Source organism: Burkholderia sp. AU16482 (assembly GCF_002223285.1).
GTDB lineage: Bacteria > Pseudomonadota > Gammaproteobacteria > Burkholderiales > Burkholderiaceae > Burkholderia > Burkholderia semiarida.
In genome coordinates this window covers 1,148,437-1,605,790 of sequence record NZ_NKEY01000006.1, presented here as the reverse complement: position 1 = coordinate 1,605,790, position 457,354 = coordinate 1,148,437, and the positions used below count along the sequence as shown (strand labels likewise).

Genomic DNA, 457,354 nt, shown 5'->3' with positions numbered 1-457,354 from the left:
GCGTTCGCGCTGTGGAACCGCGCGTCGCGGGTGCTGACGCTCGCGCGCGACCGGATCGGCGAAAAGCCGCTCTACTACGGGCGGATCGGCGACGCGCTCGTGTTCGCGTCCGAGCTGAAGGCGCTGCGCGGCTATCCGGGCTTCGACGGCGCGATCGATCGCGACGCGCTGTGCCTGTACCTGCGCCAGTCGAGCGTGCCCGCGCCTTACACGATCTATCGCGGCATCCGCAAGCTGCCGCCCGGCACGTACGTCCAGTTCGAACATGCGCGCGACACGCCGCGCCTGCGCACCTACTGGGCGCTCGAACAGGCGATCGAGGCGGGCCGCGCGCAGCCGTTCGAGGGCAGCGCCGACGAAGCCGTCGACCAGCTCGACACGGTCCTGCGCCAGGCCGTCGCGCGGCAGATGGAAGCCGACGTGCCGCTCGGCGCGTTCCTGTCGGGCGGCATCGATTCGTCGACGATCGTCGCGTTGATGCAGGCGCAATCGGCGACGCCGGTCGACACGTTTACGATCGGCTTTCACGAGGCCGGCTACGACGAGGCCGGTTACGCGAAGGCGGTCGCGCGCCATCTCGGCACGCGCCATACCGAGCTTTACGTGACCGCCGACCATGCGCTCGGCGTCGTGCCGAAGCTGCCGTCGATCTACGACGAGCCGTTCTCCGACGCGTCGCAGATCCCGACCTTTCTCGTCTCCGAACTGACGCGCCGGCACGTGAAGGTGAGCCTGTCCGGCGACGGCGGCGACGAATTGTTCGGCGGCTACACGCGCTATTTCCTGACGCCGCGCCTGTGGCGCAAGCTGCATCGCGTGCCGGCCGCCGTGCGCGCGCGGATCGCCGCCGCGCTGCACGCGTTGCGGCCCGATCACGCGGACCAGCTCGCGGCCGTCGCGCAGGGCGCGTGGGGCGGCGTGGAGGCGCGCGAATCGTCGTCGCGCATCGGCGATCGGCTGCACAAGCTCGGCCATGTGATGACGGCCGAGAGCCGCATCGGGCTGTACCGGCTGCTGATGTCGTCGGTGCATCATCCGGAGCGCATCGCGCTGTCGGGGCAGGAGCCGCCGACGCCGCTCGACACGGTGTCCGCGTGGCCCGCGCACCTGAGCTTCGCCGAGCAGGCGATGGCGATCGACACGCTCACGTACCTGCCGACCGACATCCTCGCGAAGGTCGATCGCGCGGCGATGGCCGTGAGCCTCGAGACGCGCATGCCGTTCCTCGATCATCACGTCGTCGAATTCGCGTGGCGCGTGCCGGCGTCGGTGCGCTTGCCCGAAGGGCAGTCGAAGGCGCTGCTGCGCCGGCTGCTCGACCGCTACGTGCCGGCCGCGCTGATCGACCGGCCGAAGCAGGGCTTCTGCGCGCCGGTCGACCACTGGCTGCGCGGCGCGCTGTGCGACTGGGCCGACGCGCTGCTGCGGCCGTCGCGCTTGCGCGAGGAAGGCTTCTTCGATGCGGCGGCGGTCGAGCGGCTGTGGCGCCAGCACCAGACGGGCCGGATGAACTGGCAGCATCAGTTGTGGACGGTGCTGATGTTCCAGGCGTGGCTGGAACATCAGCGGGCGGCGTGATGTCGCGTGATGCGGGGTGCCGCGCGCGACCGGCGCGCGCGACGCCACGTGCCGATATCAGCCCACGATCAGCGGCGTGCCGACCGCCAGGCGGTTCGGATCGCCTGACACCGACGGATTGAGCTGCAGGATCTCGTTGAGCGCGAGCCTGTCCTGCTCGCCGCGCGTCATCGCCTGCTGATCGGCGCGCGACACGTGCGCGGCGTCGAGCAGCGACTGGCGATGCCGGTCGGCGACGACCCACAGCGAATCGCCGGCGACGACGATGTAGGGCTGCGGCGACCCGGATGGCTGCGCGGTCGACGGCGTGGCGCCGGCCGACGGCGAAGCCGGCGCGGCAGGCGGCGTACCGGGCGATGCGCTCGCCGAAGCGCTTGGCGGAGCGCTCGCCGAAGGACTGGCCGAAGCGCTCGGCGACGCGCTCGCCGACGCACCGGGCGCGAGATTCGATTGCGACGAATTCGACTGATTCGACTGATTCGACGAACCGGACCCCGAGCCGAAGAACGTCGTCCACAGCCCTTCGATCAGCTTGTACGCGAACGCGCCGACCGGAATCAGGACGACGGCCGTCGGGATCTTGTTGATCAGCGGCGTCGCGTTCGGGAAATGCGTGTTCAGACGCCCGCCGAGCAGCAGCGCGGTGGACACGCCGGTCGCGATCGCGAGGTCGTAATGGCCGCCGCTCCACTGCACGCCGGTGCCGAGGCCGCCGTACGCGACGGCCATGAAGTCGCTCGCCGAATCGGTGAAGCGCACGATGCGGCTGCGCTTGTCGGCATTCACGCGGTGCGCGCCGATCGTATAGACGAGGCCCGCATACGTGGCGCCGAACGCGCCGCTCGCGATGGCGGCCGACCCGTAGGCGAGATCGAACGCCCCGTGCGCGTGCACGACGCCGCTGATGCCGACCGCGAGCGTCGCGGTCGACGTGATCGCGGCGCCCGCGCGGCCCGCGATCCCGAACAGGTGACGCGGGTTGCCGGTATGGAGCTGCTGCAGCGACGTGCCGCCGACGGTGCCCTGCATCTGCGCGAGCACGTCCGCGGCGAGCGCCTTGATGTGGGTGGTCGCGTCGTCGAAGCTCATCAGCCCGACGCGGTTCAGTTCGACATACTGCGCGGCCAGCGTCCGCGCTTCGTTCGAGATCTGTTCGAGCTGGGCGCGCCGGTTCTGGCCGTAATCGTGCGCGCCCGAGCGCAACTGCCGCGACAGCGTCACTTCGAGCCGCGTGAGCACCGCCTGCGCGGCCTTCGGATCGCCGGCCTGCAGGCTGCGCACCGCACCCTGGTGCATGACCTGGAACACGCGGCCCAGACGCGAGCCCAGCAGGAACGACGACGTCGCGCTGCCCAGCATGTCCTGCCGCAGCACGTGCGTCGCGCCGAGCGTATCGGCGATCACGAGCGCGCCCGCGCCGGTGACGAGCGAGCTGAAGCCGATCGACTTCCACAGCTCCGCCTTGCGGAACGACGGCCGATGCACGCGCAGCGCGTTGATCTGCGCGAGCGCCTGCAGTTCCTCGATCATCTTGGCCTGTTTCGGGTTCGCCGCGATCTGCCGGCCGACGCTGATCGGCTTCGACGGATCGTTCTTCAGCGCTTCGCGCTCGACCACCGATTGCCAGTACGCGCGACTGTCGGGCAGCGGCCCCGCGGGATCGGCGGTCGACACCACGGTGCCGCGCGCCGGCGCGCGGCTGCCGGTTTCCGCGAGCCAGCGTTCGCCGAAGCGGCGCGCGAGCTTTTCGGTGCGCGTGGCGGGCGGATGATCGGCCGACGCCCACTGCGTCATCGCATGCTCGATGGTCGCCTTGCGCGCCTGGTTGACGAGCGCGGTCGTGTTGCGTTCGTACAGTTCGCCGCGCAGCGTCGCGAGCGCGTCGTCGGACAGGCCTTTCGACTTGCCGATGCGCGCGATTTCCGCGAACAGCACCTGCTGCTGGTTCGCGAACGTCTCGGGGCTCACGGGATCGAATACGCGCGTGAGCGCATCGGCGCCGTGCAGCCGCGCGAACTTGCCGTGACGGTCGGTCTGGTAATAGTCGACGATCCGTTCCGCCAGCGCCCGCGTCAGGTCCTGGTTCGCGATGAAGTCGGCGCCGTGCGTGCCATACGACAGCCCCACGTGCAGCCAGTCGATCGCCTTGCGGTCGAGCAGCGCATCGAGCAGCTCGACGTGGCCAGCGCCCGGCACCGGTTCGAGCACGGCGTCCCACCCGTGAAAGCTCAGCATCACGTTCGGCGCGGGCTCGCCGGCGTGATCGTGCGACCACGTCTCGAACGACGTCATGAGCCGCGTGTATTCGGCGTAGCTGTCGTTGGTGCCGGCGATCGTGCGGCGGTCGTCCGCGGAGACGAGCGGGCGGCCCGACGCCGCTTCGAGGCGAAGCTGGAAGCCATGGCGCGACGCCGCGGTGAGCCATTTGTGCAGATGCGCGATGTCGTCGAGCTCGAGCGTGCGCGTGGTGCCGTCCGGCGCCTCGCGCGTGATCGTCGCGTCGGCCTCGTTGTAGCGCGCGCCGATCGGAGAGCCGAACTGGCGGGCGCGCCGGATGAACGCCGGATCGTGCTTGCCGCCGCGCGCGGCCGCGAGCGTGTGCGGATCGACCGGAATCGACACCACCGGCATCGCGCCGCCGTATTGCTCGACGTAGCGCACCGCGAGCGCGGGGTCGTCGCGCAGGTTGAACGCGCGCGCCATCGGCGCGACGCGGTCCTGGATCTCGGCCGGCGCGCGCACGAACGCCTGGATCGCGCGCTTGTCGATCATGCGTGCCGCGCTGTGGCGCGTGGCGTACGCCTGCATCCACTTCACGAACCGGTTGTGATCGCCGCCGGGATCGGCCACCGGCCCGCGCGACGGCATGCTCGACACCTCGCGCGCGAGACCGATGGGGATGCCGAGCGCTTTCAGCATCGGTGCGTCGGCCAGGATCGTCTGCGGTTCGTCGGTCAGCGCGAGACCGCCGGCATCGGGCTGGTGCCTGCGCGCGGCGAGCGCCTTCACGCGGTCGACTGTCGGGAACCAGTCGGCCACCTTCGCGGCGCCGTAGCGCATCACCCATTCCGCGACCGTGCTCGAACCGAGGCTCGGCTGGTAGGGCCGCAGCGTCAGCGGCTTGGCCGCCGGCGTTTTCGGCGGCTTGGGCGCGGCCGGCGTGTTCGACGCGTTCGACGCATTCGCGGCGCGGCGGTTGCGCCGGCGGCCCTTGCCGCGCAGCGCATTGCGCACCCGGCTGGCGGGGCCGGTGGGGCCCGTCGCGCCGCCCGCCGGCTGCGCGGCCTGCCGCGCGGCTTGCTGGGCGGCGGCGAGGTCGGCCTGCGCGGCTTTCACGCGATCGATCTGGCCGGCGATCTGCGTGCGGATCCAGCGCGTCGCGAGGTCGAACTTCTGCGGCAGCGCATCGAAATACGACTTCTCGTCGAGCAACTGCGTGAGCCGTTGCGCGAGCGCGGCTTTCTGCGTGGCGGTCGCGCGCGGGTCGAACGCATCGGGCGCGAGCGTCGACAGCAGGAAGTGCTGGTTCGCGCCGAACGGGCCGCGCCCGAGCGGCATCTCGTCGAGCGGGCGGCCCGCGTCCGGCCGGTCGCGCAATTGCTCGGCGTCGTCGTACCAGCGCGCGTTGCCGTCGTGGATCGCGATGATGCCGCGGCGCGTGTGCAGCGATTCGGCGACCGGATGATCGGTCTCGTACACGTACACGTAGTGATCGCCGCGAAGAGCCTTCAGCTCCAGCGCGCGCATCAGGTGCAGCGTGTTCGCGCCGCTGAAGTCGATCGCGAGCTGCTCGCTGTCCGGTACGAGCTTCGGCGGCAGGAACGGACTGTCGGCGCCCTCGATTTCCGCGATCTTGCGGCGCACGCCGGGATCGGCTTTCGCGAGGCCGCGCTGCACGCGCGTGCCGAGTTTCTGCATCGGCGGCTTCTCGTCGCCGAGCGCCTTGCGCAGCTCCGCCGGCGCGAAGCCGCCGTAGCGCTCGACCGTGTCGTGCGCGACGTCCGTCACGACGAATCGCACGCCGCGCCGGCCGCCGGACAGGTTGCGCGCGCGCCGGCGGAACGCGGCGCCGAGATCGCGCGGCGCGATCGTCGCGTCGCCGAGCGAGGTCGATTCGTGATAGGTCCAGTCGTGCGCGGCGTTGCGCGTCGCGTAGCCGAGCACCGTGCCGGTTTCCTTGTCGATCGCGTAAAGCGTCGCGCCGTCGCCGGCCGCTTTCGCTGCCTGTTTCGGCCGGCGAAAGCGCGGCGCGTCGGCGAGCGACTTCAGCGTCGTGACGACGTTCGCGCCGGGCGTCGCGCCTGCCTGTTCGGCTTCCCACGCGCGCCCGTCGCTGCGCGCGGTGATCCGCGCGGCGCCGCCGTACTCGCGCAGTTCCGCGAGCGACACGGGCGACACGTAGAAATCGACGTCCGCGCGTTCCGCTTGGCCGTTGTCCTTCAGCGCGCGATAGACCGCGTCGCGGATCGGTACGGCCGGATCGGCGGACGCCTTGTCGACGAACGTACCGTTCTCGTCGGTGCGCATGCTCGCGACGAACTTCGGCTGCGCGTGGCGCGCGTCGATGGAGGCCTCCGGCCGCGGTTCGTGCTCCGCGATCAGCACGTGCGCATTCGTGCCGAACGCATCCTTCATCTGCTGGAGCGACGCGAGTTGCGAACCGTCGATGCGGATCAGGTCGCGCTTGCCGTGCGACGCGAGGTGATCGAGCGCATGCTGGCGGCTTGCGGCGTCCGCCGTCGCCGCGGGCACGGGCGCGTTCGACACCGGCTGCGGCGCGGGCGCGGGCATCTCGCGCGGCATGCCGAGCGCCTGCATCGCGTCGGCCTGGCTCGCGTAGTACGCGCGATAGGTCGCGTGGCCCGGCACGGACGGCGCGGCGTCGCCGAATGCGGCCGCGAGCCGGCGCAGCCCGGCCTCGTCGCCGGGCAGCACGTGGTCGGCTTCGCGTGCGATCGCGTCGGGCAGGCGGGCGTCCCGCGCGATGTCGATGCCGCCGTCGTCGAGGATTTCGCGGCGCACCGCGAACGCGTTCGCCTGCGCGCGCGCCTCGGCCATCAGCGCGCTGTCGGTCAGCGCCTCCGGCGACGAGCGGTCGAGCGCGAGGCGGCGCGTGATCGTCTCGACCGCGTGCTGCGCTTCGTGCGCGAGCGTGTAGACGAGCGTGCCGCTGCCGTGGAACTGCCCGTCGAGCACAATCCGCTGCTTCGCGGTATCGATCCGGCTGCCGCGCCCGGGCCGGCCCACCACGATTTTCCAGCCGGCCTCGCCGGCCAGCGCGACCTGCTGGCGCAACAGGCTCGAGCGGTCGATCAGCGCATGGGCGGCCTTGGGCAGCGGCGCGCCGCCGAAGCGCATGCGCACGCGCGTGATGACGGACGGCTTCTGCACGAACGCGTCGGGCGGCAGGTGTTCGGTGATGCCGGGATGCGCGAGCTCGATCGCACCGCGCGCGATGCCGTCCTCGAGCGTCGCGCGCAGCGCGCCGATCTCGCGGACGATGCCTTCGACGTTCAGCTTCGGCGCATCGGTCATGACCGTCGACGGATCGCTCAGGTAGAAGTTGCCGTGCGCGTCGAACACGCCTTCGAAGTCGTAGTACAGGCGGTGCCGCGCGGTGACGTCGCGCGCGCGCTCGAGCTGCGCGAAGGCGTCGCGGGTGACGCGCGCCGGCAGCACGCCGGCCATCACGTCGTGGCTGCTCAGCGACGCGAACGGCGCGTACATCACGGCCACGCGATCGAATGCCGAGAACGGGCCGCCGACCGTGAGCGTGCGCAGCCCGTGCGCGCGCAGCGCCGCGAGACCTTCCTGTTCGAGGCGGATCGATTCGATGTGGTCGAGAATCGCGCGATTGTCCGTGCCCTCGTAGAGGCCGATCGCATTGCGGCGACCCAGTTCGAACACGGTCTTCTCGATGCCGGCGCCGGTCGCCGCGCCGGTGAAGCGCTCGACCGGCACGCGCGCGGCCGGATCGCCGCTCACGTGGACGCCGTTGCCGTCAACGTCGAGCGCGCCCAGCTCCGGGCGCTGGTGCGGCGCCGGATCGTAGCGCAGCCACGCGTTCGTGTGGCCGAGCCGCGCCTCGGCGCCGAACCCGACCGCGATCGTCGGCGGTGCGTAGACGGGGCGCTGCCAGACGTTCGCGAGCCATGCGGCGGCGTCGCGGCCGTTGCGGGCCGACAGAATCACCGACGAGCCGGGCAGGCCGAGCACCGAGCGGTGCGCGAGCGTGACCTCGACCGGCGTGTAGGGCCGGCCGTCCGGATCGACGAGGCGGCCTTGCGCATCGGTGACGCCATGCACGATCACGATGCGGCCGTCGCGGTCGTACGACAGCGGGCCCGAGCGGTCGAGCGTCAGCGCGTCGACGCCGGCGACCGGCTTGCCGTCGAACGGCGATGCCTTCACCGGACGTGCGCGCGACCATGCCGTTTCTTCGGCGAGCGTCGCGGCCGTGTCGCGCGGCGCCGGCATCGTGACGCCGGTGCGCCGCGCGGCCTGCGCATGGCGCCGATACAGCTCGCCGTAGGTCACGCCGCCGTCGAGCGACGTCGGGCTGTGCTCGAACGCGTCGGCGAGGCGCGCGAGCGACGCGGCGTCGCCGGCCCGCGCGCGGCCGTATTCGTTGGCGATCGCCTCGGGCAGGGCGACGTGGCGGCCGATGTCGACGCCGAGGTTCGCGCGGATCTCGTCGCGCACCGCGAATGCATTGACCTGCGCGCGCGCCTCGGCGAGCAGCGCGCTGCGCACGTAGCGCTGCGTCGAGCCGTAGTCGAGCCCAAGCGTGCCGGTCGCGGCCTCGAGCGCATGGCGGGCTTCGTGCGCGAGCACGTAGACCATCGATCCGGCCGACTGCAGGCCGCCGTCGATCGTGACGCGCCGCCGCCGCGTGTCGATCTTGCTGCCGCCGCCGGGCTTGCCGCGCACGACCTTCCAGCCTGCGTCGGCGCCGAGCCGAAGCTGCTGCGACAGCAGGCTCGACGCGTCGATCAGCCGGTACGCTTCCTTCGGCAGCGGCGCGCCGCCGAAGCGCATCCGCACGCGCGTGATGACCGACGGCTTCTGCACGAACGCATCGGGCGGCGGCGTTTCCGCCAGCCGCGGATGCGCGAGTTCGATGTTGCCGCGCTCGAGGCCTTGCGTCAGCGCGCGCTCGATCACCGCGAGCCGCTCCAGCGCGGCGAAGTGCTCGCTCGCGCCCATGCCGATCGCACCGGGGTCGCTCAGCAGGAAATCGCCGCCGCGCGTGAAGAGGCCTTGCAGGTCGAAGCCGATGCCCGTGCGTTCGACGACGTCGCGAATCCGCTGGATGTGCTCCAGCGCCGCGCGCGACACCACGCGCGGCAGCGCGCCCGTCTCGAAGCCGAAGCTGTGGAACACGCCGAGCGGCCGGTACAGCACGGCGACGCGGTTCAGCGCGGAGAACGGCCCATCCATCGTCACGGTCTTCAGGCCGTACGAGGCGAGATCGTCGAGTGCGATGCTCTCGTCGATCGCCGCCTCGATCTGACGCGCTTCCGACGTATGCGGGCCGGTGTCGTACACCGCGAGCGCGGCATCGTGGCCGAGCGCGAACACGGTTTTCTCGGCGCCGGCGCCGAGCAGTTCGCCGACGTGACGCTCGACGTCGATCCGCGCGGCCGGATTGCCTTCGACGTGCACGCCTTCGGCATCGGCCGCGAGCGGCCCGAGATCGTGCGGCGCCGCGGGTGCCGGGTCGTAGCGGCGAAACACGCCGGTGTCGAGCAGCGCCGCGCGTTCGCCGACCGCGTGCGGGGGCGGCGCATATACCGGCCGCTGCCACAGATTCGCGAGCCCGGCGGCCGCTGCATCGCCACCGTGCTTCGCGGACAGCACGATCGAATAGCCGTCCTTGACCAGGAACGACGGCGCCTGGTCGAGCGCGTATTCATGCACGCCTGCCGGCCGGCCGCCCGAGAGCAGCGTGCCGTCCGCCAGCGTATCGGCGTGCAGCATCAGCACGCCCTGGTCCTGCAGCATCGTGAAGTGGCGGCTGCGCGCCGCCTGCAGGTCGGCCACCGCCGGCACGGGCCCGTCGCCGAACGGCGACGCATATTCGGCATGAGCGCGGCTCCATGCCACGCGTTCGTCGAAGCCGCGCACGCCGTGCGGCGCGCCGCCGGTCTCGTGCGTCTGCGGCGCGGGCATCCGGCGCGGGATGCCGCCGCGGCGCTTCTGGCGTGACCAGACGTCGTCGTAGAAGTCGCGGTAGGTCTCGCCGTCGCGGCCCGACACGGGCGCATCGGCGAATGCGTCGACGAGGCGTCCGACCGTGCCCGCATAGTCGTGCGACGGCGCGCGCCACGCGGCGCCTTCGCGCTCGATCGCATCCGGCAGGCGCACGTGCGCGGCAATGTCGCCGCCGCCCGCGAGCTCGATTTCGTAGCGTGCCTCGAACGCGTTGATCTGCGCACGCGCCTCGGCTTCGAGCGCCTTGCGCGTGAAGCGGCTGCGGTTGCCGTAGTCGAGGTTCAGCACGCCGGCCATCGCCTCGACCGCATGGCGCGCCTCGTGCGCGAGCGTGTACGTGATGCTGCCCGGATGCTGGAGCGCGCCGTCGATCGTCACGCGGCGTTTGCGCGGGTCGATGCGGCTGCCGCCGCCGCGCTTGCCGAGCGTCACGCGCCAGCCGGCGTCCTGCAGCATCCGCAGTTGCGTGGCGAGCGTGCCCGACTGCATCGCGAGCGCCTGCGCGGCTTCGGGCAGCGCCGCGCCGCCGAAGCGCATCTGCATCCGCGTGACCCAGCCCGGCTTCGATGCGCCGTGGTCGGGCGGGGCCGTCTCGGTCGTTTCGGGGTGCGCGGCGGCGAGGCCGACGTCGTCGTTCGCCGCGGTGCGACGTTCGCCGCCCGCCGGCGCGCGGGCGGCCTGGCCGTGCGCGTCGTCGAGCGCGCGTGCGCCGCGGTCGGCCGCGGCCGTGTCGCGTTGCGCCATTCGCTCGGGCGCGCCGGCGCGTTCCGGCTGGACGAGCACGAGCACGCGGTTCGGCGCGCTGAACACGCCGTCGAGCGCATGGACCGGCTCGGGCGGCGCGGCCGTCCGCGGCATCGCCGGTTCGTTCGGGCCGCGCTTGCCGGCCAGCACGATCACCGTGTCGTCGGCGGCCGCGCGGGGCGACGTGGGCGGCGCTTCGTCGGGCGCGATGCCGTCCGGCAGGGCGGCTTCAGGGGCCGCGGCCGTCTCCGGCGCGGGATCGAAGCGCAGCACGCGCGCGTCCGCGCGCAGTTGGCCGTCCGCACCGAATGCGTCGGGCGCGGCCGCATAGACGGGCTTCTGCCAGCGGTTCGCGAGCTCGGGTGCGAGCGCCGCGTCGTGTTCGCCGGCGACGACGATCACCGGTTCCTCGAGATCCTGCGGGCGCGGCGACGATGGCCGCGCCCCGGGCGCGTCGGGTGTCGCGCCGCTGCGCACCACGTAGACCGTGCGATCGCCCAGCTCCATCGGCTCGGCGCGCGGCCCGCGCGGTACGGCGATGCCGGCCGGATCGGACGTCGCCGCGCGCGTGACGGGCGCGTCCTCCGTCAGATCGACGACCTTCGCGTTGACGCGCGGCGGCGCGCCGTCCGGCTTCGCGCGCGTGCCCGGGCCGGCCGGCTCGTCGGCCGCGACCGGCCGCCAGCGCATCGATTGCGTATCGGCGCTGCGCCGGTTGGCGCTCGCGGTCGTGCTGCGTTCGGCATCGGTCTGGTCGCGCTGCTGCTGCACGCGGGCGCGTTCCTCGCTGGTGCGTCGCGTGCTGCGCGCATCGGCGGACACGCTCGCGGCTTCGCCTTCGGCCGCCGTCTGCGCGAGGCGGCGCGGCGCCTGCGCGCCGGCGGCCGTCTGCCGGTAGGCGTCGCTCGCCTGGTCGAGCACGTGTTGCAGCACGTCGAGCGGCGTCTTCGCGACGATCTTCGGCGTCACGCTCATCTCGCCGTCGGGGCCGAACGACATGCGCTCGCCGGTGCCCGTCACGTCGTCGACGCGCGTGCCGTTGGTCCATGCCTTCGGCGACACCGATACCACGGACAGCGTGCCGTCTTCGCCGAGCACCACCGATTTGCCCGGCGGCAGGCGCTTCGCGGATGCGCGGTCGAGCACGCGAATCGGCGTGTTGTCGTAGGTGAGCACCTTGTCGCCCACGCGCAGCGTGCCGTCCGGCGACACCTTGACGGCTTCGCCGTCGAGCGTCACGCGCGTGCGGCCGGCCGCGAGCGACGACGCGTCGCCGCTGTCGAGTATCCGGCCGATCATCTGGCTGTCGACGGCGACGGTCTTGCCGTCGGCCCCGCGAATCGGCACCGGCCGGCCGGTGCGCGTGCGCACCGACGTCACCGCGCGTTCCTTGAGGCCGCCGGCCGCCATCAGCGCGACGTTGGTGATCCCGGACTTGAGCTGCTCGCCGGCCGCCTTCTTGTCACCCGTGACGAAATAGTCGTAGCCGGCTTCGCCGAACGCCTCGAGCGCACCGCCCACGCCCGTCACGACCGCGGTGGTCCGCGCGCCGGTGGCGAGCACCGACGCGACCTTCGGCGTGCGCGTGAGCGTCGTGACCGCGCGCGTGAACAGCTTGCTGCCGGCGAGCTTCGCGGCGCCCGCCGCGCCCATCGGCACGAGATTGATGAAGTCGGCCCGCGCGCCCGGGTCGGTAAACGGATTGAGGCTGCGCCCGTGGTCGGCGCGGTTGGCCAGATCGAGGCCGGCGCTCGTCATCGTCGCGCCGATCGCCGTGTACATCATCCCCGCGCCGAGGATGTTCAGCGGCACGCCGACGATCGCGCCGATGCCGGTGCCGTCGAGCAGCGTGCCGAGGCCTTCGAGCGCCATCCCGCCGACCATCATGCCGATGTTCAGGCCGGTGCTGGTCAGTGTGTTCAGAAAACTGTCGAAGCCGCTTTCGTGATGCGCGGCCTTCGACACGAGCTGCAGCGTGCCGTCCGCGTTGTGGCCGGTCGCGATGTCGACCGTGCCGTCCGTCGACAGCTCGTTGTTGTCGATGTAGTCGTTGATGTCGTCGTAGTTGCTCGCCGTCTCGTCGACGTACTGCGTGCCGTCCTTGCCGCTGACCTTGAACAGCGCGCTGGTGGTCATGCCGGCCTCCTTGGCGGCGTAGACCATCGGCAACACGCTGACCTGCGTCGTCGCGCCGCCGCCGATCTCCAGCAGCTTGTCGCGCACGCTGTTGATCGTCTTGAGCTTTTCCTTGTCGGTGTAGCGCGCGACGTCGTCCTTCGTCGGCGATACGGGGTCCGAACCGTCGCCCGACGCCGCATCGTTCCGGACGTCCGGCTGCATGCCGAGCGCGACGCCGATCAGGTTGCGCTGTTCGTTGTCGGTCAGCTTGCCGAACGCGATCGTGCCGCCGTTGTTGGTGCTCGCGCTGGCTGCGTCGAGCAGCGAGTTCGACAACTCGCCGCGATGCGCTTCGTAGAAATCGTGCAGCGCCTTCTTGTAGTCGTTCTCGGCGTCCGAGCCGGGCGCCGCGTAGCGCAGCCGTTCGTCGAGGCCGGCGTCGAACCGGTCCATCAGCACCTGCTGATGCGACGTCTCGCTCAGCAGCTGCAGGCGCTGCACCGCGTTGTCGGCCTGCGTGACGGCCGCCTTCGCCTTGTCGAGCTGGTCCTGATACAGGTTCGGGCGCGGCGCCGACGGCGCCGGGATCATGTCGTCGCCCGCGACGGCGCGAAAACGCATGGGCGGCGGATTCGCGGCGGCCCAGTCGTCGTACTGCTTCTGTACCGACTCGAGCGTGCTCTTCGCCTGCGTCTGCTTGATGCGCGCCTGCGACAGCGCGAGCTGGGTCGCGCGCTCGTTGACCGAATCCGACATCCGGCTGTCGGCCGCGCGGATCGCGCCCGCGACGGTCTGCATGCGCTTCACGTCGAGCATCGTCGGGCCCGCCTGCACGGCGGACGGGCCAGACGATTGCGGCAGCAGGAACGGGCGGTCGAGCAGCGGCGACGCGGGCAGCGACGACGCGCCGTTGGCCCCGGGCAATGTCGGCGAGGCCAGCGGCGATGCGCTCGGCAGCGTCGGCGTGCCGGTGGGGGCGGCCGACGCGGCCGTCGACAACGACGACGCGGGCAGGCCCGGCAGGCCGTTCGCGGTCGACAGCGACGGCGTCAGCAGCGGCGACTGGAGCGCGGGTTTCGTGAATATCGATGGCGGGTTGACCTTCGCCTTGATCTGCGAGGCCTGATCGTCGTACTGCTGCGCGAGCGTCGCGCCGTACGCGACGACGAAGCCGTCGTGCGCGATGCTCGCCTGCTGCTTCGCCTGATCGAGCTTCGCATACGCATCGCCGAGGTCCAGATCGACCTGCGGATCCTTGATCATCGCGTGCGGATTGTCCTTGTGCCACGCGTTGGATGCGTCCAGCTTCTTCGTATAGTCGGCCTGCAGCGTGTCGACCTGCCGTTGCGCGGACAGCATCTGCAGATAGCCGCCGCTCGTGTTCGCGGCCGTCTGCGCGCGGGCGAGCGCGGTCTTCGCGTTCGACACCTCGTTCGGGACGATCACCGTCGGCCCTTCCTTGCCGCTGGCCGAATCGTAGCGCTGCTGCGCGTTCGTGAGCGCCAGGCTGTCGTTGGCCGCGCCGTACGCGGCGTTCGCGTAGTTCGCATCCTTCGCGGCGGCCGTGACGGCCTGCTGTGCGGCATCCTGCGAAGCGGGGGCGTCGGGCATCGTGACCCGCAACTCCAGCGGCTGCAGCGCGTCGTTCAGCCGCCCGACGCCCGCATCGAGCGCGGCCTTGTAGTCCGGATCGGCGAGGTACGACTGGAACTGCGTATAGGCGAGGTTGGAATTCGCGACGTCCGCGAAGTATTTCGACGCGCCCACGGCCGCCTTCGCGCTCGCGGTCTGCCAATCGTCGTAGAGCCGGATCTGCAGCGGATTCTTGCAGTCGCCCGGCTGCGGCACCCAATTCGGATCGTTCGCATGGTCGGGGAAGGCGGCCAGCAGCGTCTTGAACTGCTGGTCGGCCGCGTGCTGCGCGTCGCCCGGGTCCGTCACCTTGCCGGAATCGTCGATCTTCATTCCGGCCGGCATGTCGGCGTTCGCCTGTTCGCCGTACAGGATCATGTAGCCGGCGTCGGTCGTCACGTTCAGCTCGCGCTGCGCGGTGTCGGCCGCGGTGCGCGCCTTCGCGTAGTCGGCCTGCGCGGTCTTGCGGTCGTCGGCCGTCGACTCGGGATCGCGGTTGACCAGATGCAGCACGTTCTGCGCGCCCTGTAGCGTCTGCGACGCGTTGTCGTACTTCGTCTGCGCGTCCTGGATCGCTTTCTGCACCGCGCGCGTCTTGTCGTTCTCGACGGTGATGTCGGGCGGCGGCGCCGTATATTGCGCGGCCATGTTCTGGATCAGCGACGTCGCGGACTGGATCTCGGCGTTGGTCGGCTTCGACGGATCGGTGGCCAGCGACGCGGTGACGGGAATCGGCGGGGTGGCGCTCGGATTCGCGGGCCCGGCGGCCGGATCGTCCTTCTTCGGCGGCGGAGGCGGCGGGGGCGGCGGCGCCACGACCGGATTCAGCGTTTCCGACAGGAAGCGCTGCCAGTTCACACCCAGTCCCAATCCGTCGATCAACAGCATGCTCGTCTCCGTTGAGCCGCGCGACGCGCGGCACGCGCGGCGCCCTGCACGCCGCGACGTGATCGTTCGAGTGTACGGACGCACCCGGCAGCGGGAACACCGCAGTTTCGTAGCGGCGGGAAGCGGCCGGCGCCTGCGCGCCGCGCGGGCTACGAGGTGGACTACGAGGCGGACTACGAGGCAGGCCCGGCGTGCGGCCGCCATGCCGCGCGCCGTCGTTCGGACCCCTGAAAGCGGCGCGGGTGCGAGCGCACGGAGCCGCGCGCGATCAAGCGATCACGGGTCGAGACACTGCACGCACAGCCGCTTCGCCTGGCTCGCCGGCAAGCCGCGGCACATCATCACGACCGGGCGCGCATGGCACGACGGCGCATCGGCGGACGCGGCCGGCAACGGCAGCCTGCGCGCGCGTTCGGGCGGCGTGGTCGCGGCCGCGTCCATGCGCCACTGTCGCGCCGGCGGCGGCACGTCGCGCACGACCGGGATCGGTTCGACGCCGCCTTCGTGCGCGTTGCGCTGCGCGCTCGCGACGACGCGGCTCACGTAGCCGCTCGAGAAACCGGTCGTGAAGTTGCCGCTGTAGTAGCACGACAGCGCCGCGCGCAATGCGGCCTGGGCCGGGCGGCCGGTATTCGACGAGCGGGCGAAGCATTCGGTCAGGATCGCGCCGCCGGCCCGCAGGTTGCGGCACGGCTCGAACATCGTCGTTTCATCGAGCCCGTATTTCGCGAAATTGCGCTCGTTCACCTGCGCGAGCCCGACGCTGTAGCTGAAGCCGCGCGACGCGAGTTCACGCGCGGTCGCGCGCGCCTCGTCGAGCGACGCCGGCTGGCGCGCCAGGTGGCCGCCCACCACGCCGATCGCATACGGATTGAAGCCCGACTCGGTGCGCACCAGCGCGGCGAGCGTATCGGGGTCGACGTTCGGCGCACACGCGCGCGCCAGTTGCGCGAAGCCTGCGGCGCTGCCGGCCGCATGCGCGACGCCGTGCTGCCCGCACGCGAGCGCGATCAACGCGCAAACGCATGCGGCGGCGGTTCGCAGGGCGCGTGCGCGCATCATCCGGCTCCGGCGACCCGATACGACAGCACGAGCCCGTGCACGAGCAGCGACCAGCCGTCGAGCGCGACGAACAAGAGCAGCTTGAACGGCACAGAGATCGTCGTCGGCGAGATCATCTGCATCCCGAGCGCGAGCAGGATGTTCGCGACCAGCAGGTCGACGACGATGAACACGATATAGATCACGAAGCCGATCTGGAACGCCTTCGTCAGCTCGGCGAGCGTGAAGCTCGGCACCAGCACGAGCAGGTCGTCGTCCTTGATCCCGTCCGCGCGGTGCTTCGGCCATACCGAGGTGGCCGTGCGCACGAAGAATTCGCGGTCGCGCTGCCGTGTATGCGACACGAGGAAATCCTTGATCGGCGGCAGCGCGGCATCGGCGAGCGCGCCGATGTCCGAGGTCGACAACTGTCCCGACGCATCGAAGTGGCGCGCCTGCAGCGCGTCGCGGATCGACATGCCGACGGGCGCCATGATGAATAGCGACAGGATCAGCGCGATGCCGTTCAGCACGAGGTTCGGCGGCACCTGCTGGATGCCGAGCGCGGAGCGCAGCAGGCCGAGCACGACCACCAGCTTCGTGTAGCTCGTCACCATCAGCGCCGCGAACGGCGCGATGCCGAGCGCGGCGATCACCGCGATCAGCGCGACCGGATTCGGCAGGTTGCCCATCGTTCAGCGCTCGCGCGGCGCGGGCTGCGTCAGCGTGACCACGCGCACGCCGAGCTTCTGGCCGACCGCGATCAGATGGCCGGTGCCGATCAGCATCCCGTTCGCGACGAGATGGATCACGCTCTGGTTGATGCCTTGCTGCAGCTCGATCACGGCGCCCGGCTGCAGCGCGCTCAGCTCGCCGAGCGGCATCGACGTGGGCGGCAGCTCGAAGCGCAGGTCGACCGCGAGGCCGTCGAGCGAGCGCGGCGCGTCGGCGGACGGCGCGTCGTGCGTCGTCGGCGGCGCGGAGTCGGTGCGGGTCGGTTCCAAAGGCATCTCCCTGATTCGTTCGACGGTCAGCCGGTTGCCCGACGGCCGTCCGGTGATTTCCCACGCCGGCGCGGCCGGCAGCCGCGCGACGCACAGCAGGTTCTGCTCGTGCGCCTGCCAGCGTTCGATCGCGATGATGTCGCCGCCGACGACGTCGGCCAGCTCGGCCGTCGTCAGCTCGGTGCGGCCGATCTCGAACACGAGCGGCACGGGCAGGTTCGCGTAGGCCGCGCTTGCCGACGTGCGCGCGGCGGGCGCGGCCGCGAAGAACACGGCCAGCGCATCCGGCGCATCGAACAGCAGCGCGCCGTGGCAGCGCCACGCGGCGTCGGCGCGCCGCAGCTCGAAGCGCAGCGCGGCCGGCGACGCGTGCCAGGCCGGTGCGCCGTCGGGCGGCGGCAGCAGTTCCACGCGCTGCCGCGTCGCCGCCTGCAATACGGCCGTGAGCGGCGCGGCGAGGTCGGCGAGCAGCGCCGCGCGGATCACGGCCGGTACGGCCGGGTCGGCCGCCTCGCCGAGCCATTCGGTTTCCGCGACCGGGTCGATCCACAGCGTGCCGGCGGCCGGGCCGACGACGAAGCGGTACGCGTGCGCGTCGGCGGCCGGCTCGGCGTCGACGCGCCAGCGCACCTCGTATGCGTGCTCGCCGAGCGTGACCGGAACGGCGCCGGTCGCGCAGTACGCGTGCGACAGCCCGCGCGCGGCGGCGGCGGACAGGCGCGGCAGGTAGGGCGACGCGTCGAGCGCGCCCGCGGCCGGCGCGGCGGCCGCGGGCAGTTCGGAGGCGGCGGGCATGGCCCGGTTCGCGGCGTCGCCGGCGTCGGCATTCGTCAGGAACAGCGCAGGCACGGCGGGATCGGGGCGGATTCGGCGTTGGTTCGACGGGTTGTTCTGGGGCCGGCGGCGCCGAGGGGCGCGCGGCTGCTGCGTCGATTGTAGGGACGGCGATGGCCGCGTGCCGTGCCGGAATCCGTAGTCGCGTCCATCGCGCGGAGACGGCGGGAGCGGGACGCTACGAAGCGTGACGAAGTGCGGCGGAGGGCGGTGAAGGGGCGACGCGACGGCCGGCGATCAAAGGCAACCGCCGCCCGGAGGCGGCGGTCGGGGCGCGACTGGCTGGTGGGCCGGGCGGGGTGCAGGCCGCGGCCGGCTGGCAAGCCGCGAGGTAATGTGAATCCGCGCAGCGCGGTGAGGGAAGCGTTGCCGGCGTGCCGCGAACGCGCGGCGCGCGGGCGAAGCGTTACGCGTAGTCGGCGGCCATCGCGGGTTGCGGCGCCGCGCGTACGATCGGCGCCGCGTCGTGGCGCTCGACGTGCGTCATCGCCGCACCGAACAGCACGAGGCGATAACCGACCGCGTAGATCGGGATGATCCGCAGATTCTTGTCGTGTTCGAGCTGCAGCTTCGAACGGATTCGCGAGATATGCGTGTCGAGCGTGCGCGACGACACGCCGAGCTCGCGGCCCCACACGGCTTCCTGGATTGCCTGCCGCGGCACGATCTTGTTCATGTTGTCGAGCAGGAATTCGACGACGTCGAATTCGCGCGGCGTCACGTCGACGATCTTGTTGTCGATTTCGATCGTGCGGCGGACGAAGTTGATTTTTATGTTGTCGATGTACAGGTATTTGCAATCCATGGTGGCCCTCGCATGTCCGTAAAGGAGTGTTTGCGGGTCCTGTGCTGCAACTTCCGGGCCAGGAGCGGGATCGTCACGTGGTGGCGGCCGCGCGGAGCGGCGCAGAGGGGGCCGGCAGCCTTGAATTCAAAAGAATTTTTAACGGGAAGCGTCGGGCAGGCGGTGAAAGGGCCGGATCGACGGTGAAGGATTGTTACGTAGCATCGGCGCGCCGACGTTACGGGCGTTACGTCTGACGTAACGTGGGAGAGGGGATGGTTTACGGGGGCGGGCTGGATGATGGTTCAGCCAGATAACGAACCCTACATCGAACTCTACCGGGTTTGCCTTATTTTGTTTTTAAATCAATGGGTTGTATGAACTTCCCGCCGACATCGAACCCTGCATCGACAGCGGCGCCGGCCACGGGGCATGCCCCGCCCGCGGCCGGCGCGCTATCGCATCGGGATCAAGCCTTCGCGCCATCCGCCGAATCGAACGGCAGCACGTAATGCCGCTTGCCTGTCGCCGCGAAGATCGCGTTCGCGACGGCCGGCCCGACCGGCGCGACGCCCGGCTCGCCGACCCCGGTGGGCGCCTCGGCCGACGGCACGATATGCACCTCGACCTTCGGCATCTCGGCCATCCGCAGCACGTGGTAGCCGTCGAAGTTGCGCTGCTCGACCTGGCCGTCCTTCAGCGTGATCGCGCTGTGCATCGCCGCGCCGAGTCCGAACCCGATGCCGCCCTCCATCTGCGCGGCGACGATGTCGGGATTGATCGCGATTCCGCAGTCGACCGCGCACACCACGCGCTCGACCTTCACCTTGCCGTCCGCGTCGACCGACACCTCGGCCACCTGCGCGACATAGCTCTTGAACGCCTCGGCCACCGCGATCCCGCGCCCGCGCCCCTTCGGCAGCGGCTTGGCCGGATCCCAGCCGGCCTTCTGCGCGGCCAGCTCCAGCACCGCGCGCATGCGCGGCTCCTTCGCGAGCAGGTCGCGGCGGAACGCGTACGGGTCCTTGCCGGCCGCGTGCGCGGCTTCGTCGATGAACGCCTCGACCGCGTAGGCCGTGTGCGAGCTGCCGACCACGCGCCACCACAGCACGGGCACGCCCGTCTTCGCGGTGGTGAGTTCGACCGACACGTTCGGCACCGCGTACGGCAGGTTCGCCGCGCCCTCTACCGACGTCGCATCGATCCCGTTCTTGACCATGAACGCCTCGAACGGCGTGCCGGCGAGGATCGACTGGCCGACGATCCGGTGACGCCAGCCCACCAGCCGGCCGTCCGCGGTCAGGCCCGCGTCGAGCTTGTGGAAGTACATCGGCCGGTAGAAGCCGCCCTGGATGTCGTCCTCGCGCGTCCATTGCAGCTTGACGGGCTTGCCGTCCGCGCCGAGCGCCTTCGCGATCGACACGGCCTCGACCACGTAATCCGACCACGCGTTCGCGCGCCGGCCGAAGCTGCCGCCCGCATACAGCGTGTGGATCTTCACCTGCTCGGGCTTCAGTCCGGCGACCTTGGCTGCGTTGCCCTGGTCGACCGTCTGGAACTGGTCGCCGGCCCAGATCTCGCAACTGTTCGCCGTCAGCTTGACGACCGCATCGAGCGGCTCCATCGGCGCGTGCGCGAGATACGGGAATTCGTACGTCGCGCTGATCTTGCGCGCCGCGCCGGCGATCGCCGCATCGGCATCGCCGTCCTTGCGCGCGGACGCGCCCGGCTTCTCCGCGAGTTGCCGGTATTCGCGCATGATCTCGTCCGAGCCGCGCTTTTCCGCTTTCGTTTCGTCCCATTCGATCTTCAGCGCGTCGCGGCCCTGTTTCGCGGCCCAGAAGCCCGTCGCGACGACCGCGACGCCGCCCGGCACCTGCACGACCGAGACGACGCCCGGCACGGCCTTCGCGGCTGTCGCGTCGAACGATTTCACCGTCGCGCCGAAGCGCGGCGGCCGCTGCAGCAGCGCGACGCGCATGCCGGGGAATGTCGTGTCGAGCGTGAATTGCGCGGTGCCGTTCGATTTGGCCGACCCGTCGACGCGCGGAATGCGATGGCCGATCAGCTTGAAATCGGCCGGCTGCTTCAGCGTGACCTTGTCCGGCACGGGCAGCTTCGACGCATCGGCGACGAGCGCGCCGTACGTGGCCGTCTTGCCGCTCTTCGCGTGTGTGACGACGCCGTTGGCGGTGGTCAGCTCGCCGGCCGGCACCTTCCAGCGGGCCGCCGCGGCCGACACGAGCATCGCGCGTGCCTTGCCGCCCGCTTCGCGCAGTTGCTGCCACGAGTTCGCCATGGCCGAGCTGCCGCCCGTACCCTGCATCGTGCCGAACGCGAGGTTCGCATAGCGCTTCGCATCGGCCGGCGCGCTTTCGACGCGCACGCTCGACCAGTCGGCGTCGAGCTCCTCGGCGACGATCGTCGCGATGCCTGTATACGCGCCCTGGCCCATTTCGACGTGCTTCGCGATGACCGTGACGGCGCCGTCGGGCGTGATGCGCAGGAACGCATTCGGCGCGAATTCGCCGGCGGGGGCGGTGGCGGCGAGCGCGCGGCGGCCGAGGCCGGCCCAGTCGAAGCCGATCGTCAGGCTGACGGCGGCGGTTGCCCCCGCGGCTTTCAGGAACGTGCGGCGCGACGGGCGCACCGAACCGGTATTGTCGAGTTCGATCGTCATGGTCAGGCTCCCAGCGTCGCGGCCGCGTCGTGGATCGCGGCCCGGATGCGGGCGTAGGTGGCACAGCGGCAGAGGTTGCCGTTCATCGCGGCGTCGATGTCCGCGTCGGTCGGCTTCGGGTTCTGTTCGAGCAAGGCGGTGGCCGACATGATCTGGCCGGACTGGCAATAGCCGCACTGCGGCACCTGGAGCTTGACCCACGCGGCCTGCACGGCCTGCGCGGGCTTGCTTTGCAGGCCTTCGATCGTCGTGACGTGCTTGCCCGCGATGCCGGCGAGCGGCAGCACGCACGAGCGGACGGCCTGGCCTTCGAGATGCACCGTGCATGCGCCGCACTGCGCCATGCCGCAGCCGAATTTCGTGCCGGTCAGTCCCGCGTGTTCGCGAATCGCCCAGAGGACGGGCATCGACGGATCGGCGTCGAGCGTGACGTTCTTGCCGTTCAGGACAAACGAGGTAGGCATTTTTATGTCTCCATGGGGAAAACCCGCCTTACGGGCAGGTTAGCCGGGAGTGTGCGCGAGCAGCCGCTTTTTGCGTCTACCCAATCCTGCAAATTTATTGAACAATCCTGCAAATCCCCGCCACGCCGCGAGCCGTTTCGCTATGCTCGCGCGACACGGGAAATCATTCGAGGATGCGTCATGGACATGACCGATATCGTCGCGTCGCGCGAATCCGGGCGGCGCGAACTGGCGTCGCTGATCGGCCGCTTCGCGCCGGCCGACGGCTCGCATTCGACGGCCGTACCGGGCCTGATGCTGCATCGGCACACGCGGCCGGTCGACCTCGGCTGCGGCGTGTCGCGCGCCGCGCTGGTAATCGCCGCGCAGGGCGCGAAGCGCGTGATCGTGGCCGGCCAGGCATACGAATACGACACCCAGAATTGCCTGATTACGTCGATCGACTTGCCGATCCTGTCGCGCGTGACGCGTGCAACGCCGGAGGCGCCGTACCTGTGCCTGTCGCTGACGCTCGATCCGCAGCGCATCGTCGAGCTCGCGGCCGAGATGCGGCTGCCCGAGCCCGAAGCCGGCCCGGAAGGCGAGGGAATCGCGCTCGCCGAGCTGACGCCGCCGCTGCTCGATGCGGCGTTGAGACTGCTGCGGCTGCTCGATACGCCGGCCGACATCGCGGTCGTCGCGCCGCTGATCGAGAAGGAAGTGCTGTACCGGCTGATGACGAGCGGGCAGGGCACGCGGCTGCGGCACATGGCGATCGCCGGCAGCCAGACGCACCGGATCGCGCGTGCGATCGAATGGATCCGCGATCACTTCGCGGAGCCGATGCGCGTCGAGTCGCTCGCGCAGGCGGTCAACATGAGCGTGTCGTCGCTGCACCATCATTTCAAGCACGTGACGACGCTGAGCCCGCTGCAGTACCAGAAGCAGCTGCGGCTGCACGAGGCGCGGCGGCTGCTGCTGCGGCAGGGCGGCGACGTCGGGTCGGTGGCGGCCGTCGTCGGCTACGAAAGCGCGTCGCAGTTCAGCCGCGAATATAGCCGGCTGTTCGGCGCGCCGCCGATGCGCGACGTCGTGCATCTGCGGAAGAAGGAGCTGCTCGGCTGACGGGCGGCCGGCCCGTTGCCGCTTGTCGATTCGCGACGACTGCCGCCTGGCGGAATGCCGGCGCGGCGCTCCGGTTTCACTGACAACCCCGTCGATGCCTGAACGACGCGAGCATCGATCGGTGGTGATCTTCATCGCCTTTTCACCGACACGCCGATTGGCGTGCGGCCGCTGCCGCGCATTGACCGTTCGGTATGTACGTTCGTGTTTCGCGCGTGCATGGTGGGGCAGTGACGCGTCCGTGTCGGTCGCAGGATCGATGCGGTCCGATACGAACGACGAGGTGCGCGATAAACCAGGCTGTCGCGAGATTGGCGACCTGAGCGCCGTTTTGAATCGGCACGTTTCAGTGATGAGAATCAGGCGGATGGTGGGTCGAGTATGTCGCTTCAATGAATGACTCGTCGGTGCGCTATGGATGAAAGGCGAATCGAATGGAAATGAAAAAATGATGCGCCCGTTTTTGCCAGGATCGCATGTTTTTCCTTTTAAATTTTTACGGCCGCAACGCGCCGGACGGCAGCATTCTCGCTGCATGATCATGTGGCTATTCTCACGGATGAATCAAATCCGTTTCCCAATTCAGAGTGAATCGGCGTTCCGGCCGTATCGGCGGCCATTCGGCGTCGGGCATCGAGCGACTGGATCCGCGTTGTCCTGCGTCATGGAAGGTTTGCCGGCATGCTGCAACACGCGGTTTGCCGGCGCAAGCGCGTGAACCAGCGGCCCTGTCGCGAAACGCTTCTCAACTATGAAACAACCGTTCGCAGGGGTGTCCGGCGTGCCTTGTCGCGCCGAATTCGTCCGTCAAATCAGCGCATTGCGTCGCATTGTTAGAGGATCACTGCCGCGAACGTCCCGTTATCGCGATACATTCGTGAAACAAAAAATGCCATTCCCGGCGAAATGATCAGGCCTGGCGGCTGTTTTCGGCGCGCAATGCTCGGTGGAATATCGCATGGCATGCGGTTTGCGACACAGGACGCACCGGCGAGCGGTCGACACGATGCAACAACGATGTGGGGGCGGCCAGTTCGTCATAAGCCAGTCGGGGAAGCGGCGATGAACACTATAAGCAGTGGCTTGATCCGCGCGTTTCTTGCGCACCATAGGGGTAGTCCGATTGATCGGGGTAGCGCTTGCGACGCAGTGCCAGCGTCGCCGGTCGCGCCTTGCCGATTTCGCGCCCTCCGCGCGCGCCGCGTGCTGGAGCGGTTGCCGTTGCGCGCCGCAACCCGGCGACAGCGATGCTCGACTTCATCGAGCGTTCCCGGATGGGCCACGCTGTTCATGCCGGACAGCGCGCCGATTCCACTTCAACCGTGCAGAGCCGTTTCGATCGCGCCGGGCCAGTGCCGGCGCCGGCCGGACTAGATCGAACGCGCGTCGGCCGGATTATCCGGAAGGCCTTTCTCCGTCAGCTCAGGGAGCAGACATGTCGTCTGGCTGCAATGCATGCCCGTTATCGCCCGGCTAAAGGGCATATGCGGAACGCGTGCCGCATTTTGCAGTATTAAATACATTCGCGAATTTTCAATTCGGAAAGCGGGTGCCTGGTTTGCGCGTCGCTTTTGGATGGGGTATTGAAAATCGCGAGCCGGAAGGATGTGCGCGTCGTTCCGGTTGATGTAATCATGGGTGTTTCAAGAGCGTATCAATGCTCATAAAAATAATAGAAAACACCTACGCATAAATTTTGGAAAAATTGAAAACATAAAACTAGACTTCGGCTGGCTAAAAATAAATTAGAAGGTTTGCAATTCGATAATTATTTCCCGATTTGATAGCAATCCTTATTTTTTGAGGATTGCTCGAGGCAGGAGGATCGATGGCGTGCGATCTTCCATGCTCATTCTCTCCACGCCGTTATGGAGTCGACCATGAAGAAGCTTCTGATTGCAGCAGCAGTTCTGGTGGTTTCGGGTGCAGCGTTTGCTGGCAGCGGCACGGTGTCGAGCACCACTTCGACGAGCGGTGGCCAGACGATGGCAGGGGTCACCGGGTTCGGCCACTTCACCGCGACCGATTCCGGCTCCGCACTCGGTGCAGCCGGTGCAACGGCGGGCTACGGCGGCAGCGGCTCGATCTCGTACACGAACCACACGCAAACGTCGACGGTCGGCGGCTTCGGCTTCGGCGGCGCACAAGCAGGCGGCAGCAGCGGCGCGAACGCGGGCTCGACCGGCTGGACGTATCACCACTAAGCCGCGACGCGTAGCGTTCGTCATTGGCTGGCGGTGCGGAGGCCGGGCCTTGCCGCGTGCGGGCAGGCTCGGCTCCGCCACCGTCGAACTTCCTCACGGCAAGGGATTGCTATGAAAGCCAAAGTCATTTTAGCGACCGCGCTCACCGTCATTTCGTCCGCTGCATTGGCGGCCGGATCGTCCACGACCAACCAGACGCAATCCGTTGCGGCGGGTGTTTCCGGTTCGGTGCTGGTCGGCTCCGGCAGCTATACCAGCAATTCGACTTCGACGGCCGGCGCGAATGCAGGCAGTACCGTGACGCCCGCTGGCTCCGCCGGCACGGCGTCCGCGTATCACAACTCGACTTCGACGGCCAGCGGTTGGGGCACGAACGGGGGCGCGTTCGCGGCAGGCGGCGGTATCGGTGCCGCAGGCTCGTTCGCCGGAAACGGCAGCACGAACGAGAACGCGAATGCGCTTTCGGGAGGGGTGACCGCCACGATCGTACTCGGCGCGAACCGCTACACGGCCACGGGCGCGAACGACCACGGCATGGCCAACGCCGGCGCCGCGGGTTGGACGGGCATGGGCGGGTCGGGCGCAATCGCGGGCTCGAATCACACCAACGCGTCGACCGCGTGGAGTACCGGTCCGGCCGGTTCGCCGTCCGCATCGGGCGGAAGCCAGGCCGACTCGAGCGCGACCGGGAGCAGTCATTAGTCAGGTGTGGGGGCCAGTTTCCCAGCGACGCTGGTCTCTTTTCCACCGTGTTGTCACGTAAGGAGTTGGCATGAAGCAGAACCTGATTGCCGCCGCGCTGATGCTCGCGTCGCTGACGGCGTATGGCGCCGACCGTGCCGCCGATGGCGGGCAATCGACTATGCAGACGTCAAACAACCGTGACCAGACAACCAAACCGTCAGAACAACAAACGCTTTCGTCGGGCAGCGCGATCGGCGGACCTGACACCCGGCAATGGCAGGGCATGTCGGCCGGCTCGTGGTCCCAGCTGGGCAGCGGCTGGAAGCAGTTCGGGGAAGCAGGGAAATCTGAAGTCATTCAGGGGAATTAGTACGGTTGCCTGGGTCGGAGGTCCAACCTCGTCCGGAGAGTGAAATGAACAGCAACAGGATCAAGGTGGCATGCGCGGCGATGTTCGCGATGACCACGATCGGCGCCCAGGCGCAAACCGCCGATTCGACGTCGAGCGCGCAGTCGACGACGTCGTCGACCGCGATCAGCCAGGGCGGTGGTTCGAGCATGAACACGAACACCACGAGTTCGCGCGGCGGCAATGCCACGAGCAGCAGCGGGGTACGCGGCAGCGGCAATTCGAGCGTGAACGTGAACGTGACGATGCCGTCCACTACGGCCGGCGGCAACGTGGCGCCGCAGAGCACGAACGCACTCGCGACCGGCGCGCCGGGCTCCAGCCCGTACAACACGCAGGCGACGGAAAACGTCAATTACTCGGGTACGCAGACGATCAAGACGAACCCGTCGATCCAGGCGCCCGGCCTCACGACCACGCTGTCCGATACCTGCATGGGCTCGGTGAGCGTCGGCGTGTCGTTCCCGGGGTTCGGCGCGACGGGCGGCACGACGCTGGTCGACCAGGCCTGCGTGCGGCGTCTCGATGCGCGCGAATTCCGTGCGATGGGGTTGACCGACGTGGCGCTCGCGCTGCTGTGCCAGAGCGACGCGAACCGGCGCGCGGTGGAGGCGACCGGGCACCTGTGTCCGGGCACGACCGCGCCGCTCGCGCGTTCGAACGTGGCGCCCAGCGTCGAAGCGACCGTCGCGGACGACATCAAGTATCGCGATCCGATCGTGCGCGACCGGATGGGCCTGCCGCCGCTCGGCTCGGCCTCGCCGGCGCCCGCGGCGACGCGCCCGATCGAGACGGCGTCGATGCGCGCCGCGCCTGTTTCGGTGCCGGTTCCTGTCCCGACGATGGCGCCCGTCGCCGCCGCGCCTGCCGTCGCGACGCCGGCCGTTACCACAGCCGCTCCGGTCGTTGCAGCGCCGGCCGTTGCCGCGGCAGTCCCCTCGGCCGCGGCACCCGTGGCGACAGCCGCGCCTGCGGCCGTCGCCGCGCCCGCTGCGTCGGTCGTACCGGCCGCCGCAATGGCCGCCGTGCCGGCTGCAGCGGTCATTGCCGCTCCGGTCGCGGCCGACAAGGCCACGCCAGCGCCGGCCGCACCGGTTGCCGATACGAAGGCGCCGGAACCCGCGCAGCCGGTCGCCGACAAAGCCTCCGAACCCGCGCCGGCGGTTGCCGACAAGACGCCCGGGCCTGCTCCGGCCGTCGCCGACACGGCTCCCGAGCCAGCACAGCCCGTCGCCGACAAAGTACCGGAGCCGATGCCGGCCGCGACCGACACGGCGCGGGCTGCGGGCGAGATGGTGGCCGAACCGATGCCGGCGGCTGCCGTCGTCGCGGCGCCGGCAGCCGATGCGAAGGCTGTCGATGTGAAGGCTGTCGAACCGGCGCCGCAGGCATCGGCCGAATCGCCTGCCCCGGAGGCCGCGCCGCCGGCCGTCGCCGCGGCACCGGCCGACGTGCCGGCCCCCGTCGCGAAAGTGCCGGACGCGGTCGAACCCGCAGTAGCCGCCGCCGCGCCGCCCGCCGCCGCATCGGCGTTGACCGATCCGGCGCAAGCGTTGTCGCCGGCCACGGTCGACCAGCAGGCCGCACCCGCTGCGCCGGTCGCGCCGGCGCCGACCGTCGTCTCGACGAGTACCTCGTCGTAAGCATGCGGACCGGTTTGCCGTGCGACCGGCGCGCCGGCCGCACGGCAGGCGTTCGGCCCGATGCCCGATGGTCGTTTCCTGTTTGACGGGTGTTGTTCCGATCCCCGAGGTCAACACCTCTTTTTGCGTGACGAGGATGCAAGGAGGCCTCAATCATGAGGATCTTTTTGGTCGCTTTGCTGCTGACCAGCGTGCAAGCCGCTGCGCAGTCGGTTTTCCAGAATCCCGCGGTCTTCGTCATTCTGAGCGAGCAGACGCTTGCGAACGCCGCGAGCGTGCAGCAGGCGCTGTCGACCCTCGGCCGTCCCGACAATGCGGCATGCGCACCGATGATGATGATCGGCGATCCGCAGATGATCTACATGATGCCGGAAGCGGGCCACGCGCCATCGTGGCAATCGCCGGTGTACGGCCGAGGCGCGCCGTTCGACGCACAGAGCGGGCCGAGGCCGACCGGCAAGACGGTCGGCGCGATGCAGCACGCCGAGGACATGCGGACGCAACCGTGGAGCGACGGCAGCGCGCTCACGCAGAGGATCGCGGGCGAGCCGGCCGTCACGGCGGCGGACCGGGTGAACGCATGGCGGCACACCGGGCTCGACCGGATCGAGACGGCCCGCGCGTCGGACGTGACGGTAAACGGCAAGACCTACCGCGCCTATCGCGACGATCTCAACGGATCGGCGAAGCCCGTCGTCGAGCCGCAGGTCTACACGCAGCGCGTCGTGTTCTGCCGATGACACGGCATCGATTCGAGGACGGAGCGGCGCCGCGCCGCAGGGCCGCAGGCCCCGCCGGCGCGATCGGGCAACGGCCGCTCCGATACCCACCCTTATGCGGCGAGGCGATCGTGAACCATTGTTGTCAACCGAGCATGTCAGGCCCGCGAGAGGTCGAACGGCAGATGAGCGCGCTGCCGTTCATCGCGGTCCGGCACGACCCCGTCGCGCCGTCGCGCCCGCTCGTTTACCTGTCGCAGCGACACGATGCCGCGCTCGTCGATATGCTCGCGTCGCGCGGCTGGGACGTGCGGCGCGCCAAAACCGTGGCCGATGCGCTGAATCTCGTCAGGGCGAACCGTCCGCATGCGGGCATCGTCGATTTCGACAGTTTCGCGTCGCCGGACGTCGCGTCGTTCGAGGCGCTGCTGCGCGACCCGCGTGTCGGCTGGCTCGCGTTCGCCGGCGGCGAGCGGTTGCGCAACCTCGCGATCGCGCGCCTGATCCGCCGCTGCTGCTTCGACTACGTGCGCAACCCGGCGGCGTACACGACGATCGGCTATCTCGTCGGCCATGCATACGGGATGCTGAAGCTCGCGGACGGCGACCCGGCCGCGGAGGCGCCGCCGCCCGGCGGCGAGATGATCGGCGCGTGCGGCGCGATGCGCCGGCTGTTCGCGACGATCCGCAAGGTCGCGAACACCGACGCGACCGTGTTCATCGCCGGCGAATCCGGCACCGGCAAGGAGCTGACGGCCGCGGCGATCCACCGGCAGTCGTCGCGCGCCGACGCACCGTTCGTCGCCGTGAACTGCGCGGCCATCCCGACGTCGCTGCTGCAGGCCGAACTGTTCGGGCACGAGCGCGGCGCGTTCACGGGCGCGCACCAGCGCAAGATCGGCCGCATCGAGGCCGCGCACGGCGGCACGCTGTTTCTCGACGAAATCGGTGACATGCCGTTCGAGAGCCAGGCGAGCCTGCTGCGGTTCCTGCAGGAAGGGAAGATCGAGCGGCTCGGCGGGCATGCGTCGATTCCGGTCGACGTGCGGATCGTGTCGGCGACCCACGTCGATCTCGAAGCCGCGATGCGGGCCGGGCGGTTCCGCGCCGACCTGTACTACCGCCTGTGCGTGCTGCGGATCGACGAGCCGCCGCTACGCATGCGCGGCCGCGACATCATGCTGCTGGCCGACGACGTGCTGCGGCGCTATCGCGGCGACGGCTCGTACCGGATTCGCGGCTTCACGCCGTGCGCGATCGAAGCGATCCACAACTATCCGTGGCCCGGCAACGTCCGCGAACTGATCAACCGGATCCGCTTCGCGGTCGTGATGACGAACGGCCCGCTGATCTCCGCCGCCGATCTCGAACTGCACGCGTACACGTCGCTGCGCCCGCCGACGCTCGCGCAGGCGCGCCGGCAGGCCGAGCGGCACGCGATCGAGGAAACGCTGCTGCGTCACCGCCAGCAGCATGCGAACGCCGCGTCGGAGCTGGGGATCTCGCGGGCGACGCTGTACCGTCTGATGACCGCGCACGGGCTGCATGGCTGACGCGCCGCGGCGGCGCCGCTCAAGACCGCGCGGCGGCAGCCGTTAAAACAGGAAACGGCCCGGCCGGAACGCGCATCGATGGGCGCGCAACCGGCACGCGGCGCATCACGCTTATCCGAGGTCATCGTGGCAGAGTGCAGTCAGTGCGGCAGGACGTTCCTGGTCGGCGGGCAGTCGGTCGACGGCCGCCGCTATTGCGGCCCGGCATGCGCGCAGGCGCATCCCGTCGTCGTCGAGGCCGAACGGGTGCCCGATGCGAAGGTTCGGCAGTATGTGGACGACTGGCGCTACGGGCCATGCCCGATCTGCCTGCGCGAAGGGCAGCCGGTCGATATTCACGCGTCGCATCGCGTCGTGTCGCTCGTGTTCGTGACGCGCTGGGCGACGCGGCGCCACGTGTGCTGCCGCCGCTGCGGCCGCAGGAAGCAGGCGCTCGCGCTACTCGCGTCGGCCGCGCTCGGCTGGTGGGGGCTGCCGTGGGGCATCGTGCTGACGCCGATCCAGCTCGCACGCAACGTGCTCGGCCTGGCCGCGCGCGACCCGGAGGCCGCGACGCCGCAATTCGAGGAACTCGTGCGGCGCAAGCTGGCCGCCCGCCGGCTCGCGCGCGCGCAGCGGGGCGCCGGCGCCTGACCGCGCGTTTCGGCGCGCCGTGCGCGCTCAGGCCGGCCGGTCGAAACCCGATGCGACCCAGCGTTCGGCGCTGGCCTTGTTGAGCTTGAACCCGGCCGACACCTTCGCTTCGGCCAGCAGTTCGCCATACGGATCGCATGCCTTGAGCTGCGCATACGGTTCGAACTCGTCCGGCACGATGTCGAGCGTCACCGACACATCCTGCCCGGCTTCGTCCTGCACCGTCACTTCCTTGTGCAGCATCGCGCGCCGCTGCTGTTCGTGGCGCATCAGCACTTCGGTCGCGGTCTTCACGAGCGTGCGGAACGCGTTCGCGTCCATCGGTTTCGGGTTCTTCTTGTCGCGGCCCATGGTCCACGGCCCGACGAGCGCGGGCTCGGACTCGCCGTCCTTGACCATTTCGACGGCCCAGCCGTCGTCGTCTTCGTTCTTGATGATGCGGGCCGTCCAGCCGTTGTCGCGCCAGAGGCCGTCTTCGTGGATGGAGGTGTCGTCGGATTGCAGGTCGGAATCGGTCATGAGGAAAGCGGGCAGTACGGGCAAGCCGGCGAAGGCGCGGGCGCGCGCGGCCGGTGAGGGCGCGTCGCTCGCCGCCGGCGGGCCGGGGTGGCATGCAAACGCGCAATTTTACCCGCTGGCCGGCCGCGCGGTGCGTGCGGCCGGCCATCCGGCCGATGCCGCGGCGGCCCATCTGCCGGTCGTCGCGCGTCGAACGCCGCAAATATCAAACCTGTATTACGTTTTCGGCGGCCAATTCGTACGCCGTCCGATATCGCGCCCGGGCGGACATTCATAGAATCGGCATTCGGGCTAAAAATAGCCTGAACGTCATTTCAACGCCCAACCGGTCGCGTGCGCTTCGCGTGGCGGGGCCGGTGAACCACCAGGAACTGCGCATGAGGAAATTCAACGTTCGCATCGTCGTCGCATACGACTGGCCGCTGACGCTGGCCGGTATCGAGCAGATCGCAGACAGCAGCTGCGCGATCGAGCTTGTCGCGGTCTACCGGAGCGCGGCCGAACTGGTCGCGTCGCTCGGCGGCGTCGATTGCGACATCGTGCTGGTCGACTATGCGATTCGCGGCGACGAGCAGATGGACGGCCTCGCGCTGTTCGACTGGCTGCGCCGCACGCGGCCGAACGTCGGCATCGTCGCGCTGGTCGCGAACGAGAACCCGCTGATCTTCCGGTCGATCCTCGCGAACGGCGGCGTGAGCATCGTCAGCAAGCTCGACGAGGTCGGCCACATCGTCACGGCGATCCATTCGAGCTACAGCGGCGGCGCCTACCTGTCGCCGTCCGTGCGGCGCGCGGTCGATGCGCTCGGCACGCGCGGCGACGCGCCCGTGAAGCTGTCGGCGCGCGAGATCGAGGTGATTCGCCTGTATCTGGCGGGCGTACCGATCAAGACGATCGCGCAGCGCCTGAGCAAGGGCAAGCAGACGGTCAGCGCGCAGAAGATCAGCGCGATGAAGAAGCTCGGCGCGAACAACGACGTCGAGCTGATCCAGCGGGCGGCGGGGCTGGGGCTCGGCAGCGCCGAGGCCGCGCGGCGGGCGGGCAGCGCGGTGTGAGTGCGGGGCAGGGCGCCGTCAGGCCGGCAACGCGAACCGCGTCACTGCGTCGCGCAGCGCCTCGGCCTGATCGCGCAGCGAATGCGCGGCCGCCGCGGCCTGCTCGACGAGCGCCGCGTTCTGCTGCGTGACCTGATCCATCTCGCCCACCGCGCGGTTGACCTGCTCGATCCCGGCGCTCTGCTCGCGCGATGCGTGGCTGATTTCGTCGAGGATCTCGTTCACGCGCCGCACCGATTGCACGATCTCAGCCATCGTCTCGCCCGCGTGCGTGACGAGCGTCGCGCCGTGCTGCACCGTCTCGTTCGACGACACGATCAGCGACTTGATTTCCTTGGCCGCCGTCGCCGAGCGTTGCGCAAGCGAGCGCACTTCGGCCGCGACCACCGCGAAGCCGCGGCCCTGTTCGCCCGCCCGCGCCGCTTCGACGGCCGCGTTCAGCGCGAGGATGTTCGTCTGGAACGCGATCCCGTCGATCACGCCGATGATGTCGCCGATCTTGTGCGAACGGTCGGTGATCTCGTTCATCGTGCGCACGACGTCGTCGACCACCGCGCTGCCGCGCGTCGCGACCTGCGCGGCCTGGCCGGCAAGCGACGCGGCCTGCGCGGCGCTGTCCGCGTTCTGCTTCACGTTCGCGGTCATCTGGTCCATGCTCGACGCGGTCTGCACGAGCGCGGCCGCCTGTTCCTCGGTGCGCTGCGACAGGTCCGTGTTGCCGGAGGCGATCTCGCTCGCGCCGACGTTGATGTTCTCGGTGCCGGTGCGGACGCGCGACACCATGTCGATCAGCCCGCCCTGCATCGTGTGCAGCGCATGCAGCAGGCTGCCGCGATCGTCCTGCTTCACGGCCACGCGCGCGGTCAGGTCGCCCTGCGCGATGCGTTGCGCGGCGTCGAGCGCCACTTCGAGCTCGCCGCCGAGGTTCGCGCGCACGCTTTTCAGCACCAGCACCATCACGGCGGTCGCGATCGCGCCGAGCACGGCCGTCATCGCGAACCAGCGGCCGACGCTTGCGAGCACCGCCGTGCGCACGTCGTCCATGTACATGCCGGTCACCAGATACCAGTCCCACGGCGCGAAGCGCTGCACGGCGCTGGTCTTCTCCTGCGGCTTGTCCGCGCCCGGCTTCGGCCACAGATATTCGACGAAGCCCTTGCCGCCTTCCGCGTTGCCGGCCTTCACGATCTCGACGAACAGGTGCTGGCCGTTCGGATCGGTGAAATTCGACACGTCCTTGCCGTTGAGCTCGGCCTTGATCGGATGCATCACGATCACCGGCTTCGAATCGTTGACCGAGATATAGCCGTCGACGCCATGGCGCATCGCGGCGATCGCCTCGAGCGCCTTCTGCTTCGCATCGGCTTCCGGCAGCGCGTTCTGCTGCGACAGCTTGTAGTAGTGATCGGTCACGCTCGCGGCCTGCGCGACCAGCGATGCAAGCTGGTCGCGGCGGTCCGCGATCATCGACGCGCGGGTCTGCCATGCGCCGAGCCCGGCGATCACGAGCAGGCCGAGCCACAGGATGACGATCATCGACGCGAGTTTTTGATTCAGGGAAAGATTGCGCATGGTGTGAGGTTGGTCAGTCGAGAACGCTTGCCGGAACGGCGTGACGGGATAAGTCTCTTGACGGCGTGCCATGCGTGTCGCCGTAGACGGGAAATCCCTTAGAAGCGGTCATTTCCCGATGTCCGCGACGCGGGCGCGGGCATCTATGCATATGCATAACAGCGGCCGCTATACTGTCGGGCGACGGTCTGGGTCGCGCCCGCACGGGCAGCGCGCGGGCACCGAACGAAACGAAAGGAGGCAACGATGCGGATTCTGGTGGTAGGGGCCGGCGCGGTCGGCGGATACTTCGGCGGCCGGCTGGCCGCGGCGGGGCGCGACGTGACGTTCCTGGTGCGCGAGGGCCGCGCCGCCGCGCTCGCGCGCGACGGGCTGCTGATCCGCAGCCCGCGCGGCGACCTGACGCTTGCGAACGTGCAGACCGTGCGCGCGGGCGACGCGGGCGCCGGCGTCGCGCCGTTCGATCTCGTGCTGCTGAGCTGCAAGGCGTACAGCCTCGACGACGCGATTGCGTCGTTCGCACCGTTCGTCGGGCCGCGGACGCTGATCCTGCCGATGCTCAACGGGATGCGCCACCTCGACGTGCTGCGCGAGCGCTTCGGCGCCGCGCAGGTGCTCGGCGGCCTGTGCGTGATCGCGGCGACGCTCGATCGCGAGCAGCGCATCGTGCATCTGAACGACACGCACGGCGTGTCGTTCGGCGAGCTGGCCGGCGGCGAATCGCCGCGCGTGCGCGCGGTGGCCGACGTGCTCGGCGGCGCGGGCTTCGACGCGACGCTCAGCGACGATATCGCCGCGCGGATGTGGGACAAGTGGGTGTTTCTGGCAACGCTCGCCGCGAGCACGTCGCTGTTTCGCGGGTCGATCGGCGACATTCTCGCCGCGCCGGACGGCCGCCGCCTGCTCGAGACGATGCTCGCCGAATGCAGCGCGATCGCCGAATACAACGGCCATCGGCCCGACCCGGCGGCCAGCGAGCGGATGCAGCGGATGGTGCTGACGCCGTCGCCGCTGACCGCGTCGATGCTGCGCGACGTCGAGAACCATGCGCGCGTCGAGGCCGATCACGTGATCGGCGACCTGCTCGCGCGGCGCGACCCGCAGGCGGCCGATACGCTGTCGCTGCTGCGGATCGCGTACAACCACCTGAAGGCGTACGAGGCGCGCACGGCGCGCGAGCAAGCGGCGGCGTAAGCCGGCGCGGGCGACGGGCGCGGCGGCCGCCGTACCGTTGCGCGCCGCAACAAATTTGCCTTCTGGCGCCATTTCCGCCCGCAGGCGGCAAAAAAGTATCGAAAATCAGGCGTAAAGTTGGTGGAGCCGCGCGCGCGATCGACCTACATTGCTTCCCATGCGACCGGTCGCGGCGCCGCGCGAGACACGCGGCGCACGCGCACAGCCGAACAGGCCGGCCAGCGAACCAAGGGAATGGAGACGCCAACATGATGCACCCCGATCTCGAAGTGGTCGACGTGCGACGCGACGAGTCGTTCAAGGTCTGGTCGCACGGCTATCCGTATCGCACGATCCGCTGGCATTTCCATCCCGAATTCGAGCTGCACCTGATCGTCGCGACGCACGGCAAGTATTTCGTCGGCGATCACATCGGCTCGTTCGGCCCCGGCCATCTCGTGCTGCTCGGGCCGAACCTGCCGCACAACTGGGTCAGCGACATGGCCGCAGGCGAAACCGTCGAGCGCCGCAATCTCGTGATCCAGTTCGATCCGTCGTTCGTGCGGCGCTGCATGGACGCATTCCCCGAATGCCGCGACGCGCAGGCGCTGCTCGACGATGCACGGCGCGGGGTCGGCTTCGACGCCGCGACGAGCGCCGCGATCGCGCCGTTGTTCGACGAGCTGCTGACCGCGCGCGGGATGCGCCGCATCGCGCTGTTCATGACGATTCTCGAACGGCTGTGCGACGCGGCCGAACGCACGCTGCTCGCAAGCCCCGCCTACGATCAGGCCGACATCACGCCGACGCGGCTCAGCCACGCGCTGTCGTATATCGGCAAGAACCTCGCGTCCGAGCTGCGCGAATCCGATCTCGCGCAACTGACCGGGCAGAGCGTCAGCGCGTTCTCGCGCGCGTTCCATCGCCATACGGGCATGCCGTTCGTCCAGTACGTGAATCGTCTGCGGATCGAATCCGCGTGCCAGATGCTGCTCGCCGACGACGCGAGCATCACCGACATCTGTTTCCAGGCCGGCTTCAACAACGTGTCGAACTTCAACCGCCAGTTCCGCGCGGTGAAGGGGATGGCGCCGTCCGAATTCCGCGCGCTGCAGCGCCTGAACGCGCGCAGCCGCGAGCTGGCGCTGCATGCGGCGCCGACCGGTAACCCGCTGCCGCCGCGCGTGCTGACGCCCGGCGCGCCCGAACTCGTGCCGCAGCCCGGATGATCGTCGGGCCGCCGCCCGCCCGAGCTTTCCCAACCGTTTCACCCAGCCGAATCGCGTCGCTTGCGTCGCGAGGGGCGCATTCACCCACGAAAAAGCCGCACACAATCTGGAGACACCGTCATGACGCACGCATCGCCCGCTTCTTCTTCCCGTCGCGCCGCCCGCCTGGCGGCCGTTGCCGCGCTCGCCGCCGCGGCCCTGTTGCCCGCCGCCGCCGCGCACGCCGCGCCGCTGCGGATCGGCATGACGTTCCAGGAACTGAACAACCCGTATTTCGTGACGATGCAAAAGGCGCTGAACGACGCGGCCGCGTCGATCGGCGCGCAGGTCGTCGTCACCGACGCGCATCACGACGTCAGCAAGCAGGTGAGCGACGTCGAGGACATGCTGCAGAAGAAGATCGACATCCTGCTCGTGAACCCGACCGATTCGACCGGCATCCAGTCGGCGATCACGCAGGCGAAGAAGGCCGGCGCGGTGGTCGTGGCCGTCGATGCGAACGCGAACGGGCCGGTCGATTCGTTCGTCGGCTCGAAGAATTACGACGCGGGCGTGATGTCGTGCGAATACCTCGCGAAGGCGATCGGCGGCAGCGGCGAGGTCGCGATCCTCGACGGCATTCCGGTCGTGCCGATTCTCGAACGCGTGCGCGGCTGCAAGGCCGGGCTCGCGAAATTCCCGAACGTGAAGCTCGTCGATACGCAGAACGGCAAGCAGGAGCGCGCCGCCGCGCTGTCGGTGACCGAGAACATGATCTCCGCGCATCCGAACCTGAAGGGCATCTTCAGCGTGAACGACGGCGGCTCGATGGGCGCGCTCGCCGCGATCGAGGGTTCCGGCAAGGACATCAAGCTGACGAGCGTCGACGGCGCGCCCGAGGCGATCGCCGCGATCCAGAAGCCGAACTCGAAGTTCATCGAGACGACCGCGCAGTTCCCGGCCGACCAGGTGCGCATCGCGCTCGGCATCGCGATCGCGCGCAAGTGGGGCGCGACGGTGCCCAAGGCGATTCCCGTCGACGTGAAGGTCGTCGATCGCGGCAACGCGAAGGGTTTCAGCTGGTGAACGACGTGCGACGCGACGCGAAGGGCGGCGGCGCGGCCGACGCCCTTCGCACGGAGAAGCCGATGGACACGATACTCAGGCTCAGCCACATCACGAAAAGCTTTCCCGGCGTGAAGGCGCTGTCCGACATTCATCTGGAGATCGCGCGCGGCGAGATTCATGCGCTGCTCGGCGAGAACGGCGCGGGCAAGTCGACGCTGATGAAGATCCTGTGCGGCATCCACCAGCCGGATGCGGGCACGATCGAGATCGACGGCAGCGCACGCCATTTCGCCGACTATCACGACGCGGTCGCGGCCGGCGTCGGCATCGTGTTCCAGGAATTCAGCCTGATTCCGCACCTCGATGCCGTCGACAACCTGTTCCTCGGCCGCGAGCTGCGCAACCGCTGGGGCGCGCGCGACCGCAAGCGGATGCGCGCCGCGGCGGCCGCCATCTTCGCGCGCCTGGGCGTGGCGATCGATCTCGATGCGCCGATCCGCGCGCTGTCGGTCGCGCAGCAGCAGTTCGTCGAGATCGGCAAGGCGCTGTCGCTCGACGCGCGCATCCTGATCCTGGACGAGCCGACCGCCACGCTCACGCCGGCCGAGGCCGAGCACCTGTTCGCGATCATGCGCGAGCTGAAGCGGCAGGGCGTCGCGATGATCTTCATCTCGCATCATCTCGACGAGATCTTCGCGGTGTGCGACCGCATCACGGTGCTGCGCGACGGCCAGTACGTCGCGACGACCGAGGTCGCGCGCACCGACGTCGAGCAACTGGTGCGCATGATGGTCGGCCGCCGGATCGAAAGCAGCTTTCCGCCGAAGCCGGCGCGGCCGGCCGACGCGCCGGCCGTGCTCGAGGTCGATGCGCTGCAGATCGCGCGCGACGGCCCGGTGAACCGCTTTGCGCTGCATGAAGGCGAGATCCTCGGCTTCGCGGGGCTGGTCGGCTCGGGGCGTACCGAGACCGCGCTCGCGGTGATCGGCGCGACGCGCGCGCATCGCAAGGCGCTGCGCGTGCGCGGCGCGGCGGCGAAGCTCGCCGATCCGGCCGACGCGCTGCGCGCGGGCATCGGCATCCTGCCGGAAAGCCGCAAGACGGAAGGGCTCGTCACGTCGTTCTCGATTCGCGACAACATCTCGCTGAACAACCTCGGCAAGTACCGGTCGATGCGCTGGCTGATCGACCGGCGAAGCGAGGCGCGCACCACGCATGACGTGATGCGGCGCGTCGGTGTAAAGGCGCCGTCGATCCACACCGAGGTCGCGACGCTGTCCGGCGGCAACCAGCAGAAGGTCGTGATCGCGCGCTGGCTGAACCATCACACGTCGGTGCTGATCTTCGACGAGCCGACGCGCGGCATCGACGTCGGCGCGAAAGCCGAAATCTACGGGCTGATGCGCGAACTTACCGCGCGCGGCTACGCCATCATCATGATCTCGTCCGAATTGCCGGAAATCGTCGGCATGTGCGATCGCGTCGCCGTGTTCCGGCAAGGCCGCATCGAGGCGACGCTCGCCGGCGACGAGATCGATCCCGACACGGTCATGACCTATGCCACGGCCGGCACGCGAGGAGCGACCCATGAACCTGCCTGATTCTTCTTCCACGCGTTCGACGACGCTTGCGGCCACTGCCGGAAACGGCGACGCGCCGCCGCCGCGCGCGATGTGGGCGCAACTGCGCCGCTCGACGCTGTTCTATCCGCTCGTCGGCCTCGTCGTGGTCTGCATCGCGATGATGATCGCGAGCCCGAGCTTCCTGTCCGCCGCGAACCTCGAGAACGTGCTGCGCCAGGTGTCGATCAACGCGATCATCGCGGTCGGCATGACCTGCGTGATCCTGACGGGCGGAATCGACCTGTCGGTCGGCTCGGTGATGGCGCTGTCGGGCACGCTCGCGGCCGGGCTGATGGTCGCGGGCGTCAACGCGGTCGCCGCGCTGGCGATCGGCATCGCGGTCGGCCTCGGCTTCGGTGTCCTGAACGGTGTGTTCGTCGCGTTCGCGGGAATGCCGCCGATCATCGTCACGCTCGCGACGATGGGCATCGCGCGCGGCCTCGCGCTGATCTACACGGGCGGCTATCCGATCGATGGGCTGCCCGACTGGGTCGCGTTCTTCGGCAGCGGCAAGGTGCTCGGCATCCAGGCGCCGGTGCTGATCATGCTGGTGGTCTATGCGATCGCGTGGCTGCTGCTCGACCGGATGCCGTTCGGCCGCTACGTGTATGCGATCGGCGGCAACGAGCAGGCGACGCGGCTCACCGGCGTGCGCGTCGCGCGCGTGAAGCTGATCGTCTACACGCTGGCCGGGCTCACGTCCGCGCTTGCCGCGATCGTGCTGACCGGGCGCCTGATGAGCGGGCAGCCGAACGCGGGCGTGGGCTTCGAGCTCGACGCGATCGCGGCCGTCGTGATGGGCGGCACGTCGATCTCCGGCGGGCGCGGCGCGATTCTCGGCACGCTGGTGGGCGCACTGTTGCTCGGCGTGCTCAACAACGGGCTCAACATGATCGGCGTGAACCCGTATGTGCAGAACGTGATCAAGGGCGGAACCATCCTGCTCGCGATCTACATCAGCCGCGAGCGATCGCGGTAACGACGGAAATATCGGTTATCCGAATCATTCAGAAAAGAGACAACTCATGACGACACCCGAAGCCCAACCGCGCATGACCGCGGTCGTCTGCCACGGCCCCGAGGACTATCGCGTCGAACAGGTCGCGATGCCGCGCCCCGGCACGAACGAGCTCGTGATCCGCATCGCCGCGTGCGGCATCTGCGCGAGCGACTGCAAGTGCTACACCGGCGCCAAGATGTTCTGGGGCGGCCCGAGCCCGTGGGTGAAGGCGCCGGTGATTCCCGGCCACGAATTCTTCGGCTATGTCGAAGCGCTCGGCGACGGCGCGGCCGAGCATTTCGGCGTCGCGCTGGGCGAGCGCGTGATCGCCGAGCAGATCGTGCCGTGCGGCAAGTGCCGATATTGCAGATCGGGCCAGTACTGGATGTGCGAGGTGCACAACATCTTCGGCTTCCAGCGCGAGGTCGCCGACGGCGGGATGGCCGAGTACATGCGCATTCCGCCGACCGCGATCGTCCACAAGATCCCGCTCGGCATATCGCTCGAGGATGCCGCGATCATCGAGCCGCTGTCGTGCGCGATCCACACGGTGAACCGCGGCGACGTCCAGCTCGACGACGTCGTCGTGATCGCGGGCGCGGGCCCGCTCGGGCTGATGATGACGCAGGTCGCGCACCTGAAGACCCCGAAGAAACTCGTCGTGATCGACCTGATCGACGAACGGCTCGAACTCGCGCGGCAGTACGGCGCCGACGTGACGATCAACCCGAAGCGCGACGACGCGCGCGAGATCGTCCGTGCGCTCACCGACGGCTATGGCTGTGACGTGTACATCGAGACGACCGGTGCGCCGGTCGGCGTGAACCAGGGGCTCGACCTGATCCGCAAGCTCGGCCGTTTCGTCGAATTCAGCGTGTTCGGCGAGGACGCGACCGTCGACTGGTCGATCATCGGCGACCGCAAGGAGCTCGACGTACGCGGCGCGCATCTCGGGCCATACTGCTATCCGGTCGCGATCGACCTGCTCGCGCGCGGGCTCGTCACGTCGAAGGGCATCGTCACGCACGGTTTCGCGCTCGAGGAATGGGACGACGCGATCCGCGTCGCGAAATCGCCCGAATCGATCAAGGTGCTGCTGAAGCCGGCCCGCTGACGGCCGGCACGCGCCTCACCGGAGACATCATGGAATACGTCATAGGCGTCGACATCGGCACGCAGAGCACCAAGGCGCTGCTCGTCGACCGGCACGGCACGATCGTCGCGCGGCGCTCGGCCGGCTACCAGCCCGATACGCCGCGCCCGCTGTGGGCCGAGCAGTGGCCGAAGGTGTGGTTCGACGCGGTGCTCGACTGCATCGCGGGCTGCGTGAGCGACGCGCGCGCGCAGGGGGTGCCGGCCGATGCGATCCGCGCGGTATGCGTGAGCAGCCTGTACGGCGGCTCGGGCATCCCGGTCGACATCGACATGCGGCCGCTGCATCCGTGCCTGATCTGGATGGATCGGCGTGCGACCGCGCAAGTCGACTGGGTCAACGAACACGTGAACGTCGAGCGGCTGCGCGTGATCACCGGCAACGGCGTCGACAGCTACTACGGGTTCACCAAGATGCTGTGGCTGCGCGACCAGCGGCCGGACGTGTGGGCGAACGTGCGCTATTTCCTGCCGCCGAACGCGTACGTGATCTATTTACTGACCGGCGAAGTCGCGGTCGACCACAGTTCGGCCGGCAATATCGGCGGCGTGTACGACGTCGCGCGCCGCGAGTGGTCGGACGACGCGCTCGACATGCTCGGCATTCCGGCGACGATGATGCCCGAGCGGCTGGTTGATTCGACGGACGTCGTCGGCGGCCTGCTGTCGCAATGGACCGCCCAACTCGGCCTGCCGGCCGGCACGCCCGTCGTGGCAGGCGGCGTCGATGCGGCGGTGGCGACCTTCGCGGCCGGTGCCACGCGCACCGGGCAGCACGTCGCGATGATCGGCACGAGCATGTGCTGGGGCTACGTGAACCGGCACGTCGATGCGCGCCACGGCCTCGTCAGCATGCCGCACGTGTTCGACGGGCAGCGCGACCTGTACGTGTTCGGCGGAGCGATCACGGCCGGCGCGTCGGTCGCATGGTTTCGCGACCAGTTCTGTCACGCGGAAATCGATGCGGCGCGCCTGCTGCCGCACGGCGATCCGCACATGTTGCTCGAGGAGGCGGCCGAGCGCGTGCCGGCCGGCGCCGGCGGCGTGCTGTTTCTGCCGTACCTGATGGGCGAGCGCAGCCCGGTGTGGGATGCGAAGGCGAGCGGCGCGTTCGTCGGGCTGAGTCTCGCGCATACGCGTGCGCATCTTTATCGTGCGGTACTCGAAGGCGTCGCGTTCGCGTTGCGCCACAACATCGAGGCCGGCCGCCGTGGCGCGGCGGCGCTGGACGATCGATTGATCGTCGTCGGCGGCGCCGCGCATTCGGCGCTGTGGATGCAGATCATCGCCGACGTGACGGGTTTTCCGGTGTGGACGATCGAGCAGGACGTCGAAGCCGCAATGGGCGCCGCGCTGCTCGCGGGCGTCGGCGCAGGGCTCGTGTCGCGCGACGACGCACAGGGCGGCTGGGTCACGCTCGTCGAGCGCGCACGGCCCGACGCCGACCGCGCGAAAACGTACGACGCGCGTTTTTCGCTCTACACGGCGCTGTATCCGGCACTCAAGCCGATCATGCACAGGCTCGGGACATCATCATGAACACACGATTCGATTTCAGTGGGTCGACGGTGCTCGTCACGGGCGCCTCGAGCGGAATCGGCCGTGCGTGCGCGGTCGCACTGGCGCATGCAGGCGCGCGCGTCGTCGCGGCGGCGCGCGACATGGCCGCGCTCGACACGCTCGCCGCGGAGATTGCGTGCGAGACGTTGCGCATGGATGTCGGCGGCGACGAACACACGATCGATGCCGCACTCGCCGCGTACGATGCGTTCGACGGCCTCGTCAATTGCGCGGGGATCGCGTCGCTCGAGCCTGCGCTCGACGTCGAAGCCGCGCATTTCGATCGCGTGATGGCCGTCAATGCGCGCGGCGCGGCGCTCGTCGCGCGGGCCGTGGCACGAAGGATGATCGAGCGCGACGGACGCGGTGACGCGCACGCGCGGGGCAGCATCGTCAACGTGTCGAGCCAGGCGTCGCTCGTCGGGCTGCCCGCGCATCTGAGCTATTGCGCGTCGAAGGCGGCGATGGACGCGATCACGCGCGTGCTGTGCATCGAGCTCGGCCCGCACGGCATTCGTGTGAACAGCGTGAATCCCACCGTCACGCTCACGCCGATGGCGCAGTTCGCGTGGAGCGAACCGGACAAGCGCGAACCGATGCTCGCCGCGATTCCGCTCGGCCGGTTCGCGCAGCCGGACGAAGTCGTCGAGCCGATCCTGTTTTTGCTGAGCGATGCGGCGTCGATGATCAGCGGTGTGTCGTTGCCGATCGACGGCGGGTATACGGCGCGCTAGGCCTTCGTCACGGACGTGGCGGGCGGCATTCGTGGAGCGGCCGGCGCGCGGCTAGACGGGATCCTTGCTCGGCGGTCCGTCCGGCTGCTGCGGGTTGTCGTGATGGCCGGGCGGCGACGAGAACGGATCGTCTTCCGGGTCGCGGTTCGGGGCGGCCGGTGGCTCGGGCGTCGGGGTCGTGTGGTCGCTCATGGAGAACTCGTGCGGTGCGTGACGGCGGTGGCGCGGCGGACGCGCCTCGTCTTCGTTATAGCCAATCGGGCGCGCGTTTGCAGCGGGTTCTTGCGGCAGGCTGCCGATCGTCGGCGAAATCCGCCTATTGACGGTGTTCGTGCGGGATCTCGCGAGGTCGCGCAATCGAAATCAGCGCAAGTCCGCCGGTGTATCGACGTCGCGCAGGATGCCGGGATCGTCGATGTCGAGCAGTTGCACCGGTGCGCTGGCGAACAGCGCGCGGGCGCCCGTGTCGCCGTCGAGGGCGGCAAGTGCTTCGAAGTGGTGCGCGGCGAAACCGACTGGATGCCCGCGCACGCCGCGATGCGCGGGCGCGACGATCGATGCGTTGTCGGCTTCGAGCGCGCGTGCGACCGTTTCGTAGGTGGAAGCGGCGATCCACGGCATGTCGCCGAGCGCGACGAGCCAGCCGCTCGCATCGGGCGTCGTGCGGACGCCGGCCGCGAGGCTCGCGCCCATGCCCCGCAACGCGTCGGGGGCATAGACGACCTGACAGCCGGCTTCGTTCAGCAGAATTGCAAGCGTTTCGGCGCCGGGACGCACGACGGCGATCACGTCGGCGGTGGCTGCCGCGAGACGGCGGGCGGCGGCCACCGCAACCGGCGTGCCGTCGGGGAGCCGGGCGAGCAGCTTGCTGTGCAGGCCGCTCGGGTCGAAGCGTTGACCAAGGCCGCCGGCGAGCAGGACGCCGGTGGCGAGTGACGCATAGGACATCGGCGCGAGGGGAGTGAGGCAGGTGCTGCGATTGTGCGGGAGCACACGGGGATCGGCAAGTGAGGATGTTACCGAATCACGCCTGCCGGATCGGGAAAACTGTCATCGCGCCGCTTCGTCGAGCATGCTTTCGTCGACAGGACCGTAAATTGCGTGCGATTCGTTCTGGATCACGGCCCAATAGCGATCGCCGAACGACCAGTGCCACCATTCGGACGGGTAATTCGTGAAGCCGGCGCGGGTCAGCGCGTCGATGAGGATTTGGCGGTTTCGCGCGGCCGCGCGGCTGATGAACGCGTTGTGCGTGTAGCACGTGCCGGACGATTCGTGGTCGGTGGCGTTCATGATGGCGAGGCAGGTTGCAGGCCGTCGGCCGATGTCGAGCAGGGTGGCCGCGGTCGTTTTGGTCAGACGAATCGCCAATATGCCAGAGTCTCGTGGAGAATGCGCCGCGATATGACCCGAGCGCGGGCGACGCTTACCAGAGCGTCTTGACGTGCGCGTATGCACGGATTTTTTCGTCGCGGGTGACGAGCGGCGCGCCGAGCCGCCGCGCGGTCGCGACGATCATGCGATCGGCCGGATCCTTGTGGAACGTGCCGGGCAGGTCGGTGGATTTTGCGGCGATGTCGGCATCGACGGGCACGAAACGCATGCCGTCGATCTGCGCGACGGTGGCGAGCCACGCGTCGACATCCATCGTCAGCGCGAGGCGGTCATTGCGCACCAGCATCGCGATTTCCCACGCGGAGATCGCCGATGCGGCGAGCGCACCTTCGCTCCGCGCACGATCGATCGCGCTCCGCGCCTTCTTGCTGAGCGCAAGGTCGCCCGCTACCCACCACACCAATGCATGCGTATCCAGCACGATCACCGCGACGCCTCCCAATCATCTTCCGCAATCGGATCGAGAGGATTGTCGTAGCGCATGACCGACCCGCGCAATATGTCCAACGGCTGGGCTTCGCGCGAGCGATACGGGCGGATCTCGAGCGTCGGTTTGCCGTGGTCGGTGACGATCAGGCTTTCGCCCGACGCCTCGACGAGCCGGAAGTATTCGAGCGCGCGAGCCTTGAATTCGGATTTCGATACGGGAGCGTGCGGCATCATGATATGTTCATGGTCATCAGACTATGGTCATTTTAGCCTCGCATTTCGATGCGGCGCAAGCGCCGTGGGCGTGACCGGCTCGCGCTACGCATCCGCCCACTTCCTCAACAGGTTGTGATAAATCCCGGTCAATGAAATGACCATCGGATCCTTCGCGCCTTTCTCCGCGGAAAGCGCCTGAATCTGCGTATCGAGCTGAAACAGCAGCGTGCGGTCGCCATCGTCGCGCACCATGCTCTGGATCCAGAAGAACGACGCCACGCGTTCGCCGCGCGTCACCGGTGTGACGTGATGCAGGCTCGATGCCGGATACAGCACGAGGTCGCCCGCCGGCAGCTTCGCGCGATGCACGCCGTACGTATCCTCGACGCACAGCTCGCCGCCCTCGTACGCATCGGGTTCTTCGAGGAACAGCGTGGCCGACAGGTCGCTGCGCACGCGGAAATCCGTGCCGCGCAGCAGCCGGATCGCGTTGTCGACGTGCGTGCCGAACGTCTCGCCGCCTGCATAGCGATTGAACAGCGGCGGAAACACCTTGAGCGGCAGCGCCGCCGAAAAGAACAGCGGATGGCGCGCGAGCGCATCCTGGATCGCATCGCCCACCGCGCGTGCGGCCGGCGAGCCTTCCGGCAATTGCCGGTTGCGTTTCGCGAGCGCCGACTGCGCGCCGGACGTCGCGTTGCCGTCGATCCATTCGGCGCGATCGAGAAGTTCGCGGCATTGCGCGACCTGCGCTTTCGTCAGTACGCCGGGGATGTGAAGCATCATGATACGGATTCCATTGCGTGCGGCGCCAGTTGCATCGCCGCCGACCGAAACGCGTCGAGCGGCGACGACACGAGATACGCGCGCATCTTCGCGATGAACGCGGGTGTCGCGGTGGCCGGCACCCGCGCGAGCCACACGAGCGCTTCGTCGACGCGCCCGCGCTCGGCGAGCAGCCGCGCGTAGTTGAACTGGCCGCGAAAATCGCCGGCAACGGCGGCACGGCGATAGTGGTCGAACGCGGCGTCGATATCGACCGGTACGACCCAGCCGTCCTCGTAGAAGCCGCCGATCAGGTTGATCGATTTCGCATGGCCGAGCGCGGCCGCGCGGCGAAACCACTCGAGCGCGTCGGCGCGGTTCTCGTCGACGCCGTTGCCGAGGGCGAGTGCGGTCGCGTAGTTGTACATGCCCCAGTCGAGGCCCGCCTGCGCGGCGAGCCGGTACCAGTACACGGCGACCGGCGCGCACGCGGCCGTGCCCCAGCCGAACTCGTAGCAGCGTCCGAGCATGTTCATCGCCATCGGATGATTCGCCTGCGCGGCATGCCGGAACCACGTGAGCGCGGCCGCGGGATCGCGCGGCACGCCGTGGCCGTCGAGCAGGTACTGCCCGTACACGGCCTGTGCATCGACGATGCCGTGCTCGGCCGCCGCCGCGACCCACGCGGCGGCGCGCTCGGGCGGCCCGGCCAGGATGTCGGCGAACTCGCGCGGCGAGACCGACGCGAGCGCCTTCAGCGACACGGCCTCCATAGATCAGTAGCGCGCGTTCAGCGTGACGAACGCCGAGCGGCCCGGCGCGATCGACGCATAGTGCGCCGGATACGCCTGATCGAAGTAGGTGCGGTTGAACAGGTTGTTCACGTTCAGTTGCAGATCGAGCTTCTTGTTGATCCGGTACTGCGCCATCGCGTCGAAGCGCCAGTACGACGGCACGGCGCGCAGGTTCGCGGGATCGCCGAACACTTCCGACATGTAGAACGCGCCGCCGCCGACCGTGAACTTCGGCGTGATGTCGTAGTTCGACCACATCGTGAGGCTGTGCTTCGGCGTGTTCGGGAAGCGGTTGCCGTTGTTCGCGGTGTCCTTGCCGTTGTCGCGCAGTTCGCTCTTCATGTACGTGTAGCCGCCGAACACCTGCCACTGCTTCGTGATCTGGCCCGCGACGCCGAGCTCGAGGCCTTGCACGCGCTTGTTGCCGACCATCGCGTACTGGTTGTTCGGCAGCGTCACGCGCGCGTTCGTCGTGTCGATCTGGAACAGCGCGGCCGTCAGCGACAGCTTGTCGTTCAGCACGTTCCATTTCGTGCCGAGTTCGATGCTGCGGTTCTTTTCCGGAGAAAGCTGATCGGCATTCGGGCCGACGCCGCCGCGGCCCGGCGTGAGCGACTGCGTTTCGCTGCCTTCGCCGAGCAGCATGCCGGCGGGCGTCGACGACGTCGCATACGACGCATAGATGCTGCCGTTCCGCGCGGGCTTGAACACGAGGCCGGCCTGCCAGTTGAACAGCGTGTCGTCGCGCGTGTAGGTCTTGCCGCCATTCGCCTTGGTATCGGTGAAGCGGGTCGAGTAGTCGTCGACGCGCACGCCGGCGTTGACCTGCCAGCGCGGCGTGATCTCGATCGTGTCGAAGCCGTAGATCGACTTCGTCGTGGTGCGCGCATGTGCGTAGTCGTTGTTGCGCGAGATCGAGCCGGCCCACGGATCGCTCGGGTTCGGCGACCACAGGCTCGTGCAGTTGTAGCCCGACGCGGCGCCGATGCCTTGCTGGCAGATCTTGCCGGTGTCGGTCGCGACCTTGTACGAGTCGCGCTTGCCCCATTCGCGCGACAGCTCGATGCCGGTGTTGAAGCTGTGCTTGAACGGGCCCGTGCGGAATTCGCCGAACAGCTCGGTCAGGTTCGCGAGGCTGTTGATCGCGCTGTTGCGGTTGTTGTTGCGGCGCCAGACCTTGCCGTTCACCACGTTGCCCTGGCTGTCGTCCGGCTGCGTCCAGATGTAGTCCTGCGTCGATTCCGTGTAGCGCGCGGTGTTGCGCACCGTGAGGTTCGGCGTGATGTCGTGCTCGATCCTGATCGTGCTGATGTCCGACGTGGTCTTGCGGAAGTCGCGGTCGATCAGGCCGTAGAAGTTGTGGCGATCGACGGGCGCCGGATAGATCGTGCCGACGTTCGCGGGCTTGTTCGACGTCGTATAGAAGTACGGGATGCCGCCGTCGGGCATGTCGTCCGTCTGCAGGTGGTAGTAGCTCGCGGTCACGCGCGTCGGCGTGCCGAGACCGAACGCGATCGACGGCGCGACGCCCCAGCGCTCGTTGTTGACGGCGTCGCGGCCGGCCACGTCGTTGTTGTGGCTCATCAGGTTCAGGCGGAACGCGGCGTGATCGGCGAACTGCCAGTTGCCGTCGGCGGTGAAGCGGCGATAGCGGTCGGTGCCGACGCCCGCGCTCGCGGCGGCCGTCGTGCCGAGGTGCGGGGCCTTCGTGATCAGGTTGATGCTGCCGCCCGCGCCGCCGCGGCCGCCGTACGCGCCGTCGGAACCCTTGGTGATCTCGACGCGCTCGGTGTTGAAGATCTCGCGCGTGGTGGCGCCCGTGTCGCGCATGCCGTCGACGAACATGCTGCCCTGCGTGTCGTAGCCGCGGATGAACGGACGGTCGCCGAGCGGGTTGCCGCCCTCGCCGGCGCCGAACGTGATGCCGGGCACGGTACGCAGCGCTTCGGTCAGCGTGGTCGCGCCGCTGTTCTGGATCAGTTCCTGCGGGATCACGGTGACGGATTTGGGCGTGTCGACGAGCGGCGCGGTGAATTTCGCGGAAGCGGAAAAGTCGGCCTTGTAGCTGTGCTCGGTCTTGCCCTGGATCTCGATCGGCGCGAGATGGCCTTCGGTGCCGGCGGGCGCCGCGGGCGGCGTGCCGTCGGCGAACGCGGGGCTCGCGGCCAGCACGCTGCAGAGGGTGGTGAACTTGCCGAGCTTCAGCTCGTCGGGACGGGACTTCATGGTGCGCTTCGACCTCGCGGTGTGGCTCCCGGGGCAGTGCGCTACGGAAATGTGCATGCCGGCGGGGATTATTACGATTTGTTTTCAGGCGGCATTCTATGTAATTTCTTTACGAATGAGAAGCGTTCTTGTTCTCATTTGTCGGGGAATTGTTGACGAATGTTGCGGAGGGGACGAAAGCTCGTGGCCGGGGAGCGCCAGGCAACGCAATGGCGTCTGCCGATGGCTTCGTCGCTGCAATCGCCGCCTCGAACGGTTCGATCGTGGCCACGCGCGACGTCGCGCCGTTCGAAGCAGCAGGCCTGCGTGTGATCGACCCTGGGTTCCGCTGACGCCGGGTCGGCCACCGTCACGTCCCCGGCGCCGAAAATGACAACGCGCCGTGCAAGTCGGCGCGTTGAATGCGTTACGTCTGCGCGCGGCCCTTGAACTGCAGCAAATTCCCGTTCAGGCGCGCGACACCGGCCGCAGATCAGTCGATTCCGTGAAACACCGCATCCTCCGGCCCCAGGTATGCCGGCGGGCGCCACGTCGCGTCGCGCATCGAATGCTGGACGAGGTTCTCGACGCCCAGCAGCACCGCGAAGATCGCCATCCGCACCGGAATGCCGTTGTCGGTCTGCCGGAAGATCGCGAGACGCGGGTCGCGGTTCAGGTCGACCGACAGGTCGTTCGCGCCGGGCCGGCTGTCGCGCGGCAGCGGGTGCATGATCAGCGTGTCGGGCTTGCACACCGAGTCGACGAGCGCCTGGTTGATCTGGAAATCCGGCGTATAGCCTTCGAACGACTCGTCGGTGAAGCGCTCCTTCTGGATCCGCGTCGCGTAGACCACGTCCGCGCCGCGCAAGCCCGCCGCGAGATCGTTCGTCTGCTCGACCGCGTGGCCGTTCGTCGAGATCTGGTCGACGATGTACGCCGGCATCTCGAGCGTCGGCGGCGATACGAGCGTGAACTTCAGCCCGCGGTACAGCGCGAGCAGCTTGACGAGCGAGTGCACGGTGCGGCCGTACTTCAGGTCGCCGACCAGCGCGATGTGCGCGCCGTCGACGATCTTGCCGAGCCGCGAAAACTCGCGCTGGATCGTGTAGAGGTCGAGCAGCGCCTGGCTCGGGTGCTCGCCGGGGCCGTCGCCGCCGTTGATCACGGGCAGGTTGGTCGCCCGTGCGAATTCGGCCACCGAGCCTTTTTCCGGATGGCGGATCACGAGCGCGTCGACGTAGCCGGCCATCACGCGGCTCGTGTCGTAGATCGATTCGCCCTTCGCCATCGACGAGAACGTGAAGCCCGTCGTGTCGCACACCGAGCCGCCGAGCCGGCAGAAGGCCGCGCCGAACGACACGCGCGTGCGCGTGCTGGCCTCGAAGAACAGGTTGCCGAGCACGGCGCCTTCGAGCACGCGTGAAATCTTGTGACGCCGCGCGATCGGCTGCATGACGTCGGCCACGCGGAACAGCGCCTCGACCGAATCCCGCGAAAACTGGTCGACCGAGATCAATTGCGGCTTGCCTTCGAACAGGAATTGCTTCGCGAGCCCTTGTTTATCTACGCTTTGCGTATAGTTTGCGCCATCCGGCGCCGAACGCTCGACGATTTCCGACACGAAGCGCTCGACGATCTCGGGCATCCCGCGCGATTCCTGCGAATCGTCCGGAAGCAGCCACGTATCCAGCGCGCGGCGGCTGACGCCGATGCGATTCGCGAATGCCTCGCGGGTCATGTTGAGGCGGCGCATCGCGTCGCGGAGGAAGGCTTGCTGGGGAACGGTCATCGGCGGCTCCTGGGCGGAAAATATACGCGGTGCGTATATTAGTTTCTGCCGCGATGAAGTCAAGAAAAATCTGTGCGCGCACGGGTGGCGCGTATGACACTCGCGGGGCCGTACTGGCGCGCGGCGCGCGTCTCCGTATAATCAGGTCAGGCCCCGTGTCCGGCAGCGTGCCGGGCGCCGCGCCGCACACGATTCGCCCGGTCGGGCTTGTTGATTCGAAGGAGAATGAGAATGACGCGTACGATTGCTGCAATGCTGCTGGTGGTGACCGCCGCGCTCGCCGGTTGCAATACCGTCGCCGGCGTGGGCCAGGACATTTCGAAGGGCGGCCAGGCGATCAGCGATTCGGCTGAAAAGGCCAAGTAAGCCGACCGGTTCCGGCATGCAGAAGGCGCCGGGCCTTCCCGCGATGGCGGGGCGGCCCGGCGCCTTTTTTGCGTACGAATCGATGCCGCCGGCGTCAGGCGCGTTCCACGAACGCGTAGCGGCCCTCGACCTTGCGCGGCGTGAACCAGCCGTAGTCGGGGAACAACCGGTTGCGGACGAACCAGACATAACCGACCAGCGCGACCGTGATCGCGAGGCTCGGCAGCGCGGCGGACGGATCCCGCCCGAGATCGGCGACGGTCTTCGGCATCTGCAGCAGCGACAGCAGGATGAACGCGTGATATGCGCCGACACGATGGGTCGCGAAGCCCCAGATGAACAGCAGCGACAGCGGCACGGTCAACGCCAGGAAGGCGGTGACCAGGACGCCGCCGGCGCCGGACGCGAGGAAGTAGTACGCAAGCATCAGGCTGATGACCAACTGCGCGATGCCGAGCGCGATCAGGATCCGGATGTGTATCTTGTTCTTGCGGCAGCGTTCAGGGTCGGGGCGCGACGCGATCAGGTGCGCGAGCACGCGATCCTTGAGCCCTTGCCCGGATAGCTCGGCCAGTGCGTCGGCCTTCCTCGTTCCCGCGGACAGCAGCACCGCGATTCTTGTTTTGGCTTCCTTCCTGTTCATTGCGTGGCGGAGTGTTGTTCGATGATGGTCAAAGGGATCGGCCACGCGAATATTGCATCTTGCGCAGTCGTGCGCAACGGTTTTGCGGTGCGCGGACACATTCCTACAGTCGCCCGCCATGTGACGGAAAGGCTGGATCGACGAGCGCCGCGACGTCGACGGAGGCGCCGCCGTCTCCGCGGGGACGCGACGAACGCGAGTCAGTCGGCGGCGGCCTGCGCGGCGAGCGCGGCGCGCGATTCGACGGGCGGCTCCCGCCGTCGCGTCGCGCCTACGAGCATGCCGGCGACGACGAGCGCGATGCCGGCGACACGTGTGCCGGTCAGCGTTTCGCCGAACAGCGCGACCGCGAACAGCACGGCCGAAACCGGCGCGATCGCGGTGAACAGGGCCGCCTCGGTGCCGCTCGTGCGCGCCGAGCCCGCATACCAGCACAGGTAACCCAGCACGGTCGGAATCAATGCGTAGTAGACGATCGCCGACACGGCGCCGACGGTCCAGCCGCTCGCCACCGCATGCCATTCGAACGCGGCCGGCACGAGTGCGAGCACGAAGCCGAGGCCCGACATCGCGGTGGATAGCGCAAGCGGCGGCAACGGCGCGGCAAGCCGACGGTTGAGCAGGATGAAGACCGCTTCGCATGCGACGGCCGCCAGCACCAGCGCATCGCCAACGAGCGTTTGGAGCGACGGCATCGCATGGCCCGGCGCGAACGTGACGAACAGCACGCCGGCCGTGGCGAGCGCGGCGGCCAGCCAGTCGCGCGGCGTCTGCCGCTCGCGCAGCACGACGGCCGCGATCAGCGTCGACATGGCCGGCAACGTGCCGAGCATCACGCCGGCATCGAGCGGCGACGACAGCTTCGTGCCGCTGATCAGCAGCACCGTATAGCCGACGCCGCCCGCCGCCGCCTGAATGACGAGCAGCACGGCATCGCGTGCGGAGATGCGCGGCCAGCGCATGCGCTGCGCGCGCATCATCGCGAACAGCAACGGGGTCGCGATCAGGAAGCGCAGCGCGGTGGCCGCGAACGGCGGCAGGCCGCCGGCCGCGAGACGACTCGCGATGACGGTGCTGCCGACGCCCGCCATCGCGGCGGCGAGATAGAGATAGCCGATCAGTCGTGTCTTCATGCGCTGCATCGTCGTGTATGGCGGCAGCGTGCGTCTTGAACGAAATTGCAGCCAGGGACGGACTGAAGGTGGTGAACCGTCGGCTTGCGCTGACGCAACAGGTCGCGGCGGCCTTCGAGGGGGTAGTCGCTTTCGAACGCAGTGCGCCCGGCGCCTGCGGCGCTGCGCGGCCGACGGCGTTACTCAACCCGCCTGCGTGAACCGCCCCGGCGTGATGCCGAACTGGCGCGCGAATGCGCGCGTCAGGTGGCTCTGATCGGCGAAGCCGGCTTCGGCCGCGGCATCGGCGATCGGCAGGCCGCTGGCCAGCAGCGCGCGCGCCAGCCGCGTGCGCGACTGAACCAGGTATGCATGCGGCGTGATGCCGAGCTCGCGTGCAAAGCCGCGCAGCAACTGGAAGCGGCTCACGCCGCTCAGGTCCGCCAGCTCGGCGAGCGACACGGGTGCGGCCGGCGCCGCGTCGAGCCGCTCCCGCGCGACGTGGACCGCCGGCGCGACGCCGGCCGCCGGCAGCGTGCGGCTTGCGTGCCGGGCGAGCAACCCGGCGACGAGCATGACGAGCGCTTCGTCGCGGGCCAGCGGCTGGGTTTCGCCTGCGACGATGCGCGCATGCAGCCGGCCGACGGCGGCCGCAAGCCGCGTGTCGCGCACGGCCGGATGCGCAAGCTCGACGCCGCCGAGGCCTTCTTCCGCCGCGACGCTCGCGACCAGTGCGGGGGCGAGATAGAGCATCCGCCAGCGCCGCCCGGTGCCGGCTTCGAGCGGCGAGCCGTCGTGCACCTCGCCCGGGTTGACCATGATCGCGTCGCCTGCGAGCGCGTCGACCTGACCGCGGCCGCTCCACGACCGGTGCGCACCGCTGACGATCACACCGACCCCGAATTCGTCGTGCGCGTGGCGCGGAAACGCGCGGTCGGACTCGAGGCTGATTGCCTCGATGCCTTCGCCGGTGCGTCGGTAATGGATGACACGGTGCATGTGCGCTCCTCGTGCCGGGGGCGGCGCGGATCACGTGCACTTTAGCGTGTTCCGGCGCCGCGCGCCCTTCATCCTTTTGGCCGATACCGCGCGGCGCGCGCAGCCCGCACCATGTGCGCATGAGCAGCGTACACGGCCCGCCGGGCCTGAGGCTGCGCGGGAGGCGGCAGGTGGAACGACAGGATCCGGTATTCATTCAGGTGGGTGCGCTCGCGGACGGCTTCGCGCCCGAGGCGAACATCCTCGCATCCGTCGACGCGCTCGTCGGGCGGACGCTGACGCTCGTCGACGCATCGGGCGCGTGGCGCGTCCATACGTTCGAGCCGGGCGCGCTGCAGTGGCGCGACGCGGTGGCCGATACGGGCGGCCGCGCGCCGTGCCGCGTGACGCGGCTGCGCGACGGGCTGTACTTCGTCGACTACATCGATGCCACCGCTCGGGCGACATCGGTCAGCCTCGTGATCGATCTCGACAACGGCGTGTGGACGTCGGTCGTCGGTACGTTGCCGACGGAAGCCGACACGCGCATCGATGCGTTCACGCGCGTCGCGCGTGGGCTGCCGCTGACGGCCGTCGACGCGCAATTCCGACACGGCACGCTCGGCGGCCACGCCGAGCCGGGCCCGCTTCACGCGCCCACGCGCGAGCTGATCGGCAAACGCACGATGTATCGCTACAGCCCGACCGAATGCTACGAGCACATCTACCTGAACGAGAATTTCTACGCATGGCAGTGTCTGCAGGGCGTCGAAGGCGGGCTGGCCGATGTCGACCGCTGTCATTACTTCAAGATTGCGGACGAGCTGTATCTGTTCGTGTGGCGCGAAAAGGTGGTGCCGACGCTCGGCGTCGTGCTGATCGACCTCGCGCAACGCAAGACCGACGGCAAGATCTTCGGCTATCAGGGCGGCGATTTCGGCACGCTGTCGAATTTCCCGGTCGGCGCTTACGCGCAGGTGCTGAACGAAACCGTGCATCCGCTCGGCGACGAGGCGCAGCGATGACTGCCGTGCGGGGCAGCGGCCGCCTGCATGCGGATTTCAGCGGGCGCGTCGTGCTCGTCACGGGCGCCGCGCAAGGAATCGGCGCGGCGATCGCGCGCCGTTTCGCGGAATCCGGCGCATTCGTCGCCGTGGCCGACCTGAACGGCGACGCGGCGGCCGTGCAGGCCGACGCGCTGGCGAGCGCGGGCGGCGAAGCGCGCGCGTATCGGGTCGATGCCGCGAGCCGGGACGAACTGGATGCGCTCGTTGCGGCGGTCGAGCGCGACGGTGGCCGGCTCGATGTCGTCGTTCACAATGCCGCGTATTTTCCATTGACGCCGTTCGCGCGGATCGACGAGCCGACGCTCGAGCGCACGCTGTCGGTCAACCTGTCGGCGCTGTTCTGGCTTGCGCAGGCCGCGTTGCCGGCCTTCGAGCGCGCGGGGGCCGGGCGGCTGCTCGTCACGTCGTCGGTGACGGGGCCGCGCGTCGTCTATCCGGGGCTCGCGCATTACGCGGCGTCGAAGGCCGGCGTGAACGGCTTCATTCGCGCGGCGGCGCTGGAGCTGGCGTGCCGCAACGTGACGGTCAACGGCGTCGAACCGGGGATGATCCGCACGCCGGCGGCCGGCAATCTCGGCGACGCGTCCGTCGCCGCGCAGATCGCGCGCGACATTCCGCTCGCGCGGATGGGCGAGCCCGAGGACATCGCGAACGCGATGCTGTTTCTTGCATCGGCCGACGCGGCGTACATCACCGGGCAGACGATCGTCGTCGACGGCGGCGCGACCTTGCCGGAGAGCGGGGCGGTGCTGGGCAACGGGTAGCGGTGAGCCAGCGCGGGCATCGGTTTCGGCGAGGCCGTGCGGGCATCTGCGGACGGCCCGTATCATGAGGGCACGTGCCGCACGCCGTGCCGCGACTACAGCCAGCCGTTGCGGATGAACTCGACGATCGAATAGCGGCGATGCTCGAGATCGTGCTGCCGGACGGCTTCGACGATGCGCGATACGCCATCCGCATAGGGTGTCGCGCCGGATACGCGCGATTCGAACTGCAGGCTGCATGCGCCGTCGTCGATGCGTATCCGGTGAACCGCATGGCGGCCGAGCCGATCGTCGGGGATGCCGAATTCGCTGCGCTGCACGGCCGGGTCGCGCACGGAGCGGATGTCTTCCGGCCGTACGCCGAGCGATTGGGCGATACCGACGGCCGTGCCGGGGACGGACGTCTTGCCGGCCTGATGCGACTCCGTCACACCGATCTCGCAGTCGCGAAACAGGTGGCCGCTGGCTTCGAGCATGCACATGAACTTCAGCATCAGGATGTTCGTGTTCGGGCACAGCACGACCGGAAAACCGTACGTCCCCGTTTCGAGGTCGGAGCCGGTCGACAACTCGACGAGCGGCGACGCGGTGGCCTGGCAGAATGCGATCGCGTCGGGGAGTTCGCGGCCCGAGCCGGCATGGACGACGATCGTTCGGGCGTCGGTATGTCGGGCGTCGCTACGTCGGGCGTCGGCTCGCGCGCTGTCCGGCCACGGCATCACGCGGCAGGCGGCCGGGTCGAGCGTGTGCGAGCCGAGCAACTCGTTGGCGAGCTTGCCGGTTCCGATGACGAGTACTTGCATGGGATTGACGGTTGAGATTGGGGAGGCGAGTCGGCGGTGGTACATGCCGTCGGGCAGGCGGGCTTGGTTGTCGTGCCGCGCGCCGCGCCTGGCGGACATCGCGCATTATGCCCGGCTGTCCGTTGGCGCGCTTGTCGGGCCGGGCATGGGGTGCCGCGGCGCATAGGCTCGCCGACGTCCAACCCTCGGCAATCCTCGGCAACCGATCTCTCCCGCGATGTTGCGATGCCCCGCGGCGTGTGGGCCGCGATCCGCTTCCTGACGCCGCCGGGCGGGCTCCCGCGCAACCAAAGCGAAACGGCCGAAACCGCATTACGGCACCCTCATCGCCGTGCGCACGAACGCGTGAACGGCGCTACGCTGTCGGCATTTCAACCCATCACCCTCGATCCAGGAGAACACATCGATGGAACACCACCTGAAAGGCAAGGCAGTCGCGATCACCGGCGGCTTCGGTCATCTGGGCGTCGCGACGGCCGCGTGGCTCGGCGAGCGCGGCGCCCGCGTCGCGCTGATCGGCCGCGGCGCGGCTCCGGCGGCGCAGGCGCTGCCCGGCGTGCCGGCCGATGCGCTACGCATCGGCGGCATCGATCTCGTCGATCCGCGGGCCGCCGTGCAGGCGCTCGAAACGGTCAATCGCGAATTCGGCCGGGTCGACGCGCTGCTGAACATCGCCGGCGCATTCGTGTGGCAGACGATCGCCGACGGCGATGCCGCCACGTGGGACCGCATGTACGAACTGAACGTGAAGACGGCGCTGAATGCGTCGAAGGCCGCGCTGCCATACCTGGTGGCGAGCCAGGCCGGCCGCATCGTCAACATCGGCGCGGGCACGGCGTTCAAGGCCGGCGCGGGGATGGGCGCGTATGCGGCCGCGAAGGCGGGTGTCGCGCGGCTCACCGAGGCGCTCGCGGCGGAGCTGCTCGATCGCGGCGTGACCGTGAACGCGCTGTTGCCGAGCATCATCGACACGCCGCCGAACCGCAAGGACATGCCCGACGCCGACTTCTCGCGCTGGGTCCGCCCGGAACAGCTCGCGGCGACGATCGGATTCCTGCTGTCGCCCGACGCGCAGGCGATCACCGGTGCGTCGATTCCGGTGAGCGGGCGCGTCGCGTAGTGCGCCGGGGAGGGCTCGCCGGGTCCGGCCGTGCGTACAATGTCGCACCGGATCGCGCGACCCGAACCCGAGACCCGAACCCGAGACCCGAATCCGAGACCGAATACGAGACCCGAATCCGAGGCCATGACCCAGCCCACCATCCTGATCGTCGAAGACGAACAGGCGATCGCGGACACGATCGTCTATGCCCTCGGCACCGACGGCATGCAGACCATGCACTGCACGCTCGGGCAGGCGGCGCTCGGTCATCTGCGCGACACGCGTGTCGATCTCGTGGTGCTCGACGTCGGCCTGCCGGACCTCAGCGGCTTCGAGGTATGCCGGCGGCTGCGCACGTTCACCGATATCCCGGTGATTTTCCTGACCGCGCGGCACGACGAGATCGACCGGATCGTCGGGCTCGAGATCGGCGCCGACGATTACGTCGTCAAGCCGTTTTCGCCGCGCGAGCTGGCGGCGCGGGTGCGCGTGATCCTGCGCCGCTTCCACCGGGCGGCCACGCCGGAACCGGTGCCCGCGCCCGTGCCGGCCGATGCGTGCGCACCGGTTGCCTCCGGCTTCACGCTCGACATCGACGGCGCGCGCGTGTCGTGGCTCGGCCACGCGCTGGACCTCACGCGCTACGAATTCGGGCTGCTCGCGCTGCTGGTCCGGCATCCGGGGCGCATCTACTCGCGCGAGCAACTGATGGATCTCGTGTGGCACGAAGCGCTCGATTCGGCCGACCGCACGGTCGACACGCATATCAAGACGCTGCGCGCCAAGCTGCGCGCGATCGATCCCGAGCGCGACCCGATCCGCACGCATCGCGGAATGGGTTATTCGCTGCAACCGTAACGATCGGCTCCGCCCATGCATATCGGCCTGCGCATCTTCTTCGGCTTTTTCCTGATCGTCGGCCTGGCCGCGCTGATCACGCTGCGCGTGTTCGTGCAGGAGGTGAAGCCCGGCGTGCGCGAAGCGATGGAGGACACGCTCGTCGACACCGCGCAGGTGCTGGCGACGCTGGCCGCCGACGACATGGCGAACGGGCATATCGCCGACGGCGCGTTCGCGCGGCAGCTCGGGAAACTGCACGAGCGCCCGGTCAGCGCGAACGTGTGGGGCATCCAGAAGAACGCGATCGGCTACCGCCTCTACATCACCGACGCACACGGCATCGTGCGCTACGACTCGTCCGGCAGCGCGGTCGGGCAGGACTACTCGCGCTGGAACGACGTGTACCGGACGCTGCGCGGCGAATACGGCGCGCGCAGCACGCGCAGCGATCCGAACGACGACGGCAGCACCGTGATGCACGTGGCGGCGCCGATCCGGCGCGGCGACGAGATCATCGGCGTGCTGACGATCGCGAAACCGAATCAGACGGTCGCGCCGTTCATCGCCCGCAGCCAGCGCAAGATCATGCTGTACGGTGCGTTGCTGATGGGCGGCGCGATGCTGATCGGCGTCGCGTGCACGGGGTGGCTGGTGCTCGGGCTGCGGCGTCTGCAGCGCTATGCGCGCGCGATCGCGGCCGGCGAGCGCGCGTCGATGCCGCTGCAGGGCGCGAACGAGCTGGCCGAGCTCGGGCGCGCGGTGGAAAGCATGCATCGGCGGCTGGAAGACCGGCAATACGTCGAAACCTATATCCACACGCTCACGCACGAGATGAAGAGCCCGCTGGCCGCGATCAGCGGCGCGGCCGAGCTGTTGCAGGAGGACATGCCGGTCGCGAACCGCCGGCGCTTCGCCGAGAACATCCGCCGCCAGGCCGGCCGCTTGGAACAGATGATCCGCAAGCTGCTCGCGCTGGCCGAGGTCGAGCAGAAGCAGCGCCTGTCGGTGCACGAACCGGTCGCGCTGCGGCCGGTGCTCGAACAGCTCGTCGACGATATCGAGCCGCGCGCGCGGCAGCGCGGCGTGAGCTTGCGGATCGATGCGAACGGTGCGGCGGATGCGGCCGATGGAGCCGATGCGGTGGTCGTCGACGGCGATCCGTTTCTGCTGCGGCAGGCGCTCGGCAACCTGCTCGACAACGCGCTGGATTTCGCGCCGCCGGGCAGCACCATCCGGATCGCACTCGAGCGGCAGCCGGCGGGCAGGGCGCACGTCGCGGTCGTGCGCGTCGCGGACGACGGCCCCGGCGTGCCCGACTACGCATTGTCGCGCGTGTTCGAACGCTTCTATTCGCTGCCGAGGCCCGACGGGCAGGATCGCAGCACGGGCCTCGGGCTGTGTTTCGTCCGTGAAGTCGCGATGCTGCACCGCGGCCAGGTCGCGCTCGCGAACCGCGCGGAAGGCGGCGCGTGTGCGACGCTCACGCTGCCGTCGGCCGGCTGATCGCGCGCTTCACACCCACCACACATTCGCTTCACATCGGCTTCAATCGCCCTTCACCGGGGCCGCTCATGCTGACCGTACCTTCCACTCCGGTACCTGCCAGCAATGAATCGAGTCCTGTTGTTCAAGTCCATGATTACCGCGTTTCTCGCGCTGGCGATCCTGATCCCGCTGCAGATGGTCCAGAGCATCGTGCGGGAACGCGCCGACTATCGGCAAAGTGCGCTGGAAAGCATCTGGGCGAGCTATGCGGGGCCGCAGACGGTGACGGGGCCGGTGCTCGTCGTCCGTTACACGGAAGTCACGCGCGTGAGCGACGACGTGCGGGCCGGCGGCAAGGCGAAAACCAGCCTGAAAAGCGAGGCGAAACGGCTGCTCGTATTCCCGAAGACGTTGAACGTCGACGGCACGCTGTCGGTCAGCACGCGCTATCGCGGCATTCACAAGGCGCTCGTGTACGCGCTCGACAGCCGGATGACCGGCACGCTGCCGCTGCCGGACCTGAAGAAGCTGCCGCAGGCCGACGGCCACGTGAGCTTCAAGGTCGACGGCGCGTACGTCGCGCTCGGCATCGGCGATCTTCGCGGGCTGAAGGCGCAGCCCGACCTGCGCATCGACGGCACGCGGATCGACGTGGAGCAGGGCACGCGGCTCGACAGCCTGCGCCAGGGCGTGCATGCGAACGTCGATCTCGCGGCGCTGGCGGACGCAAACGCGGGGGCGACGGTCGTGCCGTTCAGCATTGCGCTGCCGCTGGCCGGTGCGGAGTCGGTCGCGTTCGCGCCGGTGGGCGACCAGAACGACTTCTCGCTGAAATCGACGTGGCCGCACCCGAGCTTCGGCGGCGAATTCCTGCCGGCCGAGCGCACGGTCGATGCGCGCGGCTTCGTCAGCAACTGGCGCGTGACGTCGTTCAACACGAAGGCGCGCGAGCAAGTGGCGTCCGGCAACGGCGACGGTGGGATCGAGAGGGCGTCGGTGTCGGTGATCGAACCCGTGAACGTCTATCTGCAGGCCGAACGCGCGACGAAATACGGTGCGCTGTTCGTGATGCTCACGTTCGCGAGCTTCTTCATGTACGAACTCGCGAAGCGGTTGCGCATTCACCCGATCCAGTACACGCTGGTCGGCCTGTCGCTCGCGCTGTTCTTCCTGCTGCTGCTGAGCCTGTCCGAACACATTGCGTTCGGCTATGCGTATCTCGTGGCGAGCGGCGCATGCATCGGGCTACTCGGCTTCTACCTGTCGTTCGTGCTGCACAGCGTGAAGCGCGGCGCGACATTCACGGCGCTGCTCGCGATGCTGTACGCGGCGCTCTACGGGCTGCTGCTGTCGGAAGACAATGCGCTGATGCTCGGCTCGCTGCTGCTGTTCGCGATCCTCGCCGGCATCATGACGCTCACGCGCCGCGTCGACTGGTATTCGCTCGGCGCCGCGTGGCAGCCGCTGGCCGACAAACCGGACGCGGTGAAGCCGGGCACGCCCGCGAAGTAGGCGAGCGGGTGCGAGCAAGCGCGCGCCAGTCGCGAATGTCGCGACCGGCGCGCGGTTTCAGGCGGGCCGGATGCCCTTTATGCGGCCGTCCCGGGACGACGAAACCGCGCCAGCGGAATCTCGGCGATGGCCGCGATCTCGATCAGCAGGTCGGGACGGTAGAGGCGCTCGACCTGGACGGTCGTCGTCACCGGGTAGGGTTCGGCGAAATAAGCGTTGCGGATGTCGCCGGCGTGCATGAATGCGTCGATGTCGATGGCGTAATGGACGAGCGAGATCACGTCGCGCATTTGCCCGCCCAGTGCGGCCAGCACGTCACGGATGTTGTCGAGCGTTTGCCGGACCTGGGCGCGCATGTCGCCGGCGCCGACGACCTGCCCGGCGCGGTCGAGCGCGACCTGACCCTTCAGATGCACGATCCGGCCGTCGCCCTGGATCACGGCCATCGAGAATGCGCCGAACGGCGCCCAGACTTCCGGCGGATTCACGGCTTCGGCCATCGCGCAGCTCCTGTGGGGGCGGAAATGGGGTAACGCAGCGGCGTGCCGCGTTCGGCGATCGCGCCATGATGAACGTGGACGCGTTCATCGTCGACGGCCAGCCCTGCCGAAAGCGGCGGCGGCCCGGATCGCCCTATACTCGCCTCTCCACATTACCGGACCACGCCGTGCCTAACCAAGCTTCCGGAGATCCGTCCATCGACGATCCCCGTCCGATCCCGCCTATCCAACCCGAACTGGAAGACTGCTGCAACAGCGGCTGCTCGCCGTGCGTCTTCGACCTGTACGACGAAGCGCTCGCGCGCTATCGCGTCGAGCTGGCCGAATGGGAGGCGCGGCAAGCGCAGCGCGAGCATCGCAAATAAGCCGGATGCCTGCGAGCGGCCATGCATTGCATGCACCGCATCGGTTGCCGGCGTTGGACTGACGAGGCCATTTCCGTCGCGCGTCAGGCGTCACGTATCCGCATGCAGCCGCCGATGCAGCGGCCCGAGCGCCATCGACAGCGCGATGCAGCCGAGCAACACGGCCGTCAGCGTGAACATCGACACCCTGAACCCCTGCACGTAATCGAGCGCGGCCGGATGCACGCCGAGCCGCGCGAAGAACACGCCGCCGATCGTCGCGGCGCCGACCGCCGCGCCGATCTGCAGCATCGCGCTGACCATTCCCGACGCCACGCCCGCGCGGGCCGCGTCGACTTCCGCGAGCACGATCCGCACGACCGACGGCAGCACGAGCCCTTGCCCGATGCCGATCGCCGCGATGCCCGCATAGAAGCCGGGCCCGGGCGCGCCGTCGCGGGCGAGCGTGGCGGCGGTCGCGACGCCGGCCGCGAGCATCGCGAAGCCGAGTGTGAGCACGCGATACGCGCCGAACCGGGCGACGAGGCGCGGCATCAGCAGCGGGCTCGCGAGAAAACCGAGCCCGAGCGGCAGGATCGCGAACCCGGACGCGAGCGGCGACCAGTTCAGGCAGCCCTGCAGATAAATCCCGTAGCTCAGGAAGAACGCGCTCAGCATGTAGAACAGGAACGCGAGCAGGAGCCCGAGCGCGACGACCGGGTTGCGGAACAGGCGCACGTCGAGCAGCGGATCGCGGCCGCGCGCGAGCCGGCGCGATTCGACCGTCAGCAGCGCGCCGAGCATCGGCAGCGCGCCGACGGCGCACGCGATCATCCATAGCGGCCAGCCGGCTTCGCGGCCGTGCGTGAGCGGATACACGAGCATCAGCAGGAACAGCGACAGCAGCACCGTGCCCGGCACGTCGATGCGCTGGCCGCGCGGCGGGCGGTTTTCCGGGATGAAGCGCCAGCTGCCGATCAGCGCCAGGATGCCGATCGGTAGATTGACGAGGAAGATCGCGCGCCAGCCGAGCCCGAACGGATGCAGGCTGATCAGCGCGCCGCCGCCGAGCTGGCCGATCACGGCCGCCAGGCCGAACGCGAACCCGTAGAAGCCCATCACGCGCACCTGTTCGTGCGGGCTGAACACGCTGCGGATCGTCGCGAGCACCTGCGGCGCGAGGATTGCGGCGAACACGCCTTGCAGCACGCGCCCGCCGACGAGCACGGTGCCGTTGTCGGCGAGCCCGCACAGCGTCGACGCGAGCACGAAGCCGGCCATGCCGACCATGAACATGCGTTTGCGTCCGTACAGGTCGCCGAGCCGCCCGCCGGTGATCTGGGCGACCGCGTTCGCGCATGCATAGGCCGACACGACGAGCTGCAACTCGGCCTGGCGCGCGCCGATGCCGTCGCGAATGGCCGGCAGCGCGAGATTCACGATGAAGTAGTCGAGCGGCGGCAGAATGGCGCCGACCAGCAGGACCACGAGCGCCCAGCCGTGATGGCGGGGCGTCGCCGCGGCAGCCGCGCCGGCCGACGCGCAGGGGGCAAGGGTGTTGTTCGTCATGAAAGCAGATCCGAAAAAAGAGGGCCCGATAAGCGATGGACGCGAGCAGGCCGTTGACCCCATATTCTGGTCATCGCTCATGGTTCGGAAAAGCGGGAAAGAGTGGTAGCATCCATCGGGTTATTCGATGGATGGAGGAAGGCGATGCGCGGTTTCGATCTGGATCAGCTGCGCACGTTCGCGGCGGTCGCGGACGCCGGCAGCCTGACGGCCGCCGCGCCGCTGCTGCACCTGTCGCAATCGACGGTCAGCGAGCAGGTGCGCAAGCTCGAATCGCGCGCGGGCGTGCCGTTGTTCGTGCGCAGCAAGCGCGGTGTCGAGCCGACGCCGGCCGGCTCGCGGCTGTTGCAGCACGCGCGGCGCATCGTCGCGCTGAACGAGGCCGCGTTCGACGAACTGCGTGGGCAGGCGATCAAGGGCGAGTTGCGCGTCGCGATCACCGACTACTACCGCACGAACGAAGTGGCGGGCATGCTGGCGCGGCTGCGTGAGTGCTATCCGCAGCTGAGCCTGCACGTGAGCGCGATGAAGAGCGCGGATATCGAAGCGGCGCATGCGCGCGGGCAGATCGATCTGGGCGTCGTGATGAACATGTCGAGCGGGCCGTTCCGGCCGGTGTCGGCCGATACGCGCTGGGTGCTGCGGCGCGAACCGCTGTCGTGGGTCGCGTCGCCCGCGCTCGCCGAGCAGTTGCCCGAACCGCTGCCGCTCGTGTTGCTGCCGGACGACTGCATGATGCATCAGGTCGCGGTGCGCTCGCTCGACGAGCAGCACACGCCGTACGTGCTCGTGCACAGCGCGTCGGGCGTCGCGGGGTTGCAGTCGATGCTCGCGGCGGGGCTCGGGGTCGGCTGCCTGTGCGCGTCGGCGATCGGCGACGGCCTGATGCGGCTCGGCACGAAATACCGGCTGCCGCCGCTGCCCGACGCGGTATTTTCGCTAACGCCGCCGCTGCCGGGCGAGCGCGAGACCGTCACCCAGGCGCGCGAGGTGCTGTCGCGTCAATTGCTGATGTAAAACCGTGCCGCGTGCATCGCGGACATCCTGTTCGCCGGGAAAAATCCACGAATGGCGCGGCCCCGCGATTCACGCACGCCGCTTTCTACTCGGCGAGCTCACCGTCCGCATACGTACGCAGCCCGTTGGCCAGTGCATCGAACACGGCCCGGCAGCGCGGGCTCGTCCGCAGATCCTCGTGCATCACGACCCAGGTTTCCAGCCGCATCGCGGGCCCGTCGGGCAGCACGCGCACGAGCCGCGCGTCGCGTTTCGCGAGCGCCGTCTGGCAGAAGCCGATCCCGTAGCCGGCGCGGATCAGCGCAAGCTGCGCGAGGTTGCTGTCGGTGCGCAGCGCGAACGCGTCGCGCTGCCACTGCGGCATGCCGCGTCCTGCCGCGCGGATGAACGGCGTGACCGTATCGAAGCCGATCAGCGCGTGATGGGCGAGCGCGTCGATCGTCGCCGGCGCGCCGTGGTGCGCCAGGTAATCGTCGCGCGCATACAGTCCGACCTCGATTTCGCCGACACGCCGCGCGACGAGCGCGTCCTGCGCGGGCGGCGCCATCCGGACCGCGATGTCGGCCTCGCGCTTGAGCACGTCCTGGATGCGGTCGGTCGGCACCAGTTCGATCACGAGCCCCGGATGGTCGCGCCGCAATTGCGCGAGCATCGGCGGCAGCACCTCGACGGCGATCACGTCGCTGGCCGAGATCCGCACGATGCCGCGCACGCCGGCGCCGTGGCTGGCCGCCGCGCGCTCGAACGCGGCCGCCGCGCTGCGCAGCGCCTCCGCATGGCCGCGCAGCGCGAGCGCCGCCTCGGTCGGCAGCAGGCCCGACGGCGACCGCGTGAACAGCGTCTGGCCGAACGCGGCTTCGAGCGCCGCGACATGGCGGCCGGCCGTCGGCTGCGTGATGCCGAGCGCGCGGGCCGCGCCGGACAGCGAGCCTTCAGTCAGCACCGCGAGGAAGGTGCGGTAGCGTTCCCAGTTCAGATCGGTGGTCATGCATAAATGTATAGCTGATCGACTGGGTTCGGCAATTCCTTGATAGCAGGCGGCGCCGCAGAATGCGTGTCGTGATGGTTTCATTCAAGGAGAGCGGCAATGACGGCAAACGCAAGCGGGATGCAACGGCAGGCGCTCGTGCTCGGCGCGAGCGGCGGGATCGGCGGGGAAGTCGCGCGGCAGTTGCGCGATGCGGGCTGGCAGGTGCGTGCGCTCAAGCGCGGGCTCGATGCCGAGGGCGTGGAGCGCGACGGCATCGCCTGGGTGCGCGGAGACGCGCTGGATCGCGATGCAGTGGTGCGCGCCGCCCGCGGCTGCAGCGTGATCGTGCATGCGGTGAACCCGCCCGGATACCGGAACTGGGCCACGCAGGTGCTGCCGATGATCGACAACACGATCGCGGCGGCCCGGGCCGCGCAGGCGACCGTCGTGCTGCCGGGCACGGTCTACAACTTCGGCGCCGATGCATTTCCGGTGCTGCGGGAAGATGCGCCGCAGCATCCGGCGACCCGCAAGGGCGCGATCCGCGTCGAACTGGAGCGGCGGCTGCAGGACGCCAGCGCGCACGGCGTGCGGACGATCGTCGTGCGCGCCGGCGATTTCTTCGGGCCGCAACTCGGCAACAGCTGGTTCTCGCAGGGGCTGGTCAAGCCGGGGCGGCCCGTCGCGGCCATCAGCGTGCCGAGCCGCGGCGTTGGCCATCAATGGGCGTATGTGCCGGACGTGGCCCGCACGATGGTCGAGCTGATCGAGCGGCGGGAGACGCTGGAGCCGTTCGCGCGTTTCCATCTGGGCGGGCATTGGGACGAAGACGGCATGCAGATGGCGCGGGCCGTGCAACGCGTCGCGCAGCGGCACGGCATGCGGCCGGCGCTGCGCGATTTTCCGTGGTGGCTCGTGTGGGTTGCCGCGCCGTTCGTGACGACGCTGCGCGAATTGCTCGAGATGCGCTACCTGTGGCGCGAACCGATCAGGATGGACAACGCGCGCGTGACCGCGGTGCTCGGCCGCGAGCCGGTGACGCCGCTCGATACGGCGGTGGAGGCGACGCTGGCGGGGCTCGGTTGTCTCGGGTGAGCAACGGCAGGCAGTACAGGCTGCGCCCCCGCACGGAAACGCGTCGTGCCGAACCGAAGAAGCCGCGGGACCACAATTCTCCACATACCCGCGTGCGTCCGATGCGCATCATGTCGGGCAATGCCGATAACGCGAAAACGGGGGCGCGATGGGGTACTTCGGGTGGAAAATGTCGGTTGCGGGAGCAATCATGTTCACATTGAGTGGATGTACGAACCTGGCCGGCGTGCTGTATTGCGGCAACTCGCAGTTCAACTTTCCGGACTACCACTGCTTTGAGTCGTACAGGTAGGAACAGGCGCGACGCCTGAATGCCGTCGTGCCCGTGCCCCGTGCGGTTTTCCGCTTGCCGTCACGGCTTGCCGTTACGCGACGACCGGCAACACCTCGACTGCATAGCGATGCGTGAGACTGCGCCCGAGCACCGGATCGTGCAGTTCCATTTCGAACGCATCGCCGTCGCCCATTGCCGCGATCGCGCCATGCACGGCGACGGTCCCGCCATACATCGCGCAGCGCGCGGGCATCGTGCGGCGACCGTCGAACCGCTGCCACAGCACGTCGGGCGCGAGCAGGCCGCTGACCGGGCCGTGCTGGTACGCCGTCCGCTCGCCGTCGCGCGCGATCAGCCACGAGCGCATCTCGAGCGCATCCCAGTGATCGGCGACATCCGCATGACGCCACGCGTCGCGGCCGAGCGGCTTCGCGCACACCTGCTTCGACACGGCCACGCCGTACGCCTCCACTTCGCGATCCGTGTGATCGGAGCCGACCGTGACGAGCGTGCCGGCCGGGCTGTCGACCAGCACGCATTCGATCTCGCCGCCCGAGCGCGCGCCGAGCACGCCGATCGACGGTGCCTGCGTAAGCAGCGCGGCCGACACGCGATAGAAGCACGGCGTGGTCGACGGCGGCGCGACGCCGAGCGCCGCGAGTTCGTCGATATGCGCGTGGATCGCGGCCGGGTCGCGTCCGGCCCAGCCGGCGATCACGACGCGCTCGATGTCGACGTCGACGGCGGCCGGCGCGTGTTGGAGGGAAATCACGTTGAACGACAGGGTTGGCATGCGGCTATCCGTTTGAAGTGCGAAGGAATGATTCGGCCGGCGGCGACGCTTAGCCCTCGAGCGGCCGGTGCGCGGTCTCGCGCGCGGCGACGAGCGCGATCGACGTGACGACGAGCGCCGCGGTGACGTACAGCGACACGGCCGTCGTCGTGCCCGTTTGCCGGAACAGCGCGGCGATCACGAGCGGCGCGAAGCCGCCGCCGACGATGCCGGCGAGCGTGTACGCAAGCGACGAGCCCGCATAGCGCACGCGCGTCGGGAATTGCTCGGTCACGAACGCGCCCTGCGGGCCATACATCACCGCATGGATCACGAGGCCGATCGCGACGGCCGCGACGATCGCCGCGGGGCGCGCCGAATCGAGCAGCGCGAAGAACACGAACGCCCATACGATGCCGGCCATTGCGCCGGCGAGATACACGGGCCGACGGCCGAAACGGTCCGACAGCGCGCCGAAGAACGGCACCGCGAGCGCGTTGCAGGCCGTGCCGATCATCACGGCCGTCAGCGCGACGGGGCGCGACAGGTGCAGCACGGTCGTCACGTAGGTCAGCGTGAAAACGACGATCAGCGCGTACAGCACGTCCGAGCCGATTCGCGAGCCGCCCGCGATCAGCAGGCGCTTCCAGTGGTACTTCAGCACGTCGGCGACGGGCACTTCGGCGGTCGCGTGCGATTCGGCGAGTTGCTCGAACTGCGGCGTTTCGTCGACGCCGCGCCGCACCCAGAAGCCGAACGCGACGAGCAGCGCGCTGGCCGCGAACGGCACGCGCCAGCCCCACGACAGGAAGTTGTCCGAGGTGGTCGACAGCGTGACGAGCGCGATGCAGCCGGTGCCGAGCAGCGTGCCGAACGACGGGCCGATCTGCGTCCACGACGCGGACAGCCCGCGCCGCTTCTGGTCGCCATGCTCGACCGACAGCAGCACCGCGCCGGCCCATTCGCCGCCGAGCGCGACACCCTGCACGAAACGCAGCGCGACGAGCAGGATCGGGCTCAGGATGCCGGCCTGCGCGTAGGTCGGCAGCGCGCCCATCAACGCGGTCGTCACGCCCATCAGCACGAGCGTGAGCATCAGCACCGCGCGGCGGCCGATGCGGTCGCCGAGGTTGCCGAACACGAAGCCGCCGAGCGGGCGTGACACGTAGCCGACCGCATAGGTCGAGAACGCGAGGATCGTGCCGGCCAGCGGATCGACCGACGGGAAGAACAGATGGTTGAAAACGAGCGCGGCGAGCGTGTTGTAGATCGTGAAGTCGTACCACTCGAGCGACGTGCCGATCATGCTCGCGGTCGCGAGTCGGCTGTTGCGGACATGGCGGGGCGCGTGGGCGGCGGGCTGGGCGAGCGTGTTCATGGTGTCGGGCAGATGGTGACGGGTGACGGGATGAAGCGTGGGCCGGTGTTGGCGTCGGCGTCGGGCGTTTCAGGCAGACAGGGCGGCAGCGGCGGCCGGTTCGGTTTCGGCGTCGCGTCGCCGGGCAGGCAGCGGTGAAGCGGCGCGCCACAGCAGGCCGAAGGTGCGCACGTCGTCGTGTCCGGCGAGCGAGGCGGCCACGCGGCGCGTGGCCGCTGCGTCGCTGCCTTCGATCAGCACCAGCGCATCGGCGGCCGGGCAGGCGGCCGCGGCGGCGCCGATCGGCGCGGACAGGTCCGGCGACGTGCGGAAGAGTCGCGCGGCGTGGATGCCGGGTTCTTGCAGGGCCGTGTCGAAGCGCTCGCGCAGGCGGGGCACATCGATGCGGTCGGGCGGCAGCACGAACAGCGCGAGATGCGCGCCTTCGCCGTCGCCGGCCTCGATCGTCAGCTCGCCGACACGCCGCTGCGTACCCGTCATGCGCGCGAAGTTCGCGAGCGACCATGCGGTCTGCTGCGTGAACGCCCGCCGGTACGCGTCGCCGCGGAACACGTCGAGCGAATCCGCCACGTACAGCGCGAGGTATCGGCGCGGGCCGCCGTCGGTCGCGCGAAACCGCCGCGCATGTGTGAAGCCGGGAATCGCGACACGCTCCTGCATGTGCTCGCGGTCGTACCACGCGTTGAAATCGGCCTCGTGCGCGGGGTCGATATCCGTCCAGACGCAAAGCTGGCCGTGCGGAAGGGAAAAGCGGGTCATCGCGGGGTTCCTCGTGACGGGGATGTCAGGAACCTCAGTGTCCCGAAGACCGGCCGCGCCAGTCCAACAAGAAAACAAATTCGCGGTGAACAGGTTTTCTTATGAGCGGCGCGGGCGGCGTTTGGCGGTGGGCGCGGCAGGCGACGCGGCTTTCGTCGTGCGCTTCGCTTTCGCCGGGGGGCGCGTCGTTGTCGCGGTCGCGTTGCGGGTGGGCATTGAGTCGGCGGCCGTTGCGTCGACGCGATCGGCGGCTCCCGTCGCACGCGCCACTTCGCTCGCGAGTTCCGCGATGCGCGCGGCCACCGGCAACCCCTGGCTGCGGTACGTCGCGACGAGCGGCAGCGCCGGGAATTCGGGCTCGACGTCGAGCAGTTCGAGCGTGCCTTCGTGCAGCTCGCGCCCGATGATCGCAGGCGGCAGCGCGGCCACGCCGAAGCCGTCGGCGACGAGGCGGATCATCGCGGCGACCGACGTGATGCAGTTGATGCTGGCCGGCCGTTCGACGGCAGCGAACAGCCGCTCGATCGTCGCGTGCGGCCCCGAATGGCGCGAGAAGCTGATGATCGGAAACCCGGCCAGGCGCGCGACGTCCAGCGGCTGGCCGCCGAGCCCGAGGCGCGGGCTCGCGGCCCAGCGCACCGGGAATTCGCACAGCGGCAGGTTCGTGAAGTCCGGGCCCGGCACCGGATCGGTCTGCAGGATCAGGTCGACGCCGTCGGTGCTGAGCAGGCGCGTCAGATGCAGCGTCGTGTCGCTGGTGATCTCGACGTCGAGGCGCGGGTAGCGCTCGCGCAGTTGCGCCATCAGCGCGGGAAACCAGCTGTGCACGATCGATTCGATCACGCCGATCCGGATCAGGCCCGCATCGCTCGCCGCGTCGATGTCGCGCCGCATTTCTCCGTCGAGCCGCACGATCCGCTCCGCGTAGGCCAGCATGCGCCGGCCCGCGGGCGTGAGCGTGGCCGAGCGCGTGTTGCGGTCGAACAGGCGCACGTCGAACGCTTCCTCGAGCGATGCGATGCGGCTCGACACGGCGGCCTGCGTGGTGTGCAGTTTCTCGGCCGTGAGCCGGAAGTTTTCCAGCTTCGCGAGCCAGACGAAGGTTTCCAGAAACCGGATGTTCATCGCGTTCCGAACGGTGAGGCGGTGCCGCGCCCGGGCGGCGGATCGGGACGATGTTAACGGATTCGGCAGCGGGCGGGCACGCGCGACGCCTTCTTGTGGGCGTCAAAGCCGGTCGAACGCGAGCGTCGGCACGTCGACGGCCAGCGCGCCGCCGTCCGCGACGAGCGTCGCGCCGGTCACGAACGACGCGTCGGGCGACGCCAGGAACGCGCAGACGGCCGCGATCTCGTCGGGATCGGCCGCGCGCCGCAGCGGCACGTCGGCGCTCACGCGGGTGTACGCGGCGTCGAGCGAATCGCCGTGCGCGGCCATCAGCGGTGCCATTTCCGCATCGGCCATCGGCGTGCGGACCCAGCCCGGGCAGACGGCGTTCGCCCGCACGCCGTGCGGGCCGTAGTCGCGTGCGAGCGATCGCGCCAGCCCGAGCAGCGCGTGCTTGCCGACCGTATAGCCGCATACGCCGGGCCCGGCCGCGAGCGCCGCGATCGACGCGACCAGCACGATATTGCCGCGCTGCGCGATCAGGTCGGGCAGGCATGCGCGCGCACTGACGAACGCGGTATCGAGGTTCGCGTGCATCGCGTCGCGCCATTGCGCGTCGCCGGTTTCGTCCGCGCGGCCGACGCCGTGGCCGCCCGCGCACGCGACGAGTGCGTCGACGCGGCCGAAGCGGTCGGCGATGCGCGGCAGGAAAGCGGCCCAGTCGGCTGCGCTGGCGGCGTCGCCGGCAAGCGCGAGGCCGCCGGTTTCGGCCGCGAGTGCAGCGAGCGGCGCCGGGCGGCGCCCGATCAGTACGACGCGGTCGCCGCGACGGGCGAAGCGGCGCGCGCACGCAGCGCCGATGCCGGTGCCTGCGCCGGTGATCGCGATCGTGCGGGGTGGCGGGTGCGTCATGTCGTTCTCCGGAAAGGGGGGTGTTCCGGCCACTTTAGGCGGCGCCGGCGCGCGCCGGTATCCGCCGAAAGGATGAACGCGGGCCGTCCGGATGGCCAAGCGCGGCGGCCGGCGCCCATTTTGCAAAGGCTGACGATGTCCGGCGCCGAATCGCTCTATCCTCCACATTTTTGCGATAAGCCACGAAAGCCCGGCAAAATAGCGTGGGCGGGCGCGCAGCGGCGCGCGGCGCGTCGGCCGTCCGATTCCGTCGTACGAATGGTGCGACCCGCAAGGGCGCGGCCGGCGAAGGCGCGGCCGGCAAATGCGCGGCAGGCGGGAGCGGCGCGAGCGGACATCCGATGCGCAAGCATCGCGTCCGCCGACGGATCGTGTCGCCACGGCGTATCGCCCGGTCGCGCGCTGGCGCGGGCGGACCATCGACAAGAACAGGGAGGGGCCGGCAATGAGGCTGGACGACGAAAGAGAAAGCATGAACGTCGAGGATCGCCGTGGCGCCGGCGGTTTCGGCGGCGGGCGCGGCGCGACGATCGGCATCGGCACGATCGTGGTCGCGCTGGCCGCATCGTATTTCTTCGGGATCGACCCGCGCGTCGTGCTCGAAGGCGCGTCGGCGCTGCAGGGCCGCCAGCAGCAGGCGCAGCCCGCGCCGACCCAGCGCCAGGGCGCGCCGGCGAACGATCCGGGCGCGGTGTTCACGCGCAAGGTGCTCGGCAATATCGAACGCACGTGGACGGGCGTGTTCAACACGCAATTGCACGCGCAATACGAACCGCCGAAGCTCGTGATGTTCACGAACTCGACGCCGACCGCGTGCGGCACCGGCCAGACCGCGATGGGGCCGTTCTACTGCCCGGGCGACCGCAACGTGTACATCGATCTCGGCTTCTACGACGAGCTGCGCAAGCGTTTCGGCGCGGGCGGCGATTTCGCGCAGGCCTACGTGATCGCGCACGAAGTCGGCCATCACGTGCAGAACCTGCTCGGCATCGCCGACAAGGTCGATGCCGCGCGCCGGCGATCGAGCCAGACGCGCGCGAATGCGCTGTCGGTGCGGATGGAGCTGCAGGCCGACTGCTTCGCCGGCGTGTGGGCGAACAACGCGCAGCGCGCGAACCAGCGGCTGATGGAGCCCGGCGATTTCGAGCAGGGGCTGAAGGCGGCGGCCGCGATCGGCGACGACCGTCTGCAGCAGCAAGGGCAGGGCTACGTCGTGCCCGAAAGCTTCACGCACGGCACCAGCGAACAGCGCGTGTACTGGCTGCGGCGGGGGATGGAGTCGGGCGAGGTGAGCGCCTGCGACACGTTCGCCGCGAACGCCCGCTGAAACGAGGCGCGCGCACCGTCGCGCGCCGATATCGTCTCGGCTGAACCGGCCACTGGCCGCTGGCCGGCCCGGGACGATTTGCCGATTTGTGCTCACCGGCGCTTTTTCGGCGCCGGTAGGCTGGCCCGGACGTCGACATTCGTTGTCGTCCATCCGCCAGCCGATTCCCGATGCCGACCTCATTCGTTTCCGCCGACCACGACGCCGCCGACTGGCGACGCACGCTGCGCGCGTGCGTGGACGCGTTCGACGCATTCGCGAGCCCGTCGGCGATCGTGTTCTATCGGCTCGACCACAGCGGCGAGCCGGCCGATTTCGAGCTGTTCGGGATGCCGGAATCGATGCATCGCACCTATGTCGCCCGCTACCGGATGCTCGATCCACTGCATCCGTCGCGCTGCGCGTCGGGCGAATGCGCGGTCGTCACGCTCGCATCCCAACTGCCTGACGAAAGACGCGCCGCGTCCGCGTACTGGACCCGGTTTCTGCGGCGGCACGACGTGGCCGACGTCGTCGAGATCTGGCTGCGCGACGCGGGCCGCACGGTCGGCGCGTTCTCGCTGCTGCGCTTCGGCATGGGCGACGCGAACGGCAACGGCACGGCAGGACGGTTCGCACCCGGCGAGATCGACGCGCTCGCGCGGCTGCAACCTGTCGCCGAAGCCGCGCTGAGCCCGCTGCTGCGTGCACGGCGCGGAATCCACCGGATCGGTTGCGAGGAACGGCTGACCTACCGCGAGGAGCAGATCGCACGGCTCGTGCGCGACGGCCGCTCGAACAAGGAGATCGCGCGCGATCTCGCGCTCGCGCAACCGACGATCAAGACCCACCTGATGCGCATGTACCGCAAGCTCGGCGTGTCGAATCGCACGGAGCTGGTCGGCGCATTGTTCCTGTAATCGCGCTGCCGGCCGGCCCGCGAGATCGTGCAATTCGATGCGCGATCGTCTTGCCGATGACGCGCTGCCAATTTGCGCTCACCGGGCGCGATCCCTCGTCGATACAGTGGTCCGACGCCCGCGTGCCTTACCGGCACGCGGCCCAGCCACGACAATCAACGAGACGCCCATGAGCAACACGAACTTCGTCGCCGTCAGCGACACCGTGCGCACCTTCGTCGCGCGCGATTTCGGCCTCTTCGTCGACGGCGCCATGCAGCCCGCGCATGCGGCGGCACGCCTCGACGTGTACAACCCGGCCACGGGCGAGCGGCTCGCCACCGTCGCGGACGCCGACGCACACGACGTCGACCGCGCGGTCGCCAGCGCGAAACACGCGTTCGACGCGCGCGTGTGGAGCGGGCTGCGGCCGGCCGAGCGCGAGCGCATCCTTCTGAAACTCGCGGACCTGATCGAAGCCGACGCCGAAACGCTCGCGCAGCTCGAAACGCTGAACCAGGGCAAGTCGATTCACGTGTCGCGCGCGATCGAAGTCGGCGCGAGCGTCGAATACGTGCGCTACATGGCCGGCTGGGCGACCAAGATCACCGGCCAGACGCTCGACGTGTCGATTCCGTTTCCGCCCGGCGCGCGCTATACGGCCTATACGCGCAAGGAGCCCGTCGGCGTGGTCGCCGCGATCGTGCCGTGGAATTTCCCGCTGATGATCGCGGTGTGGAAACTGATTCCCGCGCTCGCGGCCGGCTGCACGATCGTGCTGAAGCCGTCGCCGGAAACGCCGCTCACCGCGCTGCGCCTCGCCGAGCTCGCGCGTGACGCCGGCGTGCCGCCCGGCGTGTTCAACGTCGTCACGGGCGGCCGCGTCTGCGGCGCGGCGCTCGCGAGCCATCCGTCGATCGCGAAGATCTCGTTCACCGGGTCGACCGCGACCGGCAAGCTGGTCGGCGCGGCGGCCGTGCAGAACATGACGCGCTTCTCGCTGGAGCTCGGCGGCAAGAACCCGATCGTGATGCTCGACGACGTCGACGTCGCGCAGGCGCTCGACGGCGTCGCCGCCGGCGCGTTCTTCAACCAGGGGCAGGTGTGCGCGGCCGCGTCGCGCCTTTATGTGCATCGCAGCAAGTTCGCGCAGCTCGCGGACGGCCTCGCGGGCGTCGCGCGGTCGATGAAGCTCGGCGCGGGGCTCGACACCACCGCGCAGATCAACCCGCTCGTGTCCGCGCACCATCGCGACAAGGTGGTCGAGCACATCGAAGGCGCGCGCCGCGCGGGCCTCACGTTCCTCGCGGGCGGCACGCCGGCCGACGATCTGCCCGGCTATTACGTGAAGCCGGCCGTGATCGCCGATCCGCATCCGGACAGCGCGATCGTGCGCGACGAGGTGTTCGGCCCGGTGATCGTCGTCGTGCCGTTCGACGACGCGGCCGACGCGATACGCCTCGCGAACGCGTCGCCGTACGGCCTCGCCGCGAGCATCTGGAGCAACGACCTGAAGCGCGTGATGAATCTCGTGCCGCGAATCGAGGCCGGCACCGTGTGGGTGAACTGCCATATCCCGCTCGATCCGTCGATGCCGTTCGGCGGCTACAAGCAATCGGGCATCGGCCGCGAATTCGGGCAGTACGCGATCGAAGGCTTCACCGAAACCAAATCCGTGTGCATCGCGCACTGACGCGCGGGCCGATCCGACCACCGCAAAAACCGCAAAAACCGCAACAACCGATCCGAAAGTGGAGACTGCAATGAGCTACAACGAAGCGAAGTTCTGGCACCCGATGCTGCACCCGAACGAAATGAAACAGCGCAAGCCGATCCGCATCGTGCGCGGCGACGGCTGTTACGTGTTCGACGAACAGGGGCGCAAGCTCGTCGACGGCGTCGCGGGTCTGTGGAACGTGAACGTCGGCCACAACCGCCAGGAAGTGAAGGACGCGATCGTGCGCCAGCTCGACGAGCTCGAATACTTCCAGCTGTTCGACGGCATCTCGCATCCGCGCGCCGAGGAGCTGTCGAAGAAGGTGATCGACATGCTCGAACCGGAAGGGATGCGCCGCGTGCTGTACAGCTCGGGCGGCTCCGATTCGATCGAGACCGCGCTGAAGATCGCGCGCCAGTACTGGAAGGTGCGCGGCCAGGCCGATCGCACGAAGTTCATCTCGCTGAAGCAGGGTTATCACGGCACGCATTTCGGCGGCGCGTCGGTGAACGGCAACACGGTGTTCCGCCGCAACTACGAGCCGAATTTGCCCGGCTGCTTCCACGTCGAGACGCCGTGGCTGTACCGCAATCCGTTTACGCAGGATCCGGAGGAACTCGGCCGGATCTGCGCGGAAATGCTGGCGCGCGAGATCGAGTTCCAGAGCCCGGACACCATCGCCGCGTTCATCGCGGAGCCGATCCAGGGCGCGGGCGGCGTGATCGTGCCGCCGGCCAACTACTGGCCGCTCGTGCGCGAGGTGTGCGACCGCTACGGCGTGCTGCTGATCGCCGACGAAGTCGTGACGGGCTTCGGCCGCAGCGGCAGTATGTTCGGCAGCCGCGGGTGGGGCGTGCGCCCGGACATCATGTGTCTCGCGAAGGGGATTTCGTCGGGCTACGTGCCGCTCGGCGCGACGGTCGTGAACGCGCGGATCGAGGACGCGTTCGCCGCGAACGCCGATTTCGGCGGCGCGATCATGCACGGCTACACGTACGCCGGCCACCCGGTCGCGTGCGCGGCCGCGATCGCGAGCCTCGACATCGTCGTGAAGGAGGATCTGCCGGCGAATGCGGCGAAGCAGGGCGCGTATCTGCTCGAGGCGCTGCGGCCGTTCGCGGAACGCTTCGCGGCGGTCGGCGAGGTGCGCGGCAAGGGGCTGATGCTCGCGCTCGACCTCGTCGCGAACAAAGACACGCGCGAGCCGATCGATCCGCTGTCCGGCTACGCGAACGCGGTCGCGGAAGTCGCGCGCGAGAACGGCGTGCTGGTGCGTCCGGTCGGCACGAAGATCATCCTGTCGCCGCCGCTCGTGATCCAGCGCGAACAGCTCGACCGGATCGTCGACGCGCTCGCGGCCGGCTTCGAGGCCGTGCCGTTCGCATGACGGCGTGACCGGCAAACCCGCGGCGGAGGGTAAACGCCATCGCGGGTTTGCCGATTTGCGCTATGACCGGATTATTTTGCCTGCGTATTTTTTCGACATCGGATCACGCCGTGATCGACAGGGGCCCGGGGCATCGACGCGCTGACGCACCGCCCGGGGCCGACCGCAAAGCATCTGGCCCCGGCCGCTGACGAAGCGCCGGTTCGGGCCAACCCACGAAGGAGACAACGATGTCGGGATGGTCGGGAATGACCGGCGCCGCGGGCGATACGTCCGCCGGCTCGCCGGCTGAAGCAGGCGGCGGCGCCGCATTGAAGGCCGGCGCGGTCGGTTTCCCGACCGCGCTGGCGAGCGCGGTCGGCCTCATCATGGCGAGCCCGGTGATCCTCACCGCGACGTCGGGCTTCGGGATGGGCGGCTGGGCGTTCGCGGTCGCGATGATCGTCGCGTTCGTGATGATGCAGGCGCAGGCCACGACCTTCTCCGAAGCCGCCGCGATGCTGCCGACGGCCGGCTCGGTTTACGATTACCTGTCGTGCGGGCTCGGCCGCTTCTGGGCGATCACCGGCACGATTTCCGCGTATTTCCTCGTGCACGTGTTCGCCGGCACCGCGGAGACGATCCTGAGCGGCATCATGGCGCTCGTGAACTTCGAATCGCTGAACGCCGCGTTCGAGAAGCACAATAGTTCGTGGCTCGTCGGCGTCGGCCTCGTGGTCACGTTCGCGATCACCAACATCATCGGCATCAAGGTGTTCAGCAAGCTCGAGATCGTGCTGACGGCCGGCATGTGGCTGTCGCTGATGATCTTCGGGATTCTCGGGCTCGCGGCCGCGCCGGCCGTGCATCTGGACGGCTGGTTCGGCGGCTCGGAAGTCGGTACGTCGATCCCGTCCGTGCTGTCGCTGGTCGGGATGGCGATGTTCATGTTCGTCGGCTGCGAGTTCGTCACGCCGCTCGCGCCGGAAATGAAGGCGCCGGGGCGCACGATTCCGCGCGCGATGGCGCTCGGCCTCGTCGGCGTCGCGATCTGCATGTTCCTGTACGGCGCGGCGATCCGCCGCCAGGTCGCGAACGTGCCGGTGAGCCCCGACGGCCTCACGCATCTGCTCGACACGCCGGGCGCGATTCCCGCGTTCGCGCTGCAGGTGCTCGGGCCGTTCGGGCGGATCTGGTTCGGCATCGCGTTCCTGTGCGCGGGCGCCGCGACGATCAACACGCTGATGGCCGGGCTGCCGCGCATCCTGTACGGGATGGCGATCGACGGCGCGCTGCCGCGCTGCTTCGCGTACCTGCATCCGCGCTTCAAGACGCCGGTGGTCGGCATCGTCGCGTCGGCGATCGTGCCGATCGTTCATGCGTGGCTGATCAACGGCAATCTCGACAGCATCCTCCACCTCGTGCTCGCCGCCACCTGCGCGTGGGGCACCGCGTACCTGCTCGTCACCGCGTCGGTCGTGATGCTGCGCATCCGCCGGCCTGACTTGCCGCGCCCGTACCGCTCGCCGCTGTTCCCGCTGCCGCAGATCGTGTCGAGCGTCGGCATCGTGCTCGCGATCTGGTACATCACGCCGCCCGGCATGAACCCGCGCGACATCTACGTGCCGTTCGGCGCGATGCTCGGGCTCACCGCGCTGTATGCGCTGTTCTGGACGCTCGTCGTGCAGCGCCGGCATCCGTTCAGGCCGGTGCCGGTCGAGGACGTGCTGCGCAACGAGCACGTCGCGTCGTGAAGGCCGCGCTTGGCCCGTGGCGTGCGGCGCCCGATGCGCCGCCGCCCGGCCATCGGCCCGGCGCGATCGCCGCGCGCGTGCTCGCCGACCTGCGGGCCGTGCGCGACGCCGACGCGGTCGGTGGCGTCGGCGGCGTCTCGGCACGGCTGCCGAACGGCGTGCGCGTGGGCATCGACGAGCGCGTCGAGCGCCAGTTCCTGATGCATACGGTCAGCGTGACGGTGACGGCCGCCGTCGACGGCCCGGCCGCGCAGGGCAGCGCATGCGTGCGGCAGACCGGCTGGCTGCGCCGTACGGGTATCGAAGCCGTGCCCGCGCCCGGATGCGACCCCGTCTTCATCGACACGCTGGCCGCGCTGCTTGCCGGGCCGTCGCTGGCCGACGCGCTGCGCGGGCTGCACCTGACCGACTGCGCGATCGCCGCGCGCGATGGCCGCTGGACGCTCGCGATCGTGCCGTTCGGCGGTAGCGAGGTCGTGAACCGGATGCCGTCGTTTCGCCGCTATGTCAGGCTGATCGACGAGCAGGCCGCCGCGCTGTCGGCGGCCTGTCTTGCGTTCGAAGCCGCACTGCGCGGGATTTTGCGAGGGTAAGCTGTGGCGATGCGTGCCGCGTGAACCCGGCGGTCGCATCGAGAAATCAGGGTTTTACCGGAGGTGCCGATGCTGTTCCAGTCACGCTCACACGAAGACGTGCACGATCACGGGCTCGCGATCGCGGGCTGGCATCAGGTGTACCGTCAGATGACGCCGGGCCGTTTCAAGGGCACCGTCACGCAGGTGCTGTACGACGATTTCCACTTCTTCCGGGAAACGACCAACCGGCGCGTCGCGCAAACCGGGCTCGCGCCGGCCGGGCGCACGTCGCTCGCGGTGCCGTTGTCCGTGCCGCTCGCGGGCACGTTCCAGGGCCAGCCGGTCGACGGCTATGCGCTGCTCGCGCTGCGCGCCGGCGAGGATTTCGAATTCCACACGCCGGAAGGGATGGGGCTCGTCGGGATCAGCGCGGCGTCCGACATGGTCGACGAGCTGTGCGAGGCCGAATTCGGCGCGGCCGGCGCGCGCCGGCTGCGGCACGTGACGCGGCTGTCCGACGCGCAGGGCGTCGCGCTCGGCGTGCGGCTGTCGTCGCTGATCGACGACGCGCAGCGCAATCCGGGCTGCCTCGAATACGCGGCCACCCGCAAGATGTTTCGCGACGCGATGCTCGGCATGTTCCTCGACGCGCTCGAACAGGGGATCGGCGTCGAGCGCCGCGACATCACGCACGCCACCTACAGCGACATCGTGAGCCGCTGCGAGAAGCATCTGCGCGACCGGCCCGAGGAACCCGTCACCGTGCTCGAACTCTGCCGCGCGCTGCGTTGCAGCCGCCGTACGCTGCAAACGAGCTTCCAGCGCGTGGCCGACGTCACGCCGGTCGGCTACCTGCGCACGATCCGGCTGAATGCGGTGCGTCGCCTGCTGCGCACGACGTCGGTGCGGCAACTCGGCGTCGGCGAAGCCGCCGCGAGCTGGGGCTTCACGCATCTCGGCTATTTCGCGCGCGAGTATCGCGACCTGTTCGGCGAGCTGCCGTCGCAAACCTTGCGCCCCGAATGATCTGCCCGCGCCGCGACGGTGCCGCCGTGTATCGCTCGTCCCCATCACCATTTGCTGATTTGGGATAGAGGTCCGGAATTTTCGCTGGATAAAGTCCTGCCACCCATATCGACAACACCATCGATTCGCACTGCGTATCGATGATCACGGAGGGGCGGGACATGAAGAACGGACGACGACTGGCCGCAGCCGCGGCCATGCTGGGTTGCGCGCATGCGGCGCACGCGCAGACTTCGGGGAGCGTGACGCTGTACGGCACCGTGGACACCGGCATCATCTATTCGACGAACCAGCAGTTCACGCGCGCCGACGGCAGCACGGGCGGCGGCCATGCATGGCAGATGGGCGGCGGCAACCTCGTGCCGTCCCGCTTCGGCTTCCAGGGCGCCGAGCCGCTCGGCGGCGGCCTGAATGCGGTGTTCACGCTCGAGCAGCAGTTCCTGTCGGCGAGCGGGCAGGCGCTGCAGGGCGGCACCGCGTTCAGCCGGCAGGCGTGGGTCGGGCTGCGCCACGATTCGATCGGCACGCTCGGCCTCGGCCGCCAATACGATTCGTACACGGACATGCTCGGCGCGTACGTGTCGAGCAACAACTGGGCGACGCCGTATGGCTCGCACCTCGGCGACGTCGACAACCTGAATGCCGCGTTCAACTTCAACAACGCGGTGAAGTTCACCAGCGCCGATTTCAACGGCCTCACGTTCGGCGGCACGTTCAGCTTCGGCGGCCAGGCCGGCGATTTTTCCGCGAAGCGTGGCTATGCGGTGGCCGCGACGTACACGCGCTCGCCGGTGGCCTTCTCGGTCGGCTACCTCGACCTGCACCAGCCGCTCGACGCGGCGCTCGGCGGCGCGAGCGGCTATATCGGTGATTTCGCGTGCGGCAACCCGGGCGCGATGTATTGTCTGCTGCAGGATGCGGGCTCGATGCGCGCGTTCGGCGCGGGCGGGTCGGTCACGCTCGGCGCGGCGACGCTCGCGCTGACCTATACGCATACGCGGCTCGGCGAGAGCCGCTATTTTTCGAGCGCTGCGCAGCCGCGCACGCAGGCGTTCACGTTCGACGTCGGCGAGCTGAACGTCACGTACATGTTCACGCCGGCGCTGCAAGGCGGCGTCGCGTACATCTTCAACGCCGCGCATACGGACGGGCGCGGCACGACGCGGTTCCACCAGGTAAACGTCGGCACGAACTACAGCCTGTCGAAGCGCACCGCGCTGTATGCGGTCGCGATCGGCCAGATCGCGAGCGGCACGGGGCTCGGCACCGATGCGGACGGCAACGCGGCGAACTATGCGCAGATTCCGGTGCTCGCGAACAGCAATTCGAGCCGGCAACTGGCCGTGATGGCCGGGATTCGCGTGAACTTCTGATCTGGCCGGGAAGGTCCGGCCGGGAAGGTCCGGTTAGGAATCTCTGGCCGGGCAGGTCGGGCGCGTGCGCGACACATGGTCCCGCAAGGCGGGGCAGCCGGATCGCGCACGGCATCCGCGTCTGCGCTGGCATGGCGGCGGCACGCTGCCTGCGCTCGGCATCGACCTGACCGCCTGGCCCGACAACGCGACGTTGACGATCGACCATCCGGACGGCGCGCTCGTGATCCACGACGACCGCCTGGATCGGGCATTCGACACGATACGTGTGAAGATTCGACTATAGTGACGGCCGTTCCAGACCGTCTGCCCGAATTGCCGTGATGCCTGCATCGATCCTGATTCGCCCCGCCACGCGGGAAGACGCGGCCGCGATGGCCGCCGTGGAAGTCGCCGCAGCGCAGCGGTTTCGTGCGATCGGCATGGCCGACATCGCCGACGGCGAGCCGACCGATGCGGCCGCCGTGCTCGAGCGCATCGACGACGGCCGCGCGTACGTCGCGGTCGATCCGCAACGCACGTGCGTCGGGTTCGCGTTCTACCGGCTGCTCGATGCGCGGCGGTTGTATCTGGAGGAGCTGGATGTCGCGCCGTCGCATGCGGGGCAACGTATCGGCGCGCGCCTGATCGAACAGGTGACGGCGCGCGCGGCGCGGGAAGGGATCACGGAGATCGTGCTGTCGACGTTCCGCGACGCGCCGTGGAATGCGCCGTACTACGCGCGCCTCGGTTTCCGGATCATCGACGATGCAGCGCTCGACGACGCGCTGCGCGCGATCCGTGCGCACCATGTCGCGCTCGGTCTCGACGAAACACGGCGCGTGTTCATGCGCGCGGACGTGCGCATCTGAACCCGCGCCGTTGTGCCGTCAGGCCGCGTCGCTCAGCGCCGGGTAGTCGGTGTAGCCGGTTTCGCCTTCCGCGTAGAACGTCTCCGGCACCGGCTGGTTGAGCGGCGCGCCGAGTTCGAGACGGCGCGGCAGGTCCGGGTTCGCGATGAACAGCTTGCCCCACGCGATCGCGTCGGCGCTGCCGTTCGCGAGCGCGGCCTGCGCGGTGTCGAGCGTGAACTGCTCGTTCGCGATCAGCGGGCCGCCGAACGCTTCCTTCAGGCGCGGGCTCAACTGGTCGCCCGAATACGATTCGCGCGTGAAGATGAACGCGATCTTGCGGCGGCCGAGTTCGCGCGCGACATAACCGAAGGTTGCCGCCGGATCGGAATCGCCCATCGTATGCGCGTCGCCGCGCGGCGCAAGGTGCACACCGACCCGGCCCGCGCCCCACACGTCGATCGCCGCGTCGACCACTTCGAGCAGCAGGCGCGCGCGATTCTCGATCGGGCCGCCGTATGCATCGGTGCGGCGATTGGTGCTGTCCTGCAGGAACTGGTCGAGCAGGTAGCCGTTCGCGCCGTGAATCTCCACGCCGTCGAAGCCCGCCGCCTTCGCGTTCTCGGCGCCCTTGCGATACGCGGCGACGATGCCCGGAATCTCGTCGAGTTCGAGTGCGCGCGGCGTCACGAACGGACGCGGCGGACGCACGAGGCTCACGTGGCCGCCCGCGGCGATCGCGCTCGGCGCGACCGGCAGGTCGCCGTTCAGGAACATCGGATCGGAGATCCGGCCGACGTGCCAGAGTTGCAGCACGATGCGCCCGCCGGCCGCGTGCACGGCCTGCGTGATCTGCTTCCAGCCTTCGACCTGCTCGTCGGACCAGATGCCGGGCGTGTCGGCATAGCCGACGCCTTGCGGCGTGACCGACGTCGCTTCGGTGATGATCAGGCCGGCCGATGCGCGCTCGGCGTAGTAGCGCGCCATCAGCGCGTTCGGCACGCGCGCCGTGCCCGCACGGGCGCGGGTGAGCGGCGCCATCACGATGCGGTTCGGCAGGGTCAGGTCACCGAGGGTAACGGGATCGAACAGCGTGGGCATGGCAAATAACCTCTTACGAAAGGCGGAGAAGCCGTCGCGTCGGATACGACGGCGCTCCGCATGGCCGGTTCGGCCGTTGGCTAGAGTTCGCGACGCAGCGCGTCGTGAAATGCGTCGATGACGGCCTCGTTGCGCCGGAAGAACGCCCACTGGCCGATCCGCGTCGACGTCACGAGCCCCGCGCGCTGCAGCGTCGCGAGGTGCGCGGAGACGGTCGACTGCGACAGCCCGCAGCGCGCGTCGATCTGGCCCGCGCAGACGCCGTGTTCGTATGGCAGCGTCTGCTGCGGAAAATGCTCGTCGGGCGTTTTCAGCCAGACGAGGATTTCCCGGCGCACGGGGTTCGAGAGCGCTTTCAGGATCGCGTCGATGTCGAGTTCGGTCGGCATGGAAAGGCTGGGTGTTTCGGTCGGGCAAACGGGTATCGTCGATGGGCGAATCATATATCGTGTTTTTACGATATGTTTGAAAGCACTGCCGGCAATGGGGTTGATAGGGCGTTGTAATCTCGGGGTCGGATAGAGCGCGATGTGAACCGCCGTCGATGAGGGCCGCCGGCTTCAGGTCGCCTTGCCTGCAATCCGCTATCGCCGTACGAGATCGGGCGAAGCGTGCATCGGCGCGGAGCGCGGTACGCAACCGGCGGGCTGATTCGTTTTCCGCAACGGACCGGCGGCGCGCGACGGATTCTGCGACCATCGCCGTTCAAGTCATGTCCGCCACCCGAGCCGCCGCCATGTCCGTCACTTCCGCTGCCTTTTCCCGCATCCGACTCTCGCGCATGCTGCCGGCCGCTCGAGCCCTGTCCTATGCCGTTCCGCTCGCGCTGGCCTGTGCCGCCGCCGGCATGCTGGTCGGCGCGCGGCCGGCCGAAGCCATTACGCCCACACAGCGCGAACGTCTCGAAGCGCCGGTCAAGGCCGTCGCCGACCAGCGCATAACCGTCGACACGCCGCAAGGCCGTGCGGTGTTGCCCGTCTACGCCGATCATCGGCTCGACCAGGCCGCGCCCGACGTCACGCGCGTGTTCATCGTGATTCACGGCACGCTGCGTAATGCCGACGCGTACTACGCATCGGGGCGCGAGGTCGTCGAGAAGGCCGGTGCGGCTGGCACGGGCACGATGGTCGTCGCGCCGCAGTTCCTGACACGCGCCGACGTGCGCGCGTTTTCGTTGTCCGCGCCGACGCTCGCATGGACGCAGGAAGGATGGAAGGGCGGTGAACCGGCCCGCCAGCCGGGCCCGATCAGCTCGTTCGCGGCGCTCGACGCGCTGCTCGCGCATTTCGCCGACCGCGGCCGGTACCCGTCGTTGTCGACGGTCGTCGTGATCGGCCACTCGGCCGGCGCACAGTTGCTGCAGCGTTATGCGGTGGCCGGGCGCGAAGGCGACGTGCTCGCGCGTACCGGCATTGCCGTGCGCTACGTTGTTGCGAACCCGTCGAGCTACCTGTATTTCGACGACGAACGGCCGAATGCCGAGGCCATGGCAGGCGGCGCCTGCCCGCGCGCGACCGAATGGAAGTACGGGTTGAAGTCGGCGCCGCCTTACGTTGCATCGCAGGACGTGCGCGATCTCGAAACGCGCTATGTCGCGCGCCATGTCGTGTACCTGCTTGGGCAGGCCGACACGAATCCCACCACGCATTTCATCGACCGTTCGTGCGCGGCGATGGCGCAGGGGCCGTACCGGCTCGCGCGCGGGCTCGCGTATTTCGATTACCTGAAGAAGCGGCATCCGGACGATCTCGCGCAGCAGGTCGTCGAAGTGCCGGGCGTCGGGCATGACGGCCTCGGCATGTTCACGTCCGCTTGCGGGCTGGCCGTGCTGTTCGGGCAGGCGCTGCCGCAGTCGTGCCCGGTCGTCGCCGGTACCGCGCCGGGCATGCGCTCGGCGGGGCGGTGAGCATACGCCGATGACGACCGGCCGGCATCGTCATTCGACGGTGATCGTTTCCTTCATGTACGGATGAATGCCGCAGAACACCTTGTAGACGCCCGGCTTGTCGAAGCGGAACGCATACGTCTCATCCTGGTCGAGCGCCTTCGAATGAAAGATGCCGGCATCGTTGACGACGGTGTGCGGTTCCGCGTCGAGGTTCTTCCACGTGATCGTCGTGCCGGCCTTGATCGTGGTCGACATCGGCGAGAACATGAAATTGCGGATCGTCACGAGCGGGCCGTTCGGGCCCTGCGCGAACGCGGCGAGCGGCGTGCCCGCGGCCGCGCCGCACAGGAACAGCACCGCGACGATTCGAGATGGCTTGAAGCGGATCATGTCGGTATCCTTATTTTTGTCACGCAAGCGTCGTGTCATGCAGCGACGACGCGACCGGATGGCCGGCGAATTCGACGGTCGTCACGCCGAGCATCGAAGGCAGCCGGTCGTGCGGCACCGTGAGCGGCACCGGGCCCGGGCCGTTGCCGGCCGTCGGCTGCGGGAAAGCGGTGGACCGGGCGGTATGAAACGTCACGTTGCCCTCGACCTTCGACACGATCTGGTGGATGTGCCCGTTCAGCACGGTGACCGAGCCGAAGCGGCGCAGCAGCGCCATCGTCTGCGGCGCATCGCCGGTGCCCCAGCCCCACGGTTCGTAGATGGTCCACATCGGCATGTGCGAGAACACGACGATCGGCGTGCTCGACGAGCGGCCTTTCAGGTCCTGCGCGAGCCACGCGAGCTGCTCGTCGCCGAAGCTGCCGAGCCCGTTCGGCTTGAAGTGCATCACGTTGACGAGGCCGATGAAGTGCACGCCCGCGTGGTCGAAGCTGTAATAGCCGCGGTTGTCCGACGCGTTGCCGAACCGGCCGAAATATTCGGCGCCGGAACCGTCGGTGACGTCGTGTTCGCCGGGCACCGTGTGCAGTTCCGGCACGCGCAGCGCGGACAGCAACTGCGACGCGTGGTCGAATTCCTCGGGCTTCGACAGATGCGTGATGTCGCCGGTATGGATCGCCAGCGCGGGCAGCGCAGGCATCCCGTTGACGAGATCGATCGTCTGCTTCAGCGTGGCCGACACGTCGGGATTCGCGTCCTTGTTGAAGCCGATGTGCGTATCGCTGATCTGCACGAACAGCGGCCGGCCCGCGGCGGCCGGGCGCGCGTCGCCGGCCTGCGCGAGGGCGAGATCGAACGGCGTGAGGATGCCGCCCGACAGCGTGAACAGCGTGCCGAGGCCGCCGAAGGCCATGCATTGCAGGGCCTTGCGGCGTGACGGGCGGGTGGGGGTCGATGAAGCCATGTGAGCCTCGCATTCGCGTGACGAAACCGGACGGCCGGATCGTCCTGGAATAAGCCGGCGCCTTCGCATGCGATACCGGCGAAGCGGCGGATTTATTCCCGGCCGTTGCGAGGTCGAAAGCCGGCGCCCGCGCCCGCCACGCGAACGATCGTCATTCGGGCAAATCCCGCTGGTTGGTATCCCACTCGATCCCGCCGGCATTGAGCCGCTCGATCTTTTCCATCCGCTGCCGCGCGAACTCCGGCAGCCGGTTCGTCACGGCGATCACGAGCGCCTCGGTGAGCGCCAGCGCCGGCACGTTGGTCTGCAGCATCGCGAACGGGCGCCCCTGGATCCGCAGCACGATTTCCGCGAACGCGGCGATCGGCGAGCGCCATTCGTCGGTGACCAGCAGGATCCGCGCGCCGAGCCGGTGCGCGGCCTGCGCGAAGCGGATGCTGTCCTTCTGGTAACGGCGAAAGTCGAAGATCACGAGCACGTCGTTGCGCCCCATGTCGACCAGCGCGACGGACGCGAGATTCACGTTCGGCTCGACGTACTGCACACGCGGCCGCGCATAGGCGAGCGTGAACGAGAACAGCGACGCGAGCGGCGCCGTATACCGCCCGCCGCCGCAGAAAATGCGTACGTCCGGATCGGCCAGCACCGCCACGGCCGCGTCGAACGCGGCCGCGTCGAGCCCTTCGATCGTCGCCGCGAGCGATTCGGACAGCCGCTGGAAGATCGCCGCATGACTGTCGCGCATGCCGGTTTCCGAGTGGAACGCATCCATCCGCGCGAGTGGCGAATTCATCGCGGTGTCGATCTCGTCGTGCAGCGCCTGCTGGAACGACGAGTAGTTCGGGAAACCGATCCGGACGACGAAGCGGAACACGGTCGGGTCGCTGACTTCCGCCTGCTTCGCAAACTGCGCGATGGGGCCCAGCCCGAGACTGGGATAGCGCTCCAGCAACGCCTGCGCGACCTTCTGTTCCGACGGCGTGAAGCTATCCATCTGGGATAACAACAACGCCCTGATGCTCGTCCCCATCGGTACTCCGGCTTTCTATCTGAATTGAACTGAACGACCAAACGGCAGACGGGCGTCTGCCGCCAACTGCACGCATGTTAGCCGATCGACGTGCCGCAGGCCGCGTACGGCCTGAAATTAGAGGGACGCATCACCCTGCTCAACGAATACGTTCATATGTGTAATAAATCGAACATTCATTGTCAGTCTTATCGACGTGCTTTCGCGTCAAATTCAGGGCTTACCCTAGGTTTTGGCCCAAAAAACCGAGTGCTATGATCGCGGCCTCACTGGAATGTATCGTTTATTACATGTCGGATTGGCAGCGTCGACACGTAGTTGCGCACCGGTGCATTCCCGCATGGCCCGGCTTATTCGTCTGGAGGATCCCGTCATGAGGCGGCTCGTAATACTCACCCTGTTGTCGGCGATGAGCGTGTGCGCGTTCGCCGCGTCGGACCCGGCGGTCGAAGCGAAGAACGGCATGGTCGTGTCGTCGCAGCACTTCGCGTCGCAGATCGGCGTCGACATCCTGAAGGCAGGCGGCAACGCGGTGGACGCGGCGGTCGCCGTCGGCTATGCGCAGGCGGTGACCAATTCGTGCTGCGGCAACATCGGCGGCGGCGGTTTCATGACGATCCATCTGGCCGACGGTCGCGACCGCTTCATCAATTTCCGCGAGACGGCGCCGGCCGCGGCGTCCGCGAACATGTATCTCGATGCGTCGGGCAACGTCATTCCGGAGCAGAGCCTGTACGGCTATCGCGCGGTCGGCGTACCGGGTACGGTGGCCGGCCTCGATCTCGCGCAGCGCAAGTACGGGAAGCTGACGCGCCGGCAGGTGATGGCGCCGGCGATCCGGCTCGCGCGTGACGGCTTCGTGCTGACGCGCGGCGATACCGACATCCTCGACACGACGGTCGAGCGCTTCAGGAAGGATCCCGAAGCCGCACGCATCTTCCTGCGCCCGGACGGCACGGCGCTGCAGCCGGGCGACCGCCTGGTGCAGAAGGATCTGGCCCGCACGCTCGAACGCATCGCGGAGCAGGGGCCCGACGCGTTCTATCACGGCGAGATCCCGAAGATCGTCGAGGCGGCCGCCAAGCGCGGCGGCGGCGTGATCGCGGCGGCAGACTTCGCGTCCTATCGCGCGCAGGACATGGCGCCGCTGACGTGCACGTATCGCGGCTACGAGTTCGTGTCGGCGCCGCCGCCGAGCTCGGGCGGCGTGACGATGTGCGAGACGCTGAACATCCTCGAAGGGTATGACCTGCGCAAGCTCGGCTACCACTCGGCCGCGGCGGTCCACTACATGACCGAAGCGATGCGCCACGCGTACGAAGACCGCAACACGCTCCTCGGCGATCCGGACTTCATCGACAACCCGGTCGCGAAGCTGACGAGCAAGGAATACGCGGCGCAGATCCGCAAGAGCATCCATGCGGATACGGCCACGCCGTCGGTCGACGTGCAGCCCGGTGTCGGCGTGCACGAGAAGCCGGAAACGACGCATTACTCGATCGTCGACCACGACGGCAATGCGGTGTCGACGACCTATACGGTCAACGGCCGCTTCGGCGCCGTGGTCATCGCGCCGGGCACCGGTTTCTTCCTCAACGACGAGATGGACGACTTCACCGTGAAGGTCGGCGCGCAGAACCTGTTCGGCCTCGTGCAGGGCACGCGCAATTCGATCGCGCCGGGCAAGCGTCCGCTGTCGTCGATGGCGCCGACCATCGTGAAGAAGGACGGCAATGTGTTCATGGTGGTCGGCTCGCCGGGCGGCTCGCGCATCATCACGATCACGCTGCAGACCGTGCTGAACGTGATCGACTACGGGATGACGCCGCAGGACGCGGTCGCCGCGCCGCGCATCCATCACCAGTGGCTGCCCGACGCGGTCTATTACGAAACCTACGGCCTGTCGCCCGACACGCTCGCGATCCTGCGCAACATGGGCTACAAGATGGTCGAGCAGACGCCGTGGGGCGCCGCCGAGCTGATCATGGTCGGCCTGCCGGGCACCGAAGCGGCGAGCCGCCAGAGTTCCGGGAACGATTCGTCCGTGTCCGGCAACGTGCGTGTCGGCTTCATCTACGGCTACAACGACCCGCGCCGTCCGGCCGGTTCGGCGATCGGCTACTGACCCGACCGTTTCATCCCGAATCGCTGCCGCCGGCGTTCGCGTTGCCGCGAATGCCGGTGCGGCGGCAGCGCGCCCGTCGGCGGACATCCACCAGCCTGAGCGGCGCGCACCTTTCTTCCGTCAACTCCATCGCCATGCGGCGAACTCCGTCATGAACAAACGAATGTCTGCGGCAGGCTGGATCCTGCTCGCCATGGCAGCCGGCATCCTGATCGGCTACCTGATCTACACGCAGCTTCCGGACAAGCAGTCGGCCGCGGAAATCGCCGGCTACATCTCGCTCGTGTCCGACGTGTTCCTGCGGCTGATCAAGATGGTGATCGGGCCGCTGGTGTTCTCGACGCTGGTCGTCGGCATCGCGCACATGGGCGACGCGGCGTCGGTCGGGCGCGTGTTCGCGAAAGCGTTCGGCTGGTTCGTCACCGCGTCGCTCGTCTCGCTGCTGCTGGGCCTGCTGATGGCGAACCTGTTGCGGCCCGGCGAGAATCTCGGCCTGCCGCTGCCGGACATCGGCGCGTCCGCGCATCTCGCGACGTCCAAGTTCACGCTGAAGGATTTCGTCGGCCATATGGTGCCGAAGTCGATCGCCGAGGCGATGGCGAACAACGAAATCCTGCAGATCGTCGTGTTCTCGCTGTTCTTCGGCGTGGCGCTCGCCGCGCTCGGCGAGCGCGGCAAGATTCTCGTCGCCGCGATCGACCAGCTCGCGCACGTGATGCTGAAGATCACCGGCTACGTGATGAAGCTCGCGCCGCTCGCGGTGATGGCAGCGATGGCGTCGACCGTCGCGGTCAACGGGCTGTCGATCCTGCTGAAGTTCGCGGTGTTCATGGGCGACTTCTACGCGAGCCTCGTGCTGCTGTGGGCCGCGCTCGTCGCGGCCGGGCTGCTGTTCCTCGGCCGCCGCGTGTTCAAGCTGCTCGCGTTGATCAAGGAAGCGTTCATGCTGTCGTTCGCGACGGCCAGCTCCGAAGCCGCGTATCCGAAGATTCTCGACGCGCTCGACCGCTTCGGCGTGAAGCGCAAGATCTCCAGTTTCGTGATGCCGATGGGCTATTCGTTCAATCTCGACGGCTCGATGATGTACTGCACGTTCGCGTCGCTGTTCATCGCGCAGGCGTACAACATCCACCTGTCGCTCGGCACGCAGATCACGATGCTGCTAGTGCTGATGCTCACGTCGAAGGGGATGGCCGGCGTGCCGCGCGCGTCGCTCGTCGTGATCGCGGCGACGCTGCACCAGTTCAACATCCCGGAAGCCGGGCTGCTGCTGATTCTCGGGGTCGACACGTTCCTCGACATGGGCCGCTCGGCCACCAATGCGGTCGGCAACTCGATCGCGAGCGCGGTGGTCGCGAAGTGGGAGGGCGAGCTGATGTCGGAGTCCGAAGCACGCGCGCATGCCGCGCATCTCGATGCCGAACTCGAACGGCAGAACGGCGATCCGGCCTATGGCGCCGGTCAGACCACGGCGACCTGACGCTCAGGCCGCCAGCGCGTCGTCGATGCATGCCGCGAGGACCATCGCGGCGGCGTTGCCCGGCGTCGAGCCGAGCAGTTGCGGCGCATAGACGCTGTCGCCGATCTCGATCGGTCGCCCCGACAGCGCGCACACGCCGCGCTTGCGCGTCGTGAACAGGCGCCATTTCTGGTAGCCGTAGTGTCCGGTGCACGCGTCGCACCACGAAATCATCACGGTGTCGGCGGTCGGCCGTTCGAGCACGTCGATGGTCGGCTTGCTCGTCGCGTCCCACGACGGCAGCCGGTCGCGCGTGACGCTGCGCCGCCGCGGCGCACCCCATGAGACGGACGGCATGTCGAAGCTGCCGATCGCGGCGACGGTCATGAGCCAGGGCGCTGCACGGTTGTTCATGTCTCTGTTCCTCGAAACGTTACGCGGTGCCGCGACGCGCGGCATCACGACAGGCGGATGCGCGGCTGCACCCAGCCGTTGATCCGTTCGGCGATCCACAGCAGGGTCGCCTTGGAAAAACCGTGCAGCGCTTGCTGGTGCCGCCGGTAGAGCATCAGGTGGCTGAACTGCGCGAAGCGCCCCTGGATGAAGCCGCCGCGGAAGAACCCGAACTGCCCGAGCGTGCCGAATGCGTCGTAATCGCTGATCGACACCAGCGCGCCGAAATCGTGGAATGCGAACGGTGGAATCGGCGTGCCGTCGAGCCATGCGGGCAGATGCTTCGCGAGGTGCTCGGCCTGCTGCGTCGCGACCTGCGCGGTCGGCGGCAGCGGCCGTTCGTGGCCGTCGGGCAGCAGGCTGCCGCAATCGCCGATCGCGAACACGCACTCGTCGCCGGTCGCCTGCAGCGTGGGGCCGACGACGATCTGGTTCGCGCGGTTCGTGTCGAGCCCGCCCAGCGCCTGCATGAAGTCGGGCGCCTTCACGCCGGCCGCCCAGACCATCAGGTCGGCTTCGGCGAACGACCCGTCGCCGTAGTGGAAACCGTTCGCGTCGGCCGACGTGACGCGCGTCGACGTCAGCACGCGAAAGCCGATCTGTTCGAGCCGCCGCCGGGCCGACGCGGAAATGCGCGGCGGAAACGCGTTGAGGATGCGCGGGCCGCTTTCGAGCAGCGTGAGCTGCAGCCGCTCGCGTACCGTCTCGTCGCCGTACGCCTGCGCCACTTCCAGCAAGCGGCTCAGCTCCGCCGCGAGTTCCACGCCCGTCGCGCCCGCGCCGACGATCGCGACGCGAAACGGCTCGTCGCGCGCGATGCTGCGGAACACGCGCATCCGCAACGCTTCGTTGAAGGTCTCGGCCTGCTGCTGGCTGTCGATGAAGTAGCAGTGCTCGCGCACGCCGGGCACGCCGAAATCGTTGGCCTCGCTGCCGAGCGCGAGGATCAGCACGTCGTATTCGAGTTCGCGTGCGCCGATCACCACGTCGCCGTCCCGCGAGCGGATCGCGCCGAGCTGCACGCGGCGGCGCGCGCGATCGAGCCCCTTCAGTTCGCCGGGCTGGTACGTGTAGCCGTGGTCGCGCGCATGGGCGAGGAAGATCACCTGTTGCTGCTGGACGTCGCGCGTGCCGGCCGCGATCGTGTGCAGCATCGGCTTCCAGATGTGCGTTGGGCTGCGATCGACGACCGTGATCCGTGCCCGCCCGGACCGGCCGAGACGCTCGCCCAGGCGGGTCGCGAGCTGCAGCCCGGCGATCCCGCCGCCGACGATGACGATGCGTGTAGGGGTTGTCATGGATAAATCATCACGTGATGAATAAGGTATGATCCTAGCGCTTCCCGGCTCCGCGTGTCAACGGAGCGGGGCGGGCCGCCCGATTCCGGCACGTCGAAGCGGGGGCCGGACACGGGCATTCGAATCGTTCAAGGAGCAGGAAAAACGTGGCAGAAGTCACTGAGCGCGCGCCGTCGAAGCGGCGGACGCGCGGACGGCCGCTGGCGGATGCGTCCGTCGGTCCGGACGTGATATTGCGGGCCGCGCGCCGCACGTTCGCGAAGCGCGGCTACGACGCGACGAGCGTGCGTGAAGTCGCGCGCGAGCTGGGCATCGACGCGGCGCTGATCGCCCATCATTTCGGCACGAAGGAAACGTTGTGGCTGGCGGTCGTCGAGCAGATCGTCGAGCTGGCCGAACCGATGTTCGACGCGCTGCGTGCGTTGCGCGCGTCGCCGCTGCCGCATCGCGAGCGCGTGCGGCGCGCGCTCGAGCTGTGCGTCGATCACGAATTCGCGGAGCCGGATATCGGCATGTTCTTCTCGACGGCGGCGACCGAGGAGGGCGCGCGGCTCGACCGGCTGCGGGAGCGGCTCGTGCGCCCGTACCACGACGCGATGTTTCCGCTGCTGGCGGACGCGGTCGAGGCCGGCGCGATTCGTCCGGTCGATCCGAACGTGCTGTTCTTCATGATCGCGAGCGCCGTGGGTACGACCGTGTCGTACAGCCACATGATGCTGGAGTTCACGTCGCTGCCCACGCGGCAGCACGAATTCAGGCAGGCCGTGCTCGCGGTCGCGCTGAACATTCTCGGCGACTGAGCGCCGCGCGCGCGATGCGCGCGGTCACGTCGCCGCGATCAGCCCCAGCTCGCGCACCGCGTTCCGCGCGCTCTCGCGCAGCGCATCGACGAGCGGCGACGGCGCGCGGTATGCGATCGCCAGCTCGTACGCGAGCGGGCTGCCCGCGCCCTTCAGTTCGCAGAACGTAATGCCTCGCGGCTGCATCGGCACGAACAGGCGCGGCATCAGCGCGACGCCGATGCCGCCCGCGACGAGCCCGGCCGTCGTCTGCATCTGGCGCGGCTGCTGGACCACGCGCGGCGCGAAGCCCGCCTGCGCGCACGCCGTCACGATCAGCGCGTGCATGCCGGGCCCGTGGTGCGCGGCAAACATGACCCACGGTTCATCCGCCAGCTCGGCCAGCGCGATGCGGCGGCGCCGCGCGAGCCGGTGGCCGTCGGGCAGCGCGGCCACCATCCGGTCGCGCAGCAGCGGCTCGACATGCACGTCGCCGGCATCGGCCACCGGCAGCACGACGATGCCGACGTCCGTGCGGTCCTGACGCAGCGCGAGCATCTGTTCGGCGGTCGTGCCTTCCTCGAGCTGGAAATCGACGTCCGGATGGCGCTCCTGGAACGCGCGCAGGATCAGCGGCAACAGCGCGTTGACCGTGCTGTCGACGAAGCGCAGCCGCAGCGTGCCGCCGAGGCCGGCGCCCGCGCGGCGCGCCACGGCCACCGCGCGCTCGGCCTGTTCGAGCGCGCGCCGCGCTTCGAGCAGGAACGCTTCGCCGGCCGGCGTGAGCCGCGAGCCGCGGTTGTCGCGCTCGAGCAATGCGACGCCCAGTTCGTCCTCGAGCTTGCGGATCGCCGCGCTGAGCGGCGGCTGAGCCATGTGCAGTCGCTCGGCCGCGCGCCGGAAGCCGAGCGTTTCGGCGACCGCGATGAATTGCCGGAACTGGCGCAGATCGATCATGCGATACCTGCCATGTATCAATAGATCATCGAATTCGTATTTTACCTATCACCCTGCGCTGCCCAGAATGTCCTTGTCGTCAACCGTCGATACTCGGGAGGGCAGATCATGACGGGCAATGAACAGCAGCGCACGGCCATCGTCACGGGCGGGTCGAGCGGGATCGGCTTCGCGATCGCGAGCCGGCTGGTGCGGGACGGGTATCGCGTCGCGCTCGTCGGGCGCGATGCGGCGCGGCTGGAGGCGGCTGTCGCGCGTCTGGGCGGAGCGGCAGTCGGGCAGGCCGGCGATCTGAGCGTGCGACGCGATGCGGAGGCGGTGGTGGCAGCGATCGTCGCAAGATGGCCGCGTATCGACGTCCTCGTCAACAACGCGGGGCGGACCGCCCGCGTCAGTGCGAATACCGAAGCGAGCGAGGCCGAGGCCGTGTGGGATACCGTGCTCGACGCAAACCTCAAGAGCCTGTTCCTGACGACGATGGCCGTGCTGCCGCACCTCGCCGATCGCGCGGCGCGAATCGTCAACATCGGCTCGATCGCGGCGCGCGCCGGCAGCCTGTTGCCGGGCGGCCTCGCCTATGCGGCCGCGAAGGCCGGCGTCGAAGGCTTCACCGTCGCGCTGGCACGCGAACTCGGGCCGCGCGGCGCGACGGTCAATACGGTCGCGCCCGGCTATATCGCCGGCACGCGTTTCTTCGGGGACGGCGGGGTCGCGCCGGCGGTCGCGGCGATGATCCGCGCGCAGACGCCGGCCGGCCGCGCGGGGCAGCCGGACGACGTCGCCGATGCGGTTGCCTGGCTCGCCGGGCCGCGCGCGTCGTTCGTCACCGGCGCGACGATCGCGGTGAACGGCGGCTGGCGCGTCGGGTGACGCACGGCATCCACGATCGGCGCGTCATTCGCAATCCGTCGGCGGCTTGTCGCCGAGCCAGCGTCGCGCGCCGGGCCCGTTGCGGCCCGCGCGGTCTTCCGGGTTGGTCAGCTTGCAGCGTTTCAGCGACAGGCAGCCGCAGCCGATGCATTCGTCGAGGTTGATGTAGAGCCGCTGCAATTCCTCGATCCGGCTCGCGACGCGCTGCTTCCAGCCGCGCGACAGCCGCTGCCAGTCCTTGTTGGTCGGCGCGGTGTCCTCGGGCAGGCTGACGAGCTGCTCGGCGATTTCGTCGAGCGAATAGCCGATCTTCTGCGCGAACACGATGAACGCGATCAGCCGCAGCACCGCACGCGAATAGTGGCGATGGCTCGAGCCGTTGCGGTGCGACTTGATCAATCCGCGCATCTCGTAGAAACGCAGCGTCGACGCCGGCACGCCGCTGCGCGCGGCCACTTCGCGGATCGACATCAGCGGCCATTGCGGGGTTTCCGGGATACCCATGACGCCCTCCGGGAAAGCTTGACTTGAAGTTAACTTCAACTTTTATGCTACGCGGCAGTTTAACCCGTCGCGAGGCATCATGCGCTCCTTTTCCCTACGCAGGACGTCGCCTTTGGGCGTGGCCTGCGCCCTGTTGCTGGCGTTGTCGGGCTGTCACGACGGCAAAGGCACGTCGTCGGCCCAGCCGCTGCCCGAAGTCGGCGTCGCCACCGTCGCGCCGCGTACCGTTCGCCTCGCGGACGAATTCAACGGACGCGTCGAAGCGGTCGACGCGGTCGAGTTGCGGCCGCGCGTGAGCGGCTATCTGCAGCGTGTCGCGTACAAGGAGGGCGACGTGGTCGCGCAGGGCGCGCTGCTGTTCGAGATCGATCCGCGCCCGTACCGGATCGCGCTCGACCGTGCGAATGCGCAGCAGCAGCGCGCGCGTGCGGCCGCGAGCCTCGCGAACGTGCAGCTCAAGCGCGTGCAGACGCTGATCGATGCGCATGCGACGTCGCAGGAGGAACTCGACAACGCGCGCGCCACCGCCGAGCAGGCGCGCGCCGACCTGCAGGCAGCCGAGGCGGCCGTGGCCGACGCGAAGCTCAATCTCGGCTTCACCGAAGTGCGCGCGCCGATCGCGGGCCGCGTCGGCCGCGCGGTCGCGACCGTCGGCAACCTCGCGCGCGCGGACGACACGCTGCTGACGACCGTCGTGTCGCAGGATCCGGTCTACGTGTATTTCGATTGCGACGAGCAGAGCTACCTGCGCTACAACGCGCGGCGTGCCGATCCGGCGCATCGCGCGATCGGCGCCGATCCGGTGCGCGTCGGCCTCGCGAACGAGACGGGCTTCCCGCATGCGGGCACCGTCGATTTCCTCGACAACCGGCTCGATCCGCAAACCGGCACGATCCGCGCCCGCGTGCGGCTGCCGAATGCGGACCATACGTTTACGCCGGGCCTGTATGCGCGCGTGCAGCTCGTGAGCGGCCGCGACCAGGATGCATTGCTGGTCGACGACAAGGCCGTGCTGACCGACCAGGACCGCAAGTACGTGTACGTGATCGGCCCCGGCGACAAGGCGTTGCGTCGCGACGTGACGATCGGCCCAGAACTCGACGGCGAGCGGATCGTCGAGAAGGGGTTGCAGGCGGGCGACCGCGTGGTGGTCGACGGCGTGCAGCGCATCTACTATCCGGGCGCGCAGGTGAAGCCGAAGGCGCTGCCCGCGCGCGCCGATGCCGACGCGCCTGCCGCGCAATGACGGGAGCGATACGATGGATTTCTCCCGCTTCTTCATCGACCGCCCGATTTTCGCGGTCGTGCTGTCGATCGTCATTTTCGCGATCGGCCTGATCTCGATCCCGATGCTGCCGGCCGGCGAATATCCCGAAGTCGTGCCGCCGAGCGTCGTCGTGCGTGCGACGTACCCGGGCGCGAACCCGAAGGAAATCGCCGAATCGGTCGCCGAACCGCTGGAAGAGGCGATCAACGGCGTCGAAGGCATCATGTACATGAAGTCGGTCGCCGGGTCGGACGGCAGCCTGCAGGTCGTCGTCACGTTCCTGCAGGGCGTCGATCCCGACACGGCCGCCGTGCGCGTGCAGAACCGCGTGAGTCAGGCGCTGTCGCGCCTGCCCGACGAGGTGCGCCAGTACGGCGTGACCACGCAGAAGCAGTCGCCCACGCCGCTGATGTACGTGAGCCTCTATTCGCCGGACAACAGCCGCGATTCGCTGTACCTGCGCAACTACCTGACGCTGAACGTGAAGGACGAGTTGTCGCGGCTGACCGGCATCGGCGACGTCGGCGTGTACGGCTCGGGCGATTACGCGATGCGGCTGTGGCTCGACCCGAATCGGCTCGCATCGCGCGGCCTGACCGCGAGCGACGTGATCGCGGCCGTGCGCGAGCAGAACGTGCAGGTGTCGGCCGGCCAGCTCGGCGCGGAGCCGTCGCCGAAGAAGAACGACTTTCTCGTGTCGATCAACGTGCGCGGCCGCCTGCGCACGGTGCAGGAATTCAGCGACATCGTGCTGCGCAACGGCGACGACGGGCAGGTCGTGAAGCTGTCCGACGTCGCGCGCATCGAGCTCGGCGCGGGTGACTACACGCTGCGCTCGTATTTCAACGACAAGCATTCGGCCGTGGTCGGCATCTTCCTGTCGCCGGGCGCGAACGCGCTCGACGTCGCGAAGGCCGTGTATGCGAAGCTCGACGAGCTGTCGAAGCGCTTCCCGCCTGGCGTCGCGTACCGCCCGGTGTGGGACCCGACAGTGTTCGTGCGCGAATCGATCCGCGCGGTGCAGCACACGCTGATCGAGGCCGTCGTGCTGGTCGTGCTCGTCGTGATCCTGTTCCTGCAGACGTGGCGCGCGTCGATCATTCCGCTCGTCGCGGTGCCGGTATCGGTGGTCGGCACGTTCGCATGGCTCTATCTGCTCGGCTATTCGATCAACACGCTGACGCTGTTCGGGCTCGTGCTCGCGATCGGGATCGTCGTCGACGATGCGATCGTCGTGGTCGAGAACGTGGAGCGCAACATCGCGCAAGGGTTGAGCCCGCGCGATGCCGCGCACCAGGCGATGCGCGAGGTGTCGGGGCCGATCGTCGCGATCGCGCTCGTGCTGTGCGCGGTGTTCGTGCCGATGGCGTTCATGTCGGGCGTCACCGGCCAGTTCTACAAGCAGTTCGCGGTGACGATCGCGATCTCGACGGTGATCTCCGCGATCAACTCGCTGACGCTGTCGCCCGCGCTCGCCGCGAAGCTGCTGCGTCCGCACGGCGCGCCGAAGGATGCGCTGACGCGCGCGCTCGACCGCGCATTCGGCTGGTTGTTTCATCCGTTCAACCGCTTCTTCGAGCGCAGCGCCGATCGCTATCACGGCGTCGTCGCGCGCACGCTGAAGCGGCGCGGCATGGTGTTCGCGGTTTATGCGGCGCTGCTCGCGGCGACCGCGCTGCTGTTCGACGCGGTGCCGGGCGGTTTCATCCCGGTGCAGGACAAGCTGTACCTGTTCGCGGGCGCGAAGCTGCCGGAAGGCGCGTCGCTCGCGCGCACCAGCGCGGTGACCGAGCAGATGACGAAGATCGCGCTCGGTACCGACGGCGTCGAGATGGTGCCGGCGTTCGCCGGGCTGAATGCGCTGCAGGGCGTGAACACGCCGAACATCACGAACTCCTACGTGATCCTCAAGCCGTTCGACCAGCGTCACCGCAGCGCCGCGCAGATCAACGCGGACCTGAACGCGCGCTTCGCGGCGATCGGCGGCGGCATCACGTATGCCCTGATGCCGCCGCCGATCCAGGGCCTGGGCAACGGCTCCGGGTACGCGCTGTATCTGGAGGATCGCGGCGGCCTCGGCTACGGCGAATTGCAGAGGGCGCTCGCCGCGTTCCAGGCCGCGGTCGCGAAGACGCCGGGGATGAGCTATCCCGTCAGCTCGTACCAGGCGAACATCCCGCAGCTCGAGGTGAAGGTCGACCGGCTGAAGGCGAAGGCGCAGGGCGTCGCGCTGACCGATCTGTTCAATACGTTGCAGGTGTATCTCGGCTCGATGTACGTGAACGACTTCAACGTGTTCGGCCGCGTATATCGCGTGATGGCGCAGGCGGATGCCGGCCACCGGCAGACGGCCGCCGACATCGCGAACCTGCGCACACGCAACGCGAAGGGCGAGATGGTGCCGATCGGCTCGATGGTGACGGTCGGGCCCGCGTACGGCCCCGATCCGGTCGTGCGCTACAACGGCTATCCGGCCGCCGACCTGATCGGCGATGCCGATCCGAAGACGATGTCGTCGTCGCAGGCGATCGCGAAGCTGCAGCAGATCGCGAAGGACGTGCTGCCGCCGGGCATCACGCTCGAATGGACCGACCTCAGCTACCAGCAGGTCACGCAGAGCAACGCGGCGATCGTCGTGTTCCCGCTGGCCGTGATGCTCGTGTTCCTGGTGCTCGCGTCGCTGTACGAGAGCTGGACGCTGCCGCTCGCGGTGATCCTGATCGTGCCCGTGTGCATGTGCGCGGCGCTGTTCGGCGTGTGGCTGTCCGGCGGCGACAACAACGTGTTCGTGCAGGTCGGTCTCGTCGTGCTGATGGGGCTGGCGTGCAAGAACGCGATCCTGATCGTCGAATTCGCGCGCGAGCTCGAGATCCAGGGCAAGGGTGTGGTCGAGGCGGCGCTCGAAGCCTGCAAGCTGCGGTTGCGTCCGATCGTGATGACGTCGGTCGCGTTCATCGCGGGCTCGGTGCCGCTGCTGATCGGCAGCGGCGCGGGCAGCGAGGTGCGGGCGGCCACCGGCGTCACCGTGTTCGCGGGGATGCTGGGCGTCACGTTGTTCGGGCTGTTCCTGACGCCCGTGTTCTACGTGGCGATCCGCAAGCTCGCGGGCGGCACGCCGGCCGTCTGGAGCGAACAGCATGGCACCCTCGAAGGAGAAAACCGATGAGCGCCGCTTTCCGTCTTTACGCGCTCGCGATGTCGGTGACGCTCGCCGCATGCGCGGTCGGCCCCGATTTCAAACGACCGGATACGGCCACGGCCGCGCGGTTCGCGCGCGATGCGCATCCGGCGACGCAGCGCGATGCGGCGCCGGCCGATACATGGCCCGATACACGGCCCGATATGCCGCCCGACGCATCGGCGGCGGCCGATGCCGCGTTCTGGCGCGGTATCGGCGATCCGGCGCTGACGCAGTTGATCGACGCGGCGCTCGCGGCGAACCTGGATCTGCAGGTGGCCGTATCGCGCTACGACGCGGCGAATGCGCTGCTGTCGCAGGCGACGTTCGACCGCTATCCGACAATCACCGCGAGCGGCCGGATCGGCCATCAGTTGATGAGCAAGGACCAGGCGTTCGGCGCGCCGCGCAGCCAGCGCGATGCGCCGACGTCGAGCGTGGGCATCAATGCCGCATGGGAACTCGACCTGTTCGGCCGCGTGCGGCGCTCGATCGAATCGCAGCGCGCGGAAACGGCGGCCAGCGCGGCCGACGTGCGCGCGGTGCGCGTCGCGATCGCGGGGGAGGTCGCGAGCACGTACGTTGATCTGCGAGGCTCGCAGGAACGGTTGCGGATCGCGCGCGAGAACGCCGACAACCAGAAGCAGACGCTTGCGCTGATCAATGCGCGCGTCGGCGCGGGGCGCGGCTCCGAACTCGATGCGGCGCGAGCGCGTGCGCAGTACGAATCGACGACGTCGCGGATCGCCGTGTACGAAGCCGCGATCGGCGTCGACGAGCATCGGCTCGCGGTGCTGACCGGGCAGACGCCGGATGCGTTGATCGGCCGGTTCGACCCGCCGAAGACGGCCGCACCGGTGCCGCTGCCGGCGCTCGCGGCCGACATCGATCCCGGCACGCCAGGCGACTTGCTGCGCCGCCGCCCCGATGTCGCGGCCGCCGAGGCGCGGCTGCATGCGGCGACCGCGCGCGTCGGCGTCGCGACGGCGGACCTGTTTCCGCGCTTCACGCTGTCGGGGCTGCTCGGCAGCGCGACGAGCAGCTACGGGTTCTTCCGCGCGGGCAGCGACACGAACCTGATCGCGCTCGGCATCGACTGGTCGTTCCTCGACGTCGGCCGCGTGCGCGCGCGGATCGCCGCGAGCGACGCGGAGGCCGCCGGCCAGCTTGCGCAGTACCGGCAGACCGTGCTCGGCGCGCTGGAGGAAACCGAGAATGCACTGCTGCGCGTCGCGCGCACGCGTGACGAGACCGCTCATCTCGTGCGCGCGGCCGACGACAGCGCGCGCGCCGCGCAACTTGCGCAGGCGCGCTTCTCGGCGGGCGCGATCGACTACTACGAAGTGCTCGATGCGCAACGGACGCTGCTGCAGGCGCAGGACGCGGCGGCCGACGGGCGGAGGCGCAGCGCGGCATCGACGGTCGCGCTGTACAAGGCGCTCGCGGGCGGCTGGCCGTCGGGTACGGGGCGGGGCGCACAAGGCCCGCTTGCTCAGTCGGAGAAGTAGCGCGAACAGTGCGGCGCGGCGATCGTGGCGTCGCGTCGCTCCGCGCGAAGCAACGCGCAGCGATCGGCGAGCAAGGCGGCAATGGCAATCGCATGAAAGGATCATCGTTCTCGCGATAAAATTCGATTGCAAATGCAATTAAGAGAGGAACGACCTGACATGAGCGCAACCGAACCCGATCTGTGGTTCTCGTTCGTCCGCGCGCACCGGACGATGATTCGCGAGATCGAGCGTCGCCTCGCGGCGGCGTCCCTGCCCGCATACGCGTGGTACGACGCACTGTGGGGGCTCGAAAGCGGGCCCGACGGCACGCGCCGCATGCACGAACTGGCCGATGTGCTGGCGATCGAGCGCTACAACCTGACGCGGCTCATCGATCGGCTCGAACAGGAGGGGCTCGTCACGCGCACGCGTTCGGCGGACGACGGCCGCGCCGCGTTCGCGAGCATCACCGCCAAGGGGCGGACGCTGCGCAAAAAGATGTGGAAGGTCTACCAGTCGACGGTCGCCGAGCTTTTTCTCGACCAGTTCACCGGCAAGGAGCGGGCGGCGATGGCCGTTGCGCTCGATCGCGCGTCCGCCGCCGCGCGCGACGCGGCAGCCGGAGTGAAGTAACGGTATCCGGCACACGGAGCGGCCGTGTGCCGCCCATCGAGCGCGGCCGCCGGCCGGCCATGCGGCACGAGCCGCCGCGTCGTCAGCCGTTCGAGGCGGGCTGACGCGGCGCGGCAGGTGTCGGGCGCCGCACGGGCGGACCAGGCCGCGCCATCTGCATGTCCCTCCTTCGAGTACTGGCATGTCGCCGGCATCGCCGGTTTCGGCATAGGATTGCAATTGCAACGATTGCAGTTGCAATGATAACCGATGACAAGGACCAACATGACCTCGACGCACTCCCTCACGTTCTATACGGCCGACACGCCGAACGGGCACAAGATCGCGATCTACCTGGAAGAGGCCGGGCTCGCCCACGATCGCGTGCAGGTGAACCTGTCCGCCGGCGAGCAGCGCGGCGCGGCGTATCTCGCGATCAATCCGAACGGCAAGATCCCGGCCATCGTCGACCACGACACGGGGCTGGCCGTATTCGAATCCGGCGCGATTCTCGGCTATCTCGCCGAGAAGACGGGCTGCCTGCAGCCTGAAACGCTGGCCGAGCGCACGGCGGTCCAGCAATGGCTGCATGTCCAGATCGGCGGGATCGGGCCGATGCTCGGTCAGCTGTGGTGGTTCCTGCACGCCTCGAAGACGGGCAATGCGGAAGCGATCGACCGCTACCGGAAGGAGGCGCTGCGTCTCTACGGCGTCGTGAACGGCCGCTTGTCGGAATCGGCGTATCTCGCGTCGTCGCGGTATTCGATCGCCGACATTGCCGCGTTCCCGTGGCTGCGCACGGCGGCCGAGCTCGATCTCGACCTTGCCGGCTTTCCTCACGTCGAGCGCTGGCTTGCCGAGATCGCCGCGCGGCCGGCCGTTCAGCGCGGCCTGAGCGCATGCCGGGTGCCGACGGCCGAGGCGGCGCACTGACGTCGCATCGCCGGCGCTGCCTGGGCCATGATCGCAACAAGGCGTGCGCTTCGTGTGGTCCAAATGGATCAGCACGTCGCGTGCGGGCGACGGGCAGAGCCGTGTGGTGCGGCGGCCCGACGCGATGCGCGCCCGATGTAGCGGCCGCCCGGGCGGGACGGCGACCCATCGGCGCAGGCGGTATCGCGGGTATCGGGCGAGCCGATGATCAGCATCGCGTCCGGCGGCCTACCGCGGCCGTTGCCCGGTGTTTACGCTGGCGCGATCATCCACTCTGTCCGGAAGGTCGTCATGTCCCGGCTCGATTACAAGCTGCTCGGCCCCTGCTTGCTCGCCATCGCGCTCGACGCGATGGGGTTCGGCCTCGTTTATCCGATGATGTCCGCCATTTTCAGCGATCCGCACGCGGGCATCCTGCCGGCCGACGCCAGCGCGCACGTGCGCAATTTCTATCTCGGCCTCGGCTACGGGATCTATCCGCTGTGCATGTTCTTCGGCTCGTCGCTGATGGGCGAGCTGTCCGATCGCTACGGCCGCCGCCGGATCCTGCTGCTGTGCGTGTTCGGCCTCGCGGCCGGCTACGCGATGATGGCGGCCGGTGCGTCGCATGCCGGCGTCGCGCTGCTGCTGGCCGGGCGCGGGCTCACGGGCTTGATGGCCGGCTGCCAGGGCATCGCGCAGGCGGCCATCACCGATCTCAGCACGCCCGAGACGAAGGCGTACAACATGAGCATTATGTCGCTCGCGTTCAGCGCGGGCGTGATCGTCGGCCCGGTGCTCGGCGGCGTGACGTCCGATCGCACGATCTCGCCGGTGTTCGACTACGGCACGCCGTTCGCGCTGGTCGCCGCGTTGTCGCTGATCTGCGCGTGCTGGACCTGGGCGTCGTATCGCGATTCCGCGGCGCCGCGCGGCGATACGCGCATCGATCCGCTGTTGCCGCTGCGGATCATCCGGGAAGCCGCGCGGCAGCGCGACGTCGCATTCCTGTCGGTGGTGTTCTTCCTGATGCAGGTCGGCTACGGGCTCTACCTGCAGACCGTCATGCTGCTGTTGCAGGCGAAATTCGGTTACACGAGCGCGCGGCTCGGGTTGTTCAGCGGCGTGATCGGCATCTGCTTCGTGTTCGGCCTGTTGTGCGTCGTGCGGCTGATGCTGCGCGTGTGGCGCGTGATCGATATCGCGAAGACGGGCCTGCTCGTGGCCGGCCTTGGCCAGATCCTGTCCGCGCTATTCCCGAATGAACCGGTGCTGTGGACGCTCGCGATGGTCGTCGGCTGCTTCGACATGGTTGCGTACACGACGATGTATACGGCGTTTTCCGACGCCGTCAGCGACGATCGGCAGGGCTGGGCGCTCGGCGTCGCGGGCTCGGTGATGGCGGTCGCGTGGGTCGTGACGGGCGCGCTGACGAATCTGCTGCCGGTATTCGGCGAAATCGGATTGCTGCTGATCGGCGGCGCGGGTTTCCTGCTCAGCTTCGCGATGATGGTGGCGTACGGCCGTACGCGGCCGGGCGCGCGAACGGCCGTGTTGTCGTAGGGGGGGCTGTCGTGGGCCGCGCGACGTTGGCCCGCTTCTGCCGAACGCGGTCCCGTGCGTGGCCGTCGCGCAACTTCGCACGGCCCGACACCGGCGCGGCGGACGAGGTCCGGGCCGCGTCCCAGCCGCCCGGCATCGCGACGCGTCGGCGCGATGCGTCAGAACATCGTGTTCCGGTTCGCCGACGTTTCCGGCACTGGCTGGATCACGTCCCAATGTTCGACGATCTTGCCGTCCTTCACGCGGAAGATGTCGACCACCGCTTCGCCGCGATCGCCCGGGCGCTCGGTCGCATGCACGTGCAGGTACACCAGATCCCCGTCGGCCGCGCTGCGGACGATACGCGCGCGTGACGCCGGATTCTTCTGGAACGCGCCGACGAAGTACGACACGAACGGCTTCTTGCCGTCCGGCACGTGCGGGTTGTGCTGTTTGTAGTCGTCCGCGACCACGGCGGCGGCCTCGACCGCTTCGTGCCGGTTGAAGAAGCGGTCGTAGAACGTCAGCACGAGCTGGCGGTTGGCTGCCTCGGCAGCCAGGTCGCGCGTGGCCGGGCCGGTGGCCAGCGCGGCCGTCGATGCGGCCAGCAGAACGACTGCGGCAACGGCGTGAACGGGGGAGCGAAACGATGACATGTAGCGTTTTCCTGGTCTGACGATGCGTGGAGGGATGCGCGACTCGGGTGGCGCTGAACGCGCTCGCCGGCGAGCGATCGAGCCGTGGCCGCGCGATGCATCCCGTATCGGCATGAACGATTCGCCGACAAGACCACGAGGTTCCGCTGCCGATAGTGCGCGATATCGTCATGCTTCGTTGAACTGGCGAATCCGGACGGCGGGCAGGCGGCTGTCAAGTCGATCGAATGGTACAGTTGCCGCGAACCCGTCACAAGAAGTCACCGCGGTGTGAACAGGTCACGCCGCGGTGACTGTGTACCGCCCGTGAAAGAGAATTCCGTCATGCCGCTGCCGTCCGCCGACGAATCCGTCGATCTCGATCAGCCGTGCCCGATCCGCGATGTGCTGGACCGCATCGGCGACCAGTGGAGCCTGCTCGTGCTCGAGGCGCTGTCGGGCGGAACGATGCGCTTCAACGAACTCGGCCGTACGATCGGCGATGTGTCGAACCAGATGCTGTCGCGTACGCTGAAGCGGCTCGAGCAGGATGGCTTCGTCAGCCGCACGCTGTTCGCCGAAGTGCCGCCGCGGGTCGAATATGCGTTGACCGACCTCGGGCGTTCGTTCCTGACACCGATGCACGCGATGATCCGGTGGGCCGACGAACATCATCGTGCGATCCGCGCGTCGCGCCGTCGTGCGCGCGAGTCGGAAGAGGGCGCGAGTTGAGCGTGGTACGTGGCGAACGAGCGGGGCGCGGTGAAGCGTGGCGGATGCACTTGCATCGTCACGAAATCACTTCGCGATCCAAGAGAGGTCGTCGAAATGGATAGCCCGGCGATATGTTGCCCGGGCACCCGCTGCCGTCGCGCATGATTCCGTGGCGCGGACGGCGCCGGCTCGCGCGCGCCGTTCCGCTCGGAACCTTCATCGGCCGGAGCCGGGCTGCTGTTTACCGCCACGAACCGTCGACGTAGACCCACACCGGCCCCTGGCGGCGCCAGTAGCCGGGCACCCAGCGGCGCCCGGGGCGCCGTGCGACCCAGCGACCGGGCACCCATATATAGCGGCCGCGCTGCCAGCGCCAGTAGCCGTCCGTCCATATATAGCCATGCGGCCGTGGCGGCGGTGGGCGGCGGTCGCGCCGCGCGGCCGGCGGCGCGAAGGTCGGGCGATCCGCATGGGGCGGGCTGCCCGGTACGCGGTTCGGGCCGGATGGACGGTACACGGGCGGGGCGGGCTGGGCCGAGGCGGCGCGCAGCCAGCCGGTACCCGCGAAGGCGGCGGTCAATCCGATGGCGCGCAGCAGCGAGCGTCGATTCATGGCGATTCCTGTTCAGTATTCGAGGTCGCCTTACATTAGCCTGCCGGTGCGCCCGGAGGGTTACACGGGCGGTCAAGGCTGTTACCGAGTGTCACGAAACGCCACTCTTTCCCTTTCCGACGGCTGACGGGATCTCGTCGTGGCTATGGGCGTCGCTGCGGTTTGTGGGGTGGAGGGGGCCGTCCGAGATGCCGGCTGGCCAATATTTGAGATTGAATTGGGTAACAATTACCGATTTTGGGGTGCCGAACCGAATCCACTTGTTGTTTCTATGCAACCGTCAAGACGCTGACATGTAAGAATGGTGCGATGAAAGGCTCCAAAAAGCACGCGTCAAGAAGTCAAAAACAAACGTTAAAACAAATACTTATGGCGCGTCCCCACTTTCATTATTTCTAGTTCTGGAAAAGGTTATTTCTTTATTTGCGGATCGCTCCCCTAGGGTACACCCCTAAACTCACGGTTCCCAAACGGGCAACTATCCGGGCGCCGCCAGCAGGACCGATGGCGCTCCCGGGCGGTTGAGACCGTTTATGAACAAGGTCGCGAGACCTGCCTCTTTTTAGAAGGGAGCTCCACGAATGAACAAGACTCTGATCGTTGCAGCAGCTGCAGCATCGTTCGCTACCGTCGCTCACGCACAAAGCAGCGTCACGCTGTACGGCGTGCTGGACGCAGGCATCACCTACCAAAGCAACGTCGCCAGCAAGTCGCTGTGGTCGATGGGCTCGGGTATCGACCAGAGCCGTTTCGGCCTGCGTGGTTCGGAAGACCTCGGTGGCGGCCTGAAGGCAATCTTCACGTTGGAAAGCGGCTTCAACATCGGTAACGGCCGTCTGGGCAACAACGGTGGCATGTTCAACCGTCAAGCGTTCGTCGGTCTGTCGAGCCAGTACGGTACGGTCACGCTGGGTAAGCAATACGACGCAACGCAAGACTACCTGGCGCCGCTGACGGCAACGGGTTCGTGGGGCGGCACGTACTTCGCTCACCCGCTGAACAACGACCGTCTGAGCACGAACGGTGACGTCGCGCTGAACAACTCGATCAAGTACACGAGCGCTAACTACGCTGGCCTGCAATTCGGCGGCACGTACTCGTTCTCGAACAACCAGAACTTCGGCAACAACCGTGCATACAGCGGCGGTCTGTCGTACCAGTTCCAAGGCCTGAAGCTGGGTGCGGCATACTCGCAAGCGAACCTCGGCGACGGTACCAACGCCAACGGCGCGACGAACATCGCTGCACAAGGCCGTGTCCGCACGTACGGTGCTGCTGCTGGTTACGCATTCGGCCCGGCGCAAGTCGGCGCTGCATGGACGCAGTCGCGTATCGACAACCAAGCTGTCGGCGTTCCGTCGCTGCGCGCTGACAACTACGAAGTCAACGCAAAGTACAACCTGACGCCGGCTCTCGGCCTCGGCGCAGCATACACGTACACGAACGCGAAGGTTAACGGTGGCAGCTCGCACTGGAACCAGTTCGGCCTGCAAGCTGACTACTCGCTGTCGAAGCGCACGGACGTGTACGCACAAGCTGTGTACCAGCGCGGTGCGAAGAACAACGCGTTTGGCACGTCGATCTACAACGGCGACAACACGACGGCTCCGAGCTCGTCGATCAACCAAACCGCAGCAACGGTTGGTCTGCGTCACCGCTTCTAAGCGTGACAAGCGGGGCAACCCGCTTCGCAGCATCGAAAAGGCGCCTTCGGGCGCCTTTTTTTCGTCCGCAGAAAGCGATGACGATAATCCGGATCGTCCGGATGCAAAAAAGCGAGGCCCGTGCCTCGCTTTTTCGTTCTGCGCGTCGTGTGACGCAGCATTGGCCGCCGGTGGCTCAGCGCGTGTATTCGCCGTTGGCTTCCGGCTGGAACACGATCTCGGCGACCTTCATCAGCTTTTCGGCACCGCTCGGCTGCATCACCTTGACCATCTGGCCGCGTTGCGTGCCCAGCAACGCCATGCCGACGGGCGAGAAGACGTTCAAGCGGCCGAGTTCGAGGTTGGCGGCGTCCGGATAAACGATCGTCCAGGTGGCCTGTTCCTGGGTCGCTTCGTCGAGTAGCGTGATCTGCGAGTTCATCGTGACGACGTTCGCCTTGATGGCGTCGGGCTGGACGATATCGGCGCGTTCGAGCAGCGTGTCGAGCATCGTCTGGAAGCGCGGGTTGTGCTCGGCGTGCTTTTCGAGGCGAGCGACGTCGAGTTCGGTCAGCTGGTAAAGGCGTTGTTTCATGGGAGTTCTCCAAATGATCGGCAGGGGCAGGCGTGGCGTGCCTATGAGGATCGCCCGGAGCCTGTCTGATCTGGCTCCGGGGTGGAGACCGAGCGGTCAGATCAGGCGCCGGGCAGGGGCGAGCGGCGCCTGGGCCGTGCGTCGAGCGAGGGGATGCGCCGGCTGGCCGGCGCACGCGCGCACGCCGGCCGGGCCGGACGGCGAAACCGAAAGGGGCGTGAGCGCGTACATGGTGGACGGAATATCGACTGGCGAATAAAACCTTACGATTCTACAACACAACCTTCCCGACCAGGATCCGATTGTTGGCGTTTCGTCAGCGATTGTTGTGTGGATGAAGCAAGTTGCAACGCCTCTGTCTGAAAACCATCGGCGATTTTTTCCAGAAACGCAACGCTGTATATTCAAACTAAGGGTTTCCCCTTGGTTCGGCGAGCACTACACTGGACTCAATCGCTTCAGACAGTCCCCGTCGAGGCGACGTCAAAAGACAACATATTCCGGAGGTAAATCATGAAGTCGATCGTCTACGCAGCCATCGCCGCATCCGTCCTTGCCGCTCCGATTGCATCGTTCGCGCAGTCCGAGCAGGGGTTGACCCGCGCTCAGGTCAAGGCCGAACTCGTGCAACTCGAGCAGAACGGCTACAAGCCGATGGCGAGCGATTCGCAATATCCGAGCGACATCCAGGCTGCCGAACAGCGTATCCAGCCGAACGAGCCGGCGCTCGCTCAGGCCGATACGAGCGGCTACGGTGCCGTGGCGACGGGTGCCGCACAATCCGGCCGCCGTGTGACGCGGGAAGCGCCGAATCCCGTGAATTCGGTCTACTTCGGTAACTAATTGAACGTTCCCCGGGTCTGCCCGAGCGCACCGCTGAATCGACGAGACGCGCGCTGACCGCGCGTCGTTCGCCCGCAGGAGCAGAACCTCCGTCGCCGCATGCCGGCGGCTTTGAGCCCAGACGCTGACGCGTTTGGGCCTTTTTTGCTGACGCGAATCAGGCCGACGTGACGGTAGGCGTGCCGTGGATATAGTGTTCGAGTTGGCTGATCGTGAACTGCTGATCGGCAATCACGCTCTTCACGAGGTCGCCGATCGAGATGAGGCCGACCAGCTTGCCGCCGTCGAGCACGGGCAGGTGGCGCATCCGGTGCTCGGTCATCAGCGCCATGCACTCGTCCGTGGATTGTGACGGTTCGACGTAGCGCACCTTCGCCGTCATGATTTCCTCGACGCGGGTGGCTTTCGACGAGCGGTCCTGCAGGACGATCTTGCGCGCGTAGTCGCGCTCGGTGACGATGCCCGCGATGTCGTCGCCGTCCACGACCAGCAGTGCACCGATACCCTTTTCGGCCATCAGCTTGATGGCGTCGTAGACGAGATCGGTCTTCGTGACGGTGTAGATGGTACGGCCCGAATCCGGCTTGGCCTTGAGAATCTGCGCGACAGTCGTGCTCATTCGCTTTCTCCGTATGCAGGTCGATGCAGGGCAGGCGGGACGTGATGCGCGTCACCCGGTGAGCCCAGTATAGCCGGGCGGGCGGCGGCAGTCGCGTGACGTTTCCAGATTAGCGGTAAACTCCCGTCACGCACCATCCACACAACTCCTACATTCCTGAACGTTTCGATTGAATTCATGATGTCTTCGCGTCCCCAATCGCCCTCGCCGGGCAATGGCCAGGCCGACGAGTGCGTGACGCTCGTCGCCACCGCGTCGCTGCCTACGCGCTACGGTACGTTCACGTCATACGCGTTTCGCGTATCGGGCAGCGATGCCGAACATCTCGCGCTCGTGATGGGCGACGTGACCGGCGAGCAGTCCGTGCTCACCCGTCTGCATTCCGAATGCCTGACCGGTGACGTGTTCGGCTCGTACCGCTGCGATTGCGGCGAGCAACTCGATCTCGCGTTGCGCTACATCGCCGCCGAAAACCGCGGCGTGCTGCTGTATCTGCGCGGTCATGAAGGCCGCGGCATCGGCCTGAGCAACAAGATCCGCGCGTACGCGCTGCAGGAGCAGGGGCGCGATACCGTCGAGGCGAACCTCGATCTCGGTCTCCCCGACGACGCCCGCGAATACGACTCGGCCGCCGCGATCCTGCGCATCCTCGGCGTGACGTCGGTGCGGCTGATGAGCAACAACCCGAAGAAGTTCGACACGCTCGTGAAGCACGGTATTCCCGTCTGCGAGCGCGTGGCGCTCGCGGTGCCTGTGCGCGAGGAAAACGAACGTTATATCCGCACGAAGCAAACGAAGTTCGGGCATTACTTCGAAGAAAATGAATAGTGGAAACTTTGGCGTTATCCGGATTGCTCTGAATTGATCTAGTGAATCCAGTAAGCTTTTGATTTAAAAGTGAATATTTGGATTCCGTCGTGTCGGCGCCTGCATGGGCGCTTGCCTCCGCATGGCCAAGCACGTTGCGTCGGCGTGGTTTTTTTCGGCGTTGTGCACCAAACCTACATCGTTTTTAGGCAGATTCCCGGGCCTCATCTCTAGGTTTCGATAAGTCGACAGTCGTTGACGTTTTGCCACAAATCGTTGATTAACGGTCGAACCGCTTGCGACGAGCGACGTGCGCTATGCGGGGGGGCACTTGACGCCTTGATCTCTGCGTGGGAAATAACGCGTTGGCGAACGGAAATTTCGTCTGCAGTTCGTGGGCCCGTCGCAACAATAATTCGCTTGATCGCTTCGCTGGCTAAAGCCCGTAGCGGATGCGCGTGCGTATGGTCAATCCTCACTTTCCGCTCAGCGCTTTGGCGTTACCAGGCAATTGGGCGATCCGGGGGACGCGGCGTCCGCATTGTTCCGTTCGCCTCCTCCGACGCCGGCCGGCACCTCGCCACACCTGGACAGGGCCTTCTCCAGACGTACTGTGTCCATTCCGTGGTCTGACGTGGCGTGTCATGCTTGCGATTGTCGTGGCAATATTCCGGCCATTAATCCTGTGGGCCTGAATGCAGAGGGGCTGGGTATTGCAGTGACGTCTTTGCGACGATGATCCGCAGTTTCGCGTCGTCGGCTTCTTCACCTCCAAGTGGCGCGGAAAAGGAATGGATCTGGATTGGAAACAGCGCACGCATCAGTACGTCCAGTCGCGGCGTCAACACCCTGCCTGGCAATTGCTGGCGGCGCGTAGCGCACCGCTCGTGCTGAGTTGCTTACAGACGTTGTTTGAAAAGAGTCACGACGGTATTGAGGTCGACGTGGCCGAACAAATGCTCGCAGCCGTGCTGGAGCAGCACGCGAATTCAGACGAATTTGGCGTTGATCCCGAGGGCGATTGTGCGGCACTGGCGCGCAAGGAGCTGCGGGGATGGATTCGGCGTTCGTTGCTGATTGAACGGGCTGGGCGTCTCTATGCCACCGATGCGCTCGAGGAAGCGCTGCGATTCGTCGCCGCCCTGGACGGGCGCTTAATGACCTCGACGGCATCACGGCTATCGATCGTGCAACGCGAGATCGAAAACCTGGAATCCAACCTTAATCCGGATCGTCGAAGTAGATCGCGCTATTTGCAGCGGAAGATCCAGGAGTTGGAGCGGGAACTCGAAGACGTCAAGACGGGTAACGTGCGTGCGATGACGGAATCGGAGGCTATCGAGGGTATCCGGGAAATCTACAATCTGGCTACGAGTTTGCGTGCCGACTTTCGTCGGGTCGAAGACTCTTATCGTGAGGCCGATCAAGCGTTGCGGCAGTCGATCATTAGCGAGCGCGGTCATCGGGGCGCGGTCGTGGACAAACTGTTGAACAGCCATGACGAACTGCTCGAAACCGCCGAAGGAAAGGTTTTTCGCGGTTTTCAGCAGCAGTTGGGACGCTCTGCCGAACTCGACGCGATGAAGCATCGGCTGCGCCAGATCATTCAGCATCCCGCCACGCGCTCGGCACTCAATCCCAGCCAGCAACATGAACTGCGCTGGCTCATCATCCGCCTGATCGACGAATCGGCAGCGGTCATCCGCGCGAGAGCTCGAAGTGAACGTGACGTCAAGGGGTTCCTCCGTACGGGACTTGCGGTCGAACATCATCGGGTTGGCGAACTGATCCACGACGTGTTGCAGCAAGCGCTGGCACTCGACTGGGCGAGCGCCTCGACGCGCAACATGGACGGTCCGTTGCCGCCCGTTGCAATTTCCGTGGCGGGTCTACCGCTCGTGGAAAGAATCAGGTTCAAGGCCATTCAGGACGATGCGCGACTCGTGCTCGAACTGCAGGCGCGAAGCATGGACCCACGATCCATCGACGACGAGTTTTGGGAGGCGTTCGATGGTTTGGATCGACAGGCGCTGTGTGAGAGTACGGTGGCGTTGCTCGAGCAACATGGCACGCGCATGGGGATCGCAGAACTGGCGCGGCATCTGCCGCCGACGCATGATCTGGAGACAATCGCGCTCTGGTTGAGCATGGCGCGGGAAGCAGGGGTTTCGATGGACGGGGAGCGGGAAAGCGTCGACGTAATGGGGCGTGATGGCATGCCGCTGCGCTTTGACGTTCCGGTCGTGGCGCTCGGTTTCGACGACGTGCGCGGCTTGGATATGGAGCTATAAGATGGTAAGCATATTCGATACGCTGACCGCATCGAAGGACGACGGACGTGAGGTTGACAAGGTTGCGCAGTTGTCGGGAGCTCATGACGAGGCCAGCGAATTTGACGCCGGTCCGTCGGCGGAGGCGGCGAGTTTCACATCTCGGGACGTGAAGGATGCATGCCAGGAACTGCTCAAATTCGGCCTTCTCGAGGTTGCTCGCAAACCCAACCTCTACCGGATTACCGCGACGAGTCGTGCAGACATCGACCGCATTCTGGAGCCGCTGGATTTGGTGCTCAAGATTGATGACATTCGTGGGCTGGCCTTCGTCAGTGTCGCTCAGTCGTACTGCCGTGAATCCGAGGACGACGAATGGTCTCATCCGCTGGTTCGCCGACAGCGCCTGACGCTAGAGCAATCGCTTCTGGTTGCGCTACTGCGGCAGCGCTATCTGGCTCATGAGCAGGAACGGGGTATCGGCGTCCCCGATGCACCTGCGTTGGTCGAAGATGTCGCTGCTCAGTTGCAACTCTACCTTGGAGGCTTGGGAAGCGACACGCGGGAACTCCAGCGCGCGCGCAATCTGCTCGATAAGCTCAAGCCGCATGGGGTCGTCTCGGAAGTCGACCAGCAGGATCAGTTTATGATTCGCCCGATTATTGTCCATCTTGCCAATCCCGAGAACTTGTTAGGGTTGCTCCAGGCGCTCAAGCAGGCATCGCCGGGCATACAGCGCACGGATGATTGTGCGCCGGTGGGGGACGACGGGGAGATTGCATGATCTCGGCCAACTCGGACCATCGCGCTATCGACGCGCTGTTGTCGACGCCGGCATTCATTCTCACCCGTCTCGATCTCTTCAATTGGGGGCCGTTCGGCGGGCGCCATCAGGCAGCCATCGATATCGAAGGTACGGCGATCATTGGCCAGACAGGCAGCGGCAAGACCACGCTCATTGACGCCCTGATGACGTTGATTGCCGCGCAGCCGCGCTACAACCTCGCGTCGACCGGAGGGCACGAGAGCGATCGCGACCTCGTCTCGTATGTGCGTGGGGTTTCCGGCGCGGGACGTGAAGGTGATACAGACCATATCTCCAGACCGGGAAAGACTGTGTCAGCGATTGCCGCTACCTTTGGCAATGGCAGCGACACGCTGACGATTGCCGGAATATTTTCGCTGGAGGGAAGCGGCTCCTCGGCCACTGAACTCGATCGGATCTGGATGATCGAGCGGGGCGCGGAGTTTGGTCTTGACGAATTGCTGGAATTGCATAACGCCGGGGGCAAGCGGGCGCTCAGGCAACATGAGCGAGCGTCTTCAGGGAGCCTGAAAGTATACGACAGCAAGAAGGCGTACATCCTGGAATTGCGTCGCATCTTCGAGGTCGGCGAGAACGCGTTCACCCTGCTCAATCGCGCGGCCGGCCTGAAGCAACTCAACAGCATTGACGACCTCTTCCGGGATCTGGTGCTGGACGATCGATCGGCCTTTCCGCGGGCGCTGGAGGTGGCGTCCGAGTTCGACAATCTCGCGGAGATTCGGGAGGAACTGGAGACGGCAAGAAAGCAGCGGGATTCGCTGGTGCCGATCGAAAAGGGGTGGGCGCAGCGTGCGGAGAGACTCGAGCAGCGGGATCTTCAGGTTCGTCTCGTTTCGCTTTTGCCCATCGCGGTTGCGACTCGCGAGCATCAATTGTGGGTCGATCGGGAGCGCGAACTGGGACAGGAGAAAGCGGGCTGTGAACGACGGATCGAAGACCACACCCGTCGCACAAAGGAGCTCGAATCAGCGGCACAAAGGCTGCGCGACATCTATCTTCGTGATGGCGGGAGCGGCATCGAGGAACTCGAAGGCAAGCTTGAGGCTGAACGCAAGCACCTTGAGACGGTTCGGCGCCACGCGAACGATTATGTGTTGTTCGCCAAGAAGCTTCAGTTCAGCCAGGCGCTTACCCTGGAGACGTTTCGGCAGAACGAGGCCAGCGCGCAGGCTTTGCTCGCTTCGACGGCCGTCGCGATCGAGGAAGCGGAACGCTTGGCATACGCCAAGGGGGCCGCGCTGGCAGGCACTGAACAGACGCTTACAGAACAGCAGGCGGCCCTTGCAAATGCAAAGTCACACCCGGGATCCAACATACCGTCGCTGTATCAACAGTTCAGACGCGATCTGGCCGGCCAACTGAACCTGCACGATGAGGATCTGCCCTTCGTTGCGGAACTGGTCGAGGTGCAAAAATCGCAGTCGGCATGGCGCGGCGCGATCGAGCGCGCGATGGGCGGCCATCGGTTGCGCATCATGGTTCCGGCATCACACATGAAGCTTGCACTCGCATGGGTGAATGGCCGCGACAACCGGTTGCATGTTCGTCTTGTGGACGTGATGGCGCCGGATCGCGCCGTCGAATTCCTGATCGACGGCTTCACGCGAAAACTTAACTTCAAGGACCATCCGTATCGGGAGGCTGTTCGAGGGCTACTTGCTCAAATCGATCGACATTGCGTGGCGTCCCCCGAGGTGTTGAAACATACGCCGCATGGTATGACCGCGCAGGGGCTCATGTCGGGCAAGAGCGGTTTCTTCGAAAAGCAGGACAAGACCCCGTTGAGCCAGGGATGGCTCACCGGTTTTGACAACAAGGACCTTCTCGCCGAGCTCGAGCGTCAGTGTGACGAGACGGCACGGGAGCTCGCTGAGCTTACGGCAAAGTTTGAGGCGGCGAGGGCGCAGGTTACAGAGGTACAGGTTCGCCGAACAATGCTTGACCGCGTGCTGTCGATTGATTTTGCGGATATCGATGTGCGTCAGGCCGAGCGTAACGTGGCGGATTCCACCCGACGGCTCTCGGCGCTGACGGATCCATCATCGGATACCGCGAGGGCCAAACAGGCTTGGGAGGAGGTTCGCGCGGAACTCGAGAAGATCAGCCAGGCGCGCGACGAGAGCCTCATACAGCAGACGAAGCTTCAAGAGCAGTATGACACCGCCGTGAATGGGCGAGAACGCGCATTCGCGACGATCGGCGAAGGACTGAATGCGATCGAGATGGCGCTGGTCGAGCAACACTTTGATTTCGTCGGTGTCCAGACCGTGGATACACTGATGCGACAGCAGGCGCAAATCGACGTCCGGTTGCGAGCACGCCTCGAGGAACTTGCTGCAAGGATCAATGATCACGAACGGCAACTGGTCCGTGGCATGGGCGCGGCGCGTGCTGTCGATACGGGTGCCTTGGCGGAGGTCGGCACGGAAGTTGAAGACGTACCACAGTATCTAGAGCGACTGCGCGTGCTCAGGGATGAGGCGCTACCCGAAAAGCTGGATCGTTTTCTTGGGTATCTGAATCAATCCTCGGACGAGGGGGTGACGCAATTGCTCCGCAGTATCGATAACGAGGTGGAGACCATCGTCGAGCGGATCGAGGACTTGAACGCCACGATGCGCCGCGTCGACTTTCAGCCGGGGCGGTATTTGCAACTGGAGCCGCGTCGGGTCGTCCATGAGAGTCTGCGAACATTGGAGCAGGCGCAACGCACTCTGCGCGCCGCGACACTGCAAGACGACCAGGGCGAGAGCCAGTTCAACGCGTTAGCCGAGGTCGTCAGGCTCATGAGGGACGCGAGCGAGCGACGCACGACCGTTGGGGCGAAGGCGCTTCTGGATCCTCGCTATCGGCTGCAGTTTGCGGTGTCCGTCATCGAGCGCAGTTCGGGGGCAGTCTGTGAAACCCGGAAGGGATCTCAAGGCGGCAGCGGCGGAGAAAAGGAGATCATTGCAAGCTATATTTTGACGGCTTCGTTGAGCTATGCGCTGTGCCCGGATGGCAAGGACCGTCCATTGTTTGGCACCATCGTGCTGGACGAGGCGTTCTCGAAGAGTTCACAGGCGGTGGCAGGACGCATTATTTCAGCACTGCGAGAGTTTGGCCTTCATCCGCTCTTTGTGACGCCGAACAAGGAAATGCGGCTACTTCGAGCGCATACGCGCTCGGCCATTCTGATCCATCGAAAAGGACTGCAGGCAACGATGACGTCTTTGAGCTGGGAAGAGCTGGATTCCATTGCACGAGCCCGGCAAATGACCGGACGAGATGAAATCACCGAATGATATGGCTGCACGCCTCGCTCGATCATGGCAATCGGCCGATGAACGCGAGGCGCGGCTGCTTTACCCCGATAGCTGGCCGCTGCGATTGCCTATCGGCAGACCCAGTCCCAAGGCTTTTACCGAACAGACCGAAAGCGTCAAACGGCATTGCGATGCCTGGCGATCGGTGGAGATTGGCATCGTGCATTGGGAAACCGTGGCCTATCGTGCGGGGGGCAGCCCCGTGCGACTGCCGCACCTTTGGGAACTGAGAAGCCCGTCGGACTGGGTGCGCGCGACCCAGGATGCCGCGATTGCGGCCGAGTACGAACGGCTCGGTGAGGTGGTTCGGCACATGGACGCGCAGTTCCACGCACTGGTGGTACGTCAGCGAAGGTTGATGATGGAGCGCCCGGTGCACGAGATCATCAAGGCTGGGGAAGTGGCCTTGGCGTTATCGCCGGGATGTGCGCAAGGGCGTCCACTGCGGGCGCTTGGTGTCTGCAATACCGATAGCAAGTTCTTCGAGCGGCACCGGGCGTTGCTCTGTCACATGCTCAACGTTCGCTTTGGCGGACAAGTTTCCGAACTGGGGCTCGAGGCGTTCCTCGGCGCGCCTGAGGACGACGAGCGTTGGTTGCTCGTCGTGCCGCTCGCGGCCGGGATATTGCCGTTTCGCCAGCAGCGCATCCGGGCCGGTGAACTCGTTCAGCTTCCGAAGTGCGTCGGCCACATCATCATTGTGGAAAACGAACGGTCCGTTCATCAGTTGGCGGAGCTACCTGATGCGGTGGCGATCCTCGGTGCGGGACTGAGTTTGGACTGGACGCATGATCCGTGGCTCGCGAGCAAGCGTGTAGCGTATTGGGGGGATATGGATACCTGGGGGCTGAAAATGTTGGGGAAAGTGCGTCAAGCTATTCCGTCCTTGAGCGCGCTGCTGATGAATCGGGACTGTTTTGAACGATACGCGGCAAATCTGGCCGTGCGTGAACTCGTCCCCGTCGACGGGCGCCGTCCTGACGGACTAACCGAGGACGAGGGCGCCTTCTTCGAATACCTCCTGACGCAGGAGCGCGGGCGCTTGGAACAAGAATTCTTGCCGAAAGACATTGTGAGAGCGGCGATGCATGCGTGGTATGAGGCGTAACTATCGTAGAGCAGGTATCGGTGGCCTGCGCGAATTGTGCCAGGCGTGCGCCTGCCCCAGCCGTTGGTGTCTGGCCCCACCTTCGAGATCCGCGCCTCGCGCCCGCGATTGCCGAACACGCTCCCCCGACCGACGGTCGCGCGATGGCAGGTGCTGCCGAGTCTTGCGGCGCCTCGATCCTTCCTTCTCGGCCTGGACCAATCGGCCAATTTGCAGGGATGTCTGAGGTGCCTTCAGAGGTGTCCGCGCGACAAAGCATGCCGTCAAATCGGCCGAATCTGAATCGGTAAATCATTGTTAAACAAGGAAATTTTCGCGGTTTATAATGGAGCCTCGTGTGCTGGAGGTTGGGGGTGACCGATGAATCTGGACAGTAAGCTTTTGATGTCGTTGAAGAAGCGCTCTGGTAACGTCGTGCTCCGGCGTGAACTGGCAGGCTTGGGGAGTTCATCACACCTTAGTACTGCGCTTCAACGCCTCGTTGCCGAGGGACGTCTCACTCGGCTCGGCGCGGGCGTTTATGCCAAGACTGATTGGGATCTCGAAGGCAATGCGCGATTTGCCGTCGGCAATGAGGTACTGTTGCGCGAGGCACTCGGGAAGCTGGGCGTCGAGGTGATCGATGTGACGATTCAGCACGAAAACGGTCGCACCGTTTGCCTGGTCAACACCGGCAGGAGCCGGATTTCTCGTAAGCTTGGGTGGGGCAACATCACCGTCCGATATGTCGGTGAGCAGGAAAGCCCGTCCACGGGCGCGGTGCCCAGGCTTCCGGCAGATGTCGACAAGCTTCCGACCCGAAATGTCGGCACGTTTGTTGAGCGGCTCGCACAAGCCTACGACGTGCAATACAGACGCTCGGGCCTCGATGATTTCGCAGAAGCAGTGACGCGAGTCGCGGGCGACGATGTCGAACTTGATCGCACGGGGAAACTGCTGGTCGCGCTCAAGAAGCAGCATCGAATCAACGGTCGGCAATTTGCCCGATTGATGGCGAACCACATCAGGGAGATCAAGCGTGTTCGACCCGTTCGGGGACTACGACACCAGGGGCTATCTGCGTAACATTGACAGCATCAAGGACCTGGACGAACTCAAGTACATTGAGCACGGGTTCTTCGAGTCGGGTCTCGAGACTGCGTTGGCGTACCTTCAGGCGATCAGAGGTCCGATCGCGTACGCTCACTTTCTTGAAGTTCACCGAATCCTGTTCGGCGAGTTCTACCCGTGGGCGGGTCAGGATCGCCATCATCTCGGCGTTGGTCGACTTGTCGGAAAGGGGCAGCGAATACAGTTCGAGGCTTCGGAGTTGTGCCAGCGTGCCGTCGAATGGGGGCTATCTTCTGGCAACAATCCAAACACGATGCGCGAAAAACCCGGGATGGTCATGGGTGCTTTCGCTTGGGGGCACCCTTTTCTCGACGGAAATGGTCGCACCATGCTTCTTGTTCACGCGGAGCTATGCCACCGCGCAGGCTTCGCGATCAACTGGAATGCGTCGCGGAAGGACGATTACCTGGAGGCGCTTACTCGGGAACTGCAAGATCCCCAAGGCAAGCACCTGGACACGTATCTCCTGCCGTTGATGATCGCTCCCATTGCTGGCGGCGATCTTCGCGACCATCTGATGTCACTGCCGGGCCTCGACGGACAGGATGGCAGCAGTGCTCCGAATGTTGCATATCGGGCGGATGATCCAGTGGCAAACCAGAACTACCGCGAGTTGAAGCGTGCGCGTGGAGAAATTTAAGCGCATGCCGGCTCGGACGTGACGAATGGGTAAGCCCGATCTTCGCCGGCCGGTTGCCGGACCTTATCGCCAGTCGCGATGGGCGGCCGGACTAGAGGTTGCCTTCGGATGGGTGGCAAAAGGGACGTTGGCGCTGGCCGGCCTGACGATGGTCGCATTGGCGGCGCTGACGGGTGACGTCGGCGCCGTGACGGACCTGCCGACGACCAGAAAGGGCTGGTTGTACCTGCTGCTGATACTGGTCGTGATGGTCGCGCTGATATTTGCGGTGCATCACTACTGGCTACGCCCGGCCAGCGTGCGTCCAGCGGGCTAGCCTGACGTGGGGCTGGATATGGCCCCGAAAACCGTTCAGGCAATAAAAAAGCCCGCTGCTTGAGCGGGCCGAATCCATGTTTGGAGACATGGAGGAGACAGACGTAAATTTAAGGGAAAACCCGGACGTTTGCAAGCGCTTGTTGTATCCGCACAACCTGCCGCCGCCCCAGCCCGCCCGGTGGCGGCGCGCGGCACGAGCTTCGTTCACACGCTGCCGGCTCGTGCATGCGCCGCAAACGCGCCGAACCGCCGTTGCGCGACGGGCAACGCATATTTGCTGCGCATCTCCGTCTCGATCCATGCACACGCCTCGCGCGCACAGTCAGTCAGTGCGTTCCGCGTCGCATGCCCATCGATGTCGTAGACGAAACGCACGCCAACCTCGTCCTCGCCAACCTGTCGTTCGAGCTGATTGAGCTGCAGTTGCGGCCCGTGCTGTTGCGACAGCGCGCGAAGTTCGTCGAAGTGATATTCGAGCCAGTCGGCGAAGAACAGCGCGTCGCTGTGGCAGGGCAGGCGAAAAGCCGCGCTGCGCGACGGGCGTGACGCGATTTCGCCGGCCGCCGCATGCGGTTCGCCGTCGACGGCGACCGGCCGATCGACCGGCGCGAGCGGGTGCCGGATCCGCCGGTACGGCGCCCGATCGCGCAATGCGTGCCACAGCAGTTCGTCGCCGGCGGCGCCGGACGGCTGCATCGTCAGGTCGTGCCGGCCGTCGCCGGTCGCGGCGATGTCGCGGATCACGAGGCGCAGCGAGCACAGCGGTTCGTCCGCGACCAGCAGGGTTGCCGGGCGCGGCAGCCCGCACACGAGCGGCGCGGCGCCGGCGGCGCGAAACACGAGCCCGCGGCGGTCGAGCCGCACGAGCGGCAACGGCCTCGGAAACGACGGATAGGCGACCGTGATGCGGGCGCCGCCGACGCCCGTCAACCCGGGCATCATCGCGCGAAAGACCTGAGACTGGTCCACGTTGGTTCTCCTTCGTTACGATGCCGCCTGGACGGAAACGCGCGTTCCGGCTCAGGCGGCGATAGCTTGCCGGGCGACCTGCCCGGGCTCGATTCCCAGTGCGGCAAACGTTTGCGGATCGATGTCGATCCAGCACGCGACCACCAGACGCCCGTCCACCTGCTTCGGCGGGCCTGCGCGGTGCGCGTGGATGCCGATCCGGCGGAACAGCCGCTCCATGCTTGCGAACGTCACGCCGATCAACTGCCGCGCGCCGAGCTGCGCCGCGCACTCGACGACGGCCGCGAGCATCGGGCGTACGGCCCATTCGGCGTTGCCGGGCCCGCCTTCGTCGTCGGTCGCCGCGAATCGGGACAGTTCCCAGACGGCGGCCGACTGCGGCAGCGGCATGTCCTCCGCGACCAGGTCGGCGAACAGCGACTTCAGCAGGTACGGGCGCGTCGTCGGCAGCAGGCGCGCGCATCCGCACATGTCGCCGGCGGCGTTTCGCGCGAACACGTAGACGGTATCGTCGCGATCGAACTGGTCGCGCTCGAAACTTTCGTTCGCCGACGGGAGCGCCCAGCCGAGCTGTTCGACGAACACACGGCGCCGATAGCGCCCTAGATCCGCCGCGAGTTCGTGTGGCAACCGCCCTTCCTCGTGAACGAAGGTCTGCATGGATGTCCTCGGATCTGTGCTTTTGTATGCGTGCATTACAGCGCGCGGCACGAGGAGCCTGTAACTGGTAACTCTTACAGGGTGGCGTCGATGGACGCCATTGGGGACGTGGCAACGGTTTCTTGATCGACGGGATTGAAAACCGGGCCGCTTTTGCTTATAAAGAGCGCCAGTCTTGCAATATCGTCAGAGGAATGTGCAGCCAGTTGTCACTGGAGCGTCGGACCGGCATGATAGGCGTCGTTGTGCCCGAGGAGGGCCGACGCGACCGCGGCGGGCCAGTCGATGGCGGCGAGCCTTGCGGCGAGCGCGGCGGCCGTGCGGAACATGCCGATGTCGGCACCCTTGGCGTCGATGGCCATCACGTTGCTGCGGACATCGCCGCCCGCGATCATGAACGTGCCCGTCGCGCGTTCGAGATACCAGTCCCAGCCGACCGTCACGTACGCGACGCCGGCACCGGCCGCGCGATGCCATTCGGTATAGCCGGCGAGGCGCGCGTCGATCGCGTTGTCGCGCAGTTCGGCCAGCAGCGACGGGTCGAGGCCGCTCTCGACATGGTCGAGCACAAGGGCGGCCAGTGCGCTTTCTGACAGGCGTACGTAGCCGTCCGGGGACGGGCCGGCGACAGGGTGCAGCAAGGGTGAAGTCATGCGCGGAATGTATCAGCCTCGAAAGGGTGCTGGAACCTGACAAGTATGACAGCGTGACGTTGTCGGAGAAAGAATGGAACTGCGCTGGCAGGATGCCTACCAACAATTCAGCGCCGCGGAAGACGAGCAGCAGCTCTTCCAGCGGATTGCTGCCTATTCCAAGCGGTTGGGGTTCGAATACTGCTGTTACGGCATTCGCGTACCGCTGCCCGTTTCGAAGCCGGCGGTCGCCATCTTCAATACCTATCCGGACGGCTGGATGGCGCACTACCAGGCGCGGAACTATATCGAGATCGATTCGACGGTTCGCGACGGCGCACTCAGCACCAACATGATCGTCTGGCCGGACGTCGACAACATCGACCCGTGCCCGCTGTGGCAGGACGCGCGCGATTTCGGGCTGTCGGTGGGCGTCGCGCAGTCGAGCTGGGCGGCGCGCGGTGCGTTCGGTCTGCTGAGCATCGCCCGTCATGCCGACCGGCTGACGCCGGCCGAGATCAACATGCTGACGCTGCAGACCAACTGGCTCGCGAACCTGTCGCATTCGCTGATGAGCCGCTTCATGGTGCCGAAGCTGTCGCCCGCGGCGGGCGTCACGCTGACCGCGCGCGAGCGCGAGGTGCTGTGCTGGACGGCCGAGGGCAAGACCGCGTGCGAAATCGGCCAGATCCTCAGCATCTCGGAGCGGACTGTGAACTTCCACGTGAACAACATCCTCGAGAAGCTCGGCGCGACCAACAAGGTCCAGGCGGTCGTCAAGGCGATCTCGGCCGGGCTCATCGAAGCACCGTGACGTGACGTTGCGCGACGGCGCCGCCGGAGGCGGCTGCCGCCACGCGGCTCACTCCATCATCGGTTCCACTTCCTTCGCCGTCCAGCTCACGCTGGAAATGCTTTTCTCCATGCTCATCCGGCTCGCGATCTGCTCGAGTTTCTGCTGATCCTTCGGATGCAGCTTCAGCGTCGCGGTGACCTTCAGCCGGTCCGGCTGGTCGGGCACGTCTTCGCTCGTGAGGCTCTGGAACGACAGCGGCTTCGCATACATCGCGTTCGACAGCAGCGTGCGGATGTGGACTTCGTCGGCAGCGAGGCAGATCACGGTAATCTGGTATTCGCGCACGAGGTCGGCGTTCGAGACGGGCGTCGCGTTGATCGCCTGGCTGACGCCGCGCAACACCGTATTGGTGAGCAGCACGACGCCCGTGCCGGCAAGCGCGGGCACGTAGTGGCCGGAGCCGGCCAGCACGCCGACGGCGGCCGAGCACCACAGCGTCGCGGCCGTGTTGATGCCCTGGATCGAGCCCTTGTCGCGCATGATCACGCCGCCGCCGAGAAAGCCGACGCCGGACACGACGTAGGCGGCGATCTGCGTGACGCCCGCCACGCCGTTGCCGGTCAGCACGCCCAGCGTGACGAACAGGCATGCGCCGCTCGCGACGAGCGTGATGGTGCGCAGGCCGGCCGTGCGCTGGCGCATCTGGCGCTCGAGGCCGATGGCGACGCCGCAGGCGAACGCGGTGAAAAGACGGAGTGCGAAATCGAAAGTCATGGTTGTCCTGCCGTGCAAGAAGCGCGTGCCGGCTCGCGTCGCCGCGGCGCAAGGCCGAAGGCGACGCGGCGTCAGCCGTCATCGCGCGGTACTGTACCGCGCGAATGCGTCATTCAAATGTGAAACGGATGGCGTGCGGCTCGCGGAACGCGAGCCGGGGCAGGAGAACTGCGGCGGACAGGCGTTCAGGCGGCAAGCGGCGCACGCAACGGAGTGCTGCAACTGTCCACGATGGTTCCTGAAGGAAGAATGGGCGGCATTCTAGTAGGCGGCGCGCGGCCGCGTCAACCGCCTGGCGGCGCTACTGCGCCGAGCCGATCGTGCCCGTCGCGAGCGCGAGCGCGGCGGCGGCCGACAAGGCGCCGGCATAGCTGTCGACTTCCGCGTTGCGCGCGGCGAGCAACTGGCTTTGCGCGATCGTCGCGTCGGTGACCGAGCCGACGCCGTTCCGGTACGCGGTCAGCGCCGCGTCGTAGCTCGTTTGCGCGGCATCGACGAGCGCCTTCGCGGCGTCGTGCGACGCGAGGCTCGTCTGCACCGCGTTCTGCGCGGCGACGACCTGGCGCACCGCTTCCTCCTTGGTCCGCGTGAGGCGCGCGGATGCGCTTTCCGCGTCGTTGCGCGCCTGCATCAGCACGGCCGAGCGCAGGCCGCCGTCGTACAGCGGGATCGTCACGCCGAGGAACACGCCGCCGCCGTAGCGGCTGCCGTTCAGGTTGACGGTCGGCGCCTGGTCGCCGATCGCGGGCAGCGCGGAGATGGACGTGCCGCCGCTCGCATACGACGTCGACGCGGACAGGAAGATCTTCGGCATGAACGCGGCTTGCGCCGCCTTGATCTTCGCGCGATTGGCCTTTTCGAGCGCGAACGCACCCTGCAGGTCGGGGCGGCGCGCGATCGCGTCCGACACGATCGCGTCGACGGACGAACCGAGCGCAGGCGGCAGCGGCCGCTTCGGCAACGCGGCGATCGTCGGCTTCGACAGCGGCGAGATGCCGAGCGCGGAGACGAGCGCGAGGTAACCGTCGCTCTCGGCGCCGTTGGCCTGCACGAGCGCGAGGTTTGCCTGCGCGCGGTTCTGCGTCGCCTGCGCGAGCTCGACGACCGTGCCGACGCCGTGCTTGAGCCGCGCGCGGGACGCCGCGAGAATCGCATCCGCGTTCGCGAGGCCCTGTTGCGCGCTCAGGGCGCGCGAGCGAGCGGCTTCGTAGCGGTAGTACGAGACCGTCACGTCGTGGATCACCTGCTGGTGCACGGCCGTGAACGCGACGTTCGATGCGATCGACGCCTGTTCGGCCGCTTCGACGCGCGCCGCGCGGCCGCCGAAATCGAACAGCAGCCATTGCAGCGACAGCGCCGAAATCGTCCCGTGCACGCTGGTGTTGCTCGACGAATCGCCGAGGATCGTCGACGTCGAGCCGTGGTTCGCCTGGTACGCGCCCATCGCCGTCGCCGACAGGCGCGGCAGGTATGCGGACTTGGCGAGGCCGACCGCCAGCGCCGCGTTGCGCGCGTCGTTCCATGCGATGCGGGTCAGCGGATTGGCCGATTCGGCGAGATCGATCAGTTCCGGCAGCGTGTACGCATGCGCGGCATCGAGCGCGGCCGGCGGCGGCACCGACGCGAGCGCCGGCGACGCGGGCAGCGTGTAGTCGTGCACACCTTGCACGGCGGCGCGTGGCGGCGCCGCCACGATGTCGCCCGCGGCCGACGTTTGCGGCTGCCACGGGCGGTCGGACGCCTCCGGCGCCAGATCGATCGACGACGTCGCGCAGCCGGCCAGCGCGACGGCGGTCGCGAGCGCGGCGGCGGCGATCGGGGCGGCCGGCGGTTCAGGTACGCGCATGAGGGGCAGGCTCCTTCGGTGTGGCTTGACGGGCGGCGTCGGCGATGTGCGCGAGCCGCGTGTCGATCAGGTTCAGCAGCGCGTCGCGCGCGGGGTCGGTATGGGCTGTGCTCGATGGCGCCGCCGGGGCATTCGCGCGGGGCGCGGTTTCGTCATCGCCCGGCGCGGTCACGCGCGCGAGTTGCTCGCCGATCGCCGCGTCGCCGGGTTTGCGTTCGGCGAGCAGGAACAGCGGGCCTTCGAGCGCACCGAGTTCCGCGAGCGCGCGTCGCCGGGTGGCGAGCCACGCCGCGGCCGGCCGCACCCACGACGGCTCGTAATGGATCAGGCCGAGCTCCTGCGAGATCGCGCCGTGCCGGGCGAACGCTTCGGCGGCCAGCGCGCGCCGTTCGGCCGGCTGCGCGATCTGTGCGATGCGTCGCCACTGGTCGAGCAGCGCGGCGAACGCGGAGTCGATCTGCTTGCCGATGCTGACGGGCCAGATGCGCGTGAACACGAGATACACGACGACGTTGCCGAGCAGGATGCCGATCGTGCGATCGCGCGCGAGCGTCAGGTCGAAGCCGGGGCCGGCGCCCTGGATCACGCACAGGAAGAACGCGAACGCGACCTGGAAACCCGCGTACGCGATGCGCGGCGAGCCGAATGCGACCCACGCGGACAGCCACGCGCCGGCGAAGACGAGCGCCATCAGTTCGCCGATCGACGACAGCGACGGGACGACGAACACGAGCGCGGCGGTGCCGATCAGCGCGCCGACGATGCAGCCGGCGATGCGCAGCGTGAGCTTCTCGACCGTTTCCGCGGTCGAGCCGAGCGACACCATGTAGCAGGTGATGAAGCAGGTATGGATGCCCGACCAGTCGAGTTGCGAGTACAGCAGGTAGCAGAACATTGCCGCTGCCGTCGTTTTCAGCGCATAGCGGACGTGGTCGGGATTGGTGCGCGCGTCGGGCAGGAAGAAGCCGCCGCGCGGGGCTGGTGGTGCGGCGGGTTCCGCCGGTTTGTCGGCGGCGGTATCGGTTGATGGGGCCGATACCGCCGGTGCGTCGGTTGCGGGCGGCTGCGCGAACTGCGTGATCGCGATGTGCAGGTCCGCCGCGACGACGCGTGCGAGCGGCGGCAGTGCACCGGGCGCCGGCAGCGCGAGCGTCACGTCGACCGGATAGCCGCCCTGTTCGAGGATCGCGGCCATCTCGTCGAGCGTCGCCGCGATCGGCGTGGCGAATGCGTCGGGCAGCCGCGCCGCCGGTTCGCGATCCGCAAGCGCGACCGCGACGAGCAGCGCGGTGCTCGTCGCGACGGCCTGCCGCAACGCGACGACATCGGCACTGGGCGACGAACCTTCGAACTTCGACAGCTTCAGCCACGTGAGCAGCTGCTTGTCGCCTTCGCGCAGGCTGGCATCGAACGCGTCGCGCGCGCCGCCGTCGCCGCGCAGCCGCCGCGCGGCGAGCCGCAGCCGTTTCGCGAGCTGCGCGTGCGCGAGCTTGCGCGGCGACGGCGCGATCAGCAGGTTGACGACGATCGCGACGCCGACGGGGATCGCGACCATCAGCCACGCATAGAGCAGCGCGCGCGTCGCGGCTTCGCCGACCGGCGCCAGGCCCAGCTCGTCGAGCCCGAAGCCGACGATCATCGCGAGAATCGCGCCGACCGGGCGCAGCTTGCTGGCGGACGTCAGGTAGAGCAGGCCGACCGACAGCACGGCCATGCACGCGACGCGCAGCACCGAATACTCGATGCTGAAGATCGCGACGCCGATCACGAGCGCGATCACGAGCGTGACGAGCAACAGCATCGCGACCGCGAGCACGGCGCTCGTCACGCGATCGGCGCGGTTCAGGAAGAACACGACATACGCGGAAATCGCGGCTTCGGGTGTGCCGTATCCGCTCGTCACGAGCACGACGAGCGCACAGATCAGCGCGACGCGCACGGCCATGGCCGCGCGCCCCGGAAACGGCGCGAGCAGCCGCAGGACTTCGCGCGGGCCCGGCGAGCGGACGTCAGCGGCAGGCTGAGCCATGCCGGACCTCGACGATCGCGCTCGCGCCGACGCGCACGAGCTTGCCGTCGGGTTCGTCGAGCTTCACGCGCACGGGGAAGCGCTGCGCGACGTGCACCCAGTTCACCGAGCGCTGCACGATCGGCAGCGAGCGCGGCAGGTTGATGCGGTCGCTGTCCGCGATGCCCGCGCCGATGCCGACGACCTTGCCCGTCATCGGGCGGTCGCGGTCGATCATCGAATAGACGGTCGCGCAGTCGCCCACCGCGATGCGATTGAGCGACGTTTCGCGGAAATTGCCGACCGCGAACCATTCGCTCGCGTCGATCAGCGTGAAGATCGACTGGTTCGGCGCAAGCGTTTCGCCGGGGAGCACGCTCAGGCCTGTCACGAGCCCGTCGTGCGGCGCGCGCACGACCGTATCGTCGAGCGCATGCCGTGCGCGGGCCAGCGCCGCTTCGCGCGCGTGCAGCGTCGCGATCGCGTCGGCGTCGTCGCCGATCGTCTGCGCGGACGCGCGCTGTTGTTCCCGCGCCTGTGCGAGCGAGACGGACGCGTCGCGCTGGCGCACCTTCGCCTGGTCGAACTGCTGCGCGCTGACGTAGCCCTGCGCGGCGAGCGGCGCGAGCCGGTTCACGTCACGCGTCGCGAGATCGTAGTTCTGCGTCGCGCGCTTGACCTGCTCGGCGGCGACGGACGCGTTCGAACGCTCGCCGATCAGCGAACGGCGGCGTGTGTCGAGCGACGCGCGCGCGAGTTCGAGATCGGCCTGCGCCTGCGCGACGGTCAGCCGGTACGGGACGGGATCGATCACGTACAGCAGGTCGCCTTTCGCGACGCGCTGGTTTTCATGCACCGCGAGCTGCACGAGGCGGCCGCCGACCGGCGACGCGACGTGCACGACGTCCGCGTCGATCGACGCGTCGTCGGTGGACGGGTAGGCCGTCGTGCGGTGGTACGCGTACGCGAGCGCCGCGATGCCGAGCGCGACGATCGCGAGCGCGATGACGCGGCCTTTCACGGAGGGGCGGGCGATGCCGGCGGCCTTCATGCGAACGGCCCCGTGCCGGTGAGCCAGACGAGCACGGCGACCACGAGCCCGATCGCGGTGCAGACGGCGAGTTGGTAGGGCACCGTCGCGGCCCAGCCGGTCGCGACGAATACGCGGTGCGCGACGATCGCGCCGACGATGCCGACGATCGCGCTGACGAGCCACAACGGGAAGTACGCGCCGAACAGCACGTAGGACGGCGCGCCGCGCGATGCACAGCCCGCGAGCGGCAGGGCGGGCGCGAGGACGGCGGCGATACGCAGCGGCGCGCGCGGCGTTGTTGTTCTCATGGTGTGACGAGCTCGACGTTGGGGGTGGATGCCGGGCACGGCGCAATGCGGATCGTCGCAACCGGCCGGGCCGCGACGACGATTTCAGGATACGGGGCCGATCATAAATCAGCGTAATGCGGATCGCCAGCGATCCGGCGCGCGTCCACGGCAGGGGTCGGGGCCGATCGTGGCCGCGCCATCGGTCATGCCGGACGGTCCGGCAGTGCGTGTCGGCAGCGATGATCGGACCGCCGCAATTCTGCCAGCACCCGCTCGCGCAGGGTTGCGAATGGACTGTCAAGGATCGTCAGACGAAATCGTGCAGCGGGGTTTGCCATGTCGACGCAGCGGCAATTGGCGCGCAAACCGCTGATTGCCGCTCGAACGCATGCGAATCAGTCCGGCTGGCCGCGTGCGTCCTCGACGAGCAGGCCGGCGAAATCGCGCGCGAAACGCGGAGGCGCATCGAGATCGGCGAGCAGATCTGCAGCCGGCGCTCGGCCCGGTCGTCTTCGAGCGCGACGAGGCGCGGCGCCATCGTCTTCGCATGACGGCGCGCGGTGCCTTCGGGCAGCACGCGACGTTTGCTTCGATCATTCGGCAGGCCGTCTCGAAGTTGCCGACCTGGATGCGCCTGCGCAGCGTGAGCAGCACTCCGCCGGCGACGATGCCGACGTCGATCAAGCCTGCCTGCGCAGCGCGCACGATGTCGGGGCTCACCCGTTCCTGCATGGCGATGTCACGTGCGGATGATCGACGAGACAGCGGCGCCGCACCGCCGGCCGCGACCCGTCGTCGCGGCCGGGATCTGTGTACCATCGTGCGTAGGGTGCGACGCGCGGCACCGGGCATGGCGGCCCGATGCCGCGCGCGTCGCGGAAGCGGTCGTGCAACGAAGGTGAGCGTTCCATGCGAAGTTTCTTTGTCCGGTTCATTGCGATCGGCGTGCTGTTCCATCTGTACGTCGGGATGCGGATCATTCCCGATGCGTTCGTGTCGCCGCTCGCGCGCACGATCGCGGCGCTCGTGCTGGCGAGTTTCGTCGTCTTGATTCCGGTCGGGATGTTCTCGCGCCGCTTCGACGAAGGGTGGGCGGCGACGCTGGTCGGCTGGGCGGGCGCACTCGCGATGGGCTTCTTCTCGTCGCTGCTGGTGCTGACGTTCCTGCGCGACATCGTGCTGCTCGGCGTGCTCGCGTGGCGGCATCTCGGGCATGACGGCGCATGGAGCGGCGCGGCGCCCGACACGGCGCTCGGCGTGCTGGCGGCCGCGGTGCTCGTGACGGCGATCGGGTTCGTCGGCGCGCGCCGCACGGCGGCGGTCAAGCGCGTGTCGATTCCGGTCGCCGGCCTGCCGGCCGCGCTCGACGGGCTGACGATCGTGCAACTGTCCGACATCCACGTCGGCCCGACGATCAAGCGGCCCTACATCGAACGGATCGTGCGCGCGGTCAATGCGCTCGACGCCGACCTGGTGGTCGTGACGGGCGACGTGGTGGACGGTTCGGTCAAGCGCCTGCGCGAACATACGGCGCCGCTCGGTCAAATGCGCTCGCGGCACGGCACCTTCCTCGTGACGGGCAACCACGAGTACTACGCGGGTGCGCATGCGTGGATCGACGAATTTCGTCGCATCGGGCTGACCGTGCTGCTGAACGAGCACGTGCTGATCGAGCGCGGCGGCGCGCGGGCGGTGCTCGCGGGCGTGACCGACTTCACGGCCGGCGGCTTCGATCCCGCCCATCGCAGCGATCCCGAGCGGGCGTTGGCCGGTGCGCCGCCCGACGTCGGCACGAAGATCCTGCTCGCGCACCAGCCGCGCAGCGCGGAAGCGGCGAACCGCGCGGGCTTTACCGTGCAGTTGTCGGGGCACACGCATGGCGGCCAGTTCCTGCCGTGGCCGCCGTTCGTGCGTCTGCAGCAGCCGGTGATCGGCGGGCTGAACCGCATCGGCGACATGTGGCTGTATACGAGCCGCGGCACTGGGTACTGGGGGCCGCCGAACCGCTTCGGCGTGCCGTCCGAGATCACGCTGATTCGGCTGACACGCGGGTAGCCGGTGGCCGAGGACGGCCGTTACGCGACGCGAACGCGCATCGCGCGCCCCGCGGTTTCCTTTCGTCGGGAATGACAGCGCATGGCGGCGTGCGGCGCCGTTGGCTAGTATGCAGACATGCGCGTTCGCTCCGTTCCTTGCCCGTTCCTGCCGACATGTCGACGCCCGATCTCTTCGCTGATACGCCCGTGCCCGACGTGGACTGGTACCCGGACTGGCTGGCGCCGCCCGACGCCGATCGCGCGCTGGCCGCGCTGATCGACGAGGTCGCGTGGCGGCAGGACACGATCCGTACGCCGCGCGGACGCATTCCGTTGCCGAGGCTCACCGCGTGGCAGGGCGAACCGGATGCCGTGTACGTGTACTCCGGAATCCGCAACGTGCCGGAGCCATGGACGCCGGCCGTGCTCGGCCTCAAGCATGCGGTCGAGGCGACGTGCGGCGTGCGTTTCAACAGCGTGCTGCTCAATCGCTATCGCAACGGGCTGGACAGCCTCGGCTGGCATGCGGACAACGAATCCGAACTCGGCGATGCGCCGGTGATCGCGTCGGTGAGCCTCGGCGCGATGCGGGTGTTCGATCTTCGCCATCGCGCGACCGGCGTCACGCATGCATACCGCCTCGTGCATGGCAGCCTGCTCGTGATGCGCGGACGCACGCAGGCCGAATGGCAGCACCGCGTGCCGAAGGCGCCCAGCGTACAGGGCGAACGCGTCAACCTGACCTTCCGGCGCGTGTCGATGGCGGCCGAATAGGTCGCACCCCGTTTCCGTGATTCGCGAAAGGCCAATGCAAGCCATCGCGCGTGCGGCACGTTGCCGCACGAACGCGATGGCGGGCCGGCCGACGTGTCGCTCAGCCCCGTCCCGCAAGGCTTTGAGTCAGATTCGATCGAACGGGCGGTTCCGATAGATGAGTGAAACCTCTGATGGTGCGTCGCAACAATCGCTGATTAGACTGTGGAATGGCAGAAGCGCGTCGGCACACCGGCGCGCCCCCTTTTCGACATGCCTCCGTGCGTTGCCGATGCAGCGCGCAACGGGGCAGGAGCACAACGCGTGACCGTATTCGACCCTTCCTTCGAACCCTCGCTGCACGTCTTCGAGCAAGACGGCGGATGGCAATGGGCGCTGACGGTGAAGCGGGCGACCGGCGTCGGCGTGAAAGTCGTGGCGTTCAGCCGCGAAGGCTTTCGCGGCGAAGCCGAGGCATACGCCGCTGGCCAGCTTGCCCGCGCCGAATATGACGCCGCCGTGACGGCCTGACGTCGTCGCGGCGATCCGGCGCGGGGATCGCCTTCCTCTGTGCCGTCCGTTGCCGGACGGCGCTTTTCCGACTGCTTCCGTTTTTTCTCCAGGCGCGAAATGCGACCGTTTGCCGGCATTCGCTGTGCCAAATGGTCCGTGCCGTTCGACACAGGCATGCCTATGCCGCCTTCGATGCGCGGGCATCGCGTCAACGATGCGACACGCGTGGCGAAAGTCTGCACGCAGGCTCATGACCTCCCGAGCAGGTGCGAACCACATATCGCACGAGGGAGCGTGGAAAACGCCGATTCATATCGTAATAAGATATGAGGTTATTGCATCGGCGAGACAATGACGTCCCGCTTTCCTGAAAGGAGCTATCCGTGCAACTGACCCAGTTAGGCGGGCATGTCGCCCAATCCGGCATCGCCGAACGGCAAAAACACGCGCAGGCGCTGATGTTCGGGATGGCGAACATCGACGAGTACATGTCCGGCGGCGTCTGCTACGACGCCGCGGCCTACGTGCGGTATCTGCTGCGCGCGGACGCGATGATCACGCCCGCGGCGCTGCTCGACACGATCGGCCAGTCGTGGAGGACGCGCTTCAACTTCGAGACCGGCACTCAATGGGACGGGCGCGCGAGCATTCCGGCGGGCACCGCGGTCGGCTTCGCTCGCGGCGCGAATGTCTTTCACGCGGCGATTGCCGTCGGCGGCACCCGGATCCGCGGGATCAACGGCGGCCTGCTGGGCGCCGGCTGGCTGCATCCGGTCGATCTGGCACGCGTGCTGCAGCCGGATCCGGCCGGCGGTTTTGCGTACGACCGCACGACCATTCGTGTTTATCTGTCGCGCCTGTAGGCGGTCCGACGTCAAGTTCCGTGCTGCTGGCCGTCGTCCGGCCGCGTGCCGTGGGCGGGCGCCGTGCGGTCAGCGCGCTGGCGTCCGGCGATTTCTGCATGGCGTCGCGCGGTCCAACGCTGCTATCCTCTCGACCTTGAATGACGCGTCATGGTGGCGTGGACGCGCATGCTGCGTCGCGGCGCCGCGCGCCGGTGCGAGCCCACGCGCGCACTGAGGTAGCATGACTGAATATCCACGACGATCGATGACCTGTTTCGTGACCGATTTCCTTCCGTCCATGTCCACATGGTCAAGACAACGATGAGCGGTGCACCCGATCCGGCGGCGCCCGGCGACGAAGAATCGTCGGGCGGCGCTTCGTCCTATCTGGTGCCGGGGCTCGAACGCGGGTTGCGGATCCTCGCCGAATTCTCCGCGCGCGAGCCGGTGCTCGGTGCGCCGGAACTGTCGAAGCGCATCGGCATTCCGCGCACCACGACGTTCCGCCTGCTGCAGACGCTCGAGGCGCTTGGTTTTCTCGAACGCGTGAACGGCGATCGCTATTTCCGGCTCGGCGTCGGCGTGCTCCGGCTCGGCTTCGAATACCTGAATTCGCTCGAACTGACCGATCTCGGCACGCCCGTGCTCGAACGGCTGCGCGATTCGACCGGCCTGTCGACGCACCTGCTGATCCGCGACCAGCGCGACGTGGTGTTCGTCGCGAAGGCGCAGAGCAATGCGTCGATGTTCGGTTCGGTGAAGGTGCACGTCGGCACGCGCCTGCCCGCGCATGCGACCGTGCACGGCCACGTGCTGATGGGGGACCTGACGCGCGATGCGATGCGGCAGCTCTATCCGGAGAAGAAACTCGAACAGTTCACCGAGCGCACGCCCGGCACCGTCGACGAACTGTACGAACGCGTGCGTCATTACGCTCGGCTCGGCTATGCGGTCAGCGAGGCGGCGTTCGAGAGCGGCATTTCGGCCGTGACCGCACCCGTGCGCGATCATTCGGGCTCGATCGTCGCGGCGATCACCGCGACGGTGCCGCGCTCGGAGATCGGCGAGGCCGGCGAGAAGGAGCGGCTCGTCGAGGCCGTGTGCGGTGCGGCGGTCGACCTGTCGCAACGGCTGAACTATCGTCCGCTCGAAAGCGACCCGACGTTCGCGCATGCGCGCCACAAGGTCGCGATGTTCTGACGCTCGCGTATCGATCCGGCCGCCGCGCGCGGCATTGCAGACGACAAGAGCGGCCCGCGGGCCGCTCTTGTCGTTTTCGGGCGCCGAAGCCCGGTGCCCGAACGCGTTCAGAACGAATGATGAATCCCGGTCAGCACGATCACCTGGTTCGCGGTGCTCGACACGCCGGCCGTGAAGAACGCGGCCTTCGCGCCGCCGGAAGCGTGTTCATAAAGCACGTTCGCATACAACTGCGTGCGCTTGGACAGCGCGTAGATGTCGCCGAGTTCGACCTGCGTCCAGCGGCGGCCGGCCAGCGTCGTGGTTGCCGCGCCGCCCGCGATCGTGTTGAACGCGCTGCTGCGGTAGTTCACGCCCGCGTCGTAGCTCTGGAACGTGTCGGAAAACCCGTTCGACTGCATCTTCACGCGCGTGTAGAGGCCGTGCACGAGAAAGTCGCCGATCTGGTAGGACGCGCCCGCGCCGATGTTCTCGACCTTGCTGGCGAGATAACCGTTCGCGGTGTTCTGCCCCTGGAACGACGTGATGCCCGTCTGGCCGATCAGGAGCGAGCGATCGTGCTCGTTCGAGTAGACGGCCGACGCCTTGAACGGCCCGTTCGCATAGTTCAGCGCGACGCCGACCGATTTGCCGGTCGAGAAGTTCGTCGTGTTGCCGAGCGCGAGCGTCGCCGCGGCCGAAAAGCCCGCGAAGGTCGGTGAACGATACTTGATCGAATTGTTGTACGGCACGTTGCCGGTCGCGGCGAGCCCGTCGATGTTGCCCGGATGGAACGCGTACCAGCTCATCGCGAGGTACGCGGTGCTGAGCGGGTCGAGATAGTCGAACGCCAGCGGCGTCTGGCGGCCGAGCGTCAGCGTGCCGTAGCGCTCGGCGCCGAGGCCGACGAACGCCGCGCGATTCCAGATCGTGTTCGCGGTCGCGAACTGGCCGTTGTTCGTATAGAAGCCGTTTTCCAGCTGGAAGATCGCCGACAGCCCGCCGCCGAGATCTTCCTTGCCTTTCAGGCTCCACCGGTCGGGCTGCGTATTGCCCTGGATCATCGCCCACTTCGCGTGGCCGCCGACGTTGTTCACGTACGCGACACCCGCGTCCATGCTGCCGTACAGCACCACGCTGCTCTGCGCCCACGCGCCCGACGCGGCGCTCATTCCGATGACTGCTGCTGCTACCGCATGCTTGACCATTTTGTCTCCTGGCTCTCCAACCTGATGAATACGTGTCGTGACGGCCTGCGCGGGGACGGCCGACCGTCGCGCATGTTCATCGCCGCATGGGCATTTGTATGTTCCATATAAGGAACGACGTGCCTCTGGTGGAATGGAGTATAGGGGCGCCGAACACCGTATCAAAAATAAATTTTTCGGGACGGATGGGCGCCGTGCCGACGCACGCTCATACGGCGCGATGCGTGGGAAAAGCCGATAAATCCACGTCACATAACAAAAAATTACATTCGCTCAGGCAGGCGAAAGCGTTCGTCGACCTCCCGGTCGGTGTTTTCCCTAGGACACGCAGCTTTTTGTTCTACTCGCGGAAAGTCGCTCCTATAATCACCATCCATAAACTGATGTTCCTGATATGGAACAAAACGGAACAAACCGAGAGTCGATCAGAAGGAAGGGTGCGAGATGTCTGAGCAATGGATTTGTGCCGGTCACGCCGGCGCGCTGTCGGAAGACACGCCGATCGAGTTCAAGCGGACCGACGGCGTGGAAATCGGGATCTACCGCGTCGGCGACGACGTGTATGCGCTCGAGAACGTATGCCCGCATGCGTATGCGCTGCTGACGCAGGGGTTCGTCGACGAAGGCACGGTCGAATGCCCGCTGCACGAGGCCGTGTTCGACATCAAGACGGGCGAATGCCTGAAGGGCCCCGGCGGGCGCGCGCTGAAGCAGTACGCGGTGCGCCTCGCCGGCGAGGAAATCCAGATCAAGGTGGACTGAACATGAAAGAAGCGACCGTCAACTTCAATCCCTTCCTGAAGCCATGGGTGGCGCCGCAGCCGAACAACGTCGCGGGCAAGGGGCAGATCGAGATCCCCGGCCAGGTCGAGAACCTGGTCTGGCAGAACCGCAAGGCGGAACCCACCCAGTACGAGAACGACCTCGGCGATGCGCTCGAACGCGTGTTCGAGAGCGGCGCGACCGAACTGGACGATGTCGTCGCCGGGCTGAACCGCATCGGCTTTCGCGCGCCGGACGGCACCGCATGGACCGTGGAGCGTTTCCGCGCCGAAATGGCCTCGCTGGCGGAATGAGCGCACCGACCGCGCCGCGCGCCTGAGCGCCGACCCGACAACCGCATCCGGAGCACACTGATGACGTCCCCCGACCAACACGAAACCCAACACGACCCGGTCCGCGACTACCTCGATCGCGGCATCAAGAACTACTGGTATCCCGTCGCGCCGAGCTGGCAGGTGTCGAACGCGCCCGTCGGCGTCACGCGCCTGTCCGAGCAGATCGTGCTGTGGCGCGATCACGACGGCAAGGTCCATGCGCTGGAAGATCGCTGCCCGCACCGCGGCGCGCGCCTGTCGCTCGGCTGGAACCTTGGCGGCAACATCGCGTGCTGGTATCACGGCATCGAAGTCGACGGCGGCGGTACGGTCAACCGTGTGCCGGCGGTATCGAACTGTCCGCTCGAAGGCACGAAGTGCGTGAAGTCGTATCCGGTCGAGGAGAAGGCCGGCGCGATCTTCCTGTGGTTCGGCGACGAAGCGCACGGCGAGCCGGCGCCGCTGAATCTGCCGGAAGAACTGGTCGCCGACGAGTACGGCCACTTTCTGTGCGTATCGAACTGGAAGTGCAATTACCAGTACGCGATCGACAACGTGATGGACCCGATGCACGGCGCGTATCTGCATGCGACGTCGCACTCGATGGCCGAAGGCGACAAGCAGGCCGACATGCGCGTGCGCAAGACGGAAACGGGCCTGATGTTCGAGAAGATCGGCCAGCGCGACGTGAACTTCGACTGGGTGGAACTCGGCGAAACGGGCTGCCTGTGGATGCGTCTCGCGATTCCGTACAAGCAGAAATTCGGCCCGGGCGGCAACTTCGGGATCATCGGCTTCGCGACGCCGGTCGACGGCGACCACTGCCAGGTCTATTTCTGGCGTACCCGCAAGGTCAGCGGCTGGCAGCGCGACGTGTGGCGCTTCATGTACCGCAACCGCCTCGAAGGCCTGCACTGGGACGTGCTCGAGCAGGACCGCTACGTCCTCGAAAGCCTCGCGCCGCATGCGCGCGATCACGAATACCTGTACCAGCACGACGTCGGCATCACACGTGTGCGCCGGATGCTGCGCCAGCGTGCGCAGGAACACCTGTCCGCGCTCGACGCGCATCGTGCGGCGCATGCCGCCTCGGAGCACGCGAATGGCTGAGTTCGCTTCGGTCGTGGCATTGCCCGGTCGCCGCGTGCTCGTCACGGGCGGCGCGCGCGGTCTCGGCGCGGCGTTCGTGAAGGCGCTGGTCGAAGCGGGTGCACAGGTCGCGTTCGGCGACGTGCTCGCGGAAGAGGGCCGCGCGCTCGCCGCGCAGCTCACGCAAGCCGGCCACGCCGCGCATTTCTTCGCACTCGACCTTGCCGATCCGGCCAGCATCGACGCTTTCGTCGCGCAGGGCGCGGCGGCGCTCGGCGGCATCGACGCGCTGATCAACAACGCGGCGATCACGAACTCGGGCGGCAAGCTGTCGACGGAGCTCGACGTGGCGACCTGGGACGCCGTGATGAACGTGAACGTGCGCGGCGTGTGGCTCGTCAGCAATGCAGCGCTGCCGCACCTCGCTCAGTCGGGGCGCGGCGCGATCGTGAATCTTGCGTCGGATACCGCGTTGTGGGGCGCGCCGAAGCTGCTCGCGTACGTCGCGAGCAAGGGCGCGGTGATCGCGATGACGCATGCGCAGGCACGCGAGTTCGGCGCGCACGGCGTAACGGTCAACGCGATCGCGCCAGGGCTCACCGAAGTCGAGGCGACCGCCTACGTACCGGCCGAGCGCCATGCGTTCTACCTGCAGGGCCGTGCGCTGACGCGCGCGCAGGTGCCCGGCGACGTGACGGGCCCGGTGCTGTTCCTGCTGTCGGACGGCGCGCGCTTCGTCACGGGTCAACTGCTGCCGGTCAACGGCGGCTTCGTAATGAACTGAATTGAAGTTTTCACTCGGAATGAAGGAGAGGACGATGGCGGACGCCGATTTCGAACGCAAGTCGTGGGACCAGCCGGAAGGCACAAGCTTCAACGACTGGATGGAAGGGCGCGTCGCGCGCTACGCGACGCGGCGCTACGACTGGGACGCGCTGAAATTCCAGGCCGACTACGACCCGAAGTACCGCCGTGCGCAGATGCGCTACGTCGGCACGGGCGGCACGGGCGTCGCGAAGGACGTCAACACGGTGCCGGCCGGCAACTTCACGTTCTCGACGATGGTCATCCCGGCCGGCAACATCGGCCCGAGCCACATCCATATCGACGTCGAGGAAATCTTCTTCGTGCTGCGCGGCAAGATGAAGGTGATCTGCGAGCGCGACGGCGAGACCTGGGAAGCGGTCCTCGGCGAGCGCGACCTGATCTCGGTGCCGCCCGGCGTGTATCGCACGGAAATCAACATCGGCGAGGAAGATGCGCTGATGTGCGTGATGCTCGGTTCGCCGAAGCCGATCACGCCGACGTATCCGCCCGATTCGCCGCTCGCGAAGATCAAGCGCTGAGACGGGGCGGGTGAAGCAATGAGTGTCATCGACAAACGCGAACGCGACCGCACCGCGGCGTTCGCCGCGCTGCTCGGGCAGTTTCCCGAACAGCGTTGCGAAGCCGGCGCGGCGGGCACGATCGGCTACCGTGAGGCCGGCGCGCGGCAGGCGGGCCGCGCGCTGCCCGCCGTGCTGCTGCACGGGATCGGCTCGGGCGCCGCATCGTGGGTGTGCCAGCTCGATACGCTCGGCGCATCGCGCCGCGTGCTCGCGTGGGATGCGCCGGGTTACGGCGTGTCGACGCCCGTGCACGGCGCGTCGCCAGCCGCCGCCGATTACGCGGCATCGCTGAACGCGTGGCTCGAGGCACTCGGCATCGAACGCTGCGTGCTGGTCGGTCATTCGCTCGGCGCGATCATCGCGGGCGGTCTCGCCCGTATGATGCCCGCGCGGATCGCCGGCCTGCTGCTGGTGTCGCCCGCCGGCGGCTACGGCAGCGCACCGGCCGACACCCGCGAATCGCGCCGCGACGCGCGGCTCGCGATGCTCGCGGAACTCGGCCCGGCCGGGCTCGCCGAGCAGCGCAGCGGCAACATGGTGTCCGGTTTCGCGAACGAGGAGGCGCGGGCGTGGGTGCGCTGGAACATGGCGCGCATCGTGCCGGCCGGCTATGCGCAGGCCACGCATCTGCTTGCGAACGCCGATCTCGCGGCCGATCTCGCCGGCTTTCGCGGCCGCACGGCCGTGGCCGTCGGCGCGCACGATGCGATCACGCCGCCCGCCGCGTGCGAGCGGATCGCCGCGGCCGCGCGTGTCGGGCTGCAGGTGATTCCGCAGGCCGGGCATGCCGGTTATGTGGAAGCGCCGTCCGTCTATTCCGCATTGATCGAAGGTTTCTGCCGGCAGTGCGATGCGCAGTGGGGGCTGGCATGAGCGAACCGCTGCAACAAAACGAATCCGACAACGCGAAGGCCGAAGCCAGCTACGTGGTGCCGGGCCTCGAACGCGGGCTGCGGATCCTCGCCGAATTCTCGCCGCGCGAGCCCGTGCTCGGCGCGCCCGAGTTGTCGAAGCGACTCGGCATTCCACGCACGACGGTGTTCCGTCTGCTGCAGACGCTCGAATCGCTCGGCTTTCTCGAACGCGCGGACAAGGATCGCAACTACAAGCTCGGCATCGCGGTGCTGCGGCTCGGCTTCGAATACCTGAGTTCGCTGGAGCTGACCGATCTCGGCCTGCCGGTGATCGAGAGCCTGCGCGATGCGACCGGCTTCACGACGCACATCGTGATTCGCGACGGCCGCGACGTGGTGTTCGTCGCGAAGGCGCAGAGTCAGTCGCCGGTGTTCAGCTCGATCCGCGTGAACGTCGGCACGCGGCTGCCCGCGCATGCGACGACGCACGGCCACGTGCTGATGGGCGACCTGTCGCTGAAGGAACTGCATGCGCTGTATCCGGAACGCGTGCTGAACCGGATGACGAGCGCGACGCCGGAAACGGTCGACGCGCTGTACGACGTGATCCGCGAGGACGCACTGCGCGGCTACGGCGTCAGCAATTCGTCGTTCGAACGCGGGATCTCGGTCGTCACGGCGCCGGTACGCAACGAGACGCAGAAGATCGTCGCGTGCATCACGGTGACGGTGCCGAGGCCGGAGATCGACGCGACGCTAATCGCGGACGGGCTGATCGACAAGGTGCAGCGCGCGGCGGCGGAATTGTCGCGACGGCTCAATTACCGCTCGGATGACGAGCACACGTTCATGAAAGCTTTAGGACTGAAATGAGACCCCCACGCATGCTTCGCACGCTGCCCCCCGACGGGGCGATCAATCTTCTTGGGGCGGCCCGGCGAGGACTGACGACATGATTGAGATCGATCTGACCGGGCAGGTGGCGGTGGTGACGGGCGGTTCGTCCGGCATCGGCCTCGCGACCGCCGAACGGTTCCTGCAGGCGGGCGCGTCGGTCGCGATCTGCGGCCGCGACGGCGAGCGCCTCGCCCGCGCCGAAGCGATGCTGCGCGACAAGTACGCAGGCGAACGACTGCTGGCCGCGCGCTGCGACGTGCTCGACGAAGCCGACGTGACCGCATTCGCGCAAGCGGTGTCCACGCGTTTCGGCCGTGCCGACATGCTGGTCAACAATGCAGGCCAGGGCCGCGTGTCGACTTTCGCCGATACGACCGACGACGCCTGGCGCGAAGAACTCGAATTGAAGTACTTCAGCATCATCCGTCCGACGCGCGCCTTCCTGCCGCTGCTGCGCGATGCGGCCGCGCCGACGATCACCTGCGTGAACTCGCTGCTCGCGCTGCAGCCGGAGCCGCACATGGTCGCGACGTCGTCGGCGCGCGCCGGCGTGCTGAGCCTCGTGAAATCGCTCGCGACCGAACTGGCGCCGCAGCGCATCCGCGTGAACTCGATCCTGATCGGCATCGTCGAGTCGGGGCAGTGGCGCCGCCGCTACGACACGCAGGCGCAGCCCGGCGAAAGCTGGGAAGACTGGACGGGCGCGCTCGCCCGCAAGAAGAACATTCCGCTGAATCGCTTCGGCAAGCCCGACGAGGCCGCCTGGGCACTTTTTTATCTCGCAACGCATCTGTCGTCCTACACGACGGGCAGCCATATCGACGTTTCTGGAGGCTTTGCACGCCATGTCTAAAAAAACCACGGTTGGCGAGCTGATTGCCGCCTTTCTCGAGCAGTGCGGCGTGAAAACCGCGTTCGGCGTCATCTCGATCCACAACATGCCGATCCTCGACGCGATCAACTCGCGCGGCAACATCCGCTATGTCGGGGCGCGCGGTGAAGCCGGCGCGCTGAACATGGCCGACGGGCTGGCCCGCGTGTCGGGCGGGCTCGGCGTCGCGTTCACGAGCACGGGCACGGCGGCCGGCAATGCGGCCGGCGCGATGGTCGAGGCACTGACGGCCGGCACCGCGCTCCTGCACGTGACCGGGCAGATCGAGACGCCGTATCTCGACCGCGATCTCGCGTACATCCACGAAGCGCCCGACCAGTTGTCGATGCTCGACTCGATCTCGAAGGCCGCGTTCCGCGTGCGCACCGTCGAAACCGTGCTGCCGACGATCCGCGAAGCCGTGCGCATCGCGCAGACCGCGCCGACGGGCCCCGTGTCCGTCGAGATTCCGATCGACATCCAGGCGGCCGAAATCGAATGGCCGGAAGATCTCGCACCCGCCCACGTCGCGGTGCGCGAGCACGACACCGCGCGCGTCGCGAAGCTTGCCGACGCACTCGCGGCCAAGCGCCGCCCGCTGCTGTGGCTCGGCGGCGGCGCGCGCCATGCACGCGAGGAAGTCGAACGCCTCGTGAAGCTCGGCTTCGGTGTCGTGACGAGCGTGCAGGGCCGCGGCGTGCTGCCGGAAGATCACCCGGCGACGCTCGGCGCGTTCAACGTGCATGCGTCGGTCGAAGCGTTCTACAAGACCTGCGACGCGCTCGTCGTGGTCGGCTCGCGCCTGCGCGGCAACGAGACGCTGAAGTACAAGCTCGCGCTGCCGCAGCCGCTGTTCCGCGTCGATGCCGACGCGCTCGCCGACAACCGCGGCTATCGCAACGAACTGTTCGTGCATGGCGATTCGAAGCGCGTGCTGGCTGAACTGGCCGACCGCCTCGAAGGCCGGCTGTCCGTCGATCCGCAATTCGCGGCCGATCTCGCGGCGGCCCGCGAAGACGCGGTGGCCGACGTGGCGAAGGGCCTCGGGCCGTACAAGAAGCTCGTCGATACGCTGCAGGGCGCCGTCGGCCGCGACTACAACTGGGTGCGCGACGTGACGATCTCGAACAGCACGTGGGGCAACCGCCTGCTGAAGATCTTCGAGCCGCGCTCGGGCGTGCATGCGCTCGGCGGCGGCATCGGCCAGGGCATCCAGATGGGCATCGGCGCGGCGCTCGCGGGCGCCGCGGCGAAGACGGTCTGCCTCGTCGGCGACGGCGGCCTGATGGTCAACGTCGGCGAACTGGTCACGGCCGTGCAGGAAAACGCGAACGTGATGATCGTGCTGATGAACGACCAGTGCTACGGCGTGATCCGCAACATCCAGGACGCGCACTACGGCGGCCGCCGCTGCTTCGTGCAACTGCACCAGCCGGATTTCGCGCAGTTCTGCGCGAGCTTCGGCCTCACGCACTACCGGATCACGTCGCTCGACCAGGCCGAGGCGGTCGTACGCGAAGGGATCGCGAAGGAGGGGCCGGTGATGGTCGAGGTCGACATGCTGTCGGTCGGCTCGTTCGCGTCCGCCTTCGCGGGCCCGCCGGTGAAGCAGGAAGCGCCGACGGAGCGCCAGTATGCATAACGGGCAAAAGCGGGCGCACGCCCCGGTCGACATCGCGATGATCGGCTTCGGCGCGATCGGCGCGGCCGTGTACCACGCGGTCGAGCACGATGCGTCGCTGCGCGTCGCGCACGTGATCGTGCCGGAACACCAGCGCGCGGCGGTACAGCGTGATCTCGGCGGCGCGGTGGAGGTCGTGTCGTCGGTCGACGCGCTGGCCCGCCGCCCCGAGTTCGCGCTCGAATGCGCGGGCCACAGCGCGCTCGTCGATCACGTCGTGCCGCTGCTGAAGGCCGGCACCGACTGCGCGGTCGCGTCGATCGGCGCGCTGTCCGATCTCGCGCTGCTCGACGTGCTGTCGCAGGCCGCCGACGAAGGCGGCACGACGGTGACGCTGCTGTCGGGTGCGATCGGCGGCATCGACGCGCTGGCGTCCGCGAAGCAGGGCGGCCTCGACGAAGTGCTGTACGTCGGCCGCAAGCCGCCGCTCGGCTGGCTCGGCACGCCGGCCGAGGCACTGTGCGACCTGCACGCGATGACCGAAGAGAAGGTGATCTTCGAAGGCACCGCGCGCGACGCCGCGCGGCTCTATCCGAAGAACGCGAACGTCGCGGCGACGGTCGCGCTCGCGGGCCTCGGGCTCGACGCGACCCACGTGCGCCTGATCGCCGATCCGGCGGTCGCGCGCAACGTGCATCGCATCACCGCGCGCGGCGCGTTCGGCGAGATGTCGCTGGAAATGAGCGGCAAGCCGCTGCCCGACAACCCGAAGACGTCCGCGCTGACGGCGTACAGCGCGATCCGCGCGCTGCGCAACCGCGCGGCCCGCTGCGTGATCTGACCGGACCATCGAGCGTTCGCCCGCGCCACGGCGAGGGCGGATGCGCAGAGACAGATTTGTGGGATTGGTGACATGACTTCTTTCGATACGAGCCTCGTGCCCGACGGCAACATCCTGATCGGCGGCGAGTGGCGGCGCGGCCGTGGCGCGCCTTACACGAGCATCTATCCGGCCGACCAGTCGGTGAACATGGAAGTGTCGACGGCGAACGCGGAAGACGCGGCCGACGCCGTCGCGGCCGCCGACGCCGCATGGCGCCGCGCCGACTGGGCCGGGCTCAAACCGCACCAGCGCGCGCAGGTGCTGTACCGCGTCGCGGACCTGATCATGCAACGCCACGAGGCGCTCGCGCACCTGCAGCGCCGCGACAACGGCAAGCCGATCGGCGAGACGCGCGTGCTGGTAGCCAGCGCCGCGAACACGTTCCGCTATTTCGCGGCCTGCCTCGAAACGCTCGACGAAGAACTGACGCCGTCGCGCGGCGATTACCTGACGATGAGCGTGTACGAGCCGATCGGCGTGATCGCGGCGATCACGCCGTGGAATTCGCCGATCGCGTCCGACGCGCAGAAGCTTGCGCCGGCGCTGGCCGGCGGCAACGCGGTGGTGCTCAAGCCGGCCGAGGTCACGCCGCTCGTATCGCTCGCGCTGGCGCGCATCTGTGAGGAAGCCGGCGTGCCGAAGGGCGTGCTGAGCGTGCTGCCGGGCAAGGGTTCGGTGATCGGCGACGTGCTCGTGCGCCATCCGCTGGTGAAGAAGGTGTCGTTCACCGGCGGCACCGACGTAGGCCGCGGCATCGCGCGCATCGCGGCCGAGAAGCTGATGCCCGTGTCGCTCGAACTGGGCGGCAAGTCGCCGACGATCGTGTGCGACGACGCCGATCTCGATCACGCGGTCAACGGCGTGCTGTACGGAATCTTCAGCTCGTCGGGCGAGGCGTGCATCGCCGGGTCGCGGCTGTTCGTGCAGCGCGCGGTGTACGACGCATTCATGCAGCGCCTGGTGGCCGGCGCGCGCAAGCTGCGCGTGGGCGACCCGACGCGGCCCGACACGCAGATGGGCCCGCTGATCACCGCGAAGCATCGCGAGTCGGTGGAACGCTACGTCGCGCTCGGGCTGGAAGAAGGCGGCCGCCTGCTGTGCGGCGGCGAGCGGCCGACGGGCGACGGGCGCGAGCACGGCTTCTTCTATCAGCCGACGATTCTCGAGGGCTTGCCGAACAGCGCGCGCATCTGCCAGGAGGAAATCTTCGGGCCGGTGCTGGTCGCGATGCCGTTCGACGACGAAGCGTCGCTGATCGCACAGGCGAACGACAGCGTGTTCGGCCTCGCGGCCGGCATCTGGACGCGCGACTACAAGCGCGCGTGGCGCATCGCGCGGGCGCTGGAGACGGGCACCGTGTGGATCAATACGTACAAGCTGTTCTCGATCTCCACGCCGTTCTCGGGCTGGAAGGAGAGTGGGATGGGGCGCGAGAAGGGGCGTCTCGGCATCCGCGAATACATGCAGCAGAAGAGCCTCTACTGGGGCTTGAACGACGCGCCGCTGCCGTGGGCGAACTGAGCGAAGGGGAATGACGCAATGAGCATCTTGGGAATCGAGCAGATCACGTACGGTGTCGACGACCTCGCCACCTGCCGGCGCTTTTTCGCCGACTGGGGCTTGAAGGAAGTCGCGCACGACGACACCCGCGCCCGTTTCGAAACGCTGAACGGTTGCACCGTGCTGGTCGTGCGGGCCGACGATCCGTCGCTGCCGCCCGCATTCGAAGCCGGCCCGACGCTGCGTGAAGTCACGTGGGGTGTCGCGACGCGGCAGGAACTCGACGCGCTGCGCACGAAGCTCGCCGGCCAGCCCGGCTACTACGCGCAGGAGGATGCGGTCGGCTGCATCGATCCGAACGGGATGGCGATCCGCGTCGAAGTCACGCGCAAGCGCGCACTCGACATCACGGGCTCGCCGTCGAACGTGTGGGGCCAGACGCTGCGCGTCGACCAGCCGAGCCCGATCTATGCGCGTGCGGAGCCGGTCGAGGTCGGGCACGTCGTGTTCTTCACGAACCGCCTCGACGCGCAGGAAACGTTCTATCACGAACTGCTCGGCTTCGAGACGTCGGATCGTTACCCGGGCCGCGGTGCGTTCATGCGCTGCGCGCCGCACGGCGGCCATCACGACCTGTTCCTGCTCGCGCTGCCGAATGGAAAACGCGGCCTGAACCACGTCGCGTTCACCGTGCGCGACATCCACGAAGTGTTCGGCGGCGGCATGCACATCGACCGCTGCGGCTGGCAAACGCAGCTCGGCCCGGGGCGTCATCCGGTGTCGTCCGCGTACTTCTGGTACTTCCAGAACCCGGCCGGCGCATTGATCGAATACTACGCGGACGAGGACGTGCTCACGCCCGAGTGGCAGCCGCGCGAATTCGAGCCGGGCCCGACCGTGTTCGCCGAATGGGCCGTCGACGGCGGCCTCGACGGCAACACGCGCCGGCAGAAGAACGCGAAGGCGCCTGAAGGCAAGTTCATGACGGAGCGGAAATCGTGAGCGAAACGAACTCGCAGGAAGCGGCCGCGCCGGGCACGGTCGTCGTGATCGGCGGCGGCCAGGCGGCCGGCTGGGTGCTGAAGACGCTGCGCGCGGAAGGCTTCGCGGGCCGCCTCGTGATGATCGCCGACGAGCCGCACTTGCCGTACGAGCGCCCGCCGCTGTCGAAGGCCGTGCTGGCCGGCGACGCCGACATCGAAACCGTGCGCGTCGTGCGCCCCGACGAATTCGATGCGCTGAACGTCGAAGCGTGGCAGCCGGAACGCGCGGCGTCGATCGATCGCGCGCGCCGCGTGGTGAAGACCGAAAGCGGCCGCGAGATCGCATACGACCGGCTCGTGATCGCGACCGGCGGCACGTCGCGCCGCTTGCCCGATGCGCTCGTCAACACGCCGAACCTGCATTACCTGCGCACGCTCGACGAAGCGGCCGCGCTGGGCGAGAAGCTGCGCGCGAGCCGGCGCGTGCTCGTGATCGGCGGCGGCTGGATCGGCCTCGAAGTCGCGGCAACGGCGCGCAAGCTCGGCGTCGATGCGATCGTGGTCGAAGGTGCGCCGCGCCTGTGCGGCCGTTCGGTGCCGCAGATCGTGTCGGACTTCCTGCTCGACCTGCATCGTTCGAACGGTGTCGAGGTGCGCACGGGCGCGGCGCTCGCGTCGCTCGACCCGCAGCCGGACGACGCGTCGAAGGTACGCGCGACGCTTGCCGACGGCACGACGATCGACGCCGATTTCGCGGTGGCCGGCATCGGCCTCGCGCTGAACGTGTCGCTCGCGAGCGATGCGGGGCTCGCGATCGACGACGGCATCGTCGTCGACGAATACGGTGCGACCAGCGATCCGGCGATCTTCGCGTGCGGCGACGTCGCGAACCATCACAACGGCTGGCTGAAGCGGCGCGTGCGGCTCGAATCGTGGGCCAACGCGCAGAACCAGGCGATCGCGGCGGCGAAGGCCGTGCTCGGCGTGCGCGCACCGTATGCGGAGATTCCGTGGTTCTGGTCCGATCAGTACGACGTGAACCTGCAGATCCTCGGGGATCTGCCGGCCGATGCGCAGCTCGTCGTGCGAGGCGATCTCGCCGCGCGCCGTGCGACGCTGTTTTTCGTTGGCGACGGGCATGTGAGAGGTGTCGTCGCGGTGAACAACGCGCGTGAGTTGAAGCTCGCGCGCAAGTGGATGAACCAGGGCCGGGCGGTGGATACGGAAGCTCTGGCAGACACGACCCAGGCGCTTGCCTGACCGGCCCAACCCGGAAAGAGATCCAGGAGATACCCCGCATGAGCACTTTCGACAACGTCGTGGCCGGCAGGGCCACGATGGAAGCTGCCGCCGCCACGCCCGGTGCGATCATCGCGCGGCTCGAGCGGCTGCCGGCCAACGCGATGCAGATCCGCGCGCGCGTGCTGATCGGCACCGCGACGTTCTTCGACGGCTTCGACGTGATCACGATCGCGGCGACGCTGCCGCTGCTGATTCACAAGTGGGGGCTGTCGCCGACGCAGATCGGCATGCTGATCGCGTCCGGCGCGATCGGCCAGTTGATCGGCGCATTCCTGTTTCCCGCGCTCGCGGAAAAGCACGGCCGCGTGAAGGCGATTGCGTGGAGTTCGGCGGTGATCGGGATCACGAGCATCGCGTGCGGCTTCGCGCCGACGTTCGAGGTGTTCGTGCTGCTGCGGATCCTGCAGGGGCTCGGGCTCGGCGGCGAATTGCCGGTCGCCGCGACGTACATCAACGAGATCACGCGCGCGCATGGCCGCGGCCGCTTCGTGCTGCTGTACGAGATCGTGTTCCCGATCGGCCTGCTCGTGTCGATGGCGCTCGGCGCCTGGCTCGTTCCGCGCTTCGGCTGGGAGATCATGTACTTCGTCGGCGGGCTGCCGCTGCTTCTGTCGCTCGTGCTCACGCATCTCGTGCCGGAGTCGCCTCGCTGGCTCGCGTCGCGCGGGCGGCTCGCGGAAGCCGGGCGTGCGGTCGGCGCGTTCGAGGAATCGGTGCGCGGCGAGTTGCCGCCGGCCACGCAGGCGGCCGCGTTCGACGAGATGGTGCGTCAGCATCCGAAGCGCAGGATGAGCGACCTGTTCAGCGCCGCGTATCGCAAGCGCACGCTCGCGGTGGCGACGCTGTGGGCGACCTGCGGGTTCATCCAGTACGGGCTGTCGACCTGGCTGCCGACGATCTACAAGAACTTCTATCACGCGCCGCTGCAGCTCGCGCTGAACCTCGCGGTGATCGGCTCGGTGATGGGCGTGCTCGGGTCGCTGGCCTCCGCGCTGCTGGTCGACAAGCTCGGCCGCAAGCCGGTGATCGTGTGGTCGTTCGTGCTGTGCGCGCTGTCGCTGGTGTTCGCGGGCATCTATCACGCGTCGTCGGTGTATGTGGTCGCGACTTTCTGCTCGCTGTCGCTCGGGCTGATGGCGTCGGGCTTCATTACCGCGTACGTCTATACGCCGGAGCAGTATCCGACGAGCATCCGCGCGTCGGGCTGCGGGCTCGGCAGCGCGTGGCTGAAGATCGCGTCGTTCGCGGCGCCGATGATCGTGCCGCACGCGATCATCGGCGGGAACCTCGCGCCGGCGTTCTACCTGATCGGCATCGTGCCGCTGATCGCGGCGGCGACCGTGCACTTCGTCGGGATCGAGACGAAGGGGAAGGTGCTGGAGGCGCTCGAGGCGTAAGCGTGGCCGGCAGTCACGGTCCAGGTACTCGGGCCCGGGAGATGTTCCCCGGGCCCTTTTATTTCGCCGCGGTCCGTCGTTCCATGTGGAGCGCTGCCAACGGGCGCCATGGTTGCCGCACGGCTCACGTGTTCTAATTCACGGTCCCGATTTTCATCAGACCGTCGCCATGCCCCTGTTCGAACCCGTCACGCTGAATACCTCCCGCCTCGTCCTGCGGCCGCTTCGCGACGCCGACGCACACGCTTTCTTCGAGATCTGGTCCGATGCGGAGGCGATGCGCTACTTCTCGTTCTCGCCGATGACGCAGCTCGAACAGGCCGAGGAGCGCATCGCGCGCAACGTGCAGACCGCCGCGAGCGGGGAGAGCCAGACCTGCGTGCTCGAACTGCGGGAGACTGGCGAAGCGCTCGGCGAATGCGCGCTGTTCCATGCGAACGCGCAGTGCCGGCGCGCGGAGATCGGCTTCAGCCTGCGGCGCAGGTTCTGGGGCGGCGGATACATGCGCGAAGCGGCGACGGCCGTGATCGATCATGCCTTCGCCACGCTGCGACTGAACCGCCTCGAAGCCGATATCGATCCGCGCAATGCCGCGTCGGCGCGGCTGCTCGAACGGCTCGGCTTCGTGCGGGAAGGGCTGCTGCGCGAACGCTGGATCGTCGGCGACGAAGTGTCGGACAGTGCGCTGTACGGGTTGCTGGCGCGCGATCGACGCTGATGCTGTGGCGGCAGCGGATTACTTCGCGGCAGGAGCGATCGCGCACGCGTCGATGCAACGACGCGGGGTCATCGGGTTCGGGCCGCCAGGTGCGATTCGACGGCCGGCCGGTAAGGTTGCATTCACAACTGCGCGAGCCAGCCCTCGACCTTGTCTTTCCCGCGCAGCGTTGCAACCCATCGGTCGGGCAACGCCTGTTCGCCGTACAGCGCGCCGGCGAGGCCGCCGGCGATGGCCGCCGTCGTATCCGTGTCGTTGCCGAGCGCGATCGCGCGCTTCACGCAGTCCTCATAGCTGCCCGTCGACAGCAGGCAATGGATCGCCGACCAGAAACTGTCGATCACATAACCCGATCCTTGCGGCGCGTCGAAGCGGCCGTCGAGCACGATCTTCAGTTCGATTTCGTCAGCCGTGCCTTCGTAGCGCGCGAGCAGTTCGTTCTCCGCTGCGCGCACCGCATCGGGTGCGGGCTGGCCATCGACGATCCTCAGCGCCGTCAGGCAATAGAGCGCGCAGCAAAGCTGCGAACGCATGTGACCGTGCGTGACGACGCTCTGCTTGTACGCGAGCCGGATCGCGTCGTCGCGCGACGCGGCGACCATCGCGACGGGGAAGCAGCGCATCAGCGAGCCGTTGCCGTTGTCGCGCTCCTCGCGGGGCCCGGCCTCCGCGGGCGCGGCGCCGGCCGCCAGCGCATGGAACGCGCGTTGCGTCTGCAGGCCGACGTCGAATACGCGGCCGTCGGGCGTGAATGCGCCGCGACGAAACCAGTCCAGCAGGTTGCCGGCGAACGTATCGAGATTCAGGTCGTGCTCGCGCAGCAGTGCGTCGAGCAGCGCGAGCGCCTGCGCACCGTCGTCGCTCCAGGTGCCGGGCGGTACGCCGCCGTGCGCGCGAGCGAAGCCCGGCGGCGGGGTCATGTCGATCGCGGCAGGCGGTGGGATCGACGCGGCGTCGTGGAATTCATACGGCACGCCGAGCGCGTCGCCGATCAGCAGGCCCAGCAGGCCGCCGCGCAGGCGGGATCGTCGGTTCGGAATCGTTGTCATCAAGGCGAATTCGGGTTGGGGCGGCTTGCGTCGCGGAAGACCGTGCACAAGACCTCGAACTGGGCCCCGTCATTATGCCGTCGCCGCCAATTGGTGTCCCTTTCGGACTGTTCGCCGGGCGCCTTCGCGCGGTGGCAGCCGCAGTCGTCGTTGAAACGACCCGCGACGATTACGTCAATACTCGTCCGGCCGCCACGTCGGCAGGCACTTCGCGCTCCAGTGCCTTGGCGGCGAGTTCCCCGACCCAATCCGCATCGGCGGGATCGACGACGCCATATTGGTCCGGCGGAAAAAAAGCATGGTGGTGAGCCGCCGCAGCCAGGCGCTCACATTCGGCGTGAGACAGCAGACAGGACGTCACGGTCAATGGCGCCGCCGGTCCACTCCATCTCAATCCGATGCGGATATGGGTGCGTGGTGCAAATGCGATTGCCAATTCTCGCCGCGGGATCAATCGTTTCGTCTCCGAGGGGAGCGTTGGCGGTCCGTACCAATTGTCTGCCGCAATTCGATGATCCAGCACCAGCCAATGGCCGACGGACGTTCGGGCCAGGATCCACTGCCTTACTCGGGCCCTGCCGGGTTTGAGCTTGCCGTCGATCCATTCCTCGACGTAGACGGGTTCCGGATCGTAGTCGTCCGACCACACGACGATTGCCGAACTTAGCGTATGGCGCTCCAATTCGACATGCCCGTTGGACGGCATTTCGCGCCAGTACCGCTGTCGGGTACCGTACGTCGCGACGCACCAGTTCAGGCCGATCCACGCTGCGATGAAGAGCGCCGTGACCCATATGACGGTGACGGCTGTTTCGCCGACCGCACGATCCATATCAAAGGCCGGATCGACCATTCCGCGGTATGCAAGCATACCCAGCAGATACGCGAGTATCGGGATCGCAGGCCCGACTACGACCGGCACCACCAGAATGGCGAGCCAGCTTCGGACATGCACGATCGCCGCCGACTTGGCGCGCGCACGCTCCTCATCGCTCATCGCCGCGACTTCCCGCGCGGGAATGTCGTCGCTCGGGGTGTGGAACCGCTCATACGTATTCTGGCATTTGGGCATTCGACGGGGCGTTCGCTGAAAGAGGGCGATATAGCAGGGATTTCCTCGAGGAACTGATTCTTGCATACGTCAGGGTCGGTTCTCAGACGGACGCATGTGCGTTCCGTACGAAAAACAAGACCGATGCGCTGCGGTCGGTGCGAAACCATGCGGCAGGGGCCCGTATGCGCAGGCGGCCCAAAGTCGAACGGTAGCGGATGAAACGACGCCGGGAAGACAACGACGCGCTGGGATTGTCGCGAGCGGATGACTTGCCGGATTCACCGGGCGAACGTACGCTTGGTCGATATCACGGTCCACCCACAGGTTCTCGACCATGCAAGCTCGTCCTCTGCGTCTTTCCCCCGGCGACGATCTGCGCGGCGCGATCGAGCTGGCGTTGCGCCGCCACGATTCGCACGCGGCCTTCGTGATCCAGGGCATCGGCAGCCTGAGCGTCGCGCAGTTGCGTTTCGCCGGCGCTGATCAGCCGGCCGAGCTGCGCGGCGACCTCGAAATCCTGACGCTGGCCGGCTCGGTGTCGCCGGACGGCGCGCATCTGCATATGTCGATCTCGGATGCAGCCGGCCGCGTGACGGGCGGCCACGTCGCGAGCGGCTGCGTGGTGCGCACGACGGCCGAGATCCTGCTCGCGCTGCTGCCCGCGCATCGTTTTTCGCGCGAGCCCGATGCGGACACCGGTTTCAACGAACTGGTGATTCGGAGCGCGCCTTCGTGAGCGGGGCGGCAACGCCGCATCGACACCGCGATGCGCCGATCGCTGCGTCCTTTTCGCCCGCATAAAAAAGGCGCCGCGGCCATGCGGCCCGCGGCGCCTGGTGCGCGGCGACGTCGACCACCCGCCGCCGCCCGGTTGCGCGCTTAGATCTGCACGGTGTCGGCGACTTCCTTGAAGTCCTCGATCTGGTCGAAGTTCATGTACTGATAGATCTTGTCGCCGTTCGCGGTGAGCACGCCCATGTCGGCCATGTACTCTTCCTTGGTCGGGATCTTGCCCAGACGCGAGCAGATCGCCGCCAGTTCCGCCGAGCCGAGGTACACGTTCGTGTTCTTGCCGAGGCGGTTCGGGAAGTTGCGGGTGGACGTCGACATCACCGTCGCGCCTTCGCGCACCTGCGCCTGGTTACCCATGCACAGCGAGCAGCCCGGCATTTCGGTGCGTGCGCCGGCCGTGCCGAACACGCCGTAGTGGCCTTCTTCCGTCAATTGCTTCTGGTCCATCTTGGTCGGCGGCGCGACCCACAGCTTGACCGGAATGTCGCGCTTGCCTTCCAGCAGCTTCGACGCGGCGCGGAAGTGACCGATATTGGTCATGCACGAGCCGATGAACACTTCGTCGATCTTCGCACCGGCGACGTCGGACAGCGTCTTCACGTCGTCCGGATCGTTCGGGCACGCGACGATCGGCTCATGGATGTCGGCGAGGTCGATTTCGATGACGGCCGCGTATTCGGCGTCGGCGTCCGGCGCGAGCAGTTGCGGGTCGGCCAGCCACTGTTCCATCGCCGCGATCCGGCGCTGCAGGCTGCGCGGATCCTGGTAGCCCTGCGCGATCATCCACTTGAGCAGCGTGATGTTGCTGTTCAGGTATTCGATGATCGGCTCCTTGTTCAGGCGCACCGTGCAACCGGCAGCCGAACGCTCGGCGGACGCGTCCGACAGCTCGAACGCTTGCTCGACCTTGAGGTCGGGCAGGCCTTCGATCTCGAGAATGCGGCCCGAGAAGATGTTCTTCTTGCCTTGCTTCGCGACCGTCAGCATGCCTTGCTTGATCGCGTACAGCGGAATCGCGTTGACGAGGTCACGCAGCGTGACGCCCGGCTGCATCTTGCCCTTGAAGCGGACCAGCACCGATTCCGGCATGTCGAGCGGCATCGTGCCGGTGGCGGCCGCGAATGCGACGAGGCCCGAGCCTGCCGGGAAGCTGATGCCGATCGGGAAGCGCGTGTGCGAATCGCCGCCGGTGCCGACGGTGTCGGGCAGCAGCATGCGGTTCAGCCACGAGTGGATCACGCCGTCGCCCGGGCGCAGCGCGATGCCGCCGCGCGTGCTGATGAAGTTCGGCAGCGTCTGGTGCGTCTTCACGTCGACCGGCTTCGGGTATGCGGCGGTGTGGCAGAACGACTGCATCACGAGGTCGGCCGAGAAGCCGAGGCACGCGAGGTCCTTCAGTTCGTCGCGGGTCATCGGGCCGGTGGTGTCCTGCGAGCCGACCGAGGTCATCTTCGGTTCGCAGTACGTGCCCGGGCGCACGCCCTGGCCTTCCGGCAGACCGCACGCGCGGCCGACCATCTTCTGCGCGAGCGAGAAGCCCTTGCCGCTGTCGGCCGGCTGGTGCGGCAGGCGAAACAGCGTCGACGGCGGCAGGCCGAGCGCTTCACGCGCCTTCGCGGTCAGGCCGCGGCCGATGATCAGCGGAATGCGGCCACCGGCGCGCACTTCGTCGAACAGCACGTCGGACTTCACCTGGAATTCGGCGATGACCTTGCCGTCCTTCAGCGCCTTGCCTTCGTACGGGCGCAGTTCGACCACGTCGCCCATGTTCATCTGCGACACGTCGAGCTCGATCGGCAGCGCGCCGGCGTCTTCCATCGTGTTGTAGAAGATCGGGGCGATCTTGCCGCCGAGGCACACGCCGCCGAAGCGCTTGTTCGGCACGAACGGGATGTCCTCGCCGGTGAACCACAGCACCGAGTTGGTGGCCGATTTGCGCGAGGAGCCGGTGCCGACCACATCGCCGACGTACGCGACCAGGTGGCCCTTTTCCTTCAGCGATTCGATGAACTTGACGGGGCCGCGCTTGCCGTCTTCTTCCGGCGTGATGCCCGGGCGCGCGTTCTTCAGCATCGCCAGCGCGTGCATCGGGATGTCGGGGCGGGTGGTGGCGTCCGGCGCCGGCGACAGGTCGTCGGTGTTGGTTTCGCCCGTGACCTTGAAGACGGTGATGGTCAGGCTTTCCGGCACTTCCGGACGGCTCGTGAACCATTCGGCATCGGCCCAGCTCTGCAGCACGGCCTTCGCGTGCGCGTTGCCCTTGTCGGCGAGTTCCTTCACGTCATGGAACTGGTCGAACATCAGCAGGGTTTTCTTCAGCGCGTCGGCGGCGACCGCGGCGACGGCTTCGTCGGACAGCAGTTCGATCAGCGGCTGGATGTTGTAGCCGCCGAGCATCGTGCCGAGGAGTTCGGTCGCGCGCGCCCGCGAGATCAGCGGGCAGGCGGTCTCGCCCTTGGCCACGGCGGCCAGGAAGCCGGCCTTCACGCGGGCGGCTTCGTCGACGCCGGCCGGCACGCGATGGGTGATCAGGTCGAGCAGTGTCTGCTCTTCGCCGGCGGGCGGGTTCGTCAGCAATTCGACCAGTTCGGCGGTTTGCTGAGCCGTCAGCGGCAGGGGAGGAATACCGAGCGCGGCGCGGGCGGCCACGTGAGCACGAAAGTTTTCAAGCATGGGGAGACCTGCTGATATTGCGTTGGAGGGGAAGGCCTTGCCGGCACTCCGGGGCTATTCCAGGCACTGCTTTGAGCGCGATTCTAGTCTCAATGGTCTGGAACGTCAAATGTCTTATGTCTTATATAAGACTTGGGAGTGTGAAAGACGGGGCGCGGCCGTATGGCGCAGCCGGCCTTGTCGGGCGGATGCTGGGGTGTCGGTTCAGGTCCGTCGGTGTCGCACATATCTGCACAAGCGCGCAGGAAACGGTACACACCGGGCGCGTTCGGGCCGCTACGCTTGCCGTCACGCGGCTTGCATCGAGTGTCGGAACGGGAGGCGGAGGTCGTCGCGCGCCTGTCGATCCGGCCCGGGCGGCAGCGATTCCCTTGACTCCGGCGATCCACGACATGCGCTCCAGAGACGCGATTTTCCTGATGATGGTGCTCGTCGCGTCGCCGGCCGTTCACGCGGCCGCGCCCGGCGACGAAACGCGGGATGCGGCGAGCCGGCCGGTCGCGCTGGTCTATCGCGGTCCTGCCGCGTGCGACGGGTGCGCCGAAACCATCGCCAGACGCCTGCGGGAATCGGCCCACCGGTTCCGGGTGATCTACGTGGGGCCGGCGGAAAAGCTCAAGATCACACCCGCGGCGCTGGCCGGTGCGGCGCTCTACGTGCAGCCCGGCGGCGGGCAGGACATTCCCGGCGCGGCAGCCAGCATCGGCCGAAACGAAATGCGGGCCGTGCGGCGATACGTAGCGAACGGCGGCCGATATCTCGGACTGTGCATGGGCGCCTACCTGGCCGGCGCGCAGGGTTTCGGGCTGGTTGCCGGCGATATCGACGCCGAGGTCGGCCGGCCGGGTTCGACGCTTCACGGCATCGCCGACACGGTGACGCCGGTCGTCTGGCGCGGGAAAAAGCGCTGGATCTACTTTCAGGACGGCGCGAGGCTCCCGGTCGCGCCGATCGGCTCCGGCGGGACCGTGCTGGCGATCTACCCGAACAAGGACATCGCGGCTGCCACGTACCGCTACGGCAAAGGGCGCGTCGGCCTTGCCGGCCCGCATCCGGAGGCCGATCAAAGCTGGTATCGCCAGAATGGTCTCGAGAACCCGGACGGCGTGGTGCCGGACCTGGCCTACGACCTGATCGACGCGACGATGAAGCCTTAGCGGAGGAGCCGCGGCGCGCGCGGTTTATCGCCGTTTGGCGCGATACGCGTCGAGATTCTTCCGCGCCTGCGCGCGGATCGCGCGCTGCATGAAAGGCGTCCAGCCGAGCAGCGCGCCTTTCATCCCGAGCGCCTGACGCGCCCAGCGCCACAGGTCGAAATGGTCGCGATGCTCGACGATGCGTCCGTCGCGAAACCGGAAGCGCGCATCGATCCGGTTGACCACCATTCGGCCGGTCGCGGCGAACCGGTAATGCGCGCTCCACTGCGCGCGCCCGGCCTGGCCGTCCGCGGCGACTTCGCCGAACGTCAGCGAGAATTCCTGCGCCCGCGCGACCAGCATCCGCCACATGTCGCGCGCGAGTTCGCCGCGCAGTTCGCCGAACGCGGGATCGCTGAACACGATGTCGTCGGCATAGCACGCGAGCATCGCATCGATGTCGCGCTGCTGAAAGGCCGTGTAGAAGCGCTGGATCAACGCGGTGTTCGGATCGGTCATGTCGGGTATGAGTGCGCCGGGAGGCGGGTGGTGACGTTCGTCGAAACGTCGAACGGAAAAGCGGCGGCGGGCAGCGCGAGCCGACGCCCGCGCGAGCCACGTCGGGCGCGGCCGGCTCAGGCGCGGCTGGTTTGCCGCCGGATGATACGCGTCAGCGGGCCGCCATCGCAACGTCCTGGCTGCTGCGTCCCGTCACCAGGCAGCCCGACATGAAGGCCTCGCTCTGGCTGCCGGCGGCGGCTTCGCCGAAGCCGCGGCCGAGCGCATCGGCCTTCACTTGCGCGGCGCCTTGCTCGCATGCGAGCGGGCTGGCGTCGCGGCCCTGCGCGTGCAGGATCGCGCGATCGCCGATGAGATAGGCCAGCAGCGCGAAAACAGCGATATGTACGGCTCGTCTCATGGTTCGTCTCCTCGTCGCTCAAGCGTAACGCGGACACGTCCGACGAAGCACTTGGGGCTTCCCCCGGTAAACGTCTGCTGAAAGCGGTGGCGGGGCAGGGCGATCCCGTCCTGTTTTTCCGCCGTTGCTGGGGAGGCGGGCAATGCGCGCGAGTTTGACGAATGTCAGGGTGCGGGCGGGCGACGGCGGTCGCGCGGCCGTTCAAAGCGATAGCATGAATGCATGATTTGACGGAACGCGATGCGGGGGCGACCCATCGGGTCCGGCAAGCAGGCAAATGTTGAATATCGCTGTCGAAATAGTGAGGAATCCAAATGTTGAACGTCTCTTCCGTCCTGATCAGTCTTGCCCCGATGTGGGCCATCCTGCTGCTGGCTTCTTCGGCGGCCGCCTATTTCGTGTTCTGGCGCAAGGCCATCAAATAAACGCTGCGCGACAGCGTGCGCCCGGGGCGCACGCGTCACGCCCCGTTGCCGTCATTGCACCGCCGTCACCGGCACATTCGAAATCCGCATCAGCCGGCCCATCACGCTGCGCCGAAACACCGACATCAGCGCGTGCAGCGGATCGTGCCGCGGCGCGACCACCACGATCTCGTCGCAACCGGTTTCGGTCGCCACGGCCGCGATCGTGTCGGCCACCGGGCCGACCTTCACCTCGACGGTGTATTTGACGCCGGCCTCCTTCAGAATCCGCTCTGCCATCGCCAGATCGCCGGCCGCGAATTTTTCTTCGATCGCGCGCAACCGCGACAGCGGGTGATAGGCCTCGAGCCGCGTGGATTCGAGCGGCGCCTGCACGTTGATGAGCACGACCTCCGATGCGCAGCGCTCGCGATACAGGAATGTCGCGTGGCGAACCGCCTGAAGCGAGCGCGGCGAATGGCCGACCGGAACCAGCAGCTTGAGCATGGGCGATATCCAGGGAACGAGATGCTTCCAGCGTAGCGCGCGGCCGGGCCGGGCCATCTAAAGAGATCGCGCGGCCGCGTAAAAATGTCGTTAACGGGCGCCGGCACATGACGCGCCTATTAGAAATATAAGAAATTTAAATTTATGCGCATAAACGATTTCATCGGGCGTGGCGGCCTGGGCAGCGCGGCGTCGGGCGCCCGGATTTAGTCGAATCCTCAATGAATCGCGACGGAAAATATCGGAGGTCGAGCATCCGGCGTCACGTAGAGTAGAGCATCGGCCGCGGCGCGACCGTCTCCCGGCGGGCATGGGAGCGAGCGCCGTCGAGCCTTCCATTCCGATTCCAGGAGACCTCGCATGCCGCACGGCGCCCCGCAGTTTCTCGCTCCCGCTTCCATTTCCGTCGATCCGATCGTGCGCTTGTCGGCCGGCGAGCTCGCGGCGGCGATCCGCAGCAAGGCGGTTTCGTGCGTCGAGACGATGCGTGCGTATCTCGATCACATCGAGCGTGTGAACGGCGCGGTCAACGCGATCGTCGCGCTGCGCGAGCCCGATGCGCTGCTGGCCGAAGCCGCGGAAAAGGATGCGGCGCTGGCGCGTGGCGAGTACCGCGGCTGGCTGCACGGGATACCGCAGGCGCCGAAGGATCTGGCGATGACGAAGGGGCTGCGGACGACCTACGGCTCGCCGATCTTCCGCGAGAACGTGCCGCAGGCCGATTCCGTCGGCGTCGCGCGGATGCGCGCGGCGGGTGCGATCTTCATCGGCAAGACCAATACGCCGGAGTTCGGCCTCGGTTCGCACACGTTCAACGAGGTCTACGGCGCGACGCGCAACCCGTACGACCTGACGAAGAGCGCGGGCGGCAGCAGCGGCGGCACGGCGGCCGCGCTCGCGTCGCGGATGCTGCCGGTGGCGGACGGCAGCGATTTCGGCGGATCGCTGCGCAATCCGGCCGCGTTCTGCAACATCGTCGGCTTCCGTCCGTCGCAGGGCCGCGTGCCGCGCTGGCCGGGCGTCGACGTGTTCATGCAGCAGCTCGGCATCGAAGGGCCGATGGGGCGCACCGTCGGCGACGTCGCGCAACTGCTCGCGATCCAGGCCGGCTACGACCGCAACGATCCGCTGTCGCTCGCGGAGGATCCGGCCGTGTTCGCGCAGCCGCTCGATGCGGATCTGCGCGGCAAGCGCATCGCGTGGGTGGGCGACTGGAACGGCTATCTCGCGACGGAGGCCGGCGTGCTCGCGCAGTGCGAGCGCGGGCTGGCGACGCTGCGCGAGATCGGCTGCGACGTCGATGCCGCGCTGCCGGCGTTCGCGCCCGACCGGATCTGGCGCCTGTGGCTCACGCACCGGCACTTGCTGTCGGGCGGCGGGTTGCTCGCGCACTATCGCGACCCGGTGCGCCGCGCGCTGCTGAAGCCCGAGGCGATCTACGAGGTCGAAGGGCTGCTCGCGATGCAGGGCGCGGCCGTGTTCGACGCGAGCGTCGAACGCACCGCGTGGCATCAGGCGGTGCTGAGCTTCTTCGATCGTTACGACTTCATCGCGGCGCCGACCGCGCAGGTATTCCCGTTCGACGTCGAACAGCGCTGGCCGCAGGAGATCGCGGGGCGCGCGATGGACACGTACCACCGCTGGATGGAAACGGTCGTGCCGTGGACGCTCGCCGGCTGCCCGGTGATCAACGTGCCGGTCGGCTTCAACGACGCGGGATTGCCGATGGGGATGCAGCTGATCGGGCGTCCGCGCGCCGATCTCGCCGTGCTGCAGCTTGCGCACGGCTACGAGCAGGCGGCCGACTGGGTGGCGCGGCGCGTGCCGGCATGGATGGCGGCGTGATACCGCGGCCGGCGGGTGGCCGGTAGGCGGGTGACGAAACGGGCGGCGGCGAGCTGCCCGTTTCGTTTTGCATCGTTCGACTTGAAGCTCGCCGGCGCAGGCGGGAGCCGGCATTCATTGATGCAACCGGAGAAAGAATCGCAACGCGTGCACGGCATCGCGCGGCAAACGTACGCGAATCCGCGCGACGGGGCCCGTCGGTCGCCGAATTGCAAGCGGCGGCGCGGCGTGATTTCGTTTCGATGTGTTTCAGTCGTTGCGGCGGCACGCGACGCGCTTCGACAATATTGCCTCGATCATTCGGGCACGAGGAAAACACATGAAGCACATTCGCGCGACGGGCCGGTATCTGGCCTCGGCAGGCATCGCGTTCGGCATCCTGGTGAGCGGCACCGCACACGCGCAGCTCGACCTGCAGTCGATCGGCGCGTCGCTGCTCGGCGGCGGGCAGCAGCAGGCGGCAGCGCCGGCGCAGGGCGGTGTCGCTCAGTTGCTGCAGGCCTATGTCGGCGCGAACCAGCAGGTGCTGAGTGGCCAGTCGTCGCTCGCATCGGCGATGGGGCTGACGGGCGCGGCCGGGCAGGCGCAGCAGGCCGCGAGCCAGTTGTCCGGCGGCGATGCGCTGTCGCCGGCCACGCTGTCGCAGATGGGCGGCGCGCAGCAATCGGTGTCGCAGGCGCTCGGCCAGGCGTTCGCGAGCGGCGGCGCCACGCACGGCCCGATCGACAAGCAGGCGTTCAGCAACGGCCTCGCCTCGCTCGGGCAGGGGCTCACGCAGTATTCGCAACTGCAGTCGGGGCTCGGCAATCTCGGCTCGACGAGCGCGGCGTCGCTGCTGCAATCGGGCCTCAATCCGCAGAACATGCAGGCCGCGACGTATATCGCGCAAAGCGCGCCGGGCCAGTTGCAGTCGCTCGCCGCGACGCTCGGCCAGGCCGTGCAGTTCGCGACGAGCCAGGGCATTTCGGTGCCGTCGGTCGCGTCGTCCGCACTGAAGCTGCTGCCGTAACGTCGCGCGGATGCGTGCGCGATGCGTCGCCGGCATCGCGCGCGCCGGCCACGAACGATCGTCCCGCACACCATGGGGATTTCGCGCGATGCTATCGTGGCGTGTTCCTTTTATCGGTGCCGGTTCATGACTGACTCGTTCGACCTCTCGCGCTATTTCTCCCGCATCGGCTACGACGGCCCGGCCGAGCCGACGCTCGACGTGCTGCGCCGGCTGCACCTGCTGCATCCGCAGGCGATTCCATTCGAAAACCTCAATCCGCTGACCGGCGCGCGCGTCGCGCTCGACCTGCCCGCGATCGTCGACAAGTTGATCGAGCGCCGCCGCGGCGGTTACTGCTTCGAACTCAACAAGTTGTTCTACACCGCGCTCACGACGATCGGCTTTCGCGTGACGCCGCTGATCGCGCGCGTGCGCTGGATGCGGCCGCCCGAGATCGTCACCGCGCAGACGCACATGCTGCTGCGCATCGACCTCGACGGCGCGGTGTGGCTCGCGGACATCGGCTTCGGCAGCGCGACGCTGACCGCGCCGCTGCGCTTCGTGCCGGGCGAGCGGCAACTGACGCCGCACGGCGCGTTCCGCGTGATCGACGCACCGGTCGACGGCGAATTCGACATGCAGTTCGAAATTCCCGACGGCTGGCAGACGACTTACCGCTTCTCGCTGAAGCCGGCCGAATGGATCGATTACGAAGCCGCGAACTGGTTCACGTCGACGTATCCCGAATCGATCTTCGTGAACGACCTGATCGCGTGCCGCGTGCTGCCGGACGGCCGCGCGGCGCTGCTCAATACCGTGCTGACGCTGCGCGACGCGGCGGGGGCCGGGCGCACGATCGCGTTCGACAATGCAGCCGACTGGGCCGCGTGCCTGCGCGACACGATCGGCATCGATACGGCGGGATTCGATCTCGACGCGCTGTTCGCGCGGCTTGCGGCGCGCGCTGCGCGGTAACGCGACGCAGGGCATCCGACGGCGGCTCGGCACATGGGCCGCGATCATCCCGCCATCGTCCTCCGTTGACTTTTGCTAGATTGCTAGCATACTAGTACCCATGACCGACGAAGAAGTGAAGCAATTCAACGTGTACCTGCCGCTCGGCCTGATCCGGCAGGTCAAGCATCGCGCCATCGAGACGGAGCAATCGCTGTCCGCGCTGGTGGCCGACGCGTTGCGCGCGTATCTGGCCGCGCCGCCGCCCGGCGCGGAGCCGTCCAACAAGGAGAAGTGACATGTCGTCCGAACGGATCGAAGCTGTGTACCTGACCACGCACAACTGGGGCAAGTCGGCGAAGTTCTTTCAGGCGCTGGGCTTCAGGCTGGAATTCGAAACCGATCACCAGTCGGGCCAGTTGCGCAGCGGCGACGGCCCGTTCCTGTTCATCGCCGAAGTGCCGCCGAGCGAAAAGCCCGACATGCAGGTCGTCATCAAGGTGGCCGACGAGCAGGCGGTGCAGCCGCAGCCGATCGTCGATGTCGTCACCCCGTTCGAGGACACGCACTGGGGCACGCGCGACATGACCGTGCGCGATCCGGACGGTCGCGTGTGGCGCCTGCAGGCGCCGGGCAAGCAGGGCGCATGAGGTCGACATGACGGATATCCGCGAAGACGACGCACCCGACAGCACGGCCGCGCGTGTCGCGCTGTGGCGCGCGCTGCACGTCGAACTCGACGCGCCGCCGCATGTGCTCGCCGACGAGATCGGGTTGCAATTGCTCGCGCCGGCACCCGGCTGGCAGCAGCGCGGCGACATGGATCCGCAGTTCACGCGGCCGTTTCGTGCGTCGATCGTCGCGCGAGCGCGCTTCATCGAGGACCTCGTGGCCGAGCAGGTCGCGCGCGGCGTGAGCCAGTACGTGATCCTCGGCGCGGGGCTCGACAGTTTCGTGCAGCGCCGGCCGGACATGGCGTCGTGCGTGACGGTATTCGAAGTCGACCAGCCGGCGCCGCAGCGCTGGAAGCAGCGCCGCCTGGTCGAACTCGGCTTCGGCGTGCCCGACTGGCTGCGCTTCGTACCGGTCGATTTCGAAGCGAAGCAGTCGTGGCGCGACGCGCTCGTCGGCGCGGGCTTCGATGCCGGCCAGCCAGCGGTCGTGGTGTCCACCGGCGTCAGCATGTACCTGACGCGCGAAGCGAATGCGGCCGCGCTGCGCGAAGTCGCATCGCTCGCGCCCGGTTCGACGTTCGCGATGACGTTCCTGTTGCCGCTGGACAATGCAGATCCGGACGTGCGCCCGGGGATGGAAATGGCCGCGAAGGGCGCGCACGCGAGCGGCACGCCGTTCATCAGCTTCTTCATGCCGGACCAGATCCAGGCGCTCGCCCTGGAGGCCGGCTTCGCGAAGGCGGAACACGTGTCGGCCGCCGAGCTGACGCGCCGTTATTTCGCCGACCGCACGGATGGCCTGCGGCCGCCGAACCCCGCGGAAGAATTGCTCGTCGCGACGGTCTGACCCGTCGCGCCCGTCGTTCCCGTCACGCGCGTTCGAGCACGGCCATTTCCCGCACGACCACGAGCAGCACCGCGAGGCTCGCGCCGCCGGACGCACGCAGATCCGCGAGTAGATGCTCGTAACGCGCGAGCGCGGCCTCGCGGCGCGCGCGCCACGCACCGACGATCGTGTCCGGCGTGGTCGAGTCCGGCGATTCCGCGAGCGCGCTCGTCGCGAGCGTGCGCTTGAGCCGCGCGACTTCCGCGAGTGCGGCGGCGCGCGCGAGCATGTCCCAGTGCGTCGGTGTCGGCAGGGTCGCCGCGCGTTCGCCGATCCACCCGTAATTGAGCAGCGTGCCGAGCGAGAAATAGACGCCCGCGACGGGTTCGAGGCTGCGGTTGCAGGTCGCGGCCACTTCGGCGATGTCGAGCAGCGCGGCCGAGATGTCGCCGCTCGCGACGCGTACCGCGAGCGCGCTGTCGACGCCGGCATCCACGAGCACGCGCTGCCGCTCGGACAGCGCATCGAGATCGTCCGCCGGCAGCAGCGACGGCAGTTGCGGCGCGAGCCGCTGTGCGGCGTCGCGGCAACGCGCGATCAGCTCGGCGACGCCGCCGTCGGCCACCGCGCCCGCTTGCAGGTGACGCAGGAACCACAGCGCCGCGCGCTCCAGCAGCCGCGCGACGTCGACGAACATGCGCGCCTGCACGTCGTCGGCGACGCGGTTGTCGAGCGCGTCGATGTCGCGCCACACCGCATCGAGGTCGAACACGTCGCGCGCCATGATGCATGCGCGCACGATGTCGCCGGGCTTCGCGTCGGTTTCCTCCATCAGCCGGTGCACGAATGCGCAGCCGACGCGGTTCACGAGCGCGTTGGTCAGGTGCGTCGCGAGAATCTCGCGGCGCAGCGGATGGCGGCGCATCGGCTCGCTGAAGCGCTGCTGCAGCGGCTTCGGGAAGTAGTCGACGAGCATCGCCGCTACCAGCGGATCCTCGGGCACGTCGGATTCGAGCAGCGCGTCGTAGAGCCACATCTTGCTGTACGCGAGCAGCACCGCGCGCTCCGGCGACGTGAGGCCGAGCTTCGCGGCCTGCCGCTCGGCGACTTCGTCGTCGGTCGGCAGGAATTCGATCACGCGGTTCAGGCGGCCCGCGCGTTCGAGCCAGCGCATCAGGCGCGCCTCGGCGTCGAGCAGCTCGACCGCATAGCGGCCCGCGATCGACAGCGCCTGCGTCTGGTAGTAGTTGTCGCGCAGCACGAGCAGCCCGACTTCGTCGGTCATCTCGGCGAGCAGCGCGTTGCGCTGCTTCTCGGTCATCTCGCCGTCGGACACGACGAGCCCGAGCAGGATCTTGATGTTGACTTCGTGATCCGAACAATCGACGCCGGCCGAGTTGTCGATCGCATCGGTGTTGATGCGGCCGCCGCGCTGCGCGAACTCGATGCGGCCGAACTGCGTGCAGCCGAGATTGCCGCCTTCGCCGACGACCTTGCAGCGCAGGTCCGCGCCGTTCACGCGCACCGTGTCGTTCGCGCGGTCGCCGACCTGCGCGTGGGTTTCGCGCGCGGCCTTCACGTAGGTGCCGATGCCGCCGTTGTACAGCAGGTCGACCGGCGCCTGCAGGATCGCGCGGATCAGCTCGGTCGGCGGCAGCGCGTGCGCGTCGATGCCGAGCGCGGCCTGTACCGCCGGCGACAGCGGGATCGTCTTCGCGGTGCGCGGATACACGCCGCCGCCCGGCGAAATCGCGGCCGCGTCGTAGTCGGCCCAGCTCGAGCGTTCGAGCGCGAACATGCGCTGGCGCTCCGCGAAGCTCGTCGCCGGGTCGGGGTTCGGGTCGAGGAAGATGTGCCGGTGATCGAACGCGGCGACGAGCCGGATATGCGGCGACAGCAGCATCCCGTTGCCGAACACGTCGCCCGACATGTCGCCGACGCCGACCACGGTGAAGTCGGTCGTCTGCGTGTCGATGCCCATCTCCCGGAAGTGCCGCTTCACCGATTCCCACGCGCCGCGCGCGGTGATCGCCATCTTCTTGTGGTCGTAGCCGACCGAGCCGCCGGACGCGAACGCATCGTCGAGCCAGAAGCCGTATTCGTGCGAGATCGCGTTCGCGTAGTCGGAGAAGGTGGCCGTGCCCTTGTCGGCGGCGACGACCAGGTACGGATCGTCGGGGTCGTGGCGCACGACGTCGGGCGGCGGCACGATCGCGTTGCCGGCGAGGTTGTCGGTGAGGTCGAGCAGCCCGCGCAGGAACGTCTGGTAGCACGCGATGCCTTCGCGCATCCAGGCTTCGCGATCGGTCTGCGGCGGCGGGTTCTTCACGACGAAGCCGCCTTTCGAGCCGACCGGCACGATCACGACGTTCTTCACCATCTGCGCCTTCATCAGCCCGAGCACCTCGGTGCGGAAATCCTCGCGGCGATCCGACCAGCGCAGGCCGCCGCGCGCGACGCGCCCGCCGCGCAGGTGCACGCCCTCGACGCGCGGCGAATACACCCAGATCTCGAACATCGGCTTCGGTTCGGGCAGGCCGGGCACCTTCGCCGGGTTGAACTTGAACGACAGGTACGGCTTCGATTCGCCGTTCGCGTCGGCGAGGAAATAGTTCGTGCGCTCGGTGGCGTTGATCACGCCGAGGAACTGGCGCAGGATGCGGTCCTCGTCGAGGTTCGGCACCTGGTCGAGCGCGCCTTCGATCGCCTTCAGCAGCCGTTCGGCCTGCACGTCGCGCGTGTCGCCGATGCGCGGGTCGAAGCGCAGCAGGAACAGCGCGACGAGTTGCCGCGCGATCGCCGGATTGCCGGTCAGCGCGCGTTCGATATACGCGTCGCTGAAGGTCGAGCCGACCTGCCGCAGGTATTTCGCATACGCGCGCAGGATCGTCACTTCGCGTGCGCTCAGGTGCGCGCGCAGCACGAGACGGTTGAAGTCGTCGTTTTCGATCCGGCCGCTCCAGATCCGGTCGAACGCATCCTCGAACAGGCCTTTCACGCGCTCGATGTCGAACTCGGTATCGTCGGCGAGCTCGAGGCCGAAATCGTGTACCCATGCATGCGCGGCGTCCTGCGTCTGGATCCGGTACGGCCGCTCCTCGTCGACGCGCACGCCGAGATGTTCGAGCATCGGCAGGCTGCGCGACAGCGCGATCGGGTCGCCCGCGCGATACACCTTGAAGCGGAACGCGCGCGGCTCGGCCTCGATCGGGCGGTACAGGTTCATCGCGAGCTGGCCCGAGTCCTTCACGCGCTCGATCAGCTCGATGTCGCGCACGGCCGTGCGCGCCGGGTAGTCGTCGCGATAGCCGGCGGGGAACGAATCGGCATAGCGCTGCAGCAGGCGGTTGCCTTGCTCTTCGCCGAATGTGTCGAGCAGCGCGTCGGCGAGATCGTCCTGCCAGCGGCGCGTGACCTGCACGAGCCGCGTTTCGAGCTCGCGCGTGTCGACGTCGGGCATCGTGCCCGGTTCCGCATGCACGACGAAATGAATGCGCGCGAGCGCCGATTCCGACAGCAGCGGCGTGAACTCGACGTTCACGCCGTTGTACGCATCGACCAGCAGCTTCGCGATGCGGCGGCGCAGATCGGTGTTGTACTTGTCGCGCGGCACGAACACGAGACACGACACGAAGCGGTCGAAGCGGTCGCGGCGCACGAACAGCCGCGTGCGCTGGTGTTCCTGCAGGCGCAGGATGCCGAGCGCGATGTCGTAGAGCCGGTCTTCGTCGGCCTGGAACAGTTCGTCGCGCGGATAGGTTTCGAGCACCGTCACGAGCGATTTGCCGAGATGCCCCTTCGGCAGGAAGCCCGCACGCCGCACGATGTTCGCGCACTTGCGGCGCACGATCGGGATCTCGGTGAACGAACCGAAATAGGCGGTCGACGTGTAGAGGCCGATGAAGCGGCGCTCGCCGGTGACCTTGCCGTCGGCACCGACGAGCTTCACGCCGACGTAGTCGAGATAGCCGGGCCGGTGCACGGTCGCGCGCGAATTCGCCTTGGTCAGGAAGATCGGCCAGGGGCCGGTGATGATCTCGGCGGCGGCCGGCGGCAGCGGCGTCACGTCGGGCGCGCCGGACGTGCGCAACGATTCGCGCAGGATGCCGAAGCCCGAGCCCTCGATGCCGCGCAGGCCGAAACCCGTGCCGTCCGATACGAGCGCGTAGTCGCGCTGGCCGAGGAACGTGAAGTGATCGGCGGCCATCCATTCGAGGAACGCGCGCGCCTCGATGTCCTCCGCGGTCGATTCGCGCGCCTTCATCTCCTTGATCGTCGCGCGGGCGATGTCGACGATCTTCGGCCAATCTTCCACCGACGCGCGCACGTCGCCGAGCACGCGCGCGATGTCCTCGCGCAGCGTGTCGAGCAACGCGGCGTCGCCGCAGCGGTCGACTTCGAAATGGATGAACGACGCGAGTTGCGACTGGCCGTCGCCGGACGTCGCGCCGCCCGCGTCGACCCGCTCGATGCCGCCGCCGGCGCCGCGCCAGATGCGGAACACCGGATGCAGCGCCGAATGCAGCGCGAGCCCGAGACGGTTGATGGCCATCGTCACCGAGTCGACGAGGAACGGCATGTCGTCGTTGACGATCTCGATCACCGTGTGGTCGGAATGCCAGCCGTGCTGTTCGAGGATCGGGTTGTACACGCGCAGGCGTTCGCTGCCGGGCACGAATTTCTGGGCGGTCTGCCAGTGCGCCATCGCGGCGCCGTACAGGTCGGCGATGCCGCGGCTCTGCAGATCGTCCGCATCGACGAAGTCGTAGTAATGACGCAGGAAGGGTTCGACGATCCGGAACGTGGCGTCGGGCAGGCGAGCGCGCGCGAATTCGACGACATCGGAGAGCAGGTGTGCGACGACTTCCTCGTTCTTCGCTTCCATGGCGGTCTCCTCGTCGGGTGGCCATCGGCTGCTGCGTCTGTCCCGCATTATGCGCCGATTGCGTGACGAAGCGATGTGCGGGCGCACAACGGCGGCGGGCGAAGGCGCCCGCGTGCGGCGCCTGTCGCGGGCGCCGCGGGGTAGGGTTTGGGTGCGGCACCGGGCAGACGACGCCGAAGCGACGCCGCCCGTGTCGCTCAACCCTCATCGCTCCACAGCTTTCCGGCCGTCGCCCAGTTCTCCTTCTTCACGTCGGTGAGAATGATATCGACCGAGCCCGGCGCGCAGCCGAGCGTCTCGCACGTGACGCGCGTGATTGCTTCGACGAATGCGCGCTTTTGCTCGACGGTGCGGCCTTCGAACAGCTGGATATTGAAAGTCGGCATGACACATGCTCCGGTTGGGATTGAACGATTGACGACGAGCGATTCGGCACGGTGCGGATGCGGCGTCAGTCGCGATACGACGGATCGATCCGGTCGAGCCGGCGCAGCAGCGCCGGCCATTCCAGTTCGCCCTCGATCGCGCCGCCGTCGCGCAGTTGTTCGGCGGTGCGCTCGGCGATGGCCGGTTCCGGCAGCACGAGGGGCCCGCCGCCTGCTTGCGCGCGCAACTGGATGTCGCACGCCTTGATCAGCGTATCCATCAGCACGTACGCTTCGGCGACGGTCCGGCCCACCGTCAGCGTGCCGTGATTGCGCAGCAGCATCGCGGATTTCGCGCCGAGGCTCGCCGTCAGCCGCGCGCCTTCGTCCGGCGAGAACGCGAGCGCCTCGTACTCGTGGTACGCGAGATCGCCATGAAAGCGCAGCGCGTGCTGCGACGCCGGCAACAGCCCGTCGCGCTGGATCGACACGGCGATGCCGGCCGTATTGTGCAGGTGCATCACGCAGACGGCGTCCGCGCGCGCGGCGTGCACGGCCGCATGCAGCGCGAAGCCGGTCACGTTGACCGCGTGCTCGCCGTCGCCGATCCGGTTGCCGGCCAGATCGATCTTCACGAGGTTCGATGCGCGGACCTCGTCGAAGGTCAGGCCGAACGGGTTGATCAGGAAGTGGCCCGGCTCGCCCGGCACGGTTGCGGACAGATGCGTGTAGATCAGGTCGTCCCAGCCGTTCAGCGCGACGAGCCGGTACGCGGCGGCGAGGTCGACGCGCAGCTTGCGTTCGGCGTCCGAGATCGGGCCGCCGGGCTTCACGGCATCAGGACGGTGTGCGAATGACATCGGGTTCTCCGAGGGTGAGGCGGCGCGCGACGGCTACGGTCACCCATGACGCGAGCGCGAACGGGGCCGTGAACAGGGTAATGCCTGCGCGCATCGCGAGCCACTGGATCAGCGCGGCGAGGGCGGCGGCCGCGAGCGCCGCACGCGGCCCGCGCGACATCAGCGCGAGCGCGGCGAGCGCGCCATTGAAGCTGAGCAGGCCATCGGCGAACGATGCGTCGCTCGCGCCGAGCGCGACGAGCAGCACGGTCGACGCGATCGCACCGCCGAGTGCGAACGCGGCCGCGCGGCGCGATGCGACGGCGAGACCGGCGACGACCAGCGCGCCGGCCCAGGCGCCTTGCGCGAAGGTGGTCTGAGCGACGCCCGACAGCAGCGCGTCGGTTGCGGAAGCGAGCGTCGGCACGGGATCGGCGCTCGCGCCGTCCGCATGCTGCGACGCGACAAACGGCAGCCACAGCGCGGTGACGGCCAGGCACGGGCTCGAATACGGGCACTGGCGCCAGCGGGCGAGCGGCGCCCGCATCGCGCGTTGCACGAGCGCCGCGCCGATCGCGACCAGCGGCACCAGCGCGATGGCGGCGAGTTGACCGGGCGCGAACAGGACGGCGATCAGCGCGGCCAGCGCACCGTTGAAGCCGTGCAGCCCCTGTTCGACGTCGCGGCGCTCGGCGCCCGTCAGCACGGCCGTCATGCTCGCGGCGGCCGAGCCGACCAGCGCCGCGCATGCGAGCCGCAGGTCGGTCAGCGCCAGCGCGGCCAGGAGCAGCGCGCCGGTGAGCGCATGCGCCTGGAGCACGATCTGCCCGACGCCGCGCAGCAGGATGCGCAGGTCGATCGACGGCGAGGCGGGGAGGGCGGTAGGCATGATGGCGGCGGAGCAGGACAAGCCGCGAGCATAGGGCACGTTTCAATGCACCGGAATAGGGAATTCTGGATAGTCAGGATTTGTGGCGGATGCGCTGATGTGGGGCATGGTCGGTGTGTATTCGGCGCGGGTGTAGTCGACTTCGCCGAGCGGCTCGGCGCCCCGGTCATGTTGACCACGACGACCCAACGTTGGACGAAATCGCGTATCGCTCCGAGAGCCCGACCAGGCTGTGATCTCAAGGCGATATGGTTGCGGTTCGACCACGCCCGCCGGACGCGGACCGAAGCTCGATAGCGAGGTCTGCTCTCGCGAATGCGCTGTTGTAGAACCGTGCGGCAAGGGGACTCTGGGTCTCGACTCGCCCACGAAGCCCGCCACGTTCAGCCATTCGTTCTCGCACCGGGCATTGAATGCGTATAATACGTACAATACGTATTACTCGTCCCGGAGACGCCATGGTCACCATTACCGCAACTGAACTGGCCCGCCATACTCGCCAGATCCTCGATCAGGTCGCCCAACGCCGTGAGACGATCGTGGTCGAACGCAACCAGACCGTGATCGCGCGGCTGGTCCCGGCCGAGCCCGTTATGGACGCCGCACAAGCGCTCGAAGGCCTGCCTGCAAGTTTCGACGCCGAGGACGCAGCCCGTTGGCTGCGAGATAGTCGCAGCGGCTTCGAAGACGGAGTTCGTGATCCGTGGGCATGATCATCGACAGTTGCGTGTGGGTGGGGCTGGCCGGCGGCACGATCGAATCGCGTGCCGTGATCGACACGGCGGGCGATGCGCCTGTGTTCATCTCGACGATTTCGTTGGGCGAACTGGCATTCGGCGTGCAGGCTTGCGCGGACGCTGCCAAACGCGCGCGGCGCGCCGCCCATTTGCGCCAACTTGAGCGCCGACCTGTGCTTGAAGTCACGCGCCACACTGCGGCCGCTTTCGGGGTGCTGGCTGCTGCTGTCAAGCAGGCGGGCCGCTCGCCGCGGCCGCGCTACAACGATCTGTGGATTGCAGCGCAGGCGATTGAGCACGGCTATGCGCTGATGACGCTGAACGTCGCGGATTTCGCTGATTTGCCAGGGCTAACCGTGCGCGTGCCACATGCTTGAACGTGAACGAGTGGCGAGCGTGAATCTGGACTGAACCTTGGACGGTGCGCCAGCCACCGGGTGGACCGCGTTCGCCGTTCGAGGATGAGCGCGGAGCGGCGCGAGTCGTGGAAGCTATCCGATCGGCGTTCGAGGGGCTGGCAATAGCCGCCGAACACGAATGACGCGCGCTGGACTCGTCGACGGCGGCATTCTCGATAGCCGGGATTTGTGTGACGATGCCTCGATGTGCGGTAACAAGGAGGCAGCAGAATGCGCGAACTGCGGTGGGCGTCGCTCGAGGGCGACGGAATCGAACATCTGACGTTTGACCGGAATGATTCCGGCATCGTCGTCGAAAGCGCGGTGGTCGGCCAGCGGTACGGCCGTGCATACGGGCTGGCGTATCGCGTCGAGTGCGATGCGCAATGGCGCGTGACCTGCGCGGTGCTCAAGGTGATGGGCGGCGGCACGCTCGAACTGCGCGGCGACGGGGCCGGACACTGGCGCGACGGTTCAGGCCGCGAACTGCACGAGCTCGACGGCTGCGTCGACATCGACATCGCTGCGACGCCGTTCACGAATTCGCTGCCGATCGGCCGCCTCGGCCTCGCGCGCGGCGAGCGACGGCCGATCGACGTCGCGTACATCTCGACGCCGGATCTGAAGGTCACGCCGGTCAAGCAGGCTTATGCGTGCATCGAACCGGGCCGTCGCTACCGATACGAAGGCATCTTCCGGAATTTCACGGCGGAGATGGACATCGACGACGACGGGCTCGTGATCGACTACGAAACGCTGTTCAAGCGTTTGCCGCCGCTGCGCTGAATGGCCGCTCCCGTCCGCATGGCCGGCGTCGCCGCCGGTACTGCCGCGACCGCGGCCCCTTCATGCGCGGACGCGAACCGGTCGATCCGCGACGCGATCAGGTCCGGATGGCGCAGCACGATCCAGTGCGCGCCGTCGATTTCCTCGCGCACGTGCTCGCCGAGCCAGCGGTCGAGGTCGGCCGACATCTCGGGCGTCACGTAGCGGTCGCGCACGGGCACCAGGATCTGCACCGGCGCCTGCGCATACCGTTCACGCGGCTTGCGGGCCCGCGCGATGAAGTTCGCGCGGTACATCTGCATTCCATTCAGCGCGTTCTTCAGTTGCGCGGGATCGCGCTCGGCGCGCACGCGCTCCGTGATCTGCAGCCAGCGCGGCCACAGCGCGGCGCCGCCGAGCCGCCACACCAGCGACGGTACGAGCGGCAGATGGAAGAACGCGATGTACCACGATTTCAGGCTCTGCTTGAGCCGCATCTTCGCGCGGAACACGTGATCGAGGCACGGGCCCGAGATCGACGTGTACGACGCGATGCGGCCGCGCAACGCAGGGTCGGTCACGGCCTCCCAGCACTGGATCGAGCCCCAGTCGTGGCCGACGAGGTGGAACGGCCGGCCGCCGCAGGTTGCGTCGGCCACCGCCTTCAGGTCGCCGGCGAGCCGCTCGAGCGTGTAGTCGGCGCGGCGGCGCGGCGCGTCGGATGCGCCGGCGCCGCGCACGTCGTACGCGATCACGCGGTAGCGCTTCGCGAGCCGCGCGCGGATCGGCGCCCACACGGCCGCCGAGTCGGGGTAGCCATGCACGAGGATCAGCGGCGGCGCGCGACGCGGCCCGCTGACGTAGACGGCGAGTTTCACGTCGCCGGACGGGACGGTCAGCATCTCGTGAGCGCGCGCCATCGCGTCATGCCTGCGCAACCGGATGCAGCGGCACGCGGCGCGGCGCAGCCTGCGCCGCATAACGCGCGTTGGTCGCGTCGATGTTGGCGAGCAGCGTGTCGAGCCCCTGCAGATACTGATGGTTGTCGTGGTCCCACGGATGGAAGCCCGGGCGGAAATAGTCGAGCCATTCTCGCGCGATGCTCGGGAACACGCCGTTTCTCGGGCTGTACAGATACTTCACGAGGCGCCACATGCCGCCGAACTTGCCATGCTTGCGACGGTGCGACAGCATCAGCCGCACGTGGAAGTCGAACACGATCGTCCAGAACATCACGGTCGTAAGCAGCATCGTGCCGGTGCGCAGCAGGTAGCTGCCGAGGCCCGGCTTCATCACGACGTTCCACACGTCGTACGACACCGCCTTGTGCTCGGTTTCCTCCATCGCGTGCCACATCCACATCTGCTGATAGCCTTCGACCGACCCGTCGATCCGATGCTCGTGGCCCGACAGCAACTGGTTCGCGAGGATCGCCGTGTAGTGCTCGAGCGCGATCGTGATCGCGAGCTGCATCGAATGCGGCAGCGTCTTCTTGAAGAAGCCGAGGATCGTCCACAGCCGCTTGTCGAGCTTGTGCGCGGGCAGGCCGGACGCCTGCAGCAGATCGTTGTACTCGATGTGCTCGCGCGTGTGCATCGCTTCCTGACCGATGAAGCCGAGCACCTGCTTCTTCAGCTCGGGATCCTCGATCCGGTCGCGGTAATTGCGCACCGAGTCCATGAAGAAGCGTTCGCCGGCCGGAAACAGCAGCGACAGCGCATTCATGAAGTGCGTGACGGGTACGCCCTGCACATGCCAGTCCTTCGCGCGTTCGGGCGGCAGCGCGAAACGGATGTCGCGCCGCACGGGCATCATGTTCGGTGTCGTCATGATTGTTCTCCCTGATTGCCTGCATTGTTGTAGGTGGCGTGCACCGGCGCCGGCGTGCCGCGTGCGGCGCGGCGGGCCTTCGCGGCCTCGCGGCGCGTCGCGAGCACGACGAGCGCCTGGTATGCGGCGGGCAGGATGCGCGCCATCCAGTCCGCGCCCTTCGCGTCGCGGCCGATCAGCACGCGGCGCTTGTTCTTGCGCACGCCGGCGAGGATCGTGCGCGCGGCGTCGTCGGCGCTCGTGATGAAGAACTTCTCGAAGCTGTCCTTGCCTTGCTGTTCGCTCTCGACGATGAAGCCGACCATGTTTTTCGCGACGCGGCTCGACTGCGCGATGTTCGTGCGGATGCCGCCCGGATGCACGCACGTGGCCGACACGCCGCACTTCATCATGTCGAGTTCCTGGCGCAGCGATTCGGTGAAGCCGCGCACCGCGAACTTGGTCGCGTTGTAGCCGCTCATGCCCGGCTGCGCGAAGATCCCGAAGATGCTCGACGTGTTGATCACGTGGCCTTCGCCCGACGCCTTCAGGTGCGGCAGGAACGCCTTCGTGCCGTGCACGACGCCCCAGAAGTTGATGTTCACGATCCACTCGAGATCGCCGTAGTCCATGCCTTCGATCGTGCTCGACAGCGCGACGCCCGCATTGTTGAAGATCAGGTTGACCTTGCCGTGCTCCCGCGCGGTGTCGTCGGCCCACGCGAACATCGCGTCGCGATCGCCGACGTCGAGCACGCGCGTCGACACGCGCACGTTCGGCGCGATCGCGCGGACGATCCGTTCGGTTTCCGCGAGGCCGACGCCGTTCTTGTCGGCGAGCGACACGTGGCAGCCGGCCTGCGCGAGCTGGATCGCGAGCGCGCGGCCCATGCCCGAGCCGGCGCCCGTGATCGCGGCGACCTTGTTGGCGAAATCTCTCATGTCGGTGGCTCCTTGTCTGGCTCAGGCCGCTTCGGCGGACGTGGAAGCGGAAGCGGCCGGCGCGGCGGCGGGCCGCGCGGTCGTGTCGTGCGGTGCGCGATACGCGTGGTAATCGGCGATCGAGAAGCGCGCGGTCGCCTGGCGGAAGCGCCACGTGAAGCCCGGCCACAGCGTCGTGTTCTTGCCGGTGCGCGGGTCGAGGTACCAGCTCTTGCAGCCGCCCGTCGACCAGATCGCCTTTTTCAGCTTGCCCTGCAGATCGTTGTTGAACTGGGCCTCGACGAGCGGGCGCACCTCGATCGCGTCCGCGTGCTCGCGGCGCATCGCCTGCAACGCACCGAGGATGTATTCGATCTGCGACTCGATCATGAAGACCATCGAGTTGTGGCCGAGGCCCGTGTTCGGGCCGACGATCATGAAGAAGTTCGGGTAGCCGGGCAGCGTCGTGCCGAGATACGCGTGCGCGCCGTCGCGCCAGGCGTCGACGATGTCGAGGCCGCCGCGGCCGACGATCGCGCCGCGCGGATACGGGTCGGCCACCTGGAAGCCGGTGCCGTAGATCAGGCAATCGACTTCATGGCGCTTTCCGTCGGTCGTCACGACCGCGTCGGCTTCGATATGGTCGATGCCGGTCGTGATCACGTCGACGTTCTTGCGCGACAGCGCCGGATAGTAGTCGTTCGAGATCAGCACGCGCTTGCAGCCGAGCGTGTAGTTCGGCGTCACCACCTTGCGCAGTTCCGGATCGGGAATCTGCTTGCGGATGTGGCGCAGCGCGAGCTTCTGCACGTTCTTCATCAGCGACGGATGGATCGCGAAGCCGAGCACGCGCGATTCGAGCATCCAGTAGATGCCGCTGCGCACGACCTTCTGCGTGAACGGCAGCGTGCGGAACAGCCATTTCTCGAAGCCGGTGAGGTTGCGGTCGGGCTTCGGCATGATCCACGGCGGCGTGCGCTGGAACAGCGCGAGCGACTTCACGCGCGGTGCGATCCGCGGCACGAACTGGATCGCGCTCGCGCCGGTGCCGATCACCGCGACGCGCTTGCCTTCGAGCGGATAGTCGTGATCCCACTGCTGCGAATGGAACGCGCGACCCTGGAAGGTTTCGACACCGGGGATCGCCGGCAGCGCGGCGCGCGACAGCCCGCCCATTCCCGACACCAGCACGCGCGCGGACAGCCGCTTGCCGTTCGCGAACGTGAGGCGCCAGCGTTGCGCGGTTTCGTCGTATTCGGCGCGCTGCAACTCGTGATTCAGCCGCAGGTACGGGCCGATGCCGAAGCGCTGCACGCAGTCTTCCAGATACGCGCGGATCTCCGGCTGCGGCGCGAACATGCGCGTCCAGCGCGGGTTCGGCGCGAACGAGAACGAATAGACGTGCGATTGCACGTCGCATGCGCACCCGGGGTAATGATTGTCGCGCCATGTGCCGCCGACCGACGCGGCCTTCTCGAGGACGACGAAGTCGGTCACGCCCGTTTGCTTCAGGCGGATCGCCATCCCGAGGCCGGCAAAGCCGGTGCCGATGATGGCGATGTCGATGGTTTCGTCCAGGCCGTCGTGGCCGGGTGGACCGAAAGGCAACGTGCGAGCATTCATCCGGGTGTCTCCGATCTGGCTCATTTTTTAATGTTACATTGGTTGATGTAACGATAGTGGGTGAACCTGGAAACCGCAAGAGGCTAGAGGCGGCGCTCTAAGGGCCGGAAGCCAGACGGGAAAAGGCTGAGCGGGGTTTGGAACGGTCCGGCTTCCGCAATGCGGGATGAGCGGAAAAGGCCGTCGGCAGGGCAAGACAGGGGAAAACCGGGGGCCGCCCGCGCGCGGCGGCCCGTTTGAAACGGTATCAGGGGCTGATCGACCGGCCGGCGATCTCATGGAAAACCCCGGCCACGATCGTGACCTGCGCGAGCGCATAGAGGCCCCAGATCAGATAGTCGATGCCCGGAAAAACGCCGAGGAAGCGGCCGACGCCGATCAGCGTGTCGGAGCCGACGAAGATCAGGCTGCCGATGGCGACCAGCGGGCCGCGCGTGCGGGCGGCGAGCGCGAAGCTCGCCATCACGCACAGCACGAGCATGTAGACGGCGACCGGCGCCAGCAGCTCGCCGAGGTGCGGGAAGAACGCCGCGTAGAACGCCGGCGCGGCGATCCACAGCCCGACGAGCGCAACGATGCGCCAGCCGTGCGGCCGCGCGCGCCATCGGAAGAAGATCGCGCAATAACACACGTGCGTGAGCAGGAATGCGCCGAGGCCGAGGACGAACGACAGCGGCCAGTCGGGCAGCGCGAGCAGCACGTCGCCGAGCACGGCGGTCGCGAGCGCCGCGCACAGCCATGCGCGTTCGCGCGCCGCGCCGCAGGTGCTGCCCGCCGCGAGCAGCAGGATGCCCATCGCGGCTTTCGCGGCGGCCTGGCCCGGATAGGGGGCGGCGGCGAGCGACAGCCCGTACAGCAGCGCCGCAGCGATGGCGAGCGGCCAGAGCCGGCGGTAGGTGGCGGGAAGCGTGGCGATCAAGGCGGGTGTCTCCGGTTTGTTGTCGTCTGCGGTGGACGACGCGCCGTCGGGGGCGCGGCTGCCGGCCATTATCCGGAAGAACGAGCACGCCAAAACCGGCGAATCCTTCTAGGAAACGACGACGGCGGCCTGCGCTGCGGCACCGGATTTTTCCGCGCGTTGCCCCGGCGGAACCGGGGCAACAGCTGCGATTCGGCTTGCTATGATCGCCGCGGTATTGCCGTTGTCGCTGTCGATGTCCCGCGTCGCCTCTCGACTGAATGCGCGAGCCGATGCATGCCCGATGAATCCCCGCCGTGCCCGGCCCGCGCGCTCGTTCGAAGCGGGGCGGCGCGGCCGCCACGAAAACAGGTCCGACCATGACCGAACTTCTCCACGGCGACGGCGCGATCCGTCGCACGACGCCGTACGGTTCCTCGATCGAAAACACCTATGCGGGCGTGCTGTCGTTCATGCGCCGCAATTACTCGCGCGCGCTCGACGGCGTCGACGTCGCGATTTCCGGCGTGCCGCTCGATCTCGCGACGACGTATCGCTCCGGTGCGCGGCTCGGGCCGGCCGCGATCCGCGCGGCGAGCGTGCAACTCGCGGAGCTCAACCCGTATCCGTGGGGCTTCGATCCGTTCGACGATCTCGCGGCCGTCGACTACGGCGACTGCTGGTTCGACGCGCACAACCCGCTGTCGATCAAGCCGGCGATCGTCGAGCATGCACGCACGATCCTGCGCTCGGGCGCGAAGATGCTGACGCTCGGTGGCGACCACTACATCACGTATCCGCTGCTGGTCGCGCACGCGGAGCGCCACGGCAAGCCGCTGTCGCTGATCCATTTCGACGCGCACTGCGATACATGGGCCGACGACGACCCGGACAGCCTCAATCACGGGACGATGTTCTACAAGGCCGTGAAGGAAGGGCTGATCGATCCCGCGACGTCGGTGCAGGTCGGCATTCGTACGTGGAACGACGACTTTCTCGGGATCGAGCGGCTCGACGCCGCGTGGGTGCATGATCATGGTGCGCGGGCGGCGGTCGAGCGCATCGTCGAGATCGTCGGTGCGCGGCCTGCATACCTGACGTTCGATATCGATTGCCTCGATCCGGCGTTCGCGCCAGGAACGGGGACGCCGGTCGCGGGCGGGTTGTCGTCCGCGCAGGCGCTGGCGATCGTGCGCGCGCTCGGGGCGGTGAATCTGGTCGGGGCGGACGTCGTGGAGGTGGCGCCGGCGTACGATCACGCGGACATCACGGCGATCGCGGCCGCGCATGTGGCTTGCGATCTGCTGTGTCTGTGGCGGCAGAAGAAGGTGGCGGGGGCGTTGCGTTGAGCGCGTGGCGCGCGGCACGCGACAGCGGCCGGCGGGGCAGCGCTCCCGGCCGGCCTGCCGATGCAGGGGGCCGCGCGCGTTACTTCGCCGCCAGCGCACCCGCCACGCTTTTGTCGACCCAGGCGTTTTCGGCCACGCTCAGTTTCTGCGGAATCAGCTTCGCCGCGTGGAACGCATCGGCCACACCTTGCTGCGCGGCGACGATGCGTTCGTCGATCGGCACCGCACCGAACGGCACGCGTTTGATCCACGTCTCGACGAGCGCCTGCGGCAACCCGACCTTCGGCGCAAGCAGCGCGGCCGTGTCGGCCGGATGCGCGTTGACCCACTGGCCCGTTTCCCGCGCCTGTTTCAGGATCGCGCCGACCACGTCGGGATGCTGTTGCGCGAAACTGCGCGTCGCCTCGTAGAAATTGTTGGTCGCGGCGAGCCCCGTGTAGTCGGACAGCGTGCGCACCTTCAGCGCGCTTTGCGCGGCCGCGTAGTACGGATCCCACACGGCCCACGCATCGACGTTGCCGCTTTCGAACGCGGCGCGCGCATCGGCCGGCGGGAGATACACCGGCTGGATTTCGTCATAGCGCACGCCGGCTTTCTTCAGCGCCTCGAGCAGCAGGTAGTTCGCGCTCGAGCCTTTCTGCAATGCGACCTTCTTGCCGCGCAGGCCGGCCACCGTCCGGATCGGCGAATCGGCCTTCACGAACACCGCTTCGTTGTGCGGCGCCGGCGGTTCCGCGCCGACATAGACGAACTGCACGCCGGCCGCCTGCGCGAACACGGGCGGCGGCGCGCCCGTGTAGCCGAAGTCGATGCTGTTCGCGTTCAGCGCCTCGAGCAGTTGCGGGCCGGCCGGGAATTCGAACCATTGAACGCCATAGCCGAGCGGCTTGAGCCGCGCTTCGAGCGCGCCCTGCGCCTTGACGATCGACAGCAGGCCGGCCTTTTGATAACCGATGCGCACGATCTTGTCGGCGCCGCCTTGCGCGAACGCCGACGCGGCGGACAGGGCAACGAGCGAGACGGCGGCGGCGCGGGTGATCCAGCGGGTGAAACGAATCATCGAACGAACTCCATGCGAGGCATCTTCGGGGAGCGGCCGGCGCCGCTCGGTTGGAAGAATCGTCGCATGGGCGATCGCGCCCGCAAACGAAGCATTGCCGATATGGATATGACGGCGTCGGGCCTATGCTTTGTCGCCGCCGCCCGCCGGATCGGGCGTGTCCGTCGTGCCGGACTGCCGCGCTGCTTCGTCGCTGAGCTTCTTGTCGAGGATCGTCGCGACCCGCCCGCCGAGATATGCGCCGGCCGCGGTTTCGAGCGCGCGGTTCGTCTCGCCTTCGACGAACACGGCCGCGAGCGGGCGCAGGCGCCAGATCGCGTCGACCAGTTGGGGCACGTCGGTGGCCGGCGGCAGCGTGCCGGCGTCGTAGCGGTCGAGCCGCTTCACGACGAGATCGACGAGCAGGCGCGCGATCGCGTCGAAATGCGGCCGCGCGAGGCTGATCACGTCGAGCAGCTCGCGCGGCGGAATCCCTTCCTTCGTCATCGCGGCCGCCGCCTCGAGCAGCGCGGGGCTCTTCGCGACGAACGACAGGCCGCGCCGTTCGAGCAGCCCGAGCTCGGTCACGCGCGACAGTTGCGTGGTCGCCTGCGGGCCGAACATCTGCGCGAGTTGCGCGAGCGAGTAGGTTTTCGGCAACTCGTGCGACCAGCGGCCGCCGATCGCGTTCTCGAGGCCGAGGATCGAGCGCAGATCGTGGCCTTCGTCGATCGCCTTGATCAGATCCTGGATGTTCGACAGCGTGTAGCCGCGCGCGAGCAGATGGTTGATCAGCTTCAGGCGCGCGACGTGCGTGTCGTCGTAGATGCCGACGCGCCCGCGTTTCTCCGGCGGCGCGAGCAGCCCGCGATCCTGGTAGGCGCGGACGTTGCGCACGGTGGTGTCGGACACGCGCGCGAGCTCGTCGACCGTGTACTCGTTGCGGGAATCCGGCGCGGCCTCGTCGGGCGTGGAATGAGTCTGTTTTGACATGCGGCCATTCTAGCGCGCCGCGGCAGGCTCGGGCGAGGCGGGGCGCGTGTTCGCGCCGTCGCCGAGCGGGCGCTGCAGCAGCGCCGTGTCGATCCAGCGGCCGTGCTTGAAGCCGACCGCTTTCAACAGGCCGGCCGGCTCGAAACCGAACGCGCGATGCAGCGACGTCGAGCCGCCGGTGCCGCCGTCGGCGATCACCGCGATCATCTGCCGCCACGGGCCGCCTTCGCAGCGCGCGATCAGCGCCGCGAGCAACGCGCGGCCGATTCCGCGCCCGCGTTGCGCGTCGTCGATGTAGATCGAATCCTCGATCGTGAAGCGGTACGCGCTGCGCGTGCGGTACGGCGTCGCGTACGCGTAGCCGGCCACGCGGCCGTCGCATTCGGCGACGAGGTACGGCAGCCCGTGGTTCAGCACCGCATCGCGGCGTGCGCGCAGTTCGGCGACGTCGGGCGGCGTTTCCTCGAACGACGCGACGCTGTGGCGAACGTGGTGCGCATAGATCGCATGGATGGCATCGAGGTCGGCGTCGGTCGCGTCACGCACGACGCAGGCGGAGGCGGTGGACATGGCGGCGGGGCGAATGAAGTGAAAGCGCTACTATGCCGGCCGCCGACGCGCGTGGCAAAGCCGTTTGCGGTTTCGGCGGCTTACAGGCGGCCGTCCGCCGCATGCACCGCGTCGGCGATCGCGTCGGCGACGCGCTGCACGCGCGGCGATCGGCGCACGTCCGGATGAACCACGAGCCAGATCTCGCGCTCGATGTCGCAACGCGGGGCGGCCGTCAGCTCGACGAGCGGCGCGCCGGCGTGCGCCGTTGGATCGTCGACGAGAAAGCGCGGCAGCAGCGCGACACCGGCCCCGGCTGCGCACGCGCGATGTTGCGCGGCCAGGTCGTTGGCGATGAACGCGAAGCGGCGCCCGGCCGCGAAGCGTTCGAGCCACTGCTGCTGCGGCGTTTGCGCGAGCGCGTCGTCGTAGCCGACGAACGGCCAGGTGTCGGGCGGCGCATCCGCCCATTCCGGTGCCGCGCACAGCGCGAAGCGCATCGTACCGAGCCGGCGCGCGGCGAGCCCCGGCTCGCTCGGCCGCGACAGCCGTACCGCGAGATCGGCTTCGCGCGCATACAGGTTCGCCGCATGCATCTCGCCCATCAGGTCGATCCGCAGCGCCGGCCACGCGCGCTGCGCACGGGCGAGGCGCGGCGCGAGGAAGTGGCTCGCGAACACCGGCGACGCCGATACGCGCACGACGCCGTCGAGCGCGGCCGCGCCCTGCGCCGCGCGCGCGAACGCATGCGCGTCGGCTTCGAGGCGGGCGGCGTGCTCGGCGAGGTGCAGCCCTTCGTCGGTCGGCGGCCACCCGCGCGGCAGCCGATCGAACAGCCGGATCCCGAGCGCCGATTCCAGCGCGTCGATGCGCCGTGCGACCGTCGAATGCTGGACCTGCAGCGCGCGGGCGGCGGCCGACAGGCTGCCGCCGCGCATCACCGCCAGAAAGTAGCGGATGTCGTCCCAGCTCATCGGCAATGCGGGCGAGGTAACAGGATCGCGGTCGGTCGAATTTTGCACAGTAGATGGGCATTCAACGTGAATTCCGTCGAATTATGCCCGATGGGATGATCGTGTCACTTCATTCGATAACGAGGAACGTCATGACCGAAACCACCCACGCCATCCGGATCGGGATCGATCGTTACGGCGACGCCGGCGTGCTGCGCCGCGTCGATGCGCCCGTCGCGCCGCCCGGCGCCGGCGAAGTGCGGATTCGCCAGACCGCCATCGGCGTGAATTTCGTCGACATCTATTTCAGAACGGGCGCGCATGCATTGCCTGCGCTGCCGGCGGCGCTCGGCGTCGAGGCGGCCGGCGTGATCGACGCGGTCGGGCCGGGCGTGCCGGATCTCGTGCCCGGTCGGCGCGTCGCCTATGCCGGCATGCCGACCGGCAGCTATGCGAGCCTGCGCACGATGCCGGCCGAGCGCGTACTGCCGATTCCCGACGGCCTGAGCGACGAAGCCGCTGCCGCCGGGCTGCTGAAGGGGATCACCGTGTACATGCTGCTGCATCGCGTGCGGCAGGTCGGCGCCGGCGATACGGTGCTCGTGCATGCGGCGGCCGGCGGCGTCGGCCTGCTGGCGACGCAATGGGCGCGTGCGCTCGGCGCGCGGGTGATCGGCACCGTCGGTTCGGCGGCGAAGGCCGCGCTCGTGCGCACGCACGGCGCCGAAGCGGTGGTCGATTATCGAGAGGAGGATTTCGTCGCGGCGGCGCGTGCGTTCGGCGGCGGTGCGGGCGTCGACTACGCGATCGACGGCATCGGCGGCGACGTGCTGACCCGCACGCTCGGGGCGATTCGTCCGTTCGGGATGGTCGCGAGCATCGGGCAGGTGGCCGCGATCGGCGCGCGACAGACGTTCGATCTCGACGAGTTGGGCCCGGCGCGTTCGATCGCGGTCGCGCGGCCGAGCGTGCTCGGCTTCATCGCGCGCGACGTCGGCGCGTATCGCGACGCCGCGCGCGCGACGCTCGACCGGCTGGCGGGCGGGATGCACGTCGAGATCGGCGCGCGGCTGCCGCTGGAGCAGGCGGCCGATGCTCACCGGTTGCTGGAGTCGCGCGCGACCACGGGCGGCGTCGTGCTGCTGGCGTGACGGCGGGCGCGGGCGGCTTGCCCGCCCGAAAAATTGACGACGATCAGCCGCGAAGCAGGGACGGACTCAAGTTTTGTGCAGGCAAACCGTAATACAGAGGGCCGCGGACCGATTGCCGCGGCATTTTTCATCGCTCACGTGCCGTCATGAACCTGAACGCCCTGTTTTCCCGTTTCTCGATCCGTACGCGGATTTTCTCCACGCTCGGCCTCGTTGCCGCGCTGCTCGTCGTGTCGGGGCTGATCGGCCTCGCGGGCATGCAGAGTTCCAATCGCGCCCTCGACGAGGCCTATACGCGGCAACTGGCGGCGAAGACCGCGCTGTCCGCGGCGAGCCTGAACCTGACGATCGTGCGCACGACGCTCGACCGTGCGCTGCTGCATCCGGACGCGGCGGAGGTTCCCGATCTCGTGAAGAAGGCCGAGGGCTATCTCGCGAAGGCCGACACGGCATGGCGCAACTACGCGGCGATGCCGCACGACGGCGACGAGGGCCCGCTCGCGAGCCGCCTCGATGCCGCGCGCCAGGCGCTGATCGGGCAGGCGCTGAAGCCGATGATCGATGCGATCCGCGAAGGGCGGCGCGACGAAGCCGACCGGTTGCTGATGACGGTCGCGCCGCCGCTGTCGGTCGCGCTCACGCAGGCGACCGACGCGCTCGATGCGTACCAGGCCGCACGCGGCAAGGACGTGTACGACACCGCGCAGACCTATTACGGCTGGATGCGCATCGGCGCGATCGCGGGCATCGCATTCGGGCTGGCCGCATGCCTCGGCTGCGCGATCGGCCTGCATTTCGCGATCACGCAACCGGTGAATCGCCTGCTGTCGCATTTCCGCCGGCTGTCGGACGGCGATCTCACGTCGGAACTGCGCTGGTCGTCGCGCGACGAGATGGCCGAACTGGTCAAGGGCGTGACGGGCATGCAGCGCAGCCTCGCGGACACGGTGCGCCAGGTCAGCCAGGGTTCCGAGGCGATTTCGACGGCGACGCACCAGATCGCGGCCGGCAACACCGACCTGTCGCAGCGCACCGAGGAACAGGCGTCGGCGCTGCAGCAGACGGCCGCGAGCATGGAGCAACTGACGGCGACCGTGAAGCAGAATGCCGACCACGCGCTCGAGGCGCAGGCCTGCGCGGACAGTGCAAGCGAGATCGCGACGCGCGGCGCGACGGTCGTCGGCGAGGTGATCGGCACGATGAACGAGATCGACCAGAGTTCGCAGAAGGTCGCCGACATCATCGGCACGATCGAGGGAATCGCGTTCCAGACCAACATTCTCGCGCTGAATGCGGCGGTCGAAGCCGCGCGGGCGGGCGAGCAGGGCCGCGGCTTCGCGGTGGTCGCGGGCGAGGTGCGTACGCTGGCGCAGCGCTCGGCGTCCGCGGCGAAGGAAATCCGTACGCTGATCGGCGAATCGGTCGAGCGTGTCGCGACGGGCTCGCGGCTCGTCAGTACGGCCGGCGCGACGATGCAGGACATCCAGCAGGCGATCGGGCGCGTGACGGGCATCATGACGGAGATCGCGGCCGCCTCGAGCGAGCAGCGCGACGGGATCGAGCAGGTGAACCGCGCGGTGTCGCAGATGGATCAGGTGTCGCAGCAGAACGCGGCGCTCGTCGAGCAGGCGGCGGCCGCGGCCGCGTCGCTCGAGGAACAGGCGGATGGGTTGCGGCGTGCGGTGGGGGCGTTCCGGGTGGCTTGAGCAGGGCGAGGTGAATCGCAGCGGATCTGTCGGCTGATGCGACCTGTTTCACGGGTGGGTCGATGCTATCGTCGTATGATCGAGCGAGCAGTCTGTTGAGAAACAAAGCCCCGCTACCGGGGCTTTGTTTTTTGTAAATCAAAATTTGATGTGCAATCTTTAAAACAAAGGTAGTCTGGCACGAAGCCAATCCCACTTGGAGGGCGGAATCATCAGATGTTTTTTGTAATTCGATTCATCGGCCAAGTCGATATAGCGTACCAGATTGCCCTCGTAACCCAGAGGCGGGTGAGAGCTTTCTCCATGATACCAGTTGACGGAGAAATATCGCTTTGCAAGAAGCTCGCCCTTTTCACTAAACACTCTTAGCTCAATGTTGTCATTCGTCGCGTCCTGATCATTTCCGCCGGTGCCGCACAGCTTGAATCGGTACCAAACGCCATTCATGTTTTTTATGCCGCCATCTAATGTATCCGGGCGATCATAGAAGTCACACCGTCCATAGGCGGGGCGATTGAAATGAACGATCAAACCTGCGCATACGTAAATGACAATGGCTAAGCCAATGTATCTGATGGCTCTATTCTGCATATTTCACCAAGATCAAGATCGATCGGTTTCTTCAGTTTCAAATAAACTGGATTCGAATATATCATGAAGTCCCTGCCCATGTGATGTCTTTCTCGCCATCGACTGTAGTCTGCATTATGGATTGGAAAATAAACATCGGACGTCTTGAATTTTCCTAATATACTTCTTCGTGTGTCGACAGGTTTGTTGATGTTTTTTGACCAAATGTCAATGTCGGATTCTCGTTTTGGCGAGCTTGATCCTGTAAGAATTGACCCCGGGGCGATGATGACGCCATGTTTGTTCCAGTGGCCTAAATATTGTTTTCCGTTGAATGAGTAGTTGTCTTTCACGTAAACATATATATGCGTGATTCTACCCGTGGCACTTAGGCAGTAAAGCGTACCTGATTTTTCATATTTGAAGTATTTTTCGCTTGAAATTTCAACATTTCCAATGGCTGCATAAATGTTGAAATTGGCCAGCGCCCCCGTGAGATCCGTTGGGGAAAGGTTCTCCAGGGTGTCCCAATTTCCTATTTTCGATAGCTGGAATTGCCAGTCGTTGTGAAATTTATGCAAATTTCTTGTGAATGAGGCGGTGTTGAAGTTGAACGTAGAATTTCTTTCTAAAAAGAGCTCTTTGACAAAAGACTTGGTGATATCTGATGCTGTTCGTATGGAACGTTCGCTGTAGATATCGCTCGCGAGAAGTTTATTGTACTTTTTTCTGACATTTCCGAATTTCAAAATCCATCCGAGGGTAACGTCATCGTCATTCAGCGGCTGGGCTGACGTTGGATCGTCGTTGTAAACATGCGCAGCGCCCGCGAACCAGATCCGCGCAAGCCTGGCCGAAACCTTCCAGCCCAGATTGTCCATCGCGATTGGCACGTCCTGGAGATCGAAAGGGGGCGGATTTTCGCAAACCTCCGATTCCGCCTGCGTCTGCGGTCCTTTGGTTATCGCCTGATCGGCTTGCGGCGGCGGTTGAGGTGCTGCAGGAGGCTCCGGAGCAATCGAAGGCCTGGAAATCGCTTTGGGCGGCGGCTTTTCCCCCGGTGCAAGCCGGTCGATCGATACGCTCCTTTGCGTATCGAGCGGGACACACCCTCGGGAACCCTTGTATTCCTTCAACTCCGATCCGAACAATCCCTTTTTCGGTTCGTAGTAAGGCAGCTTTTTTACGTCGGCCATCGAATATTCCGCGTGCAACGAATGGCCTGGCATCGTAGCGGCCGGCTGCAAGCGGACAAAGCGTCAGGGATTGCCGAAACAGGTTGAAACGAGCGTGGGCAAGGGTGCGGAGCGTCGGGAAATGTGCCCGATTGTGTCAACGGCCACGATGTCGAAGTTCGTCCAGGGCGTGCGTTCGCCCGCCCGCCGCGTCAACCCGCCGCGTCCGCCAGTTGCGCGGCCGCGCGCGACGACGCGACGATCAGCAGCTTCATCGTCGCGCGCGTCGCGCCGACGAACAGCTTGCGCGCGGCACGCGCGTCGAGCGCGTCGAAGTCGACTTCCGTGAGGATCACGCACGGCGCCGACTGACCCTTGAAGCGGTAGATCGAATCGAGCAGCACGTCGCCTTCGCGATACTCGGGATTGCCGAACAAGTCGTACTTGCCGGTGAAGCGCTTGATCCGGTGCGGGCCGAGCTGGTCGAGCGGCGCAAGCACCGAGCCTTCGCGGCCGCGGTACGACAGCACCGCGATGTCCTGCTTGCGGAAGCCGAGCGACAACGCATGCGTGATCGCGCGCTTGGTCGCATCGATGCAGGCTTGCGCCAATGCGTCGTCCGACGCGCCGTCTTCGCCGTAGGCCGACACCGACGGTTCGGAGCCGTCGAACGGGCTGCCCGAGCGCAGTTCGGCCGCGAGCGGCTCGACGCGGCCGACGACGTCGCGCACGAATTCGAGCAGGTCGCGCGGGCTGCGGTAATTCGTGAGCGCCTTCAGCGTGACCCAGCCAGGCAGCGCGACGGGTTCGCGCATGTACAGGTTCTGCAGCGGATCTTCCAGCCACCACCATGCGCCGTCCGGCGCCAGCAGGCGCTCCAGCGCGGCCACCCACGGTGCGTGGAAATCCTGCCCTTCGTCGACGACCAGCACGTCGAAGCGCCAGCGCTCGGGGATCGGCGCTTGCGCGAAACGCGCCTCGAGCCGTTCGAATTCGCCGGGCGCCTGGAAGTCGGGCGTATAGCCGCCATCGCGCGCGACCCAGTCGCACAGCTGATGGTAGTTCGCGATGTTCGCGCCGGGCGGCGCGATGCGCGCGATGTAGTCGGCGAGCGGCCGGTTGAAGCACACATACAGCACGCGCTTGCCGGCCGCGACGGCGTCGCGCATCACCTGGACCGCGAGCTGGGTCTTGCCCGAGCCGGCCGTGCTGGTCACGCGCAGCCGGAACGGCGCGAAGTCGAGCTGGCGCGCCCATGCGGCGAGCCCGCCCGACAGCCGGGTGACGAGCGTGCCGGCCTGCCCGACGAGCGCGCTCGTGTCGGGCGTGAGCGCGAGCTCGTCCGCGAGGAAATGGTGGAGCTTCGGCGCGTTCGGAAAGTGTTCGTCGTCCTCGGGCAGGATCTGCAGGATCACTTGCGCGAGCTGCGCCTTGCGCGACGCATCGACGATGCGCTCGGGCGCGACGCCGGCGATCGACGCGTCGCGGATCGAGTAGTCGGGGCAGTACAGCAGCGCCTCGACGCCGTAGACGCCCGCGCCGAGCGCGGCCGTCAGGCGCCGGTGCAGCGTCTCCTGCGTGCGTGCGAGCTGGATCGGGACATTGCGCTCCTTTTGCAGGTAGACCTTCACGAGCCCTTTCGGGGTCTCGCGCAGGAAGCCGGCCTTCTGCTCGATCAGCAGCACGCGGCCGGCCGGGCTCACGACGACGAACGCGGCTTCGCCGAATACCGAAAACGCCTGATCGGCGCGCGTCCAGTGGACGCCGTGATACACGGTGTAGCTGTCGGGCAGCGCGTGTTCGAGCGCGGCGAGCGTTTCGCGCTCGCGTTCGGCCGCGCCGGTCGCGGCGAGGCTTTTCCAGTCGTCGGGGATGAGGCGGGCCATGGCGTCGGGCGGCGGATGCCGGCGTGGGCGTGAACGGGTGCGGCTATTGTACTGAGGAACCGGTTCATGCCCACGGCGCCGCGCGGGCGTTGGCCGTTCGACGGGCGGCCGGCCCGGCGAACGTCAGCCGCGCGCGAGCCGCTTCGCGAGATCGGCGCTGAGGATCGCCATGCGCGCGGGCTTTTCGTAGCACACCACATCGAACGCGCGGATCACTTCGCTGATGTCGGCTTCGCTCGCGCGGCCGGTGAGCAGGGCGCCCGTCAGCACGAAAACCGGCGCGCCCGGGTTGTCGGACGTGCGCACGGCCTTGATCGCGGTGGCGGCCGTGCCGTCGTCGAACAGCCATTCGGTCAGGACTGCGTCGAAAGCCTGGCCCTGCAGCGCATCGACGAATGCCGCGAGACCGTCGAACGCGGCCGTCGCGAAACCCTGCCGTTCGAGATAGCGGCACAGCTCGGTTGCGCTGACGCGATCGGGGTCGATTACCGCGACGACGAGCTTGTCGCTTTCCGCGCGGCGCGGATAGATCTCGATCTTGTGCACGTCGTATGCGTTCTGGTACAGCACGCCGGTATGGCGCAGCACGCGCCAGCGGCCGTTCTGTTCGTACGCGACGAACTCGGGGCGCGCGCCGGCTTCGAGCGGCGCGCCGATCCAGGCGGTGCATGGAATCTCGGCGACGCCCGCATACAGGACGGCTTCCTGGCTATAGGCGCCGACCATGCCCGGGTCGAGCGTTTGCGCGCCGAACAGCTGGGCGGCGGGTTCGCCGTACGCTTCGGCGACTTTCTTGATCTGCGCGAGCGTCCAGGGGCTACTGCCGCGCAGTTTGCGGTGGCCTTGGGAGAAACTCAGATCGAGGATGCGGCACAGCTCGGTGGTCTGCTGGCGCTTGCCGATGCCGTTGCGGGTCATCAGCTCGCGCACGCGCTCGGCAACCGCGAGGGAATCCGTGGTGATTGCTTCAGTGGTCATGCTACGGGAACGGATCGTGACGTTCAGAACGACGCCTTGCGGCAGTCTCGGCGGACAGTCTTCATGACGTCCAATGGCGAGCCGACCGGCCACGCACGGAAAAGATAACTTTACCGCAAAATGGTCGTCATTCAGTGTGGTGAAAGGTGCGTTTGTGTGAAAGGTGTGTCATGAAGTTACGCCGGGCCTGCGTCGGCGCGTGCGCGCGACGGTGCGTTCGGCACCTTTGGGCTGCATTCCCATGGGCCGGCGTGTGATTCCCCACGAGGCGGCAGGTAATCGCAACGCGACGCACCAACGCAGGGCGCGATCACGCCCGGCCGGGATGTTCGGAGGATATCGCGCGGCGAACGGCCGAAGCAGTTGCAGGACGAACAATCGATGGTTTCTTCTAGTGAAACCAGCGCGGATACATTTTTTGGCGCCCGCGGCGCTGCGTGCTACGATTTCGCCGTCTCAAAAAAGTGTTGAACCGATGCAGAAGAAATTCTTGATGCGCGGCTACGAGATGAACTGCGAGCCGCGCGTGACGGAGGCCGGCAAATACGCCGCGCAGGTCGAGGTCACGAAGGTGGGTTTCAGCCGTGAAGCCGCGTTCCGCAAGCTGGGTGAATTCGACACCGAAGCCGAGGCCGTCGCGTACGCGAAACGATTCTCCGAAGAATGGCTGAGCCGCTATGCGTAGTGCAGCGCGTGCGGCGCCCCGAACGGCCGGAATTCCTGCCTGAATATTGCGAATGCCCCCGGAAATTCGTAGATTGACGGCTCCCGTCGTGAGATATCGATCGTCCGAGGGCAACGCGATTGGAGGCTGCGAATGTCCACTTTGTGCATGCAGACCGTCGTTCACGGCGTTCGCGCTACGGCGGCATGTACATGAACGGCTCGCCGTCCTCCCGCTCGACCGCCAGGAGCCGCTGGAGCTGATCCAGCGCGAATAACCGGTTTCCCTCCGCCGCCGCCTCGGCGATCGCGGCGTCGACGAGCTTGCGCGCCCGCGCGAGGATCACGGTTCGCTGACGGGCGATCTCGAGCACCATCCGTTGCTCGACGTTCTGTCGATTCGATTTCCTGTCGCTCAGGTGACGCCAGCGATCGCGAAGCTCGGCCCAGGTGATGCGCTGAAATTCCGGAATCGCGCGCGGCAGCGTGCCTGCGTCGGCCGGCTCGGGCTGCCCGCGCAATGCGCAGCGCAGTGCCGCGCGAGCCCGCCACTCGTCCGAAAACGGCGCATACACGTCGCGGGTGCGTCCGATCGGATTGGCGCGCTCGATCTCCTTGTCGAGCAGGTAGCCGAGCCGCCGAAGCGCGGACCCATGCGCGAGCATGTCCGGATCGAGCACGCGGATGCGGCGCGATGCGTCCGCGACGTGGGCTTTCAACTCCCACAGCGTCAGGCGGAGGTGCTGCACTTCGAGTATCAGACGCTGGACGTCCGCGTAGGTGCACTGCGTCCACCATTCGGTGAGGTCGTTCAGCTTGGGCGGATCGAATGGGGGGAGGATCATTTTGCTGCGACGATGCTGTATGGATATCCAGTATCGTCGCGTGACGATCCGGGGGCGTCAAGCCGAAAAAACGGGGACGGCCGGAAAGACGCGAGCGGGCTGTCGTGTGCGGATGCGCAAGGCGCCCGGGATCGTTGCGCGGCGCTCGCTTCATCGGATGACGTTGCCGCGATAAGCTTTGCCGGCCATGCACCGATTACCAACAGAAAACAATGACCACCACCTATCCGCTGCACGACGCATTGACTCACGCCGAAACGGCGTTTCCGACCGAAGCCGACGTCGTGATCGCCGGCGCCGGCATCATGGGCTGCGCGGCCGCTTACTACCTCGGCCTGCGCGGCCTGAAAGCCGTCGTGCTCGACAAGTCGCGCATCGCCGGCCAGCAATCGACGCGCGCGTGGGGCTTCGTGCGGCAGCAGGGGCGCGAATCCGCCGAAGTGCCGCTGATGATGGCCGGCATGCGGATCTGGGAAGGCCTGGAGCAGGCGCTCGGCTTCGATCTCGAATGGCGGCAGGGCGGCTGCCTCTACATGGCGGACAACGAAGACGACTGGGCGTCGTTCCAGGCGTGGCTCACCGTGGCGCGCGAACACGGGCTCGACACGCGCACGCTGACGCGCGCCCAGATCGACGAACGCGTGAGCGGGCTGTCGACGCACGCGCGTACCCTCGGCGGCTTGTATACGGCGACCGACGGGCAGGCCGAGCCGCGTCGCGTGGCCGCCGCATTCGCGGCGCGCGCGACCGAGGCGGGCGCGCGTTTCTTCGAAGGCTGCGGCGTGACGGCGATCGAGACGGCCGGCGGCGCGGTCGTCGGCGTCGTGACCGAGCGCGGCACGATCCGCACGCGGCGCGTCATCTGCGCGGCGGGCGCAACCAGTTTCCGGCTGCTCGACGGCGTCGGCATCCGGCTGCCGCAGCAGGCCGTGCGCGGCACCTGCATGCGCACCAACGTGGTTCCGCCGGTGTCCGCGGCGACGATGTGGGGCCATGGTCTCGGCATCCGGCAGCGCACGAACGGCGCGATCAATCTTGCCGACGACATGCAGGTCGACGTCGATCTGACGCTTGGCCACCTGCGCGGGTTGAGCCTCTTCTGGCCGCAATTCTGGTCGCAACGCGACAAATTCCGGCTGCACCTGAATGCGTCCGCATGGCGCGACGTGCTCGCGCGCATCGGCGGCGCGACGGGGCCGATCGAGCCGCGCGATCCGCAGCCGCAGCCGAATCGCGCGCATGCGCCGCGCGCGCTCGCGAAGCTCAAGGCGATCTTTCCTGCGCTGAAGGATGCGCAGATCGTCGAGGCGTGGGCCGGCCTGATCGACGTGCTGCCCGACGGCATCCCGGTGATCGATGCACCGGGTACGCCGTCGGGGCTCGCGATCGCGACGGGGTTCTGCGGGCACGGTTTCGCGATGGGGCCGATCGTCGGCCGGCTGCTCGCCGAATGGATCGACACGGGCGCACCGTCGCTCGACCTGTCGGCGTTTCGCGCGCGGCGTTTCGTCGACGGGACGATGGTGCGGCCGCGCAGCATGCTGTGACGGCTGCGCGCATGCGTTCCCGTCGTAGAATCGAGCCCGCATCCTTCAGGAGATTCCTCGTTGGCCACGCCATCCGATCAGCGCCGCTCGTTGCGCATGCGCCTGCGTCGCGCCCGCAACCCGTGGCAGGCGCCGCGCGCGCGCACGCTGTTCACGCGCCCGGCGACGTCGCCGCAGCGCACGCTGCTGTTCCGTCTCGGCGCGGTCGTGCTGTTGTGCACGCTTGCGTTCCTCGTGCTGTATCTGGATCGCGACGGCCTGCGCGATTCGACCAAGAGCACGCCGATGACGGTGGCCGATCTCGTGTACTTCACGATGGTCACGGTCGCGACGGTCGGCTACGGCGATATCGTGCCCGTCACGGCGCGCGCGCGCCTGCTCGATGCGTTCTTCATCGTGCCGATCCGTATCGGCATCTGGTTCATTTTCCTGGGCACGGCGTATCAGTTCGTGATCCAGCGCGTCATCGAGGAATTCCGCATGAAACGCCTGCAGAAGCAACTGTCCGATCACATCGTCGTGTGCGGTTATGGCCTGTCGGGATCGATCGCGGTGCGCGAGTTGCTGGAAAGCGGCGTCGATCCGGCGACGATCATCGTGATCGATTCGCAGCAGCAGGCCCTCGAGGCGGCGACGTCGCTCGGCGTGACCGGCTTGCTCGGCGATCCGGCGCACGAGGATCTGCTGCAGCAGGCGCAGGTGCGCGCGGCGAAGGCCGTGATCATTTCGGTGACCGACGATCCGACCGCGATCCTGCTGACGCTGTCGGTGCGCAGCATCGCGCCCGATACGAAGATCGTCGTGCGGATCCAGGAGAACCTGTACCAGCGGCAATTGCGGCAGGCGGGCGCGGACGTGATCGTGTCATCGACGAAGATCGGCGCGCTATTGCTCGCGGATGCGGTCCACAGCCGCTACATCGTGCCGTTCGTGAACGACATGCTGTCGACGCGCGGGCGCGCGACGCTGCTGGAGCGCGAGGCGTTGCCGCATGAGATCGGCTGCCTGACGAACGTGGTGCCGGGCGCGATCGTGGTCGGGCTCGATCGCTGCGGGAAGATCTATTCGTTTTACGAGGATCCGCCGTGCAGGATCGAGGCGGGCGATACGCTGGTGGTGATTCAGTCGGCGCGGATTCAGGATCCGGATGTTTGACGGCGTTTGACTTTGGTCATGTGCCCATGACCATGAAGCTTTTCTCGAATTCGGCTGCAGCTGTGATCTGCCGGAACACCTTGCAGCGGAATCAGCGGTCTTGGGGAAACCGTCTCCAAGCCCGGCCTCGCGTCGCCGGACGGCGTACGAGCCGCCCCCGCTAACGAAACGCCCGCATCTGCCCCGTCATCATCTGCAGCATCTTGTTGGCGGCCACCGAGAGCTTGCGGCCCACGCGCGTGACCATGTGCGCTTCGGCGTTCTCGAGGATCGGATGCGCGATCTCGATCGCGAACAACTCCTTGGCCTGCAGTTCGGCCGTCACCGCGAAGGCCGGCATCACCGAAATACCGAGCCCGGATTTCACGAACTCCTTCAGGATCGCGAAGGAATTCGTGGTGACGACCGGCGTGAGCCGCACACGCTCGGCGTATTCGACGGCCTCCATCATCTGCCGCGTACCGTAGGACGGATGAGTGGCCGCCAGCGGGTAGGTGGCGAGCTGCTGCACCGTCAGCACCTTGTGGGTGCGGCGCGGGAAATCGGGGCCGACGATCGCCATCATCGGCTGCCGCTTCGACGCGCGCGACACCACCTTGGGCTCGGCCGGCGGGTTGTACACCAGGCCGATCTCGCCCTCGTCGTTCGAGATCTTGCGGATCACGTCGTTGGTGCTGCCCACGTCGAGGTTGACGCGGATCCCCGGGAACTGCCGGCAGAACTGCTGCATCGGCCCGGCCAGCAGATCCGAGACGAAGCCCTCGCCGAGCACCAGGCTGACCTCGCCGGTCTTGAGCCCGCGCAGTTCCTGCAGACGCGAGATCAGGTCGTCGCGGTGCGCGAGCTGCTCGCGGAAATACTCGATCACGCAGCGTCCCGCTTCGGTGGGCGTCACGCCGCGCGCGTGGCGCTCCACCAGGGTGGCGTCGAGCTCCTTCTCCAGCAACCCGATCTGGCGGCTCACCGCCGAGGGCGCCACGTCGAGCCAATCGGCCGCGGCGCGGATCGTGCCGCAGCGCACGGCCTCGTAGAAATAGACGATGCGGCTGTCGGTAAGGGTCTCGCTCATGATCCTGGCGTTCTAAAAAAGAGAACAATCTCAATATTGGCGTTGATTGATTATACGGATCGCCGGGCCGAACATCGTGGTCATGCAAGGCGGGCGCAAGCTGGCGCGCCGGCCTCGAACCAACAGCTATCGGGAGTCGTCGGATGAAAACGGTGGGCGTGATCGGTCTGGGCAACATGGGGCGCGGCATGGCGGGCTCGCTGCGGCGCGGCGGCTACACGGTGCTCGGCTACGACGCGGCGCCCGGCGTGGCGCTCGCGCTGGCCGAACAGGCGGTACTGTCGGCGCGCGATTCGGTGGCCGGGATCGCGCGCGACGCCGACGTGCTGCTGCTGTCGCTGCCGACCTCGGCCGTGGTCGAGGCGGTGGTGCTGGGCGCGGGCGGCGTGCTCGAGAGCGCGAGACCGGGCACAATCGTGATCGACACCACCACGGCCGATCCGGACAGCACGCGGCGCGTGGCGGCGGCGCTGGCCGAGCGCGGCATCGGCTTCGTCGACGGCCCAGTGAGCGGCGGCCCGAAGGGCGCGGCCACCGCCACCATGACGATGGTGCTGGGCGGCTCGGACAGCGATATCGCGGCCATCGAGCCGATCCTCGCGACGATCAGCGCCAAGCGCGTGCATGTGGGCCCGGTGGGCGCCGGCCACGTCACCAAGCTGCTCAACAACCTGCTGACCGGCTTGCACCTGCTGGCCGCCAGCGAGGCGGTACGCACCGCGCGCGCGGCCGGCGTCGATCCGGAAAAGCTGGTCGAGGCGCTCAACGGCGGCTCCGGCCGCAACAGCGCGACGCTGACCAACTACCCGACCTGGATCTTCAACGGCAAATTCGATTCCGGTTTCACGATGAAGCTGATGCGCAAGGACGTGCGGCTCGCGCTGGGCCTGCTCGACCAGTTCGACAGCGTCGCGCCGGTGGCGCGCGAGGCGGCGCGCGTGTGGGCCGCCAGCGAGGCATCCGTCGCCGACGGCGAGGACTTCAACCGCATCGTCGACTTCCTCGACCCGGCCTGAGGCCGGGTCGCCCGCGCCACGATCCCGCTCGACTCACCTGTACGGAAACCCGACATGACCCAGCACGCAGACCAGTTGCTCGCCGCCTTCGCGCATTTCTTCCCCGGTGCCGCCACGATCGGCTCGTATATCGGCGGCGAACTCGTTGCCGGCCAGGGCGACACGATCCAGCTTTACGATGCGGCGACGGGCGACGAAACGCTCGCCTATCGCGACGCCGGCGCAGCCGTGATCGACCATGCTGCGGAAAGCGCGCGCCGCGCGCAGCGCGAATGGTGGGCGCTCACGCATGCCGCGCGCGGCCGCGTGATGCAGGAGGTGGCGCGCGCGATCCGTGCCGAGGCCGAGGCGATCGCGCGGCTGGAGGCGTTGGGCTCGGGCAAGCCGATTCGCGACTGCCGCGGCGAGGTGGGCAAGGTCGCCGAAATGTTCGAGTACTACGCGGGCTGGACCGACAAGTTCTACGGCAGCGTGATTCCGGTGCCGACCTCGCACCTCAACTACACGCGCCGCGAGCCGGCCGGCGTGGTGCTGCAGATCACGCCCTGGAACGCGCCGGTATTCACCTGCGGCTGGCAGGTGGCGCCCGCGGTGGCGATGGGCAACGGCGTGCTGCTCAAGCCCTCGGAGCTGACGCCCTTCACGTCGCTGGCGGTCGCCCGGCTCGGCGAGCGGGCCGGGCTGCCGCGCGGCCTCGTCAACGTGCTGGCCGGCTTCGGTCACACCGCCGGGCAGGCCGCGATCGCGCATCGCGTGGTCGGCAAGGTGGTGTTCGTCGGCTCGCCGGCCACCGGCGCGCGCATCGCCGAGGCCGCCGCGCGGCGCGTGCTGCCCTGCGTGCTGGAACTGGGCGGCAAGTCGGCCAATATCGTGTTCGCCGACGCCGACCTCAAGCGCGCCGCGCTGACCGCCCAGGCGGCGATCTTCGCCGGCGCGGGCCAGAGCTGCGTGGCCGGCTCGCGCCTGCTGGTGCAGCGCGCCGTCTACGACGAATTCGTCGCGATGGTGGCGGCCGGCGCGAAGAAGATCCGTGTCGGCGCGCCGCTCGACGAGGCGACCGAGGTGGGCCCGATCAACAATCGCAAGCAGTACGACCACGTGATGTCGATGATCGAGCGCGGTGTGGCCGCTGGCGCCACGCTCGCCAGCGGCTCGGCCGAGCGCGTCGCGGAGGGCCGCGGCGGCTACTTCGTGGCGCCCACCGTGCTGGCCGGCGCGTCGAACGCGATGGAGGTGGCGCGCACCGAGATCTTCGGGCCGGTGGTGGCCGCCATCCCGTTCGACACCGAGGACGAGGCGATCGCGATCGCCAACGACACCGACTTCGGCCTGGCCGGCGCGGCCTGGACCACCGACGTGGCGCGCGCGCATCGCGTGGCCGCGCAGGTGAATGCCGGCACCTTCTGGGTCAACGGCTACAAGACCATCAACGTGGCGTCGCCGTTCGGCGGCTACGGCATGAGCGGCTACGGCCGCTCGAGCGGGGTCGAGGCGCTGTACGAATACACGCAGACCAAAAGCGTGTGGGTCGAGACGGCCGAAGCGCCGCCCACCGCGTTCGGTTATCTGTAACCACCGGCCCGCATTCGACGGCAGCCGGGCTTCAAGGGGAGACTCGTCATGGAACACGCACTGGGTATCGAGCGCCGCGAGCTGGGCGGCGCGGCCACCGCCAAGGTCCTGCTTTACGCGGCCGGCATCCTGCTGGTCGCCGAATGGATCGGCTCGTTCACGTTCAAGCTCGGCCCAGGCAAGGTCGTGCTGCTGCCGATGATCTGGGCGCTGCTGCTCGGCGCCGCGGTGGGGCTCGCCAGCGCGCGCTGGAACGGCAGCGCGCGCCTGAGCGTGCCCGACCAGTTCTTCGCGGCGGCGATCCTGCAGCCGGCGCTGCTGCTGTTCGTCTCCAAGCTCGGGCTGATGGTGGGCAGCGCGCTGCCCAAGCTGGCGTCGGCGGGCTGGGCACTGGCCTTCCAGGAATTCGGCCACTTCGTCGGCACCATCCTGCTCGGCCTGCCGCTCGCGTTGCTGCTCGGCATTAAGCGCGAGGCGATTGGCGCGACGTTCTCGGTGGGCCGCGAGCCGAGCCTGGCGATCATCGGCGAGAAATACGGCATGGATTCGGCCGAGGGCCGCGGCGTGCTGGCCGAGTACCTGACGGGCACCGTGTTCGGTGCGGTGTTCATCGCCGTGTTCGCGGGTTTCGTGACCAGCCTCGGCATCTTCGATCCGCTCGCGCTGGCGATGGGTTCGGGGGTCGGCTCGGGTAGCATGATGGCGGCCGCCTCGGGCGCGATCGCCGCGCAGCAGGACCCGGAGACGGCGAAATCGGTGCTCGCGTTCGCCGCGGCCAGCAACCTGATCACCACCACCATCGGCACGTACTTCACGCTGTTCATCTCGCTGCCGCTCGCGGTCTGGGGCTATCGCGTACTGGAGCCACTGATCGGCCGCACCACCAAGGCCTCGGCGCAGCCCGAGGCGGCCAGCCCGTCGCTGGGCGAGGTGAGGACCGAGGCGCCCGCGCTCGGCTACGGCGGCAAGCTGCTGGCCTGGATCGTGACGGCCGCGATGGCGCTGGTGTGCGACTGGATCGCCCACGGCACCACACCGCTGGCGGGACTGCCGGGAATCGCGATCATGGTGGGCGCGACGATCGTCGGCGATGCGCTGGCGCGCGTGACGGGGCGGCGGATTCCGGCGGTCTGCTGGGTGTCGGTGGTGGCGATGTTCCTGACCTCGCCGTGGTCCCCGTGGGCATCGCAGATCGCCGCGCTCAGCTCGCACAACGATTTCCTCGGGGTGACCACGCCGATGCTGGTGTTCGCGGGGCTGTCGATCGCCAAGGACATCCCGGCCTTCCGCCGGCTCGGCTGGCGCATCGTGCTGGTGTCCTTCGTGGCCAATGCCGGCACCTTCATCGGCGCGACCCTGGTGGCGCAACTGTTCCATATCTAATCTGATGCCTCGCGGCACGGCGGCGGGCGGCATGGGCCGGCCGCCGCCGCGCCGCGACGACCTGACAAAAGCGCTCCCATCCGCATGAAACTGATCGATTCCATCGTCGCGCACGCCGACGAACTGACGGCGCTACGCCGCGATATCCATGCCCATCCCGAGGTGGGCTACGACGTGTTCCGCACCGCCGAACTCGTTGCCGGGCGGCTCGAGCAATGGGGCTATTCCGTCACGCGCGGCGTCGGCCGCACCGGCGTGGTCGGCACCTTGAAGCGCGGCGACAGTGCGCGTGCGATCGGCCTGCGCGCCGACATGGATGCGCTGCCCGTGCAGGAGGCCAACACCTTCGCGCATCGGTCGACGGTGCCCGGCGCGATGCATGCCTGCGGCCACGACGGGCATACCGCCATGCTGCTGGGGGCCGCGCGCCATCTGGCGCGGCATGGCGAGTTCGACGGCACCGTGCAGCTGTTCTTTCAGCCGGCCGAGGAAGCGGGCGGCGGCGCGCGCGCGATGATCGAGGACGGCCTGTTCGAGCGTTTCCCCGTGGATGCCGTGTTCGGGCTGCACAACTGGCCCGGCATCGCGGCCGGCGATTTCGCGGTGCGGCCGGGGCCGCTGATGGCATCGACCAGCCTGTTCCGGATCGACTTGCGCGGTGCCGGCTGCCATGCGGCCATGCCGCACCTGGGCCGCGATCCGGTGTTCGCGGCGGGGCAGGTACTGAGCGCCCTGCAGGGAATCGTCACGCGCAACCGCAATCCGATCGACGGCGCGGTGCTGTCGGTCACGCAGGTGCATGCGGGCGAGGCGATGAACGTGGTGCCGACCGATGCCTGGCTCGGCGGCACGGTGCGGACCTTCTCCGATGCGACGCTCGACCTGATCGAGACGCGCATGCGCGCCGTGGTGGCCGCGACGGCCGCTGCCTTCGATTGCGAGAGCGAGGTGGATTTCCAGCGCCAGTATCCGGCCACCGTGAACGACGCCGAACAGACGGCGGTGGCGGTGGCGGTGATGCGCGAGCTGGTGGGCGACGCGCATGTGAACGCAGCCGTCGATCCGACCATGGCGGCGGAGGATTTCTCGTTCATGCTGCGCGAGAAGCCGGGTTGTTATGCATTCCTTGGGAATGGGGCGGGCGATCATCGCGTGCATGGGCACGGCGGCGGGCCGTGCCTGCTGCATAACGCCAGTTACGACTTCAACGATGCGTTGCTGCCGGTGGGGGCGAGTTACTTCGTGAAGTTGGTGGAGCGGGTTCTGGGGCGGTAGGGCGGTGATGCAGGCACGGCAGCGGAGATGACACCGCTCTTCGCGACACCGCGGTCGCTGACGATTTTATTTCGTCCAACGAAAAGACACGATTCCGGGAGAGTTTACCGATTCAGCGTCGGTGTCGACCGATGAAGTGACATTTTTACTCCGCAAACGGTGACGACCTTTGCTTGGTTCTGCCCAACCACTTCGCGCATCCCTCGATCCCTGCATCACCGATGTGACACGTCCGTGTCATTGATGAATTTGTTTTTTTTCGCTTGATTGGATCCCGGTCGCACTGGATAGAATGCTACCCGTTCCGATAAATACGGAATGGTTAGTACATTTTGTCGCTTCGACCATAGCAAAAAAACAGAGGATCCAGACATGCGAGACAAGGGAGCAGCGACGCTGCTGTCCGAGGAAATCGTTCCACTCGGCGGCATCGAGAATATTGCACGACGCCATTTCGTGATGGGGTTCGGTGCAATGCTTGTGGCCGGATGCGGCGGCGACGGAGGTAGCGCGGTTACAGACGGCGAGCGTACATCGGCAACCAGCAGCGGCCAGGCGTCCGGAGTTGCTCCGGCTTCTGACGGTAGCGATGCAGGGGCGACGTCGGCAGGCGCTGCCCACACCCGCACCTTCAAGCATCCTGGCTTGCTGCATACCGACGCTGATTTCGAACGCATGCGCGCTAAAGTCGCCGCGCAGGCTTCCCCGTGGATCGATAGCTGGAACGTGCTCGTCGCCAACGGTCACACGCGCCTGACGAACAAGCCGAACCCGCAGGTCGGCATCTATCGCGGCAATGATCCGACGCATGGTCAGAACTACGGCGCCCTCTACAACGACATCGCCGCCGCCTATGGCGACGCGCTGCGCTGGAAGGTGTCGAACGACACACGCTATGCCGACAAGGCCGTGGAGTATCTGGACCAATGGGCGTCGACGCTGACGACGCTTGGCGGCAGCGACGTGGCGCTCGCCGCCGGCATCTACGGCTACGAGTTCGCCAACGCAGCCGAAATCATGCGCGGCTACAGCGGCTGGAGTCCGGCCGGACTCGCCGCGTTTCAGGCCATGATGCGCAATGTCTTCTACCCGGTCAGCCATGCTTTCCTGACCCGTATCGACACCGCGATGGACACGCACTACTGGGCCAACTGGGGCCTGGCCAACATCGCGTGTGTCCTGGCCATCGGCGTGCTGTGCGACGATGCCGAACTCGTCGACGAGGCCGTCACCCATTTCAAGTCCGGTGGCAGTAATGGCTGTATCCGGCAAGCCGTGTACTACCTGCACCCCGGCAACCTCGGGCAATGGCAGGAAGCCGGCCGGGACCAGGGCCACAGCACGCTCGGCATTGCATTGACGGGCGCCATTTGCGAGATGGCGTGGAACCAGGGCATCGACCTGTACGGCTATGACAACAATCGCTTTCTGGCGGGCGCGGAATACGTGGCCAAGGCTAACCTGAAGCAGGCGGACGGCACGTTCTACACGGTGCCTTTCGTCACGTACCAGAACAGCGCCGGCGTCATCCAGACGCAGTTCTCCACCGGCGGGCAAGGCGGCGCCCTCGGGCGGCCCTGCTGGGCGCTGGTGGCCAACCATTACATCAACCGCAAAGGTCTGGCGGCGCCTTACACCAGGCGCGCCGCCGAGCTGGTGGCGCCGGAAGGCGGCGGCGGCAACTACGGCCCCAACAGTGGCGGCTTCGACCAGCTCGGCTACGGCACGCTCACCTGCACGCTCGATCCCGGCGCCCCGGCCCCAACGCCGACCGGCCTGACCGGCTATGCCAGCGCGGGCAAGGTAGTGCTGTCGTGGTGGGGCAGCAGCAACGCCGTCAGCTACACCGTCAAGCGCGCCACCATGGCCGGCGGACCGTACAGCACCATCCAGAGCGGCATCACCGACCTGCTGACCTATACGGATATGCCCGCCGGCGCCGGCACGTATTTTTATGTCGTGACGGCGCAAACGATTGCGGGCGAATCGGCGCTCTCCAACGAAGTGAAAGTGATCACGGCGCAGCAACTGCTCGCGCACCTCGCATTCGATGAAGGCGGCGGCGTCACGGCCGCCGACAGCTCGGGCAACGGGCGCAATGGCACGCTGAACGGCGCAACGTGGGCCGTGGGGCGCAGCGGCAACGCGGTCTCGCTCAACGGCTCGGGCGCGTATGTGGCGTTGCCCGACGATCTGCTGGCCGATGTGTCGGACTTCACCATCGCGAGCTGGGTGTTCTGGAATGGTTCGCAGACGTGGGCACGCCTGTTCGACTTCGGCACCGGCTTTCACCGCTACATGATGTTCACGCCGCGCGGGCAGTCGCGCACCGGCTGGGCCGGCATGCGCTTCGCCATGACGGCCAACGGCCCCGGCGACGGCCCTCCAGAACAGATCATCGACGCCCCCACTGCGCTGCCGAGCAAGCGATGGGTGCATGTGGCCGTCACGCTATCGGGTTCGACCGGCACGATGTATGTGGACGGCACGCCCGTCAGCACCAACACGGCGATGTTCCAGGCGCCGTTCCGTCTTGGCCGCACCACGCAGAACTGGCTGGGCAAATCGCAATACGGTGCCGACGCCACGTTCAACGGTCTGATCGACGATTTCCGCCTTTATCGCGGTGCGCTCAGCGCTGCGCAGATTGCATCGCTCATGACAAATTGATCACGCAGGGCCCGACGACGGGCCCTGCGATGGACTTCTTTCTTTAAGGACTTCTGATGACCGTGTTTTCTCGACGATGGATTGCCGCTGCGGCGATGGCGTGTGCGTTATGGGGCTGTGGTGACGGATCGGATAGCGCGGCAGGCGTGACCAAAATGAGTGCCAACGTAGCCGCCAATCGTAGCCAGACCGGCGCAAATGGCGGCGGCAGCAACCTGCCGGCGGCCAGCTGGACCAGCGTCAAGTGGGGCGGCGGCGGCTATGTCACCGGTCTGATCTACCATCCAGCCAACGCGAGCCTGCTGTACGCACGCACCGACGTCGGCGGCGCGTACCGCTGGAACGCGACCAACTCGACGTGGACGCCCATCACCGACGGCATCGGTTTCGGCGCAGGCGAGGGCGATTTCCACGGCGTCGAAAGTCTCGCGCTCGATCCGAACGACGACCAGCTCGTCTACATGATGACCGGCATTACCGTGACGCAGGGTCACAACGGCCGCATCTACATCTCGAGCGATCGTGGCAACACCTGGACGCACTACGACGTGCCGTTCCCGGTAGGCGGCAACGACAACGGCCGGGCCACCGGCGAGCGCCTGCAGGTCGATCCGAACCATCCGTCGACGCTGTTCTACGGATCGCGCACGGCCGGCCTGTGGAAGAGTACCGATTCGGGCCGCACCTGGGCGCAGGTCTCGGGCCTGTCCTCCGCCACGATCAGCGGCGGCAGCTCCCCGCTGGGCGTCGAACAGGTGATCTTCGATACGTCGGGCAAGGGCAGTGGTCAGCCGACCTGGATCATGTGGGCCACCGTCGCCCCCGGCTACGCGAACGCGGCAGGCCTGACGTCGACCCTGTACAAGTCCACCAACGGCGGCTTCTCGTGGACGCCGGTGCCCGTCCCGCCGACGGTGTCCGGCTACTACATCCCGCACGTCGTGCGCACTTCCGACGGCAACTTTTACGTGGTGTTCAACGCGAGCGTCGGCCAGGGCATCGGCGGACCGAGCTATCTCTACAGGTTCGGCGGCAGCAACAACGGCAACTGGACGCTGCTCAACCGCTCCACCGGCAACGGCTTTGGCGGCCTGTCCGTTTCCGGTCTGGGCGCGTCCGCCCGCATCGCACTGGGCATGACGGGCTGGAGCGACACCAGCAAGACCATTCAGCTATCCGATGACGGCGGCAGCACGTGGCGCGAAATCGAGGCCGGCATGCCGCATACCGGCATTGCCCCGGATGGCTGCGCCGGCTGGGTGGAAAGCGTCACCATCGACCCCGCCAATCGCGATCACATCATGCACGTCCACGGCGGCGGCATCTGTGAAACCATGAACGCCTCGTCGCCCACGCCAACCTGGAGCCCCAAGGTCGACAACCTCGAGGAAACCGTGACGCTGGCCCTCGTCACGGCGCCGCCCGGTGCGTCGTACAACTTCATCAACAGCGCCGGCGACATCGGCACGTGGGTCAATACGGATCTCTCGACGAGGCCGACGAAAGGCCCGTTGAACACGTGGAGCAACGGCAATTCGGCCGACATGTCGTGGTCCGATCCGACGTACATCGCGGCCGCGGGCGTCGACAACGCCAACGGCCATGCGACCAGGGGCTTCTGGTCGGGCGACGGCGGCAATAGCTGGGCGACGTTCGCGTCGCTGCCCAACGGCGCCGCGGCAAGCCAGAGCCACGTGGGCAACCTGGTCGTCCCGTCCCGCAACAACGTGACCTGGGCGCCGCCGGACTCGGTCCCGTCGTTCACGACAAACAGTGGCGCCAGCTGGACGGCGACCAACCTGCCGGCGTTCAGTGCCACCTGGAACGGCTTCCCGCGTGCCTACCGCCTGGCCGCGGACCGCAAGAACCCGAACAAGGTCTATGCCTACGACTCCGGCGGCGCACCGTGGAGCTGGCAGCGCGGCAAGGTCTACGTGTCGAACGACGGCGGCCACACGTTCACGTTGAGCCAGGGCTCGGTGAACGCGAACCTGGCCTGGAATGCGTGGCGGGATACGTCGATGGCGGTCAATCCGAACGCGGAGGGCGATCTCTGGCTGGCCGACGGCACGGCCGTGTACCACTCGGTGGACTCGGGGGCGACGTGGACGAAGCTCGGCGCCTTTGCGTCGACCAGCGACACGCCGGGCGCCACCGTGATCGCGTTGGGCAAGGCGCCGACCGGTTCGCCGTACTCGGCCGCGGTCTATGTGGAAGGCACGTTGAACGGCGTCTGGGGCATTTACCATTCCGACGACGGTGGCGCGACGTGGGCGCGCTTCAACGATGACGCGCACCAGTTCGGCGACTCGAGCGCGATGGCCGGCGACTGGAACACATACGGCCGGATTTACGTCAATGGCGCCGCTCGCGGTCTGATCTTCAGCAATTGAGGTTGATCGGCCTGTCGATCGTCCGGTTGCGGTTTGCAACCGGACGGAGATCGGCCGGCCTTTCCGGGTTCTCTCTTGCTGTCGCGGCGGGCAGACCGGATGCCGTTCTTTCTGGTACCGCTCGTCGTCTTTCGGGTCATCCGGAAAGCGACGTGATCCGGGCTCACGTTTTCATCGAAACGTGTCCGCGATTCGTTGCCTTCCCGATCCGTGGTGCGCCGAGCGGCCGCGGGCCGATTTCAGCGGCCGGCTAGCCGTTTTCCGCGCTGACACATACCCCCCATTTTGAAGAGCACCTTCCCGCGGCGAAGGGCTAACAGCGGAAAATCGGCTCATTACACTGCGCCCGTCGCATCGCCGAGGCGTGTCGACGCGGCACATACGCAGCGCGCAAGCGTTACGACCGGCAAACCAAAAACCCTGGGGGGGAAAATCATCATGAACAAGCGTTGGGGGATCATCGCGCCCGCCGCGTTGCTTGCTGCAGCCGCGCATGCGCAGAGCAGCGTGACCCTGTACGGCAAGATCGAGGACGGTATCAACTACACGAGCAACGCACGCGGCCACGGAACCGTGCAACTGCAAAGCGGCTATGACTACGGCAGCCGCTGGGGTATCAAGGGTACGGAAGACCTTGGCGCAGGCTACCAGGCGATTTTCACGCTCGAGAACGGTTTCGACGTCAACACCGGGAAAATGAACCAGGGCGGTCGGGAATTCGGCCGCCAGGCCTTCGTCGGCATCGCGTCGGATCGATACGGCACGCTGACGTTCGGTCGCCAGTACGATCCGAGCGTCGACCTCTTCTCGCCGCTCACCGCGAACGGCAACTGGACCGGTTACCTGTTCTCGCATCCGTACGACAACGACAACACCGACTACTCGTTCCGCGTGAATAACGCGGTCAAGTACGTGTCGCCGGTGTGGCACGGCGTGACCGCGGAGGCGATGTATGGATTCAGCAATCAGGCGGGCGGCTTCGCGAACAACCGCCTGTATGGCGCCGCGCTGCAATACCAGCAGGGCGGGCTGACGGTCGGCGCGTCGTATCTGAAGATCGATCACGCACGCAATGCCGATTCGACCGGGGCGATCACCGGCGACAACACGTTCGACGCATCGTCGCAGCAGAACATCGGCATCGGCGTGAATTACGCGTTCTCGAAGGCGCTGGTGGGATTCACGTATTCGCACGTCGACGTCTACGACCCGACTTCGAACGCATATTTCACCGGTACGACGCAGCCAGCGGGCGGTGCGTGGAAATCGTGGAAGTTCGACAACTTCGAGGTGAACGGCCTCTATCATTTCACGACCGCGTTTTACGTCGGCGCGGCATACACGTACACCCAGGCCCGCGTCGCGTCGACGGTCGGCGCGTTCAATCCGAAGTGGCATCAACTGAGCACGAAGTTGAATTACGACTTGTCGAAACGCACGTCGGTATTCGTGGAGGGCGTCTATCAGCATGCGATGAACGCGCACACGGGAACCGACTTCGACTACGCGTACATTCCGGGCGCGGCCGACATTTCGTCGGGCCCGAATCAATATGTCGCGCGTATCGCGCTGCTGCATCATTTCTGACGCCCATGCCGTTCGCGTAACCTGCGCGGCTTCGCGAACGATACGCGCATTCATCCGGTCGCGCGTGATGATTCGATACATGCCGCTCGGTCGCCGACACGCGTTCCGGTTCGACAGGAACCGATCGATCGCGCTGCGGCGGGTGACCGACCCGCCGTCGTCGGCGATACCCCGCGATCCGCGGAGCGCTGCACCGCATGCGCGATCAAAGCGGAAGCACGGAAGTCTGCTTGATCCTCTGCATCGGAATCTCGGTCTTCACGCTCTGCACGCCGTCGATCCGGGTCAAGTGGTCGATCTGGAGTTTCCGATAGGCGTCGATGTCGGCCGTCACGACGCGCAGCAGGCAATCGCAATCGCCCGCCATCAGGTGGCACTCGAGAACCTGCGGAAGACGTTGAACCGCCTCCGTGAAACGGTCGACGGTTTTCGCGTCCTGGCTCGTCAGCCAGATGCGGACGAAGACGGTCAACCCCGCGCCGATCTTCGATGCGTCGAGCAGCGCCGCGTAGCGCTCGATGACGCCGGCCTGCTCCAGCTGCCTGACGCGACGCAGGCACGGCGACGGCGACAAGCCCACTTTCTGCGCCAGTTCCACGTTCTGGATTCGCCCATCTTCCTGGAGCACGCGCAGAATGCGGCGGTCCATTTCGTCCAGCTCGATCATCGCCATTGATCCGACAGATTGGGTTGAGGCACGCGGTGCCCGAATGTTCGCTTCTTGAGGCACGGAATTGCCAAATCGCGCCCATCTTAAGTCGAACACGCAACCTGAAATTATTTTTTCTGCGATAAATTTTTGCCCGTAGCAGCCGGGACGGTCCCGCTGCCGATCAAGGGGCAAACGATGAGCACCGATTCCGTCCAGCATTTCGAACTCGAACAAAATCCTCAGCCTGTCGCGGCGGCGGAGCGCGCCGCGCTGCTCGCCAATCCCGGTTTCGGCCGGGTCTTCACGGATCACATGGTGACGATCCGGTATTCGGCGGAACAAGGGTGGCATCAAGCGAAAATCGGGCCGCGCGAACCGTTCCGATTCGATCCGGCGACGCTCGTGCTGCACTACGCGCAGGAAATCTTCGAGGGATTGAAAGCCTATCGGCTTCCGGACGGCGGCGCGGCGCTGTTCCGTCCCGATGCGAATGCACGGCGCTTTCGCCATTCGGCCGAGCGGCTGTCGATGACGCCGTTGCCGGAGGCGATGTTCGTCGAATCGGTGCGTGCGCTGGTCCGGGCCGATCGCGACTGGATTCCGGCGTTCGACGGCGCGGCGCTGTATTTGCGTCCGTTCATGATCGCCACGGAGGCGGTGCTCGGCGTGAAGCCGTCGCCGGAGTATCTGTACTGCGTGATCGCGACGCCGGTCGGCGCGTACTTCAAGAGCGGCGCGTCGGGCGTGACGCTGTGGGTGTCCGAGCACTACACGCGGGCGGCGCCGGGCGGAACGGGCGACGCGAAATGCGGCGGCAACTACGCGGCGAGCCTGGCCGCACAGGCGGAGGCGATTCGCGAAGGCTGCGAGCAGGTGGTGTTTCTCGATGCGGTCGAACGCCGCTGGATCGAGGAGCTGGGCGGGATGAACGTGTTCTTCGTGTTCGACGACGGGTCGATCCAGACGCCGCCGCTGAACGGGACGATTCTGCCGGGCATCACGCGCGCGTCGTTGATCACGCTGGCCCGGGAACTGAATTACACGGTGCGGGAGGAAGGCTACACGATCGAGCAGTGGCAGGCGGATGCGCGCAGCGGTCGGCTGGTCGAGGCGTTCGCGTGCGGCACGGCGGCGGTCGTGACGGCGATCGGCCGGGTGAAGGGCCGCGCGTACGACTTCACGATCGGCGAAGGGGGCGCGGGACCGGTCACATCGCGCCTGAAGGCGGCGCTGCTCGATATCCAGAACGGGCGCGAAGTCGATCGCCACGGCTGGGTGGACCGCGTGTTTTGAATTCGGCACGGCGGCCCGCGCGACCCGCGATGGCCGCCATGAAAGCTCGGCCGGTATCCCGGCCGGAAGTCGCCGCGCTGCCTCCTGGAATGCTTCGATCATGTCGGTTGTTTCGTTGTCGCGGGCCATTGACCGCCTGCTTATCGTCGATCCCGGTCTTCATCGGCTGCTGGGCGGGGCGCGCGCCGCACTGGCGAGCATGCTTGCCGGCGCGCTCGGCATTGCGTCGGCGCTGCACCTCGGTTTGGCGATCACCACCGGCGCCGTGGGCATACTTTTCGCGATGATCGCGCCGCTCTTTCTGCGCGATGCTCATCGGCTGGACTGGTATGAATCGCTTGCGTGGCAGTACGGCGTCGCATGCACGAGTTTCGCCGCGGCCGCCGTCGTGAGCGCGTGGCCCGCCGTCGGCAAGGCGGGTTTCGTGACCGTGCTGTTCTGTTCGATGCTGTGCCAGACCCGCGGGCCGCGCGCGATCGGGTGTGCGTTTCTCGCGATCGCGATGTACTACCTCGGCCTTTATCTGCATCCGACCACGCTACAGGCGAGCCGCATGCTGGCAATGTCGATCGCGGGCCCCGCAAGCGTCGTGCTCGTGTGCCGGATGCTGTTGCCGGTGCACGCGGCGCCCACGCCCCGGCGCATCGCGCGCTCGGTATCGCTGCAGGCGGCGTGCATCGCACGCAGCGACGTGTCGCACGCCGGCTCACTGAATGCGATCGCCCATCTTCTGGCGCTGAACGAAGCCGCCATCGCGCTCGAGCATCATGCATCGACACTCGATGAACACGACGCGCATGCATTGCACACCGCGCTCGTCGCATTGGAGATCGCGTCGGCCCGGCGCGTGCTGAACCACGATCGGACCGATGCCGCCGCCGCGGCGCTACGCGGCGCGATCGTCCGCTTCGATTGCGTCGCCGACGCAGTGGCGGCGCGCATGGCCGCCGCACCTGCGCCCGCGATGCCGCGGCCCGCGCGTGCGGTGCGGTGGAGCGCCGGCTGGCGCACGCTTGCATGGTTGCCGGCGTTCCGCGCGGCTGCAGCTGCGTGTGCCGCCATGCTGATCGGCGAGACGCTGTCGTCGGAGCGATGGATGTGGGCGGTGCTCAGCACGTTCGTCGTGTTCTTTGGCACGTATTCGTGCGCGGACACGATCTATCGCGGCGCGCAACGCGTCGCCGGCACGCTCGCCGGCGCGCTCGCGAGCGTACTCGTCGTCGGCGCCGTTCATCATGCGAATGCGCTCGTGGCGGTCGCCATGGGCGTGTGCGTGTTCGCCTGGGCGTACCACATCCTGCACGCCTATGGGCGCGGCGTTTTCTTTCTCACGGTGCTGATCGGCCTCGTCTATGCGCAACTCGGGTTCGAGATCGGCGCGCTGGCGGAACTGCGGATCGGGGAGGTGTTGATCGGCTGCGCGGTTTCGCTCGCGGCGGCGATGCTGGTGATGCCGCTGGCGGCGTCGCGCCACATCGCGACGCGCTCGCACGGCCTGTTGGCGGCGCTGCGCGAACTCGTGCACGAACACGACGACGGCACGCGGCCGGGGGCCGCGCACACGCGCGCGGCCGATCGCCGTTTTCACGACGTGCGCATGGCGATCAGGCCGCTGGCCGCGTGGCGCATGCTCCGCGTATCCGGCGATGCCCGACGGTTGTCGGACACGCTGCTGGTCTGCTGGCTTCATGGCCGAATCGTGGCGACGCTTCTGCCTGTTGAAGCCGGTGGCGCGGTGGCCGCCGTCGAGCGGCGTGCGCGCGCCGCCCTCGCCACGCGAATCGATACGTTGATGAGCGATCTGGATCGCAGCAGCCCGGTGCGACGCGACGCGGATGCGAACGTCGGGCACGCAACGCGCGCGATAGCCGGTGATCCTCCGTTACCGGCCCATCGGGAACTGGCTCGGTTCGACGCGAAGTTGAGCGAACTCAACCGGGCATTCGAGGACGCGCTGTTCGGACGAAATACCGGAGAGGCACGGCCGCATGGGTCCGACAGCAGCGTTCGCGCCACCGATGTTCGGGAAGCGATACGTTGTTCAGGCGTCTGAAGAATCGAGCGCCAGCCGGATCGCATCGCGCGTCCTGCGTGTTGCCACGGCTGTCTGCATCGTGCGGAATAGCCCGACGAATCCCGCGTTGGTATCGAGCCCGAGTGCGGCGAACGGCTTTGAGTCGAGGATCGCGAGCGGGTCGCCGCTTCGCACGCGCTCGAGATCCGCTGCATCGAATTGCGGTTCACTGACGACGAACGCGTTGCCGAGATCGTCGACACCCTGCAGGTAATGCTGGAAGCAGGCCAGCAGCAGGGCTTCACGGCGCATGTCGCCGTTGCGCGCGAGCAGTGCCCCGATGGTCTTTTCATGAAATACCGGGATCTTCGACGCGCCGTCGTGCGCGACGCGCAGCAACTGGTCGCCCAGTGCGGCGTTGCGAAAGCGCGCGAGCGTATTTCCCGCATAGGCGGCCGCGGACACGCCGTGCGGCAGCGTGAGGATCGGGGCGACGTCCCGGGCAAGGAAGGTGTCGAGCAGCGCGGCGAGATCGCGATCGGCCATGGCGTCGTGGACGAAGCGATGTCCCAGCAGAATCGCCGGGTAAGCGAGCAACATATGGGAAGCGTTCAGCATGCGCCCCTTCATGGCTTCGTACACATGGACGTCGTCGCGCAATTCGACGCCCGCCGCGTCGAAGGCCGGGCGTCCGGCGCTGAAACTGTCCTCGACCACCCATTGCGAGAATGCTTCGGCAACGACGGGCGCCGTGTCGTCGATGCCTGACAACCGGTTGACGTGCAGGCGGACCGCGTCCGTCACCTGCGGCGCGATCCGGTCGACCATGCTGTTCGGGAACGCGACGTAACGCTCGATCCAGGCAGCGAGATCGACGTCGACCGCCCGCGCGAAATCGAGCACCGCGCGTCGCGCGGTATCGCCGTTGCCGCGCAGATTGTCGCAGGACATCACGGTGAACGGCAGCACGTTGGCGGCCCGGCGCCGTCTGAGCGCTTCGACGATGAACCCGAACGCGGTACGCGGTGGTCCTCCCAGAAGATCGTGCGCGACGTCGGGCGTATCGAACCGAAATGCGCCGGTCGTCTCGTCGAGGTTGTAACCGCCTTCCGTGATGGTCAGCGATACGATCCGGATCGCCGGATCGGCAAGCCGGGTCAGTACGGCTTCCGGATCGGCCGGTGCGTGCAGATACTCGATCATCGCACCGATGACGCGCACGGCTGCCGCGCCGTCGCTCGAGAACTCCGTCAGCGTATAGAGGCCATCCTGTGCGCGAAGCGCGTCGGCCTTTGCGACCGAGGCCGGGCCGTTACCGAGGCCGATTCCGCATATTGCCCAGTTTGCGTGACCGGGCAGATGCAGCACATGGTCGATGTAGCGCGCCTGATGGGCGCGATGGAAATTGCCGACGCCGATATGCGCGATGCCTGCGGTCAGGCGACGACGGTCGTATGCGGGAACGGCGACGTGTGGCGCCGCGCGTCCGAGGGTTGCGTTGGAGAGCGGATGGAGCGGGCCCTCTTCGCGCGCCGGAGGGGATGCGTTGTCGTTCATGATCGCGAGGTGTTTCTCGATGAGGAAGGTCAGGCGCGTTCGCGCAACGCGGGCGTCGTGTCGTGCATGCGCCGCAGCCAGCGTTCGACGAGCGACGGCAGCGCGGCCATGTCGTTGAATACGACGTATGCACCCGCGGCGTGCAACTTGTCCGTTTGCGTTCGTGCCGCGTGCGCGGCGCCCACGAAGCCGAGCACGGTCATGCCGGCGGCGATCGCGGCGGCCGTCCCCGTCGCGCTGTCTTCGACGACGACGCACCGTTCGGGCGCGACATGCATGCGACGGGCGGCGGCCAGATAGACGTCGGGTGCGGGCTTGGGCGACGGCACCTGGTCGGCCGTGAACAGGCGTTCGCCGAACATGTCGGCCAGGCCGATCCGGTCGACCACGCCGCGCACGTAGGCAAGATCGCTGTTGCTCGCGCACGCCTTGACGAGCGGGATGGCGGCGAACGCGTCGCGCACGCCGTCGATGGCCGGCGCATTCACCGCGTTTGCGTGCACGTCCATGCGGATCGCGTCGACCGTGTCGTCGTCGAGCGGCCGATCGACGATGGTTGCGACCGTGCGCAGCAGTTGCTCGGCTCGCATGCCGAGCAGGGGGCGCACGACGTCGCGAAGGCCGGCGAGGCCCCAGAGATGCTCGAGGCGCGTCACGATGATGCGTGCGGCGATGGCCTCGCTATCGACGAGCACGCCGTCGCAATCGCTGATCAGCGCATGATCCGAAAGTTGGCGCGTGGCAATGCGTTCGTTCATGTTGGTTTCCGTGACGAGAAGGCGGGAAAGACGCGGCTCGCTTGAACCGGTTCGCTCATGAATGGCGCGGCCCGAACGTTCCGCGCTTCAATGCGCGTTCGATGTCCTCGAGGCTGCGCCCGCGCGTTTCCGGCACCATCGAGTAGATGAACACCCATGCGAGCGCGTTGAGGCACGCGTACGCCCACATCGCCCCGCCGACACCGAGCCATTGGGTCACGGTCAACGCCGTGCCGGTCAGCAGCAGGTTCGAGCCCCATAGCATCGCGGCGTGCGCGCCGGTGGCCTGGTTGCGGATCGCGACGGGGTAGATTTCCGCGCCCGTCAGCCAGCCGATGACCTGGATACCACCGGCGTTGAACACCATGAACGCGATCAGGCAGATGACGATCCACAGTTGCTGCATGGGCAAGGCGACGTCGCCGCGCAGCAGGCAGCCAAGCAGCACGAGGCTGGCTGCCGCGACGGGCAGCGTCGCCAGGCTGAGCGTGCGGCGGCCGACATGGTCGACGATCAGCTTGCCGATGAAGGTCATCACGAGATACGTAATGGCGACGCCGAGCGCGGCCCAGAGCGATGCCGACGCGCCGAACCCCGCGTCGCGAAGGAACGTCGGCGTGTAATAGATCATCATCTCGATGCCGCTGAGCTGGGTGAACGCGGCGACGCCGAGGCCCGCAACGAGGGCGGGGCGCACCCAGGGCTCGCGCATCGTGCGCCAGCCCGATGTCGCGCTGTTCTGCTGTCGCTCGACCACATCCCGAATATCGGCAATCTCGTGCCGGACGGCAGCTTGAGATTCCCGCACCTTCGACAACTCGCCATGCGCGTCGGCGATGCGATCCTGCTCCACGAGCCAGCGCGGGCTGCGCGGCAGCCGCGTCATGCCGATCATCAGGATCACTGACGGGACGACCGCGATGCCGATCATCGCCCGCCAGGAAAACAGGTCGTTACCCGCGACGCCGATCAATGCCGCGAGCAGGATGCCGATGCCGATCGACACGTTGAAGTAGGTGACCAGGCGGCCGCGCTTGTCCGGCTCCGCGAGTTCGGCGATGTAGGTCGGCACGATCTGCGTCGAGCCGCCGACCGCGAATCCGAGCACGAGCCGGGCAGCGGCAAGGGACCACACGTCGGGCGAGAGCGCGGCAGCCAGCACGCCGGCCGCATAGATCGCCGAGACGATCGTGATGGTCTTGCGGCGTCCGAGCGCGGCCGACATGCGGGTGCCGGCCAGCGCACCGATCACCGCGCCGAGCAGGATCGCCGCGGCGACGAGTTCCTGCGCGCGGTAGTCGAGGCCGAAGTCTCGCGCGATGAGGGGCAGCGCGCCCGAAATGATGCCGGTGTCGTATCCATAGAGCCCGCCGGCGATCGCCGCGATCGATGCGACCGTACGCATGTAGGCGGACGGCGTGGGCCGGGGACGGGCCGCGGGTGTGTCGGGAAGGGCGGAATCAGAAGCCATGACGGTTTTCCTTGTGATGCGGTTCGTCGCATGGGCGAACGAACGCGTGACGTGACGGCATGTGTCCGCTGCGGCAACAGTCGCCACCGCATGTGCGGCGGCGCTTCGATCGAGTCGCGCAGCGGGACGGCGCGGACGGACGCTCAGGCGAGCGCGTGGACGTGGCAGGACGGCATGCCGCCGCGCCGGGCAAATGGCACGCGCCGATGAGAAGGACTTCCGGTTTGTACGGGGGGTGATTGCCTGGTCATGTCGGTCACCGAGTGGGGAAATCGCTCACGGCCCATCCAAACCGGTTTGGGTCGAGGGCGCGACGATTCCTCTGGTTGAGCACGATCTGAAGCCGCACTTGGAGCAAGGCGCCAGTGTCTCCTCTGGCGCTTCACGGCCTGCGTTGCAGGCGAACGATTCCGCCGTTGCCGGATGGAATCGTGTCGGTATTTCGGCGGACCGGTCGGTCAGGCGCCGAAACGGGGGAGGCCAGCCGGGAGGGGCTGGCGGGCTAGGGTCTCGTGGCGAGCGATGCAAAGGAGCATGTCGCGTGAGACATGAACAATTATCCAGAAACGGAGCAAAAGATCAAGTCTACAAAATCATGTCTGGGCGAGCAGCCCGGGCTGGGGAACGGGGCGATTCCGCGATCCGGTCCTTTCACGTGCGCTCGAGCATCTTGAGCGCCGCGGCGGCCGCCCCCGCAGGGGTCTCGACATGCAACTTGCGGAACAGGTGTTCGAGATGCGTGTTCACCGTGCGCGGGGCGATGCCGAGATCGCGGCGGCGTGCCGCAAGGCCAACGTGTCGGGTGTGTTCGCGATCACGGGCGAGCGCCACGAAGTGCCCCCACGCGAGTCACCGTACAACACGCTCGTGCTGATCGACAATCGCGGCGAGATCATGCAGCAAGAAAGTTTTCAATGATTCGCGCAACTTCGGCCGGTGCCTCTAGCGGCGCCAAATGGCCGACACCGGGAAGAACGTGCATGGTCGCCTGCGGAATGCGCGGCAACAGTTCCGTCCGTAACGTGACCACGCGATCCACCTGGTCCAGTTCGCCGGAGATGACGATCGTCGGAACGTCGATCGAAGCTACTGCAGCACGGATATCCTCGCGCATTGCCACCTCCGGCCAAGCGGCTTTAGCTTGCGGCGCAGCGTTCAGGCTATCCTCGATGATCATTTCACGACAGGCGGCGTCGAGTGGTTTGGCGGTGAGTACGTGGTCGATGACGAATTCGACCGACTCGCGCGATCGATAGGCGCCCGTCAGCGTCGCACGTTCGTCAGCGGAAAGCAGCATCGGCGAGGGTGGTGATGGCGCGACGAGCACGAGGCCTTGAAGCCCGTTCGGCCGTCGCGACGCGATGAACTGCGCGACCTTGCCGCCCATGGAATGACCGACGAGTACGTAGCGTTGCAAATCCAATGTCTCGATGATGCCCTCGGCGTCTGCCGCGAGATCGGCAATGCCATAGCCATCCGCTGGTGCAGCGGACTTGCCCCAGCCCCGATGGTCGGTGGCAACGGTGCGATATCGGCTCGATAACCGGTCCGTCACACGTTGCCATGTCCGCGACGAGCCGCCGTAGTAATGCAGGAACACCAAGGCAGGAACGCCGTGGCCGGCTTGGGTGACGTGGATTCGCGTGCCATTTACTTCGATTTCCATTTGCGCTGCCTCTTCTCGGTTTGATGAGGCAATCGTAGCGTCGAGCCTGAAATTTGATAATTGCGCGCAGGATAGCGGCAGTCGATAATGGCGTGATCGAATCAGGTTGATGCGAAAATGGACCGATTGACCAGCCTTGGCGTGTTCGTCGCTGCGGTCGAAGAGGGCAGTCTGGCTGCGGCCGCGCGGCGTTTCGGGTTGTCGCCGGCCATGGCGGGAAAACATGTGAGTGCGATCGAAGCCCAACTGAATGCGCGGCTTCTACAACGAACCACCCGGCGCTTGAGTCTGACCGATATCGGTCAGACATACTACGTTCGCAGCAAGCAAATTCTGGAAGCCTTTGAAGACGCCGGCCGGGAAGCGCACGATTCGCAACGCACGGCGCGCGGCGTGTTGCGAATCGCGGCGCCTGTCACGTTCGGTGCGATGCACTTGGGCGAGGTCACTGCCCGCTATCTCGAGGACCACCCGCAGGTCAACGTGGAAGTGCTGCTCGGCGACCGTTATGTCGACCTCCTGGAGGCCGGTATCGAGGTCGCTATCCGGATCGGGAAGCGTCAGGGCAACGGGCTCGTTACAAGTCGCATCGCGCCATGTCGAATGGTTATGTGCGCGTCCCCCGCGTACATCGAGCGGCATGGAACACCGCGTAGGCCAAGTGATTTACGTCATGCACAGCGGCTCGTCTTCAGCGAAGCCGTCTCGGCCGGAGATTGGACGCTATTCGATGCGAAAAACCGCGCGCATGTGATCGAAGGGCCCTGTCGAGTCGCCGCCAACAACACCCAAATGCTCATGTCTGCCGCGTTGGCGGGGGCTGGCGTCGCGTACGGCCCCACGTTCGTCTTCGGGGAGCATCTGCGGCGAGGCGAGCTCGTCGCCCTGCTGCCGAACTACCGAGCGACCGAGTTGGCGATACAGGCGGTCTACCCGAGTGCGCGGCGCATACCGCTCAAGGTTCGACGGTTCGTTGACTACCTGACCGCAGCGTTCGGCAACGAGCCTCCTTGGGATCGAAGTATGAAAGGGTAGTCTTGTTTCCGGCGATCGGTACAAGGGCGTGTAACCCCTATCGTATACAAGCCGTTTCGTGTGCGGCCCGACGTGGTTCGATACGAGGATGAAGCGGGGTTTGTCGTCCCCGATTGCTGACGCCTTGCGCTTGCAAGTACCACCGTCACGTTCCGAGCGTCGACATCAAATAATCGATCACCACCCTGACTCGCGCCGGTACGCGTCGACCGGCTGGATAGACGAGGTGGGTTGCCATGCGTTCCGGCTGAAATTCAGGCAGGAGGACTTCGACTTGTCCGGCATCGATTTCGGCTCCGAAGAGCCATCGTGGGGCCTGCGCAATGCCGAGCCCGTGCAGGACCGCTGCGCGCACCTGCTCTGCGTCGCCCGTCAAAAACGATCCCTGCGGAACCCGATGAACGGTTTCCCTTCCGACCTTGAAGCGCCAAGGGCGGCGCTCGTGGTTTCGAGCGAAGACGACGCCTGTATGTCCGTCCAGATCGGCCAGCCGGGTAGGCTTGCCTTTGGCCGCGAGATAGCCCGGACTGGCGACGAGCAGCGATTCCGTCTCCGATAGTTTTCTCGCTGTCAGCGAGGAATCCATCAGTGGCCCATGGCGGATCGCCAGGTCCAATCCTTCGCCGACCAGATCAACCTGTCGCTCGGATACGGATAATTCGAGCGCAACGTGCGGATATTGTCGAAAAAAACCGGGAAGCAATGGCGTCACGCATAGGCGGCCGTAGGCGGGCGCCGTCGTCAATTTAACCAGGCCTTGTGGAGATTGCTGTCGCGTCCCGACCGATGATTCCAGCGAATCGAAGCCCTCCATCAAGGGCTTGGCCGATTCATAGAACGCGTGGCCTGCCGCGGTGATCACTACCTGACGCGACGTTCGCAACACCAACTGAGCGCCGAGATACTCCTCCAGCGCGGCAATCTGCTTGCTTACGGTCGGTTGTCCAATGCCTTCCTCTCGCCCTACAGCGGAAAAACTGCCGCATTCGACCAGTCGAACGAACAGGCGAATTGCATTCAGGCGATCCATGGGTATTCGTATCGATCCATTCTGTACTGGAATCGATGGTATGCCGGGCGGCCGCGTTTCGGCAACAGGCGCACTTGTTTAAGTTACGGCCTGTGCAGTTACCGCCATCACTGTTTGCCGCTGGAGAAACGCGTCATGAAAGCTATCTGCGTTACCGCTGAACGCTCGTTGGAAGTACAGGATATTCGGCCACCGAGCCGGCCGGAAGCAGGCCATCTGCTGATCGACATGGAGGCATCTGCGATCAACCATGGCGACAAGTTGTTTTTGCGTGCGCGTGCCGAGGGTAGCAACGCGCTCGCGGCGAGCCAGTACGGCGTGTGGGGCGCTTCCGGCGCCGGGACGGTGGTGGCGACGGGTGTCGGCGTTCCCGCGCGTTATATGGGTAGACGCGTCGCCATCTATCGCTCGCTGAACCGTAGCGCGTACAACATCGGGCTGTGGTGCGAAAAAGCGCAGGTGCCGTACACGAGTTGCCTGATCTTGCCCGAACACGTCAGCGCACGCGACTACTGCGGGTCGCTCGTGAACGTGATGACGGCCTACGCGTTTCTCGAAACGATTGACGAGGCCGGGCACCGGGGCGTGATCGCCACGGCGGGGAACTCGGCAACCGGGCTGGCGCTCGCGGCACTTGCCCGTCGGAGGAACATGCCGACGATCTCCATGGTGAGGGGGCGGGCGGCGCAGGAGGCGCTGCAACGCCGCGGTATCGAGCATGTCGTGCGCACCGATGAAGACTTTGTCGACACGCTCGGAAAGCTGTCCTCCGAGCTTGGAACGACGGCTGTATTCGATGGCGTGGGCGGTGTGCTGACCGGCCAGATGGCAACCTGTTTGCCGATGCGCTCGTCGATATATTTCTACGGCACGATGGCCGGCCCCGTTCCGTTTCCCGTGTCGGCGCCGCTTTTCATGACGAAGGATCTGTCGATGCGGCGTTTCAGCAATTTCGAAAGCCGGACGGTGCGAGAGCACGACAGGTTGGTGGCTGCTCTGAGTGCGCTCGAGGGCATGATCGGCGACCCGGTGTTCAGGACGCGCGTCGGCCAGGAATTCAGCCTTGATCGGATTGACGACGCCATGGCGTACGAATCGATCGACGGTCGAAAGGCGGCACTGACAAGCCGATCATGAAGCCATCGATGGGGCGTGTCGGTCTCGGGTTCGCCCGTCGATGCGTGTGCCACGCGATAGTCGGGAAGCCGGTGTTTCATGGCAGCGGCAAGTCCGGTCGACCTTGCTTGATATCCTGGCCGGGATGCTGATTCGCATTAATTTCGATTGACCCGCCGACGCCCGCACCGGCGCCGCGCTGCGCAAGTTCCGGTGCGAGCCTCCGGCGGCTAGAAACGATGCAACATGCCCATGCGATAGACCATCTGGTTCGGCCCTGACGACGCGCCAGCCGACGCATCCACGATCTGTGCCTCGTCGAAGCTGGTCCCGGTACGCGCGCTGACGACATGCTGCCACGCACCTTGCAGATACAGCGACGTGCGTTTGCTCAGGTCATAGTCGAGCATCAGGCCGATCTGGTGCCACTTGGGCACATACTTCGTGTCGGACGTGTACAGATGCGCCATGGTGAACGTGTAGGCCGCTCCCAGCCACATGGCATGCGTGAAGTAGTACTGCGCGTTGAGTTCGAAGTTGTCGAATTTCCATGCATTCCACGTCGCGCCATTGCGCAGCGCGGTATTGTCGATCCACGCATTGCCGACGGGGTTGTAGACATCGACATGGGACCACGCGGCGCCGACGAGTACGTGGGTAAACTGGTAGGAAGCCGCTACGCCGATGTCCTGCTGCGACGACCCGTTGAAGAGATCGCCACCGGTGACCGCGCCACCCGCCGCGAGCCCCGGATTGTCGAGCTTCAGATAGGACGCGGCCGCAGTCAGGTTGCCGTTCTGGTAGTTCAGCGTGGCGCCCCACACGCGATTGTTCGAGAATCCGCCGGGCTGGTTGCTGAAGCCGTACATCGCTTCGGCCGTGAGTCCACGGTATGTCGGGGTCACATACTTGACGGCATTGTCGACGCGGAAATCCCAGTCCGTATTGTCGTTGTCGAACGGGTGGGTCGCGATGTCGCCCGCCCAGTTGCCGGCCGCCGTGATGCCGCCGAAGCCGAGCGCGTCGACGCTGGTGTCGTACTGGCGTCCGAGCGTGAGCGTGCCGTACCGTGAAGACGACAGGCCCACGAACGCCTGACGGCCGAACATGCTCGAATCCTGACCCAGCTTGCCGCTGTTCACGTTGAAGCCGTTTTCGAGTTGAAAGATGGCCTTGTCGCCGCCGCCGAGATCTTCACTGCCTTTCAAGCCCCAGCGGCTGCCGAAGGTGTCTCCGCTCGACAGCTGCCATGCGCGATGACCGCCTGCGTTGGTCGTGAAGTTGAGGCCTTCGTCTATCAGCCCGTATAGCGTGACGCTCTGCTGTGCGTGCGCCGCACCGGCGAGCAGGAGTGCCGGCGCGAATGCGAGCCAGCGCAATTTCATCGATTGACGTTTCATTTAGTTGCTCTGATGGTGTGGTTGGATAGTCGGCACCAGATAGCGCTGACGTCGATGTCGTCCCGAGATGCGATTTCGGCGGACGAGGCAGTGTAGGCAGAGGAAAAGCGGTCGCCGCAACGTGCACGGAAAGACTATCTTTCAGTATTCGAAAGTGTCATGTACCGCTAAATGTCATGCGAAAAGATGGAGTGTCTTGAAGCCTCGATGGCGCTCACACGCTTGGCGACGTGTTGTTTTAAATTTCCCTCCGGTTGACATCGAGATTTTATTCGCGTGAAACGTCGGCATGTCGGAAAAGTCGATCCACGTGGCGATCTGCCGATCACCGTCGACGATCGAGTCGGATCAATTCAAAAAAAAGCGCGCGGCCGCGAGGCTCGCGCGCAAACTCGGAGAACGGTTGCCGGAGAGGATTCAGTTACCGCTCGATGCGACGGTATTGGCGGCCCCGACGCAATCCTGCCGGTACTTCTGCATCAGGCGCGCCTGTGCCGAATCGATATCGTCGGGATAGCTGCTCTCGTCGCCGGACGACGGGTTGTAGCCGACCGACTCCAGCTCGTTCAGTTCATTGACGAGCTGCCGGTGCGAGACCGGGCCTTTCGCGTGCACGAACGGATAGTCGTGGCATTGCGCCGACGTGAGTTTCGTCTCGGCATGTGCGGAGACGCTCAATGCGAGCATCGCGGCGCAAGCGAGGTAACGGACGGGATGATTCATCTTCGGCTCCTGGATAGCGTTGGGTCGAGGCCGCACGGCAGGGAGCCTGCGTCGGCCGCAGGACGAAGATTACGGAGGCAGGGCTATCTAAACCGCAGCGCGATGATGAAACATGTTTTAGGCAAGCCCGGATCGCGCCATGCACGGGCTGCCGGATGCACGGGAAGTTAAAGAATCCTTCATGCGCGTGTTTCCGGATGGTTAGGAACAGCGGCGTATCGTCGAGCGACCCATCGATCGATGCCGCGCACAAGGAGGGAATGCAATGAAGTCAATCGTCATGATGGCTGGACTCGTCGCGCTGGCGTGTGCGTCGCTACCGGCGTTCGCGAAGGTGCAGGGCACCGGGCTCGCGGTCGCCGATGTGACGCTCGCGCACGCGAAAGCCGAACAGCGGGATCGTGCGAGCGATGCCGCACGTGATCTCGCATCGCATCGCGCGGACAAATCGGGCACACGATCGCACCCGGGCTGATGTCGCGTTGCGGCGCTTCGTACGGCGCGTGTCCACGACGGCCGGCGCGCGATGTTGCCGGACATGAAACTTTCTTCATGAAGCGGATGCGCATCCTTTACGCGTGCGCGTATAAGCTCGACTCGAGCGCGTTCGACCGTTGGGTATCGACACGCAACTCCCTTTCGACGAAGACGAGAATCGTACATGGCATCATCAGCTTTCCCGGTGAACGAGCCCGCGCTGCCCGACGAGCCGGCCGAGGGCCGAGCGGCCATCGCACACGTACTCGCGATCGAAGACGACGAAATCACCGCGAACGAAATAGTCGGGGAGCTGGAGAGGCGTGGATTTACGGTCGAATGGGTGGCGAACGGGCGCGACGGCATGGTCCGCGCGCTCGGCAACGAGTTCGACGTGATCACGCTCGATCGGATGCTCCCGGTCGTCGATGGCCTCACGATCCTGACCACGATGCGCAGCGTCGGCGTGCGCACCCCCGTGCTGATGCTGAGTGCGCTCGGCGATGTCGACGAGCGGGTTCGCGGGTTGCGCGCGGGCGGCGACGACTACCTGACCAAACCGTTCGATCCCGAGGAAATGGCCGCTCGCCTGGAGGTGCTGCTGCGGCGCAGCCACGCCGCGCCGGCCGCGCTCGACACGACGCTGGTCGTCGGTCCGCTCAAGCTCGACCTGATCTCGCGCAAGGTGTTTCGCGACGGCGAAGAAATCGTGTTGCTGCCGACCGAATATCGCGTGCTCGAATACATGATGCGCAATGCCGGGCAAACCATCACGCGGACGATGCTGTTCGAGGCCGTATGGGGCTATCACTTCGATCCCGGCACGAACCTGATCGAAGTGCACATGGGCCGGTTGCGCCGGAAGATCGATCCACCCGATGCGAAGCAGATGATCCAGACGGTACGCGGTGCAGGGTATCGCCTTGGCTGAGCCGGCTCCCGTGGCGTCCGTCGCGCATCACGTCCACCCGGCACCCGCGCGACGCTGGTATTCGAGTACGTTTCGGCTCGTGTCGGTCTATGCGGTCACGTTCTCCGTGTCGGTCATGCTGCTGCTCGGTTTCATCGCATCGGTGATCACGCACGACATGGAGCGGGAAACCGATACGGTGATCGATTGGCAGATGATCTACTTCGATTCGATACAGGACGGCCAGCTTCCCGCCGCGATCCAGCACCGGATCGAGCACGAGCGAATGCACACCAACTACTACGGACTCTTTACCGCGGACGGCAGGCATATTGCCGGCGATGTGCTGGCGTTGCCTGCGGGCATGCGGCCGACCCGCAACGGCGTGACGCTCGATCACACAATGCCGATCTCGGGAGACCAGGTGCCCCCGGTCGTGCGCGCGATGGCGGAGCGGCGTGCGAACGGCGACGTGCTGGTGCTCGGTCGCGACCTCACGCATATCCTGCGGATCCGCGCGGCGATCATCCAGGCGCTGGTCGGCGGCGGGCTGCTTTGCCTGGGCGCGGGCGTCGTGGGCGGCTTGATGCTCAGCGTGCGGCAAATGCGGCGTCTGAAAGAGGTCCGGCGCATCACGCAGGGTATTGCGCAGGGCGACCTCGGCCAGCGGCTGCCGGTCGGCGGACACGACGAGATCGATCTGCTGTCCCATCTCGTCAACCATATGCTCGAGGAGATCGAGCGCCTGATGAACGAGGTCAAGGGTGTCTGCGACGGCATCGCGCATGACTTGCGAACCCCGCTCGCGCACGTGCACACGCTGCTCGCGCAGGCGGCGCAGCGTGCGGCGCGGTTCGACGATGCCGTGCTGGCGAATCTCGTTTCGCGTGCGCGCAACGAGACCGACGTGTTGCTCGGCCGTTTCCGGGCGATGCTGCGTATCGCCGAAATCGGCTCGTTGCAGCGGCGAGGCGGATTCGCGGCGCTGTCGCTGGAGGATCTGGTGCTGGACGTCGGGCAGTTGTTCGAACCGCTCGCGGACAGTCGCGCGATCCGCTTCGTGCAGGCCGTCGAGCCGGTCGCGCGGATACACGGCGATCGCGCCCTCTTGTTCGAGGCACTCAGCAATCTGCTCGACAACGCGCTCAAGTACACGACGTCGGGCGATACGGTACGCCTCGAACTTCACGACACGCCGTGCGGTCCGCGCATCGACGTGATCGACAATGGCCCGGGCATCGCGGCCGACGAGCGCGAGGCGGTGCTGCGGTATCGGTACCGCAGCCGCCGTACCGGGCATCTCGCCGGGGCCGGGCTCGGCCTGAGCATCGTGTCGACGGTCGTCAACGTGCACGATTTCACGTTGCGCATAGGCAATGCCGAGCCCGGCACGCGCGTGACGATCGAATGCTGGCCGAGGTCGCTGGGATGACGGCCGTCCGGACGAGGCCGCACGTGCCTGCGTATTTCCGCCGCGAGGCCGGTTGACGATGCGTGTCCTGCTCGTGACTTCGCCGCATCCGGAAGCGTCGTGGCTGCACAAGGCGCTGCAGGAAAGCGGGCACAGCGTGCAGCGCGCCGACGATCCGCGCGACGGCCTGTTCCTCGCCTCGCAGGAGGCGTTCGACGCGATCGTCGCGACCGCGTTCGAGCCCGGCGGCGATGCCACGCTGATCGCGATGCTGCCGCGTTTCGTTGCCGACGGCGGCGGCGCCGCGCTCGTGGTGCTGATCGGCGAGGCGTCGGCGCGCGAACGCATTCATGTGCTGCGCGCGGGCGCCGATGCGTGTTTCTGCGCGCCGTATTCGTTCATCGAGCTGCACGAACGCATGCAGGCGCTGCAGCGGCTCGCGGGGCCGCGCGATGCGGACCGGCCGGTCGCGCGTGCGTCCGCGGTCGAGACACTGGCGCGCGAACTCAAGAACGGCAAGCTGCGCGTCGCCGTGACGCGCCGGGAATTCCTGCTGCTCGAATGCCTGATGCGCCATCCGAACGCGCCGGTGCCACGCGACCAGTTGATCCGGTATGTCTGGCAGGACAAGGAGGATGTCGATCCATCGAGCGTCAATCTCGTGGTGTCGCGGCTGCGCCGCAAGCTCGCGCGGCATCTGCCCGACGTCCGCATCGATACGGTAAGCCGCTACGGCTATCAGGTAACGCTGCCGGACGCCTGAGCGCGCGGTTCCGGCCGCGCGACGAACATGACGTGACGGGCGCCCTGCCACCGGCAGCGCGCCCGTCTCGTTCGTTTACGAGCCGAAGAACGGCACGCAGAAATCGGCTGGGCCGACGCAATCGCCGGGGCCGTCGGGCCGCGCGGACGCACAGCCGGACAACACGACGCAGGCAGCCATCGCCAGGAGCGCGAGACGGGCAGAACGAGCGAACAACGAACGAAGCTTCATGGATGGCGAGCAATCGGGTGGACGCGCGGCGTCGCCGCTGGTGACGCGGGCCGCGTGAGCGGGGCGCCGCGCCCGGCCGCACCGTCACGCGTCTCAATGCGCATAGAGCGTGGAGTTCAGGTACTTGAGCTGCCCGTCCTGTTCGGCCTGCACGAGCTCGGCATGGACTTCGGCGCGCGTCTTCTCGTGGATCGGCTGGCCGTAAGGCGGCACCCACTGGCCGGCAGCCTGAGCGCCGGGCGCGCCGTCCTTGGTGGCGGCCGGGGACATGTGGATCGGCTGGCTGCCGGTCAGTGCAAACGCGGGAGCGGACAGCGTGCCGATCGCGGCGAGCATGGCGGCGGCGACGATGTTGGCGGTTTTCATGTCGGGAGTCCTCATGATGATTGACTGGGTTCATCCCCCGGCGCGGCGTGCGGGTGCCGCGCGGGTTGAGGACAAGCATAGAGGAGGGACGTTAGCGGATCGGCATGCACAACGTGAAAAGAAATTCATGAACCGGCGCGCATTCGCGCAGACATGAAGCAGGTATGTCGTGAAGATGAAGCGGGTTTCATTTTGCGGGCGGTTTCGATAACGGCGCTGTCATGCCCGCTGCCTAAATTGGGCGCCATCGCATCGCGCACGCGCGGCCACGCCGCCCGGGCCGGCGATGCGATCGGACCGATCCACTCCAACGAAACCATCATGAAGACATATCTGGCAATTCCGGCGGCGGTCGCATGCCTGCTTGCGAGCGCGGCGCATGCGCAGAGCAGCGTGACGCTGTACGGCACGATCGACGCGGGCCTGGACTACATCAGCAACCAGAAATCGGCCGCGGGCGCGGGGCCCGCTTATGGCGTGCAGAGCGGCAACGTCAGCACGTCGCGCTGGGGGCTGCGCGGCAACGAGGATCTCGGCGGCGGCCTCGCGGCCGTGTTCACCGTCGAGAACGGCTTCAACGTCGCGAACGGCAAGTTCGGCAACGGCGGCGACGTGTTCGGCCGCCAGGCGTGGGTCGGCCTCGCGAGCCGCCAGTGGGGCACGGTGACGCTCGGCCGCCAGTACGATTTCCTGGTCGACTTCGTCGCGCCGCTGTCGGCGACCGGGTCGGGATTCGGCGGCAACCTCGCCGATCATCCGTACGACAACGACAACCTCGCCAACGACACACGCATGAACAACGCGGTGAAGTTCCGCAGTGCGAACTATGGCGGCTTCACGTTCGGCGGCGCTTACGGCTTCAGCAATCAGGGTGGCGGGTTCAGCAACGACAACGCGTACAGCGTCGGCGCGCAGTATGCGAACGGTCCGGTCGCCGTCGCCGTCGCGTACCTGCAGTCGGACCAGCCGGGCGGCGTGAACAAGCCGCAGAACACCGGCGGTTCGCTGAGCAGCGCGGATGGCGATGCGATGCTGGCCGGCGGCCGCTGGCGCACGTTCGGCGCTGGTGCGCACTATGCGTTCGACCATGCGACGGTCGGCCTGGTCTATACGAGAACGATCCTGAACGACCCGCGAGAACTGTCGCAAGGTGGTTCGTATGGCACGGTGAACGGCCAGTTTCTGACCTTCAGCAACTACGAACTGAATGCGCGCTATTGCCTCACGCCGGCTTTCTCGCTGGGCGGCGCCTATACGTTCACGCAAGGCCGCTTCGACGAGGCGGGCCGCGGCATCGCGCCGAAGTGGAACCAGCTCATGCTGCAGGCCGACTATGCGCTGTCGCGCCGCACCGACCTTTATCTGGAAGGCGTGTACCAGCGCGTGACGGGGGCGGACGGCGTCGCGGTGCTCGGCCACGCGGGGATCTTCAACCTGGCGGCATCGGGCAACGATCGTCAGGCGGTGGTCGCGGCCGGTATCCGTCACAAGTTCTGAGCGGTCGGGCCGACGTAAAAAACGGCACCCGTCATCGCGACGGGTGCCTTGAAATGCGACACGCCTCGTTCATGCCGCAAGGGATTCAGTTCATTGAAGGGGCGACGTCGCGGCCGGTACTTGCGCGCCGGATGCGGCTTCATCGGTCGACCAACCGCCGCCCAGCGCGGCGATCAACCCCACCGCCGCCAGTTGCCGGCGCGTGTCCAGCTCCAGCATCGCAACCTTCGTATCGAGTTCGGTGGTCTGCGCCGTCACCACGTCGAGATAGCTGACGACGCCGTCCCGGTAGCGCGACATCGACAGCTGCAACGTGCGTTCGGCCGCGTCGAGCGCTTCTTGCTCGCGCTCGGCTTCGTCGCCGAGGTGGTGCGTGAGGGCGAGGTTGTCTTCTACCTGCTGGCACGCGTCGAGCACCACCGCGCGGTATTTCGCGCCGTTCTCGGCCAGCTGCGCGCGCGCCTGGTCGGTGAGCGCCTGGCGCCGGCCGCCGTCGAACAGCGTCAGCGCGAGGCTCGGCCCGATCGACCAGATCTCGTTCGGCGCGCGGAGCCAGTGGCCGAGGCCCGAACTCTGGTAGCCACCGACCAGCCCGAGCGTGACGTCGGGGAAGAACGCCGCGCGCACCACGCCGATCTTCGCGTTGGCGGCGGCCATGCGCCGCTCGGCGGCCGCGACGTCGGGGCGCCGCTGCAGCAGCGTCGCGGGAATGCCGGTCGGGATCGTCGGCAGATAAGCCGCGTTCAGGGCCGGCGCCAGCGAGAACGACGATGCCGGTACGCCCGTGAGCGTCGCGATCGCGTGCTCGTAGAGCGCGCGCCGCGCCCGTACGTCCTCGGCCGACGCGCGGGCCGAATCGAGCTGCGTCCGCGCGCGCGACACGTCGAGATCGGATGCGATGCCGCCTGCGTGCCGACTCATCGTCAGGCGCAGCGCGCGCTGATACGTGTCGATCGTATCGGCCAGCAACTGTTGCTGCTGATCGAGCCCGCGCAGGCTGAAGTACGCGCTCGCGAGGCTGGCCTGCAAGCTCAGTCGGACCGACGCGAGATCGTCGGCGCTGGCCTGTGCGTCGGCGCGCCCGGCCGCGACTTCGTTCCGCACCTTGCCCCACAGGTCGAGGTCGTAGTCGAAGCCGGCGTCGAGCGTGTTGTCGCCATAGACGTTCGGCTGGTTCGAGCCGCGCAACGGCCGCATGGCCGACTGACGGTTGCTCGAGACCTGCGCGCCGAGGCCGATGGTGGGGAACAGACCCGAGCGCGCCTGATCGAACAGCGCGGTTGCCTCGTCGTGGCGGGCCACGGCCGCGGCCACGTCGGGGTTGGCCGCGGCCACCCGTGCTTCGAGCCGGTCGAGCACGGGATCGCGGAACGCCTTCCACCAGCCGTCGCGCGCGATGCGGTCGGCCGGCTTCGCGGGCTGCCAGCCGCCCGCTTCCTTGAAGCTGGCCGGCAGCGCGGGGTGCGGCGCATGATAGGCAGGTGCGAACGAGCACGCGCAGAGGAACGCGACGCCGGCGAGCGTCGCGCAAAGCCGAAGCCGGTTAGCCATGCGCACGCTCCGTATCGCGCGCGGCCGACGCGACGGTGCGAGCCGGCGCCGCGAGCCTGACCGGATCGCCGGCGGCGAGCGAGTCGGGCGGGTTGTCGATCACGCGATCGTCCGGCGCGAGGCCGGTCGCGATCTGCACGTGCGTGCCGAGGTCGGTCGCGATCGTCACGGGCTTGAATACCGCGCGATCGTCCTTGCCGACCACGGCGACCTGCAGGCCGGCCTGCCGGAAGATCAACGAACTGGCCGGAATCGTCAGCACGTGGCTGCTGCCGGCCGGCAGCGCGAAATGCACCTCGGTGTATTCGCCGGGAATCAGCTTGCCGTCGGGGTTGTCGACCATCAACTGCACGAGCAGCGTGCCGGTCGAATCGGCGATCGAGTCGTCGGTGTCGGCGAGCGTCGCCCGGAAGGTCTCGCCCGGATGCTCCGGCACGGTCAGTGTGGCCGTCATGCCGGGCCGGATCGCGGCGGCCTCGTTCTGCGGCACGCTCACGTAGACGCGCATCCGGTGCACGTCGGACACGGCAAACAGCTCCGGGCCGGCGCCGCCGCCGGCCGAGATCAACTGGCCGATGTCGGTCTTGCGTGCGGTGACGACGCCGTCGAACGGCGCGACGATGCGCTTGAACGCCTCCAGCGCCTCGAGGCGCCGCACGTTGGCCTCGTTGGCGGCGACGATCGCCTGCTTGGCCGCGAGGTCGCTGGTCTTCTCGTCGGTTTCCTGCTGCGACACCGAATCCTGCGCGAGCATCCTCTTCCAGCGCGCGGCCGTGGACGCGGCAAGCTTCTCGTTGGCGAGCGAACTCTGCAGATCGGCGCGCGCCTGCAGCAGTTGCTGATCGAGCTCGGGCGTATCGATCAGTCCGAGCAGTTGCCCCGACTTCACGTGCGCGCCGATATCGGTGTACCACGCATGCAGGTAGCCCGACACCTGCGCATGGATCGGCGCGCTCTCGAATGCGGACAAATGGCCGGGCAGCACGAGCGTGGCGCCGTCGCCGCCGGTCGACGGCGTGTACGCGACCACGGTCGGCACCGCTTGCTCGGCGGACCAGGTCGTCATTTCCTGTTTCGCGTGCGCGCGGCCGACGATGCCGGTCGCCACGATGCCGACCGCGATCAGCGCGGTGAGCGTGGCGACGAGCTTGAGGTTGGGCAGCCGTTTCGGCGACTTGATATCGATCTCAGTGGACATGGGAAGCTCCGGACGCGGAAGGGGAGGAAGCGCGGGAACCGTCGTGCTTGAGCGCATCGCGCCGATGCACGAGGCTGAACACGACGGGAACGAAGAACAGCGTCGCGATCGTCGCGCATGCGAGGCCGCCGATCACCGCGCGGCCGAGCGGCGCGTTCTGCTCGCCGCCGTCGCCGAGGCCGAGCGCCATCGGCGCCATGCCGATGATCATCGCGAGCGCGGTCATCAGCACCGGGCGGAAGCGCGTGAACCCGGCCTCGAGCGCGGAGGCCAGCGCGTTGCCGGTTTCGGCCAGGCGCTCGCGCGCGAAACTGACGACGAGGATCGAGTTGGCGGTGGCGACACCCATGCACAGGATCGCGCCGGTCAGCGCCGGCACCGACAGCGGCGTATGCGTGGTGAACAGCATCCAGACGATGCCGGCCAGCGCCGCCGGCAGCGCCGAGACGATCACGAATGCGTCGGCCCACGAGTGGAAGTTCACGACGATCAGCAGGTAGATCAGCACGATCGCGCCCACGAGGCCGAGCAGCAGGCCGGCGAACGCGCCGTTCATGGTCTGCACCTGGCCGCGCAGCGTGACGGTCGAGCCCTTGGGCACGTCCTTCGCGGTGGCCTTGACGATATCGTCGATGTCGGCCGCGACCGCGCCGAGGTCGCGTCCCTGGGTGGTCGCGTAGATGTCGAACAGCGGCTCGATGTTGTAGTGCGACACCACCGCGTTGCCGACGCCGCGCGTGATCGTGGCCAGACCGCCCAGCAGCTGGGACTGGCCGTTCGCGCTGGTGACCGGCAGGTTCTGCAGCGCCGACAGCGTGGTCATCCTGTACTGCGGCGTTTGCGCGACGATCGGATAGGACACGCCGTTGCGCGGATTGAGCCAGTAGGTCGGGTCGACCTGGCTGGTGCCGGCCAGCGTCGCGACCACCGAGTTCGTCACGTCCTGCTCGGTGATGCCGAGCTGGTCGGCGCGCGTGCGGTCGACCGTCACCGTGAATTGCGGATAGGTGCTGGCCTGCTGGATGCGCGGGTCGGCGACGCCCGCGATCAGGCGCAGCTTGCGGTACAGCTCGCGCGCATAGGCGAGGTTGGCCTGCTGGTTGGGGCCCGCCACCTGCAGGTCGACCGGGGCCGGTGCGCCGAAGTTGAGGATCTGGCTGACGATGTCGGCGGGCAGGAACGAGAACGTGGTGCCCGGATAGGCGCGCGGCAGGCGTTCGCGCAGCGTGCGCACGTAGTCGGCGGTCGGCGCGTGATCGCGCGACAGCGAGATCAGGATGTCGCCGTCCTGCGGCCCGAGCGTGCCGCTGTTGTTGTAGGTCAGGTTGATCCCGCTGTTCGGCAGGCCGATGTTGTCGATCACTTCGCGCAACTGCGCGGGTGGAATCACGCCGCGGATCGTGTTTTCGATGCGGTCGAGTTCGGCGGCGGTTTCCTCGACACGCGTGCCGACCGGCGCGCGCACGTGCAGCGCGATCTCGCCGGAGTCGATGGTCGGGAAGAAGTTGCGACCGAGCGACGGCGCGAGCAGGAAGGACGCGGCCACGATGCAGAGGAAGGCGACGACGAACGGCTTGCGGCGCGTGAGCGCGAGGCCCAGCAGGATCCGGTACGACGCGCGCACGGCTTCGAAGCGGCGCTCGAATGCGCGCTGGAAGCGCACCAGCGGATTGCGCGACGGCGGGACCTCGTGCGCGCCGGCATGGCCCGCGTGCGGATCCATCACCGCGGCCAGTTCGCCCGACGCGTGGCCGGCCGATGCGTGCGGCTTGAGCAGGTATTGCGCGAGCATCGGCACGAAGGTGCGCGACAGCACGAACGACGACACCATCGAGAAGATCACCGCCTTGGCCATCGGCACGAACAGAAAGCGCGAGATGCCGTCGAGCATCAGCATCGGCACGAACACGATGCAGATGCACAGCAGCGAGACGAGCGCCGGCATCACGATCTGTTTCGCGCCGTCGACGATCGCGGTGCGCGTGTCCTTGCCCTGTTCGAGGTGCCAGTTCACGTTCTCGATCGTCACCGTCGCATCGTCGACGAGGATCCCGACCGCGAGCGCGAGGCCGCCGAGCGTCATCACGTTCAGCGTTTCGCCGGTGGCCGCGAGCAGCGCGATCGCCGACAGCACGGCCAGCGGGATCGACGCGGCGATGATCAGAGTCGAACGCCACGAGCCGAGAAACAGCAGGATCATCAGCGAGGTCAGCGCGGCGGCGATGATGCCTTCGCGCGCCACGCCGCTCACGGCGCCGTTCACGAAGGTCGACTGGTCGCCCATCGTGACGAGCTTCAGTCCCGGCGGCAGCGTCTGTTCGACCAGCGGCAGCTTCGCCTTCACGCCGGCGATGATGTCGAGCGTCGATGCGGAGCCGTTCTTCAGGATACTCATCAGCACCGCGCGGCGGCCGTCCACGCGCACGATGTTGCCTTGGGGCGGGTAGCCGTCGCGCACGTGGGCGACGTCGCGGATATAAATCGTCGTGCCGCCGACCGACTTGATCGGCAGGTCGTTCAACGCGTCGAGCGAGAGCGGGCTGTTGTTGAGCTTGATGTTGTATTCGAAGCGGCCGATCTTCTGCGTGCCGGCCGGGATGATCTGATTCTGCTGCGCGAGCGCGTGCGCGACGTCCTGCGCCGACAGCCCTTTCGACTGCAGCGCCTGCGGGTCGAGGTCGATCTGTACTTCGCGTGTCTTGCCGCCGTACGGCGTCGGAATCGCGACGCCGGGCACCGACAGCAACTGCGGCCGAATGAAGTTGACCGCGTAATCTCCCAGCTTCTGTTCGTCGAGCGTGTTGCTGGTCAGCGCGATCTGCAGCACGGGCACGGTCGATGCGTTGTAGTTGAGGATCTGCGGCGGCGTGGTGCCGGGCGGCATCTGCTTGAGCACGGTCTGCGAGATCGACGTGACCTGCGCGGTCGCCGTGCGGATATCGACGGTCGGCTGGAAGAAGATCTTCACGATGCCGTAGCCGCGGAACGATTGCGACTCGATATGCTGGACGTCGTTCACCGTCGTGCCGAGCGTGCGCTCGTAGTACGTGATCACGCGTCCGGACATGTCATCCGGCTGCAGGCCGGCGTAGTTCCACACGACGCTGATCACCGGAATGCGGATGTCCGGAAAGATGTCGATGGGCGTTCGGATCGCCGCGAGCGGGCCCGCGATCAGGATCAGCAGCGCCAGTACGACGAACGTATAGGGCCGCGTGAGCGCGAGCCGGACAATTTTCAGCATGAGGTGCTGCTCCGTTCAAAAGCGTCGTGAAGAAGAGCCGGACGTGCGCGTCTTCGGGAAAATACCGATGCGTATCCGATGACCGCATTCTGCGGAGCAGCCCCTAACAGCGGGTCGCTAAAAAGATGAAACAAGTTTTAAGTGGCGGACGGACTCAACCGAGCAGGTAGCCCGAGCCGCGGATCGTGCGGATCAGCGGCGCCGCGCCTGGCCGATTCACCTTCTTGCGCAGGCGGCCGACGTGCACGTCGATCAGGTTCGTGCCGGGATCGAAACGGCACCCCCACACGGCTTCGAAGATCATCGTGCGCGTGAGCACGCGGCCGGCGTTGCGCATCATGAATTCGAGCACGCGGGATTCGGTCGGCAACAGCGCGAGCTCGTGCACGCCGAGCGTCGCGCGTCGCCGCACCAGGTCGAGTTCCAGCTCGCCGGCGCGCAGCACCGTGTCGACGTGCGTGCCGCGCGGCCGCCGGCGAATCAGCACGTCGATGCGCGCGCACATTTCTTCGAGCGAGAACGGCTTGACGAGGTAGTCGTCGCCGCCGGCGCGCAGCCCTGGATACGCTGATCGACGTCGGACATCGCACTCATCACGAGCACCGGCGTATCGAGGCCGACGCCGCGCATCGTCGCGAGGATCGTCAGCCCGTCGAGGTCGGGCAACATGCGATCGAGCGTCACGACGTCGTAGTGCGCGCTCATCGCGCGGGCCATGCCGTCGCGGCCGGTGCGCGCGACGTCGATCTGGTGGCCTTCGGCACGCAGCGTGTGCGCGATGTGATCCGCGATCAGCGGATCGTCTTCGATCGTCAGGATATGTGCCATGGCGTGCGCGACCCGGCGAAGTCACGCAGCGGCAAGCTGCATGGCGATGCGCCCGGGCGTGCGATAGTGGTCGACCACGTAGTCGATGAAGCTGCGCACTTTCGTGGACAGATAATTGCGGCTCGGGTAGAGCATCGAGAGGCGGCGCGGGCCGCCGTTCGCTTCGTAGCGTTCGAGAATCGGCACCAACGTGCCGCGTGCGAGATCGTCGGCCACGAGCGGATGCGGCAATTGCGCGATACCCATGTGATTGAGTGCCGCGATCCGCACCATCGTGTTGCTGGTCGATGCCAGCGCATTGCCGGTATAGATGCGGCAGGCGCCGTCGGTAGCCGAGAACTCCCAGTTGCGCGCGGCGCCGTTCGACACGGTCAGCAGGCTGTGCGTATTCAGTTCGACCGGCTCGACAGGCGTGCCGTGCCGCGCGAGGTAGTCGGGGGACGCGACGACCACGTCGCGCACGCTCGTCAACGTCCGCGACACGAAGGTCGAGTTGACGAGGCGGTGATCGTCACAGAAGCACACGTCGTAGCCGCCTTCCACCATGTCGACCTGGATATCGAACGTCGTCACGTCGAATCGCACGCGCGGATGCGCGATGCGATACGTGGACAGCAGCGTGCACAGCCCGGCCGCAACCGAGGTGGCCGACGCGGCGATGCGCAGCGTACCGTGCGGATCGCGATTGACCTGCGCGAGGTTCGATTCGATCTCGTCGAGCTTCTCGATGATCGCGCGGCAGCCGTCGAGATATTCGCGGCCCGGCTCGGTGAGCGACAGGCTGCGCGTGGTACGGTTCAACAGGCGCATGTTCAGATGGGCCTCGAGCATGCCGACGCTGCGCGTGACCGCGGCGGCCGACATGCCGAGCTGACGTGCGGCGAGACTGAAGCTCGACAACTCGACCACACGCGTGAAGACACGCATCGCTTGCAGTTGGTTCATGATCGGCGAGGAGTGATTTGCCGGAAATGCGGGGCGGCGCGTCCGTCTTCGGCGGGCTGCGTCGACGCATCGCGCTGCGCCTGCGGGGGCGGGCAGCGAATCCATTATGGAAGGCACGCGGGGGCGGGACGCTAAAAAAACGGTGCTGGCCGGATGAAATTTCGTTTAGAAAGCGATGGAGTCGGATGGACGACAGCGCGACGCGCTTTCTGAAGATTTCTAAAAAAAGATTCATGCATGGATCACAAATCTTCAGGCGGCCAGCCTGTACCGAGGTCGATAATGAGATCTCGTAACCGCGGCAAGGACGACGAAGATGGCACAACCGTTGAGCATCAAGATGATCGAGGAGCACGGCAAGCTCGTCGTGCTGATGTCGATCGAGCGTGGCGCGGCAGTGCTCGATCCGGAAGACGTGGACGCAGTCATCCAGTACTTGAGCTTGCTGCGCGCGTCGATGCAGCCTGCCGTACCGGAACGTCCGCCGCACGAGCAGCCATTCGTGACCGAAATGGACCCCTGCTGGTATGCCGAACGCCATCCGCTGCAGGGCGGCGCGGTGCTGTTGCTGCGTCACAGCGGGCTCGGTTGGGCAAGCTTCGCGCTACCGCCGCACAGCGTTGAGCGGTTGCACGGTTCGTTGACGCAACTGCTCGAGGACGAGCGGCAGGCGATCGGCCTGCCTCACTGAAACCAATCTGCGTCGCGACGGGCTGGCCTTCAGCGACGTCGCGACGGCGCGGTGCGGTCGCCGCCCGTACGTGAACGCTGCCTTCCGGCGCGGGCTGCGGCGCGTGTTACCCGCGACCGACGAACGGCATCGCGGTCGCCATGATCGTCATGTTCAGGATGTTCGTATCGAGCGGCAGATTCGCCATCTGGACGATCGCGTTCGCGACATGCGCGACGTCCATTCGCGCTTCCGGCGCCAGGCTGCCGTCCGCTTGCGGGACGCCTTGCGTCATCCGTTCCGTGAGCGACGTGGCCGCGTTGCCGATGTCGATCTGGCCGCACGCGATGTTGTACCGGCGACCGTCCAGCGCGAGCGACCTGGTGATCCCGGTCACCGCGTGCTTGGTCGCCGTGTACGCGATCGTGTCGGGGCGCGGCGCGTGCGCCGAGATCGAGCCGTTGTTGATGATTCGGCCACCCTGCGGCGTTTGCGCCTTCATCAGCCGCCACGCGGCCCGCGCGCACAGAAAGACGCCGGTCAGGTTCGTCGCGACGACGCTGTTCCATACGTCGAGTTCGTAGTCGCCGAGGGAAACGACCGGGGCGTTGCGGCCGGCGTTGTTGAACAGGACGTCGAGCCGGCCGAATTGCTGTGCGATCTGCGCGAACGCGTGGTCGACCGATGCTTCGTCGGTCACGTCGGCGGGAAATACCTGCGCGTCGCCGCCGGCGGTGCGGATGGCGTCCCGCGTTTCGCGTAACGACGCCTCCGTGCGCCCGAGCAGCGCGACGGTGAAACCGGCCTGGGCGAGCGCGACGGCCGCTGCGCGACCGATGCCGGAGCCGGCGCCCGTGACGGCGGCGAATTTCTTCGAGTCAGACATGGCTTGATTTCCTGCGGGTCGAGTAGGGGAGGCAGGCGACGACCGATGGCATCGCCACTTTGGCAATGTAGTCGAAATGCGGCGGGTACGGATTCAAGCGACATCGTGAAGCGCACGCTGGATACCGTGGCTTTCGCTCAACGCGGAGCCGAGCGAGCGGCAAGGCGGAGCAACGCCCCGCCGGCCGTCACTTCACACACTCCAGCGCATACTTCAACCCCGGCCCGAGCAACCCGCGCCACACGTCCCACATATGCCCGCCGTCGACGATGCGCAGCTCGGCCGGGTTCTGCGCCCGGCGCAGCTGTGTGTACAGCACGCTCGACTCCGCCTGGATCGTCAGGTCGTCGTCGCCGGCCGCGATGAACATCGGCACGCGCCAGTTGCGCGCGAAATAGCCGCGCAGCAGCGCCGGGTAGTTGAGCTCGTGCCACACGCGCGGATCGAACTGCCGGTCGCCGAATACGCCGACGTAGCGCGCGGCGGAATTGAGCGGCGGCTCGTTCGCATAGATCGCGGGGCTCAGCAGCATCGCGCCGCAGAACAGCCCCGGCTCGAGCAGCGAGAAGCGCAGCGCGCCGAAGCCGCCCATCGACACGCCGCCGATCGCGCGCCCCGCGCGCTGGTTCGACACCGCGAAGTGCGCTTCGACTTCCGGCAGCAGGTCGTTGAGGAACGCGCTCTGCATCTTCTCCTTGCGGTCGACGTACCAGTCGGTGCCGCCCTGCGGCATCACGATCACGACGGGCGGGATGTCGTGGCGCTCGATCAGCGTGTCGGCGGTGGCCTGCAGCCGGCCCTGCGTGACCCAGTCGTTCGCGTTGCCCGCGTTGCCGTGCAGCAGGTACATCACCGGGTAGCGCGCGCCTTCCGGGTTGTAGCCGGGCGGCAGGTAGACCGTGTACGACCAGTCGCGTTTCAGCGACGGGGAGCGGAACGTGCGCAGCACGACGCTGCTGCCCGGATTGACGGATGGCTCCTGCGCGGCCGACGGCGTCGTCGCGGTCTGCACGGCCGGCGGCGCGGGCGATACCGAGGGCCCGGGCGCCGGCGGCGTGGCATGGGCGGTGGCGATGGCGCCGGCGATCAGGGCGAGGGCGAACGGAAGGGCGAGTCGGCGCATGGCGAATCGTTTCAGGAGAGGCGCCGGCTATCGTCGCAGCGGCGCATGACGGCGCGGCGCGTCATGGCCGCGAACGGAACGGCAGCCGCGCGACGAGCGGCCCGTAGAGTTTGGCGACGAGATACAGCAGCCCGATCGCGACGGCGTCGGCTGCCAGCCCGAGCGGCACGTCGAGATAGCCTTCGGTCGCCTGGTAGAGCAGCGAATCGACCGCGAGCGAGATGCCGGTGCCCGCGACGAAGCACAGCAGTCCCTGCCGGCCGATCGTGCCGATCCACGGCATCGCGTGCGCGACCTTCTTCATCCAGCCGAGGTGCACGAGCTTGGCGGCGAGCCACGCGATCGCGAGGAAGTTCACGAGCCGCAGCGCGCCGAGGTTCTGCTTGATCGACGGATCGGTCGGGAACGGCTCGATGCGCAGCCGGTAGTATGCGCCGGCCGCGACGACCGCGAGCGACGCGGCCGTCAGCAGCCAGCCCTGCGGCCTGGGCGCGAGGGTCTGGTAGACGGGCTGGCAGCGCGCGATCACGCCGAGCACGAACAGGAACTGCCACGCGAACGGGTTGAAATCCCACGGCGCGCCTTCGACGGTCGGCAAGAAGCGCGCGACGTGCGGCGCCGCGTACCACAGCGATCCGCTGAACGCGAGCATCAGCCACGGCTGCGTGCGCGCGAGCGGCAGCGCGAGCGGGACGAGCAGCGCAAAGAATGCGTACATCGGCAGCACCGACGCGAGGTACGGCTGGCGGCGGAACAGCAGGATGTCGCGCAGCGCGGCGAGCGGCTTGTGCAGCAGCCCGTCGAGATCGTTGGTCGGCATGTTCGGGCCGTCGATCGCCAGCGCATTCAGCGCGGCGGTGATCAGCAGCATCAGGCCGGCCGTCACGAGGAACGCGCGGTAGATCTCGAACGCACGCCGGATGAAGCGCTGGCGCGCGGCGGCTTCGTCGTGCCGCTCGGCGAGCGAGTTGTACGCAATGGCGGTCGCGAAGCCGCCGAGGAACACGAACACCTCGGCCGCGTCGCACAGCGCGTACGCGTGCAGCGTCACGCGCGACAGGATGCTGCCGCCGATGTGGTCGACGACGATGACGAGCAGCACGAGGCCGCGGAAGAAATCGAGCTCGGCGTAGCGGCCGGCCCGGGCCGGCGCGCTCATCGGAGCGCCTTTCGGCGCGGGCCGCGGGCACGGCCGGCACGCGCCGCGCATGAATCGGGGTCAAGCATGACTTCGTGAAGAAATGGCGAACGGATGCGCATTGTGCCACCGATGCGGCGCCCATCGGGTTTACGCGGATGGCGGGCCGGCCCGTCGCCGCCGACAAGCGCGGTCGGGCCGTGCGCGCAACCCGGCAGTTGGACGAGCGCAACGCTTTGCGCGCGACGACCGGTACCCGATGGACGGACGATTTCCGACGTGACACCATTTTGTCCTCACGCGGCCGCACACCGCGTCGTCCGCCCTGCGGGCCACACATACAACAGATCGAACATGCGCCGGGCGTTTGGCCTGCCCGGCCCCCGGCTCCGGAGATTCGTCATGAAGAAGCACGCCATTTTTGCCGCCGCGCTCGCCGCTTGCGCCGCGCCGGCCTTTGCCGAGAACAGCGTGACGCTGTACGGCCTGATCGACGAAGGCTTCAATTACACGAACAACGTCAACGTCAATGGGGTCGGAAAGACCAACTACCAGCTCGCGAGCGGCTATGCGCAGGGTAGCCGGTGGGGCCTGAAGGGCAGCGAGGATCTCGGCGGCGGGCTGAAGGCGATCTTCACGCTGGAAAACGGTTTCGACGTGAATAACGGCCGGCTCGGCCAGGGCGGCCGCATGTTCGGCCGTCAGGCGTTCGTCGGGCTGTCGGAGTCGCGCTTCGGCACGCTGACCTTCGGCCGCCAGTACGATTCCGTCGTCGACTATCTCGCGCCGCTGACCGCGAACGGCAACTGGGGCGGCACGCTGTTCTCGCACCCGTTCGACAACGACAACACGGACAACTCGTTTCGCGTCAACAACACGGTCAAGTACGCAAGCCCCGACTGGAACGGCCTGACGCTGGGCGGCACGTACAGCTTCAGCAACAGCACGGGCTTCTCGAACAACCGCCAGTACAGCATCGGCGCGCAGTATTCGCTCGCCGGGCTGCAGGTCGCCGCCGCCTACCTGCAGGCGAACAATCCGGGCATCGGCAACGCGGGCGCGATCGCGGCCGACGACGCGAACTTCGTCGCCGATCGGCTGCGCATCTTCGGCGGCGGCGTCAACTATACGTTCGGCCCGGCCACGGTCGGCTTCGTCTATACGAAGACCGACGTGAAGAACCCGGTATCGACGGTCTACCTGCCGGCGTCGACGTTCGCCGGCCTCGGGCTGACCGCGACGAAGTTCCAGAACTTCGAAGTCAACGGCAAGTACCAGCTCACGCCCGATTTCTACCTCGGCGCGCAGTACGTGTACACGGACGGCAAGTACGACGCCGCGGCCGGCTCGTTCAAGCCGAAGTACCACACGGTCGGCCTGATGGCCGACTACAGCCTGTCGAAACGCACCGACGTGTACCTGCAGGGCGCGTGGCAGAAGGTGGCCGGCGACAAGACGGGCACGGCGGCCGACGGCGGCTACGTCGTCGGGACGGACGGCCCGTCGTCGTCGTCGAACCAGTTCTCGGTGCGCGCCGCGATCCGCCACAAGTTCTGAGTGCGCCGCCGTCGGCGCGCATGTCCCGGCACGGCCGCCGTCAGTCCGCCCGGTGCGTGCCGCCGAGCGTTTGCGCGAGCCAGTCGACGAAGATCCGCACGCGCGGCGCCAGGTGCCGGCCGGTCGGGAACACCACCGCCACGGGCAGCGGCGCCGCATTCCATTCCGGCAGCACCTCGACCAGCGAACCGTCGGCGAGCAGCGGCGCGAGCCCGTCGCGCGGCGCCTGGATCAGCCCGAGGCCCGCGACGCAGCACGCGAGATACGCCTGCGAGCTGTTGACCGACACGACGCTGTGCATTTTGACGGTGCGCATCTCGCCCGAATCCATGTCCGCATATTCCCAGTCCAGTTCGCGGCCCGTGCGGCTCGAAAAATAACCGACCGCGACGTGGTCCGGCAGATCGTCCGGCGAGCGCGGCGTGCCGTGGCGCGCGAGATAGGCGGGCGACGCGCAGTTGATCTGGGCCATCTCGCCGACGCGCCGCGCGACGAGCGACGTGTCGGACAGCACGCCGACCCGCACCGCGCAGTCGATGCCGTCCGCGACGAGATCGACGAAGCGGTCGGTCGTGCTGATCACGATGCGCAGGTCGGGGTAGCGCGCGTGGAAATCCGGCAGCGCCGGAATCACGTGATTCAGCGCGAAACGTTCGGGCAGGTCGACGCGGATCACGCCGCGCGGCGACGCGCCGGCGTCCTCGAACAGCGTTTCCGCGTCGTCGAGATCGGCCAGCAACCGCACGCAGCGCTCGTAGTAGGTCGCGCCCTCGGCGGTCAGCGCGACGCGCCGCGTCGTGCGTTGCAGCAGCCGGACCTTCAGGTGCTTTTCCAGATACTGGACGGCGTTGCTGACCGTCGGGCGCGGCAGCTGGAGTTGCTCGGCCGCTTTCGTGAAGCTGCCGAGATGGGCGACGCGCGCGAAGATGCGCATTGCTTGCAGATGGTCCATGCGGGCGAGAACCTTGGCGGGAAAGGAACAGGCTCCATTGTTAATCAGCGTCGAATGGTTTGGTGGCGCGTTTCGCGTTTATCGCGCGGCGTCACGCGGCCAGAATCCGTTCCATCCACTCACCATTTGAAGGAAACGGACATGGACATGCGTCAACTGGGCCGCACGGGCCCGCAGGTATCGGCGATCGCGCTCGGCTGCATGGGGATGTCGGATTTCTACGGGCCGGCCGATCGCGACGAAAGCATCGCGACGCTGCACGCGGCGCTCGACCACGGCATCACGATGCTCGACACCGGCGATTTCTACGGGATGGGCGATAACGAGATGCTGATTCGCGACGCGCTGCGCGGCCGTACGCGCGACCAGGTGCGCATCAGCGTGAAATTCGGCGCGCTGCGCGATCCGGCCGGCGGGTTTGCCGGCTACGACGCGCGGCCCGCGGCGATCCGGAACTTCGTCGCGTATTCGCTGAAGCGGCTCGGCACCGACTACCTCGACATCTATCGCCCGGCCCGCGTCGATCCGGCGGTGCCGATCGAGGAAACGGTCGGCGCGATCGCCGATCTCGTGAAGGCCGGGTACGTGCGCCATATCGGGCTGTCCGAAGCCGGCGCGGACACGATCCGCCGCGCGGCCGCCGTCGCGCCGATCGCCGATCTGCAGATCGAGTACTCGTTGCTGTCGCGCGGGATCGAGGCCGAGATCCTGCCCGTGTGCCGCGCGCTCGGCATTGGCGTGACGGCCTACGGCGTGCTGTCGCGCGGGCTGCTCGGCGGGCGCTGGACGGCGGCGCGGCAGGGCGAGCGCGATTTCCGCGCGGCGAGCCCGCGCTTCCAGGGCGAGAATCTCGCGCACAACCTCGCGCTCGTCGACGCGCTGCGCGCGATCGCCGACGAGAAGGGCAGCAATCCGGCACAGGTCGCGATCGCGTGGGTACTGTCGCGCGGCGCCGACATCGTGCCGCTGGTCGGCGCCCGCAAACGCACGCAATTGCAGGACGGCTTGCTGGCGACTGAATTGCAACTAACGGTCAACGATCTCACGCGTATCGAAGCGGCGGTCCCCGCCGGGGCGGCTGCCGGCGAGCGTTATCCGGCCGCGCAGATGGCGCACCTCGACAGCGAGCAGGGCCGGGGGTGATTCACGGGGCCGGATCGACGCGCCTGAGCGCTCCGTCCGGCGAGCCCGAGCCAGCCTCAGGCAAAACCAGATGGCGGGCGGCATGGCAGGCGGGCACCATCGGCGCCGTACTCAACGGACGGAATGCCTCCATGCAAATGCATACGCTGGCGATCGTCGTGCTGGTTTTCCTGCTGGCCGGCGCGGTGAAGGGGATGATCGGGCTCGGGCTGCCGACGATCGCGATGGGGCTGCTGACGCTCGCGATGCCGCCGTCGGCCGCAGCAAGTCTGCTGCTCGTCCCGTCGTTCATCACCAACGTGTGGCAGCTGTGGCTCGGCCCGTCGTTCGGCGCGCTGTTACGCCGGCTGTGGCCGCTGCTCGCCGGCCTGACGGTCGGCACGCTGACGGGCGGGTTGCCGGCGCTGGCGGCCGGCAGCACGTGGACGCACGCGGCGCTCGGCGTGGTGCTGGTGCTTTACGGGCTATGGGGGCTGGCGGCCGCACGGTTGCCCGCGCCGGGGCGCCACGAAAAATGGCTGTCGGCCGTGGTCGGCTACCTGACGGGCGTCGTGACGGCCGCGACCGGCGTGTTCGTCGTACCGGCCGTGCCGTACCTGCAGGCGCTGCGGCTGTCGAAGGACGATCTGATCCAGGCGCTCGGGCTGTCGTTTACCGCGTCGACGATCGTGCTCGGCCTGCAGTTGCGCGTGACGGGCGCATTGCAGACGGTCGACCTCGGCGTGTCGGCGCTCGCGCTCGTGCCCGCGCTGGCGGGAATGGCCGGCGGCCAATATGCGCGGCGCGTGATGAGCGAGAAGATGTTCAAGCGTTGCTTCTTCGTCGGGCTGGTTGTACTGGGCGCGTATATGGCGGGGGCAGGGTGGTGGTGAACGTGTAGCCGGGCGCCGAATGGTCCCGAAGCCGGTTTCGCGAGCCGTCACGGGATCCCGGTCACGCGCCTCACGCCGGATCGGCTACTTCAGTTTCCACCCGACCGTGCGAGTCGCGCCCGCGCCGAGTGTGACCGGCTTCGGCGTGCACGCGACGTTCGAAGGCAGTTGCCCGACCGGCAGCGTCGACAGCGGATTCGTCGTGCCGTTCACCGCTCGGCGTATCGGTGTGCGAGGCCGAGCGCAGGCCGGCGCGCGCGACGGCCTGCCGTTCCGACGACGTCAAAGCTGCTTTTCGATCGCCGCCTTGTCGATCACCGACCACACCTGGCGGATCTTGCCTTCGTGAAATTCGTAGAACACGTTCTCCGCGAACGTGACCTTGCGGCCGTCGATGGCGAGCCCCATGAACGTCCCTTTCGGTGAACACGTGAAGCGAAGGCGGCACGCGACGCGCGGCGGCTCGCACGCGAGCAGCCGGATCTCGAAACGCAGATCGGGGATGTCGCGGAAGTCCTGTTCCAGCATCGCGCGATAACCGGCGAGGCCGAGCGGCCGGTCGTTGTGAATCACGTCGTCGGATACGTATTCGCCGAGCGACGGCCAGTCCTGCCGGTTCAGGCAGTCGATATACGCGCGATAGCGGGTGGCGAGATCGGTGTCGGTCATGGCCATGTCTCCGTATGTCGATCGGGTGAGTCGAATGTGGCGCGCGTTACCGCGGCGGCGTGGCGCCCGACAAAAACGCGACGAACTCGCGCGTGTACTTCGGCAGCGCGTCGAACGACCGCGCGCAGAGCGTCAGTTTCCGATGGCTCCACGGATCGGACAGCTCGACGAGCCGCACGTCCATCGTCTGCATCGCGCGCTCGGCCGCATGCCGCGACACGATGCCGATGCCCACGCCGCTCGCGATCACGCGGCAGATCGCGTCGAAGCTCTTCAATTGCACGCGATAGCGGATCCGCTTGCCGAGCGCGCGCGCCTGGTCGGCGAGATGCACCTGCAGCGCGCTGCCGTCGGTGAGGCCGATGAAGTCTTCGCCCGCGATGTCGTCGAACGCGATCTTGTCGTGCGACGCGAGCGGATGCGCGGCCGGCACGACGACGATCAGCCAGTCTTCGCGGAACGGCTTTTGTTCGAGCCCGCCGAGGCCGACCGAATCGGCGACGATGCCGATCTCGGCCGTCTTGTTGCGGATCGCATGCACGATCTCCTGGCTCGAGCGTTCCTCGACGCTGATCGACAGCTTCGGATGGCGCGGCAGGTAATCGGCCAGTGCGTCGGGCAGGTATTCGCTCAGCGATGCGGTGTTGCACAGCAGCCGGATATGGCCGCGCAGCCCCTGGCCGTATTGCTGCAGTTCGCCGCGCATGTGATCGATCTGCTGCAGCACGGTGCGCGCGTGGTGTTCGAGCGCGCGGCCCGCATCGGTCGCCTGCGCGCCCGACTTGGTCCGGTGCAGCAGCGGCACGCCCAGTTCGTCCTCCATCCCGCGAATGCGCTCGCTCGCCGCCTGCAGCGTGATGTGCGTGCGTTCGGCGCCGCTCGTGATCGTGCCGGCCTCGCAGATGTTCAGGAAGAGCCGCAGGTCGGTCAGGTCGAAGCGCATGATGGCAAGGCGATGGGGGGAATGGCCGATAAGTTAGCAGGAACCGCGGCGGCGGTCTCAGGGTTGGCCTGAGACCCGGTTCGCCGCTTCCGCATTCCCGGGGCGCGATCGATGGCCGATCATGAACGCACATCAACCGGGGAGCCCGTCATGCGGATCGATTCGTCATGGGGCGTGTCGTTCAAGATCGCGCTGCATCTGCTGTTCCTGTGCGTCGGCGTCGCGTGGGCCGGGGCCCAATTCGTCGCATGGTTGAGATGAACGTCGCGCGTTTGTCTATGAAAACGAAGTTGCCATAGTTTTTTTGCGACGAAAATTCTTCCGTTTTTCTCCGAAAGGACCATCAAGTTTTTCCGGATCGGACCGTATTACCGGTAACGCATGCCGGCCGGCATCCGCTCCGTGATCGTTTGTCATCATTGTTTGCATCCGGTTACACGTCGGCCGTTCCGTTTTTGAGATGCTTGAAGGATTGTCAAACCGGAGTCGGATCGTCCATGAAAACGCGCGAGATTCACCGCAAGGCGGCGTGGCTGTCGGGCCTGGCCGCCGTGCTCGTCATGGCCGGTTGTGCAAGTACGCAGTCCGTTGCGCCGAGCGACACGCTGGCGGGGCAGCCTTCCGATTCGAGCCGGCCTGCCGCGCCGTCGGCCGGACCGATGCCGGCCGCGCCTATGCCGGCCGCGCCTAAGCCGGCCGCGCCGATTCTCGTCGCGAAAAAGTACGTCGTGAAGCGCGGCGACACGCTGACGGGCATCGCATCCGCGAACGAGTGCAGCGTGGCCGACTTGCGCACCTGGAACAAGCTGGCCGCGAACGGCAGGCTGCGCCTGGGGCAGGTCCTGCGCATCGTCAAGCAGCAGCCGCTGCCGCCCGCGGGCGCGGCTGGCACGCAGGCTGTGGCGGGCAATGGCGCGGCGGATAATCAGGCCGCTTCGCCGGCCAATCCGCAAGCCACCGCGTCGACCGCGAGCGACCGCCAGGTCGTCAAGGAAACGAAGCGCCATGCGGGCGGCGTCGCGCTGAAGTGGCCCGCAACCGGCAAGATCGTCGAAGGGTTCCGGCCCGGGCAGAACCGCGGCATCCAGATCGCCGGCCGGCCGGGCGACCCGGTTCGCGCCGCGGCCGACGGCCGGGTGATGTATGCGGGCACCGGCCTGAACGATTACGGCAGCCTGATCATCGTGCAGCACAACGCGGATTTCCTGACCGCCTATGCACACAACCGCAAGCTGCTCGTGAAGACGGGCGACATCGTGCATCAGGGCGATGCGATCGCCGAGATGGGCGACCTCGACAACTCGCGTGTCGCGCTGCTGTTCGAGGTGCGACGCGACGGCAAGCCGGTGAACCCGATGCCGTACCTGCCTTCGTCGCAAGGGTGAAGCGCGGCCGTCGCGCTGGAACGCGGCGGCGGTCGCTGCTACGCTAGGTGTTCATGCGAATCCCGCCATCGCGGGGCCGACGGGCGTCTTTCGGGGATGCGCGGCGAATGCCGTCGCGGGCCGGCCGTCGGCGTGAACGGTCGCGCGTCGCCGATGCGCGGCCGCGTTGCTTCGCGCCACCGTTTCCGACAGAACAGATCTCATCCATGGAACATTCTCCGACACGCCGCTCGCTGTTGCTTGCCGCCGTTGCCGCGCCGTTCGTTGCCGCATGCACGTCGGCGCCGGTCGCCGACCAGGGGCGCGCCCATACTGGACAAGCCGAACTCGCCGCGCTGGAAAAAGCCTCGAACGGGCGGCTCGGCGTCGCCGCGCTCGATACGTCGAACGGCGTGCGCATCGCGCACCACGCGCGCGAGCGCTTCCCGCTGTGCGGCACGTATGCGGTCATGGCGGCCGCCGCGATGCTCGCGCGCGGCGCGCTCGACGCATCGCTGCTGCCGCGCCGCATCCTGTACCGTCGCTATGAAATCGTGTCCGGCTCGCCGATTACGGAAAGCCGCGTCGACACCGGCATGACGATCGCGCAGCTGTGCGCGGCGATGCTGCAGTCGGGCGACAAGGGCGCGGGCAACCTGCTGATGGGCGTGCTCGGCGGCCCGCAGGCCGTCACGGCGTTCGCGCGCGAAAGCGGCGACACCACCTTCCGCCTCGATCACTGGGAACCCGAGCTGAACAAGGCCGCGCCCGGCGACGAGCGCGACACGTCGACGCCGGTCGCGATGGTCGACACGCTGCAGCGGCTGCTGCTCGGCGACACGCTGCGCGAACCGCAGCGCGCGCAACTGACGGAATGGATGGTCGGCGGCGCGCGCGGCGCGACCGGCATCGCGGCTGGCGTGCCGCCCGGCTGGCGCGTCGCCGACAAGGCCGGCACCGGCGGCTACGGCACGACGACCGACATCGCGGTGCTGTGGCCGCCGTCGCACGCGCCGATCGTGATGGCCGTGTCGTTCACGCAGCCGGAGGCGACTGCCGCGGCGCGCGCGGACGTCGTCGCATCGGCGGCGCGCATCGCGGCGGGCGCGCTTACCGCGACGGCCTGAGTATCCGGCGTCTCGCGCAAAGCCGGCGTTTGGCTTATCGTGTCGGTCAGCGCGCGCCGGCGTCGGCGCGCGGCCCATCCGCGCCGTTTCCCGTTTCCCGTTCGCCATGCGCCGACTTCCGCCCCTGCACGCGCTGCAGATCTTCTCGACGGTGGCTCGCCACCGCAGCTTCACGCGCGCGGCCGAGCAGCTGTGCATCACGCAGGGCGCGGTGAGCCGGCAGATCCAGACGCTCGAGGCGCATTACGGTTTTCCGCTGTTCAGGCGGCATGCGAAGGGCCTCACGCTGACGGCCGAGGGCGAGCAGTTGTTGCCGGTGGTCGACGAGAGCTTCGCGCGGATCGAGGACATCTCGATGAAGCTCACGCGGCAGCGCACCGATCTCGCGCTGAAGGTGCCGACCTGCGTGATCCGCTGGATGCTGCCGCGCATCATGCGTTTCCAGGGCGAACATCCCGATCTCCACGTGCAGATCACGACCGCGTGGCAGCACGTCGTCGATTTCTCGAGCGAACCGTTCGATGCGGCGATCGTCTACGGGACCTCGCCCGGCCCGGGCGTCGTCGCGCTGCCGCTGTTCGACGAGCGGCTGACACCCGTTTGCGCGCCCGAGTTGCGGCAAGCGTCGCCGCTCGATGCGGTCGGCGATCTCGCGCGCCATACGCTGCTGCATCCGACGCGCGACCACCGCGACTGGCGCGCATGGCTCGACCATGCGGGCGAGCGTGGAGTCGATCCCGCGCGCGGGCCGACGTTCGACACGCTCGATCTCGCGACGAACGCGGCGATGCAGGGCTTCGGCGTCGCGATCGGCGACGTGACGCTCGTCGACGACGACGTCAGCGCGCGCCGGCTCGAACGGCCGTTCGACATCGTGCTCGAGACGGGCGCGCGCTACTTCTTCGTCTATCCCGAGAACCTCGGCGGCCAGCAGAAGATTCGCGCGTTCAGCGACTGGATCGCGCGCCATCGCGACTGACGCGCGGCCGCGGCGAGCTTTACTGGTAGGTCACGACGGCGATCATCGGTGCACGACTGTTGCCCGCGCGCTTCGGTAAAACGATTGCGCCCGAAGCTTCGGTAAAGGTCGTGGTCTTGACGGCCTGCTGGCTCGCCGCGTCGACGAACGCGATCTGCCCGGTCGCGGGCCGCGGGCAATCGGCGCGTATGCGGGCGGCGTTGGCCGTGTCGGGCGCGAACGAGCAGGGCGGCTCGACGATCATGCCGGTGAAGTGGATGATGCCGGATGCGCCTTCGGCAAAGGACGAGGAAGGCGCCAGAAGCGAGGCAGCCAATGCGAACGAGGCGGCGAACAGGCGATGCTTCATGACAGGCTCCAGAGAGGAAGCGCGTCGCAGCGAGGCCGCTCGAATGGCAGTCCGTCAACGCTGCGATGCTGTATGCGTAAACGGCAATTTCATCGAACCTCTTGAGTGAGAAACCGGAAATAACGACGACGAGCAAACGACGCCGTGTTTCTTCAATCAATTTATCTCAAAATTGTGCGGCCGCAAGTCAGGGTATTGCCGATGACGTAGGCTCGGTGGATACCCGTCAATGGATGCGGGATTTGCAGGTAAATCGTTGAGGGCTCAACGAATCGGCAATCCTGAGAATGGCGATTCGCCAAAAGAAAACGGCCGCTCGCGCGGGGCGAGCGGCCGTGTTGCGCTGGCGCGCGGCGGGCGGTGTTCAGCCCGCGCGCTTGCGGATCGCGCCGACGACCACGAGCAGCACGATCGCGCCGATGATCGACGCGATCCAGCCGGCGCCCTGGCCAGGCGCGTACCAGCCGGCCGCGCGGCCGACGTAGCCGGCGACCAGCGAACCCACGACGCCGAGCACGATGGTCATCAGGATACCCATCTTGTCGTCGCCCGGCTTGAACGCGCGGGCGAGGAGGCCGACGATGAGCCCGACGACCAGGGTTTCGATGAATTGCAGCATGGATGCCCCCTGTTGCTGTTGAGTTGTTGACGAAAGGAAATGGACTCGCCCGGCGCACCGGGGTTCCCTGCGACGGCGAACCCGTGCGCGGCGTGCCGAGTATCGCATGCCGGCGCGTCGTGCGGATGTCAGGCGGTCGGCACACCGGCCGCCGGATCGAGCCGTCGATAGCCTTCGGTCGCGTTCAGCAGCGTGCGCGTGTAGTCGCGTGCGACCTGCCCGGCGCGCACGTCCTCGACCCGCAATTGCTCGACGATCTCGCCGTGCTGCATTACCGCGACGCGCTGGCACAGGAAGCCGATCACCGCGAGGTTGTGGCTGACGAGGATCATCGTCAGGTTGCGTTCGCGATGCAGGCGGCGCAGCAGGTTGAGGATCTCGGCCTGCACCGATACGTCGAGCGCGGACGTCGGCTCGTCGAGCAGCAGCACGCGCGGCTCGACGATCAGCGCACGCGCGATCGCCACGCGCTGCCGCTGGCCGCCCGACAACTGGTGCGGATAGCGGAAGCGGAACGCGGGGCCGAGGCCGACCTCGGCGAGCGCGCGGGCGATCCGCGCATCGGGGTCGTCGATCGCATGGATCGACAGCGGCTCGCGCAGCGTCTGATCGACGGTGAAGCGCGGATGCAGCGACGCGTACGGATCCTGGAACACCATCTGCACGTGGCGGCGGAACGCGCGATCGGGCGTGCCGCCCACCGGGCGGCCGTCGATCGACAGGCTGCCGGACGCGAGCGGCACGAGGCCCGTCAGCGCACGCAGCAGCGTCGACTTGCCGGAACCCGATTCGCCGACCAGCCCGAACACTTCGCCGTCGCGCACCGCGAAGCTCGCGTCGCGCACGGCGTCGACGTGACCCGTGCGGGTCGGGAAACGGATCGATGCGTGATCGACGTCGATCATCGTGCGGGCTCCTGTCGATTGGCGGGCGCGAAGGCGGGCGGTGCGGAATCGAGCCATGCCGGATCGCGCCGCAGCACCGGCAGTTCGTCGGGCGGGTTCGCGAGCGGCGGGTTGGCCGCGAGCAGGCCGCGCGTATAGGGATGCGAAGCGTCGCGCAGGTCGCGCGCGGCGCAGGTTTCGACCACGCGGCCCGCATACATCACCGCGACGCGATCGCAGAACGACATCACGAGCGGCAGGTCGTGACTGATGAACATCAGGCCCGTGCCGTGGCGCGCGATCATCGCGTCGAGCACCGCGAGCACCTGCATCGACACCGCGACGTCGAGCGCGGACGTCGGCTCGTCGGCGATCAAGAGGCGCGGGCCGGTCGACACCATCATCGCGATCATCACGCGCTGACCCATGCCGCCCGACAGCTCGTGCGGATACGCATCGGCGACGCGCGCCGGGTCGCGGATCTGCACGGCCGCGAGCGCCTCGACGATCCGTTCGCGCAGCGCGCGGCCGCGCAAGCCGGGCTCGTGCAGGCGGAACGCCTCGCCCATCTGCTTCGCGACCGTCATCACCGGATTCAGCGAATATTTCGGGTCCTGCAGGATCATCCCCATCTGGCTGCCGCACAGCCGCCGGCGCTCGCGCGGCGACATCGCGAGCAGGTCGTGCCCCGCGAAGCGCATCGTGCGCGCCGAAAAGCGCGCGGCGTCGGGCAGCAGGCCGAGCAGCGCGCGGCCCGTCAGCGACTTGCCGGAGCCCGATTCGCCGACGATGCCGAGCCGTTCGCCGGGCGCGAGGGTCAGCGACAGGTCGCGCACGGCGTCGGTCACGCTGCCGTCGTGCCCGCGAAAGCCGATCTTCAGCCCGTCGATCTCGCAGAGCGGCGCCGGCGCGGTAGTGGAATTCGTCGGCATGTCACGCTCCATGACGGGGATCGAAGACGTCGCGCAGCCCGTCGCCGAGCAGGTTGAACGCGAGGCTCACGAGCAGGATCGCGATGCCGGGCAGCGTCGCGACCCACCACGCGTCGAGCAGCACGTTGCGGCCCGACGCGACCATGAAACCCCACTCGGGGCTCGGCGGCTGCGCGCCGAGGCCGAGAAAGCCGAGGCCCGCGACGGTCAGGATGATGCCGGCCATGTCGAGCGTCGCGCGCACGATCACCGACGACATGCACAGCGGCATGATGTAGCGCAGCAGGATGCGCGGGCCCGACGCGCCTTGCAGCCGCGCGGCATGGATGTAGTCGGCTTGCGCGATGCGGATCGTCTCCGCGCGCGCGAGCCGCGCATACGCGGGCCACGCGGTGATCGAGATCGCGACCACGGCGTTGATCACGCCGGGGCCGAGCGCGGCCGCGAACGCGAGCGCGAGCACGATCTTCGGGAACGCGAGCGCGATGTCGGTGATGCGCATCAGCACGCTGTCGACGAAGCCGCCGCAATAGCCGGCCGTCGTGCCGATCAGGAGGCCGATCGGCACGACGATCGCGACGACGAGCAGCGCGATGCCGAGCGTCAGGCGCGACCCGGCGATCAGCCGCGAGAGGATGTCGCGGCCGAGCTGGTCGGTGCCGAACCAGTGCGACGGCGAGCCGGGCGGCAGCAGCCGGTCGGACAGCACCTGGCGCAGCGGATCGTGCGGCATGATCAGCGGGCCGACGATCGCGACGACGATCAGCGCAAGCAGGATCGCCAGCCCGAACAGGTTGAGCGGATTCGTGGCGAACCGGCGCCAGCGCCGGTACGCGAGGCCGAACGCGGCTTGCGAGCGCGACGCGGGCGCATCGGAAAGCAGCCACGCGCGCAGGGACAGACGCTCGGCGCTCATGGTTGGACGACCTTCGGCATCGGCGATGAAAGAAGCAGGAGGGAAGCGGTCATGTCGGGGCAGTCCTTTAGCGCGCACGCGGATCGAACACGCGGTACAGCGCGTCGGTCAGCAGGTTGACGGTGATGAACATCGCGCCGATCACGAGCGTCGCGCCGAGCACCGCGTTCATGTCGGCGTTCAGCAGCGCGCCGGTCAGGTACGAGCCGAGCCCCGGCCACGCGAACACGATCTCGGTCAGCACCGAGCCTTCGAGCAGGTTGCTGTACGTGAGCGCGATCACGGTGAGCAACGGCACCATGATGTTGCCGAACGCATGCCGCCAGATCACGCGGCGCTCGGACAGGCCCTTCGCGCGCGCGGTGACGATGTATTCCTGGCTCAGCTGGTCGAGCATGAACGAGCGCGTCATGCGGCTCAGATACGCGACCGAGTAGTAGCCGAGGATCGCGGCCGGCAGCGCGATGTGCGATACCGCGTTGCGGAACACGTCCCACTCGCCCGCGAGCGCCGCATCCAGCAGCAGGCTGCCGGTGCGCGGATCGACCATGCCGTCGTACACCGGGTCGAGCCGGCCGGGGCCGCCGACCCAGTGCAGCCGCGCATAGAACAGCAGCAGCCCCATCAACCCGAGCCAGAACACCGGCACGGAATTGCCGATCAGCCCGACGAAGCGCGCGACGTGATCGATCGGCCGGTTGTGCTTCACCGCGGCCGCGACGCCGAGCGGCACGCCGATCGCGATGCCGATCAGCGTCGCGATCGTCGCCAGTTCGAGCGTGGCCGGAAACACGCGCCGGATATCGTCGAGCACCGGGTTCGCGGTCAGCAGCGACACGCCGAGATTGCCGTGCAGCACGTCGCGCGCGTAGATCAGGAATTGCGTGGCGAGCGGCTTGTCGAGCCCGAGCGCGATGCGCTCGGCCGCGTACGCTTCGGCCGACGCGCGATCGCCGAGGATCGCGAGCACAGGGTCGATCGGCACCTTGCGGCCGATCACGAACGTCAGCGCGAGCAGCCCCGCGAACGTGACGGCGAGCGTGATCGCCCAGCGCAGCACGCGCAGCGCCCAGCGTACGGCCGGGCGCCGCGCGGGCAGCGTGCGCAGCGCTTCGAGGGAGGAGGCGGGAGTCGACATGCGGCGAATCTTATTGCTTCTTCAGGTTGCGGTACGACACGAGATCGTTGATCGGCCCGACTTCGAGCCCGCTCACGCCGGGCCGCGTCGCGACCTGCGCGACTTTCTCGAACATGATCACGAACGGCGAGCGCGCGAGCACTTCCTTCTGCATCGTCTGGTAAAGCTGCGCGCGTTTCGCGGCGGCCGGTTCGGCGAGCGCGGCGTCGGTTTGCTTCGTCAGTTGCGGGATGTCCCAGCTGTTGCGCCAGGCCAGCATTTTATAGCTCGACTTGTCGGCGTTGTCCGGATTCCACGCGAAACCCTGCGCGTTGCTGTGCGGATCGATGTAGTCGGCCGACCATTCGCCGATGTAGATGTCGTGCTGGCGCGCGCGGTATTTCGCGAGCGTCTGCTTGTTGTCGCCGGGGATCAGTTGCACCTTGATGCCGGCCTGCGCGAAATTCGCCTGCACGGCCTGCGCGATCTCCGTGTACGGATAGTCGTTGCGCACGTCCATCGTCACCGAAAAGCCGTTCGGCACGCCGGCCTTCGCGAGCAGCGCCTTCGCCTTCGCGACGTCGAGCTTGTACGGGTTCGCGTTCAGCGTGCCGAGGAAGCCTTCGGGCAGGAAGGTCTGGTGCACCTTGTAGGTCGTCTTCACGACGTTGCCCTGGATACCCGCGTAGTCGACGAGCCATTTCAGCGCTTCCTGCACGTCGGGTTTCGCGAGCGTCGGGTTCTTCGTGTTCAGGCCGAGATACAGCAGCGTCGCCTGCGGCGATGCCGCCACCTTCGCCTTGCCCGACTTCACGACCGACGCCAGATCGTCGGGGCTCAGGTCGCGCGCCGCGTCGACGTCGCCGTTTTCCAGCAGCAGGCGCTGGCTTGCCGCTTCGGGCACGTGGCGCAGCACGATGCGCTTCATCGCGAGCGGCAGCCGGTAGCCGTCGAAGCGTTGCAGCACGAGGCTGTCGCCGGCCGTCCATTTGACGAGCCTGTATGCGCCGGAGCCGGCTTCGTTGGTCTTCAGCCACGCGTTGCCGAAGTCGTTGCCTTGCTGGTGCGACAGCAGCAGCTTCCTGTCGAGCACCGACGCGGGCCACGAGCCGAGCACGTTTAGCACGAAGGTCGGCGCGTACTTGCGGTCGGTCGTGACCGACACCGTCGCGTCGTCGAGCTTCTTCACGTTCGCGACGACGTTCGCCTTCGTGAGGCCGATGCCGGTCAGCACGGCGGCCGGCCCCTTGTCGAGCAGCACCGCGCGCTGGATCGACCACGCGACGTCGTCGGCCGTCAGCGGGTTGCCCGAGTGGAACTTCAGGCCGGTACGCAGCTTGAACGTGTAGGTCAGGCCGTCGGGGCTCACCGTCCACGATTGCGCGACGTCGCCGTTGAATTTCGATGGATCGCGCAGGTCGACGCGCACGAGCCGGTCGTACGTGTTCGCGACGTATTCCTCCGGCACCAGTTCGTAGATTTCGCCCGGGTCGAGCGTCGTGAATTCGTCGAGCAGCGTGGCCATCACGAACATGTCCTTCGGCGTTTCCGCGTGGGCGGCGGCAAGCGGAACGGCGGCGAATACGGACGCGGCGGCCAGCGCCGCGACGAGCCGGGAGGTCGGGAATTTCATGGGCGCTTCTCCATCTGTCGTTTGAGTCGTTGAACGTGAACGTGCATGAAAAAGGGGGCGTGCGCTGCCGCTACATCAGGCGCCACGGGCCGCTCGCCGCATTGTCGATCTGCGGCAACGCGTGCGAGCCGGGCAGTTCGTAGTGCCACCATTCGCTGTCGATGTGCGCGAAGCCGGCCGCGTGCATCACGCCGAGCAGCAGCAGCCGGTTGCATTGCACGTGTTCGGGCAATCCCGCGTGAAAATGACCCGACGCGGCGACCATCTCGTCGAAGCCCGTGCCCATGTCGAGCGGCTCGCCGTTCGCGCCGACGAGCGTCAGGTCGAGCGCGGTGCCGCGGCTGTGATTCGAGCCGCGCCCGAGATCGGCGATGAAATTCGGATCGGGCAGGAAGTCCCACAGCACCTGCTGCGCCTGCGGCGGCCGGTAGGCGTCGTAGATGCGCAGCGTGAAGCCGGCCTGCGCGGCGACGTCGACCGCGCGGCGCAATGCGGCTTCGGCCGGCGCCAGCAGCAGGCAGTGCGCGCGGCGGTAGATCGGCTTGCCGGTCAGGTTGCGGTCGGTCGCATAGACGAGATCGATGTCGACGCGATGCGTGGCGGGCGTGATTTCGACGAGGCGGTGATCGTTCATCGGCGGGGCGGCTTCGCTCAGGATTCGAATTGGTCGAACGTGCGCTGCAGTTCGCGGTTGCGCGCGACGCGCCGGTCGATCGCGGGGCCGAGGCGGTCGACCACGGCCGTGATCAGCAGGTTGAACAGGCAGGTGAGCGGTGCGAGCGAATCCCAGAACTGGCCGACGTCGGTTTTCACCTGCAGCAGATCCGCCGGCCATTCGCGCGCCCACGGGCAATACAGATCGGTGACCAGCGCGAACGGCTGCCCGCGCTCGGCGGCCGCCTGGCAATAGCGGCGCGCGCTGCGCGAATACGCGCGCGTGTCGGTGACGATGCAGTACGGCCGTTCGAACTCGGAATTCAGCGAATCGACGTACGAACCCGACTGGCCGTCGGAATAGAACACGCGCGGGCGCAGGTATTCGAGGTAGCTGCTGAATGCGTTGCTGATGCCGCGCGTCGACTGGATGCCGAGGATGAACACGGCGTCGGCATGCGCGATCCGGTCTGCCACCTGCGCGAACACCGGGCCTTCGGCCAGGCGGTACACGTGGCGGATCGCGTCGAGCTCGCGCTCGAGCGACGACGCGAGCGTGCTGCCATTGCTGTTGCTGTCGCGCTCGCCGGCGGTCGTTTGCGTGGCGCTGGCGCGGCGGTACTCGTCGAGCCGGTCGGTGATCATCCACGGGCGATCGCCGCCGCCGCGCAGTTCGCGTTTCAGGTCGTCGAGATTGCGGTAGCCGACGCTGCGCAGGAACCGCCCGACCGAAATGCCGCTGGTGCCGGCTTGCTGCGCGATCTGGTCGGCGGTCTCGAGGCCGAGCCGATCGAGGTTCGCGAGCATGTAGCTCGCGATGCGCTTGGCGGTCGGCGTCAGCTCGGCATAGCGGGACTCGACGGTATGGGCGAACGCGCAGGTCATCGGCTGTTAGATCGTTGTCATTTGATGATTCGATGTCATCTATCTGACAAAACCAAAATCATTGGCGCCAGCGAATAAAAACTATGGCTGGCTCACGATGATAGGGGCGGGGAACACCCGATGAGCGGAGACGGGTGGCCCGCATGACGGATTATTCCTGACAGGCATATTGCGCGTTTATGTTTGACGGGAATAATTTGCGTTTATTTCTCACAGAGATATACTGCATGGATCGTATACCGAGCCCATCCCCGTGAATCTCATCGTCAATACCCCCGTGCAACTGGCTGAAATCCTGTCGTCCGCACGTCAGGCCAAGGGGCTGACGCAAGCCGAAGCGGCGGCGCGCATCGGCGTCGGCCAGTCGCGCCTGTCGTCGCTCGAAACCACTCGCACCGAAAGCCTGTCGCTCAGGCAGTTGCTCGAATTGACCGCGCTGTACGGTCTCGAACTCAGCATCTGCACGAAGGACGGGCGCGACGCTGCCAACGTCGACTGGTAATCGATGGGACGCAAATCGCACGGCCGCGCGCTATCGATCTGGGCCAACGGCGTGCGGGTGGGAATCTGGCGGATTCCCGCGCGCGGCGACATGGAACTGCTGTACGACGCCGGCTGGAAACAGTCGGACGCCGGCCGCCCGTTGTCGCTGTCGCTGCCGTTCGGCGTCGGCGATGCGCCGTTGCGCGGCGAGCGCGTCAATCACTACTTCGACAATCTGCTGCCGGACAGCGATGCAATTCGTCGGCGGCTTGCATCGCGGTTCGGCACGGCGACGATCGAGCCTTTCGATCTGCTCGCCGCGCTCGGCCGGGACTGCGTCGGCGCGGTGCAGTTGCTCGGCGAGGATGAAACCCCGGCAGGCCATGACCGGATCGACGGCACGCCGTTGTCCGACGACGAGGTGGCGCGCGTGCTCGATCAGGCGAGCGGGGCGGTGGGCGGTGCGCAGGACGACGACGATTTCCGCCTGTCGCTGGCCGGCGCGCAGGAAAAGACCGCGCTGCTGTTTCACGACGGGCGATGGATGCGTCCGCATGGCGCGACCCCGACGACGCATATTCTGAAGTTGCCGCTCGGGCTGGTCGGCAACAAGCGTGCGGATCTGACGACATCCGTCGAAAACGAATGGCTGTGCCTCGCGATCCTGCGTGCGTTCGGCCTGCCGACGGCGGAGGCCGACATCGTGCGTTTCGGCGCACACAAGGTGCTGTCGGTCACGCGCTTCGATCGCGCGCTGCATCGTGACGGCGGCTGGCTGTTGCGCTTGCCGCAAGAAGATTTCTGTCAGGCGCTCGGCGTGCCGCCGCATCTGAAATACGAATCGCAGGGTGGCCCCGGGGTGCCCGATCTGGCCGGCATCCTGCGCCGGTCGGAAACGGCGCAGGCCGACCTCGACACGTTGTTCACCGCGTTGGTGGCGTTCTGGATGCTTGCCGCACCGGACGGGCATGCGAAGAACTTCAGTCTGCGCCTGCTGCCGGGCGGCCGCTTCCGTCTGACGCCGCTCTACGACGTGATGTCGATCTGGCCGGTCGAGGGAGATGGCGCGAACCAGTGGTCGTGGCACAAGGCGAAGCTCGCGATGGCGGTGCACGGCAAGCGCAAGCACTACGCGATGCGCGATATCACGCGCCGGCACTTCACTGCGATGGCGGAGCATTGCCTGCTTGGCGATATCGCGACACCGATCGTCGACCGGCTCGTCGCGATGACGCCCCAGGTGATCGAATCGGTCGGCGCGGCGCTGCCGGCCGGATTTCCGGCGAGGATCGCCGAACGCATTCTCGGCGGATTGCGCTTCGCCGCGCAACGACTCGCCGACATGCCGCGGGAGTGACCCGCCCCGGTTCCGCTCCGGGCCGGTGAAAGCCGGCGCATCCGCATTTTTCCGTTCCGGTTTGCGCGCCAGGAAACCCGAATCGATGGCATCGGGCGGCAATCGCGCGGTGCGCATATCGAGCACAGCTTGCCGCCATTTACAGTCTGCTGCATCGCAATAATTACAAAATTAAAGTCGATCAGTTTAACTCATCAATCAAGATTAATAATTCATTTAATTTTTAGATGGTTTTGTATTTAACTTGCGTCACGGGATGTTTGATTTTCGGTAATTCGAAAAAGCGGCAAGTATTCCGTAATGGAAATTCTCTCGATTGCACGAATAAGAGGAAATCATGACGAATCTTTCTCGACGCAAGATGTTGACGAGCACGGCCGGCGCGATTGCCGCCGCGGGCATCGCGGTAACCGCCAAGGCCGCCTCGTTCGGTAATCCGGACAGCCCGCCGGAAGGCGCGGTGAATGCGCGCAACCGCCAGAGCCTGACCGATCCGGGGCCTAAAAATCCGGCCATCGCCAATCAATTCCCGTCCTTTCAGGATCCGCCGGCCACCGATATCAACGGGATGCCGTTATTCTGGGCGTCTTTCAATAATGCGCATAAGCGCATTCAAAATGGCGGATGGGCGCGCGAAGTCACGCAGGACGATTTCGCGATTTCCGAAACCATTTCCGGCGTCAACATGCGCCTGACGCGCGGCGGCATTCGCGAGATGCATTGGCACCAGCAGGCCGAGTGGGCGATCATGCTCGACGGCCGCTGCCGGATCACGGTGCTGGACGAACTCGGGCGGCCGTCGGTGCAGGACGTCAAGACCGGCGACCTCTGGTATTTCCCGCCCGGCCTGCCGCATTCGCTGCAGGGCATCGGCAGCGACGGCGCCGAATTCCTGCTCGCATTCGATAACGGCCGCGCATCGGAATTCAACACGCTGTTGCTGACCGACTGGATCGCGCATACGCCGCCCGACGTGCTTGCGCTGAACTTCGGCGTGCCGTCCGACGCGTTCAGGAACGTGCCGCTCGACAACCTGTGGATCTTCCAGGGCGACGAACCGGGCCCGCTTGCGGACGCGCAGCGCGCGTCGGCCGCGTCGGCCGGCGCGCCGCCGCATCCGTTCGTCTTTTCGCTCGGCGACATGAAACCGGTCAGGAAGACGCGCGGCGGCGAGGTGCGGATCGCGGACAGCACCAACTTCAACGTATCCACGACCGTCGCGGCGGCGCTCGTCACCGTGCACCCGGGCGGCATGCGCGAGTTGCACTGGCACCCGAACGCCGACGAATGGCAGTACTACCTGCAAGGCGAGGCGCGGATGACCGTGTTCGACACGGGGCCGAAGGCGCAGACGGCCGACTTCCGCGCGGGCGACGTCGGCTACGTGAAGAAGAGCCTCGGGCACTACGTGCAGAACACCGGCAAGACCGACCTCGTATTCCTCGAGATCTTCAAGACCGACCGCTATGCGGAGGTGTCGCTGTCCGACTGGCTCGCGCACACGCCGCCGAAGCTCGTCGAAGCGCACCTGAACATCGCGCCGGACGTGATCGCACGGTTTCCGCGCAACCGTCCCGACGTCGTGCCGCTGTGACGCCGCCGGCGTCCTGCCATGGCCGGCACGCGGCATGCTGGTTGTGGCGGGGCGCGATCCCTGAATCAGCCGTCCTCATTAGAACGGAATACTTGCCATGATTCCCGTCCCGAGCAAACCTGCCGGCGGCTTTGCGCTGCCGGGACTGTCCACCGAGCAGACCGACGGCGCGGCGCGTGCCGCGCTGGAAGGGCGCCGCACCGGCGTCGCCGCGTTGCTGCCGTTCGTCGGCCCGGCCGTGATCGCATCGATCGGCTACATGGATCCCGGCAACTTCGCGACCAACATCCAGGCCGGCGCCGCGTACGGCTACCGGCTGCTGTGGGTCGTGCTGGCCGCGAACGCGATCGCGATGCTGTTCCAGGCGATGTCGGCGAAGCTCGGCATCGTGACCGGCCGCAATCTCGCCGAGCTGTGCCGCGACCGCTTCCCCGCGCCGGTCGTGTGGGGCATGTGGGTGGCGTCGGAGATCGCCGCGATGGCGACCGATCTCGCCGAATTCCTCGGCGGCGCGCTCGCGTTCGGGTTGTTGTGCCACCTGTCGCTGTTCGCGGGGATGATCGCGACCGCGTTCGCGACCTGCGCGATCCTCGCGCTCGAAAAACGCGGCTTCCGGCCGCTGGAGGCGGCGATCGCGGCATTGGTCGGCGTGATCGGCGCGTGCTATCTCGGCGAACTGCTGATCGCGCCGCAGGACTGGCATGCGGCCGCGTTCCATCTGGTGGTCCCGCAGATTCCGGATCATGCGGCGCTGACGATCGCGGTCGGCATCATCGGCGCGACGATTATGCCGCACACGCTGTATCTGCATTCGGGCCTCACGCAGGATCGCACCGCGCCGCGCGACGACGCCGAGCGGCGGCGGCTCGTGCGTTTCTCGAACCGCGAGGTCGTGGTCGCGCTCGGGCTCGCCGGGTTCGTGAATCTCGCGATGGTGATGATGGCGTCGTCCGCGTTTCATGCGGCCGCGCCGGGCATGACCGACATCGGCGACGCCTATCACACGCTGATCCCGGTGTTCGGGCCGGCGGCCGGCGCGCTGTTTCTCGTCGCGTTGCTGACGTCGGGCGTGTCGAGCTCGGTGGTCGGCACGATGGCGGGGCAGGTCGTGATGCAGGGCTTCATCCACCGCCGCATGTCGATCTGGGTGCGGCGCGCGGTGACGATCGCGCCCGCGTTCGTGGTGGTGGCATTGGGCTGCGACGTCACGCGCGCGATGGTGGCGAGCCAGGTCGTGTTGAGCTTCGTGCTGCCGATGCCGATGATCGCGCTGCTGCTGCTGTCGGCGCGCACGGACGTGATGGGCGCTTACGCGATGCGGATGCCGCTGCGGATCGTCGCCGGCGCGGCGACGGTCGTGATCGTCGGGCTGAATGCATACCTGGTGTGGGCGGCATTCAATTGAACGGGTGCGGGCGGCCGCCTGCTGCCGCATGTCCGGCGCCCCGCGCGGCCGCCGGATCGCGTGGCACTGCCGGCCGCCGACGCGCGTCGCGGCCAGCGCGGGCGGCCGCGATTACTTCGCGAGCGTGCGGTACGACACGAGGTCGTTGATCGGCCCGATTTCCGGCCCGGTCGCGCCGGGGCGCGTGGCGACCTGCACGACCTTCTCGAACATGATGATGAACGGCGAGTTCGCGAGCACGGCCTTCTGCAGCGCCTCGTAACGCTGCGCGCGCTTCGCGGGCGACGGCTCGACGAGCGCGGCCTCGGTGTCCTTCGTCAGTTGCGGAATGTCCCAGCCGTTGCGCCATGCGAGCATCTTGGTCGGCGACTGGTCCGAGTTGTCCGGATTCCACGCGAAGCCGCGCGCGTTGCTGTTCGGGTCCATGTAGTCGGGCGACCATTCGCCGATGAAGATGTCGTGCTGGCGCGCGCGGTACTTGCCGATCGCCTGCTTCGCGTCGCCCGGGATCAGCTTCACGCGGATGCCCGCCTGCGCGAAGTTCGCCTGCAGCGCCTGCGCGATCTCGAGGTACGGATAGTCGTTCGGCATGTCCATCGTCACGTCGAAACCGTTCGGCAAGCCGGCCTTCGCGAGCAGCGCCTTCGCCTTCGCGACGTCCTGCTTGTACGGCCGCGCGTTCAGCGTGCCCAGGAAGCCTTCGGGCAGGAAGGTCTGATGCACCTTGTACGTCGTGCTGACGATATTGCGCTGGATGCCGTCGTAATCGACGAGCCACTTCATCGCCTGCTGCACGTCGGGCTTCGCGAGGTTCGGGTTCTTCGTGTTCAGGCTCAGGTACAGCAGGGCGGACACCGGCCACGACGCGACCTTGATCTTGCCGGCCTTCGACAGCGCGGCGAGGCTGTCGGGGCTCAGGTTGCGCGCGGCGTCGGCGTCGCCGTTCTCCAGCAGCAGCCGTTGCGCGGAGGCTTCGGGCACGTGGCGCAGCACCACGCGCTTCATCGGGTACGGCGTGCGGTATTTGTCGAAACGCTGCAGCACGATGGTCTCGTTCGGCGTCCACTTGACGAGCTGGTACGGGCCCGAGCCCGCGTCGTTGGTGCGCAGCCAGCCGCTGCCGAGATCGTTGCCTTGCTGGTGCGACAGCAGCAGCTTCTTGTCGAAGACCGATGCCGGGCACGCGCTCAGCACGTTGAGCACGAAGCTCGGCGCGTACTTGCGGTCGGTTTCGAGCGCGACGGTTTGCGGATCGACCACGCGCACCTTCTGCGTCACGTTCGCCTTCGTGAGGCCGAGATCGGCGAGCACGCCGGCCGGCCCCTTGTCGAGCAGGATGGTGCGCTGCAGCGACCACGCGACGTCGTCGGCGGTGACCGGGTTGCCGGAATGGAACGTGAGGCCGGGGCGCAGCTTGAACGTGTAGGTCACGCCGTCGGCGCCGACCGTCCACGATTGCGCGATCTGTCCGTCGAAGCGCGTCGGGTCCTTCAGGTCGACGCGCACCAGCCGCTCGTAGGTGTTCGCGACGTATTCGGACGGCACCAGCTCGTAGATCCCGCTCGGGTCGATGGTCGTGAATTCGCCGAGCTGCGTGGCGACGACGAAGATGCCGGGCGGCGTGGCCGCCTGCGCCGGCAGCGCCGGAACAAGCGCGACGAGCGCGGCGCTGACGAACAGCCGGGACAGCAGGTGCTTCATGCGGGCTCCATCGAAAGGGAATCGTGGTGCGATTCTCTCATCGACGGGCACCCGGATGAAAATATTCGGCACGCGCGCCGGGCGGCGCACAGCGGCGGGCCGGGCGGGCGCCCGGCGCCGGGGGCGTCAGATCGCGCAGCGCGCGATCGCGAAGCGCATCGCTTCCTCGGCCGGCTCGTTGCCGGAGCCACGCACGACCTTGATCACCGAGCCGCTGCCCGACGGCGTCAGCGTGACGAAGTAGGAATTCGAGCCGACGGCGATGTCGGTCACGCCGTTGTGCTGCGATTGCTCGGTGCCCGACAGGCGGCTGTCGAGGCAGTTCGCGACCGCGTAGGCCGGACGTTGCGACGACACGTAGATCATCGGCGCGGCGCCCGAGCCGGCCGAGTCGGACGAGGGCGAGGAACCGCAGGCGGCGAGCAGCGCGGCGGGAAGGAGCAGCAGGAATCGTTTCATGGTCGGCGTCGGGTGTCTCGTGTCGAGGCTGGGGCGCGGGGGGCGAAACGCGAAGCTTCGCGACGAAACCGCCCGGAATCGGGCCGCTTTTGACGGACGACGAGACGGCAGGCGGCTGACGACGGAGTATACCCGCGGCATCCGACGCCGTTGGCGCGTTGAAACGATTCGATACAACACGGGCTCGCTGCCGCATGGGCGCCTGCCGATGGTGCCGCCCTGACAGGCGAGTTCCGCCGTCCGCGCGACGCCGGCGCTGCGTCCCGCGCAACGAATGCCGATCAATGCGCGCCGGCCGCCGCCGCATCGGCATCGCCGCCGCCCGAGCGCACCGGTTTCGTGATCCAGATCAGCGGGATGATCGCGATGAAGATGATCGCCGACACGTAGAAGATGTCGTTCAATCCCATCACGGCCGCCTGCGAATCGACCGATGCATTGAAGAACGCGAGCGCCGAATCGGGGCTCAGGTGCAGCAGGGAACGGGTCGTGTCGAGCTGCTGCGTGAAGACCGGATTGGTGACGCTCGCCTGTTCGGTGAGCCGCACGTGATGCAGGATCGTGCGGTCGTTCCACGCATTGCTGATCAGCGACGTCCCCACCGCGCCGCAGAACGTGCGGCCGAAATTCGACAGGCCGGCCGCGGCCGGAATCTTCTCCGGCGGCAGCCCGGACAGGATGATCGACGTCAGCGGCACGAAGAACATCGCCATCGGAATGCCTTGCAGCAGCGTCGGCAGCACCAGATCCCAGCGCGACACGTCGGTGTAGAACGTCGTGCGCATCATGAACACGACCGCGAAGCCGACGAACGCGAGCGTCGCGATATAGCGCGGATCGGTGCGCGGCAGCAGACGCCCCATGACCGGCGTGAGCAGGATCGCGAACAGCCCGAGCGGCGCGGTGGCGAGCCCCGAATCGACTGCCCGGTAGCCGAGATAGCCCTGCATCCATTGCGGCAGCAGCACGAGCGTGCCGAAGAACATCCCGTACGCGACGGAGATCGCGATCGTGCCGCCCGCGAAGTTGCGCTGCGTGAAGAGCCGCAGGTCGACGATCGGGTTGGCCTCGTTCAGCTCCCACACGAGGAAGAACGCGAAGCCGATCAGCGCGACGATGCCCAGCGCGACGACGACGGGTGAATTGAACCAGTCGAGATCCTTGCCCTTGTCGAGCATGATCTGCAGCGACGCGACCCACAGCACGAGCAGGAGCAGGCCGACCGTATCGATCGGCAGGCGGCGCGTGGCCGATTCGCGATCGCGGAACACGAACCACGTGACGGCCGCCGCGAAGAAGCCGACCGGGATGTTGATGTAGAAGATCCACGACCAGTTGTAGTCGTAGGTGATCCAGCCGCCGAGCGACGGCCCGGCGATCGGGCCGACGAGGGCCGTCATCGACCACAGCGCGAGCGCGGTCGACGACTTCTGCCGCGGCCATGCGCCGAGCAGCAGCGCCTGCGACAGCGGCGCGAGCGGCCCCGCCACCGCGCCTTGCAGGATCCGCGCGGCGAGCAGCGTCGGCAGGTTCGGCGCGATCCCGCACAGCCACGACGCGAACACGAACAGCAGGATCGACGCGACGAACAGGCGTACCTGGCCGAAGCGTTGCGTGAGCCAGCCGGTCAGCGGAATCGATACCGCGTTCGCGGCCGCGAAGATCGTGATCACCCACGTGCCTTCATCGACGGACACGCCGAGGTCGCCCGAGATCGTCGGGATCGCGACGTTCGCGATCGACGAATCGAGCACGTTCATGAACATGGCGAGCGATACCGCGATCGTGCCGATCGCGAGCTTGCCGCCCGACAGCGGTGCCTGGGGTGACGGAGATGACATGGGGTTCCTGCGTGATGGATGAAGGCCATACGGCGCGCGCCGTCCGCCGCGCATGCACGCGACGGGCAGGCGCGCGGCGAAGCGCGAAACCGACGGACGGACGCCGCCCGGCGGTCGGGCGAGCGGCGCCGTCGCGTGCGGCGTACGGTTCGATCGGTGATCGGAATGGCGAAGCCGGGGCCGGCTTCGCGGGGCGGACTATCGCCGGTCAGGAGGGTGCGACGCGCGTGATGCGTCGGCGGGCAGCGGGCACGTGGCTGCCGTCGCGTGTGTGGTCGTTTTTCATCGTCACAGGCTAACCATGCGGAGAACGACGATCAACGCCTGCGCGCTCATTAATTCCTTTCCTGCGTCGCAATAATGTAGTCGACGTGCATCGATTGCCGGCCGTGCGAGGCCGGTTACGGCGCGGTTCGCCAGGTGGCGAACAGTTCCGTCAGAAACTCGACGAACGCACGCACCTTGCTGTCGAGCGTCGCGCGGCGCGGGTAGAGCGCGTGCAACTCGACGTCGTTGGTGCGATGCCAGTCGGGCAGCACGATCTCGAGCTCGTTCCTCGCGAGCTTCCGTGCGGTGAAATGCGTGGAGATCAGCGCAATGCCGCCGCCGCTCGTGGCCTGGCGCAACACCGTCACCGATTCGTTCGAGATCAGCACGGGTTGCACCGGGACGTCGGCCCGATCGCCGTTGGAGTTGCTGAGCCGCAGCGTCAGGCCCGGCGCATCGCGGCCGACGAACAGGATGTCGTGTTGCGCGAGATCGTTCGGCGTGCTCGGCCGCCCGGTGCGATCCAGGTAGGCGGGGCTCGCGGCGAGCTTCGCATGCGACCAGCCGAGCGAGCGCGCGACGTAACCCGAATCGTTCAGCAGACCCGCGCGCAGCGCGACGTCGAAGCCATGCTCGACGAGGTCGAGTGGACTGTTGTCGTAGATCAGCACCAGTTGCACGAGCGGGTAGCGCCGGCGGAATTCGGCGAGCGCCGGTTCGAGCTGGAACAGGCCGATCGCATAGGGCACCAGCACGCGCAGCGTGCCTTCGGGGTCGGTGCGAAGCGTGCGGACCTGGCGGTCCGCGTCGAGCAGGATGTCCTCGGCGCGCAGGCAGCGCTCGTAGTAATCGCGCCCGGCTTCGGTGACCGACACGCGGCGTGTGGTCCGGTACAGCAGTTGCACGCCGAGATCGTCCTCGAGGTGCTTGACCTTGCGGCTCACGCGACTGAGCGGCATGTCGAGTTCCACGGACGCGGCGGTGAAGCTGCCGCGCTCCACTACGCGCAAGAATATTCGGATGCTATCGAGGTCCATACAAATTTGTTACGTGTTCAGCCTGCGCGCATCTTACCGTTGTCGGTCCTGCCTCTGCATTTTCATGTCAGTTGTCCCGATTATTCCGTGCACTGCAATACCGCATTCCGTTTTCCCCGGTAGTGGCGCGTGCCGCACGATCGTATGCTCGACGCATGAAATTTTCCGTCCCCGGCCTGCCGCCGATTGCGGCCATCCGCGCCGCGCTGCGCGATGCGTGGCCCACCTTGCCGCCGGGCGCGCTCGGCTTCGCATTGCGCAATACCGCCGCGTCGTTGCTCGCGCTCCATATCGCGTTCCGCATGAATCTCGACGACCCGATCTGGGCCGCGTCGACCGTGTGGATCGTCGCGCAGGGCAGCCGCGGGATGGGGCTGTCGAAGAGCCAGTACCGGATTCTCGGCACCGCGATCGGTGCGGCCGTGGCGCTCGCGCTGACCAGCGCATTCGCGCAGACGCCGCAATTGTTCCTGCCCGCGCTCGCCGCGTGGATCGGCCTGTGCGCGGGCATCGCGACGTTCCAGCGGAATTTTCGTGCGTATGCGGCGGTGCTCGCGGGCTATACGGCCGCGATCGTCGCGATGGACGCGGTATCCGCGCCGCTGCATGCGTTCGACATCGCGGTCGCGCGGTTTCTGTACGTGGTGGTCGGCATTCTGTGCGGTGCGCTGTTTGAAACGGTCTTCGCGCCGGGCGCGCCGCTGAAGGAGGTCCGCACGCGGCTCGCGCGCTATCTCGACCGCGCGGCGGCGGTCGGCGCGGGCGCGCTGCGCCGCGAGCCGAACGACGCGGCCGTCCACCGGCTGTTCGCGGACGCGCTCGAACTCGATACGGCAGCCGAATATGCGGCGGCTGGCGCACCGCCCGTGCGTAACATGATCGGCCATCTGCGCGTGGCGGCGCTGGGCGTGCTCGCCGCGCAGGCCGCCGGGCAGGCGATCCGCGAGCATGCGGCGCGCAGCGGCGACGCGCCGGAACCGCTCGTCGACGAGGCGGCAAGCGTGCTCGACCGGGTCGCCGTGTCGGGCGACTCGGGGCACGAGATAGTGGCGCTACGCGCGCGCGTGGACGACGCGTTGCGTGTCGAAGCGGCCGTGCCGGCCGGCACGGACACGTCGCGCCTGCTCACGCTCGACCGGCTGTCGGCGCTGCTCGGCGGTTTCGGCCGCGCATTCGCGAGCCAGGCATTGCTCGACCGTCCGGTGCCGCCGCCCGCACGCGTGCGCTATGCGTTCCACCGCGATCCGGTGCTCGCGTGCCACAACGGCGTTCGTGCGTTCATCGCGGTGCTGGCGGCGTCGGCGATCTGGATCTTCACCGCGTGGCCGGCGGGGGGCGGGTTCGTCACGATCACGGCCGTGGTGAGCGCACTGTTCTCGACACGTCCCAATTCGGTGCGGGCGATCGTCGGTTTCCTGAAAGGCACCGCATGCGCGGCGGTCGCGGGCGTCGTCTGCAACTTCGCGCTGCTGCCTGCGGTGTCGGGCTTCGAGATGCTCGCCTACATCCTCGGCGTATTCCTGATCGGCACCGGGATCGCGATGCGCCATCCGCGCACGGCGGCGATGGGCAGCGCGTTCTCGATCTTCTTCTGGAATTTCACGTCGCCGGACAACACGACGCGCATCGGCGATACCGCGTTCCTGAACAGCGCGCTCGCGACGCTGCTCGGTATCGCGTTCGGCGCGCTGATCTTCGCGCTGGTGTTTCCCGGCGATCCCGGCACCAGCCGGCGCCGCCTGCATCGCGCGGTGCGCCGCGATCTGGCCGGGATCGCGCGCGATCCGCGTGCGTGGCCCGCGAGTGCATGGTTGAGCCGCACGGCCGACCGTCTCGCGCGCGAGCTCGGCTTCGCGGGCAGCCTGCCGCAGACGCTGATCGAGCGCGACATGCGCGATCTGCTCGCGATCTGGGGACTCGGCGACAGCCTGCTGTCGCTCGCCGAACTGGCCACGCACGAACCGGCCGTGCGCCGTGCGGCAGCGGTGGTGCGGGGGCGCATCGTTCAGGCGGATTTCGCGCGGCTCGAACACACGTGCGCCGCAGCGGCCCGCGTGTTGCGGCGTCGCGTGGCCGCGCGCGACGGCGACGCCGCGCATGCGTTGCTGAGCGGCGTGGTCCTGCTGCATCGGATCGCGGACGCGGCCGCCGAGCATGGCGGCTTCCTGCGTGGCCGTCGCGATTGGGCGGGGTGGGTCAGGTGACGCGGCAGGGCGGGTCGGGCGTCGCCTCCGCCGGCAGCGGCTCGCGGTTCGGGGCAGGCAGCCTCCGCAGCCGGTGCGCGCGCGGACGAACGATCTTCGCCGCGCTCCGTCAGGCGGCGATCGAGGCCGGCGCGGCCGCGCGATGCAGCAGCACGGGCAGCGACTTCGACGTCGGCGTGTTGCACACGTCGCCGACGCTGTCGAGCGGCACGAGCGGGTTGGTTTCCGGGTAGTACGCGCCGATGCAGCCGCGCGGGATGTCGTACTCGACGAGCAGGAAGCCGTTCGCGCGGCGCTCGATGCCGTCGTGCCACACGGTTTCCATGTCGACCCAGTCGCCGGCCGCAAGGCCCAGCATCGCGAGATCGTCGCGGTTGACGAACACCACGCGGCGCTGGCCGAACACGCCGCGGTAGCGGTCGTCGAGCCCGTAGACGGTCGTGTTGTATTGATCGTGCGAGCGCGTCGTCATCAGCGTCATCAGCCGCTTGCCGTGCAGCGCGCGGGCGCGCTGGATCGGCGTGTCGGTCGGCAGTGCATGCGCGATGAAGTTCGCCTTGCCCGTCGGCGTCAGCCATTCGCGGTCGCGCGACGCCACGCGCAGGTGGAAGCCGCCCGGCCGCGCGATGCGCGTGTTGTAGTCGTAGAAGCCGTCGAGCGTCGCCTCGATCGCGTCGCGGATCTTCGCGTAGTCGTCCTTGTACGCGAGCCAGTCGATCTTGTCGCTGCCGAACAGCGCGTGCGCCATGTGCGCGACGATCGCGGGCTCCGACATCAGGTTCGGCGACGCCGGCTTGTTCATCCCGTACGACACGTGGACCATGCTCATCGAATCCTCGACCGTCACGCCCTGCGCGACGTTGTCCTGCAGGTCGATCTCGGTGCGGCCGAGCGTCGGCAGGATCAGCGCGTCGCGGCCGTGGATCAGATGGCTGCGGTTCAGCTTGGTCGTGATGTGCACGGACAGTTCGCAGCGGCGCATGCCTTCCCACGTGCGCGGCGTGTCGGGCGTCGCCATCGCGAAGTTGCCGCCGAGGCCGATCAGCACCTTCACGCGGCCGTCGAGCATGCCTTCGATCGTTTCGACGACGTCGTAGCCGTGATGGCGCGGCGGTTCGAAACCGAACACGTGGCCGAGCCGGTCGAGGAACGCCTGCGACGGTTTTTCCTCGATGCCGACCGTGCGGTTGCCCTGCACGTTCGAGTGGCCGCGCACCGGGCACAGGCCGGCGCCGGGGCGGCCGATGTTGCCGCGCATCAGCATCAGGTTGGTCAGCATCTGCACCGTCGCGACCGAATGCTTGTGCTGCGTGATGCCCATCCCCCACGTCGCGATCACGCGTTCGCTGCGCGCGTAGCGCTGCGCGAGCGCATCGATCTGCTCGTACGGCACGCCGCTTTCGGCGGTCAGCGCGGCCCAGCTTTCGGCGCGCAGATCGTCGGCGAACGCGTCGAAGCCCGCCGTGTGCTCGCCGATGAACGCGGTGTCGACGACGCGCGGCGCCCCGGCGGCGCGCGCGGCGTCGTCGAGTTCGAGCACGCGCTTGGCCATCCCCTTGATCAGCGCGAAATCGCCGCCGATCGTCGGCTGGATGAACGTCGACGCGATCTTCGTGCCCGACATCGTCAGCATCTCGAGCGGGCTTTGCGGATCGGCGAAGCGTTCGAGGCCGCGCTCCTTCAGCGGGTTGATCGACACGATCGTCGCGCCGCGCTTCGCGCACTCGCGCAGCTCGCCCATCATCCGCGGGTGATTGGTCGCGGGGTTCTGGCCGAAGATCAGCAGCATGTCCGCATGCTCGAAATCGTCGAGCGTGACCGTGCCCTTGCCGACGCCGACCGACGCCGGCAGCCCGCGGCTCGTCGCCTCGTGGCACATGTTCGAGCAGTCGGGGAAGTTGTTCGTGCCGTACAGCCGCACGAACAATTGATAGAGGAACGCGGCTTCGTTGCTTGCGCGGCCGGACGTGTAGAACGCGGCCTGGTTCGGGTCGGGCAGCGCGCGCAGATGGCGCGCGATCAGCGCGAACGCATCGTCCCACGCGATCGGCACGTAGCGATCGGTCCGCGCGTCGTACACCATCGGGTCGGTGAGCCGGCCGTGCTGCTCCAGCTCGAAATCCGACTGTTCGAGCAGTTCGGTCACCGTGTGCGCGGCGAAGAATTCGGGCGTCACGCGCTTGCTCGTCGCTTCCGCGGCCACGGCCTTCACGCCGTTCTCGCAGAATTCGAACGTCGATGCGTGCTGGCGGTCCGGCCACGCACAGCCCGGGCAGTCGAAGCCGTCCGGCTGGTTCTGGCGCAGCAGCGTACGGTAGTTGCCGCCGGCGACCTTTTCCTTGATCAGGTTGATCGTGACGGCTTTCAGCGCGCCCCAGCCGGCGGCCGGGTGGGTGTACGGTTCGATGCGCGCGGTGGCAGATTTCTTTTTCATGATGCCGGGTGTCGGGGTCGATGCGTGCAGAGTACGCGCGGCGCCCGTGCGGCTGTGTGTACACCTGTTCACTTCAAAAAAGAGTACAGTTTCGGCCATTCATCCCGTGCGGATCGCAACTGTGTTGCTGAAGGGAAGTTGAAAGGGAGGCGCGTGAAGCGTTACGAACAACTGGCCGACGATCTCCAGGCGCAGATCGAGCGGGGCGTGTACCGGCCCGGCGAGCGGATTCCGTCGGTGCGGCACGCGAGCCGGCAGCAGCAGCTCAGCGTCACGACCGTGCTGCGCGCGTACCTCGTGCTGGAAAGCCGCGGCCTGATCGAGAGCCGGCCGCAGTCGGGCTATTTCGTACGGGCGCGCACGGCGGCGCCGGCCGAGGCCGAGCTGCATGTTTCCGCGCCGGCCGCCGAGCCGTCGGCCGTGGACGTGAGCCGGCTCGTGCTGTCGACGCTGCGCTCGATCGCGCGCGACGACGCGGTGCCGCTCGGCTCGCCGTACCCCGACGCGTCGCAATTTCCGGTGCAGCGCCTCGCGCGCTATGCGCAGGCGATCGGGCGGCGCCGCACGCGCTGGGGCGTGATCGACGATCTGCCGCCGGGCAACCAGGAACTGATTCGCCAGATCGCGCGGCGCTATGCGGAGCGCGGGGTCGCGGTCGAGCCGGGCGAGATCGTGATGACGATCGGCGCGACCGAGGCGATCAACCTGTGCCTGCAGGCGGTCGCGAAGCCGGGCGACACGATCGCGGTGGAGTCGCCGACGTTCTACGCGATGCTGCACGCGATCGAGCGGATGGGCATGCGCGCGCTGGAAGTCGCGACGCACCCGGGCGACGGCATCGATCTCGACGCGCTGGAGCGGGTCCTCGCGCGCGAGCGCATCGCCGCATGCATGGTGATGCCCAATTTCCAGAATCCGCTCGGCTTCCAGATGCCCGATGCGCGCAAGCGCGCGCTCGTCGAGCTGCTCGCGAAGCACGACGTGCCGGCGATCGAGAGCGACGTCTATCACGAGCTGCACTTCGGCGACACGGCGCCGAGCGCGCTGAAGTCGTTCGATCGCGACGGGCTCGTGCTGCATTGCGCGTCGTTCACGAAGAGCCTGTCGCCGCGCTACCGGATCGGCTGGGCGATGCCGGGCCGTTACCGCGACCAGGTCGAGAAGCTGAAATTCCTGAACACGCTCGCGACGCCCGCGATCGAGCAGCTCGCGATCGCCGAGTACCTGAAACACGACGGCTACGATTTTCATCTACGGCGCATGCGCAAGCAGTATGCGCAGCAGGCAAGCCTGATGAGCGCGATGGTGCGGCGTTTCTTCCCCGAAGGCACGCGGCTGTCGCAGCCGCAGGGCGGGTACGTGCTGTGGGTCGAGCTGCCGCCGCGGGTCGATGCAATGAAGCTGTACACGCTCGCGCTCGCGCAGCGGATCACGGTCGGGCCCGGGCACATGTTCTCGGCCGGCACCGATTACCGGCACTTCATCCGGCTCAACTACAGCTACCCGTGGTCGCGGCAGATCGAGGACGCGCTGAAGGTGCTGGGGCGGCTCGCGTCGGAGTGCGCGGCGCGCTGAGCGTTGCCGCGCGGCGGCCGGCCGCCGCGGCCGGTATCAGGCCGCGCGCCGCGTGTGCGGCCCGGCTTGCGCGGCGTCGACCATCTGCCGCATGTCGAAGCCCGACGGATGCTGATACACGCGCAGCCCGAACTCGGGCAGCACCGCGATCAGGTGGTCGAACAGGTCGGCCTGGATGGTCTCGTAGTCGACCCATGTCGTCGTATCGGTGAAGCAGTACAGCTCGAGCGGGATGCCTTCGGCCGTGAGCGGCAACTGTCGCGCCATGTTCATCATGTCGCGGCGGATGCGCGGATGGCCCTTCAGGTAGTTCGCGACGTATGCGCGGAACGTGCCGAGATTCGTCAGCTGGCGGCGGTTCGCCGGGCACTCGCCGGCCGCGCCGAGCGTGCCGTTCCATTGCTCGATCGCATCGACCTTGTCCGCCAGATAGTCCTTCAGCAGCGTCAGGCGTTCGAGCCGTTCGATCTCGTCGTTCGTGAGAAAGCGCACGCTCGTCGCATCGACGAACAACGCGCGCTTGATGCGGCGACCGCCCGCTTCGGTCATCCCGCGCCAGTTCTGGTAGCTCTCGGTGATCAGTTTCCAGGTCGGCACCGTGATGATCGTGTGATCGAAGTTCGCGACCTTGACGGTGTTCAGCGTGATGTCGATGACCGTGCCGTCCGCGCCGGCCGACGGCATCGTGATCCAGTCGCCGATCCGCAGCATGTCGTTCGACGACAGTTGCACGCCGGCGACGAGGCCGAGCAGCGTGTCCTTGAAGATCAGCATCAGCACCGCGGACATCGCGCCGATGCCGGACAGCAGCAGGCCGATCTGCTTGCCGGTCGCGTCGCCGATCACGACGAGCGCGGCCGTGATGAACATCACGAGCTTGACGAGCTGCATCGCGCCTTTCAGCGACAGCCGCGGCTGGTCGCGTCGGGACGTGCGGTGCGTATGTTCGAGTGCGGACAGCGTCGCGCTGATGGTCATCGTCACGAGGAACACGATCAACGCGAACAGCACCTTGTCGACGACCTGCACGACGAAGCCGGGAACGCCGGGCACCGCGCCGAGCCCGAGCTTGATCACGACGAACGGGACGATGCGGTTCAACCATTTGAAGGCACCGAATTCGAACAGCGCGTCGTCGACGCGCGTGGCGGACAGCCGCGCGAGCCGCGCGACCACGCGAAACAGCAGGAAATGGACGACGGCGGTGATTGCACCGGCGGCGGCGAGCAGGACGACGATGCCGACGAGCGGCGTCAACCAGGATTCGTTCAGGGGCATAGGGGCAGGCTGGGTCCTTCTTGTGCGTTGAATCGGCGCCGCGACGCGGCGCGCGCCCGGTGAAGGGCATATGAAAGGGACCGTGATTGTGCCATCGGGTTCCGGATGCGTATCGCAAATACATGTCGAGCGGCTCCCGTATCGGCTCACCATTGCACAGGTATCCTCTGCATCGACGTGAAGGAAGAGGCAATCCGCATCACCGCACGCTGACGTGCGAGCCGCTTGCCCGGCATGGCGGACGCAGGAGGGCGATCGGCTGGACGTCATGACGCAGGCCTTCGCGCGTCGATGCGCTCGATGGGCGATCCATGCAATCATGCGAACGTCGCAGGCGCTGCCGGCATGCCGTTCGCATTGGCGCGCAGTCCGTCCGGCGACGGTGAGCGACAGGCAACACCGTCGCGCACCCGTTCGTGGCTCCCGTCACTTCGACCTGACGCATTTCACGCATGCAAGATTCCAACGAAAGCCGTCCGTCGCGCGTGCGGCTGCTGAAAGGCATCCTCCCGGTCCGTCGCGGGGGCGCCATCCGCGACATCTTCGCGGGCATGTCGCTCGCGTCGATGGACATCCCGCAGGTGCTCGGCTACGCGCGCATCGCCGGCATGCCGGCCGTCACGGGGCTCTATACGGTGTTCCTGCCGCTCGTTGCGTTCGCGTGCTTCGGCGCGTCGCGCCATCTCGTGGTCGCCGCCGATTCCGCGACCGCGACGATTTTCGCGAGCCGGCTGTCGTCGATGGCGCCGGCCGGCAGCGCCGACTATGCGGCGCTGGCCGGCATGGTCGCGTTGCTGACCGCCGCGATGCTGCTGCTCGCGCGCATCTTCAAGCTCGGCTTCCTCGCCGATTTCCTGTCGCGCACGGTCCTGGTCGGCTTCCTCGCCGGCGTCGGCGTGCAGGTGTCGATCGCGATGCTCGGCGACATGCTCGGCCTGTCCGTGCCGTACCCGGCGTCGCGCAGCCTCGCGCAACTCCACTACGTCGTCACGCACCTCGTTCACGCGCACCGGCCGACGCTCGCGCTCGCGGCGCTCGTCGTCGCTGCGATTCTCGCGTGCAAGCGGTTCCTGCCGCGCGTGCCGATGCCGATGATCGCGGTCGCCGGCAGCATCGCCGCGAGCGCCGCGTTCGGCTTCGCCGCGCACGGCATCGCGGTGCTCGGGCCCGTGGCGGGCGGGCTGCCGCCGCTGCGCTGGCCGTCCGTCACATGGCAACAGTGCCTCGATCTCGTGCCGGTCGCCGCTTCGTGCTTCGTGATGATCATCGCGCAGAGCGCGGCCGCCGCGCGCGCGTTCGCGCAGCAGTATGGCGAGGCCGTCGACACCAATGCCGACATCCTCGGGCTCGCGGCCGCGAACGCGGCGGCGGCGCTCGGCGGTGCGTTCGTCGTCAACGGCAGCCCGACGCAGACGGCGATGGCCGACGGCGCGGGCGTGCGCAGCCAGATCGGGCATCTCGCGTTCGCCGCGGTCGTCGCCGTCGTGCTGCTGTTCTTCAGCCCGACGCTGCAGTACCTGCCGCACGCGGTGCTGGCGGGCATCGTCTTTACGATCGCGCTCGGGCTGATCAACGTGCGCAGCCTCGAGGCGATCCGCCAGGAAAGTCCCGGCGAATTCACGCTCGCGCTGATCACGGCCGCGGCCGTCGTGACGGTCGGCGTCGAGCAGGGCATCCTGCTGGCCGTCGCGTTGTCGCTGATGCGGCACGTGCGTCACAGCTACCAGCCGCACACGATGGTGCTCGAACCCGTCGCCGGCAACGGGCGGTGGCAGCCGGTGCCCGCACGGCGCGGCGCGATGACGGCGCCCGGGCTGATCGTCTACCGGTTCGGCTCCGACCTGTTCTTCGCGAACGATCACTTGTTCGCTGCCGAAGTGACCGCGCTCGTCGACGCGGCGCCGGTGCCGCCGCGCTGGTTCGTCGTCGATGCGGGCGCGATCACCGATATCGACTATTCGGCCGCGCGGACCTTGATCGATCTCGTCCGGGCGCTGCATGCGCGCGGCGTCGGCGTGCTGTTCGGGCGCGTGAGCCGCTATCTGCGCGCTGACATGGATCGTCACGGGATCACCGACGTGGTCGGCGCGTCGTGCATCTTTGCCACGCTGCATCAGGCGCTGGAGGCGGCGGGCACGACGCCCGCGTCGCAGGAGCCGGGCACGGTGTAGGGCCTGCGCAAGCCTGTCATTGGCATGGACAGGCCCTGGCGCCGCGGCGCTACGCGAGCGCGCGCAGGCGTGCGAAACCGTTGCGCAGGCAGCGGGCCAGTTCCGTCGCGGCCGGTGTGTGCTGGCCGCGCGGCACGTGCAGGTTGATCGAGAAATTCGGCAGGGCGGGCAGGCCGCTGCCGGCCGGCAGGATGTCGAGATCGGGCGGCACGGTGGACGCGAGCCAGACGGTCACGGCCAGATCGGCGCGCACGGTCGCGGCCGTGGCATCGAAGCTGCCGTTCTCGAACACGGTGCGCCACGGGCGATCGCAGCCGCGCAGTGCATCGAGCACCGTCGGGCGGAATGCGCAGGTCTGCGCGACCATCGATACCGGCAGCGGCGAGTGCCGGTGCGCGGTGCCGCCTTTCGCGCCGACCCACACCAGCCGGTCGACGGCGATGCACTCGCCGCGCGACGATCCGACCGGCGCCTCGATCAGTGCGACGTCGAGGTCACCGTGCGTGAGCCCGCGCCGCAGCTCCGGCGATGCCGCGCACACGAGCGTGAGCGCGACCTGCGGATGCGCGTGGGCATAGCTTCTCAGGATCGGCGCGAGACAGGTGCCGACCAGGTCCTGCGGCGCACCGAGACGCACCGCGCCTTCCACCGCACCGGCGCTCAGGTCGGCGAGCAGCGCATCGTGGACGGCGAGCAGCCGGCGCGCCTGTTCGAGCAGCCGCTCGCCGGCGGCCGTCAGCAGCAGATTGCGATGCTCGCGGACGAACAGCGGGCCCGACAGCATTTCGAGCCGCGCGACCTGCTGGCTGATCGCGCCCTGCGTCAGGTGCAGCGCGTGGCCGGCCGCCGTCATGCTGCGATGATCGGCCACCGAGACGAATGCGCGCAGCAGCGCGAGGTCGAGATTGCGTGCCATGCGTCGCATTATGAATGCTAATGCAAGGCATAAAAAGCTTTCGCTGTCGTAATGCCGGAATCACAGGTAAAAACGGGGCTTCAATAACGACAACCGGGAGCCTTCGTGCCGCTTCACGACTATCTGCCGCTGGTGCTGTTCGTGATCGTCTCCACCGTGACGCCGGGCGGCGCGACGACGCTCGCGACCGCATCGGGCGCGCATTTCGGTTATCGGCGTTCGCTGCCGCTGATGGCGGGCATCGCCGCGGGCCTGGCGTCGATGGCGGCGGCGGCCGCGGCCGGCCTCGGCAGCGTGCTGCTCGCGCTGCCCGCGTTGCAGCTCGCGATGAGGGCGGCCGGTTCGGCGTACCTGATGTGGCTCGCCGTGCGCATCGGACGTGGCGGCAAGCCGCGGCTCGATGTCGACGTGCACCGGCCGCAGGGGTTCGTCAGCGGCGTGTGGATGCTGTGGCACAACCCGAAAGGCTGGGCGATGACGCTCGGCGCGGCCGCGTCGTTCGCGGCGCTCGCGTCGGGGCCGGCACGGCTCGGCGTGCTGCTCGGCTTTGCATTCGGCGTGGCCGCGATGGCGTCGCTGTCGCTGTGGTGTTTCGCCGGGCTGCTGTTCGCGCGCGTGTTGCGCACGGAGCGGCAGTGGCGTTGCCTGAATGCGGGGCTCGGCGTGCTGCTCGCGGCGTCGATCGTGCCGATGTGGCTGCCGTAGCGGAAGGCCGCGCACGCGGCGCGGCCCGTGTTCAGCGCGAACCGGCCGGTGCGTTGCCGGCCCGTCGGTCGCCGGCGCCTGCACCGGCCGAGCGCAACGGCAGCCGCAGCGTCGTCACGAAGCTCGCCGCATGCAGCGCGCACAGCAGGCCGAACGCCCACGCATACGCGACGCCCTGCGTGCCGCCCGCCGCGACCGATTCGGCCTGCAGCCGCCACGCGAGAAACAGCGTGCATAGCGTCGTGAACGTCGGGCCGCCGAGCCGCTGCACGATATTGAGCGACGTGGTTGCCATCGGCAGGTTGCGGCGCTCGACCGACGCATACGCGGCGGCGATCGACGGTGCGCCGATCGCACTCTGGCCCATGCCGCGCAGAAACAGCGCCGGTACGAGCACGAGCGGATCGTAGCCGGTCAGCGCGAGGAACACGAACGGCAGCGTGGCGGCGAGTGCGAGCAAGGCACCGCCGGCGGCGAGCCGGCGTACGCCGAACCGGCTCGTCAGCGCGCCCATCGACGGATAGGTGACGAGCATGCCGAGCCCGAGCGGCGCGAGCAGCCAGCCCATCTCGCCCGGCGAGCGCCCACAGGCCTGGATCAGGAACACGGGGATCAGCATCTGGCCGGCGTACAACGCACCGTTCGACAGGAACTGCGTGCCGGCCGCCGCGCCGAACACGCGCGAGCGAAACAGCGCGAGATCGATCAGCGCACGCTCGCCCCGGCGGCGCTCGAAGCGCACGAACGCGACGAGCAGGAGCGCCGAGCCTGCGACCGCCGCGATGCCGGTCATCGCGCCGATCCGCTCGACGCCGTACAGGAACAACACGAGGCCCGGCGACAGCAACGCGAGGCCGATCCAGTCGAGTTCGCGCCGCGGCGCATCGTCCCGGTCGCCGGGCAGGAACCGTACCGCCAGCGCGAGCGCGAGCGCGCCGACGGGCAGGTTCACCAGAAACAGCCAGCGCCACGACGTGTGTTGCAGGATCGCGCCGGCCACGACCGGGCCGAGGATCGGCGCGAGCAGCACCGGCACCGCCGCGTAGCCGATCACGCGCGCCATCTGCTGGCCGGCGACGCGCGCGATCATCATCTGCGCCATCGGCGCGAGCAAGCCGCCGCTGACGCCTTGCAGCACGCGAAACGCGATCAGCGACGGCGCGGACCACGCGAGCCCGCACAGCGCCGACGTCAGCGTGAACGCCGAGAAGCACCACAGGTACAGCGCCTTCGCGCCGATGCGATCGACGAGCCAGCCGCTCAGCGGCAGCACCAGCGTCAGCGCGAGCAGGTAGCCGCTCGTCACCCACTGGATCGTCGACAGGCTCGCATGCAGGTCGGTCGCGAGGCTCGACAGCGACACGTTGACGATCGTCGCATCGAGCTGCGACAGCAGCGAACCGAGCGTCGCGACCGCGCTGACTTTCCAGATCGACGGATCGAGCCGGCCGGGCGCGCGGTCCGGTGCCGGCCGGATGCGTGGGGCGCTCACGCGCCGCGCCGGTCGAGCAGCGCGACGATGTCCTGCGTCGCGCCCGTCTCGCCGAGGCGCGGGAACAACCGCTCGACGCTGTTGACGTGCGCGTCGGCATTGAGGTCGGTCATCGCGTCGACGGCGAGCGTCACGTGATAGCCGAGTTCATGCGCCTGCCGCGCGGTCGATTCGACGCCGATGCTCGTCGCGACGCCGGCCAGCACGATCTGCGTGACGCCGGCTGCCTTCAGATGCGCGTCGAGACCGGTGCCGGTGAAGGCGCCCCAGGTGTGCTTCGTCACCACGTGGTCGCCTGGCTGGCGGTTCAGTTCGGGTACGAGTTCGGTCCAGTCGGCGGGAAGTTGCGCCGTGCGCGGCGGTTGCTCGGTGCGGCCCGGCGCGCCGCCCGCGACGTTGACCAGCACGACCGGCAGGCCACGGCTGCGGAATGCGTCGAGCAGTTCGCGGGCGTGCGCGATCACCGGTGCGACCGGGTGCGCGGTGGGGAGGGCGACGATGCCTTTCTGCAGGTCGATGACGACCAGCGCCGTGTTCGTGTCGAGACGGGTTGCGCTCATGATGGGGCTCCGGGGAAAGGGCGAAGAAAGCCGGGCGCGCGCATGCCGCGCGGCGCACCGGCCGGGTTCATTGCTCGCCGATGCGGCGGATCAGCGGGATGGCCGCGGCGAGCGTGTCGATGTCTTGCGGATCGAGTTGTTCGATCGCCGCGCCGAGCCACCTGTGTTTCGCGGCATTGCGCTTGCGCCGCGCGTCGAGGCCGGCCGCGGTGAGTTTGAACAGGATCTGGCGTCCGTCGGTCGGATGCGGCTCGCGCTCGACGAGCGCGTCTTCCTCGAGGCTCGCGAGGATCGCCTTCATCGACTGCGGCTTCATCGCTTCGGCGCGCGCGAGATCGGCGGTCGTCATCGGCCCGTGCCGATCGAGCCGCGCGAGCGCGCTCGTCTGCGACATGCCGAGCCCTCCGGAATCGACCTCGGAGCGCAGCCGGCGGATGAGCTGGCCGACCGCGAGGGTCAGGTCGGCGGCGACGGTTTCGGCGGTAACGCCGGGTTTGCGTGGCGGGTTCATGCGGCGAATCTTAGGACACGACAGCTAAACTTGCAAGTTTAGCTGTCGAATTGATCGCCGGCTGGCGACACCGTCAGCACGCGATTACATGCGCCGATGCACGACCCGTACGACTTCGCTGTATCGCGGGGTCGCGTTTTCGTGCAGCAGATCGCCGAGGTACTGGCCGAGTTCGTCCGCGGCGAGCGCGGATGGAATCTGCAGATTGGCCGGGCGCCGTTTGCCTTCGACGCCGAGATCGAATACGGCCCAGCGGCCGTCCGTGCGCACGACGGCGAGCAGCCGGCCGAATGCGTTGAAGCGGTATTCGTGCTGCATGGCGTCGCTCCCGTGGCGTGAACGCGCCGGCTGCCCGTACGCGTTTACTGGATCGAACAGGACAGCCAGCGATGGATTTTGATTGCGTCGCTCGAAACGCCGGCACGCGTCGGTGCGCCGAGCAGCACGACCGTTTCGCGGCGGCCTTTCACGCGCATGCGCATCACGACCCCGTGCCCCGATTCGTTGATGAAGCCGGTTTTCTGCAGCCGGATCGGCAGGCGGCGGTAGCGCACGAGCGGGTCGGAATTCACGTACACGAGTTCGCCGTCGCCGGGGCGCACGGTGGTCGACAGATCGGTCGAGAAATAGCGGATCAGCGGATCCCGCGCGGCCGCGCCGACGAGCCGCGCGAGGTCTTCCGCCGTCGACACGTTGTGCGGAGACAGGCCGGTGGGTTCGCGAAAATGCGTATGCCGCATGCCAAGCTTGCGCGCTTTCCGGTTCATCGCGTTGACGAACGCCGCGCGGCCGCCCGGGTAGTCGCGGCTCAGCGCGGCGGCCGCGCGGTTCTCCGACGACATCAGCGCGATATGGAACATCTCGCGGCGCGACAGTTCCGAGCCGACCTGCAGGCGCGAACCGGTGAACTTGATCGTGTCGCGGTCGCGTGCGGTCACGCGCAGCACGCCGTTCAGCGGCCGATCGGCGTCGCGCGCGACGACCGCCGTCATCAGTTTCGAGATCGACGCGATCGGCCGCACGGTGCGTGCGTGGCGGGCCAGCAGCGGCGTGCCGGAATCGACGTCGAGCACGTAGGCCGCGCGGGAATGCAGCGTCCCGACCGCGCGCGGGGTGTAGCCGCAGCTGGCGAGCAATTTCGGTTTCGCGGGCGGACGCGGCCGCACGGCAGTCGTGCGTTTCGCGCGCCGCTGCTGCGGCGCGGGTGCCGCGTGGCGTTTGGCCGCCTGATGCGTCACGCGCGAGCGGCGATGCTTGACGGCCTTTTTCTTGCGATGGGGTTGCTTCTTGACGACCTTCGTGTGTGCATGCGGCTGCGCATGGGCGGTGCGATGCGGCTGCACGCGCTGCGCGGACGCATTCGTGGCGAATGCCAGCAGCAGGAACGACAGGGCGAGGATCAGGGTGATCCGGGCGCGAGGCACGCGCGCGATGAGGCCGGTCAAGCGAAAGTCTCCTTTTCACGCGCGATGCAGCTGCGCGGATGCATGGGCGGTCGGCGGGTGCGGGAAATTATACGGTCGATCGCGGAGCGATGACGATTCGATGACGCGCAATGACGCGCGATACGGGAGGATTCCGATCGTTTTCGAATTGTCGGGCAGCGGTGCGCGTGGGACAGGACGCGAACAGAAGGCGAGCAGATGTGCGGGTCAGCGCGGCCAGTTTCGCCGCGATACGACCGCGAAACTGACCGCGATCGAACCCGTCACCGCGCGCGGCGGCGTGTCGTCCAGCGCATCGCCGAAGCGAAAGCGGCGGCTGCGCCCGTCGGTGCGTTCGGTACGGCGTTTCGGTGCGCGCGTATCGGCGGCGACGACGCATGCGTTTGCGTCCGCGACATCGCATGGTGGCTCGGCTACGCAGTCGGCAGCTTGATCGACGGACATGAAAGTGGGTTCCGGGAAGGGCATGTCCGTATTGAACGCCATTGCGTTCGATCGGTAAAATGAATATTTCAATCGTTATGATTCCACGAAAGAATGGAACTGAAACTGCTGCGCACGTTCCTGACGGTCACCGAGCTGTGCCATTTCAGCCGTGCGGCCGATGCACTGCACATGAGCCAGCCCGCGCTCAGCAAGCAGATCGGCGCACTCGAGGCGAGCCTCGGCGGCAAGCTGTTCGAGCGCGGCCGGCATGGCGCGGAACTCACGCCGTTCGGCGAACGCTTCCTGCCCGACGCGCAGGCGCTCGTGCGCGATGCCGACGAAATCCTGGCGCGTGCGCGGGAAGCGACGAGCGGGCAGCGCGGGCATTTGCGGCTCGGCATCTGCCTGTCGGTGCTGACGCTCGTGCCGAAGCTGATCGCCGAATTCCGTCGCTGCAATCCGGGTATCGCGGTGACGCTGAGCGACCTGTCGTCGTCCGAACAGACGCGCCGGCTGCGCGCCGGCAAGCTCGACGCCGGTTTCCTGCGCCTGCCTTCCGACGAAGGCTTGTCGTCGTTCAAGGTGACCGACGAGGCGCTCGCGCTCGCGGTGCCGCCGCATCTCGGCTTCAAGCGCGTGCCGGCCAACCTCGACGTGCTCAATGAAATCGGCTTCATCGCGCTGCAGCGTGCGCGCGGCCCGGGGCTGGCCGCGCAGATCGACCGGTGGTGCGTCGAGCGCCGCTTCGTGCCGCACGTGATGCAGCAGGCGGAAGACGTGCAGTCGGTGCTGACGTCGGTCGCGGCCGGCGTTGGCGTCGCGTTCATCCCGTCGAGCGCGCGGTATCTGTTGCGCGACGCGACGGTGCTGCCGCTCGACGGCCGGGACGCGAAGTGGCGCGTGGGGCTCGCATGGCGGTCCGAGCGCGACGATCCCGTCACCGCGCGTTTCGTGTCGTTCATGCGCGCGGCGCTCAAGGGCGCGTGACGCGGCGTATAGTGTCCGCGATCGTTTTCTCCATGCATGCCGGCCCGACGCCGGCCGACGAACCCGAACCGATGACTTCAGAATCCGACGAATTCCCGCTCGATCCCGCACTCGTCGCCACGCTCGCGACGCTGAACGAAGCCGCGAGCGATCCGGCCGGCAAGACGTGGTCGCTGCCGAAGATCGCGAAGCGCACGCAACTGCCGATGAGCACGCTGCGGCGCGTGCTCACGCAGTTGGACGCAGCAGGCCTGAGCGCGACGACGTTGAACGAGGACGGTACCGGCAGCGCGGCGCTGACCGACGAAGGGCGCGCGGTGTGCGCGCAACTGTTCGGCGCGAACGACGCCCAATGAATGAAAAACGGGCCGCTGAGGCGGCCCGTTCGTCACCGAACGACGGCAGGTCCGGTCGTGCGGCCCGCGCGGGTAGTGCACGGGCCGGCACGCCGTCATCGGTGCGACATCAGAACCACTGCTTGTAGCGGCGCACGTAGATCGTCTTGACGATCTGCGCGAGCACGATGTAGCCGACCATCGTCGCGGCGAGCCACAGCCAGTAGGTGCCCGGCAGGTGCATGAAGCCGATCGCCTCCGCGAACGGCGAGAACGGCAGCCAGCAGCCGATCGCGATCGCGGTGAAGGTCGACAGCAGCACCGGCAGCGACGCCGTGCTTTGCAGGAACGGGATCTTCTGCGTGCGCAGCAGATGCACGACGAGCGTCTGCGACACGAGACTCTCGATGAACCAGCCCGAATTCATCACGATCTGGCCGCCCGAACCGCCGTTCAGGTGATACAGCGCGCCCGCACCGAACACGGTCCACATCAGGACGTACGTCGTGATGTCGAACACCGACGACGTGGGCCCGACCCACAGCATGAAGCGGCCGATGTTGCCGGCTTCCCACTTGCGCGGCTTCTTCAGGAACTCGGGGTCCATCCTGTCCCACGGCAGCAGCATCTGCGACGTGTCGTAGATCAGGTTCAGCACGAGCAGTTGCGTCGCGAGCATCGGCTCCCACGGCAGGAACGCGCTGGCGACGAGCACCGAGAACACGTTGCCGAAGTTCGAGCTGGCCGTCATGTTCAGGTACTTCAGGATGTTGCCGAACGTCTCGCGGCCCTTGATCACGCCTTCCTCCAGCACCATCAGGCTCTTTTCGAGCAGGATGATGTCGGCGGTTTCCTTCGCGATGTCGGCGCCGCTGTCGACCGAGATGCCGACGTCCGCGTCGCGCAGCGCGGGCGCATCGTTGATGCCGTCGCCGAGGAAGCCGACCGTGTGGCCGTTCGCCTGCAGCGCTTTGACGATGCGCGCCTTCTGCAGCGGCGTGAGCTTCGCGAACACGGTCGTGCGTTCGACCGCCTGCGCGAGCGTCGCATCGTCGAGCGCGTCGATTTCCGTACCGAGCATCGGCTTGCCCGGGGCAAGGCCAACCTGGCGGCACACCTTCATCGTGACGGTCGCGTTGTCGCCCGTCAGCACCTTCACCGCGACGCCGTTCTCGCGCAGCGCGGCGAGCGCCGGCGCGGCCGATTCCTTCGGCGGATCGAGGAAGGTCAGGAAGCCGCGCACGACGAGATCACGTTCGTCGGCGGTGCGGTATTGCGCGCGTTCGTCGCCGCGCGGGATCGTGCGCGTCGCAAGCACGAGCACGCGGAAGCCGTCCTCGTTGTACGCGGTGGCTTGTTCGAGCAATCGCTTGCGGGCCACGAAGTCGAGCGGGCGCACGCCGTCTTCGTCCTGCACGTGCGTGGAGACCGCCAGCATTTCCTCGACCGCGCCCTTGCAGATCAGCAGGTGCGTGCCGCGCGTGTCCTCGACGACGACCGACAGGCGGCGCCGCACGAAATCGAACGGCAGTTCGTCGATCTTCTTGTAACCCTGCGGCTTCACGCGTTCGCCGATCTCGTCGGCGCGCGCGACGACCGCGATGTCGATCAGGTTCTTCTGGCCGCTCTGGTGGAAGCTGTTCAGCCAGCCGAGCCGCAGGATGTCCTCGTTCTTGTGACCGGACAGGTCGAGGTGGTGTTCGAGGATGATCTTGTCCTGCGTGAGCGTGCCGGTCTTGTCGGTACAGAGTACGTCCATCGCGCCGAAGTTCTGCACCGAGTTCAGCCGCTTGACGACGACCTTGCGGCGCGCCATCGCGACCGCGCCGCGCGCCAGGTTCGCGCTGACGATCATCGGCAGCATCTCGGGCGTGAGGCCCACGGCCACCGCCAGCGCGAACGTGAGGGCACTCAGCCAGTCGCCCTTGGTCAGGCCGTTGATCATGAACACGATCGGCACCATCACGAACATGAACTTGATCAGCAGCCAGCTCACGCTCGTCACCCCGCGGTCGAAGCTCGTCTCGATGCGCTTGTGGCTCACGACGTTGCGCGCGAGCGAGCCGAAGTACGTGTCCTCGCCGGTCGCGACGACGACGGCCGTCGCCGTGCCGCTGACGACGTTGGTGCCCATGAAGCAGACGTTCTCGAGATCGAGCAGCGACGCCGGTGCGTCGTTGGCCGCGCCGGCCGCGGGCGCGCCCGCGGATTTGCCGGCCACCGCGCCGAGCGTGTCGTACTTCTCGACCGGCAGCGCCTCGCCGGTCAGCACGGCCTGGCTGATGAACAGGTCGCGCGACGCGAGCAGGCGCACGTCGGCGGGGATCATGTCGCCGGCGGAAAGATGCACGATGTCGCCGACGACGACCTCGCGCATCGGCACTTCGCGGCGTGACGGCTCGGCCGTGTCGGTCACCGCGCGCTGCACGGTGGCCGTCGTGCGAACCATCGCCTTGAGCTTCTCGGCCGCGCGCAGCGAACGGAATTCCTGCACGAAGCGCAGCAGCGCGCTGATCGTGACCATCGTCAGCAGGATCGTCATGCCGACGTAATCGCGATCGTCGGGTGCAGCGAAGTAGACGTCGGTAAAGAAGCTGATGGCGGCCAGCACCAGCAGCACGTAGACGAACGGGTTGTGGAACGAGAGCAGCAACTGGCGGGTCCAGTGCGGCGGCTTGTCGTGCGCGATTTCGTTCGGGCCGTCATGCTGCAGGCGGTCGGCGGCCTGATCGTAGGTGAGGCCGCGCGTGCTGGTGCGCAGCGACTTCAGCGTGTCTTCGAGCGGGCGGGCCGCTTCCCGCGCGGCGCGCATGATGCGCGGTTCGTTCTGCTGGCCGGCGCCGGCCTTGATGAAGCCGCGCTGTTTGTCGTGCGAGGTGTTGTGTCGTGTCGTCATGAGTCGCTCCTTGCGCACGAGGCGGCGGGCGGGGAGCGGCCGTGACGTTATCGACGCACGAACGCTCCCCGCCGCGTCGCGTCAGGCGCGATCGGCTGTGGATCGGTAAAGGCGGGAACGCTCGCCGGCGCGCGCGCGGCGCACGGCGTGTCGATGCGCGGCGTCGCACCGGCGAGCGGTAATCGACTACTGTCGTCTGAGTTCATCTGCACTCCTGTCGGTTGCGAATGGTCGGCACGGGCGATCGGCAGCGGCGCGCGCCACGAGGCGCGCGGCCGGACGGCACGCGAACGGAGGGCGCACGCGGCTGGCGTCGCGCGCGGCACGAACGCACACGCGCGACGGCGCGTCGCGTGCATTCGACAACATCGAAAATTCGGCGGGAGATCGGGCCGGTAGTCAGGCCGGAAGGGCGCCGCATCCTGCTTCCCGGGATGCGGCAGAAGACGAGGCTCTGCGCGTTTTCCTCAGGCAGCAGTCAAGTTGGTCATGCACCAACTACAACTCGCATCGGTGTTCACAGAACACTCCATGTAACTAGACGGGGGCGATGGTAATGGCTCGCCGTGCGAAGCGTCAACCCTTTTGTCGGGCGTTATTTCGAGATGCTTGATCGCGTGGGTGCATGTTCGCGGTCGCGCCCGACAACCCGCAATGAAACAGCCGCGCGCACACCTTGTCGGCATGCGCGCGGCCGCGTCGAACGAGATGCCGGTTACTGGTTCGCGGTCGCGACGGCGGCCGCTGCATCGAGGATGCCCGAGCCTGCCGGCATCGCGGTGCACGACGTGCCGGCCGAGAGCTTCGCCGCGCGCGTGCCGCCTTGCAGCTTCTGCATGATCTGCGCGGGCGTGAGGTTGCCGTTCACCGACAGCATCAGCGCGGCAACCCCCGTCACCTGCGGCGTCGCGAGGCTGGTGCCGGTCGCGGGGCCATAGGTGTCCGAGCCCGGCGTCGTCGTGCCGGCGTTCGACGTCGACAGGATGTTGACGCCCGGTGCGCTCAGCGCGACGTCGGCGCCGAAGTTGCTGAACGATGCGCGTCGGCCCGTCGCGTCGGTCGCGCCGACGGTGATCACGCCGCGGCAGTTCGCGGGCTGGTCGAGCCCGGTCGACAGGCCGTCGTTGCCGGCCGCGACGATCACGGTCACGCCTTTCGCGGTCACGTCGTCGATCGCCCGCTGGAACGTCGTGCTGCACGCGCCGACCCCACCGAGGCTCAGGTTGATGATCTTCGCCGGGCGCGGGTTCGTCGGTACGCCGGACACCGGAATGCCGGCTGCCCAGCGCATGCCGTCGGCGATGTCGCTCGTCACGCCGCCGCACTTGCCGAGTACGCGCACCGGCAGGATCTGGCCGAGCCACGACACGCCGGCGACGCCGGTGCCGTTGTTGGCGGTCGCGCCGATCACGCCCATCACGCGCGTGCCGTGCCAGCTGCTGTTGCTCGGCTGGCTCGCGCAGTGATAGAACGGGCCGTTGACGTCGTCGAGTTCCTGCTGCGTGACCCAGTCGCCCGGATCGGTTGCGTCCGGGCCGCGCCTCGAGCCGTTGTTGCTGGTGTTGATGTTGCTGATGAAGTTGTAGCCTTGCTGTATCAGATTGCCGACGAGGTCGCCGTGCGGCCGGTAGCCGGTATCGAGCACGGCCGTGACGACGGTCGGCGAACCCTTGGTCACGTTCCATGCGGGCGGCAGGTTGATGCCGGCGGTCGGATCGGACAGGTACCACTGCTGGTTGTAGAGCGGGTCGCTCGGCGTGTCGCGGATCTGCATCGGGTGATCCGGTTCCGCGTAGTCGACGTCGCTGTCGGCCGCGAACGCCTCTGCGAGCGCGGCGGCATCGGTGGCGGCCATGCGCTGGCCGAGCGACAGCACGGCCGCGCCGTTCGAGATCGTTCGCTCGACCTGAACGTTCACCGGCGTTTGCGCGATGGTGCTCGCGTACGCGCGTGCGCTGCCGGTCACCGGCGCCGTCCAGCGCGTCATCGCGCGCTGGATCACCGCGTCGAGTCTCGAACCGTCGTCGACGGCCGCCATCGCACGCGTGGCCGTCAGCGTTTTCAGCTTGACGATGAGGTGATCGACCGGCGGCTCGACCGGCGCCGTCTGCGCGGCCATCTGCACGGCGGCCTGCTGCGACGAGCACGCATTGCCGCCGGACGACGCCGGCGGGTTGGTCGGGGCGGGCGCGGGTGCCGGCGTGGGAGCGGGCGTCGGCGTGGGCGCCGGTGCAGGTGACGCGTTGGACGGAGACGGGTCGCTGCCGCCGCCGCCGCCTCCGCCGCAACCGGCGAGGGGCAGGAGCGCGGCGGCGGACAGCATACCGGCGAGCATGCGCGCATGGGCCGAACGGGCCAGCGCGAAATTGAAGCGTTTGGCTTTCATGTTGAAAGTCGATCCTCGTAGATAACCGTCGTGCCGGCGGTGGTGCCTGGTCCGGCGTAAACCGGACCTTGTTCTTGTCGGGCGCACGCAGCGCTGCTGCGACGCGCCATGCATTGGGTAACGGCTGATGAGGCGGCTTCTTGAGTATGTTTTGTGCGAAAAAGGCGCGACACGCAAACGGTTGCGATGCTGTCTTGCAGCATGAACGCGCGTTTGGAACGGGCGACCTGTTCATAGGGTGCAAGATTGCAGGCAGTGGGCCCGGCGAAACGTGCGCCGCAGGCGCTTTTGCGCGTCGCGGAAACGATGCCTCACGGTGATGCGCGCGACGGGGGCCGCTTGACGCTTTCCCCGATGTGGGACGAATTTTGTCGGGCGTAGGATCGCGATTCGATCAAGGTTTCTTCAGGAGAAAAGCATGGATCACCGCTTCCGTTGGCTGGCTGTCGCGCTGGCCTGTACGCTGGCCGGCGCCGCGCACGCGCAGGCCCTTACCGGTACGCTGAAGAAGATCAAGGACACGGGCGTCGTGTCGCTGGGCATTCGCGAGTCGTCGGTGCCGTTCTCGTATTCGGACAACCAGCAGAAGAACATCGGCTACTCGCGGGACATCGCGTCGCGCATCATCGACCAGTTGAAGACGGATCTGAACCTGCCGAACCTCGCGGTGAAGGAAATCCCGATCACGTCGCAGAACCGCATTCCGCTGCTGCAGAACGGGACGATCGACTTCGAATGCGGGTCGACGACGAACACGCTCGAGCGGCAAAAGCAGGCCGCGTTCTCGAACAGCATCTTTCTGTACGGCATTCGCTTCAGCACGCGCAAGGATTCGGGCGTGAAGGACTTCGCGGACCTGGCCGGCAAGACGGTCGCGACGACGGCCGGCACGTCAGACGAGCGCCTGCTGCGCAAGCTGAACGAAGAGAAGGCGATGAACATGACGATCATCAGCGCGAAGGATCACGCCGAAGCGTTCATGAACGTCACGACGGGCCGCGCGGTGGCGTTCGTGATGGACGAGCCGCTGCTGTACGGCGAGATCGCGAAGGACCGCAACCCGGGCGCGTATACGGTCGCGGGCACGCCGCTCGTTCACGAAAACTACGCGTGCATGATGCGCAGGGACGATCCGGCGTTCAAGCGCGTCGTCGACGGCGTGATCGCGAAGATGCAGACCTCGGGCGCGGCCGAGAAGCTCTACGATCAGTGGTTCATGCGGCCGATTCCGCCGAAGGGCGTGAGCCTCAACTATCCGCTGTCGCCGGAGATGAAGCAACTGTTCAAGAATCCGACGGATCAGGCGCAGTATTGATCCGGCCGTCTCAAAGAAAAACCGCCGGCACGTGCCGGCGGTTCGGGCGCGGCGCGCCGAGTGGCGCGAATCGCGTCAGGCCTTGATTTCCGGGCCGCGTGTGGCCGGTGCGACGGGAGCGGCCGGCGTTGCCGGGGCCGCCGACGGCATCGGCGGCTGCGCCGGGACGATGACGAGCACCGGTTGAGGAGCGGCCCACGCCGGTATCGCGAACCCGACGGGCTGCGGCATCGGCATCGCGAGCGCGTTGGCGAGCGCGATGTGCTGGAGCGCCATCATCTGCCGCTGCATCGCGACCATCTGCGCCTGCGCCGCCTGCATCCGGTACTGCGCGGCCTGGATTTGCCGCAACGCCGCCGCGGACGGCATGCCGCCCGACGACGCCGTCTGCATCTCGAAGCTCGCGCCGCCTTGCGGGCTGTGCCAGCTCCACGTGCTGACCTTCATCGGGCCGACGGCCGTCTGGACGACCCGCGTTTCGGCCTTCACGGGCACGGCCTGCCCGTTGACATTGATGAACATCGGTTGGGCGGCGGCCGCCGCGCCGGCTTGCCCGGCCAGCGCGAACACGGGTACCAGCGCCAGCGCGCCCGCCGCCATATACGAACGGAATCGCATCTTCGTATCTCCATCGAACGAGACTGATCGAATCAACAATGACGTACGGCTCACGGAGTGAGCCACCCGAAACAATGCGGCCGTCGGCTTAAATCAACATTAAAATCGCCGCCCGCCGGTCCGATCGGCGCATGTCGGGACGTGCCGCGATCGACATTCAACCTCGCCCGCGCCAGGGGGAATCCTGTCGCCCGGTGCAACAACAGGCACAATACGGAATTCGCCACCCCCGCACGCATGTTCGCCATACGAACATTGACGGCGCGGCACTGCTGCCCGACCTCCTTCCCAGTCGTCATGAACGCCACGCTCACTCCGGCGCGCGAGTCGAATTCGCCGCGCTTCCTGCTGTTCCTGATCTGCCTGTTCGCGTCCGCCGGCCAACTCGCGATCGACATCTACGTGCCCGCGCTGCCCGACATGGCACGTTCGTTCGCGACCACGCCGCAGGCGATCCAGTCGAGCGTGTCCGGCTACATGGCCGCTTACGCGCTCGGCCAGCTGATCTTCGGGCCGATTGCCGATGCGTACGGACGCAAGCGCGTGCTCGCGTTCGGGCTCGTGATCTACACGATCGGCTGCCTGCTGTCGCTCGGCGCGCCGAACCTGGAGACGTTCGTGCTCGCGCGCTGCCTGCAGGGCTTCGGGATCGCGACCACCAACCTGCTGGCGAAGGCGATCATCACCGATTCGTTCTCCGGCCAGGCGTTGATGCATGCGTTCACGTACATGTCGATCGCATGGGGGCTGGCGCCGATCATCGCGCCGGTGATCGGTGCGCACCTGCAGGAATGGTTCGGCTGGCGCGCGTGCCTCGTGTTCCTGCTGGTCTACTCGCTGGCGATGTGGGCGCTGCTGTGGCGCTACCGCGAAACCTTGCCGAAGCCGGTGCATCTCGAGCCGCGCACGCTGATGGCGAACACCGGCAAGGTGCTGGCGAGCCCCGTGTTCCAGAGCTGCTTCCTCGCACAGGGGCTGTGCTACAGCATCCTGCTGGTGTTCAACATCGTCGGGCCGTTCATGGTGCAGACCACGCTGCACAAGCCGCCGACCTTCTTCGGCTACCTCGCGCTCGGCATCGGCCTCATGTATTTCCTCGGCGGCCTGTCGAACCGGATCCACGGCCGCGGGCTGCCGAGCGCCGAGCAGCGGCTGCGCATCGGCGCGCGCGTGATGGCGGGCGCGTCGATCGCGATGCTGGTGCTGGCGCTGAGCGTCGGCCTGCGCGTGTGGACGCTCGCGACGCCGGTGCTCGTGATGGGTTTCTGCGCGGGCGCGATGTATCCGACGCTGATGGCCAAGGGCAATTCGCTGTTTCCGCATATCGCCGGCCTGACGAGCGCGATTCTCGGCTGCGCGCTGCTGCTCGTGTCGTCCGCGATGATGGGCCTGGCCGGTTTCGTGTCGATTCACGTGCTGACGCCGCTTGCGGTGTTCTTCGTCGCGTTGTCGTTCATCGTCGTGTGGATGGTGACGAAGCTGCTGCGCCATCTGTCGCGGCAGCAGGCGGCGCCGGTCGTGTGCGGGAGTGGCGAGGCGGCGTAAGCGCCGGCTCGCGACCGACCGACTGATGAACCGGATCCTGCTGAGTCGCGTCGCCCGGTCCGACGCCGCCGACCTCATCGCCGCCAACCGCGCGAGCCGGAGTCACCATTTGCCGTGGGTCGATTCGTTCATCGACCAGACCGGGTTCGATCAATGGTTCGCCCGCTGCCTGACGGGGCCGAACGTCGGATTGGTCGCGCGCGAGCGGGCGTCGGGCGCGGTGGTCGGCGTGGTGAATCTCAACGAGATCGTCGGCGGGGTGTTTCAGAGCGCTTATCTCGGGTACTACGGGATGGCGAATCTCAGCCGCCAGGGGCTGATGACGGACGCGGTGCGCGCGGCGGTCGACGTCGCGTTCCGCGAACTCGGGCTGCACCGGCTCGAAGCGAATATCCAGCCCGGCAACCATGCGTCGATCGCGCTGGTTCGGCGGCTCGGGTTCAGGCAAGAGGGGTTTTCGCCGCGCTATCTGCGCATCGGCGGCGAATGGCGCGACCACGAGCGTTGGGCGCTGCTGGCCGACGACGCGCGCGAAGCGAACGCCTGACGGTCGATTCCTGCCCCGTCTCGTGTTCCTTACAGCGGATGCGCGGCGCCGGCCTGCTGCAACAGCGACACGGCAACCGGATCGGGCAGTCCGTTCGAATCGATCGCCCCAGCCTTGGCCAGCGCAACGAGATCGCTGTCGACGCCCGGTTGGCCGACCACGAACGACGTGGTCAGGAACGCCGGTGCGGCCAGCGTGACCGCATAGCGTTGCTGCAGGTTCGTCACCACAGCCGATTGCGCGGCCTGCACGGTGTCCGGGCTGTTCATCGCCCGCTGGTAGCGCAGGGTGCCCTGGAAATTGCCGATCAGCCCGGCCGTGTTCGTCCCGAGTTGCGCCGCGAGATAGACGAGCATCAGCTCGGTCTCGGGCGTCGTATTGAAGGTGCCGCCCGCGTAGGCGAGCGAATGCAGGCTCGCGCCGCCCGACGCCACGGTGATGACGCATGGCAGCGCGGCGTTGAGCGTCACCCGGTAGTTGCCGCCGCCGTCCGTCAGCGTCGTGGCCGACCCCGCCGCGCAATTGACCGCCACCTGCGCGCTCGCGAGCGCGTCGCCCGTCGCGGCCGTGCCTGACAGCGAGACGGTTTGCGTGTTGTCGTTGAAGCACGCGTCGACGCCGAAGCAGGCTTCACCGTTGCAGGCCTGGAGGGCGGCGAATGTTGCGACGCACAATGCGCCCAGCGCGGGGCGGGTGAAGCGCGTAAGGCGAAGGTTCATGGTCGCGGGCGATCGAGAGAATGAGGCAACCGGTGCGCATCGGGAATGCGGCGCTACTGTAATTCTATGTCCTGAACCGGCGTAAAAGCGAATGCAGCCGGCCAGCAAGACCGGCCCGCCGCCTCACGGCTTGCGCGCGGCCGGCTTCGCGAACGCGCCGCGTACCTCGAAGCCGATCGCATCGGCGACGTTGCCGCGCGCATCGACGAGTTCGAGCCGGTGCCTGCCGGGCCACGGCAGCCACGCGACGCGGTCGGCGTGCCCGATCACCTTGTCGTCGAGCCGCCACGCGAACTTCGTCGCGCGCCCGGCCGAGCGTTCGAACCAGATCCGCTGGTTCTTCGGCGGAATGTCCGGATCGATCGCGAAGATCGTGCCGTCGGTCGGCGCGCCGATCGTCAGCGGCGCACGCGCACCGTCCTTGCCCGGCGTGGCGGGCGCCGCGAGCCGGATCGTGTCGACCGCCGTGCCCGCGACGAACCATTCGTTGCGGGCCGGCTCGATGTCGCGCTCGAACGCGATCCGGCGCGTCTCGACGCCGGCCGGCGCACGCGGCGCACGGCTCGGCAGGTCGCGGTGCAGGTAGCCGACGACGGCCGACCACACGGGCGACGCGCCCGTGACGCCCGACACGTCCCACATCGGCGAGCCGTCCGCATTGCCGACCCACACGCCGACCGTATAGCGCGACGTAAAACCGATCGTCCAGTTGTCGCGCATGTCCTTGCTCGTGCCGGTCTTGACCGCCGAGAAGAAGCGCGTCGCGAGCGGATTGTCGAAGCCGAACGTGCGCACGCGCGCGTTGTTGTCGGACAGGATGTCGGTCACGACGAAGCTGGCCGCCTCGCTGAACACGCGCGTACCGGCGTCCGGCCGCGCAGGCGCCGATGCGCCGGATGCCGGCGCGGGTGCCGTGGCCGGCAGGTCGACGACCTTGCGCGCGACTCCGCCGTTCGCGAGCGCGCGGTAGGCGTTGGTCAGCGACAGCAGCGTGACGTCCGCACTGCCGAGCGCGAGGCTGAAGCCGTAGTAATCGCCTTCCTGCGCGAGCGGCAGGCCAAGCGCGGTCAGCGTGCGCGCGAAGCGGTGCGGCGTGACGAGCACCAGCGCGCGCACGGCCGGCACGTTCAGCGAGCCGCCGAGCGCGCTGCGCACGCTCACCCAGCCCTTGAAATCCTTGTCGTAGTTCTGCGGAATGTACAGGCCGCCGCCGGCGGCGAGGTTGATCGGCGCATCGTCGAGCAGCGACGCGGCCGTCAACCTCTTTTCATCGATCGCCTGCGCGTAGAGGAACGGCTTGAGCGTTGAGCCGGCCTGGCGCGGCGCGAGCACGGCATCGACGTCGCGCGCGCTCGACAGCGCCCCCGACGAGCCGACCCACGCGCGGATCTCGCCGGTCGCGTTGTCGATCACGACGACCGCGCCGTCCTGCACGTTGCGCCGGTGCGCGGGTGCGTTCAGTTCGGTCAGCGCGCGCATCAGCGTGTCGCGCGCGAAGCGCTGCAACGGCGCGTCGAGCGTCGTGCGGACCTGCGCGCCGGCCGCCGGCCTGACCTCGGCCGCGATGCGCCGTGCGAAGTGCGGGGCGAGGGCGGCGCCCTCGTCGCGTACGGCATTGGCCGAGCGTGCGGTGACGAGCTGCACGTAGCCGTCGAGCGACGCGCATGCCTGCCCGGCCTGCATGTCGCGCAGGATCCGGCATGCGCGCTCGGCGAGCTTCGCCGGCGCCGCATTGGGCGCACGCACGAGTGCGGCGGCGATCGCGGCCTCGCGCGCGTCGAGGCCCGACGGCGCCTTGCCGAACAGCACCTGCGACAGCGCGCCGAGCCCGATGGTCTCGCCGCGGAACGGCACCAGATTCAGGTAGGCCTCGAGGATCTGGTCCTTGCGCCAACTGCGTTCGAGCCACAGCGCGTTCACGGCCTGCGTGGCCTTCTGCGGCAGCGAGCGCTGGCCCGAGCGGCGCGGCGAATCGCCGAGCAGCCCCGCGAGCTGCATCGTGACGGTCGACGCGCCGCGCGTGCGCTCGTTCCACAGGTTGCCCCACGCGGCGCCGGCAATGCCGCGCCAGTCGACGCCGCTGTGTTCGTAGAAGCGCTTGTCCTCGGACACGACGATCGCCTCGCGGAACGCGGGCGATACGTCGGCGAGCGATACCCAGTCGCCGCGCCGCTCGGTGAGGTCGACGCGCGTGCGCTGCAGCGGCGTGCCGTCGCGCGCGAGCAGCACCCAGTCGGAGCTGCGCCAGTTGCGGCGCACGTCGTCGTAGCCGGGCAGCGCATGCGCGACGAGCGGGGCGGCCAGCACGACGGCGACGAATACGCGGCCGGCGAAACGCGCCGGCCGCGGCAAAGCCAGATCGATCATCGCGGTCTCGTTACTTGCCCGCGTCGGCCGCCTTCACGGTCATCGGCGGGTTCGGCCACAGGCCGTACACGGACGGCGCATACAGTGCCTCGACACGTGTCGGCGGCAGCCCGAACGTGCCGACGTTGTTCAGCCGCAGCGTGTACTCGACCGAGAATTTGCCCTTCGGCAAATAGTCGTAATACGCGCGGTAGCCGTCGAAGTCGCGCTCGATGAACGTCGGCCATGCGCCGTCGGGCGTCTTCTCGCCCTGTGTCGCGGCTTCGGAATCGCGGCCGAGGCCCGACCCGAGGATCGTCGCGCCGGCCGGGATCGGATCGTTGACGGCGACCCACGTCATGTCGCTCTGCGCATCGATGTCGAGATGCACGCGCACGACGTCGCCGCGCGTCAGCACGCCGTTGACGGCCGGCGACACGGGCGTGACGGTCTTCGTGATCCGGTAGCCGGCCGCGAACGGCGCGCGCAGCGGCACGGCCGCGAGGCTCTCGACGGTCGCCCACGGGCGGCCGGTGCCGTCCTGCGTGACCGACAGCGTGGCCGGCCCCTGCGACGCACGCGGCCACGGCATCAGCACGCTGCGCGCGGCGGCCGCGCGGGTCGCGGGCGTGGCCGACGCGGGCGTATCGGCGGGCGCGGCCGATGCCGGCTGCGACCACGAGATCGAGCGCGCGTCGCCGCCGAGCGCCACCTTCGTCGCGCCGGTGACCGGCGTGCTCTCGTAGGTACGCGAGAAGCGCTCGACCGCGAGCAGGCCGAGCGCGTTCGACGTCGTCGTCTGCCATGCGCCCTGACGTTGCAGCGCGAGCAGGCCGGCGGTCACGCGCGGCATTTCATCCTTCCATGCCGGGTCGCCCGCGAATTCCAGCGCGAGACGCGCGGCATTGGTCTCGTTGCTGGTCATCAGCCACCACAGGTCGTCGTCGCGCGCGGTCGAGAACACGAGCTGCGTGCCCTGGTACGTGAGACGCGCCCGCAGGATCTGGTCGACCTGCGCGCGTTTCTCGTCGCGTTGCGGGATGTCCTTCACGCGCGTCAGGATCGCGTGATAGTCGATCACCGCCGACGTCGGCCACTGGTTCGGCGCGATCTCGATCGAACCGAGCATGCGGCCCTGTGCGGCGCCGTAGCGCGACAGCGCCTCGATCGCGGCGAGCTTGCGCAGGTCGCGATCCTGGCGCGGCGCCCACGCGTTGCGCTCGATGCGGCCGTCGACGAAGCGCGCGAGCCCGGCCTCGAGCTGCGTGCGCAGGTCTTCCGGCAGCGCGAAGCGCGGATCGAGGCGGCTGGCTTCGTCGGACACCACGAGCAGGTACGACGACAGCGTCGGGCTGCCGTGGTGCGAATCGTCGGACGACGGCGGGAAGTAGCTCGCCAGGCCGTCGCTGTCGAGGTAGACGGGCATGCGTGCGATCAGCGCCTGCCATTGCGCGGGGTCGCGCAGCCCGATCGCGCGCGACGTCTGCTGTTCGAGGCAGCGGTACGGATAGCGCTCGAACCAGCGCCGCACGCCGGGCAGGCCGTCGGCGAGCTTCGACTGCAGCGATACGGCGATGCCGCCGCGCGGTATGCCTTGCGCGTTGCCGACCGCGCCGGCCGGGGCCGCGACGGGCACCGTCAACGTGCCGTCGACCTGTGCGAGCGTCGCCTGCTGCACCGTGACCGGCAGCGCGGGCACCACCTTCTGCGCGACAGCCAGTGCATCGGACGCGCGCTTGCCGCCTTGCTCGGCCGCCTCGATGCGCCAGTTCAGCGCACCGGCCGCATCGAGCGCCTGCTCGGGCACGGTGACCGTCCACGCGACCTCGGTCGCCGCATTCGCCGCCAGCGACACGGTCTGCGGCGCGACGTCGAGGCCCGTCACGCGCGGCGTCACGACGACCTGCATCGCGCGGTCGGTCGTGTTGCGCAGCGTGACCTGCGCGCGGAACGCGTCGCCTTCGCGCACGAGCGGCGGCAGGCCGGAGATCAGTTGCAGATCCTGCGTGCTGCGGATCGACGTGCTGCCCGTGCCGAAACGGTCGGGGCCGACCGCCGCGATCGCGACGATCCGGAAGCGCGTGAGCGCGTCGTTCAGCGGCACCTCGACGGTTGCGCTGCCGTTGGCATCCAGCGTCACGCGTGGGTTCCACAGCAGCAGCGTGTCGAACAGCTCGCGGGTCGGCGCGCTGCCGCCCCCGCCGCCGGCCGGCACGGCCTTGCGGCCGAAGTGGCGGCGGCCGACGATTTCCATCTGCGCGGTGGCCGTCTCGACGCCGTATGCGCGCCGGCGCAGCATCGCATCGAGCAGGTCCCAGCTGTTGTTCGGCATCAGTTCGAGCAGCGCCTCGTCGACGGCCGCGATGGCGATCTGCGTGCCGGCCGGTGCGGGCTGGCCGTTCGGCAGCGTGACCTTCACGTGCGCTTGCGCCTTGCCGCGTACCGTGTAGCGCGTCGCGTCGGTCGTCACGGTCACGCCGAGGCGATGCACGCCGGTGCCGACCTTGATCTCGCCGAGCCCGTAGCGGAACGCGGGCTTCGACAGGTCGACGAACGCGGTCGGCGCCTCATGGTGCCGGCCTTCGCGCCAGAACGCGCGCGCCCATTCGACCGGCGCCTTCCAGCCCCACGTGAAAAACGAGTACCACGGCACCTCGCGAATCCGCCCGCGCAGCGCGAGCACCGATACGTAGACGTTCGGCCCCCACGATTCGCCGACCTTCAGGTCGACGGTCGGGTTCTTGCCATTCAGCTCGACGATGTGCGTTTCCATCACGCCGCCGCGCTCCACCGCGACGAGCGCGGTTGCGTAGCGGAACGGCATGCGCACCTGGAAGCGGGCCGTTTCGCCCGGTTCGTACGACGTTTTCTCGGGGATCACGTCGATCCGGTCGGTGTTGTCGCCGCCGAACCAGAGTTCGTCCTCGCGCGTGACCCATACCGACGTCGACGCATTCGACGTGCGGCCGTCGCCGTCCTTCGCGACCGCGATCAGCTGCACGTTGCCGGCCTGCTCGAGCGTCGCGTCGCAGGCCATGCGGCCCTTGTCGTCGGTCTTGCCCGAGCACAGCACGCCGAGGTCGCGCGTATCGCTCTTGTTGTCGTACGCATAGAAGCCGCCGACCATGCGCTTGCGCGACGACGTCGTGATGCGAGCCACGCCCTTGATCTCGATCGGCACCGACGCACGCGGCTTGCCCTGCAGGTCGACCGCCAGCGCCTGCACCGGCACGCGCTGGCCGACCGACACCCAGCGGCCGGCCTTGATGCCGGCCACCACCGCGGCCGGCCACAGGATCGTGTCGCCGCGGATCGTCTGCACTTCGCCGTTCGGGTCGGCGAACGTCGCCTCCAGCGCGATGCGCTTCGGTGCGTCGACGTCGGGCAGGCCCTTGAGCGTGACCGTGCCCGCACCGTTGCGGTCGAGCGTCAGCGGCAGCTTGTCGGCGATCAGCTTCGTCGCGTCGGGATCGTTGCTCGATGCCGACGACGACGTGTTGTCGCCGTCCTGCGCATCGTCGTCGGCGTTGCCGTCGCTCGTGTCGGGGCGATACGGCGTGAAGCTGAAATCCTCGAAACGATCGGCGAACGGCGGCGATGCCCACTTCATCAGCGCCGACACCTGCACCGGCAGGTTCGATGCGCCGCCGCCCGACACGTAGTCGATCTGCACCGCGAGCGGCGCTTCCTTCACGGCGACGAGCGGGCTTTTCTGCGCATCGCGCGCGCCGATCGAGCCTTTCAGCACCGGCAGGCGGAACGCCTCGACGCGGAAGCTGCCGCTGTAGTAGGTGGCGGTCGGCGCATCTTCCGGGCCGCCTTCGAGCTCGACGCCGTATTCGCCGAGCTTCGCGGCCGCCGGCAGCGTGAACTGCGAGTCCGCGCTGTGGTCGGCCGCCCACGTGAGCGGCAGCTTGTAGGTCTGGCCCGTGCCGAGGTGGCGGATCGTCACGCGCGTCGGGTATTGCGACGGGAACGCGAGGCTTTGCAGCGTCTCGGTGCGGATGAAATGCTTCATCGACACGGTTTCGCCGGCGCGCAGCAGCGTGCGGTCGAACACCGTATGCGCGCGCACGGTCGGCGCGCTGTCGGTGTCGGTCGGCACGTTGAAGCGCCACGATTCGATCCCGCGGTTCCAGCCCGAGCTGACGAACGCCATGTCGGGGCCCGTCTTCGGATCGTCGACGCGGGCCGATACGAAATAGTCGTTGAAGGTTTCCGACGAGTTGCACGCGCGCTTAGGCTCGAACGGCCCGTCGATCTTCAGCAGGCCCTGCGCGTCGGTCTTGCCGGCCGCGATCTCGTCGCCGTTGCAGTCCGACACGCGGATCTGCGCGTTCGGCACCGGCTTGCCCTTGTCGAGCGTCGTGACCCACACGAGGTTGTTCTCGCGGCCCCGTTTCAGGTGCACGCCGAGGTTCGTGACGAGCACGGTCGTGCGCACGTACATGCTCGACGGCTTCGCGAGCAGCGAGCGGCCGAGCGCGGGCGACGCGAGTTCGAGCACGTAGAAGCCGGGCTTGTCGATCGGCACGCCGACCACCTCGAACGGGCGCAGCGTCTTCGGGTCGGCCTTCGGCAGCGTCAGCACCTGCGCGCCGGGCTCGCCCGTCAGCAGCGACAGCGAGCGCACGTCGATGCGGCGGTTCTTCGGCGCGGGCTGCTTTTGGCCGGCCTCGAGCGGCACGTACACCGGGTGTTGGCCCTTGCGTTCCAGCAGGCCGGGAATCTGGTCGTCGATCGAGCCGGCCGTCATCGACCAGTTGTCGAAGCGATCGACGGTGCGCATCCATTGGCGGATCGCGGTGTCGTTCTCGACCTTCAGGTTCGCGAATTGCGCGCCGCCTGCATTGAGGCCGGCGATATGCAGGTCGGCCTCGACGTTGCGCAACGTGACGGGCACCAGCGCGGGCGTATCGGGTTCGGCGAAGCGCTCGACGATCCCGAAGGTGCCCGACGAGAATTTGGCGAGCGGCGGCATCGGCGCGGTGCGCGTCGCGAGCGGGAACAGGTCGGCATTGGACAGCGGCCGGTCGGTCACGTCGTGCAGGCCGGACGGCAGCTCGACGGTCAGGCCGGCCTGCGCGGGCAGCGGCGGGTTGAACGTGACGGTCGTCACTTCCTCGCTGCGATCGTCGGCCGCGAAGGTGGGCGACAGCGAGCCGTCGGGGCCGCGCAGCTTGATCGCTTCGGCCTGCTTGCGCGAGATCGGTGCGTTGAACGACAGCGTGAGCGGGCGCAGCGGCGTGCAGGGCGCCTTCGCGTTCTCGCGTTCGCACGAGAAGCTCGCGGCGAACGGTGCGCGCACGGTGAAATCGAAGCGCCGTTCGGTGTCGTTCGCGATGCCGCTCGGGCTCGCGACGCCCTTGCCGTACACGAGCTGCATCTTCGCGCTCGCGGGCAGCGCCTGCGAGCACGACAGCGTCAGCACGCGCGCCGCCTCCTTCTTCCAGCCGAAGTGATCGAGCAGCGCGTTGCGCGTCTCGTCGTCGGCCGCCATGACGGGAATGCGGTTGCCGATGCCGGCCGCTTCGCACCAGATGTTCGCGAGCGCCGAGCGCGGCTCGGCCGGGCCGTTCAGCTTCATCACGAAGACCTGCCGCTCCTCGATCTCGCGCGAGCCGGGGCGCACCGATACCGGAAACGGGCCGCCCGTCTGGAACGTGAAGCGACGGGGGCCGCTGACCGCGTTGCCGGCGACCGAGCGCAGCGTGTCGTTGAGCGCGACCGAGCAGCGCACGCCGGGCGGCAGGTCGCTTTCGAAATCGTAAACCCACGTCTTGTCGTCGAGCCAGTGGCCCTGGCCGCGCGCGGCCGTCGAATCGTTGCAGGTCATGCGCGCCGGATTCGGCGCGGAGGCCGAGCCGAAGGCGACCATCGGTTCGTCGAACTTGACGACGCTCTGCCGGACTTCGGTGACGGTGCCTTGCGGCGACACGCTCACTGTGCGCGCCGCGCCCGCATGCAGCGACAGCGCCGTGGCGCCGCCGAGCGCCGCGACGGCGCCGATGCGCCAGAGCAGGCGGGCCGTGTGGTTGGTCTGGTCGATTTCTTTGTTGTGCTTGTCGCGTTGCTTCATCGCTCGATTGCCCTCGGAGGGAAGCTTTCTGTTTGATTGCACGGGATTCTAACCGACCGCCGTGCGCGCGCAGCGCGGCGTGCAGGGGCAGTGTGTGGTCGGCGCGCGACACGGGCAGGCGTGCCGCAGATTTGTCGCGTCGACGACACAAAAATGCAGCGAAATGTCGATTACGCCGGATTGCGGAACATTTAATGAACTATAAAAAGATTGTTCGATTCGATTTGTGCGCGTACATTTCAGGTCCGCGCCAATGTTTGAGAAATATCAAGCGTGGTTTTCCCGAATCCGGTGTTCGAGAGAAGGAAACATGCACAACGACAACACCCCCCAATCGCGTCGTGACGACGCAGCCGCAACCGGCATCACGCGGCGTCAATGGCTGCAGGGCGCACTGGCGCTGACGGCGGCGGGCCTCACCGGCTCGCTGGCGTTGCGGGCCCTGGCCGACGATCCCGGCACCGCGCCGCTCGATACGTTCATGACGCTTTCCGAAGCATTGACCGGCAAGAAAGGGCTGAGCCGCGTGACCGGTCAGCGCTATCTGCAGGCCTTGCAGAAGGGCTCGTTCAAGACGGCCGACAGCCTGCCGCAACTTGCCGGCGCGCTCGCATCCGGCTCGCTGAATCCCGACCAGGAATCGCTCGCATTGACGATTCTCGGCGCGTGGTATCTCGGCATCGTCGACGACGTCGTGATTACCTACGAAGAAGCATTAATGTTCAGCGTGGTGTCCGATACCCTCGTGATCCCTTCGTATTGCCCCAACAAACCCGGCTTCTGGGCCGAAAAACCGATCGAGAGGCAAGCCTGATGGCCGATACCGATACGCAAAAGGCCGACATCGTCGTCGTCGGGTCCGGTGTCGCCGGCGCGATCGTCGCGCACCAGCTCGCGATGGCGGGCAAGTCCGTGATCCTGCTGGAAGCCGGCCCGCGCATGCCGCGCTGGGAAATCGTCGAGCGCTTTCGCAACCAGCCCGACAAGACGGATTTCATGGCGCCGTACCCGTCGAGCCCGTGGGCCCCGCATCCGGAATACGGCCCGCCGAACGACTACCTGATCCTGAAGGGCGAGCACAAGTTCAACTCGCAGTACATCCGCGCGGTGGGTGGCACGACGTGGCACTGGGCCGCGTCGGCGTGGCGCTTCATCCCGAACGACTTCAAGATGAAGACGGTGTACGGTGTCGGCCGCGACTGGCCGATCCAGTACGACGATCTCGAGCATTACTATCAGCGCGCCGAGGAAGAGCTCGGCGTGTGGGGCCCGGGCCCCGAGGAAGATTTGTACTCGCCGCGCAAGCAGGCGTACCCGATGCCGCCGCTGCCGTTGTCGTTCAACGAGCAGACCATCAAGAGCGCGCTGAACGGCTACGACCCGAAGTTCCACGTGGTGACCGAGCCCGTCGCGCGCAACAGCCGCCCGTACGACGGCCGGCCGACTTGTTGCGGGAACAACAACTGCATGCCGATCTGCCCGATCGGCGCGATGTACAACGGCATCGTCCACGTCGAGAAGGCCGAGCAGGCCGGCGCGAAGCTGATCGACAGCGCGGTGGTCTACAAGCTCGAGACCGGGCCGGACAAGCGCATCGTCGCCGCGATCTACAAGGACAAGACGGGCGCCGACCATCGCGTCGAGGGCAAGTACTTCGTGCTCGCCGCGAATGGCATCGAGACGCCGAAGATCCTGCTGATGTCCGCGAACCGCGATTTCCCGAACGGCGTCGCGAACAGCTCCGACATGGTCGGCCGCAACCTGATGGACCATCCGGGCACCGGCGTGTCGTTCTACGCGAGCGAGAAGCTGTGGCCGGGCCGCGGCCCGCAGGAGATGACGTCGCTGATCGGTTTCCGCGACGGCCCGTTCCGCGCGACCGAAGCCGCGAAGAAGATCCACCTGTCGAACATGTCGCGCATCAACCAGGAGACGCAGAAGATCTTCAAGGCCGGCAAGCTGATGAAGCACGAGGAACTCGACGCGCAGATCCGCGACCGTTCCGCGCGCTACGTGCAGTTCGACTGCTTTCACGAAATCCTGCCGCAGCCCGAGAACCGCATCGTGCCGAGCAAGACGGCCACCGACGCGATCGGCATCCCGCGCCCGGAGATCACGTATGCGATCGACGATTACGTGAAGCGCGGCGCCGTGCACACGCGCGAGGTCTACGCGACGGCCGCGAAGGTGCTCGGCGGCACCGACGTCGTCTTCAACGACGAGTTCGCGCCGAACAACCACATCACCGGCGCGACGATCATGGGCGCGGATGCGCGCGACTCGGTCGTCGACAAGGACTGCCGCACGTTCGACCATCCGAACCTGTTCATCTCGAGCAGCTCGACGATGCCGACCGTCGGTACGGTGAACGTGACGCTGACGATCGCGGCGCTCGCGCTGCGGATGTCGGACACGCTGAAGAAGGAAGTCTGACCGTGCGGAAATCTACTCTCACCTTCCTCCTGGCCGGCTGCCTTGCGTTGCCCGGCCTCGCACGCGCGGCCGATTCGGCCGATCCGGCGCAGGTCAAGCGCGGCGAATACCTCGCGGTCGCCGGCGACTGCATGGCCTGCCACACCGCGAAAGGCGGCAAGCCGTTCGCGGGCGGTCTCGGCATGCCGGTGCCGATGCTCGGCAAGATCTATACGAGCAACATCACGCCCGATCCCGATACGGGTATCGGCAACTGGACGTTCGACGATTTCGAGCGCGCGGTGCGTCACGGCGTGTCGAAGAACGGCGACAACCTGTATCCGGCGATGCCGTACGTGTCGTACGCGAAGATCAACGACGACGACGTGCGGGCGCTGTACGCGTACTTCATGCACGGCGTCGAACCGGTCAAGCAGGCGCCGCCGAAGAACGAGATCCCCGCGCTGCTGAGCATGCGCTGGCCGCTGAAGATCTGGAACTGGCTGTTCCTGAAGGACGGCGTGTACCAGCCGAAGCCCGAGCAGAGCGCCGAATGGAACCGCGGCGCGTATCTCGTGCAGGGCCTCGCGCACTGCAGCACGTGCCACACGCCGCGCGGCATCGCGATGCAGGAGAAGTCGCTCGACGAAACGGGCGGCAGCTTCCTGTCGGGCTCGGTGCTCGCGGGCTGGGACGGCTACAACATCACGTCCGACCCGAACGCGGGGATCGGCGGCTGGACGCAGCAGCAGCTCGTCCAGTACCTGCGCACCGGCAGCGTGCCGGGCCTCGCGCAGGCAGCCGGCCCGATGGCGGAGGCGATCGAGCACAGCTTCTCGAAGATGACCGAAGCCGACATCGGCGCGATCTCGACGTACATCCGTACGGTGCCGGCCGTGGCCAGCGGCGACGCGAAGCAGTCGCGCTCGTCGTGGGGCAAGCCGGCCGAGGACGGCCTGAAGCTGCGCGGCGTCGCGCTCGCGTCGTCGGGTATCGACCCGGCGCGGCTGTATCTCGGCAACTGCGCGACCTGTCACCAGATGCAGGGCAAGGGCACGCCGGACGGTTACTACCCGCCGCTGTTCCACAACTCGACGGTCGGCGCGTCGAATCCGACCAACCTCGTGCAGGTGATCCTGAACGGCGTGCAGCGCAAGGCCGGTAGCGAGGACGTCGGGATGCCGGCGTTCCGCCACGAGCTGTCGGATGCGCAGATCGCCGCGCTGACGAACTACCTGACCGGGCAGTTCGGCAATCCGGCCGCGAAGGTGACCGAGCAGGACGTCGCGAAGCTGCGCTGACGCGGCGCGCGACGAAGCAGGGCGACAACATAAAAGAGGAGGAGCACAGCACATCGGGCGGGCCCCGATGCCGGTTGTTGCAGAGCGGAGCGGGCGGCGCGGATGGCCGCCCGCTCCGGTTCACAGGCAATCCGGTGCGTGCGGTTGCGCGCATCGTTTTCGTTGATCACACCATGACACCGAATCAACCGTTTCTCGCGTCCCAGCGCGATGTGCTGCTGCTGCTGTCCCGCATTCTGCTCGTGATCCTGTTCGTGATGTTCGGCTGGAAGAAGATTGTCGACTTCTCCGGTACGATCGCGTTCATGGGTAGCGAGGGCGCGCCGGCGCCGATCATCTCGGCGGCGATCTCCGTCGTGATGGAGCTGTTCGTCGGGATCGCGATCCTCGTCGGTTTCCAGACGCGCGCGCTCGCGCTGCTGCTTGCGCTGTATACGATCGGCACCGGCATCATCGGCCATCACTACTGGACGATGACGGGCGGCGAGCAGATCAACAACATGATTCACTTCTACAAGAACATCGCGATCTCGGGCGGCTTGCTCGCGCTCTGCGCGGCCGGCCCCGGACGTTTTTCGATCGATCGCGGCTAAGCAGACCCGAGGCGCGTGCATGGGGCGCGCGTCGGACGGTCGAGACTTCGAGGGGGCATCATTTTGCGACTCAAATACCTTGCATGGCTGATTGCGGCCGCCACGCCGGCGGTTACGTTTGCACAGACGAGCGTCACGCTGTACGGCCGGATCGACGGCGGCGTCGAATACCTGAACCACATCGCGAAGCCGAACGGCGGCAGCGGCACGCGCTGGAGCGCGGAAAGCGGCGACTGGGGCACCAGCATGTTCGGGCTGAAGGGCGTCGAGGATCTCGGCGGCGGGCTGTCGACGGTCTTCAACCTGGAAACCGCGTTCCAGGTGATGAACGGCCAGACGGGCGGCGGGCGCATGTGGTCACGGCGCGCATACGTCGGGCTGAAGAGCGACACGTGGGGCCAGTTGCAGGCCGGCCGCAACCTGTTCATCGACAGCGACGGCGTGTGGGAATTCGATCCGTTCGTCCAGCAGGCGTTTTCGTCGGCGTCGCTCGTGCGTGGCCGCAACTGGCCGCAAAGCAGCAACAACATCGAATATCACAGCCCGGTGATCGGCGGCTTCGACGTGCAGGCGCAATACGCGTTCGGCAACCAGTCGCGCGGGTTCAACTACGGTGCGGCCGACGATTTCGGCCGCTCGGACGGGATCATGATCTCGTACCACTCGCCGGTGCTCGACGTGCGCGGCATCTACGACGAACTGCGCGACAACAACGGCAAGTTCAGCAACATCTTCACCGCGTCGCGCGAGTACTTCGTCGGGGCGAACGTGAAGGTGTCGAAGTTCAAGATCCAGGGGGCGTATACGCACTACCAGGCGCCGGACAGCCCGGCGGGGGTGGCCGATCGTGCCGATCATTACTGGCTCGGTGCGACGTATACGGCGACGCCGCAATGGGCGGTGACGGGCGGCGGGTACTACGTGAAGGTGGGCGACGGCGGCGGCGATGCGTCGCACGATCCGTCGGGTCACGCGATCATGTACGTGCTCGGCACCACGTACAACCTGTCGAAACGCACGTTCCTGTATGGGACGGTCGCGTATGTGCGGAATGGCGGCAATTCGAACTTTTCGCTGATTGCGTCGCCGCGCGATGCGACGTCAGGGACGAGTCCGATGACGGGCGAGTCGCAGACCGGCGCGTATGTGGGGATGATGCACACGTTCTGAATGAGGTGGTTCGTGTAGGGGAAAAAGGCATGGGCGATGAAGGTCCGTGCCTTTTTGCGTTTACGGCGTTGCCGGATCGTTGTGACGTGCACATCAGCGCCGGCGCGCAGATCGAGGTGCGCCGGGCCTGCCGCAGGCCGTTATATGGCTGCCGGGCATCGCCCATTCATCTTTTCGCCGCGAGTCTTATAGCTGGCGTTACGCATCGTGCTACCGATAACGTGCGTTGATCAGCCGATTGATGTTGGCCAGCACGCGTTCGCCGTCATGCGGACGATCGGGGCCATGAAACAGCCCGACCTGCATGTCGATCACGAGCAGCGCGCGTTTCGGGGAAGGGGCTTTGGACATGGCGTTTCTCCTGAGTGGCCGATGCAGACGGAGAAACGATGAGACCCCGTCCGGAACCGGCGGGGCCTGTGGGAATCGGTGACGCTACGATCTTGCGCGCACTCGCCGCACGGGCCCGCCGAAGGCGGTCGTGCGCGTGGTCGTCGAAAGGATGATCGTGGCGTTGTGCATTGATCAATGATGCCCGATGGGCGCGCGCAAGGTCAATGACGCTTCGCGTGCCGCGCACCGGCCACCGCTCAATCCAGCGCCTTCCCGGCCTTCTCGTCCATACAGCGAATCGCAAGCAGCGTCAGCACGCCACACCCGATCGCATACCACGCGGGCGCATTCGGATTCCCGGTCGCCGCGATCAGCCACGTGACGAAGAACTGCGCGAAGCCGCCGAAGATCGCGACGCCCACGCTATACACGAGCGCACCACCGGTCGCCCGCACCGCTCGCGGAAACAACTCGCCGAGCATCGCCCCCGTCGCGCCGATGTTGATCGCATGCACGATCGACAGCGCGGCGATGATCGACAGCAGCGACGCGGCGCCCGGCCAGCGATTCAGTGCGATGAACGCGGGGTAGATCGCGGCCATCAGCACGATGCGCGTCCACCATACGATCCGGTTGCGCCCGTACACGTCGGACAGATGGCCGCCGATCGGCGTCACGAGCATCAGGATCGCCCCGGCGACGCAGCCGGCCGTCATCGACAGCCACGTCGGCAGGTGCAGCACCTGCACGCCGTAGATCGCCATGTAGAACACGATGATGTAGTGGATCGACGTGCCGCCGATCGTCACGCCGAGGCCTGCGAACACGGCCTTGCCGTGATGACGCAGCACGTCGGCGAGCGGTAGCGAGGCCACTTTTTCCCCGGATGCATGTGCGGCAGCAGCAGGCGCGGCAGCAGGCACTTCCTCGACGGTCTTGCGCAGCCAGTAGCCGAGCGGCACGAACAGCGTGCCGATGATGAACGGCACGCGCCAGCCCCAGCTTTCGAGTTGCGCGGCCGTCAGCGTCGACGTCAGCGCGACGCCGGTGAGCGCGCCCGCGAGCGCGGCGAGCCCCTGGCTCGAGAACTGGAACGACGCATAGAAACCGCGCCGATGCTGCGGCGCCTGTTCGAGCAGCAACGTCGTCGACGCACCGACTTCGCCGCCCGACGCGAAGCCCTGCAGCAACCGGGCGAGCACGAGCAGCAGCGGCGCGGCGATGCCGATCTGCGCGAAGGTCGGCGCGACCGCGATCGTCGCGGTGCCGAGCGCCATCAGCAGCAGCGTGAGGATCATCGCCTTCTTGCGGCCGGCGCGGTCCGCATACATGCCGATCACGAGCCCGCCGAGCGGACGCGTGACGAAGCCGACACCGAAGCTCGCGACCGCGAGCATCAGTTGCCCGAACGACGAATGCACCGGAAAGAACAGCTTGCCGATCAGGATCGCGAAGAAGCTGTAGACGGTGAAGTCGTAGAACTCGAGCGCGTTGCCGACGGCGGCGGCCGCGATCAGCCGGCGTTTCCTCGCGGCGGCGCGGGCATCGACCGGCGTGCCGGCGAACGGAAGGGCGGACGTTTCCATGGGGTTCCCCCGGTTAGCGCGAAACTGCGTGGTGAAGGGCGTTCAGGCCGCGAGCCAGGCTTCGGCGACGCGAACCCAGTAGCTCGCGCCGATCGCGAGGATGTCGTCGTTGAAGTCGTAGCCGGGGTTGTGCACCATGCAGCCGCCCTTGCTGCCGATTCCGTTGCCGATGAACGCGTAGCAGCCGGGGCGCGCCTCGAGCATGAATGCGAAGTCCTCGCTGCCCATCAGCGGCGCCGCTTCGGTTTCGACGCGCTCCGCGCCGAGCATCTGGCGCGCGATGCCGGCCGCGAACGCGGTCGGTTCCGCGTGATTGACGAGTACCGGATAGCCGTAGTCGTAGTCGATTTCCGCGGTGACGCCGAAGCTTTCCGCCTGGCCTCTCGCAAGCGCTTCGATGCGGCGCGCGAGCAGGGCGCGCACGTCCGCGTTCAGCGCGCGCACCGACAGTTTCATCACGACGGTTTCCGGAATGATGTTGAACGTCTCGCCGGCCTGCACGCTGCCGACGGTGATCACGGCCGCATGCTGCGCATCGACTTCGCGCGCGACGATCGTCTGCAGCGCGACCATGATGCTGCCGGCGGCGGACATTGGATCGCGCGCGAAATGCGGCATCGCGCCGTGGCCGCCGACGCCGCGCAGCGTGATCGTCACGCGGTCGGCCGACGCCATCGCGGCGCCGGTGCGGAACGCCATGTCACCGGCCGCGCGGCCCGGCATGTTGTGGATCGCGAAGATCGCGTCGCACGGGAAACGGTCGAACAGGCCGTCGTCCATCATCGCCTTCGCGCCGCCGAAGTTTTCCTCGGCCGGCTGGAAGATCAGGTTCAGCGTGCCGGAGAACTGGCGCGTGGCCGCGAGGTGGCGTGCCGCGCACAGCAGCATCGCGGTATGGCCGTCATGGCCGCATGCATGCATCTTGTTCGCATGGCGGCTGGCGTACGGCAGGCCCGTGGTTTCCGCGAGCGGCAGCGCGTCCATGTCGGCGCGCAGGCCGACCGTGCGCGTGCCTTGCCCTTCGCGCAGCACGCCGACCACGCCCGTCTTGCCGATGCCGCGATGCACGTCGTAACCCCAGCCGCTGAGCAGCTCGGCGACGAGGTCGCTCGTGAGCGTCTCTTCGAATGCGAGTTCGGGATGGGCGTGGATGCGGCGGCGTACTTCGACGAGCTCGGGGGCGATCGCGGCGATGCCGGGTATCACGGGGTTCACGGCTTGCAGCATGGTCTCTCCAGTGGGGCTGGTGGGGCATTTGACGCGCATATGACGACCAAGCATATAAATTTCTTTTGCGTACCAGAAGCTGCTAAATTGCTTTGGTGCACACCGTCGGTTGCCGCTCGGGAATACCCTGAACCCCTGCGCGGCACGGCGCACAGGGTTTCCACGGATCACGCATCGCCCCATGAAATACCATCAGTTGAAAGCGTTCGTCACCGCCGCGGAGGAAGGGAGCATTCGCGCGGCCGCGCGGCGCCTGAACGTGTCGCCGGCCGCGCTGACGAAGGCGGTCAAGGAACTGGAGATCGCGCTCGGCGTATCGCTCGTCGTGCGCACCGCGCGCGGCGTGCAACTCACCGCGTTCGGCCAGCAGTTGCAGGTGCGCGCGCGGCTGATCGTCGCCGAAATGCAGCGCGCCCGCGACGACATCGAGCAGGCGCAGGGGGCGATGACGGGTTCCGTCTCGGCGGCGATCACGCCGGCGGCGGCGGTCACGATCCTGCCCGACGCGTTTCGTGCGTTCCGGCGCCGCTTTCCAGTGGCGCGCGTCAACCTGATCGAAGGGTTTCCCGGTGTCGCGCTGCCGCGCCTGCACGACGGTTCGCTCGATTTTGCGGTGGTGGTCGTCGTGCCCGAATTGCTGGCGGCCGAGTTCGATCATGCGGAGCTCTATGCGAGCCGTTCGCTGATCGTCGCGCGCAAAGGGCATCCGCTCGCGTCGGCCACGTCGCTCGCCGATCTCGTCGAGGCCGACTGGCTGATGAATCCGTCGCCGGAAAGCTCGACGCAGGTGCTGTTCAACTCGTTCGTCGCGTACGGGCTGCCGGTGCCGGCGCGCGTCGTCGAATGCCCGAGCTTCGGTCTCGCGCACAGCCTGATGACGGGTTGCGACCTGATCGCATCGATGCCGGAACAGTTGCTGCAAGGCGAATGGGCGCGCGACCAGCTCGCGGTGCTGCCGATTCGCGAGCGCTTGCCGGGCGTATCGGTGCAGGTCGTCACGCGCCGCGACAGCCCGCTGACGCCGGCCGCGGCGATGCTGCTCGATTGCCTGCGCGATTCCGCGCGACGCAAGGGGCTGCGATGAAAGGGCGCCTTGCGCGGATCGCGTAGTGATCCTGACGATCCTGGGCCCGGCACGCGCTGACCGCGTACCATTGCGGCGCCCGCCGCGCGAGCCGGTATCATAGCGGCCGGCCCGCCGCTTCGGCCGGCCTTCAAATCCATCGCCATCCGGCATCCAGCAATCAGAGGCATCACATGACCAGTGCAACCCAATTCGACAACGTATCGGTCGTCAAGCGCGCGAACGTCTATTTCGACGGCAAGTGCGTGTCGCATACCGTGCTCTTCCCGGACGGCACGCGCAAGACGCTCGGCGTGATCCTGCCGTGCGCGCTCAACTTCGGCACGGATGCGCCCGAATTGATGGAAGTGCAGGCCGGCAAGTGCCGCGTGAAACTCGACGGCAGCAGCGAATGGCAGACCTACGGCGCCGGCGAATCGTTCTCGGTGCCGGGCAAGAGCCGCTTCGACATCGAGGTGATCGAGACGCTCGACTACGTGTGCAGCTACCTGTAACGCGCTTTTCGCGCGGCAAAGAAAAAGCCCCGCCGAAGCGGGGCCCGTTGCAAGCGGATGGCGCAAGGCCATCCGGTGCGCCAGCCTTCGTTACAGGCAGGCGCTGATGTCGCCGGCGGCCGCTGCGTCGCCGCGCACGCCGACCCACGTCTTCGCATCCGGCTTCCACGACGGACGAACCATCGCGGCGGCGCCGTTCGGCGGCTGCTGGCCCGGTGCGTACACGTCGGTCGCGAGGCCGTTGGCCAGCACGTTCTGCGAGATCACCTGTTGTTGCGACTTGTCGGCCCAGGTCTTGGCGATGCATGCCGAGACGTCCGGCGCTGCTTTCTGGCTTTGTCCCACGTTCTGCACGGCCGGTTCGGCCGCATGAGCAGAAATTGCCACGGTCAATGCGATGAGCGGTAAGTATTTCACGTTCACGTTATCTCCCTCGAGTCGTGATTGATTGAGTGGGATGCGCAGCAGTGCTGCGTGCAAGTGAGATCGCGTTGGGCACGCACGGTTCCGGTCATTCCGAAACAAGTTGTTAACGCGCTTGCCAAACGGCGGCTCGAATGCTGCGCATGTTGCTGCGGCGCGGCATGCGTCGTGTACGGCTCGACGTCATGCGTCGGTCGGCGCGCTGCCCGGTCGTGGTGTGGTGACGTGACGGCCGCGGCGGCCGGCATGTGTGCGCATGCCGCGCCGCGACTCTTTATTGGATGACGAAGTGGAATGGCTGATGGATGGCCCCGTCGCATGAGCACGATGATGACAAACTTTCGTCGGCCGGATTGTTAACCAACTTTAAACGGGCGAAAGCAACGGAGTGAGGCGATGCGGCGCGCCACGGGCGCGCCGCATCGTGGAGCAGTGCGAGGCGAGGAAGCGATGCGCGCGGCAGAGCGCCGCGCACGCGGGTGATGTCAGCCGGCCTTGCGCGAACCGACGTCGCGCAGATTGGCCGGGACGACCGGGCGGAAGCGCTCGCGCTTCTGTTCGTCGTCGAAGTGCTGGAGCGCCGGCTTGATCAGGTCGCTGCGCGACACGATGCCCGTGATGCGCAGCGATTGCTCGTCGGCGACCACCGGCAGGCGTTCGAGGCCGAGCATCGCAAGGCGCGACGCGACGACACGGCAGGTTTCGTGCGCGAACGCGACGGCCGGTGCGCGCTCGGCGAACGCGGCCGAGATCGGCGTGTCGGCGCCGGCCTGCGCGCGCTGGGCATCGAGCGTCGCGCGATCGACGAGGCCGAGCAGCCGGCCGTGCTGCACGACCGGGTACGCACGGTGCGTCTGTTTCGCGCCGAAGTATTGTGCTTCGACGGTATCGAGCGTGGTCGCGCCGTCGATCGCGACGAGCCGGTCGGCCGACGTCATCACTTCGCCGATGTCGTGCCGCTCGAGCGGATCGACACCGTATTCGCGATAGATGTGGTAGCCGCGGCGCGCGATCTTTTCCGTCATGATCGAGCGTTTCATCGCGATGGTCGCGAAGCCGTGCGCGACGAGCGTCGCCGCGAGCAGCGGCAGCAGCGCGTTGGTGTCGTGCGTGAGACCGAAGGCGAATACGATCGCGGTGAGCGGGGCGCCGAGTGTCGCGCCGAGCGTCGCGGCCATGCACACGAGCGGCCACAGCGCGGGATCGCCACCGGGCAGTAGCGGCGACAGCACCGTGCCGAGACCGGCGCCGAGCATCAGCAGCGGGGCCAGTACGCCGCCCGACGTACCGGAGCCGAGCGCGATCACCCACATCACGGCCTTCACGATCAGCAGTGCGAGCGCGATCTTCAGCGCGATGTGCTGGTGCAGCAGGTCGCCGATCACATCGTAGCCGACGCCGAGCGCGCGCGGCTCGAGCCAGCCGCCGACGCCGATCGCGATCGCGCCGATCGCCGGCCACCACATCCAGTGCACGGGCAGCTTCGCGAAGGCGTCTTCGACGCGGTAGAGCGCGGCCGACAAGCCGCACGCGAGCAGGCCCGACAGCACGCCCGCGACGATGCACGACAGCAGCGCGACGGGCGTCGGCGCGGCCGTCGTCAGCGGAAACAGCGGATCGACGCCGAAGAACACCGCGCGGGCGAAACCGGCCACCGCGCACGCGAGCGCGACCGGCAGGAAACTGCGCGGACGCCATTCGAACAGCAGCAGTTCGACCGCGAGCAGCACGGCGGCCACCGGCGTGCCGAACACGGCCGTCATGCCGGCGGCCGCACCGGCGACGAGCAGCGTCTTGCGCTCGGCGGCGGTCACGTGCACGCATTGCGCGATCAGCGAGCCGAGCGCGCCGCCCGTCATGATGATCGGGCCTTCGGCGCCGAACGGGCCGCCGCTGCCGATCACGACGCCGGACGACAGCGGCTTGAGGATCGCGACCTTCGGCGACATCCGGCTCTTGCCGAACAGGATCGCCTCGATCGCCTCGGGAATGCCGTGGCCGCGGATCTTTTCCGAACCGAAACGCGCCATCAAGCCGACGATCAGCCCGCCGATCACCGGGACCGCGATCACCCATGCGCCGAGCGTGTTGTTCGCGGGCGAACGGTCGGCGAACGACAGTTGCTGGAAGAAGAACAGGTTCGTGAACAGGTGGATCAGGCTCAACAGCACGAACGCGGCAAGCGTGCTGAGCAGGCCGATCCCGGCGGCAAGCAACGCGATCCTGGGCAGGCGTTCGTTGGTCGAGAAATCGCGTTTGTGCGGTGCGTTCATCGGAGTGGCAGGGGTCAGTAATCGATTTGGGGAACCTGGAACGTGCCCTTGAGCGACTTCAGCTCGGCACGATGCATGGCCGCGAGACGGGCGAGCAGCGTTTCGCCGGCCGCTTCGAGGTGGACTTCGACCTGGCGGCGGTCGGCTTCGCTCGGCTTGCGCTTCACGAGTCCGAGCGCTTCGCAGCGCGTCACCAGCGCCACGACGCCGTGGTGGTGCGCCTGCAGGCGTTCCGCGAGTTCGCCGATGGTCGCCCATTCGCGATGCGGATAGCCCTTGATGTGCAGCAGCAGCAGGTATTGCAGCGGCGTCACGCCTTCGCTTTGCGCGGCACGTTCGGAGAAGCGCTCGAAGCGGCGCATCTGGTAGCGGAACTCGGACAGTTGCTGGAAATCGCTTTTCGTCAGTGCGCGTCGGGTATCGTTCATCGGGGGCGGTCGGGCATTCGGTTACGGTGGCGGTAAATATATCATAATGTGATATAAATGGACGAAATCGGGCGGAACGGGTGCGTTTCGCGTTTCGCGTTCCGCGGACAGTGACGGGGCGTGCGCTACGCGGCCTCGAGCATTTGGGTCTGCCGATAAAGGCCCGTGACGAGATCCGTCTGCGTGATGATGCCGACGAGCCGGCGCGACGCATCGACGACCGGAATATGGTGGTGGCCCGAATGCGTGAACAACGGCACGAGCGCCGTGATCGGCATCGTTTCCGGCACCGCCGCGACGTCGCGCGTCATCACGGACGCGACGCTCGCGGGCTGGCCGCCGAACGATCGCGGCAATCGTGCGGACAGGCGTTGCCACAGCGGGGTCGAACGGCGCAACGGGCGCGTGAGGTCGGCGCGCGTGACGATGCCGGTCAGGCGGCCTTCGCCGTCGACCACGGGCAGCGCCTTCACGCGGTGGCGGTCGAGCAGCGCGAGCGCGGCCGTGATCGACGTGGACGGCGCGACCTCGATCGCGTTCTTCGTCATCAGGTCGGCGCACTTCAACTGGCCGAACGTGCGCGCATAAGCCTGCACTTCGGTTTCGCGCAGCAGCGTTTCGAGATCGTCCGGATCGACGTCGAGCCATTCGCCGCGGCGCTTGAGCACCGCGTCGAGGTCGCCGCGCGTGAAGCCGCCGCGCGCCGGCGCGGCGGCGCCGGCCTGCGGTTTCGCTTCGGGGCGCACGCCGCCGTGCGGGTAGCGGTGTCCGGTCAGCGCGTGATAGACGAGCGCGGCCGACAGCAGGATCGCCGATTGCAGCGCGATCGGCTGAAGGACGAAGCCGAAGCCGAGCGCATGGATCGCGGGGCCGCCCACCACGGCCGTGAGCGCGACGGCGCCCGACGGCGGGTGCACGCAGCGCAGCGCGAACATCCCGCCGATCGCGCAGGCGATTGCGACCGCGGCGGCCGTGACCGGATCGGCGATCCATTGCGCGCACGCGACGCCGACCGTCGCCGCGACGAGATTGCCGCCGATGATCGACCACGGCTGCGCGAGCGGGCTTGCCGGCACCGCGAACAGCAGTACGGCCGACGCGCCCATCGGCGCGACGAGCAGCGGCACGAGGCCCGGCACGCCGGGCAATAGCCGCATCGTGACGCCGACCGTCGCAATGCCCACGAGCGCGCCGGTGCACGAGCGCAGGCGTTCGCGCCAGCCGAGTGCCATCGGATGGGGAATGAAGCTGTGCAGCCATTGCCGCAACGTGCGGCGCGACGGGTAGGAGCCTGGCGACATGGGGGTAAGCGGTAAAAACGGCAACGCGGAGGCGCGGCGACAAGCACGGGATTATATCGCGTTGTGATACAAATTGTCGCGCCGCATCAGGCGCGTTGGCCGCGCGTGATGCACGAATCTTGCGAAAACCTTTCATCGGATGGGAGCTTGTGCACGCGTAACCGCGCAAATTTGTCCGCAGCGGCGTACAATTCGGCGCACTCGATTCCCCCCGTCATGCCAGAACCCTGTCCTCGATGCCCGCTCTCCCGCCTTCTCCCCGGCACGGCGCTCGATTCGACGTGGCTCTTCGCGCCCGCGTTCCGTTACCCACCTGACGCGAGCGCCGCCGACGTCTCCCCACTGACTCTCCCCAAGCCAATTCAATGGACATGCTCGAAAACATGCGCCTGTTCGTGCGCGTTGTCGAAGCCGGCAGTTTTACCGCGGTCGCGAAGGAAATCGACGCGACCACCGCCCAGGTGTCGCGCGCGGTCTCGAATCTCGAAGCCCACGTACAGACACGCCTGCTGCATCGCACGACCCGCCATCTCGGCCTGACCGAAAGCGGCGAGCGCTATTTCGAGCGCGCGAAATCGATCCTCGCGGAGCTCGACTACGCGAACGCGGAGGCGCGCAACGCGCTGCTGCGGCCGAGCGGCAAGATGCGCATTCATGCGATGACGGGGCTCGGGAAGAGTCATGTCGTGTCGTCGATCGTCCGGTACCAGGAGGACAACCCCGACGTGTCGGTCGAGCTGACGCTGGCGCAGCGGATGCCGAATCTGGTCGAGGAGGGCTACGACGTGTCGATCGTGACGGCGTCGCAGTTGCCCGATTCGGGTTATGTCGCGCAGATCTGCGGCACGAGCTGCAGCGTGCTCGTCGCGTCGCGCGAATACCTCGCGCGGCACGGCACGCCGCAGACGCCCGACGACCTGCCGAACCACGTGTGCCTGCGCCTCGACACGCCCGCGTCGCCGGCCAGTGAATGGCGCCTGGAGCGCGGCGACGGCGAGGAAACCGTCTACGAGCTGCAGCCGGCGCCGTTCCAGGTCAACGTGCCGGACGCACTGTGCGTCGCGGTGCGTGCCGGGCGCGGGATCGCGTGCGTGGCGCTGTATACGGTGCTCGACGATATCCGCGAAGGGCGCCTGATCCGCGTGCTGCCGGCGTACCGGCTGCAGACGGTGAGCGTCTATGCCGTCTACGCGACGCGCCGCTATCTCGACGCGAAGATCCGGACCTTCCTCGATCACCTGCGTACGACGCTCACGCCCGCGTTGGAAAACGATCTGCGCGAGCTCGACCGGCTGACGACGGAGCACATGCCGGGCGGCCGCCTGCGCGCGTGACCGCGCCGGTGTGCCGCCGCGGCGTTCATGCGGCTGGCGCGATGCGGATCCGCTCGAAGCGGCCCGCGAGCCACCCGTACGCGGCCATGCCGATCAGCCCGTGCGCGGCGACGAACCACAGCGCACCGGCGAACGAACCCGTGCTGGCGACGAAGTAGCCGATCACGAGCGGCGTGACGATCCCGGCGATGTTGCCGAGGCCGTTGAAGACGCCGCCGCTCAGCCCGACCATGCCTTCCGGCGCCGTGTCGGCGAGCACGGCCCACCCGACCGCCGCGAGCCCCTTGCCGAAGAACGCGACCGTCATCAGCGCGATCACGGCCGCGTTCGACGATGCGCCGTTCGCGAGCACGAGCAGCGTCGCCATCGCCATCCCCGCGACGAACGGCGTCTTGCGTGCCTTCGACGGATGCATGCCGCGCCGGATCAGCCAGTCCGACAGCACGCCGCCGAGCACGCCGCCCGTGAAGCCGCAGATCGCCGGCAGCGCGGCGACCCAGCCGGCTTCCATGATCGTCATTCCGCGCCCCTTGATCAGATAGATCGGAAACCACGTGATGAAGAAGTAGGTGAGCGCCGTGATGCAGTACTGGCCGATGTAGATCGCCCACAGGTTCCGGTGGCGGAACAGTTGCGACACGTCGTGCCACGACGCGCGCGGCCGCTCGCGCATACGGTTCGCCTCGAGATCGACGAGCGCGCCGTGGGCGCGCAGGTAGTCGCGCTCCGCGTTCGTCATGCGCGGGTGGCCGTGTGGCTCGCGATACCACGCGAACCACAGCGCGGCGAGCGCGATGCCGAGCAGCCCCATCCACAGGAACACGTGTTCCCAGCCGAGCGCATGCGTGAGCCATGCCATGGCCGGCGTGAACAGCACGACGGCCATGTATTGCGCGGAATTGAACAAGGCCGACGCGGTGCCGCGTTCGGCCGTCGGGAACCAGCATGCGACGATCCGCGAATTGGCCGGAAACGCCGGCGATTCGACGAGCCCGAGCATGAAGCGCATGACGAACAGCGCGAGCGTCGCGGCCGCGCCGTGCACGGCGAACGCGCCGACCGTGCCCTGCAGCATCGTGAATACCGACCACAGCAACAGGCTCAGGCCGTACACGCGCCGCGCGCCGAAGCGGTCGAGCAGCCAGCCGCCCGGAATCTGGCCGATCGCATAGGCCCAGGCGAACGCCGAAAAGACGACGCCGAGCTGCACGGGCGTGAGCCCGAGGTCGTGCGCGACGCCGGTGCCGGCGATCGACATCGTCGCGCGGTCCGCGTAGTTGACGACGGTAACCGAGAAAATCAGCGCGAGGACCGCATAACGGACGCGGCCGATCGTGCGCGATGCGGCGGGTGAGGCGGCGACGGCGGCGCCGCTGGATCGATTGGACATGCGTGTCTCCTGGCCTCCGTCGTGCGGAGGCATCCGTGTCGTAATGGAAGGGGCGGCGCCGCGCTCAGTGCGTGACGCTGGTCGGCGGGCGCTGGCCCGCGAAGCACGCGGCGAGGTTCGCGAGCACGATGCGGCCCATTGCCTCGCGCGTTTCATGCGTGGCGCTCGCGCGGTGCGGCTGCACGACGACGCGGTCGAGTTCGAGCAGCGCGGCCGGCACGTGCGGTTCGTGCGCGAACACGTCGAGACCGGCGCCGGCGATCGTGCCGTCGGCCAGCGCGCGCACGAGCGCGGCTTCGTCGACCAGCTTGCCGCGCGCGACGTTGATCAGGAATCCTTTGGGGCCGAGCGCGGCGAGCACGTCGGCCGTCACGAGCACGTTGCCGTGATCGGCCGAGGCCGCGATCACGAGCACGTCGCTGTCATGCGCGAGCGCGGCGAGGTCGGGCACGTAGCGATAGCCGCTGTCGCGATGCTCGCGCGGCCCGAAGTAACTGACGGGCATCCGGAACGCCTGCGCGCGCTGCGCGATCGCGCGTCCGACGCGGCCGAGCCCGACGATGCCGAGCCGCTTGCCCGTGACCTGCGTCGCGAGCGGCTGGGCCGTTTTGCCCCAGCGGCCGGCGCGCACGATCCGCTCGCCGGCGCCGAGGTCGCGCAGGGTCATCAGGATCAGCCCCAGCGCCATGTCGGCGACGTCGTCGGTCAGCACGTCGGGCGTCGTCGTCACGTGGATGCCGCGCGCCCGGGCACGATCGAGGTCGACCGCGTCGGTGCCGATGCCGTTGATCGCGACGATCTCGAGCGCGCCGAGCCGCTCCATCAGCGCGGCGGACAGGCCGTTCGCGCCGCCCGTCACGACGCCGCGAATTCGCGGCGCCACGCGATCGAGCAGTGCTTCCGGTTGCTCGGCCGCATACAGCCGGTGCACGGTGTAGCGGGCGGCGAGTTCGGCGTCGATCGCGTCGGGGAGCGGCTGGGTCAGCAGGATGTCGATGGTCATGAAGGTCTCGGTCGTCGTGCGCGGCGCGGGCCGCGCATCAGGTGGAACCGAGTATAGAAATCGCATCGATATGCGTCTAACATCAAAAGACTATCGATTGATTCAACATTTGAATGATTGAACTGCACCAGCTTCGCTGCTTCGTCGCGGTTGCCGAAGAGCTGCATTTCGGCCGCGCGGCCCGGCGGCTCTTCATGACCCAGCCGCCGCTCAGCCGGCAAATCCAGTTGCTCGAGCACGCGCTCGGCATCGCGCTGCTCGAGCGCAGCAGCCGGCAGGTCAGCCTGACCGCGGCCGGCGAGCGCTTCCTGCGCGATGCGCGGCACATCCTCGAATTCTCCGCGCGCGCCGAGCAGGCCGCGCAGCGTGTCGCGCACGGCGGGGCCGGGCGCATCACGCTGGGGTTCACGGCCGTCAGTGCGTACCGGATGATCCCGGTGCTGCTCGCGCATGCGGCGCACGCGCTGCCGGACGTCGACGTCGAACTGCGGGAGATGGTGTCGACCGTGCAGATCGACGCGCTCGCGTCGCGGATGCTCGACGCGGGTTTCGTGCGCCAGCGCGCCGCGCGCCAGCCGCTCGAATACCGGCTCGTGCAGCGCGAGCCGATGCTCGTCGCGGTCGCGGAAGGCGCGCCGCTCGCGGCCTACGAGCAGATCGGCCCCGACGAGCTCGACCGGCAGCCGTTCATCGCGTATTCGCCGAACGAGGGCAAGTATTTCCACGACATGATCTCGGGGATGTTCGCGGGCGCCGGGCGGCTGCCGAATTACCTGCACTACGTCGGCCAGACGCATACGATCCTCGGCCTCGTGCGCGCGGGGCTCGGTGCGGCGCTGGTGCCGGCGTCGGCGCGCGAGCTTCATGTCGACGGCGTGGTGTTCCGGCCGCTCGCGGGCGTCAACGTGGCGGCGGAGCTGTATCTCGCTTGGCGCGCGGACAACGACAACCCGGCGCTGCCGGTGTTCAACGCGATGGTCGAGCGGTTTCTGACCGAAAGCACGGACGACGCGGGCGTCTAGCGGCGCTTGCTCGCCCGTTCCGCGTGGCGCGACGTGCGATGGCGGCCCGCTGACGGCGGGGTGAAGCGAGGGATGAGGGCGGGGCTCGAAGACGTGCACGCGGCCCGGCGGAGCGCATCCGCCGGGCCGCGGCACAGGCCCGTCAGTGGGTGATCGACAGGAACAGGTACGCGGCGAACAGCGCGACGTGCACGACGCCGTGCAGCACCGTCGTGCGCCCCTGGCTCAGCGTGAGCGTGCTGACCAGCAGCGTGAGCGCGAGCAGGACGGTTTCCATCGCGCCGATCCCGAGCGTGAGCGGCTGGCCGACCCAGATGAACACGGCCGCGACGGTCGGAATCGTGAGCCCGATGCTCGCGAGCGCCGACCCGAGCGCGAGGTTCATGCTGGTCTGCAACCGGTTCGCACGCGCGGCGGTGACGGCCGCGAGCCCTTCCGGCAGCAGCACGAGCGCGGCGATCACGATACCGACCGCGGCTTCGGGCGCGCCGAGCTTCAGCACCGCGTGCTCGACGGCCGGCGACAGCAGCTTCGCGAGCAGCACGACCGCGACGAGGCTCGCGAACAGCAGCACCATGCTGATGGCCGCGGTGCGGTTGCTCGGCGCCGCCGCGTGCACCGCTTCGTTGGCGCTGTCGTGCTCGGCGAGGAAGTAGTCGCGGTGGCGCACGGTCTGCACGAACACGAATGCGCCGTACAGCACGAGCGACGCGACGCCGGCGAACGCAAGCTGCGATTTCGAGAAGAACGGGCCCGGCGCGGCGTTCAGGTAGTTCGGCATCACGAGCGACAGTACCGACAGCGACGCGAGCACCGCGAGCGCCTTGCTCGCGCCGCGCCCCTGGAAATCCTGTTCGCCGTGCTTCCATGCGCCGACCAGCAGGCAGATGCCGACGATACCGTTACAGATGATCATCACGGCGGCGAACACGGTGTCGCGGGCAAGGCCCGATTTCTCGGGGCCCGCGCCGAGCATCACCGACACGATCAGCGCGACTTCGATGACGGTCACGGCAACCGCGAGCACGAGCGTGCCGAACGGTTCGCCGACGCGGTGCGCGACGACTTCCGCATGGTGGACGGCGGAGAACACGGCGCCGGCGAGCGCGGCCGCGAACACCGCGATGACGAGGCCTTCGGCCGGCACGACGCGCGACAGCGCGAGCACCAGCCAGGCGGCAAGCGGGGCCCAGAGGGTCCAGCGCGGGAGCTGGTTGGACGAGAGCGGCATGAGGGGTTCCTTATGCGAGTGGCGGCGCGCGACGCGCCGTCACGGGTTGATGAAGCCCGGCCGTACTATCCGCCGAACGAGGACGATGAAACCGAAGGGCGGCAGCGCGCAATGGCGCTGCCCGGTTCGCTGCCGCGAGGCGGCGAGGGGCGCGGGCGGGCCGAAGCCCGTCGCGGGACGAAACGGTTCGATGCGGCTGCCCGCGGACAGCGAGACAAGCATGGGTGGCGACGCGCGGGCCGGTGGCTCGATTCGCCCCCATAAGGACGGCCGGCGATGGACGGCGGTGACGGCGCGACACGCGTTTCCCCCTTCAATCCGGCAATTTGTCGAATTTTATCAGGCGTTGCGGGGTCGCTATCTCATATTCGAGCGCTTACATTGACCTTTCGGTTTGCAAAAAGTGCCGCGCTCTTTCGATTTTTTTGTCGTTGCGGTTTTCGTCATGCTCTCTTGCACGACAAATTCGGGCTCGCCCTGACATAAATCTACCGACCGGTCGGTTTATAATCGGTCGCACTTCCACTTCATGACGGATCGCAATCGATGGCTGTTTCCTCTGCACATTCGGTGAACTCGGGCGCGCTGGCGCCGTCGGCCGTCGTCGGCGTGATCGGCGCCGGCGCGATGGGCGCGGGCATTGCACAGGTCGCGGCGGCGGCCGGCCATCCGGTGTTGCTGTACGACCTGAACGAAGCGGCCTGCGACAAGGCGCTGGCCGGCATCCGTGCACAGTTCGCGCGGCTGGCGGAGAAGGGCCGGCTCGAACCGGCGCAGGCCGACGCGGCCGGCAACCGGATCCGCGCGGTGCGCGCGCTGGCCGATTTCGCGGGCGCCGCGCTGATCGTCGAGGCGGCGGCCGAACGGCTCGACGTGAAGCGCGAGATCTTCGCGACCCTCGAGCGCCATGTCGACGACGCGTGCGTGCTGGCGACCAACACGTCGTCGATCTCGATCACGTCGATCGCGGCCGGGCTGCGCGTGCCGCAGCGCGTCGCCGGCCTGCATTTCTTCAATCCGGCGCCGCTGATGGCGCTCGTCGAGGTGGTCAGCGGGCTCGCGACCGCGCCCGATATCGCCCGGATGCTCGTTGCGACCGCCGCTGCATGGGGCAAGCAACCGGTGATGGCGAAATCGACGCCGGGCTTCATCGTGAACCGCGTCGCGCGGCCGTATTACGCGGAGGCGCTGCGCGTGCTGAACGAGCAGGGCGGCGCGCCGGCCACGATCGACGCGGTGATGCGCGAAGCCGCCGGCTTCCGGATGGGGCCGTTCGAGCTGATGGACCTGATCGGCCACGACGTGAACTTCGCGGTGACCGAGTCGGTGTTCCGCGCGTACTTCAACGACCCGCGCTACACGCCGTCGCTGATCCAGCAGGAACTCGTGAACGCGGGCTTTCTCGGGCGCAAGTCCGGGCGCGGTTTCTATTCGTATGCGGACGGCGCGACGCCGCCCGCCCCCGATCTCGAACCGCCGCGCGCCGCGCCGGCCGACGTCGTGCTGTTTGCGCAGGACGGCCCGGCCGCCGCGTTGCACGCACGCTTGGCCGAACGTATCGACGGCGTCCGGCAGGCCGGCGTGCAGCCGGACGAACTGCTCGCAACGGCCGGCCGCGCGTCGATCGCGCTGACCGACGGCCGGACGGCCACGGCGCGCGCCGCGCAAACCGGCGTGGCCGATCTCGTGCTCGTCGACCTCGCGCGCGATTACGCGCAGGCCGGGCTCGTCGCGCTGACGCGCGCGCTCCAGTGCGGCGACGCCGCGTACGCCGATGCGGTCGGGCTCTTTCAGCAGGCGGGCTTTCGCGTCGTCGGCTTGGCTGACGTGCCGGGCATGGTCGCGATGCGCACCGTCGCGATGCTCGCGAACGAAGCCGCCGACACGGTGAACCAGGGCGTGTGCTCGCCGGCCGATCTCGACCTCGCGATGGAGAAGGGCGTGAACTACCCGTGCGGCCCGCTCGCGTGGGCCGATGCGATCGGCATCGGCCGCGTGCACCGCGTGCTGTCTAACCTGGCGGCGAGCTACGGCGAGGACCGCTATCGCGTGTCGCCGCGGCTCGCCGCGCTGCATGCGGCCGGCCGCATGTTCCGGTCGTGACCGCCTCGTCCCCTCGAACACGATAACGACATCACTCCATTGGAGGAGCCCCCGATGACTCACCCGACGCACCCCGCCGCCGCCCTCGAGCCGATCGAGACCGCCAGCCGCGACGAACTGCAGGCGCTGCAGCTCGACCGCCTCAAGTGGTCGCTGCGCCACGCGTACGACAACGTCCCGCACTATCGGCGCACGTTCGATGCGGCAGGCGTGCATCCGGACGATCTGAAGTCGCTCGCCGATCTCGCGAAGTTCCCGTTCTCGACCAAGAGCGACCTGCGCGACAACTATCCGTTCGGCCTCTTCGCGGTGCCGCGCGAGCAGGTCGTGCGCGTGCACGCGTCGAGCGGCACGACCGGCAAGCCGACGGTCGTCGGCTACACCGCGCGCGACATCGATACGTGGGCGAACGTGACCGCGCGCTCGATCCGCGCGGCCGGCGGCCGCCCGGGCGATACGCTGCACAACGCGTTCGGCTACGGGCTTTTCACCGGCGGTCTCGGGATTCACTACGGCGCGGAGCGGCTCGGCTGCATGGTCGTGCCGATGTCCGGCGGGCAGACCGAGAAGCAGGTGCAACTGATTCGCGATTTCGAGCCGAAGATCATCCTCGTCACGCCGTCGTACATGCTGAACCTGATCGACGAGATGGTGCGGCAGGGGATGGACCCGGCCGAATCGTCGCTGAAGATCGGCATCTTCGGCGCCGAGCCGTGGACGCAGGCGCTGCGCGACGAAGTGGAGACGCGCGCGGGCATCGACGCGCTCGACATCTACGGGCTGTCGGAAGTGATGGGCCCGGGCGTCGCGTGCGAATGCGTCGAGACGAAGGACGGCCCGGTGATCTGGGAGGACCATTTCTACCCCGAGATCATCGACCCCGTCACCGGCGAAGTGCTGCCCGACGGCAGCCAGGGCGAGCTCGTGTTCACGTCGCTGACGAAGGAGGCGATGCCGGTGATCCGCTACCGCACGCGCGACCTCACCGCGCTGCTGCCGCCGACCGCGCGCGCGATGCGCCGGCTCGCGAAGATCACGGGCCGCTCCGACGACATGCTGATCGTGCGCGGCGTGAACGTGTTCCCGAGCCAGATCGAGGAGATCGTCGTCGCGCTGCCGCAGTTGTCGGGCCAATTCCAGATCACGCTGTCGCGCGACGGTCACATGGACCGGCTCGACCTCGCAGTCGAGTTGCGCTCCGAGGCGGCGGCGTCCGTTTCCGACGCCGATCGCGCGGCGCTCGCGCGCGAGCTGCAGCACCGGATCAAGACGATGGTCGGCGTGTCGTCCGGCGTGACGGTGCTCGCGGCCGGCGGCATTCCCGCGAGCGCGACCGGCAAGGCGCGGCGCGTGATCGATCGCCGCCAGGCCGCCTGATTGCCGATGGATGCCGTTCTACCCGAGGAAACCTGTTCGATGGATGGATTGAAGACCCTGGCCGTCACGGTCGATGCGCGCGGTATCGCGACCGTCGCGCTGCAGCGCGGCGACGTGCTGAACGCGTTCGACGAGACGATGATCGCGGAGCTGACCGACGCGTTCACGACACTCGGCCGGCGCGACGACGTACGCGCGATCGTGCTGCGTTCGGACGGCCGCGCATTTTGCGCGGGCGCCGACCTGCAGTGGATGCAGCGTGCGAGCGCGAACGACGCGGCCGCGAACCTGCGCGACGCCGAGCGGTTCGCCGCGATGATGCGCGCGATCCGGCAATGTCCGAAACCGACGGTCGCCCGCGTGCAGGGCCACGCGTTCGGCGGCGGCGTGGGCCTGTGCGCCGCGTGCGACATCGTGATTGCGAGCGACCACGCGCGCTTTTCGGTCAGCGAGGCGCGCTTCGGGATCCTGCCGGCCGTGATCGGCCCGTATCTGGTCGAGGCGGTCGGGCAACGCCAGGCGCGCCGTCTCGCGCTGACCGCGACGCAGCTCGCGGCCGCCGAAGCCGTCGCGATCGGGCTGATTCATCAGGCCGTGCCGCTCGATGCGCTGGACGACACGCTCGAGCGGACGCTCGCGGAACTGGGCCGCAACGGCCCGCACGCGCTGATGGAGATCAAGCGCTTTTTCGATGCGATCGGCGAGTACCCGCCGTCGGATGAGCGCGCGGCGTTCACCGCGCAGACGATCTCCCGCGTGCGGGCGACGCCGGAAGCGAAGGAAGGCTTCGCGGCCTTCTTCGCGAAGCGGCCGCCGGCGTGGGAGACGGGCGCCGAATAAGGCTGCGCGACGATCGTTCATGACGATCGACGCGGAAACCGGGGGCGGCCGCATTTTGCGTCTCGGGCACGGGCGCTTGCACTACAATGCGTGACCCCCGGCGCGCTGCCGGCCCCGTCCCGACCGATGCTTCGCACGATGATCGTCAACCGCCTTGTCTCCGAGATCCTGTTCGGCTTTACCGGCCTGATCGGCATCATCAATCCGATCGGCATCGCGTTCCTGTTTCTCGAGCGGACCGAGGCGCTCACCGCGCATGAACGGGATCTGCTCGCGCGGAAGGTCGCGTTCAATGCGTTCGTCGTGCTGATGGTCGCCTTCTTCGCCGGCACGCCGGTGCTGCATTTCTTCGGGATCTCGATGGAAGCGCTGCGGATCGGCGGCGGCTTCGCGGTTGCCGTGGCCGGCTGGCAGATGCTGAACGAACCGGACGGGCCGGGCGGCGGCGACACGCCGGTCAAGCCGATCGACGCGAACGCGATCATGACGCGCGCGTTCTTCCCGCTGACCATGCCGCTGACGGTCGGCCCCGGCTCGATCGCGACCGCGATCGCGCTGAACGCGAACCGCACGCACAAGCTGTCGGAGTTCGCGCTGTCGAGCATCGTGTCGATCGCCGTGTCCGTGCTCGTCACGCTCGTGATCTGGCAGGTCTACAGCCGCTCCGCGCTGCTCGCGCGCTACCTCGGCAGCGAAGGGACGAAGGTCGCGAAACGCGTGTCGGCGTTCCTGCTGCTGTGCATCGGCGTGCAGATCATGCTGACCGGCTTCTCCGCGTTCCTGCAACCGCTCGCCGACCAGGCCAGATAACCGGGGCCACCCGGTTCATCCTTCAAGGGGCCTCCTTTCACGCAGCCTGCACGCGGCGCGCGGTCATGCGCGTTCGCGGCATGCGGGATACCATGCGACGTCTGGCGGATGCGCGGCGCGCATCCGGCCGCAATCCCCACCTGATTGGCGAGGCGTGCAATGGAATACGTGAAATTCGGGTCGACCGGGCTGGACGTGTCGAAGCTGGTGCTGGGCTGCATGACGTTCGGCGAGCCGTCGCGCGGCACGCATCCGTGGACGCTGCCGGAAGCGGAAAGCCGCCCGATCATCCAGCGGGCGGTCGAGGCCGGCATCAATTTCTTCGACACCGCGAACATGTATTCGGACGGAACGTCCGAGGAGATCGTCGGCCGCGCGCTGCGCGATTTCGCGAAGCGCGACGACGTCGTGATCGCGACCAAGGTGTTCTACCGGATGCGGCCGGGGCCGAACGGCGCCGGCCTGTCGCGCAAGGCGATCATGACCGACATCGACCAGAGCCTGAAGCGGCTCGGCACCGACTACGTCGACCTCTACCAGATTCACCGCTGGGACTACGGCACGCCGATCGAGGAGACGCTCGAGGCGCTGCACGATGTCGTGAAGGCCGGCAAGGCGCGCTATATCGGCGCCTCGTCGATGTTCGCGTGGCAGTTCGCGAAGGCGCTGCACACGTCGAAGCAGAACGGCTGGACGCGCTTCGTCAGCATGCAGAATCATCTGAACCTGCTGTATCGCGAGGAAGAGCGCGAAATGCTGCCGCTGTGCGCGGACGAAGGCATCGCGGTGATTCCGTGGAGCCCGCTCGCGCGCGGGCGCCTGACGCGCAACTGGGACGAATCGTCGGAACGGCAGCAGAAGGACGACGTCGGCCAGCGGCTGTACGACGCCACGGCCGATGCGGACAAGGCGGTCGTCGAGGCCGTCGCGGCGATCGCCGCCGCGCGCAACGTGCCGCGGGCGCAGGTCGCGCTGGCGTGGGTCGCGCAAAAGCGCGGCGTGACCGCACCGATCGTCGGCATTTCGAAGCCGCGGCAACTGGACGATGCGCTCGGCGCGCTCGCGCTGAAGCTGACCGACGATGAAATCGCCACGCTCGAACGCCCGTACGTGCCGCACGCGGTCGCCGGGTTCAACTGAGTGGCGGCGGCGGTACCTGCGCCGCGTTCAGCGCGCGGCGGCGAGCATCGGGTAGGTGAACAGGCCGAAGTGGACGACGTTCAGCCCCGCGTGCCCGAGCGCGGCGGCGAGCAGTCCGCCGCGCCGCCACGCGAGGCCGTAGCCGACGCCGGCCACCGTGCCGAGCACGATCCATTGCCAGCCGCCCGCCGCGTGCGCGGCGCCGAACAGCACCGCGCCCGCCGCGAGCGCGACCCACGGGCCCCACGAGTACGCGCGGAACATGCGTGTCAGCCCGCCTTGCACGTAGCCGCGAAACAGCGCTTCCTCGGCGAGCGTCACCAGCAACAGGTTGTTCACGAGCCACAGCCAGCCCGACGGCGGCCATTTGGGCGCCCAGCCGACCATCCCGAACGCGAGCGCGCCGGCCAGGCACGCGGCGGCCGTGGCGACGGCCGCCACGACGCCGGTGCGCAGCGCGCGCGACAGCGCGACGCCGGGGGCGACCCACGGCAGCACCCACAACAGCCACAGCCCGACGAGCGGCTTGTCGAAGTTCAGGTACATCGTGAATGGCGCGGCGTCCGGGGTGAAGCGGATCGGCCCGATCACGCGCGGATTGTGGAAGCCCGGAATCAGGTGCAGGCTCAGCGCGATCGCCAGCGCGGCGAAGACGAGGTGCGCCACGATGCGCACCGCGAGCGGGCGCTCGGGCAGCACGCCCCACGCGGCCGCGATCAGCAGCGCGAACGGCGCCAGCGTGATCGGCGCAAGCTGGCCGAATGCGAGCGCACCCGCATAGCCGAGCACGGCGAGGCCGATGCTCAGGCCGTGCAGCGGGCGGTGCCATGCGAATGCGGCGGCCGCGAACAGGGCGATCCAGATCGTGGCACACGGAAGGAGCGAAAGGGACATGACGGGAAACGGATGGGCGGACGAGACGCCGCGCATCATACAGCAGGCGCCGTGAAACGCGGCCGGGCGGCATCGGCCGGGCAGCCGGCGCACCGCGTGTCAGCGGCCGGCGGTTTCCGTGACGCCGCCGCGGCCCGGGATGTCGACGCTGTTGCGCACGCGCATCCGCCGCCGATACCAGAACGTCCACAGCAGCAGGCAGCCGAACACCGTGTAGCCCATCACCGGCGACACGACGAGCACGCGTTCGACCGGCCAGTTGGCGACCATCCACCAGCGCAGCAGCATCTCGAGCGTCATGATCGCGCCCCACACGAACGTCATCAGCCGCAGCATCTGCCGCAGGCCCGGCTGCGCGTCCCAGACGGCTTCGAAGTGCGCGGCGCCGCCGTCCATCTCGCGGGCCACGGTGGCGCGGGCCAGATAGTAGATCAGCGGGCGTTCGCGCAACAGCGACAGCAGGAACACGATGCCGATCGTGCCCGAGCCGATCGATTCGCGCATCAGCAGCGTGCGCGGGCTGCCGCCGAACGCCATCCCGACGATCGACAGCGTGATGCCGAGCAGCACGATGGCCGCCACCGCGTCGATGCGGCGCGAGCGGATGAATTCGACGATCGACCAGACGATCGGCGGAACCGCGGACGCGTACAGCGCGCCGGTTTCGCCGAAATACGGATGCGCGACCCGATAGGCTACCCACGGCAGCACGAGGTTGACGAAGAGTTCGAGTATCAGTCCGGCTCGCGGTTTCACGGTGCGCCATCCCACGCAGGTCGGGGCGAACGCGCGAAAGGCGTGGTCGCCCCCGGTTGCCCCGACAATGCCCTGAAAAGGGTTCGGTCCAGTATATCGAAGAATCGCGCGGGGCTCGGGGTTGTGAATGTTTCCGCGTGCCGCGTCCGGATGGAACGCGGCATGGCGGCAGCCCCGGACCGGGGTGATGAGGGTTGCGTGCCACGCCGCGCGGGGAAGGGAGGCGGAGTCAAGCGCGCCGCCCGCGCAGGGGCAGGGGCGACGCTCGACGGCATAGCGGCGGCCTGCGCACCGCGGCGCGAATCGATGCCGCGGATGCCGCGGGCGCGCGCGTGCGGTCAGGAGACGGCCGGCTGGACGATGATCTTCACGTTGCGGTCCTTGTGGTTGACCAATTCCTCGAAGCCGCGCGTGACGATGTCGCCGAGCGCGATGCGCCCGGTGATGAGCGGCTGCACGTCGATGCGGCCGTCCGCGATGAAGCGGATCACGTCCGCGAATTCGCCGTTGTACGCGAGCGAGCCGATCACTTCCTTCTCGGTCGACACGATGTCGAAGAAGTTGAACGGCGCCGGTTCCTCGAAGATGCCGACCATCACCGACTTGCCGGCCTTGCGGATCACGTCGATCGCGAGCTTCGCGGTGGCCGTGTGCCCGATGCACTCGAACGACACGTCGGCGCCGTAGCCGCCCGTCAGCGCCCTGACTTCGGCGATCGCATCGGACGTCTTCGGATCGATGACGACGCTCGCGCCCACCTCCAGCGCCTTCTGCTTGCGCGCGGCCGACATTTCCAGCGCGATCACGCGCCCGGCGCCCGCGGCCTTCGCGCACATGATCGTGCACAGGCCGATCGTGCCCGCGCCGACCACGACGACGGTCTGCCCGACGATGTTGCCGGCCTTCTTCACCGCGTGCAGCCCGACCGCGAGCGGTTCGATCAGCGCGCCGGCCTCGGTCGGGAAATCGTCGGGCAGCTTGTACAGCAGCTCGGCCGGCACGTTCACGTATTCGGCGAATGCGCCGTTGTTCATCAGCCCGGTGAACGCGAGGTTCTCGCAGATGTTGTACAGCCCGTGCCGGCAGTACCAGCAGGTGCCGCAATGCTGGCACGCGTCGGCCGTCACGCGGTCGCCGACCGCGAAGCCCGACACGCCCGCGCCCAACTCGGCGATCTCGCCGCTGAACTCGTGGCCGAGGATGCACTGGCCCTTCAGGCCGGTCAGCGGGTGCGGCGCGTCGACCGGAATGAACACGGGCCCGGCGACGTATTCGTGCAGGTCGGAGCCGCAGATGCCGCACCAATGCACGCGAATCGTCACCCAGCCCGCGGGCGGGCGCTGCGGAACGGGAACCTCTTCGACGCGGATGTCGTGGCGGCCATGCCAGACGGCGGCCTTCATGCTGGGCGGGGTGATCGATGCCGGTGTGCTCACGTTGCTGTCTCCGTCGGGTTGTCGTCGGGTGCGCGGCAATGCTGCCGGTGCGCCCGTCGCGCGATTGCGCGATCGACCGGTATGCAGGAACGGGGCCAGCGTGAATCAGGGAGGTGCGTGGCAAGCCGAAGCACGCGTGGCGTGCGTTGCACCATGTCGCTTTCCGGCGGCCGGCAACGATTCGGAAGAAACGGAGCGTCGGCTCTGCTGCGATAGCGAAACGGCGGGCGGGGTGAGACGGCGGGACGTTCGTCTCACTGAGATGAGACGAATCGCGAGACGAACGTGACGGGGGCGTTGCCCGCTCCGCGTTCAGGCGAGCACTTCGTCCACGGCAACCGCGGCGAGCGACGTGAATCCGGCGGCGCGGTACAGCGGCTGACCGGTTTCGGTCGAGATGAGCCACGCGCGGCGCGCACCGCGGTGCCGCGCGTGCGCGACGATCGCGGCGAGCAGTTGCGTCGCGAGGCCGCGGCGCCGGTATGCGTCCGCCGTCCCGACGCGGTCGACGACGATATCGCGGGGCGACGCGAAGCCGTAGCGCGCGGTGGCCGCGATCTGCCCGTCGAGCCGGTGCGCGAACAGGAACGCGGCGGGATTCGGCTGGAATGGCGGGAAGGCGCCGCTCGTGTTGAACGCTTGGATTGCGTCCGGCGTGTCGCAGGCGAGCGCTTGCGCGAGCGCGTCGTCGCCGGACAGCCCGTCGATATCGGCGGCCATGAAATGCTCGTCGGTCAGCCGGCGCGTCCTGCCCCGCAGCGCGGGCGGCAGCGGTGCCGCGCCGTAGCGCGTGATCCACGCGCCGACGGCAAACGGGCCGGCGCCGGATTCGGGCGCACCCTCGATCATGAAATGCTCGAAAGGCCGGCCCATCGCGCGGTCGAACTGCACGACATGGCCGTCCGGGCCGTCGTGCAGCGGCGCGTCGCGCCGGTCGCGCGCGGCGCAGTACCCGGCGATGAACGCGCGTACGGCCGCCTTGCGGCGGGGGAAATCGGACCAGGCTTCGTCGAGCGGGAACAGCGTGGCCGGGGCGGGGGAGGCGGTCGGCATGCGTAGGGGCGCGGCGTTGTCAGGGGGAAGGCGCCAGCTTAGACCAGGACGCCGTCGCGTGTCGCGCCGGCCATTGCCGCGATCGCCGAAACGGACCGTTGCGCAGGCTACCTCTTTACTTGAAGTTAACTTCAATTTGTATCATGTGCGCCAGTCCGATTGCGCTCGCGTGCGGCATCCCGTTGCACGCGGCCGCCAAGCATGCTCAACACCATGGAAAGCCCGATCTGCGAAGAAGACCTGTCGTGCGACGCGTCGGCGTTGGACGAAGACGATGCGATGCCGTCGCGCGGCGGCGCGGTCGCGCATCCGCTCGTGACGATCGGCCGTACGCCGATTCCTGAGCAGGCGACCGCCGCGGCGTCGCCGTTGCGCCCGCAACTGTTCGTCACGGTACTGGAGGCGGGCGACGACGCGCTGCTGGTGCGCTGGGTCGAGAGCGGCCGGTGTCATTACGGCGAGCAGCGCTGGCGCCTGCGCGTCGCGTTGCAGCCCGGGCGCTGCGCGCTGTCCGGGCAGCCGATCGAGCCGGGCGAACCGGTGTTTCGGCCGGTGCGGCGGCCCGTGCCGGCCAACGGCGACGAGATGATCTGTCCGGCCGCGGTGCCGGGCGTGGCAGGTGCGGCGCACGATGGCGCGCCGGAAGACGGTGGCGCACGCCATCCGGCCGATGTTCATGGCTGAACATCGGCCGTCGGGGAGCGACGTCATTTCTTCAGATCGTGCCGGTACTGGATGAAGCCGGCGTTGTTCGCGAGCTTGTCGTACAGCGCGCGCGCGGTCGTGTTGGTCTCGTGCGTGAGCCAGTACACGCGGCTCGCGCCGGCTTCGCGGGCCCGTTCGTACACGGCCTCGATCAGCGCGCCGCCCGCGCCCTGGCCGCGCGCGTCGGGCGCCGTGTACAGATCCTGCAGGTAGCAGTACGGCCCTTCGGTCCAGCACGAGCGGTGGTAGATCGCGTGCACGATCCCGACGAGCGCACCCGACGCATCGAACGCGCCGAGCACGAACATCGGCTCGTCCGGATCCATCAGGCGCGCCCATGTGGTCGCGAACACCGCGTCGCTCAGCGCGGTGTCATAGAACGTCTGGTAACCCTGCCACAGCGGGCGCCACGCGGCTTCGTCGGCGGCGACGAGCGGGCGCACCGTGACGCGCGTCGCGTCGTTCGCGCGGCTGGCCGCGTCGCGCGCGTTGGCCTGCGCGTGGCGGATCGCGGTGAGCGACTGGCGCTGGTTGCCTTCGGCGTCGAAATTCTCCGGCGCGAGCCAGGCTTCGAACGCGGCGCGGACGTCCGGCCATTCGCCGTCGATGATCGAGAACCACGCGGTGTCGCGATTGCGGCCGCGGTAGACCATCGCCTGCCGGAACGTGCCCTCGTAGCGGAAGCCGAGGCGCGCGGCCGCCTTGCGCGACGGCGCGTTCAGGTCGTCGCACTTCCATTCGTAGCGGCGGTAGCCGAGCGTATCGAACGCATACTTCATCAGCAGGAACTGCGCTTCGGTCGATACCGGCGTGTGCTTGAGCAGCGGCGAGAACGTGACGGAACCGACCTCGATCACGCCGTTGGCCGGATCGATGCGCATCAGCGCGAGCGTGCCGACCGCGCGGCCCGTGGCGCGATCGATCACCGTGTAGTGCAGCGGATCGGCGCTCGCCTGCGCGCCGCGCGCGTAGTCGCGGTAGCTGGACGCATCGGCGTACGGGCCGTGAGCCAGATAGGTCCAGTCGCGGCCGTCGGGCGCCTGCGCGTACGCGGCGTACAGATCGGCCGCGTGGCGTTCGGCGTCGAGCGGTTCGAGCCGGCAGTAGCGGCCTTCGAGCGCGATGCGCTCGGGGCGCGGGCGCGCGGACCAGTCGGGAACGGGTTGGCCGATGGGCTGCTGGAAAGCGTTGGTGAGCGTGGGCAAGGTCGATCTCGCTTCGGTTGGCGGCCGGCGACATGCCGGCATGCAGACGATCGTAGTCCCGGCGAGGTACCATGAGAAGCGCCAGCGTGCGGCAAATTTATGGTGCCACGGTCGGTGGCCGCCAGCCGTACGCCGCTCACCATCCGTCCCGTTCCGACCTCTTCACGCCGCGATGTTCCGATGACGACTGCCTTTCTTCCCGACGACACGCCGTTGCTGCCGCTCGATGCGCCGCTGGCGCGTACGCCCGGCGCCCCGTCGCTGCAGCGCCAGCTGCTGCGCCGCTTGCGCGACGCGATTCTCGGCGGCGCGATGCCGGCCGGCACGCGGCTGCCCGGCACGCGCGCGCTGGCCGACACGCTCGGCGTGTCGCGCAATACGACGGCCGCGGTATACGAGCAGCTCGTCGCCGAAGGTTTCCTGCAGTCGGACCGTCGCGGCACGCGGGTCGTCGGGCTGTCGCGGCCGGCGCCGCCGCGCCGGCGTGCCGCGCCGCCAGCCGTCGCGCAGCGGCTCGGCCGGATTCGCTCGAGCCTCGTCGGCACCGGCGAATCGGAGGGCTTCCGGCCGGGCGTGCCCGCGCTGTCGCATTTCCCGGTGGACGCGTGGCGGCATGCGATCGATCGCGCATTGCGCCGCGCCGGCCGCGATCTGCTCGCGTACGGCGATCCGCTCGGCGAGCCCGCGTTGCGCGAATCGATCGCGCGCCACCTGGCCGTCACGCGCGGCGTGCGCTGCTATCCCGAGCAGATCGTGATCACCGAAGGCGCACAGGGCGCGATCGCGCTGTGCGCGCAGTTGCTGACGAATCCGGGCGATACGGTGTGGGTCGAGGAGCCCGGCTATCGCGGCGCGCGCTCCGCGATGCAGGCGGCCGACCTCGACGTCGTGCCGATGCCCGTCGACGCGGAAGGGCTGCGCGCGGAACCGGACGACTGGCGCGAGCGGCCGCCGCGCCTCGTCTACACGACGCCGTCGAACCAGTTCCCGACCGGCGCGGTGCTGTCGATCTCGCGCCGGCTCGCGCTGATCGATGCGGCACGCCGCCATCGCGCGTGGATCATCGAGGACGACTACGACAGCGAATTCCGTCACACCGGCGAGCCGATCGGCGCGATGCAGGGGCTCGCGCCCGATTCGCCGGTCGTCTATCTCGGCTCGTTCAGCAAGACGATGTTTCCGGCGCTGCGGATCGGTTTTCTCGTGCTGCCCGACACGCTGCTGGCCGCCGTGCGGCCGGCGTTGCCGGAGATGCTGCGCGGCGGGACGCGCCATGTGCAGCTCGCGCTCGCCGATTTCATCGAGACGGGCGAGTACGGCCGGCATCTCGGCCGGATGCGCCGGCTGTATCGCGACCGGCGGCGTGAGCTGCTCGCCGCGCTCGACAGCAGCCTGAGCGTGCCGCACCAGGTCGAGGGCGGCCCCTGCGGGCTGCATCTCGCGCTGCGGCTGCCGGCGCGTTATCGCGATCGCGCGATCGTCGAAGCGGCGCGCGCGCACGGCATCGGGCCGTTTCCGCTGTCGGGTTTCGCGATCGATGCGGGGCGGGCCGGCAACGGGCTCGTGCTCGGTTTCGGCAATACGTCCGCGGATGCGTTCGAGCCGATGTTGCGGGTGGTGTCGGCGATCGCGGAGCGGGTGGGCGCGGGTCACGCGTGACGGGTGGATTCAATACCGGCGCTTTAAAGGCCATGGCGGGCCGCGAATCATTCAATATTTTAAAAATCCGGCCGATATCTCGATATTGTCGATTTCCGACCGCGCAGCCTGAATCGAAAGTTTTGTCTTTTCCATCGTAAAAAATGGTCAATGTCGCTTGTCACGGCTTCTGCGATGAGCGACGATTTCGCTCCGTAACAAACGGTTACTTTTGTGCCGTCACTGGATATCGGAGAACGAAGGCCGCGATGAGTCGCGTCGGCCGAGTGCTCCAATAAATAACAATGCCGATCGCGACGAGATCGGCCGCAGGCATCCGAGTGCGCGACCACCGCATATGCCGCCTGCGAAACCGTATAGAACGACATGAAATCGGATTCAAGCCGCTATTGCTTCCCGAATCTGCTGGAAGCGTTTTTTATCGTCGTCGTGCTGAACATGGTCGAGTATGTGACGAACTCGATCATCTGGTCGGCCGGTCGCGGCGCCGGCCTGCAACCGATGGCGATCGCCAGTATCGGGCGCGTGCTCGCGAATGGGCTCGTATTTACGGTGCTGCTTCATCACGGCAAATTCACCTACCGTCGCTTGCTGCACGATGGCGTCGATTCCTGGCGAACGACGATCGGGCGATTTCTCGTGCCCGTCGTGCTGATTACGCCCGCATTGGTGGTGGCGATGAGCGTGCTGGAAGTCGGCATCGGGCAGTTTTTCTCGTGGAGCGGCAGCCGCGATGAAGCCCGGGAAGTGTATGTCAACGGCGGGCTCGGCCTGATCGTATTGACCTGCGTGATTGCGCCGCTACTCGAAGAGATGCTGTTTCGCGGCGTGATGCTGCGCAGCTTCCTGCGACAGTATCCGGAGGGAACGGCTATCGCCCATTCGGCCGCGGTGTTCGGTCTTGCGCATATGAACGTCTATCAGTTCGTGCTCGCATTCGGACTCGGCTTGCTGATCGGAAAGCTCTATGCGGCTACCCGATCGCTGTTGCCGGGCATGTTGATTCATGCCAGCTACAACACGGCCGTGGTGATCGTCGCGCTGAAATCGCCGTTCGTCCTTGCCAAGGAGAGCCTGCTCGAGATCTGGCCGGCTTCCTGGTGGTTCGGCGCGCTTGCGTTGGGCGGTGTCGGCGCATGGGGGCTGGTCAAGTCGGTCGATGCGCTGCGAATGGCGCCGGCCGGTATGGCAAACGACGATGGCGCGAACTGAACGCGCGCGGTGACGGGCTTCTACAACGAGCAAACGAGGTGAAGCATGCGGGGCAAGCAAGTCTGTCTGGTGGGGCTGGCGAGTACTGTGTTGATGCTGACGGCATGTGGCGGCGATGACGGTGGCGCGGCCAAAACGGGCAGCAACGCGTCGAACAACGACACGGCGGGAACGCCGACGGTCCCGTCGCCCGCCACGCCGGCGCCGGGCGCGCCTGCCCAGCCGTCCGTCCCCACGGCCTGCCGCCCGAACGGCAGCTTCAGCTATTCGGGCGCTGCGTCGCCGGTCGCGGCGAACAACGGCCAGCTCGCGGTGCTCGTGGTGCCGAATTTGCCGAGCGAGTGGGCGAAGAATCGCAACATGACGGCGGCCGATGTGCCGGCAACGAGCCTGGTTCAGCAGGGAAGCGGCGCGTTTACGACGCTGGCGTCGTCGGCGGCGGCGACCGACTGCCTCGGACTCGACCACGGGGCCGTGACCGAGATCCAGGGCGTCGGCACCGATGTGGCGATCGGCCGGTGGAATCGCGCGATGGATACCGACGGCAATACCTATGCCGATACGCAGGGCGTGCACTACGCGGTCGGCACGCCGCTGTCATTGCCCGCGACGGGCGGCCCGCTTTCGTGTACGCAGGTGATCGCCGACACGGTGGCGAGCAACGAGGGCGGCACGGACGGGACGCTCGTGTCGGCTTCGGCCACGCTCGATCCGGTCACGCGCATGCTCACCACGCTGGACCTGTCGATCAAGCTCGGGAGCGCGCAATACGGGTTGACGTACACGCAGGTGCCGTTGAACGGCGTGTTGAAGACCGCCGGGCCCGCGACGATTCAATCGATCGTCGTCGGACATGACGCGGCTCAGCCGCTCGTTGCCGTCGGCTACACGGCGGCGGTGCCGAACACGCAAGGCGTTGGTGGGGTCGCTGTGTTGTCGTGCCACTGACTGGAGTCGATGCCGGTTCGTCGACGGAAGGAGGCCGATGACGAACCGTTCGCTGTTTGCGCGCCGCATGCGGTCTGTCGGCAATGCGCGACCGGCAAATGGGTGGCCGCGGACCGCGACGATGAGGTGGCGGCGACGCGCACAGTGAGCGATGCGTGGTGAATATTCGGATTGACGAACCGCGCAGTTTGTTCGAAACGAACGCCGTCGCGGTTCCACCACCGCGACACCTTCCGGCATACGGGTTTCGATTCGTATGTCCCAACCGGCGCTTGGGCTATAAATGGTTGGGTGTACCGGTGCTTGTCGGACGCCTGCGCGTCTCGCGCAGGGCGGCGTCGCGGCTGCCGGGGGAGGTGCGCCGTGGTTTGCCAGACGCTTGCTCGCGCCGTGCTTCGCACCGCGTTGATCGGGGGCGTGTTCGCCGGAATCCTGCCGCCGCCCGCCGCCGTTGCCGGCACGCTCGCGCCGCACGCCGCACCGCCGGCGATGAAGGCGCGGCCGCCCGCCGCACCTTATGCGATGCCGGTCGACTTCCCGGCGATCGTCGAGCGCTACGGCCCGGCGGTCGTGACCGTCATGGCCGCCACCCCCGATCCGCAAACCGGCGGCCCGGCCTTTGCCGCCCTCGATCCCGACGATCCGCTCGCCGCGTTCTTCCGGCATGGCGCGCCGCCGGCCGCGCAGGGGCCGCAGGCACAGGCGCCCGATCCGGCGCCGCGCGCGGTGTCCGGCAGCGGCTCGGGTTTCATCGTCAGCGCCGATGGCCTGATCCTGACGTCCGCCCATGTGGTCGACGAGGCGACCGACGTGACGGTGCGCCTCACCGACCGCCGCGAATTCAAGGCGACGGTGCTGGCCGTCGATCCGCAAAGCGATGTCGCCGTGCTGCACGTCGACGCGACGAAGCTGCCGTTCGTGCGCGTCGGCGATTCGTCGAAAGTCCGCGCGGGCGAGCCGGTGATGACGATCGGCGCGCCGGACGGATCGGGCAACACGGTCACGGCCGGCATCGTCAGCGCGACGTCGCGCCGGTTGCCGGACGGCAGCGCGTTTCCGTTCTTCGAGACCGACATCGCGCCGAATCCGGACAACTCGGGCGGCCCCGTGTTCAATCGCGCGGGCGACGTGATCGGCATCGCGGTGCAGGTCTATACGGGCGCCGACCGCTACGCGAGCACGACGTTCGCCATCCCGATCGCATTCGCGGCCAAGGTGCGCGCCCAGTTGCGCGCGCAACAGCAGGCGCAGATGCAGGCGCAGCCGGCTCAGGCGCCCGCTCCGGGCGCGCCGCCGTCGGCCAATGCGTTCGGCGTCGACGTGCAGGACGTTGGCGTCGGTCTGGCCGCGGCGTTCGGGCTGCCGCGTCCGGCCGGCGCGCTCGTCAACGGCGTCGCGCCCGGCTCGCCGGCCGCCGCGGCCGGGCTGAAGCCCGGCGACGTGATCGTGAAGATGGGCGACAAGGCCATCGGCCGCTCGGCGGAACTGGACGACCTGGCCGCCGCGCTGCCGCCCGGCGCGAAGGCGCCGCTGCGCGTGATCCGCAACCGTGCGCCGGTGAAGCTGACGATCGTCGGCGCCGACGATGCGGGCGGCGGCCCGGCCGCGACAATCGGCACGGCCGCGCCGAAGGCCGCTGCACGGTTGGGGCCAGCCGCGGGCGAAGCAGGCGACCACGGCGACCGCCTCGGGCTGACGATGCACGCGTTGAGCGATGACGAGCGCCGTTCGACGGGGCTCGCGGTCGGAATGATGGTGGACGCGGTGCACGGCCCGGCCGCGCGCGCGGGCATCCAGCCGGGCGACGTCGTGCTGGCGCTCAACGACACGCTGCTCGAGACGCCGGACGACGTGCCGTCGCTCGAAGCGAACGGCGGCAGCGTGATCGCCGTGCTGATCCAGCGCAACAACGCTCGGAAGTTCGTCTCGGTGCGCACGCGTTAGGGCGTTGACGCGGCTGGCGTGGTCCGCCTAACATCAGCCGATATCGCTGGCGGCTCGCCGCCACGCATTCATGACATTCATGACATTCAGGAGCCATTCGGCATGAAAACGGCTTGCTTGATCGTAGTAGCCCACAGGCGCAGGGCCCGGTAGCGGGATCGCGCCGGTACCCATGCGCCCCCGACTCGTTCGGGGGCTTTTTTTTGCGTTGCGCACGGCCGTGCGGCCCGTGTGCGGGAGGGCATCCGCTTGCCATCGAACCCGTCGACCGCTTCCGCCGCGGCGTCGCCGCGGCACGCCACGCTGATCATGCTGTGCGCGCTGTCGGTCCTGCCGCTGAGCCTGTTCCTGCCGTCGCTGACGGGCGCGCTGCTGACCCCCGCCAACGCGGGCTACCTGCCGCTCGCGATGATGCTGCTGTCGGCGGCGATCGCGCTGGCGGCCGCCGTGTGCGTGCGGGCATTCGACGGACGCGACGCCGCGCGGTGAGCGCGGGTGCGCCCCGGTACCGGCGCGCGGCCGAATGGCGGACAATCCGCCGCATGCCGGGAGATGACGCATGATCGGCGCGCCGCGTGTCCCGGCGAGCGAGAAGGGCGACTGGACGAGGATGCGATGAGCGACTTTTCTGATTTCCAGCGGGACATTGCCGATGCCGCGAGGGCGACCTTCAGGGCGCTGCGGGCGTTGCACCCGGACGAGCATTTCTATGCGTTTGCGTTGTACACCGACAGCGGCGCGATGACGGTGGTGCCGGCCGCCAATTCGGTCGAAGGGCTGCGCCGGATTTGCGCGCGACAGGCGGTCGCGGACGACGATCCGTGGTTCGTGTGGGGCGTGTCCGAGTGGGCGTACGCGGCGGCCGAGGCGTCGCCGTTCAACGCGATCTGCGGCAGGCTGGCCGACGAAGTGCTGAGTCCGCAGTTCGTCCAGTCGCGCTTCACGGAATTTTCCCGACAACTGCACGCCGACATGATCGCGGCATTGCGGCTGCTCGATCGCGACGGCGTGTTCGGCACGGGCGACGCCAGGGCGGCCATCACGCTGTTCGTGTCGATCAGCGACGACGACGCGGCCGAGGCGCTGGAAAACGCGTCGGCGAAAGCGCTGAATCCGCCGGCCGTCGCCGACGCCTTCCTGCGCCGCTACGACTGACCGGCATCGGGATCTCGCGGGGCGGCCCGGGCAGGCCGCCCTGTAAACGGCATTACGGCTTCGCGCCGACCACGAATTCGAAAGTCGCGACGCCGTCGACGCCGCCCGTCACGCGATCGCCCGGCTGCAGCGCGCCGACGCCGGCCGGCGTGCCGGTGAAGATCAGGTCGCCGGCCTTCAGCTCGACCGAGCGCGACACGTACGCGATGACGTCGGGCACGGGCCAGATCATGTCGGCGAGGTCGCCTTGCTGGCGAGTGTCGCCGTTGACCGCGAGCCAGATGCGGCCGGTCGCCGGGTGGCCGGTGGTGGCCGCCGCGCGCAGCGCGGTCACGGGGCCCGACGCGTCAAAACCCTTCGCCCAGTCCCACGGACGGCTCAGCTTCTTCGCGTCGGCCTGCAGGTCGCGGCGCGTGAGGTCGACGCCGACGCCGTAGCCCCACACGTGCGACAGCGCATCGGCCGGGTCGATCGACCGGCCGTCCTTGCCGATCGCGACGACCAGCTCGATTTCGTGATGGAGATCGTTCGTCAGCGGCGGATAGGCGACCGTGCCGCTGGCCGGGACGATCGCGTCGGCGGGCTTCGTGAAGAAGAACGGCGGTTCGCGGTCGGGGTCGGCGCCCATTTCGCGGGCATGGTCGGCATAGTTGCGGCCGACGCAGAAGACGCGGCGCACCGGAAAGCGCGCGGACGATTGTTCGACTTCGACGGAAGGACGCTCGGCGGCGTCGATGACATAGGCGGACATCGGAAGGCCTCGTTCGGTAGGAAGACGGAGGGCCGGCGCACCGGCCGGCATGCGTGCAACGATACCCGACGCGCGTGCGTGCGGATGCGACGCAACTGCGTTTTACCGGGACAAAACTACGCGTCGGCGGCCGGCGGCGTGTCGTCGCCGCCGGGCGGCGCGGCGTTCGCGTCGCGGTACGCCTTCGGCGACACGCCGACCCGCGCGCGGAAACGCCGCGCGAAATACCCTTCATCGCGGAAGCCGACCGAGCGCGCGATGTCCGCGATGCGCCGGCTGGTGTGGGCCAGCAGCGATTGCGCGAGCGCGATCCGGCGCTCGGTCACGAGATCGGTGAAGGTGCTGCCGGTTTCCTTGCGGACCAGGTGCGCGAGGTAGTTCGGGGAGAGAAACGCGGCTTCGGCGGTCGCCGCGAGCGTCAGGTCCTCGCGGGTCAGGTTCGCCCGCACGTGGCGCAGCACGCGAGCCAGCGCGTCGCGCCGGCCGGCGCGCTGGGCGCCGCGCTGCGCGAGCTTGTCGAGCGCGCCCGCGTACTGCGTGCAGACGAGCCCGATCAGTTGCAGCAGGTAGCCGCGCAGCAACGTGGTCGAGCCGAACGTGCGCACGCGATCGGCATCGAGCATGCACAGCGCGAGGCGGCGCGCTTCGTCGTACGTGTCGCCGGTCAGGATGAAATCGAGGTGCTCCTGGAAGCGGAACGGCGTCAGCTCGGGGAAGCGGTGCGCGGGCACGTCCTCGAGATCGAGCGGATCGACGTCGAGATCGGCGCGCAGGAACGCCTGGCTGAAGTTGATCACGATGAAGTGCGCGCCTTCCGGATGCGGAATCAGGTGCTCGCGGTGCGGCAGCACGAACGCGAGCGCGCCGCGCGGAAACGGCCGCGTGACGCCGCCGATGCGCTGCTCGGTGTCGCCGCCGAGGTTGAACTGGATCTGGAAATACGCGTGCCGGTGCGGCTCGGTGATCGCCTGGCGCGACGCCTGGTCGCGGATGTAGAAATCGAGCCGGTCGCTGCGTTCGGGCATCCCGTACAGGCGCGGCGGGGCGGTGGAGGGCATGAAGGATTCTGCTGTTCGTGACGCGGTTGAGCCGCGATGGTACAGCGAACCGGGCGCGACGGGCACGGGCGCTCGCGCGGTCAGCCCGCGACGAGCCGCGCGACCCGGCGCCGCAGTTCGGGCACGACCTCGGCGTCGAACCACGGATGGTGCTTGAACCATGCCTGGTTGCGCGGCGACGGATGCGGCAGCGGCAGGAGAGCAGGGCCGTAGTCGCGCCAGGCCTGCACGGTGTCGGTCAGCGTCGCCTTGCGCGTGTCGCGCAGGAAATGCCGCTGCGCGTACTGGCCGATCAGCAGCGTGAGCCGGATCGACGGCAGTTCGGCCAGCAGCCGGTCGATCCACAGTCGCGCGCATTCGGGGCGCGGCGGGTTGTCGCCGCTCGCGCCGCGGCCCGGGTAGCAGAAGCCCATCGGCACGATCGCGAAGCGTGTCTCGTCGTAGAAGGTGTCGGTGTCGACGCCGAGCCAGTCGCGCAGCCGCTTGCCGCTCGCGTCGTCCCACGGGATGCCGCTCGCATGGACGCGCGCGCCCGGCGCCTGCCCGACGATCAGGATGCGTGCGTCGCGATGGGCGCGCACGACCGGGCGCGGGCCGAGCGGCAGGTCGGCCTCGCATGCACGGCACGCGCGGATTTCGGTGAGCAGCACGTCGAGCGGCGTGCGCGTGGGTTTCGGCATCGATTCGGAGCGGGGACGGAGTAGCAACGCGGTGTCGGCCGCGCGGCACGGGCAGGCAGCGGCCGGACGGCCGGCCCGGCGTGGAGCGGCCCGGGCGGGCGAGCCGCCCGCCTCGTGCGTCCGGCTTCGGACCTCACGCTCGCGACGGGCCTGCCGCGCCTTCGGCGACCGCAGCATCATACAACGCGGTCTGCGCGATCGCCGCGGCGATACGCGCGTCGTCGTGCGAACCGTCGAGCATGCCCCAGCGCCGGTATTGCGACAGGAACCACACGCCTTCGCGCGGATCGGGCCGGTTCACCGTGCCGCCGTCGTGGAAGCGGATCGGCAGCGGCGGCGTGGCGAACGGCCCCGCGCCGTAGTCGCCGAGCAGGCGCGGCGCGATCAGCCGGGCCGGCACGCCGAGCGCGTCGGGCGACGCGAGCCAGTCGGCCGCCTCGCGGCGGTGCGCGGCGCTGTCGAGCCACGCGCATGCATCGACGAGCGTGCGGACCAGTGCGCGCGCGGTGGCCGGATACAGCGCGACGAAGTCGCGCCGGGTCGCGAGCACCTTCTCCGGATGATCGGGCCAGATCTCGCTCGTGACGGCGACGGTGCGGCCCGCGCCGCATGCTTCGGCCACCGCGTGCCACGGCTCGCCCGCGCAGAAGCCGTCGAGCTCGCCGCCCGCGAGCGCCGCGACCATCTCGGGCGGGGGAATCACGACGCTGCGCACGTCGCGCAGCGGATCGATGCCGTGCGACGCGAGCCACGCGTTCAGCCACATCGCATGCGTGCCGGTCGGGAAAGTCTGGGCGAGCAGCGGCTTGCGGCCGAGCGTCGCGAACGCGGTGCGCACGCTGGCGGTTTCGCGGTAAGCGTCGGCGAGGCCGCGCGACAGCGTGATCGCCTGGCCGTTGCGGTTCAGCACCATCAGCGCGGCCATGTCGGCCTGCGGGCCGCCGATGCCGAGCTGCAGCCCGCAGACGAGCCCGTACAGCGCATGCGCGGCGTCGAGCTCGCCGCTGAGCAGCTTGTCGCGCACGGCCGCCCACGACGGCTGGCGACTCAATTCGAGCGTGAGGCCATGGCGCGCGCCGAGGTTCAGGCGCTGCGCGACGATCAGCGGGGCCGCGTCGCTGAGCGCGACGAACCCGAGGCGAAGATGCGCGCGTTCCGGCGCGGCGGGAGGTGAGGTATTCATGGCACTCATGACTGGGGTGACGCGTCGAGTAGTTGTCGCGCGACGTCGACGATGCGCAGGCCCTGATCCATCGCGCGCTTGCGCAGCGCCGCATACGCATCGTGTTCGGACAGCTTGCGCTGGTCCATCAGCACGCGTTTCGCGCGGTCGATCAGCTTGCGCTCCTCGAGTTCGCGCTCGACGTCGGCCAGCCGGCGGCGCAGCGCATCGTCGTGCGAGAAGCGCGCGAGCGCGACTTCCAGAATCGGCGCGAGACGCTCGGCCGACAACCCTTCGACGAGATACGCGCTGACGCCCGCGCCGACCGCCGCGCGGATCAGTTCCTGGTTGGCGTCGTGACTGAACATCAGCACGGGGCGCGGGGCGGTCGCATGCATGACCGCGAGTTGCTCGAGCGTATCGCGCGACGGCGAATCGGTATCGATGATCACGACGTCGGGACGTTGCTCCTCGACGGCCGCCGGCAGGCGCGCGGGCGTCGCGACGTCGTTCAGCATCTCGTAGCCGAGGCGCGCGAGCGCGTCGCCAAGTTCGCCGATCGGCTTGTCGGTATCGGTGACGAGCAGCACGCGCAGGCGGGCGGGCGGGGCGGACGAACTCATGAGGCGGGCAACAGGAGCAGTGACGCGTCGGCGCAAGGGGCGAACGATGCATGCCGGCCGCACGCGCGGCCGGTGCTGAACGGAACGGGGAGCGGCCGAAGCCGCGCGGGGCCGCGCATGTCAGGCGGCCCGTGCCAGCGCCGCGTCGGTCGTCGCTTCGGCGTCCGCGCCCTGCGCGGCCGCTTCGCCGATCGCGCCGCCGACGAGGATCACGGCCGGGCTGCCGAGCCGCGCGGCTTCGATGCCGCGCGCGAGCGCGCCCAACGTGCCGGTCCAGCGGCGCTCGTCGGGCGTGCCGACCCATTGCACGGCCGCCGCCGGCGTCGACGCGGGGAGCGCGGCGAGCAGGCCCGCCGCGATGCGGTCGACGCGGCTCATCCCCATGTAGATCGCGAGCGTGGTGCCGGTCGCCGCGAGCCGTGCCCAGTCGGGTTCGCCGTGGTCCTGGCGGTGCGCGGTGACGAACGTGACGCCCTGGCAGTGCTCGCGGTGCGTGAGCGAGATGCCGAGGCTCGCGGCGGCGGCGAATCCCGACGAGATGCCATTGACGATCTCGACCGGAATCGCGGCCGCGCGCAGCGTCGCGAGTTCTTCGCCGGCGCGCCCGAACAGCAGCGCGTCGCCGCCTTTCACGCGCACCACGTGCGCGCCCCGCAGCGCGTAGCGGCGCATCAGTTTCTCGATGAACGCCTGCGGCGTGGAGCGGCAGCCGCCGCGCTTGCCCACGCGGATCACGCGCGCGTGCGGCGCGAGTTCGACGATGCCGGGCGCGACGAGATCGTCGAGCAGCAGCACGTCGGCGGCGGCCAGCGCCTTGACCGCCTTCAGCGTGAGGAGATCGGGATCGCCGGGCCCGGCGCCCAGCAGCGTGACTTTGCCTGTCGTCATGTCGTGTTCCTGTGCCGCATCGCATTGCTGCGGCGGTCTGATGTCGCGTTGTTGCTCGGCGGCGGCGGGCGGTCGAAACGCACCGGCATCCGGCCGTGCCGTGCACGGAGGGGACGCCGTTGTCCTGACGGGCCCGCCGTGAGCGGCGGGCCGGGTTTGCGGGGACTGCCCACCGGCGCCGTTGCCGGTGTGACGAAGGTTCAGCAATATCCGGGCCAGCCGGCGCGACGATGCGGCCGTTGCGCGGCGCGGCGCACCGTGCGATGGCCGCGGGCATGCACGTGCTCGCTGCGCGCGAGCAGTCCCCATGCCGCATCGGCGTGCATCGTGCCCCGTCGGCGCGCACCGCGTCCCGCACGGCGACAGTGCTGCAGCGCACCACATCTGTGCCTCGGTGCATCGCGACGGAGAGCGCGCCGCGCGCCGCGGTGACGCGCCCGATGCCCGGCGCGCCTTGTGCGGCGGGGCTCGCGGCGCGATTGACGCAGACATGGCACGTCGCTTGCGTAAGCTGGTTCGGGCGGATCAACGGCGATTCGCTTGCAGCACCGAATACCGACGCGCCCGGCAACGGGCTTCATGGGCAACGGCGTCCTACGCATCGGGTCTCGACGAGACCGGTGCGCAGGACGCCGTTTTTCGTTTGGCGGATGACATGACCGACAAAGCTACCCGTATCGATCTCTTCAGCCTCCGCACCGCGCCGATGCGCGCGTTCCACCTGACGTGGATGGCGTTCTTCGTATGCTTCTTCGCGTGGTTCGCGTGCGCGCCGCTGATGCCGCTGATCGCACGCGAATTTCATCTGACGGCGGCGCAAGTCGCCAACATCAACATCGCCGCAGTGGCCGCGACGATCGCCGTGCGGCTGCTGGTCGGCCCGCTGTGCGACCGCTTCGGCCCGCGCCGCGTGTATGCCGGGCTGCTGCTGCTCGGTGCGATTCCCGTGTTCGCCGTGTCGTTCACGCACGATTACCTGTGGTTCCTGATCTGCCGGCTCGGCATCGGTGCGATCGGCGCGGGCTTCGTGATCACGCAGTACCACACGTCGGTGATGTTCGCGCCGAACGTGGTCGGCACCGCGAACGCGACGACGGCCGGCTGGGGCAATGCCGGCGCGGGCGCGACGCAGGCGCTGATGCCGCTGCTGGTCACCGCCGGCCTGATGCTCGGCTTCGGCGAGGATTCGTCGTGGCGCGTCGCGCTGATCGTGCCGGGCGTGGCGATGCTCGTGATGGCCTGGGCGTACTGGCGCTTCACGCAGGACTGCCCGCAAGGCGATTTCGTCGAGCTGCGCAAGGAAGGCGTGACGGTCGACAGCGGCAAGAAGGGCGGCTGGGCGAGCTTCTTCGCCGCGTGCGGCAACTATCGCGTGTGGATGCTGTTCGTCACGTACGGCGCGTGCTTCGGCGTCGAGGTGTTCATCCACAACATCGCCGCGCTGTACTACGTCGATCACTTCAGCCTGTCGCTGAAGGACGCGGGCCTCGCGGCCGGCATGTTCGGGCTGCTCGCGCTGTTCGCCCGCGCGCTCGGCGGCTGGCTGTCCGACAAGATCGCGGCGCGCCGCAGCCTCGACGTGCGGGCGGCGCTGCTGTGCGCGCTGATCGTCGGCGAAGGGCTCGGGCTGATCTGGTTCTCGCATGCGCAAAGCGTCGGCATCGCACTCGTCGCGATGCTGACCTTCGGCCTCTTCACGCACATGGCCTGCGGCGCGACCTACGCGCTGGTGCCGTTCATCGACCGCAAGGCGCTCGGCGGCGTCGCGGGGATCGTCGGCGCGGGCGGCAACGTCGGCGCGGTGGCCGCGGCTTTCCTGCTGAAGGGCGTCGGCGACGTGCAGCACACGCTGAGCCTGCTCGGCCTCGCCGTCACCGCGACCGCGCTCTGCGCGATGGCCGTGCGCTTCAGCGAAGAACACAAGGCGCGCGAAGCCGAGCTGCGCGATCGCGCGCTAGCCGCCGCCGCCAACGCCGCGAACTGATCGACCGAAGGAACCGTCATCATGAAACTCATCGTCATCGGCCACGGCATGGTCGGCCACAAGCTCCTCGAATGCGTCGCGGCGCAAGCCGGCACGGCGGGCGCGCCGCACGTCACCGTGCTCGGCGAGGAGCCGCGTCCGGCCTACGATCGCGTGCACCTGTCCGAATTCTTCGCGGGCAAGTCGGCGGACGACCTGTCGCTCGTCGAACCCGGCTTCTTCGAGCGCCATCCGCAGTTCGACCTGCGCCTGAACGCGCCAGTCGCGTCGATCGACCGCGCCGCGCATACGGTCACGCTCGCGTCGGGCGAAACGCTCGCGTACGACAAGCTGGTGCTCGCCACCGGCTCGCGTCCGTTCGTGCCGCCGGTGCCGGGCCGCGATCGCGCGGGCTGCTTCGTGTACCGGACGATCGAGGATCTCGAAGCGATGCAGGCGTGCGGCGCGCACGCGAAGCGCGGCGTCGTGATCGGCGGCGGGCTGCTCGGCCTCGAATGCGCGAAGGCGCTGCGCGACATGGGGCTCGACACGCACGTCGTCGAATTCGCGCCGCGGCTGATGGCGGTGCAGGTCGACGACGGCGGCGGCCGGATGCTGCGTGCGAAGATCGAGGCGCTCGGCGTGACCGTGCATACCGGCAAGAACACGCTCGAGATCGTCGACGGCGACGAAGGCGCGCACCGGATGGTGTTCGCCGACGGCTCGCATCTCGACACCGACATGATCGTGTTCTCGGCCGGCATCCGGCCGCGCGACGAACTGGCCCGCGCATGCGGGCTCGAGATCGGCCCGCGCGGCGGCGTCGCGATCGACGACGCGTGCCGCACGAGCGACGCCGACATCTACGCGATCGGCGAATGCGCGGCGTGGAACGGCACGGTGTACGGCCTCGTCGCGCCCGGCTACGACATGGCGCGCGTGGTCGCGAAACAGCTCGCGGGCGACGCCGCCGAAGCGGCGGACGCCGCGTTCGCCGGCGCCGACATGAGCACGAAGCTGAAGCTGATGGGCGTCGACGTCGCGAGCATCGGCGACGCACACGGCACGACGGCCGGCAGCCGCACCTACCAGTACGCGGACGAGCGCCGCCAGGTCTACAAGAAGCTCGTGGTGTCCGACTGCGGCAAGTTCCTGCACGGCGCGGTGATGGTCGGCGACGCGGCCGAGTACGGCACGCTGCTGCAGATGATGCTGAACCGCATCGAGTTGCCCGAGTCGCCGGAATTCCTGATCCTGCCGTCGTCGGACGGCGCGGCGAAGCCGGCGCTCGGCGTCGACGCGCTGCCGGAAGGTGCGCAGATCTGCTCGTGCAACAACGTGTCGAAGTCGCAGATCTGCGCGGCCGTGGCCGACGGCGCGACGAGCCTCGGCGCGCTGAAGACCTGCACGGGCGCCGGCACGTCGTGCGGCGGCTGCGTGCCGCTCGTCACGCAGATCATGAAGGCCGAGATGAAGAAGCAGGGCCTCGCGGTCAACAACCATCTGTGCGAGCACTTTCCGTATTCGCGGCAGGAGCTGTTCCACCTGATCCGCGTCGAGCGCATCACGACGTTCGACGCACTGCTCGCCAGGCACGGCCGCGGGCTCGGCTGCGACGTGTGCAAGCCGGCCGTCGCGGGCATCCTCGCGTCGTGCTTCAACGAGTTCGTGCTGAAGAAGGAGCACGCGGGCCTGCAGGATTCGAACGACTACTACCTCGCGAACATCCAGCGCGACGGCACGTACTCGGTCGTGCCGCGCATGCCGGGCGGCGAGGTCACGCCGGAAGGGCTGATCGCGGTCGGCCAGGTCGCGAAAAAATACGGCCTGTACACGAAGATCACGGGCGGCCAGCGCGTCGATCTGTTCGGTGCGCGCGTCGAGCAGTTGCCGTCGATCTGGGAGGAACTGATCGCGGCCGGCTTCGAATCGGGGCACGCGTACGGCAAGGCGCTGCGCACCGTGAAGTCGTGCGTCGGGTCGACGTGGTGCCGGTACGGCGTCGACGATTCGGTCGGCCTCGCGATCGACCTGGAGAATCGCTACAAGGGGCTGCGCGCGCCGCACAAGATCAAGTTCGGCGTGTCCGGCTGCACGCGCGAGTGCGCGGAAGCGCAGGGCAAGGACGTCGGCATCATCGCGACCGAGAAGGGCTGGAACCTGTACGTGTGCGGCAACGGCGGGATGAAGCCGCGCCACGCGGAACTGCTCGCGTCCGACCTCGATCGCGCGACGCTGATCCGCTACATCGACCGCTTCCTGATGTTCTACGTGCGCACGGCCGACCGTCTGCAGCGCACCAGCGTGTGGCGCGACAACCTCGAAGGCGGCCTCGACTACCTGATCGACGTCGTCGTGCACGACAAGCTCGCGATCGCGGCCGAGCTCGAGGCCGACATGCAGCACGTGGTCGACACCTACGAGTGCGAATGGAAGCGGGCCGTCACCGATCCGGACACGCGCAAGCGCTTCCGCCACTTCGTGAACAGCGACGCGCCGGACACGACCATCGAATTCGTCGAGACGCGCGGCCAGATCCGGCCCGCGACGCCCGCCGAGCGCGCGGGCGGCAAGCCCGTGGCGATTCCGGTCGTCGCCGAGCCGGCGACCGTCTGACCCCGACCGTCATCCGTAACCGAGCAAGGAGCCCATCATGAACGACCGTCTTCCGCTGTCCTGGACCCGCGTGTGTCCGCTCGACGACATCGTGCCGAACACCGGCGTGTGCGCGCTCGTCAACGGCGAGCAGGTCGCGGTGTTTCACGTCGCGCATCCCGACGGCGGCGTGTTCGCGATCGACAACGTCGATCCCGTGTCGCAGGCCGCCGTGATGTCGCGCGGGCTGATCGGCAGCCTCGGCGAACGCGTCGTGGTCGCGTCGCCGCTGTACAAGCAGCACTTCGACCTGCGTACCGGCGAATGCCTGGAAGCGCCCGAGCAGTCGGTGAGCGCGTATCCGTCGCGGGTCGAGGACGGTTTCGTGTGGGTCGCGGCCTGAGCCCGCCGGAGCACGCATGACCGCCACCCCCGTCAAGAGCGTGTGCCCGTACTGCGGCGTCGGCTGCGGGATGGTGCTGCACGTCGAGGACGGCGAAGTCGTCAAGGTATCCGGCGACGCCGACCATCCGACCAACTTCGGGCGGCTGTGCACGAAGGGTTCGTCGGCGCACGTCGCGCTGCGCCGTTCGGGCCGGCTCGACCGTGCGTTCGTGCGCCGCGCGCGCGAGGACGACCTCGTGCCGCTGCCGGCGCGCGACGCGATCGCCGAGACCGCGCGCCGCCTGCGCGCGGTGCTCGACGCGCACGGGCCCGATGCGCTGTCGTTCTACGTGTCGGGGCAGATGTCGATCGAGGCGCAGTATCTCGTCAACAAGCTCGCGAAGGGCTTCGTCGGCACCAACAACATCGAGTCGAACTCGCGCCTGTGCATGGCGAGCGCGAGCACCGGCTACAAGCAGTCGCTCGGCGCGGACGGGCCGCCCGGGTCGTACGAGGATTTCGATCGCGCGAACCTGTTCTTCGTGATCGGCGCGAACATGGCCGACTGTCACCCGATCCTGTTCCTGCGGATGATGGATCGCGTGAAGGCCGGCGCGAAGCTCGTCGTCGTCGATCCGCGCCGCACCGGCACGGCCGACAAGGCCGACCTGTTCCTGCAGATCCGGCCCGGCACTGATCTCGCGCTGATCAACGGGCTCCTGCACCTGCTGCATGCGAACGGGCGCACCGATGCCGCGTTCATCGACGCATACACCGAAGGCTGGGATGCGATGCCCGCGTTCCTCGCCGACTACACGCCCGAGCGCGTCGCCGCGATCACGGGGCTTGCCGAGGCCGACATCCGCACGGCCGCGCAATGGATCGGCGACGCGCAGGAATGGATGAGCTGCTGGACGATGGGGCTCAACCAGAGCACGCACGGCGTGTGGAACACCAACGCGATCTGCAACCTGCATCTCGCGACGGGCAAGATCTGCCGCCCGGGCAGCGGGCCGTTCTCGCTGACGGGCCAGCCGAACGCGATGGGCGGGCGCGAGATGGGCTACATGGGCCCGGGGCTGCCGGGCCAGCGCTCGGTGGCGTCCGACGACGACCGCCGCTTCGTCGAGAATCTGTGGCGCGTGCCGGCCGGCACGCTGCGCAAGGACACCGGCAACGGTACGGTCGACCTGTTCGAGCGGATGGCGGCCGGCGACATCAAGGCATGCTGGATCGTCTGCACGAACCCGGTCGCGACCGTGCCGAACCGGCGCAACGTGATCGCCGGACTGCAGGCGGCGGAGCTCGTGATCGCGCAGGACGCGTTCCTCGATACCGAGACCAACCGCTATGCGGACATCCTGCTGCCGGGCGCGCTGTGGGCCGAGGGTGACGGCGTGATGATCAACTCCGAGCGCAACATGACGCTGATGCGCGCGGCGGTCGCGCCGCCCGGCGATGCGCTGCCGGACTGGCGCATCGTCGCGGAAGTCGCGCGCGCGATGGGCTTTGGCGACGCGTTCGACTATGCGTCGGCGGCCGACGTGTTCGACGAGATCGTCCGCTTCTCGAATCCGGCGACCGGCTACGACCTGCGCGGCGCGAGCCATGCGGCGCTCCGCGACGGGCCCGTGCAATGGCCGGTCGCGCCGGGCACCGCGCGCGAGCGGCACCCGATCCGTTACCTGAACGACGGCGTGAGCCAGACGCCGCGCACGGCCGACGGCGGGCACGATGCGCCGCGCCTCGCGTTCCCGACGCCGTCGGGCAAGGCGCGCTTTTTCGCGCGACCGCACGTCGATCCGGCCGAACTGCCCGACGGCACGTTCCCGATCGTGCTGAACACCGGCCGGCTGCAGCATCAATGGCACACGATGACGAAGACGGGCAAGGTCGCGATGCTGAACAAGCTCAACCCGCGTCCATTCGTCGAACTGCACCCGGACGATGCGAGCGCGCTCGGCATCGCCGCGAAGGACAGCGTCGAGATCCGTTCGGCGCGCGGCCGCGCGGTGCTGCCGGCCGTCGTGACCGAGCGCGTGCGGCGCGGCAACTGCTTCGCGCCGATGCACTGGAACGACGTGTACGGCGACGACCTGTGCATCAACGCGGTGACGAACGACGCGATCGACCCGGAATCGCAGCAGCCCGAACTGAAATACTGCGCGGTCGCGCTCACGCGCGTCGACACGGACGCGTTCGCGTCGACCGACGACGACACGGCGCGCGTCGACGCAGGCGCGGACGATGCACCGCCCGCGCCTGCGATCTCGCCGATCGCGGCTTCACAGGAATTCGATATGGCAGACCTCGACACTTTCGCGGCCGCGCTCGGCGTCGCCGATCTCGCGCCGCCGCCGCTGACCGACGCCGAGCGCCTGTACGTGGCCGGCCTCGTCGGCGGGCTGAAGGCGAGCGCCGGCCGTCGCGACGGCGGCGTGCCCGTGCTGCCGGCCGGCGCGCCGTTGACGCCGCCCGTGCGGTTCTGGCTCGACGGGATGCTCGCCGGCCTGTTCAGCCGCGCGCTGCCTGCCGGCGCGCAGAGCGCGGCGGCGCCCGCGCTGCCGGCCGACGCCGCCGCGGCCGGCGGCGTGCGCATCGTGCGCCCGCGCCCGAAGGTCACGTTGTTATGGGCGTCGCAGACCGGCAACATCGAATCGCTGACCGAGGATTACGCGACGAAGCTGATGAACGCCGGCTTCGAGATCCGCACGGCATGCATGTCCGACTATCCGGTCGCGTCGCTCGCCGGTGCGCAATACGTGCTGCTGATGACGAGCACGTTCGGCGACGGCGATGCGCCCGACAACGGCAGCGAATTCTGGGACGCGTTGCAGGCCGGCGGCGCCGCTCGCCTCGACGGCGTGCATTTCGCGGTGCTCGCGTTCGGCGACCGCAACTACGACCAGTTCTGCGGCCACGGCCGCCGGCTCGACGCGCGCCTCGCGGAACTCGGCGCGGCGCGCCTGTGCGCGCGGGTCGATTGCGACGTCGAATTCCAGCACGATGCCGATCAGTGGCTCGAACGCGTCGTCGCGCGCATCAAGGAGGCCGATGCCGCGCTGCACGCGGTGCCGTTCGGCGGGATGAGTCCGTCGGGGCTGGTGCCGACGAAGGCGCATCCGGCGCCGTCGAAGCTCGTCGCGAACCTGCGGCTGAACCGTCCGGGCGCCGCGAAGGACACGCGCTACGTATCGCTGTCGACCCAGGGCGCGAATCTCGAATACGAAACCGGCGACGCGCTCGGCGTATGGCCGACCAACTGCCCCGAACTGGTCGACGAACTGCTGTCCGTCACCGCGCTGAAGGCCGATGCGCCGGTGTCGGTGCCGGGCGTCGGCGACATCCGGCTCGGCGATGCGCTCGCGCGCCACTTCGACATCACGCGCCCGCATCCGGACACGCTGGCCTTCATCGCGTCGCGCAGCGCGAACGGCGCGCTGAAGTCGCTGCTCGGTGACGATCGCAAGAGCGACCTGAAGCAATGGTTGTGGGGGCAACAGCTTGCGGACGTGCTGCACGAATACCCGGTCGAGCTGTCGGGCGCGGAGCTGGTCGGCATGCTCAAGCGCATGCAGCCGCGCCTCTATTCGATCGCGTCGAGCCCGAGCGCGCACGCGGGCGAGATTCACCTGACCGTGTCGGCCGTGCGCTATCACAACGGCCGCCGCGCGCGCAAAGGCGTCGCGTCGACGTTCCTCGCCGATCGCGCGGACGACGGCCGCGTGCCCGTGTTCGTGCAGAAGTCCGCGCACTTCCGGCCTCCGGTGAACGGCGACGTGCCGATCGTGATGGTCGGCCCGGGCACCGGCGTCGCGCCGTTCCGCGGCTTCCTGCACGAGCGGCGGGCGCGCGGCGCACGCGGGCGCAACTGGCTGTTCTTCGGCGAGCAGCACGCGCGGACCGACTTCTATTACGGCGACGAGCTCAGCGAGATGCATGAAAGCGGCTTCCTGACGCGGCTCGATCTCGCGTTCTCGCGCGACCAGGCCGACAAGGTCTACGTGCAGGACCGGATGCGCGAGCAGGGCGCCGAGCTGTTCGCATGGCTGGAGGAAGGCGCGCACTTCTACGTGTGCGGCGACGCCGCGCGCATGGCCAAGGACGTCGATACGGCGCTGAAGGCGATCGTCGCCGAGCATGGCGGCATGTCGGACGAAGCCGCGAACGATTACGTCGCGCGGCTTTCGAAGGCGCGGCGCTACATGCGCGACGTGTACTGAATCGCGCGAGCGGCGGGCGGGAGGGCCGCCGCTTCTCCGGCGGCTTACTGCCGCCGCTCCCACGCACGCGCCTGCTCGGCGCGCACGAACGCTTCCGACGCCGCCGGCAGCAGGTTGCGGAACGCGCCGCCGTCGCCGTCGATCACGTCGACCATCTTCGCGATCATTTCCTCCGGGTCGTGCTGTTCGAGCGGGAACGTCAGCCGCGCGGGCGTCACGGTATGCGCGGCCGGATCGTGCCAGCGACGTATCGTTTCCATCATCCGGTCGTTGAAGCCGGTGCGGTACGGGCCGGGGTTTACGACCGCGACCTGGATTCCGTGCGGCGCGAGTTCCGCATGCATCGCCTCGGCCACGGATTCGACAGCGTGCTTCGACGCGCAATACGCGCCGGTGAACGGCCCCGTGATCAGCCCGGCGATCGACGACACGAACACGATCTTGCCGTGTTTGCGCGCGAGCATCCCGCGTGCGATCTGCTGCGTGAGTTCGAGCGGCCCGAACACGTTGACGTCGAACAACTCGCGAACGATCTCGACCGGCAGGTCGACTAGCGCGCCGGCTTCGCCCACCCCCGCGTTGTTCACGAGCACGTCGATGTCGAATTCGGCGGCGCGGGCGCGATCGTAGGCCGACGTGACGTCCAGCTTCACCGCGCGCAACGCGGTGCCGCGCTGCGCGGCATCGTCCGCCAGTGCGTCGAGCTCGACGGCCGTGCGTACGCCGGCCGTCACGTCGTGGCCGCGCGCGGCGAGCCGCAGCGCGACTTCGCGGCCGAAGCCGGTACCCGCGCCGGTGATGAGGATGCGTTTCTGTGCCATCTGCTTACCTTGTGGTGTGAAGGGTTGCCTGAAAAAGGTCGCGGCAGTGCTGTGCGATCGCGGTGTCTTCGTCGACGCTGCCGCCCGAGACGCCGATCGCGCCGACGCAGCGCCCGTCGCCGTCGACGAGCGGTTCGCCGCCGCCGAACGTGACGAGCCCGCCGTGACTGTGTTCGATGCCGCGCAGCGGACCGTCGCCCGACATCGCGCCGAGCGCGCCGGTCGACGCGCGAAAGCGCACCGCCGTCAGCGCCTTGCGCTGCGCGAGATCGATCGCGCCGAGAAAACAGCCGTCGGTGCGCACGAACGCGAGCAGGTTCGCGCCGGCATCGACGATGGCGATCGCGACGCCGGCCATCTGTAGCGATGCGGCATGCGCGAGCGCCGCGTCGATCGTGCGGCGGGCGACGGCGAGCGGCAGTGCGGCGGTGAGCGGGTTCATACGGGGGGCTCCGATAGGACGACAGGGCCAGTGTAGGCAGTTGCGGTATATGCGAGAATCCGCATTCCGCTGGAAGCAGTTTCAAGTTTTTTTAATGATGGGGCAGGGGATGAGCAGACGCGATCCGATGGCCGGGCTGCACGTGTTCATGACCGTCGCGACGGCCGGCAACTTCACGCGCGCGGCCGCCGCGCTGGGCCTGACGCCGGCCGCTGTCAGCCTCGCGATCGGGCAGCTTGAGGGCGAGTTGAACGTGAAGCTGTTCAACCGCAGCACGCGCGGCGTGAGTCTCACGGAAGCCGGCCAGCGCTACTGGCGGCAGACCGAACCCGCGTACCGGCAGGTCATGCAGGCACGCGACGAACTGAAGGAGGCGCGCAGCGAGCCGAACGGGCTGCTGCGCGTGACCGCGCTGCCGCTCGCGCGCTTGCTCGTGATCGCGCCGGTGCTCGCGACGTTCCGCGAGCGCTATCCGAAAGTCCGGCTCGAAATTCGCTACGAGAACGAACTCGTCGACATCGCGAAGGACGGCTTCGATGCGGGAATCCGCCTGGCCGACCGGCTGCAGCCGGGCATGATCGGCGTGCGGATCGCGCCTGCGCTGACGTGTGCGCTGGTCGCGTCGCCGGCCTATCTTGCCCGGCACGGCACGCCCGAGTCGATTGCCGCGCTCGCGCGGCATGCGTGCATCCGTTTCCGGTTTTCGGAAAGCGGCCGCCTGCACAAATGGCTGCTGCGCGACGGGCGGCACGACGTCGATCTCGATCCGGACGGCGTGTTCGTGACGAACGACGACGATGCGGTGATCGACGCGGCGCGCGCCGGAGTCGGCATCGCGTTCGCGTTCGTGCGCGAGCGGATCGAGCAGGACCTGCGCGACGGCACGCTCGTCGAGGTGCTGCCCGGTGCGTGCCGGACGCTGCCGCCGATGTGGCTGTATTACGTGAACCGCAAGCACGTGCCGGCCAAGCTGCGCGCGTTCATCGACGTGCTACGCGAGCGTGACGGCGCGGGCGCGGCGTAAGCGCTGCGGCCGTTCGCTGCAGCAATGGATCCGGCGGCGCATGATGGCGGCTCCAGCCACGAAGCCATGGAGTCGCGCGATGACCATATTTCCGCATTTTCCGATTCGAACGCTCGTGATTGCCGCGGCGGCGGCGGCCGTCGCGATTTCCGGCACACCGGCCATCGGCCAGACGTCGACGGTGCCGGCAGGCTCGGCGGTCGCGACGCCCGACAATGCGGTCCTGCTGACGGTGTTCCTGAAACACGACCAATCCCGTCCGCTCGCCGAGTTGAATGCGCAACTCGCGAAGCAGGGGTTCTACAAGGCGTTTCCGCCGCCGGGCGTCGAAGTCGTGAGCTGGACCGTGACGATGGGAATCGGGCAGATCGTCGTGCTGCGGCTGCCGGCGTCGCGGCTGCGCGAGGTCAATCGCGTGCTCGAGGACACGGCCTGGGGCGCGTACCGGACGGAGTTCTACCCGACCTACGATTACAAGGCGATCGGGTTGGGCGAGCATGAGCGGGCGAAATAGCGTACGGGAGCGTAGTTCCGCACCGACGGTGCGCCGCGCGGGCGCACCGGATCGACTCGTTCCCATTCCGAAACGCGCGGCGCCGTCGCGTTTTCGTCCTCACTGTCCGCGCTTGGCGCGGCAGATTTCTCCCAAATGGATCACAACGCGTTCATCCGATGAAAAAACCGCCCCGGTTCCCGGTATGATGCGCACCTGCGTTCGTGGAGCGCCGTATTTCTATGCGGTTTTGATGCGCAAGACATCACAAATTCGCACAAAGCGAACATGAAAGATTTTGTAATATAAGTTCCGTATACTCGTAAATTCTGGTTTCGGCGCCGCCCGCCCTCGTCCTGGCCGGCCGCCCACGCAGAACAACGAGATTTTCGTCGCCGCCCGGCCCACCCGCGCCGCGACACGCTATGCACCACCACTGAACACGTTATGTCTTCCCGCCACCCTGGTTCGCCCGGCCCTGCCGCGGCGGTGATCGCCCGTGCCCGGGCGCTGATCCGCAACGAGCGCGTGCTGTCGCCGCTGCTCGCGCTCGGTATCGGCCTGCTGCTGATCGTGGTTTTCCAGCACCTGTCGGAATCCGTCGACTACCGGTCGGTGATGCGCCAGTTGCGTCACATGTCCGTCGGCGAGTGGAGCGCGTCGCTCGCCGCGACGGCGCTCAGCTATCTCGCGCTCGTCGCCCGCGATGCGGTCGGCCTGCGCTACGTCGCGGCCAGGGTGCCGCGCGTCGCGCTATGGATCGGCGCGATCGCCGGCTCCGCGCTCGGCAACGCGACCGGCTTCGGCGCGCTGACGGGCGGCGCGGTGCGCGCCCGCGTGTACGGCGTGTCGGGCGTCACGCCTGCCCAGATCGGCCGGATGACGGTGTTCACGAGCGGCACGCTGGCGCTCGCGATGGTGCTGATGACGGCGGTCGGCATGGTCTGCGTGCCGGAGGCGCTCGCCGCGATGCTGCACGTCGCGCCCGGCGTGCTCACGTGGACGGGGGCCGCGTTGCTCGTCGTGCTCGCCGCGCTGGTCGTGCTGTGCGGCAACGCCGCGCGCCCGGTCGTCACGCGCTTCAAATGGTTGTCGTTCGACGTGCCGGCGCGGCGCGATCTCGTCGCGCAAGTCGTCTACGCGGTGCTCGACGTCGTCGCCGCGGGCCTGACGCTGTGGGTGTTGCTGCCGGCGGCGCCCGTCGGCTTCCCGACCTTCATTACCGTCTATGCCGCCGCGTTGCTGCTCGGGATGATCGGCCATACGCCGGGCGGGATCGGCGTGTTCGAAGCGGCGATGGTCTTCACGCTCGGCCGCGAAGTGCCCGCGCACGAAATGGTTGCCGCGCTGATCGCGTATCGCGCGATCTATTTCGGCGTGCCGCTCGTGCTGTCGGCCGGCCTGCTGGCCGGCTTCGAAGGCCGTGCGCTGCGACGCCGGCTCGTCACGCGGCAGGCCGCGCGCGTGTCGCAGCTCGCGCCGGTGTTCCTGAGCCTCGTGACGTTCGCGGTCGGCGGGATGCTGGTGATCTCGAGCGCGACGCCCGCGTTCTGGCACCGGATCGCGATCCTGCGCCACATCGTGCCGCTGTGGGTGCTCGAAGGCTCGCAGGTGATCTGCAGCGTGCTCGGCGTCGCGCTGCTGTTCGTCGCGCGCGGGCTGCTGCGCCGGCTCGACGGCGCGTGGTGGATGACCTTCGCATTGACGCTCGCGAGCCTCGCGCTGTCGCTGGCCAAGGGCCTCGCGTTCGTCGAGGCCGGCGTGCTCGGGACGCTGCTCGTGCTGCTGCTCGTCAGCCGCCGCCGGTTCAACCGTCATTCGTCGTTGCTCGCCGAGCGCTTCACCGTGAGCTGGTTCGTGTCGGTGGCGCTGGTGCTGATGCTGGCCGTGTGGGTGCTGTTCTTCGCGTTCCGCGACGTGCCGTACACGCGCGAGCTGTGGTCACATTTCTCGTTCGATGCGCGCGCGCCGCGGGCGCTGCGCGCGACGCTCGCCGCCGGCGTGTTCGTTGCCTTGTTCGCGCTGTGGCAACTGCTGCGCCCGGCGCCCGGGCGTTTCGTGAAGCCCGCGGCGCAGGACCTGGTCGACGCGGAGCAGATCATCCGCGCGCAGGAATGCAGCGACGCGGGCCTCGCGCTGATGGGCGACAAGTCGTTCCTGTTCTCGGAGTCGCGGCGCGCGTTCCTGATGTACGCGAAGAACGGCCGCACGTGGGCCGCGCTCCACGACCCGGTCGGGCCGCGCGAAGAGTGGCCGGCGCTGATCAGCAAGTTCATCGCGCTCGCGCATGCGCACAGCGGTCGCGCGGCGTTCTACCAGGTGCGCGCGAACGCGCTGCCGCTGTATCTCGACGCGGGGCTCACGCTGATGAAGCTGGGCGAGGAAGCGCATATCGCGCTCGACCGGTTCGACCTGAAGGGATCGAACCGCTCGCACCTGCGCTACGCGCTGCGCCGCGGCGACAAGGATGCGCTGACGGTCGAGGTGATCGCGCCGGACGACGTGCCGGCCGCGCTGCCCGCGCTGCGCGACATCTCCGACGGCTGGCTCGACAGCCGCGATGCGCGCGAGAAGAGCTTCTCGGTGGCCGCGTTCCACGACGGCTATCTCGCGACGCAATCGGTGATGCTGGTGCGGCAGGCCGACAAGCCGATCGCGTTCGTCACGTTCATGACGACCGACCTCAACACCGAGGCGACGGTCGGCGTGATGCGCCATCTGCCGGACGCTTCGCCGTACGCGATGGAGTATCTGTTTACGCAGCTCGCGCTGCATCTGAAGGAAGCGGGGTTCCGCAAGCTGAGCCTGGGTATCGCGCCGTTCTCGGGGATGGGCGCGGCGAAGATGCCGTCGCCGTTCCACCGGCTCGGCCTGATGGTCTGGCGCTTCGGCGGCCGCTTCTACAACTTCCGCGGCTTGCGCGCTTTCAAGAGCAAGTTCGAACCGCACTGGGAGCCGCGTTATCTCGCGGCCTCGGGCTCGGTCGGCGTGTTCGTCACGCTCGCGGATCTCTCATTGCTGGCTGGAGGTCGGCGTTCATGATGTTGACGAAGGGAATCGCGCGGGCGGCAGCCGCCTGCGCGGGAATGATGCTGGCCGGCGCCGCGTGCGCGGCGCAGCCGGCCGCAGTGAAAGCCGAAACCGTGTCCGGCGGCCGCTATGGGCCCGTGACCGTGACGAAGCCAAGCGGGCCGCTGCGTGGTTTCGTCGTACTGTTCTCGCGTGAGGCCGGCTGGCATGCCGCCGATCAGCAGGCGGCCGACGCGCTCGCGAAAGCCGGTGCGATGACGGTCGGCGTCGATTCCGCGCGTTACGCGGCGAATCTCGCCGCGAAGCAGGAGGCCTGCCACCACCTCGACGGCGACGCCGAGGCGGTCAGCCATCAGCTCGAACGTCTCGCGCAGTCGTCGCGCTATTTCACGCCGATCGTCGCGGGCGTGGGCCAGGGCGGCGCGATCGCGAAGCAGATCCTGTCGATGGCGCCGGAGAACACGATCGCCGGTGTCGTCGCGGTCGGTCCGGCCGCGAAGCTCGATCCGCGCTTCAAGCCGTGTCCGCCCGATCCGACGATCGTGCGCCGCGCGATGCCGGGCTTCGTCGAAACGGCGGCGGCGGGCGACACTGGGAAGCTCGTGTCGCTCGTCACGTCGCACCTGCACGACACCACCAGCAGCGACGAGCTCGACGTATCGGACCTGCCGCTCGTCGAGCTGCCGGCCAAGGGCGGCAGCGACCGGCTCGCGATCGTGATCTCGGGCGACGGCGGCTGGCGCGATCTCGACAAGACGATCGCCGAGGCGTTGCGGCGCGACGGCGTGTCGGTGGTCGGCATCGACAGCCTGCGCTATTTCTGGAGCGAGAAGCCGCCCGCGCAGGTGAGCCGCGATCTGGCCCGCGTGATGCGCACCTACATGGCGCGCTGGCATGCGAGCCGCGTGGCGCTGGTCGGCTACTCGTTCGGCGCCGACGTGATGCCGTTCGCGTACAACCGGCTGCCGGCCGACCTGCGCGACAAGGTCGTGGTGATGTCGCTGCTCGGCTTCGCGCCGTCCGCCGATTTCCAGATCCGCGTGACGGGCTGGCTCGGCATGCCCGCCAGCGACAACGCGCTGAAGGTCGCGCCGGAGATCGCGAAGGTGCCGCCGGCGCTCGTGCAGTGCTTCTATGGCGCGGAAGAGACGGACACGATGTGCCCGGCGCTCGCGAACACGGGCGCCGACGTGATCAAGACGCAGGGCGATCACCACTTCGGCCGCGATTACATCGCGCTCGAAAAGAAGATCCTCGGCGGGTTCGGCAAGGCGACGGCGGCGCGCTGAACGCCGGCGGGCGCCCGCGTGACGTCGGGTGCCCGCCGGTTTGCTTGCGGTTCATCGCGTTCCGAGGTCAAGCGTCGACGACGAGCGCCGGATCGAGTGCGCGGATGCGCTGGTCGATGAAGTAGCCGCCGCCTTCCTGGTAGCGCAGGAACAGGCGGCCGCACGTGCGGCAGCGGCTGACGGTGCAGCGGTTGTACGGGAAATGGCGCGGCGCGATCGGTGCGTCGTCCGATGCGTAGCGCGTGCCGGCCGGATGATATTCCGCATAGGTCGGCTCGGCTTCGCCCGGCGCGACGAGCGTGGCCACTTCGGTCAGTTGCGTGTCCGGCAGCGACAGCGGCAGGGTCGTCCAGCCGGCGAGCGAGGTCCTCGTGCATGCGCACGGCTGCGTGACATGCGCGGCTTCGGCCGTCAGTTTCAGCAGCGCGTCGTGATCGACGTAAGGCAGTGGGCTCATGGGCAATCGGGAAAGGGCGGCAGGACCTGCAATGTAACCCGCGTGCGGCCTGGCTGCATGGCCGTGACGCGCCCCGCGCCGCGCGCATCGTGTGCGATCAGCCTGCCTTGCGGACGGGCGGCTGCGCGACCAGTTCGCCGAGCACGCGGATCGCGCGTTCGATGTCGCGGCTCCACGGGTGGCCGAAGTTCACGCGCACGCAGCGCTCGAAGCCGTGCGCGGCCGAAAAGAGCGGCCCCGGCGCGAAGCTGATGCCGCGGGCGATCGCCTGGCGATGCAGTTCCATCGCGTCGATCGCGTCGGGAAACGCGAGCCACAGAAAATACCCGCCGTCGGGCCGTACCCATTCGACGCCGGCCGGCAGCCAGCGCCGCAGCGCGTCGTCCATCCGGTCGAGCTGCGCGTGCAGCGCGCCGCGCAGCTTGCGCAGGTGCCGGTCGTAGCCGCCGTGCTCGAGATAGTTCGCGATGCCGGCCTGCGCCGGAATGCTGGCCGACAGCGTCGTCATCAGCTTGAGCCGCTGCACCTTCTCCGCGAACCGGCCGGCGGCGGCCCAGCCGATCCGGTAGCCGGGCGCGAGCGTCTTCGAGAACGAACTGCAGTGCATCACGAGGCCATGACGGTCGAACGCGCGCGCGGGCAGCGGGTAGTCCGGGCCGAAATGCAGCTCGCCGTACACGTCGTCCTCGATCAGCGGCACCTCGCGCGCCGCGAGCAGGTCGACGAGCGCGCGCTTTTTTTCGGCGGACAGCGTGACGCCGGTCGGATTCTGGAAATTGGTCATGAACCAGCACGCGCGGATGTCGTGCCGGTCGAGCGCGTTCGCGAGCGCATCGAGATCGAGGCCCGTGCGCGGATCGACGGGAATCTCGACCGCGCGCAGGTCGAGCCGCTCGATCGCCTGCAGCGCCGCATAGAAGCCGGGCGCTTCGACGGCGACGACGTCGCCGGGCCGCGTGACGGCCATCAGGCACAGGTTCAGTGCTTCGAGTGCACCGTTCGTGACGACGATTTCGTCGATCGGCTGCGAGATGCCGGTGGCGAGATAGCGCCGCGCGATCTGCTGGCGCAGCGCTTCGCTGCCGGGCGGCAGGTCGACGACGGTGCTCCACGGGCTCACGAGCCGCGCGGCTTGCGCGAGCGACTTCGCCAGACGCGGCAGCGGAAACAGTTGCGGCGCCGGGAACGCGGACCCGAGCGGCACGATGCCCGGCTGCGTGGCCGCGTCGAGCACGGAGAACACGAGGTTGCTGATGTCGACCTTGCGCGTGGCGCCGACGCGGCGCGTACGGTGCTTCGCCGCCGGGCTCGCGGCCGGTTGCGCGCCCGGCGCGACGTAGTAGCCGGAGCGTTCGCGCGCGCGGATCAACCCCCACTGTTCGAGCAGGTAATACGCGCGAAACACCGTCGACTGGCTCACGCCATGCTGCGCGATGATCTGCCGCAGCGACGGCAGGCGCGTGCCGACGGCAAGGTTGCCGTTGCGGATGTCGTCGGCGATCGTATGGGCGAGGGTTTCGTAGCGTTTCATCGGCGTGGGCGGAGTGCGTCGCCGCCGCACGCGGGCCGCAGCGGCGCCGCGCCGGCGGGCGCGGCCCATTGTCCGATGCGCGGCCCGAAAAGGAAAGCGCGGCTGTTCCGGCCGCGCCGTCCCGCGGCGTCAGGCCGCGTTCGGCTCGGCGTTGCGCCCGCTGCCGCCGCGCCGCAGCGGCGGCAACGGCTCGACCTTGCCGACCACGAACAGGTACGACAGTGCACCGACCACGCACAGCGCGCCGGCCACCGCGAGCGGCACCACGAACGAGCCTTTCGTGATCGACAGCATCACGCCGGTGAAGGTCGTGATGAAGATGCCCGCGAGATTGCCCGCGAAGTTCTGGATGCCGCCGAGCGAGGCGACGTGCGCGGGCGTCGGCGCGACTTCGCCGACGAGCGTCCACACGTTGGCGCCGGCGAACGACAGGCTGGCATACGCGAGTGCGAACAGGCCGAGGCAGGCCCAGTCGTTTTCGACGAACGCGGACAGCGCGATCGACGACGACAGCAGCATGCCGAACACGAGGCAGGTCTTGCGCGCGGCGGTGGCGCTCCAGCCGCGGCGGAACAGGCTGTCCGACACGTAGCCGCCGAGCCAGCCGCCGGGAATCGCGAGCAGCGCGGGCAGCATGCCCCACGTGCCGAGCGACGCGAGCGAGAAGCCGCGCGACTGCAGCAGGTAGCTCGGGAACCACGTGATGAAGAAGTAGATCGCGAAGTTCAGGCAGAACAGGCCGATCATCATTCCCCACACGGTGCGGTAGCGGAACAGGTCGAGCCACGACACCTTCGGGCCGTCGGTTGCGGCCGCAACCGTCGGCGCGCCGCGTTGCGCGAGCAGCGCGTCGACGGCGTCCGGCGCGATCGCGCGATAGCGTTCCGGATCGCGATAGACGAACCACCACGCCAGCGCCCATACGATGCCGATGCCGCCCGTGATCACGAACGACCCGCGCCAGCCGACCAGCGAGATCAGCCACGCGACGAGCGGCAGCGACAACGCCGAGCCGACGCGCGAGCCGCTGTCGAAGATGCTGCTGGCCAGCCCGCGCTCGCTGCGCGGGAACCAGTTGAACGCGACCTTCGCGAACGAAGGGATCGCGGCCGCTTCGCCGACGCCGAGCATCAGCCGTACGCCGACCAGTTGCGCGAGGCCGCGCGCGGCGCCCGTCGCGACGGTGAACACCGACCACCAGCCGACGGCCAGCGCGAGGCTAACGCGCACGCCGACCTTGTCGATGAACCAGCCGGCCGGCAATTGCAGGAACGCATAGGTCCAGAAGAACGCGCTCAGCACGAGCCCCATGCCGACCGCGTCGAGGCCGAGATCGGCACGGATGCTGGGTGCGGCGATCGCGAGGTTCGCGCGATCGATGAAGTTGATGACGTTGGCCAGGAAGCACATCAGGATCATGGCCCATCGGATGCGTGGCATGCAGGTGTCTCCGTGCGGAATGTCGTGGCGGGCGACCGGCGATCCGCTGCGCCGGCCGCCTCGAAAGGCGGATTACCGCGACGCTTGCGGTGCGCGGTCGAACTTCGTCAGCGCTTCCCACAGGCCGTTCAGGTAGACCGCGCCGAGCGCTCGGTCGTAGAGGCCGTAGCCGGGCTTGCCCGTTTCGCCCCAGATCATGCGGCCATGGTCGGGGCGCACGTAGCCGGTGAAGCCGGTGTCGTGGTACGCCTTCACGATCGCGGCGATGTCGAGCGAGCCGCAGCTCGACAGATGCGCGGTTTCCTCGAAATCGCCGTTCGCATCGACCTTCACGTTGCGGATGTGCGCGAAATGGATGCGGCCCATCGCGCCGAACTCGCGCACGAGCGCTTCGACGTCGTTCTCGGGGCCCGCGCCGAGCGAGCCCGAGCACAGCGTCAAGCCGTTCGCGGGGGAATCGACGAGGCGCACGATCCGCGCGAGATCGTCGCGGTTCTTCACGATGCGCGGTAGCCCGAAGATCGGTCGCGGCGGATCGTCGGGGTGGATCGCCATCTTCACGCCGGCTTCCTCGGCGACCGGAATGATCGCCTTCAGGAAGTATTCAAGGTTGGCCCACAGCGCGTGCTCGTCGACGTCGCGGTAGTCGGCGAGCAGCGCCTGCAACTGTTCGGGCCGGTAGCTCGAATCCCAGCCGGGCAGCGCGATGCCGTCGTTCGGATCGATCCGGTCGACCGCGTCGGTGCTGAATGCGAGGCAGGTCGAACCGTCGTCGAGCGTCTTCGACAGCTCGGTGCGCGTCCAGTCGAACACGGGCATGAAGTTGTAGCAGACGACGCGGATGCCGGCCGCGCCGAGATGGCGGATCGTCTGCCGGTAGTGGTCGATCAGGCGGTCGCGGCCCGGCTTGCCGAGCTTGATGTCCTCGTGCACGGGCACCGACTCGACGACGTCGAACTGCAGGCCGGCGCGTTCGATCGTCGCCTTCAGCGCTTCGATCTTGTGCGCGGGCCAGACCTCGCCCACCGGTTCGTCGTAGATCGCGGACACGATATGCGTGACGCCGGGGATCTGGCGGATGTATTGCAGCGAGACCGGATCGGACTCGCCGTACCAACGGAAAGACATCTTCACTGGAGCGGCTCCTGGCTGGCGGTTCATGCGTCGGACGGCCGGGGCGGCAGCGTGCCGGCCCGTCGTCGGTATGCGGATTATGATTGGTATGCCAATTGTGCGGGATAGTGGTTTACCAGTTGTTCGGGCGAACGCTGGTCCGTGTGACGTTTCCGGAAGCGCCAGACAAGGCCGGCCAACGGTCGAACCGGGGGTGTCGTACAAATTGGTGTACCATTTTGACGATCCGGCGCCGCAGCGGCGCCGGCCAGCCTGTTGCGAGCCTTCCGATGACCGATCTTTCCAGCCTGCCCGCCAGCCGCGACACCGATGCCGCGGACCGCTCCTATATCGGCCTCGCGCGACAGATTCACGCGATGGTGGCCGCCGGCGCGTTCGAAGCCGGCGCGCGGCTGCCGTCGGAGCGCAGCCTGGCCGACCAGTTCGGCGTGAGCCGCACGCAGGTGCGCGAGGCGATCATCGCGCTCGAGGTGCAGGGAATCGTCGAGGTGCGGATCGGCTCGGGCATCTATGTGTCGGCGGCCGATGCCGCGCGGCCTGTGACGTTCGAAGTACCGCGCGGCCCGGGGCCGATCGAGACGCTGCGCGCGCGCGGGCTGATCGAGGCGGAAGTCGCGGCGCTCGCGGCGACCGAACGCAAGGATGCCGATCTCGACCGCCTGTTTTTCTCGCTGACGACGATGCGCGAGCAGATGAACGACAAGGCCGCCTATGACGCGGCCGATCGTCAGTTCCATCTGCGAATCGCGGAATCGACCGGCAACACGGTGCTGCTGCACATGGTCACGGCGATGTGGGATTGTGCGCGCAGCGATCCGCTGTGGGACAAGATCGAGGAGCACTTTCACTCGACCGCGCTGCGCGAGGCGTCGCAGGACGATCACCAGCGCATCTTCGCGACGATCATGGCGCGCGACGCGGACGGTGCGCGCGACGCGATGCGCGCGCACCTGTCGCGCGTGATCGCGGAATTCACGCAGGCCTGGCGCTGACGTTCGTCTTCGCGACCCGACACGGGCCTGAGTTATCGCGTCGCATTTGCCGTCCGCGGCCCGCGAACGCGCGCCGTGTGCGGCTTGTTCCAATTGCGCGACCGTGCGTTTTATGGTCTCGTTGCGGGATATCGCATCGACTCGAAAAAGGACAGTCGAATGCAGCCGGGCGATTCACACGGGGTCCCATTGATCAGCGGAATTGGCGCACCCAGGCGCGCACGCGGCGCCGTGCGCGCGCTGCTCGTCATATTGACGCTGGGCTTGCTGGCGCCCGTGCCGCCCACCTTCGCCGCCTCTCCCGAAACCGCCAACGACAACGTGCTGCGCGTGCTGGCGTGGCCCGGTTATGCCGACAGCGATATCGTCAGCGCATTCGAGGCGCAGTTTCATGTGCGCGTCGAGGTGACGCTGGTCGATTCCGACGAAGCGCTGTGGGCGCGCATGCACAGCGCATCGCCGCCCCCGTACGACGTGCTGGCCGCGAATACGGCCGAGATCCAGCGCTATGCGCACGAACACCTGCTCGCACCGATCGACCTGCCGCGCGTCCCGAACCGGCGGCGGCAGTTGCCGAATTTCCAGCAGCTCGCGACGATCGGCGGCCTCGTGCAGGACGGCGCGTCCTACGCGATTCCGTTCACGTATTCGTCGATGGGGCTGATCTACGACCGCAAGCAGGTGCCGGCCGCGCCGCGCTCGATGCGCGAGTTGTGGAATCCGCGTTACCGCGGCAAGGTGCTCGACTTCAACAGCGCGCAGCACAATTTCTCGTTTACGGCGCTGGCGCTCGGCTATCCCGACCCGTTCCGCCTGTCGCCTGCGCAGACGCTTGCCGTCGCCCGCAAGCTGATCGACCTGCGCCGCAACCTGCTGACGTACTACACGCTGCCCGAGGAGGCGACCGCGCTCTTTGTCCAGCATCGCGCAGCGCTGATGTTCGGCAACTACGGCACGCAGCAGGTCGAGCAGTTGCGTCGCGCCGGCGCGGACGTCGGCTACGTGATCCCGGACGAAGGCGCGCTGGCATGGCTCGACTGCTGGGCCGTCACGCGCGGCGCGCAACGTCCCCAGCTCGCGTTCGCGTGGATCAACTACATGCTCGAACCGGCGATCGGCACGCTGCTCACCGAGCGCCAGGGTCTCGCGAACACGCTCGAGCCGCCTCGCGGCGTGGAGACCGGGCGCCAGCATCTCGTCTGGATTCAGCCCGTGGAGGACATCGCGCGCCGCGAATCGCTGTGGAGCCGCATCGTGTCGGGCGACCGGCCGGAGCAGTTCGGAAAATGATCCGGCTCGGGCTCACGTCGAAGCTGTCGGTGCTGTTCGCATGCATCGGCGTGATCGCGTCCGGCACGACCGGCTACTACGCGTATCGCGCCAACCGCGCGATGCTCGTGCAGGAAGCGCAGCACAGCCTGCTGATGTCGACGCAATTGCTCGGCCAGCGCTTCACGACCGCGCTCGCCGACGTGGCCGACGATGCGCTCGTGCTCGCGCAGTTGCCGTCGTCCGCGTTCGTCGCGGGCACCGACCACCCGGACAACGCGAGCCGCATGCGGCTCGAGCAGGTGTATTACAGCTTCATGAGGAATCATCCGGAATACCTGCAGATCCGCCTGATCGCGAGCGGGCATTTCGGGATCGAACGCATTCGCCTCGATCGTGATGCGCGCGGCATCGTCGTGCTGCCCGAAAGCGTATTCCAGGAGAAAGGACAGTTTTCCTACGTATTCGATACGCTCGCGATGGCGCCCGGTCATATCTACCTGTCGCCGATCGCGATCAATCACGAGACGGGCGCGCATGCGGCGCAAGGGCTGCCGATCCTGCGCGTGGGGACGCCGGTGGTCGACGCGTCGGGCCAGACGGTCGGCGCGCTCGTCGTCGACGTCGAGCTGTCGCGCGTGTTCGACCGGCTCGAACGCGACTTGCCGCGAGACTACGGGGTCTATCTCGCGAACGAGTGGGGCGACTTTCTCGTGCATCCCGATTCGTCACAGACGTTCGGCTTCGATCGCGGCCGGCGCGTGCTGATGCAGGATCGCTTCGCGGCCACGCGCGCGCTGTTCGACAGTGCGCGCACGAACGTGACGCTCAACGGCCTCGCGCAGCCCGACGAGGCGCCGGGCCAGATGTTCGCGTTCGTGCGTACGCCGTTCGGGCACGACGACGGCAACCGCTTCGTCGTGCTCGGGATGGCCCGCCCGCTGGGCGACGTGCTCGCGCCGGCCGGCATGCTGGGCGAACGGATCGTCAGGATGGTGCTCGTATCGAGCATGCTCGCGGTGATCCTTGCGATCCTGTTCGCGCGTGCGATCACGCGGCCGTTGCAGACGCTTGCGCGCGCGGCGACGCATGTGTTCGACGATCCGGCCGCCGAGCGGCTGCCGGTCGAGCGTGCCGACGAGATCGGCGTGCTCGCGCGCTGTTTCGAAAGCATGCGCGTCGAGATCCGCACGCAGGTCGCGATGCTGCGCGCGAAGCAGCAGGAGCTCACGCATCTCGCCGGCCACGATCCGCTGACCGCGCTGCCGAACCGTATGCTGTTCATGGAGCATCTGGACGCCGCGATCCGGCACGCGGCCGCGGTACGCGAAGGGCTGGCCGTCATGTTCGTCGACCTGGACGGGTTCAAGCAGATCAACGACCAGCTCGGACACTCGGCCGGCGATCGCACGCTGGTCACCGTTGCGAAGCGGTTGACCCACGTGCTGCGCAGCGGCGACATGGTGGCCCGGCTGGGCGGCGACGAATTCATCGTGCTGCTCTCGGACGTGCATTCGCCGGCGGTGATCGGCGATGTCGCGACGCGCATCCAGATCGTGATGGCCGAGGAACTGGAGTTCGACGAACGGCGCGTGGCCGTCGGGGCGAGCATCGGTGTCAGCGAGTTCCCCGCGGACGGCGCGTCGGCCGAGGAACTGCTCGTCAAGGCCGACGCGGCGATGTACGCGGCCAAGGCGTCCGCGCAGCGCGCATGCGTGCGCTACCAGGATCTGATTCGGGGCAGCGCGCCGGACGAGACCGGCCGCGTCGCGTCGGGCGGCCGCTGACGGCGGGCCGAAACGCGAAGAGCCCGTCGCGGGACGGGCTCCTCGCCGTGCGGGCTGCGCGCGCAGGGCGCGCGGCGGCGCGCTTAATGGCCGAAGTAGACCGAGTCGTGCCGGCTTTGCACCCGCACGGCCGGTGCGCCGCTCTCGCCGGTCGCGGCCGGTTGCGAACCGAAGCCGCTGTTGTCGACGCCGCGCACGCGGGCTTCCGCGGCCTGGACGTCGGCCGGGTAGTACGGGCTCGACTGGCTCGGCTTGTAGCCGGCGTTTTCGAGCTGGACCAGTTCATTGCGCACCTGGGCACGGGTCACGGTGCTTTGTGCGAATGCGCCGAACGAGGCGGACAGGGCGACGGCGGCTGCGACTGCGGAAACGAGCGATTTCATGATGACCTCCGGTGTTTATTGGCTTTCCGCGTTCGACGCCATGTCGTCAGCGGTTGAATACATCGTAGGCGCGGGGTCACCTAGGGTAAACGTGAATTTGAGTGAAAGATCGTTGCTTTCGCGGTAACAATGCCGCGACCGAACCCCTTCTGTCCCCACGCTGTATTACGGGGATTGAACGGAGTGGCGGGAGAGTGAAAGGGCGGGATGTCGCGCGGGCGCGGGCGCCCGGGCGTCGAAGGGCCGGCGACCGTCGCGCGGCGGCACGGCTCGCGCCAGGGTGCCGGCTCAGACCCCGTCGTCGTCGATTTCCTTGCGCTCGCGGCGCTCCTCGTTGCCGCGACGCGCGCGCAGCCGCTGGCGCGACAGGACCGCGATCACTTGCTGGGTCGGCGCGCCGGACGGCAACTCGTTGCGGATGCGATCGGGGACCATCGGCAGGCCCGCGCGCTGCCGGCGCAGCGCCTTGGCGATTGCCCGGCGGCATTCGTCGCCGTGGCAATCCCATTCATCGCGGATTCTCAGGCAATAACGGCATTGTTCCATCCGGCTAGTCTAGCGCGTCTTCGGGAATGAAGCAGGACGTGGTGCCGGACGCCGGCGGCGCCGGGCGTGGCAGTCGTTCAGTCGGATTGAAGTGCATCATCGAATGGTGCGGCGTGGCGACGCGTGGCTGTCCGCTGCCTGACCGCAGGGCCGGTTCAATATAATTCAAGAGAACGCGGCATACCATGCACAGAATACATGCCCTCGAACAAGGAAACCCGATGACGCTTGCCCAGTTGCAGGCCCTGGCTGCGGTGGTGGAGCTCGGCTCGCTGACGGCCGCGGCAGACCGGCTCAGCCGCAGCCAATCCGCGATCAGCCACGCGCTGACGGAGCTGGAGGACATCACGCAGATCAAGCTGCTCTGGCGCGACCGGCAGCCGGTCCTCCTGACGGCGGCCGGCGAACGCCTGTGGCCGTATGTGCAGAGCGTGGTGCGGGAAGCGCAGATGCTGCGTCAGCAGTTCAGCCTGGCGCGCGGCAAGCTCGAAGGAAAGCTGGTGGTCGCGTCGCTGCCGAGCGTCTCGCTGGCGTTCGTCGTTCCCGCGCTCGAGGCGTTGAAGGCGATGCACCCGGGCGTATCGGCGGTGCTGCTCGAAGGCACGGACAGCGAAGTCGAAGGGTGGATCGACGACGGGACGGCCGACGTCGGCGTGGTGGCCGGCACGAAGACGTTCGCGCACAACCTGCCGCTGCTCGACGAGGATTTCGTCGCGGTGGCGGCCGCCGACATGTTCGCCGGCCGCAAGAGCGTGTCGGCCAGGCAGTTGGCCGCGGCGCCGTTCATCTTCTCGAAGGCCGGGTGCGGGCCGGTGATCGCGGATTACTTCGCGCGCGGCGGCGCGCCGCTTCGGGCGGCGTTCAACGTGGTCGAGATGCGCACCATCCTGTCGATGGCTGAAGCCGGCATGGGCGTGTCGATCGTGCCGCGCATCACGCTCACGTACACACCGTTCGGCGGCCGCGTGCTGGCCCTGTCGCCGCGGCTGCATCGGTCCGTGCGGCTGGCGTGGAATACCGCCGGCAACGCGGTCGCCGACGCGTTCGTGCGGCTCGTCGACGCGCAACGTGCGAAAGCGGAAAAGACGATTCGCACGCGCGCGAAAAAGGGCAGGTAGCGGCCGGCCGCAAGATGAACGGCGCTCATGGGCCGCTTGCAGTTTATTCATGCCGACGACGGCCGCGATGCAATACATTGTTCGCACCTCGTGATCGTCGCCCTGAAGGAGCGTGCCGTGCCTGCCTTGCCCACCCTGTTTGCGTTCGGACTCGTGTCGCTCGGCATGGTGCTGACGCCCGGACCGAACATGATCTACCTGGTTTCGCGCTCGATCTGCCAGGGCCGCCGCGCCGGGCTGGTGTCGCTCGGCGGCGTCGCGCTGGGATTCGTGTTCTACATGGTCTGCGCGGCAGTGGGCATCACCGCGCTGGTGATGACCGTGCCGTATGCGTACGATGCGCTGCGCGTTGCCGGCGCGCTGTATCTCGCCTACCTCGCGTGGCAGGCGCTGAAGCCGGGCGGGCGCTCCGCGTTTCAGGTCAGGGAGTTGCCGCACGACAGCCGCATCAGGTTGTTCGCGATGGGCTTCATCACGAACCTCGTGAACCCGAAGATCGCGGTGATGTACCTGTCGTTGCTGCCGCAGTTCATCGTGCCGGGGCACGGCAGCGTGCTCGCGCAATCGCTCGCGCTCGGCTGCGTGCAGATCGCGGTGAGCGTCAGCGTCAACGCGCTGATCGCGTGCGCGGCGGGTTCGATCGCGGGCTTTCTCGCGGGGCGGCCGCTCTGGGCGGCGGCTCAGCGCTGGCTGATGGGGACGGTGCTGGCCGGGCTGGCGATGCGGATCGCGCTCGAATCGCGAAGCTAGCGCGGTGGACGCGGCTCCGAGCACGGCCGGTCGGGATCCGGCCTGCCGTCAATGCCCCGGCCATCGTCACCCGTGGCAATTGCCCTCGGCCTGCTTGCTCGTCCGCACGCGCTTGGCCTTGTCACGACGCCGGCCGCGTGTCGCGAGCCAGCACAGGATCGACCCGCCGCACACCATCGACGCGCCTTGCCAGAATTCGGCGGACAGCGGCGCATCGAGCAGCATCGCGGCGAGGGCAGCGGCGAGCACCGGGGTGAAGTACGATGCGCCGACGATGACCGTCACGTTGCCGTGCATGATGCCGGTGTTCCAGGCCGCATAGCCGAAGCCGAGCGCCGACGCGGCCAGCACGAGATACGCGACCGCGTGCAAACTGAACGTCATGGCGCCGCCGCCTTCGATCGCGAACTTGATCCAGAGCACCGCGGCGACCAGCATGAAGAACGGCGTGACGCCGTTCCTGCCGTCGGCGATGCGCGCGGTCACCGTGCAATAACCGGCCCAGATCAGCGCGCCGAAGAATGCCAGCCCGTAACTCAGCGGATTGTCCGCGACGTTGCGCAGCATGCCGGCCGGATCGAGCCCCTGGTCGCCGCCGAGCACCCGGCAGATGCCGAGCATCGACAGCAGGACGCCCGGCACGACGAGCAGGTTCGCGCGCTGCTTGTTGAACACGATGGCGGCGACCAGCGTGAGGCTCGGCCACAGATAGTTGACCATCGCGACTTCGATCGCTTGCTGACCGTTGCGCGCATAGCCGATCGACAGCGACAGGCATACCTCGTACGACACGAACAGCAGCCCGCCCCAGAGCAGATAGTTTTTCGGGAATCGGCTCAGGTCGGGGAAGCCGATCGAGAACAGCAGCAGCACGGACGCCACCGTATAGATCATCGCCGCGCCGCCGGTCGCGCCGAGGCTTTCGCTGACCCCGCGAACGAGCGCGACCACCGACGCCCATAACAGCACCGCGCCGAGCCCGAGGAGCGTTGCCTGGTTCTTGCGTTTCATGCTTGCTGCGTGTTTCAACATGCCCATTCGATTTCGGATGATTCGGGTCGGCTCGCGCGTGCTGTTGTCGCAAGCAGCGGTACCAAGCGAAGGTTCCGCCGGAAACGCGCATTTTACGGGGGCGCGGCCGTTGCGGCGTTGCAGCCGCACCTGTATGACCGACGCAGTCGCGAGAACCGATCACGCGTCGTCGATGCGCCACGGCGCGCCGATTTCCGACAACGCGGGTCGATCGAGTCGAGCATCGCGTTCCGCATCGGGCCGAGCGTGGTGACAAGGAGGAAGCCGGCTTCGTCGATCGACAGATCGATCAGCGGCCAGCCGCCGGCCGCATCGCGAACTTCAAGCCGCCGTTCGTGTGGATCGACGTCGACGTCGCCATGCGCTTGTCGCGGCACATGGCGACGGCATCGAATGCGGCGGCCGAAGGCGGCGTGTGAATGCGGTATTCGAAACTCATCTGCATGGGGCGGTGTGCGAGGCGGGCAGTCTAACTCGCGCCGGGGTATTCCGTTCTCGACGGCAACGCGTCGGACGTCCGCCGCAGCGGGCGCCCGACGCGTCGATCACCGCTCGTGCCGCTTCTTGCTCAGCTCGATCGTCTCGAACAGTTCGTATTGCGCGGTTGGCTGCTGGTCGGCGCCCGGCGCGTGGTAGTAGCGCATCGTGATCGTCGTGTGGCCGCCCGGCTTGCCCGGATCGTGGTCGAACACCGCGATCCCGTAGCCGGTGCCCGTATCGCGGCGCGCGGACCAGATCGCATCCTCGAGCGCATCGGCCGGCTGGCGCACGAACGTGTTCGGCGCGGTGCCCGGCACCGGCCGGTTCGGCTTCGTGAACACCTTCGCCTGCGCGAAACCGGTCGACGGGTTTTCGCCGTACACGTCGAGCGGCGCGCTGGTGCCGCCGCCGCCGAGGATCAGGTGGATCGTGCCGTGGCTCGTGTCGAACGTCGTGCGGCCGGGATCGTTCGAGCCGACCGGGCGCGGCTGCAGCGTTTCGACCACTTCGCCGGTTTTCGCATCGACGCCCGCGCGGTGATTGCAGCCGCGCACCGGATAGCTGCGCTCGTAGTCGTGATCGTGGCCGCACAGCACGAGATCGACGCCGTAGCGGTCGAACAGCGGCAGCCACGCTTCGCGAATGCCCTTGTCGGACCCGTTGCCCGTCTTCGACGAACTGAGCGCGTCCTGGTGCATCTGCACGACGATCCAGTCGATGTCGTCGTCATGCGCGGCGTGCCGCAGCGTGCGTTCGAGCCAGCGTGTCTGCTCGCCGTTGCTGTAGCCGCGCACATAGAACGACGTACCGGGCTCGATCGGCGGGCGGCCGGTGCTCGCGGCCGGCACGAGCGGCGCCGGGCCGCCGACGAACGCGGCGGCATCCTGGTACACGACGTCGTCGGCGTCGAGCGACACGAACAGCACCGAGCTCACGCGGAAGCTGTACCAGCGGCCCGGGAAGTGCGTGCCGTTCTCCGGCAGCGTGTAGCGGGCGAGGTACGAGTCGAGCCCCTGCGGACCGTTGTTGAATTCGATCTCGTGGTTGCCGGGGCAGGGCATCCACGGGCGATTCGCGGCCGACGTCTGGTTGTTGTTGCCGAAATCGCGCCACACGTCGGGCTGGTGCGCGGGGTTCAGGTTCGCGTAGCAGAGGTCGCCGTTCAGCAGGTGAAAGAGCGGCTGGAACTGCTCGACGGCCTGCACCGCGAAGCGGCTCTGCGGCGACGACAGCACCCACGCGCCGTTCGGCGTCGCGAGGTCGCCGTAGCTCGTGAAACGAAACGGTGCGCGGCCGCGCGGCGCGGTCGAGAAATTCGCGGAGAACGGCTGCGCGGCATGGCTGTCGTTGTCGGCCGTGATCTCGTAGCGGTAGCGCGTATCCGGCTTCAGCCCGTGCACGCGCGCGTGGTACGTGAACACCGTTTCGCCGTTCAGGCCGTCGGTGTACAGGCGCTGGACGCCGTGCACGGTGCGCGCCGGCTCGCCGTCGGCGACGATGCGCGCGCGCGGGTTCACGGCCGGCGCGAGCGACGCCCACGAGATCACGACTTCGGACGTCGGGTCGTTGCCCCACGTCAGGTGAACCTGTTCGGGCGTGCCGTCCGGGTTCGACGCGCCGGCGCGGGCAGCCGCGAGCCCGCCGGCGGCGGTGGCGAGGCCGGAGACGCCGGCGAGTTTCAGGAAGCCGCGACGCGACACGGACGCGGCCGGCTCGTTCGGCTGGTCAGGGAGAGTGTCCTGGTTCGACATGGTCGGTGTTTTCGTTGATGGGGCGCGAGGTGGGGAACCGTGCGGCCATGCGCGAGCACGGCCGGGGCCTGGGCCGGAAACGAGCGGGATCCCGGTCGCATGCATTGTCGAAGGGCAGTTTTGCCGCGGTGTGACAGTACCGCGACCCGGCATGCGTGGTGGCCGGTGCGGACAACCGCGCGTTGTGCGCCTCCAGTCACCATCGGTGCCGGGGCGCACCCGAAATTTATTTGCCGACACCGCGACGGATTTCTTCTGCCTGCTCCGTTTAACGCATGAACGACCGCTTCTGGTCGATGCCCGTTATTTCGGAGTCTTTCATGAAACTTTCCGTTCAGTTGCGATTGGCTGCCGGATGCGTGGCCGCGCTTGCGGCGTCGGCGGCATTCGCGCAGGCCGTCATCGTCGCGCCTTACGCGCCGCCACCGCCGCGCGTCGAAGTGATGCCGGCGCCCCGTGCCGGTTACGTGTGGGACCAGGGCCACTGGCACTGGCGGCAAGGCCGTTACGTGTGGATTCCGGGACACTGGCAGGTCGTGCGCGTCGGTTACCACTGGGTGCCCGGGCATTGGGCCGCGCGCGGCCCGGCCTGGCGCTGGGTGCCGGGTCACTGGGCCTGACGCGCAGGCCGCCGCCCGGCATGCGATGCCGGCGCAGCGGATTTTCCACGCAATATCATGAGCCGAAGCGATGCCTTTTCGAACCATCGTAATCGTGGCGGCCGCAGCCATCGTGCTGGCCGGCTGCGTCGTGGTGCCGGCCCGTCCGGTGTATTACCGGCCCGCGCCGGTCGTCGTATATTGAGCGCGCCGGCCGACGCTCGCGCGGCCGGCTGACGGGATCGACATGCGGCGCGAACCGGACGTCGATGAAACGGATATGGCCGACACCGTGTGCCATGTCGGGCGCGACGCGCGCGGCGTTGACGAACGGGCGGCATGGCGCCGTCCGGCGCCGGCCCGACGCATGCAAGGAGAGCACCACGATGAGCTTCAGCCGGGCGGCGGTTCCCTCTGCCGTGACAGTGCAGCGCTCGCGCGCCGCTCGACGGAGCCGGCGGCGTTGAGCGATCGCGGCGACCGCGATCCGGACGCGGAACTCGTCGCGCGCGTCGGCGCGCGCGATTCATCGGCGGTGCGCGTGCTCGTCGCGCGCAAGCTGCCGCGGCTGCTCGCATTGGCGACGCGCATGCTCGGCGACCGGAACGAAGCCGAGGACGTCGCGCAGGAGACGTTCTTGCGAATCTGGAATCAGGCGCCGCGCTGGCGTGAAGGCGAAGCCCGCTTCGACACGTGGCTGCATCGCGTCGTGCTGAACCTGTGCTACGACCGGTTGCGGGGCCGGCGCGAGGAGCCCGTCGATACGCTGCCCGACGTGCCCGACACGCAACCGGAGCCGGCCGCGCATGCGGAACTGCGTTCGCGCGACGCGCGCGTGCGCCAGGCCCTGGCTGCATTGCCGCCGAGGCAGCGGGAAGCGCTGGTGCTCCAGTACTATCAGGAAATGTCGAACGTGGAAGCGGCCAACCTGATGGGCATCACCGTCGATGCGCTGGAAAGCCTGCTCGCCCGTGCGCGGCGCAATCTGCGCGCGCAACTGGCCGGCGACCCACCTAGCGAGGACAAGCGATGACACCCGAACGATTTCGCACCATCGTCGCCGCGTACGGCTCGGACGCGCGGCGCTGGCCGGCCGCCGAGCGCGCGGCCGCCGAGGCGTGGGCGCACGCGAACCCGCGCGACGCGCTGCTGGCGCTCGACGATGCGGCCGACCTCGATGCGTGGCTCGCGTGCGATACGGTCGAGCCGCCGGCGCCGTCGCTCGTCGAGCGCATCGTCGCGACGGCGCCCGCGCCGCGGCGCGCACGCCGGCGCGGCGCCGTATGGTGGTCGGGCGCGGCGTTCGCGGGCGTCGGCCTGGCCGGTGCGCTCGCGGGCGCGGTGGCCGTGTCGATGCTGATGCTCGGCAGCGCGCCGCCGGCGCCGCACGAGCCGGGCTATCTGACGACGACGTTCGGCAGTCCGGGCGTGGACGGGAGCGACGAATGACCGAACGCGGCTGGAAACTCACCCTCGTCGGCTCGGTCGTGCTGAACGTGTTCATGCTCGGCGCGATCGGCGGCGGCGCATATCAATGGTTCTCGACGCATCGCGACCTGCATGCGGGCGGCACGCCCGCGCAGCGCACGGCGTTGCGATTCGCGGCGGACGAATTGCCCGATGCGCGGCAGCGCGAGTTTGCCGCCGCGCTGAAGGCGGCGCGCAAGAGCGGCCGCGATTTCGCGCGCGAAGGGCGCGACGGCCGAATCACCGTGCTGGACCTGCTCGCCGCGCCACAACTCGATCGCGCAGCGATCGATGCGGCGCTCGATCGCACGCGCGCGGCCGACACCGCGATGCGTGCGCAGGTCGAGCGCAGCGTCGTCGATTTCGCGGCGACGCTGACGCCCGACGAGCGCGTGAAGTTCGTCGACGGGTTGCAGCACAGCGGCAACTGGCGTCTGCCGCCGAAGCTGCGGAAGAAGCCGGACGCATCGGCGAGCGAGTAAGCCGCGCGCGGGCGGCACGCGACTCCGCGTATTGCTCGCGCGTCATGCGTGTGCCGGTTCCGGCGCATCGCCCGGGCGTTGTCCGTCGACGATGTGCGCCGCCGTGCGGCGAGATTTCCGCCCGGCGTTTCCCCGATCACGAGAAATATTTTCCCGCCCCGCGACGGATTTCCCGGTGCGCTTGCGTTGAACGTGAGTACGCACCGCAAGAGAGCCCGTCATGGACCATCCGAACGACGCCACGCCGGCCGCGATCGCGCTGAACCGTTTCGGTCTCGGCGCACGGGCCGACGAAGCACCGCCCGCCGAGCCGAAGGCGGCACTCGTCGCGCAATTCGACCGCTACGACGCGCGGCCCGCCGCATGGGCCGGCGAGCCGGACGCGGTCACGCTTGCCACGCGCTTCGCGAACATCCGCAACGCGATGACGGGCGACGACGCGGCCGCGAAGCGCGCGACCGCGCAATCGATCCGCCGCGACGGCTACGACGCGTATCGCAGCGCCGTCGCCGCGCGCATGAACAGCGCGCTGACCACGTCCGCGCCGTTCGTCGAACGTCTCGTGCATTTCTGGGCGAACCATTTCGCGGTATCGGTCGACAAGGGGCAGGTGGCCGCGTATGCGGGCGCGTTCGAACGCGACGCGATCCGTCCGCACGTGCTCGGCCGGTTCGAGGACATGCTCGTCGCCGTCGAGCAGCATCCCGCGATGCAGGTGTTCCTCGATCAGGCGCGCTCGGTCGGCCCCGACAGCCCGGCCGCGCTGCGTGCGCAGGCACGCAATCCGTCGGCGAAGCGCGGGCTCAACGAGAACCTCGCGCGCGAAATCATGGAACTGCACACGCTCGGCGTGCGTACCGGTTACACGCAAGCCGACGTGACGGAATTCGCCCGTGCGTTGACCGGCTGGAGCATCGCCGGCGGGCGCGGGCCGCAGCCGGGCGATGCGGCGCCCGGCGCATTCGTGTTTCGCCCGAATCTGCACGAACCGGGCACGCGCACGGTGATGGGCCGCACCTACGATCAACCGGGCGAAGCGCAGGCGCGCGCGATCCTGCATGACCTCGCGTGTTCGGAGGCGACGGGCCGGCACATCGCGTTCCAGCTTGCTCGTCATTTCGTTGCCGACAACCTGCCGCCCGCGCTGACCGACCGGCTCGCGCGCGCATTCGCCGCGAGCGGCGGCGATTTACCGACCGTCTATCGCGCGCTTGTCGATGCGCCCGATGCGTGGGCGCCGGTCAACCGCAAGTTCAAGACGCCGTGGGAGTGGGCCGTATCGTCGCTGCGCGGGCTCGGGTGGCGCGACACGGGTGATCTCGAGGCCGCGCCGCTGCTCGCGCAGCTCGGCCAGCCGGTGTGGCGGCCGGGCTCGCCGGCCGGCTACGACGACGTCGCCGCGAGCTGGGCCGCGCCCGACGCGCTCGTGCGCCGCGTCGAGATCGCGCAGCGTCTCGCCGCGCGTACGGGCGACCGGCTCGACCCGCGCACGCTCGGCGACACGCTGCTCGCCGGTTCGATGAGCGCGCCGACCGCGACCGCGCTCGCGCGCGCCGAAAGCGCGACGACGTCACTTGCGCTGCTGCTCGTGTCGCCCGATTTCCAACGGAGATGACCATGGCACTGTCCCGCCGACAATTCCTCAGCGTTGCCGCCGCCGGCGCGGGCGCGATCCTCGTCGCGCCGCGGATCGTATTCGCGAATGTCGAAACCGACCGGCGCTTCGTGTTCGTGATCCAGCGCGGCGCGGCCGACGGCCTGAACATCGTCGTCCCGTATGCGGAGCCCGCGTATGCGTCGCTGCGCGGCCCGCTCGCGATCGACACGGCGGCGGCGACGCGGCTCGACGGCACGTTCGCGCTGCATCCGTCGCTCGCGCAGACCGCGCAGTTGTACCGCGACGGCCACGCGCTGTTCGTCCATGCGATCGCGTCGCCGTATCGCGACCGCTCGCATTTCGACGGCCAGAACGTGCTCGAAACGGGCGGCCGTGCGCCGTACCAGGTGAAGGACGGCTGGCTGAACCGGCTCGCCGCGCTGCTGCCGGCGACGCGCGACAGCGCAATCGCGTTCGCGCCGACCGTGCCGCTTGCGCTGCGCGGCACGGTGCAGGCCGCGTCGTATGCGCCGTCCGGTTTGCCGGCCGCGCCGGACGATCTGCTCACGCGCGTGTCGGCGCTCTACGAAGCCGACGCACAGCTCGGCCCGTTGTGGCAGTCGGCGATGGAAGCGCGCGGCCTCGCAGGCGACGCGCATGCGCGGCAGGACCCGGCCGGCGTCGGCAAGCTCGCCGCGACGTTTCTCGCGCGCGACGACGGGCCGCGGATCGCGATGATCGAGACGAGCGGTTGGGATACGCACAGCGCGCAGAACGCGCGGCTCGCGAATCAGTTGAAGGCGCTCGATACGATGCTCGCCGCACTGCGCGACGGCCTCGGGCCGGCATGGCAGCAGACCACGGTGCTGGTCGCGACCGAGTTCGGCCGCACGGCCGCGGCGAACGGCACGGGCGGCACCGATCATGGGCAGGCGTCGGTCGCGATGCTCGCGGGCGGCGCGGTCGCAGGCGGGCGTGTGATCGCCGACTGGCCGGGGCTGCGGCCCGGCGACCTGTACGAAGGGCGCGACCTGAAACCGACCGCGTCGCTCGACGCGCTGATCGCGGGCGCGGCCGCCGACAGCCTTGGGCTCGACCCGCGCCGCACCGCGTCCGCGTTGTTCGCGGAAAGCGGCGCGATACGGCCGATGAGCGGCCTGATTCGCGGGGTCGCGTGACGCGGTGCATGCCGTGCGCGGCCCGATCAACTCATTACACAACAGGGAGAAATCGACAATGAAGATCCGATCCGTTTCGCTGGCCATGCTGGTGAGCGCAAGTGCCGCGCTGATGTCCGCCTGCGTGGTCGAGCCCGTGCGGCCACCCCAGCCCGCGCCCGTCGTCGAGGTGGCGCCGCCGCCGCCCGCGCCCGGCTATCGGTGGGCGAAGGGGCATTACCGGTGGGCCGGCAATCACTGGGCGTGGGTGCCGGGGCACTGGGTCGCCGTGTACTGACACGGCACGCGTGTCGACGCGTCGCGCGGCGAGCTCGACATGCGTGCGGCAAGCAATCGTGCGAAGTGCAACCACGACGCGTTTGGGGCGGGCTCGACCTCGTTCACCGAGTCGCGGTGCGCCGGCCAGGTGTTCAGTCCCACCCGATCCGGTGCTTCTCCTCCGTCTCGCGATGCCGCCAGTCGTCGTCCGCGTGAAGATACTGGCTCGTCGTCGTGAGCGACACATGCCCGAGGTTGTCGCGCACGAGCCGCAGGTCGACGCGGCCGTCGGCCATGTGCGAGCCTGCACTGTGGCGCAGCCAGTGCGCGGACGCCTGTTCGAGCACGCGCGCCGCCTGTTCGCCGGCTTCGCCGTTCGCGCGCAGCCGATCGGCCGCGTACCGGAACACCTGCTTCACGATCCGGTGCAGCGCCGCGCGCGTGAGCCGCTTGCGCGCCTGGCCGACCGGCAGCACGAGCGGGGTCGGTTCGCCGGCAAGCGGCAGCGCGGGCAGGCCATGCGCGCGCCGGTAGCGCACCAGCTCGGCCATCATCTCGTCGGTGGCCGGCACGAGCCGCTGCCGGCCGCCTTTGCCCGTCACGTCGAGCCACCAGCGCTCGTGCCCGCTCGCGTCGCGTCGGCAGAAGAACTGGCCCATCGTCGTATCGGCTGCTTCGGTGATGCGCAGCCCGCCGAGATACAGCAGCGTGAACAGCCAGCGCGCGCGATCCGCATGAAAGCACGCGCGCGCATCGTCGCGCGGCATCGCGGCGATCGCGTCCTTCACCGATTGCCACAGCGGCTGCCCGAGATGGCGCGTGACGCGCGGCGCGGGCCGGCGCTGCCGCTGTCGCGACAACGCGAGCGGGTTGCCGGCCAGATAGCCGGCCTGCACGAGCCACGAGAACATCACGTTCAGGATCACCAGCGCCTGTCGCTGGCTGGCCGCCGACAGCGGCCCGTAAAACGGCCGCCAGCGCGGATCGTCGCGCGGATGCTTGCGGCCGCCGTTCGCGCACCACACCTCGGCCGGCGCGGGCGCGAGCAGGAATTGCCGGTACACGACGAGATCCTCGTGCGTGAGCGACGACAGCGGCTTGCCGCACGCGATCACGGCCCACAGCAGCAGGCGCTCGGCTTCCTTGCGGTAGTTCTGGAACGTGGTCGGCGTATCGACGAAGCGGGCGAGCCACGCGCGCACGGCGTCGAGGTCGTTGGTCGCGGCGATCTGCGGATGCGCGCTGCCCGAGCGGTTGGTGCCCGTGCGTCCGTCGAGCGCGGCCGGCACGGCGAGCGTATCGATCGGCAGCGGGCGGAGTGCAGTGTCGGACAGAGCGGATGAGGTCATGCGAAGGAACGCGCTGCGCGAACCGCGCGGGCGTGGTCGGCGAACGAAGGCAGTGCGTCGAAGCGTGTCGGGAAGCGCCGATGGTACACGATCACTACCCGGTGAAGCGGCCGTCGATGGCGATCGCGTGGCCGGTGACGATGCACGCCGCGGGCCCGGGAGGCGGTAACGTATCGGCTCGCACGCGACATCCGACAAACCGGAATGGCCGAACGCGTTCTGCAAGGTGTTTGTGAACCTTCTCGCCGGGTGGCTCGTCTAATTGGCCCTGCAACGCTCCCAGAGGCATGCCCGATGATTCACAAGACCCGAACGCTGCTTGGCGTGGCCGCCATTGCCGGCAGCATGCTCGTCGCCGGATGCCAGACCGACGCGGCGGCCACCGCGCCGAATGCCGCTCGCCCGGCCGACGGCAAGCCGGTGACCAAAACCGTCTACGTCGCGCCGCAGTCCGCGCGCTGCACGGGCGTCGCGCCGATGGAGTGCCTGCAGGTGCGCGGCAGCCCGAGCGAGCCGTGGAGCCTGTGGTACGCGGGAATCGAAGGGTTCGCGTACCAGCCCGGCTACCTGTACACGCTCGAAGTCGACGAATACCGCGTCGCGCGGCCGCCGGCCGACGCTTCGTCGATCCGCTGGGTGCTCAAGCGCGTCGTCGAGCGCCGCCAGGTGAACTGACGGCCGCGATCACGCGGAAGGGCGCGCCGCGGTACCGGCCGCCGGCGCGGCCGTATCGATCCGCCGGAACACGACGGACGACAGCAGCGTCACCGCACCCATGCAGGCAAACGACAGCATGAACCCGTGCGCCGTCGAGCCCCGATAAGTGGCGAACAGGTTGACGAGTCCGCCGCCGATCGACACGCCCAAACCCATCGCGAGCATCTGCATCATCGTGAACAGGCTGTTGCCGCTGCCGGCGTCGGCATGCGACAGCCCCTTGAGCGTCACGCCGTTCATCGCCGCGAACTGCATCGAATTCGCGGCGCCGAACACGATCAGCAGCGCACCTTCCAGCACCGGCGCGGGCCGCGCCGACACCAGCGCGAACCCTGCGATCGCGCAGCCGACGATCCCCGTATTCACGACCAGAAACGCTGCATAGCCGAAGCGCTTCACGAGCGGCGCGATCCACCGCTTCGCGATGACGCCCGCGATCGCGGCCGGCAGCATCATCAGCCCCGACTGCAGCGGCGTATAGCCGAGCTGCACTTGCATCAGCAGCGGCAGCATGAACGGTACCGAACTCGTGCCGATCCGGCACAGCAGGTTGCCGAGCAGCCCCGACCCGAAGTTCGGCTCGCGGAACAGCCCGAGGCGGAACAGCGGCTGCGTGCGTCGCCGCGCGTGAGGCAGGTACGCAAGCGCGCTCGCCAGCCCGAGCCCGGCGAGCGCGGCCGCCCACGCGGCGCGATGCGCGGACATCGGCGGGTCGATCGCCAGCGACAGCGCGATCATCGCGGCCGACAGCAGCGCACAGCCGACGAAGTCGAACGGTGGCGGCTGCGTCGCCTGGTCGTGCGGCAGGTAGCGCTGCACGGCGATGAAGCCGACCACACCGACCGGCACGTTGACGATGAACACCCAGTGCCACGAAATCGCCTGTGTGAGCCAGCCGCCGAGCGTCGGCCCGACGATCGGGCCGAGCTGCCCGGCGATCGACACGAACGCGATGGCCGCGACGTACTGTTCGCCCGGCACGCGGCGCAGCACGGCGAGCCGCCCGATCGGCAGCAGCATCGAGCCGCCGATGCCCTGCACGGCGCGCGCGACGACGAGCTGGCCGAGCGTGTGCGACGCCGCGCAGCCGATCGACGCGAGCACGAACACGAGGATCGCGACCGAGAACACGCGGCGCGTGCCGAACCGGTCGGCGAGCCAGCCGGATGCCGGTGTGAGCATCGCCATCGTCAGCGTGTAGACGACCACGACGGGCTGCATCGCGAGCGGCGACGCATGCAGGCTTTGGGCGATCGAAGGCAGCGCCGTGTTGACGATCGTCGTATCGAGCGACTGCATGAAGAAGGCAGCGGCGACGATCCAGAGCAGCGCGGAATGTGTGGGTTCCCGGGACATGGCGAAATCGGTGGTACGGAAGTCCGGCGTGAGCGGCGCCGCTGCATGGTCGCACGGCGGCGGCCGGACGTCGATCGCCCGATGGTACCGATTCCGCTCGTCATCGGGAAGCGGTTTCGCCTACTGCATCGACGACATGTTCCTCGTCGGACGGACGGTGCTCGACGCGGCGGACGCGCGTTCGCTCGGGCGCGCCGCGGGCCGGGCGTGCGTCGTTGCGCGTGGCGATGAACGGATGCTCGACGTAGCGGTAAGTCAGCAGCGCACACAGGACGGCAATCAGCGCGCATGCGAGTGCGAGCGCCCAGATGCCCGAGTCGCCGGCCGAATTGATCGGGAAAACGAACTTGTTGAACGCATGGATGATCATGTACACGATCACCATGTGGATCATGTAGATGCTGAAACTGGTGGTGCCGAGCAGCGCGAGCGGCCGGGTCTTGAGCACGCCGTAGAACGTGTTTCCGCTGGCGATGCAGAGAAACACCGGAAGCAGCGGCAGCGCGCCTTCGATCGAATAGCGTTCGGCCGGGGACGGAGACGTCGCGAGGATCAGCAGCGCGACGGTTGCCGCCGGTTTCGTGGCCAGCCGCGCGCGGATCGCGGGATGTCGCGACACCTCGTAGGCCACGGCGCCGAACGCGAACAGCAGCGCCATGCCGCCCGGCGGCCCGTACAGCGCGGCGCAGGCCGTGACGATCGCGAGCGCGAGCAGCTTGCGCCACGCACGCGTGGCGACGAACCACGCGAGAAACGGAACGGCGACGTAGAACCGCCATTCGTAGGCGAGGGTCCACCAGACGCCGCTCAGATAGGGCGTGCGCTCTGCTCCGTTGATCGGGAATGCCCCGAACCAGCCGAGCGAAACGGTCTTGAGCAGGTCGGCCAGCAACTGCGTCGGTGCGCCGACGGCGTTGCGGGGAAACCAGTAAAGCGTGCATGCGACGATGACGGCCGCGTAAAACAGATAGAGCGGCGCGAGGCGCCGCACGCGCCCGACGAAGAAAGTCCGCACGTCGAGCGTGCCTCGGCATGCACGTTCCCAGAACAGCAGCCCGGTGACCATGAAGAACATCGCGACGGGGATCGTCCCGAGATTGCGCAGGAATTCGGTGCCGGCGCCCCAGACGCCGGTCGACAGCAACGCCTGGTTGCACGCGAAGTGATGAAAGACCACGGAGGTGGCCAGGATGCCGCGGAAACCGTCGAGATTGCGATAGCGCATCGACAGCGACTTGTCGACGGCCGATCGGTAGAACGGTACGTGTCGGGCGACGAGCCACGCAATGATCGCCACGGCCGCAAGGCAGGCCGGGAAGTAGAGTTTGTCGGGTGTCGGGGAGAAGAGGGTTTCCAGCGTTGGCGTAACAAGGTCCACTGAAGAGCGTCTCGTGTCTTGGATCGGGATTTCAGGCACGGAGGGTCCGCGTCGATGCAAGGTCTTCTGCGCGCTTCGCACGGCGTTCGATCGCCGGTCTTGTGGTCTGATGGTATCAAACGATAGCGATGCCCGCGGTCGGTTATGCAACACGATGTTTCAGCGCGAATCGACGCGACGGGCCGCGGTCGTCGCGCATGTCGCCGACGAGGGCTGCGTCGCAAATTGCGTTCCTCGCGGGCCAACGCGCATCGTGATCCATGGGCGCCACACTGGCCGTTCGGCCGGCTTCCACATCGTCCCGCTCCGGCTTACCTTGAGCGACAGCAGGTCGATGCGTCGGGCCAGCGGCGAAAGGGGGCGAATGCTCGCCGTCCGTTGCCGCCGGTTCGCGTCGACTCCCGTGTCCATCCGGTTACAAGAGTGATAGCAACGCTTGCAATTTACCCTCGTGACGCTATCATTGATAGCAAATCTGGATGGAGGTACTCATGGCAAATCTTCTGGTGCGTAACGTGGATGACACTATCGTTCAAAGCCTGCGTGAGCAGGCAGCGGCCAACGGCAGGAGCGCCGAGGCCGAACATCGAGCCATTCTGGCCGAAGCGCTCGGTCGGCCGAAGCGGCGGACATTCGCGCAGGTGCTGATGAGCATGCCGGAGGTTGGCGAAGACGCGGATTTCCAACGTGTTCAGGATTCAGGCGAGGTCGGCCGTGTTTTTGATTGATACGAACGTCATCAGCGAAATCAGGAAGGGCAAGCGAACCAACCGGGGCGTGCGGGCGTTCTTCCGGCAGGCCGAAGCCGACGCGAGCCCGCTTTACCTGTCGGTCGTGACGGTGGCCGAGCTGCGGCGCGGTGTCGACCTGATCCGTCATCGCGGCGATCACAGTCAGGCGTCGGCGCTCGAGGCCTGGGTGGCGATGATCCTGTCCGGCTATGCGCCGAACATCCTGCCGGTCGATGTCGAGACCAGCCAGATGTGGGGGCATTTGCGCGTGCCGGATCCGACGCATGAGCTCGACAAGCTGATCGCGGCCACCGCGCTGATCAACGATCTGACGGTCGTCACGCGCAACGTCGACGATTTCGCTCGCACCGGCGTCCGGCTGCTGAATCCATTCGACTAGCGTAGCAGGGGCGGTCCACCATCCCGAGAAGCCGGGACGGGCGGCGGTCGGCCCGCCCGACGCCGGCTCCCGTGGCAGGGCCAACACGGCAGCTACATGTCACGCTCCGAGCATCGAAACGCCTCCGGCGTGCCTTTCGCGCAGCAATCCTCGTCTTTTAGCGCTCGCTTTCCTCGTCCCCGACAGACGATCTAACGCCACATCGGCCCGGCCAGAATCCTTCACGAACAACGGATATGAATCAGGAGGCGGCCGGCATGATCGACGTCCGTGCGCGGGTTATGTCGTCGAGGTGTCGCGTGTCAATGCGTGGCACTGCTATGCAGAAGACGTTTGCACGTCTTTCCTCCGAAAGCCGGCGAATCTGCTTTTCAGCGCGAGCGCTGGCTTCTCTACGAGGAACCACGAAGCAGCGGCGAGTGGGGTGACGATCGCGACGGTGAAAAGAGATAGCTTGGTCGGGCCGATGCCGGTTCCGAAGTGCCATACCAGAATCTGTTGCACGAGGAACGCGTAGATATAAACGCCGTACGAAATGTCGAAGCGGTTCAGGAACGCCAGCCTGGGCAGGCGTTCCGCCGCGAAAATGACAACGAACGGCAGCAGCAGGTTGAAGGCGTACGCCCTGATCTTCCAGTCTGAATGGGACGCGAACAGATAGAAGGGCAGCAGGGCTAGCAAGACCGAAGCTGTCCACAGGATCCAGCTACGCGGCAAGGTTACGGTCGCGAGAAACGCTCCTCCCCAGAAGAACACGCCAAGGCGAGAAAGCTGGAAGGTGTTCACGCCGATCAGATTGTTCCCTTGCCAGAGCAAATCACCCATCAGCGCCACGTAACAGCCGATCAGCATCAGCAATAGCCCCTTCCAGTTCAATGCTCCGGCCCACGATACGCCAAGCAGCATCAGATAGCACGTTACCTCGAGCGACAACGTCCAGAGTGAGCCGTTGATGACGGGAACCGGGTTCGTCGCGAAGAAGTGGGGGAGCGTCGGGACGAGCTGGTACATCGACAGGTTTGTCATGTATTCGAGCCACTCGGGCAACCACGTATGCGTCATGATCGGGCCGGCGACGAAGATCGTCAGCAGTAGCAAAACCGCCAGGCCCGGGAAGATGCGCAGCGCGCGGTTGCGCAGATAGACGATCGAATTCGGGTTCCGTTGCAGCGACTTACACACAAGGTACCCGCTGATCGCGAAGAACGCGCTCACACCGAACTCACTGAACTGCGGGAAGCCATGCGCCTCAAGCCAGTCATGCGGCAGTCCGAGCACGACGTAGCTGTGGGTGACGATCACTGCATATGCGGCCAACAGACGCAGGAAGGTGAAGGCGTTTTGGTTATTGGAGCTCATGGTAAGGTTTCCGGTCTTTCCGGCACGTATGGTAACCAGCAGGCATGCCGTTCAGAAGCATATGACAAATGCTTGATTTTACTGACTGCAAGGCGCCGTGTCCGACTGGAATTTTTGAGCCAAGACGACATCACAGGAAGGGCAAGCGAACCAACCGGGGCGTGCGGGCGTTCTTCCGGCAGGCCGAAGCCGACAGCCCGCTTTACCTGTCGGTCGTGACGGTGGCCGAACTGCGGCGCGGTGTCGACCTGATCCGTCATCGCGGCGATCACAGTCAGGCGTCGGCGCTCGAGGCCTGGGTGGCGATGATCCTGTCCGGCTATGCGCCGAACATCCTGCCGGTCGATGTCGAGACCAGCCAGATGTGGGGGCATTTGCGCGTGCCGGATCCGACGCATGAGCTCGACAAGCTGATCGCGGCCACCGCGCTGATCAACGATCTGACGGTCGTCACGCGCAACGTCGACGATTTCGCTCGCACCGGCGTCCGGTTGCTGAATCCATTCGACTAGCGTCGCAGGGGCGGTCCTCCCGTCCCAACAGACGATGTAGCGCCCTTGGCCGGCCGGCATCCTGCGCAGCGCCCGCGGGTCCGCGCTTGTGCGCTGCACCAAAAGAACTTGACGAAACGGCCGCGACCGCGTAGTGTCCGAGACCGAAGTCGTCAAGAAGTTCGATTGCTCATCATTGGCCGCACACCGTGCGGCAGTCGTTGGTCTCTCCCTCTTTGATTCTTTCTGTGCCCGTCACGGGCGCATCTTCATCATTCGTCATTTGTATTAAGGAAGTATTTGTGGATACCGGTACCGTCAAGTGGTTCAACGAAACCAAGGGCTTTGGTTTCATTTCCCCGGACAACGGCGGCGACGATCTGTTCGCCCATTTCTCGGAAATTCGCGGCACGGGCTTCAAGACCCTGGCCGAAGGCCAGAAGGTCAGCTTCGAAGTGAAGCGCGGCCCGAAGGGTCTGCAAGCGTCGAACATCACGCCGCAGTAAGCCGCATCGGCATCGGTTGCCCATCGGTGGCCGCTGCCGGATAGCGTATCGCGCGGGCGCCGCTCGACGGCAGCCTGTGCGTTCCGATGCGCACGACCGATGCATCGCGACATTCACGATGCATCGGTCGTGACGCCTCCCTCATCGCATGCCTGACCGCATGCGACGCAACGCCCTCGTGAAATGCATGCCGTTTCGCGAGCGCATCACCGCTTGAACGCATCAACCCGAGCAGACCGCCGCCATGCCGTAGCTGGCGCGGTCCCGACTTGCGCGGCGCCGCTGGCGCCGCAGCCACCGACCGCCCGAACGTCGCAACGCGCCGGGCACCGATCGCAAGACTGGCCCGAGGCCCGTCTGAACGAACCGATCCCGGCCGCTTGCCGGCCGCCGTCCCGTTTGCGGGAGTCGGCGCCGGGCAGTCGCCGCGGCCGCGGTCAATCACCTTGTCTGGAGGAATTGGTTTGGCAAAAGAAGAACTGCTGGAACTGGACGGAATCGTCGACGAAGTGCTGCCGGACAGCAAATACCGTGTCACGCTGGAAAACGGTGTCGTGGTCGGCGCGTACGCGTCGGGCCGCATGCGCAAGAACCACATCCGCATTCTCGCGGGCGATCGCGTGACGCTGGAACTGTCGGTGTACGACCTTACCAAGGGCCGCATCAACTTCCGGCACAAGGACGCGAATTCCCCGCGTCCGCCGCGAAGCGGCCAGCCGCGCCGCTAAGCGACCACGATCGGCGCGCGGCAGCGCGCACCGATCGTTCCCCGTCCGGCCTCGTGGCCGGACGAACCGGCTGAACGGCACATCGTGTGCCGTTCGTCGGTAGTCGGCGGCGCTGTCGCGCCGCGGCTTCTTCTGTTTCCCCGCCTTTACCGGCGCCGCGTGTGCCGAGCGCGCATGTCACGCGTCATGCCGACCGCTGTACGGCAACTGCCGCCACCGCCGCGCCCGTCAATTGAACCGCCGCGCCGGCGAACATCGCCACCCGCAGGCCGGTCGCGCCGCCGTGCATGGCGGCGAACGCCGTGCCGAGCACCGCGATCCCGAGCGTCGCGCCAGTCATTCGCGCGACGTTGACGAGCGCGCTGGCGGTGCCCGAGCGCGTCGCGTCGACGGCGCCGACCGCAACGGTCATCAACGGGCCCGTCGCGATTCCCATCCCCAGCCCCGTCAGCGCGAGGCCGATTTCTGCGCCGAACAGGCTCGACGCGTCCGCCGACGCGCCGATCGCGGCGAGCCCGCTTGCGATCACCGCGACACCGCTGGCCGTCGTCGCGCGCGTGCCGATGCGCTCGGAAAGCGGCCCCGACCACGGCGATACGACGACGAACACGAGCGCCATCGGCAACAGCGCGAGGCCCGCGCCGATCGAATCGAGGCGGCCGACGCTCTGCCACGTCAGCGGCAGCAGAAACAGCACACCGTACATTCCGAACGTCATGCCGGTGGTCGCGGCGATCGCGCCGCGAAACGCGCCGATCCGGAAAATATCGAGCGGTACCAGGGCGGCTTCGCCGTGGCGGCGCTCGATCGCCACGAACGCGACGAACGACGCAATCGCGATGCAGCCGGCGATCGCGCAGGCGGTCGGCGCTTCGCGGAACACGATCGCCGCATACGCGAGCGCGCCGAGCGCGAGGGCGCCCGCGACTTGCGCGGCGCCGTCGAAATGCCGGCCGTGCGGATCGGACGACTCGGGCACGGCCGGGATCGCGAGCAGCATCGCGGCGATGCTCAGCGGCACGACGACGAAAAAGATGCTGCGCCAGCCGAAGTGCCGGATCAACACGCCACCGAGCGTCGGGCCGATCGCCATCGCGACGCCATTGCATGCGGCCCAGATGCCGAGCGCTCGACCGCGTTCGACCGGGTCGCGCCACACGACGCGCACGATCGCAAGCGATGCCGGCAACAACAACGCGGCGCCGACGCCGGCCAGCGCGCGTGCGGCGATCAGCACCGACACCGACGGCGCCAGCGCGCACAGCAGCGACGCGATCGTGAAGATCGTCGTGCCGGCCATGAAGATGCGGCGGCGCCCGTACAGGTCGGCGAGCAGGCCACCCGTCAGCAGCAACACCGCGTACGTGAGGTTGTAGCTGTCGACGACCCACTGCAATGCGCCGACACCGGCATGGAAATAGGCGCCGATCGCGCGCGTCGCGAGATTGACGACGGCCGTATCGACCTGGGCGACGAGCACGGCGATGCATAGCGCGATCAGCGTCACGCCGCGGCGTTTGAGGGCGTGGTCGGCGAGTGCTGCGGTATCGGTCATGGCGGCGTTCCTCGGCAGGCGCTCGTGCAACTTTGAGCGCCGCCTGCTGCCAGCGTCATGTCAGCAGGCGAGGGCATCAGGCGGTGCAAGCGCCATGCCCGCACCTGCGCATGCGCTCAGGTCGCCACTCCGCGTTCGGGTCGCGAGTGCGTCAACGGCCTGCGTCGATCCTCATCCGGTCGCATACCGCGGCGAGCGCTTCATCGGCATGGTCGTTCGCGTACTTCGGCAAGATAATCGCCGAGCCCATCGGTTTTGATGAACAACGATGCGCGATTGCCGTCGGACGCGCAATCGTGCTTCAGCGAATGCGTCGATGTTCCCGAGCGTGACCGGCTCGATCGCGCGCGACGACTCCGTTGCGACGATTTCGCCGTACGCGGCCGATTGCATGCATGACACTGCGTACACCACCGGCGCCGATACCGATCGATTGCGTCACGCATCGCCATTGGCTTAAGATCGTCGCGAGATCATCCCACGCCTTCAGCGTCAATGAAAAAGAGCATAAGCCTGCGGGTCGCCGTCATCGCTTCCGCCGTTGCCGTGTACAGCGTCTACATGCACATCCAGCAGTTGATCAGCGGCTGCATGTGGGTCAGGGGCCATCAGCGCTGCAGTTTCGAAAACAGCACGAATTTCGAGGGCTGGATGGATCTGGACCTGATGATCACCTGTTGCTGGGTCGCCGCGGCGGTGGTCGGGTGGATCTCCGTTGCGCAGGGCGCGAAGAAGCCGGGTTAGCGACGTCATGCACGTGCTGCTCGATCGAGCAGGCACGACATCCCGCTCGACCGGATCGAATCTGTCAATTCGTGACAACGCGCATGGGCTCGCGAGCGAAGCCGGCGCGCTCGACGCATTCGGGCCCGAAACGAACGCCTGATTCCGCGGCCGTCGGGCGACATCGTGGCGATCTTCGGCGACAGGCGTCGCATCGTGCACTGCGCGAGGGGAGGTTCACGTGCAATTTCCGACAGGATCGGTGGTCGCGCTCAGCTCGGCCGCGGCGACGATGTTCTCGATGGGCATGCTGTTTCTCGGCTACTGGGGATTGCACGAAGCGCTGCCCTGGCGATTCGGCGACTTCGTCGTGATCGTGCCCGCGCTGGCGGGTTTCGCGTGCCTCGCCAGCGTGCCGTTTCTCGCAACATCGCCGATGAAAACGTCCGACGACGAGTCGCGAATGTTCGTCGCGCGACGCGTGTTTCTGTGCGGCGCGGGTGCGGTGTGGTGTGCGATCGTCGCGTCGCTGTTCGTGTGAGAACGGGGTGACGCGACGGCTCTCGGCACAGCCCGGCGAGCGCCTCCCGAAACGTCTTACGTGAGGCCGGAACGCAGGGTTTTCACGCCGCCATGACCGCGTTGCTTTCCCCCATTGCGTGCACTAGATTCGAAGCGTTCGTTTGTTTCAGAGCGCGAGGTGGAGCCATGACGCCGTGGGAGATTCAGGGCACCGAAATGATCAGTTGCAATTGCTCATACGGTTGCCCTTGCCAGTTCAATGCGCTGCCGACCAACGGCAACTGCGAAGCGATGGGCGCGATTTCGATCGACAGCGGACATTACGGCGACGTGGTGCTCGACGGCGTCAGGATCGCGGTGGTGTTCCAGTGGCCGGGCGCCGTTCACGAAGGCCACGGCAAGTGCCAGCCGGTCGTCGACGAGCGCGCCAGTCCGGCGCAGCGCGACGCCGTGTTGAAGATCATGACCGGTCAGGATACCGATCCATTCGCGACGATGTTTTCCGTGTATGCGTCGACGCTCGAGCACGCGTTCGAGCCGATCTTCACGAAGATCGATTTCGACGTCGATGTCGATGCGCGGCGCGGCCGGATTCACGTGGACGGCGTGTTCGACGCGGCGGGCGAACCCATCCGCAATCCGGTGACCGGTGACGAGCACCGCGTGCGGATCGACCTGCCGCACGGTTTCGAATACGAGCTGGCCGAGATCGGTTCGGGCACGGGGCGCTCGCAGGGCAACATCGCACTGAATCTCGACGGAACCTATGCGCAATTCGCGCGGCTGCATCTGAACAACCACGGACTGGTCCGGCATCGCGCCGCGGCATGACGCCGGTCGATACCTGGCTCGCGCGCGAGCGAGCCGTCACGCTGCTCGGCATGGCCGCGCTCGTCGGCCTGTGCTGGTTCTATCTGTGGACGGGTGCGGGAACCGGCATGTCGGCGCGGGAGATGACGGCCGTCGCGCTGTTTCCGCATCGGCTGGCGGACGACATGGGCAGCATGGATCCGTCGCTGCCGACCGTGATCGCGATGTGGTGGGTGATGATGATCGCGATGATGACGCCCGGCGCCGCGCCGCTCGTGATGCTGTACCGGCGCGTGCTGCGGCAGCACGGCGACGGGGCGGCGGGATCGACGTTCACGTCCGTGGCGCTGCTGGCCGGCTATCTGACGACGTGGCTGGCGTTCTCGATCGGCGCGGCGCTGCTGCAGGCGCTGCTGCAGCCGGCCGGGCTGATCTCCGCGATGATGCTGTGGTCGAAGAGCGCGCTCCTTTCCGCCATCGTGCTGGCGCTGGCCGGGCTCTATCAATTCTCGCCGCTGAAACGCGCGTGTCTGCGGCAATGCCGCGCGCCGGCTGCGTTCCTGGTCGCGCACTGGCGCCCGGGCGCTGCCGGCAGTTTCCTGCTGGGCGCGCGGCATGGTGCGGTTTGCGTGGGCTGCTGCTGGCTGCTGATGGCGCTGCTGTTCGTCGGCGGCGTGATGAACGTCGTGTGGATCGTCGCGTTGTCGCTGTTCGTGTTCGTGGAAAAGGTCCTGCCCGGCGGCGATCGTATCGGCCGTGTGCTGGGTGTCGTGCTGATCGCGTGGGCCGGTGTGACGTTGATCGTGTGAGGTGCGGCGCGTGCCTGCGGAAGAAGCATGTCGAGCCGGACGGGAGATGCTCGATGAAGATCTGCTTTCATGCTGTTGCCGTGTCGTGCGCGATGGCGATCGTTGTCATGCCGGCGCTCGCGGGCGGCGACATATCCGGCATGAACCCGCGCGACACGACCATGTCCGCGCCGGACACGAAGGTGACCGATGCGGAGGTGAAGCACATCGATGCCGCGCGACGGCTCGTGACGCTGAAGCACGGCGCGCTCGACAACCTCGGGATGCCGCCGATGACGATGACGTTCAAGGCCGGCGACGCGGCGATGATCCCGCCGCTGCATGTGGGCGACAAGGTCCGGGTTCGAGTGGAAAACGTCGACGGCACGCTGACGATCGTGAAGCTGGCGAGGCGGCAGTGACGAGGATGCGGCGCGTGCACGGAGCGACGCCGTCGGTTTTTCTCTGCACGTGCTACGTAACCGAGGGCCAGCGCGGCGCCGATTTCCGGCATGGTCGCCCGTGTCGTCGGTACCACACCGGCGACCGTGGTCAACGGTCGTGGGGCCGCCGCGGGCGGCGGGGCGGCCCGCGCTCGTTCATTTCCTGACGATATCGGCCCTTGCCGCGGGCCGTGCCAGCCCGCGCGCCGGCAGCGGCGTCGACATCACGATCGACGTGCGCGTTTCGCCGTACAGGTTGATGCGTTCGATCAACTGTTCGAGATGGGCCATGCTGACGGCGACGAACCGCATCACATACGAATCCGCGCCCGTCACGTGATGGCATTCGACGACTTCGGGAATCGTCTCCAGCAGCTTGAGGAACTTCGCTTTCGCCGGTTGCGGCACCGTAATGCCGATCAGCGCGCTCACCGGATAGCCGGCCGCGGACGGATTGATCCGGGCCGTGTAGCCTTCGACCACGCCGGCTGCTTCAAGACGCTTCACGCGCTCCGTCACCGCCGGCACCGACAGGTGAACCTGGCGCGCGAGCTCCGTATAGCTGATGCGCCCGTTGTCCTGCAACAGCGCCAGTATCTTCCAGTCCAGATCGTCCATCGCGGCGGGCGTTTTTAAGGTAGAGCTGCCATTTTTCCTTAAAAACCCCATTCAGCGAGGGCGGGACTTTCCCTACGATGCCTGTTCGATCCACCGAATGTCGCAAGGAGCAGGCGATGCTGTTCATCAAATCCGTCGTGATGGGGCTGTCGATCGCGGTGCCGGTCGGCCCGATCGGCATGCTGTGCATTCAGCGCAGCCTGAGCCGCGGTTTCCAGGCGGGATTCGCGACGGGCATCGGCGCCGCGTGCGCCGACGCGATTTACGGCCTGCTCGGCGCGCTGGGCGTCGCGGGCATCGTCACCGCATTTCCGATGCTGACCGTCGGCCTGAAAATCGGCGGCGGCGCGTTTCTCGTGTGGCTCGCGTGGACCATCGCGCGCCAGGCGCCGGCCGCACCGGCCGGGCCACGCGACTTGCCGCGAACGACCGTCCTGCGCGATTTCCTGACGACGTTCGGCCTCACGCTGTCGAACCCGATGACGATCGTGTCGTTCGTCGGGATCTTCGCGGCGCTCGGCCCGCTGCCGGGTGCACGGGAAGGCGCGATGTGGGCGACGGTGGCGTGGATGGTCGCCGGCGTGTTCGTCGGCTCGGCCACGTGGTGGCTGTGCCTGAGCAGCGCGACCGCCGCGCTGCGCACGAAGCTGTCGTTCGCGTTCATGCACGGGCTGTCGCGCGCGTCGGCGGCCGTCGTCGCGGTATTCGGCGCGATCCAGCTCGCCGCGGCCGTGCGCGGGCTGATCTAGTGTCCTGTTCCGTTGTTAACTGGTCTATCTTCGCGTAGCATGTTGACGTCAACGGAACGGGAGACGTCAGCATGGCGATGGGACGACCGAAGGCGGAACTGGTGCTGAGCGAAGACGAGCGTTCGCAACTGATGTCGATCGCGCGTTCTCGCTCGATTTCGGCTGCGCTGGTCTCGCGGGCGCGTATCGTGTTGGCGGCTGCGGACGGCGAGCCCAACAGCGCGATCGCGCAGCGCCTGCAACTCACGCGTGCCACGGTGGGCAAGTGGCGTCTGCGGTTTCTGGAGCAGCGAATCAACGGACTCTACGATGAAGTACGTCCCGGCAAGCCGCGTACCATCGACGACGAGCGGTTGGCCCAACTGATTCACAAGACCCTGCACACGAAGCCGGCAGATGGATCCACTCATTGGAGTGTGCGCACGATTGCCGCCGAAACCGCCATCTCGCCGACAAGCGTGCACCGTTACTTCAAACTGCTGGGCCTGCAGCCGCACCGAAGTGAAAGCTTCAAGCTCTCGACCGATCCGTTCTTCATCGAGAAACTGCGCGATGTGGTCGGCTTGTATCTGAGTCCACCGGAGAACGCGCTGGTGCTGTGCGTGGACGAGAAGAGTCAATGTCAGGCGCTCGAGCGTACACAACCCATGCTGCCGATGGGTTTCGGCTACGTCGAAGGCGTTACTCACGACTACGTCCGTCATGGCACCACGACGTTGTTTGCCGCCCTGAATGTCCTCAATGGCGCCGTGCTCGCTACCTGCAAGCCGCGCCATCGACATCAGGAATTCCTGTCGTTTCTGCGCGAAATCGACAAGGCCGTGCCAGCCGAACTCGACGTGCACTGCATCGTCGACAACTACGGCAGTCACAAGCATCCGAAGGTCAAGGCGTGGCTGGCGGCACGCCCCCGCTGGCATATGCATTTCATTCCCACCTACAGTTCGTGGCTCAACCAGGTCGAACGCTTCTTTGCGTTGATCACCGACAAGGCGATTCGTAGAGGCTCGTTCGGCTCGGTCAAACAACTGGTCAAGCGAATCGATCAATTCGTTTCCCACTACAACGAAAACTGCAAACCGTTCGTCTGGACCGCGTCAGCCGATTCCATCCTCGAAAAGCTGCATCGACTTTGCTCGCGAATCAGCGGAACAGGACACTAGGTGCACGGCGCGGCGCGGGGCGACCGGATCGCGTCACCCCTTGTGTGCTTGCCCGTTGATCGCCGGCTCAATTCGATCCGTGCGGATTCAAGTGCGCGTGCACGAAGCGCGCGATTTCCTGGCTCAACTCGATGTCCTCCGGCGCGCCCATGAACCCGCCGTGCGGCATACCCTCGAACACGTGCAGCTCGGTCGGCACCTGCGCGCGCCGCAACGCGCGATGCAGGCGCACGGCGTTCGACAGGAACAGGTCGCGCGTGCCGCTCTGGATGAAGGTCGGCGGGAAGCCGGCGGCGAAATCGCCGAAGAGCGGCGACAGGTACGGATGCGCGAGATCGGCGCCGTTCGCGTAGAGCAGGTTGTTCGCCATCAGCGGCGCCGGCAGCACGACATCGACGAGCCGGTTGGTCTCGAAGCTGTCGCCGGATTCGGTCAGGTCGGCTTCCGGCGACAGCAGCACGAGCGCGGCAGGCAGCGGCAAGCCTTCGTCGCGGGCACGCAGCACCATCGCGGCGGCGAGATTGCCGCCGGCGGAGCGGCCGCCGATGACGACGTTTTCCGGTGCGTGACGCGCCAGCACGTAAGCATAGACGGCGATGCAGTCGTCGAGCGCGGCCGGATACGGGTGTTCCGGCGGCATCCGGTAGTCGACGCCGTAGCAGCGGACGCCGAGCCGGTCGGCCTGCATCTGCGCGCCGGCGCGGCACGCGGCGCCGCCGCCGACGACCAGCGCGCCGCCATGCAGATCGATGTACGCGCAGGCGCCGGAAGCCGCGGCGTCGGGTGTCGCGACATGCACGTCCGCATCGCCGACGCGGATCGTCTCGACGCTCGAGCGCAAATAGCCGGCGAGCTGCTTGACCGCGGCCGCGTAATGCGCGTCGGCACCGGCCTTCACGCGCATCCATGCGTCGATGTCGTCCGGCGCCGGCATCACGTGCAACGCATTCAGCGGCACGCCGTCGTCGCCGGTCAGGCGTTGCAGCGCGGCGCGTGCTTCGTCGCTGATCGAGGTAGGAAAGGGCACGACACGGCTCGGCAGCACGACGCCGTCGGGTTTGTCTTTCATTGCTTGGATTCCGTTCGGTACGTCATGCGGCCGAAGGCCAGTGGCGCAGCATCACGTCGAGCGCATCGAGGCTGCGTGCCCACGACACGTCCGAATCCGGCGCGCTGTGCGAGAAGCCGCCGGCGCTTTCGAGCGTCACGTAGCCCATGAAGAAACCGCCGAGCAGGCGGATCGCATGCGCCTGTTCGCTATCGGGCAAGCCGTAGCTGCGCAGCACCGCCGCCGTCATCCTGACGAGTTGCCCGCCCGCGCTTGCGGTGGCGCGCCCGCCGCTCACCGGATGGCGCGCGGCCGCGAAGCGGCCCGGATGCGCACGTGCGTAGTCGCGATAGACGTTGGCGAGCGCGGCCAGCGCGTCCTTGCCGGTGCGGCCGGCCAGCGCGTCGGCGGCGCGCTCGGCCAGCTCCTGCAGCGCGAACAGCGCGATCCGGCTCTTGAGATCGTCGAAGCTCGCGACATGGGAATACAGGCTCGCCAGCTTGACGTCGAAATGCCGCGCGAGCGCTGCGCCGGTGAGTTGCTCGAAGCCGGTTTCATCGGCGAGCTGCGCGCCGGCTTCGACGAGCTTGTCCACGGTAATGCCGACGCGTGCCATGGCGAATGCTATGTGGGTTAGTCAAAAAACTAATTCTATTAGCTTTTGCCGCGCTGTCAATTTTCCGCGCGTGCCGGTGTGGTGCGTCGCGCCGCTGCGTGGGGCCGTCAGAACGTATAGCTGACCTTGCCGAACGCGGTGCGCCCGAGCGTGTTGTAGCCGTACGCGGTCATGTATTGCCGGTCGAACAGGTTCGACAGCGACGCCGACACCGTCAGGTGCGAATTGATCCGGTACGACGCTCTCAGGTTCACCGTCAGGTACGACGCCAGATACTGCCGGTTGGCCGGGTCGTCGAACGTCGAGCCGCCGTACAGCAGCGACGCGCCCGTGCTCAGCGCGTGCAGTTTCAGTTCGTCCCACGTGTGGTCGACGTTCAGGCTGACCGTCTGGCGCGGCCGGCGGCTGAGCCAGGTGTGGTTGGTCTCGTCCTGCGGATTCAGGATGCCGACCGCGACGCTCACCGGCGTCCAGCGGCCGATCGTTCCCTTGTACGACAGGTCGATGCCGCGAATGTGCGAACGGCCGATGTTCATCGGCGAGAAGGTCGCCGGGTTGTACGCGATCAGGTTGTTGACGCGCGTGTCGTAGATCGCCGCGGTGAACGTGCCGTACGCCGTGTTCGCGTCGAGCGCGGCCTCGACCGACGTGCTGCGTTCCGGGCTGAGATTCGGATTGCCGTAGCCGGGGTAGTACAGGTCGTTGAACGTCGGCAGGCGGAACGCGTTGCCGTACGACACGCGCGCCGTGTAGACCGGCGTGATCGCCCACGACAGCGCGGCGTTGCCGGTGTTCACTGCTTGCCCGGCGATGATCTCGTGACGGCCGGCGACGAACATCGTCACGTTGCCGAGCGTCGCCGACTGGTGCAGCGAGAACGCGGAATCGTTGCGCGTCGGCACGCCGCCGGGAATGTCGACCGGCAGGAACGCCTGTTCGCGCGTGAAGTCGTACGCGAGCTTCGATTCGCCCGACAGCGGCAGGCCGAACAGGTGGAACCCGTGCGCCTGATGGGTCAGCGACGTCGACGTGCTGATGCGCTGCGAATTGATCTGGTCCGTCGCGAGGGCCGTGTTGTCTGCGTAGATGAACTGGCGATCGTTCGCATAGCCGAACGACTGGTCGAACTGCGTATCGGGCGTGATGTCGAGATGGAATGCAACGCCGGTCGTCAACTGGTGATCGCGCTCGCGATTCGCGTAGCCGCTGTTGTCGAAGGACAGATCGGAGCGGTGGTACAGCGCGAACGTCGAGATCGACCAGTTGTCGCGCGCATAGCCGAGCCGCGCGTCGAGATCCTGCGCGTGATACGGATTGCGGCCATCTTCGTGGCCGTAGAAGAAGGGCCGCGTCGCATCGATGCCGGCCGTGTTGTAGTCGTGCAGCCCGAGCGAATAGGTGAGCCCGCCGAGCGCGGCCAGCGGCCCCGTCGACGGCACCGTGCCCGACGTGCGGAACTGCGTGTCGAACGTCTTGTTCGAACCGCCGCCGAACGACACGGTGGTCTGGTTCGGCTGGTTGGCGGCGCGGCGCGTGAAGAGCTGCACGACGCCGCCCATCGCGTTGTTGCCGAACGATGCGGCGGCCGGGCCGGAGATCACCTCGACGCGCTCGAACGCTTCGGTCGGCAGGTCGGCCCACGGCGCGATGCCGGTGGTCGGCGAGCCGATCCGGATGCCGTCGATGAACACCGCGACCTGGCTCGCCGACGAGCCGCGGATGCTGACCGACGCGGACGAGCCGGGCCCGCCGTTTTGCGAGACGGTCACGCCCGGCAGCGTCGCGAGCGCCTGCGTGATGCTCGGGTCGGCCGGCGACAGCCGGTCGAGATCCTCGCGCGTGAGCACCTGCGTCGACGCATAGCGCCGGTCGAACGATTCGGGCAGGTGCCGCGTGTCGGTCACGCTGATCGTGGGCAGGTCCGCGCCTGACGCCGGTGCCGCGGGCTGCGCAGGCGCCGTGTCGCTGGCCGCATGGGCGAGCGGGGAAAGCAGCGCGGTGGCGGCGGACGTGGCAAGCAGGTGACGAAGGTTCATGAGACAGCGGGACAAAGCGTGTGACGTGTACGGCGACCGTGAGCCGGGGGCCGGCAGGGGATGCATGCCGACGGCGTGTCGGGGCGGCGCTTCCGGCCGGGAAGCGGATTCGGGAACGATGGACATCTGACGGATCCTGAGGTCGGGTCGTCCATGCAACGGGCGGCCGCCAACGGCGGTGCTTGCACATCGGGACACCCCGCCCGGTGCGGCTGCTGGACCTCGGGTCGATGGCAGGTCTCCTGGCTCGCGGGTCGCCATCCGTGCGGGCCTTCCCGGTTTCCCAGTGGCATGCGGTGGCACGGATTCGCCGCTCACAGTTGCGGGGGCAGCCGCAGATTCGGGGCGTTGCCCCTGCTGCGTTCCCTTTTGATCCCATCCCTGGGAACCATCAGCGCGCAAGGGTAATGGCGCGCGGTCGGGCACGTCAATCGTCCGGGCGCGCGGATGCGAAAAAACGTCATTACCCGGTGTCGGCTTTCCGGATGCTTGCGTTCGAGGTGCCCGGGCGGCGTTTCAGGTCTGAAGAAATGGTCGGGTTCCAACGCATGCCGTCGCGCCCGGGCGGCGGCGATCGCGCGCGTATTCATGAAGACGCCTTCAGACCGACTTCGGGACGACGACGTAATCAGTCCGCGGCGCGAAACCTGGCGCGACGTGGAGGCGGGGCGGTGCGCGCATGACAGGATCTTCATGCGCGCCGTGACGCTCAGGCCGGTGCCGACACCAGCGCGCAGAAGTTCTCGAGATCGACGTTGCCGCCGCTGATCACCACGCCGACGCGCTTGCCCTGCAGCGCGTCCTTCATCCGTCGCACCGCGGCGAACGCCAGGCAGCCGGTCGGCTCGACGACGAGCTTCATGCGCGTGGCGAAGAAGCGCATGCAGTCGACCAGTTCCGCATCCGTCGCGGTCAGGATGTCGTCGACGTCGCGGCGCAGGATCGGGAACGTGAGGTTGCCGACGTGCTGCGTCTGCGCGCCGTCGGCGATCGTGCGCGGCGTGTCGATGTGCACGATCGTGCCGGACCGGAACGATTGCTGCGCGTCGTTGCCGGCTTCGGGCTCGACGCCGTACAGCTTCGCGTGCGGCGACAGCGCGCGCGTGGCGAGCGCGGTGCCCGACAGCAGCCCGCCGCCGCCGAGCGGCGTGAACACCGCGTCGAGCGGGCCGACTTCGTCGAACAGTTCCTTGGCCGCGGTGCCCTGGCCGGCGATCACGTCCGGGTGATCGTAGGGCGGAACCAGCGTGAGCCCGTGCTTTTCCGAGAGCTGGCGCCCGATCTGCTCGCGATCCTCGGTGTAGCGGTCGTAGGTCACGACGTTGCCGCCGTAGCCGCGCGTCGCGGCCATCTTCGCGGCCGGCGCGTCCTGCGGCATCACGATCGTCGCGGGAATGCCGAGGATGCGCGCCGACAGCGCGATCGCCTGCGCATGGTTGCCCGACGAGAACGCGACGACGCCGTGGCGGCGCTGTTCCGCGTCGAAGCGCGACAGCGCGTTGAACGCGCCGCGGAACTTGAACGCGCCCATGCGCTGCAGGTTCTCGCACTTGAAGAACACCTGCGCGCCGAGCGCGTCGTCGATCGTCCGCGACGTCATCACCGGCGTGCGGTGCGCATGGCCTTCGAGCCGGGCCGCGGCGGCGGCGACGTCGTCGTACGTGGGGAGAGTCGGAGAATTCATGGTCGCTCGGGGTCGAAAAAGTCAGTCAATTGGAATGCGGGGCGCGCCGCGTCACTTCGCATCGTTGTAGACGGTGGCGCGCGACACGCCGAGATGCTGCGACACGATTTCCATCGCGCGGCGCACCTCGAGGAAGCCGTCCGCCTTCAGCGTGTGCATCAGCTCGCGGCGCTGGTCGGTCTTCAGCTCGCGCGGCGTCGTCGCGAGGCGTGTCGCGAAGGCGTCGATGCGCTGCCGGATCGCGTCCGCGCCGGCCGGGTCGAGCGTTTCGACGACGGCTTCGCCGTCCGTGCGGCAGAACTGGCTCAGCATGCCCTGGAAGCCGCGGAACAGCGTGACGTCGGCATTCAGGCACAGCGCGGCCACGTAGCGCCCGGTCGAATCCTTGATGCCGATCGACGTGCTTTTCGCAGTGCGGCCGTCGGCGAAGCGGTTCGGATAGTTCGCGAGCACCTGCGGGAAATCGTCGTCGGCGATGCGCGCGAGGCCGAGTTCGGTCGCCGGGTCGCCGACCGCGCGCCCGGACAGGTTGTTGTGAATCGCGAGGATCGCGTGCTCGGGCGTGCGCAGGTCGTGCACGACGACCTCGGTGAACGGCGCGAACATCTCGCCGAGCCCTTCGGCGATGCGCTGCACCTGCTCGATCAGCGATGCCTGCTCCGACAGCAGCGGTTTGCGGTTCGTGCTCATGCGTGCTCCTGCGGGGCGGGCGCGTCCGTCGTCTCGGGGCGCGTGATGTCGGCCAGCAGCGGGCGCGCGATCCGGACGTAGTCGGCCGTGTCGAGCACGACCGAGCGGTCGAGGCGGCCCGCGTTGAACGCGATCTCGGCGTTGCGCTCGACCAGCGCCGGATCGACGACGAGCGTCACGTTCGCATCGAATACGAACGGCGGCACGGCGCCCATCACGCAGCGCGTGACGGCGGCCGCGAGGTCGGGCGAGGCGAGCGTCGCCTTGCGCCGGCCGACCGCATCGGCGACCTTGCGGAAGTCGATCTTCAGGTGGCCGGGAATCACCGCGAGCGCGGTGGCGTCGCCGCCGTCCTTGAACGTGCAGAGCATCGCCTTCGCGCCCTGTTCGGGGCGCGTGCCGCGCAGCGCGGCGATCGCGTCGGATTTGCCTTCCGCCGGATGCTCGAGCACGCGGAAACGCGCGCCGGCGGTAGTCAGCAGGTCGCAAAGCGTGTCGAAAACGGGAGAGTCGTTCATGGCGCTCCGGGAGGCAGGCAGAGGCGCAGACGCGCGTGAATCAAAGAATTGTCCAAGTATAGACGTTTTGTCGCAGCCATGACAAAGGGGAGAGCAGTCGTCGCTGTCCGGCCTTGCCCGCGCGGCCCGTTCTCCAGCAGCCGAAAGGAGATTTCATATCGCGGAATTCGCATCGGCTTCCCGCCGCGGCGTTTTACCGCCGCTTGAAACCGTGTTTTGCATCGCAAAAACGCGTGGCTATCTCATTGAAAAACAACAAAAATTTATATCTTATGTCTTATATAAGACTTGACCGAAATGTTGCCGGGCGGGATTACTATTGAGTCCATGCAGTTCGCTTCGTCACACGCGGCGGGCACGCTGAACTCTTTACTCAAATGCGCTTCGTTCCCAGGAGATAGACATGTCCCAATATCAAGACGACATCAAGGCAGTGGCTGGCTTGAAGGAAAACCACGGCAGCGCGTGGAACGCCATCAGCCCCGAGTATGCGGCCCGCATGCGTGCCCAGAACAAGTTCAAGACCGGCCTGGACATCGCGAAGTACACCGCGAAGATCATGCGCGCCGACATGGCCGCGTACGACGCCGATCCGTCCAAGTACACGCAGTCGCTGGGTTGCTGGCACGGCTTCATCGGCCAGCAGAAGATGATCTCGATCAAGAAGCACTTCAACAGCACCGAACGCCGCTACCTGTATCTGTCGGGCTGGATGGTCGCCGCGCTGCGCTCGGAGTTCGGCCCGCTGCCGGACCAGTCGATGCACGAAAAGACCTCGGTCAGCGCGCTGATCCGCGAGCTGTACACGTTCCTGCGCCAGGCCGACGCCCGTGAGCTGGGCGGCCTGTTCCGCGAGCTGGATGCGGCGAAGGACCCGGCTGCCAAGGCCGCGATCCAGGAAAAGATCGACAACCACGTCACGCACGTCGTGCCGATCATCGCCGACATCGACGCCGGCTTCGGCAACGCGGAGGCGACCTACCTGCTGGCCAAGCAGTTCATCGAAGCGGGTGCGTGCTGCATCCAGATCGAGAACCAGGTGTCGGACGAGAAGCAGTGCGGCCATCAGGACGGCAAGGTCACGGTGCCGCACGAGGACTTCCTCGCGAAGATCCGCGCGATTCGCTACGCGTTCCTGGAGCTGGGCGTGGACGACGGCATCATCGTCGCGCGTACCGATTCGCTGGGCGCCGGCCTGACCAAGCAGATCGCCGTGACGAACCAGCCGGGCGACCTGGGCGATCAATACAACTCGTTCCTCGACTGCGAGGAGCTGTCGGCCGATCAGCTGGGCAACGGTGACGTCGTCATCAAGCGCGACGGCAAGCTGCTGCGTCCGAAGCGCCTGCCGAGCAACCTGTTCCAGTTCCGCGCCGGCACGGGCGAAGCGCGTTGCGTGCTCGACTGCATCACGTCGCTGCAGAACGGCGCCGACCTGCTGTGGATCGAAACCGAAAAGCCGCATATCGCGCAGATCGGCGGCATGGTCAGCGAGATCCGCAAGGTGATCCCGAACGCGAAGCTGGTGTACAACAACAGCCCGTCGTTCAACTGGACGCTGAATTTCCGTCAGCAGGCCTACGACGCGATGAAGGCCGAAGGCAAGGACGTGTCGGCTTACGACCGTGCGCAACTGATGAGCGTCGAATACGACGACACCGAACTGGCCAAGCTCGCCGACGAGAAGATCCGTACGTTCCAGGCCGATGCATCGCGTGAAGCAGGCATCTTCCACCATCTGATCACGCTGCCGACGTACCACACGGCCGCGCTGTCGACCGACAACCTGGCCAAGGAATACTTCGGCGACCAGGGCATGCTCGGCTACGTGGCCGGCGTGCAGCGCAAGGAAATCCGTCAGGGCATCGCGTGCGTGAAGCACCAGAACATGTCCGGTTCGGACATCGGCGACGATCACAAGGAATACTTCAGCGGCGAAGCGGCGCTGAAGGCAGCGGGCAAGGACAACACGATGAACCAGTTCGCGTAATCGTCATATCCGCGGCAGAAAGCCAATCCGTGACGGGTTGGCTTTTTTTCATTCGACGCGTGGAGCGCGTGATTGCCCGGCACCTCGTTTCGAGCGGGGGTGTCTATCGCGATTCGAACAGGATGTTTGTGTACGCAACTGATTCAGGGTTTGCCTGAGTAGCGAAAACGCTGATTCGCACGGCGTGTGTTCGCGTTGTTCGTTTGCCCAAGCGGCAGGTTGAAATTGCCGCTCGTGCGAAACCCTTGCAGGGCGGTCGTCACACGCGTTTCGTCCCCAAAGTGTGTGCGACGACGCCGTAAAAAGAACCTGCCTGCAACGCGCATGCCGGCGCGCCGGCGCAGCGGGTTTCTTGCTGCAACGCAACGCCCGCCCAATAACGGCGATGGTATGCTGGCCGACATGGAGTTGTATGGCAGGTTGCTTGCATGGCGAAACTCGCGTTCGCACGCTTATATACGAGACATCACCTTCTCTCGCCCGCATCGCGGCATCGACGCGCGCTCCGCTCGCGCGTCCCGTTCTGCTGCGCGCTGCCGCTTCCTGCGCTCCGCACGCATTCCCATCTCGCGGGTTCACCCCGCATCCCCCATCCCCCGCCCAATAATCTGGAGACATCCCCATGTCGCAAAACACTTTGGCCGAAGCAACGCATGGCCCGCTGATCGCTCCGCCGGCCTTCGTCAAGCATCGCGAGCTGATCGACTGGGTATCGCGCATCGCGGCGCTCACGGAGCCCGAGCGCGTCGTGTGGTGTGACGGTTCGCAGGAAGAATACGACGCGCTGTGCCAGGCGATGGTCGACCAGGGCACGCTCACGCGCCTGAACCCGGCGAAGCGCCCGAACTCGTATCTCGCGCAATCCGATCCGTCTGACGTCGCGCGCGTGGAGGATCGCACGTTCATCTGCGCGGCTTCGCGCGACGACGTCGGTCCGACCAACAACTGGATCGATCCGGCCGAAATGCGCGAGACGCTCAACGGTCTGTTCCGCGGCGCGATGCGCGGCCGCACGCTGTACGTCGTGCCGTTCTCGATGGGCCCGCTCGGCTCGCCGATCGCGCACGTCGGCGTCGAGTTGTCCGACAGCCCGTACGTCGCGGTGAACATGCGGATCATGACGCGCATGGGGCGCGACGTGTACGACGTGCTCGGCGAGGACGGCGATTTCGTGCCATGCGTGCACAGCGTCGGCCATCCGCTCGAAGCCGGCCAGCAGGACGTGCCGTGGCCGTGCAATCCGGTGAAGTACATCGTGCACTTTCCCGAAACGCGCGAGATCTGGAGCTTCGGCTCGGGCTACGGCGGCAATGCGCTGCTCGGCAAGAAGTGCTTCGCACTGCGCATCGCGTCGACGATGGGCCGCGATCAGGGCTGGCTCGCGGAACACATGCTGATCCTCGGCGTGACGTCGCCGGCCGGCAAGAAGTATCACGTCGCGGCCGCGTTCCCGTCCGCGTGCGGCAAGACCAACTTCGCGATGCTGATCCCGCCGCAGGGCTTCGACGGCTGGAAGGTCACGACGATCGGCGACGACATCGCGTGGCTGAAGCCGGGCCGCGACGGCCGCCTGTATGCGATCAACCCGGAAGCCGGTTTCTTCGGCGTGGCGCCGGGTACCGGCGTGAAGACCAACCCGAACGCAATCGCCACGCTGAAGGAAAACGTGATCTTCACGAACGTCGCGCTGACGGAAGACGGCGACGTGTGGTGGGAAGGGCTGACCGACACGCCGCCCGCGAAGCTGACCGACTGGCAGGGCAATCCGTGGACGCCCGAGATTGGCAAGGAAACCGGCCGCAAGGCCGCGCATCCGAATTCGCGCTTCACCGCGCCGGCCGCCCAGTGCCCGTCGATCGACGACGACTGGGAAAACCCGGCCGGCGTGCCGATCGACGCGTTCATCTTCGGCGGCCGCCGCTCGACGACGGTGCCGCTCGTCACGGAAGCGCGCGACTGGGTCGAAGGCGTGTACATGGCCGCGACGATGGGCTCCGAGACGACCGCGGCAGCCGTTGGCGAGCAGGGCGTCGTGCGCCGCGATCCGTTCGCGATGCTGCCGTTCTGCGGCTACAACGTCAGCGATTATTTCGCGCACTGGCTCAAACTCGGCCGGCAGCTCGAAGCCGCCGGCGCGACGCTGCCGAAGATCTATTGCGTGAACTGGTTCCGCAAGGATGCGAACGGCAAGTTCGTGTGGCCGGGCTTCGGCGAGAACATGCGCGTGCTGAAGTGGATGCTCGATCGTCTCGAAGGCACCGGCGGCGGCGGCGAGCATGCGTTCGGCGTGTCGCCTGCGTATGAGGACCTGCACTGGGACGGCCTCGATTTCACGCGCGATCAGTTCGATGCGGTGACGTCGATGAACGCCGACGAATGGCGCGAGGAGCTGAAGCTGCACGCGGCGCTGTTCGACATGCTGAAGCTGCGCTTGCCCGCCGAGATGACCGACACGATGAAGAAGATCGAGCAGCGTATCGGCGGCTGACGAGCGGCATCGACGTCACCGCTCTGGAAGCGCCATGAACGCCCCGGGCCACCGTCGCGTGGCCCGGGGCGTCGTCGTTTCACGCGGTCGACCGGTTGTCAGCCGAGATCGAGCGCGTTCGTCAGATCGCCCGGCGGCGTCGCGCCGCGCGCGGCGAACGCGTTGTCGCGACGGACCACGCCGTCGAGCGGCGCGAGGCCGTGCACGCGGCTGATGAAGCGCAGGATCGAGTTCGTGTCGTACAGCGTGTGATCGACGAAGCCCTTTTTCGCGAACGGCGAGATCACGAGCGCCGGGATCCGTGAGCCGGGGCCCCAGCGATCGCCGACCGGCGGCGCGACGTGATCCCACCAGCCGCCGTTCTCGTCGTGCGTCATCACGATCACGGTGTGTTCCCATTGCGGCCCGCGCCGGATATGGTCGATCACGGTCGCGATGTGTCGGTCGCCCGATTCGATGTCCGCATAGCCCGCGTGCATGTTCAGGTTGCCCTGCGGCTTGTAGAACGTGACGGCCGGCAGGCGCCCCGCGTCGATGTCGGCGATGAAGTGGTTGGTCGACGGTTCGTCGCCGAGCCCCGCGTCGCGCAAATGCTTGCGGCGGGCTTCGGTGCCGGGCGCGTAGTTCGCGAAGTAGTTGAACGGCTGGTGGTGATACTGGAAGTCGGGCACCGTGCCCGTGTCGCGATGATCGAGCGCGTACTGCCACGCGCCGCTGTACCACGCCCAGTCGATGTTCTTCTCCGACAGGCGGTCGCCGATCGTCGCGTAGCCCTGCGGCGGCATCACGCGATGGTCGGCCGGATCCGCATACGCGGCGTTGCCCGGATCGGGCGGCGGCACGTAGCTCGGCTGGTACGGCGGCGCCATCGTGTTCACGCCGTACCCGTCCGGCGTCAGCGGGCCGTCGACCGCGAACTTCGGCGGGCCGTCGAGCGCGGACGCGGGCGAATCGTCGGCGAGCTTCAGGCGCGTGCCGGCCGGATCGTCGCCTTCGACCTTCGACAACAGCTTCGCCGCATGCGGATGCTTGTGCGCGTCCGGATACAGCGGCGGCTGCGCGGAGATCAGGAACATGTGGTTCATCCACGAGCCGCCGAAGGCCGCCATGAAGAAGTTGTCGCACAGCGTGTATTGCCGTGCGAGATTCCACAGCCGCAGCGTGTCGGCGGAATTGCGGTAATGGCCCATCACGAGGCCGCCCGAATCGGCCCACGCGGCGAACTGGTTGTTGCGGCCGCCCGCGATCTGCATCTGGTTCTGGTAGAAGCGATGCCACAGGTCGCGCGTGATCACGCCGTTCGGCAGCGGCTTGCCCTGCGCGTCTGAAATCCGGAACGGCGCGTTCGGCAGCTTGTCGATGTCACGCTCCGCGATCGCGTAGCGCGTGCCGTCCACTTCCTGCGCCTGCGGCACGAGCCCGCCCCAGATCTTCGGCAGCACCGGCAGCGGCGTCTTGCCGTCGCGATCGAGTTGCTGCGCGTGCTCGGGGCGCACTTCGCTCAGCGGGTAGCGCACGCCGGGGAAATCGCCGTACAGGTTCGCGAAGCTGCGGTTTTCCGCATAGATCACGACGATGTGGCGCACGCGCTGGCGCAACGCTTCGTCGATGCGCAGGTCGGCGGCCGAACGCGGCGCGTTGCCCGCGGTGGTTTCGCAGCCGGAGAGCGCGACACCGGCGCCGATCGCGGCGAGGCCGCCGAGCACACGGCGGCGGTCGGGATCGGCGGGAAGGTCGTCGGGGCGATCGGGGGTGTCGTTCACGTCGTGGGCTCCTCGGATGGGCGGGTGGGTGTTGTCGTTCGATGCGCGCCGGCATCGCGCGGACTGCCGCGACGCAGGGCGAAAAAATGCAACGGCCGGCATCGTGCGAGGCGGCGCACTGCGGCTGTCACGAAAATGTCATGCACGCGACTATAACGCGGCAAGGGGGCGGATGAAAGCCGTTCGTCTGACGATTCGACGCTCGCGCGGCGAGCGATGCGCGACGTCCGTGCGCGAACTAGACTTGAACCAGGGGCGGTGCGTCGCGGCGTGCCGCCCGGGCGAGGACCGCCCGGCGACGCCGGCCGATGGGGTTGCCGAGGCGGGATCGATGCGACGAACGACGCGACACAGCGAGGCGACGATGGCGCGGATGCATGCCGTTTTCGCATGGCTGCCGCGGCCGCATACCGGATGCGCGCACGTGCCGGCGTGAGCGCACGCCGCGCAGCAGGCAGGGCCGGCCCGATGCCATGGACAGGAAATTCGACTACCCGGGATTGCTGATCGCGGCGGGCTTCTTCGTGCTGTTCGCCGCGCAGTTGCTGATGCTGCGCCCGACCTCGGCGCCGATTGCATACAGCGATTTCCACCGGCTCGTCGCGGCGCGGCTCGTCGACGATCTCGAGGTCGGCCCGGCGTCGATCTCGGGCACGCTGAAGATGCCGCAGGCCGGCACGATCCTGCCTGCGTCCGACGCCGCGGTCGTGCGGCAGGCCGGCGCGCCGTGGCGCTTCACGACCAGCCGCGTGACCGACGAGCACCTGATCGACACGCTGACCGCCGCCGGCATCCGCTATCACGGCACGCCCGACACCGGCTGGCTCACATCGCTCGCGTCGTGGCTGCTGCCGCTGATGCTGCTCGTGTTCGTATGGAACATGATGCTGCGCAAGCGCGGCGGGCTGCAGGACTTCACCGGCATGGGCAAGAGCCGCGCGCGCGTGTACGTGCAGCAGGAAACCGGCATCACGTTCGACGACATCGCCGGCATCGACGAAGCGAAGGCCGAACTGCAGCAGCTCGTCGCGTTCCTGCGCAACCCCGATCGCTACCAGCGGCTCGGCGGCAAGATTCCGAAAGGCGTGCTCGTCGTCGGCGCGCCGGGTACGGGCAAGACGCTGCTCGCGCGCGCGGTGGCGGGCGAGGCGGCCGTGCCGTTCTTCTCGATCAGCGGCTCGGCGTTCGTCGAGATGTTCGTCGGCGTGGGCGCCGCGCGCGTGCGCGACCTGTTCGAGCAGGCACAGCAGAAGGCGCCGTGCATCGTGTTCGTCGACGAGCTCGATGCGCTCGGCAAGGTGCGCGGCGTCGGCCCGATGTCGGGCAACGACGAACGCGAACAGACGCTCAACCAGTTGCTGGTCGAGATGGACGGTTTCCAGGCCGGCTCCGGCGTGATCATCATGGCCGCGACGAACCGGCCCGAGATCCTCGATCCTGCACTGCTGAGGCCGGGGCGTTTCGATCGCCACATCGCGATCGACCGGCCGGACGTGAACGGCCGCCGCCAGATCCTCGGCGTGCACGTGAAGCGCGTGAAGCTCGCGGCCGACGTCGATCTCGGCGAGCTCGCGTCGCGCACGCCGGGCTTCGTCGGCGCCGATCTCGCGAACGTCGTCAACGAGGCCGCGCTGCATGCGGCCGAACTCGGCAAGCCGGCAGTCGGCATGGCCGACTTCGACGAGGCGATCGACCGCGCGCTGACGGGCCTCGAGCGCAAGAGCCGCGTGATGAACGAGCAGGAGAAGCTGACCATCGCGTATCACGAAGCCGGCCACGCGCTCGTCGCGGAAAGCCGCGCGCATTGCGACCCGGTGAAGAAGGTGTCGATCATTCCGCGCGGCGTCGCCGCACTCGGCTACACGCAGCAGGTGCCGACCGAGGATCGCTACGTCCTGCGCCGCAGCGAGCTGCTCGACCGGATCGACGCGCTGCTCGGCGGGCGCGTGGCGGAAGAACTCGTGTTCGGCGATGTGTCGACCGGCGCGCAGAACGACCTCGAACGCGCGACCGCGATGGCGCGGCACATGGTCATGCAGTATGGAATGAGCGAGAAGATCGGGCTCGCGACGTTCGACGACGGCGACGCGCGCCAGGGGCTGCCCTGCGCATGGCATGCGGGCGACGGCCGCTGCAGCGAGCACACCGCGCGGATGATCGACGACGAGGTGCGCACGCTGCTGGCCGATGCGCATGCGCGGGTCGCGGCGACGCTCGGCGAACGTCGCGACGCGCTCGAACGCATCGCGCGACGGCTACTGCAATGCGAGGTGCTCGAACGCGATGTGCTGCAGGCGCTGATCGACGGGCGCATCGAACCGTCGTCGGCCACGCCGGTATTACCCGGCGACGAAACGAGCGCGCGCGGCGGTGCGATCGAAACGGAGCAGGCGTCGGCGGTCGAGCGCGATTTCGTCGCGTACGGCCGGCCGCACGAAACCGATCGATGAAGCCGTCGCGCGTTTTCTTTCCGGTCTTTCCCGCCACGGAGCCGCCGCCATGAGCGACGCGCACGTATCGGTCGAGAGGTATCGTGCTCGCTTGCACGACGACGGGGAGGCGAGTGCGCGTCGGCGCGTCAGGATTCGGTCGCGGCCGCGACTTCGGCCGCTTCGGTGAGCGCTTCGAGAAAGCGCGTGCGCCACCAGTGCACGTCGGTCTTGCGCATGATCGCCATCAGCGCCGCGTGACGCTGGCGGCGCTCTTCGAGCGGCATCGTGAGCGCGCGCTGGATCGCCTGCGCGGTGCCTTGCGTGTCGTACGGATTGACGAGCAGCGCCGACTTCAGTTGCTCGGCCGCACCCGCGAAACGCGACAGCACGAGCACGCCCGGGTCGGCCGCGTCCTGCGCCGCGAGGAACTCTTTCGCGACGAGATTCATCCCGTCGCGCAGCGGCGTGACGAGCGCGACCCGGCTCGCGCGGTAAAGGCCCGGCAGGCGCTTGCGCGCGACGGTGCGGTGAATGTAGCGCATCGGCATCCATTCGAGCTCGCCGTAGTCGCCGTTGATCGCGCCGCACAGGCTGTCCATCTCGCGCCGCAGGTCGTCGTACGCGCCGAGATCCTCGCGGCTCGGCGCGGCGATCTGGATCAGCGTCGCGCGGTCGCGGTTCTCCGGATACTGTTCGAGCAGCTCGCGGAATGCATGCACGCGCTGCGGCAGCCCTTTCGTGTAATCGAGCCGGTCGACGCCGACCAGCAACTGGCGCCGCGAATATTCGTCGCGCATGCGTTCGAACATGTCGAGGCCGTCGCGATCGCGCGCGAGCGACTCGAATTCGTCGACGTTGATGCCGATCGGGAACGCGCCGGCCGACAGCGTGCGGCCGAATGCCCGCAGCCGTCCGTCCGGCAGCCGCGCCGCGCCGGCTTCCGCCTCGACGTAATGCTCGAAGTGGAGCAGATCCGATTCGGTCTGGAAGCCGACGAGGTCGTACGCGAACAGCGAGCGCATCAGCCATTCGTGTTCCGGGATCGCGGCCATGATCGGCGGCGGCGGCATCGGAATGTGCAGGAAGAAGCCGATCGGATTCGTGCAGCCCATCGCGCGCAGCTCGGCGGCGAGCGGAATCAGCTGATAGTCGTGCACCCAGATCACGTCGTCGGGCCGCAGCAGCGTGCGCAGCTTGCGCGCGAACAACTGGTTCACGCGTCGGTAGCCGTCGGCGAAGCGCCGGTCGAACTGCGCGAGATCGAGCCGGTAGTGAAACACCGGCCACAGCACGTTGTTCGAGTATCCGAGGTAGTAAGCGTCGTAGTCCTGCGGATCGAGATCGACCGTCGCGAGCTGAATGCCGCCGACGTTCTGGACCTGCACGTCGTCGCCATGCGTGGGCTGATCGTCGCCGCCGCGTAGCCTGCCGCTCCAGCCGAACCAGACGCCGCCGGTTTCCTGCAGGCTGTCCTTCACGGCGACGGCGAGGCCGCCGGCCGCGGCTTTACGAGGGTCCGCGATGCGATTGGATACGACGACGAGTCGGCTCACCAGCTCTCCTGACGATTGTTGGGGGAAGGTTCGTGCGGCCAAGGCGCGAGAGGCAGACGCCGCCGTCGGCGCGCGGTGCGCATACGACGGGGCCGCATGGCGATCGGACGGGAGTCAGGGCACGCGATTCGCCGCCCGGTCGAAAAGTGCTTTTTTTAGGATACTCGTCATTCGTGCGTTTTAAAAGTCCGTGTCGACGGACGGGGCGGGCGCCTGCCGCGCGGTATCCATGGCAGCGATACGGTAACGGGCGATGCCCGAGCGGGACCGAAACTTGCGCCGCACGGCGAACGCAGTGTGCGCAAGCCTCCGCGGCGCGTACCGGCCGACGACGCCGCGCTGCCGCGCCGCGTTCCGCTGCGTCGTCTCGTCCATCTGCGCGATCGTGAGATTCCCCTCGAAGCGCGTCGTGTTCGCCCGCGGCGGGCGCCGCGGGCCGTACGAAGGTCAGAACGTGGTGCGCAGTCCGGCCATCACGCTGCGGCCGCCTTGCGGGGCGAAGCCGCGCACGACCGACGTCGCGTAGCGAATCTCCTGGTTCGTCAGGTTGTCGCCGCGCAGGTACGCGAGCCAGTGCGTAGGCCCGACGCGGAACTTGTACGTCAGCATCACGCCGAGCGACGTGTAGCCGTCGGTGGAGAAGTCGTTGTCGGGCACGCGATGCTGCGACCACGCGTGCGTGACTTGCGCACGCGCGCCGAACGGGCCGTAGCCGTAGTCGGCTGCCAGCGTCGCGCGCAGCGGCGCGATGCGCGGCAGCGGCTGGCCCGTATCGACGTTGCGCGCGTGCGTGTAGTCGGCCGTCAGTTCGAGATCGACCGTATGGCCGCGTCGCGCGAATGCACGCCACTTGCCGTCCAGCTCGATGCCGTAGAACTCGGCGCGCACGCCGCGATAGATCGCCTCGTTGAACGAGCCGTCGGTGCCGGGCGCGACCGGTTCGCCGTCGTCGTCCACCACGCGGCCGGTGTTGTATTCGGTCAGATAGTTCGAGAAGCGGTTGTAGAACACGCCGACGCTGCCGCGGTTCGGCCCGCTCGCATAGCGCAGCGACAGGTCGGTCGACACGGCCTTTTCCTTCGACGCGTTCGGGTTGCCGATCAGGAACTGGCCGGTCGCATCGTGCGGGCCGTTCGAATACAGCTCGTAGAACGTCGGCGCGCGTTCGGTGTACGCGACGTTCGCCGCGACCGACCATACGGGCGTCAGCGAGAACAGCGCGCCGGCCGACAGGCTGCCCGCGTTGAAGTCGCGCGGCTGCGCGAGCGCGAATTTCTCCACGCCGGCCGGATCGGGACCGACCTTCACGTGCTCGAAGCGGCCGCCGAAGCTCAACTTCAGCGCCGGAACGACCTGCCATTCCTCGAGGCCGAACAGCGCGACGCTGTTGGTGCGCGTGGACGGCACGAGCATTTCGTCGCCCAGCGCCGAGAACGTGTTCTGGCCGAACTGCACGCCGATCGCGCCTTCGAACGGCCCGATCTTGCGATGGCGCGCCTCGATGCGCGCCTCGTAGCCGCGATTGCGGAAGGTGGTCGCGGTCTCGCCGTTGTCGACCTCCTTGTGGCGATAGTCGGTGTAGGCGAAATCGAATTTCAGCTTCGTGAACGGCCCGCTCAGGTTGCGCACCTCGGATGCGAGCGCGAGGCGTTCCTGGCGCATCCGCAGCCGCACGTCGCTCTCCGCGACGGAGCCGTAGTTCGATTCGTAGCCGCTGTACGACAGGCCCGCGAAACCGTCCGCCCACGTGTACGACGCGCCGACCGCACCGCCGTGCACGCGGCCGTCGCTGTTCGGCACGTTGCCTTCCGGCTGCGGCGTGTCGGGGCCGTCGATCGCGCGTTGCTGGCTGCTGCGTGCGTAGCCGGGAATCCGCAGCTTGCTCGTTTCGCGATCGAATGCGTCGACGTGGAACGCGAAGCGGCCGTTGCCGCCTTCGACCTGCGCGGCGCCGGCGCGCACGGAATTCGCGCCGCCATAGCGCGCGTCGAGCGCGCCGGTCACGCCCTGGATCGCCTCGCGCGGAATCCGGTTGTCGATCGTGTTGACCACGCCGCCCACCGCATTGCCGCCGTACAGCAGCGCGGCCGGGCCGCGCACGATCTCGACGCGCTCGATCGACAGCGGATCCTGCGGCACCGCGTGGTCGTACGACAGCGACGACGCGTCATACGCCGCGACGCCGTTCTGCAGCAGCCGGATCCGGTCGCCGTCCATCCCGCGGATGATCGGACGGCCGACCATCGGCCCGTAGGTGGTGGTCGACACGCCGGGCAGTCCGTCGAGTGTTTCGCCGAGCGAATCGGCCTGGCGGCGCGTCAGCGCATCGCCGGAAAGCTGGACGGTCGGTGCGATCGGTTCGGCGTCGCCGAGCGGGTTCGCCGTCACGAAGATCGGCGCGAGCGGCGACGATGAGGCGGCTGGCGTGCCGGGTGCGGCGGGCGCATCGGTCTGCGCGTGGGCGACGGCGGCGAACAGCATCAGCGACAGGGACGAGAGCGGGCGAAGCGGTAAGCGAGGGAGGTCGCGCATGGTCGGTGAATCGGTTGGAATCGGGATCGGATAACGAGCGATACGGGTCACGGATAGATACGATATATTGTTGCGTCAGTGACGCGCAGTGACCCGTGGGAACATGGCTCGGCGACGCGCGGCCACCTGGCTGGAACGGTGTCAGGGGGACGAGCACGCGAAATGATATGTTATATCATGTCAAATTCCAAGCTGGATGACGGGATCTCGTCGGCTTTCCGTTGGAACGGTGAAAGCGCGGCGGGAGCGGCGGGCGGCGTGCAACCGCCGGCTCGCGCTTGCGCGTCAAACGACGCCGATCGTGGCGAAGCCGCGTCGACCGCTGCATCCGTTCCAATGCGTTGACGCGTATCAACGCGCTCCGATTCCGAAACCGGATACTGGGTCGCTCATCGACCAGACAGGAGCAACGCATGACCCAGACCATGAAAGCGGCCGTGGTACACGCGTTCGGCGAGCCGTTGCGTATCGAGGAGGTGCCGGTCCCGACGCCGGGGCCCGGCCAGATTCTCGTCAACATCAAGGCGTCGGGCGTCTGCCATACCGATCTGCACGCGGCCGACGGCGACTGGCCCGTCAAGCCGTCGCTGCCGTTCATCCCCGGCCACGAAGGCGTGGGGATCGTCGCGGCGGTCGGCGCGGGTGTCACGCACGTGCGCGAGGGCGATCGCGTCGGCGTGCCGTGGCTCTACACGGCCTGCGGCCATTGCGAGTACTGCTGCACGGGCTCGGAAACGCTGTGCCATGGCCAGCAGAACACCGGCTATTCGGTGAACGGCAGCTACGCCGAATACGTGCTGGCCGATCCCGATTACGTCGGCCAGTTGCCCGCGCAGGTGGCGTTCGACGAGATCGCGCCGATCCTGTGCGCGGGCGTCACGGTCTACAAGGGCATTCGCGTCACCGATACGCGCCCGGGCCAGTGGCTCGCGATCTCCGGCATCGGCGGCCTCGGGCACGTGGCCGTGCAGTATGCGCGTGCGATGGGCCTGCACGTCGCCGCGATCGACATTTCACCCGACAAGCTCGCGCTGGCGCGGCAACTGGGTGCGCATCTGACGATCGATGCGTCGGTCGACGATCCCGCGAAAGTGATCCAGAAGGAAATCGGCGGCGCGCACGGCGTGCTGGTCACGGCCGTGTCGCGCGGCGCGTTCGCGCAGGCGCTCGGGATGGTCCGGCGCGGCGGTACGGTGGCGCTCAACGGGCTGCCGCCCGGCGATTTCCCGCTGCCGATCTTCTCGACCGTGCTGAACGGCATCACCGTGCGCGGGTCGATCGTCGGTACGCGCCGCGATCTGCAGGAGTCGCTCGATTTCGCGGCGGACGGCCTGGTGCGCGCGCATATCCATCGCGATCGGCTCGGCAACATCAACGACGTGTTCGCGAAGCTCCGGGAAGGGAAGGTCGACGGGCGCATCGTGCTCACCGACATGCATTGATGCCCGCGCACGCCGCCGTGCGACGCATCGCGTCGCGGCGGCGTGACGGTCATCCGCGCATCACGGCGCGAAGAACACGTCGGTGCGGTTCGTCAGGTTGCCCGCGCTCGTCTGCACGAAGAACGGATGGAACGACGACGGCATGACGTCGAGCCCCTGGTAGTCGCCGATGAAGAACCCGCCGGCGTTGGGCGCGAGCTTCATGTCGAACGGGCCGCCGACGCGCCGCTCGTCGGCGAACGTGGCGCCGCCGTCGTGCGAGATCTTGCGCCAGAAGCCGGTCGGCAGCGTCGTCGTGTTGCCGGCCTGCAGGTCGCGGAAGTCGTAGTGCGTGACCATCACCGCACCCGTGTTGTCGACGCGCACCGACGGATTGAACGCGGGGCGCCCGGTCGGCGTGTTCACCTGTCGCGGGGCGCTCCACGTCGCGCCGCCATCCTTCGACGTCGATATCGCGATCTCGTCGTACGTGCCGCCATTGAAGCGGCTGTCCTGCCACACGACGTAGAGCTGGCCCGATGCCGGGTCGATCGCGGGTTCCGGAATGATGTCGCCGGTGCGCACGGGTTCGCCGGTGTTCGGATCCGTGACGCCGACCGTCTGCAGCCCCGCGATGATCCGCGGCTTGGTCCACGTCGCGCCGTCGTCGGTCGACTTGACGAACGCGACCTTGCCGGCCGCCTTGCCGAACGGCGGCTGGATCAGGTCGAAGAAATCGTAGAGCGTGCCGCTCTTCGGATCGACGACGATCTGGTTGCCGATCGTCTGCTGGCGCGACGGCACGTTGACGATGACCTTCGCGGCGCTCCACGTCTTGCCGCCGTCGGTCGTCTTCGAGAACAGCGTGGGCCCGCGGTACGCCTGCGTGTGCAGGTTCGCGTACGGGTTGCCGTTCGGCAGTTCGAGACGGTCCCATACCGCGTATGCGGTGCCGGCCTTCACCGGGTTGGCCGTCACCGATTCCTTGTCGTTGAAGAACTGCGTCGTCGGCTCGTCGTTCGCGATCAGCACGGCCGGGCTGCTCCACGTCTGTCCGCCGTCGGTCGACACCGATGCGCCCACCGCGTTGCCGTTGTTCGACTGGTTGAACGAGATCGACACCGAGTACGCGGTGCCGTCCGGCCCGAACGAGACCCATGGATCGGACGCGCGTTCGTACTTGAGCCCGCCCGGCGCGCAGGCGCTGAACGGTTGCGGCGTGCGCGCCCAGGTCGCGCCGGCGTCGAACGTATAGCCGGCGACGAGCCCGTGGGCGCCGCCGTTCGACCAGCGGTCCTGCTGCCACACGCCGATCATGTTGTTCGGGTTCGCCGGATTGACCGCGAGCCACGGTTCGACTTCTGCATTCACGTAGTTGGTGCCCGGGCCGCCGATGGTGCACGCGGCGAACGGGCTCGGCCCGGACACGACGACGGGCTCGGCGTGCGCCGCGGCGGCGGCGGCCAGCGCCATCGCGGCGGACAGGCGGGTAACAAGCGGATGGGACACGATCATGCGTCGCATGGACGACTCCTCGGTGAGGTGCGGAGGCGATGGCGGGGCACGACGAGACGACGCGAACCGGTGCGGCCGGTCGTGCCGCACGCGTCGTTACGTGCCGTTCAGCATGCCGTTTCAGCCATCGCGATCCGCGTGCGCTGGATGCCGCCAGCGCTTCGGTCAAGACTCCTCTTCGTTTTCCTTGCTTGTCGGCTGTGTCTGCGATGTCGACCCGTCGGGAAAGCCAGTCCGGGCATGCGACGAATGTCTCGAAGTGGATTGCAATGTAGGCGATTCGAATGTCGCGCGACAGGCGGTTTTTTGTAACAGGACGTAGCCGGAAACCGTTGCCGGAAGCGGGCGTCCGGCACGCAAGATTTGCCGTTGCGGCGGCATGAAAATCGAATCGAAAACGCGAATCGCAATCGGTTGCGATCGATGCCGGCACGAGCCGGTCGCGCGCGCGTGAAGCGCCGTTCAGCGCTCCGCCGGAAACCGCTCCTGCAATGCGTGCAGCCAGCGGGCGACGACGTCGAGTTCGTCATCGGAAAACCCGTCGCAGAGCTTACCGTTGAGTTCGCGCAGCAGCACGCGCGCACGCTTGAGGGCCGCGTGGCCTGCGTCGGTCAGGTACAGCCGCGTCGCCCGGCCGTCGTCCGAATCGGCATGGCGCGTGATGAGGCCGGCCTTCGCCATCCGGTCGGCGAGCCCTGTCATCGCGGATGGCGCGAGCTGCAGCGCGGCGCCGACTTCGCCGATCAGCGCGCCGTCCTGCTTCGCGAGGCAGAACAGCGCGCCGGCCTGCGCGGCGCTCGCGCGCGTGTCGGTTTCGGCCTTGCGGTCGATCCAGCGCTGCACGCGCCGCTGGCCGATGTTCAACAGGAAAAACAGTCGTCGGTCTTCGCTCAAGCTGGGTTCCCGGCTGCAATGGAAAGGGAGGGGCGGCCCGCGGTGCGCGGCGTGTCGAGCGCCTGCGCGAGCCAGTCGGCGACGTCGGGCCACAGCACCGCGCCGGGCCGCCTCCGAAAGAAGCCCATGTGCCCGACCGGGCCGCTGCCCGCCGCGCGCGGATCGATCTGGCGGCGTTCGACCTTCGCGCGGGTCAGATAGCTTACCAGCAGGCCGATCGCGGCCGGATTCGCCCACGGATCGTCGTCGAAGCCGAGCGCGAGGATCGGCAAGCGCTGCTTCGAGAAGCGCTCGGCCGCGCCGAGCGTCGGATCGTCGAAGAAGTAGTGCGGCAGCGTCGTCCAGCGGCTCCATTCGCGGAACACGCCGGCCGGCAGATCCTCGCCGAGCCCGAGCCGCCTGCCGGGCACGTAGCCGAGCAGTGCGGACGTCAGCGGGCCGAGCACGCGCAGGATCAGCCGCACCTTCAGGCGTTCGGCCGCCGGCGCGATCAGCCGCGTGCTGCCCGCGTGCGCGGCGACCAGCACGGCCGCGCGCAGATGCGGCGTCGCGCCGGACAGCCCGATCGCATGCCCGCCGACGCTATGGCCGACCGCCAGCAGCGGCAGCCCTTCATACGTGTGCCGGGCCCAGGCGGTCGCGGCGCCGACGTCGAGCTCCATCCAGTCGCGCATGCGGGCCTGCAGCGCGCCCAGACGCGCGGGCCGCGATGCGCCGATGCCGCGATAGTCGTAGGTCAGCGCCGCGAAACCGCGCTCCGTCAGGAAGCGCGCGAAGCCTGCATACAGCCGCTCGGGCACGGCCGTCGCCGGATGGATCAGCACCAGCGCGCGCGGCGGTGCATGCGGCGACCACAGCGTGCCGTGCAGCACATAGCCGTCGGCGGCGGAAAACTCGATGGGTCGGGCGGTCATGGCGTCCTCGTTCGGGCAGTTGTTTCGTATGCGAAATATAGTGCGGGATTTATTTCGTGCGCGAAATATCCATCGAGGAATCATTCGAACTTCACGTGGCGGCGGTGGTGCGGCGAGCCCCGGGCATGCACGCGTAATTCATAAAATATTTGCATCTTTACATAGAAGAATATTGCGTTTGTGTCATGAAACGGATCGACGTATCTTCACCGGTTCCATCCGTTGCGCCGGCGGTTTCGCACGGCGGACCATAGGGCGTCGCCGTCGCAAGGCCGCCCGCCAACCTTCCGGGAGATCATGTTGCCGAGCCGAATCGTCACGGCGCTCTTGCTGGCGCTCGCCGCGCAGCCGGGCATCGCCAAAGACACCGTCACGCTGCGCGTGGGTGAACAGAACTACTTCAACATCCAGGCGTCGATGGAAGCATCCGGCGTGCTGAAGGACCTGCCTTACACGATCGAGTGGAAGCACTTCCAGGCCGCCGCGCCGGTGGCCGAAAGCCTGAACGGCAACGCAATCGACCTCGGCTTCCTCGGCGATTCCGCGCTGCTCACGCTGGCCGCGCGCGGCGCGCCGGTCAAGGTCGTCGCGGTATCGCGGCAGAGCCTCGACGGCGTCGCGATCCTCGTGCCGAAGCACTCGCCGGTGCGGACCGTGGCCGACCTGCAGGGCAAGACCATCGCGGTATGGCGCGGCGCCTGGAGCCAGCAGCTCGTGCTGCGCGCGCTCGAACATGCGGGCCTGCGCGCCGATTCGGTGAAGTACGCGTACCTGATGCCGATCGACGCGACCAACGCGCTCGCGAACGGTTCGGTCGACGCGGTGTCGCTGTGGGAGCCGTTCGTCAGCACGCTCGCATTGCGGCAAGGCGCGCGCCCCGTGGCCACCGCGCAAGGGCTGATGCCGGCGCTGAGCTTCGTCGCCGCGAACGAGCAGGCCGCGTCGGGCAAGCGCGCCGAGATCACCGATTTCCTGCGGCGCGTGGTGGTGGCGCGCCAGTGGGTCGACACTCATCCGCGCGAGTACGCGGACCTGTGGGCGAAACGCGCGAAGCTCGAACCCGACGTCGCGTATCGCTGGCTCGACAACGCGAAACAGCGCGTCGGCCCGGTCGACGAAACGGCCGCGAAGGATGCGCAGAACACGGCCGATTTCCTGTACAAGGCCGGCGTGATTCCGGCCGCGTACGACACGTCGAAGCTGCTCGACCGCTCGTATGCGGGCGCGTTCGCCGCGCCCGCGCAAAAGACGGCCGCCGCGCAGTGACCGGGCGGCCCGCGTCACGATTGCAGCGATTCCTGATCGACATACCCAAGGACATCCCGACATGCCAGTCGACATCATCGGCATGATCACCGCGACACCCGGCGCGGAGGTCGACGTACCGGGCGGCGCGGCCGTCCAGCCCGACTACGTGCGCCGCTTCGCGCGGGCGCACGAGGCCGCTGGTTTCGACCAGATCCTGATCGGCCATTTCAGCAACGCGGCGGACGGCTTCATCGTCGCGTCGTTCGCGGCCGCCGCGACCGAACGCATCCGCCTGCTGCTCGCGCACCGGCCGGGCGTGATCGTGCCGTCGGCCGCCGCGCGGCAGATAGCGACGCTCGACGTGTTCAGCGGTGGAAGGCTCGCGCTGAACGTGGTGTCGGGCGGCGACGATGCGGACCTGCAGCGCGACGGCGATTTCGTGCCGCACGATGCGCGCTACCGCCGCACCGGCGAATATCTCGACGTGCTGAAACGGATCTGGCTGGCCGATGCGCCGGTCGATCACGACGGCCCGTTCTATCGGCTGCGCGGTGCGTCGCCGGTCGTGAAGGGCGCGCAACGACCGCATGTGCCGATCTATTTCGGCGGCTCGTCGCCGGCTGCGCTCGCGGTCGCGGGCGAGCATGCGGATGTCTACATGACGTGGGGCGAGCCGCTCGACGCGGTGCGCGAGCAGATCGCGCGCGTGCGGGCCGCCGCCGCGCCGTTCGGGCGTGTGCCGCGCATCAGCGTGTCGTTCCGGCCGATCGTCGCCGATACCGAGGCGGCCGCGTGGGAGAAAGCGGAGGCGACCCGCGAGCGCGTGCGTGCGGCGCGGCTCGCGAACGGCCAGCCGATCGACGGCCACGCGCCGCAGAATGCGGGCTCGCAGCGGCTGATGGCGGCCGCCGCGCAGGGCGACGTGCTCGACGAGCGGCTGTGGATGGGTGTCGCGAACCTGACCGGCGCACGCTGGAATTCGACCGCGCTGGTCGGCACGCCGAAACAGGTTGCGCGAGCGCTGGGCGCGTATTACCGGCTCGGCGTCTCGACGTTCCTGATTCGCGGTTTCGATCCGCTCGACGATGCGCTGGCCTACGGGCGCGACCTGATCCCGGCGATTCACGCGCACATTGCGGAACTCGATCGCTCTCGGTCCGCGGTGCCCGCGTAGGGGAACGACAAGTCAATCGAATCGCCCCGGTATGTCCGTGACGACATGCCGGAGCGATGGTTTTGAACGAAACGCTCAGAACGACGGCAACCCCGGCGGATTGGTCTCCGCCCGCGCGATCGCCTCGCTCTGCAAACCCCAGCGCGCGAGCGCCTGCCCGTAGCGGCCGTTGCCGATCAGCGCGTTGGTCGCGAGCGTGAGCGCGGGCGCGAGCCCGCTGCCGCGACGCGTCGCGATCGCGACGTCCGCATTCGCCGGCCAGCCCGCATTGACGACGCCGACGCGGCGGATCTTGCCCGTGCGCGCGGCCTCGTACGCGAGCGATGCGTTCGGGTTCAGCTCCGCATCGGCCCGGCCCGACAGCAGCGCGACGCGCGCGGTCGCATCGTCGTCGAAATAGAGCAGCTCGGCCGGCTTCAACCCCTGCGCGACGTTGCGCTTGCTCCATTCGAGCAGGATGCGCTCCTGGCTCGTGCCGGCGCCGGTGATGATGCGCAAACCCGCGACGTCCTTCGGCTCCGCGATCTTCGCGATGGGGCTGCCGGTGCGCACGTAGAAGCCGTGCAGCCCGAGCCGGTAGGTCGTGAAATCGTATTTCTCCTTGCGCTTCTCGGTCACGCCGACGTTCGAGATCACCGCATCGTATTTGCCGGACGTCAGCCCGAGCGGCCAGTCGGCCCACGCGATCGGCACCAGCACGAGCGTGCGGCCGAGTGTGTCCGCGACCAATTGCGCATAGTCGGGATCGGCGCCGACCACGGTGCGGGCGTCGGTCGCATAGGTCGACACGGGCGGCGCGTGCGGTGAAATCGCGACCGTGAACGCGCCGTCGCGCACCCAGCGGTAGCCGCTGGCCGCGCGGATGGCCGCGTCGTCGGGGCCGGCGCGCAGGCGGCCGGCCTGGCGCGGGTCGAGGTCGGCAGTGGCGGCCGCCGCGCGCGCCGCATGCCACGGCAGGCCCGATGCCGCGGCCAGCGCGGCCACGATGAACTGGCGTCGATCGGTCATCGTGCGGCACCTCGCGAGTCGGGAGCGGCGCGCATCACAGCACCCGCGACAGGAACGCGCGGGTGCGCGCATGCGCCGGCGCGTCGAGCACGACGGCGGGCGGCCCGGCCTCGACGATGCGCCCGCGCTCCATGAACAGCACGTGGTCCGCGACTTCGCGCGCGAAGCCGATCTCGTGCGTGACGATCACGAGCGTCGTGCCCGAGCGCGCGAGTTCCTTGATCACGTCGAGCACTTCGTTGACGAGTTCGGGATCGAGCGCCGACGTCGGCTCGTCGAACAGCAGCACCTTCGGACGCAACGCAAGCGCCCGCGCGATCGCGACGCGTTGCTGCTGGCCGCCGGACAACTGGCGCGGGTACGCGTCGGCCTTGTCCGCGAGGCCGACCCGTGCGAGCAGCGTACGCGCGGTGTGCTCGGCCGCATCGCGCGTCACGCCGGTGACGGCGACCGGCGCTTCGATCAGGTTCTCGAGCACCGTCAGGTGCGGGAACAGGTTGAAGTTCTGGAACACCATGCCGACGGCCGTGCGCCGCTTCAGCACGTCGCGCTCCTTCAGCTCGTGCAGCACGTCGCCGTCGCGGCGATAGCCGATCAGTTCGCCGTCGATGTCGATGAAACCGTCGTCGACGCGTTCGAGATGGTTGATCGTGCGCAGCAGCGTCGATTTGCCGGAGCCCGACGGCCCGACGATCACGGTCACGCTGCCGCGCGGCGCGACGAACGACACGTTGTCGAGCACGCGCTGCATGCCGAACTGCTTCGACACGCCATGCACGGCCACTTCGCCGCCGGTGCGCGAGACGGCCGCAGCGGTATCGGCATGCGTGCCGGCATTGCTGTGTGCACGAGCGATCGAGGCCGCGCGGCGCGACGCGACACGCCGCCACAGCCCGCCGACGCGCGCGAGCGCGAACGTGACCACCGACGGCGGCGGATTGCGCAGCGCGCCGCGTGCATAGTGCCGCTCGACCTGCACCTGGATCGCGGACAGCACGGTCAGGATGATCAGGTACCAGACGGTCGCGACCATCAGCAGCGGAATCACTTCGAGGTTGCGGCGATAGATCACCTGCACCGTGTAGAACAGCTCGGGCATCGCGAGCACGTACACCATCGACGTGCCTTTCGCGAGCGTGATCAGGTCGTTGAACGCGGTCGGCAGGATCGCGCGCATCGCCTGCGGCAGCACGATCCGCGAGGTCTGGCGGCCGCGCGGCAGACCGAGCGCGGCGGCGGCTTCGAGCTGGCCCTGGTCGACCGCGAGAATGCCGCCGCGGATCACTTCCGCGGAAAACGCCGCGTGGTTCAGCGTGAGGCCGAGCACGGCCGCGAGGAACGGGCTGATCAGGTCGGTCGTCGGCGTGTCGAACCACACGATGTCGGTGAACGGCACACCGAGCCGCACGTGCTCGTACAGGTAGCCGAGGTTGTTCAGGATCAGCAGCAGCACGATCAGCGGAATCGAGCGGAACAGCCACACGAAGGTCCACGCGCTGGCGGACAGCAGGCGCGAACGCGACAGCCGCGCCAGCGCGACGAACGCGCCGAGCACGAAGCCGAACACCGCGCCGAGCAGCGTCAGCACCAGCGTGCGCGCGAGCCCCGACAGCACCGGCGGCGACAGGAACCATTCGGCGAACACCGGCCAGCCCCATTGCGGGTTGCCGAGGATCGAATGCAGCGTGATCGCGATCAGCGCGAGCGCGAGCACGGTGCCGGCCGTGCGCGACCGGTGGCGCGCGGGCACGATCCGCAAACGCGTGCCGGGCCCGCGTGCGCCGGGGGAAGAGAGCGGCGGCAGCGCGCCGCCGAGGTGGGTCGTGTCGCTCATGTCGTTGGCATCCTCGAATCGGTCGATCGGCGGGCGCGCCGCGCACGGGCGGCGCGGCGCGTCAGGCGTGCGCTACGGCGGCCGTTTCCTGGGCGGCGGCGCCGGGCGTCGCGTAGCGGCTCGCCTTGCGCGGCAGGCCGAGGTGGTCGCGCAGCGTGGCGCCGGGCAGGTCGCGGCTGTAGCGGCCGCGCGCCTCGAGCACCGGGATCACGAGCTCGATGAAATCGTCGACACCCTGCGCCTGCACCGGAAAGCCGAGGATGAAGCCGTCGCCCGCGCCTGCGTCGTGCCAGCGGATCAGCTCGTCGGCAACGTGCTCGGCCGTGCCGATGAAGTTCGGGCGCGGCGTCGCGACCGCGAGCGCCGTCTCGCGCAGCGACAGGCCCTTGCGCTTCGCATCGGCCTTGATCCGGTCGGTGGTCGAGCGGAAGCTGTTGCGGCCGAGCTCGCCGAGTTCCGGGAACGGCGCGTCGAGCGCGTACTGCGTGAAATCGTGGTGATCGAAATAGCGGCCGAGGTACGCGAGCGCCTCGTCGATCGTCAGCAGGTCGCGGATCGCCTGGTATTTGTCCTCCGCTTCGGCGGCCGTGCGGCCGACGATCGGCCCGACGCCGGGGAATATCTTCACGTCGTCGGCCTGCCGCCCGTGCTCGATCGCGCTCTGTTTCACGCGCCGCGTGAACGCGGCCGTTTCCTCGATCGACGGGGAATGCGTGAACACGGCATCCGCGTATTTGCCCGCGAGGCCGATGCCGGTATCGGACGAGCCGGCCTGGAATATCACCGGCTGCCCCTGCGGCGAGCGCTGGATGTTCAGCGGGCCCGTGACCTGGAAGAAGCGGCCGTGATGATCGAGCGTATGCAGCTTGTCGCGATCGAAGAAGCGGCCGGTCGCGCGGTCGCGCACGAAAGCATCGTCGTCCCAACTGTCCCACAGCCCCTGCACGACCTCGAGGTATTCGTCGGCGATCTCGTAGCGCAGCTCGTGATCCGGGTGCGCCTTGCCGTAATTCTTCGCGGTGCCTTCGAGCGGCGTCGTCACGACGTTCCAGCCCGCGCGCCCGCCGCTGATCGCGTCGAGCGACGCGAGCTGGCGCGCGACTGTGAACGGCTCGCTGTACGACGTCGAGATCGTGCCCGCGAGCCCGATTTTCTTCGTCGCGACCGCGAGCGCCGACAGCACGGTCAGCGGCTCGAAGCGGTTCAGGAAGTGCGGGATCGACTTCTCGTTGATGTAGAGGCCGTCCGCGACGAACGCGAACGCGATGCCGGCGGCTTCCGCCTTGCGTGCGACGCCGATCGCGAAGTCGAGGTTGATGCTGGCATCCGGCGGGTTGCTCGGATGCCGCCATGCGTTCATGTGGCTGCCTGCGCCTTGCAGCATCAGGCCGAAGGGGATCGATCGTCGGGTCGTCATGATGGGAGCGTCATGCGTTCTGGTCGGGGGAGAGGGAGCGGCCGGCGCTGAGGGCCGCGTGCAACGGGGTGGTGGACAGCGCGCCGCCCAGCCATTCGACCGACGCGAGCCGCGCCGCGTAGTCGGTGACCGGCGAATCGATCACGAACGCATCGACGTCGAGCCGCCGGCTCAATGCGTCGAGCGCGCGGTGGATGCGCTCGGGCGTATCGGCGAGTACCGTCGGGCGCAACTCGTCGATCCGGTAGTCGGACGCGCCGCTTTGCCGCGCGAATTCCGCAGCCGCCTGTGCACTGGCGAGGTTGAAGCTCTGGCCGCCCGCGAACTGCAGCTTGAAAATCTTCAGCGGCCCGATCAGTTGCTCGGCCTCGTCGCGCGTCGGCGCGGCGACCGCGTACAGCGCGACGAGCGGCTTCTCGCCGCCCGCGCCGCGGTACGCGTCGAGCGAGCGTTCGAGATTCGCGTCGTCGCCGTTGAAATGGCCCGCGTAGCAGAAACGCCAGCCGTTGCGCGCGGCGAGCGCACCGCTGTCCGGCGAGCCGCCGAGCAGGATGCGTTCGGGCAGCTGCGGCGGCGCCGGCATCGCCACCGCGCCGGCGAGCGGATGATCTTCGGCCACGCCCCAGCCGAGGAACGCGTCGAGCTCCGCGAGCTGCCCCGCGAAATCGGGCTTGCGCGCCTTGTCGTGGAACCACTGCAGCGCGCGCGTGGTCAGCGGCAGCCCGCCGGGCGCCTTGCCGATGCCGAGATCGACGCGGCCCGGCGCGAGTGCGGCCAGCAGCTTGAATGTCTCGGCCACCTTGAACGGGCTGTAGTGCTGCAGCATCACGCCGCCGGAGCCGATACGGATGCGCGACGTGTGCGCGAGCAGGTGCGCGACGACGATCTCCGGCGCCGAGCTGGCGAAACCCGGCGTGCCGTGATGCTCGGCGACCCAGAAGCGCGCGTAGCCGAGCTGTTCCGCGCGTTGCGCGAGCGTCGTGGTGAAGCGCAGCGCATCGGCGGCGGTCGCGCCGTCGGCAATCGGACTCTTGTCCAGCAGCGAAAGCGAATAAGACATGGTGAGCGACGTTCCTGCGTGAGCGTGGATGGACGGTTGCGGGCGCGCGGCGCTCAGCTCTTCGGCAGCCCGGGCGGATTCGTGCGCGACTGGTCGATCGCTTCGGATGCGAGGTTCCAGCGATCGAGCACCTGCCGGTAGCGGCCGCTTTTGATCAGCCCGTTCAGCGCGACGGTCAGCGGATCGGCGAGGCCGCTGCCGCGGCGCGTCGCGATCGCGATGTCGGCCGTGCGCGGCCAGCCGCCGCTGATCGCACCGACGAGCCGCGTCTTGCCTTGCTGCGCGCTTTGATACGCGAGCACCGAATTCACGCTGAACACCGCGTCGGCGCGGCCCGACTGCACGGCGACGATGCGCATCGCCTGGTCGTCGTAGTACTGGATCTGCACCGGTTTCAGCCCGTGCGCGACGTTTTCGCGGTCCCACGCGAGCAGAATCTTTTCCTGATTGGTGCCGGCATCGGTCACGATGCGCAGCCCGGCGACGTCCTTCGGCTCGCGGATCTGCTGGATCTTGCTGTCGTTGCGCACGTAGAAGCCGACCTGATCCTTGCGATAGGTCGAGAAATCGAACTTCTGCTTGCGCTCCTCGGTGACGGTCACGTTCGAGATCACCGCGTCGACTTTCCCCGATTCGAGCGCCAGCGGCCAGTCGGCCCATGCGAGCGCGACGATTTTCAGCTTGCGGCCGAGGCTGTCGGACACGAGCTGGCCAATATCGGCGTCGAAGCCGACCACCGTGCGCGCGTCGGTCGCATAGGAGCTGATCGGCGGCAGGCTCGGCGCGATGCCGATCGTCAGCGCGCCGGGCTCGGCGAACTTGAACGACGCGGGCACCGCGCGCTCGACTGCCGCATCGGCTGTGCCACGCGGACGGCCGCGCTGCTCGGGGCTCAGGTCGAACGTCGCGGCGGCGGCCGTGGCGGCGGCGAAGGCGGTCAGGCCGATCAGCGCGGCGGCCAGTGTGTGCGCGGCACGGGAGGAAAGCGATACGGCTCGATGCATGAAAGCGTCCTGTCGTGGAAGCGTGGAAGGCGGAATGGGCGAGGTGAAATGCGGGACGCCGTGCGCTCAGCGCGGTAGCGCCGCTTCGGGCACGGGCGCCCACAAGTCGGTGAGCGTCGACGTGCGCGACGGATCGACGAGATCCTTGCCGAAGCGCAGGTGGAAATACGCTTCGGGATCGATCGACGAATCGAACAGCCGCGTATAGCCGGTGCGGTCGTACAGCGCCCACGCTTCGGGCTGGCGAAAGCCGGTGGTCAGGTAGAGGCGGCGATAGCCCTGTTGCACGGCGCGCAGTTCGAGCGCTTCGACGATGCGCCGCGCGAGGCCCTGGCGGCGCAGGTCGGTGCGCGTCCAGATGCGTTTCAGTTCGGCGGTTTGCGCGTCGTAGCGCTTGAACGCGCCGCCGCCGATCGTCTCGCCGTCGCGCAGCAAGAGCACGAACGCGCCTTCGGGCGGCGCGAACAGTTCGGCCGGGTAGCGCGCGAGTTCGTCGCGGGCCGACGCTCGGCTGTCCGGGCGGTACGCGTCGTAACGGGTCGAATATTCGTCGATCAGCGCGTCGATCAGCGGCTGCGCGCGGACGTCGAGCGGCGTCGTGTCGATGATGCGGTCGTTCGTGGCCATGGGCATCGCGAATGGCGCGCGATGCGGATGTTCCCGGCGGGGTGCGCGCACGCGGCCCGTCCGGTCTGTTCCGTTATCGCGACGCGGTTGTCGTGATGGCGGCGGCTGTCGTGCTGCGTGCGAGGCATTCGGCGCGCCGCCGCCGTTTTGAACACGTTAGCGGCGCGGCCGGGAAAGGCGAACGAAGCAATTTCGATAAGGATTTCGCGGGCGGTGGAAGAAGGCTTGCAGGGGGAGTGGGGTCGACGAACGGGCGTGGTGGGGGCGGTGCCCGTTCGAGGTGTGTACGACGTAGATGATCGCCGAGGATTGGGAGCGTTGTCATTTCGATGGCCGACGGGCCATGCCGATTCGCGGCTGGCTCGTCAGGGTCGCGAGCGGCCGGTCGCGGCCCGCCGCCAGCGTGGCGACGGACCTCCTCGAACGGTCGCGTCATCGCGAATCCCTGCCGTCGTGGGCGACGATTCGCGACAACGACGGCGTTCAGGCCGCTGCCGCCTGCTGAATCGCGTCGTGCTGTTCGCCACCCAGAATATCGACGAGACCGGTCAGCATCCGCGCCAATTCACCGGTCATCAGCGTGAAGTCCGAGTCGAAGCGCTCGTCGTCATTCTGCGCGGTGGGATCCGCCGCCTCCTTGATCACGTCGAGCGGCGTGACACGCTTGATCGTCAGCGACGGTGTCAGCACGAACGAGATTCGGTCATCCCAGGTCATTGCGAGGCGCATGCACTGTTTGCCGGCTTCGATGTGCCGGCGCATGTCGCTCGCTTCCAGCGCGTGGCCGACGTATCGCACCGTGGCGCCGCCTTCGCCGGTCGAACGCAACTCGGCGTCCTGGTCGACGGTGAATCCGCCCGGCGCCTCGCCGGACAGCAGCCAGTCCGTCATCGCGGCGACCGGGGAGCGCGCCACCTGAACGCCGGCGAGTGGCAGTTGATCGATCGACTTGACGAGCAGGCTGCGAACGTCGTCGGCAAGCGCTTGTGCCGCCGCATCGATGACGAGCCAGCCGTTCGCCGTGTCGATCCACACACGGGTATCGCGGCGAATGCTGAACGCGCGCGGCAGCAGTTCGTCGGTCACCTGCTCCTTGAGTTCGCGCAGTTGTTTGCGGCCTACCTTGAAGCCCTGCTGCTCCTCGACCTCGAGCGCACGCGCCTTGGTGACCTGATTGACGACCGACGCCGGGAGCAGCTTCTTTTCGGCGCGAAACACCAGCAGCATCTGCCGGTTGATCGAATAGACGAGCGCGCCGTCGTCACGCGGCGACGCCCATCCGACGCGCTGCATTTCGACGCTGCTGCCGGGCTGGAACGCGTGAGGCGCCAGCCATTTTTCCATCTGGTCGGGCGTGACGGCCCAAGGGGCCGGAAGACGATGAAGCTGAAGGTTCTTGAACCACATGGGAGGACGGGCAAAGCGCGTCATTCTAGCTGACGCGGATGGCGGGTGGGCAGGAAGAGGCGTTCGACACCCTGATTCAGATCGTCGACAATTCCACACAATCAGCGAATGCAGACGGCCATGGCCTCGCTCCGACGATCCTGCCCGTTGCATTTGGCTGCGCTCCGTGTTCCGTTGTTGTTGGGCGTCTCGGCCATTCTCTACAACGAAGGCAAGCTTCGCGTGCAACTTGCTTTCGGCGCAGTGGCGGCCGTAGGCGTTGCACTTTTGTTCATGGGATGACAAATGATTGATGTACCGTATTTTTCCCAATGGGAATCCAGGGCCCTGATCTCACGATTTCTGTCGCGCGAACTGCGCGCCGAGGAAGATCCGCTCTGGCGTAACTCTGGTGCCAGCAGCCCGGACGAATATGCGCAATGGAGCCCACATATTTGCGGCATCGCGTGCCTGAAGATGTTGCTGGCGCATCGCAGCGCGCGAGTGGTCCCGCTGTTGGAACTCGTGCGCGACGCCGTAACCTTCGGTGTTTATCAACCAGAGATGGGCGACAAAGGAAAGCGCCTGCTCTACCGTCCATTCGTAAACTGGATCCGCGAACGCTTTCAGATTGAAGGTCGTGTCGTCGAGCATATGGAATCGTCCACGGTCGAGCGCAGTTTGCGTGACGGATATATGTTCATGGCGTCCGTTCATCCTGGCATCCGGCATGCCGGGTTTGAGCCTCCCTCTCGTGGCGGGCACCTTGTCCTGGTGCTTGGCGTCAATCCCGCGACCGACGAGTGGATTTTCCACAATCCGTCAGGCTTTGAACCTGACACGCAGGAGAACGTAGCGATGCAGCGCGGTACATTCGATCGTTATTTCGCAAACAGGGGGATTTTGATTGCGCCATAAACACGAAAAAGGCGCTCAGCTCGCGTGGAACGTATTAACGTTGCCACTACATTAACCGGAGTCTACCGAGCCAATGCATTGCCCCGGTTGCTCCGCTGAACGGGTCATAGTTGCGGGAGGAGAACTTCAATGTGCATTGACGGGCGCATTCTTTATCCGCTCCGTTCGAACGCAGTTCGAAGCACGCGGGACCGGCGTAACATCCGTTCTACCGTCGCGGTCCGACGTGGGGCAGTGGTTTTGTCCATGTTATGGCGAGCAGACCGACAATAGCGTTTGTCCGGGTTGCGGCGTTGTGCCGACTATCAGGCTAGCCCGAGACCTCATCGAGCTAAACCCACACGTTTCTCCGCAAATGTCGAGGTGACTGTCCGCCATCGAAATAGAGACGATCGACGGTTGCATCAAGATTGACGACAATGGAAGCCATTCCGACAAGAGGGTAAAAACAATGATGACTTCCGGCGACGGCCTGACCAGCCCGGCGCGGCTCCTGCGGCTCGCCTCCTGGGCGATTGCGATCGTTTTCGCGGTCTTTCTGAACATGCTCGGCAGCCTCGTGATCCGCGACATGGTATTCGCGCCGAGCGGCGGGCCGCCGGTCGTCGAGCAATTCGCCGATGCGCCGGTAAAAGCGCGGCTGGACGCGGCGCGCCGTCAACTGCAGGCGCAGCGCGACGCGCTTGCCGAGAAGGTCGACACGATGGAAGTGGCGCGCGGCCGCGTCGCGAAGGAGTACGCGGCCGAGAAGGAAAGTTTCCGCAACTGGCTGGCCACCCGCGCGGTGACGGGAGACGGCGCGAAGGACCCGGACATTGTGGCGAGGACGCGCAAGCTGGATACCCTCCAGGCAGGCGTGGTCAACTGGCAGCATCAGATCGATGCGGTCGGTGATCAGCAACGGGCATTGGCATCGCAACTGACGCACGTCGACACGCAAATCGCCGAAGCGGACGCAGCAGCCGAACGGCGCTTCGACGAGGCGACCCGGCGCTACGAGATGCAAGTGTTCGGGCTGCGGCTTGCGCTGACGTTACCGATCCTGCTGGTCGCGACCTGGCTGTTCATCCGCTACCGCAAGGCGCGTTATTGGCCGTTCGTGTACGGTTTCGGCCTGTTTGCGTTGAGTGCGTTTTTCATTGAGCTGGTGCCGTACTTGCCGAATTTCGGCGGCTATGTCCGGGTCCTGGTCGGCATCGTGCTCACGGTATTCGCCGGTCTTTACATGATGAAGGCCTTTCAGCGCTATGCCGAACGCAAGCGGCTCGAATTGCAGCAGGATCAGGGCGAACGCGCGCGCACGATCGGATACGAAAAAGCCGTTCGGTCGCTCGAGAAAAAGCGTTGCCCGTCATGCGACAAACAATGGAATCTCGGCGGCGACGACTCCACGTTTTGCGTACATTGCGGATTGAGGCTTTTCAATGTCTGCGAATGCGGCGGTCGGAATTTCTTCTTCTTCCCGCATTGCCATCAATGCGGCGTTGCGCAGGGGAGCGCGTCGCCGGTGTCATCCGACTGACGGCCCGAGTGTACGTACCGGCATCGGCATACGACGCTCGTGAGCGTGTCAGTCGGGTTCATCACCCGATGACACGCGGCGGCGTCGACAACTCCGCCAACTGAAACAGACAATCCCCGCGCCGCACCTGTGCGGGCACCCGCTTGCACACCACTTCGCCGTCGCCGTTGAACCGATGCAGCACCGGTTCCCGCAACGGCGTATCGGGGAAGTGCACCCACGCGGCCGGCTGCCCGGCCTTCACCTGGTCGCCGAGTTCGACGAGCGGTTCATACAGCCCGCGCTCGTACGCATAAACGAAATGGCGATCGCCGTCGACGCGCATGAAGCGCGTGACGGTCGGCGGCGCGTCGGGCACGAGCGCGCCGTGCAGCAGCCCGATATAGCCGAGGTAATGCAGCAGCCCGTGGCGGCCGAGCCGGATCAGCGACGGGTCGGCCATGCCGGCGCCGCCGAGTTCGGTCACGATCGAGATCGCGCCCTGCCGACGCGCGGCCGACGCCGAATGCACGGGATTCGGCGCGTGCAGCAGCGCATTCTGCAACCCGAACGCGACCAGCAGCCCGTTGAGCTTCTCGGCTTCGTCCGCGTCGAGCGGATCGATCGCGAGCATGTTGCCGCCCTGGTACAGCAGCGAGCTGCCGCCCGAATGCAGATCGACCAGATACTGCGCGCGCGACAGCAGTGCGTGCTCGATGTAATGGGCGATCATCTGCGTCGGCGTGCCGGTCGGATCGCCGGGGAAGCTGCGGTTCAGGTTGCCCTCGTCGAGCGGCGACACGCGCAGGCCCGCATCCGCCGCCGGGAAATTCGCCATCGGCAGGAGGATCAACTGGCCGCTGACCATCTCCGGCTCGATCTCGCGCATCAGTTGCGACACGATGATCTGGCCTTCGTACTCGTCGCCGTGATTGCCGGCCATCACGAGCGCGACCGGGCCGTCGCCATTGCGGATCGACGCGATCGGGATCGGCAGCCAGCCGTACGCGGAGCGGTGCACGGAGTGCGGCAGCCGCAGGTAGCCCGCGTGCTTGCCTTGCGCGTCGAGATCGATTTCGCAGTGAATGGGATTTCGGGAAGAGGAAGAGGCGGTCATGGCGGTATCGTTCGATGAACGGAATCTGCCATCTTATAGGGGAAAGCGGCAACGCGCGGCGGGCGGGCTCAACCGGGTACGCGTGACGGCGGACGGGCGCGTTGTCGTGCGTTGCGGTGCCGATACGCGCGACCGCGCGCGATGTTGCAGCGATGAACGCATGCCGGCGCGCCAGCCGGCCGGTTCTTGCGCCGGCTGGCGCGCCGGGCCCTTGTCGCGACAGGGCCGGCGCGTGCAACCGGCTTACCGGCCGGATGTTTCAGCTTCGAGACGTCCTTCTTCCCACAGTGCCCAGAAACGGCTGCCGGCGCGATACGGATTCGCGCGCCGCGCGGCGTAATCGGCGATGCCCTGGCGAAACGCGCCGTACAGCGTGAGCGGCGGATTGTCGACGCATGCGGCTTCGTATGCGGCCGGCATCCGGCGGTCGGACACGAGCCGGCGGATCAGCGATGCGCCGTCGATCACCGCCTGTTCGTCGATGATTTCGGTTCGTGCGAGGACGTCGACGGTATTCATGTTGGGCTCCCTGAAACGTTCTTTCCGTATCAAGGAGCAATAAGAGTGCCAGTCGCGAAACGCCGCTCCCGGCCAAGATCGTGCGGGCTTCTCCCGTCATCGTGCTGCGTGCCGGACGGCGATGTTACGGAACACGTCACGTGACATGCGAGCGCGCGGCGCCACGCGCGAGCCGGCAAAGCGTTTCGGAATTGAATCGTCGGGAAGATGAGGCGGGTAGGAAAAAGGAATGCGCGGCGCGGCGCGCGATCGGCTCAGCTTGCGGCAACCGGCGCCACGCGGCGGCTGCCGCTCGAATAGAAGCAGTAGATGCCCTTGCCGGCCGACTTCGCGTCATACAGCGCGCTGTCGGCCTGCCGGATCAGCTCGTCGGGCGAGCCGTGCCCGTCGTCGAGCGCGATGCCGATGCTGATGCCGATGCAGACGGTCTCGCCGATCGACAGCACGTACGGCGCCGAAATCTGCCGGATGATCCGCGCGGCGAGGATCGAGCACGCGTCCATCGTCGTGTCGTCGATCGCGACGACGAACTCGTCGCCGCCGATGCGCGCCGCGAGCTCGCCGCGCGGCAACGTCTTGCCGAGCCGCTCGGCGACCTGCGTGAGCACTTCGTCGCCGGCCTGGTGGCCGAAGCGGTCGTTGATCGACTTGAAGCCGTCGAGGTCGAGATACATGACGGCGAACGCGGGGCTCGGCAGCCGCGGCCGGCGCGCGAGCATCCGCTTGAGCTCCGCATGCAGTTCGTGGCGATTCGGCAACCCCGTCAGCGCGTCGTGCCGCGCGAGGTGGCGGATGTGCTGTTCGGTCTGGCGGCGCGCGGTGACGTCCTCGACGATGATCACCGCGTTGCCGTCCGGTACGCGGTGGCGCGTCAGTTCGAGCTGACGGCCGTCGGCGAGCGCGATGTCGAGCGGCACGGGCTCGGCGCGGCTCAGCCACGCGGCACATTGCGCGGCAAGGCCGGCGCCGGCGGGATCGGTCGCCGCGTTCGCGCCGAGCGCGGCGACGACGGCCGGCAGCGGCGTATCGAGCATGACCTCGCGCGCCGAGCCGAACAGTTGCGCGGTGCGCCGGTTCACCACGATCACGCGGCTGTCGCCGTCGATCATGCACAGGCCGTGCGGCATGTAGGTGAGGGCGGCGTCGAAGCGCGCGACGAGTTCGGCGTTGCGCTGGCGCGCGGCGATCAGCGCGACGAGCACGCGGTAGTGGCGCTGCACGACCGTGCGCATCGCCGCGAGATAGATCGCGATCGGCGGCACCAGCAGCCACGCGCCCGGCCGCGGGGCCAGCAGCGCGCCGACGCCGATCGGCAGCACGCCGAGCACGACCTGCGTCATCGCGAGCCGCGGCAGCGCCGAATTGCGCGATGCGATCCCGCCGAACACGCCGCCCGCGACCATCACGGACAGCGTGCCGAGCTCGACGTCGGCGGCCTGTACGCAGCCCATCACGCCGAGGCCGAGCACGAAGCACGCGACGAGCGACACCGGCGCATAACGACTCGCCCAGTATTCGGTGCGATCGTCGCCGGCGTCGCGCCGCACCGTGTAGGCCCGTACGATCGACAGGCGCGCAATGAGCAGACCGACGTCGACGACGAGCCACGCGAGGCACCACAGCTGCTGCAGCCGGATCAGCGCAACGGCCGCGACGAAGCCGCTCGCGAGCCCGGACAGCGCCATCGGGCGCACGTCCTCGAACAGCGTCACGAGCATCGACGGACGCAGCGCGGCCGTCACGCGGTGGTTGCCGGAGGGGGGAGTGGCGAGAACGGAGTTCAGGAGAGATGCCCTGACTGCCATGGTTGTCGACCTCGACACGATGTCTCGATGGCTGGCGGCGCCCGCACGGCACGTGGCGGAGGCCCGGCCTAGCCGGATGCGCACGACATTACCATGAAAAACCGGCGGTGCGGGGCAGCCGGCAGCCCCGGCGCATCGCTGCGAGCACGAGTCGTCAACCCCGGTTGCGAGCGGCCCGCGGATTCGGCGGCGCGGAGGCGGCATCGTTGCGAACGGAACGATGTGCGGCTGCCACGCGGAAACTGGCGAGGCCGGCACAACGGTATCGAGCCGCACGCAAACGGCATGCGAATCGCCCCCGCGATTGCCCGCCGCAGCCGGCTGAAACCCGTTATAAGAAATTCAATAAGTATTTCATGCGGGAAATACTATAGGCGATATATCAAAAACAATGCCAGAATGCGCGCCGCTCCGAACGCCGCGACACCCGATCGCCGTCCGAGCCGCCTCAGGAGGTTCCCCCCCAAATGAAAAACCACGGCCTGTCACGGCGGGGTTTTCTGAAAGCCAGCGTGCTGGCGGGTGTCGCGGTGAATGTCGCGCCCATCGGCAGCCGCGCGTTCGCGGCGCTCTTCGAAGAAAAACTCCTCACTCCCGTCAAATGGGATAGCGTCACCGGCATCCCCCAATTCCGCATCGACGGTATCGCGAAGGTCACGGGCTCGAAAGTGTTCGCCCGTGACGTGCGCGCCGCCGACATGCCGCACTGGCCGCAGCAGCAGTCGCACGCGCTGATCCTGCGCGTCACGCAGGCCGACCGCACGTACGAGGACTTCGACCTGTCGCTGCTCGGCGATGAGCTGAAACCGGACCGCGTCGTCACGGCCGACGATCTCGCGCGCGACGGCGTCGCGTTCCCGGCGTTCTACGGCGACGACATGCTGTTGCCGGCCGGCAAGACGCCCGCGTATCTCGGCCATGCGGTCGCGATCCTGATCTATCACGACTTCGCGCGCTTCCGCTTCGCGAAGAACGCGCTGAAGTTTCGCGACGACGTGATTCGCTACGGCGCGGTCACGGGCCCGCTCGAACGCGATCCGTGGGGCACCTTCCGCTATGTGCGCGTGGGCGGCAAGACAGCCTATGACGACGACGTCTATTCGAGCCTGAAGGACGCGCCGATCTTCCCGAGCATGATGCGCAAGCACCTGCCGGTCTGGCCGGACGGCAAGGCGCACGGCAAGCTCGACGAGCAGGGCATGTTCCTCGCCGGGCAGATCGGTGCCGAACTCGATCATCCGCCCGCCGAGTGGCTCGTGTTCGACCGCGAATACAACACGCAGTCGGTCGATACGGCCGCACTCGAACCGGACAACGCGAACTGCTGGTACGACGCTGCAACGCAATCGCTGCACCTCGTCGTGCCGACCCAGTCGCCGCTCGAGGTGTCGGAGAACGCGGCCGCGATGGTCGCGAAATGCCGCTTCCCGGTGAAGAAGCTGTTCGTGCATCCGTGCTACACGGTCGGCTACGGCTCGAAGGATCACTTCAACGTGCCGTTCTACGGCCTCGTCTGCGCGCTGTACGCGGACGGCCGCCCGGTGCGTTTCGCGAACGACCGCTACGAGCAGTTCCAGACCTCGTTGAAGCGTCACGCGTTCAAGATGCATTACCGGATCGCGGTCGATCGCAACACCGGCCTGCTGCAGTCGTTCAAGGGCGATTTCGAGGCGAACGGCGGCGGGCGCTCGAACTTCTCGCCGTCGGTGGCGATGGTCGGCGCCACGGCCGCGCAATCGATCTACTACTTCCCGAAGAGCGATCTCGCGGCCGTCGCGATCGCGTCGCGCGCGATCGACGCCGGTTCCGCACGCGGCTACGGCACGCTGCAGAGCATGGCCGCGACCGAGATGGCGATCGACGAGATCGCCGCGCAACTGAACATCGACCCGATCGACTTCCGGCTGCGCAACGCGCTGCGTTCGGGGATGAAGAACACGCAGGGCGCGATTCCCGCCGGTGCGCTGCGCGTCGACGAAGTGCTCGAACGGGCGAAGCAGCATCCGCTGTGGACGCGCCGTGCCGCGCGCAAGGTCGAATTCGAGGCCGCGCATCCGGGCAAGCGCTACGGCGTCGGCTTCGCGTGCGTGCAGAAGGATTTCGGCACGGGCGCGGAAGCGTCGTTCGCGAAAGTCGAATTCGACGAGCACGGCAAGGTGTCGCTGCAGCATACGGCGGCGGAGATCGGCACCGGGATGTCGACGTCGCAGGCCGTCGCGGTCGCGAAATGGCTCGGCCGCCCGGCGACCGACGTCCGCGTGGCGCTGACCGAATGGCCGGACCTGCCGATCGAGACGAGCGGCGATCCGTATCTGATGTCGCAGGCCGACCAGGATCGGCTGAGCGCGAACCCGCGCTGGTCGCCGGGCTATGCATCGCCGTCGAGCGCGACGAACTCGGCGTATTACTTCACGCACAGCACGCGCGAAGCCGCGCGCGCCGTGTTCCGCTACGGGCTATGGCCGGCCGCGATGTCGATCTGGACGCGCGGCCTCGGCGGCGGCCAGGCCGCGCCGTACACGATCCGCATCGAGGATGCGCGCTGGGTCGACGGCAAGCTGACCGCCGACGGCCTCGAGCCGCTGACGTTCGAGCAGCTCGCGAAGCAGGCGCATGCGCTCGGCCTGCCGACCGGCGCCGTCGTGCACGTGTTCAACCGCTGGCAGTGGACCGACGCCGAGTTCGAGGTGGGCGGCACGGTCGAGCGTCTGCCGATCGACGGGCTGTCGCTGCGTGTCGGCGCGCCGAAGACGGGCGACGACGGCCCGATCCCGGGCACCGCCGCCCCGGCCGGCGCGAGCGCGTTGCGCGGCACGCTGCCGCCGACCGCGAACGGCTACCGCGTGCTGGACCGCAAGCGCGTGTTCATCCCGCCGACGAGCCGCAACAACGCGGCCGTCACGTACTACACGGCGGTCGGCACGCTCGTCGAGCTGGCCGTGCACGAAGCGACCGGCAAGGTCGAACTGCTCACGCATCACTCGATCATGGAATGCGGCAACCAGATTTCGCCGCAACTCGTGTCGGGCCAGTTGCAGGGCGGCCTCGCGATGGGCATCGGCCATGCGCTGCACGAGTACCTGCCGCTCTACGAGGACGGCCCCGGCAACGGCACGTGGAACTTCAACCGTTACCGGTTGCCGCGCGCGTCCGACGTCGCCGTCTGGACGCAAACGGGCGACGTGCTGCCGCCGCTGTCCGAGACCGACCCGCCGAAGGGTGTCGCCGAAGTGGTGATGATCCCCGTCGTCGGCGCGATCGTGAACGGCATCGCGCACGCGATCGGCCATCGTTTCACCGACTTGCCGGTGACCCCGCAAAAGATTCAGGAGGTGCTCGCATGACGACCGCCCAAACCGCGGCTTCGGCCGCGAGCGCCAGCGCGGCTGCGACCGGCGCTTCCGTGCCGGCGGCGGCTTCGGCCGCCCCGGCGTCCGTTCCCGCCACGCCGGCTGCACCGGCACCGGCTGCCGTCGAACGTCCGCTCGTTCGGTTCCAGCAGAAGCCGCTGTCGGTGAGGATCAACGGCAAGGCCGTCGGCCCGATGCAGGTGCCGGAAGGGCTGATGATGATCGAGTTCCTGCACGAGTACGTCGGCCTCACCGGTTCGCGGCTCGGCTGCGGGCAGGGCATCTGCCACGCGTGCGTCGTGATCGTCGACCAGCCGGACGGCACGAGCGAGGAAATGCGCACCTGCATCACCGGCGCGCACTTCTTCCATGGCCGTTCGATCCGCACGATCGAAGGCCACGCGAAGCGCAACGAGGCGGGCGAGGTCGTCGAGCTGTCGCCGATCCAGCAGAAGTTCCTCGAGCACTTCAGCTTCCAGTGCGGCTATTGCACGCCGGGCTTCGTCAACGCGGCGACCGTGCTGATCGAACGCCTGAAGCGCGAGCCGGTCGCGAAGGCCGACGTGGAACGCACGATCACCGACGCGCTCGATGCGCATCTCTGCCGCTGCACGGGCTACGTCCGCTACTACCAAGCCGTCAAGGACGTGGTGCTGACGACGCCGGGACTCGTGAAGGACGCCGCATGACACGCACTCTCGCTCATCGTGTCGCGCGGGCCGCGGGCCTGCCCGCGCTCGCCGCGGCCTGCGCGCTGCTGCTCGCTGCCTGCGGCGGCCACGACGCGCCGGCGTCGAGCGCGGCGTCCGGCGCGCCCGGCGCCGATGCGGTCGCGCGCGGCCGCTATCTCGTCAAGGCTGCCGACTGCGCGGCGTGCCACACCGCGAAGGACGGCGCGCCATTCGCCGGCGGCGCGGCGCTCGAATCGCCGTTCGGCACGTTCTACGGCTCGAACATCACGCCCGACAAGGAACACGGAATCGGCAACTGGAGCGCGGACGACTTCTACGCCGCGCTGCACGACGGCAAGGCGCCGGGCAAGCGCCTGTATCCGTCGATGCCGTACACGTCGTACCGGCAGCTCACGCGCGCCGACGCCGATGCGATGTACGCGTACCTGAAGACGGTGAAGCCGATCGCGCAGGAAAACCGCGCGCACGACCTGAAGTTTCCGTACAACCTGCGCTTCGGCATGCTCTTCTGGGACATGCTGTTCCTGAAGGACAGCCTGCCGGATGCGTCGGCCGGGCAATCCGCCGACTGGCGGCGCGGCCGCTATCTCGCGGGCGCGCTCGGCCATTGCGCGGAATGCCACACGCCGCGCGCGTTCACGGGCCAGCTCGACGGGGCGAAGCCGTTCGCGGGGGCCGCGCTCGGCCGCGTGGCCGCGCCCGACATCACGCCGGGCGGCCTCGCCGCGCGCGGCTGGACGGGCGCCGACCTGCAGACGTTCTTCGGCGTCGGCATCGCGCCGCAGGGCTCGGCATTCGGCGAGATGTATCCGGTCGTGCACCTGAGCACGCAGTACCTGACGAAGGACGACCTGCGCGCGCTGTCGGTGTACCTGCTCGGCGATACGCCGCCCGCGCCGCAACCGGTGAAGCCGGTGTCGGCCGACGCCGCGCAGCTTGCCGCCGGCCGCTCGGCGTATCTCGCGGTCTGTGCGGGCTGTCACGGCTTCAACGGCGAAGGCAAGCCGCACGTGGCGGTGCCGATGAACGGCAACTCGACGGTGCGCCAGGACGACCCGCGCAACCTGCTGGTCGCGATGCTCGACGGCATCGACGAGCAGAAGTTCGCCGGCTTCGAGAACCTGCAGCCGATGCCGGGTTTCGCGCGCACGCTGAGCGACGACGAACTCGCGCAGCTCGCAAACTACCTGCGTGCGACGTGGGGCGGCCGGCCCGCGAGCGTCACGCCGGCCGACGTGAAGGCGATGCGGCGATAAATCGGACGACGAAACAGGGCGTCGCGCGCGACACGGCCGAGTGCCGGCCGCGTTTGCGCGTGACGCCCCGTTCAAGCCAGTCCGGCGGCGCGTCAGTAGCCGCCTCCGCCACTACCTCCACTGCCTCCCGAGCCGCCGTACCGGCTCATGCCCGGTCCTTGCGACACGCCGCTGCCCGACGACGTACAGCCCGCCGACAGCACGAGCACCAGCGCCGCGATCAGCGTCGCAGCCAGCGTTGCCGATTTCATTGCAATCTCCTTGCAGCGCGCAGGCCACGGGAAAGGCGGCTCATGGGAACCGCGCGCCTGCGCGATGACAAGACGTTTCGGCGAAGCGTTTATTCCATGCTTTTCGCGTATCGCCGCGGCGGCGGCGCCTGGATCAACGATAGACGAGATCGGCGCGGCGATTCTGCGCCCACGCTTCCTCGTCGTGGCCGAGCGCGACCGGTTTTTCCTTGCCGAGGCTGACCGCCTCGAGTTGCGTCGCCGGCACGCCGAGCGTTTCGAGCGCGCTCGCCACGGCCTGCGAGCGGCGCTGGCCGAGCGCGAGGTTGTATTCCGACGTGCCGCGCTCGTCGGTGTTGCCCTGGATCAGCACGCGCCGCGCGGGATGGCTGCGCAGATAGTCGGCATGCGCCTGCAGCAGCGACTGGAATTCGGGCTTCACCGAGTACTGGTCGAAATCGAAGTAGATGCTGCGCTTGGCGAGCGGGCTGTTCGGATTGTTCAGATCGTCGGCCGTCACTGTCGCGACGGCTTCGCTCGAGGGCGTCGGCGCCGCGCCGGCATTCTCGGGCGTTTTCGCCGCGTGGTGGCAACCGGCCAGCAGGACGAAAGTTGCCAGGACCGCAATTCGGTTCATTTTGCTCATCGTTCTTCTCCAGCGGTTGACTGCGTTGAAAGCGGGGCGCGTGCCGTTCGCACGCAGCCGTCCGGCCGCCATGGCGCGAAATGTCCGGCTTCGCTGCCGCGATGCGGATTCGTAAGCCGATGGTGCGCCAGATGAAAGAATGTTGCGACCGGAACGCCGGATCGCGGCGTCGCTGCAAACAGATTAGGAAAAATGTCACAACGCGACCAGTTTCTTCGCATTTTTTGCGCAAACGCGACGGCCGGGAGGCATTCTTGCTTCCGTCGGCGGTGCGCGGTAAGCAGCGCCTGCCACAGCGAAAAAGGCCGCGCACGGGGCGCGGCCTCGTCGGTGGCGGTCATGGCGCTTGGGTGATGCGGGAAGCGCTCGCCCGATGCAGCCGGTCGGCAGCGTGACGCGGCGGTGCACGCCGCGTCGTCAAAACTTGTGCCGCAGCCCCAGCGCGACGACGGCCTGGTTGCTGTTTGCGGAAGGCGTCAAGGTCCAGACCGTCGCGTTGAACGCGGGGTTGCCGTTGCCGCCGCTCACGCGCTGATAGGTACCTTCGAGATACGCATCCGTGCGCTTGGACAGCGCATAGTCGGCCTGCGCGACGACCTGGTTCCATTTCGGGCGCGTCTGGCCCGTGCGCGTATCGAAGCGGCCCATCGTGTACGTGTACGCGGCGGCGACGGTCAACGCCCGCGTGACGAAGTAGCGTGCATCGATCGAAAAATTGTCGAACACCAGCGATTCGCCTTTCAGCGGGGCGATGTTGCCGCCCTGAAGCACGCCCGTCACGCCGTCGGTGGTCGAATGCGACCATGCGACGCCGACCGAGTGCGGCCCGAACGCATAACGGCCCGCCATCGCCCAGATCTGCTGGTTGCCGCCCGTGACCGTCGCCGAGCCGTCGACGGTGCTCAGTGCGCCGTCAGGGTTCGATGCGTTGCGGTCGCGGCTGATCTTCAGGTAGCCGGCGCCGAGCTTCTGCGGCCCGTTCGCATACGACACGCCCGTGCTCCACACCGCGTTGTTGGAGAACTGGCCGGCCGTGTTCGAGAAACCGATCATCGCGCCGAACCTCAACCCGCGAACCGTCGGGCTCGTGTACTTCACCGCGTTGTTGACGCGCAGGTTGCGGTTCGAATCGTCGTTGTCGTACGGGTGGACCGCGAGGTTGCCGCCCCAGCCGGGGCCGGCCGCGCCGAGCGGCGTCACGAAATCGAGGATCAGGTCGTACTGGCGGCCGAAGGACAGCGTGCCGGCCGTCTCCGAACCCACGCCGATCCACGCCTGGCGGCCGAACAGGTCGACGCCTTTCTGCGACAGCTTGCCGGTGGTGCCGGAGAAGCCGTTCTCGAGCGTGAAGACCGCGGCCATCCCGCCGCCGAGATCCTCGCGGCCGTGCAGCCCCCAGCGCGACGCGTTCAGCGCGCCGCTCGTCATCGCGACGCTGCCGCCGCCGGGCGAGCCGGCGCCGCGCGTGCGCTGGTTGCTCGAGTAGGTGATCGACGTGTCGATCAGGCCGTACAGCGTCACGCTGCTCTGGGCAAGCGCGACATCCGGCACGAAGCCGGTCAGGCAGGCGGCAATGACGGTCCCCGCGATGCGCGCGCCGGCATGCGGGTTCATTGTGCAGGAATGCATAGGTGTTTTTGTTGTTGTGTTGGAGCGGCCTGACGGCCGATGGATCGAGCGGCCATTATTGGAGATCGTGCGACCGTCGATTAAGACGTTGCACAGGAAAGGTCCTCTGCGGAATCGCTTGGAATTGCGATGCGTCGGCTGCACGGAGGCAGTCGGGGAGGGGGCGTGCGGGGGCGATGCGTGAGGTGCCGCGCACCCTTGCGCGATTGCGTGTCGGCCTGTCTGGCGGCTGGTGGCGGACATGCGGGGAGGGCGTGGCAGATGCCGGGGTTCGGCACCGGCCGCGACGGCGGCGGCGATCGTCGCATTGGCGGCGTCGGCTCGACAGGGGCTATCGCTCGATGACGCTTACGTCGTATCCCAGGCTGGTGCGTGAGCGGGCGGCAGGCTCGCGTTTGTTTTTGCGATTTCCGAACATCGATGCCCGGCAAATTCCCGAAGCACCCAGTCGCGCAATATTTCGGTTGCGTGTCTCGTCGCGGAACGAGGGCTATAGACGAGATCGTACTGGAAGCTGTCCAGCGCCAGGTCGAACGGCCGGACCAAGGTGCCGTTGGCCAATTCGTCGGAGACCAGGGTCAGGCTTATCAGGCCGATTCCCTGTCCGGCAAGGGTCGCTTGCATCGCATGGACCTCGTCGTTGAACCGGAGGCCGTCGTTCGGATCGGTGCCGCGTATTTTGGCCGCCTCCAGCCAGCGCGCCCATGTAATCGCGCGTTGATCGTCGCGAACGGCGGGCCCCCAATCGAAGTGAATCAGCGTCGCGCGCTGCAGGTCTTTCTCGTCGGAGATCGACAAATGCGGACGACACACCGGCGTAAAACGGTCCCTGAAAAGCGGTTCCGAAATGAGCCCGGGATAGTAGCCCGAACCGTAACGAATCGATGCATGCGCGGACTGATCGAGGTCCACGATGGCATTGGTGGCGTCGAGCCGAAGGGTCCAATCGGGATAGGCGGTACGAAATCCGCCTGCGCGAGCGGCGAGGCATTTTGCGGTGAATGCGACCGTGGACGTGAGCGTCGCGACCCTGGTTTCGTCGATGTTTCGCGCTGCCTCGATGGCGCGCTCGAAGCTGTCGAAGCCGTCACGAAGCGCCGGAAACAGCGCCTTGCCGTTTTCCGTCAACCGGACTCCGCGTGTCTCGCGCTCGAACAGTTTGACGTCGAGCCATTCTTCGAGTTGACGTATCTGGTGGCTGATGGCGGTAGGGGTGACATTGAGTTCGTCAGCCGCAGCTTTAAAGCCGGCGCGCCGCGCCGCGGCTTCGAATGCACGTAGCGCGCTCAACGGAGGCAGTTTGCGCATGGGTTAGAAAAGCTCATCTGTAAGGTGAGAATTGACCATTTGCTGCGCTCGAAAGCGCCATCGATACTCCGATCCTTGACAATCACGCGGAACTCGACGGAGAGCCTTCCATGAAAATCGAACAGGTGCACACGAATCCCGATCCCTATGTACCGTTTGCATTATCTCAAGCAATTCGGGTGGGCGGTTTCGTCTTCGTTTCTGGGCAGCCTGCCATTGGCGAGGACGGTGAAATCGAAGGTCCCGGCGATTTCGATCGTCAGGCGAGGCGCGCGTTCGGCAATCTGGAGCGTGCGTTGAAAGCGGCCGGTTCGGGAATGAATCAGGTCGTCAAGACGACGATCTTCCTGAAGTCGATGGCGTACCTCGACAGAATGGTCGACGTGCGTCGGGAATGGTTTTCCGCGCCGTATCCGGCGGAAAGTCTCGTCGAAGTCTCGGCCCTGTATTCGCCGGACGCATTGATCGAGGTCGAAGCGATCGCGGTCGTATCGGAAGCGACGTCGTAGAAACGGTGGTCGTACGCGCGGCGGCTGGACAGCTTACGATAGGCCGAAAAGCGGACATCTGAACTTAGCTAGAAGCGACATTACTACTTTGCTCTTACACTTATTGTCATACCCGGATTCAGATGTCGTAGCGCCAGCTAAATACAGATGTCGCATGTTTCATCGGCTTTCCATCCTTCAGCGTTGAAGTGCCAGGCCTGAAGCAGCAGGGCGCTTACGTTCACCCGCGGGCCTTCGCAGACCGCCGATTCGATTCAGATTGATGTGTTTGTGAAGCGACCTGCAAGATGGCTGCTTCGATATCAGCTTCCGTGAACGCACGCTGTTTCTTGGCACCGGGTAACGATGCCTTGGCTCGTACCGGTAGCCCTCGATTGGCTCGCGACGGGGAACCCGAGATCCGCCGGTTATCACGCTGCGCCTGAACCGCTTCAGCCACCTGCAGTGCGTGACTCAGACGCTTGTGCTCGATGATCGCGCCTTGATCGACCTCTGCCAGCTTGTCGTAAAGGCGACATCGCAATACCTCGCCATCGGTCCGTATTTCGACCCGGCCATCCGGGTACTCCCAGACGTCGATGTAGCGATGAATCAGCTTCCGATTCTCGAGCGTATCGTCCAACAGATACAGCACCCGGTCGTACAGCACCGTCAGCGACTTCGAAACTCGGCGCGTTTCGCGCCAGGTCAGCAATTGGTCCAGATTCTCGTCACCTCGCAGCGGCCGGTGCGCATTGAAGTCGCTGCGCGGTGGCTTGGCGAAGCGCGCGTTATACATGACGATGAAGGAGGGCACATAAGCATTGGCGTCGGCCACCGTGCTGATGCCGCGCAATCGCATCTCCTTGACCAGCCGGTCCTGCAGCGTCAGGTGTGCTCGCTCGACACGTCCCTTGGCCGAGCTGCTGTTCGCGCAGAACGTGTCGATGTTCAATTCATACATGGCCCGGCCAAACTGCGTCACGCTGCTGCCGGTCTTGCCCGCGGTTGCGCTGCGGAACACGCTGTACTTGTCGCTATAGAACGCCACCGGCTTGCCGTAACGCTCCAGATACGCCCGCGTGGCCTCGAAGTAGCTGAAGGTCGATTCGGTCGCCGTAAAGTGCAGATGCATCAACCGGCTCGTCGCGTCGTCGACGTACACCAGCAGCGTGCAGGCCGGCGCCCGTTCCTCGAACCATCGATGATCGCTACCGTCGATCTGGATCAGTTCGCCCAGGCAGGCCCGGCGCGCTCGCGGCTGGTAGACCTTGGGCGGCCGTTGCCGGCGCGGAATCCAGAGCCCAGCGTCTGTCATCAGCCTTCTGACCGTTTCCTTCGACAACTGCAGCCCATGGCACTCCCAGAGCTTCTCGCAGGCCAGCGTCGGCCCAAAATCGGCGTAGCGCTCACGAATCAGGCTCAAGGCGCGATGAGCGAGATCCTCAGGCAACTGATGGTTGCTGGCGTGGCCACGACGCTGCGAAACCAGCCCGACCGGGCCAGCGGCGCGATACCGGGCGACCAGCCGTTCAATCTGCCGTCGACTGATCCCAAGTCGCTCCGCGGCTCGCCAAGGCATCAGACGCTGCTCGATCACGGCTTCCACGACCTTCAGACGATCCAGCTCCCGCATGCTCATGGTGATCAGTCCAGGTTGGCCCACGATGCGCTCCGGCAGTTCGAACCGCCGCCAGCATGCGCCGAAACCCTCGAACTACGACATTTCAACTTTGCCCAGATGCGACATTACTACTTTGCTCTTACACTTATTTGGGTGATAATTCACGTTATGTAAAGTCACAACCACTGGTCTGTATCGATACGACTGCAGCCCGACGGCCTCTCAGTCAATCAAACCCCAAAGAACGCCAACCCCGCCACCACGATGCCGATCGCGGCTACGCCGATCGACAGCCCCTGCATCCATGATTGCCGCGTGAGGATCGTGATAGCTGCCAGTGCAATCGAGATCTGGATGACGGTCGTCGCCTGCGACCATCGATGGTGCCGGTGCATCCGCTCCTCGCTCGCCGCGTTATTCTTCTCGACTTCCTTTTCGAGCGCCTCGGCGCGTGCCCGGATCGGTTCCTTGTCGGCACGGTATCTCGCGGCATCCGTCTCGAACCGCTTTCGCTGCGGCGATGTCTCCGGGCTCAACGCCGCACCGAGTTCGGCGAGATTCTGCTTGTCACCCTTCGCCTGGTAGTAGGCCCACTGATTTGCAGCCTCGGTTTTCCTGATCGCGCGTCATTCTTGTAGAGCAGCGCGAGGCTCTCGTCGGCACCGCTCTGGTAGGCCGATATCGCGCCGAAGCACGCAAGCACGGCTGTCAGCACTGCAATGCGCGACGTACCTCGATCGCCACCATGAGACTCGTGATGTTCCACCGCATGGTCGTGAGGGCCATGAACTTCGTATTCTTCAGACATTCGTAGCAAACCCGCAAAAGTTGAATGAATTTGTCGTCGGCTGGCCGTTTGGCTAACGTTAAACGCCACTCCTGCCATCCGACGCATGCGAAACCATCCATGATGGCCGGACAGGTTCGAATGTTTCAAATATATGCAATTCGATCGTAATTGTTTTAGTTTCGATTAAATTCACCTCTTTCACCAACCTTGTCATCCGTCATTTCATTTCCTATAAATCACTGGTGCCAAGTCAATCGAAAATGTAGCGGCGACACTCGAGACAATCACCCCAATAGAAGGAAATTGAATGCCCGGCATTCAATAAACCAATGCTGCGGCGTGTCCCGCCGTCTCGGCCGTGACCGCTGGCGTTGTCCGGCGCCATCATGGTCGATCTGCCATCGCCCAGCCGGATTGGATCACCACAAAATTCGCCGGAATCGCGGCCTTTGACGATGCCGGCGCGCCATGCGTCCGAAGCGCATGGTGCTGTTCTCGAAGGCGCGGGGAAGCATCCAACCTCTTCAAGGTGAAAAAAATGAGTCTCAATCCGATTGAAAATCAGCCACACGGGACCTTTGCAGAATTCGCCAATACTGCCCCTGTTTCTGCCATTGAGGTCGATACATTCAAAATGGCGCTCTATTACGACGGCGTGCAGTTGGGCTGGCTTGGCCAAAACAGCGGCGAATGGGCCGTTCTCGTCGATTCCGCCGCGAAAGCGTTGACGCTCGAACAGTACCCTTATAACGGCGTGACGTATTATCGGATCCTCGGCACCAGCCGATATATGTCCGTCAGCAATAACGCCTACGTTGGTTTCTATAACTGGATAGGCGCGCGCGGATGGACGCGCCAGGGCTCGATTTTGATTTCCGATTTCAACCACCAGAAACTGTCGCTCTATTCCAAGGACAACGCGTATTTGTATGCGTGGGATGCCTACACCGTGCTCGATGTGAGGTTCGACGAGCAATAACGCACGACGCTTCGCCCGCTGGCTTGAATTTCCGGCGGCGACACGGCGCAGGAAGCGGCGCATCCCCCGGCGACACCGGCGGGATGCCCGCCGGGTTGCGCCATTCGCATTCATCCCACGATCAAAAAGGGAAACGCAATGACCTTCAAGATTCTCAGTTGCGATGGCGGCGGTATCCGGGGATTGATCACCGCCCTGCTCATCCAGGACCTCGACCGGCGCAGCCGGATCATCGCGAGCGCCGACGGCTTTGCCGGCACATCCACGGGCGGCCTGATCGCCCTGGGGCTCGCCCGCGGTGTATCCATTTCCGAGATCGTCGATATCTACAGGACGAAGGGCTCGGTGATCTTTCGGGAAAACGGTGCGTGGCTGGCGCAAAAGCAAGCACTCGAACAGCACACGCAAGCACTCGAACAAGGCACGGTCCTGGCTGGTCCGGGCGTGTTCCAATGCCAGTATGTCAACACCGGGCTACAGGAGATCGCCAAGTCGCTGGTCGGCAGCGGCAAGCTGGCGGATCTGTCCCGCTTCGTCGCAATCAACTCGGCGCGCCTGTGGGATCCGCCCACCAAGAGCTGGGCTCCGTGCACCTTCTCCAACGGAAACGGCAACGCCTATCGTAACGTCAGCCTGTTCGATGCCGCACTTGCCACGTCGGCAGCGCCGACGTATTTCC

The 457,354-nt window shown here is 67.6% G+C and carries 399 protein-coding genes, 6 pseudogenes and 1 riboswitch (2 of these 406 running past the window's edge); of the genes and pseudogenes, 206 read left to right on the top strand and 199 right to left on the bottom strand.

Features of this window, described 5'->3' with window-relative positions:
• On the top strand, positions 1–1,578 hold the 3' portion of the coding sequence (gene asnB / locus CFB35_RS24615; RefSeq protein ID WP_089465681.1) for an asparagine synthase (glutamine-hydrolyzing). 390 nt of this gene lie to the left of the window's left edge; the window shows 1,578 of its 1,968 coding nt (coding positions 391–1,968); its start codon lies off the left edge, out of view; the stop codon is at positions 1,576–1,578.
• A gap of 57 nt (positions 1,579–1,635) precedes the next feature.
• Here asnB and CFB35_RS24610 read toward each other — a convergent pair whose 3' ends face one another.
• From CFB35_RS24610 to CFB35_RS24580, 7 genes are all read right to left on the bottom strand, one after another.
• Positions 1,636–15,174, bottom strand: a complete 13,539-nt coding sequence (locus CFB35_RS24610; RefSeq protein ID WP_089465680.1) for an LWXIA domain-containing protein — start codon at positions 15,172–15,174, stop codon at positions 1,636–1,638.
• Positions 15,175–15,450: 276 nt separating this feature from the next.
• On the bottom strand, positions 15,451–16,233 hold the full coding sequence (locus tag CFB35_RS24605) for a lytic transglycosylase domain-containing protein (RefSeq protein WP_089465798.1): 783 nt from the start codon (positions 16,231–16,233) through the stop codon (positions 15,451–15,453).
• A complete protein-coding gene (gene sctR, locus CFB35_RS24600; protein WP_059584725.1) occupies positions 16,233–16,907 on the bottom strand; it encodes a type III secretion system export apparatus subunit SctR in 675 nt (224 codons plus the stop codon). The genes CFB35_RS24605 and sctR overlap by 1 nt, the downstream gene beginning before the upstream one ends.
• A gap of 3 nt (positions 16,908–16,910) precedes the next feature.
• Positions 16,911–18,068 carry a type III secretion system cytoplasmic ring protein SctQ gene (sctQ, locus tag CFB35_RS24595; RefSeq protein ID WP_089465679.1) on the bottom strand — a complete coding sequence of 386 codons (1,158 nt, stop codon included), beginning with the start codon at positions 18,066–18,068 and terminating at the stop codon, positions 16,911–16,913.
• A 391-nt stretch (positions 18,069–18,459) separates the two neighbouring features.
• Positions 18,460–18,858 (bottom strand): winged helix-turn-helix domain-containing protein, encoded by a 399-nt coding sequence (locus tag CFB35_RS24590; protein WP_089465678.1) that lies wholly within the window; start codon positions 18,856–18,858, stop codon positions 18,460–18,462.
• Between the two features lie 448 nt (positions 18,859–19,306).
• Positions 19,307–21,517 carry a xanthine dehydrogenase family protein molybdopterin-binding subunit gene (locus CFB35_RS24585; protein WP_089465677.1) on the bottom strand — a complete coding sequence of 737 codons (2,211 nt, stop codon included), beginning with the start codon at positions 21,515–21,517 and terminating at the stop codon, positions 19,307–19,309.
• Positions 21,518–21,519: 2 nt separating this feature from the next.
• Positions 21,520–21,981, bottom strand: a complete 462-nt coding sequence (locus CFB35_RS24580) for a (2Fe-2S)-binding protein (RefSeq protein WP_006480868.1) — start codon at positions 21,979–21,981, stop codon at positions 21,520–21,522.
• 180 nt (positions 21,982–22,161) lie between these two features.
• On the opposite strand from CFB35_RS24580, the gene CFB35_RS24575 reads away from it, so the two are divergent.
• The 5 genes from CFB35_RS24575 (at position 22,162) to CFB35_RS24555 (ending at position 26,343) form a co-directional block, all read left to right on the top strand.
• Positions 22,162–23,085: an AraC family transcriptional regulator gene (locus CFB35_RS24575; protein ID WP_059584731.1), complete on the top strand. Its 924-nt coding sequence runs from the start codon at positions 22,162–22,164 to the stop codon at positions 23,083–23,085.
• Positions 23,086–24,332: 1,247 nt separating this feature from the next.
• Complete coding sequence (locus CFB35_RS35080) at positions 24,333–24,602, top strand: hypothetical protein (RefSeq protein WP_179231784.1); 270 nt, start codon at positions 24,333–24,335, stop codon at positions 24,600–24,602.
• Between the two features lie 363 nt (positions 24,603–24,965).
• Positions 24,966–25,289, top strand: a complete 324-nt coding sequence (locus tag CFB35_RS24565; protein ID WP_059585110.1) for a hypothetical protein — start codon at positions 24,966–24,968, stop codon at positions 25,287–25,289.
• Positions 25,290–25,400: 111 nt separating this feature from the next.
• Positions 25,401–25,991: a hypothetical protein gene (locus tag CFB35_RS24560; protein WP_089465676.1), complete on the top strand. Its 591-nt coding sequence runs from the start codon at positions 25,401–25,403 to the stop codon at positions 25,989–25,991.
• 70 nt (positions 25,992–26,061) lie between these two features.
• Positions 26,062–26,343, top strand: coding sequence for a hypothetical protein (locus CFB35_RS24555; protein WP_089465675.1), 282 nt, complete (start codon positions 26,062–26,064; stop codon positions 26,341–26,343).
• Here CFB35_RS24555 and CFB35_RS35450 read toward each other — a convergent pair.
• On the bottom strand, positions 26,327–26,638 hold the full coding sequence (locus CFB35_RS35450; protein ID WP_226093905.1) for a hypothetical protein: 312 nt from the start codon (positions 26,636–26,638) through the stop codon (positions 26,327–26,329). The genes CFB35_RS24555 and CFB35_RS35450 overlap by 17 nt on opposite strands.
• Between CFB35_RS35450 and CFB35_RS24550 the strand changes: the two genes are divergently transcribed.
• The 4 genes from CFB35_RS24550 to CFB35_RS24535 all read left to right on the top strand — a co-directional run bounded on the left by CFB35_RS24550 (position 26,628) and on the right by CFB35_RS24535 (position 30,930).
• Entirely contained in the window at positions 26,628–28,025 is a 1,398-nt protein-coding gene (locus CFB35_RS24550) for a chemotaxis protein CheA (protein WP_256940230.1), read from the top strand. The genes CFB35_RS35450 and CFB35_RS24550 overlap by 11 nt on opposite strands.
• Before the next feature lie 155 nt (positions 28,026–28,180).
• Positions 28,181–28,765, top strand: a complete 585-nt coding sequence (locus CFB35_RS24545) for a hypothetical protein (RefSeq protein WP_089465673.1) — start codon at positions 28,181–28,183, stop codon at positions 28,763–28,765.
• A gap of 164 nt (positions 28,766–28,929) precedes the next feature.
• The gene (locus CFB35_RS24540) at positions 28,930–30,297 is read left to right on the top strand and encodes a sigma 54-interacting transcriptional regulator (protein WP_373453017.1); all 1,368 of its coding nucleotides are present in this window, start codon (positions 28,930–28,932) and stop codon (positions 30,295–30,297) included.
• A gap of 126 nt (positions 30,298–30,423) precedes the next feature.
• Complete coding sequence (locus tag CFB35_RS24535) at positions 30,424–30,930, top strand: hypothetical protein (RefSeq protein ID WP_060310660.1); 507 nt, start codon at positions 30,424–30,426, stop codon at positions 30,928–30,930.
• A gap of 27 nt (positions 30,931–30,957) precedes the next feature.
• On the opposite strand, the gene CFB35_RS24530 is transcribed toward CFB35_RS24535, so the two are convergent.
• Positions 30,958–31,449, bottom strand: coding sequence for a hypothetical protein (locus tag CFB35_RS24530; RefSeq protein WP_059584743.1), 492 nt, complete (start codon positions 31,447–31,449; stop codon positions 30,958–30,960).
• 377 nt (positions 31,450–31,826) lie between these two features.
• Here CFB35_RS24530 and CFB35_RS24520 point away from each other — a divergent pair, with 377 nt between their 5' ends.
• Entirely contained in the window at positions 31,827–32,504 is a 678-nt protein-coding gene (locus CFB35_RS24520; protein WP_060311651.1) for a response regulator transcription factor, read from the top strand.
• Between the two features lie 18 nt (positions 32,505–32,522).
• On the opposite strand, the gene CFB35_RS24515 is transcribed toward CFB35_RS24520, so the two are convergent.
• Positions 32,523–34,076, bottom strand: a complete 1,554-nt coding sequence (locus tag CFB35_RS24515) for a methyl-accepting chemotaxis protein (protein WP_089465672.1) — start codon at positions 34,074–34,076, stop codon at positions 32,523–32,525.
• Between the two features lie 246 nt (positions 34,077–34,322).
• Between CFB35_RS24515 and panE the strand changes: the two genes are divergently transcribed.
• The 8 genes from panE to CFB35_RS24475 all read left to right on the top strand — a co-directional run bounded on the left by panE (position 34,323) and on the right by CFB35_RS24475 (position 43,593).
• Complete coding sequence (gene panE, locus CFB35_RS24510) at positions 34,323–35,270, top strand: 2-dehydropantoate 2-reductase (RefSeq protein WP_089465671.1); 948 nt, start codon at positions 34,323–34,325, stop codon at positions 35,268–35,270.
• Positions 35,271–35,518: 248 nt separating this feature from the next.
• A complete protein-coding gene (locus CFB35_RS24505) occupies positions 35,519–36,478 on the top strand; it encodes an AraC family transcriptional regulator (protein ID WP_059639749.1) in 960 nt (319 codons plus the stop codon).
• Positions 36,479–36,598: 120 nt separating this feature from the next.
• Positions 36,599–37,543, top strand: a complete 945-nt coding sequence (locus CFB35_RS24500; protein WP_089465670.1) for a substrate-binding domain-containing protein — start codon at positions 36,599–36,601, stop codon at positions 37,541–37,543.
• Between the two features lie 5 nt (positions 37,544–37,548).
• The gene (locus CFB35_RS24495; protein ID WP_373453023.1) at positions 37,549–39,126 is read left to right on the top strand and encodes a sugar ABC transporter ATP-binding protein; all 1,578 of its coding nucleotides are present in this window, start codon (positions 37,549–37,551) and stop codon (positions 39,124–39,126) included.
• Positions 39,113–40,126 carry an ABC transporter permease gene (locus CFB35_RS24490; protein ID WP_089465669.1) on the top strand — a complete coding sequence of 338 codons (1,014 nt, stop codon included), beginning with the start codon at positions 39,113–39,115 and terminating at the stop codon, positions 40,124–40,126. Before CFB35_RS24495 ends, CFB35_RS24490 begins: the two co-directional genes overlap by 14 nt.
• Positions 40,127–40,172: 46 nt before the next feature.
• The gene (locus tag CFB35_RS24485) at positions 40,173–41,261 is read left to right on the top strand and encodes an alcohol dehydrogenase catalytic domain-containing protein (RefSeq protein WP_059639746.1); all 1,089 of its coding nucleotides are present in this window, start codon (positions 40,173–40,175) and stop codon (positions 41,259–41,261) included.
• Positions 41,262–41,290: 29 nt separating this feature from the next.
• A complete protein-coding gene (locus CFB35_RS24480; protein ID WP_089465796.1) occupies positions 41,291–42,838 on the top strand; it encodes an FGGY-family carbohydrate kinase in 1,548 nt (515 codons plus the stop codon).
• Entirely contained in the window at positions 42,835–43,593 is a 759-nt protein-coding gene (locus tag CFB35_RS24475) for an SDR family oxidoreductase (RefSeq protein ID WP_089465668.1), read from the top strand. The genes CFB35_RS24480 and CFB35_RS24475 overlap by 4 nt, the downstream gene beginning before the upstream one ends.
• A 51-nt stretch (positions 43,594–43,644) precedes the next feature.
• On the opposite strand, the gene CFB35_RS35075 is transcribed toward CFB35_RS24475, so the two are convergent.
• The 8 genes from CFB35_RS35075 to CFB35_RS24435 all read right to left on the bottom strand — a co-directional run bounded on the left by CFB35_RS35075 (position 43,645) and on the right by CFB35_RS24435 (position 49,418).
• A complete protein-coding gene (locus tag CFB35_RS35075; protein ID WP_179231783.1) occupies positions 43,645–43,785 on the bottom strand; it encodes a hypothetical protein in 141 nt (46 codons plus the stop codon).
• A gap of 171 nt (positions 43,786–43,956) precedes the next feature.
• On the bottom strand, positions 43,957–44,541 hold the full coding sequence (locus CFB35_RS24465; protein ID WP_059584758.1) for an NTP transferase domain-containing protein: 585 nt from the start codon (positions 44,539–44,541) through the stop codon (positions 43,957–43,959).
• A gap of 102 nt (positions 44,542–44,643) precedes the next feature.
• Entirely contained in the window at positions 44,644–45,051 is a 408-nt protein-coding gene (locus tag CFB35_RS35445; RefSeq protein WP_256940229.1) for a M15 family metallopeptidase, read from the bottom strand.
• Entirely contained in the window at positions 45,020–45,415 is a 396-nt protein-coding gene (locus CFB35_RS24455) for a type II toxin-antitoxin system VapC family toxin (RefSeq protein WP_060311657.1), read from the bottom strand. Before CFB35_RS24455 ends, CFB35_RS35445 begins: the two co-directional genes overlap by 32 nt.
• Positions 45,412–45,651 carry a type II toxin-antitoxin system Phd/YefM family antitoxin gene (locus CFB35_RS24450; RefSeq protein ID WP_021158157.1) on the bottom strand — a complete coding sequence of 80 codons (240 nt, stop codon included), beginning with the start codon at positions 45,649–45,651 and terminating at the stop codon, positions 45,412–45,414. The genes CFB35_RS24455 and CFB35_RS24450 overlap by 4 nt, the downstream gene beginning before the upstream one ends.
• 84 nt (positions 45,652–45,735) lie before the next feature.
• The gene (locus CFB35_RS24445) at positions 45,736–46,419 is read right to left on the bottom strand and encodes a Fe2+-dependent dioxygenase (protein WP_089465666.1); all 684 of its coding nucleotides are present in this window, start codon (positions 46,417–46,419) and stop codon (positions 45,736–45,738) included.
• The gene (locus CFB35_RS24440; RefSeq protein WP_089465665.1) at positions 46,416–47,171 is read right to left on the bottom strand and encodes a tetratricopeptide repeat protein; all 756 of its coding nucleotides are present in this window, start codon (positions 47,169–47,171) and stop codon (positions 46,416–46,418) included. Before CFB35_RS24440 ends, CFB35_RS24445 begins: the two co-directional genes overlap by 4 nt.
• Positions 47,172–47,174: 3 nt before the next feature.
• Positions 47,175–49,418, bottom strand: a complete 2,244-nt coding sequence (locus CFB35_RS24435) for a TonB-dependent siderophore receptor (RefSeq protein WP_089465664.1) — start codon at positions 49,416–49,418, stop codon at positions 47,175–47,177.
• Positions 49,419–49,594: 176 nt separating this feature from the next.
• Between CFB35_RS24435 and CFB35_RS24430 the strand changes: the two are divergent.
• Positions 49,595–49,750, top strand: a pseudogene (locus CFB35_RS24430) (VapC toxin family PIN domain ribonuclease); the annotation flags it as partial.
• 140 nt (positions 49,751–49,890) lie between these two features.
• Here the strand turns inward: CFB35_RS24430 and CFB35_RS24425 are convergent.
• Entirely contained in the window at positions 49,891–51,186 is a 1,296-nt protein-coding gene (locus CFB35_RS24425; RefSeq protein WP_089465663.1) for an aspartate carbamoyltransferase, read from the bottom strand.
• Between the two features lie 231 nt (positions 51,187–51,417).
• Here CFB35_RS24425 and CFB35_RS24420 point away from each other — a divergent pair, with 231 nt between their 5' ends.
• Positions 51,418–51,552 carry an entericidin A/B family lipoprotein gene (locus CFB35_RS24420; protein WP_006485835.1) on the top strand — a complete coding sequence of 45 codons (135 nt, stop codon included), beginning with the start codon at positions 51,418–51,420 and terminating at the stop codon, positions 51,550–51,552.
• A 94-nt stretch (positions 51,553–51,646) separates the two neighbouring features.
• On the opposite strand, the gene CFB35_RS24415 is transcribed toward CFB35_RS24420, so the two are convergent.
• The 3 genes from CFB35_RS24415 to CFB35_RS24405 form a co-directional block, all read right to left on the bottom strand.
• Positions 51,647–52,195, bottom strand: a complete 549-nt coding sequence (locus CFB35_RS24415; protein WP_059584770.1) for a hypothetical protein — start codon at positions 52,193–52,195, stop codon at positions 51,647–51,649.
• Between the two features lie 200 nt (positions 52,196–52,395).
• Complete coding sequence (locus tag CFB35_RS24410; protein ID WP_089465794.1) at positions 52,396–53,328, bottom strand: DMT family transporter; 933 nt, start codon at positions 53,326–53,328, stop codon at positions 52,396–52,398.
• A 183-nt stretch (positions 53,329–53,511) separates the two neighbouring features.
• A complete protein-coding gene (locus CFB35_RS24405) occupies positions 53,512–54,306 on the bottom strand; it encodes an AraC family transcriptional regulator (protein WP_089465662.1) in 795 nt (264 codons plus the stop codon).
• A 170-nt stretch (positions 54,307–54,476) separates the two neighbouring features.
• Between CFB35_RS24405 and CFB35_RS24400 the strand changes: the two genes are divergently transcribed.
• The gene (locus CFB35_RS24400; protein ID WP_060968949.1) at positions 54,477–55,310 is read left to right on the top strand and encodes a molybdenum cofactor biosynthesis F family protein; all 834 of its coding nucleotides are present in this window, start codon (positions 54,477–54,479) and stop codon (positions 55,308–55,310) included.
• Complete coding sequence (locus tag CFB35_RS24395; protein WP_089465661.1) at positions 55,307–56,116, top strand: SDR family oxidoreductase; 810 nt, start codon at positions 55,307–55,309, stop codon at positions 56,114–56,116. The genes CFB35_RS24400 and CFB35_RS24395 overlap by 4 nt, the downstream gene beginning before the upstream one ends.
• Before the next feature lie 95 nt (positions 56,117–56,211).
• On the opposite strand, the gene CFB35_RS24390 is transcribed toward CFB35_RS24395, so the two are convergent.
• Positions 56,212–56,919 (bottom strand): dihydrodipicolinate reductase C-terminal domain-containing protein, encoded by a 708-nt coding sequence (locus tag CFB35_RS24390; RefSeq protein WP_089465660.1) that lies wholly within the window; start codon positions 56,917–56,919, stop codon positions 56,212–56,214.
• A gap of 406 nt (positions 56,920–57,325) precedes the next feature.
• On the opposite strand from CFB35_RS24390, the gene CFB35_RS24385 reads away from it, so the two are divergent.
• From CFB35_RS24385 to creD, 4 genes are all read left to right on the top strand, one after another.
• Positions 57,326–58,039: an SDR family NAD(P)-dependent oxidoreductase gene (locus CFB35_RS24385; protein ID WP_089465659.1), complete on the top strand. Its 714-nt coding sequence runs from the start codon at positions 57,326–57,328 to the stop codon at positions 58,037–58,039.
• A 126-nt stretch (positions 58,040–58,165) separates the two neighbouring features.
• Complete coding sequence (creB, locus tag CFB35_RS24380) at positions 58,166–58,879, top strand: two-component system response regulator CreB (RefSeq protein WP_089465658.1); 714 nt, start codon at positions 58,166–58,168, stop codon at positions 58,877–58,879.
• 15 nt (positions 58,880–58,894) lie between these two features.
• Positions 58,895–60,364, top strand: coding sequence for a two-component system sensor histidine kinase CreC (creC, locus tag CFB35_RS24375; protein WP_060009283.1), 1,470 nt, complete (start codon positions 58,895–58,897; stop codon positions 60,362–60,364).
• A gap of 105 nt (positions 60,365–60,469) precedes the next feature.
• Complete coding sequence (gene creD / locus CFB35_RS24370) at positions 60,470–61,858, top strand: cell envelope integrity protein CreD (RefSeq protein WP_089465657.1); 1,389 nt, start codon at positions 60,470–60,472, stop codon at positions 61,856–61,858.
• Positions 61,859–61,935: 77 nt separating this feature from the next.
• Here the strand turns inward: creD and CFB35_RS24365 are convergent, their stop codons facing one another.
• Entirely contained in the window at positions 61,936–62,358 is a 423-nt protein-coding gene (locus CFB35_RS24365) for a RidA family protein (protein ID WP_059584786.1), read from the bottom strand.
• A 167-nt stretch (positions 62,359–62,525) separates the two neighbouring features.
• Between CFB35_RS24365 and CFB35_RS24360 the strand changes: the two genes are divergently transcribed.
• On the top strand, positions 62,526–62,723 hold the full coding sequence (locus CFB35_RS24360; RefSeq protein ID WP_060310679.1) for an oxidoreductase-like domain-containing protein: 198 nt from the start codon (positions 62,526–62,528) through the stop codon (positions 62,721–62,723).
• 90 nt (positions 62,724–62,813) lie between these two features.
• Here the strand turns inward: CFB35_RS24360 and CFB35_RS24355 are convergent, their stop codons facing one another.
• Positions 62,814–64,271, bottom strand: coding sequence for an MFS transporter (locus CFB35_RS24355; protein WP_089465656.1), 1,458 nt, complete (start codon positions 64,269–64,271; stop codon positions 62,814–62,816).
• 144 nt (positions 64,272–64,415) lie between these two features.
• Between CFB35_RS24355 and CFB35_RS24350 the strand changes: the two genes are divergently transcribed.
• Entirely contained in the window at positions 64,416–65,288 is an 873-nt protein-coding gene (locus tag CFB35_RS24350; protein WP_060310681.1) for a LysR family transcriptional regulator, read from the top strand.
• An 85-nt stretch (positions 65,289–65,373) separates the two neighbouring features.
• Here the strand turns inward: CFB35_RS24350 and CFB35_RS24345 are convergent, their stop codons facing one another.
• A complete protein-coding gene (locus tag CFB35_RS24345; RefSeq protein ID WP_089465655.1) occupies positions 65,374–66,276 on the bottom strand; it encodes a LysR family transcriptional regulator in 903 nt (300 codons plus the stop codon).
• A gap of 99 nt (positions 66,277–66,375) precedes the next feature.
• On the opposite strand from CFB35_RS24345, the gene CFB35_RS24340 reads away from it, so the two are divergent.
• Entirely contained in the window at positions 66,376–67,353 is a 978-nt protein-coding gene (locus CFB35_RS24340; RefSeq protein ID WP_060310682.1) for an NAD-dependent epimerase/dehydratase family protein, read from the top strand.
• A gap of 365 nt (positions 67,354–67,718) precedes the next feature.
• On the opposite strand, the gene CFB35_RS24335 is transcribed toward CFB35_RS24340, so the two are convergent.
• The 5 genes from CFB35_RS24335 to CFB35_RS24315 form a co-directional block, all read right to left on the bottom strand.
• Positions 67,719–68,420 carry a DUF2848 domain-containing protein gene (locus CFB35_RS24335; protein ID WP_089465654.1) on the bottom strand — a complete coding sequence of 234 codons (702 nt, stop codon included), beginning with the start codon at positions 68,418–68,420 and terminating at the stop codon, positions 67,719–67,721.
• A 49-nt stretch (positions 68,421–68,469) separates the two neighbouring features.
• Complete coding sequence (locus CFB35_RS24330; RefSeq protein WP_089465653.1) at positions 68,470–69,789, bottom strand: MFS transporter; 1,320 nt, start codon at positions 69,787–69,789, stop codon at positions 68,470–68,472.
• A 57-nt stretch (positions 69,790–69,846) separates the two neighbouring features.
• On the bottom strand, positions 69,847–70,536 hold the full coding sequence (locus tag CFB35_RS24325) for a DUF4286 family protein (RefSeq protein WP_089465652.1): 690 nt from the start codon (positions 70,534–70,536) through the stop codon (positions 69,847–69,849).
• A gap of 99 nt (positions 70,537–70,635) precedes the next feature.
• Positions 70,636–71,661, bottom strand: a complete 1,026-nt coding sequence (locus tag CFB35_RS24320) for a LysR family transcriptional regulator (RefSeq protein WP_060310686.1) — start codon at positions 71,659–71,661, stop codon at positions 70,636–70,638.
• A 102-nt stretch (positions 71,662–71,763) separates the two neighbouring features.
• Positions 71,764–72,555, bottom strand: coding sequence for an SDR family NAD(P)-dependent oxidoreductase (locus CFB35_RS24315; RefSeq protein WP_089465651.1), 792 nt, complete (start codon positions 72,553–72,555; stop codon positions 71,764–71,766).
• A 445-nt stretch (positions 72,556–73,000) separates the two neighbouring features.
• Between CFB35_RS24315 and CFB35_RS24310 the strand changes: the two genes are divergently transcribed.
• From CFB35_RS24310 to CFB35_RS24265, 10 genes and pseudogenes are all read left to right on the top strand, one after another.
• On the top strand, positions 73,001–73,882 hold the full coding sequence (locus CFB35_RS24310; RefSeq protein WP_059639988.1) for a neutral zinc metallopeptidase: 882 nt from the start codon (positions 73,001–73,003) through the stop codon (positions 73,880–73,882).
• 170 nt (positions 73,883–74,052) lie between these two features.
• Complete coding sequence (locus tag CFB35_RS24305; protein WP_089465650.1) at positions 74,053–74,781, top strand: LuxR C-terminal-related transcriptional regulator; 729 nt, start codon at positions 74,053–74,055, stop codon at positions 74,779–74,781.
• Positions 74,782–74,950: 169 nt separating this feature from the next.
• Complete coding sequence (locus CFB35_RS24300) at positions 74,951–76,453, top strand: aldehyde dehydrogenase family protein (RefSeq protein ID WP_060968722.1); 1,503 nt, start codon at positions 74,951–74,953, stop codon at positions 76,451–76,453.
• Positions 76,454–76,523: 70 nt separating this feature from the next.
• Positions 76,524–77,864 carry an aspartate aminotransferase family protein gene (locus tag CFB35_RS24295; protein WP_059584811.1) on the top strand — a complete coding sequence of 447 codons (1,341 nt, stop codon included), beginning with the start codon at positions 76,524–76,526 and terminating at the stop codon, positions 77,862–77,864.
• A gap of 230 nt (positions 77,865–78,094) precedes the next feature.
• The gene (locus CFB35_RS24290; RefSeq protein ID WP_089465649.1) at positions 78,095–79,597 is read left to right on the top strand and encodes an APC family permease; all 1,503 of its coding nucleotides are present in this window, start codon (positions 78,095–78,097) and stop codon (positions 79,595–79,597) included.
• Positions 79,594–80,190: a DUF3156 family protein gene (locus tag CFB35_RS24285; protein WP_089465648.1), complete on the top strand. Its 597-nt coding sequence runs from the start codon at positions 79,594–79,596 to the stop codon at positions 80,188–80,190. The genes CFB35_RS24290 and CFB35_RS24285 overlap by 4 nt, the downstream gene beginning before the upstream one ends.
• A 69-nt stretch (positions 80,191–80,259) precedes the next feature.
• The gene (locus CFB35_RS24280) at positions 80,260–81,198 is read left to right on the top strand and encodes a helix-turn-helix domain-containing protein (RefSeq protein ID WP_059584816.1); all 939 of its coding nucleotides are present in this window, start codon (positions 80,260–80,262) and stop codon (positions 81,196–81,198) included.
• Positions 81,199–81,359: 161 nt separating this feature from the next.
• Positions 81,360–82,571: a porin gene (locus CFB35_RS24275; RefSeq protein ID WP_089465793.1), complete on the top strand. Its 1,212-nt coding sequence runs from the start codon at positions 81,360–81,362 to the stop codon at positions 82,569–82,571.
• A gap of 106 nt (positions 82,572–82,677) precedes the next feature.
• A pseudogene (locus tag CFB35_RS34565) lies at positions 82,678–82,809 on the top strand (phosphatidylinositol diacylglycerol-lyase); the annotation flags it as partial.
• An 85-nt stretch (positions 82,810–82,894) separates the two neighbouring features.
• Positions 82,895–83,422 carry a GNAT family N-acetyltransferase gene (locus CFB35_RS24265; RefSeq protein WP_059639714.1) on the top strand — a complete coding sequence of 176 codons (528 nt, stop codon included), beginning with the start codon at positions 82,895–82,897 and terminating at the stop codon, positions 83,420–83,422.
• Between the two features lie 18 nt (positions 83,423–83,440).
• On the opposite strand, the gene CFB35_RS24260 is transcribed toward CFB35_RS24265, so the two are convergent.
• Positions 83,441–84,502: an alkene reductase gene (locus CFB35_RS24260; protein WP_059584832.1), complete on the bottom strand. Its 1,062-nt coding sequence runs from the start codon at positions 84,500–84,502 to the stop codon at positions 83,441–83,443.
• An 80-nt stretch (positions 84,503–84,582) separates the two neighbouring features.
• Positions 84,583–84,891 (bottom strand): helix-turn-helix transcriptional regulator, encoded by a 309-nt coding sequence (locus CFB35_RS24255; protein ID WP_059584834.1) that lies wholly within the window; start codon positions 84,889–84,891, stop codon positions 84,583–84,585.
• 347 nt (positions 84,892–85,238) lie between these two features.
• Between CFB35_RS24255 and CFB35_RS24250 the strand changes: the two genes are divergently transcribed.
• On the top strand, positions 85,239–86,408 hold the full coding sequence (locus CFB35_RS24250) for an alpha/beta fold hydrolase (protein ID WP_089465646.1): 1,170 nt from the start codon (positions 85,239–85,241) through the stop codon (positions 86,406–86,408).
• Positions 86,409–86,438: 30 nt separating this feature from the next.
• On the opposite strand, the gene CFB35_RS24245 is transcribed toward CFB35_RS24250, so the two are convergent.
• From CFB35_RS24245 to CFB35_RS24235, 3 genes are all read right to left on the bottom strand, one after another.
• The gene (locus CFB35_RS24245; RefSeq protein ID WP_089465645.1) at positions 86,439–86,780 is read right to left on the bottom strand and encodes a cupredoxin family copper-binding protein; all 342 of its coding nucleotides are present in this window, start codon (positions 86,778–86,780) and stop codon (positions 86,439–86,441) included.
• A gap of 19 nt (positions 86,781–86,799) precedes the next feature.
• A complete protein-coding gene (locus CFB35_RS24240) occupies positions 86,800–87,744 on the bottom strand; it encodes a metallophosphoesterase (protein ID WP_089465644.1) in 945 nt (314 codons plus the stop codon).
• Between the two features lie 151 nt (positions 87,745–87,895).
• The gene (locus tag CFB35_RS24235; RefSeq protein ID WP_089465643.1) at positions 87,896–88,774 is read right to left on the bottom strand and encodes a MurR/RpiR family transcriptional regulator; all 879 of its coding nucleotides are present in this window, start codon (positions 88,772–88,774) and stop codon (positions 87,896–87,898) included.
• Positions 88,775–89,147: 373 nt separating this feature from the next.
• On the opposite strand from CFB35_RS24235, the gene ggt reads away from it, so the two are divergent.
• Together ggt and CFB35_RS24225 are read left to right on the top strand one after the other, a co-directional pair.
• Complete coding sequence (ggt, locus tag CFB35_RS24230; protein WP_089465642.1) at positions 89,148–90,899, top strand: gamma-glutamyltransferase; 1,752 nt, start codon at positions 89,148–89,150, stop codon at positions 90,897–90,899.
• 151 nt (positions 90,900–91,050) lie between these two features.
• A complete protein-coding gene (locus tag CFB35_RS24225) occupies positions 91,051–92,379 on the top strand; it encodes a dicarboxylate/amino acid:cation symporter (protein ID WP_059584840.1) in 1,329 nt (442 codons plus the stop codon).
• A gap of 3 nt (positions 92,380–92,382) precedes the next feature.
• On the opposite strand, the gene CFB35_RS24220 is transcribed toward CFB35_RS24225, so the two are convergent.
• Positions 92,383–92,772 (bottom strand): DUF3331 domain-containing protein, encoded by a 390-nt coding sequence (locus CFB35_RS24220; RefSeq protein WP_059584841.1) that lies wholly within the window; start codon positions 92,770–92,772, stop codon positions 92,383–92,385.
• A 44-nt stretch (positions 92,773–92,816) separates the two neighbouring features.
• The gene (locus tag CFB35_RS24215; protein WP_089465641.1) at positions 92,817–94,109 is read right to left on the bottom strand and encodes an NAD(P)/FAD-dependent oxidoreductase; all 1,293 of its coding nucleotides are present in this window, start codon (positions 94,107–94,109) and stop codon (positions 92,817–92,819) included.
• Positions 94,110–94,255: 146 nt separating this feature from the next.
• Between CFB35_RS24215 and CFB35_RS24210 the strand changes: the two genes are divergently transcribed.
• Positions 94,256–94,909 carry a TetR/AcrR family transcriptional regulator gene (locus CFB35_RS24210; protein ID WP_059584843.1) on the top strand — a complete coding sequence of 218 codons (654 nt, stop codon included), beginning with the start codon at positions 94,256–94,258 and terminating at the stop codon, positions 94,907–94,909.
• Positions 94,910–94,933: 24 nt separating this feature from the next.
• Here CFB35_RS24210 and CFB35_RS24205 read toward each other — a convergent pair whose 3' ends face one another.
• Positions 94,934–95,845, bottom strand: coding sequence for a LysR family transcriptional regulator (locus tag CFB35_RS24205; protein WP_059584844.1), 912 nt, complete (start codon positions 95,843–95,845; stop codon positions 94,934–94,936).
• A 108-nt stretch (positions 95,846–95,953) separates the two neighbouring features.
• Here CFB35_RS24205 and CFB35_RS24200 point away from each other — a divergent pair, with 108 nt between their 5' ends.
• Entirely contained in the window at positions 95,954–96,715 is a 762-nt protein-coding gene (locus CFB35_RS24200) for an SDR family NAD(P)-dependent oxidoreductase (protein ID WP_089465640.1), read from the top strand.
• 24 nt (positions 96,716–96,739) lie between these two features.
• Here the strand turns inward: CFB35_RS24200 and soxR are convergent, their stop codons facing one another.
• The gene (soxR, locus tag CFB35_RS24195; RefSeq protein WP_059639703.1) at positions 96,740–97,219 is read right to left on the bottom strand and encodes a redox-sensitive transcriptional activator SoxR; all 480 of its coding nucleotides are present in this window, start codon (positions 97,217–97,219) and stop codon (positions 96,740–96,742) included.
• A gap of 79 nt (positions 97,220–97,298) precedes the next feature.
• On the opposite strand from soxR, the gene CFB35_RS24190 reads away from it, so the two are divergent.
• From CFB35_RS24190 to CFB35_RS24165, 6 genes are all read left to right on the top strand, one after another.
• Entirely contained in the window at positions 97,299–98,465 is a 1,167-nt protein-coding gene (locus CFB35_RS24190; protein WP_089465639.1) for an efflux RND transporter periplasmic adaptor subunit, read from the top strand.
• A gap of 13 nt (positions 98,466–98,478) precedes the next feature.
• Positions 98,479–101,652 (top strand): efflux RND transporter permease subunit, encoded by a 3,174-nt coding sequence (locus tag CFB35_RS24185; protein WP_089465792.1) that lies wholly within the window; start codon positions 98,479–98,481, stop codon positions 101,650–101,652.
• Positions 101,649–103,172 carry an efflux transporter outer membrane subunit gene (locus CFB35_RS24180; protein WP_089465638.1) on the top strand — a complete coding sequence of 508 codons (1,524 nt, stop codon included), beginning with the start codon at positions 101,649–101,651 and terminating at the stop codon, positions 103,170–103,172. Before CFB35_RS24185 ends, CFB35_RS24180 begins: the two co-directional genes overlap by 4 nt.
• Before the next feature lie 159 nt (positions 103,173–103,331).
• Positions 103,332–103,787 (top strand): MarR family winged helix-turn-helix transcriptional regulator, encoded by a 456-nt coding sequence (locus CFB35_RS24175; protein ID WP_089465637.1) that lies wholly within the window; start codon positions 103,332–103,334, stop codon positions 103,785–103,787.
• Positions 103,788–104,051: 264 nt separating this feature from the next.
• Positions 104,052–104,699, top strand: a complete 648-nt coding sequence (locus CFB35_RS24170) for a glutathione S-transferase family protein (RefSeq protein WP_089465636.1) — start codon at positions 104,052–104,054, stop codon at positions 104,697–104,699.
• 291 nt (positions 104,700–104,990) lie between these two features.
• Entirely contained in the window at positions 104,991–106,241 is a 1,251-nt protein-coding gene (locus CFB35_RS24165) for an MFS transporter (protein ID WP_059584851.1), read from the top strand.
• 158 nt (positions 106,242–106,399) lie between these two features.
• Here the strand turns inward: CFB35_RS24165 and CFB35_RS24160 are convergent, their stop codons facing one another.
• Positions 106,400–106,876 (bottom strand): nuclear transport factor 2 family protein, encoded by a 477-nt coding sequence (locus tag CFB35_RS24160; RefSeq protein ID WP_089465635.1) that lies wholly within the window; start codon positions 106,874–106,876, stop codon positions 106,400–106,402.
• Between the two features lie 324 nt (positions 106,877–107,200).
• On the opposite strand from CFB35_RS24160, the gene CFB35_RS24150 reads away from it, so the two are divergent.
• Positions 107,201–107,587, top strand: coding sequence for a helix-turn-helix domain-containing protein (locus CFB35_RS24150; protein ID WP_089465634.1), 387 nt, complete (start codon positions 107,201–107,203; stop codon positions 107,585–107,587).
• 223 nt (positions 107,588–107,810) lie between these two features.
• Here CFB35_RS24150 and CFB35_RS24145 read toward each other — a convergent pair whose 3' ends face one another.
• Positions 107,811–108,182, bottom strand: coding sequence for a YXWGXW repeat-containing protein (locus tag CFB35_RS24145; RefSeq protein WP_089465633.1), 372 nt, complete (start codon positions 108,180–108,182; stop codon positions 107,811–107,813).
• A 581-nt stretch (positions 108,183–108,763) separates the two neighbouring features.
• Between CFB35_RS24145 and CFB35_RS24140 the strand changes: the two genes are divergently transcribed.
• A complete protein-coding gene (locus CFB35_RS24140; protein ID WP_059584854.1) occupies positions 108,764–109,846 on the top strand; it encodes a porin in 1,083 nt (360 codons plus the stop codon).
• Between the two features lie 175 nt (positions 109,847–110,021).
• On the opposite strand, the gene CFB35_RS24135 is transcribed toward CFB35_RS24140, so the two are convergent.
• Positions 110,022–110,420: a GreA/GreB family elongation factor gene (locus CFB35_RS24135; RefSeq protein WP_027781009.1), complete on the bottom strand. Its 399-nt coding sequence runs from the start codon at positions 110,418–110,420 to the stop codon at positions 110,022–110,024.
• A gap of 513 nt (positions 110,421–110,933) precedes the next feature.
• On the opposite strand from CFB35_RS24135, the gene CFB35_RS24130 reads away from it, so the two are divergent.
• Positions 110,934–111,263, top strand: coding sequence for a DUF4148 domain-containing protein (locus CFB35_RS24130; RefSeq protein ID WP_089465632.1), 330 nt, complete (start codon positions 110,934–110,936; stop codon positions 111,261–111,263).
• Between the two features lie 157 nt (positions 111,264–111,420).
• Here CFB35_RS24130 and CFB35_RS24125 read toward each other — a convergent pair whose 3' ends face one another.
• Positions 111,421–111,882: a CBS domain-containing protein gene (locus CFB35_RS24125; RefSeq protein WP_012339746.1), complete on the bottom strand. Its 462-nt coding sequence runs from the start codon at positions 111,880–111,882 to the stop codon at positions 111,421–111,423.
• 177 nt (positions 111,883–112,059) lie between these two features.
• Here CFB35_RS24125 and ribA point away from each other — a divergent pair, with 177 nt between their 5' ends.
• From ribA to CFB35_RS24085, 8 genes are all read left to right on the top strand, one after another.
• On the top strand, positions 112,060–112,710 hold the full coding sequence (gene ribA, locus CFB35_RS24120) for a GTP cyclohydrolase II (protein ID WP_059584856.1): 651 nt from the start codon (positions 112,060–112,062) through the stop codon (positions 112,708–112,710).
• 770 nt (positions 112,711–113,480) lie between these two features.
• A complete protein-coding gene (locus tag CFB35_RS24115) occupies positions 113,481–114,980 on the top strand; it encodes a DUF3375 domain-containing protein (RefSeq protein WP_059584857.1) in 1,500 nt (499 codons plus the stop codon).
• Between the two features lies 1 nt (position 114,981).
• Positions 114,982–115,743, top strand: a complete 762-nt coding sequence (locus tag CFB35_RS24110; protein WP_059584858.1) for a DUF4194 domain-containing protein — start codon at positions 114,982–114,984, stop codon at positions 115,741–115,743.
• Positions 115,740–119,069 carry an ATP-binding protein gene (locus tag CFB35_RS24105; protein WP_089465631.1) on the top strand — a complete coding sequence of 1,110 codons (3,330 nt, stop codon included), beginning with the start codon at positions 115,740–115,742 and terminating at the stop codon, positions 119,067–119,069. The genes CFB35_RS24110 and CFB35_RS24105 overlap by 4 nt, the downstream gene beginning before the upstream one ends.
• A complete protein-coding gene (locus CFB35_RS24100) occupies positions 119,053–120,198 on the top strand; it encodes a Wadjet anti-phage system protein JetD domain-containing protein (RefSeq protein WP_059584860.1) in 1,146 nt (381 codons plus the stop codon). The genes CFB35_RS24105 and CFB35_RS24100 overlap by 17 nt, the downstream gene beginning before the upstream one ends.
• A 360-nt stretch (positions 120,199–120,558) precedes the next feature.
• Positions 120,559–121,263, top strand: coding sequence for a type IV toxin-antitoxin system AbiEi family antitoxin domain-containing protein (locus tag CFB35_RS24095; protein WP_089465630.1), 705 nt, complete (start codon positions 120,559–120,561; stop codon positions 121,261–121,263).
• A complete protein-coding gene (locus tag CFB35_RS24090; RefSeq protein WP_059584862.1) occupies positions 121,217–121,948 on the top strand; it encodes a Fic family protein in 732 nt (243 codons plus the stop codon). The genes CFB35_RS24095 and CFB35_RS24090 overlap by 47 nt, the downstream gene beginning before the upstream one ends.
• A 25-nt stretch (positions 121,949–121,973) precedes the next feature.
• Positions 121,974–122,264: a hypothetical protein gene (locus CFB35_RS24085; RefSeq protein WP_059584863.1), complete on the top strand. Its 291-nt coding sequence runs from the start codon at positions 121,974–121,976 to the stop codon at positions 122,262–122,264.
• A gap of 206 nt (positions 122,265–122,470) precedes the next feature.
• Here CFB35_RS24085 and CFB35_RS24080 read toward each other — a convergent pair whose 3' ends face one another.
• The 3 genes from CFB35_RS24080 to CFB35_RS24070 form a co-directional block, all read right to left on the bottom strand.
• Complete coding sequence (locus CFB35_RS24080) at positions 122,471–123,235, bottom strand: hypothetical protein (RefSeq protein ID WP_059584864.1); 765 nt, start codon at positions 123,233–123,235, stop codon at positions 122,471–122,473.
• A gap of 51 nt (positions 123,236–123,286) precedes the next feature.
• Positions 123,287–123,895, bottom strand: a complete 609-nt coding sequence (locus tag CFB35_RS24075) for an acyl-homoserine-lactone synthase (protein WP_059584865.1) — start codon at positions 123,893–123,895, stop codon at positions 123,287–123,289.
• A gap of 209 nt (positions 123,896–124,104) precedes the next feature.
• On the bottom strand, positions 124,105–124,548 hold the full coding sequence (locus tag CFB35_RS24070) for a DUF4902 domain-containing protein (RefSeq protein ID WP_059584866.1): 444 nt from the start codon (positions 124,546–124,548) through the stop codon (positions 124,105–124,107).
• Between the two features lie 73 nt (positions 124,549–124,621).
• On the opposite strand from CFB35_RS24070, the gene CFB35_RS24065 reads away from it, so the two are divergent.
• Positions 124,622–125,341 (top strand): autoinducer binding domain-containing protein, encoded by a 720-nt coding sequence (locus tag CFB35_RS24065; protein WP_059584867.1) that lies wholly within the window; start codon positions 124,622–124,624, stop codon positions 125,339–125,341.
• 48 nt (positions 125,342–125,389) lie between these two features.
• Here CFB35_RS24065 and CFB35_RS24060 read toward each other — a convergent pair whose 3' ends face one another.
• The 6 genes from CFB35_RS24060 to CFB35_RS35440 all read right to left on the bottom strand — a co-directional run bounded on the left by CFB35_RS24060 (position 125,390) and on the right by CFB35_RS35440 (position 131,851).
• Positions 125,390–126,097: an MgtC/SapB family protein gene (locus tag CFB35_RS24060; protein ID WP_059639689.1), complete on the bottom strand. Its 708-nt coding sequence runs from the start codon at positions 126,095–126,097 to the stop codon at positions 125,390–125,392.
• Positions 126,098–126,398: 301 nt separating this feature from the next.
• The gene (locus tag CFB35_RS24050; RefSeq protein ID WP_089465629.1) at positions 126,399–127,943 is read right to left on the bottom strand and encodes a TolC family protein; all 1,545 of its coding nucleotides are present in this window, start codon (positions 127,941–127,943) and stop codon (positions 126,399–126,401) included.
• The gene (locus tag CFB35_RS24045; RefSeq protein ID WP_089465628.1) at positions 127,930–129,972 is read right to left on the bottom strand and encodes an FUSC family protein; all 2,043 of its coding nucleotides are present in this window, start codon (positions 129,970–129,972) and stop codon (positions 127,930–127,932) included. The genes CFB35_RS24050 and CFB35_RS24045 overlap by 14 nt, the downstream gene beginning before the upstream one ends.
• On the bottom strand, positions 129,953–131,002 hold the full coding sequence (gene mdtN / locus CFB35_RS24040; protein ID WP_089465627.1) for a multidrug transporter subunit MdtN: 1,050 nt from the start codon (positions 131,000–131,002) through the stop codon (positions 129,953–129,955). Before mdtN ends, CFB35_RS24045 begins: the two co-directional genes overlap by 20 nt.
• Entirely contained in the window at positions 130,999–131,292 is a 294-nt protein-coding gene (locus CFB35_RS24035; protein WP_059584872.1) for a hypothetical protein, read from the bottom strand. The genes mdtN and CFB35_RS24035 overlap by 4 nt, the downstream gene beginning before the upstream one ends.
• A 289-nt stretch (positions 131,293–131,581) precedes the next feature.
• Positions 131,582–131,851 carry a hypothetical protein gene (locus CFB35_RS35440; protein ID WP_059584873.1) on the bottom strand — a complete coding sequence of 90 codons (270 nt, stop codon included), beginning with the start codon at positions 131,849–131,851 and terminating at the stop codon, positions 131,582–131,584.
• A gap of 332 nt (positions 131,852–132,183) precedes the next feature.
• On the opposite strand from CFB35_RS35440, the gene CFB35_RS24020 reads away from it, so the two are divergent.
• The 5 genes from CFB35_RS24020 (at position 132,184) to CFB35_RS24000 (ending at position 136,621) form a co-directional block, all read left to right on the top strand.
• Positions 132,184–133,329 carry a metallophosphoesterase gene (locus CFB35_RS24020; protein ID WP_059584874.1) on the top strand — a complete coding sequence of 382 codons (1,146 nt, stop codon included), beginning with the start codon at positions 132,184–132,186 and terminating at the stop codon, positions 133,327–133,329.
• Positions 133,330–133,484: 155 nt separating this feature from the next.
• Entirely contained in the window at positions 133,485–134,084 is a 600-nt protein-coding gene (locus tag CFB35_RS24015; RefSeq protein WP_059584875.1) for an alpha-ketoglutarate-dependent dioxygenase AlkB, read from the top strand.
• A 303-nt stretch (positions 134,085–134,387) separates the two neighbouring features.
• Positions 134,388–134,594 carry a hypothetical protein gene (locus CFB35_RS24010; protein WP_059585120.1) on the top strand — a complete coding sequence of 69 codons (207 nt, stop codon included), beginning with the start codon at positions 134,388–134,390 and terminating at the stop codon, positions 134,592–134,594.
• A gap of 365 nt (positions 134,595–134,959) precedes the next feature.
• On the top strand, positions 134,960–135,439 hold the full coding sequence (tecA, locus tag CFB35_RS24005) for a type 6 secretion system effector deamidase TecA (RefSeq protein WP_059584876.1): 480 nt from the start codon (positions 134,960–134,962) through the stop codon (positions 135,437–135,439).
• A 288-nt stretch (positions 135,440–135,727) separates the two neighbouring features.
• Positions 135,728–136,621: an IclR family transcriptional regulator gene (locus CFB35_RS24000; protein WP_059584877.1), complete on the top strand. Its 894-nt coding sequence runs from the start codon at positions 135,728–135,730 to the stop codon at positions 136,619–136,621.
• A gap of 107 nt (positions 136,622–136,728) precedes the next feature.
• Here CFB35_RS24000 and CFB35_RS23995 read toward each other — a convergent pair whose 3' ends face one another.
• Positions 136,729–137,808, bottom strand: coding sequence for a porin (locus CFB35_RS23995; protein ID WP_059584878.1), 1,080 nt, complete (start codon positions 137,806–137,808; stop codon positions 136,729–136,731).
• Positions 137,809–138,252: 444 nt separating this feature from the next.
• On the opposite strand from CFB35_RS23995, the gene CFB35_RS23990 reads away from it, so the two are divergent.
• From CFB35_RS23990 to CFB35_RS23920, 15 genes are all read left to right on the top strand, one after another.
• Positions 138,253–138,570, top strand: a complete 318-nt coding sequence (locus CFB35_RS23990) for a non-heme iron oxygenase ferredoxin subunit (protein WP_059584879.1) — start codon at positions 138,253–138,255, stop codon at positions 138,568–138,570.
• A 2-nt stretch (positions 138,571–138,572) separates the two neighbouring features.
• The gene (locus CFB35_RS23985; protein ID WP_059584880.1) at positions 138,573–138,884 is read left to right on the top strand and encodes a recombinase-like helix-turn-helix domain-containing protein; all 312 of its coding nucleotides are present in this window, start codon (positions 138,573–138,575) and stop codon (positions 138,882–138,884) included.
• Positions 138,885–138,944: 60 nt separating this feature from the next.
• A complete protein-coding gene (locus CFB35_RS23980) occupies positions 138,945–140,015 on the top strand; it encodes an aromatic ring-hydroxylating dioxygenase subunit alpha (protein ID WP_059584881.1) in 1,071 nt (356 codons plus the stop codon).
• Entirely contained in the window at positions 140,008–140,778 is a 771-nt protein-coding gene (locus tag CFB35_RS23975) for an SDR family oxidoreductase (RefSeq protein ID WP_059584882.1), read from the top strand. Before CFB35_RS23980 ends, CFB35_RS23975 begins: the two co-directional genes overlap by 8 nt.
• 34 nt (positions 140,779–140,812) lie before the next feature.
• Positions 140,813–141,340, top strand: a complete 528-nt coding sequence (locus CFB35_RS23970; protein ID WP_059584883.1) for a cupin domain-containing protein — start codon at positions 140,813–140,815, stop codon at positions 141,338–141,340.
• A gap of 18 nt (positions 141,341–141,358) precedes the next feature.
• Entirely contained in the window at positions 141,359–142,255 is an 897-nt protein-coding gene (locus tag CFB35_RS23965) for an alpha/beta fold hydrolase (RefSeq protein WP_059584884.1), read from the top strand.
• Positions 142,252–143,109, top strand: coding sequence for an IclR family transcriptional regulator (locus tag CFB35_RS23960; RefSeq protein WP_059609058.1), 858 nt, complete (start codon positions 142,252–142,254; stop codon positions 143,107–143,109). The genes CFB35_RS23965 and CFB35_RS23960 overlap by 4 nt, the downstream gene beginning before the upstream one ends.
• Before the next feature lie 79 nt (positions 143,110–143,188).
• Positions 143,189–143,986 (top strand): SDR family oxidoreductase, encoded by a 798-nt coding sequence (locus tag CFB35_RS23955; RefSeq protein WP_059584886.1) that lies wholly within the window; start codon positions 143,189–143,191, stop codon positions 143,984–143,986.
• Positions 143,979–145,646 (top strand): thiamine pyrophosphate-binding protein, encoded by a 1,668-nt coding sequence (locus tag CFB35_RS23950; RefSeq protein WP_059584887.1) that lies wholly within the window; start codon positions 143,979–143,981, stop codon positions 145,644–145,646. The genes CFB35_RS23955 and CFB35_RS23950 overlap by 8 nt, the downstream gene beginning before the upstream one ends.
• Complete coding sequence (locus CFB35_RS23945; protein WP_059584888.1) at positions 145,639–146,466, top strand: aspartate dehydrogenase; 828 nt, start codon at positions 145,639–145,641, stop codon at positions 146,464–146,466. The genes CFB35_RS23950 and CFB35_RS23945 overlap by 8 nt, the downstream gene beginning before the upstream one ends.
• Before the next feature lie 72 nt (positions 146,467–146,538).
• The gene (locus tag CFB35_RS23940; protein ID WP_059584889.1) at positions 146,539–148,029 is read left to right on the top strand and encodes an aldehyde dehydrogenase; all 1,491 of its coding nucleotides are present in this window, start codon (positions 146,539–146,541) and stop codon (positions 148,027–148,029) included.
• A gap of 18 nt (positions 148,030–148,047) precedes the next feature.
• On the top strand, positions 148,048–149,010 hold the full coding sequence (locus CFB35_RS23935; protein WP_059584890.1) for a VOC family protein: 963 nt from the start codon (positions 148,048–148,050) through the stop codon (positions 149,008–149,010).
• Positions 149,007–150,251: an NAD(P)/FAD-dependent oxidoreductase gene (locus CFB35_RS23930; protein ID WP_059584891.1), complete on the top strand. Its 1,245-nt coding sequence runs from the start codon at positions 149,007–149,009 to the stop codon at positions 150,249–150,251. Before CFB35_RS23935 ends, CFB35_RS23930 begins: the two co-directional genes overlap by 4 nt.
• A gap of 38 nt (positions 150,252–150,289) precedes the next feature.
• Complete coding sequence (locus CFB35_RS23925) at positions 150,290–151,690, top strand: MFS transporter (protein ID WP_059584892.1); 1,401 nt, start codon at positions 150,290–150,292, stop codon at positions 151,688–151,690.
• Positions 151,691–151,859: 169 nt separating this feature from the next.
• Entirely contained in the window at positions 151,860–152,408 is a 549-nt protein-coding gene (locus tag CFB35_RS23920; protein ID WP_059584893.1) for a GNAT family N-acetyltransferase, read from the top strand.
• Between the two features lie 122 nt (positions 152,409–152,530).
• On the opposite strand, the gene CFB35_RS23915 is transcribed toward CFB35_RS23920, so the two are convergent.
• Positions 152,531–153,457, bottom strand: a complete 927-nt coding sequence (locus tag CFB35_RS23915; RefSeq protein ID WP_059584894.1) for an ADP-ribosylglycohydrolase family protein — start codon at positions 153,455–153,457, stop codon at positions 152,531–152,533.
• A 169-nt stretch (positions 153,458–153,626) separates the two neighbouring features.
• On the bottom strand, positions 153,627–154,529 hold the full coding sequence (locus CFB35_RS23910; RefSeq protein ID WP_059584895.1) for a hypothetical protein: 903 nt from the start codon (positions 154,527–154,529) through the stop codon (positions 153,627–153,629).
• Between the two features lie 316 nt (positions 154,530–154,845).
• Between CFB35_RS23910 and CFB35_RS23905 the strand changes: the two genes are divergently transcribed.
• Positions 154,846–155,247: a PPC domain-containing DNA-binding protein gene (locus CFB35_RS23905; RefSeq protein WP_059584896.1), complete on the top strand. Its 402-nt coding sequence runs from the start codon at positions 154,846–154,848 to the stop codon at positions 155,245–155,247.
• A 143-nt stretch (positions 155,248–155,390) separates the two neighbouring features.
• Here the strand turns inward: CFB35_RS23905 and acnB are convergent, their stop codons facing one another.
• Positions 155,391–157,976, bottom strand: a complete 2,586-nt coding sequence (gene acnB, locus CFB35_RS23900) for a bifunctional aconitate hydratase 2/2-methylisocitrate dehydratase (RefSeq protein ID WP_059584897.1) — start codon at positions 157,974–157,976, stop codon at positions 155,391–155,393.
• 371 nt (positions 157,977–158,347) lie between these two features.
• Between acnB and CFB35_RS23895 the strand changes: the two genes are divergently transcribed.
• Positions 158,348–159,133: a BPL-N domain-containing protein gene (locus CFB35_RS23895; RefSeq protein ID WP_226093935.1), complete on the top strand. Its 786-nt coding sequence runs from the start codon at positions 158,348–158,350 to the stop codon at positions 159,131–159,133.
• 24 nt (positions 159,134–159,157) lie between these two features.
• On the opposite strand, the gene CFB35_RS23890 is transcribed toward CFB35_RS23895, so the two are convergent.
• The 3 genes from CFB35_RS23890 to CFB35_RS23880 form a co-directional block, all read right to left on the bottom strand.
• The gene (locus CFB35_RS23890; RefSeq protein ID WP_059584899.1) at positions 159,158–159,631 is read right to left on the bottom strand and encodes a nuclear transport factor 2 family protein; all 474 of its coding nucleotides are present in this window, start codon (positions 159,629–159,631) and stop codon (positions 159,158–159,160) included.
• A 151-nt stretch (positions 159,632–159,782) separates the two neighbouring features.
• Positions 159,783–160,031 carry a hypothetical protein gene (locus tag CFB35_RS23885; protein WP_059584900.1) on the bottom strand — a complete coding sequence of 83 codons (249 nt, stop codon included), beginning with the start codon at positions 160,029–160,031 and terminating at the stop codon, positions 159,783–159,785.
• A 476-nt stretch (positions 160,032–160,507) separates the two neighbouring features.
• Positions 160,508–160,942, bottom strand: coding sequence for a universal stress protein (locus tag CFB35_RS23880; protein WP_059584901.1), 435 nt, complete (start codon positions 160,940–160,942; stop codon positions 160,508–160,510).
• A 360-nt stretch (positions 160,943–161,302) separates the two neighbouring features.
• On the opposite strand from CFB35_RS23880, the gene CFB35_RS23875 reads away from it, so the two are divergent.
• From CFB35_RS23875 to CFB35_RS23850, 6 genes are all read left to right on the top strand, one after another.
• Positions 161,303–162,787 carry an amidase gene (locus CFB35_RS23875; protein ID WP_059584902.1) on the top strand — a complete coding sequence of 495 codons (1,485 nt, stop codon included), beginning with the start codon at positions 161,303–161,305 and terminating at the stop codon, positions 162,785–162,787.
• Positions 162,788–163,106: 319 nt separating this feature from the next.
• A complete protein-coding gene (locus tag CFB35_RS23870; protein WP_059584903.1) occupies positions 163,107–163,796 on the top strand; it encodes a hypothetical protein in 690 nt (229 codons plus the stop codon).
• A gap of 126 nt (positions 163,797–163,922) precedes the next feature.
• On the top strand, positions 163,923–164,753 hold the full coding sequence (locus CFB35_RS23865; RefSeq protein ID WP_059584904.1) for an arylamine N-acetyltransferase: 831 nt from the start codon (positions 163,923–163,925) through the stop codon (positions 164,751–164,753).
• A 100-nt stretch (positions 164,754–164,853) separates the two neighbouring features.
• The gene (locus CFB35_RS23860; protein ID WP_059584905.1) at positions 164,854–165,030 is read left to right on the top strand and encodes a ribbon-helix-helix protein, CopG family; all 177 of its coding nucleotides are present in this window, start codon (positions 164,854–164,856) and stop codon (positions 165,028–165,030) included.
• Between the two features lies 1 nt (position 165,031).
• A complete protein-coding gene (locus CFB35_RS23855; protein WP_059584906.1) occupies positions 165,032–165,382 on the top strand; it encodes a glyoxalase/bleomycin resistance/extradiol dioxygenase family protein in 351 nt (116 codons plus the stop codon).
• A 7-nt stretch (positions 165,383–165,389) separates the two neighbouring features.
• Positions 165,390–166,253, top strand: coding sequence for a class I SAM-dependent methyltransferase (locus tag CFB35_RS23850; protein WP_059898034.1), 864 nt, complete (start codon positions 165,390–165,392; stop codon positions 166,251–166,253).
• Between the two features lie 22 nt (positions 166,254–166,275).
• On the opposite strand, the gene CFB35_RS23845 is transcribed toward CFB35_RS23850, so the two are convergent.
• The 4 genes from CFB35_RS23845 to CFB35_RS23830 all read right to left on the bottom strand — a co-directional run bounded on the left by CFB35_RS23845 (position 166,276) and on the right by CFB35_RS23830 (position 173,210).
• The gene (locus CFB35_RS23845) at positions 166,276–171,117 is read right to left on the bottom strand and encodes an NAD-glutamate dehydrogenase (protein ID WP_059584908.1); all 4,842 of its coding nucleotides are present in this window, start codon (positions 171,115–171,117) and stop codon (positions 166,276–166,278) included.
• A 197-nt stretch (positions 171,118–171,314) separates the two neighbouring features.
• Positions 171,315–171,503: a 4-oxalocrotonate tautomerase gene (locus CFB35_RS23840; protein ID WP_011547447.1), complete on the bottom strand. Its 189-nt coding sequence runs from the start codon at positions 171,501–171,503 to the stop codon at positions 171,315–171,317.
• Positions 171,504–171,568: 65 nt separating this feature from the next.
• Positions 171,569–172,342 (bottom strand): class II aldolase/adducin family protein, encoded by a 774-nt coding sequence (locus tag CFB35_RS23835; RefSeq protein WP_089465626.1) that lies wholly within the window; start codon positions 172,340–172,342, stop codon positions 171,569–171,571.
• Positions 172,320–173,210 (bottom strand): urea transporter, encoded by an 891-nt coding sequence (locus tag CFB35_RS23830; protein WP_089465625.1) that lies wholly within the window; start codon positions 173,208–173,210, stop codon positions 172,320–172,322. Before CFB35_RS23830 ends, CFB35_RS23835 begins: the two co-directional genes overlap by 23 nt.
• Before the next feature lie 458 nt (positions 173,211–173,668).
• On the opposite strand from CFB35_RS23830, the gene CFB35_RS23825 reads away from it, so the two are divergent.
• The 3 genes from CFB35_RS23825 (at position 173,669) to CFB35_RS23815 (ending at position 175,131) form a co-directional block, all read left to right on the top strand.
• Positions 173,669–173,923, top strand: a complete 255-nt coding sequence (locus CFB35_RS23825; RefSeq protein ID WP_059584911.1) for a type II toxin-antitoxin system Phd/YefM family antitoxin — start codon at positions 173,669–173,671, stop codon at positions 173,921–173,923.
• Positions 173,914–174,324 carry a type II toxin-antitoxin system VapC family toxin gene (locus CFB35_RS23820; RefSeq protein ID WP_060009289.1) on the top strand — a complete coding sequence of 137 codons (411 nt, stop codon included), beginning with the start codon at positions 173,914–173,916 and terminating at the stop codon, positions 174,322–174,324. The genes CFB35_RS23825 and CFB35_RS23820 overlap by 10 nt, the downstream gene beginning before the upstream one ends.
• 252 nt (positions 174,325–174,576) lie before the next feature.
• Positions 174,577–175,131 (top strand): putative glycolipid-binding domain-containing protein, encoded by a 555-nt coding sequence (locus CFB35_RS23815; protein ID WP_059584913.1) that lies wholly within the window; start codon positions 174,577–174,579, stop codon positions 175,129–175,131.
• Here CFB35_RS23815 and CFB35_RS23810 read toward each other — a convergent pair.
• The 5 genes from CFB35_RS23810 to CFB35_RS23790 all read right to left on the bottom strand — a co-directional run bounded on the left by CFB35_RS23810 (position 175,092) and on the right by CFB35_RS23790 (position 180,381).
• Complete coding sequence (locus CFB35_RS23810; protein WP_059585121.1) at positions 175,092–176,030, bottom strand: alpha/beta fold hydrolase; 939 nt, start codon at positions 176,028–176,030, stop codon at positions 175,092–175,094. The genes CFB35_RS23815 and CFB35_RS23810 overlap by 40 nt on opposite strands.
• Positions 176,031–176,034: 4 nt before the next feature.
• Positions 176,035–176,940 (bottom strand): metal-dependent hydrolase, encoded by a 906-nt coding sequence (locus tag CFB35_RS23805; RefSeq protein WP_059584914.1) that lies wholly within the window; start codon positions 176,938–176,940, stop codon positions 176,035–176,037.
• The gene (locus CFB35_RS23800; RefSeq protein WP_059584915.1) at positions 176,937–177,860 is read right to left on the bottom strand and encodes an SDR family oxidoreductase; all 924 of its coding nucleotides are present in this window, start codon (positions 177,858–177,860) and stop codon (positions 176,937–176,939) included. The genes CFB35_RS23805 and CFB35_RS23800 overlap by 4 nt, the downstream gene beginning before the upstream one ends.
• Before the next feature lie 21 nt (positions 177,861–177,881).
• Positions 177,882–179,462, bottom strand: coding sequence for an NAD(P)/FAD-dependent oxidoreductase (locus CFB35_RS23795; RefSeq protein WP_059584916.1), 1,581 nt, complete (start codon positions 179,460–179,462; stop codon positions 177,882–177,884).
• Between the two features lie 247 nt (positions 179,463–179,709).
• Positions 179,710–180,381, bottom strand: coding sequence for a lysoplasmalogenase (locus tag CFB35_RS23790; RefSeq protein ID WP_059585122.1), 672 nt, complete (start codon positions 180,379–180,381; stop codon positions 179,710–179,712).
• 359 nt (positions 180,382–180,740) lie between these two features.
• Between CFB35_RS23790 and speB the strand changes: the two genes are divergently transcribed.
• On the top strand, positions 180,741–181,709 hold the full coding sequence (speB, locus tag CFB35_RS23785) for an agmatinase (RefSeq protein WP_059584917.1): 969 nt from the start codon (positions 180,741–180,743) through the stop codon (positions 181,707–181,709).
• A gap of 79 nt (positions 181,710–181,788) precedes the next feature.
• Here the strand turns inward: speB and CFB35_RS23780 are convergent, their stop codons facing one another.
• The 4 genes from CFB35_RS23780 to CFB35_RS23765 all read right to left on the bottom strand — a co-directional run bounded on the left by CFB35_RS23780 (position 181,789) and on the right by CFB35_RS23765 (position 185,264).
• A complete protein-coding gene (locus CFB35_RS23780; RefSeq protein ID WP_059584918.1) occupies positions 181,789–182,769 on the bottom strand; it encodes a sulfonate ABC transporter substrate-binding protein in 981 nt (326 codons plus the stop codon).
• A gap of 123 nt (positions 182,770–182,892) precedes the next feature.
• Entirely contained in the window at positions 182,893–183,741 is an 849-nt protein-coding gene (locus tag CFB35_RS23775; protein ID WP_059584919.1) for a MerR family transcriptional regulator, read from the bottom strand.
• A gap of 9 nt (positions 183,742–183,750) precedes the next feature.
• Positions 183,751–184,311 (bottom strand): GNAT family N-acetyltransferase, encoded by a 561-nt coding sequence (locus CFB35_RS23770; protein WP_059584920.1) that lies wholly within the window; start codon positions 184,309–184,311, stop codon positions 183,751–183,753.
• A gap of 80 nt (positions 184,312–184,391) precedes the next feature.
• Positions 184,392–185,264, bottom strand: coding sequence for a LysR family transcriptional regulator (locus CFB35_RS23765; RefSeq protein ID WP_059585123.1), 873 nt, complete (start codon positions 185,262–185,264; stop codon positions 184,392–184,394).
• 131 nt (positions 185,265–185,395) lie between these two features.
• Here CFB35_RS23765 and CFB35_RS23760 point away from each other — a divergent pair, with 131 nt between their 5' ends.
• Positions 185,396–186,394, top strand: a complete 999-nt coding sequence (locus tag CFB35_RS23760) for a quinone oxidoreductase (protein WP_059584921.1) — start codon at positions 185,396–185,398, stop codon at positions 186,392–186,394.
• A gap of 146 nt (positions 186,395–186,540) precedes the next feature.
• On the top strand, positions 186,541–188,100 hold the full coding sequence (locus tag CFB35_RS23755) for a methyl-accepting chemotaxis protein (RefSeq protein WP_059584922.1): 1,560 nt from the start codon (positions 186,541–186,543) through the stop codon (positions 188,098–188,100).
• A 159-nt stretch (positions 188,101–188,259) separates the two neighbouring features.
• Here CFB35_RS23755 and CFB35_RS23750 read toward each other — a convergent pair whose 3' ends face one another.
• From CFB35_RS23750 to CFB35_RS23735, 4 genes are all read right to left on the bottom strand, one after another.
• The gene (locus tag CFB35_RS23750; protein WP_226093938.1) at positions 188,260–188,631 is read right to left on the bottom strand and encodes a hypothetical protein; all 372 of its coding nucleotides are present in this window, start codon (positions 188,629–188,631) and stop codon (positions 188,260–188,262) included.
• A gap of 26 nt (positions 188,632–188,657) precedes the next feature.
• Positions 188,658–189,866, bottom strand: a complete 1,209-nt coding sequence (locus CFB35_RS23745; protein WP_179231782.1) for a DUF6402 family protein — start codon at positions 189,864–189,866, stop codon at positions 188,658–188,660.
• Between the two features lie 191 nt (positions 189,867–190,057).
• Positions 190,058–191,731 (bottom strand): ATP-dependent helicase, encoded by a 1,674-nt coding sequence (locus CFB35_RS23740; protein WP_059584923.1) that lies wholly within the window; start codon positions 191,729–191,731, stop codon positions 190,058–190,060.
• 123 nt (positions 191,732–191,854) lie between these two features.
• Entirely contained in the window at positions 191,855–192,709 is an 855-nt protein-coding gene (locus CFB35_RS23735) for a helix-turn-helix domain-containing protein (RefSeq protein WP_059584924.1), read from the bottom strand.
• A gap of 475 nt (positions 192,710–193,184) precedes the next feature.
• Here CFB35_RS23735 and CFB35_RS23730 point away from each other — a divergent pair, with 475 nt between their 5' ends.
• The gene (locus tag CFB35_RS23730) at positions 193,185–193,394 is read left to right on the top strand and encodes a hypothetical protein (RefSeq protein WP_059584925.1); all 210 of its coding nucleotides are present in this window, start codon (positions 193,185–193,187) and stop codon (positions 193,392–193,394) included.
• Positions 193,395–193,569: 175 nt separating this feature from the next.
• Here the strand turns inward: CFB35_RS23730 and CFB35_RS23725 are convergent, their stop codons facing one another.
• A complete protein-coding gene (locus tag CFB35_RS23725) occupies positions 193,570–194,217 on the bottom strand; it encodes a hypothetical protein (protein WP_059584926.1) in 648 nt (215 codons plus the stop codon).
• 212 nt (positions 194,218–194,429) lie between these two features.
• On the opposite strand from CFB35_RS23725, the gene CFB35_RS23715 reads away from it, so the two are divergent.
• Positions 194,430–195,764 carry an FAD-binding oxidoreductase gene (locus tag CFB35_RS23715; RefSeq protein ID WP_059609059.1) on the top strand — a complete coding sequence of 445 codons (1,335 nt, stop codon included), beginning with the start codon at positions 194,430–194,432 and terminating at the stop codon, positions 195,762–195,764.
• Positions 195,765–195,824: 60 nt separating this feature from the next.
• Positions 195,825–196,919: a TrkA family potassium uptake protein gene (locus CFB35_RS23710; protein ID WP_059584928.1), complete on the top strand. Its 1,095-nt coding sequence runs from the start codon at positions 195,825–195,827 to the stop codon at positions 196,917–196,919.
• A gap of 160 nt (positions 196,920–197,079) precedes the next feature.
• On the opposite strand, the gene CFB35_RS23705 is transcribed toward CFB35_RS23710, so the two are convergent.
• Positions 197,080–197,988: a LysR family transcriptional regulator gene (locus tag CFB35_RS23705; protein ID WP_059584929.1), complete on the bottom strand. Its 909-nt coding sequence runs from the start codon at positions 197,986–197,988 to the stop codon at positions 197,080–197,082.
• A gap of 143 nt (positions 197,989–198,131) precedes the next feature.
• Between CFB35_RS23705 and CFB35_RS23700 the strand changes: the two genes are divergently transcribed.
• From CFB35_RS23700 to CFB35_RS23670, 7 genes are all read left to right on the top strand, one after another.
• Positions 198,132–199,004 carry an NAD(P)-dependent oxidoreductase gene (locus CFB35_RS23700; RefSeq protein WP_059584930.1) on the top strand — a complete coding sequence of 291 codons (873 nt, stop codon included), beginning with the start codon at positions 198,132–198,134 and terminating at the stop codon, positions 199,002–199,004.
• 54 nt (positions 199,005–199,058) lie between these two features.
• The gene (locus CFB35_RS23695) at positions 199,059–200,576 is read left to right on the top strand and encodes an aldehyde dehydrogenase (RefSeq protein ID WP_059584931.1); all 1,518 of its coding nucleotides are present in this window, start codon (positions 199,059–199,061) and stop codon (positions 200,574–200,576) included.
• 48 nt (positions 200,577–200,624) lie between these two features.
• Positions 200,625–201,959 carry a DUF3100 domain-containing protein gene (locus CFB35_RS23690; protein ID WP_059584932.1) on the top strand — a complete coding sequence of 445 codons (1,335 nt, stop codon included), beginning with the start codon at positions 200,625–200,627 and terminating at the stop codon, positions 201,957–201,959.
• An 84-nt stretch (positions 201,960–202,043) separates the two neighbouring features.
• Positions 202,044–203,234, top strand: coding sequence for a M20 aminoacylase family protein (locus CFB35_RS23685; protein ID WP_059584933.1), 1,191 nt, complete (start codon positions 202,044–202,046; stop codon positions 203,232–203,234).
• A gap of 372 nt (positions 203,235–203,606) precedes the next feature.
• The gene (locus CFB35_RS23680; protein WP_179231781.1) at positions 203,607–205,904 is read left to right on the top strand and encodes a LamG-like jellyroll fold domain-containing protein; all 2,298 of its coding nucleotides are present in this window, start codon (positions 203,607–203,609) and stop codon (positions 205,902–205,904) included.
• Positions 205,905–205,960: 56 nt separating this feature from the next.
• Positions 205,961–208,297, top strand: a complete 2,337-nt coding sequence (locus CFB35_RS23675) for a dockerin (protein ID WP_089465623.1) — start codon at positions 205,961–205,963, stop codon at positions 208,295–208,297.
• Positions 208,298–208,735: 438 nt separating this feature from the next.
• Positions 208,736–209,884, top strand: coding sequence for a porin (locus CFB35_RS23670; protein ID WP_059584936.1), 1,149 nt, complete (start codon positions 208,736–208,738; stop codon positions 209,882–209,884).
• A 205-nt stretch (positions 209,885–210,089) separates the two neighbouring features.
• On the opposite strand, the gene CFB35_RS23665 is transcribed toward CFB35_RS23670, so the two are convergent.
• Positions 210,090–210,548 carry an Lrp/AsnC family transcriptional regulator gene (locus tag CFB35_RS23665; RefSeq protein ID WP_060311668.1) on the bottom strand — a complete coding sequence of 153 codons (459 nt, stop codon included), beginning with the start codon at positions 210,546–210,548 and terminating at the stop codon, positions 210,090–210,092.
• A gap of 183 nt (positions 210,549–210,731) precedes the next feature.
• Between CFB35_RS23665 and CFB35_RS23660 the strand changes: the two genes are divergently transcribed.
• Together CFB35_RS23660 and CFB35_RS35435 are read left to right on the top strand one after the other, a co-directional pair.
• A complete protein-coding gene (locus CFB35_RS23660) occupies positions 210,732–211,829 on the top strand; it encodes a branched-chain amino acid aminotransferase (RefSeq protein ID WP_089465622.1) in 1,098 nt (365 codons plus the stop codon).
• A gap of 802 nt (positions 211,830–212,631) precedes the next feature.
• Positions 212,632–213,882, top strand: a complete 1,251-nt coding sequence (locus CFB35_RS35435) for an FUSC family protein (RefSeq protein WP_256940228.1) — start codon at positions 212,632–212,634, stop codon at positions 213,880–213,882.
• Here CFB35_RS35435 and CFB35_RS23650 read toward each other — a convergent pair.
• From CFB35_RS23650 to CFB35_RS34560, 4 genes are all read right to left on the bottom strand, one after another.
• Positions 213,871–215,400, bottom strand: a complete 1,530-nt coding sequence (locus tag CFB35_RS23650) for a mannitol dehydrogenase family protein (protein ID WP_089465620.1) — start codon at positions 215,398–215,400, stop codon at positions 213,871–213,873. The two genes, CFB35_RS35435 and CFB35_RS23650, sit on opposite strands and share 12 nt — an antisense overlap.
• A gap of 29 nt (positions 215,401–215,429) precedes the next feature.
• Complete coding sequence (locus CFB35_RS23645) at positions 215,430–216,158, bottom strand: HAD family phosphatase (RefSeq protein WP_089465619.1); 729 nt, start codon at positions 216,156–216,158, stop codon at positions 215,430–215,432.
• A 55-nt stretch (positions 216,159–216,213) separates the two neighbouring features.
• Positions 216,214–217,629, bottom strand: a complete 1,416-nt coding sequence (locus tag CFB35_RS23640; protein ID WP_089465618.1) for a sugar porter family MFS transporter — start codon at positions 217,627–217,629, stop codon at positions 216,214–216,216.
• 651 nt (positions 217,630–218,280) lie between these two features.
• On the bottom strand, positions 218,281–218,376 hold the full coding sequence (locus CFB35_RS34560) for a hypothetical protein (protein ID WP_373453016.1): 96 nt from the start codon (positions 218,374–218,376) through the stop codon (positions 218,281–218,283).
• Between the two features lie 24 nt (positions 218,377–218,400).
• On the opposite strand from CFB35_RS34560, the pseudogene amiE reads away from it, so the two are divergent.
• Positions 218,401–218,532, top strand: a pseudogene (gene amiE / locus CFB35_RS23635) (aliphatic amidase); the annotation flags it as partial.
• On the opposite strand, the gene CFB35_RS23630 reads toward amiE, so the two are convergent.
• Positions 218,522–219,295, bottom strand: coding sequence for an alpha/beta fold hydrolase (locus CFB35_RS23630; RefSeq protein ID WP_089465616.1), 774 nt, complete (start codon positions 219,293–219,295; stop codon positions 218,522–218,524). The pseudogene amiE and the gene CFB35_RS23630 overlap by 11 nt on opposite strands.
• A gap of 117 nt (positions 219,296–219,412) precedes the next feature.
• Here CFB35_RS23630 and CFB35_RS23625 point away from each other — a divergent pair, with 117 nt between their 5' ends.
• Complete coding sequence (locus tag CFB35_RS23625) at positions 219,413–220,330, top strand: LysR family transcriptional regulator (protein ID WP_059584944.1); 918 nt, start codon at positions 219,413–219,415, stop codon at positions 220,328–220,330.
• Between the two features lie 145 nt (positions 220,331–220,475).
• On the opposite strand, the gene CFB35_RS23620 is transcribed toward CFB35_RS23625, so the two are convergent.
• Positions 220,476–221,360 (bottom strand): LysR family transcriptional regulator, encoded by an 885-nt coding sequence (locus tag CFB35_RS23620; RefSeq protein WP_059584945.1) that lies wholly within the window; start codon positions 221,358–221,360, stop codon positions 220,476–220,478.
• Positions 221,361–221,495: 135 nt separating this feature from the next.
• Between CFB35_RS23620 and CFB35_RS23615 the strand changes: the two genes are divergently transcribed.
• A complete protein-coding gene (locus CFB35_RS23615) occupies positions 221,496–222,497 on the top strand; it encodes a zinc-binding dehydrogenase (RefSeq protein WP_060009322.1) in 1,002 nt (333 codons plus the stop codon).
• A 209-nt stretch (positions 222,498–222,706) separates the two neighbouring features.
• Here CFB35_RS23615 and CFB35_RS23610 read toward each other — a convergent pair whose 3' ends face one another.
• Both CFB35_RS23610 and CFB35_RS23605 read right to left on the bottom strand, forming a co-directional pair.
• Positions 222,707–223,876, bottom strand: coding sequence for a porin (locus CFB35_RS23610; RefSeq protein ID WP_089465615.1), 1,170 nt, complete (start codon positions 223,874–223,876; stop codon positions 222,707–222,709).
• A 417-nt stretch (positions 223,877–224,293) separates the two neighbouring features.
• Complete coding sequence (locus CFB35_RS23605; RefSeq protein WP_059584948.1) at positions 224,294–224,599, bottom strand: DUF4148 domain-containing protein; 306 nt, start codon at positions 224,597–224,599, stop codon at positions 224,294–224,296.
• A gap of 265 nt (positions 224,600–224,864) precedes the next feature.
• On the opposite strand from CFB35_RS23605, the gene CFB35_RS23600 reads away from it, so the two are divergent.
• From CFB35_RS23600 to CFB35_RS23585, 4 genes are all read left to right on the top strand, one after another.
• On the top strand, positions 224,865–225,074 hold the full coding sequence (locus CFB35_RS23600) for a hypothetical protein (protein WP_059584949.1): 210 nt from the start codon (positions 224,865–224,867) through the stop codon (positions 225,072–225,074).
• 255 nt (positions 225,075–225,329) lie between these two features.
• Positions 225,330–226,007 carry a response regulator transcription factor gene (locus tag CFB35_RS23595; protein ID WP_059585125.1) on the top strand — a complete coding sequence of 226 codons (678 nt, stop codon included), beginning with the start codon at positions 225,330–225,332 and terminating at the stop codon, positions 226,005–226,007.
• Positions 226,008–226,086: 79 nt separating this feature from the next.
• Positions 226,087–227,418, top strand: coding sequence for a HAMP domain-containing sensor histidine kinase (locus tag CFB35_RS23590; RefSeq protein WP_226093950.1), 1,332 nt, complete (start codon positions 226,087–226,089; stop codon positions 227,416–227,418).
• 58 nt (positions 227,419–227,476) lie between these two features.
• Entirely contained in the window at positions 227,477–228,160 is a 684-nt protein-coding gene (locus tag CFB35_RS23585) for a response regulator transcription factor (protein WP_089465613.1), read from the top strand.
• A gap of 324 nt (positions 228,161–228,484) precedes the next feature.
• Here the strand turns inward: CFB35_RS23585 and CFB35_RS23580 are convergent, their stop codons facing one another.
• Positions 228,485–228,757 (bottom strand): DUF4148 domain-containing protein, encoded by a 273-nt coding sequence (locus tag CFB35_RS23580; protein WP_059584951.1) that lies wholly within the window; start codon positions 228,755–228,757, stop codon positions 228,485–228,487.
• A gap of 321 nt (positions 228,758–229,078) precedes the next feature.
• On the opposite strand from CFB35_RS23580, the gene CFB35_RS23575 reads away from it, so the two are divergent.
• The gene (locus CFB35_RS23575) at positions 229,079–230,254 is read left to right on the top strand and encodes a porin (RefSeq protein WP_089465791.1); all 1,176 of its coding nucleotides are present in this window, start codon (positions 229,079–229,081) and stop codon (positions 230,252–230,254) included.
• 90 nt (positions 230,255–230,344) lie between these two features.
• On the opposite strand, the gene CFB35_RS23570 is transcribed toward CFB35_RS23575, so the two are convergent.
• The 5 genes and pseudogenes from CFB35_RS23570 to CFB35_RS23550 all read right to left on the bottom strand — a co-directional run bounded on the left by CFB35_RS23570 (position 230,345) and on the right by CFB35_RS23550 (position 238,020).
• On the bottom strand, positions 230,345–231,805 hold the full coding sequence (locus tag CFB35_RS23570; protein WP_089465612.1) for an efflux transporter outer membrane subunit: 1,461 nt from the start codon (positions 231,803–231,805) through the stop codon (positions 230,345–230,347).
• Positions 231,798–233,003, bottom strand: coding sequence for an efflux RND transporter periplasmic adaptor subunit (locus CFB35_RS23565; protein ID WP_059584953.1), 1,206 nt, complete (start codon positions 233,001–233,003; stop codon positions 231,798–231,800). Before CFB35_RS23565 ends, CFB35_RS23570 begins: the two co-directional genes overlap by 8 nt.
• Positions 232,993–236,247 carry an efflux RND transporter permease subunit gene (locus CFB35_RS23560; RefSeq protein WP_059584954.1) on the bottom strand — a complete coding sequence of 1,085 codons (3,255 nt, stop codon included), beginning with the start codon at positions 236,245–236,247 and terminating at the stop codon, positions 232,993–232,995. The genes CFB35_RS23565 and CFB35_RS23560 overlap by 11 nt, the downstream gene beginning before the upstream one ends.
• A 154-nt stretch (positions 236,248–236,401) precedes the next feature.
• Positions 236,402–237,075 (bottom strand): annotated as a pseudogene (locus CFB35_RS23555) (response regulator transcription factor).
• A gap of 21 nt (positions 237,076–237,096) precedes the next feature.
• Entirely contained in the window at positions 237,097–238,020 is a 924-nt protein-coding gene (locus CFB35_RS23550) for a LysR family transcriptional regulator (RefSeq protein ID WP_089465611.1), read from the bottom strand.
• A 316-nt stretch (positions 238,021–238,336) separates the two neighbouring features.
• Here CFB35_RS23550 and CFB35_RS23545 point away from each other — a divergent pair, with 316 nt between their 5' ends.
• Positions 238,337–238,711 carry a hypothetical protein gene (locus CFB35_RS23545; protein WP_059639618.1) on the top strand — a complete coding sequence of 125 codons (375 nt, stop codon included), beginning with the start codon at positions 238,337–238,339 and terminating at the stop codon, positions 238,709–238,711.
• Positions 238,712–238,817: 106 nt separating this feature from the next.
• Here the strand turns inward: CFB35_RS23545 and CFB35_RS23540 are convergent, their stop codons facing one another.
• The 3 genes from CFB35_RS23540 to CFB35_RS23530 all read right to left on the bottom strand — a co-directional run bounded on the left by CFB35_RS23540 (position 238,818) and on the right by CFB35_RS23530 (position 241,858).
• On the bottom strand, positions 238,818–239,576 hold the full coding sequence (locus tag CFB35_RS23540) for an SDR family oxidoreductase (protein WP_089465610.1): 759 nt from the start codon (positions 239,574–239,576) through the stop codon (positions 238,818–238,820).
• A gap of 187 nt (positions 239,577–239,763) precedes the next feature.
• Positions 239,764–240,699, bottom strand: a complete 936-nt coding sequence (locus tag CFB35_RS23535) for an esterase family protein (RefSeq protein ID WP_089465609.1) — start codon at positions 240,697–240,699, stop codon at positions 239,764–239,766.
• Positions 240,700–240,760: 61 nt separating this feature from the next.
• Entirely contained in the window at positions 240,761–241,858 is a 1,098-nt protein-coding gene (locus tag CFB35_RS23530; RefSeq protein WP_060310813.1) for an OpgC domain-containing protein, read from the bottom strand.
• Between the two features lie 381 nt (positions 241,859–242,239).
• On the opposite strand from CFB35_RS23530, the gene CFB35_RS23520 reads away from it, so the two are divergent.
• A complete protein-coding gene (locus tag CFB35_RS23520) occupies positions 242,240–243,394 on the top strand; it encodes a porin (RefSeq protein ID WP_060310814.1) in 1,155 nt (384 codons plus the stop codon).
• A 40-nt stretch (positions 243,395–243,434) separates the two neighbouring features.
• Here the strand turns inward: CFB35_RS23520 and CFB35_RS23515 are convergent, their stop codons facing one another.
• A complete protein-coding gene (locus CFB35_RS23515) occupies positions 243,435–244,346 on the bottom strand; it encodes a LysR family transcriptional regulator (protein ID WP_089465608.1) in 912 nt (303 codons plus the stop codon).
• A gap of 141 nt (positions 244,347–244,487) precedes the next feature.
• Between CFB35_RS23515 and CFB35_RS23510 the strand changes: the two genes are divergently transcribed.
• Complete coding sequence (locus CFB35_RS23510; protein ID WP_089465607.1) at positions 244,488–245,489, top strand: aldo/keto reductase; 1,002 nt, start codon at positions 244,488–244,490, stop codon at positions 245,487–245,489.
• Positions 245,490–245,620: 131 nt separating this feature from the next.
• Positions 245,621–246,361, top strand: coding sequence for a sulfite exporter TauE/SafE family protein (locus CFB35_RS23505; RefSeq protein ID WP_089465606.1), 741 nt, complete (start codon positions 245,621–245,623; stop codon positions 246,359–246,361).
• Positions 246,362–246,445: 84 nt separating this feature from the next.
• Here the strand turns inward: CFB35_RS23505 and CFB35_RS35430 are convergent, their stop codons facing one another.
• From CFB35_RS35430 to CFB35_RS23495, 3 genes are all read right to left on the bottom strand, one after another.
• Positions 246,446–246,574, bottom strand: a complete 129-nt coding sequence (locus CFB35_RS35430; RefSeq protein ID WP_256940235.1) for a hypothetical protein — start codon at positions 246,572–246,574, stop codon at positions 246,446–246,448.
• Between the two features lie 69 nt (positions 246,575–246,643).
• Positions 246,644–247,030, bottom strand: a complete 387-nt coding sequence (locus CFB35_RS23500) for an ester cyclase (protein ID WP_060311673.1) — start codon at positions 247,028–247,030, stop codon at positions 246,644–246,646.
• Positions 247,031–247,076: 46 nt separating this feature from the next.
• Complete coding sequence (locus tag CFB35_RS23495) at positions 247,077–247,973, bottom strand: LysR substrate-binding domain-containing protein (RefSeq protein WP_059584965.1); 897 nt, start codon at positions 247,971–247,973, stop codon at positions 247,077–247,079.
• Between the two features lie 497 nt (positions 247,974–248,470).
• Here CFB35_RS23495 and CFB35_RS23490 point away from each other — a divergent pair, with 497 nt between their 5' ends.
• The 3 genes from CFB35_RS23490 (at position 248,471) to CFB35_RS23480 (ending at position 251,443) form a co-directional block, all read left to right on the top strand.
• Positions 248,471–249,358 (top strand): peptidoglycan DD-metalloendopeptidase family protein, encoded by an 888-nt coding sequence (locus CFB35_RS23490; RefSeq protein WP_089465605.1) that lies wholly within the window; start codon positions 248,471–248,473, stop codon positions 249,356–249,358.
• A 206-nt stretch (positions 249,359–249,564) separates the two neighbouring features.
• Positions 249,565–250,464 (top strand): class A beta-lactamase, encoded by a 900-nt coding sequence (bla, locus tag CFB35_RS23485; protein ID WP_089465604.1) that lies wholly within the window; start codon positions 249,565–249,567, stop codon positions 250,462–250,464.
• A gap of 106 nt (positions 250,465–250,570) precedes the next feature.
• The gene (locus CFB35_RS23480; protein WP_059584968.1) at positions 250,571–251,443 is read left to right on the top strand and encodes a LysR substrate-binding domain-containing protein; all 873 of its coding nucleotides are present in this window, start codon (positions 250,571–250,573) and stop codon (positions 251,441–251,443) included.
• Between the two features lie 19 nt (positions 251,444–251,462).
• Here CFB35_RS23480 and CFB35_RS23475 read toward each other — a convergent pair whose 3' ends face one another.
• From CFB35_RS23475 to sapR, 9 genes are all read right to left on the bottom strand, one after another.
• Positions 251,463–251,792: a hypothetical protein gene (locus CFB35_RS23475; protein ID WP_059639607.1), complete on the bottom strand. Its 330-nt coding sequence runs from the start codon at positions 251,790–251,792 to the stop codon at positions 251,463–251,465.
• Between the two features lie 364 nt (positions 251,793–252,156).
• Entirely contained in the window at positions 252,157–252,411 is a 255-nt protein-coding gene (locus CFB35_RS23470; protein WP_059584970.1) for a GlsB/YeaQ/YmgE family stress response membrane protein, read from the bottom strand.
• A 128-nt stretch (positions 252,412–252,539) separates the two neighbouring features.
• Positions 252,540–253,316, bottom strand: a complete 777-nt coding sequence (locus CFB35_RS23465; protein ID WP_060310822.1) for an ABC transporter ATP-binding protein — start codon at positions 253,314–253,316, stop codon at positions 252,540–252,542.
• Positions 253,313–254,227 (bottom strand): ABC transporter ATP-binding protein, encoded by a 915-nt coding sequence (locus CFB35_RS23460; RefSeq protein WP_089465603.1) that lies wholly within the window; start codon positions 254,225–254,227, stop codon positions 253,313–253,315. Before CFB35_RS23460 ends, CFB35_RS23465 begins: the two co-directional genes overlap by 4 nt.
• Before the next feature lies 1 nt (position 254,228).
• Positions 254,229–255,143 carry a nickel transporter permease gene (nikC, locus tag CFB35_RS23455; protein WP_089465602.1) on the bottom strand — a complete coding sequence of 305 codons (915 nt, stop codon included), beginning with the start codon at positions 255,141–255,143 and terminating at the stop codon, positions 254,229–254,231.
• 67 nt (positions 255,144–255,210) lie between these two features.
• Positions 255,211–256,281, bottom strand: coding sequence for an ABC transporter permease (locus tag CFB35_RS23450; RefSeq protein WP_059584974.1), 1,071 nt, complete (start codon positions 256,279–256,281; stop codon positions 255,211–255,213).
• A gap of 10 nt (positions 256,282–256,291) precedes the next feature.
• The gene (locus tag CFB35_RS23445) at positions 256,292–257,893 is read right to left on the bottom strand and encodes an ABC transporter substrate-binding protein (protein WP_060968811.1); all 1,602 of its coding nucleotides are present in this window, start codon (positions 257,891–257,893) and stop codon (positions 256,292–256,294) included.
• 70 nt (positions 257,894–257,963) lie between these two features.
• Positions 257,964–258,527, bottom strand: coding sequence for a D-alanyl-D-alanine dipeptidase (gene ddpX / locus CFB35_RS23440; RefSeq protein ID WP_089465601.1), 564 nt, complete (start codon positions 258,525–258,527; stop codon positions 257,964–257,966).
• Between the two features lie 17 nt (positions 258,528–258,544).
• The gene (sapR, locus tag CFB35_RS23435) at positions 258,545–259,432 is read right to left on the bottom strand and encodes a sap1 transcriptional regulator SapR (protein ID WP_059584977.1); all 888 of its coding nucleotides are present in this window, start codon (positions 259,430–259,432) and stop codon (positions 258,545–258,547) included.
• 253 nt (positions 259,433–259,685) lie between these two features.
• Between sapR and CFB35_RS23430 the strand changes: the two genes are divergently transcribed.
• The 4 genes from CFB35_RS23430 (at position 259,686) to CFB35_RS23415 (ending at position 264,271) form a co-directional block, all read left to right on the top strand.
• Positions 259,686–259,934, top strand: a complete 249-nt coding sequence (locus tag CFB35_RS23430; protein WP_089465600.1) for an XRE family transcriptional regulator — start codon at positions 259,686–259,688, stop codon at positions 259,932–259,934.
• 3 nt (positions 259,935–259,937) lie between these two features.
• Complete coding sequence (locus tag CFB35_RS23425) at positions 259,938–261,272, top strand: type II toxin-antitoxin system HipA family toxin (RefSeq protein WP_089465599.1); 1,335 nt, start codon at positions 259,938–259,940, stop codon at positions 261,270–261,272.
• A 337-nt stretch (positions 261,273–261,609) separates the two neighbouring features.
• Positions 261,610–262,866 (top strand): oxalate decarboxylase family bicupin, encoded by a 1,257-nt coding sequence (locus CFB35_RS23420; RefSeq protein ID WP_059584980.1) that lies wholly within the window; start codon positions 261,610–261,612, stop codon positions 262,864–262,866.
• A gap of 97 nt (positions 262,867–262,963) precedes the next feature.
• Positions 262,964–264,271, top strand: coding sequence for an Nramp family divalent metal transporter (locus CFB35_RS23415; RefSeq protein ID WP_059584981.1), 1,308 nt, complete (start codon positions 262,964–262,966; stop codon positions 264,269–264,271).
• 111 nt (positions 264,272–264,382) lie between these two features.
• On the opposite strand, the gene CFB35_RS23410 is transcribed toward CFB35_RS23415, so the two are convergent.
• From CFB35_RS23410 to CFB35_RS23385, 4 genes are all read right to left on the bottom strand, one after another.
• Entirely contained in the window at positions 264,383–265,972 is a 1,590-nt protein-coding gene (locus CFB35_RS23410) for an ABC transporter substrate-binding protein (RefSeq protein ID WP_059584982.1), read from the bottom strand.
• Positions 265,973–266,098: 126 nt separating this feature from the next.
• Complete coding sequence (locus CFB35_RS23405; protein ID WP_059584983.1) at positions 266,099–266,431, bottom strand: hypothetical protein; 333 nt, start codon at positions 266,429–266,431, stop codon at positions 266,099–266,101.
• Positions 266,432–266,712: 281 nt separating this feature from the next.
• Positions 266,713–268,272: a DHA2 family efflux MFS transporter permease subunit gene (locus tag CFB35_RS23395; RefSeq protein WP_059584984.1), complete on the bottom strand. Its 1,560-nt coding sequence runs from the start codon at positions 268,270–268,272 to the stop codon at positions 266,713–266,715.
• A gap of 401 nt (positions 268,273–268,673) precedes the next feature.
• Positions 268,674–269,576: a LysR family transcriptional regulator gene (locus CFB35_RS23385; protein WP_059584986.1), complete on the bottom strand. Its 903-nt coding sequence runs from the start codon at positions 269,574–269,576 to the stop codon at positions 268,674–268,676.
• Positions 269,577–269,731: 155 nt separating this feature from the next.
• Here CFB35_RS23385 and CFB35_RS23380 point away from each other — a divergent pair, with 155 nt between their 5' ends.
• Complete coding sequence (locus CFB35_RS23380; protein ID WP_059609060.1) at positions 269,732–271,780, top strand: FUSC family protein; 2,049 nt, start codon at positions 269,732–269,734, stop codon at positions 271,778–271,780.
• Positions 271,781–271,889: 109 nt separating this feature from the next.
• Here CFB35_RS23380 and CFB35_RS23375 read toward each other — a convergent pair whose 3' ends face one another.
• The gene (locus CFB35_RS23375) at positions 271,890–274,214 is read right to left on the bottom strand and encodes an FdhF/YdeP family oxidoreductase (RefSeq protein WP_059584988.1); all 2,325 of its coding nucleotides are present in this window, start codon (positions 274,212–274,214) and stop codon (positions 271,890–271,892) included.
• 153 nt (positions 274,215–274,367) lie between these two features.
• Between CFB35_RS23375 and CFB35_RS23365 the strand changes: the two genes are divergently transcribed.
• Positions 274,368–275,789, top strand: coding sequence for a PLP-dependent aminotransferase family protein (locus tag CFB35_RS23365; protein ID WP_059584989.1), 1,422 nt, complete (start codon positions 274,368–274,370; stop codon positions 275,787–275,789).
• Positions 275,790–275,825: 36 nt separating this feature from the next.
• Here CFB35_RS23365 and CFB35_RS23360 read toward each other — a convergent pair whose 3' ends face one another.
• On the bottom strand, positions 275,826–277,067 hold the full coding sequence (locus CFB35_RS23360) for a mechanosensitive ion channel family protein (RefSeq protein WP_059584990.1): 1,242 nt from the start codon (positions 277,065–277,067) through the stop codon (positions 275,826–275,828).
• A gap of 452 nt (positions 277,068–277,519) precedes the next feature.
• On the opposite strand from CFB35_RS23360, the gene CFB35_RS23355 reads away from it, so the two are divergent.
• Complete coding sequence (locus tag CFB35_RS23355; RefSeq protein WP_059584991.1) at positions 277,520–279,238, top strand: SulP family inorganic anion transporter; 1,719 nt, start codon at positions 277,520–277,522, stop codon at positions 279,236–279,238.
• Positions 279,239–279,287: 49 nt separating this feature from the next.
• On the opposite strand, the gene CFB35_RS23350 is transcribed toward CFB35_RS23355, so the two are convergent.
• The gene (locus CFB35_RS23350; RefSeq protein ID WP_059584992.1) at positions 279,288–280,163 is read right to left on the bottom strand and encodes a LysR substrate-binding domain-containing protein; all 876 of its coding nucleotides are present in this window, start codon (positions 280,161–280,163) and stop codon (positions 279,288–279,290) included.
• 96 nt (positions 280,164–280,259) lie between these two features.
• Here CFB35_RS23350 and CFB35_RS23345 point away from each other — a divergent pair, with 96 nt between their 5' ends.
• Positions 280,260–280,859, top strand: a complete 600-nt coding sequence (locus CFB35_RS23345; RefSeq protein WP_059584993.1) for a LysE family translocator — start codon at positions 280,260–280,262, stop codon at positions 280,857–280,859.
• Positions 280,860–280,890: 31 nt separating this feature from the next.
• Here CFB35_RS23345 and CFB35_RS23340 read toward each other — a convergent pair whose 3' ends face one another.
• The 6 genes from CFB35_RS23340 to CFB35_RS23315 form a co-directional block, all read right to left on the bottom strand.
• Positions 280,891–282,351, bottom strand: a complete 1,461-nt coding sequence (locus CFB35_RS23340) for a DHA2 family efflux MFS transporter permease subunit (RefSeq protein ID WP_059584994.1) — start codon at positions 282,349–282,351, stop codon at positions 280,891–280,893.
• Positions 282,348–282,911 (bottom strand): isochorismatase family protein, encoded by a 564-nt coding sequence (locus CFB35_RS23335; RefSeq protein ID WP_059584995.1) that lies wholly within the window; start codon positions 282,909–282,911, stop codon positions 282,348–282,350. Before CFB35_RS23335 ends, CFB35_RS23340 begins: the two co-directional genes overlap by 4 nt.
• A 67-nt stretch (positions 282,912–282,978) precedes the next feature.
• The gene (locus tag CFB35_RS23330; RefSeq protein WP_059584996.1) at positions 282,979–283,422 is read right to left on the bottom strand and encodes a MarR family winged helix-turn-helix transcriptional regulator; all 444 of its coding nucleotides are present in this window, start codon (positions 283,420–283,422) and stop codon (positions 282,979–282,981) included.
• Positions 283,423–283,506: 84 nt separating this feature from the next.
• Positions 283,507–283,740, bottom strand: a complete 234-nt coding sequence (locus tag CFB35_RS23325; protein WP_059584997.1) for a hypothetical protein — start codon at positions 283,738–283,740, stop codon at positions 283,507–283,509.
• Between the two features lie 44 nt (positions 283,741–283,784).
• Positions 283,785–284,867 (bottom strand): serine hydrolase, encoded by a 1,083-nt coding sequence (locus CFB35_RS23320; protein WP_059584998.1) that lies wholly within the window; start codon positions 284,865–284,867, stop codon positions 283,785–283,787.
• A gap of 207 nt (positions 284,868–285,074) precedes the next feature.
• A complete protein-coding gene (locus CFB35_RS23315; protein ID WP_059584999.1) occupies positions 285,075–285,353 on the bottom strand; it encodes a hypothetical protein in 279 nt (92 codons plus the stop codon).
• 51 nt (positions 285,354–285,404) lie between these two features.
• Between CFB35_RS23315 and CFB35_RS23310 the strand changes: the two genes are divergently transcribed.
• Positions 285,405–286,280 (top strand): LysR family transcriptional regulator, encoded by an 876-nt coding sequence (locus CFB35_RS23310; RefSeq protein WP_059585000.1) that lies wholly within the window; start codon positions 285,405–285,407, stop codon positions 286,278–286,280.
• A gap of 71 nt (positions 286,281–286,351) precedes the next feature.
• Complete coding sequence (locus tag CFB35_RS23305; RefSeq protein WP_089465790.1) at positions 286,352–286,636, top strand: transcriptional regulator; 285 nt, start codon at positions 286,352–286,354, stop codon at positions 286,634–286,636.
• A gap of 109 nt (positions 286,637–286,745) precedes the next feature.
• Here the strand turns inward: CFB35_RS23305 and mgtA are convergent, their stop codons facing one another.
• The 3 genes from mgtA to CFB35_RS23285 all read right to left on the bottom strand — a co-directional run bounded on the left by mgtA (position 286,746) and on the right by CFB35_RS23285 (position 291,897).
• Positions 286,746–289,511, bottom strand: a complete 2,766-nt coding sequence (gene mgtA, locus CFB35_RS23300) for a magnesium-translocating P-type ATPase (RefSeq protein ID WP_089465598.1) — start codon at positions 289,509–289,511, stop codon at positions 286,746–286,748.
• A 47-nt stretch (positions 289,512–289,558) separates the two neighbouring features.
• On the bottom strand, positions 289,559–289,717 hold the full coding sequence (locus CFB35_RS35070) for a hypothetical protein (protein WP_179231780.1): 159 nt from the start codon (positions 289,715–289,717) through the stop codon (positions 289,559–289,561).
• A 509-nt stretch (positions 289,718–290,226) separates the two neighbouring features.
• Positions 290,227–291,897, bottom strand: coding sequence for a S8 family peptidase (locus CFB35_RS23285; RefSeq protein WP_089465596.1), 1,671 nt, complete (start codon positions 291,895–291,897; stop codon positions 290,227–290,229).
• 418 nt (positions 291,898–292,315) lie between these two features.
• On the opposite strand from CFB35_RS23285, the gene CFB35_RS23280 reads away from it, so the two are divergent.
• Positions 292,316–293,212 carry a glutamate/aspartate ABC transporter substrate-binding protein gene (locus CFB35_RS23280; RefSeq protein ID WP_089465595.1) on the top strand — a complete coding sequence of 299 codons (897 nt, stop codon included), beginning with the start codon at positions 292,316–292,318 and terminating at the stop codon, positions 293,210–293,212.
• Between the two features lie 75 nt (positions 293,213–293,287).
• Here the strand turns inward: CFB35_RS23280 and CFB35_RS23275 are convergent, their stop codons facing one another.
• Positions 293,288–293,830 carry a hypothetical protein gene (locus CFB35_RS23275; RefSeq protein WP_089465594.1) on the bottom strand — a complete coding sequence of 181 codons (543 nt, stop codon included), beginning with the start codon at positions 293,828–293,830 and terminating at the stop codon, positions 293,288–293,290.
• 297 nt (positions 293,831–294,127) lie between these two features.
• Here CFB35_RS23275 and CFB35_RS23265 point away from each other — a divergent pair, with 297 nt between their 5' ends.
• Together CFB35_RS23265 and CFB35_RS23260 are read left to right on the top strand one after the other, a co-directional pair.
• Positions 294,128–295,375 carry a multidrug effflux MFS transporter gene (locus CFB35_RS23265; RefSeq protein WP_089465593.1) on the top strand — a complete coding sequence of 416 codons (1,248 nt, stop codon included), beginning with the start codon at positions 294,128–294,130 and terminating at the stop codon, positions 295,373–295,375.
• A gap of 25 nt (positions 295,376–295,400) precedes the next feature.
• A complete protein-coding gene (locus tag CFB35_RS23260; RefSeq protein ID WP_089465789.1) occupies positions 295,401–295,922 on the top strand; it encodes a GNAT family N-acetyltransferase in 522 nt (173 codons plus the stop codon).
• 29 nt (positions 295,923–295,951) lie between these two features.
• Here CFB35_RS23260 and CFB35_RS23255 read toward each other — a convergent pair whose 3' ends face one another.
• The 3 genes from CFB35_RS23255 to CFB35_RS23245 form a co-directional block, all read right to left on the bottom strand.
• Positions 295,952–296,641 carry a hypothetical protein gene (locus CFB35_RS23255; RefSeq protein ID WP_060009344.1) on the bottom strand — a complete coding sequence of 230 codons (690 nt, stop codon included), beginning with the start codon at positions 296,639–296,641 and terminating at the stop codon, positions 295,952–295,954.
• 123 nt (positions 296,642–296,764) lie between these two features.
• Entirely contained in the window at positions 296,765–299,008 is a 2,244-nt protein-coding gene (gene pbpC, locus CFB35_RS23250; RefSeq protein ID WP_089465592.1) for a penicillin-binding protein 1C, read from the bottom strand.
• A 10-nt stretch (positions 299,009–299,018) separates the two neighbouring features.
• Positions 299,019–305,066 carry an alpha-2-macroglobulin gene (locus tag CFB35_RS23245; RefSeq protein WP_089465591.1) on the bottom strand — a complete coding sequence of 2,016 codons (6,048 nt, stop codon included), beginning with the start codon at positions 305,064–305,066 and terminating at the stop codon, positions 299,019–299,021.
• A 310-nt stretch (positions 305,067–305,376) separates the two neighbouring features.
• Here CFB35_RS23245 and CFB35_RS23235 point away from each other — a divergent pair, with 310 nt between their 5' ends.
• From CFB35_RS23235 to CFB35_RS23215, 5 genes are all read left to right on the top strand, one after another.
• Positions 305,377–305,880, top strand: coding sequence for a sugar dehydrogenase complex small subunit (locus CFB35_RS23235; protein WP_059639572.1), 504 nt, complete (start codon positions 305,377–305,379; stop codon positions 305,878–305,880).
• Positions 305,880–307,499: a GMC family oxidoreductase gene (locus tag CFB35_RS23230; protein ID WP_059585012.1), complete on the top strand. Its 1,620-nt coding sequence runs from the start codon at positions 305,880–305,882 to the stop codon at positions 307,497–307,499. Before CFB35_RS23235 ends, CFB35_RS23230 begins: the two co-directional genes overlap by 1 nt.
• Positions 307,500–307,501: 2 nt before the next feature.
• A complete protein-coding gene (locus tag CFB35_RS23225; protein ID WP_059585013.1) occupies positions 307,502–308,779 on the top strand; it encodes a cytochrome c in 1,278 nt (425 codons plus the stop codon).
• 173 nt (positions 308,780–308,952) lie between these two features.
• The gene (locus CFB35_RS23220; RefSeq protein WP_060310849.1) at positions 308,953–309,372 is read left to right on the top strand and encodes a DoxX family protein; all 420 of its coding nucleotides are present in this window, start codon (positions 308,953–308,955) and stop codon (positions 309,370–309,372) included.
• A gap of 63 nt (positions 309,373–309,435) precedes the next feature.
• Complete coding sequence (locus CFB35_RS23215) at positions 309,436–310,542, top strand: porin (RefSeq protein ID WP_089465590.1); 1,107 nt, start codon at positions 309,436–309,438, stop codon at positions 310,540–310,542.
• 225 nt (positions 310,543–310,767) lie between these two features.
• Here CFB35_RS23215 and CFB35_RS23210 read toward each other — a convergent pair.
• From CFB35_RS23210 to CFB35_RS23200, 3 genes and pseudogenes are all read right to left on the bottom strand, one after another.
• Positions 310,768–310,893 (bottom strand): annotated as a pseudogene (locus tag CFB35_RS23210) (cysteine hydrolase); the annotation flags it as partial.
• Between the two features lie 239 nt (positions 310,894–311,132).
• Positions 311,133–312,461, bottom strand: a complete 1,329-nt coding sequence (locus tag CFB35_RS23205; protein ID WP_059639569.1) for an MFS transporter — start codon at positions 312,459–312,461, stop codon at positions 311,133–311,135.
• A 42-nt stretch (positions 312,462–312,503) separates the two neighbouring features.
• Positions 312,504–313,688 carry a M20 aminoacylase family protein gene (locus tag CFB35_RS23200; protein ID WP_089465589.1) on the bottom strand — a complete coding sequence of 395 codons (1,185 nt, stop codon included), beginning with the start codon at positions 313,686–313,688 and terminating at the stop codon, positions 312,504–312,506.
• A 181-nt stretch (positions 313,689–313,869) separates the two neighbouring features.
• Here CFB35_RS23200 and CFB35_RS23195 point away from each other — a divergent pair, with 181 nt between their 5' ends.
• Together CFB35_RS23195 and CFB35_RS23190 are read left to right on the top strand one after the other, a co-directional pair.
• On the top strand, positions 313,870–314,772 hold the full coding sequence (locus tag CFB35_RS23195) for a LysR substrate-binding domain-containing protein (RefSeq protein ID WP_059585018.1): 903 nt from the start codon (positions 313,870–313,872) through the stop codon (positions 314,770–314,772).
• A gap of 173 nt (positions 314,773–314,945) precedes the next feature.
• On the top strand, positions 314,946–315,266 hold the full coding sequence (locus CFB35_RS23190; RefSeq protein WP_040140021.1) for a pyrimidine/purine nucleoside phosphorylase: 321 nt from the start codon (positions 314,946–314,948) through the stop codon (positions 315,264–315,266).
• 90 nt (positions 315,267–315,356) lie between these two features.
• Here CFB35_RS23190 and CFB35_RS23185 read toward each other — a convergent pair whose 3' ends face one another.
• From CFB35_RS23185 to CFB35_RS23170, 4 genes are all read right to left on the bottom strand, one after another.
• Positions 315,357–315,689 (bottom strand): hypothetical protein, encoded by a 333-nt coding sequence (locus CFB35_RS23185; RefSeq protein ID WP_179231799.1) that lies wholly within the window; start codon positions 315,687–315,689, stop codon positions 315,357–315,359.
• A gap of 485 nt (positions 315,690–316,174) precedes the next feature.
• A complete protein-coding gene (locus CFB35_RS23180; protein WP_059639567.1) occupies positions 316,175–317,962 on the bottom strand; it encodes a chloride channel protein in 1,788 nt (595 codons plus the stop codon).
• A gap of 14 nt (positions 317,963–317,976) precedes the next feature.
• Positions 317,977–318,390, bottom strand: coding sequence for a MarR family winged helix-turn-helix transcriptional regulator (locus CFB35_RS23175; RefSeq protein ID WP_059585021.1), 414 nt, complete (start codon positions 318,388–318,390; stop codon positions 317,977–317,979).
• 125 nt (positions 318,391–318,515) lie between these two features.
• Entirely contained in the window at positions 318,516–319,691 is a 1,176-nt protein-coding gene (locus CFB35_RS23170) for an HPP family protein (protein ID WP_089465588.1), read from the bottom strand.
• Between the two features lie 365 nt (positions 319,692–320,056).
• Between CFB35_RS23170 and CFB35_RS23165 the strand changes: the two genes are divergently transcribed.
• Positions 320,057–321,025 (top strand): LysR family transcriptional regulator, encoded by a 969-nt coding sequence (locus CFB35_RS23165; protein WP_059585023.1) that lies wholly within the window; start codon positions 320,057–320,059, stop codon positions 321,023–321,025.
• A 25-nt stretch (positions 321,026–321,050) separates the two neighbouring features.
• Here CFB35_RS23165 and CFB35_RS23160 read toward each other — a convergent pair whose 3' ends face one another.
• Complete coding sequence (locus tag CFB35_RS23160) at positions 321,051–322,415, bottom strand: MFS transporter (protein WP_059585132.1); 1,365 nt, start codon at positions 322,413–322,415, stop codon at positions 321,051–321,053.
• 64 nt (positions 322,416–322,479) lie between these two features.
• Positions 322,480–323,418: a 2-hydroxyacid dehydrogenase gene (locus CFB35_RS23155; RefSeq protein WP_059585131.1), complete on the bottom strand. Its 939-nt coding sequence runs from the start codon at positions 323,416–323,418 to the stop codon at positions 322,480–322,482.
• Positions 323,419–323,531: 113 nt separating this feature from the next.
• Between CFB35_RS23155 and CFB35_RS23150 the strand changes: the two genes are divergently transcribed.
• Entirely contained in the window at positions 323,532–324,440 is a 909-nt protein-coding gene (locus CFB35_RS23150) for a LysR substrate-binding domain-containing protein (RefSeq protein ID WP_059585024.1), read from the top strand.
• Positions 324,441–324,582: 142 nt separating this feature from the next.
• Here the strand turns inward: CFB35_RS23150 and CFB35_RS23145 are convergent, their stop codons facing one another.
• Together CFB35_RS23145 and CFB35_RS35065 are read right to left on the bottom strand one after the other, a co-directional pair.
• Positions 324,583–325,671 (bottom strand): calcium:proton antiporter, encoded by a 1,089-nt coding sequence (locus CFB35_RS23145; protein ID WP_059639561.1) that lies wholly within the window; start codon positions 325,669–325,671, stop codon positions 324,583–324,585.
• 39 nt (positions 325,672–325,710) lie between these two features.
• Entirely contained in the window at positions 325,711–325,893 is a 183-nt protein-coding gene (locus tag CFB35_RS35065) for a hypothetical protein (protein WP_059585026.1), read from the bottom strand.
• Positions 325,894–326,217: 324 nt separating this feature from the next.
• Here CFB35_RS35065 and CFB35_RS23135 point away from each other — a divergent pair, with 324 nt between their 5' ends.
• The 5 genes from CFB35_RS23135 to CFB35_RS23115 all read left to right on the top strand — a co-directional run bounded on the left by CFB35_RS23135 (position 326,218) and on the right by CFB35_RS23115 (position 331,941).
• Positions 326,218–327,774, top strand: coding sequence for a 3-hydroxyacyl-CoA dehydrogenase (locus CFB35_RS23135; protein ID WP_059585027.1), 1,557 nt, complete (start codon positions 326,218–326,220; stop codon positions 327,772–327,774).
• 54 nt (positions 327,775–327,828) lie between these two features.
• A complete protein-coding gene (gene paaK / locus CFB35_RS23130) occupies positions 327,829–329,151 on the top strand; it encodes a phenylacetate--CoA ligase PaaK (protein WP_059585028.1) in 1,323 nt (440 codons plus the stop codon).
• 39 nt (positions 329,152–329,190) lie between these two features.
• The gene (locus CFB35_RS23125) at positions 329,191–329,991 is read left to right on the top strand and encodes an enoyl-CoA hydratase-related protein (RefSeq protein WP_059585029.1); all 801 of its coding nucleotides are present in this window, start codon (positions 329,191–329,193) and stop codon (positions 329,989–329,991) included.
• 138 nt (positions 329,992–330,129) lie between these two features.
• Entirely contained in the window at positions 330,130–330,801 is a 672-nt protein-coding gene (locus CFB35_RS23120) for a MarC family protein (RefSeq protein WP_059585030.1), read from the top strand.
• Positions 330,802–330,960: 159 nt separating this feature from the next.
• Entirely contained in the window at positions 330,961–331,941 is a 981-nt protein-coding gene (locus CFB35_RS23115; protein WP_059585031.1) for an aldo/keto reductase, read from the top strand.
• A 27-nt stretch (positions 331,942–331,968) separates the two neighbouring features.
• On the opposite strand, the gene CFB35_RS23110 is transcribed toward CFB35_RS23115, so the two are convergent.
• The 4 genes from CFB35_RS23110 to CFB35_RS23090 all read right to left on the bottom strand — a co-directional run bounded on the left by CFB35_RS23110 (position 331,969) and on the right by CFB35_RS23090 (position 336,080).
• Positions 331,969–332,835: a CPBP family intramembrane glutamic endopeptidase gene (locus CFB35_RS23110; RefSeq protein WP_059585134.1), complete on the bottom strand. Its 867-nt coding sequence runs from the start codon at positions 332,833–332,835 to the stop codon at positions 331,969–331,971.
• A 99-nt stretch (positions 332,836–332,934) separates the two neighbouring features.
• The gene (locus CFB35_RS23105; protein ID WP_059585133.1) at positions 332,935–333,591 is read right to left on the bottom strand and encodes a VC0807 family protein; all 657 of its coding nucleotides are present in this window, start codon (positions 333,589–333,591) and stop codon (positions 332,935–332,937) included.
• 338 nt (positions 333,592–333,929) lie between these two features.
• Positions 333,930–334,994, bottom strand: a complete 1,065-nt coding sequence (locus CFB35_RS23100; protein ID WP_059585032.1) for a 2,3-butanediol dehydrogenase — start codon at positions 334,992–334,994, stop codon at positions 333,930–333,932.
• Between the two features lie 345 nt (positions 334,995–335,339).
• Complete coding sequence (locus CFB35_RS23090) at positions 335,340–336,080, bottom strand: GNAT family N-acetyltransferase (protein ID WP_059585033.1); 741 nt, start codon at positions 336,078–336,080, stop codon at positions 335,340–335,342.
• Between the two features lie 201 nt (positions 336,081–336,281).
• On the opposite strand from CFB35_RS23090, the gene CFB35_RS23085 reads away from it, so the two are divergent.
• Entirely contained in the window at positions 336,282–336,764 is a 483-nt protein-coding gene (locus CFB35_RS23085) for a DUF3331 domain-containing protein (RefSeq protein WP_059585034.1), read from the top strand.
• Between the two features lie 23 nt (positions 336,765–336,787).
• Here the strand turns inward: CFB35_RS23085 and CFB35_RS23080 are convergent, their stop codons facing one another.
• Positions 336,788–337,990: a GNAT family N-acetyltransferase gene (locus CFB35_RS23080; protein WP_059585035.1), complete on the bottom strand. Its 1,203-nt coding sequence runs from the start codon at positions 337,988–337,990 to the stop codon at positions 336,788–336,790.
• 180 nt (positions 337,991–338,170) lie between these two features.
• On the opposite strand from CFB35_RS23080, the gene CFB35_RS23075 reads away from it, so the two are divergent.
• From CFB35_RS23075 to CFB35_RS23050, 6 genes are all read left to right on the top strand, one after another.
• Positions 338,171–339,649 carry a PLP-dependent aminotransferase family protein gene (locus tag CFB35_RS23075; protein WP_059585036.1) on the top strand — a complete coding sequence of 493 codons (1,479 nt, stop codon included), beginning with the start codon at positions 338,171–338,173 and terminating at the stop codon, positions 339,647–339,649.
• A gap of 366 nt (positions 339,650–340,015) precedes the next feature.
• On the top strand, positions 340,016–340,861 hold the full coding sequence (locus CFB35_RS23070) for a CPBP family intramembrane glutamic endopeptidase (protein WP_059585037.1): 846 nt from the start codon (positions 340,016–340,018) through the stop codon (positions 340,859–340,861).
• 45 nt (positions 340,862–340,906) lie between these two features.
• Entirely contained in the window at positions 340,907–341,809 is a 903-nt protein-coding gene (locus CFB35_RS23065; RefSeq protein ID WP_256940227.1) for a hypothetical protein, read from the top strand.
• 363 nt (positions 341,810–342,172) lie between these two features.
• A complete protein-coding gene (locus CFB35_RS23060) occupies positions 342,173–343,753 on the top strand; it encodes a trypsin-like peptidase domain-containing protein (protein ID WP_089465585.1) in 1,581 nt (526 codons plus the stop codon).
• A 249-nt stretch (positions 343,754–344,002) separates the two neighbouring features.
• Complete coding sequence (locus CFB35_RS35705) at positions 344,003–344,242, top strand: hypothetical protein (protein ID WP_089465788.1); 240 nt, start codon at positions 344,003–344,005, stop codon at positions 344,240–344,242.
• 126 nt (positions 344,243–344,368) lie between these two features.
• A complete protein-coding gene (locus CFB35_RS23050; RefSeq protein WP_059585135.1) occupies positions 344,369–344,908 on the top strand; it encodes a DUF4303 domain-containing protein in 540 nt (179 codons plus the stop codon).
• A gap of 52 nt (positions 344,909–344,960) precedes the next feature.
• On the opposite strand, the gene CFB35_RS23045 is transcribed toward CFB35_RS23050, so the two are convergent.
• From CFB35_RS23045 to cobA, 6 genes are all read right to left on the bottom strand, one after another.
• Entirely contained in the window at positions 344,961–345,659 is a 699-nt protein-coding gene (locus CFB35_RS23045; RefSeq protein WP_059585041.1) for a fumarylacetoacetate hydrolase family protein, read from the bottom strand.
• 116 nt (positions 345,660–345,775) lie between these two features.
• Positions 345,776–346,717, bottom strand: a complete 942-nt coding sequence (locus tag CFB35_RS23040) for a helix-turn-helix transcriptional regulator (RefSeq protein WP_059585042.1) — start codon at positions 346,715–346,717, stop codon at positions 345,776–345,778.
• Positions 346,718–346,797: 80 nt separating this feature from the next.
• Positions 346,798–347,397, bottom strand: a complete 600-nt coding sequence (locus CFB35_RS23035; RefSeq protein ID WP_059585043.1) for a uracil-DNA glycosylase family protein — start codon at positions 347,395–347,397, stop codon at positions 346,798–346,800.
• Between the two features lie 133 nt (positions 347,398–347,530).
• On the bottom strand, positions 347,531–348,580 hold the full coding sequence (locus CFB35_RS23030) for a CmpA/NrtA family ABC transporter substrate-binding protein (RefSeq protein WP_059585044.1): 1,050 nt from the start codon (positions 348,578–348,580) through the stop codon (positions 347,531–347,533).
• Positions 348,581–348,585: 5 nt separating this feature from the next.
• Positions 348,586–349,182, bottom strand: coding sequence for an ANTAR domain-containing response regulator (locus CFB35_RS23025; RefSeq protein WP_059585045.1), 597 nt, complete (start codon positions 349,180–349,182; stop codon positions 348,586–348,588).
• Positions 349,183–349,302: 120 nt separating this feature from the next.
• On the bottom strand, positions 349,303–350,070 hold the full coding sequence (cobA, locus tag CFB35_RS23020) for a uroporphyrinogen-III C-methyltransferase (RefSeq protein WP_059585046.1): 768 nt from the start codon (positions 350,068–350,070) through the stop codon (positions 349,303–349,305).
• 655 nt (positions 350,071–350,725) lie between these two features.
• Between cobA and CFB35_RS23010 the strand changes: the two genes are divergently transcribed.
• The 4 genes from CFB35_RS23010 to CFB35_RS22995 are packed head-to-tail and all read left to right on the top strand — an operon-like array spanning position 350,726 to position 359,235.
• Entirely contained in the window at positions 350,726–352,054 is a 1,329-nt protein-coding gene (locus tag CFB35_RS23010; protein ID WP_059585047.1) for an MFS transporter, read from the top strand.
• Positions 352,055–352,075: 21 nt separating this feature from the next.
• Positions 352,076–354,649: a nitrite reductase large subunit NirB gene (gene nirB / locus CFB35_RS23005; protein ID WP_059585048.1), complete on the top strand. Its 2,574-nt coding sequence runs from the start codon at positions 352,076–352,078 to the stop codon at positions 354,647–354,649.
• Positions 354,650–354,686: 37 nt separating this feature from the next.
• The gene (nirD, locus tag CFB35_RS23000; RefSeq protein ID WP_059585049.1) at positions 354,687–355,031 is read left to right on the top strand and encodes a nitrite reductase small subunit NirD; all 345 of its coding nucleotides are present in this window, start codon (positions 354,687–354,689) and stop codon (positions 355,029–355,031) included.
• Between the two features lie 16 nt (positions 355,032–355,047).
• Positions 355,048–359,235, top strand: coding sequence for a bifunctional nitrate reductase/sulfite reductase flavoprotein subunit alpha (locus tag CFB35_RS22995; protein WP_089465584.1), 4,188 nt, complete (start codon positions 355,048–355,050; stop codon positions 359,233–359,235).
• Between the two features lie 44 nt (positions 359,236–359,279).
• On the opposite strand, the gene CFB35_RS22990 is transcribed toward CFB35_RS22995, so the two are convergent.
• A complete protein-coding gene (locus CFB35_RS22990; protein WP_059585051.1) occupies positions 359,280–360,056 on the bottom strand; it encodes an SDR family oxidoreductase in 777 nt (258 codons plus the stop codon).
• A 4-nt stretch (positions 360,057–360,060) separates the two neighbouring features.
• Positions 360,061–360,498, bottom strand: a complete 438-nt coding sequence (locus CFB35_RS22985) for a heme-binding protein (RefSeq protein ID WP_059585052.1) — start codon at positions 360,496–360,498, stop codon at positions 360,061–360,063.
• Positions 360,499–360,607: 109 nt separating this feature from the next.
• Here CFB35_RS22985 and CFB35_RS22980 point away from each other — a divergent pair, with 109 nt between their 5' ends.
• The 4 genes from CFB35_RS22980 to CFB35_RS22960 all read left to right on the top strand — a co-directional run bounded on the left by CFB35_RS22980 (position 360,608) and on the right by CFB35_RS22960 (position 366,334).
• Positions 360,608–361,522: a LysR family transcriptional regulator gene (locus tag CFB35_RS22980; RefSeq protein WP_059585053.1), complete on the top strand. Its 915-nt coding sequence runs from the start codon at positions 360,608–360,610 to the stop codon at positions 361,520–361,522.
• Between the two features lie 79 nt (positions 361,523–361,601).
• Positions 361,602–362,036, top strand: a complete 435-nt coding sequence (locus CFB35_RS22975) for a hypothetical protein (RefSeq protein ID WP_059585136.1) — start codon at positions 361,602–361,604, stop codon at positions 362,034–362,036.
• A gap of 426 nt (positions 362,037–362,462) precedes the next feature.
• On the top strand, positions 362,463–365,057 hold the full coding sequence (mprF, locus tag CFB35_RS22965) for a bifunctional lysylphosphatidylglycerol flippase/synthetase MprF (RefSeq protein ID WP_059585054.1): 2,595 nt from the start codon (positions 362,463–362,465) through the stop codon (positions 365,055–365,057).
• The gene (locus tag CFB35_RS22960) at positions 365,054–366,334 is read left to right on the top strand and encodes a virulence factor family protein (RefSeq protein WP_059585055.1); all 1,281 of its coding nucleotides are present in this window, start codon (positions 365,054–365,056) and stop codon (positions 366,332–366,334) included. Before mprF ends, CFB35_RS22960 begins: the two co-directional genes overlap by 4 nt.
• Positions 366,335–366,401: 67 nt before the next feature.
• On the opposite strand, the gene CFB35_RS22955 is transcribed toward CFB35_RS22960, so the two are convergent.
• The 4 genes from CFB35_RS22955 to uxuA all read right to left on the bottom strand — a co-directional run bounded on the left by CFB35_RS22955 (position 366,402) and on the right by uxuA (position 370,896).
• Positions 366,402–366,791 (bottom strand): hypothetical protein, encoded by a 390-nt coding sequence (locus CFB35_RS22955; protein ID WP_059585056.1) that lies wholly within the window; start codon positions 366,789–366,791, stop codon positions 366,402–366,404.
• 97 nt (positions 366,792–366,888) lie between these two features.
• Positions 366,889–368,322 (bottom strand): PLP-dependent aminotransferase family protein, encoded by a 1,434-nt coding sequence (locus tag CFB35_RS22950; protein ID WP_059585137.1) that lies wholly within the window; start codon positions 368,320–368,322, stop codon positions 366,889–366,891.
• A 129-nt stretch (positions 368,323–368,451) separates the two neighbouring features.
• On the bottom strand, positions 368,452–369,762 hold the full coding sequence (locus CFB35_RS22945; RefSeq protein WP_060009368.1) for an MFS transporter: 1,311 nt from the start codon (positions 369,760–369,762) through the stop codon (positions 368,452–368,454).
• A 72-nt stretch (positions 369,763–369,834) separates the two neighbouring features.
• On the bottom strand, positions 369,835–370,896 hold the full coding sequence (gene uxuA / locus CFB35_RS22940; protein ID WP_179231779.1) for a mannonate dehydratase: 1,062 nt from the start codon (positions 370,894–370,896) through the stop codon (positions 369,835–369,837).
• A 269-nt stretch (positions 370,897–371,165) separates the two neighbouring features.
• Here uxuA and CFB35_RS22935 point away from each other — a divergent pair, with 269 nt between their 5' ends.
• The 3 genes from CFB35_RS22935 to CFB35_RS22925 all read left to right on the top strand — a co-directional run bounded on the left by CFB35_RS22935 (position 371,166) and on the right by CFB35_RS22925 (position 374,944).
• The gene (locus CFB35_RS22935) at positions 371,166–371,888 is read left to right on the top strand and encodes a FadR/GntR family transcriptional regulator (protein ID WP_059585058.1); all 723 of its coding nucleotides are present in this window, start codon (positions 371,166–371,168) and stop codon (positions 371,886–371,888) included.
• A 159-nt stretch (positions 371,889–372,047) separates the two neighbouring features.
• Positions 372,048–373,178, top strand: coding sequence for a PotD/PotF family extracellular solute-binding protein (locus tag CFB35_RS22930; RefSeq protein WP_059585059.1), 1,131 nt, complete (start codon positions 372,048–372,050; stop codon positions 373,176–373,178).
• On the top strand, positions 373,175–374,944 hold the full coding sequence (locus tag CFB35_RS22925) for a GGDEF domain-containing protein (protein WP_059585060.1): 1,770 nt from the start codon (positions 373,175–373,177) through the stop codon (positions 374,942–374,944). The genes CFB35_RS22930 and CFB35_RS22925 overlap by 4 nt, the downstream gene beginning before the upstream one ends.
• Before the next feature lie 83 nt (positions 374,945–375,027).
• On the opposite strand, the gene CFB35_RS22920 is transcribed toward CFB35_RS22925, so the two are convergent.
• Together CFB35_RS22920 and CFB35_RS22915 are read right to left on the bottom strand one after the other, a co-directional pair.
• Positions 375,028–375,327, bottom strand: a complete 300-nt coding sequence (locus CFB35_RS22920; protein WP_059585061.1) for a DUF4148 domain-containing protein — start codon at positions 375,325–375,327, stop codon at positions 375,028–375,030.
• Positions 375,328–375,615: 288 nt separating this feature from the next.
• On the bottom strand, positions 375,616–375,873 hold the full coding sequence (locus CFB35_RS22915) for a hypothetical protein (RefSeq protein WP_059585062.1): 258 nt from the start codon (positions 375,871–375,873) through the stop codon (positions 375,616–375,618).
• A 221-nt stretch (positions 375,874–376,094) separates the two neighbouring features.
• On the opposite strand from CFB35_RS22915, the gene CFB35_RS22910 reads away from it, so the two are divergent.
• Positions 376,095–376,991: a LysR family transcriptional regulator gene (locus CFB35_RS22910; RefSeq protein ID WP_059585063.1), complete on the top strand. Its 897-nt coding sequence runs from the start codon at positions 376,095–376,097 to the stop codon at positions 376,989–376,991.
• Positions 376,992–377,108: 117 nt separating this feature from the next.
• Positions 377,109–377,741 carry a LysE family translocator gene (locus tag CFB35_RS22905; RefSeq protein WP_059585139.1) on the top strand — a complete coding sequence of 211 codons (633 nt, stop codon included), beginning with the start codon at positions 377,109–377,111 and terminating at the stop codon, positions 377,739–377,741.
• Between the two features lie 66 nt (positions 377,742–377,807).
• On the opposite strand, the gene yddG is transcribed toward CFB35_RS22905, so the two are convergent.
• From yddG to CFB35_RS22890, 3 genes are all read right to left on the bottom strand, one after another.
• Complete coding sequence (gene yddG / locus CFB35_RS22900) at positions 377,808–378,752, bottom strand: aromatic amino acid DMT transporter YddG (RefSeq protein WP_143328754.1); 945 nt, start codon at positions 378,750–378,752, stop codon at positions 377,808–377,810.
• 310 nt (positions 378,753–379,062) lie between these two features.
• A complete protein-coding gene (locus CFB35_RS35425; protein ID WP_226093946.1) occupies positions 379,063–379,218 on the bottom strand; it encodes a hypothetical protein in 156 nt (51 codons plus the stop codon).
• Positions 379,219–379,318: 100 nt separating this feature from the next.
• Complete coding sequence (locus CFB35_RS22890; protein WP_059585064.1) at positions 379,319–381,004, bottom strand: metallophosphoesterase family protein; 1,686 nt, start codon at positions 381,002–381,004, stop codon at positions 379,319–379,321.
• 320 nt (positions 381,005–381,324) lie between these two features.
• Between CFB35_RS22890 and CFB35_RS22880 the strand changes: the two genes are divergently transcribed.
• The 7 genes from CFB35_RS22880 (at position 381,325) to CFB35_RS22850 (ending at position 386,604) form a co-directional block, all read left to right on the top strand.
• Positions 381,325–381,624, top strand: a complete 300-nt coding sequence (locus CFB35_RS22880; RefSeq protein ID WP_059585141.1) for a YXWGXW repeat-containing protein — start codon at positions 381,325–381,327, stop codon at positions 381,622–381,624.
• A gap of 226 nt (positions 381,625–381,850) precedes the next feature.
• On the top strand, positions 381,851–382,636 hold the full coding sequence (locus CFB35_RS22875) for an RNA polymerase sigma factor (RefSeq protein ID WP_081066381.1): 786 nt from the start codon (positions 381,851–381,853) through the stop codon (positions 382,634–382,636).
• Complete coding sequence (locus tag CFB35_RS22870) at positions 382,633–383,052, top strand: hypothetical protein (protein WP_059585065.1); 420 nt, start codon at positions 382,633–382,635, stop codon at positions 383,050–383,052. The genes CFB35_RS22875 and CFB35_RS22870 overlap by 4 nt, the downstream gene beginning before the upstream one ends.
• Entirely contained in the window at positions 383,049–383,552 is a 504-nt protein-coding gene (locus CFB35_RS22865; RefSeq protein ID WP_060009371.1) for a periplasmic heavy metal sensor, read from the top strand. Before CFB35_RS22870 ends, CFB35_RS22865 begins: the two co-directional genes overlap by 4 nt.
• Positions 383,553–383,772: 220 nt before the next feature.
• Positions 383,773–385,167 carry a DUF1800 family protein gene (locus CFB35_RS22860; protein WP_059585067.1) on the top strand — a complete coding sequence of 465 codons (1,395 nt, stop codon included), beginning with the start codon at positions 383,773–383,775 and terminating at the stop codon, positions 385,165–385,167.
• A 2-nt stretch (positions 385,168–385,169) separates the two neighbouring features.
• The gene (locus CFB35_RS22855; RefSeq protein WP_059585068.1) at positions 385,170–386,327 is read left to right on the top strand and encodes a DUF1501 domain-containing protein; all 1,158 of its coding nucleotides are present in this window, start codon (positions 385,170–385,172) and stop codon (positions 386,325–386,327) included.
• A 58-nt stretch (positions 386,328–386,385) separates the two neighbouring features.
• Positions 386,386–386,604, top strand: coding sequence for a YXWGXW repeat-containing protein (locus CFB35_RS22850; protein WP_059585069.1), 219 nt, complete (start codon positions 386,386–386,388; stop codon positions 386,602–386,604).
• A 133-nt stretch (positions 386,605–386,737) separates the two neighbouring features.
• Here CFB35_RS22850 and CFB35_RS22845 read toward each other — a convergent pair whose 3' ends face one another.
• The gene (locus CFB35_RS22845) at positions 386,738–387,934 is read right to left on the bottom strand and encodes a tyrosine-type recombinase/integrase (RefSeq protein ID WP_059585070.1); all 1,197 of its coding nucleotides are present in this window, start codon (positions 387,932–387,934) and stop codon (positions 386,738–386,740) included.
• A 294-nt stretch (positions 387,935–388,228) separates the two neighbouring features.
• Here CFB35_RS22845 and CFB35_RS22840 point away from each other — a divergent pair, with 294 nt between their 5' ends.
• A complete protein-coding gene (locus CFB35_RS22840) occupies positions 388,229–388,609 on the top strand; it encodes a DUF4377 domain-containing protein (protein ID WP_059585071.1) in 381 nt (126 codons plus the stop codon).
• A gap of 9 nt (positions 388,610–388,618) precedes the next feature.
• Here the strand turns inward: CFB35_RS22840 and CFB35_RS22835 are convergent, their stop codons facing one another.
• Together CFB35_RS22835 and CFB35_RS22830 are read right to left on the bottom strand one after the other, a co-directional pair.
• Positions 388,619–390,007: a DHA2 family efflux MFS transporter permease subunit gene (locus CFB35_RS22835; protein WP_059585072.1), complete on the bottom strand. Its 1,389-nt coding sequence runs from the start codon at positions 390,005–390,007 to the stop codon at positions 388,619–388,621.
• A 100-nt stretch (positions 390,008–390,107) separates the two neighbouring features.
• Positions 390,108–391,385: an acyltransferase gene (locus CFB35_RS22830; protein ID WP_059585073.1), complete on the bottom strand. Its 1,278-nt coding sequence runs from the start codon at positions 391,383–391,385 to the stop codon at positions 390,108–390,110.
• 491 nt (positions 391,386–391,876) lie between these two features.
• Here CFB35_RS22830 and CFB35_RS22825 point away from each other — a divergent pair, with 491 nt between their 5' ends.
• Positions 391,877–392,113, top strand: coding sequence for a hypothetical protein (locus CFB35_RS22825; RefSeq protein ID WP_059585143.1), 237 nt, complete (start codon positions 391,877–391,879; stop codon positions 392,111–392,113).
• A complete protein-coding gene (locus CFB35_RS22820) occupies positions 392,100–392,516 on the top strand; it encodes a type II toxin-antitoxin system VapC family toxin (protein ID WP_179231777.1) in 417 nt (138 codons plus the stop codon). The genes CFB35_RS22825 and CFB35_RS22820 overlap by 14 nt, the downstream gene beginning before the upstream one ends.
• Before the next feature lie 318 nt (positions 392,517–392,834).
• Here CFB35_RS22820 and CFB35_RS22815 read toward each other — a convergent pair whose 3' ends face one another.
• Positions 392,835–393,875, bottom strand: a complete 1,041-nt coding sequence (locus CFB35_RS22815; protein WP_059585075.1) for an acyltransferase — start codon at positions 393,873–393,875, stop codon at positions 392,835–392,837.
• Positions 393,876–394,036: 161 nt separating this feature from the next.
• Between CFB35_RS22815 and CFB35_RS22810 the strand changes: the two genes are divergently transcribed.
• From CFB35_RS22810 to infA, 3 genes are all read left to right on the top strand, one after another.
• Complete coding sequence (locus CFB35_RS22810) at positions 394,037–394,387, top strand: type II toxin-antitoxin system VapC family toxin (protein ID WP_226093947.1); 351 nt, start codon at positions 394,037–394,039, stop codon at positions 394,385–394,387.
• Between the two features lie 281 nt (positions 394,388–394,668).
• Positions 394,669–394,872, top strand: a complete 204-nt coding sequence (locus CFB35_RS22805) for a cold-shock protein (RefSeq protein WP_006483056.1) — start codon at positions 394,669–394,671, stop codon at positions 394,870–394,872.
• A gap of 464 nt (positions 394,873–395,336) precedes the next feature.
• Complete coding sequence (gene infA / locus CFB35_RS22800; RefSeq protein WP_006483034.1) at positions 395,337–395,600, top strand: translation initiation factor IF-1; 264 nt, start codon at positions 395,337–395,339, stop codon at positions 395,598–395,600.
• 184 nt (positions 395,601–395,784) lie between these two features.
• Here infA and CFB35_RS22795 read toward each other — a convergent pair whose 3' ends face one another.
• Together CFB35_RS22795 and CFB35_RS35700 are read right to left on the bottom strand one after the other, a co-directional pair.
• Positions 395,785–397,155, bottom strand: coding sequence for an MFS transporter (locus tag CFB35_RS22795; protein ID WP_060009377.1), 1,371 nt, complete (start codon positions 397,153–397,155; stop codon positions 395,785–395,787).
• Positions 397,156–397,326: 171 nt separating this feature from the next.
• Positions 397,327–397,548 carry a hypothetical protein gene (locus CFB35_RS35700; RefSeq protein ID WP_143328753.1) on the bottom strand — a complete coding sequence of 74 codons (222 nt, stop codon included), beginning with the start codon at positions 397,546–397,548 and terminating at the stop codon, positions 397,327–397,329.
• A gap of 102 nt (positions 397,549–397,650) precedes the next feature.
• On the opposite strand from CFB35_RS35700, the gene CFB35_RS22790 reads away from it, so the two are divergent.
• The 5 genes from CFB35_RS22790 (at position 397,651) to CFB35_RS22770 (ending at position 400,420) form a co-directional block, all read left to right on the top strand.
• Positions 397,651–397,899 carry a hypothetical protein gene (locus CFB35_RS22790; protein ID WP_059585077.1) on the top strand — a complete coding sequence of 83 codons (249 nt, stop codon included), beginning with the start codon at positions 397,651–397,653 and terminating at the stop codon, positions 397,897–397,899.
• 220 nt (positions 397,900–398,119) lie between these two features.
• Positions 398,120–398,419 (top strand): hypothetical protein, encoded by a 300-nt coding sequence (locus CFB35_RS22785; RefSeq protein ID WP_059585078.1) that lies wholly within the window; start codon positions 398,120–398,122, stop codon positions 398,417–398,419.
• A 167-nt stretch (positions 398,420–398,586) separates the two neighbouring features.
• A complete protein-coding gene (locus CFB35_RS22780) occupies positions 398,587–399,231 on the top strand; it encodes a DUF1326 domain-containing protein (RefSeq protein ID WP_059585079.1) in 645 nt (214 codons plus the stop codon).
• Entirely contained in the window at positions 399,228–400,019 is a 792-nt protein-coding gene (locus CFB35_RS22775) for a DUF2182 domain-containing protein (RefSeq protein ID WP_059585080.1), read from the top strand. The genes CFB35_RS22780 and CFB35_RS22775 overlap by 4 nt, the downstream gene beginning before the upstream one ends.
• A 53-nt stretch (positions 400,020–400,072) precedes the next feature.
• Positions 400,073–400,420, top strand: coding sequence for a copper-binding protein (locus tag CFB35_RS22770; protein ID WP_059585081.1), 348 nt, complete (start codon positions 400,073–400,075; stop codon positions 400,418–400,420).
• Between the two features lie 177 nt (positions 400,421–400,597).
• Here the strand turns inward: CFB35_RS22770 and CFB35_RS22765 are convergent, their stop codons facing one another.
• On the bottom strand, positions 400,598–401,059 hold the full coding sequence (locus CFB35_RS22765; protein WP_059585082.1) for an Lrp/AsnC family transcriptional regulator: 462 nt from the start codon (positions 401,057–401,059) through the stop codon (positions 400,598–400,600).
• Between the two features lie 116 nt (positions 401,060–401,175).
• On the opposite strand from CFB35_RS22765, the gene CFB35_RS22760 reads away from it, so the two are divergent.
• Both CFB35_RS22760 and CFB35_RS22755 read left to right on the top strand, forming a co-directional pair.
• On the top strand, positions 401,176–401,808 hold the full coding sequence (locus CFB35_RS22760) for a LysE family translocator (protein ID WP_059585083.1): 633 nt from the start codon (positions 401,176–401,178) through the stop codon (positions 401,806–401,808).
• Between the two features lie 71 nt (positions 401,809–401,879).
• Complete coding sequence (locus tag CFB35_RS22755; RefSeq protein ID WP_059625722.1) at positions 401,880–402,971, top strand: IS630 family transposase; 1,092 nt, start codon at positions 401,880–401,882, stop codon at positions 402,969–402,971.
• A 67-nt stretch (positions 402,972–403,038) separates the two neighbouring features.
• Here CFB35_RS22755 and CFB35_RS22750 read toward each other — a convergent pair whose 3' ends face one another.
• The 6 genes from CFB35_RS22750 to CFB35_RS22725 form a co-directional block, all read right to left on the bottom strand.
• Positions 403,039–404,040 (bottom strand): alpha/beta hydrolase, encoded by a 1,002-nt coding sequence (locus tag CFB35_RS22750; protein ID WP_059574345.1) that lies wholly within the window; start codon positions 404,038–404,040, stop codon positions 403,039–403,041.
• Positions 404,041–404,062: 22 nt separating this feature from the next.
• Positions 404,063–404,635 (bottom strand): TetR/AcrR family transcriptional regulator, encoded by a 573-nt coding sequence (locus CFB35_RS22745; RefSeq protein WP_059574346.1) that lies wholly within the window; start codon positions 404,633–404,635, stop codon positions 404,063–404,065.
• Between the two features lie 107 nt (positions 404,636–404,742).
• Positions 404,743–406,671, bottom strand: a complete 1,929-nt coding sequence (locus tag CFB35_RS22740) for a TonB-dependent receptor domain-containing protein (protein ID WP_059574347.1) — start codon at positions 406,669–406,671, stop codon at positions 404,743–404,745.
• A gap of 214 nt (positions 406,672–406,885) precedes the next feature.
• A riboswitch (cobalamin riboswitch) is annotated at positions 406,886–407,079 on the bottom strand.
• Positions 407,080–407,380: 301 nt separating this feature from the next.
• Positions 407,381–408,355, bottom strand: a complete 975-nt coding sequence (locus tag CFB35_RS22735) for a threo-3-hydroxy-L-aspartate ammonia-lyase (RefSeq protein ID WP_059574348.1) — start codon at positions 408,353–408,355, stop codon at positions 407,381–407,383.
• A gap of 51 nt (positions 408,356–408,406) precedes the next feature.
• Positions 408,407–409,045 (bottom strand): transcriptional regulator, encoded by a 639-nt coding sequence (locus CFB35_RS22730; protein ID WP_059574349.1) that lies wholly within the window; start codon positions 409,043–409,045, stop codon positions 408,407–408,409.
• Positions 409,042–409,563: a YbaK/prolyl-tRNA synthetase associated domain-containing protein gene (locus tag CFB35_RS22725; RefSeq protein WP_059574350.1), complete on the bottom strand. Its 522-nt coding sequence runs from the start codon at positions 409,561–409,563 to the stop codon at positions 409,042–409,044. Before CFB35_RS22725 ends, CFB35_RS22730 begins: the two co-directional genes overlap by 4 nt.
• A 403-nt stretch (positions 409,564–409,966) precedes the next feature.
• On the opposite strand from CFB35_RS22725, the gene CFB35_RS22720 reads away from it, so the two are divergent.
• A complete protein-coding gene (locus CFB35_RS22720; RefSeq protein WP_059574351.1) occupies positions 409,967–411,553 on the top strand; it encodes an isocitrate lyase in 1,587 nt (528 codons plus the stop codon).
• 622 nt (positions 411,554–412,175) lie between these two features.
• Complete coding sequence (locus tag CFB35_RS22710; protein ID WP_059574352.1) at positions 412,176–414,041, top strand: phosphoenolpyruvate carboxykinase (GTP); 1,866 nt, start codon at positions 412,176–412,178, stop codon at positions 414,039–414,041.
• A 98-nt stretch (positions 414,042–414,139) separates the two neighbouring features.
• On the opposite strand, the gene CFB35_RS22705 is transcribed toward CFB35_RS22710, so the two are convergent.
• Positions 414,140–415,804: an acid phosphatase gene (locus tag CFB35_RS22705; protein ID WP_059574353.1), complete on the bottom strand. Its 1,665-nt coding sequence runs from the start codon at positions 415,802–415,804 to the stop codon at positions 414,140–414,142.
• 473 nt (positions 415,805–416,277) lie between these two features.
• Here CFB35_RS22705 and ftsH point away from each other — a divergent pair, with 473 nt between their 5' ends.
• A complete protein-coding gene (gene ftsH, locus CFB35_RS22695; RefSeq protein WP_059574354.1) occupies positions 416,278–418,254 on the top strand; it encodes an ATP-dependent zinc metalloprotease FtsH in 1,977 nt (658 codons plus the stop codon).
• Between the two features lie 128 nt (positions 418,255–418,382).
• On the opposite strand, the gene otsA is transcribed toward ftsH, so the two are convergent.
• The 3 genes from otsA to CFB35_RS22680 all read right to left on the bottom strand — a co-directional run bounded on the left by otsA (position 418,383) and on the right by CFB35_RS22680 (position 422,321).
• Positions 418,383–419,789: an alpha,alpha-trehalose-phosphate synthase (UDP-forming) gene (gene otsA / locus CFB35_RS22690; protein ID WP_059574355.1), complete on the bottom strand. Its 1,407-nt coding sequence runs from the start codon at positions 419,787–419,789 to the stop codon at positions 418,383–418,385.
• Positions 419,790–419,969: 180 nt separating this feature from the next.
• On the bottom strand, positions 419,970–420,164 hold the full coding sequence (locus CFB35_RS22685; RefSeq protein ID WP_059574356.1) for a hypothetical protein: 195 nt from the start codon (positions 420,162–420,164) through the stop codon (positions 419,970–419,972).
• Between the two features lie 72 nt (positions 420,165–420,236).
• On the bottom strand, positions 420,237–422,321 hold the full coding sequence (locus CFB35_RS22680; RefSeq protein ID WP_226094344.1) for a TonB-dependent receptor: 2,085 nt from the start codon (positions 422,319–422,321) through the stop codon (positions 420,237–420,239).
• 413 nt (positions 422,322–422,734) lie between these two features.
• Between CFB35_RS22680 and adhP the strand changes: the two genes are divergently transcribed.
• Complete coding sequence (gene adhP, locus CFB35_RS22675) at positions 422,735–423,763, top strand: alcohol dehydrogenase AdhP (protein WP_089465583.1); 1,029 nt, start codon at positions 422,735–422,737, stop codon at positions 423,761–423,763.
• Between the two features lie 60 nt (positions 423,764–423,823).
• Here the strand turns inward: adhP and CFB35_RS22670 are convergent, their stop codons facing one another.
• From CFB35_RS22670 to CFB35_RS22660, 3 genes are all read right to left on the bottom strand, one after another.
• The gene (locus CFB35_RS22670) at positions 423,824–425,266 is read right to left on the bottom strand and encodes a sialidase family protein (protein WP_059574359.1); all 1,443 of its coding nucleotides are present in this window, start codon (positions 425,264–425,266) and stop codon (positions 423,824–423,826) included.
• Positions 425,267–425,719: 453 nt separating this feature from the next.
• Positions 425,720–426,151 (bottom strand): MarR family winged helix-turn-helix transcriptional regulator, encoded by a 432-nt coding sequence (locus tag CFB35_RS22665; protein WP_059574360.1) that lies wholly within the window; start codon positions 426,149–426,151, stop codon positions 425,720–425,722.
• The gene (locus CFB35_RS22660) at positions 426,148–427,065 is read right to left on the bottom strand and encodes a serine aminopeptidase domain-containing protein (protein WP_059574361.1); all 918 of its coding nucleotides are present in this window, start codon (positions 427,063–427,065) and stop codon (positions 426,148–426,150) included. Before CFB35_RS22660 ends, CFB35_RS22665 begins: the two co-directional genes overlap by 4 nt.
• Before the next feature lie 297 nt (positions 427,066–427,362).
• Between CFB35_RS22660 and CFB35_RS22655 the strand changes: the two genes are divergently transcribed.
• Positions 427,363–428,331 (top strand): ABC transporter substrate-binding protein, encoded by a 969-nt coding sequence (locus tag CFB35_RS22655; protein WP_059574362.1) that lies wholly within the window; start codon positions 427,363–427,365, stop codon positions 428,329–428,331.
• Positions 428,332–428,392: 61 nt separating this feature from the next.
• Positions 428,393–429,487 (top strand): LLM class flavin-dependent oxidoreductase, encoded by a 1,095-nt coding sequence (locus CFB35_RS22650; RefSeq protein ID WP_059574363.1) that lies wholly within the window; start codon positions 428,393–428,395, stop codon positions 429,485–429,487.
• A gap of 75 nt (positions 429,488–429,562) precedes the next feature.
• Here CFB35_RS22650 and CFB35_RS22645 read toward each other — a convergent pair whose 3' ends face one another.
• From CFB35_RS22645 to CFB35_RS22620, 6 genes are all read right to left on the bottom strand, one after another.
• Entirely contained in the window at positions 429,563–430,495 is a 933-nt protein-coding gene (locus CFB35_RS22645) for an ABC transporter substrate-binding protein (protein WP_059574364.1), read from the bottom strand.
• Between the two features lie 34 nt (positions 430,496–430,529).
• Positions 430,530–432,329: an amino acid ABC transporter permease/ATP-binding protein gene (locus CFB35_RS22640; RefSeq protein WP_081066521.1), complete on the bottom strand. Its 1,800-nt coding sequence runs from the start codon at positions 432,327–432,329 to the stop codon at positions 430,530–430,532.
• A 61-nt stretch (positions 432,330–432,390) separates the two neighbouring features.
• Positions 432,391–433,746 (bottom strand): LLM class flavin-dependent oxidoreductase, encoded by a 1,356-nt coding sequence (locus CFB35_RS22635; RefSeq protein WP_059574365.1) that lies wholly within the window; start codon positions 433,744–433,746, stop codon positions 432,391–432,393.
• A 10-nt stretch (positions 433,747–433,756) separates the two neighbouring features.
• Positions 433,757–434,806 (bottom strand): LLM class flavin-dependent oxidoreductase, encoded by a 1,050-nt coding sequence (locus tag CFB35_RS22630; RefSeq protein ID WP_059574366.1) that lies wholly within the window; start codon positions 434,804–434,806, stop codon positions 433,757–433,759.
• 53 nt (positions 434,807–434,859) lie between these two features.
• Positions 434,860–435,810 (bottom strand): ABC transporter substrate-binding protein, encoded by a 951-nt coding sequence (locus CFB35_RS22625; protein ID WP_059574367.1) that lies wholly within the window; start codon positions 435,808–435,810, stop codon positions 434,860–434,862.
• Positions 435,811–435,876: 66 nt separating this feature from the next.
• Positions 435,877–436,437, bottom strand: coding sequence for a GNAT family N-acetyltransferase (locus CFB35_RS22620; protein ID WP_059574368.1), 561 nt, complete (start codon positions 436,435–436,437; stop codon positions 435,877–435,879).
• Between the two features lie 295 nt (positions 436,438–436,732).
• On the opposite strand from CFB35_RS22620, the gene CFB35_RS34550 reads away from it, so the two are divergent.
• A complete protein-coding gene (locus CFB35_RS34550; protein WP_143328752.1) occupies positions 436,733–436,942 on the top strand; it encodes a hypothetical protein in 210 nt (69 codons plus the stop codon).
• On the opposite strand, the gene CFB35_RS22615 is transcribed toward CFB35_RS34550, so the two are convergent.
• The gene (locus CFB35_RS22615) at positions 436,921–437,844 is read right to left on the bottom strand and encodes a recombination-associated protein RdgC (RefSeq protein WP_059608908.1); all 924 of its coding nucleotides are present in this window, start codon (positions 437,842–437,844) and stop codon (positions 436,921–436,923) included. The genes CFB35_RS34550 and CFB35_RS22615 overlap by 22 nt on opposite strands.
• Positions 437,845–438,129: 285 nt before the next feature.
• Here CFB35_RS22615 and CFB35_RS22610 point away from each other — a divergent pair, with 285 nt between their 5' ends.
• Together CFB35_RS22610 and CFB35_RS22605 are read left to right on the top strand one after the other, a co-directional pair.
• On the top strand, positions 438,130–438,741 hold the full coding sequence (locus CFB35_RS22610; RefSeq protein ID WP_059574370.1) for a C39 family peptidase: 612 nt from the start codon (positions 438,130–438,132) through the stop codon (positions 438,739–438,741).
• Between the two features lie 451 nt (positions 438,742–439,192).
• Positions 439,193–440,263, top strand: coding sequence for a zinc ribbon domain-containing protein (locus tag CFB35_RS22605; RefSeq protein WP_081066522.1), 1,071 nt, complete (start codon positions 439,193–439,195; stop codon positions 440,261–440,263).
• Between the two features lie 61 nt (positions 440,264–440,324).
• On the opposite strand, the gene CFB35_RS22600 is transcribed toward CFB35_RS22605, so the two are convergent.
• The 3 genes from CFB35_RS22600 to CFB35_RS22590 form a co-directional block, all read right to left on the bottom strand.
• Positions 440,325–441,359 (bottom strand): succinylglutamate desuccinylase/aspartoacylase family protein, encoded by a 1,035-nt coding sequence (locus tag CFB35_RS22600; RefSeq protein WP_060011382.1) that lies wholly within the window; start codon positions 441,357–441,359, stop codon positions 440,325–440,327.
• A 243-nt stretch (positions 441,360–441,602) separates the two neighbouring features.
• Entirely contained in the window at positions 441,603–441,878 is a 276-nt protein-coding gene (locus tag CFB35_RS22595; RefSeq protein WP_059574372.1) for a hypothetical protein, read from the bottom strand.
• Between the two features lie 254 nt (positions 441,879–442,132).
• The gene (locus CFB35_RS22590; RefSeq protein WP_060011379.1) at positions 442,133–443,683 is read right to left on the bottom strand and encodes a sensor domain-containing diguanylate cyclase; all 1,551 of its coding nucleotides are present in this window, start codon (positions 443,681–443,683) and stop codon (positions 442,133–442,135) included.
• A gap of 467 nt (positions 443,684–444,150) precedes the next feature.
• Between CFB35_RS22590 and CFB35_RS22580 the strand changes: the two genes are divergently transcribed.
• From CFB35_RS22580 to CFB35_RS22570, 3 genes are read left to right on the top strand one after another with little or no spacing between them, the layout of a single operon-like run.
• The gene (locus CFB35_RS22580; RefSeq protein ID WP_060011378.1) at positions 444,151–447,027 is read left to right on the top strand and encodes a xanthine dehydrogenase family protein molybdopterin-binding subunit; all 2,877 of its coding nucleotides are present in this window, start codon (positions 444,151–444,153) and stop codon (positions 447,025–447,027) included.
• A complete protein-coding gene (locus CFB35_RS22575; RefSeq protein ID WP_059574375.1) occupies positions 447,024–447,722 on the top strand; it encodes a (2Fe-2S)-binding protein in 699 nt (232 codons plus the stop codon). The genes CFB35_RS22580 and CFB35_RS22575 overlap by 4 nt, the downstream gene beginning before the upstream one ends.
• Positions 447,719–448,981 carry a cytochrome c gene (locus CFB35_RS22570; protein WP_059574376.1) on the top strand — a complete coding sequence of 421 codons (1,263 nt, stop codon included), beginning with the start codon at positions 447,719–447,721 and terminating at the stop codon, positions 448,979–448,981. The genes CFB35_RS22575 and CFB35_RS22570 overlap by 4 nt, the downstream gene beginning before the upstream one ends.
• Positions 448,982–449,073: 92 nt before the next feature.
• On the opposite strand, the gene CFB35_RS35055 is transcribed toward CFB35_RS22570, so the two are convergent.
• The 4 genes from CFB35_RS35055 to CFB35_RS22550 form a co-directional block, all read right to left on the bottom strand.
• On the bottom strand, positions 449,074–449,232 hold the full coding sequence (locus tag CFB35_RS35055) for a hypothetical protein (protein WP_167351655.1): 159 nt from the start codon (positions 449,230–449,232) through the stop codon (positions 449,074–449,076).
• A 133-nt stretch (positions 449,233–449,365) separates the two neighbouring features.
• A complete protein-coding gene (gene pal / locus CFB35_RS22565; RefSeq protein ID WP_059574377.1) occupies positions 449,366–449,857 on the bottom strand; it encodes a peptidoglycan-associated lipoprotein Pal in 492 nt (163 codons plus the stop codon).
• A gap of 417 nt (positions 449,858–450,274) precedes the next feature.
• Entirely contained in the window at positions 450,275–451,486 is a 1,212-nt protein-coding gene (locus CFB35_RS22555; RefSeq protein ID WP_089465582.1) for a porin, read from the bottom strand.
• Positions 451,487–451,834: 348 nt separating this feature from the next.
• Entirely contained in the window at positions 451,835–452,794 is a 960-nt protein-coding gene (locus tag CFB35_RS22550) for a LysR substrate-binding domain-containing protein (protein WP_059574379.1), read from the bottom strand.
• Positions 452,795–452,904: 110 nt separating this feature from the next.
• Here CFB35_RS22550 and CFB35_RS22545 point away from each other — a divergent pair, with 110 nt between their 5' ends.
• A complete protein-coding gene (locus CFB35_RS22545; RefSeq protein WP_059574380.1) occupies positions 452,905–453,303 on the top strand; it encodes a RidA family protein in 399 nt (132 codons plus the stop codon).
• 220 nt (positions 453,304–453,523) lie between these two features.
• On the opposite strand, the gene CFB35_RS22540 is transcribed toward CFB35_RS22545, so the two are convergent.
• Entirely contained in the window at positions 453,524–454,924 is a 1,401-nt protein-coding gene (locus CFB35_RS22540; protein ID WP_059578342.1) for an ISNCY family transposase, read from the bottom strand.
• 212 nt (positions 454,925–455,136) lie between these two features.
• Positions 455,137–455,714, bottom strand: a pseudogene (locus CFB35_RS22530) (DUF4337 domain-containing protein).
• 340 nt (positions 455,715–456,054) lie between these two features.
• On the opposite strand from CFB35_RS22530, the gene CFB35_RS22525 reads away from it, so the two are divergent.
• Positions 456,055–456,675, top strand: coding sequence for a hypothetical protein (locus CFB35_RS22525; protein ID WP_226094201.1), 621 nt, complete (start codon positions 456,055–456,057; stop codon positions 456,673–456,675).
• A gap of 138 nt (positions 456,676–456,813) precedes the next feature.
• Positions 456,814–457,354: the 5' portion of a patatin-like phospholipase family protein gene (locus CFB35_RS22520; protein WP_059574383.1), read on the top strand. Its footprint extends 470 nt past the window's final position; the window shows 541 of its 1,011 coding nt (coding positions 1–541); its start codon is at positions 456,814–456,816; its stop codon lies beyond the right edge, outside the window.

Excerpts from the sequence above, each read along its gene's own strand:
- CFB35_RS22595 (WP_059574372.1), bottom strand. The coding sequence starts at position 441,878 with ATGAATACCGTCGACGTCCTCGCACGAACCGAAATCATCGACGAACAG.
- CFB35_RS24140 (WP_059584854.1), top strand. The coding sequence starts at position 108,764 with ATGAACAAGACTCTGATCGTTGCAGCAGCTGCAGCATCGTTCGCTACC.
- pal (WP_059574377.1), bottom strand. The coding sequence starts at position 449,857 with ATGAGCAAAATGAACCGAATTGCGGTCCTGGCAACTTTCGTCCTGCTG.
- CFB35_RS24365 (WP_059584786.1), bottom strand. The coding sequence starts at position 62,358 with ATGGCCGAAGCCGTGAATCCGCCGGAAGTCTGGGCGCCGTTCGGCGCA.
- CFB35_RS22825 (WP_059585143.1), top strand. The coding sequence starts at position 391,877 with ATGGCAAATCTTCTGGTGCGTAACGTGGATGACACTATCGTTCAAAGC.
- CFB35_RS23585 (WP_089465613.1), top strand. The coding sequence starts at position 227,477 with ATGCGTGTCCTGCTCGTGACTTCGCCGCATCCGGAAGCGTCGTGGCTG.
- CFB35_RS23600 (WP_059584949.1), top strand. The coding sequence starts at position 224,865 with ATGAAGTCAATCGTCATGATGGCTGGACTCGTCGCGCTGGCGTGTGCG.
- CFB35_RS22615 (WP_059608908.1), bottom strand. The coding sequence starts at position 437,844 with ATGTGGTTCAAGAACCTTCAGCTTCATCGTCTTCCGGCCCCTTGGGCC.
- cobA (WP_059585046.1), bottom strand. The coding sequence starts at position 350,070 with ATGACGACAGGCAAAGTCACGCTGCTGGGCGCCGGGCCCGGCGATCCC.
- CFB35_RS23480 (WP_059584968.1), top strand. The coding sequence starts at position 250,571 with ATGCGCCGACTTCCGCCCCTGCACGCGCTGCAGATCTTCTCGACGGTG.
- CFB35_RS22860 (WP_059585067.1), top strand. The coding sequence starts at position 383,773 with ATGGACCATCCGAACGACGCCACGCCGGCCGCGATCGCGCTGAACCGT.
- CFB35_RS24295 (WP_059584811.1), top strand. The coding sequence starts at position 76,524 with ATGAGCTACAACGAAGCGAAGTTCTGGCACCCGATGCTGCACCCGAAC.
- CFB35_RS24440 (WP_089465665.1), bottom strand. The coding sequence starts at position 47,171 with ATGGAGGCCGTGTCGCTGAAGGCGCTCGCGTCGGTCTCGCCGCGCGAG.
- CFB35_RS24260 (WP_059584832.1), bottom strand. The coding sequence starts at position 84,502 with ATGCCCACGCTGTTCGATCCCGTTACCCTCGGTGACCTGACCCTGCCG.
- CFB35_RS23795 (WP_059584916.1), bottom strand. The coding sequence starts at position 179,462 with ATGAATGCTCGCACGTTGCCTTTCGGTCCACCCGGCCACGACGGCCTG.
- CFB35_RS24215 (WP_089465641.1), bottom strand. The coding sequence starts at position 94,109 with ATGACAACCCCTACACGCATCGTCATCGTCGGCGGCGGGATCGCCGGG.
- CFB35_RS24115 (WP_059584857.1), top strand. The coding sequence starts at position 113,481 with ATGGATCTGGATTGGAAACAGCGCACGCATCAGTACGTCCAGTCGCGG.
- CFB35_RS23535 (WP_089465609.1), bottom strand. The coding sequence starts at position 240,699 with ATGCGCCGACTCGCCCTTCCGTTCGCCCTCGCCCTGATCGCCGGCGCC.
- CFB35_RS24315 (WP_089465651.1), bottom strand. The coding sequence starts at position 72,555 with ATGACGCACCCGCCACCCCGCACGATCGCGATCACCGGCGCAGGCACC.
- CFB35_RS22605 (WP_081066522.1), top strand. The coding sequence starts at position 439,193 with ATGATGACTTCCGGCGACGGCCTGACCAGCCCGGCGCGGCTCCTGCGG.
- CFB35_RS22775 (WP_059585080.1), top strand. The coding sequence starts at position 399,228 with ATGACGCCGGTCGATACCTGGCTCGCGCGCGAGCGAGCCGTCACGCTG.
- CFB35_RS23905 (WP_059584896.1), top strand. The coding sequence starts at position 154,846 with ATGCAAGCTCGTCCTCTGCGTCTTTCCCCCGGCGACGATCTGCGCGGC.
- CFB35_RS23845 (WP_059584908.1), bottom strand. The coding sequence starts at position 171,117 with ATGGAAGCGAAGAACGAGGAAGTCGTCGCACACCTGCTCTCCGATGTC.
- CFB35_RS23575 (WP_089465791.1), top strand. The coding sequence starts at position 229,079 with ATGAAGACATATCTGGCAATTCCGGCGGCGGTCGCATGCCTGCTTGCG.
- CFB35_RS23580 (WP_059584951.1), bottom strand. The coding sequence starts at position 228,757 with ATGAAAACCGCCAACATCGTCGCCGCCGCCATGCTCGCCGCGATCGGC.
- CFB35_RS23995 (WP_059584878.1), bottom strand. The coding sequence starts at position 137,808 with ATGGTCAAGCATGCGGTAGCAGCAGCAGTCATCGGAATGAGCGCCGCG.
- CFB35_RS24410 (WP_089465794.1), bottom strand. The coding sequence starts at position 53,328 with ATGAAGACACGACTGATCGGCTATCTCTATCTCGCCGCCGCGATGGCG.
- CFB35_RS23850 (WP_059898034.1), top strand. The coding sequence starts at position 165,390 with ATGACGGATATCCGCGAAGACGACGCACCCGACAGCACGGCCGCGCGT.
- CFB35_RS24275 (WP_089465793.1), top strand. The coding sequence starts at position 81,360 with ATGAAGAACGGACGACGACTGGCCGCAGCCGCGGCCATGCTGGGTTGC.
- CFB35_RS22685 (WP_059574356.1), bottom strand. The coding sequence starts at position 420,164 with ATGGACGAGACGACGCAGCGGAACGCGGCGCGGCAGCGCGGCGTCGTC.
- CFB35_RS23500 (WP_060311673.1), bottom strand. The coding sequence starts at position 247,030 with ATGACCGACACCGATCTCGCCACCCGCTATCGCGCGTATATCGACTGC.
- CFB35_RS22795 (WP_060009377.1), bottom strand. The coding sequence starts at position 397,155 with ATGACCGATACCGCAGCACTCGCCGACCACGCCCTCAAACGCCGCGGC.
- paaK (WP_059585028.1), top strand. The coding sequence starts at position 327,829 with ATGACTCACCCGACGCACCCCGCCGCCGCCCTCGAGCCGATCGAGACC.
- CFB35_RS23070 (WP_059585037.1), top strand. The coding sequence starts at position 340,016 with ATGAAATCGGATTCAAGCCGCTATTGCTTCCCGAATCTGCTGGAAGCG.
- CFB35_RS35080 (WP_179231784.1), top strand. The coding sequence starts at position 24,333 with ATGCTCGACTTCATCGAGCGTTCCCGGATGGGCCACGCTGTTCATGCC.
- CFB35_RS24165 (WP_059584851.1), top strand. The coding sequence starts at position 104,991 with ATGTCCCGGCTCGATTACAAGCTGCTCGGCCCCTGCTTGCTCGCCATC.
- CFB35_RS23945 (WP_059584888.1), top strand. The coding sequence starts at position 145,639 with ATGCATAACGGGCAAAAGCGGGCGCACGCCCCGGTCGACATCGCGATG.
- CFB35_RS24180 (WP_089465638.1), top strand. The coding sequence starts at position 101,649 with ATGAGCGCCGCTTTCCGTCTTTACGCGCTCGCGATGTCGGTGACGCTC.
- CFB35_RS22670 (WP_059574359.1), bottom strand. The coding sequence starts at position 425,266 with ATGCGACGCATGATCGTGTCCCATCCGCTTGTTACCCGCCTGTCCGCC.
- CFB35_RS24105 (WP_089465631.1), top strand. The coding sequence starts at position 115,740 with ATGATCTCGGCCAACTCGGACCATCGCGCTATCGACGCGCTGTTGTCG.
- CFB35_RS22975 (WP_059585136.1), top strand. The coding sequence starts at position 361,602 with ATGACCATATTTCCGCATTTTCCGATTCGAACGCTCGTGATTGCCGCG.
- CFB35_RS22640 (WP_081066521.1), bottom strand. The coding sequence starts at position 432,329 with ATGAGCGACACGACCCACCTCGGCGGCGCGCTGCCGCCGCTCTCTTCC.
- CFB35_RS23170 (WP_089465588.1), bottom strand. The coding sequence starts at position 319,691 with ATGTCGCCAGGCTCCTACCCGTCGCGCCGCACGTTGCGGCAATGGCTG.
- CFB35_RS24185 (WP_089465792.1), top strand. The coding sequence starts at position 98,479 with ATGGATTTCTCCCGCTTCTTCATCGACCGCCCGATTTTCGCGGTCGTG.
- CFB35_RS24205 (WP_059584844.1), bottom strand. The coding sequence starts at position 95,845 with ATGATCGATCTGCGCCAGTTCCGGCAATTCATCGCGGTCGCCGAAACG.
- bla (WP_089465604.1), top strand. The coding sequence starts at position 249,565 with ATGGAACATTCTCCGACACGCCGCTCGCTGTTGCTTGCCGCCGTTGCC.
- CFB35_RS23475 (WP_059639607.1), bottom strand. The coding sequence starts at position 251,792 with ATGAAGCATCGCCTGTTCGCCGCCTCGTTCGCATTGGCTGCCTCGCTT.
- CFB35_RS23810 (WP_059585121.1), bottom strand. The coding sequence starts at position 176,030 with ATGGCGCGCGCTCACGAGATGCTGACCGTCCCGTCCGGCGACGTGAAA.
- CFB35_RS22990 (WP_059585051.1), bottom strand. The coding sequence starts at position 360,056 with ATGGCACAGAAACGCATCCTCATCACCGGCGCGGGTACCGGCTTCGGC.
- CFB35_RS23135 (WP_059585027.1), top strand. The coding sequence starts at position 326,218 with ATGGCTGTTTCCTCTGCACATTCGGTGAACTCGGGCGCGCTGGCGCCG.
- CFB35_RS23305 (WP_089465790.1), top strand. The coding sequence starts at position 286,352 with ATGACTTCAGAATCCGACGAATTCCCGCTCGATCCCGCACTCGTCGCC.
- CFB35_RS24235 (WP_089465643.1), bottom strand. The coding sequence starts at position 88,774 with ATGGGGACGAGCATCAGGGCGTTGTTGTTATCCCAGATGGATAGCTTC.
- CFB35_RS23510 (WP_089465607.1), top strand. The coding sequence starts at position 244,488 with ATGGACATGCGTCAACTGGGCCGCACGGGCCCGCAGGTATCGGCGATC.
- ddpX (WP_089465601.1), bottom strand. The coding sequence starts at position 258,527 with ATGAACGATCACCGCCTCGTCGAAATCACGCCCGCCACGCATCGCGTC.
- CFB35_RS23680 (WP_179231781.1), top strand. The coding sequence starts at position 203,607 with ATGCGAGACAAGGGAGCAGCGACGCTGCTGTCCGAGGAAATCGTTCCA.
- CFB35_RS23315 (WP_059584999.1), bottom strand. The coding sequence starts at position 285,353 with ATGGCGTTCAATACGGACATGCCCTTCCCGGAACCCACTTTCATGTCC.
- CFB35_RS22645 (WP_059574364.1), bottom strand. The coding sequence starts at position 430,495 with ATGACCGATCGACGCCAGTTCATCGTGGCCGCGCTGGCCGCGGCATCG.
- CFB35_RS23865 (WP_059584904.1), top strand. The coding sequence starts at position 163,923 with ATGACTGACTCGTTCGACCTCTCGCGCTATTTCTCCCGCATCGGCTAC.
- CFB35_RS23740 (WP_059584923.1), bottom strand. The coding sequence starts at position 191,731 with ATGGCCCGCCTCATCCCCGACGACTGGAAAAGCCTCGCCGCGACCGGC.
- CFB35_RS24340 (WP_060310682.1), top strand. The coding sequence starts at position 66,376 with ATGACGGCAAACGCAAGCGGGATGCAACGGCAGGCGCTCGTGCTCGGC.
- CFB35_RS24530 (WP_059584743.1), bottom strand. The coding sequence starts at position 31,449 with ATGACCGATTCCGACCTGCAATCCGACGACACCTCCATCCACGAAGAC.
- CFB35_RS24355 (WP_089465656.1), bottom strand. The coding sequence starts at position 64,271 with ATGACGAACAACACCCTTGCCCCCTGCGCGTCGGCCGGCGCGGCTGCC.
- CFB35_RS24305 (WP_089465650.1), top strand. The coding sequence starts at position 74,053 with ATGCCGACCTCATTCGTTTCCGCCGACCACGACGCCGCCGACTGGCGA.
- CFB35_RS24150 (WP_089465634.1), top strand. The coding sequence starts at position 107,201 with ATGCCGCTGCCGTCCGCCGACGAATCCGTCGATCTCGATCAGCCGTGC.
- CFB35_RS22980 (WP_059585053.1), top strand. The coding sequence starts at position 360,608 with ATGAGCAGACGCGATCCGATGGCCGGGCTGCACGTGTTCATGACCGTC.
- CFB35_RS23330 (WP_059584996.1), bottom strand. The coding sequence starts at position 283,422 with ATGAACCCGCCACGCAAACCCGGCGTTACCGCCGAAACCGTCGCCGCC.
- CFB35_RS34550 (WP_143328752.1), top strand. The coding sequence starts at position 436,733 with ATGATCGCCGAGGATTGGGAGCGTTGTCATTTCGATGGCCGACGGGCC.
- CFB35_RS23375 (WP_059584988.1), bottom strand. The coding sequence starts at position 274,214 with ATGAAAAAGAAATCTGCCACCGCGCGCATCGAACCGTACACCCACCCG.
- CFB35_RS23100 (WP_059585032.1), bottom strand. The coding sequence starts at position 334,994 with ATGAAGGCCGCCGTCTGGCATGGCCGCCACGACATCCGCGTCGAAGAG.
- CFB35_RS23255 (WP_060009344.1), bottom strand. The coding sequence starts at position 296,641 with ATGAACCTTCGCCTTACGCGCTTCACCCGCCCCGCGCTGGGCGCATTG.
- CFB35_RS23855 (WP_059584906.1), top strand. The coding sequence starts at position 165,032 with ATGTCGTCCGAACGGATCGAAGCTGTGTACCTGACCACGCACAACTGG.
- CFB35_RS23935 (WP_059584890.1), top strand. The coding sequence starts at position 148,048 with ATGAGCATCTTGGGAATCGAGCAGATCACGTACGGTGTCGACGACCTC.
- CFB35_RS23030 (WP_059585044.1), bottom strand. The coding sequence starts at position 348,580 with ATGAATACCTCACCTCCCGCCGCGCCGGAACGCGCGCATCTTCGCCTC.
- CFB35_RS22745 (WP_059574346.1), bottom strand. The coding sequence starts at position 404,635 with ATGGCACGCGTCGGCATTACCGTGGACAAGCTCGTCGAAGCCGGCGCG.
- CFB35_RS22625 (WP_059574367.1), bottom strand. The coding sequence starts at position 435,810 with ATGCATCGAGCCGTATCGCTTTCCTCCCGTGCCGCGCACACACTGGCC.
- CFB35_RS23180 (WP_059639567.1), bottom strand. The coding sequence starts at position 317,962 with ATGAACGCACCGCACAAACGCGATTTCTCGACCAACGAACGCCTGCCC.
- CFB35_RS22720 (WP_059574351.1), top strand. The coding sequence starts at position 409,967 with ATGTCCCAATATCAAGACGACATCAAGGCAGTGGCTGGCTTGAAGGAA.
- CFB35_RS22740 (WP_059574347.1), bottom strand. The coding sequence starts at position 406,671 with ATGAACCTTCGTCACCTGCTTGCCACGTCCGCCGCCACCGCGCTGCTT.
- CFB35_RS23670 (WP_059584936.1), top strand. The coding sequence starts at position 208,736 with ATGAACAAGCGTTGGGGGATCATCGCGCCCGCCGCGTTGCTTGCTGCA.
- CFB35_RS22755 (WP_059625722.1), top strand. The coding sequence starts at position 401,880 with ATGGCGATGGGACGACCGAAGGCGGAACTGGTGCTGAGCGAAGACGAG.
- CFB35_RS23860 (WP_059584905.1), top strand. The coding sequence starts at position 164,854 with ATGACCGACGAAGAAGTGAAGCAATTCAACGTGTACCTGCCGCTCGGC.
- CFB35_RS22575 (WP_059574375.1), top strand. The coding sequence starts at position 447,024 with ATGACGACCGCCCAAACCGCGGCTTCGGCCGCGAGCGCCAGCGCGGCT.
- CFB35_RS23355 (WP_059584991.1), top strand. The coding sequence starts at position 277,520 with ATGCAAGATTCCAACGAAAGCCGTCCGTCGCGCGTGCGGCTGCTGAAA.
- CFB35_RS35075 (WP_179231783.1), bottom strand. The coding sequence starts at position 43,785 with ATGAGCGACCACACGACCCCGACGCCCGAGCCACCGGCCGCCCCGAAC.
- CFB35_RS23625 (WP_059584944.1), top strand. The coding sequence starts at position 219,413 with ATGGACCGATTGACCAGCCTTGGCGTGTTCGTCGCTGCGGTCGAAGAG.
- CFB35_RS24545 (WP_089465673.1), top strand. The coding sequence starts at position 28,181 with ATGAGGATCTTTTTGGTCGCTTTGCTGCTGACCAGCGTGCAAGCCGCT.
- CFB35_RS23840 (WP_011547447.1), bottom strand. The coding sequence starts at position 171,503 with ATGCCGACTTTCAATATCCAGCTGTTCGAAGGCCGCACCGTCGAGCAA.
- CFB35_RS23155 (WP_059585131.1), bottom strand. The coding sequence starts at position 323,418 with ATGACCATCGACATCCTGCTGACCCAGCCGCTCCCCGACGCGATCGAC.
- CFB35_RS22925 (WP_059585060.1), top strand. The coding sequence starts at position 373,175 with ATGATCCGGCTCGGGCTCACGTCGAAGCTGTCGGTGCTGTTCGCATGC.
- nikC (WP_089465602.1), bottom strand. The coding sequence starts at position 255,143 with ATGAGCGCCGAGCGTCTGTCCCTGCGCGCGTGGCTGCTTTCCGATGCG.
- CFB35_RS22930 (WP_059585059.1), top strand. The coding sequence starts at position 372,048 with ATGCAGCCGGGCGATTCACACGGGGTCCCATTGATCAGCGGAATTGGC.
- CFB35_RS23040 (WP_059585042.1), bottom strand. The coding sequence starts at position 346,717 with ATGCCCTCCACCGCCCCGCCGCGCCTGTACGGGATGCCCGAACGCAGC.
- CFB35_RS23265 (WP_089465593.1), top strand. The coding sequence starts at position 294,128 with ATGAACGCCACGCTCACTCCGGCGCGCGAGTCGAATTCGCCGCGCTTC.
- CFB35_RS24505 (WP_059639749.1), top strand. The coding sequence starts at position 35,519 with ATGATGCACCCCGATCTCGAAGTGGTCGACGTGCGACGCGACGAGTCG.
- CFB35_RS22620 (WP_059574368.1), bottom strand. The coding sequence starts at position 436,437 with ATGGCCACGAACGACCGCATCATCGACACGACGCCGCTCGACGTCCGC.
- CFB35_RS23725 (WP_059584926.1), bottom strand. The coding sequence starts at position 194,217 with ATGATCCTCCCCCCATTCGATCCGCCCAAGCTGAACGACCTCACCGAA.
- CFB35_RS23245 (WP_089465591.1), bottom strand. The coding sequence starts at position 305,066 with ATGAAGCAACGCGACAAGCACAACAAAGAAATCGACCAGACCAACCAC.
- CFB35_RS23950 (WP_059584887.1), top strand. The coding sequence starts at position 143,979 with ATGTCTAAAAAAACCACGGTTGGCGAGCTGATTGCCGCCTTTCTCGAG.
- CFB35_RS24475 (WP_089465668.1), top strand. The coding sequence starts at position 42,835 with ATGAACACACGATTCGATTTCAGTGGGTCGACGGTGCTCGTCACGGGC.
- CFB35_RS24395 (WP_089465661.1), top strand. The coding sequence starts at position 55,307 with ATGACTGCCGTGCGGGGCAGCGGCCGCCTGCATGCGGATTTCAGCGGG.
- CFB35_RS22635 (WP_059574365.1), bottom strand. The coding sequence starts at position 433,746 with ATGACGACCCGACGATCGATCCCCTTCGGCCTGATGCTGCAAGGCGCA.
- CFB35_RS23690 (WP_059584932.1), top strand. The coding sequence starts at position 200,625 with ATGGAACACGCACTGGGTATCGAGCGCCGCGAGCTGGGCGGCGCGGCC.
- CFB35_RS23920 (WP_059584893.1), top strand. The coding sequence starts at position 151,860 with ATGCCCCTGTTCGAACCCGTCACGCTGAATACCTCCCGCCTCGTCCTG.
- CFB35_RS22550 (WP_059574379.1), bottom strand. The coding sequence starts at position 452,794 with ATGCGCAAACTGCCTCCGTTGAGCGCGCTACGTGCATTCGAAGCCGCG.
- CFB35_RS22960 (WP_059585055.1), top strand. The coding sequence starts at position 365,054 with ATGATGTTGACGAAGGGAATCGCGCGGGCGGCAGCCGCCTGCGCGGGA.
- CFB35_RS24310 (WP_059639988.1), top strand. The coding sequence starts at position 73,001 with ATGAGGCTGGACGACGAAAGAGAAAGCATGAACGTCGAGGATCGCCGT.
- CFB35_RS23705 (WP_059584929.1), bottom strand. The coding sequence starts at position 197,988 with ATGAGCGAGACCCTTACCGACAGCCGCATCGTCTATTTCTACGAGGCC.
- CFB35_RS24560 (WP_089465676.1), top strand. The coding sequence starts at position 25,401 with ATGAAAGCCAAAGTCATTTTAGCGACCGCGCTCACCGTCATTTCGTCC.
- CFB35_RS23800 (WP_059584915.1), bottom strand. The coding sequence starts at position 177,860 with ATGAGAGATTTCGCCAACAAGGTCGCCGCGATCACGGGCGCCGGCTCG.
- CFB35_RS24060 (WP_059639689.1), bottom strand. The coding sequence starts at position 126,097 with ATGACTTTCGATTTCGCACTCCGTCTTTTCACCGCGTTCGCCTGCGGC.
- CFB35_RS22600 (WP_060011382.1), bottom strand. The coding sequence starts at position 441,359 with ATGACCGCCTCTTCCTCTTCCCGAAATCCCATTCACTGCGAAATCGAT.
- CFB35_RS22880 (WP_059585141.1), top strand. The coding sequence starts at position 381,325 with ATGAAACTTTCCGTTCAGTTGCGATTGGCTGCCGGATGCGTGGCCGCG.
- CFB35_RS23660 (WP_089465622.1), top strand. The coding sequence starts at position 210,732 with ATGAGCACCGATTCCGTCCAGCATTTCGAACTCGAACAAAATCCTCAG.
- CFB35_RS24320 (WP_060310686.1), bottom strand. The coding sequence starts at position 71,661 with ATGAACATCCGGTTTCTGGAAACCTTCGTCTGGCTCGCGAAGCTGGAA.
- CFB35_RS24450 (WP_021158157.1), bottom strand. The coding sequence starts at position 45,651 with ATGATGCCGCACGCTCCCGTATCGAAATCCGAATTCAAGGCTCGCGCG.
- CFB35_RS23495 (WP_059584965.1), bottom strand. The coding sequence starts at position 247,973 with ATGCGCTTCGACCTGACCGACCTGCGGCTCTTCCTGAACATCTGCGAG.
- CFB35_RS23835 (WP_089465626.1), bottom strand. The coding sequence starts at position 172,342 with ATGTCATTCGCACACCGTCCTGATGCCGTGAAGCCCGGCGGCCCGATC.
- CFB35_RS23830 (WP_089465625.1), bottom strand. The coding sequence starts at position 173,210 with ATGCCTACCGCCCTCCCCGCCTCGCCGTCGATCGACCTGCGCATCCTG.
- CFB35_RS23150 (WP_059585024.1), top strand. The coding sequence starts at position 323,532 with ATGATTGAACTGCACCAGCTTCGCTGCTTCGTCGCGGTTGCCGAAGAG.
- yddG (WP_143328754.1), bottom strand. The coding sequence starts at position 378,752 with ATGAAACGCAAGAACCAGGCAACGCTCCTCGGGCTCGGCGCGGTGCTG.
- CFB35_RS23965 (WP_059584884.1), top strand. The coding sequence starts at position 141,359 with ATGAGTGTCATCGACAAACGCGAACGCGACCGCACCGCGGCGTTCGCC.
- CFB35_RS23465 (WP_060310822.1), bottom strand. The coding sequence starts at position 253,316 with ATGATCGACGTCGATCACGCATCGATCCGTTTCCCGACCCGCACGGGT.
- CFB35_RS23550 (WP_089465611.1), bottom strand. The coding sequence starts at position 238,020 with ATGAACCAACTGCAAGCGATGCGTGTCTTCACGCGTGTGGTCGAGTTG.
- CFB35_RS23545 (WP_059639618.1), top strand. The coding sequence starts at position 238,337 with ATGGCACAACCGTTGAGCATCAAGATGATCGAGGAGCACGGCAAGCTC.
- CFB35_RS23745 (WP_179231782.1), bottom strand. The coding sequence starts at position 189,866 with ATGGCCGACGTAAAAAAGCTGCCTTACTACGAACCGAAAAAGGGATTG.
- CFB35_RS23230 (WP_059585012.1), top strand. The coding sequence starts at position 305,880 with ATGGCCGATACCGATACGCAAAAGGCCGACATCGTCGTCGTCGGGTCC.
- CFB35_RS23715 (WP_059609059.1), top strand. The coding sequence starts at position 194,430 with ATGACCACCACCTATCCGCTGCACGACGCATTGACTCACGCCGAAACG.
- CFB35_RS24385 (WP_089465659.1), top strand. The coding sequence starts at position 57,326 with ATGGAACACCACCTGAAAGGCAAGGCAGTCGCGATCACCGGCGGCTTC.
- CFB35_RS24335 (WP_089465654.1), bottom strand. The coding sequence starts at position 68,420 with ATGCCAACCCTGTCGTTCAACGTGATTTCCCTCCAACACGCGCCGGCC.
- CFB35_RS23990 (WP_059584879.1), top strand. The coding sequence starts at position 138,253 with ATGTCTGAGCAATGGATTTGTGCCGGTCACGCCGGCGCGCTGTCGGAA.
- CFB35_RS23560 (WP_059584954.1), bottom strand. The coding sequence starts at position 236,247 with ATGCTGAAAATTGTCCGGCTCGCGCTCACGCGGCCCTATACGTTCGTC.
- CFB35_RS24585 (WP_089465677.1), bottom strand. The coding sequence starts at position 21,517 with ATGACGATCGAACTCGACAATACCGGTTCGGTGCGCCCGTCGCGCCGC.
- CFB35_RS24485 (WP_059639746.1), top strand. The coding sequence starts at position 40,173 with ATGACGACACCCGAAGCCCAACCGCGCATGACCGCGGTCGTCTGCCAC.
- CFB35_RS22915 (WP_059585062.1), bottom strand. The coding sequence starts at position 375,873 with ATGGAACAATGCCGTTATTGCCTGAGAATCCGCGATGAATGGGATTGC.
- CFB35_RS23770 (WP_059584920.1), bottom strand. The coding sequence starts at position 184,311 with ATGTCCACCGCCTCCGCCTGCGTCGTGCGTGACGCGACCGACGCCGAC.
- CFB35_RS22770 (WP_059585081.1), top strand. The coding sequence starts at position 400,073 with ATGAAGATCTGCTTTCATGCTGTTGCCGTGTCGTGCGCGATGGCGATC.
- panE (WP_089465671.1), top strand. The coding sequence starts at position 34,323 with ATGCGGATTCTGGTGGTAGGGGCCGGCGCGGTCGGCGGATACTTCGGC.
- CFB35_RS23610 (WP_089465615.1), bottom strand. The coding sequence starts at position 223,876 with ATGAAACGTCAATCGATGAAATTGCGCTGGCTCGCATTCGCGCCGGCA.
- sctR (WP_059584725.1), bottom strand. The coding sequence starts at position 16,907 with ATGGGCAACCTGCCGAATCCGGTCGCGCTGATCGCGGTGATCGCCGCG.
- pbpC (WP_089465592.1), bottom strand. The coding sequence starts at position 299,008 with ATGATCGATCTGGCTTTGCCGCGGCCGGCGCGTTTCGCCGGCCGCGTA.
- CFB35_RS23960 (WP_059609058.1), top strand. The coding sequence starts at position 142,252 with ATGAGCGAACCGCTGCAACAAAACGAATCCGACAACGCGAAGGCCGAA.
- CFB35_RS22920 (WP_059585061.1), bottom strand. The coding sequence starts at position 375,327 with ATGAAATCGCTCGTTTCCGCAGTCGCAGCCGCCGTCGCCCTGTCCGCC.
- CFB35_RS24050 (WP_089465629.1), bottom strand. The coding sequence starts at position 127,943 with ATGCGCGTACCTGAACCGCCGGCCGCCCCGATCGCCGCCGCCGCGCTC.
- CFB35_RS23405 (WP_059584983.1), bottom strand. The coding sequence starts at position 266,431 with ATGAAACGATTCCTGCTGCTCCTTCCCGCCGCGCTGCTCGCCGCCTGC.
- CFB35_RS23145 (WP_059639561.1), bottom strand. The coding sequence starts at position 325,671 with ATGCCGCTCTCGTCCAACCAGCTCCCGCGCTGGACCCTCTGGGCCCCG.
- CFB35_RS24300 (WP_060968722.1), top strand. The coding sequence starts at position 74,951 with ATGAGCAACACGAACTTCGTCGCCGTCAGCGACACCGTGCGCACCTTC.
- CFB35_RS23395 (WP_059584984.1), bottom strand. The coding sequence starts at position 268,272 with ATGTCATCTCCGTCACCCCAGGCACCGCTGTCGGGCGGCAAGCTCGCG.
- CFB35_RS24125 (WP_012339746.1), bottom strand. The coding sequence starts at position 111,882 with ATGAGCACGACTGTCGCGCAGATTCTCAAGGCCAAGCCGGATTCGGGC.
- CFB35_RS23970 (WP_059584883.1), top strand. The coding sequence starts at position 140,813 with ATGGCGGACGCCGATTTCGAACGCAAGTCGTGGGACCAGCCGGAAGGC.
- creC (WP_060009283.1), top strand. The coding sequence starts at position 58,895 with ATGCATATCGGCCTGCGCATCTTCTTCGGCTTTTTCCTGATCGTCGGC.
- CFB35_RS22660 (WP_059574361.1), bottom strand. The coding sequence starts at position 427,065 with ATGACCGCCCGACCCATCGAGTTTTCCGCCGCCGACGGCTATGTGCTG.
- CFB35_RS24390 (WP_089465660.1), bottom strand. The coding sequence starts at position 56,919 with ATGCAAGTACTCGTCATCGGAACCGGCAAGCTCGCCAACGAGTTGCTC.
- CFB35_RS24590 (WP_089465678.1), bottom strand. The coding sequence starts at position 18,858 with ATGGATTGCAAATACCTGTACATCGACAACATAAAAATCAACTTCGTC.
- CFB35_RS23515 (WP_089465608.1), bottom strand. The coding sequence starts at position 244,346 with ATGGACCATCTGCAAGCAATGCGCATCTTCGCGCGCGTCGCCCATCTC.
- CFB35_RS24555 (WP_089465675.1), top strand. The coding sequence starts at position 26,062 with ATGAAGCAGAACCTGATTGCCGCCGCGCTGATGCTCGCGTCGCTGACG.
- CFB35_RS24290 (WP_089465649.1), top strand. The coding sequence starts at position 78,095 with ATGTCGGGATGGTCGGGAATGACCGGCGCCGCGGGCGATACGTCCGCC.
- CFB35_RS23825 (WP_059584911.1), top strand. The coding sequence starts at position 173,669 with ATGGTCACCATTACCGCAACTGAACTGGCCCGCCATACTCGCCAGATC.
- CFB35_RS24035 (WP_059584872.1), bottom strand. The coding sequence starts at position 131,292 with ATGAGAACAACAACGCCGCGCGCGCCGCTGCGTATCGCCGCCGTCCTC.
- CFB35_RS23110 (WP_059585134.1), bottom strand. The coding sequence starts at position 332,835 with ATGTCCCTTTCGCTCCTTCCGTGTGCCACGATCTGGATCGCCCTGTTC.
- CFB35_RS23280 (WP_089465595.1), top strand. The coding sequence starts at position 292,316 with ATGGATCACCGCTTCCGTTGGCTGGCTGTCGCGCTGGCCTGTACGCTG.
- CFB35_RS24100 (WP_059584860.1), top strand. The coding sequence starts at position 119,053 with ATGAAATCACCGAATGATATGGCTGCACGCCTCGCTCGATCATGGCAA.
- CFB35_RS23700 (WP_059584930.1), top strand. The coding sequence starts at position 198,132 with ATGAAAACGGTGGGCGTGATCGGTCTGGGCAACATGGGGCGCGGCATG.
- CFB35_RS23445 (WP_060968811.1), bottom strand. The coding sequence starts at position 257,893 with ATGAAATTCCCGACCTCCCGGCTCGTCGCGGCGCTGGCCGCCGCGTCC.
- CFB35_RS24220 (WP_059584841.1), bottom strand. The coding sequence starts at position 92,772 with ATGAACAACCGTGCAGCGCCCTGGCTCATGACCGTCGCCGCGATCGGC.
- CFB35_RS24425 (WP_089465663.1), bottom strand. The coding sequence starts at position 51,186 with ATGACCGTTCCCCAGCAAGCCTTCCTCCGCGACGCGATGCGCCGCCTC.
- CFB35_RS22950 (WP_059585137.1), bottom strand. The coding sequence starts at position 368,322 with ATGAAACGCTACGAAACCCTCGCCCATACGATCGCCGACGACATCCGC.
- CFB35_RS24415 (WP_059584770.1), bottom strand. The coding sequence starts at position 52,195 with ATGAACAGGAAGGAAGCCAAAACAAGAATCGCGGTGCTGCTGTCCGCG.
- CFB35_RS22725 (WP_059574350.1), bottom strand. The coding sequence starts at position 409,563 with ATGAACGACTCTCCCGTTTTCGACACGCTTTGCGACCTGCTGACTACC.
- CFB35_RS24170 (WP_089465636.1), top strand. The coding sequence starts at position 104,052 with ATGACCTCGACGCACTCCCTCACGTTCTATACGGCCGACACGCCGAAC.
- CFB35_RS35070 (WP_179231780.1), bottom strand. The coding sequence starts at position 289,717 with ATGAACTCAGACGACAGTAGTCGATTACCGCTCGCCGGTGCGACGCCG.
- CFB35_RS24550 (WP_256940230.1), top strand. The coding sequence starts at position 26,628 with ATGCCGTCCACTACGGCCGGCGGCAACGTGGCGCCGCAGAGCACGAAC.
- CFB35_RS24605 (WP_089465798.1), bottom strand. The coding sequence starts at position 16,233 with ATGCGCGCACGCGCCCTGCGAACCGCCGCCGCATGCGTTTGCGCGTTG.
- CFB35_RS23505 (WP_089465606.1), top strand. The coding sequence starts at position 245,621 with ATGCAAATGCATACGCTGGCGATCGTCGTGCTGGTTTTCCTGCTGGCC.
- CFB35_RS22655 (WP_059574362.1), top strand. The coding sequence starts at position 427,363 with ATGTTGCCGAGCCGAATCGTCACGGCGCTCTTGCTGGCGCTCGCCGCG.
- CFB35_RS23955 (WP_059584886.1), top strand. The coding sequence starts at position 143,189 with ATGATTGAGATCGATCTGACCGGGCAGGTGGCGGTGGTGACGGGCGGT.
- CFB35_RS24420 (WP_006485835.1), top strand. The coding sequence starts at position 51,418 with ATGACGCGTACGATTGCTGCAATGCTGCTGGTGGTGACCGCCGCGCTC.
- CFB35_RS23815 (WP_059584913.1), top strand. The coding sequence starts at position 174,577 with ATGCGCGAACTGCGGTGGGCGTCGCTCGAGGGCGACGGAATCGAACAT.
- CFB35_RS23260 (WP_089465789.1), top strand. The coding sequence starts at position 295,401 with ATGAACCGGATCCTGCTGAGTCGCGTCGCCCGGTCCGACGCCGCCGAC.
- CFB35_RS22630 (WP_059574366.1), bottom strand. The coding sequence starts at position 434,806 with ATGTCTTATTCGCTTTCGCTGCTGGACAAGAGTCCGATTGCCGACGGC.
- CFB35_RS24435 (WP_089465664.1), bottom strand. The coding sequence starts at position 49,418 with ATGAAGTCCCGTCCCGACGAGCTGAAGCTCGGCAAGTTCACCACCCTC.
- CFB35_RS22985 (WP_059585052.1), bottom strand. The coding sequence starts at position 360,498 with ATGAACCCGCTCACCGCCGCACTGCCGCTCGCCGTCGCCCGCCGCACG.
- CFB35_RS24565 (WP_059585110.1), top strand. The coding sequence starts at position 24,966 with ATGAAGAAGCTTCTGATTGCAGCAGCAGTTCTGGTGGTTTCGGGTGCA.
- CFB35_RS23570 (WP_089465612.1), bottom strand. The coding sequence starts at position 231,805 with ATGGCTAACCGGCTTCGGCTTTGCGCGACGCTCGCCGGCGTCGCGTTC.
- CFB35_RS22735 (WP_059574348.1), bottom strand. The coding sequence starts at position 408,355 with ATGAATTCTCCGACTCTCCCCACGTACGACGACGTCGCCGCCGCCGCG.
- CFB35_RS22570 (WP_059574376.1), top strand. The coding sequence starts at position 447,719 with ATGACACGCACTCTCGCTCATCGTGTCGCGCGGGCCGCGGGCCTGCCC.
- CFB35_RS23360 (WP_059584990.1), bottom strand. The coding sequence starts at position 277,067 with ATGCCCCTGAACGAATCCTGGTTGACGCCGCTCGTCGGCATCGTCGTC.
- CFB35_RS23620 (WP_059584945.1), bottom strand. The coding sequence starts at position 221,360 with ATGGATCGCCTGAATGCAATTCGCCTGTTCGTTCGACTGGTCGAATGC.
- CFB35_RS23025 (WP_059585045.1), bottom strand. The coding sequence starts at position 349,182 with ATGAGTTCGTCCGCCCCGCCCGCCCGCCTGCGCGTGCTGCTCGTCACC.
- CFB35_RS23350 (WP_059584992.1), bottom strand. The coding sequence starts at position 280,163 with ATGCGACGCATGGCACGCAATCTCGACCTCGCGCTGCTGCGCGCATTC.
- CFB35_RS23605 (WP_059584948.1), bottom strand. The coding sequence starts at position 224,599 with ATGAATCATCCCGTCCGTTACCTCGCTTGCGCCGCGATGCTCGCATTG.
- CFB35_RS23385 (WP_059584986.1), bottom strand. The coding sequence starts at position 269,576 with ATGGACCTCGATAGCATCCGAATATTCTTGCGCGTAGTGGAGCGCGGC.
- CFB35_RS22780 (WP_059585079.1), top strand. The coding sequence starts at position 398,587 with ATGACGCCGTGGGAGATTCAGGGCACCGAAATGATCAGTTGCAATTGC.
- CFB35_RS24610 (WP_089465680.1), bottom strand. The coding sequence starts at position 15,174 with ATGCTGTTGATCGACGGATTGGGACTGGGTGTGAACTGGCAGCGCTTC.
- CFB35_RS22845 (WP_059585070.1), bottom strand. The coding sequence starts at position 387,934 with ATGACCTCATCCGCTCTGTCCGACACTGCACTCCGCCCGCTGCCGATC.
- CFB35_RS22955 (WP_059585056.1), bottom strand. The coding sequence starts at position 366,791 with ATGAGCCCACTGCCTTACGTCGATCACGACGCGCTGCTGAAACTGACG.
- CFB35_RS23760 (WP_059584921.1), top strand. The coding sequence starts at position 185,396 with ATGACCGAAACCACCCACGCCATCCGGATCGGGATCGATCGTTACGGC.
- CFB35_RS22590 (WP_060011379.1), bottom strand. The coding sequence starts at position 443,683 with ATGGCAGTCAGGGCATCTCTCCTGAACTCCGTTCTCGCCACTCCCCCC.
- CFB35_RS22760 (WP_059585083.1), top strand. The coding sequence starts at position 401,176 with ATGCTGTTCATCAAATCCGTCGTGATGGGGCTGTCGATCGCGGTGCCG.
- CFB35_RS23010 (WP_059585047.1), top strand. The coding sequence starts at position 350,726 with ATGACCGACAAAGCTACCCGTATCGATCTCTTCAGCCTCCGCACCGCG.
- CFB35_RS22865 (WP_060009371.1), top strand. The coding sequence starts at position 383,049 with ATGACCGAACGCGGCTGGAAACTCACCCTCGTCGGCTCGGTCGTGCTG.
- CFB35_RS23530 (WP_060310813.1), bottom strand. The coding sequence starts at position 241,858 with ATGAGCGCGCCGGCCCGGGCCGGCCGCTACGCCGAGCTCGATTTCTTC.
- CFB35_RS35055 (WP_167351655.1), bottom strand. The coding sequence starts at position 449,232 with ATGAAATCGGCAACGCTGGCTGCGACGCTGATCGCGGCGCTGGTGCTC.
- CFB35_RS23890 (WP_059584899.1), bottom strand. The coding sequence starts at position 159,631 with ATGACCGATCCGAACACCGCGTTGATCCAGCGCTTCTACACGGCCTTT.
- CFB35_RS23200 (WP_089465589.1), bottom strand. The coding sequence starts at position 313,688 with ATGCTGCAAGCCGTGAACCCCGTGATACCCGGCATCGCCGCGATCGCC.
- CFB35_RS24130 (WP_089465632.1), top strand. The coding sequence starts at position 110,934 with ATGAAGTCGATCGTCTACGCAGCCATCGCCGCATCCGTCCTTGCCGCT.
- CFB35_RS24175 (WP_089465637.1), top strand. The coding sequence starts at position 103,332 with ATGAGCGCAACCGAACCCGATCTGTGGTTCTCGTTCGTCCGCGCGCAC.
- CFB35_RS23685 (WP_059584933.1), top strand. The coding sequence starts at position 202,044 with ATGAAACTGATCGATTCCATCGTCGCGCACGCCGACGAACTGACGGCG.
- CFB35_RS23420 (WP_059584980.1), top strand. The coding sequence starts at position 261,610 with ATGACGAATCTTTCTCGACGCAAGATGTTGACGAGCACGGCCGGCGCG.
- CFB35_RS24405 (WP_089465662.1), bottom strand. The coding sequence starts at position 54,306 with ATGCACCGTGTCATCCATTACCGACGCACCGGCGAAGGCATCGAGGCA.
- CFB35_RS24225 (WP_059584840.1), top strand. The coding sequence starts at position 91,051 with ATGAACAAACGAATGTCTGCGGCAGGCTGGATCCTGCTCGCCATGGCA.
- CFB35_RS24240 (WP_089465644.1), bottom strand. The coding sequence starts at position 87,744 with ATGGCTTCATCGACCCCCACCCGCCCGTCACGCCGCAAGGCCCTGCAA.
- sapR (WP_059584977.1), bottom strand. The coding sequence starts at position 259,432 with ATGACCTGCGCGTTCGCCCATACCGTCGAGTCCCGCTATGCCGAGCTG.
- CFB35_RS23085 (WP_059585034.1), top strand. The coding sequence starts at position 336,282 with ATGCTCAACACCATGGAAAGCCCGATCTGCGAAGAAGACCTGTCGTGC.
- CFB35_RS24145 (WP_089465633.1), bottom strand. The coding sequence starts at position 108,182 with ATGAATCGACGCTCGCTGCTGCGCGCCATCGGATTGACCGCCGCCTTC.
- CFB35_RS23220 (WP_060310849.1), top strand. The coding sequence starts at position 308,953 with ATGACACCGAATCAACCGTTTCTCGCGTCCCAGCGCGATGTGCTGCTG.
- CFB35_RS24325 (WP_089465652.1), bottom strand. The coding sequence starts at position 70,536 with ATGACCCGCTTTTCCCTTCCGCACGGCCAGCTTTGCGTCTGGACGGAT.
- CFB35_RS23285 (WP_089465596.1), bottom strand. The coding sequence starts at position 291,897 with ATGAAAGCCAAACGCTTCAATTTCGCGCTGGCCCGTTCGGCCCATGCG.
- CFB35_RS22815 (WP_059585075.1), bottom strand. The coding sequence starts at position 393,875 with ATGAGCTCCAATAACCAAAACGCCTTCACCTTCCTGCGTCTGTTGGCC.
- CFB35_RS23415 (WP_059584981.1), top strand. The coding sequence starts at position 262,964 with ATGATTCCCGTCCCGAGCAAACCTGCCGGCGGCTTTGCGCTGCCGGGA.
- CFB35_RS24045 (WP_089465628.1), bottom strand. The coding sequence starts at position 129,972 with ATGGCTCAGCCTGCCGCTGACGTCCGCTCGCCGGGCCCGCGCGAAGTC.
- CFB35_RS24245 (WP_089465645.1), bottom strand. The coding sequence starts at position 86,780 with ATGATCCGCTTCAAGCCATCTCGAATCGTCGCGGTGCTGTTCCTGTGC.
- CFB35_RS24465 (WP_059584758.1), bottom strand. The coding sequence starts at position 44,541 with ATGTCCTATGCGTCACTCGCCACCGGCGTCCTGCTCGCCGGCGGCCTT.
- CFB35_RS23775 (WP_059584919.1), bottom strand. The coding sequence starts at position 183,741 with ATGTCAAAACAGACTCATTCCACGCCCGACGAGGCCGCGCCGGATTCC.
- CFB35_RS24110 (WP_059584858.1), top strand. The coding sequence starts at position 114,982 with ATGGTAAGCATATTCGATACGCTGACCGCATCGAAGGACGACGGACGT.
- CFB35_RS23675 (WP_089465623.1), top strand. The coding sequence starts at position 205,961 with ATGACCGTGTTTTCTCGACGATGGATTGCCGCTGCGGCGATGGCGTGT.
- CFB35_RS24085 (WP_059584863.1), top strand. The coding sequence starts at position 121,974 with ATGGGTAAGCCCGATCTTCGCCGGCCGGTTGCCGGACCTTATCGCCAG.
- CFB35_RS24070 (WP_059584866.1), bottom strand. The coding sequence starts at position 124,548 with ATGACTTCACCCTTGCTGCACCCTGTCGCCGGCCCGTCCCCGGACGGC.
- CFB35_RS24490 (WP_089465669.1), top strand. The coding sequence starts at position 39,113 with ATGAACCTGCCTGATTCTTCTTCCACGCGTTCGACGACGCTTGCGGCC.
- nirB (WP_059585048.1), top strand. The coding sequence starts at position 352,076 with ATGAAACTCATCGTCATCGGCCACGGCATGGTCGGCCACAAGCTCCTC.
- CFB35_RS23735 (WP_059584924.1), bottom strand. The coding sequence starts at position 192,709 with ATGACCACTGAAGCAATCACCACGGATTCCCTCGCGGTTGCCGAGCGC.
- CFB35_RS23460 (WP_089465603.1), bottom strand. The coding sequence starts at position 254,227 with ATGCCGACGAATTCCACTACCGCGCCGGCGCCGCTCTGCGAGATCGAC.
- adhP (WP_089465583.1), top strand. The coding sequence starts at position 422,735 with ATGACCCAGACCATGAAAGCGGCCGTGGTACACGCGTTCGGCGAGCCG.
- CFB35_RS23695 (WP_059584931.1), top strand. The coding sequence starts at position 199,059 with ATGACCCAGCACGCAGACCAGTTGCTCGCCGCCTTCGCGCATTTCTTC.
- CFB35_RS23470 (WP_059584970.1), bottom strand. The coding sequence starts at position 252,411 with ATGCTGCAATTCATCGAAACCCTGGTCGTCGGGCTCATCGTCGGCCTC.
- CFB35_RS22840 (WP_059585071.1), top strand. The coding sequence starts at position 388,229 with ATGATTCACAAGACCCGAACGCTGCTTGGCGTGGCCGCCATTGCCGGC.
- CFB35_RS23160 (WP_059585132.1), bottom strand. The coding sequence starts at position 322,415 with ATGTCCAATCGATCCAGCGGCGCCGCCGTCGCCGCCTCACCCGCCGCA.
- CFB35_RS24500 (WP_089465670.1), top strand. The coding sequence starts at position 36,599 with ATGACGCACGCATCGCCCGCTTCTTCTTCCCGTCGCGCCGCCCGCCTG.
- CFB35_RS24250 (WP_089465646.1), top strand. The coding sequence starts at position 85,239 with ATGTCCGTCACTTCCGCTGCCTTTTCCCGCATCCGACTCTCGCGCATG.
- CFB35_RS23805 (WP_059584914.1), bottom strand. The coding sequence starts at position 176,940 with ATGACGACACCGAACATGATGCCCGTGCGGCGCGACATCCGTTTCGCG.
- CFB35_RS23730 (WP_059584925.1), top strand. The coding sequence starts at position 193,185 with ATGCAGAAGAAATTCTTGATGCGCGGCTACGAGATGAACTGCGAGCCG.
- CFB35_RS24280 (WP_059584816.1), top strand. The coding sequence starts at position 80,260 with ATGCTGTTCCAGTCACGCTCACACGAAGACGTGCACGATCACGGGCTC.
- CFB35_RS23165 (WP_059585023.1), top strand. The coding sequence starts at position 320,057 with ATGGACATGCTCGAAAACATGCGCCTGTTCGTGCGCGTTGTCGAAGCC.
- CFB35_RS24075 (WP_059584865.1), bottom strand. The coding sequence starts at position 123,895 with ATGCAGACCTTCGTTCACGAGGAAGGGCGGTTGCCACACGAACTCGCG.
- CFB35_RS23335 (WP_059584995.1), bottom strand. The coding sequence starts at position 282,911 with ATGAGCGCAACCCGTCTCGACACGAACACGGCGCTGGTCGTCATCGAC.
- CFB35_RS22540 (WP_059578342.1), bottom strand. The coding sequence starts at position 454,924 with ATGAGCATGCGGGAGCTGGATCGTCTGAAGGTCGTGGAAGCCGTGATC.
- CFB35_RS23325 (WP_059584997.1), bottom strand. The coding sequence starts at position 283,740 with ATGCAGCACGAATACCGCTTCAACGCATTCGGCCGGCTGCTCGCCGTC.
- CFB35_RS23925 (WP_059584892.1), top strand. The coding sequence starts at position 150,290 with ATGAGCACTTTCGACAACGTCGTGGCCGGCAGGGCCACGATGGAAGCT.
- CFB35_RS24345 (WP_089465655.1), bottom strand. The coding sequence starts at position 66,276 with ATGACCACCGATCTGAACTGGGAACGCTACCGCACCTTCCTCGCGGTG.
- speB (WP_059584917.1), top strand. The coding sequence starts at position 180,741 with ATGACCGAACTTCTCCACGGCGACGGCGCGATCCGTCGCACGACGCCG.
- CFB35_RS22730 (WP_059574349.1), bottom strand. The coding sequence starts at position 409,045 with ATGAGCACGAACCGCAAACCGCTGCTGTCGGAGCAGGCATCGCTGATC.
- CFB35_RS23940 (WP_059584889.1), top strand. The coding sequence starts at position 146,539 with ATGACTTCTTTCGATACGAGCCTCGTGCCCGACGGCAACATCCTGATC.
- CFB35_RS23235 (WP_059639572.1), top strand. The coding sequence starts at position 305,377 with ATGCACAACGACAACACCCCCCAATCGCGTCGTGACGACGCAGCCGCA.
- CFB35_RS22680 (WP_226094344.1), bottom strand. The coding sequence starts at position 422,321 with ATGCGCGACCTCCCTCGCTTACCGCTTCGCCCGCTCTCGTCCCTGTCG.
- CFB35_RS22910 (WP_059585063.1), top strand. The coding sequence starts at position 376,095 with ATGACGCTTGCCCAGTTGCAGGCCCTGGCTGCGGTGGTGGAGCTCGGC.
- CFB35_RS22850 (WP_059585069.1), top strand. The coding sequence starts at position 386,386 with ATGAAGATCCGATCCGTTTCGCTGGCCATGCTGGTGAGCGCAAGTGCC.
- CFB35_RS23540 (WP_089465610.1), bottom strand. The coding sequence starts at position 239,576 with ATGTCTGACTCGAAGAAATTCGCCGCCGTCACGGGCGCCGGCTCCGGC.
- mgtA (WP_089465598.1), bottom strand. The coding sequence starts at position 289,511 with ATGACGACACGACACAACACCTCGCACGACAAACAGCGCGGCTTCATC.
- CFB35_RS24255 (WP_059584834.1), bottom strand. The coding sequence starts at position 84,891 with ATGCCGACCGAACTCGACATCGACGCGATCCTGAAAGCGCTCTCGAAC.
- CFB35_RS23975 (WP_059584882.1), top strand. The coding sequence starts at position 140,008 with ATGGCTGAGTTCGCTTCGGTCGTGGCATTGCCCGGTCGCCGCGTGCTC.
- CFB35_RS23615 (WP_060009322.1), top strand. The coding sequence starts at position 221,496 with ATGAAAGCTATCTGCGTTACCGCTGAACGCTCGTTGGAAGTACAGGAT.
- CFB35_RS22855 (WP_059585068.1), top strand. The coding sequence starts at position 385,170 with ATGGCACTGTCCCGCCGACAATTCCTCAGCGTTGCCGCCGCCGGCGCG.
- CFB35_RS22650 (WP_059574363.1), top strand. The coding sequence starts at position 428,393 with ATGCCAGTCGACATCATCGGCATGATCACCGCGACACCCGGCGCGGAG.
- CFB35_RS24065 (WP_059584867.1), top strand. The coding sequence starts at position 124,622 with ATGGAACTGCGCTGGCAGGATGCCTACCAACAATTCAGCGCCGCGGAA.
- CFB35_RS23175 (WP_059585021.1), bottom strand. The coding sequence starts at position 318,390 with ATGAACGATACCCGACGCGCACTGACGAAAAGCGATTTCCAGCAACTG.
- CFB35_RS23410 (WP_059584982.1), bottom strand. The coding sequence starts at position 265,972 with ATGAAGCACCTGCTGTCCCGGCTGTTCGTCAGCGCCGCGCTCGTCGCG.
- CFB35_RS24200 (WP_089465640.1), top strand. The coding sequence starts at position 95,954 with ATGACGGGCAATGAACAGCAGCGCACGGCCATCGTCACGGGCGGGTCG.
- CFB35_RS23380 (WP_059609060.1), top strand. The coding sequence starts at position 269,732 with ATGAAATTTTCCGTCCCCGGCCTGCCGCCGATTGCGGCCATCCGCGCC.
- CFB35_RS24580 (WP_006480868.1), bottom strand. The coding sequence starts at position 21,981 with ATGCCTACCTCGTTTGTCCTGAACGGCAAGAACGTCACGCTCGACGCC.
- CFB35_RS22545 (WP_059574380.1), top strand. The coding sequence starts at position 452,905 with ATGAAAATCGAACAGGTGCACACGAATCCCGATCCCTATGTACCGTTT.
- CFB35_RS23630 (WP_089465616.1), bottom strand. The coding sequence starts at position 219,295 with ATGGAAATCGAAGTAAATGGCACGCGAATCCACGTCACCCAAGCCGGC.
- CFB35_RS23065 (WP_256940227.1), top strand. The coding sequence starts at position 340,907 with ATGCGGGGCAAGCAAGTCTGTCTGGTGGGGCTGGCGAGTACTGTGTTG.
- CFB35_RS23190 (WP_040140021.1), top strand. The coding sequence starts at position 314,946 with ATGACCAGTGCAACCCAATTCGACAACGTATCGGTCGTCAAGCGCGCG.
- CFB35_RS23870 (WP_059584903.1), top strand. The coding sequence starts at position 163,107 with ATGAAGCACATTCGCGCGACGGGCCGGTATCTGGCCTCGGCAGGCATC.
- CFB35_RS24190 (WP_089465639.1), top strand. The coding sequence starts at position 97,299 with ATGCGCTCCTTTTCCCTACGCAGGACGTCGCCTTTGGGCGTGGCCTGC.
- CFB35_RS35425 (WP_226093946.1), bottom strand. The coding sequence starts at position 379,218 with ATGCAGATGAGTTTCGAATACCGCATTCACACGCCGCCTTCGGCCGCC.
- CFB35_RS23650 (WP_089465620.1), bottom strand. The coding sequence starts at position 215,400 with ATGAACGACAACGCATCCCCTCCGGCGCGCGAAGAGGGCCCGCTCCAT.
- CFB35_RS23520 (WP_060310814.1), top strand. The coding sequence starts at position 242,240 with ATGAAGAAGCACGCCATTTTTGCCGCCGCGCTCGCCGCTTGCGCCGCG.
- acnB (WP_059584897.1), bottom strand. The coding sequence starts at position 157,976 with ATGCTTGAAAACTTTCGTGCTCACGTGGCCGCCCGCGCCGCGCTCGGT.
- CFB35_RS23915 (WP_059584894.1), bottom strand. The coding sequence starts at position 153,457 with ATGACAACGATTCCGAACCGACGATCCCGCCTGCGCGGCGGCCTGCTG.
- CFB35_RS23565 (WP_059584953.1), bottom strand. The coding sequence starts at position 233,003 with ATGTCCACTGAGATCGATATCAAGTCGCCGAAACGGCTGCCCAACCTC.
- CFB35_RS23640 (WP_089465618.1), bottom strand. The coding sequence starts at position 217,629 with ATGGCTTCTGATTCCGCCCTTCCCGACACACCCGCGGCCCGTCCCCGG.
- CFB35_RS22875 (WP_081066381.1), top strand. The coding sequence starts at position 381,851 with ATGCGGCGCGAACCGGACGTCGATGAAACGGATATGGCCGACACCGTG.
- CFB35_RS24480 (WP_089465796.1), top strand. The coding sequence starts at position 41,291 with ATGGAATACGTCATAGGCGTCGACATCGGCACGCAGAGCACCAAGGCG.
- CFB35_RS22935 (WP_059585058.1), top strand. The coding sequence starts at position 371,166 with ATGACCGATCTTTCCAGCCTGCCCGCCAGCCGCGACACCGATGCCGCG.
- CFB35_RS23780 (WP_059584918.1), bottom strand. The coding sequence starts at position 182,769 with ATGATTCGTTTCACCCGCTGGATCACCCGCGCCGCCGCCGTCTCGCTC.
- CFB35_RS22750 (WP_059574345.1), bottom strand. The coding sequence starts at position 404,040 with ATGAAAGACAAACCCGACGGCGTCGTGCTGCCGAGCCGTGTCGTGCCC.
- CFB35_RS24095 (WP_089465630.1), top strand. The coding sequence starts at position 120,559 with ATGAATCTGGACAGTAAGCTTTTGATGTCGTTGAAGAAGCGCTCTGGT.
- CFB35_RS23645 (WP_089465619.1), bottom strand. The coding sequence starts at position 216,158 with ATGAACGAACGCATTGCCACGCGCCAACTTTCGGATCATGCGCTGATC.
- CFB35_RS24265 (WP_059639714.1), top strand. The coding sequence starts at position 82,895 with ATGCCTGCATCGATCCTGATTCGCCCCGCCACGCGGGAAGACGCGGCC.
- CFB35_RS23765 (WP_059585123.1), bottom strand. The coding sequence starts at position 185,264 with ATGAGCTGGGACGACATCCGCTACTTTCTGGCGGTGATGCGCGGCGGC.
- CFB35_RS24350 (WP_060310681.1), top strand. The coding sequence starts at position 64,416 with ATGCGCGGTTTCGATCTGGATCAGCTGCGCACGTTCGCGGCGGTCGCG.
- CFB35_RS35700 (WP_143328753.1), bottom strand. The coding sequence starts at position 397,548 with ATGCAATCGGCCGCGTACGGCGAAATCGTCGCAACGGAGTCGTCGCGC.
- CFB35_RS23120 (WP_059585030.1), top strand. The coding sequence starts at position 330,130 with ATGATCGTCAACCGCCTTGTCTCCGAGATCCTGTTCGGCTTTACCGGC.
- CFB35_RS22610 (WP_059574370.1), top strand. The coding sequence starts at position 438,130 with ATGATTGATGTACCGTATTTTTCCCAATGGGAATCCAGGGCCCTGATC.
- CFB35_RS22710 (WP_059574352.1), top strand. The coding sequence starts at position 412,176 with ATGTCGCAAAACACTTTGGCCGAAGCAACGCATGGCCCGCTGATCGCT.
- ggt (WP_089465642.1), top strand. The coding sequence starts at position 89,148 with ATGAGGCGGCTCGTAATACTCACCCTGTTGTCGGCGATGAGCGTGTGC.
- ribA (WP_059584856.1), top strand. The coding sequence starts at position 112,060 with ATGATGTCTTCGCGTCCCCAATCGCCCTCGCCGGGCAATGGCCAGGCC.
- CFB35_RS23450 (WP_059584974.1), bottom strand. The coding sequence starts at position 256,281 with ATGTCGACTCCCGCCTCCTCCCTCGAAGCGCTGCGCACGCTGCCCGCG.
- CFB35_RS24445 (WP_089465666.1), bottom strand. The coding sequence starts at position 46,419 with ATGATGCTTCACATCCCCGGCGTACTGACGAAAGCGCAGGTCGCGCAA.
- CFB35_RS23875 (WP_059584902.1), top strand. The coding sequence starts at position 161,303 with ATGCCGCACGGCGCCCCGCAGTTTCTCGCTCCCGCTTCCATTTCCGTC.
- CFB35_RS23275 (WP_089465594.1), bottom strand. The coding sequence starts at position 293,830 with ATGCGATTCCGTTCGTATATGGCGGCGGGCGCGCTGGCGCTGGTACCC.
- CFB35_RS23075 (WP_059585036.1), top strand. The coding sequence starts at position 338,171 with ATGACGACTGCCTTTCTTCCCGACGACACGCCGTTGCTGCCGCTCGAT.
- CFB35_RS35065 (WP_059585026.1), bottom strand. The coding sequence starts at position 325,893 with ATGCTTGTCTCGCTGTCCGCGGGCAGCCGCATCGAACCGTTTCGTCCC.
- mdtN (WP_089465627.1), bottom strand. The coding sequence starts at position 131,002 with ATGAAGGCCGCCGGCATCGCCCGCCCCTCCGTGAAAGGCCGCGTCATC.
- CFB35_RS22580 (WP_060011378.1), top strand. The coding sequence starts at position 444,151 with ATGAAAAACCACGGCCTGTCACGGCGGGGTTTTCTGAAAGCCAGCGTG.
- creD (WP_089465657.1), top strand. The coding sequence starts at position 60,470 with ATGAATCGAGTCCTGTTGTTCAAGTCCATGATTACCGCGTTTCTCGCG.
- CFB35_RS23425 (WP_089465599.1), top strand. The coding sequence starts at position 259,938 with ATGGGACGCAAATCGCACGGCCGCGCGCTATCGATCTGGGCCAACGGC.
- CFB35_RS22945 (WP_060009368.1), bottom strand. The coding sequence starts at position 369,762 with ATGCCACGCATCCGATGGGCCATGATCCTGATGTGCTTCCTGGCCAAC.
- CFB35_RS23050 (WP_059585135.1), top strand. The coding sequence starts at position 344,369 with ATGAGCGACTTTTCTGATTTCCAGCGGGACATTGCCGATGCCGCGAGG.
- CFB35_RS23880 (WP_059584901.1), bottom strand. The coding sequence starts at position 160,942 with ATGCTCAAGCTGCTGGTTCCGGTCGGCCATTCGCCGCGCTCGCTTCAG.
- CFB35_RS23490 (WP_089465605.1), top strand. The coding sequence starts at position 248,471 with ATGAAAACGCGCGAGATTCACCGCAAGGCGGCGTGGCTGTCGGGCCTG.
- soxR (WP_059639703.1), bottom strand. The coding sequence starts at position 97,219 with ATGGGTATCCCGGAAACCCCGCAATGGCCGCTGATGTCGATCCGCGAA.
- nirD (WP_059585049.1), top strand. The coding sequence starts at position 354,687 with ATGAACGACCGTCTTCCGCTGTCCTGGACCCGCGTGTGTCCGCTCGAC.
- CFB35_RS24015 (WP_059584875.1), top strand. The coding sequence starts at position 133,485 with ATGTCGACGCCCGATCTCTTCGCTGATACGCCCGTGCCCGACGTGGAC.
- CFB35_RS22765 (WP_059585082.1), bottom strand. The coding sequence starts at position 401,059 with ATGGACGATCTGGACTGGAAGATACTGGCGCTGTTGCAGGACAACGGG.
- CFB35_RS22555 (WP_089465582.1), bottom strand. The coding sequence starts at position 451,486 with ATGCATTCCTGCACAATGAACCCGCATGCCGGCGCGCGCATCGCGGGG.
- CFB35_RS23980 (WP_059584881.1), top strand. The coding sequence starts at position 138,945 with ATGACGTCCCCCGACCAACACGAAACCCAACACGACCCGGTCCGCGAC.
- CFB35_RS22790 (WP_059585077.1), top strand. The coding sequence starts at position 397,651 with ATGAAAAAGAGCATAAGCCTGCGGGTCGCCGTCATCGCTTCCGCCGTT.
- CFB35_RS23885 (WP_059584900.1), bottom strand. The coding sequence starts at position 160,031 with ATGAGACGAGCCGTACATATCGCTGTTTTCGCGCTGCTGGCCTATCTC.
- ftsH (WP_059574354.1), top strand. The coding sequence starts at position 416,278 with ATGGACAGGAAATTCGACTACCCGGGATTGCTGATCGCGGCGGGCTTC.
- CFB35_RS23035 (WP_059585043.1), bottom strand. The coding sequence starts at position 347,397 with ATGCCGAAACCCACGCGCACGCCGCTCGACGTGCTGCTCACCGAAATC.
- CFB35_RS24135 (WP_027781009.1), bottom strand. The coding sequence starts at position 110,420 with ATGAAACAACGCCTTTACCAGCTGACCGAACTCGACGTCGCTCGCCTC.
- CFB35_RS23090 (WP_059585033.1), bottom strand. The coding sequence starts at position 336,080 with ATGCCGACCGCCTCCCCCGCCCCGGCCACGCTGTTCCCGCTCGACGAA.
- CFB35_RS22995 (WP_089465584.1), top strand. The coding sequence starts at position 355,048 with ATGACCGCCACCCCCGTCAAGAGCGTGTGCCCGTACTGCGGCGTCGGC.
- CFB35_RS23910 (WP_059584895.1), bottom strand. The coding sequence starts at position 154,529 with ATGCCCAAATGCCAGAATACGTATGAGCGGTTCCACACCCCGAGCGAC.
- CFB35_RS23310 (WP_059585000.1), top strand. The coding sequence starts at position 285,405 with ATGGAACTGAAACTGCTGCGCACGTTCCTGACGGTCACCGAGCTGTGC.
- CFB35_RS23195 (WP_059585018.1), top strand. The coding sequence starts at position 313,870 with ATGAAATACCATCAGTTGAAAGCGTTCGTCACCGCCGCGGAGGAAGGG.
- CFB35_RS24575 (WP_059584731.1), top strand. The coding sequence starts at position 22,162 with ATGGACATGACCGATATCGTCGCGTCGCGCGAATCCGGGCGGCGCGAA.
- CFB35_RS24515 (WP_089465672.1), bottom strand. The coding sequence starts at position 34,076 with ATGCGCAATCTTTCCCTGAATCAAAAACTCGCGTCGATGATCGTCATC.
- CFB35_RS24020 (WP_059584874.1), top strand. The coding sequence starts at position 132,184 with ATGCGAAGTTTCTTTGTCCGGTTCATTGCGATCGGCGTGCTGTTCCAT.
- CFB35_RS23755 (WP_059584922.1), top strand. The coding sequence starts at position 186,541 with ATGAACCTGAACGCCCTGTTTTCCCGTTTCTCGATCCGTACGCGGATT.
- CFB35_RS24000 (WP_059584877.1), top strand. The coding sequence starts at position 135,728 with ATGGTCAAGACAACGATGAGCGGTGCACCCGATCCGGCGGCGCCCGGC.
- CFB35_RS23125 (WP_059585029.1), top strand. The coding sequence starts at position 329,191 with ATGGATGGATTGAAGACCCTGGCCGTCACGGTCGATGCGCGCGGTATC.
- CFB35_RS22890 (WP_059585064.1), bottom strand. The coding sequence starts at position 381,004 with ATGTCGAACCAGGACACTCTCCCTGACCAGCCGAACGAGCCGGCCGCG.
- mprF (WP_059585054.1), top strand. The coding sequence starts at position 362,463 with ATGTCTTCCCGCCACCCTGGTTCGCCCGGCCCTGCCGCGGCGGTGATC.
- CFB35_RS22835 (WP_059585072.1), bottom strand. The coding sequence starts at position 390,007 with ATGTCCCGGGAACCCACACATTCCGCGCTGCTCTGGATCGTCGCCGCT.
- CFB35_RS24160 (WP_089465635.1), bottom strand. The coding sequence starts at position 106,876 with ATGTCATCGTTTCGCTCCCCCGTTCACGCCGTTGCCGCAGTCGTTCTG.
- CFB35_RS23115 (WP_059585031.1), top strand. The coding sequence starts at position 330,961 with ATGGAATACGTGAAATTCGGGTCGACCGGGCTGGACGTGTCGAAGCTG.
- CFB35_RS24540 (WP_373453017.1), top strand. The coding sequence starts at position 28,930 with ATGAGCGCGCTGCCGTTCATCGCGGTCCGGCACGACCCCGTCGCGCCG.
- creB (WP_089465658.1), top strand. The coding sequence starts at position 58,166 with ATGACCCAGCCCACCATCCTGATCGTCGAAGACGAACAGGCGATCGCG.
- CFB35_RS24520 (WP_060311651.1), top strand. The coding sequence starts at position 31,827 with ATGAGGAAATTCAACGTTCGCATCGTCGTCGCATACGACTGGCCGCTG.
- CFB35_RS22870 (WP_059585065.1), top strand. The coding sequence starts at position 382,633 with ATGACACCCGAACGATTTCGCACCATCGTCGCCGCGTACGGCTCGGAC.
- CFB35_RS23985 (WP_059584880.1), top strand. The coding sequence starts at position 138,573 with ATGAAAGAAGCGACCGTCAACTTCAATCCCTTCCTGAAGCCATGGGTG.
- CFB35_RS23045 (WP_059585041.1), bottom strand. The coding sequence starts at position 345,659 with ATGTCCGCCTATGTCATCGACGCCGCCGAGCGTCCTTCCGTCGAAGTC.
- CFB35_RS23205 (WP_059639569.1), bottom strand. The coding sequence starts at position 312,461 with ATGGAAACGTCCGCCCTTCCGTTCGCCGGCACGCCGGTCGATGCCCGC.